Origin of the sequence: Mycobacterium sp. WMMD1722, from assembly GCF_049315205.1 — a bacterium.
Lineage (GTDB): Bacteria > Actinomycetota > Actinomycetes > Mycobacteriales > Mycobacteriaceae > Mycobacterium.
This window is the reverse complement of the sequence record NZ_CP186056.1, coordinates 3,987,941-4,439,899: the sequence shown is the minus strand read 5'-3', so window position 1 is coordinate 4,439,899 and position 451,959 is coordinate 3,987,941. Positions and strand designations below refer to the sequence as shown.

445 protein-coding genes, 7 tRNA genes, 1 other RNA gene and 1 pseudogene (2 of these 454 only partly in view) are annotated in these 451,959 nt (G+C 69.0%); 224 read left to right on the top strand and 230 right to left on the bottom strand.

Features of this window, described 5'->3' with window-relative positions; all coding sequences use genetic code 11:
* The 6 genes in view from ACN27E_RS21340 to ACN27E_RS21315 are tightly spaced (at most 52 nt apart) and all read right to left on the bottom strand, a layout consistent with a single transcriptional unit that may run on beyond the window.
* Positions 1-266, bottom strand: the beginning of a protein-coding gene (locus tag ACN27E_RS21340; RefSeq protein ID WP_422744505.1) for a lipid-transfer protein. Its footprint begins 892 nt before the window's first position; 266 of the gene's 1,158 nt are visible here — the first part of the coding sequence; the start codon lies at positions 264-266; its stop codon lies off the left edge, out of view.
* Positions 266-667 carry a MaoC family dehydratase gene (locus ACN27E_RS21335; protein WP_422744504.1) on the bottom strand — a complete coding sequence of 134 codons (402 nt, stop codon included), beginning with the start codon at positions 665-667 and terminating at the stop codon, positions 266-268. Before ACN27E_RS21335 ends, ACN27E_RS21340 begins: the two co-directional genes overlap by 1 nt.
* Positions 664-1,617, bottom strand: coding sequence for a bifunctional MaoC family dehydratase N-terminal/OB-fold nucleic acid binding domain-containing protein (locus tag ACN27E_RS21330; RefSeq protein ID WP_422744503.1), 954 nt, complete (start codon positions 1,615-1,617; stop codon positions 664-666). Before ACN27E_RS21330 ends, ACN27E_RS21335 begins: the two co-directional genes overlap by 4 nt.
* Entirely contained in the window at positions 1,617-2,780 is a 1,164-nt protein-coding gene (gene fadE29 / locus ACN27E_RS21325) for an acyl-CoA dehydrogenase FadE29 (protein WP_422744502.1), read from the bottom strand. Before fadE29 ends, ACN27E_RS21330 begins: the two co-directional genes overlap by 1 nt.
* A 3-nt stretch (positions 2,781-2,783) precedes the next feature.
* Positions 2,784-3,788, bottom strand: a complete 1,005-nt coding sequence (locus ACN27E_RS21320; RefSeq protein WP_422744500.1) for an acyl-CoA dehydrogenase family protein — start codon at positions 3,786-3,788, stop codon at positions 2,784-2,786.
* A gap of 52 nt (positions 3,789-3,840) precedes the next feature.
* Positions 3,841-5,100: a cytochrome P450 gene (locus ACN27E_RS21315; RefSeq protein ID WP_422744498.1), complete on the bottom strand. Its 1,260-nt coding sequence runs from the start codon at positions 5,098-5,100 to the stop codon at positions 3,841-3,843.
* 123 nt (positions 5,101-5,223) lie between these two features.
* Between ACN27E_RS21315 and ACN27E_RS21310 the strand changes: the two genes are divergently transcribed.
* A complete protein-coding gene (locus tag ACN27E_RS21310; RefSeq protein WP_422744496.1) occupies positions 5,224-6,387 on the top strand; it encodes a steroid 3-ketoacyl-CoA thiolase in 1,164 nt (387 codons plus the stop codon).
* Positions 6,388-6,390: 3 nt separating this feature from the next.
* Here the strand turns inward: ACN27E_RS21310 and ACN27E_RS21305 are convergent, their stop codons facing one another.
* Complete coding sequence (locus tag ACN27E_RS21305) at positions 6,391-6,771, bottom strand: hypothetical protein (RefSeq protein ID WP_422744494.1); 381 nt, start codon at positions 6,769-6,771, stop codon at positions 6,391-6,393.
* 22 nt (positions 6,772-6,793) lie between these two features.
* Here ACN27E_RS21305 and ACN27E_RS21300 point away from each other — a divergent pair, with 22 nt between their 5' ends.
* Positions 6,794-7,246, top strand: coding sequence for a nitroreductase family deazaflavin-dependent oxidoreductase (locus ACN27E_RS21300; RefSeq protein ID WP_422744492.1), 453 nt, complete (start codon positions 6,794-6,796; stop codon positions 7,244-7,246).
* Positions 7,243-7,980, top strand: a complete 738-nt coding sequence (locus ACN27E_RS21295) for a hypothetical protein (protein WP_422744491.1) — start codon at positions 7,243-7,245, stop codon at positions 7,978-7,980. Before ACN27E_RS21300 ends, ACN27E_RS21295 begins: the two co-directional genes overlap by 4 nt.
* Positions 7,981-7,989: 9 nt before the next feature.
* Here ACN27E_RS21295 and ACN27E_RS21290 read toward each other — a convergent pair whose 3' ends face one another.
* Entirely contained in the window at positions 7,990-8,895 is a 906-nt protein-coding gene (locus ACN27E_RS21290) for an SDR family oxidoreductase (protein ID WP_422744489.1), read from the bottom strand.
* 17 nt (positions 8,896-8,912) lie between these two features.
* Complete coding sequence (locus tag ACN27E_RS21285; RefSeq protein ID WP_422744488.1) at positions 8,913-9,731, bottom strand: SDR family oxidoreductase; 819 nt, start codon at positions 9,729-9,731, stop codon at positions 8,913-8,915.
* On the opposite strand from ACN27E_RS21285, the gene echA20 reads away from it, so the two are divergent.
* The 6 genes from echA20 to ACN27E_RS21255 are packed head-to-tail and all read left to right on the top strand — an operon-like array spanning position 9,730 to position 14,636.
* Positions 9,730-10,485 carry a (7aS)-7a-methyl-1,5-dioxo-2,3,5,6,7,7a-hexahydro-1H-indene-carboxyl-CoA hydrolase gene (echA20, locus tag ACN27E_RS21280; RefSeq protein ID WP_422744487.1) on the top strand — a complete coding sequence of 252 codons (756 nt, stop codon included), beginning with the start codon at positions 9,730-9,732 and terminating at the stop codon, positions 10,483-10,485. The genes ACN27E_RS21285 and echA20 overlap by 2 nt on opposite strands.
* A 2-nt stretch (positions 10,486-10,487) precedes the next feature.
* A complete protein-coding gene (ipdA, locus tag ACN27E_RS21275) occupies positions 10,488-11,375 on the top strand; it encodes a cholesterol ring-cleaving hydrolase subunit IpdA (protein ID WP_422744485.1) in 888 nt (295 codons plus the stop codon).
* Entirely contained in the window at positions 11,375-12,121 is a 747-nt protein-coding gene (gene ipdB, locus ACN27E_RS21270) for a cholesterol ring-cleaving hydrolase subunit IpdB (protein ID WP_422744483.1), read from the top strand. Before ipdA ends, ipdB begins: the two co-directional genes overlap by 1 nt.
* A complete protein-coding gene (gene ipdC / locus ACN27E_RS21265) occupies positions 12,118-13,197 on the top strand; it encodes a (3aS,4S,5R,7aS)-5-hydroxy-7a-methyl-1-oxo-octahydro-1H-indene-4-carboxyl-CoA dehydrogenase (protein ID WP_422744481.1) in 1,080 nt (359 codons plus the stop codon). Before ipdB ends, ipdC begins: the two co-directional genes overlap by 4 nt.
* A gap of 42 nt (positions 13,198-13,239) precedes the next feature.
* Positions 13,240-13,890, top strand: coding sequence for a SatD family protein (locus ACN27E_RS21260; RefSeq protein WP_422744479.1), 651 nt, complete (start codon positions 13,240-13,242; stop codon positions 13,888-13,890).
* Entirely contained in the window at positions 13,887-14,636 is a 750-nt protein-coding gene (locus tag ACN27E_RS21255) for a hypothetical protein (RefSeq protein ID WP_422744477.1), read from the top strand. The genes ACN27E_RS21260 and ACN27E_RS21255 overlap by 4 nt, the downstream gene beginning before the upstream one ends.
* A 16-nt stretch (positions 14,637-14,652) precedes the next feature.
* On the opposite strand, the gene fadA6 is transcribed toward ACN27E_RS21255, so the two are convergent.
* The 7 genes from fadA6 to ipdE1 form a co-directional block, all read right to left on the bottom strand.
* On the bottom strand, positions 14,653-15,801 hold the full coding sequence (gene fadA6, locus ACN27E_RS21250; RefSeq protein ID WP_422744476.1) for a steroid 3-ketoacyl-CoA thiolase FadA6: 1,149 nt from the start codon (positions 15,799-15,801) through the stop codon (positions 14,653-14,655).
* Positions 15,794-16,450 carry a TetR family transcriptional regulator KstR2 gene (gene kstR2, locus ACN27E_RS21245; protein WP_422744475.1) on the bottom strand — a complete coding sequence of 219 codons (657 nt, stop codon included), beginning with the start codon at positions 16,448-16,450 and terminating at the stop codon, positions 15,794-15,796. The genes fadA6 and kstR2 overlap by 8 nt, the downstream gene beginning before the upstream one ends.
* Positions 16,451-16,501: 51 nt before the next feature.
* Positions 16,502-18,034, bottom strand: coding sequence for a DUF4153 domain-containing protein (locus ACN27E_RS21240; protein WP_422744473.1), 1,533 nt, complete (start codon positions 18,032-18,034; stop codon positions 16,502-16,504).
* A complete protein-coding gene (locus tag ACN27E_RS21235) occupies positions 18,031-19,047 on the bottom strand; it encodes an ATP-binding protein (RefSeq protein WP_422750025.1) in 1,017 nt (338 codons plus the stop codon). The genes ACN27E_RS21240 and ACN27E_RS21235 overlap by 4 nt, the downstream gene beginning before the upstream one ends.
* A 14-nt stretch (positions 19,048-19,061) precedes the next feature.
* Positions 19,062-19,727 carry a response regulator transcription factor gene (locus ACN27E_RS21230; RefSeq protein ID WP_422744471.1) on the bottom strand — a complete coding sequence of 222 codons (666 nt, stop codon included), beginning with the start codon at positions 19,725-19,727 and terminating at the stop codon, positions 19,062-19,064.
* A gap of 66 nt (positions 19,728-19,793) precedes the next feature.
* Complete coding sequence (ipdF, locus tag ACN27E_RS21225; RefSeq protein WP_422744470.1) at positions 19,794-20,582, bottom strand: (5R,7aS)-5-hydroxy-7a-methyl-1-oxo-2,3,5,6,7,7a-hexahydro-1H-indene-carboxyl-CoA reductase; 789 nt, start codon at positions 20,580-20,582, stop codon at positions 19,794-19,796.
* Positions 20,579-21,730, bottom strand: coding sequence for an acyl-CoA dehydrogenase IpdE1 (gene ipdE1, locus ACN27E_RS21220; protein WP_422744468.1), 1,152 nt, complete (start codon positions 21,728-21,730; stop codon positions 20,579-20,581). The genes ipdF and ipdE1 overlap by 4 nt, the downstream gene beginning before the upstream one ends.
* Positions 21,731-21,845: 115 nt before the next feature.
* Here ipdE1 and fadD3 point away from each other — a divergent pair, with 115 nt between their 5' ends.
* The 6 genes from fadD3 to ACN27E_RS21190 are packed head-to-tail and all read left to right on the top strand — an operon-like array spanning position 21,846 to position 28,953.
* Positions 21,846-23,384 carry a 3-((3aS,4S,7aS)-7a-methyl-1,5-dioxo-octahydro-1H-inden-4-yl)propanoate--CoA ligase FadD3 gene (gene fadD3, locus ACN27E_RS21215; protein ID WP_422744467.1) on the top strand — a complete coding sequence of 513 codons (1,539 nt, stop codon included), beginning with the start codon at positions 21,846-21,848 and terminating at the stop codon, positions 23,382-23,384.
* A 5-nt stretch (positions 23,385-23,389) separates the two neighbouring features.
* Positions 23,390-24,532: an acyl-CoA dehydrogenase family protein gene (locus ACN27E_RS21210; RefSeq protein ID WP_422744465.1), complete on the top strand. Its 1,143-nt coding sequence runs from the start codon at positions 23,390-23,392 to the stop codon at positions 24,530-24,532.
* Entirely contained in the window at positions 24,529-25,485 is a 957-nt protein-coding gene (locus ACN27E_RS21205; RefSeq protein ID WP_422744463.1) for an acyl-CoA dehydrogenase family protein, read from the top strand. The genes ACN27E_RS21210 and ACN27E_RS21205 overlap by 4 nt, the downstream gene beginning before the upstream one ends.
* Entirely contained in the window at positions 25,482-26,423 is a 942-nt protein-coding gene (locus ACN27E_RS21200; RefSeq protein ID WP_422744461.1) for an acyl-CoA dehydrogenase family protein, read from the top strand. Before ACN27E_RS21205 ends, ACN27E_RS21200 begins: the two co-directional genes overlap by 4 nt.
* Positions 26,424-26,481: 58 nt before the next feature.
* Positions 26,482-27,642, top strand: a complete 1,161-nt coding sequence (locus ACN27E_RS21195) for a pyridoxal phosphate-dependent aminotransferase (RefSeq protein ID WP_422744460.1) — start codon at positions 26,482-26,484, stop codon at positions 27,640-27,642.
* Between the two features lie 30 nt (positions 27,643-27,672).
* Positions 27,673-28,953 carry an HNH endonuclease gene (locus ACN27E_RS21190; RefSeq protein ID WP_422744458.1) on the top strand — a complete coding sequence of 427 codons (1,281 nt, stop codon included), beginning with the start codon at positions 27,673-27,675 and terminating at the stop codon, positions 28,951-28,953.
* On the opposite strand, the gene ACN27E_RS21185 is transcribed toward ACN27E_RS21190, so the two are convergent.
* From ACN27E_RS21185 to ACN27E_RS21175, 3 genes are read right to left on the bottom strand one after another with little or no spacing between them, the layout of a single operon-like run.
* Positions 28,934-30,871, bottom strand: coding sequence for an acetoacetate--CoA ligase (locus ACN27E_RS21185; RefSeq protein ID WP_422744457.1), 1,938 nt, complete (start codon positions 30,869-30,871; stop codon positions 28,934-28,936). The genes ACN27E_RS21190 and ACN27E_RS21185 overlap by 20 nt on opposite strands.
* Positions 30,868-31,614 (bottom strand): SDR family oxidoreductase, encoded by a 747-nt coding sequence (locus ACN27E_RS21180; RefSeq protein WP_422744455.1) that lies wholly within the window; start codon positions 31,612-31,614, stop codon positions 30,868-30,870. Before ACN27E_RS21180 ends, ACN27E_RS21185 begins: the two co-directional genes overlap by 4 nt.
* Positions 31,611-32,999 carry an MFS transporter gene (locus ACN27E_RS21175; protein WP_422744453.1) on the bottom strand — a complete coding sequence of 463 codons (1,389 nt, stop codon included), beginning with the start codon at positions 32,997-32,999 and terminating at the stop codon, positions 31,611-31,613. Before ACN27E_RS21175 ends, ACN27E_RS21180 begins: the two co-directional genes overlap by 4 nt.
* A gap of 95 nt (positions 33,000-33,094) precedes the next feature.
* Here ACN27E_RS21175 and ACN27E_RS21170 point away from each other — a divergent pair, with 95 nt between their 5' ends.
* Complete coding sequence (locus ACN27E_RS21170) at positions 33,095-34,048, top strand: LysR family transcriptional regulator (protein WP_422744452.1); 954 nt, start codon at positions 33,095-33,097, stop codon at positions 34,046-34,048.
* Positions 34,049-34,093: 45 nt separating this feature from the next.
* Positions 34,094-34,861, top strand: coding sequence for an alpha/beta fold hydrolase (locus tag ACN27E_RS21165; RefSeq protein ID WP_422744451.1), 768 nt, complete (start codon positions 34,094-34,096; stop codon positions 34,859-34,861).
* A gap of 2 nt (positions 34,862-34,863) precedes the next feature.
* Here the strand turns inward: ACN27E_RS21165 and ACN27E_RS21160 are convergent, their stop codons facing one another.
* From ACN27E_RS21160 to hsaA, 5 genes are all read right to left on the bottom strand, one after another.
* Positions 34,864-35,769, bottom strand: a complete 906-nt coding sequence (locus tag ACN27E_RS21160) for a DUF4344 domain-containing metallopeptidase (protein ID WP_422744449.1) — start codon at positions 35,767-35,769, stop codon at positions 34,864-34,866.
* 83 nt (positions 35,770-35,852) lie between these two features.
* A complete protein-coding gene (gene hsaB / locus ACN27E_RS21155) occupies positions 35,853-36,428 on the bottom strand; it encodes a 3-hydroxy-9,10-secoandrosta-1,3,5(10)-triene-9,17-dione monooxygenase reductase subunit (RefSeq protein WP_422744447.1) in 576 nt (191 codons plus the stop codon).
* 8 nt (positions 36,429-36,436) lie between these two features.
* A complete protein-coding gene (hsaC, locus tag ACN27E_RS21150; protein ID WP_422744445.1) occupies positions 36,437-37,336 on the bottom strand; it encodes an iron-dependent extradiol dioxygenase HsaC in 900 nt (299 codons plus the stop codon).
* On the bottom strand, positions 37,333-38,232 hold the full coding sequence (hsaD, locus tag ACN27E_RS21145) for a 4,5:9,10-diseco-3-hydroxy-5,9,17-trioxoandrosta-1(10),2-diene-4-oate hydrolase (protein WP_422744444.1): 900 nt from the start codon (positions 38,230-38,232) through the stop codon (positions 37,333-37,335). The genes hsaC and hsaD overlap by 4 nt, the downstream gene beginning before the upstream one ends.
* A complete protein-coding gene (gene hsaA, locus ACN27E_RS21140; RefSeq protein WP_422744442.1) occupies positions 38,233-39,417 on the bottom strand; it encodes a 3-hydroxy-9,10-secoandrosta-1,3,5(10)-triene-9,17-dione monooxygenase oxygenase subunit in 1,185 nt (394 codons plus the stop codon).
* 163 nt (positions 39,418-39,580) lie between these two features.
* On the opposite strand from hsaA, the gene ACN27E_RS21135 reads away from it, so the two are divergent.
* Positions 39,581-40,648, top strand: coding sequence for a 2Fe-2S iron-sulfur cluster-binding protein (locus tag ACN27E_RS21135; protein WP_422744441.1), 1,068 nt, complete (start codon positions 39,581-39,583; stop codon positions 40,646-40,648).
* Between the two features lie 20 nt (positions 40,649-40,668).
* On the top strand, positions 40,669-41,244 hold the full coding sequence (locus ACN27E_RS21130; RefSeq protein ID WP_422744439.1) for a hypothetical protein: 576 nt from the start codon (positions 40,669-40,671) through the stop codon (positions 41,242-41,244).
* Here ACN27E_RS21130 and ACN27E_RS21125 read toward each other — a convergent pair.
* Positions 41,241-43,355 carry an acyl-CoA dehydrogenase family protein gene (locus ACN27E_RS21125; protein WP_422744437.1) on the bottom strand — a complete coding sequence of 705 codons (2,115 nt, stop codon included), beginning with the start codon at positions 43,353-43,355 and terminating at the stop codon, positions 41,241-41,243. The genes ACN27E_RS21130 and ACN27E_RS21125 overlap by 4 nt on opposite strands.
* A 291-nt stretch (positions 43,356-43,646) precedes the next feature.
* Between ACN27E_RS21125 and kstR the strand changes: the two genes are divergently transcribed.
* A complete protein-coding gene (kstR, locus tag ACN27E_RS21120; RefSeq protein WP_422744435.1) occupies positions 43,647-44,252 on the top strand; it encodes a cholesterol catabolism transcriptional regulator KstR in 606 nt (201 codons plus the stop codon).
* Positions 44,253-44,255: 3 nt separating this feature from the next.
* Positions 44,256-45,038 (top strand): trehalose-phosphatase, encoded by a 783-nt coding sequence (gene otsB / locus ACN27E_RS21115; protein ID WP_422744434.1) that lies wholly within the window; start codon positions 44,256-44,258, stop codon positions 45,036-45,038.
* Between the two features lie 11 nt (positions 45,039-45,049).
* Here otsB and ACN27E_RS21110 read toward each other — a convergent pair whose 3' ends face one another.
* Together ACN27E_RS21110 and ACN27E_RS21105 are read right to left on the bottom strand one after the other, a co-directional pair.
* The gene (locus tag ACN27E_RS21110; protein ID WP_422744433.1) at positions 45,050-46,150 is read right to left on the bottom strand and encodes a LacI family DNA-binding transcriptional regulator; all 1,101 of its coding nucleotides are present in this window, start codon (positions 46,148-46,150) and stop codon (positions 45,050-45,052) included.
* Between the two features lie 39 nt (positions 46,151-46,189).
* Positions 46,190-46,729: a hypothetical protein gene (locus ACN27E_RS21105; RefSeq protein ID WP_422744431.1), complete on the bottom strand. Its 540-nt coding sequence runs from the start codon at positions 46,727-46,729 to the stop codon at positions 46,190-46,192.
* Positions 46,730-46,859: 130 nt separating this feature from the next.
* Here ACN27E_RS21105 and ACN27E_RS21100 point away from each other — a divergent pair, with 130 nt between their 5' ends.
* Both ACN27E_RS21100 and ACN27E_RS21095 read left to right on the top strand, forming a co-directional pair.
* Positions 46,860-47,471 (top strand): TetR/AcrR family transcriptional regulator, encoded by a 612-nt coding sequence (locus ACN27E_RS21100; RefSeq protein WP_422744429.1) that lies wholly within the window; start codon positions 46,860-46,862, stop codon positions 47,469-47,471.
* A gap of 89 nt (positions 47,472-47,560) precedes the next feature.
* Positions 47,561-48,763 (top strand): cytochrome P450, encoded by a 1,203-nt coding sequence (locus tag ACN27E_RS21095; protein ID WP_422744428.1) that lies wholly within the window; start codon positions 47,561-47,563, stop codon positions 48,761-48,763.
* A gap of 6 nt (positions 48,764-48,769) precedes the next feature.
* Here the strand turns inward: ACN27E_RS21095 and ACN27E_RS21090 are convergent, their stop codons facing one another.
* From ACN27E_RS21090 to ACN27E_RS21050, 9 genes are all read right to left on the bottom strand, one after another.
* Complete coding sequence (locus ACN27E_RS21090; protein WP_422744426.1) at positions 48,770-49,540, bottom strand: SDR family NAD(P)-dependent oxidoreductase; 771 nt, start codon at positions 49,538-49,540, stop codon at positions 48,770-48,772.
* 10 nt (positions 49,541-49,550) lie between these two features.
* A complete protein-coding gene (locus ACN27E_RS21085) occupies positions 49,551-51,896 on the bottom strand; it encodes a CaiB/BaiF CoA transferase family protein (protein ID WP_422744425.1) in 2,346 nt (781 codons plus the stop codon).
* 12 nt (positions 51,897-51,908) lie between these two features.
* Positions 51,909-52,880: an enoyl-CoA hydratase/isomerase family protein gene (locus ACN27E_RS21080; RefSeq protein WP_422744423.1), complete on the bottom strand. Its 972-nt coding sequence runs from the start codon at positions 52,878-52,880 to the stop codon at positions 51,909-51,911.
* Positions 52,881-52,928: 48 nt separating this feature from the next.
* Positions 52,929-54,134 carry a cytochrome P450 gene (locus tag ACN27E_RS21075; RefSeq protein ID WP_422744422.1) on the bottom strand — a complete coding sequence of 402 codons (1,206 nt, stop codon included), beginning with the start codon at positions 54,132-54,134 and terminating at the stop codon, positions 52,929-52,931.
* On the bottom strand, positions 54,131-54,796 hold the full coding sequence (locus tag ACN27E_RS21070) for a TetR/AcrR family transcriptional regulator (RefSeq protein ID WP_422744420.1): 666 nt from the start codon (positions 54,794-54,796) through the stop codon (positions 54,131-54,133). Before ACN27E_RS21070 ends, ACN27E_RS21075 begins: the two co-directional genes overlap by 4 nt.
* A gap of 88 nt (positions 54,797-54,884) precedes the next feature.
* Complete coding sequence (locus ACN27E_RS21065; protein WP_422744419.1) at positions 54,885-55,751, bottom strand: metal ABC transporter permease; 867 nt, start codon at positions 55,749-55,751, stop codon at positions 54,885-54,887.
* Entirely contained in the window at positions 55,748-56,521 is a 774-nt protein-coding gene (locus ACN27E_RS21060; RefSeq protein ID WP_422744418.1) for a metal ABC transporter ATP-binding protein, read from the bottom strand. Before ACN27E_RS21060 ends, ACN27E_RS21065 begins: the two co-directional genes overlap by 4 nt.
* Positions 56,508-57,470, bottom strand: coding sequence for a metal ABC transporter solute-binding protein, Zn/Mn family (locus ACN27E_RS21055; RefSeq protein ID WP_422750023.1), 963 nt, complete (start codon positions 57,468-57,470; stop codon positions 56,508-56,510). Before ACN27E_RS21055 ends, ACN27E_RS21060 begins: the two co-directional genes overlap by 14 nt.
* 121 nt (positions 57,471-57,591) lie before the next feature.
* Positions 57,592-57,861: an ANTAR domain-containing protein gene (locus tag ACN27E_RS21050; protein ID WP_422744416.1), complete on the bottom strand. Its 270-nt coding sequence runs from the start codon at positions 57,859-57,861 to the stop codon at positions 57,592-57,594.
* A gap of 145 nt (positions 57,862-58,006) precedes the next feature.
* Between ACN27E_RS21050 and ACN27E_RS21045 the strand changes: the two genes are divergently transcribed.
* The gene (locus ACN27E_RS21045; protein ID WP_422744414.1) at positions 58,007-58,348 is read left to right on the top strand and encodes a WhiB family transcriptional regulator; all 342 of its coding nucleotides are present in this window, start codon (positions 58,007-58,009) and stop codon (positions 58,346-58,348) included.
* Between the two features lie 18 nt (positions 58,349-58,366).
* Here the strand turns inward: ACN27E_RS21045 and ACN27E_RS21040 are convergent, their stop codons facing one another.
* The gene (locus ACN27E_RS21040) at positions 58,367-59,227 is read right to left on the bottom strand and encodes a mycofactocin-coupled SDR family oxidoreductase (protein WP_422744413.1); all 861 of its coding nucleotides are present in this window, start codon (positions 59,225-59,227) and stop codon (positions 58,367-58,369) included.
* Positions 59,228-59,355: 128 nt separating this feature from the next.
* On the opposite strand from ACN27E_RS21040, the gene ACN27E_RS21035 reads away from it, so the two are divergent.
* Positions 59,356-59,742 carry a hypothetical protein gene (locus ACN27E_RS21035; RefSeq protein ID WP_422744412.1) on the top strand — a complete coding sequence of 129 codons (387 nt, stop codon included), beginning with the start codon at positions 59,356-59,358 and terminating at the stop codon, positions 59,740-59,742.
* Here ACN27E_RS21035 and ACN27E_RS21030 read toward each other — a convergent pair.
* Entirely contained in the window at positions 59,686-60,576 is an 891-nt protein-coding gene (locus ACN27E_RS21030; RefSeq protein WP_422744410.1) for a sulfurtransferase, read from the bottom strand. The genes ACN27E_RS21035 and ACN27E_RS21030 overlap by 57 nt on opposite strands.
* Before the next feature lie 122 nt (positions 60,577-60,698).
* Between ACN27E_RS21030 and bluB the strand changes: the two genes are divergently transcribed.
* The gene (gene bluB, locus ACN27E_RS21025; RefSeq protein WP_422744409.1) at positions 60,699-61,340 is read left to right on the top strand and encodes a 5,6-dimethylbenzimidazole synthase; all 642 of its coding nucleotides are present in this window, start codon (positions 60,699-60,701) and stop codon (positions 61,338-61,340) included.
* A gap of 9 nt (positions 61,341-61,349) precedes the next feature.
* On the opposite strand, the gene aztD (ACN27E_RS21020) is transcribed toward bluB, so the two are convergent.
* Positions 61,350-62,555 (bottom strand): zinc metallochaperone AztD, encoded by a 1,206-nt coding sequence (gene aztD / locus ACN27E_RS21020; protein ID WP_422744407.1) that lies wholly within the window; start codon positions 62,553-62,555, stop codon positions 61,350-61,352.
* Positions 62,556-62,768: 213 nt separating this feature from the next.
* Between aztD (ACN27E_RS21020) and ACN27E_RS21015 the strand changes: the two genes are divergently transcribed.
* The gene (locus ACN27E_RS21015) at positions 62,769-63,530 is read left to right on the top strand and encodes a LamB/YcsF family protein (protein ID WP_422744406.1); all 762 of its coding nucleotides are present in this window, start codon (positions 62,769-62,771) and stop codon (positions 63,528-63,530) included.
* Here the strand turns inward: ACN27E_RS21015 and ACN27E_RS21010 are convergent.
* A complete protein-coding gene (locus tag ACN27E_RS21010) occupies positions 63,527-63,850 on the bottom strand; it encodes an ArsR/SmtB family transcription factor (RefSeq protein WP_422750021.1) in 324 nt (107 codons plus the stop codon). The two genes, ACN27E_RS21015 and ACN27E_RS21010, sit on opposite strands and share 4 nt — an antisense overlap.
* A gap of 91 nt (positions 63,851-63,941) precedes the next feature.
* Between ACN27E_RS21010 and ACN27E_RS21005 the strand changes: the two genes are divergently transcribed.
* The 4 genes from ACN27E_RS21005 (at position 63,942) to ACN27E_RS20990 (ending at position 67,038) form a co-directional block, all read left to right on the top strand.
* A complete protein-coding gene (locus ACN27E_RS21005) occupies positions 63,942-65,159 on the top strand; it encodes an MFS transporter (protein WP_422744404.1) in 1,218 nt (405 codons plus the stop codon).
* Between the two features lie 52 nt (positions 65,160-65,211).
* Positions 65,212-65,649, top strand: a complete 438-nt coding sequence (locus tag ACN27E_RS21000) for a hypothetical protein (RefSeq protein ID WP_422744402.1) — start codon at positions 65,212-65,214, stop codon at positions 65,647-65,649.
* A 148-nt stretch (positions 65,650-65,797) separates the two neighbouring features.
* The gene (locus tag ACN27E_RS20995) at positions 65,798-66,508 is read left to right on the top strand and encodes an MspA family porin (RefSeq protein ID WP_422744400.1); all 711 of its coding nucleotides are present in this window, start codon (positions 65,798-65,800) and stop codon (positions 66,506-66,508) included.
* A gap of 2 nt (positions 66,509-66,510) precedes the next feature.
* Complete coding sequence (locus ACN27E_RS20990) at positions 66,511-67,038, top strand: hypothetical protein (RefSeq protein WP_422744398.1); 528 nt, start codon at positions 66,511-66,513, stop codon at positions 67,036-67,038.
* A 27-nt stretch (positions 67,039-67,065) separates the two neighbouring features.
* Here ACN27E_RS20990 and ACN27E_RS20985 read toward each other — a convergent pair whose 3' ends face one another.
* Both ACN27E_RS20985 and ACN27E_RS20980 read right to left on the bottom strand, forming a co-directional pair.
* Positions 67,066-69,216 (bottom strand): heavy metal translocating P-type ATPase, encoded by a 2,151-nt coding sequence (locus ACN27E_RS20985; RefSeq protein ID WP_422744396.1) that lies wholly within the window; start codon positions 69,214-69,216, stop codon positions 67,066-67,068.
* Positions 69,217-69,223: 7 nt separating this feature from the next.
* A complete protein-coding gene (locus ACN27E_RS20980; RefSeq protein WP_422744394.1) occupies positions 69,224-69,508 on the bottom strand; it encodes a DUF1490 family protein in 285 nt (94 codons plus the stop codon).
* 111 nt (positions 69,509-69,619) lie between these two features.
* On the opposite strand from ACN27E_RS20980, the gene ACN27E_RS20975 reads away from it, so the two are divergent.
* From ACN27E_RS20975 to ACN27E_RS20965, 3 genes are all read left to right on the top strand, one after another.
* Complete coding sequence (locus ACN27E_RS20975) at positions 69,620-70,567, top strand: permease (protein WP_422744392.1); 948 nt, start codon at positions 69,620-69,622, stop codon at positions 70,565-70,567.
* The gene (locus ACN27E_RS20970) at positions 70,564-71,298 is read left to right on the top strand and encodes a TIGR03943 family putative permease subunit (RefSeq protein ID WP_422744390.1); all 735 of its coding nucleotides are present in this window, start codon (positions 70,564-70,566) and stop codon (positions 71,296-71,298) included. Before ACN27E_RS20975 ends, ACN27E_RS20970 begins: the two co-directional genes overlap by 4 nt.
* Before the next feature lie 213 nt (positions 71,299-71,511).
* Positions 71,512-72,951 carry a sugar transferase gene (locus ACN27E_RS20965; RefSeq protein ID WP_422744388.1) on the top strand — a complete coding sequence of 480 codons (1,440 nt, stop codon included), beginning with the start codon at positions 71,512-71,514 and terminating at the stop codon, positions 72,949-72,951.
* Positions 72,952-72,961: 10 nt separating this feature from the next.
* On the opposite strand, the gene rpsR is transcribed toward ACN27E_RS20965, so the two are convergent.
* From rpsR to rpmB, 4 genes are read right to left on the bottom strand one after another with little or no spacing between them, the layout of a single operon-like run.
* Positions 72,962-73,231, bottom strand: coding sequence for a 30S ribosomal protein S18 (rpsR, locus tag ACN27E_RS20960; RefSeq protein WP_422744386.1), 270 nt, complete (start codon positions 73,229-73,231; stop codon positions 72,962-72,964).
* Entirely contained in the window at positions 73,228-73,533 is a 306-nt protein-coding gene (rpsN, locus tag ACN27E_RS20955) for a 30S ribosomal protein S14 (RefSeq protein WP_422744384.1), read from the bottom strand. Before rpsN ends, rpsR begins: the two co-directional genes overlap by 4 nt.
* Complete coding sequence (rpmG, locus tag ACN27E_RS20950) at positions 73,533-73,697, bottom strand: 50S ribosomal protein L33 (RefSeq protein WP_422744382.1); 165 nt, start codon at positions 73,695-73,697, stop codon at positions 73,533-73,535. The genes rpsN and rpmG overlap by 1 nt, the downstream gene beginning before the upstream one ends.
* Entirely contained in the window at positions 73,697-73,933 is a 237-nt protein-coding gene (rpmB, locus tag ACN27E_RS20945; RefSeq protein ID WP_422744380.1) for a 50S ribosomal protein L28, read from the bottom strand. Before rpmB ends, rpmG begins: the two co-directional genes overlap by 1 nt.
* Before the next feature lie 105 nt (positions 73,934-74,038).
* Here rpmB and mrf point away from each other — a divergent pair, with 105 nt between their 5' ends.
* Both mrf and ACN27E_RS20935 read left to right on the top strand, forming a co-directional pair.
* Positions 74,039-75,235, top strand: a complete 1,197-nt coding sequence (gene mrf, locus ACN27E_RS20940; protein ID WP_422744378.1) for a ribosome hibernation factor-recruiting GTPase MRF — start codon at positions 74,039-74,041, stop codon at positions 75,233-75,235.
* A complete protein-coding gene (locus tag ACN27E_RS20935; RefSeq protein ID WP_422744376.1) occupies positions 75,232-75,486 on the top strand; it encodes a type B 50S ribosomal protein L31 in 255 nt (84 codons plus the stop codon). The genes mrf and ACN27E_RS20935 overlap by 4 nt, the downstream gene beginning before the upstream one ends.
* Before the next feature lie 18 nt (positions 75,487-75,504).
* Here ACN27E_RS20935 and ACN27E_RS20930 read toward each other — a convergent pair whose 3' ends face one another.
* The 3 genes from ACN27E_RS20930 to ACN27E_RS20920 all read right to left on the bottom strand — a co-directional run bounded on the left by ACN27E_RS20930 (position 75,505) and on the right by ACN27E_RS20920 (position 76,986).
* Positions 75,505-76,206 carry a cation transporter gene (locus ACN27E_RS20930; RefSeq protein ID WP_422744374.1) on the bottom strand — a complete coding sequence of 234 codons (702 nt, stop codon included), beginning with the start codon at positions 76,204-76,206 and terminating at the stop codon, positions 75,505-75,507.
* The gene (locus ACN27E_RS20925; RefSeq protein WP_422744372.1) at positions 76,206-76,535 is read right to left on the bottom strand and encodes an ArsR/SmtB family transcription factor; all 330 of its coding nucleotides are present in this window, start codon (positions 76,533-76,535) and stop codon (positions 76,206-76,208) included. Before ACN27E_RS20925 ends, ACN27E_RS20930 begins: the two co-directional genes overlap by 1 nt.
* Before the next feature lie 85 nt (positions 76,536-76,620).
* A complete protein-coding gene (locus ACN27E_RS20920) occupies positions 76,621-76,986 on the bottom strand; it encodes an ArsR/SmtB family transcription factor (protein WP_422744370.1) in 366 nt (121 codons plus the stop codon).
* Between the two features lie 182 nt (positions 76,987-77,168).
* Here ACN27E_RS20920 and ACN27E_RS20915 point away from each other — a divergent pair, with 182 nt between their 5' ends.
* Positions 77,169-79,061, top strand: coding sequence for a heavy metal translocating P-type ATPase (locus tag ACN27E_RS20915; protein ID WP_422750019.1), 1,893 nt, complete (start codon positions 77,169-77,171; stop codon positions 79,059-79,061).
* A gap of 31 nt (positions 79,062-79,092) precedes the next feature.
* Here the strand turns inward: ACN27E_RS20915 and aztA are convergent, their stop codons facing one another.
* Entirely contained in the window at positions 79,093-79,737 is a 645-nt protein-coding gene (gene aztA, locus ACN27E_RS20910) for a zinc ABC transporter ATP-binding protein AztA (protein WP_422744368.1), read from the bottom strand.
* 20 nt (positions 79,738-79,757) lie between these two features.
* Here aztA and aztB point away from each other — a divergent pair, with 20 nt between their 5' ends.
* The 3 genes from aztB to aztD (ACN27E_RS20895) are packed head-to-tail and all read left to right on the top strand — an operon-like array spanning position 79,758 to position 83,910.
* On the top strand, positions 79,758-81,761 hold the full coding sequence (aztB, locus tag ACN27E_RS20905) for a zinc ABC transporter permease AztB (protein ID WP_422744366.1): 2,004 nt from the start codon (positions 79,758-79,760) through the stop codon (positions 81,759-81,761).
* Positions 81,758-82,672: a zinc ABC transporter substrate-binding protein AztC gene (aztC, locus tag ACN27E_RS20900; RefSeq protein WP_422744363.1), complete on the top strand. Its 915-nt coding sequence runs from the start codon at positions 81,758-81,760 to the stop codon at positions 82,670-82,672. Before aztB ends, aztC begins: the two co-directional genes overlap by 4 nt.
* Before the next feature lie 32 nt (positions 82,673-82,704).
* Positions 82,705-83,910, top strand: a complete 1,206-nt coding sequence (gene aztD, locus ACN27E_RS20895; RefSeq protein WP_422744361.1) for a zinc metallochaperone AztD — start codon at positions 82,705-82,707, stop codon at positions 83,908-83,910.
* Positions 83,911-83,929: 19 nt separating this feature from the next.
* Here aztD (ACN27E_RS20895) and ACN27E_RS20890 read toward each other — a convergent pair whose 3' ends face one another.
* Entirely contained in the window at positions 83,930-85,081 is a 1,152-nt protein-coding gene (locus tag ACN27E_RS20890) for a GTP-binding protein (protein ID WP_422744359.1), read from the bottom strand.
* A 58-nt stretch (positions 85,082-85,139) separates the two neighbouring features.
* Here ACN27E_RS20890 and ACN27E_RS20885 point away from each other — a divergent pair, with 58 nt between their 5' ends.
* Complete coding sequence (locus tag ACN27E_RS20885; protein WP_422744354.1) at positions 85,140-86,060, top strand: MBL fold metallo-hydrolase; 921 nt, start codon at positions 85,140-85,142, stop codon at positions 86,058-86,060.
* A 3-nt stretch (positions 86,061-86,063) separates the two neighbouring features.
* On the opposite strand, the gene ACN27E_RS20880 is transcribed toward ACN27E_RS20885, so the two are convergent.
* The gene (locus ACN27E_RS20880; protein ID WP_422750017.1) at positions 86,064-87,008 is read right to left on the bottom strand and encodes a glycerophosphodiester phosphodiesterase; all 945 of its coding nucleotides are present in this window, start codon (positions 87,006-87,008) and stop codon (positions 86,064-86,066) included.
* A 231-nt stretch (positions 87,009-87,239) separates the two neighbouring features.
* Here ACN27E_RS20880 and ACN27E_RS20875 point away from each other — a divergent pair, with 231 nt between their 5' ends.
* The 3 genes from ACN27E_RS20875 to ACN27E_RS20865 all read left to right on the top strand — a co-directional run bounded on the left by ACN27E_RS20875 (position 87,240) and on the right by ACN27E_RS20865 (position 89,853).
* Positions 87,240-88,094, top strand: a complete 855-nt coding sequence (locus tag ACN27E_RS20875; RefSeq protein ID WP_422744352.1) for a formate/nitrite transporter family protein — start codon at positions 87,240-87,242, stop codon at positions 88,092-88,094.
* Positions 88,091-88,546, top strand: a complete 456-nt coding sequence (gene cynS / locus ACN27E_RS20870; protein WP_422744350.1) for a cyanase — start codon at positions 88,091-88,093, stop codon at positions 88,544-88,546. The genes ACN27E_RS20875 and cynS overlap by 4 nt, the downstream gene beginning before the upstream one ends.
* A 68-nt stretch (positions 88,547-88,614) precedes the next feature.
* The gene (locus tag ACN27E_RS20865; RefSeq protein WP_422744348.1) at positions 88,615-89,853 is read left to right on the top strand and encodes an SLC13 family permease; all 1,239 of its coding nucleotides are present in this window, start codon (positions 88,615-88,617) and stop codon (positions 89,851-89,853) included.
* A gap of 3 nt (positions 89,854-89,856) precedes the next feature.
* Here the strand turns inward: ACN27E_RS20865 and rlmB are convergent, their stop codons facing one another.
* From rlmB to carD, 5 genes are read right to left on the bottom strand one after another with little or no spacing between them, the layout of a single operon-like run.
* Complete coding sequence (gene rlmB, locus ACN27E_RS20860; RefSeq protein WP_422744346.1) at positions 89,857-90,801, bottom strand: 23S rRNA (guanosine(2251)-2'-O)-methyltransferase RlmB; 945 nt, start codon at positions 90,799-90,801, stop codon at positions 89,857-89,859.
* A gap of 1 nt (position 90,802) precedes the next feature.
* Positions 90,803-92,257 carry a cysteine--tRNA ligase gene (gene cysS / locus ACN27E_RS20855; RefSeq protein ID WP_422744344.1) on the bottom strand — a complete coding sequence of 485 codons (1,455 nt, stop codon included), beginning with the start codon at positions 92,255-92,257 and terminating at the stop codon, positions 90,803-90,805.
* A gap of 29 nt (positions 92,258-92,286) precedes the next feature.
* Positions 92,287-92,763, bottom strand: a complete 477-nt coding sequence (ispF, locus tag ACN27E_RS20850) for a 2-C-methyl-D-erythritol 2,4-cyclodiphosphate synthase (RefSeq protein WP_422744342.1) — start codon at positions 92,761-92,763, stop codon at positions 92,287-92,289.
* Positions 92,760-93,428 carry a 2-C-methyl-D-erythritol 4-phosphate cytidylyltransferase gene (gene ispD / locus ACN27E_RS20845; protein WP_422744340.1) on the bottom strand — a complete coding sequence of 223 codons (669 nt, stop codon included), beginning with the start codon at positions 93,426-93,428 and terminating at the stop codon, positions 92,760-92,762. The genes ispF and ispD overlap by 4 nt, the downstream gene beginning before the upstream one ends.
* A gap of 5 nt (positions 93,429-93,433) precedes the next feature.
* Positions 93,434-93,922 carry an RNA polymerase-binding transcription factor CarD gene (carD, locus tag ACN27E_RS20840; RefSeq protein WP_422744338.1) on the bottom strand — a complete coding sequence of 163 codons (489 nt, stop codon included), beginning with the start codon at positions 93,920-93,922 and terminating at the stop codon, positions 93,434-93,436.
* 368 nt (positions 93,923-94,290) lie between these two features.
* Here carD and ACN27E_RS20835 point away from each other — a divergent pair, with 368 nt between their 5' ends.
* The 3 genes from ACN27E_RS20835 to disA all read left to right on the top strand — a co-directional run bounded on the left by ACN27E_RS20835 (position 94,291) and on the right by disA (position 97,505).
* Positions 94,291-94,869, top strand: a complete 579-nt coding sequence (locus tag ACN27E_RS20835) for a hypothetical protein (RefSeq protein WP_422744336.1) — start codon at positions 94,291-94,293, stop codon at positions 94,867-94,869.
* Between the two features lie 65 nt (positions 94,870-94,934).
* A complete protein-coding gene (gene radA, locus ACN27E_RS20830; protein ID WP_422744334.1) occupies positions 94,935-96,314 on the top strand; it encodes a DNA repair protein RadA in 1,380 nt (459 codons plus the stop codon).
* 75 nt (positions 96,315-96,389) lie between these two features.
* Positions 96,390-97,505: a DNA integrity scanning diadenylate cyclase DisA gene (gene disA / locus ACN27E_RS20825; protein ID WP_422744332.1), complete on the top strand. Its 1,116-nt coding sequence runs from the start codon at positions 96,390-96,392 to the stop codon at positions 97,503-97,505.
* 13 nt (positions 97,506-97,518) lie between these two features.
* Here disA and ACN27E_RS20820 read toward each other — a convergent pair whose 3' ends face one another.
* Both ACN27E_RS20820 and ACN27E_RS20815 read right to left on the bottom strand, forming a co-directional pair.
* Positions 97,519-98,289 carry a hypothetical protein gene (locus ACN27E_RS20820; protein ID WP_422744330.1) on the bottom strand — a complete coding sequence of 257 codons (771 nt, stop codon included), beginning with the start codon at positions 98,287-98,289 and terminating at the stop codon, positions 97,519-97,521.
* A 68-nt stretch (positions 98,290-98,357) separates the two neighbouring features.
* The gene (locus ACN27E_RS20815) at positions 98,358-98,978 is read right to left on the bottom strand and encodes a carbonic anhydrase (protein ID WP_422744328.1); all 621 of its coding nucleotides are present in this window, start codon (positions 98,976-98,978) and stop codon (positions 98,358-98,360) included.
* A gap of 28 nt (positions 98,979-99,006) precedes the next feature.
* Between ACN27E_RS20815 and ACN27E_RS20810 the strand changes: the two genes are divergently transcribed.
* Complete coding sequence (locus ACN27E_RS20810; RefSeq protein ID WP_422750015.1) at positions 99,007-99,876, top strand: A/G-specific adenine glycosylase; 870 nt, start codon at positions 99,007-99,009, stop codon at positions 99,874-99,876.
* A gap of 79 nt (positions 99,877-99,955) precedes the next feature.
* A complete protein-coding gene (locus tag ACN27E_RS20805; protein WP_422744326.1) occupies positions 99,956-101,803 on the top strand; it encodes a putative bifunctional diguanylate cyclase/phosphodiesterase in 1,848 nt (615 codons plus the stop codon).
* 10 nt (positions 101,804-101,813) lie between these two features.
* On the opposite strand, the gene ACN27E_RS20800 is transcribed toward ACN27E_RS20805, so the two are convergent.
* Positions 101,814-102,800, bottom strand: a complete 987-nt coding sequence (locus ACN27E_RS20800; protein WP_422744324.1) for a GlxA family transcriptional regulator — start codon at positions 102,798-102,800, stop codon at positions 101,814-101,816.
* A gap of 71 nt (positions 102,801-102,871) precedes the next feature.
* Here ACN27E_RS20800 and ACN27E_RS20795 point away from each other — a divergent pair, with 71 nt between their 5' ends.
* On the top strand, positions 102,872-103,138 hold the full coding sequence (locus tag ACN27E_RS20795) for a hypothetical protein (RefSeq protein ID WP_422744322.1): 267 nt from the start codon (positions 102,872-102,874) through the stop codon (positions 103,136-103,138).
* Here ACN27E_RS20795 and ACN27E_RS20790 read toward each other — a convergent pair.
* Positions 103,112-103,882 (bottom strand): alpha/beta fold hydrolase, encoded by a 771-nt coding sequence (locus tag ACN27E_RS20790; RefSeq protein ID WP_422744320.1) that lies wholly within the window; start codon positions 103,880-103,882, stop codon positions 103,112-103,114. The genes ACN27E_RS20795 and ACN27E_RS20790 overlap by 27 nt on opposite strands.
* A gap of 39 nt (positions 103,883-103,921) precedes the next feature.
* Here ACN27E_RS20790 and mhuD point away from each other — a divergent pair, with 39 nt between their 5' ends.
* On the top strand, positions 103,922-104,251 hold the full coding sequence (gene mhuD, locus ACN27E_RS20785) for a mycobilin-forming heme oxygenase MhuD (protein WP_422744318.1): 330 nt from the start codon (positions 103,922-103,924) through the stop codon (positions 104,249-104,251).
* Positions 104,226-105,608, top strand: a complete 1,383-nt coding sequence (locus ACN27E_RS20780; protein WP_422744316.1) for a serine hydrolase — start codon at positions 104,226-104,228, stop codon at positions 105,606-105,608. Before mhuD ends, ACN27E_RS20780 begins: the two co-directional genes overlap by 26 nt.
* A 3-nt stretch (positions 105,609-105,611) precedes the next feature.
* Here the strand turns inward: ACN27E_RS20780 and ACN27E_RS20775 are convergent, their stop codons facing one another.
* The 6 genes from ACN27E_RS20775 to lysS all read right to left on the bottom strand — a co-directional run bounded on the left by ACN27E_RS20775 (position 105,612) and on the right by lysS (position 112,249).
* Entirely contained in the window at positions 105,612-106,163 is a 552-nt protein-coding gene (locus tag ACN27E_RS20775; RefSeq protein WP_422744314.1) for a histidine phosphatase family protein, read from the bottom strand.
* A complete protein-coding gene (locus ACN27E_RS20770; protein ID WP_422744312.1) occupies positions 106,160-106,960 on the bottom strand; it encodes a CbtA family protein in 801 nt (266 codons plus the stop codon). The genes ACN27E_RS20775 and ACN27E_RS20770 overlap by 4 nt, the downstream gene beginning before the upstream one ends.
* A 25-nt stretch (positions 106,961-106,985) precedes the next feature.
* Complete coding sequence (locus tag ACN27E_RS20765; protein WP_422744310.1) at positions 106,986-107,204, bottom strand: CbtB domain-containing protein; 219 nt, start codon at positions 107,202-107,204, stop codon at positions 106,986-106,988.
* 231 nt (positions 107,205-107,435) lie between these two features.
* Positions 107,436-109,979, bottom strand: coding sequence for an ATP-dependent protease ATP-binding subunit ClpC (gene clpC1 / locus ACN27E_RS20760; protein ID WP_422744308.1), 2,544 nt, complete (start codon positions 109,977-109,979; stop codon positions 107,436-107,438).
* A 292-nt stretch (positions 109,980-110,271) separates the two neighbouring features.
* Positions 110,272-110,616, bottom strand: coding sequence for a histone-like nucleoid-structuring protein Lsr2 (gene lsr2, locus ACN27E_RS20755; RefSeq protein WP_422744306.1), 345 nt, complete (start codon positions 110,614-110,616; stop codon positions 110,272-110,274).
* 112 nt (positions 110,617-110,728) lie between these two features.
* Positions 110,729-112,249: a lysine--tRNA ligase gene (gene lysS / locus ACN27E_RS20750; RefSeq protein ID WP_422750014.1), complete on the bottom strand. Its 1,521-nt coding sequence runs from the start codon at positions 112,247-112,249 to the stop codon at positions 110,729-110,731.
* Positions 112,250-112,305: 56 nt separating this feature from the next.
* On the opposite strand from lysS, the gene ACN27E_RS20745 reads away from it, so the two are divergent.
* Positions 112,306-113,535 (top strand): alanine racemase, encoded by a 1,230-nt coding sequence (locus tag ACN27E_RS20745; protein WP_422744304.1) that lies wholly within the window; start codon positions 112,306-112,308, stop codon positions 113,533-113,535.
* Here the strand turns inward: ACN27E_RS20745 and ACN27E_RS20740 are convergent.
* From ACN27E_RS20740 to ftsH, 10 genes are all read right to left on the bottom strand, one after another.
* A complete protein-coding gene (locus ACN27E_RS20740; RefSeq protein ID WP_422744302.1) occupies positions 113,532-114,326 on the bottom strand; it encodes a type III pantothenate kinase in 795 nt (264 codons plus the stop codon). The genes ACN27E_RS20745 and ACN27E_RS20740 overlap by 4 nt on opposite strands.
* On the bottom strand, positions 114,327-115,268 hold the full coding sequence (gene panC, locus ACN27E_RS20735; RefSeq protein ID WP_422744300.1) for a pantoate--beta-alanine ligase: 942 nt from the start codon (positions 115,266-115,268) through the stop codon (positions 114,327-114,329).
* Positions 115,265-116,182: a Rossmann-like and DUF2520 domain-containing protein gene (locus ACN27E_RS20730; protein WP_422744298.1), complete on the bottom strand. Its 918-nt coding sequence runs from the start codon at positions 116,180-116,182 to the stop codon at positions 115,265-115,267. Before ACN27E_RS20730 ends, panC begins: the two co-directional genes overlap by 4 nt.
* Positions 116,183-116,262: 80 nt before the next feature.
* Positions 116,263-117,462 (bottom strand): DUF6779 domain-containing protein, encoded by a 1,200-nt coding sequence (locus ACN27E_RS20725; RefSeq protein ID WP_422744296.1) that lies wholly within the window; start codon positions 117,460-117,462, stop codon positions 116,263-116,265.
* Between the two features lie 76 nt (positions 117,463-117,538).
* Complete coding sequence (locus tag ACN27E_RS20720; protein ID WP_422744294.1) at positions 117,539-118,018, bottom strand: DUF3180 domain-containing protein; 480 nt, start codon at positions 118,016-118,018, stop codon at positions 117,539-117,541.
* A gap of 12 nt (positions 118,019-118,030) precedes the next feature.
* The gene (gene folK, locus ACN27E_RS20715) at positions 118,031-118,561 is read right to left on the bottom strand and encodes a 2-amino-4-hydroxy-6-hydroxymethyldihydropteridine diphosphokinase (protein ID WP_422744292.1); all 531 of its coding nucleotides are present in this window, start codon (positions 118,559-118,561) and stop codon (positions 118,031-118,033) included.
* A complete protein-coding gene (folB, locus tag ACN27E_RS20710) occupies positions 118,558-118,953 on the bottom strand; it encodes a dihydroneopterin aldolase (RefSeq protein WP_422744290.1) in 396 nt (131 codons plus the stop codon). The genes folK and folB overlap by 4 nt, the downstream gene beginning before the upstream one ends.
* Before the next feature lie 5 nt (positions 118,954-118,958).
* A complete protein-coding gene (gene folP, locus ACN27E_RS20705; RefSeq protein WP_422744288.1) occupies positions 118,959-119,786 on the bottom strand; it encodes a dihydropteroate synthase in 828 nt (275 codons plus the stop codon).
* Entirely contained in the window at positions 119,783-120,391 is a 609-nt protein-coding gene (gene folE / locus ACN27E_RS20700) for a GTP cyclohydrolase I FolE (protein ID WP_422744286.1), read from the bottom strand. The genes folP and folE overlap by 4 nt, the downstream gene beginning before the upstream one ends.
* Before the next feature lie 32 nt (positions 120,392-120,423).
* Positions 120,424-122,742: an ATP-dependent zinc metalloprotease FtsH gene (ftsH, locus tag ACN27E_RS20695; RefSeq protein WP_422744284.1), complete on the bottom strand. Its 2,319-nt coding sequence runs from the start codon at positions 122,740-122,742 to the stop codon at positions 120,424-120,426.
* Between the two features lie 165 nt (positions 122,743-122,907).
* On the opposite strand from ftsH, the gene ACN27E_RS20690 reads away from it, so the two are divergent.
* Positions 122,908-123,828 carry an alpha/beta fold hydrolase gene (locus ACN27E_RS20690; RefSeq protein WP_422750013.1) on the top strand — a complete coding sequence of 307 codons (921 nt, stop codon included), beginning with the start codon at positions 122,908-122,910 and terminating at the stop codon, positions 123,826-123,828.
* 10 nt (positions 123,829-123,838) lie between these two features.
* Positions 123,839-124,573: an SIMPL domain-containing protein gene (locus ACN27E_RS20685; RefSeq protein WP_422744282.1), complete on the top strand. Its 735-nt coding sequence runs from the start codon at positions 123,839-123,841 to the stop codon at positions 124,571-124,573.
* Here the strand turns inward: ACN27E_RS20685 and ACN27E_RS20680 are convergent.
* From ACN27E_RS20680 to dacB, 5 genes and pseudogenes are all read right to left on the bottom strand, one after another.
* Positions 124,525-126,797 (bottom strand): annotated as a pseudogene (locus ACN27E_RS20680) (molybdopterin-dependent oxidoreductase). The gene ACN27E_RS20685 and the pseudogene ACN27E_RS20680 sit on opposite strands and share 49 nt — an antisense overlap.
* 40 nt (positions 126,798-126,837) lie before the next feature.
* Complete coding sequence (gene hpt / locus ACN27E_RS20675) at positions 126,838-127,422, bottom strand: hypoxanthine phosphoribosyltransferase (RefSeq protein ID WP_422744280.1); 585 nt, start codon at positions 127,420-127,422, stop codon at positions 126,838-126,840.
* Between the two features lie 35 nt (positions 127,423-127,457).
* Positions 127,458-128,426 carry a tRNA lysidine(34) synthetase TilS gene (gene tilS / locus ACN27E_RS20670; RefSeq protein ID WP_422744278.1) on the bottom strand — a complete coding sequence of 323 codons (969 nt, stop codon included), beginning with the start codon at positions 128,424-128,426 and terminating at the stop codon, positions 127,458-127,460.
* The gene (locus ACN27E_RS20665) at positions 128,405-129,499 is read right to left on the bottom strand and encodes a zinc-dependent metalloprotease (RefSeq protein ID WP_422744276.1); all 1,095 of its coding nucleotides are present in this window, start codon (positions 129,497-129,499) and stop codon (positions 128,405-128,407) included. Before ACN27E_RS20665 ends, tilS begins: the two co-directional genes overlap by 22 nt.
* Positions 129,496-130,887, bottom strand: coding sequence for a D-alanyl-D-alanine carboxypeptidase/D-alanyl-D-alanine endopeptidase (dacB, locus tag ACN27E_RS20660; RefSeq protein WP_422744274.1), 1,392 nt, complete (start codon positions 130,885-130,887; stop codon positions 129,496-129,498). The genes ACN27E_RS20665 and dacB overlap by 4 nt, the downstream gene beginning before the upstream one ends.
* A 124-nt stretch (positions 130,888-131,011) precedes the next feature.
* Between dacB and ACN27E_RS20655 the strand changes: the two genes are divergently transcribed.
* From ACN27E_RS20655 to ACN27E_RS20620, 8 genes are all read left to right on the top strand, one after another.
* Positions 131,012-131,497 carry an inorganic diphosphatase gene (locus ACN27E_RS20655; protein WP_422744272.1) on the top strand — a complete coding sequence of 162 codons (486 nt, stop codon included), beginning with the start codon at positions 131,012-131,014 and terminating at the stop codon, positions 131,495-131,497.
* A gap of 168 nt (positions 131,498-131,665) precedes the next feature.
* Complete coding sequence (locus ACN27E_RS20650) at positions 131,666-132,187, top strand: 2-oxo-4-hydroxy-4-carboxy-5-ureidoimidazoline decarboxylase (RefSeq protein WP_422744270.1); 522 nt, start codon at positions 131,666-131,668, stop codon at positions 132,185-132,187.
* A gap of 23 nt (positions 132,188-132,210) precedes the next feature.
* Positions 132,211-133,233, top strand: coding sequence for an allantoicase (gene alc / locus ACN27E_RS20645; protein WP_422744268.1), 1,023 nt, complete (start codon positions 132,211-132,213; stop codon positions 133,231-133,233).
* Position 133,234: 1 nt separating this feature from the next.
* Positions 133,235-134,428 (top strand): metallophosphoesterase, encoded by a 1,194-nt coding sequence (locus ACN27E_RS20640; RefSeq protein WP_422744266.1) that lies wholly within the window; start codon positions 133,235-133,237, stop codon positions 134,426-134,428.
* A 105-nt stretch (positions 134,429-134,533) separates the two neighbouring features.
* Positions 134,534-137,146 carry a two-component system response regulator gene (locus ACN27E_RS20635; RefSeq protein ID WP_422744264.1) on the top strand — a complete coding sequence of 871 codons (2,613 nt, stop codon included), beginning with the start codon at positions 134,534-134,536 and terminating at the stop codon, positions 137,144-137,146.
* Between the two features lie 5 nt (positions 137,147-137,151).
* Positions 137,152-140,673: a response regulator gene (locus ACN27E_RS20630; protein WP_422744262.1), complete on the top strand. Its 3,522-nt coding sequence runs from the start codon at positions 137,152-137,154 to the stop codon at positions 140,671-140,673.
* Entirely contained in the window at positions 140,670-141,539 is an 870-nt protein-coding gene (locus tag ACN27E_RS20625; RefSeq protein ID WP_422744260.1) for a CheR family methyltransferase, read from the top strand. The genes ACN27E_RS20630 and ACN27E_RS20625 overlap by 4 nt, the downstream gene beginning before the upstream one ends.
* On the top strand, positions 141,526-142,158 hold the full coding sequence (locus tag ACN27E_RS20620; protein WP_422744258.1) for a chemotaxis protein CheB: 633 nt from the start codon (positions 141,526-141,528) through the stop codon (positions 142,156-142,158). Before ACN27E_RS20625 ends, ACN27E_RS20620 begins: the two co-directional genes overlap by 14 nt.
* Here the strand turns inward: ACN27E_RS20620 and ACN27E_RS20615 are convergent.
* Complete coding sequence (locus ACN27E_RS20615) at positions 142,155-143,597, bottom strand: carotenoid oxygenase family protein (protein ID WP_422744256.1); 1,443 nt, start codon at positions 143,595-143,597, stop codon at positions 142,155-142,157. The two genes, ACN27E_RS20620 and ACN27E_RS20615, sit on opposite strands and share 4 nt — an antisense overlap.
* Before the next feature lie 63 nt (positions 143,598-143,660).
* Here ACN27E_RS20615 and ACN27E_RS20610 point away from each other — a divergent pair, with 63 nt between their 5' ends.
* Complete coding sequence (locus tag ACN27E_RS20610; protein ID WP_422744254.1) at positions 143,661-144,317, top strand: WHG domain-containing protein; 657 nt, start codon at positions 143,661-143,663, stop codon at positions 144,315-144,317.
* A 14-nt stretch (positions 144,318-144,331) separates the two neighbouring features.
* Here ACN27E_RS20610 and ACN27E_RS20605 read toward each other — a convergent pair whose 3' ends face one another.
* Positions 144,332-145,915, bottom strand: a complete 1,584-nt coding sequence (locus tag ACN27E_RS20605; protein ID WP_422744252.1) for an aldehyde dehydrogenase (NADP(+)) — start codon at positions 145,913-145,915, stop codon at positions 144,332-144,334.
* Entirely contained in the window at positions 145,912-146,976 is a 1,065-nt protein-coding gene (locus ACN27E_RS20600; RefSeq protein ID WP_422744250.1) for a TerC family protein, read from the bottom strand. Before ACN27E_RS20600 ends, ACN27E_RS20605 begins: the two co-directional genes overlap by 4 nt.
* 278 nt (positions 146,977-147,254) lie before the next feature.
* Between ACN27E_RS20600 and ACN27E_RS20595 the strand changes: the two genes are divergently transcribed.
* The 7 genes from ACN27E_RS20595 (at position 147,255) to ACN27E_RS20565 (ending at position 159,697) form a co-directional block, all read left to right on the top strand.
* Positions 147,255-151,199 (top strand): Pls/PosA family non-ribosomal peptide synthetase, encoded by a 3,945-nt coding sequence (locus ACN27E_RS20595; RefSeq protein ID WP_422744249.1) that lies wholly within the window; start codon positions 147,255-147,257, stop codon positions 151,197-151,199.
* On the top strand, positions 151,196-152,518 hold the full coding sequence (locus ACN27E_RS20590) for a M1 family metallopeptidase (RefSeq protein WP_422744247.1): 1,323 nt from the start codon (positions 151,196-151,198) through the stop codon (positions 152,516-152,518). The genes ACN27E_RS20595 and ACN27E_RS20590 overlap by 4 nt, the downstream gene beginning before the upstream one ends.
* Before the next feature lie 41 nt (positions 152,519-152,559).
* Positions 152,560-153,765, top strand: coding sequence for a hypothetical protein (locus ACN27E_RS20585; RefSeq protein ID WP_422750011.1), 1,206 nt, complete (start codon positions 152,560-152,562; stop codon positions 153,763-153,765).
* 10 nt (positions 153,766-153,775) lie between these two features.
* Positions 153,776-154,753: a UDP-glucose 4-epimerase GalE gene (gene galE, locus ACN27E_RS20580; RefSeq protein ID WP_422744245.1), complete on the top strand. Its 978-nt coding sequence runs from the start codon at positions 153,776-153,778 to the stop codon at positions 154,751-154,753.
* Positions 154,743-156,515 (top strand): hypothetical protein, encoded by a 1,773-nt coding sequence (locus ACN27E_RS20575; protein WP_422750009.1) that lies wholly within the window; start codon positions 154,743-154,745, stop codon positions 156,513-156,515. The genes galE and ACN27E_RS20575 overlap by 11 nt, the downstream gene beginning before the upstream one ends.
* A 92-nt stretch (positions 156,516-156,607) precedes the next feature.
* Entirely contained in the window at positions 156,608-158,980 is a 2,373-nt protein-coding gene (locus tag ACN27E_RS20570; RefSeq protein WP_422744244.1) for an EspA/EspE family type VII secretion system effector, read from the top strand.
* Between the two features lie 9 nt (positions 158,981-158,989).
* Positions 158,990-159,697 (top strand): hypothetical protein, encoded by a 708-nt coding sequence (locus ACN27E_RS20565; RefSeq protein WP_422744243.1) that lies wholly within the window; start codon positions 158,990-158,992, stop codon positions 159,695-159,697.
* Positions 159,698-159,730: 33 nt separating this feature from the next.
* On the opposite strand, the gene ACN27E_RS20560 is transcribed toward ACN27E_RS20565, so the two are convergent.
* Positions 159,731-159,806: transfer RNA gene (locus ACN27E_RS20560), tRNA-Thr, on the bottom strand.
* Positions 159,807-159,861: 55 nt separating this feature from the next.
* Complete coding sequence (locus tag ACN27E_RS20555) at positions 159,862-161,082, bottom strand: DNA polymerase III subunit delta' (protein ID WP_422744242.1); 1,221 nt, start codon at positions 161,080-161,082, stop codon at positions 159,862-159,864.
* 82 nt (positions 161,083-161,164) lie between these two features.
* On the opposite strand from ACN27E_RS20555, the gene ACN27E_RS20550 reads away from it, so the two are divergent.
* Together ACN27E_RS20550 and ACN27E_RS20545 are read left to right on the top strand one after the other, a co-directional pair.
* Complete coding sequence (locus tag ACN27E_RS20550) at positions 161,165-162,754, top strand: adenylate/guanylate cyclase domain-containing protein (protein WP_422744241.1); 1,590 nt, start codon at positions 161,165-161,167, stop codon at positions 162,752-162,754.
* Between the two features lie 76 nt (positions 162,755-162,830).
* The gene (locus ACN27E_RS20545; protein WP_422750008.1) at positions 162,831-163,466 is read left to right on the top strand and encodes a dihydrofolate reductase family protein; all 636 of its coding nucleotides are present in this window, start codon (positions 162,831-162,833) and stop codon (positions 163,464-163,466) included.
* A 13-nt stretch (positions 163,467-163,479) separates the two neighbouring features.
* Here ACN27E_RS20545 and topA read toward each other — a convergent pair whose 3' ends face one another.
* The 3 genes from topA to ACN27E_RS20530 form a co-directional block, all read right to left on the bottom strand.
* Entirely contained in the window at positions 163,480-166,299 is a 2,820-nt protein-coding gene (gene topA / locus ACN27E_RS20540) for a type I DNA topoisomerase (RefSeq protein ID WP_422744239.1), read from the bottom strand.
* Positions 166,300-166,419: 120 nt separating this feature from the next.
* The gene (locus tag ACN27E_RS20535; protein WP_422744238.1) at positions 166,420-167,013 is read right to left on the bottom strand and encodes a hypothetical protein; all 594 of its coding nucleotides are present in this window, start codon (positions 167,011-167,013) and stop codon (positions 166,420-166,422) included.
* 141 nt (positions 167,014-167,154) lie between these two features.
* Positions 167,155-167,358, bottom strand: coding sequence for a cold-shock protein (locus ACN27E_RS20530; RefSeq protein ID WP_193046666.1), 204 nt, complete (start codon positions 167,356-167,358; stop codon positions 167,155-167,157).
* Between the two features lie 310 nt (positions 167,359-167,668).
* On the opposite strand from ACN27E_RS20530, the gene ACN27E_RS20525 reads away from it, so the two are divergent.
* Together ACN27E_RS20525 and ACN27E_RS20520 are read left to right on the top strand one after the other, a co-directional pair.
* On the top strand, positions 167,669-169,996 hold the full coding sequence (locus ACN27E_RS20525; RefSeq protein WP_422744235.1) for a DEAD/DEAH box helicase: 2,328 nt from the start codon (positions 167,669-167,671) through the stop codon (positions 169,994-169,996).
* Positions 169,997-170,081: 85 nt separating this feature from the next.
* Positions 170,082-171,098: a PAS domain-containing protein gene (locus ACN27E_RS20520; protein WP_422744234.1), complete on the top strand. Its 1,017-nt coding sequence runs from the start codon at positions 170,082-170,084 to the stop codon at positions 171,096-171,098.
* On the opposite strand, the gene ACN27E_RS20515 is transcribed toward ACN27E_RS20520, so the two are convergent.
* The 7 genes from ACN27E_RS20515 to ssd form a co-directional block, all read right to left on the bottom strand.
* Positions 171,095-171,409 carry an Rv3654c family TadE-like protein gene (locus ACN27E_RS20515; protein ID WP_422744232.1) on the bottom strand — a complete coding sequence of 105 codons (315 nt, stop codon included), beginning with the start codon at positions 171,407-171,409 and terminating at the stop codon, positions 171,095-171,097. The two genes, ACN27E_RS20520 and ACN27E_RS20515, sit on opposite strands and share 4 nt — an antisense overlap.
* 16 nt (positions 171,410-171,425) lie before the next feature.
* The gene (locus ACN27E_RS20510) at positions 171,426-171,692 is read right to left on the bottom strand and encodes a TadE family type IV pilus minor pilin (protein ID WP_422750007.1); all 267 of its coding nucleotides are present in this window, start codon (positions 171,690-171,692) and stop codon (positions 171,426-171,428) included.
* A 62-nt stretch (positions 171,693-171,754) separates the two neighbouring features.
* A complete protein-coding gene (locus tag ACN27E_RS20505; protein WP_422744230.1) occupies positions 171,755-171,961 on the bottom strand; it encodes a DUF4244 domain-containing protein in 207 nt (68 codons plus the stop codon).
* 48 nt (positions 171,962-172,009) lie between these two features.
* The gene (locus tag ACN27E_RS20500) at positions 172,010-172,591 is read right to left on the bottom strand and encodes a type II secretion system F family protein (RefSeq protein ID WP_422744228.1); all 582 of its coding nucleotides are present in this window, start codon (positions 172,589-172,591) and stop codon (positions 172,010-172,012) included.
* Positions 172,588-173,373 carry a type II secretion system F family protein gene (locus tag ACN27E_RS20495; RefSeq protein ID WP_422744226.1) on the bottom strand — a complete coding sequence of 262 codons (786 nt, stop codon included), beginning with the start codon at positions 173,371-173,373 and terminating at the stop codon, positions 172,588-172,590. Before ACN27E_RS20495 ends, ACN27E_RS20500 begins: the two co-directional genes overlap by 4 nt.
* Positions 173,370-174,536: a TadA family conjugal transfer-associated ATPase gene (locus tag ACN27E_RS20490; RefSeq protein WP_422744224.1), complete on the bottom strand. Its 1,167-nt coding sequence runs from the start codon at positions 174,534-174,536 to the stop codon at positions 173,370-173,372. Before ACN27E_RS20490 ends, ACN27E_RS20495 begins: the two co-directional genes overlap by 4 nt.
* Positions 174,533-175,597, bottom strand: a complete 1,065-nt coding sequence (gene ssd, locus ACN27E_RS20485; protein WP_422744222.1) for a septum site-determining protein Ssd — start codon at positions 175,595-175,597, stop codon at positions 174,533-174,535. The genes ACN27E_RS20490 and ssd overlap by 4 nt, the downstream gene beginning before the upstream one ends.
* Positions 175,598-176,013: 416 nt before the next feature.
* Between ssd and ACN27E_RS20480 the strand changes: the two genes are divergently transcribed.
* A complete protein-coding gene (locus tag ACN27E_RS20480) occupies positions 176,014-176,871 on the top strand; it encodes an HAD-IB family hydrolase (RefSeq protein ID WP_422744220.1) in 858 nt (285 codons plus the stop codon).
* A 391-nt stretch (positions 176,872-177,262) separates the two neighbouring features.
* Here the strand turns inward: ACN27E_RS20480 and ACN27E_RS20475 are convergent, their stop codons facing one another.
* Positions 177,263-178,003 carry an oxidoreductase gene (locus ACN27E_RS20475; RefSeq protein ID WP_422744218.1) on the bottom strand — a complete coding sequence of 247 codons (741 nt, stop codon included), beginning with the start codon at positions 178,001-178,003 and terminating at the stop codon, positions 177,263-177,265.
* Between the two features lie 125 nt (positions 178,004-178,128).
* Between ACN27E_RS20475 and acs the strand changes: the two genes are divergently transcribed.
* Complete coding sequence (acs, locus tag ACN27E_RS20470; RefSeq protein WP_422744216.1) at positions 178,129-180,081, top strand: acetate--CoA ligase; 1,953 nt, start codon at positions 178,129-178,131, stop codon at positions 180,079-180,081.
* Between the two features lie 3 nt (positions 180,082-180,084).
* Here the strand turns inward: acs and ACN27E_RS20465 are convergent, their stop codons facing one another.
* Positions 180,085-180,789, bottom strand: coding sequence for a serine protease (locus tag ACN27E_RS20465; RefSeq protein ID WP_422744215.1), 705 nt, complete (start codon positions 180,787-180,789; stop codon positions 180,085-180,087).
* A 153-nt stretch (positions 180,790-180,942) separates the two neighbouring features.
* Between ACN27E_RS20465 and ACN27E_RS20460 the strand changes: the two genes are divergently transcribed.
* Both ACN27E_RS20460 and ACN27E_RS20455 read left to right on the top strand, forming a co-directional pair.
* The gene (locus ACN27E_RS20460) at positions 180,943-181,455 is read left to right on the top strand and encodes a phage holin family protein (RefSeq protein ID WP_422744213.1); all 513 of its coding nucleotides are present in this window, start codon (positions 180,943-180,945) and stop codon (positions 181,453-181,455) included.
* Positions 181,455-182,408 carry an alpha/beta fold hydrolase gene (locus ACN27E_RS20455; protein ID WP_422744212.1) on the top strand — a complete coding sequence of 318 codons (954 nt, stop codon included), beginning with the start codon at positions 181,455-181,457 and terminating at the stop codon, positions 182,406-182,408. Before ACN27E_RS20460 ends, ACN27E_RS20455 begins: the two co-directional genes overlap by 1 nt.
* A 2-nt stretch (positions 182,409-182,410) precedes the next feature.
* Here the strand turns inward: ACN27E_RS20455 and marP are convergent, their stop codons facing one another.
* Genes marP through nth form a run of 4 tightly spaced genes read right to left on the bottom strand, consistent with a single transcriptional unit; the run spans position 182,411 to position 185,754 of the window.
* On the bottom strand, positions 182,411-183,598 hold the full coding sequence (gene marP, locus ACN27E_RS20450; RefSeq protein ID WP_422744210.1) for an acid resistance serine protease MarP: 1,188 nt from the start codon (positions 183,596-183,598) through the stop codon (positions 182,411-182,413).
* Positions 183,595-184,410, bottom strand: a complete 816-nt coding sequence (locus ACN27E_RS20445) for an NUDIX hydrolase (protein ID WP_422744209.1) — start codon at positions 184,408-184,410, stop codon at positions 183,595-183,597. The genes marP and ACN27E_RS20445 overlap by 4 nt, the downstream gene beginning before the upstream one ends.
* Complete coding sequence (locus ACN27E_RS20440; RefSeq protein ID WP_422744208.1) at positions 184,407-185,054, bottom strand: TlpA family protein disulfide reductase; 648 nt, start codon at positions 185,052-185,054, stop codon at positions 184,407-184,409. The genes ACN27E_RS20445 and ACN27E_RS20440 overlap by 4 nt, the downstream gene beginning before the upstream one ends.
* A gap of 19 nt (positions 185,055-185,073) precedes the next feature.
* Positions 185,074-185,754, bottom strand: a complete 681-nt coding sequence (gene nth / locus ACN27E_RS20435; protein ID WP_422750006.1) for an endonuclease III — start codon at positions 185,752-185,754, stop codon at positions 185,074-185,076.
* Between the two features lie 209 nt (positions 185,755-185,963).
* On the opposite strand from nth, the gene ACN27E_RS20430 reads away from it, so the two are divergent.
* Positions 185,964-186,299: a hypothetical protein gene (locus tag ACN27E_RS20430; RefSeq protein WP_422744206.1), complete on the top strand. Its 336-nt coding sequence runs from the start codon at positions 185,964-185,966 to the stop codon at positions 186,297-186,299.
* Between the two features lie 100 nt (positions 186,300-186,399).
* Positions 186,400-187,074 carry a cAMP-activated global transcriptional regulator CRP gene (crp, locus tag ACN27E_RS20425; RefSeq protein ID WP_247056989.1) on the top strand — a complete coding sequence of 225 codons (675 nt, stop codon included), beginning with the start codon at positions 186,400-186,402 and terminating at the stop codon, positions 187,072-187,074.
* A gap of 6 nt (positions 187,075-187,080) precedes the next feature.
* Here crp and ACN27E_RS20420 read toward each other — a convergent pair whose 3' ends face one another.
* Genes ACN27E_RS20420 through ACN27E_RS20410 form a run of 3 tightly spaced genes read right to left on the bottom strand, consistent with a single transcriptional unit; the run spans position 187,081 to position 188,509 of the window.
* Positions 187,081-187,860, bottom strand: a complete 780-nt coding sequence (locus ACN27E_RS20420; RefSeq protein WP_422744204.1) for an MBL fold metallo-hydrolase — start codon at positions 187,858-187,860, stop codon at positions 187,081-187,083.
* Entirely contained in the window at positions 187,857-188,351 is a 495-nt protein-coding gene (locus ACN27E_RS20415; protein ID WP_422744202.1) for a RidA family protein, read from the bottom strand. Before ACN27E_RS20415 ends, ACN27E_RS20420 begins: the two co-directional genes overlap by 4 nt.
* A complete protein-coding gene (locus ACN27E_RS20410) occupies positions 188,348-188,509 on the bottom strand; it encodes a hypothetical protein (RefSeq protein ID WP_422744200.1) in 162 nt (53 codons plus the stop codon). Before ACN27E_RS20410 ends, ACN27E_RS20415 begins: the two co-directional genes overlap by 4 nt.
* Positions 188,510-188,556: 47 nt before the next feature.
* On the opposite strand from ACN27E_RS20410, the gene ACN27E_RS20405 reads away from it, so the two are divergent.
* On the top strand, positions 188,557-189,576 hold the full coding sequence (locus ACN27E_RS20405; RefSeq protein ID WP_422744198.1) for an ArsA family ATPase: 1,020 nt from the start codon (positions 188,557-188,559) through the stop codon (positions 189,574-189,576).
* A complete protein-coding gene (locus ACN27E_RS20400) occupies positions 189,576-190,703 on the top strand; it encodes an ArsA family ATPase (RefSeq protein ID WP_422744197.1) in 1,128 nt (375 codons plus the stop codon). The genes ACN27E_RS20405 and ACN27E_RS20400 overlap by 1 nt, the downstream gene beginning before the upstream one ends.
* Before the next feature lie 21 nt (positions 190,704-190,724).
* On the opposite strand, the gene ACN27E_RS20395 is transcribed toward ACN27E_RS20400, so the two are convergent.
* Positions 190,725-191,081, bottom strand: coding sequence for a WhiB family transcriptional regulator (locus ACN27E_RS20395; RefSeq protein ID WP_422744196.1), 357 nt, complete (start codon positions 191,079-191,081; stop codon positions 190,725-190,727).
* Between the two features lie 287 nt (positions 191,082-191,368).
* Between ACN27E_RS20395 and ponA2 the strand changes: the two genes are divergently transcribed.
* From ponA2 to ACN27E_RS20360, 7 genes are all read left to right on the top strand, one after another.
* On the top strand, positions 191,369-193,816 hold the full coding sequence (gene ponA2 / locus ACN27E_RS20390) for a transglycosylase/D,D-transpeptidase PonA2 (protein ID WP_422744194.1): 2,448 nt from the start codon (positions 191,369-191,371) through the stop codon (positions 193,814-193,816).
* A gap of 54 nt (positions 193,817-193,870) precedes the next feature.
* Complete coding sequence (locus tag ACN27E_RS20385) at positions 193,871-194,857, top strand: metallophosphoesterase (RefSeq protein WP_422744193.1); 987 nt, start codon at positions 193,871-193,873, stop codon at positions 194,855-194,857.
* Positions 194,854-195,960 (top strand): PLP-dependent cysteine synthase family protein, encoded by a 1,107-nt coding sequence (locus tag ACN27E_RS20380; protein ID WP_422744190.1) that lies wholly within the window; start codon positions 194,854-194,856, stop codon positions 195,958-195,960. The genes ACN27E_RS20385 and ACN27E_RS20380 overlap by 4 nt, the downstream gene beginning before the upstream one ends.
* Positions 195,961-196,258: 298 nt before the next feature.
* Positions 196,259-196,332: transfer RNA gene (locus tag ACN27E_RS20375), tRNA-Pro, on the top strand.
* A gap of 206 nt (positions 196,333-196,538) precedes the next feature.
* Entirely contained in the window at positions 196,539-197,180 is a 642-nt protein-coding gene (locus ACN27E_RS20370; RefSeq protein ID WP_422744188.1) for an NADPH-dependent F420 reductase, read from the top strand.
* Positions 197,181-197,219: 39 nt separating this feature from the next.
* Positions 197,220-197,789 carry a TetR/AcrR family transcriptional regulator gene (locus tag ACN27E_RS20365; protein WP_422744187.1) on the top strand — a complete coding sequence of 190 codons (570 nt, stop codon included), beginning with the start codon at positions 197,220-197,222 and terminating at the stop codon, positions 197,787-197,789.
* Positions 197,790-198,001: 212 nt separating this feature from the next.
* The gene (locus ACN27E_RS20360; RefSeq protein ID WP_422744186.1) at positions 198,002-198,409 is read left to right on the top strand and encodes a nuclear transport factor 2 family protein; all 408 of its coding nucleotides are present in this window, start codon (positions 198,002-198,004) and stop codon (positions 198,407-198,409) included.
* A 10-nt stretch (positions 198,410-198,419) separates the two neighbouring features.
* Here the strand turns inward: ACN27E_RS20360 and ACN27E_RS20355 are convergent, their stop codons facing one another.
* On the bottom strand, positions 198,420-199,766 hold the full coding sequence (locus ACN27E_RS20355; protein ID WP_422744184.1) for an MBL fold metallo-hydrolase: 1,347 nt from the start codon (positions 199,764-199,766) through the stop codon (positions 198,420-198,422).
* 139 nt (positions 199,767-199,905) lie between these two features.
* Between ACN27E_RS20355 and ACN27E_RS20350 the strand changes: the two genes are divergently transcribed.
* The gene (locus ACN27E_RS20350; protein WP_422744182.1) at positions 199,906-200,718 is read left to right on the top strand and encodes an acyl-CoA thioesterase; all 813 of its coding nucleotides are present in this window, start codon (positions 199,906-199,908) and stop codon (positions 200,716-200,718) included.
* Positions 200,719-200,772: 54 nt separating this feature from the next.
* Entirely contained in the window at positions 200,773-201,804 is a 1,032-nt protein-coding gene (locus ACN27E_RS20345; protein WP_422744180.1) for an iron-containing redox enzyme family protein, read from the top strand.
* Here the strand turns inward: ACN27E_RS20345 and ACN27E_RS20340 are convergent.
* Both ACN27E_RS20340 and ACN27E_RS20335 read right to left on the bottom strand, forming a co-directional pair.
* A complete protein-coding gene (locus ACN27E_RS20340) occupies positions 201,784-202,029 on the bottom strand; it encodes a CDGSH iron-sulfur domain-containing protein (protein WP_422744179.1) in 246 nt (81 codons plus the stop codon). The two genes, ACN27E_RS20345 and ACN27E_RS20340, sit on opposite strands and share 21 nt — an antisense overlap.
* Complete coding sequence (locus ACN27E_RS20335) at positions 202,026-202,721, bottom strand: HemK2/MTQ2 family protein methyltransferase (RefSeq protein ID WP_422744177.1); 696 nt, start codon at positions 202,719-202,721, stop codon at positions 202,026-202,028. The genes ACN27E_RS20340 and ACN27E_RS20335 overlap by 4 nt, the downstream gene beginning before the upstream one ends.
* A 111-nt stretch (positions 202,722-202,832) precedes the next feature.
* On the opposite strand from ACN27E_RS20335, the gene ACN27E_RS20330 reads away from it, so the two are divergent.
* Positions 202,833-203,492 carry a phosphodiesterase gene (locus tag ACN27E_RS20330; protein ID WP_422744175.1) on the top strand — a complete coding sequence of 220 codons (660 nt, stop codon included), beginning with the start codon at positions 202,833-202,835 and terminating at the stop codon, positions 203,490-203,492.
* A 4-nt stretch (positions 203,493-203,496) separates the two neighbouring features.
* Here the strand turns inward: ACN27E_RS20330 and ACN27E_RS20325 are convergent, their stop codons facing one another.
* From ACN27E_RS20325 to ACN27E_RS20280, 10 genes are all read right to left on the bottom strand, one after another.
* The gene (locus ACN27E_RS20325) at positions 203,497-203,655 is read right to left on the bottom strand and encodes a hypothetical protein (protein ID WP_422744173.1); all 159 of its coding nucleotides are present in this window, start codon (positions 203,653-203,655) and stop codon (positions 203,497-203,499) included.
* Positions 203,656-203,700: 45 nt separating this feature from the next.
* Positions 203,701-204,684: an LLM class F420-dependent oxidoreductase gene (locus ACN27E_RS20320; protein WP_422744171.1), complete on the bottom strand. Its 984-nt coding sequence runs from the start codon at positions 204,682-204,684 to the stop codon at positions 203,701-203,703.
* A 52-nt stretch (positions 204,685-204,736) separates the two neighbouring features.
* Positions 204,737-205,414: an urease accessory protein UreF gene (locus ACN27E_RS20315; RefSeq protein WP_422744170.1), complete on the bottom strand. Its 678-nt coding sequence runs from the start codon at positions 205,412-205,414 to the stop codon at positions 204,737-204,739.
* A complete protein-coding gene (locus ACN27E_RS20310; protein WP_422744168.1) occupies positions 205,407-205,925 on the bottom strand; it encodes an urease accessory protein UreE in 519 nt (172 codons plus the stop codon). Before ACN27E_RS20310 ends, ACN27E_RS20315 begins: the two co-directional genes overlap by 8 nt.
* A gap of 1 nt (position 205,926) precedes the next feature.
* Positions 205,927-206,766, bottom strand: coding sequence for an urease accessory protein UreD (locus ACN27E_RS20305; RefSeq protein WP_422744167.1), 840 nt, complete (start codon positions 206,764-206,766; stop codon positions 205,927-205,929).
* A gap of 4 nt (positions 206,767-206,770) precedes the next feature.
* Positions 206,771-207,385, bottom strand: coding sequence for an urease accessory protein UreG (ureG, locus tag ACN27E_RS20300; protein WP_422744166.1), 615 nt, complete (start codon positions 207,383-207,385; stop codon positions 206,771-206,773).
* A gap of 11 nt (positions 207,386-207,396) precedes the next feature.
* Positions 207,397-209,112, bottom strand: a complete 1,716-nt coding sequence (gene ureC, locus ACN27E_RS20295; RefSeq protein ID WP_422744164.1) for an urease subunit alpha — start codon at positions 209,110-209,112, stop codon at positions 207,397-207,399.
* Entirely contained in the window at positions 209,112-209,822 is a 711-nt protein-coding gene (gene ureB / locus ACN27E_RS20290; protein ID WP_422744162.1) for an urease subunit beta, read from the bottom strand. Before ureB ends, ureC begins: the two co-directional genes overlap by 1 nt.
* Positions 209,823-209,832: 10 nt before the next feature.
* Positions 209,833-211,065: an urea ABC transporter substrate-binding protein gene (gene urtA, locus ACN27E_RS20285; protein WP_422744160.1), complete on the bottom strand. Its 1,233-nt coding sequence runs from the start codon at positions 211,063-211,065 to the stop codon at positions 209,833-209,835.
* Positions 211,066-211,368: 303 nt separating this feature from the next.
* Positions 211,369-211,833, bottom strand: coding sequence for a GatB/YqeY domain-containing protein (locus tag ACN27E_RS20280; protein WP_422744158.1), 465 nt, complete (start codon positions 211,831-211,833; stop codon positions 211,369-211,371).
* A 51-nt stretch (positions 211,834-211,884) separates the two neighbouring features.
* Here ACN27E_RS20280 and ACN27E_RS20275 point away from each other — a divergent pair, with 51 nt between their 5' ends.
* Genes ACN27E_RS20275 through ACN27E_RS20255 form a run of 5 tightly spaced genes read left to right on the top strand, consistent with a single transcriptional unit; the run spans position 211,885 to position 217,174 of the window.
* On the top strand, positions 211,885-213,075 hold the full coding sequence (locus ACN27E_RS20275) for a glycerophosphoryl diester phosphodiesterase membrane domain-containing protein (protein WP_422744156.1): 1,191 nt from the start codon (positions 211,885-211,887) through the stop codon (positions 213,073-213,075).
* A gap of 1 nt (position 213,076) precedes the next feature.
* Positions 213,077-213,727 carry a DUF4129 domain-containing protein gene (locus tag ACN27E_RS20270; RefSeq protein ID WP_422744155.1) on the top strand — a complete coding sequence of 217 codons (651 nt, stop codon included), beginning with the start codon at positions 213,077-213,079 and terminating at the stop codon, positions 213,725-213,727.
* Positions 213,724-214,890 (top strand): DUF4350 domain-containing protein, encoded by a 1,167-nt coding sequence (locus ACN27E_RS20265; RefSeq protein ID WP_422744153.1) that lies wholly within the window; start codon positions 213,724-213,726, stop codon positions 214,888-214,890. The genes ACN27E_RS20270 and ACN27E_RS20265 overlap by 4 nt, the downstream gene beginning before the upstream one ends.
* Complete coding sequence (locus ACN27E_RS20260; protein WP_422744151.1) at positions 214,887-215,849, top strand: AAA family ATPase; 963 nt, start codon at positions 214,887-214,889, stop codon at positions 215,847-215,849. The genes ACN27E_RS20265 and ACN27E_RS20260 overlap by 4 nt, the downstream gene beginning before the upstream one ends.
* Positions 215,849-217,174 (top strand): DUF58 domain-containing protein, encoded by a 1,326-nt coding sequence (locus tag ACN27E_RS20255; RefSeq protein ID WP_422744149.1) that lies wholly within the window; start codon positions 215,849-215,851, stop codon positions 217,172-217,174. Before ACN27E_RS20260 ends, ACN27E_RS20255 begins: the two co-directional genes overlap by 1 nt.
* On the opposite strand, the gene ACN27E_RS20250 is transcribed toward ACN27E_RS20255, so the two are convergent.
* The gene (locus ACN27E_RS20250) at positions 217,175-218,167 is read right to left on the bottom strand and encodes a stage II sporulation protein M (RefSeq protein WP_422744147.1); all 993 of its coding nucleotides are present in this window, start codon (positions 218,165-218,167) and stop codon (positions 217,175-217,177) included.
* A gap of 27 nt (positions 218,168-218,194) precedes the next feature.
* On the opposite strand from ACN27E_RS20250, the gene ACN27E_RS20245 reads away from it, so the two are divergent.
* Complete coding sequence (locus ACN27E_RS20245; RefSeq protein WP_422744146.1) at positions 218,195-218,968, top strand: RDD family protein; 774 nt, start codon at positions 218,195-218,197, stop codon at positions 218,966-218,968.
* A gap of 3 nt (positions 218,969-218,971) precedes the next feature.
* On the opposite strand, the gene ACN27E_RS20240 is transcribed toward ACN27E_RS20245, so the two are convergent.
* A complete protein-coding gene (locus tag ACN27E_RS20240) occupies positions 218,972-220,309 on the bottom strand; it encodes a carotenoid oxygenase family protein (protein WP_422744145.1) in 1,338 nt (445 codons plus the stop codon).
* 98 nt (positions 220,310-220,407) lie between these two features.
* On the opposite strand from ACN27E_RS20240, the gene ACN27E_RS20235 reads away from it, so the two are divergent.
* The 6 genes from ACN27E_RS20235 to ACN27E_RS20210 all read left to right on the top strand — a co-directional run bounded on the left by ACN27E_RS20235 (position 220,408) and on the right by ACN27E_RS20210 (position 226,337).
* Positions 220,408-221,124: a GntR family transcriptional regulator gene (locus ACN27E_RS20235; protein WP_422744143.1), complete on the top strand. Its 717-nt coding sequence runs from the start codon at positions 220,408-220,410 to the stop codon at positions 221,122-221,124.
* A 99-nt stretch (positions 221,125-221,223) separates the two neighbouring features.
* Positions 221,224-222,777: an NCS1 family nucleobase:cation symporter-1 gene (locus tag ACN27E_RS20230; RefSeq protein WP_422744141.1), complete on the top strand. Its 1,554-nt coding sequence runs from the start codon at positions 221,224-221,226 to the stop codon at positions 222,775-222,777.
* Positions 222,778-222,837: 60 nt separating this feature from the next.
* Positions 222,838-223,368, top strand: a complete 531-nt coding sequence (locus tag ACN27E_RS20225; RefSeq protein WP_422744139.1) for a PadR family transcriptional regulator — start codon at positions 222,838-222,840, stop codon at positions 223,366-223,368.
* Positions 223,369-223,450: 82 nt separating this feature from the next.
* Complete coding sequence (locus ACN27E_RS20220) at positions 223,451-224,167, top strand: PadR family transcriptional regulator (protein ID WP_422744137.1); 717 nt, start codon at positions 223,451-223,453, stop codon at positions 224,165-224,167.
* A 133-nt stretch (positions 224,168-224,300) separates the two neighbouring features.
* Complete coding sequence (locus ACN27E_RS20215) at positions 224,301-225,434, top strand: MFS transporter (RefSeq protein WP_422744136.1); 1,134 nt, start codon at positions 224,301-224,303, stop codon at positions 225,432-225,434.
* 30 nt (positions 225,435-225,464) lie between these two features.
* Positions 225,465-226,337 carry an oxidoreductase gene (locus ACN27E_RS20210; RefSeq protein ID WP_422744134.1) on the top strand — a complete coding sequence of 291 codons (873 nt, stop codon included), beginning with the start codon at positions 225,465-225,467 and terminating at the stop codon, positions 226,335-226,337.
* 4 nt (positions 226,338-226,341) lie between these two features.
* On the opposite strand, the gene glpK is transcribed toward ACN27E_RS20210, so the two are convergent.
* Positions 226,342-227,808, bottom strand: coding sequence for a glycerol kinase GlpK (gene glpK / locus ACN27E_RS20205; RefSeq protein ID WP_422750005.1), 1,467 nt, complete (start codon positions 227,806-227,808; stop codon positions 226,342-226,344).
* Between the two features lie 117 nt (positions 227,809-227,925).
* Between glpK and ACN27E_RS20200 the strand changes: the two genes are divergently transcribed.
* Positions 227,926-228,282: a hypothetical protein gene (locus tag ACN27E_RS20200; RefSeq protein ID WP_422744133.1), complete on the top strand. Its 357-nt coding sequence runs from the start codon at positions 227,926-227,928 to the stop codon at positions 228,280-228,282.
* 11 nt (positions 228,283-228,293) lie between these two features.
* Entirely contained in the window at positions 228,294-229,028 is a 735-nt protein-coding gene (locus ACN27E_RS20195) for a class I SAM-dependent methyltransferase (protein WP_422744131.1), read from the top strand.
* Between the two features lie 16 nt (positions 229,029-229,044).
* Here the strand turns inward: ACN27E_RS20195 and ACN27E_RS20190 are convergent, their stop codons facing one another.
* Positions 229,045-229,881, bottom strand: coding sequence for an MBL fold metallo-hydrolase (locus ACN27E_RS20190; RefSeq protein WP_422744129.1), 837 nt, complete (start codon positions 229,879-229,881; stop codon positions 229,045-229,047).
* A 61-nt stretch (positions 229,882-229,942) separates the two neighbouring features.
* On the opposite strand from ACN27E_RS20190, the gene ACN27E_RS20185 reads away from it, so the two are divergent.
* The 4 genes from ACN27E_RS20185 to ACN27E_RS20170 are packed head-to-tail and all read left to right on the top strand — an operon-like array spanning position 229,943 to position 233,635.
* On the top strand, positions 229,943-231,433 hold the full coding sequence (locus ACN27E_RS20185; RefSeq protein ID WP_422744128.1) for a glutamate--cysteine ligase: 1,491 nt from the start codon (positions 229,943-229,945) through the stop codon (positions 231,431-231,433).
* Positions 231,434-231,442: 9 nt separating this feature from the next.
* Positions 231,443-232,120, top strand: a complete 678-nt coding sequence (locus ACN27E_RS20180) for a class I SAM-dependent methyltransferase (protein ID WP_422744127.1) — start codon at positions 231,443-231,445, stop codon at positions 232,118-232,120.
* 49 nt (positions 232,121-232,169) lie between these two features.
* The gene (locus ACN27E_RS20175) at positions 232,170-232,955 is read left to right on the top strand and encodes a MerR family transcriptional regulator (RefSeq protein ID WP_422744126.1); all 786 of its coding nucleotides are present in this window, start codon (positions 232,170-232,172) and stop codon (positions 232,953-232,955) included.
* Positions 232,952-233,635, top strand: a complete 684-nt coding sequence (locus tag ACN27E_RS20170) for a lysostaphin resistance A-like protein (RefSeq protein WP_422744124.1) — start codon at positions 232,952-232,954, stop codon at positions 233,633-233,635. Before ACN27E_RS20175 ends, ACN27E_RS20170 begins: the two co-directional genes overlap by 4 nt.
* Here the strand turns inward: ACN27E_RS20170 and ACN27E_RS20165 are convergent.
* The 13 genes from ACN27E_RS20165 to ACN27E_RS20105 all read right to left on the bottom strand — a co-directional run bounded on the left by ACN27E_RS20165 (position 233,630) and on the right by ACN27E_RS20105 (position 247,370).
* Positions 233,630-235,027 carry a cation:dicarboxylate symporter family transporter gene (locus tag ACN27E_RS20165; protein ID WP_422744122.1) on the bottom strand — a complete coding sequence of 466 codons (1,398 nt, stop codon included), beginning with the start codon at positions 235,025-235,027 and terminating at the stop codon, positions 233,630-233,632. The genes ACN27E_RS20170 and ACN27E_RS20165 overlap by 6 nt on opposite strands.
* 45 nt (positions 235,028-235,072) lie before the next feature.
* Positions 235,073-236,203: an ergothioneine biosynthesis PLP-dependent enzyme EgtE gene (egtE, locus tag ACN27E_RS20160; RefSeq protein ID WP_422744121.1), complete on the bottom strand. Its 1,131-nt coding sequence runs from the start codon at positions 236,201-236,203 to the stop codon at positions 235,073-235,075.
* Positions 236,200-237,165: an L-histidine N(alpha)-methyltransferase gene (gene egtD / locus ACN27E_RS20155; protein ID WP_422744119.1), complete on the bottom strand. Its 966-nt coding sequence runs from the start codon at positions 237,163-237,165 to the stop codon at positions 236,200-236,202. Before egtD ends, egtE begins: the two co-directional genes overlap by 4 nt.
* Complete coding sequence (gene egtC / locus ACN27E_RS20150) at positions 237,162-237,860, bottom strand: ergothioneine biosynthesis protein EgtC (RefSeq protein WP_422744117.1); 699 nt, start codon at positions 237,858-237,860, stop codon at positions 237,162-237,164. Before egtC ends, egtD begins: the two co-directional genes overlap by 4 nt.
* Complete coding sequence (egtB, locus tag ACN27E_RS20145) at positions 237,860-239,155, bottom strand: ergothioneine biosynthesis protein EgtB (RefSeq protein ID WP_422744115.1); 1,296 nt, start codon at positions 239,153-239,155, stop codon at positions 237,860-237,862. Before egtB ends, egtC begins: the two co-directional genes overlap by 1 nt.
* Positions 239,152-240,417, bottom strand: a complete 1,266-nt coding sequence (gene egtA / locus ACN27E_RS20140; protein ID WP_422750003.1) for an ergothioneine biosynthesis glutamate--cysteine ligase EgtA — start codon at positions 240,415-240,417, stop codon at positions 239,152-239,154. Before egtA ends, egtB begins: the two co-directional genes overlap by 4 nt.
* 140 nt (positions 240,418-240,557) lie before the next feature.
* Positions 240,558-241,196, bottom strand: a complete 639-nt coding sequence (locus ACN27E_RS20135; protein WP_422744113.1) for a sensor domain-containing protein — start codon at positions 241,194-241,196, stop codon at positions 240,558-240,560.
* 5 nt (positions 241,197-241,201) lie between these two features.
* On the bottom strand, positions 241,202-241,630 hold the full coding sequence (locus ACN27E_RS20130) for an organic hydroperoxide resistance protein (protein ID WP_422744112.1): 429 nt from the start codon (positions 241,628-241,630) through the stop codon (positions 241,202-241,204).
* Between the two features lie 49 nt (positions 241,631-241,679).
* Positions 241,680-243,149 (bottom strand): catalase, encoded by a 1,470-nt coding sequence (locus tag ACN27E_RS20125; RefSeq protein ID WP_422744111.1) that lies wholly within the window; start codon positions 243,147-243,149, stop codon positions 241,680-241,682.
* A gap of 135 nt (positions 243,150-243,284) precedes the next feature.
* The gene (locus ACN27E_RS20120) at positions 243,285-243,695 is read right to left on the bottom strand and encodes a hypothetical protein (RefSeq protein ID WP_422744110.1); all 411 of its coding nucleotides are present in this window, start codon (positions 243,693-243,695) and stop codon (positions 243,285-243,287) included.
* Between the two features lie 239 nt (positions 243,696-243,934).
* Positions 243,935-245,056, bottom strand: a complete 1,122-nt coding sequence (locus tag ACN27E_RS20115) for a DUF4185 domain-containing protein (protein ID WP_422750001.1) — start codon at positions 245,054-245,056, stop codon at positions 243,935-243,937.
* Positions 245,056-246,102 carry an aspartate-semialdehyde dehydrogenase gene (locus tag ACN27E_RS20110; protein WP_422744107.1) on the bottom strand — a complete coding sequence of 349 codons (1,047 nt, stop codon included), beginning with the start codon at positions 246,100-246,102 and terminating at the stop codon, positions 245,056-245,058. Before ACN27E_RS20110 ends, ACN27E_RS20115 begins: the two co-directional genes overlap by 1 nt.
* Positions 246,103-246,104: 2 nt before the next feature.
* Entirely contained in the window at positions 246,105-247,370 is a 1,266-nt protein-coding gene (locus ACN27E_RS20105; protein WP_422750000.1) for an aspartate kinase, read from the bottom strand.
* Positions 247,371-247,467: 97 nt separating this feature from the next.
* Here ACN27E_RS20105 and ACN27E_RS20100 point away from each other — a divergent pair, with 97 nt between their 5' ends.
* Entirely contained in the window at positions 247,468-248,067 is a 600-nt protein-coding gene (locus ACN27E_RS20100) for a nitroreductase family protein (protein ID WP_422744105.1), read from the top strand.
* Here ACN27E_RS20100 and ACN27E_RS20095 read toward each other — a convergent pair.
* Positions 248,064-249,044, bottom strand: coding sequence for a linear amide C-N hydrolase (locus ACN27E_RS20095; RefSeq protein ID WP_422744103.1), 981 nt, complete (start codon positions 249,042-249,044; stop codon positions 248,064-248,066). The genes ACN27E_RS20100 and ACN27E_RS20095 overlap by 4 nt on opposite strands.
* 18 nt (positions 249,045-249,062) lie before the next feature.
* The gene (locus tag ACN27E_RS20090) at positions 249,063-249,500 is read right to left on the bottom strand and encodes a hypothetical protein (protein ID WP_422744102.1); all 438 of its coding nucleotides are present in this window, start codon (positions 249,498-249,500) and stop codon (positions 249,063-249,065) included.
* A 151-nt stretch (positions 249,501-249,651) separates the two neighbouring features.
* Between ACN27E_RS20090 and ACN27E_RS20085 the strand changes: the two genes are divergently transcribed.
* The 11 genes from ACN27E_RS20085 (at position 249,652) to leuA (ending at position 261,099) form a co-directional block, all read left to right on the top strand.
* Positions 249,652-250,914: an ammonium transporter gene (locus ACN27E_RS20085; RefSeq protein WP_422744100.1), complete on the top strand. Its 1,263-nt coding sequence runs from the start codon at positions 249,652-249,654 to the stop codon at positions 250,912-250,914.
* A 110-nt stretch (positions 250,915-251,024) separates the two neighbouring features.
* Positions 251,025-252,347: a type III glutamate--ammonia ligase gene (glnT, locus tag ACN27E_RS20080; RefSeq protein ID WP_422744099.1), complete on the top strand. Its 1,323-nt coding sequence runs from the start codon at positions 251,025-251,027 to the stop codon at positions 252,345-252,347.
* Between the two features lie 23 nt (positions 252,348-252,370).
* The gene (locus ACN27E_RS20075) at positions 252,371-253,267 is read left to right on the top strand and encodes a glutamine amidotransferase (RefSeq protein ID WP_422744097.1); all 897 of its coding nucleotides are present in this window, start codon (positions 252,371-252,373) and stop codon (positions 253,265-253,267) included.
* Positions 253,255-253,938, top strand: coding sequence for a protein glxC (locus ACN27E_RS20070; RefSeq protein WP_422744096.1), 684 nt, complete (start codon positions 253,255-253,257; stop codon positions 253,936-253,938). Before ACN27E_RS20075 ends, ACN27E_RS20070 begins: the two co-directional genes overlap by 13 nt.
* Positions 253,938-255,251 carry an FMN-binding glutamate synthase family protein gene (locus ACN27E_RS20065; RefSeq protein ID WP_422744094.1) on the top strand — a complete coding sequence of 438 codons (1,314 nt, stop codon included), beginning with the start codon at positions 253,938-253,940 and terminating at the stop codon, positions 255,249-255,251. Before ACN27E_RS20070 ends, ACN27E_RS20065 begins: the two co-directional genes overlap by 1 nt.
* Positions 255,248-256,435, top strand: coding sequence for an NAD(P)/FAD-dependent oxidoreductase (locus tag ACN27E_RS20060; protein ID WP_422744093.1), 1,188 nt, complete (start codon positions 255,248-255,250; stop codon positions 256,433-256,435). The genes ACN27E_RS20065 and ACN27E_RS20060 overlap by 4 nt, the downstream gene beginning before the upstream one ends.
* Positions 256,436-256,444: 9 nt before the next feature.
* Complete coding sequence (locus tag ACN27E_RS20055) at positions 256,445-257,104, top strand: helix-turn-helix domain-containing protein (RefSeq protein ID WP_422744092.1); 660 nt, start codon at positions 256,445-256,447, stop codon at positions 257,102-257,104.
* A gap of 100 nt (positions 257,105-257,204) precedes the next feature.
* Entirely contained in the window at positions 257,205-258,059 is an 855-nt protein-coding gene (locus ACN27E_RS20050) for a nitrile hydratase subunit beta (RefSeq protein WP_422744090.1), read from the top strand.
* Positions 258,056-258,787 (top strand): thiocyanate hydrolase subunit gamma, encoded by a 732-nt coding sequence (gene scnC / locus ACN27E_RS20045; protein WP_422744088.1) that lies wholly within the window; start codon positions 258,056-258,058, stop codon positions 258,785-258,787. The genes ACN27E_RS20050 and scnC overlap by 4 nt, the downstream gene beginning before the upstream one ends.
* Positions 258,787-259,146, top strand: a complete 360-nt coding sequence (locus ACN27E_RS20040; RefSeq protein WP_422744087.1) for a thiocyanate hydrolase — start codon at positions 258,787-258,789, stop codon at positions 259,144-259,146. Before scnC ends, ACN27E_RS20040 begins: the two co-directional genes overlap by 1 nt.
* 138 nt (positions 259,147-259,284) lie before the next feature.
* Complete coding sequence (gene leuA / locus ACN27E_RS20035) at positions 259,285-261,099, top strand: 2-isopropylmalate synthase (protein WP_422744086.1); 1,815 nt, start codon at positions 259,285-259,287, stop codon at positions 261,097-261,099.
* On the opposite strand, the gene ACN27E_RS20030 is transcribed toward leuA, so the two are convergent.
* Complete coding sequence (locus tag ACN27E_RS20030) at positions 261,096-262,085, bottom strand: DEDDh family exonuclease (protein ID WP_422744084.1); 990 nt, start codon at positions 262,083-262,085, stop codon at positions 261,096-261,098. The two genes, leuA and ACN27E_RS20030, sit on opposite strands and share 4 nt — an antisense overlap.
* 73 nt (positions 262,086-262,158) lie before the next feature.
* Between ACN27E_RS20030 and ACN27E_RS20025 the strand changes: the two genes are divergently transcribed.
* Both ACN27E_RS20025 and ACN27E_RS20020 read left to right on the top strand, forming a co-directional pair.
* Entirely contained in the window at positions 262,159-263,385 is a 1,227-nt protein-coding gene (locus ACN27E_RS20025) for a MurT ligase domain-containing protein (protein ID WP_422744083.1), read from the top strand.
* Positions 263,378-264,094 (top strand): type 1 glutamine amidotransferase, encoded by a 717-nt coding sequence (locus ACN27E_RS20020; RefSeq protein WP_422744081.1) that lies wholly within the window; start codon positions 263,378-263,380, stop codon positions 264,092-264,094. The genes ACN27E_RS20025 and ACN27E_RS20020 overlap by 8 nt, the downstream gene beginning before the upstream one ends.
* A gap of 5 nt (positions 264,095-264,099) precedes the next feature.
* Here ACN27E_RS20020 and ACN27E_RS20015 read toward each other — a convergent pair whose 3' ends face one another.
* The 3 genes from ACN27E_RS20015 to ACN27E_RS20005 are packed head-to-tail and all read right to left on the bottom strand — an operon-like array spanning position 264,100 to position 265,850.
* Positions 264,100-264,873 (bottom strand): EAL domain-containing protein, encoded by a 774-nt coding sequence (locus ACN27E_RS20015; protein ID WP_422744079.1) that lies wholly within the window; start codon positions 264,871-264,873, stop codon positions 264,100-264,102.
* Between the two features lie 21 nt (positions 264,874-264,894).
* On the bottom strand, positions 264,895-265,506 hold the full coding sequence (gene recR / locus ACN27E_RS20010; protein WP_422744077.1) for a recombination mediator RecR: 612 nt from the start codon (positions 265,504-265,506) through the stop codon (positions 264,895-264,897).
* An 11-nt stretch (positions 265,507-265,517) separates the two neighbouring features.
* Entirely contained in the window at positions 265,518-265,850 is a 333-nt protein-coding gene (locus tag ACN27E_RS20005; RefSeq protein ID WP_422744075.1) for a YbaB/EbfC family nucleoid-associated protein, read from the bottom strand.
* Between the two features lie 124 nt (positions 265,851-265,974).
* Between ACN27E_RS20005 and ACN27E_RS20000 the strand changes: the two genes are divergently transcribed.
* Entirely contained in the window at positions 265,975-266,718 is a 744-nt protein-coding gene (locus ACN27E_RS20000) for an Rv3717 family N-acetylmuramoyl-L-alanine amidase (protein WP_422744073.1), read from the top strand.
* Here the strand turns inward: ACN27E_RS20000 and ACN27E_RS19995 are convergent.
* Positions 266,715-267,158, bottom strand: a complete 444-nt coding sequence (locus ACN27E_RS19995; protein WP_422744072.1) for an SRPBCC family protein — start codon at positions 267,156-267,158, stop codon at positions 266,715-266,717. The genes ACN27E_RS20000 and ACN27E_RS19995 overlap by 4 nt on opposite strands.
* A 63-nt stretch (positions 267,159-267,221) precedes the next feature.
* On the opposite strand from ACN27E_RS19995, the gene ACN27E_RS19990 reads away from it, so the two are divergent.
* Together ACN27E_RS19990 and ACN27E_RS19985 are read left to right on the top strand one after the other, a co-directional pair.
* Complete coding sequence (locus tag ACN27E_RS19990) at positions 267,222-268,616, top strand: FAD-binding oxidoreductase (RefSeq protein ID WP_422744070.1); 1,395 nt, start codon at positions 267,222-267,224, stop codon at positions 268,614-268,616.
* Positions 268,613-269,911: a class I SAM-dependent methyltransferase gene (locus tag ACN27E_RS19985; protein ID WP_422744068.1), complete on the top strand. Its 1,299-nt coding sequence runs from the start codon at positions 268,613-268,615 to the stop codon at positions 269,909-269,911. The genes ACN27E_RS19990 and ACN27E_RS19985 overlap by 4 nt, the downstream gene beginning before the upstream one ends.
* 7 nt (positions 269,912-269,918) lie before the next feature.
* On the opposite strand, the gene ACN27E_RS19980 is transcribed toward ACN27E_RS19985, so the two are convergent.
* From ACN27E_RS19980 to ffs, 3 genes are all read right to left on the bottom strand, one after another.
* Positions 269,919-271,781, bottom strand: a complete 1,863-nt coding sequence (locus ACN27E_RS19980; protein WP_422744066.1) for a DNA polymerase III subunits gamma/tau — start codon at positions 271,779-271,781, stop codon at positions 269,919-269,921.
* 49 nt (positions 271,782-271,830) lie between these two features.
* Complete coding sequence (locus ACN27E_RS19975; RefSeq protein WP_422744064.1) at positions 271,831-273,108, bottom strand: aminotransferase class I/II-fold pyridoxal phosphate-dependent enzyme; 1,278 nt, start codon at positions 273,106-273,108, stop codon at positions 271,831-271,833.
* A 26-nt stretch (positions 273,109-273,134) separates the two neighbouring features.
* An RNA gene (gene ffs, locus ACN27E_RS19970) (signal recognition particle sRNA small type) lies at positions 273,135-273,231 on the bottom strand.
* Between the two features lie 68 nt (positions 273,232-273,299).
* On the opposite strand from ffs, the gene ACN27E_RS19965 reads away from it, so the two are divergent.
* From ACN27E_RS19965 to ACN27E_RS19955, 3 genes are all read left to right on the top strand, one after another.
* Positions 273,300-273,385 (top strand) — tRNA-Ser (locus tag ACN27E_RS19965).
* Between the two features lie 69 nt (positions 273,386-273,454).
* Positions 273,455-274,222, top strand: a complete 768-nt coding sequence (locus tag ACN27E_RS19960) for a hypothetical protein (protein WP_422744062.1) — start codon at positions 273,455-273,457, stop codon at positions 274,220-274,222.
* Positions 274,223-274,311: 89 nt separating this feature from the next.
* Complete coding sequence (locus ACN27E_RS19955) at positions 274,312-275,340, top strand: S1C family serine protease (protein ID WP_422744061.1); 1,029 nt, start codon at positions 274,312-274,314, stop codon at positions 275,338-275,340.
* On the opposite strand, the gene ACN27E_RS19950 is transcribed toward ACN27E_RS19955, so the two are convergent.
* Entirely contained in the window at positions 275,337-275,993 is a 657-nt protein-coding gene (locus ACN27E_RS19950; protein WP_422744059.1) for a TetR/AcrR family transcriptional regulator, read from the bottom strand. The genes ACN27E_RS19955 and ACN27E_RS19950 overlap by 4 nt on opposite strands.
* 87 nt (positions 275,994-276,080) lie before the next feature.
* On the opposite strand from ACN27E_RS19950, the gene ACN27E_RS19945 reads away from it, so the two are divergent.
* The gene (locus ACN27E_RS19945; RefSeq protein WP_422744058.1) at positions 276,081-277,145 is read left to right on the top strand and encodes a dihydrodipicolinate reductase; all 1,065 of its coding nucleotides are present in this window, start codon (positions 276,081-276,083) and stop codon (positions 277,143-277,145) included.
* 4 nt (positions 277,146-277,149) lie between these two features.
* Here the strand turns inward: ACN27E_RS19945 and ACN27E_RS19940 are convergent, their stop codons facing one another.
* Genes ACN27E_RS19940 through ACN27E_RS19930 form a run of 3 tightly spaced genes read right to left on the bottom strand, consistent with a single transcriptional unit; the run spans position 277,150 to position 279,770 of the window.
* Positions 277,150-277,653, bottom strand: a complete 504-nt coding sequence (locus ACN27E_RS19940; RefSeq protein ID WP_422744056.1) for a hypothetical protein — start codon at positions 277,651-277,653, stop codon at positions 277,150-277,152.
* Positions 277,654-277,672: 19 nt separating this feature from the next.
* Positions 277,673-278,722 carry a non-homologous end-joining DNA ligase gene (ligD, locus tag ACN27E_RS19935; protein ID WP_422744054.1) on the bottom strand — a complete coding sequence of 350 codons (1,050 nt, stop codon included), beginning with the start codon at positions 278,720-278,722 and terminating at the stop codon, positions 277,673-277,675.
* Between the two features lies 1 nt (position 278,723).
* Positions 278,724-279,770, bottom strand: a complete 1,047-nt coding sequence (locus ACN27E_RS19930; protein WP_422744053.1) for an ATP-dependent DNA ligase — start codon at positions 279,768-279,770, stop codon at positions 278,724-278,726.
* A 71-nt stretch (positions 279,771-279,841) separates the two neighbouring features.
* Between ACN27E_RS19930 and ACN27E_RS19925 the strand changes: the two genes are divergently transcribed.
* The 3 genes from ACN27E_RS19925 to ACN27E_RS19915 are packed head-to-tail and all read left to right on the top strand — an operon-like array spanning position 279,842 to position 282,664.
* Positions 279,842-280,507 carry a nitroreductase family protein gene (locus ACN27E_RS19925; protein WP_422744051.1) on the top strand — a complete coding sequence of 222 codons (666 nt, stop codon included), beginning with the start codon at positions 279,842-279,844 and terminating at the stop codon, positions 280,505-280,507.
* Positions 280,508-280,529: 22 nt separating this feature from the next.
* Complete coding sequence (locus ACN27E_RS19920) at positions 280,530-281,603, top strand: threonine aldolase family protein (protein WP_422744049.1); 1,074 nt, start codon at positions 280,530-280,532, stop codon at positions 281,601-281,603.
* Complete coding sequence (locus tag ACN27E_RS19915) at positions 281,600-282,664, top strand: ATP-dependent DNA ligase (RefSeq protein WP_422744047.1); 1,065 nt, start codon at positions 281,600-281,602, stop codon at positions 282,662-282,664. The genes ACN27E_RS19920 and ACN27E_RS19915 overlap by 4 nt, the downstream gene beginning before the upstream one ends.
* On the opposite strand, the gene ACN27E_RS19910 is transcribed toward ACN27E_RS19915, so the two are convergent.
* On the bottom strand, positions 282,624-283,925 hold the full coding sequence (locus ACN27E_RS19910; RefSeq protein WP_422749999.1) for an HNH endonuclease: 1,302 nt from the start codon (positions 283,923-283,925) through the stop codon (positions 282,624-282,626). The genes ACN27E_RS19915 and ACN27E_RS19910 overlap by 41 nt on opposite strands.
* Positions 283,926-283,985: 60 nt before the next feature.
* Here ACN27E_RS19910 and ACN27E_RS19905 point away from each other — a divergent pair, with 60 nt between their 5' ends.
* Entirely contained in the window at positions 283,986-284,948 is a 963-nt protein-coding gene (locus tag ACN27E_RS19905) for a squalene cyclase (RefSeq protein WP_422744045.1), read from the top strand.
* On the top strand, positions 284,945-285,817 hold the full coding sequence (gene gluQRS / locus ACN27E_RS19900) for a tRNA glutamyl-Q(34) synthetase GluQRS (RefSeq protein WP_422744043.1): 873 nt from the start codon (positions 284,945-284,947) through the stop codon (positions 285,815-285,817). Before ACN27E_RS19905 ends, gluQRS begins: the two co-directional genes overlap by 4 nt.
* Before the next feature lie 4 nt (positions 285,818-285,821).
* Here the strand turns inward: gluQRS and ACN27E_RS19895 are convergent, their stop codons facing one another.
* On the bottom strand, positions 285,822-287,072 hold the full coding sequence (locus tag ACN27E_RS19895) for a KasA/KasB family beta-ketoacyl-ACP synthase (RefSeq protein ID WP_422749997.1): 1,251 nt from the start codon (positions 287,070-287,072) through the stop codon (positions 285,822-285,824).
* Positions 287,073-287,177: 105 nt separating this feature from the next.
* Here ACN27E_RS19895 and ACN27E_RS19890 point away from each other — a divergent pair, with 105 nt between their 5' ends.
* The 5 genes from ACN27E_RS19890 to ACN27E_RS19870 are packed head-to-tail and all read left to right on the top strand — an operon-like array spanning position 287,178 to position 291,858.
* Positions 287,178-287,807, top strand: a complete 630-nt coding sequence (locus ACN27E_RS19890) for a flavin reductase family protein (RefSeq protein WP_422744042.1) — start codon at positions 287,178-287,180, stop codon at positions 287,805-287,807.
* A gap of 18 nt (positions 287,808-287,825) precedes the next feature.
* Positions 287,826-289,322, top strand: a complete 1,497-nt coding sequence (locus ACN27E_RS19885) for an ABC transporter permease subunit (RefSeq protein WP_422744040.1) — start codon at positions 287,826-287,828, stop codon at positions 289,320-289,322.
* Entirely contained in the window at positions 289,319-290,083 is a 765-nt protein-coding gene (locus tag ACN27E_RS19880; protein WP_422744039.1) for an amino acid ABC transporter ATP-binding protein, read from the top strand. Before ACN27E_RS19885 ends, ACN27E_RS19880 begins: the two co-directional genes overlap by 4 nt.
* 24 nt (positions 290,084-290,107) lie before the next feature.
* The gene (locus tag ACN27E_RS19875; RefSeq protein WP_422744037.1) at positions 290,108-291,478 is read left to right on the top strand and encodes a flavin monoamine oxidase family protein; all 1,371 of its coding nucleotides are present in this window, start codon (positions 290,108-290,110) and stop codon (positions 291,476-291,478) included.
* Positions 291,475-291,858: a DUF1304 domain-containing protein gene (locus ACN27E_RS19870; protein ID WP_422744036.1), complete on the top strand. Its 384-nt coding sequence runs from the start codon at positions 291,475-291,477 to the stop codon at positions 291,856-291,858. The genes ACN27E_RS19875 and ACN27E_RS19870 overlap by 4 nt, the downstream gene beginning before the upstream one ends.
* Here the strand turns inward: ACN27E_RS19870 and ACN27E_RS19865 are convergent.
* Entirely contained in the window at positions 291,855-293,075 is a 1,221-nt protein-coding gene (locus ACN27E_RS19865; RefSeq protein ID WP_422744034.1) for a cytochrome P450, read from the bottom strand. The genes ACN27E_RS19870 and ACN27E_RS19865 overlap by 4 nt on opposite strands.
* Entirely contained in the window at positions 293,072-294,292 is a 1,221-nt protein-coding gene (gene tgt / locus ACN27E_RS19860) for a tRNA guanosine(34) transglycosylase Tgt (protein WP_422744032.1), read from the bottom strand. The genes ACN27E_RS19865 and tgt overlap by 4 nt, the downstream gene beginning before the upstream one ends.
* A 181-nt stretch (positions 294,293-294,473) precedes the next feature.
* On the opposite strand from tgt, the gene ACN27E_RS19855 reads away from it, so the two are divergent.
* The gene (locus ACN27E_RS19855; protein ID WP_422744030.1) at positions 294,474-294,947 is read left to right on the top strand and encodes a lipoprotein LpqH; all 474 of its coding nucleotides are present in this window, start codon (positions 294,474-294,476) and stop codon (positions 294,945-294,947) included.
* Here ACN27E_RS19855 and ACN27E_RS19850 read toward each other — a convergent pair.
* The 3 genes from ACN27E_RS19850 to ACN27E_RS19840 are packed head-to-tail and all read right to left on the bottom strand — an operon-like array spanning position 294,934 to position 299,203.
* Entirely contained in the window at positions 294,934-296,655 is a 1,722-nt protein-coding gene (locus ACN27E_RS19850; protein ID WP_422744029.1) for a diol dehydratase reactivase ATPase-like domain-containing protein, read from the bottom strand. The two genes, ACN27E_RS19855 and ACN27E_RS19850, sit on opposite strands and share 14 nt — an antisense overlap.
* Positions 296,652-296,987: a diol dehydratase small subunit gene (locus ACN27E_RS19845; protein ID WP_422744028.1), complete on the bottom strand. Its 336-nt coding sequence runs from the start codon at positions 296,985-296,987 to the stop codon at positions 296,652-296,654. The genes ACN27E_RS19850 and ACN27E_RS19845 overlap by 4 nt, the downstream gene beginning before the upstream one ends.
* Positions 296,984-299,203, bottom strand: a complete 2,220-nt coding sequence (locus ACN27E_RS19840; protein WP_422749995.1) for a propanediol/glycerol family dehydratase large subunit — start codon at positions 299,201-299,203, stop codon at positions 296,984-296,986. The genes ACN27E_RS19845 and ACN27E_RS19840 overlap by 4 nt, the downstream gene beginning before the upstream one ends.
* A 199-nt stretch (positions 299,204-299,402) precedes the next feature.
* Between ACN27E_RS19840 and ACN27E_RS19835 the strand changes: the two genes are divergently transcribed.
* The 6 genes from ACN27E_RS19835 to ACN27E_RS19810 are packed head-to-tail and all read left to right on the top strand — an operon-like array spanning position 299,403 to position 305,919.
* Positions 299,403-300,386, top strand: coding sequence for a hypothetical protein (locus tag ACN27E_RS19835; protein WP_422744026.1), 984 nt, complete (start codon positions 299,403-299,405; stop codon positions 300,384-300,386).
* Between the two features lie 12 nt (positions 300,387-300,398).
* Positions 300,399-301,589, top strand: a complete 1,191-nt coding sequence (locus ACN27E_RS19830) for a hypothetical protein (RefSeq protein ID WP_422744025.1) — start codon at positions 300,399-300,401, stop codon at positions 301,587-301,589.
* A complete protein-coding gene (locus ACN27E_RS19825; protein WP_422744023.1) occupies positions 301,586-302,599 on the top strand; it encodes a hypothetical protein in 1,014 nt (337 codons plus the stop codon). The genes ACN27E_RS19830 and ACN27E_RS19825 overlap by 4 nt, the downstream gene beginning before the upstream one ends.
* Positions 302,596-303,738 (top strand): hypothetical protein, encoded by a 1,143-nt coding sequence (locus ACN27E_RS19820; RefSeq protein WP_422744022.1) that lies wholly within the window; start codon positions 302,596-302,598, stop codon positions 303,736-303,738. Before ACN27E_RS19825 ends, ACN27E_RS19820 begins: the two co-directional genes overlap by 4 nt.
* 35 nt (positions 303,739-303,773) lie before the next feature.
* Positions 303,774-305,537 (top strand): penicillin-binding transpeptidase domain-containing protein, encoded by a 1,764-nt coding sequence (locus ACN27E_RS19815; protein WP_422744020.1) that lies wholly within the window; start codon positions 303,774-303,776, stop codon positions 305,535-305,537.
* A gap of 4 nt (positions 305,538-305,541) precedes the next feature.
* On the top strand, positions 305,542-305,919 hold the full coding sequence (locus ACN27E_RS19810) for a hypothetical protein (protein ID WP_422744018.1): 378 nt from the start codon (positions 305,542-305,544) through the stop codon (positions 305,917-305,919).
* On the opposite strand, the gene ACN27E_RS19805 is transcribed toward ACN27E_RS19810, so the two are convergent.
* Together ACN27E_RS19805 and ACN27E_RS19800 are read right to left on the bottom strand one after the other, a co-directional pair.
* Positions 305,916-306,302: a DUF2237 family protein gene (locus ACN27E_RS19805; protein ID WP_422744017.1), complete on the bottom strand. Its 387-nt coding sequence runs from the start codon at positions 306,300-306,302 to the stop codon at positions 305,916-305,918. The genes ACN27E_RS19810 and ACN27E_RS19805 overlap by 4 nt on opposite strands.
* Before the next feature lie 22 nt (positions 306,303-306,324).
* Positions 306,325-307,455, bottom strand: a complete 1,131-nt coding sequence (locus tag ACN27E_RS19800) for a C45 family autoproteolytic acyltransferase/hydolase (protein WP_422744016.1) — start codon at positions 307,453-307,455, stop codon at positions 306,325-306,327.
* A 257-nt stretch (positions 307,456-307,712) separates the two neighbouring features.
* On the opposite strand from ACN27E_RS19800, the gene ACN27E_RS19795 reads away from it, so the two are divergent.
* The 5 genes from ACN27E_RS19795 to ACN27E_RS19775 are packed head-to-tail and all read left to right on the top strand — an operon-like array spanning position 307,713 to position 313,865.
* On the top strand, positions 307,713-309,293 hold the full coding sequence (locus tag ACN27E_RS19795; RefSeq protein ID WP_422744014.1) for an ABC transporter substrate-binding protein: 1,581 nt from the start codon (positions 307,713-307,715) through the stop codon (positions 309,291-309,293).
* Between the two features lie 28 nt (positions 309,294-309,321).
* Positions 309,322-310,275, top strand: coding sequence for an ABC transporter permease (locus ACN27E_RS19790; protein WP_422744012.1), 954 nt, complete (start codon positions 309,322-309,324; stop codon positions 310,273-310,275).
* Between the two features lie 7 nt (positions 310,276-310,282).
* Complete coding sequence (locus ACN27E_RS19785; protein ID WP_422744011.1) at positions 310,283-311,239, top strand: ABC transporter permease; 957 nt, start codon at positions 310,283-310,285, stop codon at positions 311,237-311,239.
* Entirely contained in the window at positions 311,239-312,891 is a 1,653-nt protein-coding gene (locus tag ACN27E_RS19780; protein WP_422744009.1) for a dipeptide ABC transporter ATP-binding protein, read from the top strand. The genes ACN27E_RS19785 and ACN27E_RS19780 overlap by 1 nt, the downstream gene beginning before the upstream one ends.
* A gap of 23 nt (positions 312,892-312,914) precedes the next feature.
* Positions 312,915-313,865 (top strand): FCD domain-containing protein, encoded by a 951-nt coding sequence (locus tag ACN27E_RS19775; protein ID WP_422744008.1) that lies wholly within the window; start codon positions 312,915-312,917, stop codon positions 313,863-313,865.
* Between the two features lie 32 nt (positions 313,866-313,897).
* Here the strand turns inward: ACN27E_RS19775 and ACN27E_RS19770 are convergent.
* From ACN27E_RS19770 to ACN27E_RS19760, 3 genes are all read right to left on the bottom strand, one after another.
* Positions 313,898-313,988 (bottom strand) — tRNA-Ser (locus tag ACN27E_RS19770).
* A 124-nt stretch (positions 313,989-314,112) separates the two neighbouring features.
* Positions 314,113-314,565, bottom strand: coding sequence for a nucleoside deaminase (locus ACN27E_RS19765; protein WP_422744006.1), 453 nt, complete (start codon positions 314,563-314,565; stop codon positions 314,113-314,115).
* Complete coding sequence (locus ACN27E_RS19760; protein ID WP_422744004.1) at positions 314,562-315,071, bottom strand: tRNA adenosine deaminase-associated protein; 510 nt, start codon at positions 315,069-315,071, stop codon at positions 314,562-314,564. The genes ACN27E_RS19765 and ACN27E_RS19760 overlap by 4 nt, the downstream gene beginning before the upstream one ends.
* Before the next feature lie 94 nt (positions 315,072-315,165).
* Here ACN27E_RS19760 and ACN27E_RS19755 point away from each other — a divergent pair, with 94 nt between their 5' ends.
* A complete protein-coding gene (locus tag ACN27E_RS19755; protein ID WP_422749994.1) occupies positions 315,166-316,110 on the top strand; it encodes a prephenate dehydrogenase in 945 nt (314 codons plus the stop codon).
* On the opposite strand, the gene ACN27E_RS19750 is transcribed toward ACN27E_RS19755, so the two are convergent.
* Genes ACN27E_RS19750 through ACN27E_RS19730 form a run of 5 tightly spaced genes read right to left on the bottom strand, consistent with a single transcriptional unit; the run spans position 316,073 to position 320,205 of the window.
* Positions 316,073-316,678 carry a putative glycolipid-binding domain-containing protein gene (locus ACN27E_RS19750; protein WP_422744003.1) on the bottom strand — a complete coding sequence of 202 codons (606 nt, stop codon included), beginning with the start codon at positions 316,676-316,678 and terminating at the stop codon, positions 316,073-316,075. The two genes, ACN27E_RS19755 and ACN27E_RS19750, sit on opposite strands and share 38 nt — an antisense overlap.
* Entirely contained in the window at positions 316,675-317,481 is an 807-nt protein-coding gene (locus tag ACN27E_RS19745) for an ABC transporter permease (protein WP_422744002.1), read from the bottom strand. The genes ACN27E_RS19750 and ACN27E_RS19745 overlap by 4 nt, the downstream gene beginning before the upstream one ends.
* Positions 317,478-318,143, bottom strand: a complete 666-nt coding sequence (locus ACN27E_RS19740) for an ABC transporter permease (protein WP_422744000.1) — start codon at positions 318,141-318,143, stop codon at positions 317,478-317,480. The genes ACN27E_RS19745 and ACN27E_RS19740 overlap by 4 nt, the downstream gene beginning before the upstream one ends.
* A gap of 3 nt (positions 318,144-318,146) precedes the next feature.
* On the bottom strand, positions 318,147-319,247 hold the full coding sequence (locus tag ACN27E_RS19735) for an ABC transporter ATP-binding protein (RefSeq protein WP_422743998.1): 1,101 nt from the start codon (positions 319,245-319,247) through the stop codon (positions 318,147-318,149).
* A 13-nt stretch (positions 319,248-319,260) separates the two neighbouring features.
* The gene (locus tag ACN27E_RS19730) at positions 319,261-320,205 is read right to left on the bottom strand and encodes a glycine betaine ABC transporter substrate-binding protein (RefSeq protein WP_422749992.1); all 945 of its coding nucleotides are present in this window, start codon (positions 320,203-320,205) and stop codon (positions 319,261-319,263) included.
* 139 nt (positions 320,206-320,344) lie between these two features.
* Between ACN27E_RS19730 and ACN27E_RS19725 the strand changes: the two genes are divergently transcribed.
* Positions 320,345-320,728: a LapA family protein gene (locus ACN27E_RS19725; protein ID WP_422743996.1), complete on the top strand. Its 384-nt coding sequence runs from the start codon at positions 320,345-320,347 to the stop codon at positions 320,726-320,728.
* Between the two features lie 6 nt (positions 320,729-320,734).
* On the opposite strand, the gene ACN27E_RS19720 is transcribed toward ACN27E_RS19725, so the two are convergent.
* Both ACN27E_RS19720 and ACN27E_RS19715 read right to left on the bottom strand, forming a co-directional pair.
* Positions 320,735-321,754: a phosphotransferase family protein gene (locus ACN27E_RS19720; protein ID WP_422743994.1), complete on the bottom strand. Its 1,020-nt coding sequence runs from the start codon at positions 321,752-321,754 to the stop codon at positions 320,735-320,737.
* A 19-nt stretch (positions 321,755-321,773) separates the two neighbouring features.
* On the bottom strand, positions 321,774-322,376 hold the full coding sequence (locus ACN27E_RS19715) for a histidine phosphatase family protein (protein WP_422743992.1): 603 nt from the start codon (positions 322,374-322,376) through the stop codon (positions 321,774-321,776).
* A gap of 19 nt (positions 322,377-322,395) precedes the next feature.
* On the opposite strand from ACN27E_RS19715, the gene ACN27E_RS19710 reads away from it, so the two are divergent.
* On the top strand, positions 322,396-323,157 hold the full coding sequence (locus tag ACN27E_RS19710; protein ID WP_422743991.1) for an SDR family NAD(P)-dependent oxidoreductase: 762 nt from the start codon (positions 322,396-322,398) through the stop codon (positions 323,155-323,157).
* On the opposite strand, the gene ACN27E_RS19705 is transcribed toward ACN27E_RS19710, so the two are convergent.
* Genes ACN27E_RS19705 through ACN27E_RS19685 form a run of 5 tightly spaced genes read right to left on the bottom strand, consistent with a single transcriptional unit; the run spans position 323,154 to position 327,979 of the window.
* The gene (locus ACN27E_RS19705) at positions 323,154-325,073 is read right to left on the bottom strand and encodes an alkyl/aryl-sulfatase (RefSeq protein WP_422743989.1); all 1,920 of its coding nucleotides are present in this window, start codon (positions 325,071-325,073) and stop codon (positions 323,154-323,156) included. The genes ACN27E_RS19710 and ACN27E_RS19705 overlap by 4 nt on opposite strands.
* A 52-nt stretch (positions 325,074-325,125) precedes the next feature.
* The gene (zwf, locus tag ACN27E_RS19700) at positions 325,126-326,631 is read right to left on the bottom strand and encodes a glucose-6-phosphate dehydrogenase (RefSeq protein WP_422743988.1); all 1,506 of its coding nucleotides are present in this window, start codon (positions 326,629-326,631) and stop codon (positions 325,126-325,128) included.
* A 13-nt stretch (positions 326,632-326,644) separates the two neighbouring features.
* On the bottom strand, positions 326,645-327,085 hold the full coding sequence (locus ACN27E_RS19695; protein ID WP_422743987.1) for a hypothetical protein: 441 nt from the start codon (positions 327,083-327,085) through the stop codon (positions 326,645-326,647).
* On the bottom strand, positions 327,078-327,581 hold the full coding sequence (locus tag ACN27E_RS19690) for a metallophosphoesterase family protein (protein ID WP_422743985.1): 504 nt from the start codon (positions 327,579-327,581) through the stop codon (positions 327,078-327,080). The genes ACN27E_RS19695 and ACN27E_RS19690 overlap by 8 nt, the downstream gene beginning before the upstream one ends.
* Entirely contained in the window at positions 327,581-327,979 is a 399-nt protein-coding gene (locus ACN27E_RS19685; RefSeq protein ID WP_422743984.1) for a nuclear transport factor 2 family protein, read from the bottom strand. Before ACN27E_RS19685 ends, ACN27E_RS19690 begins: the two co-directional genes overlap by 1 nt.
* Before the next feature lie 55 nt (positions 327,980-328,034).
* Between ACN27E_RS19685 and ACN27E_RS19680 the strand changes: the two genes are divergently transcribed.
* Positions 328,035-328,757 carry a cutinase family protein gene (locus tag ACN27E_RS19680; protein WP_422743983.1) on the top strand — a complete coding sequence of 241 codons (723 nt, stop codon included), beginning with the start codon at positions 328,035-328,037 and terminating at the stop codon, positions 328,755-328,757.
* Between the two features lie 31 nt (positions 328,758-328,788).
* Here the strand turns inward: ACN27E_RS19680 and ACN27E_RS19675 are convergent.
* Both ACN27E_RS19675 and ACN27E_RS19670 read right to left on the bottom strand, forming a co-directional pair.
* Positions 328,789-328,861, bottom strand: a tRNA-Arg gene (locus tag ACN27E_RS19675).
* Positions 328,862-328,902: 41 nt separating this feature from the next.
* Positions 328,903-328,991 (bottom strand) — tRNA-Ser (locus tag ACN27E_RS19670).
* Between the two features lie 97 nt (positions 328,992-329,088).
* Between ACN27E_RS19670 and hisC the strand changes: the two genes are divergently transcribed.
* Positions 329,089-330,153, top strand: a complete 1,065-nt coding sequence (gene hisC, locus ACN27E_RS19665) for a histidinol-phosphate transaminase (RefSeq protein ID WP_422743981.1) — start codon at positions 329,089-329,091, stop codon at positions 330,151-330,153.
* Positions 330,150-330,632, top strand: a complete 483-nt coding sequence (locus tag ACN27E_RS19660) for a DUF4334 domain-containing protein (protein WP_422743980.1) — start codon at positions 330,150-330,152, stop codon at positions 330,630-330,632. Before hisC ends, ACN27E_RS19660 begins: the two co-directional genes overlap by 4 nt.
* Here the strand turns inward: ACN27E_RS19660 and ACN27E_RS19655 are convergent.
* Positions 330,629-331,216: a TIGR03086 family metal-binding protein gene (locus ACN27E_RS19655; RefSeq protein ID WP_422743978.1), complete on the bottom strand. Its 588-nt coding sequence runs from the start codon at positions 331,214-331,216 to the stop codon at positions 330,629-330,631. The two genes, ACN27E_RS19660 and ACN27E_RS19655, sit on opposite strands and share 4 nt — an antisense overlap.
* 40 nt (positions 331,217-331,256) lie before the next feature.
* Here ACN27E_RS19655 and ACN27E_RS19650 point away from each other — a divergent pair, with 40 nt between their 5' ends.
* The 4 genes from ACN27E_RS19650 to ACN27E_RS19635 all read left to right on the top strand — a co-directional run bounded on the left by ACN27E_RS19650 (position 331,257) and on the right by ACN27E_RS19635 (position 335,041).
* Entirely contained in the window at positions 331,257-331,580 is a 324-nt protein-coding gene (locus ACN27E_RS19650) for a hypothetical protein (protein ID WP_422743977.1), read from the top strand.
* Positions 331,581-331,591: 11 nt separating this feature from the next.
* Positions 331,592-332,416, top strand: a complete 825-nt coding sequence (locus tag ACN27E_RS19645) for a crotonase/enoyl-CoA hydratase family protein (protein ID WP_422743975.1) — start codon at positions 331,592-331,594, stop codon at positions 332,414-332,416.
* A gap of 136 nt (positions 332,417-332,552) precedes the next feature.
* Positions 332,553-333,638 (top strand): diguanylate cyclase domain-containing protein, encoded by a 1,086-nt coding sequence (locus ACN27E_RS19640; RefSeq protein WP_422743973.1) that lies wholly within the window; start codon positions 332,553-332,555, stop codon positions 333,636-333,638.
* Between the two features lie 113 nt (positions 333,639-333,751).
* Positions 333,752-335,041 (top strand): EAL domain-containing protein, encoded by a 1,290-nt coding sequence (locus tag ACN27E_RS19635; protein ID WP_422743971.1) that lies wholly within the window; start codon positions 333,752-333,754, stop codon positions 335,039-335,041.
* On the opposite strand, the gene ACN27E_RS19630 is transcribed toward ACN27E_RS19635, so the two are convergent.
* Positions 335,023-335,109 (bottom strand) — tRNA-Ser (locus tag ACN27E_RS19630). The genes ACN27E_RS19635 and ACN27E_RS19630 overlap by 19 nt on opposite strands.
* Before the next feature lie 19 nt (positions 335,110-335,128).
* Positions 335,129-335,638, bottom strand: a complete 510-nt coding sequence (locus ACN27E_RS19625) for a MarR family winged helix-turn-helix transcriptional regulator (protein ID WP_422743969.1) — start codon at positions 335,636-335,638, stop codon at positions 335,129-335,131.
* Between the two features lie 65 nt (positions 335,639-335,703).
* Between ACN27E_RS19625 and ACN27E_RS19620 the strand changes: the two genes are divergently transcribed.
* Positions 335,704-336,687: an NAD(P)H-quinone oxidoreductase gene (locus ACN27E_RS19620; RefSeq protein ID WP_422743967.1), complete on the top strand. Its 984-nt coding sequence runs from the start codon at positions 335,704-335,706 to the stop codon at positions 336,685-336,687.
* On the opposite strand, the gene ACN27E_RS19615 is transcribed toward ACN27E_RS19620, so the two are convergent.
* Positions 336,684-337,880 carry a cysteine desulfurase-like protein gene (locus ACN27E_RS19615; protein WP_422743965.1) on the bottom strand — a complete coding sequence of 399 codons (1,197 nt, stop codon included), beginning with the start codon at positions 337,878-337,880 and terminating at the stop codon, positions 336,684-336,686. The two genes, ACN27E_RS19620 and ACN27E_RS19615, sit on opposite strands and share 4 nt — an antisense overlap.
* 240 nt (positions 337,881-338,120) lie before the next feature.
* Here ACN27E_RS19615 and ACN27E_RS19610 point away from each other — a divergent pair, with 240 nt between their 5' ends.
* The 6 genes from ACN27E_RS19610 to ACN27E_RS19585 all read left to right on the top strand — a co-directional run bounded on the left by ACN27E_RS19610 (position 338,121) and on the right by ACN27E_RS19585 (position 343,055).
* Positions 338,121-338,642 carry a bacterial proteasome activator family protein gene (locus ACN27E_RS19610; protein ID WP_422743964.1) on the top strand — a complete coding sequence of 174 codons (522 nt, stop codon included), beginning with the start codon at positions 338,121-338,123 and terminating at the stop codon, positions 338,640-338,642.
* Between the two features lie 7 nt (positions 338,643-338,649).
* Positions 338,650-339,468: an ABC transporter ATP-binding protein gene (locus ACN27E_RS19605; RefSeq protein ID WP_422743962.1), complete on the top strand. Its 819-nt coding sequence runs from the start codon at positions 338,650-338,652 to the stop codon at positions 339,466-339,468.
* Positions 339,465-340,415, top strand: coding sequence for a glycosyltransferase (locus ACN27E_RS19600; protein ID WP_422743960.1), 951 nt, complete (start codon positions 339,465-339,467; stop codon positions 340,413-340,415). Before ACN27E_RS19605 ends, ACN27E_RS19600 begins: the two co-directional genes overlap by 4 nt.
* Positions 340,412-341,242 carry an ABC transporter permease gene (locus tag ACN27E_RS19595; protein ID WP_422743958.1) on the top strand — a complete coding sequence of 277 codons (831 nt, stop codon included), beginning with the start codon at positions 340,412-340,414 and terminating at the stop codon, positions 341,240-341,242. Before ACN27E_RS19600 ends, ACN27E_RS19595 begins: the two co-directional genes overlap by 4 nt.
* 139 nt (positions 341,243-341,381) lie before the next feature.
* The gene (locus ACN27E_RS19590; RefSeq protein ID WP_422743956.1) at positions 341,382-342,728 is read left to right on the top strand and encodes a 13E12 repeat family protein; all 1,347 of its coding nucleotides are present in this window, start codon (positions 341,382-341,384) and stop codon (positions 342,726-342,728) included.
* Positions 342,729-342,752: 24 nt separating this feature from the next.
* The gene (locus ACN27E_RS19585; protein WP_422743955.1) at positions 342,753-343,055 is read left to right on the top strand and encodes a CDGP domain-containing protein; all 303 of its coding nucleotides are present in this window, start codon (positions 342,753-342,755) and stop codon (positions 343,053-343,055) included.
* Positions 343,056-343,071: 16 nt separating this feature from the next.
* On the opposite strand, the gene ACN27E_RS19580 is transcribed toward ACN27E_RS19585, so the two are convergent.
* The gene (locus ACN27E_RS19580; RefSeq protein ID WP_422743953.1) at positions 343,072-343,536 is read right to left on the bottom strand and encodes a carboxymuconolactone decarboxylase family protein; all 465 of its coding nucleotides are present in this window, start codon (positions 343,534-343,536) and stop codon (positions 343,072-343,074) included.
* A gap of 50 nt (positions 343,537-343,586) precedes the next feature.
* Here ACN27E_RS19580 and ACN27E_RS19575 point away from each other — a divergent pair, with 50 nt between their 5' ends.
* The 8 genes from ACN27E_RS19575 to ACN27E_RS19540 all read left to right on the top strand — a co-directional run bounded on the left by ACN27E_RS19575 (position 343,587) and on the right by ACN27E_RS19540 (position 359,299).
* Positions 343,587-345,008: a PLP-dependent aminotransferase family protein gene (locus ACN27E_RS19575; protein WP_422743951.1), complete on the top strand. Its 1,422-nt coding sequence runs from the start codon at positions 343,587-343,589 to the stop codon at positions 345,006-345,008.
* Between the two features lie 40 nt (positions 345,009-345,048).
* The gene (locus ACN27E_RS19570) at positions 345,049-345,447 is read left to right on the top strand and encodes a GtrA family protein (RefSeq protein WP_422749990.1); all 399 of its coding nucleotides are present in this window, start codon (positions 345,049-345,051) and stop codon (positions 345,445-345,447) included.
* Positions 345,448-345,544: 97 nt separating this feature from the next.
* Positions 345,545-346,915 carry an FAD-binding protein gene (locus tag ACN27E_RS19565; protein WP_422743949.1) on the top strand — a complete coding sequence of 457 codons (1,371 nt, stop codon included), beginning with the start codon at positions 345,545-345,547 and terminating at the stop codon, positions 346,913-346,915.
* The gene (locus ACN27E_RS19560) at positions 346,915-347,691 is read left to right on the top strand and encodes a decaprenylphospho-beta-D-erythro-pentofuranosid-2-ulose 2-reductase (protein WP_422743948.1); all 777 of its coding nucleotides are present in this window, start codon (positions 346,915-346,917) and stop codon (positions 347,689-347,691) included. The genes ACN27E_RS19565 and ACN27E_RS19560 overlap by 1 nt, the downstream gene beginning before the upstream one ends.
* A gap of 34 nt (positions 347,692-347,725) precedes the next feature.
* The gene (locus ACN27E_RS19555) at positions 347,726-349,552 is read left to right on the top strand and encodes a galactan 5-O-arabinofuranosyltransferase (RefSeq protein WP_422749989.1); all 1,827 of its coding nucleotides are present in this window, start codon (positions 347,726-347,728) and stop codon (positions 349,550-349,552) included.
* Positions 349,545-352,826 carry an arabinosyltransferase domain-containing protein gene (locus ACN27E_RS19550; protein ID WP_422743946.1) on the top strand — a complete coding sequence of 1,094 codons (3,282 nt, stop codon included), beginning with the start codon at positions 349,545-349,547 and terminating at the stop codon, positions 352,824-352,826. Before ACN27E_RS19555 ends, ACN27E_RS19550 begins: the two co-directional genes overlap by 8 nt.
* A gap of 24 nt (positions 352,827-352,850) precedes the next feature.
* Positions 352,851-356,105, top strand: coding sequence for an arabinosyltransferase domain-containing protein (locus ACN27E_RS19545; protein ID WP_422743945.1), 3,255 nt, complete (start codon positions 352,851-352,853; stop codon positions 356,103-356,105).
* Positions 356,106-356,110: 5 nt separating this feature from the next.
* Complete coding sequence (locus ACN27E_RS19540) at positions 356,111-359,299, top strand: arabinosyltransferase domain-containing protein (protein ID WP_422743943.1); 3,189 nt, start codon at positions 356,111-356,113, stop codon at positions 359,297-359,299.
* A gap of 11 nt (positions 359,300-359,310) precedes the next feature.
* Here the strand turns inward: ACN27E_RS19540 and ACN27E_RS19535 are convergent, their stop codons facing one another.
* Positions 359,311-360,618 carry a serine/threonine-protein kinase gene (locus tag ACN27E_RS19535; RefSeq protein WP_422743941.1) on the bottom strand — a complete coding sequence of 436 codons (1,308 nt, stop codon included), beginning with the start codon at positions 360,616-360,618 and terminating at the stop codon, positions 359,311-359,313.
* Between the two features lie 54 nt (positions 360,619-360,672).
* Between ACN27E_RS19535 and ACN27E_RS19530 the strand changes: the two genes are divergently transcribed.
* A complete protein-coding gene (locus tag ACN27E_RS19530; RefSeq protein ID WP_422743940.1) occupies positions 360,673-361,290 on the top strand; it encodes a haloacid dehalogenase type II in 618 nt (205 codons plus the stop codon).
* Here ACN27E_RS19530 and ACN27E_RS19525 read toward each other — a convergent pair.
* From ACN27E_RS19525 to glf, 12 genes are all read right to left on the bottom strand, one after another.
* On the bottom strand, positions 361,287-362,870 hold the full coding sequence (locus tag ACN27E_RS19525; protein WP_422743938.1) for an acyl-CoA carboxylase subunit beta: 1,584 nt from the start codon (positions 362,868-362,870) through the stop codon (positions 361,287-361,289). The genes ACN27E_RS19530 and ACN27E_RS19525 overlap by 4 nt on opposite strands.
* On the bottom strand, positions 362,867-368,296 hold the full coding sequence (gene pks13, locus ACN27E_RS19520; protein ID WP_422749987.1) for a polyketide synthase Pks13: 5,430 nt from the start codon (positions 368,294-368,296) through the stop codon (positions 362,867-362,869). The genes ACN27E_RS19525 and pks13 overlap by 4 nt, the downstream gene beginning before the upstream one ends.
* Positions 368,297-368,431: 135 nt before the next feature.
* Positions 368,432-370,321, bottom strand: coding sequence for a long-chain-fatty-acid--AMP ligase FadD32 (gene fadD32 / locus ACN27E_RS19515; RefSeq protein ID WP_422743937.1), 1,890 nt, complete (start codon positions 370,319-370,321; stop codon positions 368,432-368,434).
* A gap of 189 nt (positions 370,322-370,510) precedes the next feature.
* Entirely contained in the window at positions 370,511-371,518 is a 1,008-nt protein-coding gene (locus ACN27E_RS19510) for a cutinase family protein (RefSeq protein WP_422743935.1), read from the bottom strand.
* Between the two features lie 9 nt (positions 371,519-371,527).
* A complete protein-coding gene (locus ACN27E_RS19505) occupies positions 371,528-372,022 on the bottom strand; it encodes a hypothetical protein (RefSeq protein WP_422743933.1) in 495 nt (164 codons plus the stop codon).
* A gap of 64 nt (positions 372,023-372,086) precedes the next feature.
* Entirely contained in the window at positions 372,087-372,974 is an 888-nt protein-coding gene (locus ACN27E_RS19500; RefSeq protein ID WP_422749986.1) for an alpha/beta hydrolase-fold protein, read from the bottom strand.
* Positions 372,975-373,130: 156 nt separating this feature from the next.
* On the bottom strand, positions 373,131-374,192 hold the full coding sequence (locus ACN27E_RS19495; RefSeq protein ID WP_422743932.1) for an esterase family protein: 1,062 nt from the start codon (positions 374,190-374,192) through the stop codon (positions 373,131-373,133).
* A gap of 470 nt (positions 374,193-374,662) precedes the next feature.
* The gene (gene zomB / locus ACN27E_RS19490) at positions 374,663-376,651 is read right to left on the bottom strand and encodes a flagellar motor control protein ZomB (protein WP_422743931.1); all 1,989 of its coding nucleotides are present in this window, start codon (positions 376,649-376,651) and stop codon (positions 374,663-374,665) included.
* Positions 376,629-377,546 carry a decaprenyl-phosphate phosphoribosyltransferase gene (locus tag ACN27E_RS19485; protein WP_422743928.1) on the bottom strand — a complete coding sequence of 306 codons (918 nt, stop codon included), beginning with the start codon at positions 377,544-377,546 and terminating at the stop codon, positions 376,629-376,631. Before ACN27E_RS19485 ends, zomB begins: the two co-directional genes overlap by 23 nt.
* On the bottom strand, positions 377,539-378,096 hold the full coding sequence (locus tag ACN27E_RS19480; protein WP_422743926.1) for a phosphatase PAP2 family protein: 558 nt from the start codon (positions 378,094-378,096) through the stop codon (positions 377,539-377,541). The genes ACN27E_RS19485 and ACN27E_RS19480 overlap by 8 nt, the downstream gene beginning before the upstream one ends.
* Before the next feature lie 3 nt (positions 378,097-378,099).
* Positions 378,100-380,028, bottom strand: coding sequence for a glycosyltransferase (locus ACN27E_RS19475; RefSeq protein ID WP_422743924.1), 1,929 nt, complete (start codon positions 380,026-380,028; stop codon positions 378,100-378,102).
* A gap of 13 nt (positions 380,029-380,041) precedes the next feature.
* The gene (gene glf / locus ACN27E_RS19470; RefSeq protein ID WP_422743922.1) at positions 380,042-381,259 is read right to left on the bottom strand and encodes a UDP-galactopyranose mutase; all 1,218 of its coding nucleotides are present in this window, start codon (positions 381,257-381,259) and stop codon (positions 380,042-380,044) included.
* 225 nt (positions 381,260-381,484) lie between these two features.
* Here glf and ACN27E_RS19465 point away from each other — a divergent pair, with 225 nt between their 5' ends.
* The gene (locus ACN27E_RS19465) at positions 381,485-382,414 is read left to right on the top strand and encodes a hypothetical protein (RefSeq protein ID WP_422743921.1); all 930 of its coding nucleotides are present in this window, start codon (positions 381,485-381,487) and stop codon (positions 382,412-382,414) included.
* Positions 382,415-382,539: 125 nt separating this feature from the next.
* A complete protein-coding gene (locus tag ACN27E_RS19460; protein ID WP_422743920.1) occupies positions 382,540-384,180 on the top strand; it encodes an N-acetylmuramoyl-L-alanine amidase in 1,641 nt (546 codons plus the stop codon).
* Here ACN27E_RS19460 and ACN27E_RS19455 read toward each other — a convergent pair whose 3' ends face one another.
* From ACN27E_RS19455 to ACN27E_RS19445, 3 genes are read right to left on the bottom strand one after another with little or no spacing between them, the layout of a single operon-like run.
* Positions 384,181-384,996, bottom strand: coding sequence for an HAD family hydrolase (locus tag ACN27E_RS19455; protein ID WP_422743918.1), 816 nt, complete (start codon positions 384,994-384,996; stop codon positions 384,181-384,183).
* Positions 384,993-385,766, bottom strand: coding sequence for a lysophospholipid acyltransferase family protein (locus ACN27E_RS19450; RefSeq protein ID WP_422743916.1), 774 nt, complete (start codon positions 385,764-385,766; stop codon positions 384,993-384,995). The genes ACN27E_RS19455 and ACN27E_RS19450 overlap by 4 nt, the downstream gene beginning before the upstream one ends.
* A 5-nt stretch (positions 385,767-385,771) precedes the next feature.
* Positions 385,772-386,557 (bottom strand): lysophospholipid acyltransferase family protein, encoded by a 786-nt coding sequence (locus ACN27E_RS19445; protein ID WP_422743915.1) that lies wholly within the window; start codon positions 386,555-386,557, stop codon positions 385,772-385,774.
* A 104-nt stretch (positions 386,558-386,661) separates the two neighbouring features.
* On the opposite strand from ACN27E_RS19445, the gene ACN27E_RS19440 reads away from it, so the two are divergent.
* The gene (locus tag ACN27E_RS19440) at positions 386,662-388,224 is read left to right on the top strand and encodes a Rieske 2Fe-2S domain-containing protein (RefSeq protein ID WP_422743913.1); all 1,563 of its coding nucleotides are present in this window, start codon (positions 386,662-386,664) and stop codon (positions 388,222-388,224) included.
* Positions 388,221-388,553 (top strand): hypothetical protein, encoded by a 333-nt coding sequence (locus tag ACN27E_RS19435; RefSeq protein ID WP_422743912.1) that lies wholly within the window; start codon positions 388,221-388,223, stop codon positions 388,551-388,553. The genes ACN27E_RS19440 and ACN27E_RS19435 overlap by 4 nt, the downstream gene beginning before the upstream one ends.
* Positions 388,554-388,566: 13 nt before the next feature.
* On the opposite strand, the gene ACN27E_RS19430 is transcribed toward ACN27E_RS19435, so the two are convergent.
* Complete coding sequence (locus tag ACN27E_RS19430; protein ID WP_422743911.1) at positions 388,567-389,373, bottom strand: DUF5718 family protein; 807 nt, start codon at positions 389,371-389,373, stop codon at positions 388,567-388,569.
* Positions 389,370-390,626, bottom strand: coding sequence for a serine--tRNA ligase (serS, locus tag ACN27E_RS19425; protein ID WP_422743909.1), 1,257 nt, complete (start codon positions 390,624-390,626; stop codon positions 389,370-389,372). Before serS ends, ACN27E_RS19430 begins: the two co-directional genes overlap by 4 nt.
* Before the next feature lie 105 nt (positions 390,627-390,731).
* On the opposite strand from serS, the gene ACN27E_RS19420 reads away from it, so the two are divergent.
* From ACN27E_RS19420 to ACN27E_RS19410, 3 genes are read left to right on the top strand one after another with little or no spacing between them, the layout of a single operon-like run.
* Positions 390,732-392,171 (top strand): septum formation family protein, encoded by a 1,440-nt coding sequence (locus ACN27E_RS19420; protein WP_422743907.1) that lies wholly within the window; start codon positions 390,732-390,734, stop codon positions 392,169-392,171.
* Between the two features lie 4 nt (positions 392,172-392,175).
* Positions 392,176-392,526, top strand: a complete 351-nt coding sequence (locus tag ACN27E_RS19415) for a metallopeptidase family protein (RefSeq protein ID WP_422743905.1) — start codon at positions 392,176-392,178, stop codon at positions 392,524-392,526.
* 45 nt (positions 392,527-392,571) lie between these two features.
* Positions 392,572-392,772, top strand: coding sequence for a hypothetical protein (locus ACN27E_RS19410; protein WP_422743903.1), 201 nt, complete (start codon positions 392,572-392,574; stop codon positions 392,770-392,772).
* Between the two features lie 4 nt (positions 392,773-392,776).
* Here ACN27E_RS19410 and ACN27E_RS19405 read toward each other — a convergent pair whose 3' ends face one another.
* Together ACN27E_RS19405 and pheA are read right to left on the bottom strand one after the other, a co-directional pair.
* Positions 392,777-393,463, bottom strand: a complete 687-nt coding sequence (locus tag ACN27E_RS19405) for a histidine phosphatase family protein (RefSeq protein ID WP_422743902.1) — start codon at positions 393,461-393,463, stop codon at positions 392,777-392,779.
* Positions 393,460-394,386 carry a prephenate dehydratase gene (gene pheA / locus ACN27E_RS19400; RefSeq protein ID WP_422743900.1) on the bottom strand — a complete coding sequence of 309 codons (927 nt, stop codon included), beginning with the start codon at positions 394,384-394,386 and terminating at the stop codon, positions 393,460-393,462. Before pheA ends, ACN27E_RS19405 begins: the two co-directional genes overlap by 4 nt.
* Before the next feature lie 119 nt (positions 394,387-394,505).
* On the opposite strand from pheA, the gene ACN27E_RS19395 reads away from it, so the two are divergent.
* The 4 genes from ACN27E_RS19395 (at position 394,506) to ACN27E_RS19380 (ending at position 398,044) form a co-directional block, all read left to right on the top strand.
* Positions 394,506-395,303, top strand: coding sequence for a DUF2470 domain-containing protein (locus tag ACN27E_RS19395; RefSeq protein ID WP_422743898.1), 798 nt, complete (start codon positions 394,506-394,508; stop codon positions 395,301-395,303).
* Positions 395,304-395,313: 10 nt separating this feature from the next.
* A complete protein-coding gene (locus ACN27E_RS19390; RefSeq protein ID WP_422743897.1) occupies positions 395,314-396,093 on the top strand; it encodes a CPBP family intramembrane glutamic endopeptidase in 780 nt (259 codons plus the stop codon).
* 30 nt (positions 396,094-396,123) lie between these two features.
* Positions 396,124-397,353 (top strand): LCP family protein, encoded by a 1,230-nt coding sequence (locus ACN27E_RS19385; RefSeq protein WP_422743895.1) that lies wholly within the window; start codon positions 396,124-396,126, stop codon positions 397,351-397,353.
* A 145-nt stretch (positions 397,354-397,498) separates the two neighbouring features.
* Positions 397,499-398,044 carry a ferritin gene (locus ACN27E_RS19380; RefSeq protein WP_422743893.1) on the top strand — a complete coding sequence of 182 codons (546 nt, stop codon included), beginning with the start codon at positions 397,499-397,501 and terminating at the stop codon, positions 398,042-398,044.
* Positions 398,045-398,071: 27 nt separating this feature from the next.
* Here the strand turns inward: ACN27E_RS19380 and ACN27E_RS19375 are convergent, their stop codons facing one another.
* The 3 genes from ACN27E_RS19375 to ACN27E_RS19365 are packed head-to-tail and all read right to left on the bottom strand — an operon-like array spanning position 398,072 to position 400,301.
* Entirely contained in the window at positions 398,072-398,899 is an 828-nt protein-coding gene (locus ACN27E_RS19375; protein WP_422743892.1) for a glycerophosphodiester phosphodiesterase, read from the bottom strand.
* Between the two features lie 5 nt (positions 398,900-398,904).
* The gene (locus ACN27E_RS19370) at positions 398,905-399,939 is read right to left on the bottom strand and encodes a DUF4328 domain-containing protein (RefSeq protein ID WP_422743890.1); all 1,035 of its coding nucleotides are present in this window, start codon (positions 399,937-399,939) and stop codon (positions 398,905-398,907) included.
* A gap of 20 nt (positions 399,940-399,959) precedes the next feature.
* Positions 399,960-400,301, bottom strand: a complete 342-nt coding sequence (locus tag ACN27E_RS19365; protein ID WP_422743889.1) for a rhodanese-like domain-containing protein — start codon at positions 400,299-400,301, stop codon at positions 399,960-399,962.
* 599 nt (positions 400,302-400,900) lie between these two features.
* Between ACN27E_RS19365 and ACN27E_RS19360 the strand changes: the two genes are divergently transcribed.
* The 5 genes from ACN27E_RS19360 to ACN27E_RS19340 all read left to right on the top strand — a co-directional run bounded on the left by ACN27E_RS19360 (position 400,901) and on the right by ACN27E_RS19340 (position 404,272).
* Positions 400,901-401,026, top strand: coding sequence for a hypothetical protein (locus ACN27E_RS19360; protein ID WP_422750195.1), 126 nt, complete (start codon positions 400,901-400,903; stop codon positions 401,024-401,026).
* Positions 401,027-401,152: 126 nt separating this feature from the next.
* Positions 401,153-401,776, top strand: coding sequence for a superoxide dismutase (locus ACN27E_RS19355; RefSeq protein ID WP_422743888.1), 624 nt, complete (start codon positions 401,153-401,155; stop codon positions 401,774-401,776).
* A 160-nt stretch (positions 401,777-401,936) separates the two neighbouring features.
* On the top strand, positions 401,937-402,467 hold the full coding sequence (locus tag ACN27E_RS19350; RefSeq protein ID WP_422743886.1) for a peptidase: 531 nt from the start codon (positions 401,937-401,939) through the stop codon (positions 402,465-402,467).
* Between the two features lie 253 nt (positions 402,468-402,720).
* Positions 402,721-403,437, top strand: coding sequence for a TMEM165/GDT1 family protein (locus ACN27E_RS19345; RefSeq protein ID WP_422743884.1), 717 nt, complete (start codon positions 402,721-402,723; stop codon positions 403,435-403,437).
* A gap of 436 nt (positions 403,438-403,873) precedes the next feature.
* Positions 403,874-404,272, top strand: coding sequence for a transcriptional regulator (locus ACN27E_RS19340; protein WP_422743882.1), 399 nt, complete (start codon positions 403,874-403,876; stop codon positions 404,270-404,272).
* Between the two features lie 55 nt (positions 404,273-404,327).
* On the opposite strand, the gene ACN27E_RS19335 is transcribed toward ACN27E_RS19340, so the two are convergent.
* The 3 genes from ACN27E_RS19335 to ACN27E_RS19325 are packed head-to-tail and all read right to left on the bottom strand — an operon-like array spanning position 404,328 to position 406,109.
* Positions 404,328-405,386, bottom strand: a complete 1,059-nt coding sequence (locus tag ACN27E_RS19335; protein WP_422743880.1) for a hypothetical protein — start codon at positions 405,384-405,386, stop codon at positions 404,328-404,330.
* The gene (locus ACN27E_RS19330) at positions 405,383-405,874 is read right to left on the bottom strand and encodes an ImmA/IrrE family metallo-endopeptidase (protein WP_422743879.1); all 492 of its coding nucleotides are present in this window, start codon (positions 405,872-405,874) and stop codon (positions 405,383-405,385) included. Before ACN27E_RS19330 ends, ACN27E_RS19335 begins: the two co-directional genes overlap by 4 nt.
* 1 nt (position 405,875) lies before the next feature.
* Positions 405,876-406,109, bottom strand: coding sequence for a hypothetical protein (locus ACN27E_RS19325; protein ID WP_422743877.1), 234 nt, complete (start codon positions 406,107-406,109; stop codon positions 405,876-405,878).
* Positions 406,110-406,293: 184 nt separating this feature from the next.
* Here ACN27E_RS19325 and ACN27E_RS19320 point away from each other — a divergent pair, with 184 nt between their 5' ends.
* The 7 genes from ACN27E_RS19320 to rraA all read left to right on the top strand — a co-directional run bounded on the left by ACN27E_RS19320 (position 406,294) and on the right by rraA (position 410,620).
* Complete coding sequence (locus ACN27E_RS19320) at positions 406,294-406,950, top strand: DUF6474 family protein (protein WP_422743876.1); 657 nt, start codon at positions 406,294-406,296, stop codon at positions 406,948-406,950.
* Positions 406,951-406,956: 6 nt separating this feature from the next.
* Positions 406,957-407,487, top strand: a complete 531-nt coding sequence (locus tag ACN27E_RS19315) for a hypothetical protein (RefSeq protein WP_422743874.1) — start codon at positions 406,957-406,959, stop codon at positions 407,485-407,487.
* A gap of 36 nt (positions 407,488-407,523) precedes the next feature.
* Positions 407,524-408,195 carry a YcnI family protein gene (locus ACN27E_RS19310; protein ID WP_422743873.1) on the top strand — a complete coding sequence of 224 codons (672 nt, stop codon included), beginning with the start codon at positions 407,524-407,526 and terminating at the stop codon, positions 408,193-408,195.
* Positions 408,192-408,701 carry a copper resistance CopC family protein gene (locus ACN27E_RS19305; RefSeq protein ID WP_422743871.1) on the top strand — a complete coding sequence of 170 codons (510 nt, stop codon included), beginning with the start codon at positions 408,192-408,194 and terminating at the stop codon, positions 408,699-408,701. Before ACN27E_RS19310 ends, ACN27E_RS19305 begins: the two co-directional genes overlap by 4 nt.
* Positions 408,677-409,627, top strand: a complete 951-nt coding sequence (locus tag ACN27E_RS19300) for a CopD family protein (RefSeq protein WP_422749984.1) — start codon at positions 408,677-408,679, stop codon at positions 409,625-409,627. The genes ACN27E_RS19305 and ACN27E_RS19300 overlap by 25 nt, the downstream gene beginning before the upstream one ends.
* Before the next feature lie 65 nt (positions 409,628-409,692).
* A complete protein-coding gene (locus tag ACN27E_RS19295) occupies positions 409,693-410,133 on the top strand; it encodes a hypothetical protein (RefSeq protein WP_422743869.1) in 441 nt (146 codons plus the stop codon).
* 10 nt (positions 410,134-410,143) lie between these two features.
* Complete coding sequence (rraA, locus tag ACN27E_RS19290) at positions 410,144-410,620, top strand: ribonuclease E activity regulator RraA (protein WP_422743868.1); 477 nt, start codon at positions 410,144-410,146, stop codon at positions 410,618-410,620.
* Between the two features lie 33 nt (positions 410,621-410,653).
* Here the strand turns inward: rraA and ACN27E_RS19285 are convergent, their stop codons facing one another.
* Positions 410,654-412,123: a flavin-containing monooxygenase gene (locus ACN27E_RS19285; RefSeq protein ID WP_422743867.1), complete on the bottom strand. Its 1,470-nt coding sequence runs from the start codon at positions 412,121-412,123 to the stop codon at positions 410,654-410,656.
* Between the two features lie 76 nt (positions 412,124-412,199).
* On the opposite strand from ACN27E_RS19285, the gene ACN27E_RS19280 reads away from it, so the two are divergent.
* Together ACN27E_RS19280 and dinB are read left to right on the top strand one after the other, a co-directional pair.
* On the top strand, positions 412,200-412,832 hold the full coding sequence (locus tag ACN27E_RS19280) for a TetR/AcrR family transcriptional regulator (protein WP_422743865.1): 633 nt from the start codon (positions 412,200-412,202) through the stop codon (positions 412,830-412,832).
* A gap of 24 nt (positions 412,833-412,856) precedes the next feature.
* Entirely contained in the window at positions 412,857-414,074 is a 1,218-nt protein-coding gene (gene dinB / locus ACN27E_RS19275; RefSeq protein WP_422743863.1) for a DNA polymerase IV, read from the top strand.
* Position 414,075: 1 nt separating this feature from the next.
* Here dinB and ACN27E_RS19270 read toward each other — a convergent pair whose 3' ends face one another.
* The 4 genes from ACN27E_RS19270 to ACN27E_RS19255 form a co-directional block, all read right to left on the bottom strand.
* Positions 414,076-416,310, bottom strand: coding sequence for a catalase (locus tag ACN27E_RS19270; protein ID WP_422743860.1), 2,235 nt, complete (start codon positions 416,308-416,310; stop codon positions 414,076-414,078).
* Between the two features lie 81 nt (positions 416,311-416,391).
* A complete protein-coding gene (locus ACN27E_RS19265; protein WP_422743858.1) occupies positions 416,392-417,066 on the bottom strand; it encodes a hypothetical protein in 675 nt (224 codons plus the stop codon).
* 52 nt (positions 417,067-417,118) lie between these two features.
* Complete coding sequence (locus ACN27E_RS19260; protein WP_422743857.1) at positions 417,119-418,123, bottom strand: PHP domain-containing protein; 1,005 nt, start codon at positions 418,121-418,123, stop codon at positions 417,119-417,121.
* Between the two features lie 34 nt (positions 418,124-418,157).
* On the bottom strand, positions 418,158-418,733 hold the full coding sequence (locus ACN27E_RS19255; RefSeq protein ID WP_422743855.1) for a TIGR03086 family metal-binding protein: 576 nt from the start codon (positions 418,731-418,733) through the stop codon (positions 418,158-418,160).
* A gap of 72 nt (positions 418,734-418,805) precedes the next feature.
* On the opposite strand from ACN27E_RS19255, the gene ACN27E_RS19250 reads away from it, so the two are divergent.
* The gene (locus tag ACN27E_RS19250; RefSeq protein WP_422743854.1) at positions 418,806-419,663 is read left to right on the top strand and encodes an LLM class F420-dependent oxidoreductase; all 858 of its coding nucleotides are present in this window, start codon (positions 418,806-418,808) and stop codon (positions 419,661-419,663) included.
* A gap of 62 nt (positions 419,664-419,725) precedes the next feature.
* On the opposite strand, the gene ACN27E_RS19245 is transcribed toward ACN27E_RS19250, so the two are convergent.
* The 3 genes from ACN27E_RS19245 to gltB form a co-directional block, all read right to left on the bottom strand.
* A complete protein-coding gene (locus ACN27E_RS19245) occupies positions 419,726-419,866 on the bottom strand; it encodes a hypothetical protein (RefSeq protein WP_422743852.1) in 141 nt (46 codons plus the stop codon).
* A 214-nt stretch (positions 419,867-420,080) separates the two neighbouring features.
* On the bottom strand, positions 420,081-421,547 hold the full coding sequence (locus ACN27E_RS19240) for a glutamate synthase subunit beta (protein ID WP_422743851.1): 1,467 nt from the start codon (positions 421,545-421,547) through the stop codon (positions 420,081-420,083).
* On the bottom strand, positions 421,540-426,129 hold the full coding sequence (gltB, locus tag ACN27E_RS19235) for a glutamate synthase large subunit (RefSeq protein WP_422743849.1): 4,590 nt from the start codon (positions 426,127-426,129) through the stop codon (positions 421,540-421,542). Before gltB ends, ACN27E_RS19240 begins: the two co-directional genes overlap by 8 nt.
* Positions 426,130-426,626: 497 nt before the next feature.
* On the opposite strand from gltB, the gene ACN27E_RS19230 reads away from it, so the two are divergent.
* Entirely contained in the window at positions 426,627-427,433 is an 807-nt protein-coding gene (locus tag ACN27E_RS19230) for a PaaI family thioesterase (protein WP_422743847.1), read from the top strand.
* A 67-nt stretch (positions 427,434-427,500) separates the two neighbouring features.
* On the opposite strand, the gene dps is transcribed toward ACN27E_RS19230, so the two are convergent.
* A complete protein-coding gene (gene dps / locus ACN27E_RS19225; RefSeq protein WP_422743846.1) occupies positions 427,501-428,049 on the bottom strand; it encodes a DNA starvation/stationary phase protection protein Dps in 549 nt (182 codons plus the stop codon).
* Positions 428,050-428,128: 79 nt separating this feature from the next.
* A complete protein-coding gene (locus tag ACN27E_RS19220) occupies positions 428,129-429,058 on the bottom strand; it encodes a DNA-3-methyladenine glycosylase family protein (RefSeq protein WP_422743844.1) in 930 nt (309 codons plus the stop codon).
* A 102-nt stretch (positions 429,059-429,160) separates the two neighbouring features.
* On the opposite strand from ACN27E_RS19220, the gene ACN27E_RS19215 reads away from it, so the two are divergent.
* From ACN27E_RS19215 to ACN27E_RS19190, 6 genes are read left to right on the top strand one after another with little or no spacing between them, the layout of a single operon-like run.
* A complete protein-coding gene (locus ACN27E_RS19215) occupies positions 429,161-430,294 on the top strand; it encodes a polyprenyl synthetase family protein (RefSeq protein ID WP_422743843.1) in 1,134 nt (377 codons plus the stop codon).
* A gap of 25 nt (positions 430,295-430,319) precedes the next feature.
* Positions 430,320-431,858 carry a phytoene desaturase family protein gene (crtI, locus tag ACN27E_RS19210; RefSeq protein WP_422743842.1) on the top strand — a complete coding sequence of 513 codons (1,539 nt, stop codon included), beginning with the start codon at positions 430,320-430,322 and terminating at the stop codon, positions 431,856-431,858.
* Complete coding sequence (locus ACN27E_RS19205) at positions 431,855-432,811, top strand: phytoene/squalene synthase family protein (protein WP_422743840.1); 957 nt, start codon at positions 431,855-431,857, stop codon at positions 432,809-432,811. The genes crtI and ACN27E_RS19205 overlap by 4 nt, the downstream gene beginning before the upstream one ends.
* Entirely contained in the window at positions 432,808-433,539 is a 732-nt protein-coding gene (locus ACN27E_RS19200; protein WP_422743837.1) for a class I SAM-dependent methyltransferase, read from the top strand. Before ACN27E_RS19205 ends, ACN27E_RS19200 begins: the two co-directional genes overlap by 4 nt.
* Complete coding sequence (locus tag ACN27E_RS19195; protein WP_422743835.1) at positions 433,536-435,044, top strand: FAD-dependent oxidoreductase; 1,509 nt, start codon at positions 433,536-433,538, stop codon at positions 435,042-435,044. Before ACN27E_RS19200 ends, ACN27E_RS19195 begins: the two co-directional genes overlap by 4 nt.
* Positions 435,045-435,049: 5 nt before the next feature.
* Positions 435,050-436,069, top strand: a complete 1,020-nt coding sequence (locus tag ACN27E_RS19190) for a DUF5914 domain-containing protein (RefSeq protein WP_422743834.1) — start codon at positions 435,050-435,052, stop codon at positions 436,067-436,069.
* On the opposite strand, the gene ACN27E_RS19185 is transcribed toward ACN27E_RS19190, so the two are convergent.
* Positions 436,066-436,437: a DUF427 domain-containing protein gene (locus tag ACN27E_RS19185; RefSeq protein ID WP_422743832.1), complete on the bottom strand. Its 372-nt coding sequence runs from the start codon at positions 436,435-436,437 to the stop codon at positions 436,066-436,068. The two genes, ACN27E_RS19190 and ACN27E_RS19185, sit on opposite strands and share 4 nt — an antisense overlap.
* Positions 436,438-436,486: 49 nt before the next feature.
* On the opposite strand from ACN27E_RS19185, the gene ACN27E_RS19180 reads away from it, so the two are divergent.
* Positions 436,487-436,978, top strand: a complete 492-nt coding sequence (locus ACN27E_RS19180; RefSeq protein WP_422743831.1) for an SRPBCC family protein — start codon at positions 436,487-436,489, stop codon at positions 436,976-436,978.
* Here ACN27E_RS19180 and ACN27E_RS19175 read toward each other — a convergent pair.
* Together ACN27E_RS19175 and ACN27E_RS19170 are read right to left on the bottom strand one after the other, a co-directional pair.
* A complete protein-coding gene (locus ACN27E_RS19175; RefSeq protein ID WP_422743829.1) occupies positions 436,975-438,345 on the bottom strand; it encodes an NAD(P)/FAD-dependent oxidoreductase in 1,371 nt (456 codons plus the stop codon). The two genes, ACN27E_RS19180 and ACN27E_RS19175, sit on opposite strands and share 4 nt — an antisense overlap.
* A gap of 107 nt (positions 438,346-438,452) precedes the next feature.
* The gene (locus tag ACN27E_RS19170; RefSeq protein WP_422743828.1) at positions 438,453-438,701 is read right to left on the bottom strand and encodes a hypothetical protein; all 249 of its coding nucleotides are present in this window, start codon (positions 438,699-438,701) and stop codon (positions 438,453-438,455) included.
* A 177-nt stretch (positions 438,702-438,878) separates the two neighbouring features.
* On the opposite strand from ACN27E_RS19170, the gene ACN27E_RS19165 reads away from it, so the two are divergent.
* On the top strand, positions 438,879-439,814 hold the full coding sequence (locus tag ACN27E_RS19165; RefSeq protein ID WP_422743826.1) for an amidohydrolase family protein: 936 nt from the start codon (positions 438,879-438,881) through the stop codon (positions 439,812-439,814).
* Here the strand turns inward: ACN27E_RS19165 and ACN27E_RS19160 are convergent.
* Together ACN27E_RS19160 and ACN27E_RS19155 are read right to left on the bottom strand one after the other, a co-directional pair.
* Complete coding sequence (locus ACN27E_RS19160; RefSeq protein WP_422743825.1) at positions 439,811-440,848, bottom strand: NAD-dependent epimerase/dehydratase family protein; 1,038 nt, start codon at positions 440,846-440,848, stop codon at positions 439,811-439,813. The two genes, ACN27E_RS19165 and ACN27E_RS19160, sit on opposite strands and share 4 nt — an antisense overlap.
* Entirely contained in the window at positions 440,845-441,360 is a 516-nt protein-coding gene (locus ACN27E_RS19155; RefSeq protein ID WP_422743824.1) for a nuclear transport factor 2 family protein, read from the bottom strand. Before ACN27E_RS19155 ends, ACN27E_RS19160 begins: the two co-directional genes overlap by 4 nt.
* A gap of 121 nt (positions 441,361-441,481) precedes the next feature.
* Between ACN27E_RS19155 and msrB the strand changes: the two genes are divergently transcribed.
* Both msrB and msrA read left to right on the top strand, forming a co-directional pair.
* On the top strand, positions 441,482-441,943 hold the full coding sequence (gene msrB, locus ACN27E_RS19150) for a peptide-methionine (R)-S-oxide reductase MsrB (RefSeq protein WP_422743823.1): 462 nt from the start codon (positions 441,482-441,484) through the stop codon (positions 441,941-441,943).
* Positions 441,940-442,455 carry a peptide-methionine (S)-S-oxide reductase MsrA gene (gene msrA / locus ACN27E_RS19145; protein ID WP_422743822.1) on the top strand — a complete coding sequence of 172 codons (516 nt, stop codon included), beginning with the start codon at positions 441,940-441,942 and terminating at the stop codon, positions 442,453-442,455. Before msrB ends, msrA begins: the two co-directional genes overlap by 4 nt.
* A 3-nt stretch (positions 442,456-442,458) precedes the next feature.
* Here msrA and ACN27E_RS19140 read toward each other — a convergent pair whose 3' ends face one another.
* A complete protein-coding gene (locus tag ACN27E_RS19140) occupies positions 442,459-443,811 on the bottom strand; it encodes a cytochrome P450 (protein WP_422743821.1) in 1,353 nt (450 codons plus the stop codon).
* Positions 443,812-443,911: 100 nt separating this feature from the next.
* Here ACN27E_RS19140 and ACN27E_RS19135 point away from each other — a divergent pair, with 100 nt between their 5' ends.
* Complete coding sequence (locus ACN27E_RS19135) at positions 443,912-444,517, top strand: TetR/AcrR family transcriptional regulator (protein ID WP_422743820.1); 606 nt, start codon at positions 443,912-443,914, stop codon at positions 444,515-444,517.
* Positions 444,518-444,545: 28 nt separating this feature from the next.
* On the opposite strand, the gene ACN27E_RS19130 is transcribed toward ACN27E_RS19135, so the two are convergent.
* Positions 444,546-445,115 carry a TetR/AcrR family transcriptional regulator gene (locus ACN27E_RS19130; RefSeq protein WP_422743819.1) on the bottom strand — a complete coding sequence of 190 codons (570 nt, stop codon included), beginning with the start codon at positions 445,113-445,115 and terminating at the stop codon, positions 444,546-444,548.
* A gap of 53 nt (positions 445,116-445,168) precedes the next feature.
* Here ACN27E_RS19130 and ACN27E_RS19125 point away from each other — a divergent pair, with 53 nt between their 5' ends.
* The 4 genes from ACN27E_RS19125 (at position 445,169) to ACN27E_RS19110 (ending at position 447,437) form a co-directional block, all read left to right on the top strand.
* Positions 445,169-445,840, top strand: a complete 672-nt coding sequence (locus tag ACN27E_RS19125; protein WP_422743818.1) for a class I SAM-dependent methyltransferase — start codon at positions 445,169-445,171, stop codon at positions 445,838-445,840.
* Between the two features lie 399 nt (positions 445,841-446,239).
* Positions 446,240-446,800: an HPP family protein gene (locus ACN27E_RS19120; RefSeq protein WP_422743817.1), complete on the top strand. Its 561-nt coding sequence runs from the start codon at positions 446,240-446,242 to the stop codon at positions 446,798-446,800.
* 48 nt (positions 446,801-446,848) lie between these two features.
* Entirely contained in the window at positions 446,849-447,025 is a 177-nt protein-coding gene (locus ACN27E_RS19115) for a hypothetical protein (protein WP_422743816.1), read from the top strand.
* A gap of 115 nt (positions 447,026-447,140) precedes the next feature.
* Positions 447,141-447,437, top strand: a complete 297-nt coding sequence (locus tag ACN27E_RS19110; RefSeq protein WP_422749982.1) for a helix-turn-helix transcriptional regulator — start codon at positions 447,141-447,143, stop codon at positions 447,435-447,437.
* Between the two features lie 4 nt (positions 447,438-447,441).
* On the opposite strand, the gene ACN27E_RS19105 is transcribed toward ACN27E_RS19110, so the two are convergent.
* From ACN27E_RS19105 to ACN27E_RS19090, 4 genes are all read right to left on the bottom strand, one after another.
* On the bottom strand, positions 447,442-448,512 hold the full coding sequence (locus ACN27E_RS19105) for a prenyltransferase (RefSeq protein WP_422743815.1): 1,071 nt from the start codon (positions 448,510-448,512) through the stop codon (positions 447,442-447,444).
* On the bottom strand, positions 448,512-449,228 hold the full coding sequence (locus tag ACN27E_RS19100) for a class I SAM-dependent methyltransferase (protein ID WP_422743814.1): 717 nt from the start codon (positions 449,226-449,228) through the stop codon (positions 448,512-448,514). Before ACN27E_RS19100 ends, ACN27E_RS19105 begins: the two co-directional genes overlap by 1 nt.
* Positions 449,222-450,442 (bottom strand): glycosyltransferase family 4 protein, encoded by a 1,221-nt coding sequence (locus ACN27E_RS19095; RefSeq protein WP_422743813.1) that lies wholly within the window; start codon positions 450,440-450,442, stop codon positions 449,222-449,224. The genes ACN27E_RS19100 and ACN27E_RS19095 overlap by 7 nt, the downstream gene beginning before the upstream one ends.
* A gap of 155 nt (positions 450,443-450,597) precedes the next feature.
* Positions 450,598-451,065 carry a PPOX class F420-dependent oxidoreductase gene (locus ACN27E_RS19090; protein WP_422743812.1) on the bottom strand — a complete coding sequence of 156 codons (468 nt, stop codon included), beginning with the start codon at positions 451,063-451,065 and terminating at the stop codon, positions 450,598-450,600.
* 52 nt (positions 451,066-451,117) lie between these two features.
* On the opposite strand from ACN27E_RS19090, the gene ACN27E_RS19085 reads away from it, so the two are divergent.
* Entirely contained in the window at positions 451,118-451,435 is a 318-nt protein-coding gene (locus ACN27E_RS19085) for a DUF222 domain-containing protein (RefSeq protein ID WP_422743810.1), read from the top strand.
* Here the strand turns inward: ACN27E_RS19085 and ACN27E_RS19080 are convergent.
* On the bottom strand, positions 451,410-451,724 hold the full coding sequence (locus tag ACN27E_RS19080) for a hypothetical protein (protein ID WP_422743809.1): 315 nt from the start codon (positions 451,722-451,724) through the stop codon (positions 451,410-451,412). The genes ACN27E_RS19085 and ACN27E_RS19080 overlap by 26 nt on opposite strands.
* Before the next feature lie 222 nt (positions 451,725-451,946).
* Here ACN27E_RS19080 and ACN27E_RS19075 point away from each other — a divergent pair, with 222 nt between their 5' ends.
* A protein-coding gene (locus ACN27E_RS19075) for an acyl-CoA dehydrogenase family protein (protein ID WP_422743808.1) crosses the window boundary here: on the top strand, positions 451,947-451,959 show its 5' portion. Its footprint extends 1,391 nt past the window's final position; the window shows 13 of its 1,404 coding nt (coding positions 1-13); its start codon is at positions 451,947-451,949; the stop codon falls past the right edge of the window.

The window sequence follows — 451,959 nt, the reverse complement described above, 5'->3', positions numbered from 1 at the left end:
TGCACGGTGGCCGCGGCGGCACCGCCGCCGTAGCCGATCTGACTGAAGAACGTCAGCTCTCCGATGCCGGTGGATCGCGCCACCGCGGTCTCGAGGTTGGAGTCCATCGAGAACGTCACCAGACCGTCGACGTCGGCGGGGGTGAGTCCGGCGTCGTCGAGCGCGTCGAGTACCGCCTCAGCGGCCAGCCGTAGCTCGCTGCGGCCGGAGTTCTTGGAGAAGTCGGTCGCGCCGATGCCGGCGATCGCGGCCTTTCCGGAGAGCATCAGTGGTCCCCCAAAGCGAGTGTCGCCGTAGCGATGACGTGATTACCGAGACTGTTGGCACCGGTCACCTTGACGGTCGCGACGCCGCCGTCCACGGCGGTGACCTCACCGGTGAAGGTGATGGTGTCGTAGGCGTACCACGGCACCCCGAGTCGCAGCCCGATCGACTTGATCCGAGCGGTGGGCCCCGCCCAGTCGGTCAGGTACCGCTGCACCAGACCGGTGTCGGTCAGGATGTTGACGAAGATGTCCTTGGATCCTTTGGCCTGCGCCTTGTCCCGGTCGTGGTGCACGTCCTGGTAGTCGCGGGTGGCGATGGCCGTCGAGACGATGAACGTCGGGTCGCCGTAGATCTTGAGTTCGGGCAGCGTCGCGCCGACCTCCAACGCCGGCGCGCTCATCGGGCCGGCTCCCAGGCGTAGAGCGTCCACGCGGGGCTGACGTCGCTGTCCGGGAAGTCGATGTAGGTTGCGCGCACGGGCAATCCGATCCGTACATCGGCGGGTTCGACACCGCGTAGCTCGCCGAGCATCCGCACCCCCTCGTCCAACTCGACCAGCGCTATCACGAACGGCAGGCTGCGACCGGGCACCTTCGGCGCGTGGTGCACGACGTAGCTGTAGACGGTGCCGGTGCCGGCGGCCACCACGTAGTCGGCAGGGGCGTCCTTCTCGGCCCACACCGCGGGCACCGGCGGGTGCTGCAGGGTGCCGTCCGGACGCTTCTGGATCCGCAGTTCGTGCGCGTTGACCCCGTCCCAGAAGAACCGGGTGTCTTTCGACGAGGCCGGCCGCATCAGGTTGTCCGGGTCCAGGTCGTCGGGCACGGCCGGTGTGTCCTCGCCCCGGGGCTTGAACTTCATGATGCGCCAGTTCATCTCGGCGACGGTTTCGCCACCGGCGACGGTCCAGGTGATGAGCTGGTTGATGAAGTAGCCCTCGCCGAGCGCGGTCTGTTTCGGCCCCACGACATCGGTGATGTCGGCGTGGATGGTCAGTTCCTCACCGGGTTGCAGATACCGGTGATAGGTCTGTTCGCAGTTGGTGGCGACGACGCCGACATAGCCGGCATCGTCGAACAGCGCCATCATCTTCGACAGCGGGTCGTCGTCCGACCGGCCCTCGCCTAGACCGCCCATCGTCCACACCTGGATCATCGCCGGCGGCGCGACAATGCCCGGATGCCCGGCGGATGTGGCGGCGTCGGCGTCGACGTAGATCGGGTTCCTGTCCCCGATGGCGTCGACCCAGTGGTGAATCATGGGCTGGTTCACCGGATCGCGTCCGGTGCGTGGTTCGCTCTTGCCCTCGGCCGTGATCTTCTCGATGTCCGGCTGCAGATCAGCGCTCATCACCGGGGCACCCTCGGGACCTTCAGACCCGCGGCCGCGATCATCTCGCGCATCACCTCGTTGACACCACCACCGAAGGTGATGACGAGATTGCGCTTGGTCTGGCTGTCGAGCCAGCGCAGCAGCTCGGCGGTGTCGGGATCGGCCGGGTCGCCGTAGGTTCCGACGACCTCTTCGGCGATGCGGCCCACCCGCTGGATCCGCTCGGTGCCGAACACCTTGGTGGCTGCGGCGTCGGCGACCTGGATGGTCTCGCCGCCGGCGGCGACCTGCCAGTTGAGCAACTCGTTGATCCGCCAGATGGCCCTGATCTCTCCGAGGAGCCGCCGCACCGCCTCGTTGTCGAGCGGGGTGACACCGCTGCTGCCCGGCTTCGACGCCCAGGCGTGCACCCGGTCGTAGATCACCGCGACCTTGCCCGCGGGGCCGAGCATGACCCGCTCGTGGTTGAGCTGGGTGGTGATCAGCTTCCAGCCGGCGTTCTCCTCACCGACGAGCATGTCGGCCGGCACATGAACGTCGTTGTAGTAGCTGGCGTTGGTGTGGTGCGCGCCGTCGGACAGGATGATCGGCGTCCACGAGTAGCCGGGGTCCTTGGTGTCGACGATGAGGATCGAGATGCCCTTGTGTTTGGGCGCTTCGGAATCCGTGCGCACCGCCAGCCAGATGTAGTCGGCGTCATGGGCGCCGGTGGTCCAGATCTTCTGGCCGTTGACGATGTATTCGTCGCCGTGCCGGACCGCCGAGGTGCGCAGCGAAGCGAGGTCGGTGCCGGCCTCCGGCTCGGAATAGCCGATCGCGAAATGCACCTCACCGGCGAGGATGGCGGGCAGGAATTTCTTCTTCTGCGCCTCGGTGCCGTACACCTGCAGGGTCGGTCCGACGGTCTGCAGCGTCACCGCCGGCAGCGGCACGTCGGCGCGGGCGGCCTCGTTGACGAAGATCGACTGCTCGACCGGACCGAGGCCCAGTCCGCCGAACTCCTTGGGCCATCCGACGCCCAGCTTGCCGTCGGAGCCCATCCGCTTTATCACCGCCCGGTAGGCCTCGTTGTGCCGGTCGGTCTCCATCGCCTGCGCCTCCTCGGGCGTGATGAGATTGGCGAAGTACTCGCGCAATTCGGCCTGCAGCTGGCGCTGTTCGGGGGTCAGGTCGATCAACATCAGTCAGGCTCCCACCAGTTCGAGACGGTGCGACGGACCGCCCAGCAGGCGGGTCAGGTCCTTGATCGTCGAGTAATAGCGGTTCATCGGATAGGTGATGTCCATCCCCATACCGCCGTGCAGGTGATGACAGGTCTGCATGACCGGTGGCGCCTGGGAGGTCACCCAGTAGCCGAGCACGTCGAGATCCTCGTCGGCATCCCGGCCTTCGGCCAGCCGCCAGATCACCGACGTCGACGCCAGATCGATGGTGCGTGAAGCGATGTAGACCTCGGCCAGCTGCGCGGCGACGGTTTGGAAGGTCGACAGCGGCCGGCCGAACTGGTGCCGGTTGGCGACGTAATCGGCGGTGAGTCGCAGGGCTCCCGCGACCAACCCTGCGGCGAATGCGCCGACCGCCGCCAGCGCGAGCTGGTTGAGACGGCGCACCTCCGCACCGGCGAGCACGTCGTCCTCACCGACGGCGACATCGTCGAAGTGCACCGAGTATTCGTCGCCTCCGTTGGAGGTCGGCGTGGCGGTGACGGTGACGCCGTCGGCCTTCGGGGAGACCACGACCACACCGCTGTCAGTGCTGACCACAAGCCACTCGGCGGCCTCGGCATAGGGGACGCCGGTCTTGGTCCCCGTCAGCCGACCGCCGCGCACCGTGGTCGACGGGCGGTCGGGCATCGACGCGCCGGGCTCGTTGAGTGCGGCCGAGAGCACCGCACCCTTGGCCACACCGGCGAGGTAGCGGTCCTGCTGCGGCTGGGAGGCGAGATCGAGCAGCGGGATCAACCCGAAGCCCAGGGTCGCGAGTGCGGGGCTGATCGTGCCGTGCCGGCCGATCTCGGTCAGCGCCGTGGTGAGCTCACGCAGCCCGACCCCGTCGCCGCCGAGCCGCTCCGGCACACCGAGTGCCGGGACTCCGCCCGAAACCAGCGCCTCCCATGTGTTCTCCCGGGTCAGCACCGAGGTCACCACATCGGCGACAGCCTGCTGCTCCGGGTCAGGCGTGAAATCCACCCGACTCCTCCTCGAGTCCGTTGCGCTCGCGCGCGGTGAGTTCCTGTGGCGATCAGTGGCCGGCCGCGGCCTGGCCGGTGTAGTCGACAGGCCAGTGCTTGATGCCGTTGAGCCACCCCGACCGTAACCGCTCGGGATCGCCGATGGGCTTGAGATCGGGCATGTTGTCGGCGACCGCATTGAAGATCAGGTTGATCGTCATCCGGGCCAGGTTCGCGCCGATGCAGTAGTGCGCACCCGTCCCGCCGAAGCCGACGTGCGGATTCGGGTCACGAAGAATGTTGAACGTGTGCGGGTTCTCGAAGACCTCGTCGTCGAAGTTGGCCGAGCGGTAGGACATCACCACCCGCTGGCCCTTCTTGATCTGCACACCGGACAGTTCGGTGTCCTCGAGCGCGGTGCGCTGGAACGCCGATACCGGTGTCGCCCAGCGGATGATCTCGTCGGCGGCGGTGGTCGGGCGCTCGGCCTTGTACAGCTCCCACTGATCCGGGTTGGCCGCGAACGCGATCATGCCGTGGGTGATCGAGTTGCGGGTGGTCTCGTTGCCGGCCACCGCGAGCATGATGACGAAGAAGCCGAACTCGTCGTCGGAGAGCTTCTCGCCCTCGATGTCAGCCTCGATCAGTTTGGTGACGATGTCCTCGGTCGGGTTCTTGGCCCGCTCCTCGGCCATCTTCATGGCATAGGTGATCAGCTCGAAGGAGGACATGGCCGGATCGACGTCGGCGAACTCGGGGTCCTCGCCGCCGGTCATCTCGTTCGACCAGCGGAAGATCTTGTCGCGATCATTCTGCGGCACACCGAGCAGTTCGGCGATCGCCTGCAGCGGCAGCTCGGCCGACACCTGCTCGACGAAGTCTCCCGTGCCGTTGGCCAGTGCGGTTTTGGCGATGTTCTGGGCGCGCTGATTCAGCTCGTCCTCGAGGCGACCGACGGCCCGCGGGGTGAACCCGCGGGAGATGATCTTGCGCAGCCGGGTGTGCTGCGGGGCGTCCATGTTCAGCAGCACGTTCTTCTGCAGATCGATGGAATCGCGCGTCATCTCCTGCGGCCATACCGGGATCGCGCCGTCCGGCGAGCTACCGAAGATGTCACTGCGCTTGGACACCTCCTTGACGTCGGCGTGCCGGGTGACCAGCCAGTAGCCCTTGTCACCGAACCCACCCGTGCCACCCGGTACGTCCACCCAGTGGATAGGCTCGGACTTGCGGAGCTCGGCGAGCTCCTCGACCGGCAGTGCTTTCAGATTGACGTCCGGGTCCAGGAAGTCGAAGTCCGCGGGAATGGGGCCCGAAGTTCCGTGGGGCATACGTGTGCGCTCCTGTCGATTGCAACGTGTTCTAGTGCCAGTAAAACATGCCTCCGCCGCAGATCAAAGGCGTGCCGGGATCGTTGCTTGTCAGAGTAATGAAACGTGTTCTAGCCTGGCGGAATGGGTACCCCTGTCATCGTTGAAGCCACCCGCAGCCCCATCGGCAAGCGGAACGGATGGTTGTCGGGCCTGCACGCCACCGAGTTGCTCGGCGCGGTGCAGAAGGCACTCGTGGAGAAGGCCGGCGTCGACGCCGGTGAGGTGGAACAGGTCATCGGCGGCTGCGTCACCCAGTTCGGCGAGCAGTCCAACAACATCTCCCGCGTCGCCTGGCTGACGGCCGGCCTGCCGGACCACGTCGGCGCCACCACCGTGGACTGCCAGTGCGGTAGCGGCCAGCAGGCCAACCACCTCATCGCCGGATTGATCGCCGCCGGGGCCATCGACGTCGGGATCGCCTGTGGTGTCGAGGCGATGAGCCGGGTCGGTCTGGGCGCCAACGCCGGACCGGACCGGGCCAAGATCCGCGCCGAGTCGTGGGACATCGACATGCCCAATCAGTTCGAGGCCGCCGAGCGGATCGCCAACCGGCGGGGCATCACCCGCGAGGACATCGACGCGTTCGGCCTGGGGTCGCAGCTCAAGGCCAAGCAGGCGTGGGCCGAGAACCGCTTCGACCGCGAGATCAGCGGTATCGAGGCCCCGGTGCTCGACGAGAACAAACAACCCACCTCCGACCGGCACGTCGTCACCCGCGATCAGGGCCTGCGCGATACGACCGCCGAGGGTCTGGCGGCGCTCAAGCCGGTGATGGAGGGCGGCATCCACACCGCGGGCACCTCGTCGCAGATCTCCGACGGCGCCGCCGCGGTGCTGTGGATGGACAGCGACGTGGCCAAGGCACACGGTCTGCGGCCGCGGGCGCGCATCGTCAGCCAGGCACTGGTCGGCGCCGAGCCCTACTACCACCTCGACGGGCCCGTGCAGTCGACGGCGAAGGTGCTCGAGAAGGCCGGGATGAAGATGGGCGACATCGACCTCATCGAGATCAACGAGGCGTTCGCCTCGGTCGTGTTGTCCTGGGCGCGGGTGCACAACCCCGACATGGACCGGGTCAACGTCAACGGCGGCGCGATCGCGCTGGGCCATCCGGTGGGCAGCACCGGCAGCCGGCTCATCACCACCGCGCTGCACGAGCTGGAGCGCACCGACCAGAGCACCGCCCTGATCACCATGTGCGCCGGCGGGGCCCTGTCCACCGGCACGATCATCGAGCGGATCTAGCGGCTAGGCAGCCACGACCGCCGGCCGGATCTTGGCCCGGATGTGGTGGATCAGACCATCGGAGGCCGGGATCAGGAACGTCTCGTCGACGTGGGCCACCACGCGGCGCCCGGCGACGGTGGCCTTGGTGACGACGGTGAACGTCGCATGCACCTCGTCGCCGACGACGCGGAACGTCCGGTCCGTGGTCGCGGTGATGATGCGGTACTGCGGCCCGCCGGTCAGGCTGCGCCGCAGGTGTTTTGCGGAGAACCCCGTCTTGATCCCGACCTCGACGCGCACGCAGTCCGGCGCGAACGGGACCGCGTCCGCCCGGTGGGTGGCCAGTGCGTCGACGTAGGCTTCGGCCGCAGCGATGCGGGCGTCATCGGAGACAGTGTCCATTCACCGAGCATAGGAGACCACCATGCCGAAGTCACCGCCCAGCAGACTCAACTCCCCGGGAGCCGACTTCTTCATCAAATGGATGTCGCGGGCAAATACGTTGGCCTACAAGCTCTCTGGCGGTCGCCTCGGCGGTAGCTTCGGCAACGCTCCGGTCGCGCTGCTGACGACGATCGGACGCAGAACCGGGGAACCCAGGGTCAGCCCGCTGATCTATCTGCGCGAGGGCAACCGGGTCATCTTCGTCGCGTCGCGCGGCGGCAGCGACAAACATCCGATGTGGTATCTGAACCTGCGCGACAATCCCCAGGTGGGTGTTCAGATCAAGGACGAGAACCTGGCGCTGACGGCGCGGGTCGCCGACGACGACGAACGTGCCGAGTACTGGCCGAAGCTCACGGCGATGTATCCGTCCTTCGCCGACTACCGGTCGTGGACAGACCGGGAGATCCCGATCGTGGTGTGCGAACCGTGACCGTCCCCGAACAGCGACCGGCAGATCTGCACTTCTACTTCGACCCGGTATGTCCGTTCGCGTGGATGACGAGCAAGTGGGTGCGCACGGTGGCCGCACAGCGCGACTATCTCGTCGACTGGCGCTTCATCTCGCTGCGGATGGTCAACGCAAATGTCGACTACGCCGCGCACTTTCCGCCGGGTTACGAGGACGGCCACACCGCCGGCCTCCGGCTGCTGCGGATGGCGGCCCAGGTGCGCGCCGAACGTGGCCGGACTGCGGTCGGTGCGCTCTACCTGGCGCTGGGGACCTTCCTGTTCGACACTCCGCGCGAAACGGAATTGGCAGGCGCCGATCAGGGCACGCGCGCCTTCGTCGAACCGGTACTGCGCTCACTGGCGATGCCCGACGAACTCGGTGACGCGTTGGAGGACTCCTCCTACGACGACGTGATCCGCGCGGAGACCGAGGAGGCGCTCAGTCTCACCGGCCGAGACGTGGGCACTCCGATCCTGCACTTCCAGCCGCCCGGCGGCACCGCGTTCTTCGGCCCGGTGATCAGCCGTCTACCGGACGACGAGGACGCCGCCCGGCTGTGGGATCACGTCGTCGGCCTGGCCACGTTCCCCGGCTTCGCCGAACTCAAGCGCAGCCTGCGCGAGCGGCCGCAACTGGCCGCATTCGGCGTTGACCCGAATTCGACTGGCACCGAAGAAGATTGGCATGGCGGCAGCCGCAGACTCAAGAAGTAGCGGCCACCGTCAGGAACCGTAGACCGGAACCGGCGTGCGAGCCTTGGCCAGCAGGTCCTCGACGACCGGGCCCAGCTCGGCGGGATCCCAGGCCGCACCCTTGTCCACCTGTGGGCCGTGCGCCCAGCCCTCCGCGACGCGGATCTTGCCGCCCTCGAGCTCGAACACCTGACCGGTCACATCACGCGATTCGGCGCTGCCCAGCCATACCACCAGCGGCGAGATGTTCTCGGGCGCCATGGCGTCGAAGTCCTGGTCCTGGGTGGCCATCATCTCGGCGAACACCGTCTCGGTCATCCGGGTGCGGGCCGAGGGCGCGATCGCGTTGACCGTGACGCCGTAGCGGCCCATCTCCGCCGCGCCGACCAGCGTCAGCGCCGCGATGCCCGCCTTGGCGGCGCTGTAGTTGCCCTGTCCGATGCTGCCCTGCAGGCCGGCGCCCGAACTGGTGTTGATGATCCGGGCCTCGACGGTCTCACCGGCCTTCGACTGTGCCCGCCAGTACGCGGCGGCGTGGCGCATGGTGGCGAAGTGCCCTTTGAGGTGGACCGCGATCACGGCGTCGAACTCGGCCTCACTGGTGGTCGCGATCATCCGGTCCCGGACGATGCCGGCGTTGTTGACCAGGACGTCGAGGCGTCCGAACGTCAAGACGGCGGTGCCGATGAGCCCTTCGGCGGCCTCCCAGTCCGATACGTCGGCACCACTGGCAACGGCTTCTCCGCCGGCAGAGACGATCTCGTCGACGACTGCCTGGGCGGCGCTGCCGCCGCCCGCCGGCGAACCGTCGAGGCCGACGCCGATGTCGTTGACCACGACGCGCGCACCTTCGGCGGCGAAGGCCAGCGCGTGCGCCCGCCCGATCCCGCCTCCTGCGCCGGTCACGATGACGACGCGGCCGTCGAGCAATGCCATGGTGTGTCTCCTGTCGGTCACTTGTTCGCTGTGGATGCCTCGAGGTAGGACGGCGGTTCTCCCCCGCCATGCACCTCGAGGGTGGCGCCGCTGATGTAGGACGCGGCGTCGGAGGCCAGAAAGGCCGCCGCCCAACCGATGTCGGCGGGCGTGGCCAGCCGCCGCAGCGGCACGGTGGCGGCGACGGCGGCCACCGATTCGGCGTCGCCGTAGAACAATTCGGACTGTTCGGTTTCGACCATGCCGACCACCACCGAGTTCACCCGCACCCGCGGTGCCCATTCGACGGCCAGCGTGGCCGTCAGATTGTCCACCCCGGCCTTGGCCGCACCGTACGCGGCGGTGCCCGGGGTGGGTCGCCGGCCGCTCACACTGGAGATGTTGACGATCGAACCGCCGGCGTCCTGGGCCTGCATGACGGTATTCGCGTGCTGCGAAACCGACAGTGGCCCCAGCAAATTCAGCTCGATGATCTTACGGCTGAATTTCGCCGAGGCTTCCGCGGCGGGCACATGGGGTGAGCCGCCTGCGTTGTTGACGACGACGTCGAGACGGCCGTAGCGCTCGACGATCCCGTCGATCAGCGCCCGGACCGAATCGTCGTCGCGCACATCGCAGGGCCGGAAGTCGTAGGGCAGGCCCTCGACCGGTCGCCGGGCGCAGGTCACGACGGTGGCGCCCTGACCGGCGAAGACCGCGCTGATGCCCGCTCCGACGCCGCGTACGCCCCCGGTCACCAGGACGATCCGGCCGGTCAAAGCGAGGTTGATCGCGTCGGTCACTGTGCTAGCGTACCAAGCAAGTGCTTGCTTAGGTAGCGACCCAGGAGTTTGCATGCCGATCACCACGAAGACCGTCGAACCGGGCATCGTCTCGGTCACCGTCGACTATCCCCCCGTCAACGCCATCCCCTCGCGTGGGTGGTTCGAATTGGGCGACGCCATCACCGCCGCGGGCCGCGACCGCAGCACCCACGTGGTGATACTGCGGGCCGAGGGACGCGGTTTCAACGCCGGTGTGGACATCAAGGAGATGCAGAACACCGAGGGCTTCACCGCGCTGATCGACGCGAATCGCGGGTGCTTCCACGCCTTCCGCGCGGTCTACGAGTGCGAGGTGCCGGTGGTCGCCGCGGTGAACGGATTCTGCGTCGGCGGCGGCATCGGCCTGGTGGGCAATGCCGACGTGATCGTCGCCTCCGACGACGCCAAATTCGGCCTGCCCGAGGTGGAACGCGGTGCACTCGGTGCCGCCACCCACCTGTCGCGGCTGGTCCCCCAGCACCTGATGCGCAGGTTGTTCTTCACCGCCGCCACGGTGAACGCCGAAACGCTGCACCACTTCGGTTCGGTCCACGAGGTGGTGCCCCGCGCGGACCTCGACGAAGCCGCCCTGCGCGTGGCCCGTGACATCGCCGCCAAGGACACCCGGGTGATCCGCGCCGCCAAGGAGGCGCTGAACCTCATCGACGTCCAGCCGGTCAACGCGAGATACCGGATGGAGCAGGGCTTCACGTTCGAGCTCAACCTGGCCGGTGTGTCCGACGAACACCGGGATGCCTTCGCGGGCACGGAGAAGGGGTCTAAATAGCCATGGCAGACAAGAGGACAACGCTGGACGAGGCCGTCTCGTCGATCGAGAGCGGTATGACCATCGGCATCGGCGGATGGGGCTCGCGGCGTAAGCCGATGGCCTTCGTACGCGCCCTGCTGCGCACCGATGTCACGGACCTGACCGTCGTCACCTACGGCGGCCCGGATCTCGGTCTGCTGTGCTCGGCCGGCAAGGTCAGACGCGTCTACTACGGTTTCGTATCGCTGGACTCCCCACCGTTCTACGATCCCTGGTTCGCCAAGGCGCGCACCAGCGGAGCCATCGAGGCCCGCGAGATGGACGAGGGGATGCTGCGCTGCGGACTGCAGGCCGCGGCCCAACGGCTACCGTTCCTGCCCATCCGCGCCGGCCTGGGCAGCGATGTGCGGGCGTTCTGGGGTGACGAGCTCAAGACCGTCACGTCGCCCTACCCCACCGACGGCGGCTACGAGGAGCTGGTCGCCATGCCTGCGCTGAACCTCGACGCCGCCCTCGTACACATGAACGTCGGCGATGCCGGCGGCAACGCGGCCTACACCGGAATCGACCCGTATTTCGACGATCTGTTCCTGATGGCGGCACAGCGTCGGATGTTGTCCGTCGAGAAGGTCGTCTCCACCGAGGAACTGGTCAAATCGGTTCCACCTCAGGCGCTGCTGATCAACCGGATGATGGTCGACACCGTCGTCGAAGCGCCCGGAGGCGCGCACTTCACCACAGCCGAACCGGACTACCGCAGAGACGAGAAGTTCCAGCGGCACTACGCCGAAGCGGCCGGCTCCGACGAGGGTTGGGCCGAGTTCACCAACACGTACCTGTCCGGTAGCGAGGCGGATTACCAGGCCGCCGTCCGGGAATTCACGTCAGCTCAGGAGGCCTCGAAGTGATGTCCGTGACTCGAGCCGAGGTGTGCGCCGTCGCCTGTGCCGACCTGTTCCGCGATGCCGGCGAGATCATGGTCAGCCCGATGACCACGATCGTTTCCATCGGCGCCCGGCTGGCCCGCCTGACCTTCTCCCCCGACATCGTGCTGTCCGACGGCGAGGCACGGTTGATCGCCGATACCCCGGCGATCGGCGCGTCCGCCGCCATCGAGGGCTGGATGCCGTTCGGCCGGGTGTTCGAGACCCTGGCCTGGGGCCGCCGCCACGTCGTGATGGGGGCCAATCAGATCGACCGGTACGGCAACCAGAACCTGTCGGCGTTCGGTCCGCTGCAGCACCCCACGCGTCAGATGTTCGGAGTGCGCGGCGCGCCGGGCAACACCATCAACCACGCCACCAGCTACTGGGTGGGCAACCATTCCAAACGGGTGTTCGGCGAATCAGTGGACATCGTGTCGGGCATCGGCTGGGACAAGGTGGATCCCGAGAACCCGGCCTACCGGTTCGTCAACGTGTTCCGGGTGGTGACCAACCTCGGGGTATTCGACTTCAACGGTCCCGACCACCAGATGCGGGCGGTCTCGCTGCACCCCGGCATCGACGCCGACCAGGTCGCGGAGAACACCTCGTTCGAGGTCCACGGCCTGGCCGAGGCGGAGACGACCCGCTTGCCCAACGAGGACGAGCAGCGGCTACTCCGCGAGGTCATCGATCCGAAGTCGTTGCGGGACAAGGAAGTGCGAGCGTGACCGCACGACTACACACACCGCTGACCGACCTGGTCGGCATTGAGCATCCCGTGGTGCAGACCGGTATGGGGTGGGTCGCCGGCGCCCGGCTGGTCGCCGCGACGTCGAATGCGGGCGGCCTGGGCATCCTCGCCTCGGCCACCATGACGCTCGCCGAGCTCGAGACCGCCGTGGCCAAAGTGAAGGCGGCCACCGACAAACCGTTCGGCATCAACATCCGGGCCGACGCCGGCGACGCGAACGAACGCGTCGACCTCCTGATCCGCGAAGGAGTCAGAGTCGCCTCCTTCGCCCTGGCTCCCAAACCCGACCTGATCGCCAAACTCAAAGCGGCGGGCGTCGTGGTGATCCCGTCGGTCGGACTGGCCAAGCATGCGAAGAAGGTGGCCGGGTGGGGCGCCGACGCTGTCATCGTGCAAGGCGGTGAAGGCGGCGGGCACACCGGCCCGATCGCGACCACCCTGCTGCTGCCCTCGGTGCTCGACGCGGTCGCCGACACCGGTATGCCGGTGATCGCCGCGGGCGGCTTCTTCGACGGCCGGGGCCTGGCGGCGGCGCTGTCCTACGGGGCCGCCGGTGTCGCCATGGGCACCCGATTTCTGCTGACCAGCGACTCGACCGTGCCGGACTCGGTCAAACAGCGCTATCTGCAGGCCGCGCTGGACGGCACGGTCGTCTCCACCAAGGTCGACGGTATGCCGCACCGGGTGCTGCGCACCGGGCTGGTCGAGAAGCTGGAGAGCGGATCGCCGGTGCGCGGCCTGTCCGCCGCGGTGCTCAACGCGCAGAAGTTCAAGAAGATGTCGGGCATGACGTGGAAGTCGATGATCACCGACGGGCTGGCCATGCGGCACGGCAAGGACCTGACGTGGTCGCAGGTCGTCATGGCGGCCAACACGCCGATGCTGCTCAAGGCGGGACTGGTCGAGGGCAACACCGATGCCGGTGTGCTGGCCTCCGGACAGGTGGCCGGGATCCTCGACGATCTGCCGTCCTGCGCCGAACTGGTTCCGGCGATCGTCGCCGAGGCAGTGGCGCACCTGCAGGCGGCCTCCGCACACATTCGGACTGATTAATTCCTGACCTTCATTTCGCCAATATGAAGCTATGATCTTCATATGGCGGCAGTGAAGAGCAGTACTTCATCACATCGAGCGACGTTGATCGGCGATGTCGTGGGCTCCCGGCGGGCCGCCGACCGCGCCGCTCAGCACCACACCCTGCAGACCGCGTTGGCGGCCGTGACGGCCGACGCCGTCGATCCGCCCGCGTTCACCGTCGGCGACGAGTTCCAGGGCAGCTACACCAGCGTCGGCGCCGCCATCGACGCCGCATTCACCCTCCGGATGCGTGTCGCACCGGCGATCGACATCCGCTTCGGTCTGGGCTGGGGTGAGGTGGCGGTGATCGATTCCGACGCCGGGATCCAGGACGGCCCCGGCTGGTGGGCAGCACGCGAGGCCATCGAATGGACCGCCACGACCCAACGCCGTCCCGGCCTCACAACCATCCGCACGGCCTATCGGCGTCTCGGCGTCGACGGTCCGGACCCGGACGCCGTCAACGCCGCCCTGATGTGTCGGGACCAGCTGATTGGATCGCTGGATGAACGATCGCTGCGCATCCTCACCGGGCTGTTGAGTCACCGGACCAAGAAGGACATCGCCGAGGCCGAACACGTCAGCGCCTCGGCGGTGTCCCAACGCGCGGGCCGCGACGGCCTCGACCTGATCGTGGCCGTCTCGGCGCTGCTGCGCGGCCTTCGATGAGCGCGCTTGCGCTGTTGTTGGTCGCCGTGGGCGTCGGCGACTGTCTCCGTCGACCGGGCCGGCGGACGTGGCCCGCCGCGCTGGTCTCCGTCGGGGTCGTGGTGGCCGGCGCAGCGCTCGCCGGTCTGTGGCGGCCAGGTGATCTCGCGCTCGTGACGGTCGCGGTCGCGGCCACCGTCGGGTGGTTGGTCCTCGGCGAGCGGGCCGAGCGCACCAACCGCGCCAGGACCGCCCCGCTCGCCGTCCTCGCCATGGCGGTCGCCGTGTTGGCGGCGCTGTCCGGGTGGGCATCCGATGTCGGCGGCGCGATCGCCGGCTGGGCCGGATGGGTGGCGCTGCCCGGCGTCGAGCACGTCGACCCGGACCGGATCCTGATGATCCTCGGCGTCATGCTCGTCCAGTTGGCCACCGGCAACACCCTGGTGCGCCTGGTGCTGGCTTCGGTGGGCGCGGTGAAGCCGGCCAGCGAGCCACAGCCGTCAGACCGGCTCAAGGGCGGCAGGCTGCTCGGACCGATGGAGCGACTGCTGATCCTGGGCCTGGGGCTGGCCGGTCAGATCACGGTGGCCACCGCGGTGATCGCCGCCAAGAGCATCATCCGGTTCCCGGAGATCAGCGCGTCGAGATCCACACCGGACGCTGAGAACACCGGCGGCGTCGGCATAGACGAGGTCAGCGAGTACTTCCTGGTGGGCAGCTTCGCCAGCTGGATGCTTGCACTCGGCGGTCTGGCGCTGACGCGCTGAGGACGCCGCCCTGCCGTTAGAGCCGCTCGATGATGGTGACGTTGGCGGTGCCGCCGCCCTCGCACATGGTCTGCAGCCCGTAGCGCCCGCCGGTGCGCTCGAGCTCGTTGAGCATCGTCGCGAACAGCTTGGCACCCGTTGCGCCCAGCGGATGACCGAGCGCGATCGCGCCGCCGTTCGGGTTCACCTTCTCCGGATCGGCCTTGGTCTCCTTGAGCCAGGCGATCACCACCGGCGCGAACGCCTCGTTGATCTCGACCACGTCGATGTCGTCGATCGACAGGCCGGTCTTGTCCAGCGCGTACTGCGTTGCGGGGATCGGGCCGGTCAGCATGAACACCGGATCGGCGCCCCGGGCGCTGATGTGGTGGATGCGCGCGCGCGGCTTGAGACCGTGCTGCTTGACCGCCTGCTCCGAGGCCAGCAGCACTGCACTCGAACCGTCCGAGATCTGGCTGGCCACCGCCGCGGTCAGTCGGCCACCCTCGGCCAGTGGCTTGAGTGAGGCGAGCTTCTCCAGCGTCGACTCACGGGGGCCCTCGTCGACACCGAACTCACCGACCGGAAGGATCTCGTTGTCGAAGTGGCCACCGCGGATGGCGGCGAACGCGCGCTGATGGCTGGCGTAGGCGAACCTCTCCATCTCCTCACGCGAGATGTCCCACTTCTCGGCGATCATCTCGGCGCCCCGGAACTGCGAGATCTCCTGGTCGCCGTAGCGGTGCCGCCAGTTCTCCGACTCACCGGTAGGCGAGGTGAACCCGAATTCCTTGCCCACCACCATCGCCGAGGCGATCGGGATCTGACTCATGTTCTGCATGCCGCCGGCCAGGATCAGGTCGGCCGTACCGGACAGGATCGCCTGCGCACCGAAGGAGATGGCCTGCTGACTCGACCCGCATTGACGGTCGACGGTCACGCCGGGCACTTCTTCGGGGTATCCCGCGGCCAGCCAGGCGTTGCGGCCGATGTTGCCGGCCTGCCCGCCCAGTGCATCCACACAACCGACGATGACGTCATCCACCGCACCGGGGTCGACGTCGTTGCGGTCGAAGATGCCGCGGAAGGCGTGCACTCCGAGATCGATCGGGTGCACGGCGGCCAGAGCTCCGTTGCGTTTCCCGACGGGGGTACGTACAGCGTCGATGACGTACGCCTCAGCCATTGATGTCTCCTCCTGGTGCTGGTGTCGAACGCTCTTGGCGGGAGCGCTCATCGCCGACGGTGATTCCGCCGAGAACGATGGAAAGATATTGCTGCCCAACCTGTTCGGCGGTCAGCGGTCCGCCGGGTTGATACCAGCGCACCGAAACCCATGTGGTGTCGCGGATGAATCGGTAGACCAGGTCCACGTCGACATCGGGCCGGAAGTACCCCTCGGCGATACCCTGGTTCAGCACGTCGACCCACATCTTGCGCTGTTCCCGATTGCGTTGCTCGAGGTAACCGAAGCGGGGCTGCGAGGACAGCCGTTTGGCCTCGTCCTGGTAGATGACGACCTGCGCATGCCGGTGTTCGATGGCTTCGAAAGAGGCCATGAACAGGCCCTTGAGCCGCTCGAGCGGGTTGGGCTCGGTCGCGACGATCCGCTGGTACCGGTCGAACAGCCAGTCCAGGAAGCCCCGCATGACTTCGTCGACCATCTCCTCCTTGGAGGCGAAGTGATGGTAAAGACTGCCGGAGAGGATGCCCGCCGAATCCGCGATGTCGCGTACGGTCGTCGCCCGCAGGCCGCGCTCGGCGAACATCGACGCGGCGAGCTCGAGGAGCTCGTCGCGGCGACTCGCCGGCTGGTTGCGGGTGTCCTGACCCATGACCCCAGGGTATCAACCAAGCGCTTGCTAGGTCACGCGTGCGCCGGTGACTCAGTCCCACTCCCAGTAGTAGTCGTCGCAACCCTCCGGGAAATCGGCGTCCACCGGACGGTCGGAGCGCGCCCGCGACAGGTTGAACAGATACCAGGCGCGCGGGGTGGGATCTTCGCGCATCACACAGCGGCGCACTTCGTCCGGCAGTCGCGAGAGGGCGGGATCGATGTCCGACGACAGTGAGGAGAGGTAGCCGGCGTCCAGATCGCCGGTCTGCTCGAACCGGTCGATGTTGCGTTCGGCGATCAGCCGCTCGGGGTTCAGCGCGGCCAGACCGAGCAGGGCCAGCACGCCGGCCACCAGGACCGCCCGCGGCAACCAGCGCCCGTCCATCCGGATACCGGCCACCGCGACGAGCAGGAAGACCGAGCCCAACCAGATCTCGACGGTGATGACGAGCAACCGCAGCACGCTGAAGCCGTAGGCCTCCTGGTAGAGCCACATCCGGTGGATCGCCGACACCACGACGACGATCGAGGCGGCACAGAGGATTCCGACCAGGACGCGCAGGGTCCGGCGGTCGGATCCGGTGGTGCGGGCGGCCACCCGAACCACGACCGCGAGCACCAGCAGGGTCAGCGCGGAGACGCCGAGCAGCTGCCAGAAACCCTGCCGCGCATATTCGGCGTAGGTCAGACCCTGGGTCTCCAGCACGTGGGTGTGTCCGCCGAAGAGCACCGTGGCCTGCACCGCCACGAAGGCGAGAAACAGGGCGTCGAGCACACCAAGCGGTACCGCCCATTCCCATCGGCGTACCGGTGTCGCGGGGGCGGGGGCGAGCGCGTCGAGGGTCGGCGGGAACCGCACGAGATAACCGCCGGCCAGGATGAACGCCGCCACGATGCCGAAGACGCCGGTGCGGGCGATCGCCTCGTCGACCTGCAGGGTGGGAGCGAACGATCCCAGCACGTGCGCGAACGCCGCGTCGGCGCCGGCGAACAACGCGCCGAACACGATGAGCACCGCCGCACTGAGGGCCGCGACCAGCGCGATCCGGCCGACATCGGGCGCGCCGTTGCGTCGGCGCGGGCTACGAACCCCGCGACGCACCCACCCCGCGACCCGGGCCGGAAGCACCCACGGCAGCAGCGGCGCAGTGGAGATCGCCGTCCAGGTCCGTCCGCCGACGAAGGTGCACCACCCCGTCACCCAGGCGGCCATGATGCACAGCACCCCGAGCCACACCGCGGCGAACACACCGGGCACCGCGAGCAGGGCGAGCGTCAGAGCGACGCCCACCGCCGCCGTGCGGGTCGGTCTGCGCCCGCTCGTCCCGTAGACCACGCCGAAGACGATCGCGCCGGCTGCGAGATAGCCGACGCTGAGCACCGAAGGCCGCCAGACGGCGGTCCCCGCCAGGGCGGCGACCACCGCGGCGCCGAGAAATCGGCCCGGCGCGGCGGCCGACGGATCCACCGGCCAGCTTCGCCGCGGCCACGCACTCCAGCCGGGTTCTCCGCGGCGTGGCAGGAACGGGCCATACAGCGGTGCGGGCGCCAGCACACGCGCCCCCGGGTTCAGCGTCGTCATGTGCCGGCCTCTTCCGACTCGGGGATGGTGACACTTATTCGGCAGCCCGGACCGGCGTCCGCGACGGCGATGCGGCCACCGTGCAGATCGACCGCCCACCGGGCGATGGCGAGTCCGAGCCCGGTCCCCCCGTCGGAGGTCGCGCCGCGGGTGAAGCGCTGGAACACCCGCTCGCGTTCGGCTGGCGGGATGCCGGGTCCTTCGTCGCAGACGTCCAACCGCAGGCCTGAGCGGCCGACAGCGGACGCCTGCACCCGCACGCGCCCACCGGGCGGACTGTGCCGAACGGCGTTGTCCACCAGGTTGACCACCACCTGACGCAGTCTGGCCGGGTCGGCAAGGGCGAAGAGATCGGGCGGGGTCACCGTGATCGTCACGTCCACGTCGTCCCCGGAGACCGCGACGTGGCCGATCGCATCGCGCAGAAAGGCGTCTACCTCGAACCGCCTGCGCTGCAGGGTGATCGCTCCACCCTCGAGCCGAGACAGGTCGAGCAGATCGGTCACCAGTTCGCCGAGCCGCTCGGTCTGCGACAACGCCATCCGCATCGTCTCGGTGTCGGGTGCGGTCACCCCGTCGACGACGTTCTCGAGGACTGCGTGCAGCGCCGCGATCGGGGTGCGCAGCTCATGGGAGACGTTGCCGATCAGACCGCGCCGGTAGTCTTCGGCGGCACCGAGGTCGGCCACCATCTGGTTGAACGCCGTTGCGAGTTGGCCTATCTCGTCTCGGGAGGTCGCGCGCACCCGGATGCTGTAGTCCCCGCGCGCCATCGCCCGCGCCGCGGCGGTCATCTGACGCAGCGGTGAGGTCATCCCGTGCGCGACGATCTGAGTGAACGCCAGCGACGTGGCCAGTGCAGCCAGCAGTGCATACCGGAACTGCCAGCTGGCGCCGATGTAGAAGGTGAACGCCGCCAGGGTGATCGCCCCACCGACCAGAAGGCCCGTCTTGACCTTGAAGGAGGCGAACGGATCGAGCGGCCGGGGCAACCGCTCCCAGATGGTGCGCAACGGCCCCGCGGCGCTCATCTCGGGATCTCCAGCGCGTACCCGACGCCGTGCACCGTGCGGATGAGCTCGGCTCCGAGCTTGCGCCGCAACGCCTTGACGTGGGTGTCGACGGTGCGGCTCTCCACCCCGGAGGCCCATCCCCATACGTGCTCCAGCAGCACCTCCCGGCTGACCGCCGCGCGCGGCCGGCGGATGAGGAACGCGAGGAGGTCGAATTCGGTCCTGGTGAGGTGGACCTCGTCGGATCCGCGATGGACGCGGCGGGCCTGCAGGTCGATCCGGCACTCGCCGATCAGGACGGGCTCGCCGTCACCGGCTCGGTCCATGCGGCGCAACAGGACCCGCACCCGCGCCACCAGTTCGCGCATGCTGAACGGTTTGGTGAGGTAGTCGTCGGCGCCCACCCCGAGGCCGATCAGCATGTCGGTCTCGTCGCTGCGGGCCGTCAGCATCAACACCGGGGTGGCCCGCTGCGCCTGGATCCTGCGGCACACCTCCAGACCGTCGAAGCCGGGCAGCATCACATCGAGGATCACCAGATCCGGTGCGGTGCTCGCGGCCGCCGCGACCGCCGACGGGCCGTCGACGGCCGTCTCGACGGCGAAGTCCTCGGCGCGCAGCCGGGTGGCCACCTGCGCCAGGATGGTCGGCTCGTCGTCGACCACGAGGATCCGCTTCACGGTCTCGACTGTAAATCCGGGGTGTGGAGCTTTCCGGCAGCGATTGTGAAGAAATCGTGGAGATACTCAGGGATGCTGGCTGGACACCGAGATGACCTCGCCGGTCAGATAGCTCGAATAGTCGCTGGCGAGGAAGGCGATCGTCGCAGCGACCTCCCACGGTTCGGCGGCCCGGCCGAACGCCTCGCCCTGGGCGAGCTGGTCCAGCAGTTCCGACGACGAGGTCTTCTCCAGGAACTTGTGCCGGGCGATGCTCGGCGACACCGCGTTGATCCGCACGCCGTATTCGACGGCCTCGATCGCACTGCACCGGGTCAACGCCATCACCCCGGCCTTCGCCGCGGCGTAATGCGATTGGGAATGCTGCGCCCGCCAGCCCAGCACGCTGGCGTTGTTGACGATCACCCCGCCGTGCTCGACGTCGCGGAAGTAACGCAGGGCCGCACGAGTGGCCCGCATGACCGACGTCAGCGTCACGTTGAGGACGCGGTCCCACTCCTCGTCGGCCATGTCGATGACGGGGGTCTGCCCACCGAGACCGGCGTTGTTCACCAGGACGTCGAGCCGCCCGGCCTTCTCCACCGTCGAGGTGATCAGCGCATCGACGGCCGCACTCGACGTCACATCGCACACCACGGCGTCGACCTTGCCCAACCCCAGTGCTGCCAGTTCGTCACGCGTCTGCCCCAGCCGGCGCTCGTGGTAGTCGGAGACGACCACGTCGGCGCCCTCGAGCAGCGCCCGGCGCGCCGTCGTCGACCCGATCCCGGTGCCGGCCGCGGCCGTCACCAGGACGACCTTGCCGGTCAGCAGACCGTGGCCGTCGATCTCCTTGGGCGCTTCGCTGAGTGTCATGATCCCTTCGGTTCCCTGGGTAGGCCGAGCACCCGCTCGGCGATGATGTTGCGCTGGATTTCGTTGGATCCGCCGTAGATGGTGTCCGACCGCGAGAACAGGTAGAGCCGCTGCCATTCGCTGAACTCACCGTCGTCGAGTGTGAGCCCGGCGCGTCCCGACACATCCATGGCGATCTCACCGAGTTCGCGATGCCAGTTGGCCCACAACAGTTTCGACACGTTATCTTGACCCGGCTGTTCCACGTCCATCGTCGCCAGCGCGTACGACCTCATCGTGCGCAATCCCACCCACGACCGCGTCAGGCGCTCACGGATCAACGGATCGTCGGCTGCGCCGGTCTTCTTGGCCAGCTCGGCGACGCCGGACAGTTCGCGGGCGTACTCGATCTGCTGGCCCAGTGTCGAGACGCCGCGCTCGAACGTCAGCAGCCCCATGGCGACGCGCCACCCGTCACCGGGCTCACCGACGACCAGCGACGCGTCGGTGCGCGCGTCGTCGAAGAACACCTCGTTGAACTCAGAGTCGCCGGTCAGCTGAATGATCGGCCGGATCTCGACGCCGGGCTGATCGAGGGGCACCAGCAGGAAGGACAGACCGGCGTGCCGTTTGGACCCCTTCTCGGTGCGGGCGACCACGAAACACCATTGCGCCCAGTGCGCGAGTGACGTCCACACCTTCTGGCCGTTGATGATCCACTGATCGCCGTCGAGCACCGCGGTACTCGACACGTTCGCCAGGTCGCTGCCGGCGCCGGGTTCGGAATAGCCCTGGCTCCACAACTCCGTGACGTCGACGATCCGCGGGAGGAACCGCTGCTTCTGTTCCTCGGTGCCATAGGCGATCAGGGTCGGGCCGAGCAGTTCCTCGCCCAGATGGTTGACCTTGGCCGGGGCGTTGGCGATCGCGTATTCCTCGTAGAACGCCACCCGGTGGGCGACGGAGAGGCCGCGGCCGCCGTACTTCTCGGGCCAGCCCAGACACGTCAGCCCGGCCGCTGCCAGGTGGCGGTTCCACGCCAGCCGCTCCTCGAACGCCTCGTGCTCGCGGCCGGGTCCCCCCAGCCCCTTGAGCGCGGCGTATTCGCCGACGAGATTGTCGGCGAGCCACTGCCGGACCTCGGCCCGGAACTCCTGGACCTCTATCACCCCTGTAGGCTAACCTACCAAGCACTTGCTTTGGTGCCCGGTCGACGATGACCGCCGTGGAGCCTGGGGAACGGTGGGCGGCGGAGCCGGGCGATCCGATCTAGAGGGAGCATCGATGACGACCGCCCCGAGGACGATCCCCGCCGTTCTCGACCGGACCGCCGAACAGTACGGCGATCACGAGGCGGTGGTGACCGACGACCGCCGGATCACCTACTCGCAGTTGCGCGACGAGGTCCGTCGCGCGGCGGCGGCGATGATCGACCTGGGTATCCATGCGGGTGACCGCGTGGCGATCTGGTCACCCAATACCTGGCACTGGGTGGTCGCCGCGCTCGCCACCACCTACGCCGGGGGCGTGGTCGTCCCGCTCAACACCCGCTACACCGCCAGCGAGGCGGGCGACATCCTGGCCCGCGCCGCTGCGCCGCTGCTGATCACCGCCGGAGAGTTCCTCGGAACCGATCGGGCGGCCGGTCTCGACCGGTCGGCACTGCCCGCACTGCGCCACATCGTGCGGGTCCCCGTCGAGGAGGGCGACGCGGCGTCGGTCCAGTCTTGGGATGGCTTCATCGCGCGCGGAAGCGATCTCGACGCAGCAGACGCCCGGGCCGCGGCGGTGCGGCCCGACGACGTCGCCGACATCCTGTTCACCTCAGGTACCACCGGCCGCAGCAAGGGTGTGCTGTGCGCACACCGGCAATCCCTCGACGCCCCCGCGGCCTGGGCCGAGTGCGGACGGCTCACCTCGTCGGACCGCTACCTCTGCATCAATCCGTTCTTCCACAATTTCGGTTACAAAGCCGGCATCCTCACCTGTCTGCAGACCGGCGCGACGCTGATCCCGCAGCTGACATTCGACCCGGAGGGCGCGATGCGGGCCGTCGCCGAACACCGCATCACCGTGCTACCCGGACCGCCGACGATCTACCAGACTCTGCTCGACCACCCGAAACGGGCTGGCTACCAGCTGGATTCACTGCGTTTCGCAGTGACCGGCGCCGCGGTCGTTCCGGTCGTGCTGATCGAGCGCATGCAGTCCGAACTGGACATCGACATCGTACTGACCGCCTACGGCCTGACCGAGGCGAGCGGATTCGGCACCATGTGCCGCCCCGAGGATGATCCGGTGACCGTCGCGACGACCTGCGGGCGGCCGATCGCCGACTTCGAACTGCGCATCGCCCCGGAAACCGGTGAGGTACTGCTGCGGGGCCCCAACGTCATGCTCGGCTATCTCGACGACCCCGGGGCGACCGCCGCGACGATCGACACCGAGGGATGGCTGCACACCGGCGATATCGGAATCGTCGACGAGCACGGCAACCTGCGCATCACCGACCGGCTCAAAGACATGTACATCTGCGGCGGCTTCAACGTCTATCCGGCCGAGATCGAGCAGGTGCTGGCCCGACTCGAGGGCGTCGCCGAATCAGCCGTGATCGGGGTTCCCGACGAACGCCTGGGCGAGGTGGGCAAAGCGTTCGTCGTCGTCAAACCGGGAGCCGAACTCGACGAGCAACGCGTGATCGCCTACGCACGCGACCATCTGGCGAATTTCAAGACGCCGCGATCGGTGGAGTTCCTCGACGTACTGCCCCGCAATCCGGGCGGCAAAGTCGTCAAACCACTGCTGCGGGAAAGGGCGCACTAGTTCCGATGGATCTCTCATTCGACGATGCCACCGAGGAATTCCGCGCCGAGGTGCGCGACTTCCTGGCGGCGAACCGGGACGCGTTCCCGACCGAGTCCTATGACACCGCAGCGGGTTTCGAACAACACCGGCGCTGGGACAAGGTGCTGTTCGACGCCGGCCTGTCGGTGATCACCTGGCCGCAGCGTTACGGCGGCCGCGATGCCAGCCTGTTGCAGTGGGTGGTCTACGAGGAGGAGTACTTCCGGGCCGGCGCGCCGGGACGGGCCAGTGCGAACGGTACGTCGATGCTCGCACCGACGCTGTTCGCCCACGGCACCACCGAACAGCTCGACCGCGTCCTGCCCAAGATGGCCAGCGGCGAGGAGATCTGGGCGCAGGCGTGGTCGGAACCCGAATCCGGGAGCGACTTGGCGTCGCTGCGCTCGACCGCGACCCGCACCGACGGGGGTTGGCGCCTCAACGGCCAGAAGATCTGGAGTTCGCGCGCCGTCTTCGGGGAGCGGGCATTCGGCCTGTTCCGGTCCGACCCGCAGGCGCAGCGCCACAAGGGTCTGACGTACTTCATGTTCGACCTGAAGGCCGACGGTGTCACCGTGCGGCCGATCATGCAGCTCGGTGGCGACACCGGCTTCGGCGAGGTCTTCCTCGACGACGTCTTCGTCCCCGATCACGACGTGATCGGGGAGGTGCACGACGGGTGGCGCGCCGCGATGAGCACGTCGAGCAACGAGCGGGGAATGTCGCTGCGCAGCCCGGCCCGCTTCCTGGCCCCGGCCGAGAGGTTGGTCGCGGAATGGCAGAAGGACAAGGATCCGGCGTTCGCCGAACGCGTCGCCGACGCGTGGATCAAGGCGCAGGCCTATCGGCTGCACACCTTCGGCACGGTGACCAGGGTGTCGCGCGGCGGGGAGCTGGGCGCGGAGTCGTCGGTGACCAAGGTGTTCTGGTCCGAACTCGATGTGGCCCTGCACCAGACCGCCCTGGACCTGCGCCGGGCGGACGCCGAACTGGCCGACGCCTGGACCGACGGGCTGCTGTTCGCCCTCGGCGGGCCGATCTACGCCGGCACCAACGAGATCCAGCGAAACATCATCGCCGAACGGTTGCTCGGCCTGCCCCGCGAACCGAAGGGGACCACCAAGTGAACTTCGAGATCGACGAACAGCAGCGCGATTTCGCCGCCAGCATCGATGCCGCGCTGTCGGCCGCCGACGTACCGCGTGCGGTGCGGGCGTGGGCCGACGGCGACACCGCACCGGGACGCAAGATCTGGTCGCAGCTGGCCGATCTCGGCGTCACCGCGCTGATGGTCGGCGAGGAACACGACGGCATCGACGCCTCACCGGTGGACCTGGTCGTCGCCGCGGAACGACTGGGACGCTGGTGTGTCCCCGGCCCGGTGGTGGAATCGGTTGCCGTGGCGCCGGTGCTGCTGGCCGGTGACGACCGCAGCGCTGCGCTGGCGGCGGGTGAACTGATCGCGACGGTCGCGATGCCGCCGCAGGTGCCCCGCGCAGTGGACGCCGACACCGCCGGCCTGGTCCTGCTGGCGCAGGACGGCACGGTCGCCGACGCCGCTGCCGGGCAACCGCACGAATCGGTGGACCCCAGCCGGAAACTGTTCGATGTCAGTTCCTCCGGCGGTGCCCACGACGCCGACGTCGACCGCGCCTACGAATTCGGGGTGCTGGCCACCGCGGCGCAGCTGGTCGGGGCGGGTCAGGCGATGCTCGACCAGTCCGTCGAATACGCCAAACAGCGCCATCAGTTCGGCCGGGCCATCGGCTCCTATCAGGCGATCAAGCACAAGCTCGCCGACGTGCACATCGCAGTGGAGATGGCCCGCCCGCTGGTGTACGGCGCCGCGCTGTCGCTGGCCGACCGATCGGCGGACACTGCGCGGGATGTGAGCGCGGCCAAGATCGCCGCCTCCGATGCCGCGCTGTTCGCCGCCCGCTGCGCGCTGCAGACACATGGCGCGATCGGCTTCACCCACGAACACGACCTGTCGCTGTGGCTGGTGCGCGTGCAGGCGCTGCGGAGCGCATGGGGCGATCCGTCCACCCACCGGCACCGTCTCCTGGAGGCCCTCACGTGAGCGAAGAACGGGAGTTGCTGCGCGAGACCGTCGCGGCGCTGGTCGACAAACACGCCTCCCCCGCGGGGGTCCGCGAAGCGATGGCCTCCGAGCGCGGGTACGACGCGTCGCTGTGGACCCTGTTGTGCGAACAGGTCGGCGCAGCCGCCCTGGTGGTGCCGGAGGACCTCGGCGGCGCCGGTGGCGAACTCGCGGATGCCGCGGTGGTGCTGCACGAACTCGGGCGCGCGCTGGTTCCCACCCCGCTGCTGGGGACGACGCTGGCCGAATTGGCGCTGCTGTCCGCCGACGAACCGGACACCGACGCGATCGAAGGGCTCGCCGAGGGCGCCACGCTCGGCACGGTCGTCTTCGATCCCGAGTACGTCGTCAACGGCGATGTCGCCGACGTGGTGATCGGCGCCGACGGTGACCGGCTGACACGGTGGACGACGTTCACCGCCCATCCGCTACACGCCATGGACCTGACCCGCCACCTCGCCCGCGTCGAGGCCGGCGAGACCACCGATATCGGCGCCGATCCGGGGCTGGCGGACCTCGCGGCGCTGCTGGTGGCCGCCGAGCAGGTGGGCGCGGCCGCCCGGTGTCTCGAGCTGACCGTCGAATACACCAAGGACCGGGTGCAGTTCGGCCGCCCGATCGGCAGCTTCCAGGCCCTCAAGCACCGGATGGCCGACCTCTACGTCAAGGTGCAGTCCGCCAAGGCGGTCGTGGATGAGGCGATCAGCAGCCCGTCGCCGACCTCGGCGGCCCTGGCGCAGTTCTCCGCCAGCGAGGCGTTCACCGCGGTCGCCGCCGAGGCGGTCCAGATGCACGGCGGGATCGCGATCACCTGGGAGCACGACATCCAGCTGTACTTCAAACGCGCACACGGCAGCGCCCAGCTGTTGGGGCCGCCACGTGAGCAACTGCGCCGGCTCGAATCGCAGGTGCTCTAGTCCGACGGGCCGCGGGCGCGCCGGCGATCAACATCACCGGGTGTTCTAGCCTCGAATGGTGAGCGACCACGTGGCGCTGCGCGCCGGCATCCCGCCCTTCCACGTCATGGATGTGTGGCTGGCCGCGGCCGAGCGACAGCGCAGCCACGGCGATCTGGTCAACCTCTCGGCAGGGCAGCCCAGCGTCGGCGCCCCGGCCGCGGTGCGGGCCGCCGCCGTCACCGCGCTGCAGGAGGACAAGCTCGGCTACACGGTGGCGCTCGGCACCCCGGAGCTGCGGGCGGCGATCGCCGATTCCTACGCCGAGCGCTACGGCCTCGAGGTGACCCTGGACGACGTGGTCATCACCACCGGATCGTCGGGCGGATTCCTGCTCACCTTCCTGGCGTGTTTCGACGTCGGCGACCGAGTCGCCATCGCCAGCCCGGGCTATCCCTGTTACCGCAACATCCTCACCGCACTCGGGTGCGACGTGGTCGAGATCCCGTGTGGCGAGGACACCCGCTTTCAGCCCACCGCCGCGATGCTGGCCGAACTCGATCCGCCGGTGCAGGGCGTCATCGTCGCCAGCCCGGCCAATCCGACCGGCACCGTGATCCCGCCTGAGGAACTGGCCGCGATCGCGTCGTGGTGCGACGCCGAGGGTGTGCGGCTGATCAGCGACGAGGTGTACCACGGTCTGGTCTACGAGGGTGCGCCGGAGACCAGCTGCGCCTGGCAGACCTCACGTAATGCCGTGGTGGTCAACAGCTTCTCGAAATACTTCGCGATGACCGGGTGGCGGTTGGGCTGGCTGTTGGTGCCGGCCGAATTACGCCGCGCCGTCGACCGGCTGACCGGGAATTTCACCATCTGCCCGCCGGCGCTGGCGCAACACGCCGCCGTCGCGGCCTTCGGCCCGGAGGCGGTGGCCGAGGCCGACGGGCTGTTGGCGCACTACGCCGACAACCGCCGCCTGCTGCTGGCGGGGCTGCGTGACCTCGGGATCGACCGACTCGCTCCCGCGGACGGCGCCTTCTACGTGTACGCCGACGTATCGCGTTACACCGAGGAGTCGCTGTCGTTCTGCTCGAAGCTGTTGGCCGACACCGGGGTCGCGATCGCACCGGGGATCGACTTCGACACCGTGTACGGCGGGTCGTATGTGCGGTTCTCCTTCGCCGGACCGACCGCCGACATCACCGAGGCGCTGCGCCGGATGAGTTCGTGGCTGGACTGACGTGTCGGTGCCCCGCGCTACCGTGATGGCATGTTCGAAACTCTGTTCGACATCGATCCCGATGCGGATGAGGCGGAGCTGCGCGCGCAGGTCGAACAGCTCGAACGGGTGAAGTACGCCGCCGCCGCGGCTCAGGCGCGAGCGACGGCGGCATGGGCGGCCAGACGGGAGGCCGCCGAAGCGGCGGCGGGAGTGCCGAAGAAGAAGCGCGGCCGTGGCCTGACGACCGAGATCGCGCTGGCCCGTCGCGATGCCCCGGTATGCGGCAACACCCACCTCGGCATGGCCCGGGCGCTGGTCCACGAGATGCCGCATACGCTGGCGGCGCTGGCGTGCGGCGCCCTGTCGGAGTGGCGAGCGACCCTGATCGTGCGGGAGTCGGCGTGCCTGAGCGTCGAGGACCGCCGCACACTCGACGCCGAATTGTGTTCGGATGCGGCGCGATTCGACGGCTGGAGCAACGCCCGGGTCGCGGCCGAAGCCAAGCGGATCGCGGCCCGCCTGGATGTCGCCGCGGTGGTGGACCGCACGGCGAAGGCGACCGCCGACCGGCGGGTCACCATCCGCCCCGCACCCGACACGATGGTCTATGTGACCGCGCTGCTGCCGGTCGCCCAGGGGGTCGGGGTGTTCGCCGCGCTGAAGCGCCAGGCCGACACCACATACGACGAGCGGTCACGCGACCAGGTCATGGCCGACACCATGGTCGAGCGCGTGACGGGGCGCCCCGCCGAGCAGCCCGTGTCGGTGTCACTCAACCTGGTGTTGGCCGACACCACATTGGTCGGCGACGACGAGGAGCCGGGCTGGTGCGAAGGCTACGGCCCGGTGCCCGCCGCCGTGGTGCGGGCGTTGGTCGCCGACGCCGTCCACGACGACACGGCCAAGGCGACACTGCGACGCCTCTACCGTCACCCGCGGAGCGGCGCGCTGGTGGCGATGGAATCCAGGGCCCGCACGTTCCCGAAAGGGTTGGCCGCCTTCATCGACATTCGCGACCGGATCTGCCGGACCCCCTACTGCAACGCGCCCATCCGCCACCACGACCACGCAAGACCGCACCGCGAACGCGGTCCCACCAGCGCAGTCAACGGGCTCGGCGAGTGCGAGTCCTGCAACTACGCCAAGGAGGCGCCGGGGTGGGTGGTGACCACCGAGGTGCTCGACGGTGAGCACCGCGCCGAGTTCCGGACGCCCACCGGTGCGGTCTATCGATCCACCGCGCCGCCGCTGCCAGGGCCGCCCGTGCGCACCAGGAGCGTGATGGAGGACGGGCTCGTCCTCGACATCGTCAGGCTCGTCGCTGCGTGACGTACCACTCCAGCAGAGCTGGGTCGTCCACCGCGGTCGGCTCGACGACCTTGGTCGCGTCCCCGCCCTGCAACAGCTTCTTGATCGGCACCTCGAGCTTCTTACCCGTCCGGGTGTGCGGGATGCCGGGCGCCAGCACGATCTCGTCGGGCACATGCCGCGGCGACACGTCGGTGCGGATGGTCTGCTTGATGCGCTCGGTCAGGTCGTCGGTGAGTTCGGCGCCCTCGGCGAGGGTGACGAACAACGGCATCCAATAGCCACCGTCCGGTTGTTCGGCGCCGATCACCAATGCCTCGGCGATCTCCGGCAGCCGTTCCACGGCCTGATAGATGTCGGCGCTGCCCATCCGGATGCCGTGCCGGTTGAGCGTCGAATCGGAGCGGCCGTGCACGATGACGCTGTCGTGGTCGGTGATGGTGATCCAGTCGCCGTGGCGCCACACGCCGTCGAACATCTCGAAATAGGCCTCGCGATAACGATGTCCGTCATCGTCGTTCCAGAACCGCAGCGGCATCGACGGCAGCGGTTTGGTGACCACCAGTTCGCCCACTTCGCCGCGCACGGGTTCGCCGTCCTCGTTCCACGCCTCGACCGCCGCACCCAGGTAGGGGGCCGACAGCTCCCCCGCCCATACCGGCACGGTGCGCACCCCACCGATGAATGCGCTCACCACATCGGTGCCGCCGCTGATCGACGCGATCTGGACATGATCGCCGACGTTGTCGCGCAACCATATCGACGACGCCGGCGGCAGCGACGATCCGGTGATGCCCACCGTCCGCAGGGCGGACAGATCGTGCTCCTTGCGTGGCACCGAGCCCGCCTTGTCGCAGGCGAGCACATAACCGGGGCTGGTGCCCAACACCGTGGCCCCGACCCGGGCCGCGATCCGCCACAGGGTGTCGGCCGTCGGATGGGTGGGGCTGCCGTCGTAGCAGACGATCGTCGCCCCGACCAGCAGGCCGGCCACCTGGAAGTTCCACATCATCCAGCTCGGGCTGGTGTACCACAGGAAGGTGTCGTCGGCACCGATATCCGATTGCAGCGCAACCGCTTTGAGATGCTCGACCACCACCCCACCGTGACCGTGCACGATACCTTTGGGCAGACCCGTGGTCCCCGACGAGTACAGCACCCACAGCGGATGGTCGAAGTCGACGGCGGCGGTGTCCAGTTCGTGCTCGCCCGCGGTGACGTCAGCCCAGTCCAGCCAGTCGGAGTCCGGCGCGCCGAGGCCGACCCGGGTGATCATCACCGCGGCCCGCAGACTCGGCAGTCCCGCACGCAGAGCGGTGACGTCGGCGGACTTGTCGTGGGTCTTACCGGCGAATCGGTATCCGTCGGCGGCTACCAGCACCGTCGGCTCGAGTTGCCCGAGCCGATCCAGCGCGGCCTTGGCGGTGTAGTCCTGGCCGCATGCGCTCCACACCGCGCCGACGCTCGCGGTACCCAGGAAGGCGATGACCGCTTCCGGCACATTGGGCAGATAACCCGCGACCCGATCACCCGGTCCGACGCCGAGCTCGCGCAGGGAGTGGGCAAAACCCGCGGCTGCGCGCAACATCTCGCCCCAGGAGAGCTCGGTGACGTCGATCTCCTCGGTGACGTAGAGGATGGCCGGCCGGTCGGTGCGCGCGTGACGGAGCACCTGGTCGACGTAATTGAGCCGAGCGCCGGGAAACCAGCGTGCCCCCGGCATGCCGGGGGCGGCCAGCACCTCAGCGGGCGGATCACCGAGGTCGAAGTACTCCCACAGCGCACCCCAGAAGCCGGCGAGGTCGTCGACCGACCACTGCCACAGTGACCGGTAGTCCTCGAACGTCCGGCCGGCCCGCTCACCGGCGAAGCGCGCGAAATCGGTCACCCTGGCGCGTGCGACGTCGTCGTCGGTCGGCGTCCACTGCGGGGCAGTCATCGTGCGCTCCACCCGCCGTCCATGGTGTATGCGGCACCGGTCACCATGCCGGCCTGCGGGGAGGTCAGCCACCCCACCAGCGAACCCACCTCGGCGGGCTCGACGAGACGTTTGATCGCGCTTTCTTTGAGCAGGATGTCGGCCACCACGTCATCTTCACCGATGCCGTGCATCTTGGCCTGATCGGCTATCTGTTTGGTGACCAGCGGGGTGCGCACATACCCGGGGTTGACGCAGTTGCTCGTGACCTGGTGCGGTCCGCCTTCGAGTGCGGTCACCTTGGACAGCCCCTCGAGCGCATGCTTGGCGGTCACGTAGGCCACCTTGTATTCGGAGGCGCGCAGTCCGTGGATCGAGGAGATGTTGACGATACGGCCGAACTTCTGGGCGTACATGGCCGGCAGCGCGGCGCGGATCAGGAGGAACGGCACCTCCACCATCAGCGTCATCAGCATCCGGAAGTTCTCCGGCGCGAAGTCGACGATCGGGTCGATGCGCTGCACCCCGGCGTTGTTGACCAGGATGTCGACGTCCAGAGGCAGCCCTTCGAGGGCTCCCACGTCGAGCAGGTCGACCGCCCACGCGTTCCCGCCGATCTCCTCGGCCAACGCTGTGGCACGTTCCGCATCGACGTCCGCGACGGTCACCACGGCTCCGCGGCCCGCCAGTTCCCGCGCGCAGGCCTCCCCGATGCCACTCGCCCCGCCGGTGACCAACGCGGTACGGCCTGCGAGATCGCTCATGCCGCACCGGTTCTCGCGCCGGCTCGCGCGACATCGTCGGCATCGGCGTCGTCGAGCGTCTTGAGATCGATGCCCGTGGTCTCCCGCGACACCACCACCGCGACGAGGGTGATCAGGCAGGACAGCGCCAGGTAGACGGCGATCGGCACCGACGAGTCGTAGATGTCGAGCAGCTTGACCGCGATCAACGGCGCCAGCGATCCCGCGACGATCGAGGTGACCTGATAGCCCAGGGAGACACCGGAATAGCGCATCCGGGTGGGGAACATCTCGGCCATGATCGCCGGCTGCGGGGCGTACATCAGCGCGTGGAACACCAGGCCGATCGTGACGGCCGCCGTGATCACGGCATAGTTGCCGCTGTTCATCATCGGGAAGGCGAAGAAGCCCCAGGTGGCGCCGACGATGGCGCCGACCAGGTACACCGGGCGCCGGCCGTAGCGATCGGACAGCCGGCCGACCAACGGCACGACGGCGAAATGCACTGCGTGGGCGAACAGCAGGTACCACAGGATCGATGTCGTATCGGCGCCGACCTGCACCTTGAGATAGGTGATCGAGAAGGTGACCACCAGGTAGTACATGATGTTCTCGCCGAAGCGCAGCCCCATGGCGGTGAAGACGCCGCGCGGATAGCGCTTGAGCACCTCGATGCCGCTGAACGAGGTGGACTTGATGCGCTCGGCCTCCTGCTGGGCGGCGACGAAGATCGGCGCGTCGGTGACCTTGGTGCGGATGTAGTAGCCGATGAGCACGACGACCGCCGACAGCCAGAACGCGACCCGCCAGCCCCAGGACAGGAACGCCGCATCGGAGAGGCTGGTGGTCAGCACCAACAGCACGATGGTGGCGAGCAGATTGCCCGCGGGCACGCCGGCCTGCGGCCAACTGGCCCAGAAGCCGCGTTCCCGGTTCGGACTGTGCTCGGCGACGAGCAGCACCGCCCCACCCCATTCACCGCCGACCGCGAAGCCCTGGATGAAGCGCAGCGCCACCAGGAGGCCGGGCGCCCAGTAGCCGATCTGCCCGTAGGTGGGCAGGCAGCCCATGAGGAAGGTGGCGACGCCGACGAGCAGCAGCGACAACTGCAGCAGCTTCTTACGGCCGTATTTGTCACCGAAATGGCCGAACACGATGCCGCCGACCGGGCGCGCGACGAAGCCGACCGCGTAGGTGGCGAAGGCCAGGAAGATCGCGTTCAGCTCGCTGGTGGTCTCGGAGAAGAAGATCTTGTTGAAGACCAGCGTGGCGGCCGTGCCGTAGAGGAAGAACTCGTACCACTCGACGACCGTGCCGGCCATCGAGGCGACGACGACGCGTTTGAGCCCGGTGGTGACGGAACCGGGTGGGCTGGTGTCCGGCTGGGACGGATGGGGCGAGCTCATCGGAGGCTCCCTTCCATGGTCAGGCGCACACGCTGCGCTGGATGTGACGGTCCACACATTCGGCTGAGTATTCCTGCAGCTTCGAGGTGCCTGCAATGGTCAACTTCGCAGCGACTGTCTGCAAAAATGCAGAAGTGCCGTCTCCGCCGCCCCGCCGGCCCAGCGCCGACGACCTCCTGGTGCTGCTTGCGGTGGGGCGATCGGGCCGGTTCACCACCGCTGCCGAGGAACTGGGGATCAACCACACGACGATCTCGCGGCGCATCGCGGCGCTGGAACGATCGGTCGGCGGGCGGCTGCTGTCCCGCGCGGCGGGCGGCTGGGAATTGACCGATCTGGGCCGTGATGCGCTGGCTGCGGCCGAGGCTGTCGACTCCGCCGTGCGATCGCTGTCGGTGGACCGGGCCGGGCACCGGGCGCTCGAGGGGGTGGTCCGCATCTCGGCGACCGACGGCTTCAGCGCCTACATCGCCGCGCCGGCAGCCGCCCGGGTGCAGCGGGACCATCCCCGCGTCGCAGTGGAGATCGTGACGGCCACCCGGCGTGCCTCCCAGCAGCGGTCCGGCCACGACGTCGAGGTGGTGGTCGGCGAACCGCAGGTGCACCGAGCCGAGGCGATCCGGCTGGCCGACTACTGCCTCGGTCTCTACGGCTCGCGGGACTACCTCGCCGAACACGGCACGCCGCAGCGCGTCGACGAGCTGGCCCGCTATCCGCTGGTGTACTTCATCGACTCGATGTTGCAGGTCGACGACCTGGACCTGGCCGCCAGCTTCGCCCCGGCCATGCGTGAGTCGGTGACCTCGACCAACGTCTTCGTCCACGTCGAGGCCACCCGCGCCGCGGCCGGGCTGGGACTGCTGCCGTGCTTCATGGCCGACCGCCACGACGACCTGATTCGAGTGCTACCGCGCACGGTGTCGGTGCGGTTGAGCTACTGGCTGGTGACCCGGGCCGAGACGCTGCGCCGACCCGAGGTGGCCGCGGTGGTGGATGCGATCGGCGAACAGGTTGTCCAACAGCGCGAGGCCCTGCTCGGAATGCCGTGAGCCGAACCCTTGCGCCCGCCGGCGCGGCCGTGATCGAGTTCGCCCATGCCCTTTCTCGACCACGAACGCGGACGTGCGTACTACCGACACTGGGCCGCCGAACATCCCCGTGCCGCCGTCATCTTTTTGCATGGGTTCGGTGAACACACCGGCGTCTACCACCGCTACGGCTTCGCGCTCAACGCGTCCGGGATCGACCTGTGGGCGGTCGACCAGTTCGGGCACGGCCTCACCCCCGGGACCCGAGGCGATTTCGGGACGACCGAGGACAGCTCAGCGCTGGCCGACGCGCTGATCGAGCTGGCCGAAGCCGAGAACCCGCGCCTTCCCCTTGTCGTGCAGGGGCATTCGTTCGGCGCCATCGTCACCCTGGCCCGGCTGCTGGAGACGCCGGACCGCTACGTCGCCGGCGTCGTCTCCGGCGCGCCTCTGGTACCGGTGCCCGCATTGCTCGACACCGACGCCGCGTTCGAGCTGGACCCCGGTTGGTTGTCGGCCGACCCGTTCTACCTCGACGCCATGGGGAACGATCCGCTGGCATTCGTCGACGCCGACGGCACCGCGCTGGCCCGCGAACTCGACCGGGCGTGGGACCGGTTCGGCGCCGACCTGCCGGGGCTGACCGTGCCGACGCTGGCGGTACACGGGGAGCGGGATCCGATCGCCGACATCGGCGCCGTCCGCGCCTACGCCGAGCAGATCGAGGCCTTGGACCTGTACGCCGTCTCCGGGGGGCGTCACGACATCCTCAACGACACCGCGCACCGCGAGGTCGCCGCCGCCATCGTGGACTTCGTGTCCGGGCGGCTCTGACGCTACTTCCAGTACGGGTCGAGCATCTCGTCCCAGGCGCGCGACATCCGCTCCCACTCCTGCGGGCAATCCTGCGCCCGATCCTCGGGAAGCGTGCCGGAGTCGGGCCCGGTGTCGAGGATGAACGCGTTTGCCTCGGGATTGGAGCCGTAGATCCAGCACTCGAAGTTGTACATGCGCGCCAGGTCGTATTCGTGGGCGTCCCAGAACGGGAAGTCCTCCGGGCTGCCGTTCTGGGCGGCCGAATCCTCCCAGATCCGCGCCCAGTCGACGGCGGCCTGGACGTTCTCCGGATCAGCTGTGCCCGTCTCGTCGGGTTCGAGCAGCAGTACCGCGGCCAGCTGGTCGGCGACGTCCTCCTCACGGCCGGTGAACGGCAGGTCGTAGATGTCGATCGTCGCGTGCCCCAGCTCGTGGTAGAACGTCGCACGCTCCGCTCCGAGAGTGGAGGCGACCGGGTCCGGGTCGTTGGCTTTGGAGAACACCGTGAAGCCGGCGTCGGCGTCCTCGTAACAGATCGTCATCGCCTGGTCCGCCGGGCTCCAGTACGCGTTGGCCTCACCGCACTGCCGGCCGATGAGCGGGATGTCCTGGGGCAGTTTGAGCATCTGGGACGTCTCGTCGGCCACATCCTCGAGGAACTTCGCGTCGGCCATGATCCTCTTGCCGTTCTGCGCTTCGGGCGTGGTGGCGTCCTCATAGCTGACGATCATCCGGCCGTCGCCGTCTGCGGGGCCGTGAGCCCGATCCGCGGCCGCCACGTCGGGGCCGGCCTCTTCGATCCCGGCGGCGCTCGAACCGGAGCTGTCGGCCTGCGAGTCCCCCGCTACCCCACCCCCACTGCAGCCGGCGAGCAGCCCGAGCAGCGACGCCGCGGCGGTGATTCGGGCGACGGCTGCGATCGACATCCCACTACCCTTCGCTGAACCGGAGACGCGGCTGCATGCGCGCCGGCTCGAGCATGGCATGACGGGATCGCAAATATTAGCGCTTAGAGCCAGGTGTCGGGCGTGGTGGCGGTGAGGAACGCCTCCAGATCGTCGCGCCAGTGCGCCGGCGAGTTCTTGTCCGGTTCGATGCCGGTGTACTCGCCGCGGTAGAACAACAGCGGTCGCGGCTTCTTCTTCGGGACCTCGGAGAGCGAATGCACTGCACCGAACACCACGAAGTGGTCACCGCCGTCGTGGACCGACGCCACGGTGCAGTCGATGTGGGCCAGTGAGCCGTCGATGATCGGCGAACCCAGTTTCGAAGGCCGCCACTCGATACCGGCGAACTTGTCCGGTTCGCGCGAGCCGAACCGGGCCGACACGTCCTTCTGCTTCTCGTGCAGCACGTTGACGCAGAACCGCCCGCTCGCCTCGATCGCCGCCCACGACCGCGACACCTTGGTCGGGCAGAACAGCACCAGCGGTGGCTCCAGCGAGAGCGCGGCGAACGACTGGCAGGCGAAGCCGATGGGCTCGGCGCCCGTCGCGCCATTCGACGTCGTGGTGATGATCGTGATGCCGGTGCAGAACTGACCCAGCACGTGCCGGAATGTGCGCGGGTCGATGGGCTCGGGCATGGCCGGGGCTACTTGAAGCCCACGCTGAAGTCGTGACCCCACAGGCTGACCGCGGTGCTCTCGCGGGCGACCCAGTTGTCGTCGTCGACCTCGAGCCCTTCACAGCCGAATTCGATGTCGAAGCCGCCCGGGGTCTTCATGTAGAACGACAGCATCTTGTCGTTGACGTGGCGACCCAGCGTCGCCGACATCGGCACCTTGCGCCGCAGCGCGCGGTCCAGGCACAGGCCCACGTCGTCGGCTTCGCCGACCTCCACCATGAGGTGGACGATGCCGCTCGGGGTCTCCCCCGGCATGAAGGCCAAGCTGTGGTGGCGCGGATTGACGCCGAGGAACCGCAGCCACGCCGGGGCACCGTCGGCAGGCCGGCCGACGAGCTGCGGGGGCAGCTTCATGGAGTCCCGCAGATAGAACCCGAGCACGTCGCGGTAGAAGTGCAGCGTCTCGGCGTCGTCGCGGGTGGTGAGGACGACGTGGCCGAGACCCTGCTCCTCGGTGACGAATTTGTGGCCGTACGGGCTGACCACGCGACGGTGTTCGAGCGCGACACCGTGGAACACCTCGAGGGTGTTGCCCGACGGATCGTCGAAGACGATCATCTCGTCGACCCGGCGGTCGGCCAGTTGCGTCGCGGTGGCCTCCTTGTAGGGGGTGCCCTCCATGTCCAGGCGCTGCCGGATGTCCTGCAGTTCGGCGGCGTTGGCGGTCTCCCAGCCGGATTCGAGGAGGCGGTCGTGTTCCCCCGGCACGATGATCAGCCGGGCCGGGAACTCGTCCATCCGCAGGTAGAGCGCCCCCTCGGTGGGACCCTTCCCCTCGACCATGCCGAGCACCTTGAGCCCGTATTCACGCCAGGCGCCGACGTCGGTGCTCTCGATCCGCAGATATCCCAGTGACTTGATGGTCACGATCCACCCCCCAGGAAATCGATGGTGAGCTTGTTGAATTCGTCGAACTTCTCCAGTTGTGCCCAATGCCCGCACTGGCCGAATACGTGCAGCTGCACGCGCGGGATCTGCTTGAGCGCCACCAGGGCACCGTCGAGCGGGTTGACCCGATCCTCCCGGCCCCAGATCAGCAGTACCCGCTGGCGCAGTTTGTAGACATCGCGCCACATCATGCCGAGTTCGAAATCCGGTCCGGCGAAGGACATGCCCATCGCCCGTGCCGCAGCCAGCGACTCCGGCTGGCTGGCGATCGCGAATCGCTCATCGACCAGTTCGGGGGTGATCAACTTCTGATCGAAGACCATGATGCGCAGGAACTTCTCGAGGTTCTCGCGCGTGGGGTCGCCGGTGAAGCGACCGAGCAGCTTGACCCCCTCGGTCGGGTCCGGGGCGAACAGATTCACCGACAGGCCGCCCGGGCCCATCAGCACCAGCCGGCCGGCGCGCTTCGGGTTGTCGAGTGCGAAGCGCACCGCGGTGCCGCCGCCCAGCGAATTGCCCACCAGGTCGGCGCGTTCGATGCCGAGCTGGTCCAGCAGCGCCAGCAGCGCGGTGGCGCTGAAGCGGTTGTACTGCTCGTGTTCGCTGAGCTTGTCGGAATGGCCGTAGCCAGGCTGGTCGAGGGCGATGACCCGGAAGTGCTGCGCCAGCACCGCGATGTTCTTGGAGAAATTCGACCAGCTCGACGCACCGGGGCCACCGCCGTGCAACAGCACCACGGTCTTGTCGTGGCTGACCCCGGCCTCGTGATAGTGCAGGCGCAGATCTCGCTCGCCGGCTTTGACGTCGGCATAACGGCTGGTCGCCTCGAAGGTGACCTCGACCTGGGTCTCGACCTGTGCGATGTAGGACGTCATCTAGACCATCGTGTCCTGCGGCGGCAGCCCGAAGGCGTCGTTGCCGAAGATCAGGTAGGCACGCTCGGGCTCGTTCGCCGCGTGCACCCGGCCGGCGTGGGCGTCCCGCCAGAAGCGCTGCACGGGCTTGTCGAGTTCCAGTGCCGTGGCACCGGACGCCTCGAAGAGCAGATCGATGGAGGCGATGGCACGGGCGGTGGCGCGCACCTGATCACGACGTGCGCGCGCCCGCAGCTCGAACGGGATCTCCTGGTCCGTCTTGAGCAGTTCGTATTCGTCGCGGACGTTGCCGATCAGCTGACGCCAGCCGGCGTCGATGTCGCTGGCGGCCTCGGCGATGCGGACCTTGGCGAACGGATCGTCCTTGGACTTCTCCCCGGCGAACGCCGCGCGCACCCGCTTGCCCTGGTGTTCGACGTGGGCTTCGTAGGCGCCGTACGCCATTCCCATGATGGGAGCGGTGATGGTCGTGGGATGCATGGTGCCCCAAGGCATCTTGTAGACCGGAGCGGTGTTGTTCTGCAGGCCGCCGGCGGTGCGATCGTTCATCGCCTTGTAGGACAGGAAGCGGTGCCGGGGGACGAAGACGTCCTTGACCACGACCGTGTTGCTGCCGGTGCCCTTGAGCCCCACGACATTCCACACGTCGTCGATGCGGTATTCACTGCGCGGGATCAGGAAGCTGCCGAAGTCGACGGGCTTGCCGTCCTTGATGACGGGGCCGCCGAGGAACGCCCAGGTGGCGTGGTCGCAACCGGAGGACCACTGCCAGGCACCGCTGACCAGATAACCGCCGTCGACCACGACGCCGGCCCCCATCGGGGCGTAGGACGACGACACCCGCACCGTCGGGTCGTCGCCCCACACCTCGTCCTGGGCCTGCTGGTCGAACAGGGCGAGATGCCAGTTGTGCACCCCGATGATCGAGCTGACCCAGCCGGTGGATCCGCACGCGCTGCCGAGCCGGCGGACCGCCTCGTAGAAGACGGTGGGATCGCACTGCAGGCCGCCCCACTGTTCGGGCTGCAGCAGCTTGAAGAAGCCGACCGCGTCGAGGTCGCGGATCGTCTCGTCGGGCAGGCGGCGCAGCTCCTCGGCCTCTGGCGCGCGCTCACGCAGAGTGGGGAGCAGATCGTCGATGCCGCTGAGGACCGACTGCGCGTCGCGCTGTTCAATGGACGTCACTGCGTGCCTCCATAGGTGGACTGAATCGGGGCTGTAGAAAGATTAGAACACGTTACGATTTGTGTCGAGCAGGCTCCCGCTGCAGCGGCTGGACCTGCGAAAGCTCATTTCTGTAACCTGTTCTAGTTATGGGCGCCAGAACCGGACAGGAAGGCCACGTGTCGTGACGGACGAGCCACTCGGCAGCCACGTTCTCGAACTGGAGGTGGCCGAGGTCATCGAGGAGACCGCCGACGCGCGGTCCCTGGTGTTCAGAGTCCCTGATGGCCCCACGGACCCAGACATCCCGGCCGAACGCCTGCGCTACGCGCCGGGTCAGTTCCTGACCCTTCGGGTGCCCAGCGACCGCACCGGATCGGTGGCCCGCTGCTACTCGCTGTGCAGCTCGCCGTTCACTGACGACCCGCTGACGGTGACGGTCAAACGCACCGCCGACGGTTACGCCTCCAACTGGCTCTGCGACCACGCCGAGGCCGGGATGCGGATGCACGTGCTGGCGCCGTCGGGCACCTTTGTCCCCAAGGCGCTCGACACCGACTTCCTGTTGCTGGCCGCCGGCAGCGGCATCACGCCAATGCTGGCGATCCTCAAGTCGGCGCTCGTCGAGGGCACCGGCAAGGTGGTGCTGATCTACGCCAATCGCGACGAGAAGAACGTCATCTTCGCCTCCGCGCTTCGCGATCTGGTGGCCGAATACGCCGACCGCCTCACGGTGGTGCACTGGCTGGAATCCGTCCAGGGTCTGCCCACGGCGACCGCATTGGCCGCGGTGGTCGGCCCGTACACCGGCCACGACGCCTACATCTGCGGCCCCGGACCGTTCATGGCAGCCGCCGAAGAGGCCCTCGCGACGGCCGGTACCGACAGCGACCGGATCCACATCGAGGTGTTCAAATCCTTGGAATCCGATCCGTTCGCCGCCGTGGTGATCGAAGAGGACGAGGGTGACGAGGGTCCGGCGACCGCGATCGTGGTGCTCGACGGACAGACCCACGAGGTGCGCTGGCCGCGTAAGGCCAAACTGCTCGACGTGCTGCTCGACAAGGGGCTCGACGCCCCGTTCTCCTGCCGCGAGGGCCACTGCGGCGCCTGCGCCGTCCTCAAGACCAGCGGTGAGGTCGAGATGGAGGTCAACGACGTGCTCGAACAGTCCGACCTGGACGAGGGTCTCATCCTGGGCTGCCAGGCCGTGCCGCGTTCCGATTCGGTCGAAGTCACCTACGACGACTGACGAGAGGCTAATTTCAGACGATGAATCGGCTCGCAGCAGCGGGTGCGGCGGCTCTGGGCGCCGCACTGCTCACCCCGCCCGGCACGGCGACGGCGGCCGCCAACTCCGCGGTGTCCTCGATCCCGGCCAACCCCACGACGCTGATCGAGATGCACGTGACCGCCGACTGCGTGGGCACCGTCTGCACGTTCAACACCGCGGCCAACCTCGCGGCGCCCGGCGGGCCACCGCTCGGGTTCCCGGGTGAGGCCTGGTCCCGGCAGACCATCACCCTGCGCAGCAACGACCGCGACGTCTGGCAGGAGGCGGACTACAGTGCGCCGACGGGCACCCCGCGGGCCGGCAAGGGCGCCAACCACGACAACGTCCTGTCCAAGGAGTACAAGTCGCTGCGGGACGTCGAGATCTCGGTGACCACCTTCGGCGGCGGACCGGTCGAGCGCTACCGCGTCGACGGCACCTCGGCGCCGACGAAGTGGACCACCGGTGAGCCCGCGCTGGACGCGACGTTCATCGTCTGCAGCCACATCCAGGTGGTCTACAACGGCGTGAACCTGACCACGCCGGACGCCTGCGCGCAGACCACGTTCGGTTAGCGCGGCAGACCCAGCAGGCGTTCACCGGCGAGGGTGAGCAGGATCTGCTCGGTGCCGCCGGCGATCGTCAGACAGCGGGTGTTCAGGAAGTCGTGCACCTGCCGGCTCATCACCACACCGGCGCCGTCGGTAACGTCCATGCGGAACTCTGCGAGCTCCTGGCGATACCGCACACCGATGAGCTTGCGCGCGCTGGACTCCGCGCCGGGATCCTGCCCGCCGACCGCCTTCTGGGCGATCCGCTGATCCAGTAGAGCACCCACCTGCGCGGTGAGGATCAGCGCGCCGAGCCGATCCTGTCCGGCGGCGTCGAGCCCCCGTTCCGCGACCGCGTCGAGCAGCTCCTCCATCGGGTTACCGAGCGCGGTACCCCCGGCCATCGCCACCCGCTCATTGGCCAGAGTGGTACGCGCCAGCCGCCAGCCGTCGTTGACCTGACCGACCACCATTTCGTCGGGGACGAAGACGTCGTCGAAGAACACCTCGTTGAACAGCTCGTCGCCGGTGATCTCGCGCAGCGGACGGATCACGATGCCCGGCGAGGTCATATCGATCAGGAAGTAGGTGATGCCCTTGTGCTTCGGCGCGTCGGCGTCCGTACGCGCCAGACACACCCCCCACTGCGCCCGGTGCGCCGCCGATGTCCACACCTTCTGACCCGTGAGCCGCCAACCACCCTCAACCCGAACGGCTTTGGTGCGCAGGGCGGCGAGGTCGGAACCAGCGCCCGGCTCGCTGAACAGCTGGCACCACAGCAGCTCACCGCTGAGCGTGGGCGGGACGAACCTGTCGATCTGTTCCGGGCTGCCGTGCTCGAGGATCGTCGGGGCGGCCCACCAACCGATGACCAGGTCGGGCCGTTCCACTCCGGCGGCCGCCAGTTCCTGGTCGATGAGCAGCTGTTCGGCCGGCGACGCCGCCCTCCCGTGCGGTTTGGGCCAGTGCGGCGCCTGCAGACCGGTCGCGGCCAACGCAGCCTGGCGCTGGTCGGCGGGTTTGGCGGCGACGTCGGCCACCGCCGCAGCGATCTCCGGGCGCAGGTGGTCGACCGATTCGAGATCGATGCGCAGTTCACGGCGCACGCCCTGGCGAGTCAGCTCGGCGATCCGGCGCAGCCAGCGCGAACGGCCGCCCAGGAACTGCGAGATCCCCAGCGCGCGGCGCAGGTACAGGTGAGCGTCGTGCTCCCAGGTGATCCCGATGCCGCCGAGCACCTGGATGCAGTCCTTGGCGTTGGCCTTGGCCGATTCGATGCCGGCCGCCGCCGCCACCGCGGCCGCGATCGACAGCTGCCGATCGTCGCCTTCGGCGGCGGCGCGCGCAGCGTCCGCGGCGGTCACCGACACCTGCTCGGCCCGCAGCAGCATCTCCGCGCACATGTGCTTGACGGCCTGGAAGCTGCCGATCGGCTTGCCGAACTGTTCCCGGACCTTCGCGTACTCGGTGGCGGTGTTCAACTGCCAGCGGGCCACACCGGCGGCCTCGGCGGCCAGCACCGTGGCGGCGAGGTTCTCGAACCGCTCGCGCGTGACGTCCAGCGTCGTCACCGACGCACCGTCGAGCACCACCCGCGCCAACGGGCGGCTGAAATCCGTGGCCTCCAGCGCCTCGACCGTGACGCCGTCGGCCGCGGCGTCGACCAGGACGACGGCATCGCCGGCCGGCAGCAGCAGTACACCGTCGGCGGTCGCGCCGAGCACGAAGGCGGCGCTTCCCGACGCCGTGTCACCGTCGACCGTCACCTCGGCGCCCAACGCCGCACCGGCGGTGCGCGCTCCGGTGGCGAGCTCCTCCAGCAGTTCCGGGTCCGCGATCACCAGAGTCGCCAGTGCGGTGGTCGCGACCGGTCCCGGCACGAGCGCGGCCGCGGCTTCGTCGACCATGGCGCACAGGTCGTCGACGGTGCCGCCGGCCCCACCGTGCTCCTCGGCGATGGCGACGCCGAAGATCCCGAGCTCGGCAAGACCCGCATAGGCACGCCGCCAGCCGTCCGGGTCGCCCTGCTCGACGTCGCGCGCGTCGGCCGTCACCGCCGACGCGGCGGCCCAGTCCCGGACCATCTCCCGCGCAGCAAACTGTTCGTCAGTGCTGCTCGCCGCCGCCACCGACATATCCCGGCCTCCTAGCCTCAGGCGAGAAGGTCTCACTTCCCACTAGAACGTGTTCTAATGGTGCCAGCGTTCGACCGTCAAGTCGACTGGCATCGCAGCAGGACAGGTCGGTGTGGCGCCGACACCGAGGTGAGAAATCGGAGCTGGGCATGCGTATCGTTTTCAGCGGATACGCAGGATGAAGGAGTCTCACACAGCATGTCGTCGCCAGCACACACCAATCCGCCTTCAGGAGCGGACTCCTCCACGCGCGAGTCAGGCTCCGGTTCGCGGCCGCGCGAGGTGATGACGGTGTCCGTGCTCGCCGAATCGGAGCTGGGCTCCGAAGCGCAGCGGGAGCGCCGCAAGCGGATTCTGGACGCCACCCTGGCCATTGCCTCCAAAGGCGGGTACGAAGCGGTGCAGATGCGGGCGGTGGCCGAGCGCGCCGACGTCGCCGTCGGCACCCTCTACCGGTACTTTCCCTCCAAGGTGCACCTGCTGGTCTCCGCGCTCGGCCGGGAGTTCGAGCGGATCGACGCCAAGACCGATCGTGCGGCGCTGGCCGGCGGCACGCCGTATCAGCGGCTCAACTTCATGGTGGGCAAGCTCAACCGGGCGATGCAGCGCAACCCGCTGCTCACCGAGGCGATGACGCGCGCGTTCGTCTTCGCCGACGCGTCGGCCGCCGGTGAGGTCGATCACGTGGGCAAGTTGATGGACTCGATGTTCGCCCGCGCGATGAGCGACGGGGAACCGACCGAAGACCAGTACCACATCGCCCGGGTGATCTCCGACGTGTGGCTGTCCAATCTGCTGGCCTGGTTGACCCGCCGCGCGTCGGCCACCGATGTGAGCAAACGCCTCGACCTGGCGGTGCGGCTGCTGATCGGTGACGGGGACCGCCCTAAGATCTGACGGGTGGCCGATGGCTTACCCGACGAACTGCGCGGTGCGCTCGACGCCGCCGCGCGCCTTCCGCGCCTGCTGATCGCCTGCGATTACGACGGCACGCTCGCCCCGATCGTCGCCGACCCGCGACAGGCCCACCCCCTGCCCCGCTCGGCGGCAGCGCTCGAGGCGCTGGCGACCCTGGATGCCACGACGGTGGCCTTGATCTCCGGCCGGGCGCTGACCGTACTGCGGGAACTGTCCGCGATGTCGGACACCGTTGCGCTGGTCGGCAGTCACGGCTCCGAGTTCGACAGCGGATTCGTCCAACCGGTCGACGATCGGGCCGCGGCTCTGCTCGCCGAGATCAAACACACCCTCGACGAGATTGCCGCCGAATATCCCGGTGCGGCAACCGAATTGAAGCCGGCCAGCGTGGCGCTGCACGTCCGCAACGCCGCACCCGAGCACGCCGAGGCGGTCATGCGCCGCGCCGCCGAGGCGGCCCGGTCGTGGGACGCGCAGGTGACCGACGGCAAGGCGGTCAAGGAGTTCGCGGTCATCGACACCGACAAGGGTCAGGCCGTCGACATCCTGCGCGACCAGCACGATGCGTCCGCGGTCGTGTTCTTCGGCGACGACGTCACCGACGAGAAGGCGTTCCGCCGGATGCGCGGTGACGATGTCGGGGTCAAGGTCGGTGACGGGGACACCGCGGCCGGCCACCGGGTCGACGAGCCGGACGACGTCGCGGCGGCGTTGGAGTATCTGCTGCAGGCACGGCGGCGCTGGGCCGCTGAGCGCAGCGCGTAGCCCTCAGGCCCTCAGGCCGGGGGACCTGCCGTACGGCCGCGGATCAGTTCGGTGTCGAGGATCTCCACGACCGGCAGGCCTGAGCGGGGCGGCTGGTGCAGCAGCCGCCCGGCGCGGCGCCCCTTCTCCACGCTGGGCTGCGCGACCGTCGTCAGCCCCCGCCGTAGAGCGTCGGGAATGCCGTCGAATCCGGTGACCGTCAGCTGTCCCGGTACGTAGATCCCGCGGGCGCGCAGATAGTCCATCGCCGAGAGCGCCAGCACGTCGGCGGTGCACATCAGCGCGGTGATGCGCGGGTTGGCCGTCAGTGCGACCTCGGCCGCGGCGCCGCCCGAGGACGGCAGGTGCTCGACACTCTCGACCACCGTCAGTGCGTGCGGATCCAGCCCAGCGGCCGCCAACGCGTCGCGCACCCCGCCGATCCGCTCGCGCTGGACGTGGAAGTGCGGCCTGGCCAGCCGATCCGCGTCGGCCAGCCGGGGCGACGGGTCCCCCGCCGACCGCTCGCTGTCGAGCCGCATGGTGAGCAGGCCGATCTCGCGGTGCCCCAGCGCCACAACGTGTTCGGCGAGCCGTCGCATCGCCGCCCGATCGTCGATACCGACCCGCGATGCCCCGCTGACATCCTTGGGCTGGTCGACCACCACCACCGGAAGGTGACGCTGTTGCACCACCGGCAGATACGGATCCTCATCGCTGGCGGAGTAGACCACGAACCCGTCGACGCCAGCGGCCAACACCGCCGCGGTCCCGTCCTGGACACTGCGGTTGGGCCCGATAGCCACCAGCAGCAGGCCCTGCCCCACCTCTTCGCATGATTCGGCAAGGCCGGCAACGAAATCCAAGGCCGCAGGATCACTGAAGGAGTAGTTCAACGGCTCGGTGATCATCAATCCGACCGCGCCGGCGCGCCGGGTGCGCAGGGACCGGGCCACCGGGTCAGGGCCGGGATAGCCGAGCCGCTTGGCAGCGGTGAAGATCCGCTCGCGCAACTCCGCGGACAGCTGGTCCGGCCGGTTGTACGCATTGGAGATCGTGGTCCGTGAGACCTTGAGCTCGGCGGCCAACGAAGCCAGGGTGGCCCGCCGGCGGGGCGGCGAACTCCTGGACATGTTCGGTGACGTTAGCCGATGGCGCGGCGTGCGCCCATGTCACACGCGCGAACGGACCGCCTGGCCGGCCGCGCCGGCCGCCACCCGCGCCGGCTGGCGGCGCCCCAGGAACACCTCGATGGCGCCGCACTCGCGTTCGACACCCAGGGCACGCAACGCCTGCTGCCGGTATGCCCGGGCCGCCGCGCTGACGTCGTGTTCGATCGTCTCGAACACCGCCGGCACCGCCACACTGCGCTGCGCATCCCACACCAGGATGTCGGTGGCGTCGGCGGCGGAACCGGCGAGCACCCGCTCCCGCACGGCGTCGTCGGTCGAGATCGCCGCGGCGGACACCGCCAGGGTCTGGTACAGCGCGGCGTCGTTCGCCGGGAGCTCCCGCGCCGCTGCGGCGCCCAGGATGGGCAGCGCGTGCTCGCCCCCGCGGGTGCGGGTCACGACGTTGACGTCCCAACCGGCCAGCGACTGGTCGCAGATCAGCCCGCCGGCGAAGTGCACCGCCTCCTCGACGTCGACCGCGATCACGTCGAGGCGGTAGCGGCCCACCTGAAGATCCTCATCGAGCGGGTGTGCGGCCAACGGAGTCCCTTTCGTCGACGGTGAGGTCCGAGACACTACGAAGATAGAGTTAGGGCGACGCGACCCGTGGTGGATTCGCCGATTCCGAACACCCGGTTCTCGTCGACGTCGATACACTGCGAACCCCGCGATGAGACGCAGACCGAATCCCACCCAACGGCGCCACGATTTGTGCGACGCCGCCATCGCGCTGCTCGCCGCCGAGGGCGCCAAGGGACTCAGCCATCTGAAGGTGGACCGCTGGGCGGGCGTACCGGACGGCACGACGTCGTTTCACTACCGGACCCGCTGGGCGCTGCTGCGCGCCATCGCCGAACGGCTCGACGAACTCGACATGACGACGATGCAGTCGGTGGTCGTCGACGGATCCTCCAGCGCGTCGCTGCTCGCCGAGCTGGTCATGCACGCCGGTGTGGAACCTCAGCTCACCCGCACCAAGGCACGGTACGAGCTGACCATGCAGGCCACCCGCGATCCGCGGCTGGCCGAAGGGCTGCAGCGCAGCACCGAGGCGTTCAGCGCGCTGCATCACCAGATCGTGGTGCGATTCCTCCCGCCGGGCGCCGACGTCGACGAGTCGGTGATCCGTGATCTGAGCACCGTGATGCTGACGTTCATCAACGGATTGTTGCTGCGGTTCGCTCACGGCGACCACGTCGTCGGATCCGCCGACGAACTGAACAGGCTGATGTCCGCGATCGCCGCGGGCTTCCTGACCGCGAACAGCACCTCGGGCTGTTAAGCGGTCAGTACAAACGCTCCGGGGCGGGCGTCGCCCCGGCAGACTTGACCCGGACAGCCGAGAGTGCCACCAAGGGGAGACTTCTCGTGATGACCAGCACCGCCAACGACGTTCACTACGACCCGTGGGACGTCGATCTGAACCGCGATCCGTGGCCGATGTTCCGCCGGCTGCGCGAAGAGGCACCGCTGTACCACAACGCCGAACACGACTTCTGGGCGCTGAGCCGCTATGCAGACGTCGATGCGGCACTCATCGACCACGAGACGTTCAGCTCGGCCCGCGGCGCGGTGCTCGAGATCATCAAGTCCGGGATGGAGATCCCGCCGGGCACATTGATTTTCGAGGATCCGCCGATCCACAACATCCATCGCAAACTGCTGTCCCGCATCTTCACGCCCCGCAAGGTGGCTGCGCTGGAGCCCAAGATCCGCCAGTTCACCGCGGGCTGCCTGGACCCGCTGGTCGGTACGGGACGCTTCGATTTCGTGCAGGACCTCGGGGCCCAGATGCCGATGCGGGTGATCGGGATGCTGCTGGGCATCCCGGAGGCCGACCAGCAACACGTCGTCGAGCACGGCGACTCCACGTTGCGCACCGAGCGCGGCGGCAAGATGACCGAGAATCCGAACGGGGCGATCGCCACCGGCGAGGTGTTCGCCGAATTCATCGACTGGCGCGCCGACCATCCGACCGACGACATCATGACCGAGCTGCTCACCGCCGAATTCGCCGACGAGACCGGCGCGACGAGGCGCCTGGGCCGCGACGAACTGCTGCTCTATCTGCAGGTCATCGCGACCGCGGGTGCCGAGACGACCACCCGGCTGATCGGCTGGGCGGGCAAGGTGCTCGCCGAGCATCCGGATCAGCGCCGCGAGCTGGTCGCGAACCGGTCCTTGATCCCGGCCGCGATCGAGGAGCTGTTGCGGTTCGAACCGCCCGCCCCCCACGTCAGCCGCTACGTCACCCGCGACGTCGAGTACTACGGGCAGACGGTGCCCGCGGGCAGCGCGATCATGTTGTTGACCGGAGCGGGTAACCGCGACCACCGGCGGTTCGGCCCCGATGGCGACGTCTTCGACATCCACCGGGAACCCAAACAGCATCTGGCTTTCGGCGTGGGCACCCACTTCTGTCTCGGCAACGCGCTGGCCCGGCTGGAGGGCCGGATCGCCCTCGACGAGATACTCGACCGCTTCCCCGACTGGGAGGTGGACCTCAGCGGCGCTGAACTGTCTCCGACATCGACTGTGCGGGGCTGGGATTCGATGCCGACCGTGACCGCCTGATCTCGATCACCACGTCTGTTCCGCGGCGCGCACCAGCATCTGATTGATCGCCACCCGCCGCGGGCGGCTGACCATGTAGACGACCGCGTCGGCGACATCCTCGGCGCGCAGCTTCTCCATACCGGCGGTGTTACGGTCCAGGGCGGCTTTGGCGTCCGGTGGCAGGCCGGCACCGATCTCGGTGTCGACGGTGCCGGGGCCGACCACGCCGACCCGGACCCGCCGGCCGAGTACTTCCTGCCGGAGGGCTTCGCTGAATGCGTTGACGCCGAATTTGGTCAGCGAGTACACCGCCGTGCCGGGACGGGCCACCCAGCCGGCCGTGGAGCTGACGGTGACCAGGTCTGCCACCCCGCGGAGGGCATCGGCGGCAGCGTCGACCAGATAGGGCAGCGCGGCGTGGCTGACGTTCAGGACGCCTTGGATGTTGACGGCCACCAGATCGTTCCAATCGCCAAGGGGCGCTTGCAGTGCCGGCCCCATGCGCATCAGACCGGCGTTGTTGACGACGATGTCGATGCGCCCGAATTCGGCTGCGGTGCGCTGCACCGCCGTACGCACCTGTCCGGCGTCGGCGACGTCGGCCGCGGTGACCAGGACGCGGCCACCGGTCGCCTCGATCTGCGCTGCGACCTCACCCAACCGGTCCTCGCGGCGGGCAAGGAGCGCGACGTGCGCGCCCTGTGCCGCGAGCGCGACGGCCGTCGCAGCACCGATGCCGCTGCTGGCGCCCGTGACCAACGCGACGGTTCCCTGCAGCCCCGGCTCCCCTGACATGAATCTCCTCTCACTGCGCTATTCCGAGCACGGCCGCATTGTGCTCACCGAGGTTCGGCGCACCGCAACTGATCTGAACCGGATTGACCGACAACCGCCACGATGTGCCCAGCACGGGGCGCTGCCCTTCGAGGTGGTCGGACACGAAGCGGAAGCACTCCCGGTCCCACAGCCGTTGGTCGGCGAGCACGTCGGCGACAGTGGCGCTCTTGGCCGCCGGGACGCCGACCGACCGCAGTTGCGCCGCGAGTCGGGCCGCCGGCCAGGTGCCGGTCAGCTCGGCCAGCCGCCCGTCGAGTTCGGTGGCCGCCGCCAGGCGGGCCGGCATCGTGGACCATCGCGGGTCGTCGCGCAGCCGGTCGGCGCCCAGCACGTCGCACAGCCGGCGCCACTGCTCGTCGTCGAAAATCGCAATGCTGACCCATTCGCCGTCGGCACATCGATAGCAGCCGTGGGGTGCGGAGTCGGCGTGGCGGTTGCCGTCAGGAGACAGCGTCCGGCCGGCCGCCGTGTGCTCGAACAGGCTGTCGCCCACCATGCTGGAGAGCACCTCGACTGCGGAGACGTCGACGAATTGTCCCTCACCGGTGAGATCGCGGTGGATCAGGGCCGCCACGGCGGCGAAGGCGGCCGCCGCGCCGACGGTCGAGTCGCCGTAGCGCATGCTGGCGCCCATCGGGCCACCGCCGGGATAGCCGACGAGAGCGGCCAGCCCCGACAGCGCAGCGAAACACGGCGCATAGCCGGTCTGATATCCCAGTGGACCGTCGTTGCCCCACATCTTGATCGACACCGAGATGATGTCGTCGCGAATATCGCGCAGCTCGTCGTAGGACAGGCCGGCCCGTTCCATCGCGCCGGGCCGCAGGTTGTTGAGCACGATGTCGCTGCGGCCGATCAGTTCGCGCAGCTGCGCCAGGTCGGACGGTGCGGAGATGTCGAGGTCGACGCTGAGGATCTCGGGGTTGATCGACAGAAAATACGGGGCATGGTCGATGTCCGTGCCACCGTAGGACCGCATCTCCTCGGGTCGCGCGGCCGTCTCCACCTTGATCACTTCCGCACCCAGGAAGGCCAGCAGTTTCCCTGCGTAGGGTCCGGCCCACACCTTGGTCAGTTCAACCACCCGCACTCCGTGCAGTGGACCGCCGCGGGACCGGTGCGGGGTCCATTCGCGCACCGCCGCCGCGGCGGCACGGGGCCGCGTGAAGGCGCCACCGGTGCGCACCCCGAGCACCTGTGCGGGTGAGCAGATCTGCGCCGCAGAGGCGCTCATGCGGTACGGCACGCCGGGATGAGCCACCTCGCCGAGGACCGGGTGGGCCACGGTGCGGAAGAAACCGCGGTGCCGGTATTGCGGCGAGGCGAGCAGATCGGGGGCATCGTTGACCGGAACCAGCGGCACTCCCAGGCGCTGTGCCTGCTCGGACACCGACAGCCGGGGCCGGTCGCGGACCCAGGCGGCGAAGCCGTCCCGGAATGTCCGCACCTTCTGCGGCGTCACGCAGAACTCCAGCCAGTCGTCCTCGAACCGGTCCAGCCAGTCTGGATGACCCAGCAGCGCTTTGACGCCGTGCCAGTGGGAGCCGTTGGTCACGTACAGATAGACGAATCCGTCGCCGCAGGCGAAGAACGATGCGGGGCCCGGCTGGTCGTAGTCGCCGCGACCTAGCTCGGGGTCGACGTCACCGGCCACGAAGCGACCCAGGATGCAGTCGGCCCGCGACACCAGGGCGGCCTGCGCGGAGACGTCCACGAACTCCCCGGTGCCGCAGCGCAGCCGACGCAGCAGTGCCGAGGTGACGCACAGCGCGGCGTCCAGGCCGGCCTCGTAGTCGGCTACGAAACGTCCCGGCCCCTTCAGTGGCGGCCGGTCCGGGTCGGCGTGACTGGGGGTGTGAAAGCCCCAGCCGCTGCTGTGGAAGACGTTGATCGACGCGGTATCCCGCCAGTCACCGTCGGCATCCAGGCCGAACGGGGTGACGGTGCAGAAGACGACGCCGGGATGGCGTTCGGTCGCCTGCGCCGGTGACAACCGCAGCCTGTCCAGCCAGGCCGCGTCGTGATCGTCCACCACCGCGTCGGCGTCGGCGATCAGGCGGTGCAGTTCTCCGCTTTCGGCGGGGTTCGCGACGTCGATTGCGACGGAACGCTTTCCGGTGTTCAGGTAGCCGAACACCACGCCACCGTCGGGCCCGTCGCCGATGCGCGGTGAGAGCGATCGGGTGGGGCTGCCTGTGCCGGGCCGCTCGATCTTGACCACGTCGGCGCCGAGATCGGCGAGCAGCTTCCCGCAATACTCGCCGGCCACACTCTCGGCGAGTTCGACGACCCGCAACCCGGTCAGCGCCGACATCTCACCGGTCGCTCAGGGCTTGTTCCGGCCCGACTTGCTCAACCGCCACTCCGGCGGGAAGTTCATGTCGTTGTCCTTGACCACGTTGTTGAGGCCCTTCTCGAAGGTGCCTGCGGTCAGGTCGACCGTGTTCTCCACGTCGTTGCGGATCATCGGCAGCATGCCCTCGACCATGCCGGTGAGCAGACTGCCCATGTACTCGCCCTTGTGCTGCTTGTAGATCTCGAGGAAACCCTTCTGCACGGCGACGGTGTCGGTGGGTCGCGACTTAGAGCACGCCATCGCGTATTTCAGCGTCTCGGCCTCGAGGTCCTCGCGAGGCACCACGCTGTTGACGAAGCCGCAGTCGTACATCTCTTTGGCGCTGAACGGCCTTCCGGTGAAGAGCATCTCGGAGAACTTCCGCAGGCCCATCGTCTCGGCCCACCACCACAGCCGCGGGCCCCAGCCGACATAGCGGAACGCCGGATGGCCGAAGAGCGCGTCATCGCTGGCGACCACCAGATCGGCGTCGCCGGCCTGGTAGAAGTGCCAGCCGTAGCAGTAACCCTTGGCTTCGATGATGCTGACCTTGCGCAGCTCCTGTAGCGGCCGGTTGCCCGCACGGGCCTTGGCGTAGAAGTCGGTGACCGTCGACAGATAGCGGTAGGAGTCGCCGGGCGGGTACGTGACGTCGTCGTCGTTGATCGCCAGCTCGTGCGGCAGCGGCATCCCGGGATTCTCGATCATCCCGCGCTGTTCCGGCAGGTCGCCGCCGCTGCCGAAATCGTCGCCCTCGCCACGGATCACGACGACCTTGACGTCGTCGTCGACATTGCACTTGTGGATCATGTCCGCGTACAGCTGACGCATCCCGAGGCTTGTCGCGTTCTGTGCGTCCGGCCGGTCGAAGGTGATGTAGGCGATGCGGTTCTGCCGGTCCTTCTCGAAACGGATGTACTGCTGCGCTTCCTTCTTCATCTCTTCGTAGTCGAATTCAGGCATCGTTGCTCATCTCCACTTCGTCGGGGACTGCTCGGGGATCGATCCGGTTCACCAGGTGACCGGCAATTCGTAGGCGCCGTAGGCCAGAGCATCGTGTTTGAGCGGTATCTCGTCGATCGGGACGGCCAGGCGCATGGTGGGAATGCGGCGAAGCAGCGTCGGCAGCACGATCTGCAACTCCATGCGCGCGAGTTGCTGGCCGACGCACTGGTGCCGGCCATATCCGAAACCGACATGCGGACCGTCCTGACGCTGTAGGTCGAGCCGGTCGGGATCCGGATACTGGCGGGCATCCCAGTTCGCCGGTGCGACGTCGAGGATGATGCCCTCGCCGGCGCGGATCACCTCGCCGTCGATCTCGATGTCCTCCACGGCGATTCGTCGCTGTCCGGTCTGGATGATGCTGCAGTAGCGCATCAGCTCCTCGACGGCGGCGGCGATCGCCTTCGGATCGTCGGCATCCCGCAGGAACGCCATCTGCTCGGGGTGCTCGAGCAGGGCGAGCACACTGATGCTGAGCTGACCCGCCGTCGTCTCGTGTCCGGCGATCAGGACGCCGGTGGCCAGCTGCGCGGCCTCGCGCACGCTGAGCTCGCCGGCGTTGATGCGTTCGGCGAGGTCGGACACCAGGTCCTCGGCCGGATCGGTCATCCGCGTCCGGAGCAGATCGGCCAGATATCTGGCCAGCGCCGTGGCCCCAGCGGCCGACTCCTCGGCGGTGGCATATCGGCTCATCCCGCGGTTGGCCTGTTCCTGGAAGAACTCGGCGTCGGCGTAGGGCACCCCCAGCATCTCGCTGATTACCAGCGACGGGATCGGCAGGGCAAGGGCCGCAACCAGATCCGCGGGTTTCGGTCCTCCGAGGATCGCGTCGATGTGGTCGTCGGTGATCTTCTGCACCGCCGGGCGCAATGCCTCGACCCGTTTGAAGGTGAACGGCCGCGACAGCATCCTGCGGAAGCGGGTGTGCTCCTCGGCGTCGGAGGTGAACACCGACCGCGGTCGCTTGTCGACGGTCGCGGCCATGCCCTCGTTCCAGTGCGGATATCCGGGTTTGCGGTCGTCGACGCTGACTCGTGAATCGGCGAACAGTGCGCGGATCGCCTCGTAACCGGTGATCAGCCACGGTGTGCTACCGTCCCAGATCCGCACCCGGCTCAGTTGGCGTTCCTCGTTGAGCGCCAACGCGGTCGTCGGTGGCGCGAACGGGCAGCCCGGGGCCCGACTCATCGGGAAGTACGGGGTCTGGGTCATGACGCTTCCCCGCTGAGCTGGTGGACGGGCGCCTGCCACAGTCCGACGATGGCGTCGATCAGTCCCTCCGCGGCGACGGGCCAACTCGACCGGTTGTGCGGGCCGTGCTCGGCGAGTTCGCCCTCGTGTTCGGCGCACGTGTGCATCAACAGGTTTCGGGCCATCATGGCGCGCTCCAGTCGCACTCGCGTGGGCAGCTCGGGCAGGCAGCGGGTGATGCCGTCGAGGACCTCGACCAGCAACGGTGAGCTGAGTGCGTCCTTGGTGACGATGTCGCGATAGGCCGGATCGGCCATGGCCTGGGCCGCGAACCGCGCATACCAACTCGGGTTGCCCAGCGCGGTGAGGTGGTCGGTCAGGGGGCGCACCAGGGCGCCCACCCAGTCGCGGAGGTCGGTGGAATCCTCGACCTCGGTGAGCATCCTAGCCCGCAACTCCTGGATCGGCATCCGGTGTTTGCGCTCGATGGCCCGCAGCAGGTCGGTCCTGGCGCCGAAGTGGTAGCAGGCCGCCGCATTGTTGCCCTGGCCGGCGGCCTCACTGATCTGACGGTTCGACACCGCGTACATGCCGCGTTCGGCGAACAACCGCTCCGCTGCGGCCAGCAGCAATTCCCGGGTGGCCTCGGAGCGTTCGCTGCGCAGGGGCGGGGCGGCGGTCACCGCATCAGTGGATCACGGCGCGGCTAGTTAAATCAATGGATTCATTTAATTCGTGCGGAACAGCCGTCGCGCCCCGGTCAGCGTCACGTCACGTCACGAGGACGCGGTCTCCCGATGATCTGAACCCGCGTTCGGCTGCCCATACGACCGCCCAGACTCCGCACGCGATCGTCACGATGACGAAGCTCGGCGGGGCGTTGAACATCGCCGATAAGCCGAGTCCGAGCCAAACCGCTGCCAGATTGATGATCGTCGAAATTGCGATGGCCAGTGACGGACGTGGCGTCAACATGATCGCCGCGGCGGCCGGCGTCACCACGAGGGCGAACAGCAGCAGCGTTCCCACCGCCTGCACCGCCATCGTGACTGCGAGCCCGAGCAGCACCATGAAAGCAATCGAGAGGCCGCGCACCGGCAGGCCCTTTGCATCCGCCACCTGGGGATTTACGGAGGTGAACAGCAGTGGCCGGTAGATCACGCCGATGCCGACCGCGAGCACAACAAGCAAGGAGGCGAACGTCAGGATCTGTTCGTGGGTGATGGCGAGCAGGTTGCCGAAGAGGATGTTCGTCAGCGTGCTGTTGCTGCGTGTCGCCAGCGAGCTGAACAACAGGCCCAGCCCGGTGGCCATGGCCAGCACCGTGCCGGTCGCCACCTCGCGATCGGCGGCCCGTCTACCCAGCGCACCGATGACCAGCGCTCCGCCGATACAGAAGACGCCGAGACCCAGGACCACCGGCATCCCGATCAAAACCGCGCCGGTCGCTCCGGGCAAACCGATGTGCGCGAGGGCATGCGCCGCGAACGCGGTATTGCGTACCACGATGAAGTAACCGATGAGCCCAGCGGCCAGCGCGACGATGGTGCCGCCGATTACGGCGTTGCGCATGAAGGCCGAGGTCAAGATCTGCCACCAGTCGTCCTGGTAACCAAGCGCGACGACCGATACCGTCATCGTGGTTTCCGCACGTACATCTGCCCTTCCGGGGTATGCACCACGTGAATCGGGGTGCCGTAGAGATGGCTCAACAACTTCTCGTCGACCACGCCGTCGGCGGTGTCGAAATGCGGGTGCCCGTCGATCAAGTAAATCGCCCCGGTGAGGACGGCCAGAAGGGGGTTGAGATCGTGGGCGACGAGAAGGACAGTGACGCCGTAATCCGCGTTGATCTTCTCGACCAGGGACACCAGCTCGTGCTGGCTCCGGATGTCCAACGAGGCCAGCGGCTCGTCGAGGATCAGCAGCTTCGGCCGGCTGGCCATAGCTCCCGCCAGCGCCACCCGCTGCCGTTGACCGCCGGACAGCTGAGACAGCCGCTTGTCGGCGAACTCGGTCGCCCCGACAGCGGCCAGTGCCTCGTTGACGCGCAGCACCACGTCGCTGTTCGTCCGGCCGAATCCCCATTTGTGGCCGATGATCCCGAGCGTGACGGCGTCTCGGGCGCGGATGGCTTCACCGGACAATGCGGCGTAGTTCTGTGGAACATAACCGATCTGGTCGTTGCGGGATCCTGGCCGTTCGCCGAACACCTCGATGCTCCCGGTCGAGCAGGCGATAGAACCGAGCACCGCCTGCAGGAGGGTGGTCTTGCCGGCGCCGTTGGCCCCGATGACAGCGACGACCCCCCCGGCCGGCACTGTGAACGAACCCTCCGACCAGATCGTCCGGCCGCTACGGACCACGCTGACGTCACGGAACGTCAGCGCTGCGTCAGGCTGCGACACCCAACGCCTTGGCCAACGCATCCAACTGACTGACCTGCCAAGCCTCGAACGAACCGGCACCCGCCGGCACGGTCTCCGTCACCTCGACGACTGGAACACCGGCCTGCTCGGCCGCTGATCGGATCTGTTCCGGCACCGAACCTTCGGTCTGAGTGTTGTAGATGAGGACGTCGACACCTTTGTCGCCCAGCAGGCGAATGAAGGCGTCCAGATCCGCCGGCGACGGATCGGCCTCGTTTGCGGACGAGACCTGGTAGCCCTCGGGAGTGAGGTTGGTGAGGCCGACGGCGGTGGCCATGTAATCGAAGACGCTTTCGGTGGCGGCGTACGTCTTACCGGATGCTTTGGACTTGATCGAATCGATCGCGTCGTTGTATGGCTTCATCGAGTCACCGAAGGCAGTGCGGCGCTCGTCGAAGTAATCCTTGGCGTCGGGGGCCAGCTTGCCCAATTCAGAGGTCACCGCGTCCGCGACGGCCGTGACCGCTGTTGGGCTGTACCAGATGTGCGGGTTCGGCTCGCCCGCGTGGTCGTGGGCCTCCTCACCCTCATGGCTGTGCTCCTCACCGCCGTGGGCATCGCCGCCGGCACCGCTGAGATCGATGGCATTGATGACGGGGGCGTTCGGCGCAGAGCTGGCCGCGAGCCTGCTGGCCCACTCGTCGTAATGGCCGCCGTTGACGACGACCAGCTGAGCGTTGTCGAACATCGCGGCATCCTTCGGAGCCGGCTCGAAATCGTGCGGGTCGACAGCGGAACTGACCAGAACGGTCGACACCTTGGCGCACTGCCCGCCCAGCTGGGAAACGATGTCTCCCCACTGGTCCACACTGACGACGACCGACACCGGAGCCGTCGGACACTCGCCGCCGGCCTGCGCACTCGGCTCAGGCGGGGACGACTCGCCTCCCGAGCAGGAAACGACAGCGAGGGGCAGGGCGAGCGCCATGCCGGTGGCCAGGATTCGCAAGCGGCGTCGACCGAGGTTTGAGTTCACGCGACAACGATAACGGTTGTCACCACCGAGCGCCGCACACCGGTCAGTGATGGAGACAATCTCCCGGTCCGCTTCACCCGGCGCGCTCGCCGAGCTGCCCAGTCGGCAGCAGAGCGGCCCAGTGGCGAACAGCTCGGGCATCCGTCCGCGGAACGGCGCCGCTGATCACCTCGATGAGCGCCTGGGACATCTCTCCCAACCCGGTGCCGGTGGCATGCACGGCCTCGACCATGACATCGAAGGCTTCCCGCTCGGTGCATCGCCTGACACCCATCAGCGCTCCAAGTGCTAGATCTATCTCCCGGCGAGACGAGTGTTCGTCGCCCCTTTGAGCTGGTTGCATGGTTCGCCGCCTCAATCGCTAGTGACCGATCCACCCGATGAACACGCCTTCACATCGTGCACATGCGCGTGCTACGGTCATGGCTAATGATAATGATTATCAATAGTACCCACCGCGGTGGTGCCCGCCGTTCCGCCGGCCGGCCGTGAGATCCGCACCCGCCTCAGCCACTGCCCTACCCGAGGTTACGAAGAGCAGTCGAGCGCGGCCGGGCACGAATTGGCGCGCAAATCCTTCGCAGGGTCCACGGTGGGAGGCGAATGCCCGGTGCCTCGGTCTGCCCACCGAAATATTCTTCATCGCCGACACAACAAAGGGCTCCCGACGTATCGCCCACGAGAAACGTGCCAAGCGGATCTGCGAGCAGTGCCCCGTGCGCCAGAATTGCCTGTCGTTCGCCGTCACATCAGGCCAGCAACACGGGATCTGGGGTGCGCTCACCCCCCGGGAGCGCCGCCAGCTACCAGCGTCAGAAGTGGAGAACTAGCCTCCAGGCCCTCGTTGGCTACAGCCCCAACTTGAGAGACGCTCCTGCATCGACGAATAACTGCTGACCCGTGACGTAGCGAGATTCGTCGGAAGCCAGGTAAACCACGGCATGCGAGATGTCCGCCGTCTCGACGTAAGGCACCGGCATGGCTTGCATGAACGGGAAAGTGACTTCCGCATCTTCGCGCGTCGGATCCGGCAGATCAGGCCGGAACGTCCGATACATGGCCGGATTGTGCAGCATGTCGGTGTTCACGTTCGTCGGATGGATGGCATTCACCCGGACGCTGCTCGAACCCATCGTCAACGCGAGGGATCGCGTGTACTCGCGAATCATCTTCTTGGCCAACCCGTAACCGTCACCGCCCGGACCCTGCAACCCGCCCTGACCGTTTACTCCGCCGGCCTGCGGAACCAGCCCGGCTACCGAACCGGTGATGATGACCGATCCGCCGGCGTCGAGATGGGCAAGCCCCACGTGCACGGTGTTCACCACACCGACGAAGTCCACGTCGAATGCGTCGATGAAGCCCTGCGCAGGCACGTCGTTACCCAGCGGGCAGATGCCGGCGTTAGCGACAACGACGTGGAGGCCGCCCAGTGCGCCGACCGCATCGGAGAGAAACTGCTGCAGTCCCATCCGGTCGCGGACGTCGACCTGCCCGGCGATGACCCGACGCCCGGCCTTTTCGACCAGCTCGACCGTCTCGTCCAGGTCACTCGGGGTGCCCAGCGGATACGAGTTCGAGCCGATGTCCGCGCCGATGTCCACCAGGATCACGTCAGCCCCCTCGTCGGCGAGGTGGACGGCGTGACTACGGCCCTGCCCCCGGGCCCCTCCGGTGACGAATGCGATCTTTCCGGCCAACCGGCCCATACCAACTCCTCTACTGGCCGGATACCCAGCCAAGTTGAAAACGATTCTCGATAACTGTAGCGTCGAAAGGGCGTTGATGAAAACCGTTGCCAATTAGAGGTGTCCGAGGTGACGCGGAGGGAGCGACCATGAAGGCCGACCTGCGCTACACCGAGCGGCCTTTCACCGTCGCGGTGTGCTCTGCGTGCGGTACTGACCAGAACTCGACGCTGATGCCCGCGCTTCGCGAGACGGTGCGGAACTGCCCGCACGCCGTGCTGGTGGCGACGCAGTGCCTCCTCGGCCAGTTGACGTGTGCAACCTCGAATCACAAGCGAGGCGTAGTGCTGCTCGTCCAGCCGTGCACTGTGGACCGGGTCCCGACCAGTTCCGTGCAGTGGATCGGACCGGTGACAACCGACGCCGACGTCACCGCCGCCTGCCGCTGGATCGCTAACGGCGTATGGGACCGCAACGGTCTACCGATGAGTCTGCGCGCCGATCTGCATCTGACCCGGGCGAACCGCCTGAACTGATCTCTGCACCGGCCGAGCCGAATCTGAACACCACTCCGACCACGACCCCGGGAACAGACGGGCGTCGACACCATTGGCGCGTAGCGCGGCCACCGTCACGGCAGCGGTGACACCCGATCCGCAATAGACGCCGATCTCACCCGATTCAGGCAGGGCACCGAAGAACTCGGTCAGGTCGTCGGCGGCAAGGAGGGTGCCGTCTGCGCGGAGTACCCCGGTGCTCGGCGCGTTCCGGGCGCCCGGGATGTGACCGGCCACCGCGTCGACCGGCTCCTCGGCACCGCTGAACCGCTGCGGAGCCCGCGCATCGAGCAGCACACCCGCGTATTCGAGTACCTCCTCGGCGCGGAGGGTGGGCAGAGCACCGTTATAGAGGTCGTCGTGAACCACCACGATGTCGCCCGGGTCCGGATCCACATCGCCTCGGTCGATCTGGCCGCCGGCGTCGGTCCATGCGGGAAGACCACCGTCGAGGATGCGAACGTTCGGTATCCCCGCGGCTGTGAGCACCCACCACGCCCGTGCCGAACCCGCGCGGTTCCAGTCGTCGTAGACCACGGTGGGAACCCCGTCGCGCAGGCCCCAGCGTCGCGCGGCCGCCTGCACCGCCGCTCCCGACGGCAGCGGATGCCGGCCACGACCCGAGACGGTGTGGTCGGTCAATTCGTCGTCCAACGACACGTACACCGCTCCCGGCAGATGGCCTCGGCGATAGGCGTCGCTCCCATCGGACTCCGTCAACTGCCACCGAACGTCGAGGATCGCCACCCGGCCGCCGCCGTCAAGCAATTCACCCAGCTCTGCAGCGTCGATGAAGATGTCGGCTCTGGTCATCACTCAATCGTCCCAGGCATCGATGGCCAACCGCCACCGCGCGGTTGGCCGTCGCTCACCCGGTTCGCCGGATATCTGACCGGCCGAGCGCCGCTCGAGGCTGCGCTCCCTAGGCTGGCGAGGTGACCGAGCACGCATTCAGCGACGCCGAGCGTCAAGCCGTGTACCGCGCGATTGCCCAGCGACGAGATATGCGGCGGTTCGACCCGCAGGGTCAGGTCTGCGGGGACGTACTGTCGCGCGTGCTGGCCGCCGCACACGCCGCCCCCAATGTCGGGTTGATGCAGCCGTGGCGGTTCATCCGGGTCACCGATACCGGGCTACGCAAGAACCTTCATGCGCTCGTCGACGACGAGCGGCGCAACACCGCCGAGGCGATCGGCGGACGCGGCGACGAGTTTCTCAAGCTCAAGGTGGAGGGCATCCTCGAATGCGCGGAGCTGTTCGTGGTCGCGCTGCGCGACGGCAGACAGGCCCACGTATTCGGCAGGCGCACAATGCCACACATGGACCTGGCATCGGTGTCGTGTGCGATCCAGAACATGTGGCTGGCCGCCCGGGTCGAAGGCCTCGGCATGGGTTGGGTGTCGATCTTCGACCCCGTGCGGCTCGCCGCACTGCTGGACATGCCGCAGGGCGCAGAGCCGGTCGCGGTCCTCTGCCTCGGACCGGTGCCCGAGTTTCCCGACCGGCCGATGCTCGAACTCGACCAGTGGGCCTGTGCCCGCCCGCTGGCCGAGTTCGTCACCGAGAACAGTTGGTAATGGCAGAATTCAGTGATGGTGCCCGACGGCGCCACTGAGCTCGTTCGGTGCCTGCGGGAGCGAGCCCGATGCGCTGACCGTACCGGCCGCGAGATCGACCAGGTGGATCTGCTTGGCGGCTGGATCCGACACGTAGACCGCATCCTCCCGGGTGAACACCGCCGGCGCCCCCTGCTGCCAGTCGTCGGGCTCCGTCCACGGGTCGGTCACCTGGATGGCCTTCACCTGCGCGCCCGTCACCGGGTCGAACACATAGAGTTTGCCGTCGGTTCCCAAGATGAGGGCTTCGGCCTGCGGTCCACGGCCCAGGGACCGGAACCAGTAGCTCACCGACGGGGGCAGCTGCACGACGCGCATCTGGTCGGTCGTCGTGTCGATGAGGGTGAACTGGTTCGGGCGCTCCAATTCCGCATCGGGATCGATCTTCATGTCGCCCAACACGACTGGGGAATCGTCATGTCCGCGGGTGTTTCCCGACCGGCCGTAGGGCGTCGGGCTGGGAATCTTGGTGAACGTGCCGTTCGCATACTCCAGGACGCCGTTCTCGCACCCCAGGATGACCACCTCGTCGGCGGCAACCGACTCGCCGTGGACACCCGGGCAGTCCTCGCTGCGGGCGATCTCGCGCCCCCCTTGCATCGCAACCGCTCCAGTGCCGTTCTCCGGATTGCCGATGCTGTGCACGAGAGTGCCGTCACTGAGGATCACCGCAACCCCGTGATGGGGCTGCGGGGTCTTGAACTTCTGGGTCTCGGGCATACCACCCGATTCGAGCGCATGGGGATCGAAAGCGGTGATCTCACCCGAACCGTCAGCGAACAATACGGTGTGTTCACCGTGCGGCACGACGTGGCCTGCATCGGCCGCGGGGAAGGTCTCCTCGGTCAACTGCCCGCCTGCCGCGTCGAGGACACGGAAACCGTCGCTCGTGGTGACCAGCACGTGCGACTCGTCGCCGGCCGGGTTCACCCGCAAGAAACCGTCGAGCGGAATGTCCTTCTTCAGCTCGAGCGTCTCACCGTCCAGCACATAGAGTCCGCCGTCGTAAGTCGTCACCAGCGGCTCATTGATCGGCGCGGCCTGCGCCGAGCTCGGTGTTCCGGACGATGCGCCTTGGCTGGTTTCGGCGCTTTCGCCGCCCGCCGAACACGCGGCCAGGCCGGCCACCGTGCAGGTCAGAGCTCCCACCCGGTACAGCCACTGCGGACTTAACATCTTTGCTCCTTCCGAGCTCTTGTGACTTGTGGCCCGCGGCGACCGCCGGCAGCTGACGGCGCACTCGCACCCATGGCCGACGCTTGCGTCACGACATCCGCCGTGACGGCTCGATCAGCCCTTACACGCCGTCTACTTGTAGCATTAATGATATTCGTTATCAACAAGGGTCACTGCAGCTATCCCGGTGCGTCCCGGCAATAGACTCGCCCCATGTCGGGGGTGATAGATCTCAATGCGGACCTGGGTGAAGGTTTCGGAGTATGGACCCTCGGCGACGATGACACCATGCTCGGCATCGTCACCTCGGCGAACGTGGCCTGTGGCTTTCACGCCGGGGACCCTGCCAGGCTGGCACGCGTCTGCCGGGAGGCTGCGCAACGCGGGGTCCGAATCGGCGCCCAGGTGAGCTATCGCGATCTGGCCGGCTTCGGGCGCCGCTTCATCGACGCGGACCCGGAGGACCTGGCTGCCGACGTGATGTACCAGATCGGTGCTCTGTCAGCGCTGGCCATCGCTGCCGGAACAGCCGTCTCATACGTCAAACCGCATGGCGCCCTGTACAACACGATCGTCACGCATCAGGAGCAGGCGCGCGCCGTGGCGCAAGCCGTGCATGCGGTGGACTCCCGGCTGCCGGTGCTCGGCCTGGCGGGGTCGGCGTTCTTCACGGCGGCAGATTCGCTGGGGCTGCGCACGGTGCCCGAAGCCTTCGCCGACCGGGCCTACCGATCCGACGGGACGCTGGTCGCGCGCAGAGAAACCGGCGCCGTCCTTCACGACATCGGGGACATCGCCGACCGCGTCATCGGCATGGTCACCGCACAACAGGTAACTGCCATCGACGGCTCGACCATCCCCGTCGAGGTGGAATCCGTTTGTGTGCATGGGGATTCGCCCGGTGCGGTGCAGATCGCGACGGCAGTCCGAGAGCGGCTGACCGCCGAGGGCGTGACGATCGCGGCGTTCAGCTAGCCGGCCAGCCGGTTGGCGCCTGCCACAACGCTTTCGAGCAGACCAGGCAGGGCGGCGTCGACCGCGTCGCGGCGCAGCCGCTGACACGTCATACCGTCGACGATGAGCCTCTCGGTGACGCCTGCCTCGCGCAAGATTCGAAAATGATGCGTCGCGGTCGACTTGTTAATGCCGTCATAGAGCGCGCTGCACTGCATCGGGGTACCGGCGTTGAACAACCGCCTCACCACCTCCAGCCGCACCGGGTCGTGAATCGCGGCCAGAACCTGCTGCACCGTCCCCACCGGGCGGACGGCCGGAGCGTCCGATGCTCTTTCCACGGAAGTGTCCTTCGCCACGCAAGTTTGATGACTGTCGAACCAAGCGTACGCTCGAACGAGTTCGATGTCGGTCAAACCAGGGAGCGCGGCGGTGACAGTCAATCACTCGGCGACCGTCCAGACGCAGCGCTGGGCCTATCCTCTATTGCTGGTGCTGAGTGGAGTCGCGCTCGGCGTTTCAGGTCTGCCCGCGCCGCTTTACGGCATCTACGAGGACACCTGGCACCTCTCCCCGCTCGCAACGACGATCGTCTTCGCGGTTTACGCTCTGGCCGCGCTCGTCGCCGTGTTGGTCGCCGGCCGCATCTCCGACGTGGTCGGCCGTAAACCGGTGCTGCTAGGTGCACTGGCCACGCTGCTCGTGGGACTCGGTGTCTTCCTCATCGCCGACAGCATGGCGCTCCTGCTGATCGCGCGCACGCTGCACGGCGCCGCAGTGGGCTCCATCGTCGTGGCCGGGGCCGCCGCCCTGCTGGACCTGCGGCCCGACCGCGGCCTGCGGTCCGGTCAGCTCAGCGGTGTGAGCTTCAACATCGGCATGACGATCGCCATCATGGGTTCGGCGCTGTTGGCGCAATACGCACCGCACCCACTGCGCACGCCCTATGCCGTCGTCGCCGTCGTCTGCATAGTGGTCGGTGTCGGCGTGTTGGCGCTGCGCGAGACCCACACCACTCGCACCCAAGGCCCCATCAGGATCGCGAAACCAGCTGTGCCACCCGAGATCCGGGCGGATTTCTGGTTCTCCGCGCTCGGCGCCATGGCGTCCTGGTCGGTGCTCGGCGTACTGCTGTCGCTCTACCCGTCGCTCGCGGCGCGGCAGACGCATATCGACAACCTCGTCTTCGGCGGCGCGGTGGTCGGCACCACGGCATTTACTGCCGCGCTCGCGCAACTGTTCGCCACTCGCCTGCCGGCACGCTTCTCTGCCATCATCGGCGATGTCGGGATGGCTGTTTCGCTGGTCCTGACAATTCCGGTCCTACTGACCCACCAGTGGCAGCTGGTGTTCCTCGCAGCCGCTCTGCTCGGCGCGACGTTCGGCCTCGGCTTCGGCGGATCGCTGCGCCACCTCTCCGACGTGGTGCCCGCAGGAAAGCGCGGCGAAACGATGTCTGCGTTCTACCTGCTCGCCTATACAGCGATGGCGATACCCACGCTGCTTGCCGGATGGGCTGCGACCCGATGGGACCTGGCGTCGGTGTTCCCCTGGTTCGCCGGTGCGGTGGCCGTTGCGTGCCTGATCGCCGCCGTTGCCGGCGCACGCAGCTTTCGCGCGTCTGGGACGGTGGCTGCCGGGTCTGGGTAGGCGATCAGGTAGGCATTGCCCACCGAGGACAACGAGCGCAACATGTCCGTCCATGAGTAAGGTCGCTCGGTCCACGGTGCTTCCGATCCCCGCGGAGACAGCGGCGCAATTGGCCCGCAAACCCGCGACGATGGCGTTCGTGTTGGGCCCCTACCTGAAGTTTCGGCGCCTCGAGATACCCGAACCTGTCGAGGTGGGCACCACCGGATCGGCTTGGCTGTGGTGCTTCGGCATCATTCCGCTGTGGACCCACCGTCTCGAGGTGAAAGAGCTGAGCCTCACCGAGGTCTACACCAATGAGAGCGGCGGTCCGGTGCACACCTGGAACCATCGCCTGATCTTCGAACCGATTGATGACCGCAGGTGCCGCTACACCGACGAGGTCGAGACCGACGAGGGATGGCGAGGAGCGCCGACACGCTCATTCGTCAGACTCTTGTTCCGTCATCGACATCGGCGTTGGAGAACTCTCGCGGCGATTCTCGCCTGAACCCGCTCTATGCGTCGAAGCTTCCTCGCGCGCGGTTGCCAACAGAGCTCAGGCGCTCCACCCATTGCGCGAATCTGCTGGATAAGTGAAAATCATTGTCATTTAGTCTTTCCTTCTGACATGATCGTCACGAGCCCCAGGAGTAGGTATGGCTGCCGCTGTCCGCGAACCGACGACGGCGAGCACCGTCGGTGACCGTGACCGGTACGCGCGCCTTCACAGGGCCGCGGTCATCGTGGCGACCACAGGCCTGTTGACGACGACGGTCGGCATCGGAACGGCACAGGCCGAGCCCATCGCCATGGTGGCCAAGACCATGGACAAGTCCTCGCGCGACGGCTGGCAGCTCAACATCAGGCTCGAGCGCGAAGTGGTGAACTCGATCCCGAACCTGGCCAACGCCACCAACTCCCGGGAAGGTTTCGTCACCGTCTCGGCGACCGCCACCGCCGTCGGCGGGTCCAACCCGATCACCGACAGCATCTTCATCGTCGGATACCAGCTCGGCTGTCAGTCCGACGTTTCCACCGGTCTGCAGATCGGGGGTACCGCGGGTGTCGCGCCCACCGCCTCCCTCGGATTCGGGGGCGGATCGCCGGTGAGTGGGAACGTCGGCGTGGTACCCGGCGTCGCCGGATTCGTGCAGACGGTGCTGCAGCCGGGCGTGATCGTCGACCTGCCGCTGTCGAACATGGCGCTCGGCGACTCCGGGCAGGCGATGCTCGACCTGGACAACATCCACATCAAGGCCGATGCCTGCGGAGGGGACGTGACCATCAGGTCCTACGGCTATCTGCGCATCTCCACCGACACCGCGCACACCCAGTTCGCCGTCTACGGCGACCCGATCAAGATCTGACCATGCCGAAGATCGGGTGCGCACTCATCCTCACGGCCGGCCTGCTGCTCACCCTGGCCCCGGCAGCGTCCGCCCAACTGGAGCAACCGTCGCCGCCGCCCTACATCCCGGGCGACGTCGACCCCCAACCAGGCAGCTTCAGCTATCCCTACAACGTCATCGTCGTGCCGCCACCCGCAGCCGTCGACGCCAGAGGCGTCAACATCACCACCAACGTCGACCCCTCCAGCCAGGCCATCGGAATGCCGGGCAGCGAGCTCGGCAACAGCCCGCCGCCGGCTAACTCGTTGACCGGTTCCAACGTGCTGTACGGCGTCGAAGCCGGCATCGCCAGCTACCAGTCAGAGCAGGCCCCGCTGCCGACGGTGAACATCACCGCGGGAGCACCGGTCACGGGCTCGCTGGAGGACCCTGCCGGCAAACCCCCGTCGAATCCCGTCGCCACGGAGGCCACCGCACCCACGACCGCGCCGGGGTATCCCCCACCGATTTTGGAGACGGTCGATCCGGATCACTCGTCGACGCACTGAGCCCCGGCAGGTCGATCCGACCGACCTCTACGCCGACTCAGTCTCGGCCAGTTCGTACCGGATCAACCGAGAACTGTTGGCGACCACCGCTACCGACGACGCGTTGTGCAGAACGGCGGCCAGTACCGGCGAGAGTGCACCGCCGGCACCGATCAACAGACCGATGGCGTTGACGGCGATGGACATCCCGTAGTTCTGCCTGATGACCTCGACGGCACGGCCACCGAGATCCCGGACGTCGAGCAGTCGGGTGAGGTCGTCGCTGGCGAGCGCGACGTCGGCGGTCTCGACCGCGACATCGGTGCCGCCCAGACCCATGGCGATGCCGATGTCCGCTTCAGCCAGGGCGGGCGCGTCGTTGACGCCATCACCGACCATCGCCACGGTGTGCCCCTCGTCGCGCAGGGTGCGCACTACGTCGAGCTTGTCGTCAGGCAGAACCTCGGCACGCCATTCGGTGATGCCCAGCTGATCGGCGACCGCTTGAGCAGCCTCGGGGTGATCGCCGGTCAACATCACGATGCGACGAACACCGTTGGTGCGCAACCGCTCCAGGACCGCGAGCGCTTCCGGACGGACCTCGTCGCGCAGGCTGATCAGGCCGATCAGCTTGCCGTCCACGGCGAGCAGCAGCGGCGTCTCGGCCTGGCGACGGAGCGTGTCAACCCACTCAGTGGCCTTCTTCGTCACCCGCACCTTCTCCTGGCGCAGCAGCGAAGGGCTGCCGAGCAGGAGCGTGCGGCCGTCGGCCCAGGTTCGCATGCCCAGACCGACGAGCACCTCACACTGCTCGTGCGGCGGAATCTCGATGTGCCGCTCCTTGGTAGAGCGGATCACCGCTTCGGCAAGTGGGTGGCGCGAATGGATTTCGGAGCTCGCTGCGTACGCGAGTACGTGTTCGGGCTCCCAATCCTTGTGGAAGGCAACGACGTTGGTGACGATGGGGCGGCCGACCGTGAGTGTGCCGGTCTTGTCGAACACCACGGCGTCAACCCGTCCGGCCGCTTCGAGGTGCGACCCGCCCTTGATGAGGATTCCGCGTCGTGCACCATTGCCGATGGCGGCACTGATGGCGGTCGGTGTGGACAGGCCGACCGCACACGGGCACGCCACCAGCAGCATCGTCATCGCCCGGCGGACGTCTCCGGTGACGACGAGGGTTGCCGCCGAAAGCAGGAACGAGGCGGGGACGAAGCGTCGCGAAAAGCTCTCTCCCACAGTTTGTATCGGTGCGCGATCCGTCTGCGCCTCTTCGACCCGGGCGATGATCCGTCCGATGGTGGTTTCGGTACCCACCGCCTCCGCACGCACCACCAGCCGGCCGCGCACGACGACCGACCCGGCGAACACGCGCGTGTCGGCGGAGACGGCAACCGGCAGATTCTCCCCAGTGATCGCGGATTGATCGATGATCGCGTCACCGTCGACCACGGTGCCGTCGATCGGGACCGCGACCCGGTCGTGGATCACCACTTCGTCACCGATGCGCAGTTCGGACGTGGGGACCTCGACCTCCGCGCCGTCGGGTAACCGGATCCACGCGGTGTCCTGGGTGCCCTGCAGCAGGTTCGCGATGGCTCGTCGGGTGCGCCGCAGCGTCAGGTCCTGGAGATATTCACCGATGTTGAGCAACCAGAGCACCGTCAGCGCGACGACGTTCTCCCGCAGGATGAGGCTCGCCACAGTCGCGGCGCTGACGAGTACATCGGTGCCCGCCGAACGTCCGCCGCGCAGAGTGGCCAGTGCACCACGCAGGAACGGATAGCCGGTGAACACAGTGACACCCGTGGCGACCAGACGACTGGTCGGCCCGAGCAACGGCGGACGGGCGAAGACATAGCGGCGGACACCCAGCAGGACGAGCGCGGCACCGCCGACGGCCATCCTGAGGACATCGGCGTTCGCGACATCCGCAGACCGCGGAAGCCGAGCCGGAAGCAGGTCCCTGGAGACGGTGGCAGCACCTTCGATCGCTTCCCTCACGGCCGAGGGTTCGCACCGTTTCGGCGAGTACCAGACCACCACCGAGGCGGTTCGCGGGTACGCGTGCACCGCGCGCACACCGGGCACCTGTTCGACGGCATCCTCGATCGCCACGGCGCGCGGCGAATCGTTTCGCAACCACGGCACCTCGAGCCGGATGCGGCCCGCGGCGTCCGAGACGACGGTGAGCGTCACCTGGGCGTCAGTGGTCGTGCGCGTGGGCGTTGTCAGACACGGCGGGAGGCGGGACCTCCTCGCCGATGCGCTCCCGCGCCTCGGCCACCACGTCGGCGACCTTGAGCCGTGCCGACTCCGCACCGACCTCGGCCCGGCGCACCCCGCGCAGCGCCCACGCGGTCGCGGTCACCGATGCCTCCCGCAGCGGCGCCTTAACGACGGCCTTCCGGACTCCTTGGTAGGCAGCGACGCCCACCGCGCCGGTGACCACGGTGGATGCGGCTTTGGCCAGCAACGCCTGAATCGCCATGGCTTCACCTTAGCGCGCCCCCGGCGCGCAAGATGTGGACAAGAGCCGCTTCGCCGCTGGCACAATCGAGCCGTGCCGGTCGATGCGAAGAAGAGTAAGTCATTCGCATCAATGCATGTTCTGGTCGCCGCCATCGTCACCCTGGCACTGCTCGGCGGTACGCTGCGCGCGTTCGTCGCCGGCGACCCAGACATTGCGACCGCCGCCACGGTGTTCTGCGGAATCTTCGTGCAGGCATTGCCATTTCTCGTTCTCGGCGTGCTCGTGAGCGGCGCGGTCGCCGCGTTCGTGACACCGGATCGGTTGGCGCACTGGCTGCCACGACGTCCAGGCGCGGCGATCCTGGTTGCCGGCGTCGGCGGGGCAGCGTTGCCCGGCTGCGAATGCGGATCGGTGCCGGTCGCCCGCCGACTGTTCGGCGAGGGCACCGTCGGCGCTGCGGCCCTGACGTTCATGCTCGCCGCCCCCGCGATCAACCCCGTGGTGCTGGTCGCCACCGCCGTGGCCTTCCCCGGCGAGCCGGCGATGGTCGCCGCACGCTGCGTCGCGTCGCTGTTGACCGCGTTGATCATGGGTGCGCTGTGGTCCCGGTTCGGGCAACCGCGATGGATCACCCGCGGAGTGCCGCGCGCGATTGCCGGGACAGGATCGCGATGGGAGGTGTTCACCGAAGCGGCTCGACACGACTTCCTGCAAGCCGCCGCGTATCTCACTCTCGGCGCCGCCGCCGCAGCGGCGCTGCACATCGTGGTTCCCGCGTGGGTGTACGACCACCTGGCCGGTCAGCTGGCGCTGAGCATCGCGGTCATGGCGCTACTGGCCGTCGTTCTCGCGCTCTGCTCGGAAGCGGATGCATTCGTAGCGGCCAGCTTGTCGATGCTGCCGCTGCTGCCGCGCCTGGTGTTCCTGGTCGTCGGTCCGGCGGTGGACGTCAAGCTCTTCGCGTTGCAGGCGGGCATGTTCGGCCGCGCATTCGCCATCCGATTCGCACCGGTGACCTTTGCGGTGGCGACTGTGGTGGCCACCTGTGTCGGCCTGTTGATCGTGGGCAACCGATGAGCCGCGAGACCGAGAACGCACTACTGCTCCTCGTAGGTGTCAGCATTGGGCTGATCACGATCAGTGGCGCATACACGCGCTATGTGAAGCCCTCCCTGTTGCCATGGCTGGCGATCTCAGCGGTGCTGTTGATCGCGCTCGCCCTGGTGAGCATCGCTCGGGACATCCGCCGAGGCGCCGCTGAACCGCACGGCGACTCCCACAGCGACTCCCACGAAGACCATCGCCACCGGTCGGGCGCGATGTGGCTGCTCGTCATCCCGATCGCCCTGCTGGCGTTCGTGGTGCCACCGGCGATCGGCGCGAATGCGACCGGGACGTCGGTGCGCGAGGTGTCGACGGAGGTGTTGCGCCGACCGTTCCCGCCCCTGCCGCCCGGGCCCGCGCCTGAAATATCGCTGCCCGAACTGTTGATCCGGATCGCGCAGGACAGCGCGGGCACGCTAGACCATCGCCGCGTCACCGTCACCGGCTTCACCATCAAGGACGGTGCTGGACCCGAACTCGGCCGGATCGTCATCCTTTGTTGTGCGGCCGACGCGCAGCTGGCCAGGATCCGACTGGGCGGAGCGGCTTCGTCGACGGCCGGCGAGCTGCCGGAAGATACCTGGGTCCGGGTGGAGGGGACAGTGCCCAGCGGGCAGAGCGATCCGTCCCGCCGGACCGTTCCGGTCATCGAGGTGTCGCGAGTGGAGCGGGTGGAGGCCCCGCCGAATCCATACACGTACTGAGACGCAACCGCGGCTTCCGAGCGTTCGACGCCGTATTGACGGCGCAGGTGTTTTAATCGGTTGGTGTTAGCTGAGCACAGCATCTTGAGCGGAAACTCCACGTCAGCCGCCGAATCGCCATTCGGTAACAATTTGACTGATTCGCAGCCGTGCGCGTCGATAGCGGCTGGCCCGACCGAGAGCTCAGTGGCGCGGCTTCGGACGAGGGCATCGGTGGCGCGGGGACAGGCGCATCGGCACAACCGGGCGTACCGGCGTCGAGTGCTGATCGCCGACGCGCTCGTCCTGGTGACCACCGGAGTATCCGCCGAATTGATCACCCGGCCGACGGGAGCCGCAGCGCTCGAGCACGCCCCGATTGTCGGCCACCTGTTGCCCTGGCTGGGTCTCGTCGTCACCTGGATGGCTGCGCTGGCCGTGGTGCAGTCGCGCGATATGTCGCTGGCAGGGGTGGGCGCCGAGGAATACCGCCGGGTGCTCGCGGCGTCGGCCGTCGTCCTCGGACTGGCCACGCTGACTGTCGTGATGGTGCAGGCGACCGTATCGCGCATGCACCTGCTGCTCGCCTTCAGCCTCGGCGTGGTCGGCCTGCTCGCCGGCAGGCACAGTCTGCGGTGGGATCTGCGCCGGCGCCGGCGCCGAGGTGAGTGCGTCACTCGGGTCCTGGTACTCGGAAAGCTCGACGCCGCACAGTTGGTCTGTCAGAGTCTCGCGCGCCAACCCGACGCCGGATTCCAGGTCGTCGGCTTCTGCGTGCCCGGTTTCGACGGCGAATTCGGTGAGGAGGTTCTGACGCCGACTGGCCTCGTGCCGATCATCGGCGACGACACGGTGGTCAAGGCCGCATTGAAGTACACCGCGGCCGACGCTTTGGTGGTCGCCGCAGCCGAGCATCTGGGTCACGAGAACATGCGCACGCTGGCCTGGCGCATGCAGTCCATGAACACCGAACTGCTCGTCGTCCCCGGCGTCACCGACGTCGCAGGGCACCGCTTACGGATGCTGCCGATCGACGATCTCCCCCTGCTCCGCATCGACGCCCCACCGCTGCAGGACGGCACCTCAATGCATGCCAAGCGGGTGCTCGACCTGGTCATCGGCACCGTCGGCCTCGTCGCGGCGGCCCCAGTGATCGCGCTGGCAGCGCTGGCTATCCGGCTCGACGACCGCGGACCGGCGTTCTTCAAGCAGCAGCGAGTCGGCCTGGGCGGCAGGCATTTCGAGATCATCAAACTGCGGACCATGAGGCAGTCCGACGACTCAGCTCCGGCCGGGCCGGCGACCGCGCTACCGGGGGTCTTCAACGCGAAGGCCGGTGACGCGCGGATTACGCGGGTGGGCAGGTTCCTCCGGGCGACAAGCATCGACGAGCTCCCCCAGTTGGTCAACGTGCTGAGCGGCTCTATGAGCCTGGTGGGACCGCGTCCGCTGGTCGCCGGCGAGGCCGGCGCGGTCGAATACTTCCTGGCCCGACGGGCGCTGGTAAAGCCAGGGATGACCGGGCTGTGGCAGGTCTCCGGCCGCTCCGACGTCAGCGACGACGAGCGCGTCCGACTGGATCACTCCTACGTCGACAACTGGTCCGTCGCACAGGATCTGATGATCATCTGGCGCACGGTTCGCGCAGTCCTCAGGCGCGAAGGAGCGTACTGACCTTCCGCGCCTAGGCGCGTCGTTCGACGAACGGCAGCAGGGCCATCTCGCGGGCGTTGCGGATGGCCGTCGCCACCTGCCGCTGCTGCTGCGGCGTCAGGCCGGTCACCCGCCGCGACCGGATCTTCCCCCGCTCGGAGATGAACGTGCGCAACAACGCCGTGTCCTTGTAGTCGATCGTCGTCACGCCCTTCGCTTTGAGCGGATTGCGCTTCTGACGCGCCGGCTCCTTGAGCGGCGGCCGCTGTCGGCGCGCCTTCTGGTTCTTTCCGGCCATCACCAACTCGCTTTCCGCACACCGGGCAGTTCACCGCGGTGCGCCAGCTCACGGACCTTCACCCGGGACACCCCGAACTTGCGCAGATGACCACGGGGGCGGCCGTCGACCGAATCTCGGTTGCGCACCCGGACCGGGCTCGAATCGCGCGGAAGTCGTTGCAGCGCAGTGACCGCCTCTGCCACCTCGGCGGGCGTGCTCGATGGCCTGCGGATGATCTCCTTGAGTTCGGCGCGCTGCTCGGCGTACCGGGCGACCAGCACCCGCCTGCGCTCGTTCTTCGCGATCTTGGCCTTGGTCGCCATCAGCGTTCCTCTCGGAAGTCGACGTGCTTGCGAATGACCGGGTCGTACTTCTTGAGGACCAGTCGGTCGGGGTCGTTGCGCCGATTCTTGCGGGTGATGTAGGTATATCCCGTCCCGGCGGTCGACCGGAGTTTGACGATCGGCCGAATGTCGGTGCGCGCCATCAGACTTTTTCTCCCCGGCTACGGATCCGCGCGACCACGGCCTCGATGCCGTCGCGGTCGATCACCTTGATTCCCTTGGCGCTGACACGCAACCGCACCCGGCGACCCTCGGACGGCAGATAGTAGGTCTTGGACTGGATATTCGGATCCCATCGCCGACGCGAGCGGCGGTGCGAATGCGAAACCCGGTTGCCGAACCCGGGCGAACGGCCCGTGACTTGGCAGTGCGCGGACATAACTCCCTCTCGATACAACGATAATCGTTTTCGACAATGCTCGTGCCGGACTGTACCGTAGGTATTCAGCTATTGAAAATCGTTACCAAGAGTGGTGGAGGTGTGATGCGGACTCCGGCAGTGGTACTGGCCGGTCAAGGGCAGTCCAACGGCGTGGGAGACCTGCTGTTGAGGACGCCGGGAACCGCGGTGATCAGCCATCGCTTCGACGGCCAGGTGGTGATCCGCGCGGTCAGCATGTTGCGGGAAGGCCAGGTCCACGTGTCCGAATGGCCGCTGGAACTGACGAATTGCTGTGTCAGCTGCACCACCCGAAGAGACCTGCTCATCCTGCTGCGCCGACTGCACCGGCGCGACGACATCAATCGCATAGTCATCCATCTGGCGCCCTGGCTGGAACCCGAACCGGTGTGCTGGGCGATCGACAACATCGACGTACACGTCGGGCCGGGCTACATCGACGGTCCGGCGAGCCGGGACGTGAGCATCGACGCGGTGGTGACCACGATCGACACCGCGGTCTGGCTGACCCAAGCGCTCAGCGACGAAGAACTCGAGGACGACCGCACCGTCGCACAGGTGGTGGTGGGCCAGGCCGAGTTCGCCGACGTGCTCGTCCTCACCGAACCTGACCGCCGGACCCTGTCGGTGTTACGCAGGCTGGCACCCCGTTCCCGAATCACCGTGGGCACCGACCGGGTCGAGACGGCCCTGGCCAACGTCGACGCCGGCGCCCGCCGCGGACGCGAGCACAACCCGCACGACTCACTCCTCGACGGCGAACCGCCCCTGCAACCCGACGGCGAGGTCGCCATCGTGGAGTTCAACGCGGCGCGGCCCTTTCACCCGCAACGCCTGCACACCGCGATCGATGAGCTGCTCGAAGGTGTCGTTCGGCTACGGGGCCGGGCATGGCTGGCCAGCCAGCCGGACGCGGTGGTGTGGATCGAATCCGCCGGCGGCGGTCTACATGTCGGCCACGCCGGGGAATGGTTGGCCGCCATGCCTGCCGGCCAACGGGCCTACGCCGCGCCCGAACGCATCGCCCGCGCGTCCCTGCAGTGGGACGAGCGCTTCGGCGACCGCCACATCGCGATGACGGCGCTGGTGTGCGGGGCGGATCCGGATGCGATCACTCGCGCGCTGCGCGGCGCCCTACTCACGGACGACGAAATGAGCCGCGCGCAAGAGTGGACCACCTACCACGACCCCTTCGGTGACTGGCACGAAGACCCGTGCGAGGAACTGGATCGGGTCGATGACACCGGCACCCGGCAGGGCCGAGAAGGAGATCAGCGATGAAGCCCGGAATCCACCCTGACTACCACCCCGTCGTCTTTCGAGACGCACTCACCGGGGACGCCTTCCTCACCCGTTCCACGGCGACCAGTTCGAAGACGATCGAGTGGGAAACACCCGAGGGTGTGCGCACCTACCCACTGATCGTCGTCGATGTGACGTCGGCGTCGCATCCCTTCTGGACGGGTTCGCGACGCACCCTCGACACCGCGGGACAGGTGGAGAAGTTCCGCCGACGCTACGGCAACCGCTGACCAGCGGGCGAGGATTGATCAACTGCAACAACTGCATTCGTGTTGGTCGTCGGAACATGGCCCGCCGACGACGGGCGGGCAGCACACATCACCCCGCCACGCGGTCACACCTTCGCGGGCAGCGATCACCGCGATCGCCAACGCCGCGATCGGGTCGGCCCAGGACCAGCCGAGCAAACCGTTGAGGATCAACCCGACGAGCAATACAGCGGACAGATACGTGCACAGCAGCGTCTGCTTGGAATCCGCCACCGCGCTCAGTGAGCCCAGCTCGCGCCCCGCGCGCCGTTGCGCCCAGGACAACGCCGGCATGATCGCGAGACTGGCCGCAGCCAGGGCGATCCCGATAGTCGAATGGCGGGCGTCGTCACCCAGACCGGCCAACGATCGGATCGCATCGACGCCGACGTAGAGACTCAGCGCGAAGAACGAGAATGCGATGAACCGCAATGCCAACTTCTCCCGACGCTGCGGGTCGCGACCGGCGAACTGCCAGGCGACCGCCGCGGCGGAGGACACCTCGATGACCGAGTCCAGGCCGAAACCGATCAGTGCGGCCGAAGACACTCGAGCGCCCTCGCTGATCGCGATGACCGCCTCGATCACGTTGTAAATGATGGTGGCCGCCACGAACCAGCGGATTCGCCGATGCAACACCTGCCGACGGTCGGCACCCAGAGCGGGACGACCGACACCGCGGGGACCGCGCTCGAACCCCATCAGCAGCAGCCGGATTCGCCGGCGTCGGCGCAGCAGTTCGGATCGACTGCCACCACCAAACCCAGCAGGTCTCCCAGGGCATGGGCGATCCGCGGGTCGGTCAGTTCATACCGTGTGCGTCGACCCTCCGGCACGGCCACGACGAGGCCGCATCCGCGCAGACAGGCAAGGTGATTCGACAGGATCTGGCGCGACACGCCGATCGTCTCGGCGAGCTCAGAGGGGTAGGACGCGCCGTTGCGCAAGGTGAGCAACACTTGCGTACGCGTCGAGTCCGACAGCGCGTAGCCGAATCTGGTCAGTGCGTTACGGGCCAGCGCGGTCTCCATACCCGAATAGTACATCGACATCTGAATTCAGATTGTTATGTACTTACTTCGAACTGATGACCGCCCTTTCCCGGGCACCGTGGGGTCAGCGCTGACGCGCCTCCGTTCGATCAACACTGTCCCCACCAACCGGCTCATCGATCGTGTCGCCGGCCGACAGCGCCCGGCGCAGCACCGCCAACACCTGGCGGTCAGCCGCCGAGTAGTAGACGAACGTGCCTTGACGACGGCCTTTCACCAGACCGGCAAGACGCATTTTGGCCAGATGCTGGCTCACCACTGCGGGAGCCACCTCCGCCAATTCGGCCAAGCAGGCCACCGAGCTTTCCCCTTGCAGGAGCGCCCACAGAATCTTGACCCGGGTCGGGTCACTGAGCATCCGAAACGACTCGACGGCAGCACTGACCTGCTCGTCAGTCGGCATCTCGAAGCCGGGAATCGACGTGTGCACGACTATGAGCCTATCCGCCTGCACAGCATTGATGCTGCTGACGCAGCCGCGCAGACACGGACCCAGAGCGCAGTTATGCCATTTGCGAATATGCATGTGCATGCAGGTATGGTGGGGCGGTGGGTTGCGAGACGCTGCACTCTGTTGCTGATACGCACACCGTCACCCCCGCACCAAACAAGATCAGCGCGTGGTTGCTGCCGGAGGTGCGGTGGGCGCTGGTTGCGACTGCTCTGTTCGCGGCCGGGGCGATCGCGCAGCTGGCCGGCGCTCCACCGTGGGCGTTCTGGTTCCTGTACCTGTCCTGCTACGTCACCGGGGGTCTGGAACCCGCCGTGGCGGGTATCAAAGCGCTACGGGACAGGACGCTCGACGTTGATCTTCTGATGGTCGTCGCAGCCGTCGGCGCGGCGGCGATCGGACAGGTTTTCGACGGCGCGCTGCTCATCGTCATCTTCGCCACCTCCGGGGCGCTGGAGGCGGCGGCCACCAAGCGCACTGAAGACTCGGTGCGGGGGTTGCTCGACCTGGCTCCGGAAACCGCCACTCGCTTCGATGCCGCCGGGGCCGAAGAGATCGTCAGCGCGGCGGATCTCGACGTCGGCGACGTGCTGGTGGTTCGCCCCGGTGAGCGCATCGGCGGTGACGGGGTGGTGCTGTCCGGCGGCAGCGAGGTGGACCAGGCCAGCATCACCGGAGAACCGCTGCCGGTTGACAAAGGTGCTGGTGACGAGGTGTTTGCCGGCACCGTCAACGGCACCGGCACCATGCAAATTCGCGTGAGCAAACCCGCGGCTGACACCGTGGTCGCCCGCATTGCAGCCACAGTCTACGAAGCCAGCGCCAGCAAGGCCCAGACCCAACTGTTCATCGAAAAGGTCGAACAGCGCTATTCCGTCGGCATGGTCACCGTCACCGTCGCGTTGTTCGCCGTCCCGCTCCTACTGGGTGAGGACCTGCAAGCATCGCTGCTGCGGGCGATGACGTTCATGATCGTTGCCTCGCCGTGCGCCTTGGTGCTTTCCACCATGCCGCCCCTGCTGGCAGCGATCGCCAACGCCGGCCGACACGGCGTTCTGGTCAAATCGGCAGTCGCTCTTGAAAAGCTTTCCACCGCAACACATGTCGCCTTCGACAAGACGGGCACCCTGACCGAGGGCGCACCCCGACTGGCCTGCGTCCGGCCCGCACCCCAATCACGGCTCAGCGTCGCCGACCTACTGACCCTCGCCGCCAGCGCCGAAGACCCGTCCGAACATCCGCTGGCCCGGGCCGTCGTCGCCGCCGCTCACGAGGCAAACCTCACGCGGATGCCGGCAACCGACTTCACGGCCGAACCAGGTCAGGGTATCCGCGCCCGCGTCGGCGGGAACGTCATCGAGGTCGGTAGCCCCACCTGGCTGGTCGGCGACGATCAGAACGCCCGCCAGATCGTGGCCGACCTCGAACACCGCGGCCAGACCGCGGTGGTGGTACTTCGCAACGGCTCATGTGCTGGGGTGCTCGGAATCCAGGACCGGACGCGGGCAGCAGCCGCTCCCGTGATCGGGCAGCTGACCGCACTGACCGGCGCCCGACCGATACTGCTCACCGGCGACAACCGAGCCGCGGCCCACCGCCTCGCTGACGACCTCGGCATCAGCGACGTCCGGTCAGAGCTGCTCCCCGACGACAAGATGGCGGCGGTCGACGCTCTGCAGGCGGGCGGAGCCAAGGTCATCCTCGTCGGCGATGGCATCAATGACGCCCCCGCCATGGCAGCGGCCCACGTCGCGGTTGCCATGGGGCGCACCGGCTCAGATCTGACCTTGCAGACCTCCGACGCCGTCATCACCCGGGACGACCTCGCCACGGTGCCGGCGCTCCTGGCCCTCGCCCGGCGCGCCCGTCGCATCGTTGCCGCCAACCTGACCATCGCCGCGACGTTCATCATCGTGCTGGTCACCTGGGACGTGGTCGGACATCTCCCCCTGCCGCTGGGCGTCGCCGGCCACGAGGGCTCGACCATCCTCGTGGGTCTGAACGGTCTGCGACTCCTTCACAGCCGCGAGTGGCGCGTGCGCACGCCGCACTGAGGCCGGGCGCCGGAGCATGGCGTAGCCATGGTCATTTGTCGAGATCAATCCGGTCTCCCGAGGCTCCGACGAGTAGGGCATCGTGCGTCGCAGCGACGACCGTCGTTCCCGCCGCGGCCATGCGTTGCAGATGATCGACGACGAGAGCCGACGACGCAGCATCGAGTCCGGTGGTGGGTTCGTCGAGCAGAAGCAACGTAGCCTCCTGCGCAAAAGCCTGCGCAAGAAGGACCTTTTGACGCTGGCCACCGGAGAGTTCACCGAGCGTTCGGCCCTGCAGTTGAGTCAGGCCGAGCTCGCCCAGCCAGCACTCCACCACGGCGCGATCCTCGGCCTTCGGCCGCCTCATCAGGCCGAGCCGGCGCCATCGGCCCATCATCACAGCTTCGGCCACCGTGATCGGGAAGTTGTCGGTCACCTCGCTTCGTTGCACCGCGAAGGCGATGTTGTCGGCAAGGACGTCGACGTGGCCACGATCCGCACGGGTCACCCCGGCGAGCAAGCTGAGCAGCGTGGACTTTCCGGTGCCGTTGCCGCCCACCACCGCCGTGAGGGTTCCCGACCGCACATGCAGCGTCAGGTTTCGGAACACCCGATTGTGCCGGTAGCCGAAGTCCACGCCGGACACCCTGATCGAAGCGGTGCCTGACGACGGCTTATTGATAATGGGTTTCATTACTGATACTAGTGTACGGCATGACCCCTTGGTTGCTGGCACCGTTCGACGCGGACGTCGTCTCGCGAGCCCTGATCGCCGGCATCATCGCCGCATGCCTTTGCTCACTGGTGGGTTGTTGGGTTCTGCTACGCCGCAACGTCTTTCTCGGCGAAGCGATGACGCACGGGATGCTGCCCGGCGTGGCCGTTGCGGCGCTGCTCGGTGTCAGTCTGATGGCCGGCGGACTGGTCGCGGCACTCGTCATGGCCGTCGGGGTCGCAGCAATCGGCAGATCGTCGAAACTGTCCTCGGATACCAGTATCGGATTACTCCTCGTCGGCATGCTCGCCCTCGGCGTGATCATCGTGTCGCGCTCGCAGAGCTTCGCCGTCGACCTCACCGGCTTCCTCTTCGGAGATGTGTTCGCGGTGCGCACCTCCGATCTAGCCGTCCTCACCGGTGCGTTGCTGCTGACCCTGATCGCGACAGTCGTGGGTCACCGCGCGTTCGTTGCCGTCACCTTCGACCCGCGTAAGGCCGCCACCCTCGGCCTGCGCCCGCAGCTGGCCATCCCGGCGCTCACTGTGCTGATGGCCGTCGCCATGGTCGCGTCCTTCCACGTCGTCGGCACGCTGCTCGTGCTGGGTTTGCTGGTCGCGCCCCCCGCGGCGGCGCTCATGTGGGCCAGGTCGATTCCCAAGATCATGATGCTGTCGGCCGCGATCGGCTCCGTGTCGGTCTATCTGGGACTGCTCATCTCCTGGCACGCCGGCACAGCGGGCGGCGCCACGATCGCTGCCGTGGCCGTGGGTCTGTTCTTCGTGTCGACAGCCGCGTCACTGACGAGGAACAACTGGAAGCGGGTGTCGATGACGGCCGCGACGGCTGTGGTCGCGGCGGGGTGCGCGCAGGGCGGCGCACCTCCACAGCCGGCGGCACCGGCGACTTCATCTGCCTCCACCGGCGACGGGGTGGCCATCGAAGACGGCGCACGCGAGGTGCAAGGTGCGCTGACCAAACTCATCCTGGTCGACCCGGCTACCGGTGACACCTCGGTCTACGACGCGGCCGATGAGGCGGAGACGCGACTGGCGAGCTACGGCCCGGTCGGAGCGCTCGTCGGCGACGGCCGGTTCGGTTATCTGCGAACCGGCGAGCGCACCACCGTCGTCGATGCCGGCGCGTGGACGTTCGACCACGGCGATCACTACCACTATTTCGCCACCAACCCTGCCGAGGTGGCCACCCTGGATATGCCGGTTGCCTCCGTGGCATCCAGCAACACCGTGGTTGCGCTGCAGGCGGAGTCAGGTGCCGTGGGATTGTTCGACCGGGAGAAGCTGGGCACCCATACCGTGGAGGCTCCGGCGGGTTTGATCGTCCCACCGGAGACCGCGGCGGCAGTTCCTTACGGCACCAGGCTGGTCACCGTGACCGCTGCGGGGCGCATGCAGGTTGCGGGAGATAGCGGCACTGCCGATCTGGCCGGTCAGTGCCCCAACCCGTCGTGGGCGCTTCCCACGCGCAAGGCGGTCGTGTTCGGCTGCGACTCCGGCGCGGTTCGGGTGACCGGCGGGGACAACGACCTCACGGTGACCGCCATGCCATATCCCCCCGACGCGCCGCCGGACCGCCCGCGGCGGATGGATCACCGCGACCGTGCCGACGTCTTCGCCGGTGTGTCCGCAGGCGCGGTCTGGGTTCTCGACAGCAGACAACGCGCGTGGACCATCATTCCGGTCCCCGACGCGGTGGCCACCAATACCGCCGGTGACGGTACGGTGCTCGTCCTGCACCGCGACGGCACCCTGGGCGCATTCGACGTGAACACCCGCACCGAGACTGCGCGTGTGCCCCTGATCGAGGGCGGCGTTACCGCCGACGGGCCCCAACCTGTCATCGACCTCGATTCCGACCGCGCATACGTCAACAATGCGGCGGCCCGCGAGGTATACGAGATCGACTACGCCGACGGATTGCGCATCGCGCGCACGTTGCGGACCGAGGTCGCCCCCGGACTCATGGTGGAGGCCGGTAGGTGAGGCTTTGGACGTCTCTCGTCGGCGCGCTCGCCCTGATCGTTTCCCTGACCGCCGCCTGCCAAAGCAGTGCGGGACCGGGCGGTCAAGCGATCGTGGTCACCACGAACATCCTGGGTGACGTCGTGCGCAACGTGGCGGGTGACGCAGCCGAAGTCCGGGTGCTGATGCAACCGAACGCAGACCCGCACTCATTTGGGATATCCGCCCAGGACGCCGCCGCGATGAACAGCGCCGGCCTGGTCGTCTACAACGGGCTCGGACTCGAGGAGAACGTCATCCGCAACGTCGAAACCGTTGCCGAGCAGGGTGTCCCGACACTGGCCGTCGGAGACCACATCGATCCGATCAAGTACGCGAAGGGCGACAGCGCCGGTATGCCCGACCCGCACTTCTGGACCGACCCGGAGCGAATGATCGCTGCGGTCGACGTCATCGAAAAGGCGGTCATCGAAAACGTGAACGGCGTCGATCGTGACGCCGTCACACGCAATGCCAAGAGCTACCGCGCACAGCTCCGTGATCTCGACACATCGATGGTCGACGGGCTCAATACGATCCCCGTCGACCGTCGCAAGCTGGTGACGAATCACCATGTGCTCGGTTACTTCGCGCAGCGGTTCGGTTTCGCCGTGATCGGTGCGTTGGTCCCCAGCGGCACGACGTTGGCTTCACCGAGTGCCGCTGATCTCCAATCTCTCGTCGGCGCCATCGAATCAGCCAGGGTTCCGGCCGTTTTCATCGATTCTTCCCAACCGGACCGGCTGGCCCGCGTCCTGGCTGAACAGTCCGGTATCACAGTCGAAATCGTTTCGCTCTACAGCGAATCACTCAGTCCACCTGGCACTCCGGGTGACACCTACCTCGCAATGATGCGCGCCAACACCGACGCCATCGTCAACGGTCTGCGCTAGCCGCAGCCGGATCTACAGCTGAAAGGAACGACATGTCACCCGCACCATGGCTGTCCCGTATCGGAGCACTGACCTTCGCCACCGCGGCGCTTGCGAGCTGCTCATCAGGAACGGGGGATACCCCGAGCAGCGGGTCGGCCGCCAGCTCGGCGACGTCACCGGCACCGAACACGCCCATCCCCGAACCCCTGGCCGTCACCTACGACGGTGGTTTGCTGATCCTCGACGGCGAGAGCCTCCAAGTCGCACAGGACATTCCGCTCGACGGTTTCCTGCGGGTGAATCCCGCCGGCGACGAAGGACACGTGCTCGTCACCACTGACGAGGGCTTCCGCATCCTGGATGCTGCCGGCGGTCAGCTGACCGACAACACCTTCCCGGCCGCGAAGCCTGGGCACGTTGTGCCGCACGGCGAGAACACCGTGCTGTTCGCGGACGGAAGTGGCGAGATCACCGCGTTCGATCCCCATGCGCTCGAAGAGGGCGGCATGCCTCAAACGCAGAATTTCAAGACCCCGGAGGCGCACCACGGCGTCGCGGTGATCCTCAGTGACGGAACCCTGGTGCACAGCCTGGGCAATCCGGAAGACCGCACCGGGGCAGTCGCGCTGCAAGGTGGCCGCGAGATCGCCCGCAGCGAGGATTGCCCCGGCCTGCACGGCGAATCCGTCGCCGCCGATGAGGTCGTGATCTTCGGTTGCGAGAACGGTGCCCTGGAGTTCGCGAACGGCAAGTTCACCAAAATCCCCAGCCCGACTCCCTTCGGCAGCATCGGCACCACAGTGGGTCATGACGACTCCCCGGTGACGCTGGCCGACATGTTCGTCGACCCGGATGCCGAGTTCGAGCGCCCTGAACGTTTCGCTCTCATCAACACGGCGAGCGACCAGATGCAGATCGTCCAACTGCCCAAGGGAGTGAGCTACTCGTTCCGGTCACTGGGCCGCGGACCCCAGGCCGAGGCGCTGGTACTCGGGACTGACGGCAAGCTCTACGTGTTCGACCCGGTGACCGGCGCTCAGGTCAAGGCCATCGATGTGACCAGCCCCTGGACCGAACCCGAGGACTGGCAGCAGGCGCGGCCGTCGGTCTTCACCCGTGAGGGCGCCGTATACGTCTCCGACCCGGCTACCAAGCAGGTCCACCTGATCGACGTGGCAACCGGCACGGTGACCGAATCGGTGACGCTGCCGCAGACCCCCAACGAGCTGAGCGGAGCCGTCGGCCACCACCACTGAGCGGACGGGGCCGCCCCGGTCAGTGTGAGTGACTCTGAGTGACCCCCCAGGCCGGAAGCGGATCGGCGAAAGCGAGCCACGACTGCTGTCCAGCCGACATCTCGGTGTCGGTGAGAAGCGCGTGGGTGAGCAGGCGCTGCACTTTCTCGCGATCGAGTTTGACTCCGATGAAGACGATTTCCTGCCCCGGTGCAAGCTCGGTGTTCGACCAGTATTGCGCGGGTTCGATCACGAGGTTTGGACCCGCCTGGGACCAGATCGCCGCGATGGTCGGACGGCTGGCGATCCAGCAGAATCCTTTACTGCGCACGATTCTGGTCATCGCGGCGAGCGATTCGGCCAGCCGCTGGGGATGGAACGGCCGGTCGGAGCGGAAGGTCATCGAGCTGATGCCGTACTCCTCGGTCTCCGGGGTGTGCCCATCGGCGATCTCCTCGTCCCACCCGGGCGCACTGGCGGCGGCGACCGGGTCGAACAAGCCGGTGTCCAATACCTCGCCGATACCGACCACCCCGTGGTCGGTGCGGATCAACTTGGCAGTGGGGTTGAGACGCCGGACCAACGTCTCGACAGTTCCCAGCGTGGCGGCGCTGACGAGGTCGGTCTTGTTCAACAGGATGACGTCGGCGAACTCCACCTGATCCACCAAGAGGTCGGCAATACTGCGCGCGTCACCCTCACCAGCGCTCATGTCCCGGTCCGCCAGAGCTTCGCCCTTGGCAACCTCGGCGAGGAACGTCGAACAGTCCACCACTGTCACCAGGGTGTCCAGGCGCGCAAGCTGACCGAGGCTGGAACCGTCCTCGAACTCCCAGCTGAAGGTGGCCGCCACCGGCATCGGCTCGGAGATTCCCGTCGACTCGATCACCAACTGGTCGAAACGCCGTTGTTTGGCCAGCGCCCCGACCGCCTCGATGAGGTCTTCCCGAAGGGTGCAGCAGATACACCCGTTGGTCAGCTCGACGAGCTTCTCCTGAGTCCGGTCGAGGTGCCCCTGCCCGGCCACGAGCGCAGCATCGATGTTCACCTCGCTCATGTCGTTGACGATCACCGCGACGCGGCGGCCCTCCCGGTTGGCCAGGATGTGGTTGAGCAGAGTGGTCTTACCGGCGCCGAGAAATCCGGACAGCACGGTGACGGGAAGTTGCGGAGGCGCGGCGTTTTGCGACATCAATTAACGATAATGATTTCCATTAAAACGGGCAAACCAACACGCCTACAGTGAACCCATGCGGCTCAAGCCCGGCCGGCCCGATCTGCGCGCATATCTCGCTCGCTTCGACACGCCCCCGGCCACACCGGATTCCCCGGTCAGCGTGACCTGGGCTGGTGTCACCACCCTGCTGATCGACGACGGGACATCGGCGATCCTCACCGACGGCTTCTTCAGCCGGCCGGATCTGCTCAGCGTCGCCGTGCGCAAAGTCGCGCCCGATCCGTCCCGTATCGCGAACTGCCTGAACCGGCTGGGCGTCGAGCGACTCGACGCGGTGCTGCCGGTGCACACCCATTTCGACCATGCCCTCGATTCGGCCCTGGTGGCCGACCGTACGGGCGCTTCGCTGGTCGGCGGCGGCTCCGCTGCCCAGGTCGGGTATGGCCACGGACTGGCCGCCGACCGCGTGTGGACGGTGACCTCCGGCCAGGCGATCACCGTCGGCTCCTACCGCGTCACGATGGTCGAGTCCGGCCATTGCCCACCCGACCGCTACCCCGGCCGCATCGACGCACCCGTCGTCCCGCCGGTGCGGGCGTCGGCCTATCGCTGCGGGGAGGCCTGGTCCATGCTGGTGCAGCACGCACCGAGCGGACGCAGCATCCTGATCGTCGGAAGTGCGGGATACCGCCCCGGCGCACTGACCGGCCGGCAGGCCGACGTGGTGTATCTCGGCGTCGGCCAGTTGGGCCTGCAACCGGAGCGCTACATCGTCGAGTACTGGGACCAGACTGTCCGAGCCGTCGGCGCCCGCCGCGTGGTGCTGATCCACTGGGACGACTTCTTCCGGCCGCTGGACAGACCGCTGCGAGCCCTGCCGTATGCGGGCGACGACCTCGACGTCTCGATGCGAACCCTCACCGCACTGGCGGCCGAAGACCAAGTGCCACTCCATCTTCCGGACCTGTGGCAGCGCTCCGATCCGTGGCGCTGAGCATCACCGCAGCCGATGGTAGGACGGCGGCAACGCCAGCCCGATCTCGGCCATCACCGTCCGCAGGCGGGTCGGATAATCGGTGATGATGCCGTCGACGCCCAGCGCGATCAGCGAGCGCATCGCCTCTTCGTCGTTGACGGTCCACGGGATCACCTTCAGGGCTCGCGCGTGGGCCCGGTCCACGAACGCGCGATCGGACACCAATTCGTAGTCGGGTGAGAGGATGTTCGCCCCGACGGACAGCGCGCCGTCCATCGGATCGGCCACGACGGCGGGGTCCACGCCGGCGAGCCAGGGCGAGCCGGGCACCCACGTGGTGTCGTCCCACAGCGCCACCAGCGGCACCTCGGGCGCCGCCTGCCGCACCAGCGGCAGCGTGCGCCAGTCGAAGCTCTGGATCTCGACCCGGTCCAGCACACCGGCCGCCCGCACCGCCGCCAGGATGACATCGACGAACTCGCCCGGCGCCGCCGATTGCTCGGGCTCGTCCGCTTCGACCTTGGTCTCGATGTTGTACCGGATACCGGCGGCGCCGTAGGAGTCCGCCAACGCGAACACCTCGGGCAGCACTGCGATCCGGTTGCCCGCGACCACCTCGGCATCGGGATAGTCGGTGAGCCGCACCCCACAGTCCAGCGTCCGGATCTGGTCGAGCGTCAGATCCACCACGAGCTTGCCGACGTAGGGGAACTGCGGGTCCGCCGGGAAAGCGGGCGCCGTGTCGGCGCACTTGGTCGCCTCGATGCGGGGATCGTGCCAGACCAGCGGCTGCCGGTCCCTGGTCAGCACCACGTCGAACTCCAGGGTGCTGACGCCCAGCTCGAGCGCCTTCGAGAAGGCGCGCAGCGACTCCTCGGTCGTCTCGCCGCGACCGCCGCGGTGGGCCTGCAGATCGAAGGCCGCCGGCTGCGCGGTCGCCGCGGGCGGCGGCACCGCCGCAGCCATGACGACACCGAAGGCGAGAAGATTGAGCAGACGCCGCATGACGGTGACGGTAACCAGCGGGCGGGGCGATGACACAGCGATGCCCGCGCCCACGCCGATTCGTCACCCGATGTTCGGTTCCCGTCCAGAGCCGGGGCTCACAGGCGGTCCACAGCCGATGTGAAGTAAACGTGACGTGATCGGATCGGCCGATTCACATCGACGACACGGATGGCACACATGCTGGCCACCATGTCCTATGTAGATCCGCGTCAGTTCGTGACCAAAATGGTCGACTCCGGCGAGGCGAAGGCGTTCATGTCGACCAGGGACACGGTGCTCCGGGCGTACATGGCCGGTGCGATCCTGGCCCTGGCCGCCGCGTTCGCCGTCACCATCACCGTGCAGACCGGAAACGCCCTCCTCGGGGCCGTCCTGTTCCCCGTCGGGTTCTGCCTGCTCTACCTGATGGGATTCGACCTGCTCACCGGCGTATTCACGCTGGTGCCGCTCGCGCTGCTGGACAAACGCCGCGGCGTGACCGTCGGCTCGATGCTGCGCAACTGGGGGCTGGTGTTCGTCGGCAACTTCCTGGGCGCGCTCACCGTCGCCGTGATGATCGCCATCACCCTCACTTACGGGTTCACCGTGGACCCCAACGAGGTCGGTCAGCGGCTCGGGGAGATCGGGTCCAGCCGCACGGTCGGCTACGCCGAGCACGGTGCCGCCGGCATGCTCACCCTGTTCATCCGCGGAGTGCTCTGCAACTGGATGGTGTCCACCGGCGTCGTCGCGGCCATGATGTCGACCTCGGTCTCCGGCAAGGTCATCACCATGTGGATGCCGATCATGCTGTTTTTCTACATGGGCTTCGAACACTCGGTGGTCAACATGTTCCTGTTTCCGTCGGGCCTGATGCTCGGCGGCGACTTCTCCATCGGCGACTACCTGGTCTGGAACGAAATCCCCACCGTGATCGGCAATCTCGTCGGCGGGCTGACCTTCGTCGGGCTCACGCTGTACGCCACGCACGCCCGCACCGCCGGCGAATGGAACCGCCCGTCGGAGCCCGCGGACTTCCGGCTGCCCGCCGAGGCCAACGCGTGACCCGCGAGGAGGTCACCGCCGAGATCCTCGCTGCCAGGTCGGCAAAGGGGCTGACCTGGCAGCGACTCGCCGACGCGATCGACCGACCCACGGCATGGACGGTGGCGGCGCTGCTGGGTCAGCACCCGATACCCGCGGAAGCCGCGGAGATCCTGGTGGATCTGCTGGGCCTCGACCGGGCAGCCATACCAGTGCTGGCCACCGTGCCGATGCGCGGCGGCCTGCCCACCGCGGTCCCCACCGATCCGACGATCTACCGCTTCTACGAGGTGCTCCAGGTCTACGGCGGCGCCATCAAGGAACTCATCCACGAGGAGTTCGGCGACGGCATCATGAGCGCCATCAACTTCAGCCTGGATGTGACGCGCAAACCGCATCCCGACGGCGACCGCGTGGTGGTGACCCTCGACGGCAAGTTCCTGCCCTACGCCTGGACCGCCGCCGAGGGCTGACGACCCGTACCAGCCCTCTCGGCTAGCCTTTCCCACCGGCGCATCGGCCGGTGGAGAAAGGACCCGCGGTGATCCTCGCGCTCGTCCTGCTCGCCGTCGTTCTGGCGTTCGCCCTGGTGCGTCCCCGCGGCCTGCCCGAGGCGGTTGCGGCCGTGCCCGCGGCCGGCCTGCTCCTACTCACCGGCGCCACCACCTTCGACGACGCCACAACCGAAATGCGGGAGTTGTTTCCGGTGGTCGCCTTCCTGGCGGCGGTGCTGGTGCTGGCCCGACTCTGTGACGACGAGGGGCTGTTCCACGCGGCCGGTGTGGTGATGGCCCGATGGGGATCCGGCGACCCGCGCCGCCTGCTTAGTGTCGTGTTCGGCATCGCGGCCGGCGTCACGGCAGTGCTCAGCCTCGACGCCACCGTGGTACTGCTCACGCCGGTCGTGCTCGCCACCGCCCGCACGCTGCGTATCCCGGCCGCACCACACGCCTATGCGACCGCGCATCTGGCCAACAGCGCCTCACTGCTGCTGCCGGTGTCCAACCTGACCAACCTGTTGGCGTTCGCCGCGGCCGGGCTGTCCTTTCTGCATTTCGCCGCGCTGATGACGCTGCCCTGGCTGACCGCGCTGCTGTGCGAGTACCTGCTGCTGCGCCTGCTCTTCCGGCGCGACCTGGCCGTCGCGCCGCGGCGAGAGGAGCCGTTGCCGACCGCGGAGCTACCGGTCTTCGTCCTGGTCGTGCTCGGACTCACCCTGGCCGGATTCGCGGTGACATCGCTGGTCGGGCTGTCCCCGGCCTGGGCGGCGCTGGCCGGGGCCGTCGTGCTGGGAGCGCGAAGTCTGGCCCAGCGCCGCAGCACGGTGCGCGGCATCGTCGCTTCGGCCAATCTTCCGTTCTGCGCCTTCGTGCTGTGCCTGGGCATCGTGGTCGACGCCGTGGTGCGCCGGGGTCTCGGTGATGTGCTGGGCGGGCTGCTGCCCACCGGCGACTCGCTGCCGGCCCTGCTGGGCGTCGCCGCCGCGGCGGCGCTGCTGTCCAACGTCGTCAACAACCTGCCCGCGGTGCTGGTCCTGCTGCCCCTGGTCGCCGGCGCCGGACCGGCGGTGGTGCTGGCCGTCCTGATCGGCGTGAACGTCGGACCCAATCTGACCTATCTGGGTTCGCTGGCAAACCTGTTGTGGCGCAATGTGGTTCGCGGAGCCGAAGTGCCCACCGGCATCATTCGATTCAGCCTGATCGGGCTGGCGACCGTCCCGCTGACCCTGGTGGCATGTGTGGTCGCGCTGTGGGCGGGGGTCCGGTTGATCGGCGGATAGCCGCTACTGGCGGCGTTGGCGGGCGATCTCGGCGAGCACGACACCGGCGGCGACCGATGCGTTGAGCGACTCCGTCGGTCCGGCCATGGGTATCGAGACGATCGCATCGCAGTTCTCGCGCACCAGCCGCGACAGACCCTTGCCCTCCGACCCGACCACCACCACCGTGGGTCCGGTCGCGTCCAGATCGTCGAGGGTGGCGTCCCCGCCGGCGTCCAGGCCGACCACCTGAACACCGCTGTCCGCCAGGCTTTTCAACGTCCGGTTCAGATTCGTCGCCCGCGCCACCGGCAGCCGCGCCGCCGCGCCGGCACTGGTCCGCCAGGCCACCGCCGTCACCGACGCCGACCGCCGCTGGGGGATCACCACCCCGTGGCCGCCGAACGCCGCGACCGAACGCACGATGGCGCCGAGGTTGCGCGGATCGGAGATGTTGTCCAGGGCGACCAGCAGGGCGGGGGCGCCGTCGGCCTTCGCCGCGGCCAGCAGATCGTCGGGGTGGGCGTAGTCGTACGGCGGCACCTGCAGCGCGAGCCCCTGGTGCAGCGCGTTGGCGCTCATCCGGTCCAGGTCGGTTCGCGGCACCTCGAGGATCGGGACGCCGGCGTCTGCGGCGATGTGCACCGATTCGGTGACGCGCTCGTCGGCCTCGGTGCCGAGTGCCACATACAGCGCGGTCGCCGGCACCCGTGCCCGCAGACATTCGACCACCGGGTTGCGGCCCAGCACCAGCTCGGTCTCGTCGGTCTTGCGGACCGGGCGGCGCTGCTGCTGCTTGGCCGCGCGGGCAGCCTTCTTGGCGGCCGGATGGTGGGGACGCTGATGCGCCGGCGGGGTGGCGCCACGGCCTTCGAGCCCCCGGCGACGCACACCACCCGAACCGACCGTCGGCCCCTTCTTAGTGCCCTCTTTGCGTACCGCCCCGCGGCGCTTGGAATTACCGGCCACCTCAGACGTCCTTACTGTCGCCGTCGAGCAGCGACCACTGCGGGCCGTCGGCGGTGTCGGTGACCTCGATGCCCGCCTCCTTGAGGTGGTCACGGATCTGGTCGGCGGTGGCCCAGTCCTGGCGGCTGCGGGCCTCGGCCCGGCTCTCCAGCGCCCACCGCACCAGAACGTCGACCGCGGCCAGCGCCGCCGAGGTCTCGTCGCGCGACTCCCAGCGCTCGTCGAGCGGGTCGCACCCCAGGATCCCCATCATGGCGCGGATGTTGCGGGCCTGCGTCATCGCCGTCTCGTGGTCGCCGGTGTCCAGCGCCCGATTGCCCTCGGCGCGCGCCGCGTGCACCTCCGACAGTGCGATCGGCACCGACAGATCGTCGTCCAGTGCGGCGGCGAACGCCGGGGTCCACTCCCCCGGCACCACCGTGCCGACCCGGCGGCGCACCCGCTGCAGGAAATCCTCGATACCGGTGTAGGCCTTGGCGGCGTCCTGCAGGGCGGTCTCGGAGAATTCGAGCATCGACCGGTAGTGCGCGCTACCCAGGTAGTAGCGCAGTTCGGCGGCCCGGACGCGCTGCAGCACGGCCGGGATGGACAGCACGTTGCCCAGCGACTTGCTCATCTTCTCGCCGCCCATGGTCACCCAGCCGTTGTGCAGCCAGTAGCGGGCGAAGGCGTCCCCGGCGGCGGTGGCCTGCGCGATCTCGTTCTCGTGGTGCGGGAACACCAGATCCATCCCGCCGCAATGGATGTCGAACTCGGAGCCGAGGTAGGCCTCGCACATCGCGACGCATTCGGTGTGCCAACCCGGTCGACCGGGCCCCCACGGCGTCGGCCAGTGCGGCTCACCCGGTTTCGCGCTTTTCCACAACGTGAAATCACGCTGGTCGCGCTTGCCGTCGGTGACGCCCTCACCCTGGTGCACATCGTCGATGCGGTGTCCCGACAGCCGCCCGTACTCGGGGCAGCTCAGGACGTTGAAGTAGACGTCGCCCTGGCCGCCCGGATTCGCCGGATAGGCGTGCCCCCGCTCGATCAGCCGCTCGATCAGTTCCACCATCTGGGTGATGTGCCCGGTGGCGCGCGGCTCGGCCGAGGGCGGCAGCACACCGAGCGCGTCATAGGCGGCGCTGAACGCCCGCTCGAAGGTGGCTGCCCACTCCCACCACGGCCGGCCGGCGTCGGCGGCCTTGATCAGGATCTTGTCGTCGATGTCGGTGACGTTGCGGATGAAAGCGACGTCGAAACCCTTGGCCATCAACCACCGCCGCAACACGTCGAACGCCACCCCGCTGCGGACGTGGCCGATGTGCGGCAGCCCCTGCACGGTCGCACCGCACAGATAGATGGAGGCGTGTCCGGGGCGAACCGGCTCGAATTCGCGCACGGCACCGGTCATGGTGTCGTAGAGCCGCAGGCCAGCGGCGGACGCCGACCCGACGGCTGGAGCGCGATCGGTCACGACGTGCCAGCTTACCGGCCTGAGGGCTGTCAACCCGCATCGACCACGAGAGCTGTGGCAATAGCGGCCAACCCCTCGCCCCGACCCGTCAGTCCCAATCCATCGGTGGTGGTTGCCGACACCGACACCGGCGCACCGATCAGATCGGACAGCAGCTGCTGCGCCTCGGCTCGGCGCGGACCGATCTTGGGCCGGTTCCCGATGATCTGCACCGTCGCATTCCCCACCCGCAGGCCCGCCTCCCGGAGCAGGCCGCGGACATGACGGAGCATGTCGGCCCCGCTGACGCCCTCCCACTCCGGGCGTCCGGTGCCGAAGACCTCGCCGAGATCGCCCAGACCGGCCGCACTGAGGAGCGCGTCGCACAGCGCGTGGGCGCCGACGTCACCGTCGGAGTGGCCGGCACAGCCGTCCGCGTCGGCGAACAACAGGCCGAGCAGCCAGCACGGCCGGCCGGGTTCGATCGGGTGGACATCGGTGCCCAATCCCACGCGCGGAAGATTCACCCGGCACCGGCCAGGATCGCCTCGGCCAGAACCAGGTCCAGCGGCGTCGTGATCTTGAATGCCAGTGGATCGCCGTCGACCACCTGCACCTGCCCGCCGATGTGCTCGACCATGGAGGCGTCGTCGGTGAAACCGCTGCCGTCACCGGCCCGCTGATAGGCGCGGCGCAGCGCCTCGACGTGAAAACCCTGCGGTGTTTGCACGGCCCGCAGCCCGGCTCGCTCCGGGGTGCCGAGTACGGCGCCGTTGGCGTCGACGGCCTTGATGGTGTCGGCTACCGGCAGCCCCGGGACCACGGCGGCGTGACCGTCCTGCAACGCCGCCACCACGCGGGAAATCAGCGCAGGCGGCGTCAACGCCCGGGCGGCATCGTGGACCAGAACGTATTCGGCATCGGACACCTCGGCCAACGCCAGCCGCACCGATTCGGTGCGATCGGCGCCACCGGCAACGATGATCGCGTCCCGGCCGAACACGAGTTTGGCTTCGTCGGTCCGGCTCGGCGGCACCGCGACCACGATGGAATCCACGACACCGGAGTCCCGTAGGCCGGCGATGGCCCGTTCGAGCATGGGTCGCCCACCCAGGCTGACAAAGGCCTTCGGGGCTCCGGCACCGAGTCGTTGACCGGACCCCGCGGCGGGGACCACGGCCACAGTCGTCATCGGCTTCAGGAAGCGGCGGCGAGTGCCTCGTCGAGGATGGTGGCAGCCTTCTCGTCGTCGGTGTTCTCGGCCAGCGCGAGCTCACCCACCAGAATCTGCCGGGCCTTGGCGAGCATTCGCTTCTCACCCGCGGACAGACCACGCTCCTGGTCGCGGCGCCACAGATCGCGGACCACCTCGGCCACCTTGTTCACGTCACCGGAGGCCAGCTTCTCGAGATTGGCCTTGTACCGGCGAGACCAGTTGGTCGGCTCCTCGGTGTGCGGGGCGCGCAGCACCTGGAAGACCTTGTCCAGACCTTCCTGCCCGACGACATCGCGCACACCGACATACTCGGCGTTCTCGGCGGGTACTCGAACCGTGAGGTCGCCCTGGGCGACCTTCAAGACGAGATATTCCTTCTGCTCGCCTTTGATGGTTCGGGTTTCGATCGCATCGATCAACGCAGCACCGTGGTGTGGATAGACAACGGTGTCTCCGACCTTGAAAATCATCAGATTCGAGCCCCTTTCACGTGTCCATCCTAACACGCAGGCCCGACGGGTGGGGATCAACTGCGCAGGTCAGGGGCACAACCGGTGCCAGGCAGGGGTTGACAGGCCCGCGAATTCGTGCAAGGCGCCCGCCCGCGACGGCGTTGCCGGAAACCCCGTTACCAGGCCGTGCGGCGGCCGCTGCGGGCGCGGTAGTCACGTGCCGCACAACACACTTGAGCATCCCGCACCACCCCTTCGCACCGGCCGCGCCGGACAGTTCGGCGGTTCACCGCACGCCCCACCGTGGCCACTGCGCGCGGTCACCTACTACTGTGCATAGTCGAACTGTGGATCGACAGTTGGGCGACCCCCTGCAGGAGGCTTGAGTGAACCGCTTCGCACCGCGCGCTTCTGCCGCGATCCCCGCCCTGGCGGCCTGCGTCCTGGCCGCGGGACTCACCGCCTGCAGCGCAGGCCAGATCAGCCAGACCGCCACCCAGGCGGCGGCGGTCAACGGCGTCGACGCCGGCGTGGGCTCGATCGCCCTGCGCAACGTCCACCTGCGGGCACCGCAGACCTCGGATTACGTCCGCCCCGGCAGCGAGGTCGAGCTGCTGTTCGTCGCCGCCAACAACTCCCCCGACCAGCCGGACCGGCTGGTCGGGATCCGCTCCGATGTGGGCTCGGCACCGCTCCAGGGTGACACCACCGTGCCGCCGAACGGTGTCCTGGTCGCCGGTGAGCCCGACGGACAGATCGCCGCTCTGGAGAGCGTCGACCCGGCTTCCCCGCTGACCGTCGACGTCTCGCTGACCAAGCCCATCACCAACGGTCTGACCTACCCGTTCACCTTCACCTTCCAGCGCAGCGGCGACGTCACCGTGCAGGTGCCGATCTCCGCCGGCGAGGCGCCCCGCCGCGACGACGGCGGCTCCGGTTCCGAGGGGCACTCCGCAGGGCACTGACCTGGTGCCCCGACACGGGGTGCAGCGGCGGCGCGTTTGTCGGTGCCGCCCGATACGGTCGTCACGTGGCCAAGGCACGTACGCAGTACCGATGCTCGGAGTGCCAGCACACCACCGCCAAGTGGGTCGGCCGCTGTCCGGAATGCGGTACGTGGGGCACCGTCGACGAGGCGCCGGTGCTGGCCGCGGTCGCCGGCGGGGCCGCCCGACGCTCCGTGGCTCCCTCCTCTCCGGCGGTTCCGATCAGCAGCATCAGCCCCGGCCGCACCCGCCACGACGCCACCGGTGTCGACGAACTCGACCGGGTGCTGGGCGGCGGTCTGGTGCCCGGTTCGGTCACGCTGCTGGCCGGCGATCCCGGCGTCGGGAAATCCACGCTGCTCCTGGAGGTGGCCCACCGCTGGGCGGCATCGGGACGACGGGCCCTGTATCTGACCGGCGAGGAGTCCGCCGGGCAGGTCCGGTTACGCGCCGAACGCACCGGCTGCACCCACGACGAGCTGTACCTGGCCGCCGAGGCCGATCTCCCGACTGCTCTGGGCCACATCGACGCGGTAGGCCCGACCCTCGTCGTGGTCGATTCGGTACAGACGTTGTCGACCACGGAGACCGACGGCGTTCCCGGCGGGGTCACCCAGGTGCGCGCGGTCACCGCCGCACTGACCATGGCGGCGAAGACGAGTGGCATCGCCATGGTCCTCGTCGGCCACGTCACCAAGGACGGTGCCATCGCCGGCCCCCGATCGCTCGAGCACCTGGTCGACGTCGTGCTGCACTTCGAGGGCGACCGGGCATCTGCGCTGCGGATGGTCCGCGGGGTGAAGAACCGCTTCGGCGCCGCCGACGAGGTCGGTTGTTTCCAATTGCACGACAACGGAATCGAATGCGTCGCCGACCCGTCGGGACTGTTCCGCGACCAGCGCACCACGCCGGTGGCCGGCACCGCGGTGACGGTGACCCTCGACGGCAAACGTCCGCTCATCGGTGAGGTGCAGGCCTTGGTCGGCAACTCGACCGGGCCACATCCGCGGCGTGCGGTCAGCGGGATCGACGCGGCGCGAGCGGCGATGATCGCGGCCGTGCTGGACAAACACAGCCGACTCGGTGTCAGCCCCTGCGACATCTACCTGTCGACGGTCGGCGGCATGCGGTTGACCGACCCATCCTCGGATCTGGCGGTGGCGCTGGCGATGGCCTCGGCGCGCCTGGACTGCGCCATGCCCGCCAACGCCGTGGTGATCGGGGAAGTGGGTCTGGCCGGTGATCTGCGCCGGGTCACCGGAATGGACCGCCGGCTCGCCGAGGCCGCCCGGCTCGGCTTCACCCGCGCGGTCGTCCCGCCGGGCACCACCGCGGTCCCGGCCGGACTGCGCATCCTGTCCGCGGAGAACATCACCTCCGCATTGCAGGTGCTGCGCCGCATCGCCGACAATGACGGCCGATGAGCGCTTGCGCGAAGAGCAGACTGCACCGATGAGCGTTTGCGCGAAGAGCGGACCATCGAGCAAGCAGGAGGACTGATGGCCGTGAAGACCGCCCGGGCGGGGCGCAACGTCGTCGCGCTGGCCCGACCGACGCTGCGCGAGACCCTCGGGCGGCTGGCCCCGGGTACGCCGCTGCGCGACGGTCTGGAACGCATCCTGAGGGGCCGCACGGGGGCCCTGATCGTGCTGGGCTACGACGACAGCGTCGAGACGATCTGCGACGGCGGCTTCGAACTCGACGTGCGCTACGCCCCCACCCGGCTGCGGGAGCTCTCCAAGATGGACGGAGCCGTGGTGCTCTCCAGCGATGGCACCCGCATTCTGCGCGCGAACGTCCAACTGGTGCCCGACCCGTCGATCCCCACCGACGAATCCGGCACCCGGCACCGGTCCGCCGAGCGCACGGCGATCCAGACCGGCTACCCGGTGATCTCGGTCAGCCATTCGATGAGCATCGTCACCGTCTACGTCGCCGGCGAACGCCACGTCGTTCCCGACACCCCGACCATTCTCTCGCGGGCCAATCAGACCATCGCCACCCTGGAGCGCTACAAGTCGCGCCTCGACGAGGTCAGCCGCCAGCTGTCGACCGCGGAGATCGAGGACTTCGTCACCCTGCGCGATGTCATGACGGTGGTGCAGCGCCTGGAGATGGTGCGCCGGATCAGCCTCGAGATCGACGCCGACGTCGTCGAGCTGGGCACCGACGGCCGTCAGCTCAAGCTGCAGCTCGAGGAGCTCGTCGGGGACAACGACACCGCCCGCGAGCTGATCGTGCGGGACTACCACGCCAACCCCGATCCGCCGGCGGCCGCTCAGGTCAGCGCGACGCTCGAGGAACTGGACTCGCTGTCGGACAACGAGCTCCTCGACTTCACGGCGCTGGCAAGGGTTTTCGGATATCCGTCGACGCTCGAGGCACAGGACTCGGCGATGAGTTCACGCGGTTACCGGGCGATGGCCGGCATCCCGCGGCTGCAGTTCGCCCACGTCGACCTGCTGGTCCGCAACTTCGGATCGCTGCAGGGGCTGTTGGCCGCCAGCGCCGACGACCTGCAGTCGGTCGAGGGCATCGGCTCGATGTGGGCGCGCCACATCCGGGAGGGTCTGGCGTTGCTGGCCGAGTCGACGATCGCCGACCGGCTCGCCTGATCGGCGCGTCCGGTCAGCCCACCGCGGGCGGCGGCGGCAGTACGCCCGGGGCACCCGGTGCGGGCACCTGGCCCGGCGGCGCAGCCTGCGCGAGGATGAAGGGCACCGGCGCCGAGCGCAGATTGCCGAGCTGGACGATCAGGTTGTAGGTCCCGGCGCCGATCGGTTGACGGGGCAGCGGGCACTGCGGTGCCGAGCCCATACCGGTCCAGGTGACCTCCGTGGTCACCTGCTCGCCCGGGGCGAACGTCTTCACCAGCGTCTCGTTGGACGGTGCGCAGTCCAGGTTGGACCACAGCCGGGTGTTGTCCATCGAGTACACGTAGGCAGCCAGCACGGCGGCGCCGACATCGCGTTTGCACGCGACCAGGCCGATGTTGGTGACGACCATCGTGAACTTGGGCTGATCGCCGACGACGTACTGAGGCTGACTGGTGATGCCCTTGACCGCGAGCGTCGAATCCGGGCAGTCGTCACCCTCCTGCAGCACGGGCGGCGGCAGCACGGCGGCGGTTGGCGTGGGGGTGGCCGCGGGCGCCTGCGCGGGCGGCGGCACGATCGGCGTCTTGACCTCGGGATTATCCCCCGGCAGCGGTGTCGCGGCCGGCGCGGCCGGCGCGGGTTGGTCGGCAGCCGTGGTCTCGGCACCCGAGCCCCTGGAGACCACCATCAGCACCACCGCGGCGACGATTCCGATGACGACGACCGCGACGCCTATCGCCAGCGCCCTGCGGCGCCAGTAAATCTGCGAAGGCAACGGGCCCTGCGGTTCCAGATCCAACACATGCCCACGGTAAGGCCAGGTCAGCCACTATTGGCCGAGGTGACCCGGCGTGTCGCCTTCGGAGCGCCTCAGTCCTCGCCGATGTCGCCGAGGTGATCGCGCAGCGTCGCCTTCCCGTCGGCCAGGTGGTACGTGACGCCGGCGATCGCCAAGGTGCCCGCGGCGATGCGCTCGGCGATCGTCGCCGAGCGCTCCCGCAGCTGCACGGCCGTCTCGCTGACATGCCTGGTCTCGAACTCGTCGACCCGGGACAGACCCTCGCGGCGTCCGCGCAGGATCGACGGCGTCACCCGTTCGACGACATCGCGCACGTAGCCGCCGGGGATCTCGCCGCCGTCCAGCGCCGACAACGTGGCCTTGACCGCACCGCAGCTGTCGTGGCCGAGTACGACGATCAGCGGCACATCGAGCACCGCCACCGCGAACTCGATCGAGCCCAGCACCGCCGAGTCGATGACGTGGCCCGCGGTGCGCACCACGAACATGTCACCCAAACCCTGGTCGAAGATGATCTCCGCGGCGACGCGGCTGTCGGCGCAACCGAAGACCACCGCCGTCGGATGCTGCCCTTCGGCGAGGCTGGCGCGGTGCTCGATGCTCTGGCTGGGATGCTGAGGAGCACCGGCGACGAATCGCTCGTTACCCTCTCTGAGTGCCTTCCAAGCGGTCACAGGACTGGTACTGGGCATGCCGGTCATTCTGCCCGAGCGGAAATCGATGATCGATCCGGTCGAGCTGTTGGCGTGGTATGCGCGTGAGCAGCGGGATCTGCCGTGGCGCAGACCCGGCGTCAGCGCGTGGCAGATCCTGGTGAGCGAATTCATGTTGCAGCAGACGCCGGTGGCGCGCGTCGAGCCGATCTGGCGGGACTGGATCGCACGCTGGCCCACCCCCTCGGCGACCGCGCAGGCCGGCGCCGCGGACGTGCTGCGCGCCTGGGGCCGGCTGGGTTATCCGCGCCGGGCCAAACGCCTGCACGAGTGCGCGACGACGATCGCCACCGACCACGGCGATGTCGTCCCGGCCGACGTGGACGTGCTGCTCACCCTGCCCGGTGTGGGCGCCTACACCGCCCGAGCGGTGGCCTGCTTCGCCTACCGGCAGCGGGTGCCCGTCGTCGACACCAACGTGCGTCGGGTCATCGCCAGGGCCGTCCACGGCCGTCCCGACGGGCCGGCCAGCGTGCGCGATCTCGACGACGCTGCCGCCCTGCTACCCGAGGGCGATACCGCCCCGACGTTCTCCGTGGCCGTCATGGAGCTCGGGGCCACGGTCTGCACGGCCCGCTCCCCCCGCTGCGGCGGGTGCCCGCTGAGCCACTGCGCGTGGCGATCCCTGGGCTATCCCACCTCGGGCGAACCACCGCGACGGGTACAGCGCTACGCCGGCACCGACCGGCAGGTGCGGGGCCGACTGCTGGCGGTGCTGCGAGACAGTTTGGTGCCGGTGCCACGTGCGGAACTCGACGTGGTCTGGCTCACCGACCCCGCCCAGCGGGACCGCGCATTGGATTCGCTGCTCGTCGACGGCCTGGTGGAACAGACCGCCGACGGCCGTTTCGCGCTGGCCGGAGAGGGTTGCCGATGAGACATTCGCGCCCCAGTCCGTCGCGCCGCGGCGCAAATCGGCGGCCCGACCGCCCCGTAATACGCGATACCGTTAATAAATGAGCCGGAGCCTCGACCAGGTCGTGACGGCGGCCGCCGCGGAATTGATGGCCGCCACGGCGGCCGACGCCGCGGCCAGCTGCACCCGGGTCCTGGCCGATGTCGTCGGGCATCTCGCGGTCGACGTCAGCTTCCTGCGCCACAACGACCACCACATCCACGCCACCCGCCTCGTCGCGGAGTGGCCGCAACGGGAACACATCCCGGACCCCGATCCGATCGGCCTGATCTACTTCGCTGAGGCCGACCCGGTGTTCAAACTCGCCGAGACGCTCAAGACGCCGCTGGTCCTGCGCCCCGAGCCGGAGAACGACGACTACCAGCGCAACATCGAATCCGGTACCGGTGTCCCCCAGGTGTCGATGGCGTGCGTACCGCTGCTCTCCGGTGAGGTCACCTCCGGGGTCCTCGGGTTCATCAAGGCCGGCGACCGCGAGTACACCGACGAGGAACTCAACGCGCTGCAGGCGATCGCGACGCTGTTCGCTCAACTGCAGGCCCGCATCCAGGCCGAGGAACGGCTGCAATACCTCGCCGAACACGACGACCTGTCCGGTCTGCGGAACCGCCGGGCGCTGATCGCCCACCTCGACGAGCGGCTCGCCGAGGGCAATCCCGGGCCGGTCGCCGTGCTGTTCCTCGACCTGGACCGGCTCAAGACGGTCAACGACTACCTCGGCCACAACGCCGGCGACCAGTTCATCAAGCTGTTCGCCGACCGGCTCACGGCGGGAAGCGACACCCCGGCGACCATCGCCCGCGTCGGTGGCGACGAATTCGTGGTCGTACCCGACGAGCCGATGGACGTCGACGAGGCCGCGACATTCGCCCGCCGGCTGCAGACCTGGCTGCAGCGCCGCGTGGTGATCGACGGGGAGATGCTGGCCCGCACGGTGAGCATCGGGGTGGCCGTCGGCAGCCCCGGCCACGACACCACCTCGGACCTGCTGCGCCGGGCCGATCAGGCGTCGCTGTCGGCCAAGAGTGCCGGCGGCAGCAAGACCGAGGTGTTCACCTCGGAGATGGCCGCCCAGCACGCGATCCGCAACGACATCGAACTGCATCTCGAAGGCGTGATCGACGAGGCGGGCAGCGCGCTGGTGCTGCACTACCTCCCGGAGATCGACATGCGCACCGGCGAGGTACTCGGCACCGAGGCGCTGGTGCGGTGGCGCCACCCCACCCGGGGGCTGCTGCTGCCCGACTCGTTCATCGGGGTGGCCGAGTCGATCAACCTGGCCGGGAAACTGGGCCGTCTGGTGCTGCGATCCGCCTGTGCGGACTTCGCGCAGTGGCAGGCCCGCGGGGCGGCCGGCGAGGCGATCCTGCGCGTGAACGTCTCGCCCGTGCAGCTGGTCTCCGACGGCTTCGCGGCGACCGTCGCGGGCACCCTGGCCGACTTCGGCCTGGACGGCCGTTCGGTGTGTCTGGAGATCACCGAGAGCATGGTCGTCCAGGACATCGAGGCCACCCGACACACCCTGGCCGCGCTCAAGGACGTGGGTGTACAGATCGCCATCGACGACTTCGGCACCGGCTACAGCGTGCTGACGCATCTGAAGTCGCTGCCCGTCGACACCCTGAAGATCGACCGCAGCTTCGTCCGCAGTCTGGGCAACAGTCCTGGCGACCTGGCGATCGTCCGGGCGATCCTGGCACTGGCCGAGGCCTTCGAGCTCGAGGTGGTCGCCGAGGGTGTGGAGACGCCGCTCGCGGCCCGGACGCTGCTGGCGCTCGGCTGCCCCCGCGCCCAGGGCTTCCTGTTGTCGCGGCCGATCGACGCGACGGCGATGGAGGCCATGTTCGCCCGGCGCCGCCTGCCGACGGACCCGTGGAGCGAGGACTAGGGCGGCCGGCTTACGCCGAGCGGACCGCCTCGGCGTCCTCCCCGGTGCAGCAGAACCGCCTGCGGTAGTCCGACGGCGTCACCCCGATCACGCGCCGGAAGTGGTGACGCAGCAGGGTGGCGGTACCGAAGCCGGACCGTTCGGCGATGCGGTCGATGTCGAGGTCGGACTCCTCAAGCATCCGCCGCGCATAGAGCACCCGCTGATCGGTCACCCACTGCATCGGGGTGGTGCCGGTCTCCTCGACGAAGCGGCGAGCAAACGTCCGCGCGGACATGTTGGCGCGGCGGGCCAGCGTCGTCACGGTATGCGGTTTGTTCAGATTCGCCATGATCCAGTCGAGCTGCGGGGCGAACCGCTCCGAACAGCGCACCGGAATCGGCTGGTCGATGAACTGCCGCTGACCGCCGTCACGTTGCGGCGGCACCACCATCCGGCGGGCGATCTTGTTGGTGACCTCGCTGCCCAGTTCGCGGCGCACCAGATGCAGGCATGCGTCGATACCCGCCGCGGTGCCCGCGCTGGTGATCAGGTTGCCGTCGTCGACGAACAGCACGTTGCGGTCGACCTGAGCAGTCGGATACAGCCGGGCCAGTTCCGCGGCGTGCATCCAGTGTGTTGTGCACGGGCGGCCGTCGAGTAGTCCGGCCGCGCCCGCGACAAAGGCACCCGAGCAGACCGTCAGGATGATCGCCCCGTTGGCCGCCGCGGTGCGCAGCGCCTCCAGCGCCTCGGGCGGATATCCGTCCGGCCCGGCGCTGATCGCCGGGACCGCGACGAGGTCCGCGCCGACCAGATCGCCGAAGTCGTGATCGGGCGTCAGGGTGGCACCGACCGAGGTGGACACCGGCTTGCCCGCGACCGGGCCGCACACCTTGAAATCGAAGTTCGGCACGCCGTCGGCGGACCGGTCGATCCCGAACACCTCGCAGATCACCCCGAACTCGAAAACCGCTAGACCGTCCATGACCATGGCCGATACGCTCACTAAGGGCATGGCGGAATTTTAGCGCAAGCTGTCAGTCCTGCCACTGTTGGCCGCAAATGCCTCCTCGAAAAATTACTGCCATGACTGTTGCACTCATCACCCTGGTCCTCATCAGCCCCTTCGCGCTGGCCGCCGCGCTCGGCTGGGCGGCACACCGCTCCGGCGTCCTGCGCTGGAATCTCGACCAGTTCCGGGTGTCCGCACCCATGCTGGGCCGGCTGTTCAGCGACGACTGGACCGTCGACCGCGACCTCCACCGCGCCCGACACGACCTCGACGCCGTGCGGACCCGCTTCGAGGAGAACCCGGCCTGGCCGAGCTCAGGGGCGGTCGGCGAGCGTCGCTAGAAACGACTCGACGGCGTGCCGGTAGACCTGCGGTTGCTCGTCGTGAATGAGATGGCCGGCCCCGGGCACGCGCAGATGGGACACGTTCCCGCCCGTGTCGGCCATCTCGCGCATCTGACCGGCCGGCGTGACCGTGTCGCCCGCCTCCAGCAGCAGGGTGGGCGCACGGACCGCACGCCACTGGGGCCAGTAGTCACGACGACCCCACTCGGCGGCGATCTCGATCCAGTTGCCGGGGTGCCCGTGCAGGCGCCAGCCGGTGGCGGTGCGGTCGAACGCCTCGAGGAAGTACTGCCCGGCGACCGGGCCGAAGGCGTCGCACACCTGACGGGCCGCCGTGAATTCGACCGGCAGGGCCCGCAGCCACGGCTCCCACGGCCCCGTCGTGCGTCCCCGGAAGTCCGGCGCCATGTCCTCGACCACCAGTGCGCTTACCAGATCCGGCCGAGCCGCGGCCAGACACCATGCGTGCAACCCGCCCATGGAGTGGCCGATCAGGGTCACCGGCCGGCCCAGTGCGGTGACGGCCCGTTCGAGGTCGGCGACGAATCGCTCCGTGCCGATCGGGTGGTCGTCGGCCACATCGCGACCGCGGTGCCACGGCGCGTCGTAGGTGTAGACCGCCGCGCCGGCGGTCAGCCACGGCAGCACGCGGCCCCACGTCGTCCCGCGGCCCATCAGGCCATGCACCAGAACGGCCGGTGCGCCGGTGCCGCCGCGGAACGTCAGCAGTGCGGTGTCCATGTGCTCATCTTGCCCAGCCGGGACGGTAGCCTGAGACCCATGCCGAGCCAGAACCCTGTGGTGAAGATCAATGCCATCGAGGTACCGCCCGACGCCGGCCCGGAGCTGGAAAAGCGCTTCGCGCACCGCGCGCACGCCGTCGACAATCAGCCGGGTTTCCTCGGCTTCCAGCTGCTGCGGCCCATCAAGGGCGAGGATCGCTATTTCGTCGTCACGCAGTGGGAGTCCGAGGAGGCGTTCCAGGCGTGGGCGAGTGGACCCGCGATCGAGGCGCACAAGGGCCAGGCCACCAAACCGGTGGCGACCGGTGCCACGCTGCTCGAGTTCGAGGTTGTGCTGGACGTTGCGAGGTCTGGCGACAAGGGCTGACGCGACGCGGCGGGCACGCCGGGTGACCGGCCTGGTGAGCACCGCCGCGCTCGTCGTCTCCCTCGCATCCGGCTGTGGTGACAACGCACCGGCCCCTCAGGCCGACGGCGCCTACGGCGCGCATATCAGCACCACGACACCCCAGGGTCTGCGCGCCAAGCAGACCATGGACATGGTCAACTCGGACTGGCCGATCGGCGATGTCAACGTGGCCACCATGGCCGAGGAGAACCAGGTCGACCACATCATCGACGCCATGGGCAATCTGTGGTGGGACCGCCCCATCACCGTGACCGGTGTCGACATCCGCGCGGGTGCGGCGACATTGCACGTCAAGACGCCCTACGGCGCCGAGCAGGACATCGACCTGCGCACCGACGACGAGGGTCTGGTGGACCGGTTCGACGTCACGCTGCGCCCGCCGGTCATCCAGAAGTGGTCGGACATCGACGCGGTGCTCGGCAAGTCCGGGGCGCGCTACTCCTACCAGGTCTCGCGGGTCGCGCCGGGAGACCCGGTCGGCCGCTGCCAGAAGATCGCCGGGACCAACACCGATCTGCCGCTGCCGCTGGCGTCGATCTTCAAGCTGTACGTGCTGCTCGCGGTGGCGCAGGGGATCACCAGCGGCGCCGTGTCGTGGGAGGATCAGCTCACGGTCACCGAGCGGGGTAGGGCCGTCGGCTCGCCGGGTCTGGACGAGCTGCCGGTCGGGTCGACCATCTCGGTGCGGGAAGCGGCACAGCAGATGATCTCGGCCAGCGACAACATGGCGACCGACATGCTGATCGGGCGGGTGGGCCCGGGCGCCGTGGAGCGGGCCCTGGCCGTGGCCGGCCACCACGATCCGTCCAGCATGACGCCGTTCCCGACGATGCACGAACTGTTCTCGGTCGGCTGGGGAGAGCCGGATCTGCGCGAGCAGTGGAAGGAAGCCGACCCCGCGCGGCGCGCGGCGCTGCTGCGCGAGGCCGACACCCGGCCCTACGAACCCGATCCGAACCGCACCCATACGCCGGCATCGGCGTACGGCGCCGAGTGGTACGGCAGCGCGGCGGACATCTGCCGCGTGCACACCGCCCTGCAGGCCGCGGCGGTCGGCGAGGCAGCCCCGGTCAAGGACATCCTCGCGGCCATCCCCGGCATCGAGCTGGACCGCGGCAGGTGGCCGTACATCGCCGCCAAGGGCGGCAACCTCCCGGGCGACCTCACCTTCAGCTGGTACGCCGTGGACCACACCGGTCAGGCCTGGGTGGTGAGCTTCCAGCTGAACTGGCCGCGCTTCCGCAGCCCCACCGCCGCGGGCTGGCTGCTGTCGATCATCCACCAGACCTTCGCGCTGGTGCCGGTCACCGACTGACCGTCACGCAGCCGAGCGCAGCGTCCACACATGGCCGCGAAAGTGCATCACCGTACGGCTCGCCGGAGCGACGTCGATGCGCCAGAACGACTTCGGCGGCGCGTCGAGTGCCACCAGGATCGCCGCGCGGATGACGGCGGGGTGGGTGACGGCGATCAGCCGGCCGCGGGCAGTGGCCAGCGAGGCCAGCCAGCTCGCGGCCCGCTCGATGACCGAGACGACGGATTCGCCACCGTGCGGAGCCTGGGTCGGATCGGTCAGCCACACCGCGAGGTCGGCCGGCGGCACGCCGCCGAGTGCGTCGCCGCGCCACCGCCCGCAATCCAGATCGGCGAGTCGGGGTTCGACCTCCGCCGAGAAGCCGAGAAGTTCGGCGGTCTGCCTGACCCGCTTCTCCGGACCGCAGTACACCGCGTCGGCAGCACCGAGAGAGGCGCAGCTGTCGACCTGGCGGTGACCCACCGCGTTCAGCGGCTCATCGGTCGGGAACCGCCCGGCTGCCATGGCGTCGGTCATGCCGTGCGACACCATGGTCAGCCGGACGACTTCGCTCACGCCGTCAGCAACTCCCGGCGTCTGCCCTCGAGCAGTCGCGCCGCCAGCGGCGCGAACACCAGCGCGATCGTCGCGTAGATGACCACCTGGGTGCCCAGCGAATACAGCCGGAATTCGTAGAGGACGTCAGCCGGGAAGCCCTCGTAGACGATCGCCCCCGCGTCGTCGCGCAGCGGGCCCGGTGTCTCGTGGATGGCCGGTAGGACGAGCATCAGGACGGCCACAGCGGCGAAGTAGGCACCGGCGGCGGCCAGGGTGGCGTTCCAGTTCCCGAGCCGCTCGGCCAGCCGCCGGCCGAGGTAGACCGCCCCGACCAGTAGCGCCGCGGACAGCACGACCATCAGCAGATACAACAGCGTGCGCTGACGGATGGTCTCGTCCAGGCTCAGGGCGGGCGGGCTGGCCGGGTACTTGAGGTTGGGTACCACGTAGAGGCTCAGCAGCATCCCGCCGGCGACGTAGACCGACAGCAACCGCGCCGACACGTCGCCGACGCGCCCGTAGGCGACGGTGAAGACCACCGCGAACAGGGCCGCGATGGCGACGCTGAACAACAGCACCCCCAGGCCCATGCCGATGTTCATCTGCACGGCGCGGTCGAATCCACCGCCGTCACTGTGGCTGTGCGGGGCGACCCCCGAAGCGGTCTCCATGGCCTCGTGGGCGGCGCCCACCCCGTCCTCGTAGCCGATGGCCAGATCGATGCGCGGTTCGACGAAGATCCGCGCGAACAGGAACGCGAGGACGCCGGCGATGGCGCCGGCCAACAGACCGCGCCCGATGATGTGTTTCTCCATGTTCGGTTGTCCCTTCCGCCGCTGATCAGTGGCAGGGGAAGCCGAGCAGGTGCCGTGCGTCGTGGATGAATTCGTGCACGGTGGTGTTGTCCGCCCCGAACACCGATGTGGCGCCCTGATCGAAGCCGACGAAGTAGAGCACCAACAGCGCGAGGAACGCGGTCGCCGACAGCCAGACCGCCGCGCGGGTGGCGGACAGGTCGATGGCGGGAACCCTGGTCTTGTGGGCGTGCGGTGAGGTCATGGGGAGGTCCTTCCCGGGATTTCGCGTCCCGTCAGAGGCGAGGCAGGCATCGGGTCTGACTTTCACAGTGGCGCGACCGTCTGGAGTTTCACCAGATTCCTTCGCTTGCCGATTACATCGCACATCTTAGGCACGAGGTGTCCGATTTGCCGCGCTCACCCCGCCAACGCGTCAGGCGGGACACGACAACGGGCGGCCACCCGAAGGGTGACCGCCCGTTGTGTTGGGTCGTTACTCCGCGGCGCTCGGGGCGCCGGCGGCGCCGGCCTGCGCCAGATCCGCCTCCGCGTCCTGGGGCCGCTTCGGTCCACCGGAGAAGACGAACCGGGCATCCTCGCCGGTACCGGTGCCGTCCCAGCCCTCGACGTCGACCGTGACGTGCTGACCCGGACCGACCTCTTCGAAGAGGATCTTCTCCGACAGCTGGTCCTCGATCTCGCGCTGGATGGTGCGCCGCAACGGGCGGGCACCGAGCACCGGATCGAAGCCGCGCTTGGCCAGCAGCGCCTTGGCGTTGTCGGTCAGCTCCATCGTCATGTCCTTGGCCGCCAACTGCTTGGAGACCCGGCTGATCATCAGGTCGACCATCTTGATGATCTCGTCCTGCGTCAGCTGGTGGAACACGATGATGTCGTCGATGCGGTTGAGGAACTCCGGCCTGAAGTGCTTCTTCAGCTCGTCGTTGACCTTCTGCTTCATCCGCTCGTAGTTGTTCTCGCCACCGCCCTGGGTGAAGCCGAGGCCCACCGCCTTGGAGATGTCGGACGTCCCGAGGTTCGAGGTGAAGATCAGCACGGTGTTCTTGAAGTCGACCGTGCGGCCCTGACCGTCGGTCAGGCGACCGTCCTCGAGGACCTGCAACAGGCTGTTGTAGATCTCCTGGTGGGCCTTCTCGATCTCGTCGAACAGCACGACGCTGAACGGCTTGCGGCGCACCTTCTCGGTGAGTTGGCCGCCCTCCTCGTAGCCGACGTACCCCGGAGGGGCACCGAACAGCCGCGAGGCGGTGAAGCGGTCGTGGAACTCACCCATGTCGATCTGGATGAGCGCATCGTCGTCACCGAACAGGAAGTTCGCCAGCGCCTTGGAGAGCTCGGTCTTACCGACACCGGACGGGCCGGCGAAGATGAACGAGCCCGACGGGCGCTTGGGGTCCTTCAGGCCGGCGCGGGTGCGGCGGATCGCCTTGGAAACCGCCTTGACCGCATCCTCCTGGCCGATGATCCGCTTGTGCAGCTCCTCCTCCATGCGGAGCAGACGGGTGGTCTCCTCCTCGGTGAGCTTGAACACCGGGATACCGGTCCAGTTGCCCAGGACCTCGGCGATCTGCTCGTCGTCGACCTCGGCGACGACGTCGAGATCGCCACTGCGCCACTGCTTCTCGCGCTCGGCCCGCTGGGCGACCAGTTGCTTCTCGCGATCGCGCAGGCTGGCTGCCTTCTCGAAGTCCTGCGCGTCGATCGCGGACTCCTTCTCCCGGCGGGCGTCGGCGATCTTCTCGTCGAACTCGCGCAGGTCCGGCGGTGCGGTCATCCGGCGGATGCGCATCCGGGCGCCGGCCTCGTCGATCAGGTCGATCGCCTTGTCCGGCAGGAACCGGTCGTTGATGTACCGGTCGGCCAGCGTGGCGGCCGCCGCGATGGCGCCGTCGGTGATCGACACCCGGTGGTGTGCCTCGTAGCGGTCGCGCAGACCCTTGAGGATCTCGATGGTGTGGGCGACCGTCGGCTCGCCGACCTGAACCGGCTGGAACCGGCGCTCCAGGGCGGCGTCCTTCTCGATGTACTTGCGGTACTCGTCGAGGGTGGTCGCGCCGATCGTCTGCAGTTCGCCGCGGGCCAGCTTCGGCTTCAGGATGCTGGCCGCGTCGATCGCCCCCTCGGCGGCACCCGCGCCGACGAGCGTGTGCAGCTCGTCGATGAACAGGATGATGTCGCCGCGGGTGTTGATCTCCTTGAGCACCTTCTTCAGGCGCTCCTCGAAGTCACCGCGGTAGCGGCTGCCGGCCACCAGGGATCCGAGGTCGAGGGTGTAGAGCTGCTTGTCCTTGAGCGTCTCGGGCACGTCGCCGTGGACGATCGCCTGCGCCAGCCCTTCGACGACGGCGGTCTTGCCGACGCCGGGCTCGCCGATCAGCACCGGGTTGTTCTTGGTGCGGCGGGACAGCACCTGCATGACCCGCTCTATCTCCTTCTCGCGACCGATGACGGGGTCGAGCTTGCCCTCCATCGCGGCTGCGGTCAGGTTGCGGCCGAACTGGTCGAGGACCAGGGACGTCGAGGGGTTGCCGGACTCGCCGCCGCGGCCACCGGCACCGGCTTCCGCGGCTTCCTTGCCCTGGTAGCCGGACAGCAGCTGGATGACCTGCTGGCGCACCCGGGTCAGCTCGGCCCCGAGCTTCACCAGCACCTGCGCCGCAACGCCCTCACCTTCGCGGATGAGGCCGAGCAGGATGTGCTCGGTGCCGATGTAGTTGTGGCCCAGCTGCAGCGCTTCGCGCAGGGACAGCTCGAGCACCTTCTTGGCGCGCGGGGTGAAGGGAATGTGACCGGAGGGTGCCTGCTGGCCCTGGCCGATGATCTCCTCGACCTGGCTGCGCACGCCCTCCAGGGAGATGCCCAGCGACTCCAGCGACTTGGCCGCTACACCCTCACCCTCGTGGATGAGTCCGAGCAGGATGTGCTCGGTGCCGATGTAGTTGTGGTTGAGCATCCGGGCTTCTTCTTGCGCCAGGACGACGACCCTGCGGGCACGGTCGGTGAAACGTTCGAACATCGGTGGTTACCTGCTCTCCATCGCATGAGTGGAACAGGACGTTCCGAAAGCGGCGCTTCCGAAATGCACTGCACCTGCCGTCCACTGTATCGGGCGGCTGCATCGGGTGCGGTGGTTGGCGGTCGCTTCCACCAACCGGCGGGCCCCGACATTGAGCCCTGTACCCGACACTGCTCATGCCAACGCTGCACGTGCGCGATTCGTTTCCGCGAATTGATGACGAATTGATTCGCCGGGAGCGAAAAGCGGCCACCGATCGGCCACCGATCAGCCGGTGGTGGCCAGGTAGCGGCTAGGTAGCGGCGTGGAATGCGTCGATGACGTCGGCGGGGATGCGTCCGCGGGTGGAGACGTTGTGACCGTTGCGGCGCGCCCAGTCCCGGATGGCGGCGCTCTGCTCACGGTCGATGGCGCCACGGCTCTTGGCCGGCCCGGTGGCCCGGCCACCTCGGCGTCGTCCGCCCACCCGGCGCCCGGCGTCGACCCACTGTTTGAGATCGTTGCGCAGTTTGGTGGCGTTCTTGGACGACAGGTCGATCTCGTAGCTCACGCCGTCGATCCCGAATTCGACCGTCTCGTCCGCCGTTCCTTCACCGTCGAAATCATCGACCAACGTGACGGTGACCTTTTTCGCCATCAGACCTGTGACCCTTCTGCTGCGCATCGCGGATAGTTCCGCCCATCCGAATTAACCGGTTCCAATGTGCCATAAGTGGCTTTAGCTTTCAACGACCGGGTATGTCGCGCGATCAGTTGGTGTGACGCCGAACAATCGGAAACAAAACTGTTTCCCTAATTGACAGCCCGGTCAGCGCCATGAGAAGGCGATCGATACCCATTCCGGTACCAGTGGTCGGCGGCATACCGTACTCCAGCGCAGCCAGGAAATCCTCGTCGAGAACCATTGCCTCGTCATCGCCGGCCGCCGCCGCGCGCGCTTGGGCCTCGAATCGCTGCCTTTGAATTACCGGGTCCGTCAATTCCGAATAGCCGGTCGCCAACTCGAACTTGCGCACATAGAGATCCCACTTTTCGGTGACGCCCTCGATGCTGCGATGCGAGCGGGTCAACGGTGTTGTCTCGACCGGGAAGTCCTTCACGAACGTCGGGGCCCAGAGCGCGTCGCCGACGGTGTGTTCCCACAGTTCTTCGACCAATTTCCCGTGGCCGTAGCCGCGGTCGCGCGGAATCTCCAGGCCCAGCCGTTCGGCGATTCGCCACAGTGCATCCGCCGGGGTGGCGGGCGTTATCTCCGTACCGAGCGCCGTGGACAGCGAGGGATACATTTCGACGACATCCCACTGACCGTCCAGATCGTAGACCGAACCGTCCGGCAATGGCACTTGTCTGGTGCCGACAGCTTCGTCGGCTACCTCTTGAATGAGTTCACGCGTGACGGTCGCGGAATCGTTGTAGTCGCCATAGGCCTGATAAGTCTCGAGCATCGCGAATTCCGGGGAATGCGTCGAATCGATGCCTTCGTTGCGGAAGTTGCGATTCAGTTCGAAGACCTTCTCGAATCCGCCCACCAGCGCACGCTTGAGGAACAGTTCCGGTGCGATGCGCAGGTATAGGTCGGTGTCGAGAGCATTCGAGTGGGTGACGAACGGCCGGGCGGCCGCACCGCCGGCCAGGGTCTGCAGCATCGGGGTTTCCAGTTCGAGGAATCCCCGGCGCTCCAGCGCGTTGCGCACCGCCCGCACGACCGCGACCCGCTGCCGGGCGATGGTCCGCGCCTCCGGACGGACGATCAGATCCACGTAGCGTTGCCGCACGCGGGATTCCTCGCTCATCTCCTTGTGCGCGACGGGCAGCGGGCGCAGCGCCTTGGCGATGATCCGCCAGTCGTCGGCGAGCACACTCAGTTCACCGCGGCGCGACGTGATGACCTGGCCGTGGACGAACACGATGTCCCCGAGGTCGACGTCGGCCTTCCACGCGTCGAGCGACTCCTGACCGACCTCGGCGAAGCTGATCATGACCTGCAGCTGGGTGCCGTCCCCCTCCTGCACGGTCGCGAAACAGAGTTTGCCCGAATTACGCGCGAACACCACACGTCCCGCGATGCCAGCGTACTCACCGGTCTGCGTGTCGATCGGCAGGTCGGCGAACGCCTCGCGGAGCTCGGCCAGGGTGTGGGTGCGGGGAACGTCGACCGGGTACGGGTCGCGGCCCGCGGCCAGCAGTCGTTCCCGCTTGGCCTGACGGATCCGGAACTGCTCGGGGATGTCGGATTCCGGCGAAACGTCGCCACCGTCGGCTGGTGTCACGGGGTGCCAGCTTATCGGCTTTTCGCGGACCCAATTCCACGCCTTTAATGAACCCCATGGCGCATCCGATCGACCGCGACGCCGTCGCCGCCCTGTCGGCCGAACCACTGGACTGGCGGTTCAGGGGGCTGCCCGCCGATTGGTGGGGGCAGTCGGTGGCCCAGGTGTGCGCCACCCGGCCCCGGCTGTTGGGCGCGGGCGCCGTAGGCCCGGTGTGCACCCTGCAGGCGTCGGCCCTGACCCACAACCTGACCACGATGGCTCGCTGGTGCCGCGAGCGTGGGGTCGCGCTCGCGCCGCACGGGAAGACCCACATGGCCCCGCAGCTGCTGACCCGTCAGCTCGACGCCGGAGCCGTCGCGATCACCGCGGCCACCATCGACCAGGTGCGGATGCTGCGGGCGTTCGGGGTGCGCAAGGTGGTGCTGGCCAACCAACTCGTCGACGCGGCGGGCTTGGCCTGGTTGGCCGGTGAACTGGCCGCCGACCCAGGGTTCGGGTTCGTCTGCTGGGTGGATTCGGTGCGCGGAGTCGAGCTGATGTCGGCGGCGCTGGCAGGCTCGGCGCGGCAGGTCGACGTCTGCGTCGAGGTGGGGATGGACCACGGGCGGACCGGATGCCGAACCGCCGGGGACGCCGACGCGGTCGCCCGCGCCGCGGCGGACTCGGCTCAGCTGCGGTTGGTCGGGGTGGCGGCCTATGAAGCGGCGCGCGGACAGCAGCGCAACGCCGAGGCCGTCGCCGTCGTGGACGGTTACCTGGCCGAGGTCCGGTCGGCCGTGCTGCGGCTGGCCGGCCTCGTCGAGAGCGACGAGATACTCGTCACCGCCGGCGGCAGCACCTATTTCGACCGCGTCGCCGACGCCCTGACCGACTGGCCGACCGGACTCGCGGTCCGCACGGTGCTGCGCAGCGGCTGCTATCTCATCCACGACGACGGGCTCTACCACCGCACCTCACCGCTGCGCGCCGATCTGCTGCCCGCGATGAGCGTGTGGGCCCAGGTGGTCTCCCGCCCGGAGGCCGGGCTGGCCCTGGTGACGATGGGCCGCCGCGACGTGTCCTTCGACCAGGGACTGCCGGTGCCGCGGACGTTGCCCGGCGCCCGGGTGACGCAGCTGCACGACCAGCACGCGTTCCTCGAACTCGGCGGGCACGAGGTCGGCGTCGGCGAGTGGCTGCAGTTCGGGTTGTCGCATCCGTGTACGACGTTCGACAAGTGGCGGATGATTGCGGTGCTGGACGACGACGGCCGGGTCGTCGACCTCATCCGCACCTTCTTCTAGCGCTTGCGATCGCGGTTGCGTTCGTAGACCAGTCGCAGTCCGCTCAGTGTCAGATGACGGTCGTAATGGGCGACGGTGCGGACGTCGGGCAGGATCTGCGGCGCTGTGTGGCCGGTCGCGATGACGGCCACATCGGCACCGGAGAAGCCGTCGACGTCCTCGCGGATGCGGTTGACCAGACCGTCGACCAGACCGGCGAATCCGAACACCGCACCGGCCTGCATGCACTCGACGGTGTTCTTGCCGATGACCGACCGCGGCCGGGTCAACTCGACGCGGCGCAGCGCCGCCGAGCGGGCCGCCGCGGCGTCCGACGACACCTGCACACCCGGGGCGATGGCGCCGCCGAGGAACTCCCCCTTGGCCGAGACCACGTCGACGCAGATCGACGAGCCGAAGTCCACCACGATGGCCGCCGACCCGAAGCGGTGATAGGCGGCCAGACAGTTGACGATCCGGTCGGCGCCAACCTCCTTGGGGTTGTCGACCAGCAGCGGGATGCCGGTGCGCACCCCGGGTTCGATCAACACCTGCGGCACCGAAGGCCAGTACTGCTCGAGCATCAGCCGCACCTCGTGCAGTACCGACGGCACGGTCGACAGGCCCGCCGCCCCGGTCAGGCGTTCGGAGTCGTCGCCGATGAGCCCGTCGATGGTGAGCGCCAACTCGTCGGCGGTGACCTCAGCTTCGGTGCGAATCCGCCACTGCTGCACCACTTTCGCGTGGTCACCTGAGCCCGAGACCAGGCCGACGGTGGTGTGGGTGTTACGAACGTCGATCGCGAGGAGCAATCAATTCCTCCACGGCAACTGATGGTCGGCCGAGGCGACCCGGGGGTGACCGTCGATGCCGCCGGACGCACCGATGTCGATGGCGATGTTGTCCAGCAGGCGGGTCCGGCCCAGCCGGGCGGCCACCAGCAGACGCGCCGCACCCTCGGCCGGCGCCGGCCCCAGCATGGGGTCGCGGATCTGCAGATAGTCGACGTCGATGGACGGCACCTCGTCGAGGACCGCCCGCGCCGCGTCGAGCGCGGCGGCCGCTCCCCCGGACGCGGCGTACATCCCGGCCAGCAGCGCGGCCGAGAGCGCGCCGGCGTGTTCGCGTTCGACCGGGTCGAGGTAACGGTTGCGCGACGACAGCGCCAACCCGTCGGCCTCGCGCACGGTGGGCACCCCGACGATCTGGGTGTCGATGTCGAGATCGGTGACCATCTGCTTGATCAGCACCAGCTGCTGATAGTCCTTTTCGCCGAAGAACGCCCGGTCCGGTCGCACGATGTTCAGCAGTTTGCCCACGACCGTCAGCACCCCGGCGAAATGGCCGGGGCGCGAGGCGCCCTCGAGTTCGGCACCGACCGGCCCCGGCTGGATCGAGGTGCGGGGTCCGTCGGGGTACATCGCGGCGGGCGTCGGGGTGAAGGCCACCTGCACGCCGTCCTCGCGCAGCAGGTCCAGATCATCGTCGAGGGTGCGCGGATACGCGTCGAGATCCTCGTTGGCGCCGAACTGCAGCGGGTTGACGAAGATCGACACCACCACCACCGCACCCTGCACCCGTTTGGCGTGCCGGATCAGGGTGAGATGACCCTCGTGCAACGCGCCCATGGTCGGCACCAGCATCACGCGGCGCCCGGTGGTGCGCAGGGCCCGGGTGACGTCGGCGACATCGCGCGGCGAGCTGTAGACGTTGAGGTCGTCCGGCGCGAATTGCGGAGGCCGGCGGGCGATCACGAGCGCCCCGTCAGGACCGCGAACACGTCCGCGGGGGCGTGTGCGCGTTGGGCGGTGCGCAGTGAATCCGCCCGGTAGGCCTGGGCGAGTTGCGGGTCGACCTCGGCGAGGGCCCGCAGATGTCCCGCCACCGCGGGCGCATCGCCGCGGGCCACCGGACCGGTCAGGGCGGCCTGACCCCGTCCCAGCGCGTTCTCCAGCGACGCCCGGGCCAGTGGACCGATCACCCGCTCGGCGAGCCCACCCGGCGCGTCGCCGACGAGCTCCTGGCCGAGCAACTCCTGACCCCACAGCGCCGAACGCAGGGCCTCTACCGCGTCCAGGATGACGGTGACGATGTGGTTGCCACCGTGCGCGAGCGCCGCGTGGTACAGGGTGCGGGCGTCCTCGCGGACCCGGAACGGTTCACCGCCGATCTCCAGCACCAGCGACTGCGCGATCGCATACCCCACGTCGTCGGCGGCGGTGACGCCGAAACAGGTTTCCGACAGCCGGGCGATGTCCTCGTCGGCCCCGGTGAAGGTCATCGCCGGGTGGATCGCCAGCGGGATGCACCCCTGTTCGGTCAGCGGGGCGAGCAGGCCGACACCGTTGGCTCCGGAGGTGTGAGCGACGATGGCGCCGGGCCGCACCGAATTCGTGGCGGCCAGCCCGGCCACCAGGCCGGGCAGTTCGGCGTCGGGCACCGCGAGCAACAGGAGCTCGGCGCGGCCGGCAACCTCGTGGACGGGCAGGACCGCGGTGTCGGGCAACCGCAGCTCGGCCAGCCGGCGGGACCGGTGGCTGATGGCGCTGCAGGCGATCACGACGTGACCGGCCCGTTCCAGGGCCACACCGAGTGCGGTACCCACCCGACCGGCGGAGATCACGCCGACCGACAGCCGGGCCGGACGCAGTCCGTCGAACTGCACCATCGCAGACGACCTCGCACCTCTCGTATTCCTACGTTCCGGTCCCGCGGTGCGGGTACCGGACGGTCGTGAAGCAGATTAGCTCACTCTGCCCGGCGTCGACGACCGCCGCCCGCCGGCGGGCTGCCCTGCAGGCGGGCCAACAGATCGGCCACCGACTGACCACCGGTGTCCTCGATGCTGCGGTGCCGGCGCGCGAGGGCCTGCTCGGTGGGTTCGGCGGCGGGCTCGGAGCTGCGCTCGGCCGGGGGCTCGGCCGGGGGCTCGCTGGTCGAGTCACCGGTGGGCTCGGGTGCGGGGACCACGGGTAGGTGCGGATCGGTCACCTCGGCGCTGGAGACCGAGTGCCTGCCCCGCGGCGGTTCGGGCTCGGCGTCGCTGGTCACCGGTTCGGGCGCCCGTCGGCGGCCGACGTATTCGGGGTCGGCCGCGGGTGAAGCGGACTCCTCGGCCGGTGGGGCCACCCAGTTGCTGCCCGGGGTACCCGCCGGTATCCACTGCCCCTCCGCGGGCGCGGGTCGCCAGTCGGATCCGGCCGGCTCATCGACCCGGTGCCGCCGTCCCGGTCGATCCTGTTGTGCCGCTTGCCCTTCGAAGCCGAGCCGGTGCACTCCACCCTCGAACGACTCGTCGACCGGCGGGGGCCAGGTCGGTTCGGGCGGCTGCGGCTCGGCCGGTACGTCGATGATCGGGCTCTCCTCGGTGCGGTCGTCGACCTCCTCGACGGTGTCCGCACGCACCTCGGCGTCGATCCGACTGCTGCTGACGCGGCCGGTGGTCTCGGCGTCCGCCGCCCACCCGCTGTAGGCGTGGACGCTGCCGCGGTCGTGTTCGATCGCCGGGCGCGCCGCCAGGTCGGTGTCGAAGAGGATCTCCAGATTCGTGCGCAATGCGGCGAGTTCGGCGCGCAGGGCGGCCACTTCGTCGGCGGACTGGGCCTGCAGTTCCGCGGCCAGCTCGCGGCGCAGCTGGGCCTCGACGGTGAGTTCGTACTCACGCCGGGCCGAGATCTCACGGTCGAGCTGCAGATCGTAGACGTACTTCAGGTCGCGGGCCTTGGCTTGGTCCAGATCGCTTTGCCTGCGGTAGATCACCGAGACGAAGGCCGCGACGACGGCGGCCCACAACGCAAGGATGACAGCGAGTTTCAGCAACTCCACCCGGTCGGTGAACACCAGTGCCGAACTTGCTCCGATTGCAAGCACCAGCAACACTGTCATCAGCACCCAGGCCGGCCTGCGGCCGCCGCGCCGGGTGCGCGATCCGCGTGGCAGGACGGTCATGGGGCGACTGTACCTGCCACAGGTCACCGAGCGTGTCGACCGCGGCGGCGATTCGTGCCGCGCCGCGGTGCCGGGTTCAATCGAGTTCGTCGTCCGGTTCGTCCGGAGGCTCCGGCGGCGATTTGCAGCAATGCTGCAGACACAGTCCCGCCGCCATCAGAGCCAGCGCGCTCGCGGCCGCGACCACCACGCCCACGGTGTCCTCACCGGCGGCTCGCAGCACGCCGCGCTGCGGCAGAATCTGTACGAAAACCCCTGCCCACCAGCCGAACACCGGTGCACCCACCCAGGCGGACGCCTTGGCGATCCCGACCGAACGCGCGACCGCCAGCGGATGCAGCCGGCCGGGTCCGTCGCCGATCTCACCGTCGCGGATCTTGGCGCGCACGTTGACCCCCCAGGCCGCCACCGCAACCGCGACGGCGAACAGCGACAGGCCGGTCCAGACGGTGATCGGCGGGAACAGTCGCGGGTAGGCCAACAGCGCCACGACGTATCCCACCACCGCGGCGAGCACCGCCGCGGTGGTCAGGTCACGTTTACGGGTGGGTCCCATCGTCGGCGCCGCTCAGTCCGGTGCCACGCCGGCCCGCAGCGACAGGTCGGTCGAGCGCACCCCCGCGCGCTCGAGCGGATCGAGGTCCTCCAGCCACAGCGACACCGCCCTGGTGGTGTCCGCGACCGTCAGCGTGGCGCCCGGATCCACGGCCAGCCACGGGATGAGCACAAAGGCGCGCAGCTGGGCGTAGGGATGGGGGATCGTCAGATCGGCGGTGTCGCAGCGGATTTCACCGGCCGCGTCATAGCAGGTGATGATGTCCACGTCCAGCGTGCGCGGGCCCCAGCGCTGTTCGCGGATCCGGTCGGCCGCCTGTTCGAACTCCTGGCCGCGGCGCAGCCAGGCGTGGCAGTCCAGGCCGGGGTCCTCGGCGACGAGCACGGCGTTGAGGAACGGTCCCTGGTCGACGCCGCCCCAGGCGTCGGTCTCGTACACCGGTGAGCAGGCCAGCACGGCATCTCCGAGGCCGTCGACGACCGACTGCAACCGCGCCAACCGGTCCCCGACGTTCGAACCGATGGACAACACGACCCGGCTCACTCGGCGCCCCCCGGATCGGTGGCGCGGCTACCGCGCCGGGACCGCCGCGCCACCACCGCGACGTCGGAGAAGCTCAGCGGGATCGGGGCCTGCGGCTTGTGCACCACCACCTCGGCGGCGTGGATACGCTCGTCGGTCATCACGTCTTCGGCGATCTCGGCGGCGACGGTCTCGATCAGGTTGCGCGGCGGACCCGCCACGATGTCCGCGGCGCGGGTCGCCAGACCGCCGTAGTCGACGGTGTCGGCCAGGTCGTCGCTGGCAGCGGCGGCGACCAGGTCGATCCACACCGTGATGTCGACGACGAAGTCCTGCCCGTCCCGGCGCTCGTGGTCGAAGACCCCGTGGTGACCTCGAATGGTCAACCCGCGCAATTCGATTCGATCAGCCATCTCGATCAGCCACCGCCGTCCTCCCAGGCCTCGACCACTTTCAGCGCGTCGACCGACGCGCGCACATCGTGCACCCGCACCCCCCAGGCGCCGTGCACACCGGCCAGCGCGGAGATCACGGCGGTGGCGGTCTCCCGCCCCGCCGGGGGCCGCACCGTGCCGTCGGCACCGGCCAGCAGCGTGCCCAGGAAGCGCTTGCGTGAGGCGCCCACCAGCACCGGGATCCCGGTGGCGACGAGCTCGGGCAGTGCGTGCAGCAGAGCCCAGTTGTGGTGAGCGGTCTTGGCGAAACCGAGGCCGGGGTCGATGACGATCTTGTCGGGCGCGACGCCGGCCGACACCGCCGCATCGACACCGGCGAGCAGTTCGTCGCGCACCTCGGCCACGACGTCGCGATAGCCGGGCACCTGATGGGGCCGGTCGGAATCGACCGAACGCCAGTGCATCATCACCCACGGCACCTCGGCGTCGGCCACCACCGCAGCCATCCCGGGATCGGCCCGTCCACCCGACACGTCGTTGACGATGCGGGCGCCCTGTTCGAGGGCGGCGCCGGCGACGCGGGCGTGCATGGTGTCGATGCTGACCGTGATGTCATGGGCGGCGAGTTCCCGCACCACAGGCAGCACGCGGGCGGATTCGACGTCCGGATCGACGCGGCTGGCACCCGGCCGGGTCGATTCACCGCCCACGTCGATGATCGCGGCGCCTTCGGCGGCCAGCCTCAATCCGTGACTGACGGCGCGCTCGGGGTCGAGGAACAGTCCCCCGTCGGAGAAGGAGTCGTCGGTGACGTTGACGACCCCCATCACCTGCACCCGGGTGGCGTTCACTTACGCAGGATGAGATCCAGCGCCTCGGCCCGCGAGGCCTTGTCGGTCTTGAATTGACCGCGGACCGCAGAGGTGGTGGTCACCGCACCGGGCTTACGGATACCGCGCATCGCCATGCACAGGTGCTCGGCTTCGATCACGACGATCGCCCCGCGGGGGTCGAGCTTGCGCATCAGGGCGTCGGCGATCTGGGCGGTCAGCCGCTCCTGGACCTGCGGCCGCTTGGCGTACAGGTCGACGACTCTGGCCAGCTTCGACAGCCCGGTGACGCGCCCGTCCACCCCGGGGATGTATCCGACGTGGGCGACGCCGTGGAACGACACCAGGTGGTGTTCGCACGTCGAGAACATCGGGATGTCCTTGACCAGCACCATCTCGTCGTGTTGTTCGTCGAAGGTGGTGTTGAGGACTTCGTCGGGATTGGTGTAGAGCCCGGCGAAGATCTCCTTGTACGCACGCGCCACCCGGGCCGGGGTGTCCTGCAGACCCTGCCGGTCCGGATCCTCGCCGATCGCGATGAGCAATTCCCGGACTGCCGCTTCGGCACGCGGCTGATCGAACGCCGCATCGTCGACCGTGGCCGTTCCGTACTGCGACCGCGTCATCGGGGCCTCCTCCAAGAAGGTCTGTGAAGTTGTCAGCGCTGTTCGCGGGGGTTGGCGTGGTCGCCCGATCCGTTCTGGTCGCCGCCCTGTTGCTGGGGCCCGCCCTGCGGCGGGTACGGCTGATAGGGCGGGCGCTGATTCGGGTCGTACCAGCCCGGCGGGGCCGGCGGTGGCGGCGGATACCAGTAGCCACCCTGATGCTGGCCGGGGCCCTGCTGGCCGGGCGGCGGTGGCGGCCAACCGGGCGCGTGCCAGCCGGCGGGCGCACCGTAGTCGGGCTGGGTGGCCCCGTTGGCGCCGTTGCCGTGCGCCCCGTTGGCTCCGTTGGAGCCGTTGCCGCCGTTCTGGCGTGCCGCGGCCTCCTCGGCGGCCTTGCTGGCTGCGGCGATCGCGGCCTTGAACGCCGGTTCGGGCAGAGGTTTGGGCCATTCCTCACCGCGCTCGATCGCCAGCTCGCCGGGGGTCTTGATCGGCGGTTTGTCCGACGGCACGCGGCCACCGAAATCGTCGAACATGGTCAGCCGCGGACGCTTCTTCACCTCGCCGAAGATGGCCTCGAGTTCGACGCGGTGCAGCGTCTCCTTCTCCAGCAACTCCCCGGCCAGGGTGTCGAGCACATCGCGATATTCGGTCAGGATCTCCCAGGCCTCGGTGTGCGCGGCTTCGATCAGCTTGCGGACCTCGTCGTCGATGATCTGGGCGACCTCGTGGCTGTAATCGGCCTGCGTGCCCATCGACCGGCCCAGGAACGGGTCCCCGTGCTCGGTGCCGTAGCGCACCGCCCCCAGCTTGCTGCTCATGCCGTACTCGGTGACCATCGCGCGGGCGATCTTGGTGGCCTGCTGGATGTCGGAGACCGCACCGGTGGTGGGCTCGCGGAACACCAGCTCCTCGGCGGCGCGCCCGCCCATCGCGAACACCAGCCGGGCGATCATCTCCGAGCGGGTCATCAGACCCTTGTCGTCCTCGGGCACCGCGACGGCGTGACCGCCGGTGCGGCCGCGGGCGAGAATGGTGACCTTGTAGATCGGCTCGATGTCGGGCATCGCCCACGCCGCCAGGGTGTGACCGCCTTCGTGGTAGGCGGTGATCTTCTTCTCCTGCTCGCTGATGATGCGGCTCTTGCGGCGCGGGCCACCCACCACCCGGTCGACGGCCTCTTCCAACGCCGGACCGGTGATGACGGTGCCGTTCTCGCGGGCCGTCAGCAGGGCGGCTTCGTTGATGACATTGGCCAGATCGGCACCCGACATGCCGACGGTGCGCTTGGCCAGCCCGTCCAGATCGGCGTCGGACGACATCGGTTTACCCGCCGAGTGCACCTTGAGCACCGCGCGACGGCCGGCCAGGTCGGGGCTGGTGACCGGGATCTGCCGGTCGAAGCGGCCGGGACGCAGCAGGGCCGGATCGAGGATATCGGGCCGGTTGGTGGCGGCGATGAGGATGACGCCCTGCCGGTCGCCGAAGCCGTCCATCTCGACGAGCAGCTGGTTGAGCGTCTGCTCGCGTTCGTCGTGGCCCCCGCCGAGGCCGGCGCCGCGCTGGCGGCCGACCGCGTCGATCTCGTCGACGAAGATGATGCAGGGGCTGTTCTGTTTGGCCTGTTCGAACAGGTCACGCACGCGGGAGGCGCCGACGCCGACGAACATCTCGACGAAGTCCGAACCGGAGATGGTGAAGAACGGAACGCCGGCCTCACCGGCCACCGCGCGGGCCAGCAGCGTCTTGCCGGTACCGGGAGGACCGTAGAGCAGCACACCCTTGGGGATCTTCGCGCCGAGCGCCTGGTAGCGCGTCGGGTTCTGCAGGAAGTCTTTGATCTCGTAGAGCTCCTCGACCGCCTCGTCGACGCCGGCGACGTCGGCGAAGGTGGTCTTGGGCATGTCCTTGCTCAGCTGTTTGGCGCGGGACTTGCCGAAACCGAAGCCCATCCGGCCACCGGTCTGCATGCGGGAGAAGAACACGAACAACGCCACCAGCAGCAGCAGCGGGAGCATGTAGATCAGCAGGGAGCCGAGCATGCTGCCCTGGTTGACGACGGTGTTGATCTTCGTGTTCTTCGCCTGCAGCGACTCGAACAGCGGGACGGCGTACCCGGTCGGGTACTTGGTGATGATCTTGTTGCTGTCCTCGGTGTCGCCGTTGCCGTTCTTCAGGTCGAGCCGCAGCTGTTGCTCACGGTCGTCGATCTGGGCGCTGGTGACGTTGTCACCGTTGATCTGCGCGATCGCCACCGACGTGTCGACGGGCTTGTACCCGCGAGTGTCGTCGCTGAAGTAGAAGAACGACCAGCCCAGCAGCAGCACGACCGCGATCACGATCAGCGTGCGGATCACATTTTTCCGGTTCATATTCCTTCAGGCCGACAGGGGGCTTCGGGGCTTCTTCGCCGAGGGCCTGCCGGCCGCGTCCTTCCGATACGTGCTCTGGGATAGTTCAGGCTACCGCTAGTCCAACGTTAGTAAGTTCCCGACGGCGGGGGTGGTGAGGCGCTGTGCTTGGGTGGGCCGGTGGCGATGTGGACCGAACGGTACGTCGAGACCGACGGTGTGCGATTGCGGGTGCTCGAGGCCGGTGACCCCGACGGCCCGCCGGTCATCCTCGCGCACGGGTTCCCCGAGCTGGCGTACTCGTGGCGCCACCAGATCCCGGTGCTCGCCGAAGCCGGCTTCCACGTGCTGGCTCCCGATCAGCGCGGCTACGGCGGATCGTCGCGGCCCGACGCCGTCGAGGACTACGACATCCACGCGCTCACCGGCGACCTGGTCGGCCTGCTCGACGACGCCGGCGCCCGGCAGGGCGTGTTCATCGGCCACGACTGGGGCGCCATGGTGGTCTGGCACACCGCATTGCTGCACCCCGATCGGGTGCGGGCGGTCGCCGGCCTGAGCGTGCCGCCGATCCCCCGCGCCCGCTCCCGGCCGACCGAACGCTGGCGGCAGAAGTTCGGCGAGGACTTCTACATGCTCCGCTTCCAGGAGCCCGGGCGCGCCGACGCCGAACTGGCCGCCGATGTGTCGGCCACCATGAGCGCGATGTTCGCCGGCCCGCTGACCGGAGCCGCCGAACTGCCCGACTGGATCAGCGCAGCGGAGTTCGAACACTACGTCGCCGAATTCCGCCGCACCGGATTCACCGGCGCGCTCAACTGGTACCGCAACTACGACCGCAACTGGGAGACCACCCCACAGCTGGCGACGGCGCGCGTCGGCGCGCCGGCCCTGTTCATCGGCGGAACGGCCGACCCGATCGGTCCGACCATGTCGGTGCACCGCGCGCACGAGGTGGTCGCCGGGCCCTATACCGAATTGATGATCAACGGTGCCGGACACTGGATTCAGCAGGAGCGACCCGACGAGGTGAACGCCGCGCTGCTGCAGTTCCTCGGCCGACCGGCGGGTTCGAAGCGGCCGGAACCAGGACACCCTCTGACGTAGGCTGCCGGACATGCCGATCGCAGCGTTCGCGAAGACCCGGTTGCTCCCCCTCGTCGCCATCGCGTTGACGGTGGCGGGGACCTCGGCCTGTGACGCCAGTTCGGGTCCGACGCCGGGCCCTTCGGAGGGCACCCGGCAGGTCACGGTGGTCGGCGAGGGACAGGTACAGGGCGCCCCGGACACGCTGACCGCGAATGTCGCGATGGAGGCCGTCGCCGCCGACGTCACCGGGGCCATGAACCAGTCCAGCGAACGCCAGCAGGCCGTGATCGACGCACTGGTCGACGCCGGAATCGACCGCAAGGACATCAACACCACCCAGGTCAGCCTGCAGCCCCAGTTCGGCCCGGACGGCACCGCGATCACCGGATACCGGGCGAGCAACGCGATCGACGTGAAGATCCGCGATCTGAGTGCGGCGTCGCAGGCCCTGGCGCTGATCGTGAGCTCCGGCGGCGACGCCACCCGGATCAACTCGGTGAACTACTCGATCGAAGACGACTCGCAGTTGATCCGCGACGCCAGGGCGCGAGCGTTCGACGATGCGAAGAGCCGCGCGCAGCAATACGCCGATCTGTCGGGCCTCGATCTGGGCAAGGTGGTGTCGATCTCGGAGTCGGCCGGTTCCATGCCTCCGCCGCAACCGATGCCGATGCGCGGCGCCGAGGCGGCGATGGCCGTTCCGCTCGAGCCGGGTCAGCAGACCGTCGGGTTCAACGTGACGGTGATCTGGGAACTGGACTGACCGCCGGGTGTGATCTCGACGGGAATGCCGTTGAGCACCGCCGTACCTGACGGAAGGTCCAGCGCCGCACCGTCGTTGAGCTGGTTGACGTTGACCCCGGGCCGTCCCGCCGCCACCGTGAGCCGCACCCCGTCCACATCGTGACCCCAGCCGTGCGGCAGCGAGACCACACCTCGACGCAGGGCGTCGGTGCGCTCGACCGGCGCTTCGAGCGCGCCACCGGGCCCCTTGACGACCGCGCTGTCGCGCAGGCCCAGTTCGGCGGCGTCGTCGGGGTGGATCTGCAGCGTGCACCGGTTGGTCCCGCCGGACAGGGCGGGCAGGTTGTGCATCCAGCTGTTGTTGGACCGCAGGTGCCTGCGGCCGATCAGCATGAACGTATCGTGCCGATTGCTCAGCGAATCCCGCAGGCGGGCAACGTCTTCGGTGATCGGCTCCGGAGCCAGTTCCACCTTGCCCGACGGGGTGCGCAACACCTCGAGCAGCCGGGGCGTCAGCTCGCCCAGATCGATGCCGTGCGGGTTGTCCTTCAGCAGCTGCAGGGTCAACCCGGCGGGCCGGGCACCGAACGCATCACCGTAGGCCCCCAACCGCAGCATCATGTCCAGACGCCGCTGATAGCCGGGTCCGGCGGGCAGCAGCGCCGTCAGCTCCTCGACCGGACGACCGGCCACCGGTGAATCGGGGTCGGCGGTCTCCTTGCTCAGGGTCGTCGAGATGACCTGCTCGTCGACCAGGGCGACGTCGCCGTCGGCCCCGAGACCGTGCAGGATCATCGTGAGCCGGGCCAGGATCTCGGATTCGCTGGGCCTGCCGTCGGGCAGGGGCAGCGCCGGCGGCGAGTAGCGGGCCGTGTTGCGCACGGCCACGTTGTTGAGCGCCACGTCGAAATGCGCGGTGCGCGAAGGTGGGGGCGGGGGCAGGATCACATCCGCGTGCCGGGTGGTCTCGTTGAGGTAGGGGTCGACGCTGACCATGAAGTCGACGCGGTCCAGGGCCCGGCTCAGCCCCTGGCCGTCAGGCGCCGACAGCACCGGGTTGCCGGCCACGGTGATCACCGCCCGGACCTGACCGTCGCCGGGCGTGGTGATCTCCTCGGCCAGCGCCGCCGCGGGCAGCTCACCCAGCGCCTCGGGGTGTCCGGACACCCGGCTGTGCCAGCGCCCGGTCCGGAAGCCGCGGCCGGGGCGGGGCGGTCGGGGCGCAGCCGCGACCGGCGACGTGGCGAACATCGCCCCGCCGGGCCGGTCGAGATTTCCGGTCAGGATGTTGACGACGTCGACGAGCCAGCTGGCCACCGTGCCGAACTCCACCGTGGAGGTCCCGATCCGGCCGTACACCGCCGCCGACGGCGCGGCGGCGATCTCGCGGGCCAGCGTTCGGATCTGTTCGGCGTCGACTCCGCAGTACGCGGCGACCGCCTCGGGGGCGAAGTCGGCGGCCAGCGCCCGCACGGTGTCGATCCCGGCCACGTGTTCGGCGATGCCACCGAGGCCGGGGGCGACGAGGTCTTCGTCGAACAGCGTGTGCACGACCGCGAACAGCAGCGCCGCATCGGTGCCCGGGCGTGGCGCGATGTGGCGATCGGCGATCTCGGCGGTGCGGGTGCGGGCCGGGTCGATGACGGTCAGCCGGCCCCCGCGCCGCCGCAGCGCCTTGAGCTTGCCACCGAAACGGCTGCGGTGGCGACACTTCCATTGGACACCAGCGGATTGGCGCCGATGACGACGAGGTGGTCGGTGCGGTCCAGATCGGGCACCGGGAAGGCGACCGGATTGCCGAACAGGTGGCCGATCGCGACGTGTTTGGGCATCTGGTCGAGCGTGCTGGCCGAGTAGACCTGACGTGTTCCGAGCGCGCGGACGATCAACGGCACATACATCGCGCCGGCGATCGTGTGGGCGTTCGGATTGCCGAGATACACCGCCACCGCGGGGCCGCCGTGCTCGCGCAGCACGGCGCCGAGGCCGTCGGCCACCGCGGCGAAGGCCTGCGCCCAGCTCACCTCGACCAATTCGCCGGCGCGGCGCACCAGTGGACCGGTCAACCGGTCGGGGTCGTTGTCCAGCTCCGGCAGACTCGCCCCCTTGGGGCACAGATATCCAGCGCTGAAGACATCCTCGCGGTCACCGCGCGCACCGGTGACCCGGCCACCGTCGATGGTCAGCGTGAGCCCACAGGTCGCCTCGCAGAGCGGGCAGATGCGCAGCGCGGTGTCGGTCATGGACCCATCCTGCGTCACGGGTGAGCGCCGCGGCGGCGATTCAGTCGTGGGTGTAGACCCTGGGGTCCAGCGTCCCGATGAACGGCAGATCTCGGTAGCGCTCGGCGTAGTCGAGGCCGTAGCCGACCACGAACTCGTTCGGGATGTCGAACCCGATGTAGGTGATGTCGACGTCGGCGCGCACCGCGTCGGGCTTGCGCAGCAGAGTGCACACCCGCAGTGAACGCGGACTGCGCGTGGCGAGATTGCGCAGCAGCCACGACAGCGTCAGCCCGGAGTCCACGATGTCCTCGACGATCAGCACGTCACGGTCGTTGATGTCGCGATCGAGATCCTTGAGGATGCGCACCACGCCCGACGATGAGGTCGACGAGCCGTAGGAGCTGACGGCCATGAACTCCAGCTGGGTGGGTAGCGGGATCGACCGGGCCAGATCGGTGACGAACATGACCGCGCCCTTGAGCACCGTGATGAGCAGCAGATCCTGCCCGGACGCCCGGTCGCGGTAGTCCTCGGCGATCAGCCCGGCCAGTTCCGCGGTCTTGGCCTTGATCTGTTCCTCGGACAACAGAACCGACTTGATGTCCCCGGGATACAGCTCCGGTGATTGCGCAGGCACAACCACAGCGTGCCAGACGCTTCCGCCGCCGGCCTGCTCGGCTAGCGGTCCACCGGTTCGACCGACATCGTCAGCCGGCCGTCGCGCCGGCCCGCGATCAGCCGCTCGCGGGTCCGGCCACCGGGCACCGCCACCCCGCCCTGACCCCGCCAGTGGGTGACGAGTGCGTCGACCGCCCGCAGGTGCCGGTCGGTCAGCGCACCGGCGCCCTGCGCGGTCAGCCACCGCCGGATCACCCGGCGCCGAATCGCGGTCGGCAGCCCCGACAGCCGGGCGGTGTCCAGACCGGTTTCGCACACCGCGTCGCGAAAGGCCGCCTCGGCGAGGCCGTCGAGCGCGTCGGTGTCCTCCCGCAGCGCGTCGGCCGTCCGGGCCAGCGCGGCGGCCACCCCGCCACCGAGCACCTCCTCCAGCAGCGGCAGCGCCTCGGCGCGCAACCTGCTGCGGGTGAAGCGGGGATCGGTGTTGTGCGGATCCCGCCACGGGGTCAAGCCCAGCTCCACGCAGGCGGCGGCGGTGACGGCCCGGCGCACCCCGAGCAGGGGGCGGTACCAGGGCGGGTCGGCGATCCGCATCCCGGCGATCGATCGGGCACCGGAGCCCCGCCCGAGCCCGAGCAGCACGGTCTCGGCCTGATCGTCGAGGGTGTGCGCCAGCAGCACCGGCGCACCGTCGTGCGCATCGCGCAGCGCGCGGTAGCGCGCCACCCGGGCGGCGCCCTCCGGCCCGCCGGCATCGCCCACCTCGGCGGTGAGGATGCGGGCGGCTGTGCAGCCCAGCTGCAACGCCTGCGCGCGGGCCGCGGCCGCGACGCCGCCGGACCCCGGTTGCAGCCGATGGTCGACGATCAGCGCGGTGGTGGGTTTGAGCCCGGCGGCGACCGCGGCCAGTGCGAGCGAGTCGGCCCCGCCCGACAGCGCCACACACCAGTGGTCCCACCCGTCGTCGACTTCGCGCGCGAACCGGGTCAGCGCGGTGCGCAGCTCGGCTACAGCACGCGGTCGATCCATCGCTGAGGTTCGTCGATCTCGGCGGGCAGGGGCAGGGTTTCCGGACCGGACCAGATGGTGTTGAAGCGCTCCATGCCGACTTTGCCGACGACCGCGTCGACGAACGCCTTGCCACGGGTGTACTGGCTCATCTTGGCGTCGATGCCCAGCAGCGCGCGCATCACGCGCTGCAGCGGCGGCTGCTGGCGTTCGCGTCGCTCGTTGAAGCGACGCCGGATGGTCGCCACCGACGGCACCACGGCGGGCCCGACGGCGTCCATCACATGGTCGGCATGCCCTTCGAGCAGGGTGCCCAGAACGAGCAACTGGTCCATCGCCTTGCGCTGGCCGTCGGACTGCACGGCGCGGACCAGGCCGAGCACGCCGGTGGAGTTCGGATCGGCGGGCGCCCCCGGCTTGCCACCGCGGTGGCGGACGAACTCGGCGAGCCGGCCGGCAACCTCGGTCACACTGTCCCCGGCGTCGTTGGTCAGCTCGGCCAGCGAGGTCGACATGTGTTCGGCCAGCCAGGGATTCGCGCGGAACTGGACGCGGTGGGTGACTTCGTGCAGACACACCCACAGCCGGAAGTCCGACGGCGGCACCCGCATCGCCCGTTCGACGGCAATCACGTTCGGCCACACCAGGAGTAATTCCCCGCCGCCGGCAACATCCCCCGAGTCGCTGCGCTCCTGCCCGCGGGCCCCCCCGAACGGGTCGTATTGGCCCAAAATCCCCGAGGAGACGAAGGCGAGCACCGCGCCGGTCTGCGCGCCGGCCACATGTCCGGTGACGAATCCGCTGGGCCGGTCGGTTCCCCCGGTCATGATCCGCATCGACTGGGTGGCCGCCCGGATCCACTCCGGACGGTCGACGATCCGGGCGTCCATCACGTCGGCACCCTCGTTGAGGCCGGTCACCTCGCGGACCGGCAGCTCGGCCGCGCGGGAGGCCGTGGCGAGTTCGTCGATCACCTGTCCGCGGGTGTAGGAGCTGGCCGGCGGACCGGGCCGGGCAAGCCGAGCGCCGACGGTGGCGGCGAAACCCCAGTCGACGGCGCGCCCGACGGTGGCCTCCGAGGCCGGGGCGCTCATGAACCGCACCCGCAGGCCCGCAGCGTGGCGGCCACCGCGTCGAGGGAGTTGCGGCCGTTGGGCCCCGCGTTGTTGGACATCAGCGCGAAGGTCAACACCCGGCCGCGGGCATCGGTGACGAACCCGGCAAGCGAGTTCGTCCCGGTCAGCGATCCGGTCTTGGCCCGCAGCCAACCCGCCGCGTCGCGGCCGGCTTCGGTGTCGAGGTAGCGATTGCTCAGGGTGCCGCTGCCGCCGGCGACCGGCAGCAGATCGACCAGCGGACGCAGCTCGGGCTGATCGTCGCCGGTGGCCGTGGTCACGACCTCGTCGAGGGTGAACGCGGTCAACCGGTCGTCGACCGACAGACCGCTCGAATCGTGCAGCGTGGCACCGGCGGTGTCGACGCCGGCGCTGCGCAGCTGCCCCAGCACGGCCGCGACGGCACCGTCGAAACTCTGCGGCCGGCCGAGTTGTGCGGCGACCTCTCTGCCGATGGACTCGGCCATCACGTTGTCCGAGGCGTTCATCATCACGCGGAGACGCTCCATCAGGGGTGGTGACTGGACGGCGGCGATCTGCCTGGCGCCGGTGGCCGGAGCCGGGCGCACCGTCACGGTGGCGGGGTCGATGCCCAGGGCGACGGCCAGCGCTCGGCCGGCGTCGGTGGCGGGGGTGGTGGATCGGCGCGAATTCTCGCTGACCGGCTGGGTGCGGCCGCCGTCGAGCATCACCGGAGCCATCGGCGCGATGTCGCCGCCACCGATGTCCAGCGGATCCCAGCCGACGGCCATATTGGGTCCGGTGTAGGCGCTGATGTCGACGCCGACGGCGGTGACCTCGATACCGCTGCGGCGCACCTGATCCGCCAGATCGCCGATCCTGGCGGCGTCGCGGTACCAACTCTCGGTGCCGCGCGGCGCCGCCGACAGAGTGGTGTCCCCGCCGCCCTTGAGAATCACCAGCCCGGGATCGGTGCGCTGGTCGGCGGCCACCACGGTGGTCGTCAGGCGGGCGTCCCGGTCGAGGGTCAGCAGCGCAGCCGCGGCGGTGAGCACCTTGTTGGTGGACGCGGGTTGCATCGGTACCCCGGCGCGCTGCGCCCAGAGCTGCTCGCCGGTGACGGCGTCGGTGACCCGACCAGTCAGGTCACCGAGATTCGGGTCGGCCAGGGCGGGCGCGAGTGCGGCGGCCAGTCCCCGCTCGGTCGGCGGGGGCGCGGCGTCGCCGACGGGGACGACGTGCGCAGAGGCGGTGACGGGTGCGGGCAGCGGTGGGATGTTCGCGGCGCTGCTGTCGCTGCGCCCGACGATCAGAACCGCGGTGACCGCGACGACCACCGCGACGAGCAGCAGCGCCGCCGCACCGATCGCCACCCGGGTCGATCGGCGCCACCGAGTGGGCCGCATGACACTCCTGCTGTCGAGGGGATGACCGAGCCACCCCGCCTACAGCAGCGTATCGCTCGTTTAGTGTGGACCCGCGAAGTCACCCGGCGACCCGAGGCCGGATTCATGCGAAGGAGCAGCAGCGGTGGAGTTCGAGGTCGTCATCGAGATCCCGAAGGGTTCGCGCAACAAATACGAGGTGGACCACGACAGCGGCCGGGTCAAGTTGGACCGCTACCTGTACACGTCGATGGCTTATCCGCTCGACTACGGCTTCATCGAGAACACCCTCGGAGAGGACGGCGACCCGCTCGACGCGCTGGTGCTGCTGCCCGAGCCGCTGTTCCCCGGCATCCTCGTCGACGCCCGTCCGGTGGCGATGTTCCAGATGACCGACGAGGCCGGCGGCGACGACAAGGTGCTCTGCGTACCGGCCGGTGACAAGCGCTGGGACCACATCCAGGACGTGGGCGACGTCCCGCCGCAGATCCTCGAAGAGGTCAAGCACTTCTTCGTGCACTACAAGGACCTCGAGCCCAACAAGTTCGTCAAGGCCGCCGACTGGGCCGACCGCGCCGCCGCGGAGGCCGAGATCAAGCGCTCATTCGATCGCTACACGCCCGACCACTGAGTCTTCTGGGTGAGCGTTCTGGCATTTGCGTGACGCCAGGGCGGAAATTCGGCCGCTGAACCGCCACAGCATTACGCACATCGTGGGTGCCCAGCCGGCGGGCCGGGATTTAGCCTGTCCGTAACACGGTGTAACGCCGTCGCCCATTCCGGCTCCCAGAATGGGGTCATGCTGATGCATCAGTGCGTCGGCCTCGACGCCTACAACACGATGCCGTTGCGCCGCGCCGTGCACGCGGTCTACGAATGCTGCTTCAGCGTGCCGCTGGCCGCCGACCTGGCCCGCGACCGGCCCTATCCGGATCGCGAGACGTTCTACCGGCGCGCCGATGAACTGCTGTTCGGCCTCGCCGAGGACTCGATCGACGACATCCTGCAGGCGCACCCCGACATCGGGCGCCGGCCGGGCAGCCCGAAATCAGCGGCGGAGCAGTGCGCGGTGTTCGACGAACGCCCCGAGGTGATGGATCAGCTCGGCGCCGCGGCCAACCATTACGTCGCCCACTTCGGATTCGGTTTCGTCATGTACGTCAACGGCTTGCGGGCCGCCGACGTGCTGACCGCGATCGCCGACCGGCTGCGTCACGACCGTGACACCGAGCGCAAGGTCGTGCGCGACGAGCTGTGCCGCATCAACCGCAGCCGACTCGAGCGCATGCTGGGTCCCGAAGGCGGCTATCACAACTGGTAGGCCGCTGGCCTACGGTTGGCGGGGTGAGCACTCCCTCGAGCCCGCCGCACTCACACTTCCTCGCACTGCCCGATCTCGCCTCCCGGGCGGCCGGCGCAGCGGTCGTGTGGGCCAACGACGAACTGTTCGCCGAGAAGGAGAACCTGATCCGGCCGGTGCCCGCGGAGCACCGACCGGCGACGTTCGGGCACAAGGGACAGATCTACGACGGCTGGGAGACCCGGCGGCGCCGCGGCGCCGATCACGAGTCCCACGATTCGGTGATCGTGCGGCTCGGGGCCCCCGGCATCGTGCGCGGGGTCGTCGTCGACACCGCCTTCTTCACCGGGAACTACCCACCCGAGGTATCTGTCGAGGCCCTCTACGTCCACGGTCATCCGCCGGTCGACGAGCTGCTCGGCCGGCACTGGACCACGCTGGTGGAACGCAGCCCGATCGACGGCGACACCCGCAATCCGTTCGAGGTCACCTCGAACCGCCGATGGTCCCACGTGCGGCTGACCATCTATCCCGACGGCGGCGTCGCACGGTTCCGGGTGCACGCCCAAGGTCTGCTCGACCCCCAATTTGCCGATCTGCCACTGGATCTCGCCGCGGTCGAGAACGGTGGCCGAATCACCGGCTGCTCCAACATGTTCTACAGCTCACCGAACAACCTGTTGCTGCCCGGCACGGCGCGCACCATGGGTGAGGGTTGGGAGACCTCCCGGCGGCGCGACGACGGTAACGACTGGGTGAGCGTGCAGCTGGCCGGCCACGGTGTGCTCACCTTCGCCGAGATCGACACGTCCTATTTCATCGGTAACGCCCCCGGCTCGGCGCAGCTTCGCGGACGCGACGGAGACGGCGAATGGTTCGACCTGCTCACCGGAACACCCCTGCAGCCCGACACCCGGCACCGGTTTCTGATCGACGAGACGCGACCGGTCACCGAGGCGCGACTGGACATCCATCCCGACGGCGGGCTGGCGCGGCTACGGCTGTTCGGCCGGCTCACCGACGACGGGCTGCGGCGCGTCGAGGAGAACTGGAGCCTGTCGGGCTGACATGTTCATCGTCGTCCTGAGCACGGTTCTGGGCCTGATCCACCTCTACATCTGGAAGCGGATGGTCCGCGACACCACGCACCGTGGGCGCACCCGCGTCGTGCTCACCGGCGTGCTGCTCGCCCTGGCCGCACTGCTGGTGGCCGCCCTGATGCTCCCGCGGCTCACCGGTTGGCCGGAGTCGCCCTGGCTGGCCTGGCCGGGATATCTGTGGTTCGGGCTGGCCGCGTACCTCTTCCTCACCCTGCTGGTGCTCGAGCCGGTGCGGCTGGTCATGCGCCGCTGGGTGAGGCGCCCACCCGCGTCGGCGCCGGCCGGCGAGCCGACCCCGGAACCCGCGGACTCGGCGGTCAACCGGCGGATCTTCCTGGCCCGGGCCGGGGCGGTCGCGGCGGGCGCAGCCTCGGTCGGACTGGTGGGCGTCGGCGCCGCCACCGCGCTGGGGCCGCCCGATCTGCTGCGGGTTCCGGTGGGTCTGCGCCGGCTCGATCCGGCGTTCAGTGGATTCCGCATCGCGGTGGTCTCCGATATCCACCTGGGACCGCTGGCCGGCCGCGCGCACACCGAGCGCATCGTCGCGATGATCAACCAGACCGAACCGGATCTGATCGCGATCGTCGGGGATCTGGTCGACGGCACCGTGGCCGAACTGGGCCGGGCCGCCGAGCCGCTGCAGGATCTGGTGGCGCGTGAGGGCGCGTTCTTCGTCACCGGAAACCACGAGTATTTCGTGCCCGACACGGCGCAGTGGCTGCTCGAGCTCGAACGCCTCGGGGTCACGCCGCTGCGCAACGAGAACACCGCGATCACCCGCGCCGGCGCGTCGCTCACCCTGGCCGGCGTCAACGATCTAACCGGACAGCAGCATTCCGACCCGCCGGATTTCGACCGGGCGCTGGCCGGGCGCGACGCCTCCGCACCGACGATCCTGCTGGCCCATCAACCCGTGCAGGTCGGCGACGCCGCGGCGCGAGGGGTGGACCTGCAGATCTCCGGACACACCCACGGTGGTCAGATGTGGCCGTTCCACTATGCGGTGCGGGCGGTGCAGCCGTCGCTCGCTGGTCTGTCCACGGTGGCCGGCGTCCCCGGCACCCAGCTCTACGTCACCCGCGGCGCCGGGTTCTGGGGGCCGCCGGTCCGGATCGGTGCACCGCCGGACATCACCGTGCTCGCCCTGCAGAATGGCGACTGACGTTCCAGGCCCACAGCCCCGAGAAAGCCCCCGGTCGGCGGCAATCCACCTATGATTTTCGGTGACCGCCGAGGGGTGCGGCGGTGAAGCGGGTAGGAGGGATACGTGATCCCCGAGCCCGCGACCGGTGCGCTGCACGAGGACCAGGCACCCGATCGGGAGCAGATCGTCCTCGTCGTCGACGACGACGCCCGGCTGCGTGAGCTGCTGGTGACTGTCCTGAACCCGCTGAACTGCGAGATCGTGCAGGCCAGTTCCGGCGAGGAGGCACTCACCGTGCTGCTGCAGCGCACGGTCACCGTGGTGGTGCTCGACATCAACATGCCCGGTATGACGGGCTTCGAGACCGCACAGCTGATCAGGGAGGCCGACGAGACGGCGTCCACGCCGATCATCTTCCTCACCGGTCAGGCCGAAGCCGGCGACCTCGGCCGCGGATACGATCTGGGCGCGGTCGACTTCCTCGTCAAACCGGTTTCCCGCCAGGTGCTCTACGCCAAGGTCAAGGCGTTGCTCGAACTCGACCAGTCGTTCGCGCGGCTGCGCGCGGAGGCGAGCAAGCTGCACGAGCAGCAGTTGCAGACCGCCCGCGCCGCGGAGATCCGGCAGCGCGAGGAGCTGGCCATCACCCGACGGCGCGAACGGCTGACCAACGTCTTCGCCGAGGCCAGCATCGACGTGGCCTCCCTGGAGCGGTCGATCGTCGCCGAGTTCAGCCACATGTTCGGCGCGGACTGTGTCCTGCGGTTGCCCACCGTCGACGACGGCTGGCACGACTCGGTGTCTCCGCCCGCCGCGGGCAGCACACCCGAACAACTGCAGGTGTGGCTGGCCGGACACCTCGCCGGCCGGGGCGACCAACCCCCGGCCTATCGGGCGGTACTCGTCGAGCAGTTGACCGCGCGCGCGCAGCGCGTCGGTGTCCTCTGCATCGGCCGGACCGACGGTCCGTCCTTCTCCGAGACCGAACGCGCCCTGTTCCGGGGGGCCTCGGTGGCCGCGGCGCTGGCGATCTCGAACGCCACGCTCTACCGCGTGCAGGCCGAATACGCGGCGGTCATGCAGGCCACCGGTGACGCCATCCTCGCCGTCGACGCCACCGGGCGGATCCGCAGCTGCAACAAGGCGGCCACCGCGCTGTTCAGCGGGGACGCAGATGACCTGCTGGGCCGGTCCATCGTCGATCTCGCCGTCCAGACACACCGGCAGCGACTCGACGACCAACTGCGCGCCACCCTGGCGTCGCACCAGGACCTCGCGCTGGAGATGACGCTGGTCGCCCACGACGGCCGCCCGGTGGACGTGATGATCACGCTGTCGCCGATCGGCGACCCGGTCGACCTGCACGCGGCCGTCGTGGTGCACGACCTGACCGAGATCAAGCACGCCCAGACCGAGATCCGGCACCTGGCCACCCACGACCCACTCACCGATCTGGCCAACCGCCGACAGCTCACCGAACGGCTCGCGGTGCTCACCGAGCGCAATCCCGGAGGAGATCGTCTGGTCGCACTGCTCTACGCGGACGTCAACCGGTTCAAGGCGGTCAACGACACCTACGGCCACGACACCGGCGACGACCTGCTCCTCGAGGTGGCCAGCCGGTTGCGCGCATCGGTCGGCCGGGACACCCTGGCCTGCCGCATCGGCGGTGACGAATTCGTGGTGGTGCTCGAGGGTCTGGCGTCGACCCGCGCAGCGGTCGAGGCCGGCAACCGGATCCTGCGCGACATCCAGACCGAACCGGTGCAGTGCCGCAACACGACGATCCAGCCCTCGCTGAGCATGGGCATCGCCTGTCTGGGCGAGAGCGCCCACAACGCGGAGGAACTGCTGTCCCAGGCGGATATGGCCATGTTCGAGGCCAAGAAGAACCGGTCGGGGGACTGTGTGCTCTACACCGACGTCATCGGTTCCCGGCATCAGGGCAAGGCGTATCTGCGGGCCGCTGTGGCCGATGCGATCGCACGCTCGGACTTCCGCATGGTGTACCAGCCGATCGTGCACGCCGGCACCGGAACGCTGGTCGGGCTGGAGGCCCTGGTGCGCTGGCGCCTCGGTGACGAGGAGATTCCCGCGCCCGAGATCCTCGGGTTGGCCGAGGCTACCGGCCAGGTGGGCGCCCTCGGCCGCTGGATCATGGAACGCAGTTTCGCCGATTACGCCGCCCTGGGCCGCGACGACGTGCGGTTGCACGTCAACCTCTCCCCCGAACAGGTGCTCGATCCGCACTTCATCGAGCACCTCATCGACGTGCAACGCCAGCACGCAGTGGCGCCGGAGCGCGTCTGCCTCGAGCTCACCGAGCGGGCGTTCAACGCCGATCCCGCCCCGGCCTATTCGACGTTGAGCCATGCCCACGAGCTGGGATTCGCGCTCGCCATCGACGATTTCGGCGTCGATCACGCCAGCATGACCAATCTGGTGCACATCCCGATCGACTGGCTGAAGATCGACCGCTCGTTCATCGCCCAGGTGGACCGAAACGAGCGGGTGCAGCGACTGGTTCGGAGTCAGATCGCGGTGGCCACCCACATGCAGGCCGTTCCGATCGCCGAGGGGGTGGAAACCCCGAACCAGGCGCACTGGCTCCGTGAGGCGGGATGCGTTCTGCAACAGGGTTTTGTGTACGCCCATCCGATCGAGGCGGCCGAGCTGGCCGCACAAACGGCACCCGGCCGACAATTCCGGCCGACCACCGAACTGGCGGAGGCCTAGGCCCAATGAAGCTCGCGACCCGATTGACGCTGTTGTGCGGATCAGCGGTGCTGGCCGTCATCCTGGCCAACACGCTGTTCACCGTTCAGACCAACCGGATCTCCGCCTTCTACGAGGAGCGTTCGCAGGCCCGGGAAGCCCAGGTCGACGCGCTGGACATCGCACGGGACCTGCAGACCTTCATCGCCACCTACAACGAGCTGCTCTTCGCCACCGAGCCGGCCCGGCGAGCCCAGATCGTGACGACGGTGCGCGAGGTCGGATCCTCGATCAGCGACGAACTCGCCCAGGCGGCCGCCGAGGCCGCCGACGCCAACGTCCGGACGCTCTACCGCCAGGCCCTGACCACGTGGGACTCCTTCCGCGCAGAGAACCAGGCGGACGCGGGGCCGCCACTGGACGCCGCCACCGCGGCAGAGGAGGCCGGCAGCCTGGATCGGGAGTCGGCGACGCTGGAGGATCAACTCCGCCAAATCGAGGAGGAGACCCTCCGAGCCGTCGGCGAGGCGAACGCTCGGGCGGCGCACGCCATCAGCGCGAGCCGGACCCTGCTGTGGAGCTTCGCCAGCGCGATCGTTGCCGTGCTGGGCGTGCTGATGTTCCTGACCAGTCGCAACATCCACCGCACGGTGACCACAGCGGCCGCCGAGAGCGAGAAGTCCCGCCGCTCCAAGGAGATCCAGGCCGACCTGATGACCGAGGTGCAGGGGGTCGACGATGCGGCGGCCGCGGGCAAGATCATCGTGTCACGCACCGCCGAGGCCGTCGGGGCCAAACACGGCGCCCTGTATCTCCACGCCCCCGACGACCCCGGGCGCTTCACGCTCACCGCGTCCTATGCGTTCCACCGCCGCAAAGGTCTGCCGTCCTCGTTCGGACTCGGCGACGGGCTGGTCGGTCAGTGCGCGCTGGAGGACACCAGAATCGAAGTGACCGACGCGCCCGGCGATTACGTCGAGATCGTGTCCGGGCTGGGCAAAACGGCGCCGGTGTCGCTGATCCTGATTCCGGTCCGCTTCGAGTCGAAGGTGCTCGGCGTGCTCGAACTCGCCGGGTTGCGCCTGTTCGACGCCGACGACATCGACCTGTTGGAGAGCATCGCCCTCGGTGCCGGCGTGGCGCTCAGTGCGATCGAGGCGGCGCAACAGACGCGAGAACTGCTGCGGGTGTCCCAAGCCCAGACCGAGGAACTGCAGACCCAGGAAGAGGAACTGCGCGCGGCCAACGAGCAACTGCTGCAGCGCGAAGACATGTTGTCGGCGCAGAACGCCGAACTCGAGGAGACCACCGAGGAATTGCGTTCGCAGCGTGAAGAACTCAAGGCGAGTTCGGAACGGCTCGAACAGCAGGCCCAGTCGCTGGAGCAGAAGAACCAGGAGTTGCAGCGGCTCAGCACATCGCTGGAGGTCAAGGCCGAGGAACTGGCCGTCTCGTCGCGGTACAAATCCGAATTCCTGGCCAACATGTCCCATGAATTGCGCACCCCGCTCAACAGCATCCTGATCCTGGCCGGGTTGCTCGCCGAATCCGACGAGCCGATCAGCGCCAAACAACGCGAATTCGCCGACACCATCCAGCAATCCGGCAAGGATCTGCTCAACCTCATCGACGAGGTGCTCGACCTCGCCAAGGTCGAATCGGGATCGCTGCGGCTGGAGAGCGAAACGATCCGTACCGCCGAACTGGTCAGCTTCATGGAACGCACCTTCGTCCCGGTCGCCGAGCACAAGGGCATCACCTTCCGCGTCGAGGTCGACGAGGCCGCCCCACCGGCACTGACCAGTGACTTCACCCGGGTCAAGCAGATCGTCAAGAATCTGGCGGCCAACGCCGTCAAGTTCACCCACGAAGGTTCGGTGACGGTCCGGCTCGCCGGTGCGCGTGATCTCTCCGGCGCCCCGGGCGATGAGTATCTGGCCATCGCCGTGGTGGACACCGGCATCGGAATCGACGAGCAGGATCACAACCTGGTCTTCGAGTCCTTCCAACAGGCCGCACGGGGCTCGACCAGGCAGTACGGCGGGACCGGTCTGGGTCTGGCGATCAGCCGAGAGCTCGCCCGCCAGCTCGGCGGCGACATCACCCTGCGCAGCGCACTCGGCGAGGGCTCGACGTTCACCTGCTATCTGCCCACCGGGGATGCGCCGACACCGGTGACCGGACCCGAGACACCGGCGGCGACACCGCGCCCCACCCCGCCCGCCATCGCCGCCACCCCGGCTCCCGCGGCGACCAACGGGAAAGTCAACGGCGGGGTCGGCGGGGTCGACCACGACGACGTCGACACGTCGTCGGTGTCCTGGCCAACGGGCAGCCGTCCAGTGCTGCTGATCGTGGAGGACGACCCCACCTTCGCCGGCATGCTGGCCGAACTCGCCGACGAGGCCGGATTCGACGCGGTGGTCACCCCCAGCGGCCGGATGGCGCTGGCACTGGCCAAGCAGCGACAGCCCGCGGCAATCACATTGGACATCGGCCTACCCGATATGGCGGGGTGGGTGGTGCTGGATGTGCTCAAACACGATCTCGCCACCAGGCACATCCCCGTCAACGTCGTCTCCGGGACCAACGACGACGGCCGTGGCCGGCGGATGGGCGCCATTCAGACGCTGAGCAAACCCGCCGGGCTGTCGGAGCTGCGGTCGATGTTCACCACCATCACCGATTTTCTGCGGCCCGGCCCGCGGCACGTCCTGGTCGCCGAGGACGACGCCAACCAACGCCAAGTGGTCAAGCACATGATCGAGAGCGACGACATCGCGATCACCACTGTGAGCAACGGCGAACAGGTGCTCACCGAATTGGCCGGTCCGACCTCCTATGACTGCCTGGTGCTGGATCTGGGCCTGCCCGACATCGACGGCATCGACCTGATCGAGCGGATCAAGGACCAGCTCAAGGAGAAGAGCCTGCCGGTGATCGTGCACACCGGGCGCGAACTCAGCGCGGCGGAGACCGAACGTCTCGAGGCGCTCGCCGCCGCCATCGTGCTCAAGAACGCGAAATCCCCCGAGCGGCTGCTCGACGAGACGGCGCTGTTCCTGCATCGGGTGGCCACCGACATGCCGGATTCCGCGCGCCAGATCCTGTCGGATTCCAAACGGGTCGACGAGTCGCTGGAGGGTCACACGGTGTTGCTCGTCGACGACGACGTCCGCAACGTGTTCTCGCTCGGCAGCGCCCTGAAGCGTTACGGCATCACGGTGCTGCCCGCCCGCGACGGACAGGCCGGACTGGACACCCTGGCCGCTCACCCGGAGGTGGGTCTGGTGCTGATGGACATCATGATGCCGGTGATGGACGGGTACGAGGCGATGCGCCGGATCCGGGCCGAAAGCCGCTGGCGGAATCTGCCCATCGTGGCGCTCACCGCGAAAGCGATGAAGGGCGACCGGCAGAAGTGTCTGGACGCCGGCGCGTCGGACTACGTCACCAAACCCGTCGACATGGATCAACTCACCTCGGTGCTGCGGGTCTGGCTGGGCAGCCGGCCGCGGGAGCAGCCCGAAAGCTCCGACAGCCGATGAAGGTGCCTGCGGAAGTCCCGAATCCGGCACGTACCAGGGGATTGGCCGCGATCGAGGCGGACGCGTTCTTCTACACCGTGTTCGAATATCTCGGGTACGACTTCCGCCACTACAGCGACGCCTCGAGGAACCGGCGCCTGGCGGTGTTCGTGAACCGCCATGCCCTGGGCACGATCTCACAGGCGCAGAGCCGGATCCTGCGTGAGCCCGACTTGCTGGCCGACTTCTTGGCGACGATGACGGTGAATGTGACCGAGATGTTCCGCGACCCCGAGGTGTTCGCCGAGATCCGGGCCGAGGTGCTCCCGCGCCTGGCCACCTATCCACGGATCCGGATCTGGGTGGCCGGGTGCGCAACCGGCGAGGAGGCCTATTCGATGGCCATCCTGCTCGACGAGGCAGGTCTGCTGGAGCGCAGCACCATCTACGCCACCGACATCGACAACGACTCACTGCGCCGGGCGACCGCGGCGATCTATCCGGCCGACGACATGGTTCGCGCCACCCGCAACTATCAGTCCAGCGGCGGCCGGCGGCCGTTCTCCGACTGGTATGTCGCCAGATACGACCGGTGCATCCTCAGCCCGCAGCTGCGGTCGCGGTTGGAGTTCTTCTCCCACAACCTCGCCACCGACAGTGCGTTCGGCGAATTCAACCTGATCATGTGCCGCAACGTCTTCATCTACTTCGAGGCGACCCTGCAGCGCCGCGCCGAACTCCTGTTCGCCGAAAGTCTGTCCTCCTTCGGCAATCTCGTGATCGGACCGCGGGAAAGCCTGACCGCAGAAGGGTTGCGGCTGTTCTCCCCGCTGAACCGACGGCAGGGCATTTATGTGGCGAATCAGACCCACCGTGCCCGGCCCTGAGGTCATCGTCATCGGCGGTAGCGCCGGGGGGATGAAGGCGGTCCAGGGGATCTTCTCCACCCTCACCGGGATCGGTGACAGCGTCGGGATCGTGGTTCTGCACCGTCCGCCCACCCACTCGCCGCTGACGGCGGTGTTGCAGAGCTACACCCGCATCCCGATCCGGGAGCCCGACGACAGCCCGTCGGAATGTCCGCCCGGTACCGTCACGGTGGCACCCGCCGGATACCACCTCCTGCTGGGCCGGCGCCGCAGGTTGTCCAGCGATCCACAGTCACCGGTCGCGCCGTATGTCGACGAGCCGGGCGTCCGGGCCCATCTGAGCCTGGAGGCCCCGGTGGCGTACTCCCGCCCGTCCATCGATGTGACGTTCGGCGCCGCGGCCGAATTCGCCGATTCGGTGGTGGCGGTGCTGTTGTCATGCGCGAACGAAGACGGCGCCGCCGGATGCGCGGCCGTGCAAGCCGCCGGGGGTCGCGTGGTGCTGCAGGATCCGGCGACGTGCGAGGCGGCCGTCGCGGTGAACGCCGCGCTGCGCCGGGTCGACCCCGATCACATCGCCGACCCGCGGGGCATCGGCGAATGGCTGACCGCGGTCGTCGCGCGCACGGCCGGCTAACCGGTCGCCGGCACCCAGTTTCCGTGGAATCCCGCCGGAACCCGATGCGGCAGTTGCACTCTGGCGACGTCTGCGAGGGTTTGCGCGTCGAGGATGGCCAACGCGCTGCGGTCGGCAGCGCGGTCGTACACGTATCCCATGACGACGCCCTCATCCTCGCCGGCCTCCGGCGTCGACGGTTCGAAGACGAACTCGCCCACCACATTTCCCGGGCCGAAGGACCGAGTCACCGTACCGCCGCCGACCAGGTCGTGTTTGACCAGGGTGTCATCGCCGGAGCCGCCCCGGCCGACGGTCGGCGCGTACCCGTAGCGGTGGCGCTTGCCCACCCGCCGTTCGTCGACCCGCGGGAACTCCTGCGCGCGGTCGTCGATGCGCGATTCGCGCACCTTGCCGTCCACCAGGTCCACCGTCCAGCGGTCCAGCGTCGGCGGCCCCTCGTTGGGACCCAGGCGGTCGGTGTCGAACATCTTCGGGTGGCGGATGACGTCGAGCACCACCGAGTCACCGTCGTCGTAGGCGTTCATCGGGTGGAAGACGTAGCAGGGCTCGACCTCGAACCACCGCACGTCGGCTGAACCGCCGTCTCGCGGCATCACCCCGACCCGGGCCGGATACCGCGGGTTCCAGGAATACGGGAACCGCCGATCGGCGGTCCTGGCCGCGGGCTGTCGCGAGCTCAGCGGTTCAGGTATGCGCACCCGTCCGATCAACGCGGACAACAGGAGTCGCGCGGGCAGCCGCAGTCCGCGCGGCACCGTCATCTCGGTGGCCTGGCGGACGTCGAAGGTGACGGGCAGATCGTAGAAGACGACGTGTCGTTCGGTCAGCGAGAAATCGTGCATCATCGGGCTACCGGTGACCTCGATGTCCACGGTGCGCCTGGCTCGGCCGTCGACCCCGATCACCGAGTACTGCACGGTGTTTCCGCGCCGCATGCTGTAGGACACCGCATGCAGCTCGCCGGTGTCCGGATCGCGTTTGGGGTGGGCGGTGTACCCGCCGGTGAGCGTCCCGTCGAAGTCGCACACCCCGACGGTGTCGAGTTCGTCGGTCAGCTCGTAGTTCGCCAGGCCGGATTCGATCAGGGCCAGCGTCCGGCCGGCGTGTCCGATGACGTTGGTGTTGGCTGCGATCGGCGAGCCGCCGAAATGGCCGGCGGGCGGGCGTTCTCCGAGAGCTCGGGCCGCCTGCGGACCGCGCACCCACCGGTTGCGGTACCACTCGGCCCTGCCGTCGCGCAGGCGGATGCCGTGCACCATGCCGTCCCCGATGAACCAGTGATACAGCTCGGGGTCGACCTCCCCGATCGGATTCGGGCCGTTCCGCAGATAGCGGCCGTCGAGGTGGGCGGGGATCGTCCCCTGCACCTCCAGATCGCCGAGCGTGTACTCCTGCGTGATCGGCGCGAAGACGTCCGTCAGATACCGGTTGGTCATGCCGCCCCCTATAACAGTGTTATGACTGCGTCCGGTATAACACCGTTATGACAGGATGGCAAGGTGGCCGACCCGAAAACCCAGATCGTCGACGCCGGCATCCGCATCCTCGAACGTGACGGCCTGGCAGCGCTGAGCGCACGGAAGCTGGCCACCGAGACCGGCACCTCGACGATGGCGGTGTACACCCACTTCGGCGGGATGACCGGGGTGATCGACGCGATCGCCCGCGCAGCGTTCGCCCGCTTCACCGAGGCGCTGACCGAGGCGGCGCACACCGACGATCCGGTCGCGGACTTCATCGTGCTCGGAATCCGTTATCGCGAGTTCGCGCTGGCCCATCCGCAGCGGTATCAGATGATGTTCGGCACGTCGGCGGAGTCGCTGAACCGGCACCACGCCGACCTGACCACGACCGGGACGGCCAGCAGCCGCGCCGAGTTCCGGGTGTCCTTCGACGCGCTCCTCGACGTGGTGGCCAGGATGATCGCGGCCGGCCGCATCCGCGACGACGGCGTGTCGGTGGTCGCCGGGCGGCTGTGGAGCATCGCGCACGGTGCGGTGCTGCTGGAGATCGCCGGCTTCTTCGGCCACCAGGACCACGGTCTGAGCCAGATCCTGGCGCCGACGATCTTCGACACCCTCGTCGGCCTGGGCGATGCGCGCGAACGGATCGACCGATCGCTCGAATCGGCGTTGGAGCGGCTCGGACGGACCTGATCGGCCCCGTGGGATCAGTCGCGGGTCAGCACGCCGTCGATCCGGCGCCACAATCGGTCCGGATTGCCGTCGGCGACCGGCGTGGGCAGCAGCGGCGCGGGTGCGTCCTGGTAGCAGACCGGCCGCAGGAACCGTTCGATCGCCCGGGATCCCACCGAGGTGGTCCGGGAGTCCGAGGTGGCCGGGAACGGGCCGCCGTGCACCATCGCGTGGCTCACCTCGACACCGGTCGGCCATCCGTTGAAGACGATCCGACCGGCCTTGAGTTCCACGATCGCCAGTAGCTCAGCGGCCTGCGCGAGATCGGAGTCGTCGGTGTGCAGTGTGGCGCTGAGCTGGCCCTCGAGATTCGCGGCGACGCGCTTCATCTCCTCGACGTCGGCACACCGCACGATCAGGCCGGACGCGCCGAAGACCTCGGCCTGTAGCGACGGCGAGCCGAGCAGACGGGTGGCGTCGGTGCTGAACAGCGCTGCCCGGCAGGAGACAGCCGCGCCGCCGTCGGCGCCACGGGCGACCACATCCGCCTGCGCCGAGAGCGCGTCGACCCCGGCGCGGTAGTTCTCGGCGATCGCCGGGGTCAGCATCGCGGTGGCCGCCGATGCGCTCAGGGCATCGGCGGCGGCGGTGACGAAGGCGTCGAGGCCGGGGCCGTCGACCGCGACGACCAGTCCGGGGTTCGTGCAGAACTGCCCGGACCCCAGGGTGAGGGAGCCGACGAACCCCCGGCCCAGCTCGTCGGCGCGGCGCGCGAGCGCCCCGGCGAACAGGAACACCGGGTTGACCGAACTCATCTCGGCGTAGACCGGAATCGGTTCTCGGCGGCGGGCCGCGGCCTGAACCAGGGCCAGTCCGCCGGCCCGTGACCCGGTGAATCCGACGGCTTTGATCCGCGGATCGCTCACCAGCGCGGTGCCCAGCTCCTGCGGAACGTAGAGCAGCGAGAAGACCCCGGCCGGGACCGCGGTGTCGGCGACGGCGGCGGTGATCGCCCGCCCGACGAGTTCGGCGGTTCCCGGGTGGGCGTCGTGGGCCTTGACCACGACCGGGCAGCCCGCCGCCAGCGCCGATGCCGTATCGCCCCCGGCGACGGAGAAGGCCAGCGGGAAGTTGCTGGCACCGAAAACGGCCACCGGGCCCAGCGGCACCATCCGCTGACGCAGATCGGGGCGCGGCAGCGGTGACCGGTCGGGCCGGGCGGTGTCGATGCGGGCGCCGTTCCAACTGCCCTCGCGCAGGACGTCCGCGAACAGCCGCAGCTGGCCGCAGGTTCGGCCGACCTCACCGCTGAGCCGCGCTTCGGGCAGGCCCGATTCTGCGTGCGCGCAGGCGACGAGCGCATCGCTGATCGCGGCGATGTTGTCCGCGATCGCCTCGAGGAAGACCGCCCGCTGCTCAGCGGGCAGCTGGCGATAACGGGGGAACGCCTCGGCGGCGGCAGCGCAGGCGGCGTCGACGTGCGACGCGTCGCCGTAGCGGTAGGCCGGTTCGAGGTCGGCGCCCCTGGTCGGATCGAAGCCACGGATCTCGGGCCCCGGCCCGCGCACCTCGGCGCCGGCGATGAGCAGGTGACCGGTCGGTGCGGTCCCGGCGATCAACGGGAGTCGAACTTGGTCGGCGACTCGTCGGCCTGCTGCTGGCCGGATTCGGCGGAATCATCGCCGGCGATGGCTTCCTTGACCTCCGAGGTCTCCTGCGCGGACTGACCGCGCGTCTTCCACAGGCTCAGCACCGTGGTGAGGATCAGCGTCACGACGATGACGCCCAGGCTGAGCAGCGTGTTGATCTCGGGCACCGGGACGTGCTCACCGCCGTTGATGAACGGCAGCTCGTTCTCGTGCAGCGCGTGCAGGAACAGCTTCACACCGATGAAGGCCAGCACGAACGCCAAACCGTAGGACAGGAACACCAGGCGCTTGAGCAGCCCGCCGAGCAGGAAGAACAGCTGCCGCAAACCCATCAGGGCGAACACGTTGGCGGTGAACACCAGGTACGGCTCCTGGGTCAGACCGTAGATCGCTGGAATGGAGTCCAGCGCGAAGATCAGATCGGTGGTGCCCAACGCGACGATCACCAGGAACATCGGCGTCATCAGCCGTTTGCCGTCCTGTTTGATCCACAGCTTCAGGCCATCCCACTTGTCGGTCAGCGTCAGGTGGTTGCGGGCGAAGCGGACCACGGCGTTGTCCCCGTCGTCCTCGTGGTCGGAGTCGCGCGCCAGATTCCAGGCGGTGTACACGAGGAACAGGCCGAAGATGTAGAACACCCAGCTGAACTGCTCGATGGCCACCGCGCCGAGCGCGATGAAGATGCCGCGGAAGATCAGCGCCAGGATGATGCCCACCATCAGCGCTTCCTGCTGATACTTCTTCGGCACGTTGAAGCTGGCCATGATGATGATGAAGATGAACAGGTTGTCCACCGACAGGCTGTACTCGGTGAGCCACCCGGCGAAGAACTCGACGCCGAAGTCGTGTCCGTGGAAGATCCACACCCAGATGCCGAAGACGATGGCGAGCGAGACGTAGACCGTCAGCGCGATCGAACATTCCTTCATCGACGGCTCATGCGGCCGCCGGGCGATCGCGATCACGTCGAACAGCAGCACCGCCACCGTCACGCCGATGGTGATGCCCCATTCGAGGGCGGATACGTTCACTCAAGACCTCCGGTCGTCGAACACGCCGGAGGTCTCTTCCACCGACGCCCACAACAGGCGTCGGCCCGCAGCACCGGTCATCCGATGTCGGATGACGTACTGACGACACCGCGGCGTAGGAATACTCCCCTCCGGAGGCGATTGTGCCTGGCCGCCGACGGCCGGGCCAATCGGCCCTGTGAAAGCGATCAGCGGCGGAGTACCCCGGTTCACAGATTTCCACCACACACCGTCGGTGCGTCACCGCGCCGGACCCCGGCGGTCAGTAGTTTGTACTCGTGACAGACGCGGTTCCCGGCGCCCACGTACCCGAGCAGTACGTTCTCTCGCCCCACGCACCGCAACCCCGCACGCTCATCGACATCCTGGCGGCCACCGCCGCCCGTCACCCGGACGCCCCGGCGCTCGACGACGGCACGGTGCAGCTCACCTACGCCGAATTGCTCGCCGACATCGACGAGAGCGTCGAATGGCTGGCCGCCAGGGGCATCGGCCGGGGCGACCGGATCGGTATCCGCATGCCCTCGGGCAGCTACGCGCTCTACGTCGCGATCCTGGCGACGCTGGCCAGCGGCGCCGCCTACGTCCCGGTCGACGCCGACGATCCCGACGAACGCGCCGAGCTGGTGTTCGCCGAGGCCGGGGTGGTCGCCGTCATCACCGAACGGGGACTCGTCCGCGGGCCGGGCGCCTCCCGCGGCTGGCGGGCCACCGCACCGCTGAGCCGCGACGACGCCTGGATCATCTTCACCTCCGGCTCCACCGGCGTCCCCAAGGGCGTGGCGGTCACCCACCGCAACGCGGCCGCCTTCGTCGACGCCGAGGCCCAGCTGTTCTGCACGGACAATCCGCTGGGCCCGGGCGACCGGGTGCTCGCCGGGCTCTCGGTGGCGTTCGACGCGTCCTGCGAGGAGATGTGGCTGGCCTGGCGCCACGGCGCCTGCCTGGTGCCCGCCCCCCGCTCGCTGGTGCGCAGCGGCATGGATCTGGGGCCGTGGCTGGTGGCGCGCGACATCACCGTGGTCTCGACCGTGCCCACCCTGGCCGCGCTGTGGCCGGCCGAGGCGCTCGAGGCGGTGCGGCTGCTGATCTTCGGCGGTGAGGCCTGCCCGCCGGAGCTCGCCGAGCGGCTGGCCGTGGACGGCCGCGAGGTCTGGAACACCTACGGCCCGACCGAGGCGACGGTGGTGGCCTGCGCGGCGCGCCTGGACGGGCGGTCACCGGTGTCCATCGGGCTGCCGCTACCCGGGTGGGATCTCGCCGTCGTCGACAGCCACGGCGAACCGGTGGCCGACGGCGAGGTCGGCGAACTCGTCATCGGCGGGGTCGGTTTGGCCCGCTACCTCGATCCCGACAAGGACGCCGACAAATACGCCCCGATGCCGACGCTGGGCTGGAGCCGGGCCTATCGCAGCGGCGACCTGGTCCGGCTGCGCCCCGAAGGGCTCTACTTCATGGGTCGCGCCGACGACCAGGTGAAGGTCGGCGGCCGGCGCATCGAACTCGGTGAGGTCGACACGGCCCTGGTCCATCTGCCCGGGGTGAGCGCCGGGGCGGCCGCCGTGCGGCGCACCGCCAGCGGCACCCCGCTGCTGGTCGGATACGTCGCGAGTGCCGATCCGCAGTTCGATCTGGGCGCCGCGCGCGCCGCGCTGGCCGCGGCGCTGCCCGCTGCGCTGGTCCCCCGGCTGGTGCTGCTGGACGAACTGCCCACCCGCACCTCGGGCAAGGTCGACCGCGATGCCCTGCCGTGGCCGGTCGGCGAGCCCCAGGGTGACGCCGCAGACGCCGCGCTCGGCGGCACGATGGGCTGGCTGGCCGGGTTGTGGCGCGATGTGCTCGCCGTGGCGGTCGACGGGCCCGAGGCCGATTTCTTCGCCTCCGGCGGCGGCTCGCTGTCGGCGGCGCAACTGGTGGCGGCGCTGCGAGCGCGCTATCCGCAGGTGACCGTCGCCGATCTCTACGACCATCCGCGACTGGGCTCGCTGGCCGGGTTCCTCGACGAGCTGGCCCCCGCGCCGGAGGTCGTCACCCGCGACGTCCGGCCGATGCCGCGCAGCAGCCAAGCCGCGCAGGTTGCGCTGTCGTTGCCGCTGGCGACGCTGAGCGCGCTGCAGTGGGTGGTGTGGCTGGGGTTGCTCAACAACATGGCCGCCCGCTGGGACCTGGTGTCCTGGGCGGTACCGGTGAACTGGTGGCTGCTGCTGGCCGGTTTCGTGCTGTTCGTGTCCCCCCTCGGGCGGATGGGTATCGCGGCGCTGTTCGCGCGCATGCTGCTCGGTGGCCTGCAGCCGGGCACCTATCGGCGCGGCGGCCCGGTGCACCTGCGGGTCTGGCTGGCCGAGCGGGTCGCCGAGGCGAGTGGCGCCGAGAATCTCGCCGGTGCGCCGTGGATGGTGTATTACGCTCGCGCGCTAGGCAATTCGATCGGCAAAGGGGTCGACCTGCATTCCGCCCCGCCGGTGACCGGCATGCTCAAACTCGGTCACCGCTGTTCGATCGAACCCGAGGTGGACCTCGCCGGGCACTGGATCGACGGCGACCAGTTCCACGTCGGACCGATCGTCGTCGGCAACGATGCGACGATCGGCGCCCGCACCACCTTGCTGCCCGGCGCGGTGGTCGGAAAGAACGCCGATGTGGCGCCGGGTTCCGCGGTGGTCGGCAAGGTGAAGAACGGTCAGTACTGGAAGGGCTCGCCGGCGGTGAAGTCGGGTAAGGCCCGCCACCCATGGCCGGACCGCAGACCACCGCGCGCCCCGGTGTGGGTGGCCGTCTACGGCGTGACGTCGGTGCTGCTCGGCGCGCTTCCGCTGGCCGCGCTCGGCGTCGGTCTGACCGTGATCGGGTGGGCGGTGCGCGGCACGCGGTCGCTGTCCGAGGCGGTGCTCCCCGCATTGCTGTGGGCGCCGGTGGCGACACTGGCCGCGGTGCTGGTCTACGCGATGCTGACGGTCGTCGGTGTGCGACTGCTCTCCATCGGTCTGCGTCAGGGCTACCACCCCGTGCGCAGCCGGGTCGGCTGGCAGGTGTGGGCCACCGAACGCCTCCTCGACGCCGCCCGCACCTATCTGTTCCCGCTCTACGCGAGCCTGCTGACGCCGTGGTGGCTGCGCGTGCTCGGCGCGAAGGTCGGCCGCGACACCGAGATCTCGACCGCGCTGTTCACCCCGAAGTTCACCACCGTCGAAGACGGCGCTTTCCTGGCCGACGACACGATGGTGGCCTCCTATGAACTCGGCGGCGGCTGGATCCACGTCGCCCCCGCGACCATCGGCAAGCGCGCCTTCCTCGGCAACTCCGGGCTCACCCAGCCGGGCCGCCGGGTCCCCGACGACGGCCTGGTCGCCGTCCTGTCGGCGGCCCCGCACAAAGCCAAGGCCGGCTCCTCGTGGCTGGGCAGCCCGCCGGTGCGGTTGCGGCGCAAGCCGACGGCGGCCGACGCGCTGCGCACATTCCATCCGTCCCCGCGGCTCAAGGCGCTGCGCGGTGCCGTCGAGACCTGCCGGTTGATCCCGATGATCGTCACGTTCGCCATCGGGGTCGGGGTGCTGATGTCGTTGCAGGCGTTGATCATCCACCTCGGCTATCCGGTGGCGGCATTGCTCGGCGGGGCGGTGTTGCTGGTGGCCGGCGCCCTCGCCGGGGCCATCGCGGTACTGGCCAAACGGCTGGTGGTCGGCCGGATCGAGGCGATCGAGCATCCACTGTGGTCGTCGTTCGTGTGGCGCAACGAAGTGTCGGACACCTTCGTCGAGACGGTGGCCGGCCCGTGGTTCGCCCGGGCCGCCGCGGGCACGCCGGTGATGAACCTGTGGTTGCGCGGGCTGGGTGCGACGATCGGCCGCGGCGTCTGGTGCGAGTCGTACTGGCTGCCCGAGGCGGATCTGGTCACCCTCGGCGACGGCGCCACCGTGAACCGCGGATGTGTGGTGCAAACCCACCTGTTCCACGACCGGATCATGCGCATGGACACCGTGGTGCTCGAGGCCGGCGCCACCCTGGGCCCGCACTGCGTCGCCCTGCCCGCCGCGCGTGTCGGCGCCGGGGCGACGGTCGGACCGGGTTCGCTGGTGATGCGCGGTGACGAGGTCCCGCCCTCGACCCGTTGGCAGGGCAACCCGATAGCGCCGTGGGATGCGTTGCGCAAGAAGCGCGGCGGCACATCGCCCAAGAAGAAGCCGGCCAAGGGATCGGGGAGCTCCGAAGGTTCCGCCGCGTGAGGGGTTCGAAGAAATCCAGAGGTCCGGTCATCGATCCCTACATCCCCGCGAACGGCAACTTCGGCTACCGCGTGTCCCGCTACGAGCTGGACCTCGAGTACAAGGTGGCGATCAACCGGCTGGCCGGGACGGCCTCGATCACGGCGGTCACCCTGGCGGCCCTGCGGACGTTCACCCTCGACCTGTCGCAACACCTGACCGTGACCAAGGTGTCGGTCAACGGCCGTCGTCCCGCCCAGTTCTCCTGTGCCCAAGGCAAATTGCGGATCACCCTGGCCGCACCGTTGGCCGCCGGCGCGGCCCTGGCCGTGGAGGTGCGCTACAACGGGACACCGCGCCCGGTGCGGTCGATGTGGGGGGACGTCGGTTTCGAGGAGTTGTCCAACGGCGCCCTGGTGGCCGGTCAGCCCAATGGCGCGCCGTCCTGGTTCCCCTGTGACGACCATCCGAGCTCCAAAGCCAGCTACCGCATCCAGATCAGCACCGACAGCCCCTACCGGGCCGTCGCCAACGGCGAGCTGGTGTCGCGCCGGGCGCGGGCCGGGCACACGATGTGGACGTACGAACAGCCCGAACCCACCTCGACGTACCTGATCACGCTGCAGATCGGCATGTACGAGATGCACCGGCTGGCCAAGACGCCGGTCGCGATGCACGCGGTGCTGCCCGACCGGCTGCGCGCCGAGTTCGACCACGACTTCGGCCGGCAGCCGCAGATGATGAAGCTGTTCGTCAAGCTGTTCGGTCCCTATCCGCTGGCCAGTGGCTACACCGTGGTCGTCACCGACGACGACCTCGAGATCCCGCTCGAGGCCCAGGGCATCTCGATCTTCGGCGCCAACCACTGCAGCGGTGACCGCAGCGCCGAACGGCTGATCGCCCACGAGCTGGCCCACCAGTGGTTCGGCAATTCGGTCACCGTGCGCCGCTGGCGCGACATCTGGCTGCACGAGGGGTTCGCCTGCTACGCCGAATGGCTGTGGTCGGAACACGCCGGCGGGCGCAGCGCCGACGAGTGGGCCCGGCACTATCACCGCAAGCTGGCCGACTCCCCGCAGGACCTGGTGCTGACCGATCCCGGGCCGCGCGACATGTTCGACGACCGGGTGTACAAGCGCGGTGCGCTGACCCTGCACGTGTTGCGCGGCGAACTCGGCGACCGGCAATTCTTCGCCCTGCTCAAGGACTGGACCACGCGACACCGGCACGGCACCGCCTTCACCGACGACTTCACCGGACTGGCCGCCGGCTACACGCACGAATCGCTGCATCCGCTGTGGGACGCCTGGCTCTACGCCGAGGAGCTCCCGGATCTGTGACGGACGCGGCGCCGTCGACGGGACCACTCACCCCGGCCACCATGCACAGCGGCGTGGCGCGGGTGGGCTTGGCGTCGGCGCTGGTCGCCGTGTGCGGCTACACCATCATCTATCTGGCCGCCCGCGATCTCGAGCCCGCCGGGTTCTCGGTGTTCGGGGTGTTCTGGGGGGCCTTCGGGCTGGCCAGCGGAGCAGCGAACGGCCTGTTGCAGGAGTCGGCCCGCGAGGTCCGCGAAACCCCTCACGGTCCGGCGGAGCCGGCGCCGCGCACCCGGCCGATGCGCATCGCGGCCGGGGTGGGGCTGGCCGCCGCTGTGCTCATCGCCGGCAGTGCGCCGCTGTGGTCGGCACATGTGTTCGCCGAGTCGGTGTGGTTGTCGGTGCTGCTGCTCAGTGCGGGGCTGGCCGGGTTCTGCCTGCACGCCACCCTGTTGGGGATGCTGGCCGGGCGCAACCGGTGGACCGAGTACGGCGCCCTGATGGTGACCGACGCGGCGATCCGGGTGGCCGTCGCGGCGGCCACCTTCGTCGTCGGCTGGGGTCTGGCCGGGTTCCTGTGGGCGACGGTCGCGGGGGCGGTGTCCTGGTCGATCCTGCTGTTGGCCGCGCCGGCGGCGCGCGCTGCGGCTCGGGTGCGCCCGCCGGGGACCACCGCGGGGTATCTGCGCGGCGCGTTCCACTCGATCACCGCCGCGGGGGCCAGCGCCGTGCTCGTCATGGGCTTCCCGGTGCTGCTCAAGGCGACCTCGGGCGATCTGGGGGCGACCGGCGGTGTGGTGATCCTCGCGGTGACACTGACCCGCGCCCCGCTGCTGGTCCCGCTGACCGCGATGCAGGGCAATCTGATCGCCCACTTCGTCGACCGGCGCGAACAGCGGCTGCGGGCATTGCTGATGCCGACCGGGCTGGTCATGGGCATCGGCGCGCTGGGCGTGCTGGGCGCCGGCCTGATCGGGCCGTGGCTGCTGCGCACGGGTTTCGGGCCCGCCTACGACGCCGACGGCGCCCTGCTGGCCTGGCTCACCGCGGCCGCGGTGGCCATCGCCCTGCTGACGCTCACCGGTGCCGCGGCCGTCGCCGCCGCCCAGCACCGGGCATACTCGTTCGGTTGGGTGGGCGCGACGGTCGCCTCGGTGCTGTTGCTGCTGCTTCCGCTCGGTCTGGAGATCCGCACCGTCGTCGCGCTGCTGTGCGGACCGTTGATCGGGATCGCGGTGCACCTGGCCGCCCTGGCCCGGATGAGATGAGGAGAAGGTCATGACGTGGCTCGTGACAGGCGGGGCCGGCTACATCGGCTCGCATGTCGTGCGCGCGATGCTCGAGGCGGACATTCCGGTCGTCGTCATCGACGACCTGTCGACGGGGCTGCGCCGGTTCGTCCCGGACGCGGTGCCCTTCGTACGCGGGACGCTGCTGGACGCCGATCTGGTGACCGGCACGCTGCGGGATCACTCGGTGCGCGGCGTGGTGCACATCGCTGGCTACAAATACGCCGGGGTGTCAGTGCAACGCCCGCTGCACACCTACGAACAGAACGTGTCGGCGATGGTGATCCTGCTCAAGGCGATGGAGGAGACCGGGGCCGACAAGGTGGTGTTCTCGTCGAGCGCCGCGACGTTCGGCACGCCGCAGGTCGAGCTCGTCGACGAGACCACGCCCACCCATCCCGAATCGCCCTACGGCGAGACCAAGCTCATCGGTGAGTGGCTGCTGCGGGATGCGGGCCGCGCGACCGGTCTGCAGCACACCAGCCTGCGCTATTTCAACGTCGTCGGCTCCGGCTCACCGGAACTGTTCGACGTCAGCCCGCACAACCTGTTCCCGCTGGTGTTCGACATGCTGCTGCGCGGTGAGACCCCGCGCATCAACGGCGACGACTATCCGACGCCCGACGGGACGTGCGTACGCGACTACATCGACGTCTCCGACCTCGCCCTGGCCCATGTCGCGGCCGCGCAGCGCCTGGACGCCGGGCAGGCCGTCGAGCCGGTCTACAACCTGGGCAGCGGCGCCGGAACGTCGGTGCGCGAGATCATGACCGCGATCCGCACGGTCACCGGTATCGATTTCGAGCCGACGATCGTGCCGCGCCGGCCCGGCGATGCCGCACGCATCGTCGCCGCGGGTGGTCTGGCCGAACGGGACCTGGACTGGAAGATGCGCCACTCGCTGGAGGACATGGTGGCCTCGGCGTGGACCGCACGTCAGGCAGCGGGCGGCGACTATCCGGGCTGACCGCGTCGCCTGGGCCGCCGCCGCGCTGATCGCTCTCGCTGCGGCGGTGCGGGCGGTGCTGGCCTTCGGGGGCTACTTCTACTGGGACGACCTGATCCTCATCGGCCGGGCCGGCACCCAGGGGCTGTTCTCCCCTTCCTTCCTGTTCGACGATCACGACGGTCACGTCATGCCCGGCGCGTTCCTGGTGTCCGGGGCGATCGTCCGGATCGCGCCGTTCGGCTGGTGGCTGGCCGCGCTGAGCCTGGTGGCGCTGCAGATGGTGGCGTCACTGGCGCTGTTGCGGGCGCTGCACACGATCCTGCGGTGGCGTCCGGTGCTCCTGATCCCCCTGACGTTCGCGTTGTTCACTCCGCTGGGGCTACCCGGATTCGCCTGGTGGGCTGCGGGTTTGAATTCGCTGCCGATGCTCGCGGCGCTGGCCTGGGTGTGCGCGGACGCGGTGTTGCTGGTCCGCACCGGAAACCGGCGCTACGCGGTGACGGCGGTGCTGGCGTACCTCGGCGCGCTGCTGTTCTTCGAGAAGGCCGCCATCATCCCGTTCGCCGCGTTCGCGATCGCCGCGCTGCTGGCCCATGTCCGCGGGGACCGCGCGGCGGTGGTGACGGTGTGGCGGCGCGCAATGCCGTTGTGGGCGGGCGCTCTGGCGGTGACCGCCGCCTGGATCGGGGTGTACCTGCTCATCGTCGACCAGCGGCGCTGGACGTTGGATCCGGTCATGACCTGGGATCTGCTGGCCCGCTCGATCACCCACGGCATCGTGCCCGGTCTGGTCGGTGGCCCGTGGGACTGGCAGCGCTGGGCGCCCGCGTCGCCGTGGGGCACACCGGGTGTCGCGGTGACGGTCCTGGGCTGGGTGGCGCTGGCGGTGGTCGTCGCGGTGTCGGTGGCGCGCAAGCGGCGGATCGCACCGGTGTGGGCGGCCTTCGCCGGATACGCCGCGGCCTGTCAGGTGCCGATCTACCTGATGCGGTCGTCGCGCTTCACCGCGCTCGAGCTGGCCCAGACGCTGCGGTATCTGCCGGATTTCGTGGTGATGTCGGCGCTGCTGATGGCGGTCGGGTTCTGCGCGCCCAATCGCGACGGGTTCCGGTGGTTGAACGCATCGGCTGCGCGCACGGCGGTGGTGGTGACGGCCGTCGCCGGGTTCGTGGCCAGTAGCGCGTATTCGACCGTGACCTTCTACCGCAGCTGGCGCGACAGTCCGGTGCCGGCCTACATCGCCGATGCGCGGGCCGGGCTGGCCGCCGCGCGGGCGGACTCGGACGCCCCGATGCTCGACCAGGAGGTCGACCCGCTGATCCTGCAGCGGGTGGCCTGGCCGGAGAATCTGGCCAGCCACCTGTTCGCACTGGTCGACGACCGCCCGGAATTCGCCTCGGCGACAACCGATCTGCGCATGCTCGATCGGCAGGGCCAGGTCGTGGACGCCCTGGTGACGTGGGTCCGGGCGATCCGGCCCGGACCGCACCCGCAGTGCGGCTATCTCGTCCAGCCGGATTTCCCGGTGCGGATGCCGCTGGACGGCCCGCTGCTGCCCGCCGATTGGACCGCCGAGATCAACTATCTGGCCAACAGCGACGGCTCGCTGACCATGAGCCTCGCCGAGGGCCCCGAGGTCAGGGTGCCGGTGCGGCCCGGGTTGAACCGGGTGTTCGTGCGGCTGGCCGGGGCCGGGGATGCGCTGAACGTGCGGGCCAACACCGCGGCGCTGTCGGTGTGCATCTCGCCGGGGCCGGTCGGTTTCGTCGCCCCGCGCTGATCTCTCGGCCGCCGCAATTCGTGCGGTGGACGGGTTCGCCGGTACGAGATACTGGGACCCATGGCGTGGCGGGGAACTCCGATGGTGCACCGATGAGTGCGCTCGACGGTTTCTATTCGACGTGGGCCGACGCCAAAGAGACCTTCGGCCAGGGGACCCCACAGACGGGCGCCGAATTCGACCACAGTGCGCAGCTACGCACTCTGGGCACCGGGCTCGACGACGCCAAACCGGGCGAACAGTGGTCGGGCTCGGCGGCGTCGGGCTACGACAAGGCCAACAGCGACCATCAGCGGGTGTTCACCACCCTCGCCGATCTGGACCGCAGACTGGCTCAGCAGGTGGACCGCTCAGCCCAGGTGGTCGACACCGGGCGGCAGAATCTGGATGCGCTGAAGCAGTGGGTGACCGACGCGGCCAACAGTGTCCCACCCGGCCGACAGCGCGACATGATGCTGATGCAGATCGCCAACAAAGGCCTCGGTCAGCTCACCGAGGTGGTCAAGACGTCCAACGACGAACTCAACGGTGTCGGCCGGGACATCAGAACGCTCAAGGGCGACTACGACGACGCGGGCGATCAGAAGTTCAGCCGGGACGGCGAGCAGGACGGCAAGAAGGACGGCGAGAAGGACGAGAAGTCCGAGGGCGAGGACGGCCCGCAGATCCAGCTCGCCGGTAGCGAGAAAGACATCCCCAGCGGCGCCGAGGACGGTGCCGCGCTCGCCGAACAAGCGGCTCTGCCGCCGGCTCAGCGCGACCCCGCGGTGCTCGACCGGGTGGCCGAGAATCTGCCGCCGACCACGTTGAGCGACGAGCAGAAGACCGCGCTGGCCCAAGGCCGGGAGGTCGACGACATCCCCGCGGAGACCCAGGACTACTACCGCGACTTCTATCAGGCCGCGGGCAAGGACGGTCTGCTCAACCTGGACCGCCACCTCGAAGCGCAGGAAGCCGGCGGTGACGCCGACGCCGGGGCTCAGCGGGACCGGCTCGCCAACGGTCTCACCGTCGCCAGCAACGAGAACATCGTCGAACGCAACCCGGACGGGTCGATCGCCGACCGCGGCGGATACGACAAGCTGCCGCCCGACCTGCGGGAGATGCTCGAGGTGCGCCGCGGCGATCCGACGTATCCCGGGTGGGAGACCGTCGGCCCGGCGGAGGCCAAGAACCGGCACGTGGCCGACGTCGTCCAGTTCAGCGAGTTGATGGGTGAGGCGAACCCCGGATTCCAGCCCGGGTCGCGGCTCGGCACCGAGATGTACCTGAAGTCCGCGGACATGGTCGAGTACTCGCTCGGCGGCTACGGCATGACCGACACCCCGCCGGACGCCTACGAGCGCGCCGCCAACACGCTGGCGGATGTGGCGGGCCGCAACAACGACGCGTCGGCGCAGATCTTCACCGGCCAGGGCGACGACCTGCCGGATGGCTACCACCGTGACGAGACCGTCCGCACGCTGCTGGGCCACGACTGGTCCCCGAGCGGCGGTGAGGGCAACGGGGCCGCCACGCTGCTGGACTGGATGACCGAGGAGTCGCAGCGTCCGGCCGATGACCCACTCGGAATCCGGGCCCGCGAGGCGATGGTCCAACTGCCCGACCTCATCGCCCCCAGCGACACCGATCCGGCGTATCAGGCGATGCGCGATTCGTTCGCCCGCAACGACGCGATCTCCACCGAGATGAGCCAGTTGCTGGCGGCCAACACCGACTCCCTGGCGGCTCCCGGCAGTCAGCAGGGTTTCGCCAAGACCGAACTCGACGCGCTGGGCGAACCGGTGTTCGGCGCCGCCGACGGCAATCGGCTACTGGAACTGGGCAGCTACTCCGAGGAGGGCCGGGTCACCCTGGCCACCGCCGCCGAGACCGGGCGGATCGCCGAGATCCAGGCGGCGTTGCAGGACAATCCGAACGCCGACGTCAGCGCCATCCTCGCCAACAGTGCGGCCGGCAACCTGTCCGGCCGGATCGACCAGGCGATGTTCGGGGCGATCGACCACCAGAACGACGTCCTGCAGACCGATGTCGAGGCCAACGACAGGGTCTACCGGGCCAAACTCCTGGGCGCCGAACTCGCCGGCGTGGCGACCGATCAACTCGCCGGCAAGATCCCGCACGCCGGGATCGCGATGCAGGTGACCGGGGTGAATGCCGGGGACGCGGTCGAGAACGCGATCAAGCAGGCGATCGACATGCCCGAGTACCAGGCCATCGAGGTGCCCGAAGCCGCGGATCTGGAAGCCGCCTCGACCCGGCAGGCGCAGCAGGCCATCGTCGACGCCGCGCTGCGGGCGGGCCAGCTGCCCCCCATCCTGGCCCCCGACGGCCGGCCGGTCGCTGTCGCCGATCTGGCGGTGGGCAGTGCCGAGTGGACCGCGCTGCAGCAGTACCTGGTGCAGCGCAACCTCACCCAGTACGTGCTCGATTACGGACAGAGCTACGCGGTTGTCGTCGAATAGGATCCCGGCATGGCTGCACGCGCACTCCTGACCCGGGCCGCGGTGGTGCTCACGACAGCCCTGGTCGCGCTGTGCTCGGGCGCCTGCCAGAGCCAGGACGGCGCCGCACCGCCCTCGGCGTCGGCGTCGGCGTCGGCGTCGGAGTCCACACCGCCCCCGTTCCCGTACCCGCCGTTCGAGATCCGCACCGACGTCGCGGTGCCGCTCGCACCGCCGCTGGCCGACGCCGCCCGGTTCGCCCTGCAGATGTCGGTCGACGACCGGCTGATCAACGACCCCGGCCGCGATGAGCTCTACCAGAGCTACCGCAGCAGAATCGCCCCCGAAGCCGACGGCGACCGGTTGCGCAATCCCGACGCCTACGTCGGGGAGACCGGCGGGGCACTGCACCGGGCGGTGGCCGCCCGCGAACTGCCCGACGGTGTGGTCGAGGTGTCGATCTGCCTCTACGACACCCCGGGCCTGTATGCGGTGAAGAAGGACGGCGAATTGGTCAAACCCGCCGGCGGCGCGGACGCGCTGTGGCGCCCGCGGGTCACGTGGACCGACCGCAAGGCCGCCGACGGCTCGACGCCACCGGGGCCACGCTGGCTGCTGCTGAACACCGGTGTCCTCAACGATCTGACACCCGAACAGATCGGCGAGGTGTGCGATCCCTACCGGCCGGATCCGTTCGTCCAGGAGGCACCCGCGCCGACCTCGACGCCGCCGAAATAGCCGCCGACCTGGCGGCCGGGACGAAGAAATGTGTGGAGCCGCCTAGGAGAATCGAACTCCTGACCTATTCATTACGAGTGAATCGCTCTACCGACTGAGCTAAGGCGGCGTGTCGGGCGGGACGAGTCTACGACAGCGCGGTCCCGGCCTCCAAAGTCAGCCCGTCAATCGCGCAGCGCCTTGCCGACCGTCGCCACCATCGCATCGACCGCGAACTTCGGCTTCACGTTGACCGCCAATGCCTCCCGGCACTCCAGCACCGCCTCGATACAGCGCAGCAGCTTCTCCGGGGACGCATGAGCGGCCATGGCGGCCACCTTGTCGGCCATATCCGGATGATTCGCCTGCACCGCCGCGGCGCCCGAGGAGACCAGCAGCGCATCGCGGAAATAGGTCGCCAGATCGATCAGCGCGCGGTCGAGCGCATCGCGCGACGCCCGGGTCTGCCGCGACTTCTGCCGTTTCTCCAGATCCCGGATCGCCCCGGTGGCGCCGCGCATCGCCCCGGCGGTGCCCTTGCCCGTCCCGCCGGCGCCCAGCGCCGTACGCAGTTCCTCGGCCTCGGCCTCGTTGCGGTCGACGGTCAGCGCCTTGGCCTCGGCCTCGGCCGAGGCCACCAGCTCCTCGGCCGCCGCGTACGCCCGCGACGGTGTCGCGGCGTCGCGGGCCAGACTCAGCGCGCGTTGACGACGGTCGCGGGCGTCGGAGTCGACCATCAGCCGGCGCGCCCGGCCCACATGTCCGCCGCTGACCGACGCCGCCCAGGCCGCCTCCGCTTCGGCGAACCCGTCACCGTCCATCAGCACCTGGGTGATCGCCTCCACCGACGGTGTCACCAGCGCCACGTGCCGACACCGCGAACGCAGCGTGATCGCGATGTCCTCCGGGTCCACCGACGGCGCGCACAGCAGGAACACCGTCGAGGGCGGCGGCTCCTCGACCACCTTGAGCAGGGCGTTGGCCGCGCCCTCGGTGAGCCGGTCGGCATCCTCGATCAGGACGATCTGCCAGCGTCCGGTGCCGGGACGGCGGGACGCGGTCTGCACGATGCCGCGCATCTCGTCCACGCCGATGGACAGACCCTCCGGGACGATCCGCCGGACGTCGGCGTGGGTGCCTGCCATCGTCGTGCTGCACGCCCGGCATCGGCCGCAGCCCGGTGTCCCGTCGGAGGTGCACTGCAGCGCCGCGGCGAAGCACAGCGCCGCAATCGACCGGCCCGAACCCGGTGGCCCGGTGATCAGCCAGGCGTGGGTCATCGATGTGGCGCCCACGACCCGGCCGCCCTCGATGTGCGGAGTATCACCGCGCGCCGCCAGCGCGGCGCCCACCAACTCGGCCTCTACGGCATGTTGGCCCACCAAACGCGAAAAAACCCCGGCCATCACCGCCAACACTAGTGGCCGGACCGACACGACTCTCCGCACAGCGGCGCAGACGGTCGGGTTCGCCCGATACGGTGATCAGGTGGCAACACACGCGGCTCCCATCGGGCGGATCAGCGCATTCGTGCGCTGGGTCGCCCGGACGCCGTGGCCGGTGTTCACCCTGGGCATGCTGCAGGCCGACATCATCGGTGCGCTGTTCGTCCTCGGCTTCCTGCGTTTCGGGCTGCCGCCGGAGGACCGCGTTCAACTGCAGGATCTGCCCGCCTTCAACCTGGCGATCTTCCTGGGTTATCTGTTCGTGTCGTTCACCGTGGGCGCGTATCTGTCCCTGCGGCTGCTGATCCCGGTCATCCGCTGGCAGCGCCGCGACACCCTGCTGGCCGACGGTGACCCCAACACCACCGAGCTGGCCCGCACCCGCGCACTGCGCATGCCCTTCTACCGGACCGTCATCAGCGTCGCGAACTGGTGCCTGGGCTCGATCGTGTTCATCGTCGCCAGCTGGCCGGTGGCCAGCAAATCGGCGCCCGTGGTGGCGGTCGCCACGGCGCTGGGCGCCACCGCGACGGCGATCATCGGCTACCTGCAGTCCGAGCGGGTGCTACGTCCGGTCGCGGTCGCCGCGCTGCGCGGCGGGGTTCCGGAGAGCTTCCGCGCCCCCGGTGTGATCCTGCGCCAGGTGCTGACCTGGGTGCTCTCGACCGGCGTGCCGCTGCTGGCGATCGTCCTGGCTCTGGTGGCCAGCCAGCTCGAGGTGCTGTCGGCGCCCGCCGAGCGGCTGACCATGCCGTTGCTCCTGCTGGCGGTCTCCGCGCTGCTGATCGGGCTGTCGGGCACGGTGCTGGTGGCCATGTCGATCGCCGATCCGCTGCGCCAGCTGCGGTGGGCGCTCGGCGAGGTGCAGCGCGGCAACTACAACGCCCACATGCAGATCTACGACGCCAGCGAGCTGGGCCTGCTGCAGGCCGGCTTCAACGACATGGTGCGCGATCTGGCCGAGCGGCAGCGGCTGCGCGATCTGTTCGGCCGCTACGTCGGGGAGGACGTGGCCCGCCGGGCGCTCGAACGCGGGACCGAGCTGGGCGGTCAGGAACGCGACGTCGCGGTGCTGTTCGTCGACCTGGTCGGTTCCACCCATCTGGCCGCCACCATCTCCGCCCACGAAGTGGTCAACCTGCTCAACGAGTTCTTCCGCGTGGTCGTCGACAGCGTCAACCGCCACGGCGGGTTCGTCAACAAATTCCAGGGTGACGCCGCGTTGTGCATCTTCGGCGCCCCGATCGAACACCCCGACGCCTGCGGCGCCGCGCTGGCCGCGTCGCGCGAACTGCATGACGAGCTGATCAAGGTGCTGGGCCAGACGGAGTTCGGGATCGGGGTGTCGGCCGGCCGCGCGATCGCCGGCCACATCGGCGCCCAGGCCCGGTTCGAGTACACGGTGATCGGCGATCCGGTCAACGAGGCCGCCCGCCTCACCGAACTCGCCAAGCTGGAACGCGGCCACGTGCTGGCCTCGGCGATCGCGGTCAGCGGAGCGCTCGACTCCGAGGCGCTGTGCTGGAACGTCGGCGAAACCGTGGAACTGCGCGGCCGCATCGCGCCGACCCAGCTGGCCCGCCCGGTCAATCTGATGGTGCCGGAGGAGATCGGCAGCCAGGCCAAGGCCTAGGTGACCACCCGGCGATGATTTTCTTCGCGTCGGCCGGTCCCCATCCCGACCGCGCCGCACGTTTCCGGGAGTGACCATGGGACTGATCCACCTCGACATCTTCGCGACCCTCGACCTCGTCGCCCAGGCCCCCGGCGGGCCCGACGAGGACCCCATCGGGTTCGCGTACGGCGGGTGGCAGGCCCCGCTGCTCGACGAGGTGTCCGGGGCGCAGGTCGCCGCGTCCTACCAGGGCACCGATGCCCTGCTGCTCGGCAGGCGGACCTACGACATCTTCGCGGCCTTCTGGCCGCACTACGACGGCGGCGACGACGCCGGAATCGCCGAGTTGTTCAACCGCATCCCCAAGTACGTGGCCTCGCGCGGGACACCCGATCTCTCCTGGGCCGTCTCCACCCAGTTGGGCCGGGACCTGGCCGCCGAGGTACGTGCACTGCGGGACCGGCACGACCACATCAAGGTCGTCGGCAGCCTGAACCTGGTGCAGACCCTGTTGCGGGACAGGCTGTTCGATCGGCTCAACCTGTGGCTGCACCCGATCGTGCTCGGCACCGGCAAGAAGGTCTTCGACGGTGGTGCGGTACCGACGAACGTCACGCTGATCGCGCCGCCGGAGTCCGGACCGAAGGGCGTCGTGCAGCTGCGCTACGCGCTGGCCGACGGGACCCCGCGGACCGGGGACATGAGTGCACCCGACCGCGGGAGCGACTGACCCGGCGTGCGGGTCAGGCCTTTTTGGCCGACGCCTTCTTCGCGGTCGTCTTCTTCGCGGCGGTCTTCTTGGCCGCCTTCTTCGCCGGAGCCTTCTTCTTGACCGGCCCGCGGGCGCGGCGGTCGGCGAGCAGCTCAGCGGCCCGCGCATCGGTGATCGAGGCCACGTCATCACCCTTGCGCAGGCTGGCGTTGGTCTCGCCGTCGGTGACGTAGGGCCCGAAGCGGCCGTCCTTGATCACCATCGGTTTGCCGCTGGCCGGGTCGGTACCGAGTTCACGCAGCGGCGGGGCCGCCGCCGCCTGGCGCCCACGGCGTTTCGGTTCCGCGTAGATCTTGAGCGCCTCGTCGAGGGTGATGGTGAACATCTGTTCCTCGGTGGCCAGCGAACGGGAGTCGGTGCCGCGCTTGAGATAGGGACCGTAGCGGCCGTTCTGCGCAGTGATCTCCTCACCGTTGGCCGGATCCACCCCGACCACCCTGGGCAGCGACAGCAGCTTGAGGGCGTCCTCGAGGGTGACGGTCTCCAGATCCATGGTGCGCAGCAGGGATCCGGTGCGGGGCTTCGGGCCGGTCGGTTTCTTGCCCTTCTTCGCACCGCTACCCGCGTCCGGATCTTCGGGAGGTTCGGGGAGCACCTCGGTGACGTACGGACCGTAGCGGCCGTCCTTGGCCACGATCTCGTGACCGGTCTCGGGGTCGACCCCCAGCGAGCGGCCCTCCTGCGGTGTGGCGAACAGCTTCTCGGCCATTTCGAGGGTCAGCTCGTCGGGGGTCAGCTCATCCTTGAGGTTGGCGCGCTGCGGTTTCAGGGGGCCGTCCGGAGCTTCAGGATCAGTGACCATGCGTTCCAGATACGGGCCGTTGCGGCCCACGCGGACGTTGATCGCCCGGCCCTCGGAGTCGTCGAACAGCTTGATGGAGTTGACTTCCCGAGCGTCGATCTCCTCGAGATTGCCGCCCACGAGTTTCTTCAGACCACCCTCACGCGCGATCGAACCCTCGACGCCGTGCTCACCGCCGAAGTAGAAGTTGTTGAGCCAGTTGCTGCGTCGCTCGTGGCCCGAGGCGATCTCGTCGAGTTCGTCCTCCATCGCCGCGGTGAAGCCGTAGTCGACCAACCGGCCGAAGTGCTGTTCGAGCAGACCGATCACCGCGAACGCCACCCACGACGGGACCAGGGCACTGCCCTTCTTGTGGACGTATCCGCGGTCCTGGATGGTCTTGATGATCGAGCTGTACGTCGACGGCCGGCCGATGCCCAGATCCTCGAGCGCCTTGATCAGCGACGCCTCGGTGTAGCGGGCCGGCGGGCTGGTCTGATGGCCGTCCGGGGTCAGCTCCTTGGCGTCGACGCGCTGGCCCTGGGTGAGGTTGGGCAGCCGGCTCTCGGCGTCGTCGGACTCCCCGCCGGCCAACTCGTCGATGCTCTCGACGTAGGCCTTGAGGAACCCGGCGAAGGTGATGGTGCGCCCGCTGGCGCTGAACACGACCTCTTCCCCGCCGCTACTGCGACCGCCGATGCGCAGACTCAGCGTGGTGCCGCGGGCGTCGGCCATCTGAGAGGCGACGGTGCGCTGCCAGATCAGCTCGTAGAGCCGGAACTCGTCGGTGTCGAGCTGTGCGTGCAGCTGGCCGGGGGTCTGGAACACATCGCCGGCGGGGCGGATCGCCTCGTGCGCCTCCTGCGCATTCTTCACCTTGCGGGTGTACTGGCGCGCCGACGGGTGCACGTACTCCTCGCCGTAGAGCTGACGCGCCTGGTTGCGTGCGGCGTCGATCGCCGACTGCGACAGCGTGGTCGAGTCGGTGCGCATGTAGGTGATGTAGCCGTTCTCGTAGAGCCGCTGCGCGATGCTCATCGTGCGTTCCGAGGAGAAGCGCAGCTTGCGGCCGGCCTCCTGCTGCAGCGTGGAGGTCATGAACGGCGGATACGGGCGGCGGGTGTAGGGCTTCTGCTCGACCGAGGAGACGCTGAGCTGCGCGCCACGCAGCCCGGTGGCCAGCGCGTTCGCGCCCGCCTCGTCGAGGACCAGCACCTCGTCGGGTTTGCGGACCGCACCCAGCGAGTCGAAGTCCCGCCCGGTGGCCACCCGGCGGCCGTCGACGCTGTTGAGCTTGGCGGTGAACGTCGGCGGGGAGGCCTGGGCGTCGGAGACGCTCGCGTCGAGCAGGGCGCTGACGTCCCAGTAGCCGGCGCTGCGGAACGCCATCCGGTCGCGTTCGCGCTGCACGATGATGCGGGTGGCGACCGACTGCACGCGGCCGGCCGACAGCTTCGGGGCCACCTTCTTCCACAGCACCGGGCTGACCTCGTAGCCGTAGAGCCGGTCGAGGATGCGGCGGGTCTCCTGGGCGTCGACCAGGTCGATGTCCAGGTCGCGCGGGTGATCGGCGGCGGCGCGGATCGCGGGTTCGGTGATCTCGTGGAACACCATCCGCTTGACCGGGATGCGGGGTTTGAGCGTCTCGAGCAGATGCCAGGCGATCGCCTCGCCCTCGCGGTCACCGTCTGTCGCGAGGTACAGCTCGTCGACCCCTTTGAGGAGGTCCTTGAGCTCCGATACGGTGCCCTTCTTGTCCGGGCTGACGATGTAGAGCGGTTCGAAGTCGGCGTCGACGTTGACCCCGAGTCGCGCCCACGGTTCGGACTTGTACTTGGCGGGCACGTCGGCCGCGGCGCGGGGCAGGTCGCGGATGTGGCCGCGCGACGATTCGACGATGTAGTTGGACCCGAGGTACCCGGCGATTTTGCGCGCCTTGGTCGGCGACTCGACTATGACGAGTCGCCGGGTCGTTCCATTGCCTCCGCTGCCGCGGCTACCGTCAGCCAACTCTGCCTAGCTCCACTTCTTCGGTTGCCGTCCAGCGTCCGATGCTTCGTCGGCGCCCGTCGGCACCTGACAATTTCGCACCCTACGCGGGCCTACGCAAACTGACCCCACGGTTGCGGGTCACAGAACGCGAGGCCATTGTGTCAACGCATCGACGTTCCCGGGTGGTTCCCCCACCGTCTCTACCAGGCGTGACAGCCTCCGCCTGCCGCTGATCCGCAGGGCCGGCCGCGAGCCGCGGGTGCCGATGAGGGTGGGCGCGATCCCGATGCGCATCATCGCCGACGCCAGTGGCGAATGCGTGTCCGGGGCGTGCGGGTCCAGGCCGAGCAGGTAGCCACTGGGTTCCAGGCTGCCCGACGCCAGCGCCCAGGCCCGCAACTCCCGCGGCCCGGGCAACCACTGCGGCGGCACGGTCTTGACCGCCCCGCGGGTCCATTCCGCCGCGATCGCCACCAGCCGCGGCTCGACGGCCGTGCGAACCAGCGGACGGCCCTCGTCGGTGCGGGCGATCTCCGGGTGCAAACCGGCGTCGGTGATCATCTCGGCCAGCGCCTCGGCCCGCCACAGGTCGTCGACCACCACCGACAGCCGGGCGCCCTGCGCCTTTCCGGCACCGACCAGCACCACCTGACCGGGCGCGGCGAGCAACCCGGTGAGGTCGGCGACGGCGGGGGGGACCGCCTCTGCCGAGAAGAACGACAGCTGGCTCACAAATCGACAGTAAGGCAGTGGACGGCCGGCGAGGCGACGCCACTCGCAGTTGCGCCCACCCGGCGGACCGGGTGGCGAGACGAAAACACCCCCGGCGATCCGTGGTTGGACCGGCGGGGGCGCTTCTTCAGGCTGGCTGTACTAGACGGTACGCACACCCGTGGCTTGGGGCCCCTTCGGGCTCTGGCCGACCTCGAACTCGACCTTCTGGTTTTCCTCCAGGGTGCGGAATCCGCTGCCCTGGATCTCCGTGTAGTGGACGAACACGTCAGCGGAGCCGTCCTCGGGAGCGATGAAGCCGAAGCCCTTCTCCGCGTTGAACCACTTCACAGTTCCCTGTGGCATCTTTCGTACTTTCCTTCTCTTCTTACCGGGAGCGGTCCACCGTGGTTCGACGGACCGGGCCCGTTCCGACCGCCATACCTTCGTGGAGTGCTCGGAACTCGACCCGACCTACAACCCTCGCAGGAACCGCGATCGCAACGTCGTTCCTGCGAGTGCTAGTACACGAACACAGAAGCTGCGACCGCCGTTAGTCAATCACGTTCAGCGCTGTGGCGACAGTCTCCGCGGAGTTCCGTGGGGAACAATTCATTCCGGTGGCGAGCGCGCAGGAACGCCACTTCGTTACAGGCAGGTTTCGGGAGGATGGGAAGTGTCAGATTTCGGCCGTGAGCTGCTGTCCTGCGCGGTGGCCGGCACCGGGGACGCCGAGCAGCCGCTGCGCCATGTCGCCGATCTCCCGCCGCGGCGCGGGCAACCCGAATCGTGGCCGGCGTGGGCCGATGACGGCGTGGTGCAGGCCTTCGTCGACCGCGGGGTGATCGCTCCGTGGTCGCATCAGGCGGCGGCGGCCGAGCTGGCCCACGCGGGCCGCCACGTCGTGGTGAGCACCGGTACCGCCTCGGGTAAGTCGCTGGCCTATCAGTTGCCGATCCTCTCGGCGCTGGCGACCGATCCGCGCGCGCGGGCGCTGTATCTGTCGCCGACCAAGGCGCTGGGCCACGACCAGCTGCGCACCGCCCAGGCGCTGACCGACGCGGTGCCGGCGCTGCGCAACGTCGCCCCGTCGTCCTACGACGGCGACAGCCCCACCGACGTCCGCCGGTTCGCCCGCGAGCGGTCCCGCTGGATCTTCAGCAATCCGGACATGATCCATCTGTCGCTGCTGCGCAACCACGCTCGCTGGGCGGTGTTCCTGCGCCACCTCAAGTTCGTCGTCGTCGACGAATGCCACTACTACCGCGGCATCTTCGGGTCCAACGTGGCGCTGGTGCTGCGCCGGCTGCTGCGGTTGGGCCAGCGGTACGCACCGGACGGGGCCGGGCCCACCGTCATCTTCGCCAGCGCCACCACGGCCGCGCCGGGCGCGACGGCGGCCGAGCTCATCGGTGAGACCGTCGCCGAGGTGACCGAGGACGGCTCACCGCACGGCGCCCGCACGGTGGCGCTGTGGGAGCCGGCGCTGCTGACCGATCTGGTCGGCGAGAACGGGGCGCCGGTGCGGCGCTCCGCGGGGGCCGAGGCCGCGCGGGTGATGGCCGATCTGATGGCCGAGGGCGCCAGGACGCTGACGTTCGTGCGGTCGCGCCGGGGCGCGGAGCTGACCGCACTCGGGGCGCGGGCCCGGTTGGCGGAAATCGCACCGGAGCTGGCCGACCGGGTGGCGTCCTATCGGGCGGGTTATCTGGCCGAGGACCGCCGCGATCTGGAAAGAGCGCTGGCCGACGGGGATCTGCGGGGAATGGCGACGACCAACGCCCTCGAACTCGGCGTGGACATCGCCGGTCTGGACGCGGTGGTGCTGGCCGGGTTTCCCGGCACGGTGACGTCGTTCTGGCAACAGGCCGGTCGGTCGGGCCGGCGCGGGCAGGGAGCGTTGATCGTGCTGATCGCCCGTGATGATCCCCTGGACACCTATCTGGTGCACCATCCGGCGGCTCTGCTCGACCGCCCGATCGAGCGGGTGGTGATCGATCCGGCCAACCCGTATGTGCTTGCACCGCAACTGCTGTGCGCGGCGACCGAGCTACCGCTCACCGACGCGGAGGTGCGCCGGTGGGGCGCCGAGGCGTGTGCCGCCAGCCTGGTCGACGACGGTCTGCTCCGGCGCCGACCGCACGGCTACTTCCCGACCCCGGGCCTGGATCCGCATGCCGCGGTGGACATCCGGGGCGGTTCGGGCGGTCAGGTGGCGATTCTGGAGGTCGACACCGGACGCATGCTGGGTAGCGCGAACGCCGGACAGGCAGCCGCCTCGGTGCACCCGGGCGCGGTGTACCTGCATCAGGGGGAGAGCTATCTGGTCGACTCGCTGGACTTCGACGACGGGGTGGCGTTCGTGCACGCCGAGGATCCGGGGTACACCACCTTCGCCCGGGAGCTGACCGACATCGTCGTGACCGGCCAGGGCGAGCGCACGGCCTTCGGGCCGGTGACCGTCGGGCTGGTGCCGGTGTCGGTGACCAACAGCGTCGTCGGCTATCTGCGACGTAGGCGCACCGGCGAGGTCATCGACTTCGTCGAACTGGACATGCCGACCCGCACGCTGGACACGATGGCCGTGATGTGCACCATCACCCCCGAAGCGCTGATCGACAGCGGCATCGATCCGCTGCGGTTTCCGGGCTCGCTGCACGCCGCCGAGCACGCCGCGATCGGATTGCTGCCGCTGGTGGCCAGCTGCGACCGCGGCGACATCGGTGGGGTGTCGACGGCGGTCGGCCCGGAGGACGGGTTGCCGACGATCTTCGTCTACGACGGGTATCCGGGCGGCGCGGGTTTCGCCGCGCGCGGCTTCGATCAGCTCACCACCTGGTGGGATGCCACGGCCGCGGCGATCGACGCCTGCGAGTGCCCGAGCGGATGTCCGTCGTGCGTCCAGTCGCCCAAATGCGGGAACGGTAACGATCCGCTGGACAAGGCGGGCGCGGTCCGGGTGCTGCGGCTGGTGCTCGCGACGCTGGGTGAACGCGCGGCGTGACGACCGACCCCGCGCTGTTCGCCGACGAATTCCACCGGCCCGTTTGCCGGGGTTGCGGCCAGGCCGCGACGGTATGGTGACGGCCATGACCCACGACTGGCTGCTCGTGGAGACTCTCGGCGCCGAACCGGTCGTCGTGGCCCGGGGGGTGACGACCGAGAACCTCGTGCCGATCAGTGCCTATCTGCGGCGCAGTCCGCATCTGATGGCCGTGCAGGCCGCGATTGCCGAGACGCTGCGATCCGGTCTCGGGCTGTCGAGCATCACGCCGAAGAACGACCGCGTCATCCGTACCGAGGTGGTGCAGATGTCCGACGGCCGGATCCACGGTGTGCACGTCTGGGCGGGCACGCCCGACAGCGAGCCGCCCGACCGTCCGCTGCCCGGCCCGCTGGTGTGGGACCTGACCACCGGTACGGCCACCGACACTGCACAGTCGTTGGCCAACAGCGGGCGCGATCCCGACCGGGAGCACACCCACGGCCGGTCGTTCGCCGAGGACCTGCCGATGCGCGATCTGAACGCCAGCGAGACCAGAGTGCTCGCGATGGCGATCAACCCGCAAGCCGGCCAATCGTTCTGCAGCACCTGGGACGTCACCGACCACCGCGGCGAGACGATCACCGTCGGATTCGCCGCGCGCGCCCTACTGGAACCCCGGGACGACGGCAGCGAGCGGATGATCTGCCGGGCGATGAATTGGCGGGCGCACAGCGATGAGCCGGTCGTGCCGCGGGATCATCTGGCGCAGCGAATCCTCAACGGCCTGGCCCAGTCCGGAGTGCATCGGGCACTCGTCGACCTGGGCACCTGGAAACTGCTCAAGTGGCTCGACGAACCGGCGCCGTTCTACGACTGGCGGGCCAATGAGATCCACCCCGACGACGGGATCCATCTGGCCCGCATGATCGTCGAATTCGCCGACGGCGCGGCGACGTCGGTGCTGCGCATGCGCACGGCCGACGACGACTGGATGCCGGTGCACCTGACGATCAACCGGGTGGAGCTCGAACCCGGCACCGTGGCGGGTTTGGCGTCGGTGCGGTTGCCGACCGCCGAGGAATTGCGCTGCGCGCACCTGTCACCGGCGGCCGAGCGCTAAACCGGTCCCGCCCGCGCGGCGGCTCGTGCCGATCCGAGCGCCCACCTCCCCAATCCGACCGGCGTCTGCACGGCGACCACCACGTCCAACCCGGCGAAGTCGCAACGCACCACCGCCACTCCCACCGCAGCCGCCACCGAATGAGCTTGTGCGCACGCGCTATCGGGGCCGTCGACGATCCGACCGGCCGCCGCCAGTGCGGCCAGATCCGCGGCCGACTGCGCCCGATGCCGGGCCAACACCGCCGCACCCACCCCGGCCAGTCCCCCACTGACCGCGATGAGGACGGCGATGACCGCGACCGCCACCATCGTCGCCGCACCGCGTTCATCGCACACCGGGTTCGGTGGCCGCCACCGATCGCCCGCTGATCGTGATGCCCGGTAGCAGGGTCGAGCGCGCGCTGACCCGCGCCACCACGCCGGTGCCGTCGCGGCGCAGCTCGACCGTCGCGCCGCCCGGCGCGATCGCCCGGGCGGTATCGGTCGCCGAACGGTCGTCACCCCGCGCGGCCAGCCGCGCCGCCTCCCGCGCGGCGTCGAGGCAGCGCAGCTGCATTCCGACGGCGGTGAGGCCGGCCAGGCACACCAGCAGGACCGCGGCGACGGCGGCGACGGCGAAGGCCGCCTCGACGGTCGCGCCACCGGCGTCATCGCCTAGGTACTGGTGTTCAGCGCGCGGGTGATGATGTTGCTCAGCGCCCCGACGATCGAGTCGCCGGTGACGACCGTATAGAGGATGGCCCCGAACGCCGCCGCGGCGATCGTGCCGATCGCATACTCCACCGTCGACATGCCCGCCTCGTCGGCCGCCGCGCACATCACCCGCGCCTGAACCTCCCGGATCACCGTACGTACCGCCATCTCGACCTCCCTGTTCAGCGCCGACGGACCATCCGTCGGCGTCCGCCCTCACCACAACCCCGTCCCCAGCACGTCGCCGGCCAGCCCCACCACCACCGGCACGATGCCCAGGCAGAGGAACGCCGGGAGATAGCACGCCCCCAGCGGCGCCGCGATGAGGACCGCGGCCCGCTCGGCGGCGGCCCTGGCCGCATCGGCGGCGTCCGCCCGGGACTCGACGGCCAGCGCGGCGACGCCGGTGGCCAGCGCCGTTCCACTCTCGGCCGAACGCCGGGCCAACCGCATCAGCGCCTCGGCGTGGGCATCCGGCGGGTCGCCGGATGCCGACCAGGCGGCGACACCGTCCGCGCCGAGGGCAAGCATGTCCGCCGCCCGGCGCAGCAGCCCGGCCAGCGCCGGTGGCGCGGACTCGGCGGTCGCGGCGGCCGCAGCCGACACCGCCATCCCCGAGGACAGGCAGGCGGCCAGCACGTCGAAGGCCGATGCCGCCGCCAACGGATCAGCTCGCCCGGCTTCGGTCGGCTGCGCCCGGCGCGGGCGGGATTCGCCGGTCAACGCCCGCAAGCGCATCCGGCCCCGGCAGCCGCTGAGCAGTATCGCGGCAGCGAGCAGCAGGGCGGTCGCAGTCATCTGAGCACCGCCATGGTGATGCGGTCCGACCACAGCAGGCCGGCGCAGGACAACGCCACCCCGATCACCAGAAGCCCCCCGCCGAATCCGCCCGCCAACAGGAAGCCCACCGGCTGCGCACCGATCAGTTGACCGAGCCCGATACCCAGTACCGGCAGCCCTGCCAGCACACCTGCGGTGGCCCGCGCTCCGGCCATCCCCGCTTCGACCCGTGCGGCGAAACGGTGCCGTTCGGCGATATCGCGTTGAGCGGTGCACATCAGCGTCGCGATCGCCAGGCCTCGGGTCTGTGCCAGTTGCCAACACACCGCGATGCGCGTCCACTGTGAAGGCACGGTCGACTGGCGGGCCACGGCGAACAGACCGCCGGCCACGTCGGCCCCGAGACGCGCCCGGGCCGCCACCGCACCCAGGGCGATCGCCACCGCTCCGGTGGCCTCGGTCGCGGCCGCCTCGACCGCGGCCACCGGATGCGCGCCGGCCCGGAGTTCACCCACCAGCACATCGAGGGCGCCCTGCAGCGCCGCCGACTCGTCGTCGCTGCGCCGGCGGACCATGCGTCGCCGCTGCCGCAGCGCGACGGTCCCGACGAGCAGCCCGGCCGCGACGGGGATCGACACCGGGACACCACACGCCAGGACGACCGCACATACGAGCGCGGCAGCGGCCAGAACGGGGATTCGTCGGCGCCGCCGGCGCTCGGGCCGGTTCGGCAACCGGTGCCGCACATCCTGCGGGTTGATCAACACCGCCATGGCCAGCGCGATGGCTGCGACGATCATCTCGCGCCCCGCTCGTCCAGGCGCGCCTGCAGCACCGCCATCCCCTCGAGCCCGCCGGCGCCCCACCGCCACGCCGGCACACAGGACACCCGTCCGTCAGCAGCGGTGTGCAGAATCGCCACCTCGGCGAGCCGACGCAGCCCGGAGCCGTCCCGGGCGACGTGTAGCACCACCTGTACCGCCGCCGAGAGTTGGCTGTGCAGGGCCGAGCGGTTCAACCCGCCCAGTGCGCCGAGCGCCTCGAATCGCGCCGGCACCTCGGCCGGACTGTTGGCGTGCACCGTGCCGGCGCCGCCGTCATGTCCGGTGTTCATCGCGGCGAGCAGGTCGACCACCTCGGCGCCGCGAACCTCCCCCACGACGATGCGATCGGGCCGCATCCGCAGCGCTTGGCGGACCAGGTCCCGCACGGTCACCTCGCCGACACCCTCGACGTTCGCACACCGAGCGACGAGGTTGACGACATGCGGATGACGCGGCGCCAGTTCGGCCGCGTCCTCGACGCACACGATCCGTTCGTCGGGCGCGACCGCCCCCAGCACCGCCGCCAGCAGCGTCGTCTTGCCCGCGCCGGTACCACCGCTGACCAGGAAGGACAACCGCGCGGCCACGATTCGCTGCAGCAGCGAAGCCGCCTGTTCGGTGAGCGTTCCCGCGGCCAGCAGCGCGGCCAGATCCTGCGTCGCCGGGCGCAGCACGCGCAGGGACAGGCAGGTGCCCGCGCTGGCCACCGGCGGCAGGACCGCGTGCAACCGAACGGTGGAATCTGCGGCGCCCAGTCCGGACAGCTGCCCGTCGACCCAGGGTTTCGCCTCGTCCAGGCGGCGCCCCGCGGCCAGCGCGAGCCGCTGAGCGAGCCGCCGGACGGCCGTCTCGTCGGGGAATCGGATAGTGCTGCGGCGCAACCCCGCTCCGTCGTCGACCCACACCGCATCCGGCGCGGTGACCAGGACGTCGGTGGTGCCGGGCGCCGACAGCAACGGCTCGAGCGGCCCGGCGCCGGTCAATTCGGTCTGCAGCAGGCGCAGATTGCTCAGTACCTCGGCGTCGCCGAGTACGCCGCCCGACTCGGCCCGGATGGCCGCGGCGACGATCGTGGGATGCAGCGGCGCAGTCTCGGTCGCCAGGCGTTCGCGCACCCGGTCGATCAGCGAGGCGCTCATGCCGGCACCGCGACCGGTTGCTGCCGCATCATGTCGATGACCCGGCGGGCGGTGACGGCCAGCGGGGAGCGGCGCGCCAGGCGCATCCCGCCCTGCTCCAGCGCCGCGGCCAGACCCGGTTGCGGGCGCATGGCGGCCAACAGCGGCAGTCCGATCCCCGCTGCCACGTCCGCCGCGCGCAAACCGCCCGGTGCCGGCCCCCGCACCACCACGCCGACGTTCGGATTGGTCCCGGTCAGCCATGGCGCCATCGCCGCCGACGATGCACACGCGCGCACGTCCGCGGTGGTGATCAGCACGACCAGGTCGGCCGCGTCGAGTGCCGCTTCAGCGGCCGCGGTCGACCGGCGCGGCACATCGCAGACCACCGTGGTCCCGCCGCGCGCGCCGGCGTCGATCACCGCCGACAGCGCGGCGGCACCGATCTCGCCGCCACTGCGGCCGGTGGACAGGACGCTCACCCCGTCCAGGCGCGGCAGAGCGTCACGCAGGGCGGCCCAGGAGACCCGTCCGGCGCCCAGTGTGAGATCGGGCCATCGCAGCCCCGTGGTGTGCTCGGCTCCCATCAACAGGTCGACACCGCCGCCCCACGGGTCGGCGTCGACCAGCAGCGCGTCTTGGACCCAGATCGCCAGCGCGGCAGCCAGAGTCGATGCGCCGGCCCCGCCGCGGCCGGCGATCACCGCGGCGGTGAGACCGCGCCGGTGGTCTGCGGTCCTCGCCTCTGCGGCCTCGGACAGCGCGGCGATCAGTTCGCCGTCCTGACGCGGGAGTACGACGACGACGGTGGCACCGACGGAGATGGCGGCACGCCAGTGGCACTCGAGCGGTTCGGCACGCTGGAGCAGGATGACGCGGTCGCGTCGTGGCAGCGCCATCGCCGCGCAGCGCCGGGCGCCGTCGATGTCGAGCAGCACGGCCGCGGCGGCAGTCCACACCTTGCGGCTCGAAGGTTCCCCCGTGTGCACCACCCGCAGGCCCGCGGCCGCCGCGACGCGGTCGACGTCATCGCGCAGCCCGGGATCGGAGACGAGGGCCAGGACGGCCGGAGTGTTGGACATGGCGCCACTGTGCCTCGGCGGGCCGCCGGAATCGGGCCGTAACGCCCGCCCTCGGGATCAGCTGTGGAGCAATTCGGCGCTGGGGATAAATGGTATGCGAAAACAGCGTTCCGCAACGTCGAAGGAGGTCCGGACCTGTCCCGGAAGCGAACACCCGGAAAAAGGGACGACCCCCGCCAGGGGGGGAGGAGGCGGAGGTCGTCGTGTATCAGCCCCGGGGGGTCGGGCTGATGCACACCCGGCATAACCCGGGTAACGCCCACTATACACACGCCATGTCCGCGTAACGCAAGTCCCGCGCCGGGGCCATCGAACCCCGATCCGGCGAAAAACTGCACGCACGGACACGTGTCTTGATCTGCCATTTTGCCGAAACGGGCCGCCGACCGCCACGCCGCCACCTTTATCCTGGTCAGGTGAGGGCACCCCAGGAGGCCACCGAACCGTCGATCACGCCGGGCGAGAGCCCGCCGCAGGGCCGGCCGGTCCGCACCGCGGCCTTTTTCGACCTCGACAAGACGGTGATCGCCAAATCCAGCACATTGGCGTTCAGCAAACCCTTCTTCGATCAGGGACTGCTCAATCGGCGGGCGGTCCTGAAATCCACCTACGCACAATTCCTGTTCCTGATGTCGGGCGCCGATCACGATCAGATGGATCGGATGCGGCGCTACCTCACCACCATGTGCACCGGATGGGACGTCGAACAGGTCAAGTCCATCGTCGGCGAGACGCTGCACGACATCGTCGACCCGCTGGTGTTCGCCGAGGCCGCCGACCTCATCGCCGACCACAAGCTGTGCGGCCGCGACGTCGTCGTGGTGTCGGCCTCGGGCGAGGAGATCGTCGCGCCGATCGCGCGCGCACTCGGCGCCACCCACGCGATGGCGACCCGGATGGTGGTGGAGGACGGCCGCTACACCGGCGAGATCGCCTTCTACTGTTACGGCGAGGGCAAGGTCGAAGCCATCCGCGCCCTGGCCGCCCGCGAGGGGTACGCCCTCGAGCACTGCTACGCCTATTCCGATTCCATGACCGACGTGCCGATGCTCGAGGCGGTGGGGCATCCGACCGTCGTCAATCCGGACCGCGCATTGCGCAAAGAGGCGGTTTCCCGCGGCTGGCCGGTGGTGACGTTCACCCGTCCGGTGTCGTTGCGCGACCGGATCCCGGCGCCATCCGGTGCCGCCGTGGCCACCACCGCGGCGGTCGGGATGAGCGCACTGGCCGCCGGCGCGCTCACCTACTCACTGTTGCGCCGCTTCGCGTGGTGATGGTTGCCGTAACAAACTCGACTCGGTCGCTGCAGACCCTTGATGTGATCACGGTCACGTAGTACAAAGGAAGCACGGCAGCCCGACGAGGCCAAGGTGTAACCGGAAGAGAAGGCGACACCTCCCGAACCGGGCTACCCAGCACGGAACCCGAGAACCCACGCGGAGCACATGCCGCGGAACAGGCAAAAGTGTTGCGGGCCTGCGCGATTGAGAAAAGCGGGTGGCTACACCGGCCCCTTGGGTGGGGTGGTAGCCGCAGCGCATCGCAAGCACGCCGAGGCCAACCCACGCAACCCCTTCAGCACGCTTGGTAACCGGGCTCGGTGCTAGCGGGCGGCGAGCTGAACTCGATTCGGAACGCCGCCCGCTTCATTTTGCTGGCACCCGGTCAGGCCGAGGCGCCCTGGGCGATCTGAAGAGCCTCCCGCGCCCCGGCCTGCAACCCTCGGCAGCTGAGCAACACCCAGGCGGTGAGCCCGTCGGGCGTACCCGAGGCGAACCCCCGGGCCGCCGCGCGGTAGTCGCCGGACTGCTTCATCCAATACACCTCGGGCACGCCGAGTCCGTGCGGGTCGAGTCCGCTGGCAATGGTCACCAGGCGGGCCAGCGCGCGCGCGACGACCCCGTCGGCCGTGCCGAACGGTGCCAGCGTCAGGATCTCCCCGTGGGCGACGGCCGCCAGCACCGGCGCCGGGACCCGCGATGCGCCGGTGAGCAGTCCGGTGAGCAGTTCGAGGCGTCGACCCACCCCGGCGTCGGGCCGCGGCCGGCCGAGATGCTCGTCGTCGGTGAGGTCGGCGGCGGCCAGCGCGTGCAACCGGGCCAGCGCCTGCAGTGGCGCGCGCTGCCAGACGTCGACGAGGGCGGTGGCCCCGCCTTCGAGTGCCTCGTTGACCCGCAGCGCCCCGGCGAGCACCGGGTCCGGTTCGCCGCTGTCCGGGAACTGCAGCGGTCCCCCGTCGAGAACCGAGGACGCCCGCGCCGCGCGTAAGGCCGCCTCGGCAGCGGTGGTGGGCCATCCGCGGAGGTTGAACCGGTGACGATGCGCCCGGCCCAGCGCGTCACGGGCCTCCTCGCCGGCCTCGGCGACACCGGGCAGCTCGGCCAGCGGAGCCAGCGGATCGGTCATGGCAGCCCACGCTAGCCGACCGCTGATCCAGCGAAATTCGACGCTCGGCGCAGCAGGGCGGCCGTCCGCAGCCGCCGTGTGAGGTGTTCTCGTGCCGGTCACCTCCGGTGACTACGCTCACACCCATGTCCGAGACGCACAACGATGTCCCGTCCGCCTACCCGCCGCCGGAAGGCTTCGCCGAACAGGCGAACGCCACGGCCGAGATGTACCACAAGGCCGAGCAGGACCGTCTCGGGTTCTGGGCCGAGCAGGCCGAGCGGCTCGCGTGGGACACCCCGTTCGGCGAGGTTCTGGACTGGTCCGAGCCCCCGGTGGCGAAGTGGTTCGTGGGCGGCAAGCTCAACGTCGCCTACAACTGCGTGGACCGGCACGTGGAGGCGGGCAACGGCGACCGGGTGGCGATCCACTGGGAGGGCGAGCCGGTCGGCGATCAGCGCACATTGACCTACGCCGAACTCAAGGACGAGGTGTGCCGGGCCGCCAACACGTTGACCGACCTGGGCCTCTCCGCCGGCGACCGGGTCGCCATCTACATGCCGATGGTGCCCGAGGCGATCGTGGCGATGCTCGCGTGCGCCCGCCTGGGCGTCATGCACTCCGTGGTCTTCGCGGGATTCTCGGCGTCGGCGCTGAAGGCCCGTATCGAAGACGCCGAGGCCAAGCTCGTCATCACCACCGACGGCCAGTACCGCCGCGGGAAGGCAGCCTCACTCAAACAGGCCGTCGATGAAGCGGTCGAGGCGTCCGACAGCGTCGAGCACGTTCTGGTGGTGCGCCGCACCGGGATCGACACCCCGTGGAGCGAGGGCCGAGATCTGTGGTGGGACGAAGTGGTACCCAAGGCTTCGACCGAGCACACGCCGGAGGCGTTCGACTCCGAGCACCCGCTGTTCCTGCTCTACACCTCGGGCACCACCGGTAAGCCCAAGGGGATCATGCACACCACCGGCGGCTATCTGACCCAGTCGTCCTACACCCATCACTACGTCTTCGACGTCAAGCCGCAGACCGACGTGTACTGGTGCACCGCCGATATCGGCTGGGTCACCGGGCACACCTACATCGTCTACGGCCCGCTGTCCAACGGTGTGACGCAGGTGATCTACGAGGGCACCCCCACCTCACCGACCGAGCACCGGCACTTCGAGATCATCGAGAAATACGGGGTCACGATCTATTACACCGCTCCGACGCTGATCCGCACCTTCATGAAGCTGGGCAGGCAGGTCGCCGCCGAACACGACCTGTCCAGCCTGCGGCTGCTCGGCAGTGTGGGCGAGCCGATCAACCCGGAGGCGTGGCGCTGGTACCGCACGGTGTTCGGCGCCGACAAGACGCCGGTGGTCGACACCTGGTGGCAGACCGAGACCGGCGCGATCATGATCTCCCCGCTGCCCGGTGTCACCGCCGCCAAACCGGGCTCGGCGATGGCACCGCTGCCGGGGATCTCGGCCAAGATCGTCGACGACGACGGCAATCAGCTCGAACCGGGGACCGAGCACGGCGAACAGCCCAGTGGCTACCTCGTCCTCGACAAGCCGTGGCCGTCGATGCTGCGCGGTATCTGGGGCGATCTGGAGCGCTTCAAGGAGACCTACTGGTCGCGATTCGCCGAGCAGGGCTGGTACTTCGCCGGCGACGGCGCGCGCTACGGCGCCGACGGTGAGATCTGGGTGCTGGGCCGCATCGACGACGTCATGAACATCTCCGGCCACCGGATCTCCACCGCCGAGGTGGAGTCCGCGCTGGTCGGACATTCCGGCGTGGCCGAAGCCGCCGTCGTCGGCGCCACCGATGAGCAGACCGGTCAGGCGATCTGTGCGTTCGTCATCCTCAAGGCCAGCGCCCACGGCGGGGCCGAGAACATGGTCGAGGAACTGCGCGCCGAGGTGGCCAAGGAGATCTCGCCGATCGCCAAACCCCGTGAGATCCACGTGGTTCCGGAGCTGCCGAAGACCCGCAGCGGCAAGATCATGCGGCGCCTGCTGCGCGATGTGGCCGAAGGACGCGAGCTCGGCGACACCTCGACGCTGGTCGACCCCGGCGTGTTCGAGGCGATCCGGGCCAGTAAGTAAGCGTCAGCGACCGACCGGGACGAAGCCCGATCCCGGTCGGTTCTTGGCGACGATGTCGGCCAACTGGGTTCCGAACGACATCGCCACCGCGGGGGTGTGCAGCGGGATGTACTGCGTCACGCAGCCGGGCAGATTCTCCGAGAACGCCCCGTGGATCATGCCCACCAGGCGGTTGTTGACCGTCAGTGGAGCTCCGGAATCGCCCGGTCCGCCGCAGACCTGACTGACGATGGTGCCCGGATCCTGCCCCGGACCCCAGATCACCCCGCAGGACTGTCCGGTCGTGCGACCGAGCTTGCAGGCCACCGAACCGAACGGGGGGTCCGGTGCGATGCCGTCGATCCGGAATCCGTTGACGTCGGCAGTCGGTGTCACCTTCTGCGGGTCGAACTGGATGACCGCATAGTCCAGCGCCTCGTTGCCCGCGACCATGGTGCCCAGCACCCCGGCGTCCTCGACGCCTTCGGCCGACACGGTCGCGCCGGGTCCGCCGCAATGGGCGGAGGTGAAGCCGATCAGGTTGCCGCGGTTGTCGGTGCCGATCGTGGTGAGGGTGCACAGCGCATCACCGTTGACGACGATTCCCGACCCGCCGCCGAGTGCCACCGGCCCGGCGGCCTGAGCGGGGGGCGCCACCAGCACCAGGCCGGTGAGCGCCACGACGAGGCTGACCAGCAGCCACGACTGCCGACGGTGTCCGGTACGCAATACCCATCCCCTATCGATGTCTTCAGCGTCTTCCGCGATCGATCACCTGACCCGGCCGGCGGATCGGTCGAGTCTAACGTCGGCCGGGATCGTTTCCCTGTTGGCCACGTGGCAACATGAAGCCCGACCACATCACAGCGGGAGGAATTGTCCGTGAGCAGAGGCGACCGCAAGAACGGCGTGCCCACCACCGTGACGTCGATTCCTCTGACGGATCCGCATGCCCCCAAACCGGACCCCTCCCTGGGCGACCTGGTCAAGGACGCCACCTCTCAGGTGTCCACGCTGGTGCGCGCCGAGGTCGAGTTGGCCAAGGCGGAGATCACCCGTGACGTCAAGAAGGGTCTGACCGGCAGCGTCTTCTTCATCGGCGCCCTGGTGCTGCTGCTGTACTCGACGTTCTTCTTCTTCTTCTTCGTCGCCGAGCTGCTCGACACCTGGCTGTGGCGGTGGGCGTCGTTTTTGATCGTGTTCGGCGTCATGGTGGTGTTCACCGGGATCCTGGCGTTCTTCGGCTATCTCAAGGTGCGGCGCATCAGGGGTCCGCAGCAGACGATCGAGTCGGTCCGCGAGACCCGCGAAGCCCTCACCCCGGGGCCGGACAAACCGCAGAAGGCCGTCGCCCTGACCGACGGCCAGTCGACCAAAGACCCCTCCGGCTGGTAATGCCCCCACCCGATCCGTCGATCGTCCGTATCGACGGTCCGTGGCGGCATCGCGAGGTGCACGCCAACGGGATCCGGTTCCACGTGGTGGAGGCGGAGACCCACGATTCGTCGACCGCGCTGATGACCGATCGCCCGCTGGTGATCCTGCTGCACGGCTTCGCCTCGTTCTGGTGGTCGTGGCGCCATCAGTTGACGGGTCTGACCGGGGCTCGTGTGGTCGCCGTGGATCTGCGCGGGTACGGCGGCAGCGACAAACCGCCGCGGGGATACGACGGCTGGACGCTGGCCGGCGACACCGCCGGGCTGGTCCGCGCCCTGGGCCACCGGTCAGCCACCCTGGTGGGCCACGCCGACGGTGGCCTGGTCTGCTGGGCCACGTCGGTCCTGCATCCGCGGGTGGTGCGGGCCATCGCGGTGGTCAGCTCACCGCATCCGGTGGCGCTGCGCGCGTCGGCGACGACCCGTCGCGACCAGGGCCGGGCGCTGCTGCCCTACATGCTGCGCTACCAGGTTCCGATGTGGCCGGAGCGGTCGCTGACCCGCCACGACGGCGCGGCGGTCGAGCAGCTGGTGCGGTCCCGGTCGAGCCGCCGCTGGCAGGAGACGCAGGATTTCGCGACGACCGTGACCCACCTGCGTGAGGCGGTACAGATCCCGGCGGCGGCACACTGCGCGCTGGAGTATCAGCGGTGGGCGGTACGCAGTCAGTTACGCGGTGAGGGACGACGTTTCATGCGTGCGATGAAGCGGCCGTTCTCCGTTCCGGTGTTGCACCTGCGCGGCGACGCCGACCCGTATGTGCTGGCCGACCCGGTGTACCGGACCCAGCGCTACGCCCCGCACGGACGCTACGTATCCCTCGACGGGGCAGGCCATTACGGACACGAGGAGACGCCGGAGGCGGTCAACGAGCAGCTGATGCGGTTTCTGCGCCAGGTCTACGGACCGTAGCGTCAGCTGACGCAGGGCCCGGTCGCCACCCGCGCCGTGCCGCCGATCCTGGCGAGCTGGCGGGACACCTCCTGCGCGGTGAGGACGAACCCGGTGTCGGCGTCGTCGACAGCCGCGCCGAACACGACGCCGAGCACCTGGCCGCTGCGGTTGATCATCGGGCCACCGGAATTGCCCTGCCGCACCGTGCCGCGGATCGTGTACACGTTGCGGGTCACCGTCGTGGTCCGGTAGATGTCCGGGCCGTTGAGTTCGATGATCTCGCGCACCCGGGCCGGTGTCGGGGTGAAGTCGCCGCCACCGGGGTAGCCCAGCACGATCGCATCGGTGCCGGCCGGAGCTGGTTCGTCGACGAACGTCAGCGGCGGTGCGGGCAGGTCGGGGACGTCGAGGATCGAGATGTCGGCGCTGGGATCGTAGGACACCACGAACGCGTCGTAGGTCTTCCCGTCCACCTCGACGGTGACGCTCTCCGAGCCCGCGACCACGTGCGCGTTGGACATCACCCGGTTGGGGGCGACGACGAAACCGGTGCCTTCGAGCACCTTCTGACAGCCCGGGGCCACTCCGCGGATCTTCACCACGCTGCCGCGGGTGGCGTCGACCACGGCGTCGGTGGCCAGCCCCGCATCGGGCACGTCGACGTTCGCGATCGGGGTGCGGCCGAACGGTTCGAGCACCTCGGGCAGGCCGGAGGTGTCCAGCAGCGACGACAGCCGGGTGGGCACCGACTTCAGCCAGGGCGGCGCCACCTTGTCGACCTCGACCAGCACTCGGGAGCCTTTCACCGCGGCCGCGAGGTTGGGCTGGTCGGCCGAGGTGAGCGGGGTGGCCAGCAGCCACGCCGCCACCAGGACCGCGACGATCTGCAGGCCGACGCCGATGATCGAGTCGAACAGGCGCAGCGTGCGGTTGCGCAGCGCTCCGCGGACCGCCCGGCCCAGGACGACGCCGGCGATCTCGCCGACCACCACCAGGGCCAGGATCAGGAACAGCGAGGCGAACAGTTTGGTGCGGGCCCCGTCGAGGTGGCTGACGACGTGCGGGGCGAGCAGTACGCCGGCGACCGCGCCGAGTACGACGCCGACAAAGGACAGCAGCGAACCCAGCGCGCCTGACCGCCAACCCGAGATGGCGGCGACGAAGGCGACGGCGAGGACGAGGAGGTCAAGCCACTGCGACGGTGTCATTGTTGTCGTTCACCGTAGCGGCCGGCACCGCCGACAAGCGCCATTGCCGCGTCGAGCGCGCGCACGTCGTCGGTGTTCCAGGGCACCGCCCAGCCGGCCGCGTCGAGGATCGCCGAGATCACCTGACCGGTGAAACCCCACACCAGCATCTCGTTGAGCAGAAACGCCGGGCCGGCCCACCTGCGCGAATTCGTGTCCCGATAGACCATCAACCGGTTCTGCGGGTTGATGAACGCGCGTACCGGCACCCGCGCCACCAGCGCGGTCTCGGCGTCGTCGACCACGGCCACCGGGCCCGGGTCCGGCGAGTACGCCAGCACCGGGACGACGTGGAAGCCCGAAGGCGGGATGAACATCCGGGCCAGTGTGGCCACCGGGTGGATGCGAGCGGTGTCCAGGCCGGTCTCCTCGGTGGCCTCACGGAACGCGGTGTGCACGGGACCGTCGTCGCCGGGGTCGGCGGCGCCCCCCGGGAAGGCGGCCTGACCGGCGTGATGGCGCAGCGTCGAGGCGCGCACCGTGACCAGTAGGTCGGCCTCATCGGGTGGTCCGGCCTCGTCCGGTGAACGAAGAGAAGAGGACAAACCAGACTGAGCATCCTGCGGGCCGGAGAACAGCACCAGCACGGCCGCGTCGCGACGGGTGCCGGTGACCTTCGCTGCGGTCTTGGCGGCGGTGATGGCGGCGAGGATGTCCGGCGGCACCTGCCTGCGGTACGCCCGGGGAACGCGGTCGGCGCCGTCCACCAGCGGTTTGAGCCAGGCCGGCGCGGCGTCGGGCGTCAGACGGTGCCCGTCGCGCGTGGAACTCACCCGGGCACTCCCATCTTCTCTCGCACCGCGGCGTCGATCTCGTCGGCGGTGGCGAAGGACCTCGGCAGGATCCCGGCAACGCTACCGTCAGGACGCAGGATCACCGTCGCAGGCATGACGTTCGGCACCTTCAGCGCCGCAGCGATGAGGCGCCGGCCGTCCTGCAGCGTCGGCAGCCGCACGCCCAGGTCGGCGAGCCGGTACAGCGCCGCGGCCTCGTTCTCGTCCTGGTGCACCGTCACCACGATCGTGTCGGGCCCGGCACGGCGCTGATACTCCTGCATGGCCGGCAACTCGTCGGCGCACGGGCCGCACCAGTAGGCCCACAGATTGAGCACGACGGTGCGCCCGGCGAGCGACCGCGCGACGTCGACCGTCGAACCGTCGCCTGCGCACGGCAACTCGATGCCCTGCAGCGCCGCCGGCCCGGGCTCGGCCCCCGGCGCGGGGCAGGGTGGGAGATCGGCTGCGGCACGCGCCGGGCCCAGGTCCTCAGCCGCATGTGCGGTGGGCTGATCGCGGACGGCAGCCGGGCCGGGTTGCGTGGAGGGGGTCCGGTCACCGGTCAGCTGCAATGCGAACGCCACCACCAGCGTCACGGCGACGATCAGCGCGGCCAGGGTCCAGCGGATCGACGTGCGCACGACGGGACGGCGGGAACGGCTACAGCCCGGCCAACGCGAGCAGATGCGGGGTCTCGGGACCCTTCACCAGCGCGGCGGCGGCGATCTTGTCGGTCGGGCCGGTGCCGTAGGAGGGGCAGTCGGCCGCGAGCACACACACGCCGCAGGCCGGCTTGCGGGCGTGGCAGACCCGACGGCCATGGAAGATCACCCGATGGCTGAGCAGCGTCCATTCGCTGCGCTCGATGAGTTCACCGACCGCGTGCTCGACCTTGACCGGATCCTCCAGATCCGTCCACCGCCACCGCCGCACCAGGCGGCCGAAGTGGGTGTCGACGGTGATGCCGGGGATGCCGAAAGCGTTGCCCAGGATGACGTTGGCGGTTTTGCGGCCGACGCCTGGCAGGGTCACCAGGTCGTCGAGGTTGTCGGGGACCTGGCCGTCGAAGCGCTCGACCAGCTCCTGGCCCAGCCGGATGAGGCTGTTGGCCTTGTTGCGGTAGAAACCGGTGGGCCGCACCAGTTGTTCGAGTTCGGTGCGGTCGGCCTGGGCATAGTCCAGCGCGCTGCGGTATTTGGCGAACAGCGCCGGGGTGGTGAGATTGACTCCCTTGTCCGTGCTCTGCGCGGACAGGATGGTCGCGACCGTCAGCTCGAGCGGATTGGTGAAGTCCAGCTCGCAGTACACGTGCGGGAACGCCTGCGCCAACGTGCGATTCATCCGGCGGGCGCGGCGGACCAGGCCGAGCCTGGTCTCGCTCTCCCACTTCTTGGCGGCACGCCGCCGCGGTGTCTCGGCGGGGCCTGCACCTGCGGTCACCTCTTCAGGGTAGGCGAGGCCCCCGACAACACGACAACACCGACAACACCGACAACACCGGCGGACGACAGTGGCTCTGGACCGGTGACAAAACGTGACCGCGCTGAGACATGGGCCGTGTTTACTTCTGCCTTGTGTCCTGGTTGCTCGTCGCCTGCATCCCCGGGTTGCTGATGCTGGCGACGTTCGGGCTGGAGCGCCTCGAATCGGCCCTTGTCCGCGACGGCGGTCCGGACGCCGACGTCGATGAGTTCCTGCGGCAAGCCGCACCCAAGGAGGCCCCGCGGCGGGTGCGCGCGGCTGCCGCGGCACGCCCGGGCGGACGCATCGAACCGGTCGGCACGCTGCCCACCCGGATGGTCGAATCGGGTTTGCCGACGATGGTTTACAGCCCGCAGCCGCCCAATCCGCAATTTCGGCAGACCCGCCATGCCAATCGTGTGTAGCGTTGGCTAGTCGCCGAACGTGATACCTCTAGACTGAGCGAGCTGCCAGTGAGAGGTCGGCTGCGCATGTCATGTCACCCAAGAAATTAAGAGGGGCAACGTGGACGAGATCCTGGCCAGGGCCGGAATCTTCCAGGGAGTCGAACCCACCGCGGTATCCGCGCTGACCAAGCAGCTGCAGCCCGTCGACTTCCCGCGCGGGCACACGGTGTTCGCCGAAGGCGAGCCCGGGGATCGGCTGTACATCATCATCAACGGCAAGGTGAAGATCGGCCGTCGCTCGCCCGATGGCCGCGAGAACCTGTTGACGATCATGGGGCCGTCGGACATGTTCGGCGAGCTGTCGATCTTCGACCCCGGCCCTCGTACGTCGAGCGCCACCACCATCACCGAGGTGCGCGCCGTCTCGATGGATCGTGATGCGCTGCGCGCCTGGATCGCCGACCGCCCCGAGATCGCCGAACAGCTGCTGCGGGTGCTCGCGCGCCGGTTGCGCCGCACCAACAACAACCTGGCCGACCTGATCTTCACCGACGTCCCGGGCCGGGTGGCCAAGCAGCTGCTGCAGCTCGCGCAGCGCTTCGGCACCCAGGAGGGCGGCGCGCTGCGCGTCACCCACGACCTGACCCAGGAAGAGATCGCTCAGCTCGTCGGGGCGTCGCGCGAGACGGTCAACAAGGCGCTGGCCGATTTCGCCCATCGCGGGTGGATCCGTCTGGAGGGCAAGAGCGTGCTGATCAGCGACTCCGAGCGGCTGGCCCGCCGCGCGCGGTAGCGGGCGCTAACCGCGTAGATGGTCCAGCTGGGCCTGGACGCTCCACTCGGCTGCTTCCCACAGCTTCTCGTCGACGTCGGTGTAGACATGCTCGACGACCTGCCGGGCGGATGCGTCGTCCCCGAGTGCGGCCAGCGCAGAACGCACCTGGTTCAGCCGGTCCTCCCGGTGGGCGAGATAGGTCGCGGTCACCGCCGCCAGGTCGGGTAGATCGGGTCCGTGCCCGGGCAGCACGGTGCGTCGGCCGAGTCCCTGGAGCCGGCGCAGCGATTCGAGGTACTCACCGAGACTGCCGTCCTCGTTGTCGATGACGGTGGTGCCGCGGCCGAGGACGGTGTCGGCGGTCAGCACCGCATCGTCGAGGAGGAACGACACCGAGTCGGCGGTGTGGCCGGGGGTGGCCAGCACGGTGATCCGCAGTCCCGCGGCGTCGATCACCTCGCCGTCGGTCAGCGGTCCGCCGAGGCCGCGCAGGAATCCGCTGCCCACCGAGCGGACCACCGCGCCGGTGCGGTCGACGATCCGGTCGATGCCCCCGGTGTGATCGTCGTGGCGGTGGCTGATCAGGATCAGCGGTATCCGGCCGAGGTCGGCGATCCGGCCGATGTGGGCCTCGTCGTCGGGGCCGGGGTCGACGATGACGAGCTCGTCACTGCCCGGTCCGGACAGCACCCAGGTGTTCGTCCCGTCGAGCGTCATCAGCCCGGGGTTGTCGCACAGCAGCACCGAGGCGGACTCGGTCACCGGGCGGAGCAGCCCGTAGGCGGGATGCTCGGGAACGCTCATCCCACCTCGACGATGATCTCGACCTCCACCGGTGCGTTGCGGGGCAGTTCGGAGACCCCGACGGCCGAACGGGCGTGCGCGCCCGCGTCACCGAACACCTCGCCGAAGAGTTCGGAGGCGCCGTTGACCACGCCGGGCTGCCCGCCGAAACCGGGCGCCGACGCCACGAATCCGACCACCTTGACCACCCGGGTGATGGCGTCCACACCGACCAGCGCGTGCACGGCGGCCAGCGCGTTGAGCCCGCACAGCCGCGCCAGCTGCCGCGCGTCCTCCGGGTCGACCTCGGCACCCACCTTGCCGGTGCGGGTCAGCTCACCACCGACGATCGGCAGCTGGCCCGCGGTGTAGACGAGGTTTCCGGTCCGCACGGCCGGCAGGTAAGCCGCCAACGGGGCCACCACCTCGGGCAGTTCGATGCCCAGTTCGGACAGCCGCGCGGACCACGACCCATTCCCCGGGTCGCTTCGCTGCTGCCCGCCGGACCTCACTTCGGCCGCTTCAAATAGGCGACGTGCTGTTCGCCGGTCGGGCCGGGCAGCACCGAGACCAGCTCCCAGCCGTCGGCACCCCACTGATCGAGGATCTGCTTGGTCGCGTGCGTCAACAGCGGCACGGTTGCGTATTCCCACGTCGTCGCTTCACTCATCACCCGAGCCTATCGGGCCCCGACCCGCCCTTGGCTAGCATGCAGAGGTGGCATCAACTACCAACGGCGGTAGACCCGTCGGCTGGCCGTCGCGGCTGACCAAGGCCCGGTTGCACTTCGTCACCGGTAAGGGCGGCACCGGGAAGTCCACCATCGCCGCGGCCCTTGCCCTGGCGCTGGCCGCCGGCGGGCGCCGGGTGCTCCTCGTCGAAGTCGAAGGGCGCCAAGGGATTGCGCAGCTCTTCGACGTTCCACCACTGCCGTACAAAGAGGTGAAGATCGCCACCGCCGAACAGGGCGGTCAGGTCAACGCGCTGGCCATCGACACCGAGGCGGCGTTCCTCGAGTATCTCGACATGTTCTACAACCTGGGCCTGGCCGGGCGGGCGATGCGGCGCATCGGTGCCGTGGAATTCGCCACCACCATCGCCCCCGGTCTGCGCGACGTGCTGCTCACCGGCAAGATCCGCGAGATCGTCACCCGCGCGGAGAAGGGTAAGCAACCGGTGTACGACGCGGTGGTGGTCGACTCGCCGCCCACCGGACGCATCGCCCGGTTCCTCGACGTCACCCAGGCCGTCTCGGACCTGGCCAAGGGCGGCCCGGTGCACTCGCAGGCCGAAAGTGTGGTCAAGGTGCTGCACTCGGAACTGACGGCCATCCACCTCGTCACCCTGCTCGAGGCGCTGCCGATGCAGGAGACCCTCGAGGCGATCGACGAACTCAAGGCCCTCGGGCTGCCGATCGGCAGCGTCATCGTCAACCGCACCATCCCGGCCTATCTGCCCCCCGACGATCTCGCCAAGGCCGCCGAGGGTGACGTGGATGCCGACGCCGTCCGCGCAGGCCTGGCCGATGCCGGGATCACGTTGTCGGACAACGACTTCGCGGGCTTGCTCACCGAGGCCATCGAGCACGCGACCCGGCTGCGGGCGCGGGCGCAGACCGCCGAGCAGCTCGAACGCATCGAGGTTCCGCGCCTGGAACTGCCCGCCATCTCCGACGGCGTGGATCTCGGCAGCCTCTACGAACTGGCCGATGCCCTTGGCCGGCAAGGAGTCAGATAGTGAGCACCACCCCTTCCGCGCTCGACATGCGCGCGATCCTGTCCGACACCTCCAACCGTGTCATCGTGTGCTGCGGCGCCGGCGGTGTCGGGAAAACGACCACTGCGGCGGCGATGGCGCTGCGCGCCGCGGAGTACGGCCGCACCGTGGTGGTGTTGACGATCGATCCGGCCAAGCGACTGGCCCAGGCGCTGGGCATCCAGGACCTGGGCAATACTCCTCAGCGGGTACCGCTGGCTCCCGAGGTGGCGGGTGAGCTGCACGCGATGATGCTCGACATGCGCCGCACCTTCGACGAGATGGTGGTGCAGTACTCCGGGCCCGACCGGGCCGACGCCATCCTGGACAACCAGTTCTACCAAACGGTGGCCACCTCGCTGGCCGGCACGCAGGAGTACATGGCGATGGAGAAGCTGGGACAGCTTCTCGCCGAGGACAAGTGGGACCTCATCGTCGTCGACACCCCACCGTCGCGCAATGCGCTCGACTTCCTCGACGCACCCAAACGACTCGGCAGCTTCATGGACAGCAAGCTGTGGCGATTGCTTCTGGCCCCGGGCCGCGGGATCGGCAAGCTGGTGACGGGTGCGGTGGGCCTGGCGATGCGTGCCATGTCGACGATCCTGGGCTCGCAGATGCTCTCCGACGCGGCCGGGTTCGTGCAGTCCCTCGACGCCACCTTCGGCGGGTTCCGCGAGAAGGCCGACCGCACCTACGAACTGCTCAAGCGGCGGGGCACCCAGTTCGTCGTCGTCTCGGCGGCCGAACCCGACGCGCTGCGGGAGGCGTCGTTCTTCGTCGAACGGCTGACCGCCGAGCGGATGCCGCTGGCCGGGCTGATCCTCAACCGCACCCATCCCACGCTGTGCGGACTGCACGCCGAGAAGGCGGCCGCAGCGGCCGAGGGGCTGTTGGAGAAGGATCCGCAGTCGTTGGCGGGCGCGGTGCTCGAGATCCACGCGGATCGGGCGCAGACGGCCAAGCGGGAGATCCGGCTGCTGTCGCGGTTCACCGGCGCCAATCCCCACGTCTCGATCGTCGGGGTGCCGTCGCTGCCCTTCGATGTGTCGGATTTGGAGGCGTTGCGCGCGATCGCCGATCAGATCACCGGTGCGGACGCGGCCTGACGAATCGGCCGGCGGTCGGGCTCAGACGGCGCTGCGATGTTTGCGCTGCGCCGAGAAGAACTCGGCCCAGGAGACCACCTCGGGGTGCTGCTTGAGCAGGGCGCGGCGCTGGCGTTCGGTCATGCCGCCCCAGACGCCGAACTCGACGCGGTTGTCCAGCGCGTCGGCGCCGCATTCGAGGATGACCGGGCAGTGCCGGCAAATCACGGCGGCTTTGCGCTGCGCGGCGCCTCGGACGAACAATTCGTCCGGATCGGCCTGTCGACAGCGGGCCTGGGACACCCAGGCGATGCGGGCCTCGGCCTCGGCGCCCTGCACGGGAGTCGACGTCGGGATGGTGGACGTTGCGTTGCGCACCGCGGGCCGAGTAATAGACACCAGCGATCCCCTTCGTTCAGCCGCCGACGCTTCCCCGGCGTGCCCTCCCGTGTAGAACGCTGCTGCGATCTACGCCACATTGCGACAGTTTGTGTGTCCTGGATCGCACTGTGTGTCCAAGCTAGGTGGTCAGGCGCTATTCACGCAATACCGTCGTGCCCACTTTTTTGGGACAACCGTGCCGTCTGGCCGCCTTCTTAGACTTCCCGGTCGGCGGCGGGTCGCATCGACAGGCGCAATTGCGCTGCTCGGACCGCGGCGTCCGAGGGCCTCGTTACTCTGTACGCATGCCGGACCGCCCGCCCACCGCCGTCACGGTCATCAAGCTCGCCTGGTGCTGCTTGCTGGCCAGTGTGCTGGCTGCCGCCTTGATGTTCCCCGTGGTCGGCGGTATCGGGTTGGTGTCCAATCGCGCCTCCGATGTCGTTGCCAACGGTTCGGCGGCGCTCGTGGAAGGCGAGATCCCCCAGGTGTCGACCATGGTCGACGCGAAGGGCAACACGATCGCCTGGCTGTACTCCCAGCGACGGTTCGAGGTGCCCACCGATCAGATCGCCAACACCATGAAGTTGGCGATCGTCTCGATCGAGGACAAGCGATTTGCCGAACACAACGGTGTGGACTGGCAGGGCACGCTGACCGGTCTGGCCGGATACCTGCGCGGCGACACCGACACCCGCGGCGGGTCGACCCTCGAGCAGCAGTACGTCAAGAACTACCAGCTGCTCGTCGTCGCCCAGACCGATGCGGAGAAGCGCGCGGCGATCGAGACCACGCCGGCACGCAAGCTGCGCGAGATCCGGATGGCGCTGACGCTGGACAAGACGTTCACCAAGCCGGAGATCCTCACCCGCTACCTCAATCTGGTCTCGTTCGGCAATGGCGCGTTCGGTATCCAGGACGCTGCCCAGACCTACTTCGGCATCGACGCCTCCCAGTTGAACTGGCAGCAGTCGGCGCTGCTGGCCGGTCTGGTGCAGTCGACCAGCACGCTGAACCCGTACACCAACCCCGACGGTGCGCTGGCCCGGCGCAACCTGGTGCTCGACACCATGATCGAGAACCTGCCCAACGAAGCCGCGGCGCTGCGCGCGGCCAAGGACCAACCGCTGGGCATCCTGCCGGTGCCCAACGAGCTGCCCCGCGGCTGCATCGCTGCCGGTGACCGCGCCTTCTTCTGCGACTACGCGCTGGACTACCTGGCCCGCGCCGGTATCAGTAAGGACCAGGTCGCCAAGGGCGGATACCTGATCAAGACCACCCTGGACCCGGACGTGCAGGCCACCGTCAAGAACGGCATCACCCAGTACGCCAGCCCCGACCTCGAGGGGGTGGCCAGCGTGATGAGCGTGGTGCTGCCGGGCAAGGAGTCCCACCCGGTGGTCGCGATGGCGTCCAACCGCACCTACGGCCTCAACACCGACGCCGGGGAGACCATGCAGCCCCAGCCGTTCAGCCTGGCGGGTAACGGCGCCGGTTCGGTGTTCAAGATCTTCACCACCGCCGCGGCGATGGAGATGGGCATGGGCATCAACACCCAGCTGCCGGTGCCGGGCCAGTTCCAGGCCAAGGGGCTGGGCAGCAGTGATCGCCCCGGTTGTCCCGCGGACACCTGGTGTGTGGCCAACGCCGGCAACTATCGCGGCAGCATGAGCGTCACCGATGCGCTGGCCACCTCGCCGAACACCGCGTTCGCGAAGCTGATCTCGCAGGTCGGGGTGCCGCGCGCGGTGGACATGTCGGTCAAGTTGGGGCTGCGGTCCTACGCCCTGCCCGGGACGGCGCGCGACTACGACCCGGACAGCAACGAGAGCCTCGCGGATTTCATCAAGCGTCAGAACATCGGTTCGTTCACCCTGGGCCCCGTCGAGGTCAACGCGCTCGAGCTGTCGAACGTCGGGGCGACGCTGGCCTCGGGCGGCGTGTGGTGCCCGCCGAACCCGATCGCCCAGGTCGTCGACCGGAACGGCGAGGAGGTCTCGGTGACCACCGAGACCTGCGAGCAGGCGGTGCCCGAGGGCCTGGCCAACACCCTCGCCAATGCCATGAGCAAGGACGACCAGGGCGCCGGCACCGCGGCGGGTGCGGCCGGGTCGGTCGGCTGGGATCTGCCGATGTCCGGTAAGACCGGCACCACCGAGTCCAACCGGTCCTCGGCGTTCCTGGGCTTCACCAATCACTACGCGGCCGCCAGCTATATCTACGACGATTCGACCGAACCCAGCGAGCTCTGTTCCTTCCCGCTGCGACAGTGCGGTTCGGGTGGGCTGTTCGGTGGTAATGAGCCGGCCCGGACGTGGTTCGCCGCCATGAAGCCCATCGCGACCAACTTCGGCGACATCGCGTTGCCGCCGACCGACCCGCGGTACGTCGATGGCGGACCGGGTTCGCAGGTGCCCAGCGTGTCCGGGCTGACCGTGGACGGTGCCCGCCAGCGCCTGCGTGACGCCGGATTCCAGGTCGCCGACCAGACCAGTTCGGTGAACAGCGGTTCCCGCGCCGGCACGGTCATCGGCACCACTCCCAGTGGACAGACCATCCCCGGCTCGATCGTCACCATCCAGGTCTCCAACGGCATCCCGCCGGCGCCGCCACCGCCGCCGCCCCCGAGCGACATCCCGGGGCTGCCGGGTGGGCCGCCGCCGCCGATCGGCCAGACCGTCGTCGAGATCCCCGGTCTGCCGCCCATCACGGTGCCGGTGCTCGGACCGCCACCGCCCCCGCCGCCACCGTGATCCTCGCCGAGGTGTGATCGGTCTGACGGGGCGTCTCGCAGTACGATTTCTGGTATGGCTGTTGCTCCTCGACGATCGAAGACCTCGTCGCCGGTGACGATCCTGAAGACCACCGCCGCGGCCGGGGCCGGCTCGCTGGCCGCCGGCATCGCCTACGCATCGCTGATCGAGCGCAACGCGTTCACGCTGCGGGAAGTGACGATGCCGGTGCTCTCGCCGGGCTCCTCCCGCCTGCGGGTGCTACATCTCAGCGACATCCACATGCGTCCCGGGCAGCGGCGCAAGCAGGCCTGGCTGCGCGACCTCGCGCGGCTGGAACCCGATTTCGTGGTGAACACCGGCGACAACCTGGCGCATCCGAAGGCGGTTCCGGCGGTCGTCCAGTCGCTGTCGAGTCTGCTGTCGGTGCCCGGGGTGTTCGTGTTCGGCAGCAATGACTACTTCGCCCCGCAACTGAAGAATCCGCTGAACTACATCACCAAGCCCACCCACCGCGCCCATGGGGAACCGCTGCCGTGGCAGGATCTGCGCGCCGCGTTCACCGAGCGGGGCTGGCTGGACATGACCCACACCCGCCGGGAACTCGACGTGGCGGGTCTGCGGATCGCGCTGGCCGGCGTCGATGATCCGCATCTCAAGCGCGACCGGTACGACACCATCGCCGGCCGCGCCGCCGAGACGGCCAACCTGACCCTGGGCCTGACCCATTCTCCCGAACCGCGGGTGCTCGACCGGTTCGCCGCCGACGGCTATCAGCTGGTGATGGCCGGCCACACCCACGGCGGCCAGCTGTGCCTGCCGTTCTACGGTGCCATCGTCACCAATTGCGAGCTGGACCGTTCGCGCGCCAAGGGCGCCTCGCAGTGGGGTGCCGATATGGCGCTGCACGTGTCGGCCGGCATCGGCACGTCGCCGTTCGCCCCGATGCGGTTCTGCTGCCGCCCCGAGGCGACCCTGCTGACCCTGGTGGCGGCCCCGACCGGGGGCAACGACGCGATCACCCACGCCGGCCAGTCGCCGTCGACCGTCGCCGCGCGGTGAGCGCGGAGGCCAGGACGGCGACGCGCAGCGCCCCCCGGGCCTGGGTCGACGACGCGATCCGGTTGATCGAAGCCGATGCCCGGCGCAGTGCGGACACCCACCTGCTGCGTTATCCGCTGCCTGCGGCGTGGTGCGACGGTGTCGACCTGGCGCTCTATCTCAAGGACGAGTCGACGCACATCACCGGCAGCCTCAAACACCGCCTGGCCCGCTCGCTGTTCCTCTACGCGTTGTGTAACGGGTGGATCGGCGAGGGCACCACGGTGATCGAGGCCTCCAGCGGGTCCACCGCGGTCTCGGAGGCATACTTCGCGGCGCTACTCGGACTGCCGTTCATCGCGGTGATGACGTCGTCGACGAGCTCGTCGAAGATTGCGCTGATCGAATCGCAGGGCGGCCGTTGCCATTTCGTCGCCGAGTCGGCTCAGGTGTACGCGGAGGCCGAGCGGCTGGCCGAGGAGACCGGCGGGCACTACCTCGACCAGTTCACCAACGCCGAACGCGCCACGGACTGGCGCGGCAACAACAACATCGCCGAGTCGATCTATCAACAGATGGCCATGGAGCGCCATCCGGTCCCGGAGTGGATCGTCGTCGGCGCGGGAACCGGCGGCACGAGCGCGACCATCGGCCGCTACATCCGCTACCGCCGGCACGCCACCGGTCTGTGTGTGGTGGATCCGGAGAACTCCGCGTTCTTCCCGTCCTATGCGCAGGGCCGCGAGGATGTCGTCACCGGGGCGTCGTCACGTATCGAGGGCATCGGCCGACCGCGGGTGGAACCGTCGTTCCTGCCCGGGGTGGTGGATCGGATGATGACGGTTCCGGACGCCGGGTCGGTCGCGGCGGCGCGCCACGTCAGCCGGGTACTGGGCCGGCGGGTCGGTCCGTCGACGGGCACCAACATGTGGGGTGCTTTCAGCCTGTTGGCCGAGATGAATGCCCAGGGACGCAGTGGATCGGTGGTGACGCTGATCGCCGACAGCGGCGACCGCTACGCCGATACCTACTTCTGCGACGAATGGCTGAGCAGCCAGGGCATCGACCCGTCGGAGTCGGCCGCGTCGCTGATCGAATTCGAACGGTCCTGCGCCTGGTCCTGATCGTCGGACCGGCCGGACAGTGGCCCGTCGGCGGTGAGAAAGAGCCAGATCGCCGCCAGGGCGAAGAACCCCAGGTAGATGGACGCTCCCAACCCGGTCATGGCTGCCTCGTTTCGCGATTCTGCGGCTCTCTGCCGCCATTGTCATCAACGCCACCGACAAGTCGGTTCATTCCGGTGCGCCGGAGTCGTCGTGTCGCGTCGTCGTGACCGGGTGGTTACCCATTGCAGCGACATCGACACCGGCAGCCCGTTTGGCTTTGGGACCCATGGGTGCGATACCCTTTCATCGCTTCACCCGGGGTGTGGCGCAGCTTGGTAGCGTGCTTCGTTCGGGACGAAGAGGTCGTGGGTTCGAATCCCGCCACCCCGACTCGTGTGATCGCAGCTAGAAGGCCCTGACTGGTTATCCAGCTCGGGGCCTTCTTTCGTTCCGGTCCGCAACCCGGTGCACATCAGCGTGGCGCACGCGTCGGTAGCGGTTCAGCACACAGTGTTATATAACTAGTTATATAACACTGTGTACAAAACTCACGGGACGTCGCCCGGAGATCACATCGAGTAGATGGAGAGCTGAGCGTGCGCTTCGCAATCGTCGGGTCGGGCAACATCGGCTCCGCGGTGGCCGGACAGTTCGCCCGCGCGGGAATCGACGTGGGGGTCGCCACTTCCAGAGGTGTGGCCGCGGTGGCGCCCCTGGCGGAGCGACTTGGGCCGCACATCGTGCCGACCGAGGTGTCTGACGCCCTGCGCGCCGACATCGTGGTGCTCGCTGTGCCGTTCGATGCCGTCAAGGGTCTGGTCGAGCAGGTCTCCGATTGGGCACAGCGCATCATCGTGGACGCCACGAACGCGATCGACTTTCGCGACTTCTCGCCGGCGGACCTGGGTGGGCAGGCGTCCTCGGATATGGTCGCGCGGTGGGCGCGCAACGCCCGGGTGGTCAAGGCGTTCGGGCACACCTGGGCCAAGGTGCTCGCGCGGGAACCCGGTGACGGCAGTGGTGGTCGGCGGGTGGCCTTCGTGTCCGGAAACCATCCGAGTGCCAATGCCGAGGTCGCCCATCTCCTGGAGGTCTTCGGGTTCGCGCCGATCGACCTCGGTCGTAACGACGAGGGCGGCCTACTGCAGCAATTCGGCGGCCCGTTGACCACCCGGAGCTTCATCTCGCAGCCCATCGTCGGCACCGCGCCCGACGAGATGGACATCGCCGTCTCCTGACCGACGGTGGCGAGGTGGTGCGCTACCTAGGATGAGGGGATGGCACGGCCCCCGGAGTTCGACCGCGATGAAGCGTTGGTCAAGGCTCTGCACCTGTTCTGGGAGCGGGGCTATGAGCGGACGACGGTGCGCGATCTGACCGAAGCCATGGGGATCTCGGCGCCCAGCCTCTACAACGCGTTCGGTGGGAAGCAGGGCCTGTACAACGAGGCGGTCGCGATGTACACGAGTGCGCCGTCAACCGTGGTCCCCCCGGCGCTGGGCGAACGCACGGCGCGCGACGTCTTCGCCCGGATGCTCGAGATCGCTGTGCGCGAGTACGGCAGCGACGAGCAACCGCGCGGATGCTTCGTGATATCGGACCCGATGCTGAGCGACGAGCGCCAACTCGGGCGGTCAGCCATCCGGCAGCGACTGCAGCAGGCGCAGCATGACGGCGACTTGACCGAGGCGGATGACCTGGACGCGTTGACCGACTACATGGACCTGGTCTTGCGGGGTCTTTCGGCGTTGGCGCGTGACGGGGCGGATCGCAAAGCGTTGCGGGCCGCTGCCGATGTGGCCTTGCGCGCCTGGCCACGCTCCCGGAGGCGCTCGGCGCGAGCCTGAGCCTGCCCGCCGCGCCGGTTCGTCGTCGGGCCGAACGATTCTGTTGCGGCACAGCCCGATATCTCGTACCGTCTGTTTTGTCATATGCGTTACACAATCAACCGCAGGCGAGTCAGTGTAAAGCCCGTTCACCGGCGCCACCGCGGCCAGTTGATAGCCCCGAGTGTTCCGATCAGAACCGGCACTCATGAAATCCGATGCCGAGGAGTGTCATGGCCGATTCCGTCGTCACCTTGATGCACGACAATTTGCTCGCCGTCTTCAACGAACGTGAGCAAGGTAAGCGCCGCGAGGCCGCCCGCCGCACGTACGCTCCCGACGTCCGATGGACCGACGCCGAGGGGGTCACCACCGGTCACGATGCGCTCGAGGCCAAGTGCGTCGCTCTGCAGTCCGGTCTCGGTGATCTGCAGTTCGAGAGTGTCGGCCCGGTGCATCAGCTGCCCGGATTCGCCCACCTCGCTTGGCAGCTGGTCGACCCCGCCGACGGGCAGATCCAGATGACCGGTTTCGACGCCGCGGTCATCAAGGACAGCCTGATCACCGAGCTGTGGACCGTCCTGATCCCACCGACGAGCGGCGAAGATGCTGCTGAACACGTTGGGAGACAAGCGCCCTAGCGGCTCGCCGTCACTGCGAAGTCAGGCCCAGCTCACCGGCCTTGGCGAAGGCGTCGTCGATCAGGACGACGTCGATTCCTGCGCGGTCGAGCAGCGACGCCGCGATCGACGCGCGGTATCCCGAACCGCAGTGCACCCAGACCGATCCGGCGGGCACGTCAGCGAGCCGGTCGGGCAACTCGTGCAACGGAATGTTGACGGCACCGGGAAGGTGCTCCGCGGCGTACTCGTGGGTTTGTCGTACGTCGAGGACAGACACCGATGGGGAGGCGAGTTCCGTTGCCAGGGCGGCGAAGTCGACGACCCGATAGGAACGCAAGTGGTCGCCACCGAGGGTGTCGACGTCCCCGGTAGCCGCGCCGGTGAGCCGGTCCGCGCCGATGCGCACCAGTTCGCGTTTCGCGTCGGCGACCTGTTCGGGTAATTCGCCGATCACCGTGATCGGGGCGCCCCAGTCGTAGAGCCAGCCGAAGTAGCTGACGAACGATCCGGACAGCTCGAACCCGAAGGTGCCCGGCAGGTGCCCGGCGGCGAACGCCCTGCGCTGTCGCAGGTCGACCACCCACTCACCGGCGTCGATCCGGCGTCGCAGTTCCGCCGGGTCGACCGGTGCGGGAGGCGTCAGATCCACCGGCTGTGGGCCCGCGCTGTTGATGACACCCATATGGGCGTAGTAGGCGGGGTACGCCGACAGTCCGGCCAACAGGTCATCGACGAAACTCTGCTCGTCCTGGGTCAGCGCCGGATTGGTGTCGCGCTGCTCACCGATCGTCGAGGAGTCGCCGGACGCCGGTGTGGCCGAACAGAAGCTGCCGAAGCCGTGGGTGGGGTAGATCGGGGTGTCGGGCGGCAGCCGGTCGGCGAGTTTGCGCACCGAGTGGTACTGCGCGTGGGACAGCTCCACGGTGTCGTCCGGCCCGATCAGGTCGGTGCGTCCGGTGGTGCCGTAGAGCATCGACCCGCCGGTGAACACGCCATGGACGGCGCCGGCACTGTCGCGCAGCACATAGCTGACGTGATGGTGGGTGTGGCCGGGGGTGTGCAGCACTTCGAGTTGGATCGGTCCGGCGTCGATGAGGTCGCCGTCGGCGACCGGCCGACGTGCGTAGTCGACGTCGTCACCGGCCGGCACCGCATAGTCGGCGCCGACTGTGCGGGACAGTTCGAGTCCCCCGGTCACGTAGTCGTTGTGCAGGTGGGTCTCCAGCACGTGGGTGATGCGAACCCGGAGCTTCTCGGCGCGGGTGAGCACGCGGTCGATGTCGCGTTGCGGGTCGACAACGATGGCGACGCCCTGGTGGGCGACGAGATAGCTGCGGTCTCCGAGTCCGGAGGTTTCGATGATCGAGACGTCCATATCTGCTCCTTCGCAGGCTCACTCGAGGATCTGGGTGTCGGTCCCGCCCACCACCCTACATACCCCTACGGGTATGTGCCGAGACACCGCGTCCGGGCTCACCTCTACGCCCAACCAAGTGGTTGATAGCCTGGCACCAATGACCGCGCTCCGAGACCACCCGACGCCGGCGCGTAGCTGGATTGCGGATCTGCTCGCATTCGAGCGTGCCGGTGACCGGTTCGTGGCGCCGCAGGTCACCAGCGGCCCGGCGGCCCGGTTGTTCGGCGGCCTGATCGCCGCGCAGGCCCTCGGCGCCGCCGGTGCCACCGTCTCGCCCGAGAAGCTGCCGCAGTCGCTACACGCCTACTTCGTCCGGGGCGGCCGGTACGGCGTCGATGTCGAACTCGAGGTCGAACGCACCCGCGACGGGCGGTCGTTCGACACTCGGCGGGTGACGGCGCTGCAGCAGGGCAAGGTCATCCTCGAGATGATCGCCTCGTTCCACCGCCCCGAGGCCGGTACGGACTGGTATCCACCCCGTCCGCCGGACCTGTCGGTCGCGGAGGCGACACCGAAGGCGCCCGAACTCGAGGATGTCGACCGATTCGACATCCGCACCCGCCACGACGACGATTCGCCGTTCGTCATCCCGCCGTTCTGGATCCGCTTCCACAACCCCATCGAGGACGATCCGCTGATCCGCGCCTGCGCCCTGACCTACATGTCCGATCTGGGACCCGTTCCGGCCGCCCGGCCCGCGGGCGCTCCCGTCGCCCCGGGCGCGGGGGTGGCCGCCTCGCTCGACCACTCCGTGTGGTTCCACCGCCCGTTCGTCCCGAACGATTGGCACCGCTACGAGGTCGACGGGGTCAACAACAGCGACGCCCGCGGCCTGGCCCGCGGATCGCTCTACGACGATGCCGGCATGCTGGTCGCCAGCACCGCCCAGGAAGCGCTCTGGCGGGTGTAGGGAAAGTGGTACGCCCGCACGATTGACCGGTGGCTCAGCGGGTATCCGTCGACCGTGACTCTCGCGCCCCTCGTCGTCGAACCGACGTTGCCCGACGCCCGCGGCCCGCTTTCCCATGCTGTGGTGAGCTTGCTCACCGAGCGGGCCCCGCGCAACCACCTCTCCCGGGTCGAAGCCTCGCTGGCCGACGCCGACCCCTACGGCATCGATCTGCAGCTCGCCCTCTATGTCTGCTACGAGTTGCACTACCGCGGCTTCGCCGGGGTCGATCCGCATTGGGAGTGGAACGCTGGGCTGCTGCACCTACGCGGCCAGCTGGAGCAGTCGTTCCTGACTGCCGTGCGCAATGACATCGGGGAGATCACCCCGCAGGACACCGCCGCCGCCGAGATGGAGGCGCTGGCGGTCGAACCGGTCGACGGCCATCCCGGCGCCACCGGCCCGTCCTACTATCTGCGCGACAAGGGCACCTGGGAGCAGATGCGTGAATACTTCGTGCATCGGTCGCTCTACCACCTCAAGGAGGGCGACCCGCACGCATTCGCGATCCCGCGGCTCACCGGCCAGGCCAAGGCGTCGTTCGTGGCCGTCGAATTCGACGAGTTCGGCGGTGGGCGCGGTCAGCATCTGCACCAGCAGCTCTTCGCCGATCTGATGGTCGCCGCCGGCCTCGACGACACCTACCTGGGCTACATCAACGACGTGCCGGCCGAGGCGCTGGCCGCGGTCAATCTGATGTCGTTGTTCGGACTGCACCGAGCTTTGCGCGGCGCCGCGGTCGGACACTTCGCATCGACCGAGATCACCTCGTCTCCCGGATCGCGCCGACTGGTCGACGCCTTGGAGCGGATGGGCGCACCCGAGGTCTGCACCGCGTTCTACCGCGAACACGTGGAGGCCGACGCGGTGCACGAGCAGGTGGTGCGCACCGATGTGGTCGGCGATCTGGTGGCGCGCGAACCGCACCTCGACGCCGATGTGGTGTTCGGAATCCGGGCCCACGCGTTCATCGAGGACCGGCTGGCCGATCACGTGATGCGGTGCTGGGCCGCAGGCGAGAGTTCGCTACGCCGGCCGCTGGACTGAGGACGGCTTCTCGCCGGACTTCGTGACCCCGTCGGCGTCGCCGCGGCGGCGCCGACGGTGGCTGGTGTCGCACAGCGGATAGTTCTTGCTGCGCTTACACGCACAGATCGCGACCATGAACCGGTCGGATTCCACCACGCTGCCGTCGGGCATCTCGATGCGGACGGGCCCTTCGACCATGATGGGCCCGCCCTGCACCACCCGCACGGTGCGCGGCTCGGTCACGGCTTGTCCGCCCGGATGACCAGCAGCTCCTCTTCGCGGCGGCCCGGGTCCAACCGGCCCGTCTCCTCCAGCCACTCGGCCCGCGCGGTCAGCACCGGGCCGAACGGAATCCATTGCCAAGCAATCACTTCGGCATCCAGACCGGCGCTGGACAACGCCGCCAACGTTTGGCGCGGGTTGGCGAACTCGGACTGCACGAGCAGCAAGCTACCGCCGTCGGCCAGCAGTTCGGGCACCGCTTCGCACAGCGGGTCGAGCACCATTCGGCCGTCGTAACCGGCGTCCCAGGCCCGCGCCGGCCCCACGCTGGAGGGCACCGGACCCGCGTCGGCGCCTGGGTCGTGCGGAATGTAGGGCGGGTTGCACGTGACCAGATCGAAGGGCCGGAACTCGACCGCACGCGCCCAGGAACCCAGGTGGACGTCGATGTCGACACCGGCGGTCAGCGCGTTCGTGCGCGCGCACCGCACCGCCTTGGGGCAGATGTCGAAGGCGCTGACCGAGCCGGCCCCCTGCAGGGCCGCGTTGACCGCCACGACGCCGCTGCCCGTGCACAGATCGGCGACCCGGTTCCCGACGGCCAGTCCCGTCTTCTCCATGACGTCGATCAGCAGCTGGGAGTCTTCCTGCGGGGCGTAGACGCCCTCTGCGGCGACCACGATGTCGCGCTCATCGGTATATGCGGTGGTCACATCGGCCTCTCGATGTCAGATGATCTTGTGCGGGTGATTAATGCCCTGTATCGAAGCCGTTAAACCGGTCCGGTCCGTTTGCCCACCTGCTGGCGCGGGCACGTTCAGCACGTGAAAGTCTCCGATGTCCTCACGCTGCCCATGGAGGTCGGCGCCGCGGTTCGCCACCGGCGGCTGTTCCATCCCAACGGCGTCCTCGCGCGGGGCCGCATCGAACGGCTCGCCCCCGCAGGCGAAGGCCTGCCGATCGCGTCCGGCGACGTCATCGGCCGGATCTCCAAAGGGGTCGGCCTTCCGGGCGCCACGCCCGACGTCGCCGGACTGGCCTGGAGGATGCAGACCGACGACGGGCCGTGGGATGTGTTGCTGGCAAGCACCGGCTCGGGATTGAGCCGCGTCCTGCTGCGCCCGGCGTCTTCATGGGGTGAGGTCTACTTCTCGAGCCTGATGCCCCTGGGGCACCGGGGCGGGACGTGGTGGGTGCGGGCCAGGCTGGCCACCGAGCTGAACAGTCCCGGACTGTCCCTCGACACCATCACCGATCGGCTGTCGCGCGGAGACTTGGTGTTCGACGTCGAACAAGCCGCAGGCACCGGCGCCTTCCGGCCGCTGGCGCGCCTGACCTTCAGTCGGGTGCTGCCACCGGATCGCGACCTGGCCTTCGATCCCACCCGCAACTGCACGTCGGAGGTGGATCTGCTCCCACGTTGGCTGACCGCGCTGCGCCGTTCGGCCTACCGGCGCAGCCGACAGGGTCGCGACGCCGAGTGACCCGCTACTCCGGGTTCTCCTCGGTGTCGTCCGGTGTGGTGATCTCGGGCGCGACCTCGCGCGACGCCATCCCGCCGTCGCGGCCCTGATCGGTCGGTCCGGGACGCCCACCCTTGGGTTCGGCGGCGTGTTCCTCGTCGTAGATGCCTTCTCCGCGGGGCATGTCCGCTCCTTTCGTCACCGGCTCAGGTACCCGTCCCCGGACGGCTCAATCGGCCGCGGCGCGCAGCTTCTCAAGCAGTGGTCCGGCGGCCTCCTGCAGGAACTGCTCCTGGCCTTCGTCCCCGACCTGCACCAGCGCGATGTCGGTGAAACCGGCTTTCCAGTATTCGCTCACCGATTCCACGATCGCGTCGAGATCGGGTCCGCAGGGGATGGAGTCGGCGGTGTCCTCCGGGCGCACGAACTGGGTGGCGCCGGCGAACCCCGCGGTGGTGGGCAGATCCGAGTTCACCGCCCAGCCGCCGGCGAACCAGCGGAACTGCTCATGGGCTCGGGCGACGGCCCGGTCCTTGTCGCTGTCCCAGCAGATCGGGATCTGACCGATCACCCGGGAACCGGGAAGCCCTGTCCCGCGGCGGGTTTCATGCCACGAGTCGACGATGTCCGGCTTCGGCTCGACGGCGATCAGGTGGTCGGCGAGCGGGGCCAGCGCCTCGACCGACCGGTCCCCCGAGACCGCTGCGGCGATCGCCACCGGCACCTCGGGTAGATCCCACAGCCGGGCCGAGTCGACCTCGAAATATTCGCCGCGCCAGTCGACCAGTTCGCCGGTGAACAGTTCGCGGATGATCTGGATCGCCTCGCGCAGCATGTCGAGTCGGCGGGCGACCGTGGGCCAGCCCTGGCCGACGACGTGCTCGTTGAGATTCTCACCGCTGCCGACGCCGAGGGTGAACCGTCCGTCCGCCAGGATCTGCAGGGTCGCCGCCTGTTGGGCCACGATCGCGGGGTGGTAGCGGATCGTCGGGCAGGTGACGTAGGTGAACAGCTCAACGCGCTCGGTGACCTGCGCGACCGCCCCCAGCGTGGTCCACGCGTTGGGGGCGTGGCCCTGCGCCGACAGCCACGGTGAGTAGTGGTCGCTGGACACCTCGAAATCGAAACCCACCCGCTCGGCCGCCGCGGCGTACCGCACCAGATCCTTGGGTCCGCTCTGTTCGGTCATCAGGGTGTAGCCAAAGCGCGTCATGCCGGCACGGGTAGCCGCCGGCCCCGCCGCGCAAACGAGTATCCGGTGAACGTCAGGTGGTGAACATCCGTGCCGAGGCGGTCTCGTGCCGCATCGCGTACACCTCGAGCTCGGGCGTCGTCGCATGGACGTCCTCGAGTGCGGTGCCCAGCGCCAGATGGGACAACTGCACGATCACGTCACGCCGGTGGAGCAGCGCGCGCTGGACACCCATGGGCCCAATCCGTCCCAGACGCACGGCCGCGGTGAGCACTCCGGTGTAGGCGGAACGCAGGGTGCCCAGCACAGTGTCGAAGCGGCCGATTCCGAGCGCCCGTGCGACCACGGGTTCGACCACCGCGAGGTTGCCGTCCGTCTCTGCGGTCCAGACCGCGCCGAGGAATCCGCCGTCCTCGACGCCCAGGTGACGCGCGGCCAGCGCCAGCTGCCGTCCGCAGTTCCCCGACGCGGTGCGGGAACCGGCTGAGAGCTTGTAGGACGTGGTGAGCTGGTCCAGTTCCAGCAGCTCGGCGGTCGACGCGGCGCTCCAGGCATGTCCGGTGATCACTGCGTCGAGCGCGGCGACGCTGTTCCGGACATAGCCGTCGGCCAGGGCGCAGACATCGTCGGCGGTCGCGTCCGGATGGGCGGCCAACCACGCCTCTGCGCCATGGCTGTGCACGAATCGTCCTGAAGGAAAAGCACTGTCGTGCAGTTGCAGCCATGCCAGCATGGCACCGGGATCAGCCATGTGCGTGTCCGTCGTCGTGTGCGTGGTCGTGGTGGTGGTCGGCCGACGTGTTGGTCCAACCGTGCGCCGCAAGTCTCACCCGGCCCACCACGCCGGTCAGGCCCATCCGCTCCAGTGTGTCGCGCGCGGTGGCCGGCCCGGTGAACAGCGGTGTGCGCAGCTGCTTTTCCGAGACCTCGAGCGGAGCGTGCTGATTACCCAACCAATACCCCAGCAGCAGCGCGCCGCGTACGCCGTCGACACCGGCGTTCTCGGCGAAGTCGACCACCACAGCGTCCTCCGCCGGCCGGCGCACGACGACGATCTCTGCCCCGTCGTCGGCCAGGACCGCGCCGTCGAAGAGGAACGTGCCCCGCGGTAGCCGGATCTCGAGTTCCCGGCCGTCCACGGCATAGGTGACCTGCCGGTGCTTGCGCGCGTCACCCCAGGAGATGTCCACCGGGCAGATCCGCCGCCGAGCGAACGCGACGTCGTCTGCCCGGCCGAGGATCTCGGTCACCGCCGTAGGCATGTCACATCCTCACCATCGCCGGGCCGCCGGTCCGGCCGGTCAACCGGCGGGTGGTGACCGAACGCATCGCGCGTTCGATGCGGGTCAGTGCGGGGGCTCGGTCGGCCAGCACCCGGGCCATCACCCCGACACCACCGGGAAGTGCGCTCACCCCGCATCGGATCGCCCCGTGCTCGGCGGCTTCGGCGCGCAGCGCCACCAGCAGATCGTCCACGTCGTGGGCGGGCGCGACGACCATGAGCGTCGCCAGGTAATCCTGCCCGTGCAGCAGACCCGCGCCGGCGACGGCGGGCGGCTCGAGCAGCAGACGGTCACGCACCTGCGTGCGCCCCGCGACCGTGACCACGGTACGCATCTCGCAGCGCCGGTACCGGTTGCGCTCGCCGTGTCCGATCCGCCCCGCGGCCAACGACTCCCAGCCCACGTAGACGCCGCCGTGTTCGACGGTCAGCGTCGTGGACTGGCGATAGTCCGAACCCGCATGCGGGATGACGTTCTTGGGGACGTACTCGACGCTCGCGCCGGCCGTCACCGTGATGTCGACCTCCGCGGTGGCGTGATCGCTGTCGCTGCCGGCGTGCGGCGCGAAGACCTGTGCCGCGGACTGCGCCGTCAGATGTAGGGCGGCGCCCGGGCCGGCATGGACGCGGGTGCGCAACCGGTCGCCCGGAAAGACACCGGCGCTGGGGTTCTGCACGCACAGGTGGGCGCGGCCGGGATCGTCCTCGTCGAGGTACATCGGCACGGTGACCCGCTGCGGGAACTGGTGCCTCAGCCGGGCTATCCGGGTGCGGCCGCCGCTGCCGCGGACGAGATCGAGCTCGAGGACACCGGTGCTCATCGCGTCAGGCCGGGCTGAGCATCGCACCATGGCACACGGTCTTGAACACCTCGTCGAGGCCGGTGCCGGCGTGCAGATCGGTGAACACGGTGGGCTTGTCGGGCCGCGCCACGGCACAGTCGGACCGCATGCGGCCGAGATCGGCCCCGACCAGCGGTGCCAGGTCGATCTTGTTGACCACCAATAGATCTGCCTGAAGCAGTCCGATGCCTTTCTTGCGCGGGATGTCGTCACCGGCCGCGGTGTCGATGACGAAAATCCAGTAGTCCACCAGATCCGAGGTGAAGGTGGCGGCCAGATTGTCCCCGCCGGACTCGATGAGCACCGCTTGGAGTCCAGGGAAGCCGCGCTCCAGCTCCAGCACCGCCGCCAGGTTCGCCGACGGATCCTCGCGGATGGCGGTGTGCGGGCAGGCGCCCGTTTCCACGGCCAGGACCCGGTCGGGGTCGATGACGCCGCTGCGGCGCACGCGCTGGGCGTCTTCGTCGGTGACCAGGTCGTTGGTGATCACCGCGACGTCGACGCCGGCCTCGCGCAGCAGCGGCACCAGCCGCTCCACCAGCCGGGTCTTACCTGATCCGACCGGTCCCCCGATGCCGATCCGCACCGCCTCACTCATCGGTGTTCCTCCTACTTGATCGTGTAGCGGCGGCCCAGCGGGACCCGGGTCATCGGGGTGCTGGTGCACAGTTCACCGTCCACTTCGACGCGGTAGGTGTCCGGGTCGATGGTGATGTGCGGCAGATGGTCGTTGTGCAGCAGATCGGCCTTGCTCAAGCCGCGCGCGCCCAGGCAGGGCCGCAGCGGCGTGGCCAGACCGAGCCGGCCGCCGAGATCGGCGTCGATGGCCGCCTGGGCGACGAAGTTCACCGACACGTCGGCGGGGCCTTTACCGAAGGCGGTCCACTGCGGCCGATAACGCAGCGGTTCACAGGTCATCAACGATGCGTTGGCCTCGCCCATCACCGACCAGGCCGGGAAACCGCCCTTGAAGACCACCTCCGGTCGGATGCCGAAGAACTTCGGTTCCCACAGCACGATGTCGGCGAGCTTGCCGCGTTCCAACGAGCCGACCTCGTGGTCGATACCGAACATGCGGGCCGCGTTGATGGTGAGCTTGGCGATGTAGCGCAGGATGCGGGCGTTGTCCGCGCCGGTGCCCTCGTCGGCGGGCAGTGCACCCCGGGTGGCCCGCATGTGGGATGCGAGTTGCCAGGTACGCGCGACGGTCTCACCGATGCGTCCCATGCCCTGAGAGTCGGAGCCCATCACCGAGATCGCACCGAGGTCGTGCAGCACGTCCTCGGCCGCGATGGTCTCGCGCCGGATCCTCGACTCGGCGAATGCGACGTCCTCCGGAATGCGGGGATTCAGATGGTGGCACACCATCACCATGTCGAGGTGCTCGTCGAAAGTGTTGAGCGTGTACGGGTTGGTGGGGTTCGTCGATGACGGCAGACAGTGCGCCTCGCCCACCACCCGCATCACGTCCGGCGCGTGCCCGCCGCCCGCGCCCTCGGCGTGATAGGTGTGGATCACCCGGCCCGCGATGGCGCGCATCGTGTCCTCGTAGAAGCCGGCTTCGTTGAGCGTGTCGGTGTGGATCTGCACCTGTAGGCCCAGTTCGTCACCCGCGTCGAGCGATGCGCGGATCGCCGCGGGGGTGGCGCCCCAGTCTTCGTGGATCTTGTAGCCGATCGCGCCGGCCAGGCCCTGCTCGATCAGCGGTGCGGTATCCGCGGCGCTGCCGTTGCCGAGGAAGCCGAAGTTCATCGGGAAGGCCTCTGCGGCATGCAACATCCGTGCGAGATTGGTCGGCCCGGACGAGGTGATACCCACCGTGACCGGACCGAGCCCGCCACCGATCATGGTGGTGATACCGCTGGAGATGGCCTCGTCCACCAGACCCGCGCTGTCGAAATGCACGTGCACGTCGATCGCGCCCGGCGTGGCGATCATGCCTTCGCCGGCCCGGACGTCGGTGCCCGCCCCGATGATCAGATCGGGGTCGACGCCGTCCATCGTCTGGGGGTTGCCGGCCTTGCCGATTCCGGCGATCCGACCGTCCTTGATCCCGATGTCCGCCTTGCGGATTCCGAGCACCGGATCGATGACCAGCGCATTGGTGATGACGAAGTCCAGTGCGCCGGCGGCGTTGGTGATGCTGTTGTGCACCGCCATGCCCTCGCGCATGGTCTTGCCTCCGCCGAACACCGCTTCGTCGCCGTACACACAGGAGTCGTGTTCGACCTCGGCCAGCAGTTCGGTGTCGGCCAGCCGGACCCGGTCACCGACCGTGGGTCCGAACAGTTCGGCGTAATGCCGCCGTGAGATCCGGACGGCCATCAGCCGCTCACCTCGCCGTCTTCGAATCCGTTGTCGCGCAGTGCAGTGAGCATGTCCGCGGGCACCGCACCGGTGGCCGGGCCATTGGTCATGTCGTTGAGCCCGGTGATCTCTCGGGCGCCACCGAACGTCGTCAGCGCCACCTCCTTCTCCTCACCCGGTTCGAAGCGCACCGCAGTGCCGGACGCGATGTCCAGGTGCATGCCGAACGCCGCCGCCCGGTCGAAGCGCAGCGCACGGTTGACCTCGAAGAAGTGGAAGTGGCTGCCCACCTGGATCGGCCGGTCGCCGGTGTTCACGACAGCCACCTGCGCGCTGTCGCGGCCGGCGTTGAGTTCGATCTCGCCGTCGGCGACCAGCACCTCCCCGGGTGTCGGCCCGTCCTCATCGTCGGCGGCGCCGGTCCCGGGCCGGATCGCGTCGTGGATGGTCACCAGCTTCTGACCATCGTCGAAGAAGCCTTCGACCTGAACCGTCCCGATCAGCGCGCCGACACCGGGCAGGATGTCGTCATCGGTGAGCACCGATGCGCCCGCCGCGGCCGCTTCCGACACGCTGGCACCGGCGCGGGCGGCCTCGACCACCTCGTCGGCGATGAGCGCCCGCGCCTCGGCATAGGTCAGTCGTAACCCGTTGGCCCGACGCTTGCGCGCCAGTTCGGCGGCCAGGAACAGCAGCAGCCGATCCTCGTCTTTCGGAGTGAGATGCATGGTGGCGCCGCTACTTCGGTGCGATGTCGCCGGCCCATTCGTATCCCTGGAGATAGGGATCGGGTTCGATCGGCGTCTTGGAGTCCCATACCTGGTAGATCAGCCCGTCGGAACGGATCTGACCGATGCGGGCCGTCTTGGTGATGTGGTGGTTCTCCCCGTCCACCGTGACCAGCCCCTCGGGGGCGTCGAATGTCGTTCCGCCCGCGGCGGATTGGATGGCGGGTACATCGAACGACCCGGCCTTCTCCGCGATGGCCTTCCACAGATGGACCCCGGTGTAGGCCGATTCCATCGGATCCGAGGTCACGCGGTCGGCTCCGAATTTGGCCTTGAACGCCGCGACGAAGTCCTTGTTGGCCGGTGTGTCCAACGTCTGGTAGTAGTTCCACGCCGCGAGTTGCCCGTCGGTGTTCTGCACGCCGATGCTCTTGACCTCTTCCTCGCCGACGCACATGGACATGACCGGCATATCGGCCGCTTTGAGCCCGGCGTTGGTGTACTCGCGGAAGAACGCCACCAGCGAGTCACCCACCACCACGTTGAACACGGCGTCGGCGTCGGCGGTGCGGATCTTGTTCACGATCGTCGAGAAGTCGGTCGCCCCCAGCGGTGCGTAGTCCTCGCCCTTGATCTCGATGCCGTTGGCCTCGGCGTACTTGCGCACGATGGCGTTCGACGTCCGGGGGAACACATAATCGCTGCCGACCAGGTAGAGGGATTTGACGCCCTGCTGCTTGAGATAGTCCAGCGAGGGGATGATCTGCTGATTGGTCGTGGCGCCGGTGTAGAAGATGTTGCGCGAGTCCTCGAGGCCTTCGTACTGCTGGCCGTAGAACAACACGGAGTTGTTGTCCTCGAAGACCGGCAGCATCGCCTTGCGGCTGGCGGAGGTGTATCCGCCGAACACCGCCGCCACGCAGTCGCTGTTGATCAGCTTGTTGGCCTTCTCGGCGAAGACCGTCGGCTCCGAGGCGCCGTCTTCGGCAATCAGGTCCAGCTGCTTTCCGAGCACCCCGCCCGAGGCGTTGATCTCGTCGACTGCCAACACGATGGCATCGCGGATCACGGTCTCGTTGATCGCCGTGGCACCCGAGAGTGAGTTGATGGCGCCGACCTTGATCGACGGACCGGAGGTGTCCACACACGACGCGGCGGGCGCGCCTGCATTCTCCTCCCCCGCGCGGGATCCGCACGCGGTGAGGGCGAGCGCCGCGGTCAGCGCGATCGCCCCCCACGTCACGGAACGCCGGGATCTGGCAAAGGACAGTCGACGGTAGCCGCACTCGATCAAAGTTGCCTCACATGAATCTCTGTGTATTGACAGTAGACGAATGTGGACAAATCTATCCGGCACCCGACGCTTGTCAACTCGACGGATCGGGTGCAGGCGAGAGGCGATCTCGCAGGTGAAGACGTGATGAACTGTCACTGGCCGTTAACAGCAACGTCACAGGAAGGCGCTATGGACCACGCCGGATGGGCACGCCCATGCGATCGCCTCCCCGGGTCCCCGACCGGGGAATCAGCCTCCCAGCAAATCTCCCTACAACCGAGCCTTCACGGCCGCCGACAACCGGCCGCCGTCGGCCTTACCCGCCGCGATCGCGGTGGCGGCCTTCATGACCTGGCCCATCTGCTTCATCGACGGGCGCTGCCCCAACTGCTCGGCGACCTGCGCGATGGCGGTGTCGACGACGTTGGCCACCTCCGCCTCGGTCAGTGGCGTGGGCAGGTAGTCGTCGATCACCCGCGCCTCCGCCTGCTCGTTGGCCGCCAGTTCACCGCGTCCGTTCTGCGTGTAGACCTCTGCCGCCTCGGCCCGCTTACGCGACTCCCGGGCCACCACCTTGAGCACTTCCTCGTCGGACAGCGGGCGCGATTCCTTGCCGGCGACCTCTTCGGTCTGAATCGCGGCCAGCAGCAGTCGTAGCGTCGCCGTCCGCAGCTTGTCCTGGCTCTTCATCGCCGTGGTGAGGTCTGCGCGCAACTGTTCCTTGAGATCGGCCATGGCTTCGACGCTACGCCGGAAGCGTTGTCATTTACGACGGTCATCGACAGGATGGTGATCATGACCAATGACGCCGACGGGTTCGGTCAGGCCGGCCCGCCGCCCGGCTATGGCCCGCCGCCCGGCTACGGTCCACCACCCGGCTACGCGCCACCGCCCGGTTACGGTCCACCGCCGGGTTACGGTCCACCGCCCGGTTACGGTCCACCGCCGGGTTACCCGCCGCCGGGATACGGCTGGCGGCCCGGCGGCTCGCCCTACGGGACGCTGCAGCCAGGTGTCATTCCGCTGCGGCCGCTGATCCTGTCCGACATCTTCAACGGCGCCGTCAACTACATCCGCCGCAACCCCAAGGCGACGCTCGGGCTGACGGCCGCTGTCGTCGTGGTCGCCCAGATCCTGGCCGTGCTCCTGCAGATCGTCATCCCGTTGATCACCAGCGGCACAGTGGTTCCCGCGATGAGCGGTGATGTGATGTCGGGCGGTGACTTCGTCGCACTGACCGGATCGGCGATGGCCGCGGCGATCCCGACGGCGCTGGCGGCCATCGTGCTCAGCGGCCTGCTCACGGTGGTGGTCGGACGAGCCGTGTTCGGCAGTGACATCGGTATCGGTGAAGCCTGGCAGCGGCTCAAGGGCCGCCTGCCCACCTTGATCGGGTTCACCCTGCTCGAGGCGGTCGCCGTCGTCGCGCTGGTGGCGGTCGTCGTCGCAGTCATCGTGGTGGCGGCCGTGGCGGGTGGCGGTGTGGTGGCTTTTCTGGTCGGCGCGGTGCTGACCCTGCTGAGCCTGGTGGTGACGATCTACGTCGCCACGGCGATCCTGTTCGCCCCCGCACTGATCGTCCTCGAGCGCCTCGACGTGGTCGATGCGGTGAAGCGGTCGTTCGCCCTGGTGCGCAACGACTTCTGGCGCGTTCTGGGGATCTGGCTGCTGGCCTCGCTGGCGGCGGGTGTCATCGCCGGTGCGGTCACCGTCCCGTTCAGCTTCGGCGGTCAGCTGCTCACCACCACCGCCGACTCCACCGGCACCGCCGTCCTCGGCCTGGTCCTGGTGGCCTTCGGCGGCGCTGTCGGGCAGATCGTCACCGCACCCTTCAGCGCCGGTGTGGTCGTCCTGCTCTACACCGACCGCCGCATGCGGGCCGAGGCGTTCGACCTGGTGTTGCAGACCGGCGCCGCGTCCGCATACGGATCACCTGCCGATTCGACCGACCACCTGTGGCTGACCCGGCACCCGTGACGTGCCCACGATAGACATCGGCCGCGACGCCGCCCGCGACGCGGCACAGCGCGAACTCGACAAGCCGATCTACCCGAAAGGTTCGTGGTCGGATCAGCTTTCGCAGTGGTTCGAGGAACTGCTGTACCGCATTGCGCAGGCGGGTTCGACCGTGCCCGGCGGCTGGCTGACGATGGGTGTGTTGCTCGCGCTGTTGGCCGTGGCCGTCATCGTGGCCGCGCGCATCGCGTCGCGCACCCTGCGCACGGCGCGGGGCGAGACGGCGCTGTTCGACGGCGGGGAACTCGGCGCCGCCGAGCACCGCGCGATCGCCGAACGGTATGCCGCGGCTGAAGACTGGGCGCTGGCGATTCGGCATCGTCTGCGTGCGGTGGCCCGCGCGCTCGAGGAAACCGGCGCCCTGCAGCCGGTACCGGGCCGCACGGCGACCGAGTTGGCCCGCGATGCGAGCCCGCTGATCCCCTCGCTGGCTGACGAGCTGCGCAGCGCGGCAACGCTCTTCAACGACGTCACCTACGGCGGCCGCCCCGGCGATCGGGCCGGCTACCGGCTCGTCGCCGGCCTCGACGACCGGCTGGACTCGTCGATGCCGGTACCTGCCGCCGCATCCGAGCATCGGCCGGCCGCACCGGACTGGGCGCAGGTGCGGTGAGCGCCACGCCGACCGCGACCGCCGAGGTCGGTCCCACCCTCGCCCAGCGCTGGCGCACCGGCCGCTGGGTGCTGCTGACGGTCCTGCTGCTGGCCGCGGTGGCGGCCGCGGGCGTCTACTTCACCGCGCCGCGCGACGGCGGCCCGATGGATCCGCAGTCGACATCACCAGAGGGTGCGCAAGCGTTGGTGACCCTGCTGCGCGAGCATGGTGTCGAGGTGGTCGAGGCGGACAGCGTCGCCGATGTGCAACGCGCCGCCCGCGCCGACACCCTCATCGTGCTCGCGCAGACGTTCCATCTGACCGACCCCGACCAACTGCGCCGGTTGGCCGAGGCCCCCGGGGACCGACTGCTCGTGGAACCCGTGTCCCGGACCCGCGAGGTCCTGGCGCCCGGACTGCGCACTGACGGTCTCCGCGCCTACGCCTCCGAGCCCGACTGCGACCTGCGCGAAGCCGACCGCGCCGGGACCGTCCAATTCGGCACGTCCGACACCTACCGGGCCGATCCGGACACCATGGCCGACGGGGTGACCCTGACGCGTTGCTATGCCGGGGTGCTGGTCCGCTACCGGTCGGACGGACGAGTGATCACCGTGGTCGGGACGTCGGACTTTCTCACCAACCGCGGTCTGACACGTCAGGGCAACGCCGCACTGGCGATGAATCTCGCCGGCGACCGCCCCCGCGTGATCTGGTTCGCCCCCCAGCAGCGCCAGGGCGACGCCGTCGGCGACGCCACGATCAGCGACCTCATCCCCGCACAGGTGACCTGGGTCCTGCTGCAGCTCGCGCTGGCGGTGGTGGTCGTGGCGGTGTGGCGCGGCCGCCGGCTCGGACCGCTGGTCACCGAACAGCTTCCCGTGGTGGTGCGGGCGTCGGAGACCGTCGAGGGCCGGGGCCGGCTCTACCGGTCGCGGCGTGCGCGCGACCGCGCCGCCGACGCCCTGCGCACCGCGACGGTGCAGCGGCTCATCCCACGGCTCGGACTCGACGCGGGTGCCGAGCCACCGGCCATCGTGGCGGCCACTGCGCAGCGCTGCCGCGCCGATCCGAATGCGCTCTGGCACACGCTGTTCGGTCCACCGCCGACGTCGGACACCGACCTGATCTCCCTCGCCAACCACCTCGACGACATCGAAAGGCAGGTCGCCGCATCGTGACTGAGCCAGCATCCCCGGACTCCGCCCGCCACGCACTGCTCGCCCTGCGCGAGGAGATCGCCAAGGCGGTGGTCGGGCAGGACGCGGTGGTCAGCGGTCTGGTCATCGCGCTGCTGTGCCGCGGTCACGTGTTGCTCGAAGGCGTTCCCGGGGTGGCGAAGACGCTGCTGGTGCGCACGCTGGCCGCGGCGCTGCAGCTGGATTTCAAGCGGGTCCAGTTCACTCCCGACCTCATGCCCGGCGACGTGACCGGTTCGCTGGTGTACGACGCCCGGACCGCGGAGTTCGAGTTCCGCTCCGGTCCGGTGTTCACCCATTTGCTGCTGGCCGACGAGATCAACCGGACACCGCCCAAGACCCAGGCGGCGTTGCTGGAGGCGATGGAGGAGCGTCAGGTCAGTGTGGACGGTGAGCCCCGGCCGTTACCCGATCCGTTCATCGTCGCCGCCACCCAGAATCCGATCGAGTACGAGGGCACCTACCAGTTGCCCGAGGCTCAGCTGGACCGGTTCCTGCTCAAACTGACCGTCGCCGTGCCGCCGCGTGATCAGGAGATCGCCATCCTGGACCGGCACGCCCGGGGATTCGACCCGCGGGATCTCTCGGCGGTGCGGTCGGTCGCCGGCCCGGCCGAGCTCGCCGCCGGCCGGGCGGCAGTGGCGCAGGTGCGGGTGGCCGGCGAAGTGCTCGGCTACATCGTCGACATCGCGGCGGCGACCCGCAGCTCGCCGGCGCTGCAGCTGGGGGTGTCCCCCCGCGGCGCCACCGCCCTGTTGGCGACCGCACGGTCGTGGGCCTGGCTGTCGGGCCGCGGCTACGTCACCCCCGACGATGTCAAGGCGATGGCCCGCCCGACGCTGCGGCACCGCATCGCGCTGCGCCCGGAGGCCGAACTCGAGGGCGCTCATCCCGACGGCGTGCTCGACGGCATCCTCGCCGCCGTGCCCGTCCCCCGCTAGTGGTCCTCACCGGTCGCGCCGGCCTGCTGGCGCTGCTGGGTGTCATCCCGATCGCCCTCGCACCGGCACCGGGGCCGGTGTTCCTCGTGCTGCTGGCCGCCGGCGTCGTCCTGGTCGCCGTCGATGTCGCCCTGGCCGCGGATGTGCGTGCCGTGCGCCTGACGCGCTCCGGGGACGACGCGGCCCGGCTCGGCCAGCCGGTGGCGGCCGTGCTCACGGTCCACAACAGCGGGCGGCGACGCATCCGCGGCCGGATCCGGGATGCCTGGCCACCCAGCGGGCGGGGGACGCCGCTCTCCCACCCGCTGAACCTCGCTGCTCGACAACAGATGTCGGTGTCGACCCGATTGCATCCCGTGCGGCGCGGTGATCTGCGGTCGGCTGCGGTCACCGTGCGCGCGGTGGGTCCCCTCGGCCTGGCTGGGCGCCAGGGCCGTCACCGGGTGCCGGGCACGGTCCGGATCCTGCCGCCCTTCCTGTCGCGTCGGCATCTGCCGTCACGGTTGGCCCGGCTACGCGAACTCGAAGGCGCGACACCGGCCCTGATCCGCGGCCAGGGCACCGAATTCGACTCGCTGCGCGAGTATGTCGCCGGCGACGACGTGCGCTCCATCGACTGGCGGGCCACGGCGCGGCGCGGCGACGTGGTGGTGCGCACCTGGCGGCCCGAACGCGATCAACGCATCGTGATCGTGCTCGACACCGGTCGCACCTCGGCGGGCCGGGTGGGGGTCGATCCGACCGGCTCCGACCCGGCGACCGGCTGGCCGCGATTGGACTGGTCGATGGATGCCGCGCTGCTGCTCGCCGCGCTGGCCGTGCGCGCCGGCGACCGCGTCGATTTCCTGGCCCACGACCGGACCATGCGGACCGCCGTATTCGACGCCACCCGCACCGATCTACTCGCCCACCTGGTCAACGCCATGGCGCCGCTGAAGCCCGCACTCGTGGAAACCGATTCCACCGCCATGGTTTCGGCGATCCAGCGACGGGCGCGGCGCCGCGCACTGGTCGTCGTCCTCACCGATCTGAACACCTCGGCGCTCGACGAGGGGCTCCTGCGGGTGCTGCCCCAGCTCGCCGGCCGTCACCACGTGCTGATCGCCGCGGTGTCCGACCCGCGTGTCGACGTGCTGGCATCGGGGCGCGGCGACGCCGCCGCGGTGTACGACGCTGCTGCCGCCGAACGGTCGCGCACCGATCGGCGGGCGATCGCGGCCCGCCTCCGGGGTGGCGGCGTGGAGGTGGTCGACGCCGAGCCACAGCGCCTGGCGCCGGCGCTCGCCGATCACTATCTCGCGCTCAAGGCCACCGGCCGGTGGTAATCAACTCGTCGGCACGATGTCGGGTGCATCGTCGACATCGCCGGTTTCCCCGGCCCGTACAGCTTTGCGACCGAAGTGCACCACGTAGCCGAGAAAGGCGATCTCGGCAGCCACACCGATGCCGACCCGGGCAGCCGTCGGTAGTCCCGACGGGGTAATCAGCGCCTCGATCAGGCCGCTGATCAACAGCACCACCACCAGGCCGACGGCCACCGCGATCACCGCGCGTCCCTGCTCGGCGAGTACCTGGCCGCGCGGACGGTGTCCCGGCGCGATCACCATCCACCCGAGCCGCATACCGGCCGCCCCGGCCAGGAAGACCGCCGTCAGCTCGAGCAGACCGTGCGGAGTGAGCAGACCGAGGAAGACGTCGCCCCGGCCCGCCTCGAACATCAGACCGGCCACCACCGCGAGATTCGCGGCGTTCTGGAACAGGATGTATGGGATCGGCAGGCCGAGCAGGATGGCGAAGCCGATGCACTGCGCGGCCACCCAGGCGTTGTTCACCCACACCCGCAGCGCGAACGATCCGGCCGGATTCTCGCTGTAGTAGGCGGCGAAGTCGTTGTTGACCAATTGGTCGATGTCGGCCGGCGTTCCGATGACGTCGCGCACCTCGGCGTTGCCGGCCACCCAGATGGCGATGACCACGGTGACGACCAGGAAGGCGGCGGCGGTGCCGAGCCACCACCGTCCGGCGCGGTAGGCGACGACCGGGAACGACACCGTCCAGAATCGGGTGAACTCGCGCCACAGCGGGGCGTGTGCGCCGGTGACGACCGAGCGTGCCCGGGCCACCAGAGCGCTCAGCCGCCCGACCAGGACGGCGTCGGTGGACGCCGAACGGACGATGGACAGGTGGGTGGACACCCGCTGGTAGAGATCCACCAGCTCGTCGACCTCGGCGCCGGACAGCCGGCGGCGACGCTTGATCAGCGCGTCCAACCGGTCCCATGCCGGGCGGTGGGCCAGCACGAATGCATCGACGTCCACGCCGTCCGAGCCTAGTAGCGTGACCGTATGGTGTCCCAGCCCGAACCGGTGGTCACCGGCGACGCGGTGGTTCTCGACGTGCAGATCGCCCAACTGCCGGTGCGCACGCTGTCGGTGCTGATCGACGTCGTCGTGGTGGTCATCGCGTACGTGCTGGGGATCGCGCTGTGGGCAATGACCCTCACCGGATTCGACGAGGCGCTGTCGACGGCGGTGCTGATCATCTTCACGGTGCTGTGCCTGGTCGGCTATCCGGTGGTGTTCGAGACCGCGACGCGCGGCCGGACACTGGGCAAGATCGTCCTGGGACTACGGGTGGTCTCCGATGACGGTGGCCCGGAGCGGTTCCGACAGGCGCTGTTTCGTGCTCTGGCCGGGTTCATCGAGCTCTGGACGCTGATGGGCGGACCGGCGGTCATCTGCAGTCTGCTCTCCCCCAAGGGCAAACGCATCGGTGACGTCTTCGCCGGGACCGTGGTGATCAGCGAGCGTTCGGCCCGCACCGTCCCGCCGCCGTCGATGCCGCCCGCGCTGGCCTGGTGGGCGTCGTCGCTGCAGCTGTCGGGCCTGGACCCCCAACAGGTCGAGGTGTCGCGTCAGTTCCTCTCGCGGGCAGCACACTTGGACCCGCAGCTGCGCGACGAGATGGCACACCGGATCGCCGCCGATGTGGCGGCCCGTATCTCGCCGCCCCCGCCGCCGGGCACACCTCCGCAGTATCTCCTCGCGGCGGTGCTCGCCGAACGGCATCGACGCGAACTCGCGCGGTTGGCGGCGCCGTCCCAGCGGGACGGACACTAGAACCTACCCCGCGATCCAATTGCCGTGGAAGCCGTACGGAACACGCTGCGGCAGCGCGATCTTCGCTACCGGGGGTGCGGCGAAGTCGGCGGCGTCGAGGATCACCAGATCGCTGCCATCGCGTTCGGCGTCGTACACGTAGGTCAGATACCAGCCGTTGCTCTCATCGGCAGAACCCGTTGCGGCAGGCACAAATACGGCCTCTCCCGGCCCGTCGGCGTCGCCGAAGACGTGCTCGACCGCCGCGCCGGTGGACAGGTCGTGGCGCACCAGGCGGTGGTCGCCGACCGACACGGCGTATCGAGCCGGCAATCCCGCGAGCCGTTCGTCGATGCGCGGAAATTCGACACCGCGCTCGTCGAGCGGCGATTCGGTCACCGCACCGGTGTCCAGATCGATCGTCCACGTCCACATCACCGCGGTGACGTCGAATCCGCCGGAGTCGCGCCACAGTTCGGGGTAGCGGACAGCCTGGAGCACCAGCGTCGAGCCGGTCTCGTAGGCGTTGGCGACGTGGAACACGTAGCAGGGATCGATGTCGAACCAGCGCACCGTGCCGTACGGGTCGTCGCGGCGCAGCACGCCGAAGCGGGCGCCGTAGTCGTCGTCCCAGCGGTAGGGCATATCGCGGGAACCACTCATCGCGGCATCGAGATCGAAGACGATCGGCAGATCCATGAAGACGACGTGCCGGCTGGTCATGGCGAAGTCGTGCATCATCGTCAGCGCCGGGACGTCGATCGGCCGGTTGACCGTCAACTCCCCGTCCGCGTCGGCCCGGTGATAGGTGACGTGCGGGGCCGACAGGCTGCCGTAGCCGAAGAAGTGCAGCTCACCGGTGGTCGGGCAGATCTTGGGGTGGGCGGTCATCGAGTCGACGAGTCGGCCGCCGAAGTCGTAGGCCCCGACCGTCTGCAGATCGGTGGTGATCTCGTAGGGCAGCGACGACTCGACGAGCGCGAGCGTGCGGCCCGCATGGTTGACGACGTGGGTGTTGGCCACGCTGGAATGCAGATTGCGGCTGCCGTCTTCGTTGTACACCCCGAAGTGGTCGTCGAAGCTCTCGGTGCGTACCCATCGGTTGCGGTACCACGCCGCGCGACCGTGTTCGATGCGTACCCCGTGGATCATGCCGTCGCCGGTGAACCAGTGGGCGGTCGGCTGGCGCGGGTTCGGACCGTTGCGCAGATACCAGCCCTCGAGGTCGCGCGGGATCTGTCCGTCGACGGGCAGATCGAATGCGGTGAGCTCGTCGGACACGGGCGCGTAGTTGCCCCGTTGGAAGAACTGTCCCTCCCCGGGCAGGCCGGGGGTGTCCGCGATGTCGGTCGTATCGGTCATGGGGCCTCCTCGCCACTATGAGTCCAGCATCACAGTCCAGCAATGACATGTCAATAGTGGAATGTGCTGAGTCACCGCCCGTGGAGGAAGATCGACCGATGCCCTCCCGCCGCCCGTCCGCACTGCTGTCCCGGCTCGCCGGTCATCGGGCGGGCACCGGTCAGCAGGCCATCCTCGCCGAGTTGCGCCGGGTGATCCTCGACGGTGGGGTGCCGCCGGGGACGGCCATCCCGGTCACCGAGGTGGCCGAACTGTTCGGGGTCAGCACCATCCCGATCCGGGAGAGCCTCAAGACGCTGACCGCGGAGGGACTCGTGGCCCACCACGTCAATGTCGGCTATTCGGTCGCCCAGCTGACCGCGGGTGAACTCGCCGAGATGTATCTGGTCCGGGAGACCCTGGAATCGGCCGCCTTGGCCGCGGCGGTGCACCTGGCCACCGAGGCGGACCGCCGGCACATCCTCGACGTCCACGAGGTGCTCGAAAAGGCCGTGCGCGAGGACGATTCGTACACCTATCACCGTCAGAGCCGGGCCTTTCACCTCGGCCTCACCCGGCCGGCGGGGATGCTGCGTCTGCTGCACATGCTCGAAACCGCTTGGAACATCACCGAACCCGTGCAGCTGATGGTGCACGTCGAACCCGTCCAGCGGGCGCTGCTGCAACAGGACCACCAGCTGATGCTCGACGCCTATCTACGGGCGGACGAGACGGCCCTGCTGGAGGCCAGCGCCGTGCACAACCGGCGGCTCAACACCGCGGTCACGTCGCTGCCCGCCGATACCGGACTGGTGATGCGCGACCCGACGGACTGAGCCGAGAATATATTCTGCGTGCAATCGCGGTGAAATATCCCGGCGCTAATTTCCCTGTAACTAACCTTCCCCTGAACGGTTGTGGAACAGGACGCTGACATGACAGACATCCGTGATCTGCCGCCCGGCGCCGTCGTCGGCGCCGGTGACATCGTCGAGGCTTCCGGGCATCCGGTGGGCAGCGGCCTGATCAAGGAGCACTACGACCCGCGCCTGACCAACGAGGATCTCGCTCCGTTGGTGAAGCAGTCGTGGTCGTCGTACAACATCTTTGCGTTCTGGATGTCCGACGTCCACAGCGTCGGCGGCTATGTGACGGCGGGCAGCCTGTTCGCGCTCGGGCTGGCGAGCTGGCAGGTGCTGATCGCCCTGCTGGTCGGAATCGTGATCGTCAACCTGCTGTGCAACCTCGTCGCGAAACCGAGTCAGCAGGCCGGGGTTCCCTATCCGGTGGTGTGCCGCAGCGCCTTCGGTGTGCTGGGGGCCAACATCCCGGCCATCATCCGCGGCCTGATCGCGGTCGCGTGGTACGGGATCCAGACCTATCTCGCGTCCGCGGCGCTGGATGTGGTGCTACTCAAGCTGTTTCCCGGCCTGGCGCCGTATGCCGATGTCGACGAGTACGGGTTCACCGGCCTGTCGCTGCTGGGCTGGTGCAGTTTCATGGTGCTGTGGGTGCTGCAGGCGTGTGTGTTCTGGCGCGGGATGGAATCGATCCGCAAGTTCATCGACTTCTGCGGTCCCGCGGTCTATGTCGTGATGTTCATCCTGTGCGGCTACCTGCTGTGGAAATCCGGGTGGCACGTGAGCCTCTCGCTGGGCGGCGAGAAGCAGGGCAACACAATCGTGGTCATGCTCGGCGCGATCGCGCTCGTGGTCTCGTATTTCTCGGGCCCGATGCTCAACTTCGGCGACTTCGCCCGCTACGGCAAGAGCTTCCAGGCGGTGAAGCGGGGCAACTTCCTCGGCCTGCCGGTCAACTTCCTGATGTTCTCGCTGCTGGTGGTCATCACCGCGGCGGCGACCGTCCCGGTGTTCGGGGAGCTGCTGACCGATCCGGTCGAGACGGTGGCCCGCATCGACAGTGTGACCGCCATCGTCCTGGGCGCCTTGACCTTCAGCATTGCCACCATCGGGATCAACATCGTGGCCAACTTCATCTCGCCGGCCTTCGACTTCTCCAACGTGAGCCCGCAGCGGATCAGCTGGCGGATGGGCGGCATGATCGCCGCCGTCGGCTCGGTGTTGCTGACCCCGTGGAACCTCTACAGCAATCCGGAGGTCATTCACTACACGCTCGAAACCCTCGGCGCGTTCATCGGCCCGCTGTTCGGCGTCCTCATCGCCGACTTCTACCTCGTGCGCAAGCAGAAGATCGTGGTGGACGACCTTTTCACGATGTCGGCGAGCGGCAACTACTGGTACGCGAAGGGTTACAACCCGGTGGCCGTCACGGCCACGGTGGTCGGCGCCCTGCTGGCCGTGATCCCGGTCCTGCTCGGCGGCACGGTGTTCGGGATGGCCGGGGCCGCCCAGTACAGCTGGTTCATCGGCTGCGGGGTCGCCTTCGCGATCTACTACGTGCTGGCCCTGCACGGGCCGTGGCGGATGACGGCGCTGCGCGTCGCCCAGGGCGCCACCGTCGTCTCCTGAGGCCGGACACCGCCGTGTGGGACCGTCCACAAGTGGAATGTCCGGCCGTACCCTGAGCCGGTGAGTTTGCGAATCGCGGCGCTCGGCCTGCTCGCCCAGCATCCCGGCAGCGGATACGACCTGCTCCGCCGTTTCGAGAAGTCGATGGCCAACGTGTGGCCGGCGACGCAGAGTCAGCTGTACGGCGAGCTGAACAAACTCGCCGAGGCCGGGCTCATCGAGGTCACCGATGTCGGTGCCCGGGGACGCAAGGAGTACGCCGTCACCGCGGCCGGCCGCACCGAGCTCGTCCGCTGGGTGACCAGCCCCCAGGACGATCCGCCGATCCGCAATGCCGCCCTGTTGCGCATCTTCCTGCTGGCCGAGATCCCGCCCGGGGACGCCCGACGCCATCTGCGCGCGCTGGCCGACCACGCCAGGGCCGAACGCGGCCGCCTCGAAACGCTGCGCGATTCGCTGACCTGGGACGAAGACGAGGCGGCGTTCTACGGCCGGGCGGCGCTGGAGTACGGACTGCGGGTGCGAGCGATGGAGGCGCAATGGGCCGACGATGTGCTGGCCGATCTGGACCGGACCCTCGCCGGCCACTGAACGTTGCATCGCGATAGTTTCCGATATATCGTTGACACATCGGAAGTGCACGAGGCGCTTCCCGTCAACGAAGGATTTCCCCATGACCAACCCATTCACCTCGCCCCCGGGCGAGTTCGGTTTCGGATTCGGCTCCGGCGATCGCCGGGCGTTTCATCAGCACCGCAGGCAGGCGCGCCGCGATTTCCGCGAACACCTGCGCGAACACCATCCCGGCTTCGGTCCGGGCTCGGGTCCCGGTTTCGGTCCGGGCTTCGGCGCCGCGTTCGGTCCGGGCTTCGGCCCCGGCTTGCCCGGCTTCGGCCCGGGCGGCGGTTTCGGCTTCGGCCCGGGCGGCCCGCGGGGCCGTCGCGGCGGTGGCCGCGGCCGGCGCGGTGACGTCCGGGCCGCGATCCTCACCCTGCTGGCCGAACGGCCCATGCACGGATACGAGATGATCCAGGAGATCGCCGAACGCAGCAACGGGCTGTGGAAGCCCAGCCCCGGCTCGGTGTACCCGACACTGCAACTGCTGGTCGACGAGGGCCTGATCGCCGGCACCGAGACCGACGGCAGCAAGAAACTGTTCGAGCTCACCGACGACGGCCGGACCGCGGCGGAGAAGATCGAGACCCCGCCGTGGGAACAGATCGCCGACGACGTGCCCCCCGGGCACGCGAACCTGCGCAGCGCCGTCGGGCAGCTGATGGGCGCCGTCGCCCAGTCCGCACACGCGGCGAGCGAGGAGCAGCAGGCGCGGATCGCCGACATCCTCAACAACGCCCGCCGCGAGATCTACGGCGTTCTCGGCGAGGAGTGATCGACCGGAAACGGCCGTGTGCACGCGCAGTATTGGCAAGAATTGAGTTCTGCGTAACCACACGGCCGTTTCCGTCGAGACGATCAGTACGCTGCGGCGCTGGTCGATGCTGGTTCTCGGCCTGATTGCGACGATGAGCGCCAACGTGGTCATCAACGGCGCCGCATTTCTGATCCCCGCGCTGCATCTCGACCTCGGCCTGCATCTGGCGCAGGCTGGGCTGATCTCGGCGATGCCGAGTCTCGGCGTCGCAGTGACCATCATCAGCTGGGGTTACCTGGTGGATCGGGTTGGTGAGCGGGTCGTGCTCGCCGCCGGCCTGGGACTCACCGCCGCGGTCACCTTCGCGGCCGCGCTGGCCGACTCCCTGTTCGCCGTCGGAACCTTTCTCTTCCTCGCCGGCATGGCCGCGGCGAGCAACAACGCCGCCAGCGGCCGGATCGTGGTGGGGTGGTTCCCGCCGCAGCGGCGCGGCCTGGCCATGGGGATCCGCCACACAGCGGCGCCGCTGGGAGTCGCGTTGGCGGCCATGGTGATTCCTCACCTCGCGCACCGGTACGGCATCGCCGCGGCACTGCTGTTTCCCGCCGCCCTGTGCACGGTGACCGCCATCGCCTGCGCGGTGGCCGTGCTGGATCCGCCGCGACCACCCAGGTCCGAGGCCCCCGCACATCACCGAGTCAACCCCTACCGCGAATCGAAGGTGTTGTGGCGCATACATCTTGCGTCGATGCTGCTGGTGGTTCCGCAGAGCGTGGTGTGGACGTTCACCCTGGTGTGGCTGATGGCCGACCGCCGGTGGTCGGCCGCGTCGGCCGGCGCGGTGGTGGTCGTCGCGCAGCTGCTCGGCGCGCTGGGGCGGGTCGCCGCCGGACACTGGTCGGACTACATCGGCGCCCGGTTGCGCCCGATCCGCACCATCGGGGTGGCCGCCGCATTGAGCATGCTGGTGCTCGGCCTGACCGACCACTTCGGGTCTCCGGTGAGCGTCGCCGTCGTGATCGTCGCATCGGTGATCACGGTGACCGACAACGGACTGGCCTACGTCGCGATCGCCGAACGCGCCGGCCCCTACTGGAGTGGACGGGCGATCGGCGTGCAGTACACCGGGCAGATGGTGACTGCGGCCGGTATCCCGCCCCTGTTCGGGGCGCTGATCGCCGTCGCGGGTTACCCGCTCGCCTTCGCCGCGTCAGCCCTGTTCGCGCTCGCCGCACCGCCGGTGGTGCCGGTGCACGCCGACGCACAGGTGGCTGAACGCGGATGAAACCGCGCCGCTTTCTTGTAGTAAGGGACTATGCAGACCTACTCGCTCGGCCCCCACACCGTCGGCCGCGTCGGTTTCGGCGCCATGCAGCTCCCCGGACCGGGTGTCTTCGGTCCACCCCGCGACCACGACCAGGCGATCGCGGTGCTGCGGCGCGCGATCGAGCTCGGCATCAATCACATCGACACCGCGCAGTTCTACGGGCCGGATGTGTCGAACGAACTCATCCGCGAGGCACTGCATCCCTATCCGGCCGACCTGGCCCTGGTCAGCAAGGTCGGCGCCCGCCGCGACGACCAGGGCAACTGGACCTCCGCACAGGAGCCCGACGACCTGCGCGCCGACATCGAACAGAATCTGCGCACCCTCGGCGTCGACCGGCTGGCCGCGGTGAACCTGCGGATCCACTCCGGTGACCCCAGCGCCGTCGGCCCCGTCAATCGCGAGCTCTACGACCGGCAGCTGACGGCGATGATCGCCGCTCGCGACGAAGGTCTGATCGACGGCATCGGGCTGTCCAGCATCTCGGTGGAGCATCTGCAGATCGCGTTGGACCGCACCGAGATCGTCACCGTCCAGAACCTCTTCAACCTCGTCGATCGCAGCGCGCAGCCGGTGCTGGATCTCACCGCCGAACGCGGTATCTCGTTCGTCCCGTTCTTCCCGCTGGGCTCGGGCTTCACCGCGGACAATCCGGTGTTGAACCACCCCGCTGTCACCCGGGAGGCGGACAAGCTCGGGCGGACGCCCGCGCAGATCGCGCTGGCCTGGACCCTGACCGTGGCGCCCAATGTGCTGCTGATCCCGGGCACGTCGTCGGTGGCGCACCTCGAGGAGAACACCGCGGTGCGCGACATCGAGCTCGACGCCGAGACCAAGCGCGAACTCGACGCCGCGGCTTAGCGAGTCAGTCGACGTCGACCCAGTCGAGCGTGCGCTGCACGGCCTTCTGCCAGCCGGCGTAAGCCGATCCCCGCGCCTCGTCATCCCACTGCGGCGTCCACCGCTTGTCCTCCTGCCAGTTGGCCCGCAGATCGTCGGGCCCTGACCAGAAGTCCACGGCCAGCCCGGCGGCATACGCCGCGCCGAGGGCGGTGGTCTCCGCGACGACGGGGCGCACCACGTCCACGCCGAGCACGTCGGCCTGGATCTGCATGCACAGGTCGTTGGCGGTGATGCCGCCGTCGACCTTGAGCACTTCCAGGTGCACACCGGAGTCGGCTTCCATCGCGTCGACGACATCGCGGCTCTGATAGCAGATCGCCTCCAGCGTCGCGCGCGCCACGTGGGCGTTGGTGTTGTAGCGGGAGAGCCCGACGATGGCGCCGCGGGCGTCCGACCGCCAGTACGGGGCGAACAGCCCGGAGAAGGCGGGCACGAAGTAGACCCCACCGTTGTCGTCGACCTGGCGGGCCAGCGCCTCACTCTGGGCGGCGCCACTGATGATGCCCAGCTGATCGCGCAGCCACTGCACCGCCGATCCGGTCACCGCGATCGAACCCTCCAGCGCGTACACCGGTTTCGCGTCCCCGAACTGGTAGCACACCGTGGTCAGCAGGCCGTTGTCCGAGCGGACGATCTTCTCCCCGGTGTTGAGCAGCAGGAAGTTACCGGTGCCGTAGGTGTTCTTGGCCTCGCCGACGTCCAGACAGACCTGCCCGACCATCGCGGCCTGCTGGTCGCCCACGATGCCGGTGATCGGAACCTCGCCGCCGAGCGGACCGTCGGCCCGGGTGACGCCATGGCAGTCCGGACACGACGAGGGCTTGATCTCGGGAAGCATCCGGCGCGGGATGCCGAAGAACGACAGCAGTTCGTCGTCCCAGTCCAGCGTCTCCAGATCCATCAGCATGGTGCGGCTGGCGTTGGTGACGTCGGTGACGTGCACACCACCGCGCGGTCCGCCGGTCAGATTCCACAGCACCCAGCTGTCGGCGGTCCCGAAGATGGCGTCGCCCTGCTCGGCCGCCTCGCGGACCCCGTCGACGTTCTCGAGGATCCATTGCACCTTGCCGGCCGCGAAATAGGTGGCCGGCGGCAGTCCGGCCCGCCGGCGGATGACGTCGCCGCGCCCGTCGCGGTCCAGCGCCGAGGCGATCCGGTCGGTGCGGGTGTCCTGCCAGACGATCGCGTTGTAGTACGGCCGCCCCGTCTTGCGGTTCCACACCAGCGACGTCTCCCGCTGGTTGGTGATGCCCAGCGCGCACAGATCGCCGGCGGACAACTTGGTGGTGTTGAGCGCGGACATCAGGACCGAGGCGGTGCGCTCCCAGATCTCCACCGGATTGTGCTCGACCCAGCCGGCCCGCGGCATGATCTGGTCGTGTTCGAGCTGGTGGCGGCCGACCTCGGCGCCGTCGTGGTCGAAGATCATGCACCGCGTGCTGGTGGTGCCCTGATCGATGGCTGCTACGAACTCTGCGGATTCGGCCACCGATCCATCATGCCGAACACGGCCTGGCCGCACGGCGGCAACGCTAGAGTGCGCGTGGTGCCGGTCATTCATACCGCGGCCATGTGCGCAGTCGCCGCCCTCGCCACTCCCCTCGTGCTGACCGCCGTGGCGCACGCGGACCCGGCTCCCGCGGTGCCGGCCGGCGACCCCCGCACGGTGTGCGAATCCCGCGAGTTCGGCGGCCTGTGGGTCGACGGCGATGCGCCACATGCGGTCTGCCAGTACATCGTCGAGGGCCGGTTCTACTACGACACCTACGACAACGGAAGCTATTCGGGAACGCTGGTCTACCAGGACGGAGCGAAGGTGCCGACCGAACGGCCCGTGATCCCCGAGCTGTTCACCATGCCCGGCGGACGTCCGCCGCTCGTGCTGATCGGGCCGCCGTCCTGAACATCGAACGGATGCCCCGCGGCGGGCCGAAGGCGTCGTGTCTGGACCGGCGGCTGGAGACGGGCCGGTTGGAATACCTCGACCGCGATGCCGACGGAGATGCCGCAGCCGAGGCGCGCAAACGCAGCGTCGTCGGGGCGCTGCGGTGGACCGGCGACGTCTTCGGCAACCACGACCGCTTCGCGGCGGTCGCGCTCGCCGAGATCGCCGACGTTCCCGACCCGACGGTGCTGGAATTGGGCGCCGGACACGGCGCGCTGTCGGCCAAGGTGCTCGAATCGCATCCGACCGCGAAGGTCACCGTCACCGACCTCGACGAAACGTCGGTCGCCGAGATGGCCGCCGGTGAACTGGGCAGTCACCGCCGCGCCGAGATCCGGGTCATGGACGCGACCGCGATCGACGCCGCCGACGGCGCCTTCGACCTCGCGGTGTTCGCGCTATCGTTCCACCACCTGCCGCCGGCGCCGGCCGCGCGGGCCATTGCCGAAGGCACTCGTGTCGCCGACAAGCTGCTCGTCATCGATCTCCCGCGACCGCCGGCACCGCTGCATCTGATGCGGCTGGCGACCATGCTTCCGTTGGCCCCGTTCGTGCCGTTCGTCCATGACGGTGTCATCAGTTCGCTGCGCAGTTACAGCCCATCGGCGCTGCGGGCGCTGGCCGCCCACGCCGACCCGCGGATCGAGGTCGAACTGCGCGGCGGGGTGCTGACGCCGCAGGTGATGGTGGCGCACCGAGCCTGAGGACGGGATCTGACAGCTACAGCGTGACCGACGCGCCGCGGCCCAGTTCGACCACCCGTTCGGCCAGACCGCGACCGGCCATCTCGGCCAGGAAGTCCGACAGCGGTGAGGCGAAGACGCCGTAGTCGTTGAAGTGCACGGGGATGACCTTGGGCAGGTCGAGAAGGTCCACCACCCCGGCGCCTTGCCGGCCGTCCATGGTGACCGTCAGCCCGAACGGCAGATGGCGGCCGAACGGTAACCGGGTGCCGCCCAGGTGCACGATGCCGGCGTCGATGTCGGCGAACCGGCGCGGGATCTCGTCGAGTTCCTCGATCAGCAGGGTGTCCCCGGAGATGTAGAGCCGCCGGGCCGGTTCGTCGGAACCGGCGAATTCGACCATCGACCCCATCACCGCGGGGAGGAACCGGTCGACCGGGGTGGGTGCGTGCCTACCGGGCAGTGCGGTGACGGTCGCGGTCGAGGTCCCCTTGGTGATCGTGTGGCTCTGCCACGTGGTCAGCGCGACGGAGTGCTCGAACCCGCGGCGCACCAGCCGTTTGGCCGCATGCGGGGTGGTCAGCACCGGCAACGCCTGGTCGAGTCCGCCCTGCGCGCGCCGGTCCCAGTGGTCGCCGTGCATATGGGACAGCACCACCGCGTCCAGGGGCGGCAGGGCATCGATGTCCAGCGCCGGGCCGTGCAGCCGCTTGGACAGCAGGCCGTAGCCCAGGTAGGCGTGTTCCCCGCGGTGCAGGAAGTTCGGATCGGTCAGCAGTGTTATCTGCTCTTCGCGCGAGCGCTCATCGCCGTGATCCGGACCCGCGGTGATCAACGTGGTCGCGTTGCCGATGAAGGTGACGGTGATGTCCACCCCGGCGAGCTACCCCCCAACCACCCCGTTATTCGCGTTCTCCGTCACTAGCATCAGACGCGTGGGCGAGGAACTGACGCAGACCGAGTTCAGCCGTGCGCATCGGCGCGAATACCGGCGCAAGGTCCAGTTGTGCCTCGACGTGTTCGAGACGATGCTGGCGCGGTCGAGTTTCGAGTTCGAACGGCCGTTGACCGGTATGGAGATCGAGTGCAACCTCGTCGACTCGGATTACCAGCCGGCGATGACCAACACCGAGGTGCTCGCCTCGATCGCCGATCCGGCTTATCAGACCGAGCTGGGCGCCTACAACATCGAGTTCAACGTGCCGCCGCGTCCGCTACCCGGCCGCGCTGCCCTCGAGCTGGAGTCCGACGTGCGGGCCAGCCTGAACGCCGCCGAGGAGAAGGCGACCTCCAACGGTGCCCACATCGTGATGGTCGGCATCCTGCCGACGCTGATGCAGGAGCACCTGGAGGCGGACTGGATGAGCGAATCGATCCGCTACCAGGCGCTCAACGACTCGATCTTCACCGCCCGCGGCGAGGACATCCTCATCGACATCGCCGGACCCGAACGCCTCAGCCTGCAAGCGGCCACCATCGCACCCGAATCGGCTTGTACGAGTATGCAATTGCATTTGCAGGTGTCCCCCGCCGATTTCGCCCGGAACTGGAACGCCGCCCAGGTGATCGCCGGTCCGCAGCTCGCGCTCGGCGCGAATTCGCCGTACTTCTTCGGCCACCAGCTGTGGGCCGAGACGCGCATCGAACTGTTCGCTCAGGCCACCGACACCCGGCCCGACGAGCTGAAAACCCAGGGGGTGCGGCCGCGCGTCTGGTTCGGCGAACGGTGGATCACGTCGATCTTCGACCTGTTCGAGGAGAACGTCCGGTACTTCCCGTCGCTGCTGCCCGAATTGTCCGACGAGGACCCGGTCGAGGAGCTCGCGGCGGGCCGAACCCCGAAACTGTCCGAGCTGCGCCTGCACAACGGCACGATCTACCGCTGGAACCGGCCGGTCTATGACGTCGTCTCGATCAACGGGGTGGACAAACCGCATCTACGGGTGGAGAACCGGGTGCTGCCGGCCGGGCCGACGGTGCTCGACATGCTGGCCAACTCCGCCTTCTACTACGGCGTGCTGCGGACCCTGTCCGAGGAGGACCGGCCGGTGTGGACGAAGCTGAGCTTCTCCGCGGCCGAGCACAATTTCCTGCAGGCGGCCCAGCACGGGATGGATGCCCGGCTGTACTGGCCGGGCTTGGGCGAGGTAACCCCCGACGAACTGGTATTGCGCCAGCTACTGCCACTGGCCGACGAGGGACTGCGCCGCTGGGGGGTGGCCACCGAGGTCCGGGAACGCTATCTCGGGGTGATCGAGGGGCGGGCGAAGACCGGCCGCAACGGCGCCACCTGGCAGGTCTCGACGGTGCAGGCGCTGCAGCAACGGGGCCTGTCCCGGCCGGCGGCGTTGGCCGAGATGCTGCGGCTGTACTGCCAGCGCATGCACAGCAACGAGCCTGTGCACACGTGGGACGGCCCCGCGTAGGTTGGAGGCATGGCCATGCAACATCTGGATTGGGATGGCGCCTACCGGGGCGAAGGGGACTTCGAGGGCCCGCCGCCGTGGAACATCGGTGAACCGCAGCCCGAGCTCGCGGCCCTGCATCGCGAGGGCCGGTTCCGCAGCGACGTTCTGGACGCCGGGTGCGGACACGCCGAACTGTCGTTGACGCTCGCCGCCGACGGCTACACCGTCGTCGGACTGGATCTGAGCCCCACCGCGGTGGCCGCCGCCGACCGCGCGGCTCAGGAACGCGGGCTGGCCACCGCGAGCTTCGCCCAGGCCGACATCACCTCGTTCACCGGATACGACGGCCGCTTCAGCACCGTCATCGACAGCACGCTGTTCCATTCGCTGCCGGTGGAGGGCCGCGAGGGGTACCTACGTTCGATCCATCGGGCGGCCGCTCCCGGCGCGTCGTATTTCGCCCTGGTGTTCGCCGCGGGCGCCTTCCCCGCGGCACTGGAGACCAAACCGAACGAAGTCACCGAAGACGAACTGCGCGAAGCGGTTTCGCGGCACTGGGAGGTCGACGAGATCCGCCCGGCGTTCATCCACGCCAACCCGATGCCGATGCCCGACGCGCCGGCTGGGATGCCGTCGCCGGACTTCGACGACGAGGGGCGGATCATGATGAAGGCGTTTCTCCTCAGCGCACACAAGGCCGGCTGAGCCGTTCGGCTCCCGCCCGGCACACCATCAAGGAAAGTCCGGACACGTGGTGTGGAGCACCCGACAACTCGCGGAGCTGGCCGGGGCCACGGTGAAGACGGTTCGGCACTATCACCGCCTCCGGCTGCTCGACGAGCCCGAACGAATGTCGAACGGATACAAGCAATACGGTCCGGCTCATCTGGTTCGGCTTCTGCAGGTCAAGCAGATGAGCGAGCGTGGCATCCCGCTGGCGCAGATCCGCGCGATGGCCACGAGCACCGCTGCCCCGGATACGGCGTTCGAAGTGCTCGATGCCGAACTCGAGGCGACCATCGCCCGGTTGCTCCGGGTGCGGGCACAGCTCGCCTTGATTCGGGAGCACCGCGTACCCCTCGACACACCGTCGCCGTTCGAATCGGTGGCGCAGGGCCTGTCCGAGGACTACCGCGGGCTGCTGACGGTCTTCTCGCGGGTGCTCGACGACGGAGCCCTCGCCGACATCAGGGAGCTGATGTCGGAGCCCGACGACGCGAGCGAGCCCTTCGACGCGCTGACCGACGAATCCGACGACGCCGCCGTCGACCGTGTCGCTGCCCTTCTCGCGGTGTCCATGACCGCACACCGCGAACGCTTCCCCTGGACCGCGCAGCCCGTGGACAGCGCCCGGCCCGACGGCGACCTCGCCCGAGAGGCGCTTGTCCGCACCGTCGCCGAGGTGTTCAACCGCGGACAACTCCGAGCTCTCGCGGTGGCCCACTCGCTGGTGGCCCGCCCCGACCCCGGTGGCGAGGGATCCCGACCGGGTCCTGGAATTGACCGTGCCCCAGGGGCAGGCTCTTCACTGGGGGCATGACCACCACTACTGCCCCACGCGACCATCGGAGCGTCGGTTGGCCCGAGCTCGGCGCCGCCGCCAGCACCGCCGCGGTGCTCTACGTCGCCGGCGGTCTCGGTGTGTACCTGCTCGAACTCTCGCCGGCGATGTCCGGGCTGATGCAGTTCGCGCTGTCGGCCGTCGTCCCGGCATCGGCCCTGCTCGCCGCTTTCCTCGTGCGGCGGATCCCGATCAGCGCATTCGGATTCCGACGGGTGCGCCCCGGCTGGCTGCTCATCGCGGTCGGAGTGGGACTGGTCGGCATGGGTCTGGCATCGCTGCTGTCGATTTTCGTGCTCACACCCCTGTTCCCCGGCGACGACACGCAGGCCGACTACCAGGCGGCAGCGCGCGCTGGCCTGTCGTCGTTTCTCGGCGTCATGCTGCTGGGTGGCGTCATCGAACCGATCGGTGAGGAACTGCTGTTCCGCGGCGTGGTCGCGAGCTTCCTGCGCCGCTGGGGACCCTGGGTGATGATCGTCGGCACCAGTCTGATCTTCGCGCTCGCTCACGGGCCGAATGTGGTGTTCTTCTCGGCGCTCATCATGTCGCTCGGCAGCACGTACCTGTATTGGCGTACCGGGTCGATCTGGCCGAGCATGATCGTTCACACCGCCTACAACTCGTCCTCCTTGGCCCTGCAGGCGCTGGGCCTATGACGTGGTGGGCTGGGTGGTTTCGGCGGGCTGCGGCTCCTGACTGCGCGGCCCGTGATCGTCGTCGACCATGGTCTGCTCGTCGAACGGCCGGTCGCCGTCGAGCACCTCGTGCACGCGCTTGTTGTCGATCGACTGGGTCCACGACCCGATGAGCAGGGTGGCGATCGCGTTACCGGAGAAGTTCGTCAGCGCACGCGCCTCGGACATGAACTTGTCGATACCCACGATCAGGCCGATACCGTCGAGCAGTTCGGGGCGGTGGCTCTGCAGGCCGGCCGCCAACGTGGCCAACCCGGCACCGGTGACCCCCGCGGCACCCTTGGACGCCACGATCATGAACGCCAGCAGCGACAGTTGCTCGCCGACCGACAGCGGGTCGCCCATCGCGTCGGCGATGAACAGCGACGCCATGGTCAGATAGATCGCCGTACCGTCCAGGTTGAACGAATATCCGGTCGGCACCACGATTCCCACCGTGGTGCGCTCGACACCGGCGTGTTCGAGTTTGGCGATCAGCCGGGGCAGCGCCGACTCCGAGGAGGAGGTCGCGACGATCAGCAGGTACTCCCGCGCCAGATAGCGCACCAGTTTGAACACCGAGACCCGTGCGACGACGTAGAGCAGGGTGCCGAGGATGCCGAACACGAAGATCAGGCAGGTCGCGTAGAACGCGAGCATCAGCACGCCCATCTGGATGACGGCGTCGAACCCGGTGTCGCCCACCACTTTCGCGATCGCCCCGAATGCGCCGATCGGCGCCAGCCACAGGATGCCGGCCAGGATCCGGAACACCAGCTTCTGCAGCAGCGCGACGCCGCGCAGCAGCGGTTCGCCGGCACCGCCCATCGCCTGGATGGCGAAGCCGACCAGGAGCGCGACGAACAGCGCCTGCAGCACGTTCCCGTCGGTCAGCGAGGAGAACAGCGAGTTGGGGATGATGTTCTGGAAGAAGTCGACGGCACCGCCCTCCCCGGCCGCTTCGGCGGCGAGTTCCTTACCGGCAGCCGGATCGCCCTGCAGATTCAGCCCGGTTCCCGGCGCGACGATGTTGCCGACGACCAGACCGATGGCCAGCGCAATGGTCGACATGCCGAGGAAGTAGACCAGCGCCAGACCCCCGACCTTGCCCACCGAGGCGGCCTTGCGGACCGAGCCGATGCCCAGCACGATCGTGCAGAAGATGACCGGCGCGATCATCATCTTGATGAGGTTGACGAACATCGTCCCGAGCACACCGAGTCCGTCGCCGGTCTCCGGCGCGACCAGACCCACCACGACGCCGCCGACCACACCCACGATGACGAGGATGTACAGCCAGTGGGTACGGTCCTTCTTCTTCGCCTTGGGTTCCCCCTCGCCGGGCGGTTCGGCGTCGGTCTCGGCCTGCGTCATCTCGGGCTCCCTCGTCGGTAGAGCCAGGGGATAGCCGAAAGTGCGTCAGCTCACACGTGTGATCGCATCCGCCAGCGCGTCGGCGGTCAGGTCGAGTTCGTCGGCGGTGACGTCGACATGCGGCGACAGTCGCAGCACCGGGCGACGCAGTTCGCCCGGAGCCCGCCGGCTGTCGCAGGCGGTGGTGACGATGCCGCGCTCACCGATCAGCCAAGACCGCACGCTGTGCGGGTCGGTGTCACCGGCGGGTTCCAGCGTCGTGATCGCCGTCGGCTCGTCGACCGCCTCGACCACCCGCCAGCCCGGAACCGCCGCCAGCGCCGTGCGAGTCGCGCGCCCGACCTCGGCGAGCCGCCGGCGGATCGTCGCGTCACCCGCCGCCAGATGCTCACCGACAGCCACCGAGAACCCCACCCGCGCTGCGGCGTTCGCCTCGCCGTGCTCGAGCCGCTCCCAGACCGTGGTGCCCGGATCGGCGGGTGGGAACGCCGGGGCGAGCCGTTGCGCGAGGCCGGGCCGGATCGCGAGCACGCCGACCCCCCGTGGGCCGGCCAGCCACTTACGGGACGAGGAGTAGACGACGTCCGCTCCGACCGCGCAGTCGAGGTGGCCCAAAGCCTGCGCGGCGTCGACCACCAGCGGCAACCCGAGGTCGCGGCACACCTGCGCGAACGCGGCCAGCGGCTGGGCGGTGCCCCGGTGGCTGCCCAGCGCGGTCAGGTGGACCAGCGCGGGCCGGTCGGCGGCCAACGCCGTCGCCGCGGCGTCCACCTGCAGCCGCCCGGCTCCGTCGACCGGCAGCGGTGCCACCCGAAACCCGTTGGCCGACAGCACGGCGAGATTCGGCCCGTACTCCCCGGGCAGGCACGCCACCGTCCGCGCACCGGTCCAGCTGCTCAGCACCAGATTCAAGGCGTGGGTCGCGCCGGTGGTGAACACCACGTGGTCCGCCTCGAAGCCGGTCAGCGCGCCCACCGCCGCCCGTCCGGCGGCCAGCACCGGTGCGGCCGCCTCGAGAGCGACGTAGCCGCCCACCTCCGCTTCGTGGCGAGCATGCTGGGCGGCGGCGTCGATCGCGGTGAGGCTCTGCCGAGAGCAGGCGCCGCTGTCCAGATGGATGCCGGCCACCGCCGGCCGGGCGGCCCGCCACCGCTGTCCGGGTGGTTCCTCGGTCACTTCTGCGCCAGCGACAGGCCGAAATCGCCCGCCGCATCGGTCCACCAGTGGGTGCGCCGCAATCCGGCAGCGGACAGTTCGGCCGTGACGTCGTCGGGCCGGAACTTGCACGACACCTCGGTCAGCATCTCCTCACCGGCCGCGAACTCGACGGTCAGGTCGAGTGCATCGATGCGCACCCGCTGCGCACCCTGGGCGCGCAGCCACATCTCGATCCGCCGCTGGTCGGCGTTCCAGCGAGCCACGTGCTCGAATGCCTCGACGTCGAAGTCGGCCGCCAATTCCCGGTTCACCACGGCCAGCACGTTGCGGTTGAACCGCGCGGTGACGCCGGCGCTGTCGTCGTAGGCGCGAACCAGCCGTTCGGGATGCTTGACCAGATCGGTGCCCAGCAGCAGCGTGTCCCCGGGCGACATGGTGTCGGCCAGGGTGGTGAGGAACTCGGCGCGCGGACCGGGGGTGAGATTGCCGATCGTCGATCCGAGGAAGACGATCAACCGCCGGCCCTCGCGCGGGATCTTGCCGAGGTGCTCCTCGAAGTCACCGCATACCGCGGCGATGTCGAGATCCGGATACTCCTGCTCCAATGCGGCGCCCGCGCTGCGCAGCACGCTCGGATCGACGTCGAACGGGATGAACCGGCGCAGCCGACCACCGTCGGCGAGCGAGGCAAGCAGCGTGCGGGTCTTCTCCGACGTACCGCTGCCCAGCTCGACCAGGGTGTCGGCCTGCGACGCGGCCGCAATCTCGCCGGATCGCTCACCGAGGATCTGCGCCTCCGCCCGCGTCGGGTAGTACTCGGGTAGCCGGGTGATCCGGTCGAACAGGTCGCTGCCGACCGAATCGTAGAACCACTTGGGCGGCAATGATTTCGGTGTGCCCACCAGACCCTCGCGCACGTCGCGCCGCAGCGCCTGGGCCGCAGAGTCGGCCGCCAGATAGGTGGCCAGGCTGAAGGTCATACCGTTCCTCTCAGAGGGGTCAGCTCGACATGCACGCCATCGGAGCGGACCAGGTGGCGATCCGGGATCTCCCGCCACGCGGGATCGTCGTCGAAGGGTTCGCTGGCCAGCACCACACCGTCGGCGGTCTGCAGCACCGACAGCGTGTCCCCCCACGTGGTCGCGACCAGTTCGGCCCCGTCGGCAGCCAGGATGTTCAGCCGGGCGCGCGGGTCGGCGGTGCCGACCTCGGCCACGGTGTCACCGAGCCGGTGCATACCGCGGTCGAAGATGTGCGCGGCCAGAAGCGCGCTGTCACACGTCGATTCGGCCTGAGCGGACAGCGGGAGTACCGCGCGGTCGACCAGACCGTTGTGCGACAGCAGCCAGGTGCCGTCGGTGAAGGGCGCCGACGCGCTCGGTTCGATCGGCATGCCGACGCTGGCCGAGCGGACGGCGCCCACGATGCAGGTGCTGCGCAGGGCCGGCGCCACCGACGCGAACGACGCGTCGCCCCACAGCGGGGCGGCGCTGCGCCACCGGTGCGGTGGCCCACCGCCGGGCGAGAAGAACCCCGCGCCCCACCCGTCGGCGTTCATCAGTCCGTGCTTCTGTCGCCGCGGCGAATAGGACTGCACGAGTAGCGCGTTGGGTGGTTCGAGCATCAGCGACGCCACCGAGCGCGCTGCGCCCAGCCAGCCCACGTGGCGGCACATCAGGGACCCTCCACCGACCAGGCCAGCCGGACTCCGGCGAAGATCTGCCGGCGGATCGGATGGTCCCAGTTACGGAAGCTGGGCCGCAGAATGCTCGACGCGACAGCCCAGGACCCGCCGCGCAGCACCTTATAGTCCCCGTCGAAGAACGGTTCGGAATACTGCTCGTAGAGCATCGGCGTGAAGCCGGGCCACGGCCGCAGGGGTGAGGTGGTCCACTCCCACACGTCACCCATCATCTGTTCGGCGCCGTAGGCCGACGCCCCCGCCGGATAGGCGCCGACCGGCGCCGGGCGCAGGGCGTCACCGCCGAGATTGGCCAGGTGCGCGGCGGGCTCGGCCGACCCCCAGGGATACCGGCGACGGCGGCCCACCTCGGGATCCCACGCGCACGCCTTCTCCCATTCGATCTCGGTCGGTAACCGGGCCCCGGCCCACGCCGCGTACGCCTGCGCTTCGAAGAAAGTCACGTGTTGTACGGGTTCGTCGACCGGGATCTGTTCGACGTGCCCGAACCGGGTCCTGGTGCCGTCGGCATTCCAGAATTGCGGTGCGGTCAGGTCGGCCCGCTGCCGGTGCTCCCAGCCCCGCTCTGACCACCAGCGCGGCTGGTGGTAGCCGCCGTCGGCGATGAACTGCTGCCATTCGCCGTTGGTGACCGGCACCCGGCCGATGCGGAACGCGGGGATGTCGACGGTGTGTGCGCAGCGCTCGTTATCCAGGGAGTGCGGTTCGCTCGCCGCGTCGACGCCGAGGACGAACGGCCCGCCCGGCACCAGCACGGAGCTGCCCGCCACATCGGGACGACCGGCGGGCAGCGGGTGTCCCGCGCCCAGCAGCGCGGTCCCGCTGCGCAGGTTCAGCGCCTGCAGCATCGTCTCGTTGTGCTGGTTCTCATGGCTGACCGCGAGCACGAACTCGAAGTCGGCGGCGTCCTCGGGCAGCGCGTCGAGCCGGTCGAAGACCTTCCCCCGCACGGTCGCGCAATAGGTGCGTGCATCGTCTGGCGGCAGCAGCGGCAGCGCGACCCGGCTGGCGCGCGGATTCTCGAAGGCGTCGTAGAGGCGTTCCACGTCCGGGCTGAGCAGGCCGGGCCGGGCGGGGTTGGCGGCCCGCAGCAGCCACAGCTCCTCCTGCCATCCGATGTGCGCCAGATCCCAGAGCAGCGGGCTCATCAAGGGGTCGTACTGGCGTCGCAATTCCGTATCGTCGAATGCCACGAGCGCCAGTGTGCGGTCGCGTGCTCTGGTCAGTTCGGCGGCCAACGCCTCCCTGGTAACCCGGCGTGAATTCAAGAATCACCTTTCGCGAGTTGGCGTAGCGCTGAGCCGACTCCGTATTCGACCGCGCGGTCGGCGAAGTCGTCGGCCGGACAACGCGCCTGTTCGACCGAACGCAGCAAGCCCTGCATGGATTCCGTCAGCGCCGCCGGCGCACGTTCGGCAGCGGCCCCGACGCAGCGCAGTGCCGCGGTGTGCAGATGCCGGTCCCGCAGACCCACCCGCGCCGCGCGGTCCCATGCGGTGGCGACCGGTTCGGTGGCCTCGGCGGCGATATCGGCGGCCACCGGATCGTCGAGCAGGGTGACCAGCGTGTGGGCGACCGCCGGCCACAGGGATTCGGGAACCGCGTCCAGATACCGGATCTCCAGGAATCCGCGCGGCCGCACCGGCGGGAACAACGTGGTCAGATGGTAGTCGAGATCGGCCCGGTTGGGACGCCGGCCGCCCAGCACCGCACGGCCGTCCGCCCAGTCGGCGAACGGCACCCAGTTGGTCACCGGCACCGGGTCGGGCCCCGGTACCAGCATGACCGGGGCGCGCAGCGCGTACCGGGCCCACTCACTGGCCGGGTCTTCCCCGTCGGCGCCGAGAACGGGCCCCGAGCGCGCCTCGTCGAGTTCGGCCCAGATCCACTGGCGGCTGCTGCACCACCCCGAGAAGCGCCCGCCCAGCATCGGCGAGTTGGCGGTGACGGCGATCATCGTCGGGCCGAGCGCATGCGCCAGCCGCACCCGCCGGGCCCAGGCGTTGCGCGGTCCGGCCTCGAGGTTCAGCTGGATCGACGCGGTCGCGGTCATCATGAAAGCACCGGCGGCCCCGGTGCCGCTGGCCGAGAAGAAGCGTTCCATCGCGAGGTATCGCGCACCGGGGTTGACCCGGCGGGGACGGCGCAGCGGGTCGGCACCCAGCAGCACCAGGCCCAGCCCCCGCCGCGCGAACGCGGTGCGCAGGGTGACCCGGTCGGCCCTCATCGCCTCGATCGCGGCGCCCAGATCGGCCCCGGGCGGACCGGACAGTTCGACCGCGCCGCCGGGTTCCACGGTGATCCGGCTGCCGCCGGCGAGCGGGGGCACCTCCGCGATGATCGCCGTCAGCTCATCCCAGCCGGGGCGGCGCAACGGGTCGGCGACGTCATGACAGTGCGCCTCGATCTCCAGCCCGACGGGCCCGGTGGCGCTGGGCGTGAAGGCGTTCGAGCTGACGTATTCGGCGGCCTCCGCTGCGGAACCGAACGGGGCGTTCGCGTCGGGGCCCGACTCGGACCTGACCGGCATGGTCACGTCGACCACCTCTTCTCGCGCCATCGCGGCGATCGCTTGACCGCTTCGTTCCCATCTTCGCCAGGGGCACCGACAATGTCGCGGGTTTTATGCGTGACGGCTTGGTGACAGGGCCCTGTCGCCGACCGCTGCGATCATTGCCCGAGCGTGTTCTGCATCGCGCCGGCCAGCACGTTGACCGCCGGTGCACCGTTGCCGGGTTGACACACTTTCGCCTGCAGCAGAACGTTCTCCCGCAATCGGGTGGTGGTGAAACAGCGCCGGTCGGTGCCGGCCTCCTGCTTGACCCAGTCGGCGTCGGTGGCGGTGGCCGGGCCGCCGGTGAACGTCCACACCTGGGTGGTGAAGTTGTCGAAGTGCATCGCCGTGGTCTGCCCCGAGCACCCGCCGGTGCGGTCGGTCACCCGGTGGAACGCGCGGTCGGCGGCCTCGGATGTGGCGAAGACGCCCACGGCCTGCTTGACCAGCCGGGTGGCGTCGGTCGCCGACCCCTGCGCGACCGCGCCGTTGAACGACGCCAGATCAGGGTCGTCGTAGACCTCGGGCAGGCCGATGTCGGCCCAGTTGTTGCAGGCCGGGTTGTCGACCCGAAACGTCTGCACGGGTTGGGTGAACACCGATTCCCAGCCCATGGGTGCGCCGACGATGTTGCCGACCGAACCTTTGCCGAGCACCGCGTAATTGACGACGCCGGGATCGGACGGACGGCCGTGGGCGGGCGCCGCCACGGCCAGCGCAATGCCGGCCGCGGCGACGCCCACCATGACTCGCATGACGATCAGACCTTGGCCGACAGCTTGACCTCGATGTTGCCGCGGGTGGCCTTGGAGTACGGACAGAAGGCGTGGGCCTTGTCCATCAGGTCGTCGGCGACCGACTGCTCGAGGCCAGGCAGGTAGCCCACCAGGTGCGCCGTGATGCCGAAGCCGCCCTCGGAGTCCGGGCCGAAGCCGACCTGCGCGGTGATGGCGCTGGCCTCGTCGATCTGGATGTCGTTGTTCTTGGCCTGCAGTCGCAGGGCGCCCAGGAAGCACGCGGCGTAGCCGGCCGAGAACAGCAGCTCGGGGTTCACGCCCTCGCCACTGCCGCCCAGTTCCTTCGGCGGACGGGTGTCGAGGTCGATCTTGTCGTCACTGGACTTGACGTGGCCGTTGCGGCCACCGCCGCTGGCGGTGGACTCTGCGGTGTACTTGACTTCGATGCTCACGTGTTCCGATCATGCCAGCCCGGCGTGAGTCGGCAAGACGCCCCGGTGCTCAGCTGCCGTCGCCGCCCTGCCCTGCGCGCACTCCCTCCTCGACCTTCTTACCCAGATCGGCATCCACGTTGCGCCAGTACTCGAACACCCGACTCAGCACGGGCTCCTTCACACCGTCGGACACATGCCCGATGATGTTGTGCGTCAGGCGCTCCCGCTGCGCATCATCCATCACCTCGCGGACCAGCGCACCGGCCTGACTCCAATCGTCGTCCTCGGCGCGCAACGAATACGCCGCGCGCACCATGTCGCCGTCGGAGGCCCAGTGCACCTCGGCGGCGCGCCTCGGATCGGCGTGCGGTCCGCCCATCGAATTCGGCACGTACACCGGGTCGGTCACGTTGCGGATGCGCATGGCGCCGTCCTTGGAGTAACTGTTCACCTCGACCTTCGGCTCGTTGACCGGGATCTGCTTGTAGTTCACCCCGAGCCGGTGCCGGTGGGCGTCGGCGTAGGAGAAGCCGCGGGCGAGCAGCATCTTGTCCGGTGAGAGGCCGGTGCCGGGCACGATGTTGTTCGGCTCGAATGCCGCCTGTTCGATCTGGGCGTGGTAGTCGACGACATTGCGGTTCAGCGTCATCCTGCCGACGTCGTGCAACGGATAGTCCTGGTGCGGCCACACCTTCGTCAGATCGAACGGATTGATGCGGTAGGTCTTCGCATCCTCGAACGGCATGATCTGCACCTTGAGCGACCAGCTCGGGTAGTCGCCGTTCTCGATCGAGCTGAACAGATCCCGCTGGTGGTAGTCACCGTCTTCCCCGGCCAGCCGATCGGCGTCCTCCTGGGTGAGGAAGTCGATGCCCTGATCGGTCTTGAAGTGGTACTTCACCCAGAACAGCTCGCCGTCGGCGTTGAGCCAGCTGTAGGTGTGGCTGGAGTAGCCGTTCATGTTCCGCCACGTCTTGGGGATACCGCGGTCGCCCATCAGCCAGGTCACCTGGTGCGCCGATTCCGGGACCAGCGTCCAGAAATCCCACTGCATGTGATGGTCCCGCAAGTTGGTGGCCTGCATGCGCTTCTGACTGCGGATGAAGTTCTGGAACTTCATCGGGTCGCGCAGGAAGAACACCGGGGTGTTGTTGCCCACCATGTCGAAGTTGCCTTCGGAGGTGTAGAACTTCAGTGCGAAACCACGGGGGTCACGCCAGGTGTCCGGGCTGCCGCGCTCGCCGGCCACCGTGGAGAACCGGGCCACCATCTCGGTCTTCACGCCGGGCTGCAGGAACGCCGCCCGGGTGTACCGGCTGACGTCGTGGGTGACCTCGAACTCCCCGAAGGCGCCGCCGCCTTTGGCGTGCGGCTGGCGCTCCGGGATCCGTTCGCGGTTGAAGTTGGCCATCTGCTCGATGAGGTAGTGGTCCTGCAGCAGCAGCGGGCCGTCGGGGCCGACGGACAGCGAGTGTTCGTCGCTGGGCACCGGGTTGCCGGCGTCATTGGTGGTGAAGGCGTCGTTGGTCGAAGTCATTCGCACTCCTCGGATCGAGCGGCCGTCGGGGCTGAGCCGCACACGCACGTGTCGCGCGCACGATCCCGTGTCTACCCGAAAAGCTGATCTTGGACCCGCGAATCCGATGTTCCCGGTGACCGGCGCGCCGGCGGGTCAGCGCGGCGGTTGCGCTCCGGGTCCCGGAGCTGGGCCGGCGGGTCCGTTCGGGCCACCGGGGAATTCGAACTGCGCACGCGGGCCCATCGGGAACAGCATCGGCGGCGGCGGGCCGTCCCGGTGGATCATCATCGGTCCCGGGCCAGGCCCCCCGCCGCCGCGATGGCCGCCGGAGTTGGCGCCGAGCAGGTAGCCGGTGCCGAAGATGACGGCGACGACGAACACCACACCGGCCACGATGCCGACCCAGGCGGCGACGATATTGAGACGGCTGGGACGGCGCTGCTGGGCGACCACCGCCGGTTGCGCCTGCGGGTAGTTCGGGTGGGCCGCCGGGGCGATGATCGGGCCGGTCTGCGGCTCGTCGGGTGGGGTCGTCGGGGGCGGCGTCTGGGGCGTTTCGGTCATGGTCCGATCATGGCGGCGGTGGTGATGTGCCCGTTCGGTGTGCGCTGTGGATGAGCTGTGAGATGTCTCGACGTATTCACTCAGCTTCTTCTTATTGGACGATTCTCATGTAAGTGATGGCCGTTCCTCAGTGTCGTGTCGCATTCTTTTGGAGAGCGACAAGAACGTCCCCCTTACAGAACGCCTCCGGCTGCACCCGCGCCGGGGGCGTTCTACATGTCCGGGTGTCCCCGGCCCCTTCACCAGGGTTTGATCGGGTTCACCGCGAACTGGATCACGCGATACGGCGCGTTGTCCCCGCGGGGGGTGGTGTTCCACTGACTGACGAACACCCGCACCTCGTCGAGTGTCGAACCGGGTGAGATGTAGCCGCCGTAGGGCTGGGCCAGCCGATTCACCTCGGGCGGTGGCAGGTCTTCGGGTCGCTGCGGCCAGTCGGCGGCGACCACCACCGTCGTCACCGGCGCGGTGGCCAGCTGGGTGGGGTCCGCGGCGACGCGCATCTCCATGTTGCCGGTGCTCGCGTTGAAATACGACAACACGGTTCTGCCGTCGATCTGGCGGATGCTCATCTCACCGATCCGGTCCCCCCACAGCGGTGTCGCCGGGTGTCCCCAACCCAGCGTCGACGACCAGCCCTGCCACGAGGTGCGGTCCGGGAACTCCCGCGGGGTGGCGCGGTAGAGCACCATCGGGGAGCTGCGGTCGAAGTTGTTGGCGACGATGTACACCCAGCCCGAGGGCGAATCCGGTCGCGGGATGGGGTCGTAGTAGCCGCTGATCTGGGACTGCCGGCCGTCGGCGAAACCGGCGTCGCGCTCGGAGCCCGCGATGGTGGGCCAACGACCCTGCGCCGGATCGGCTTTCACCAGGCGCGAGGTCTGTGGGCGGAGGTCGCGGGTGGTGGTGACCAGAAGGTAGTTCTCCCGATTGATCTGCACCACGCCGGCCGGCAGTTGCGAGGTGCCGGGTTCGGCGGGATCAGCCAGCAGCGGGGTGTCGATGCCGGTGATGCCGTCGTAGCGCACACCACCGGGATCGAGGATCGACTCGGTCTCCACATGCAGCGCGATCGGCGAGTACCAGCCGCCGAAACCGACACCCTGCCCCGCGAAGCTGTCCCCACACACCTGCAGGATCCCGCTGGGGAACTCCATGAACTCGCAGAGATCGGTGGCGCCGATGCCGTAATCGCGCGTGGGGGTCCCGGTGCCGGCGGCGGGCGCGAGACGCACCACCTGACCGGGCGGCAACGGTGGCAGCACCGGCCCCGGCACGGGTGCGGGGGCGGGCGGCTGCGCGTGAGCGAGTGCGGGTGCGGTCAGGCAGACGAGCGCCGCGAGGCTGGCCGCAGCCCGGATCACAACTGGGCGGCCAGGAGTTCGGCGATCTGAATGGTGTTGAGTGCTGCGCCTTTGCGGAGGTTGTCACCCGAGACGAACAGTGCCAGACCGCGCCCCTCGGGCGCACCGGGATCCCGGCGGATGCGCCCGACCAGTGATTCGTCGACGCCCGCGGCGGCCAGCGGCGTCGGGACGTCCACCAGCTTGACCCCGGCCGCGCCGGCCAGCAGCTCGCGCGCCCGCTCCGGCGACAGCGGCCGAGCGAATTCGGCGTTGATCGACAGCGAGTGCCCGGTGAACACCGGGACCCGCACGCAGGTGCCCGACACCAGCAGCTCCGGGATCCCGAGGATCTTGCGGGATTCGTTGCGCAGCTTCTGGTCTTCGTCGGTCTCGCCGGAGTCGTCGTCGACGAGAGATCCGGCCAGCGGGATCACGTTGAAGGCGATGGGCGCCACGTATTTCACCGGCGCCGGGAACTCGAGTGCGGAGCCGTCGTGCACCAGCTGCTCGGCACCGTCGATCACCGCACGTGCCTGGCTCGCCAGCTCCTCCACCCCGGCCAGCCCGCTGCCGGACACGGCCTGGTAGCTCGACACCACCAGCCGCACCAGACCGGCCTCGTCGTGCAGCGGCTTGAGCACCGGCATCGCGGCCATGGTGGTGCAGTTCGGGTTGGCGATGATGCCCTTTGGAAGGGACCCAGCGCCCCGGGCGACATCTCTCGCGAAGTTGACCTCCGACACCACCAGCGGGACGTCGGGGTCCTTACGCCAGGCCGACGAGTTGTCGACGACGACGGCGCCGGCTTCGGCGAACCGCGGCGCCTGCACCCGCGACATCGTCGCACCGGCCGAGAACAGGGCGATGTCGATCCCCCGCGGATCCGCGGTCTCGGAGTTCTCGACTTCGATCTCCTGGCCTCGGAACGGCAGCTTCTTGCCCTCCGAGCGCGCCGAGGCGAAGAACCGCACCGAGGACGCCGGGAAGTCGCGCTCCTCCAACAGAGTCCGCATGACCTGGCCCACCTGCCCGGTGGCACCAACGACTGCAATAGAAACCATCGTCAGCGCCCCGTTCCCGCATAGACGACGGCTTCTTCGTCGCCGCCGAGGCCGAACGCCTCGTGCAGCGCAGCGACCGCCTTGTCCAGTTCGGTGTCCTTGACCAGCACCGAGATCCGGATCTCGGAGGTGGAGATGAGATCGATGTTCACGCCGACCTCGGCGAGGGCCTCACAGAACTTCGCCGTCACGCCGGGATGGCTGCGCATACCGGCACCGATCAGCGAGACCTTGCCGATGTGGTCGTCATAGAGCACCCGGGTGAACCCGATCTCGCTCTGCAGCGACGTCAGCTTCTCCACCGCGCCGGGCCCATTGTCGCGGGCGCAGGTGAAGGTGATGTCGGTCTTGCCGTCCTCGATCTTGCTGATGTTCTGCAACACCATGTCGATGTTGACGTCCGCGTCGGCGACCGCGCGGAACACCTGCGCCGCATAGCCGGGAACGTCCGGCAGGCCGACGACGGTGACCTTGGCCTCGCTGCGGTCGTGGGCAACTCCGGTCAGGATGGCGTCTTCCATGGCGATGTCCTCGATCGATCCTTTGACGATGGTCCCGGGCTTGTCGGAGTACGACGAGCGCACGTGGATGGGCAGGTCGTAGCGCCGGGCGTACTCGACGCAACGCAGCATCAGCACCTTGGCCCCGCACGCCGCCATCTCGAGCATCTCCTCGAAGCTGACGGTGTCGAGTTTCTTGGCGTTGGGCACGATGCGCGGGTCGGCGGTGTAGACGCCGTCGACGTCGGTGTAGATCTCGCACACGTCGGCTTCCAACGCGGCGGCCACCGCGACCGCGGTGGTGTCGGATCCGCCGCGGCCGAGCGTGGTGACGTCCTTGGTGTCCTGGCTGACCCCCTGGAACCCGGCGACCAGCACGATCTGTCCCTCGTCGAGGGCCGCGCGCAGCCGCGCCGGGGTGACGCTGATGATCTTGGCGTTGCCGTGGGTCCCGGTGGTGACGACGCCGGCCTGCGATCCGGTGAATGAGCGGGCCTGGGCACCGAGAGATTCGATGGCCATCGCGACCAGCGCATTGGAGATGCGTTCACCGGCGGTGAGCAGCATGTCGAGCTCACGGGCGGGCGGGGCGGGGCAGACCTGCTTGGCCAGGTCGAGCAGGTCGTCGGTGGTGTCGCCCATCGCCGAGACGACCACGACGACGTCGTGTCCGGCCTTCTTGGTCTCGACGATGCGCTCGGCGACGCGGCGGATCCGCTCGGCGTCGGACACCGAGGAGCCACCGTATTTCTGGACGACGAGCGCCACTTTCAGGCCTTTCATGCGCGTTTGTGGTTCGTCCAAGGATAAGGGAGGACGGCACGTGGTTTTTCCCCGCCGGTCGCGGGGCCGGTAGCGTCGTGACGTGGCCCACCTCGATGATCGCCTGGCCGACACTCGGGTGCCGATCCATCCCCACCTGGCCGCTCGTTGGAGTCCCCGGGCCTTCGATCCCGCCGCCGACATCCGCGCCGAGGACCTGCTCGCCCTGGTGGAGGCGGCCCGCTGGGCGGCGACATGGGGCGGCCGCCAGCCGGTGCGCTTCGTCGTCGGCGTGCGGGGCGACGACACATTCGGCCGGCTCGTGGGCGTGCTGCGCCGGGGCAACAGCTACGCGTCGGCGGCCGCAGCGCTGCTCCTGGTCTGCGCCGACGAGGGTGAGGACGAACGCACCGCCCGCTACGCGGCCGTGGACGCGGGTGCGGCGATGGCCAACCTGGCCGTGGAGGCGGTGTCCCGGGGACTGGTCACCCATCCGATGGCCGGTTTCGACGTCGACGCCGCCCGCGCGGCGTTCGGCATCCCGGACGGTGTCGCACCCCTGGCGGTCGTGGCGGTCGGAATGCTCGGCGACTACGCGGCGGTCGGTGCGGCGCTCGCCGAACGGGACGCGCGGCCGCGCACCCGGCCCCCGTTGAGCGAGATGGCCTTCGCCGGGCGTTGGGGCACCCCGTACGTCGCCTAGACGCCGAGGAACGTGAACGGCTCGGCGGGAGCGAAGTGCGGACTCGCGTCGCCCGCGTAGATCGTCTTCTCCCCCTCGCCGAGTGCGAGCGTGCGGGTTGGTGCGCCCTCGCTCAAGTCGAGGTTGTCCAACTCGACCCAGAACGTGTTCGGCGACAGCGCCGACTCGAAGAAGTAGCGCCGGGCCTTGTGGTCGATCGCGGTGCGCCACCGGGTCGAGGAGATGTTCGGCTCATCGGAGGTCGCGATGCCGTACGGCGCGGACACGTTGCGCATGACGCTGAGCACCGAAGCGGCGGCCACCAGCGGATCGTCGGTCTTGGGGATGGCCTCGACGTAGAACGACGCCCGCACGAACCGGTCGGCGGCCCGGCTCGTCCCGGGCAGCATCACCGTTCCGCCGATCTCCCGCCAGTACTCGGTGATGGCGAGCTGTTTGTCGAACGTCGGCGAGTTCGTCATGACCTGGTATTGCCGACCGTGGTGGATCACCTGCTCACCGCCGATGTACTCGACGATGGCGCTGTCCCCGGTCGCGTCGGACATCGCCAGGTGCACCGTCGCCGTCAGGTCCTGTCCCGGGATCTCGGCGGTGGCCACCCGCAGCGGTGTCGCGGTCAGCGCCGCGACCGCCTCCGCGACGGAGGCGAAGGTGTCGAGCACGTACTGGCCCCACAGCGAGACCGAGACGGCCGGACCGTCGGCGGTGGCGGCGGGATACTCCGATTCGGCCAGCCAGAGCAGGTTGGCCGCCAGCCCGGCCTCGTTGACCCCGTCGGTGGTGGAGATGTCGAAACCGGAGGCGATGACGCTGCCGTACTTCGACGTCCACTCCAGTGAGCCCGGGCCGGCCGCACCGTCATGGCGCGCGCCCCGCGGAAACGCCCACAGGCTGGTGCCGATCTCGGTCTTCCAGTCCATCGAGCGCCCGGTGACGACGCGGTCGTTGGTTCCGAGATAGACCACCCGTGTGCACATCGCGTCACTGTATGACGGTCAGCCGCACGCCGCGGCCAGCCGGCTCACGTCCGCCTGATATTGCTGGTTGAGCGCGGTGACCACCATGGCGGCCGGCGGCGGCCCGGCACCGGGTGCGATGACCTTGCTCTGCGCGTCCAGATCGGCGCGGGCACGGACCAGGCGGTCGACTGTCAGTGCGACCTCCTCGGCCGCAGCAGCCAGGTCGGGCTCGGTGACCGCCTGCGCGCGATCCCGCACCCCGTCGGCCCAGCTGCGGTAGTCGAGGTCACTGGGTTCGGTCTTGGCGTTCATCGCGTCGACCTGGGTCTTGTTGAAGCTGAGCAACTCCCGCACCGGAGCGCATTCCTGCGACGACGGTCCCCGGAAGAACGTCCACCAGACAGCGCCGGCCACCAGCCCCACCGCCAACACCACCACCGTGCCCAGCGGCCGACCACGCATCACTCTTCCCATGCTGGCACGCCGGCGACATCGCGCCGAAATCGGAGCCGACCCACAATTAACGCCGCGGCAACACTTCGCGACTTCTCACGTAACACAACCATCGCCTACTGCCAGTGATCGGTCCGTAGGGGACCGCATAGCACATGCAGGAGAACGTCTAATGGATGTAGTCGACACAGGCACCACGGCCTTCATGCTGTGTTGCATCATCGGCCTCACGCTGATGATCCCCGGGCTGGCGCTGTTCTACGGCGGCATGGTCTCGGTCAAGAGCTCGACCAACATGATGATGATGACGTTCGCCTCGGTCGCGATCGTCGGCGTCCTGTGGGTGCTCTTCGGATTCTCGATGGTGTTCGGCACGTCCTACGGCGGCTTCCTGGGCAGCATCACCGAATTCGCCGGGATGAAGGATCTGCTGGAGTCCCAGACCACGATCTCCGGCCTGCCGATCAGTCTCTTTGCGCTGTTCCAGGCGCTGTTCGCGGCGATCACCGTCGCCCTGATCTCCGGTGCGGTGGCCGACCGGATGAAGTTCGGCGCCTGGCTGCTGTTCGCGACCGCCTGGGCGGTGCTGGTGTACTTCCCCGTGGCGCACTGGGTGTTCGCCTTCGACGGCGTGGTGACCGAGAACTCGGTCGGCGGCTGGATCGCCAACCAGCTCAAGGCGATCGACTTCGCCGGCGGTACCGCAGTGCACATCAATGCCGGCGCCGCGGCGCTGGCCGTGGCGATCGTGCTGGGCAAGTCCGCGATGTTCGGACAGCTCCGCAAGCCGCACAACGTCCCGCTGACGCTGCTGGGAGCCGGACTCCTGTGGGCCGGCTGGTACGCGTTCAACGGCGGGTCCGCGCTGGCCGCGGGCAATTCTGCGGCCATCGTCATGGTCACCACGTTCGTCGCCACCTGTGCCGCCACGCTGGCCTGGCTGGCCGTGGAGAAGATCAAGGACGGGCACGTCACCGGTGTCGGTGCCGCCTCCGGCGCGATCACCGGACTGGTCGCCATCACCCCTGCCTGCGGTGCGGTCACCCCGGTCGGCGCGATCTTCGTCGGCGCCATCGCCGGCGCGATCTGCGTGTACGCGGTGGGTCTGAAGTCCAAGTTCGGGTACGACGACTCGCTCGACGTGGTCGGCGTGCACCTCGTCGGCGGTGTGATCGGCACGCTGCTGATCGGGTTCTTCGCCAGCGAGAGCATGCCCAACGCCACCAACGGTCTGTTCTACGGCGGCGGGATCGATCAGTTGTGGAAGCAGGCGATCGCCGCCTTCGCGGTCATGGCGTACTCGTTCGTCGTCGCCTTCGTCATCGCCTTCGCGCTGAAGAAGACCATGGGCATCCGCATCTCGCCCGAAGAAGAGGAGAAGGGCATCGACGCGGCGTTCCACCGCGAATCGTCCTACGACATGCAGACCGTCTGATCCGATCGCCGGCCGGCACGCCCATCCAGCGCGCCGGCCGGCTTTCATTTGCCCATCGGGTTTCCCCACGTGATACTGTGATTCACAACAAGAGACAGGCAGAACCGTTCATGACCTCTGATCTCGCCACCCTCGCCGAGAAGACCGGCACCCGCTTCGTGCTGGCCCTGTTCGTCGATCTGCGGGGTAAGCCGTGCGCGAAGCTCGTTCCCGTCGAGGCCATCGAGCAACTCGCCACCGAAGGTGTGGGTTTCGCCGGCTACGCGGTGGGCGCCATCGGTCAGGAGCCCAAAGACCCCGACCTGATGGCCATGCCAGATCCCGCGTCGTTCACGCCGGTGCCGTTCATCAAGGAGGGGCTGGCGATCGTGCACTGCGATCCGCACGTCGAGGGCACACCGTGGCCGTATGCGCCGCGGGTGATCCTCAAGACCCTCATCGAACAGACCGCCGACGCCGGCTTCGAGGCGTGGGTCGGCGCGGAGGTGGAGTACTTCCTGCTCACCCGCAACCCCGACGGCAGCCTGGCCACCGCCGACGCCGCGGACACCGCGGCGCAACCCTGTTACGACGCCCGCGGCGTGACCCGGATGTACGACCACCTGACCACGATCTCCGCGGCGATGAACACCCTGGGCTGGTCGAACTACGCCAACGACCACGAGGACGGCAACGGCCAGTTCGAGCAGAACTTCGAGTTCGCCGACGCTCTCACCACCGCCGATCGCGTCATCACCCTGCGCTACCTGCTCTCGATGATCGCGGCCGAACGCGGCATGGTCGCCACCTTCATGCCCAAACCGTTCGGCGACCGCACCGGCAGCGGACTGCACCTGCACCTGTCGCTCACCAGCGGCGGCACGCCGGTGTTCCCGCGCGACACCGACGACGGCCGGGGGCTGGGGTTGTCCGACACCGCATACGGTTTCATCGGCGGCATCCTCGACCACGCCTGCGCCCTGCAGGCGGTGATCGCGCCGACGGTGAACTCCTACAAGCGAACCGGCGCCGTGTCGACGGCCTCGGGCGCCTCGTGGGCACCGCGCAATCCGACCTACGGCGGCAACGACCGCACCCACTATCTGCGCGTCCCGGACTGTCAGCGGGTGGAACTGCGCGGCGGCGATGGTTCAGCCAATCCCTATCTGGCGATCGCCGCCGCCCTGGGCGCCGGCATCGACGGCGTCAAACGCAGCGCCGACCCGGGGGCGGTCGGCGGCGGCTGCGCCATCGGCACCGGGCGCGCCACCCTGCCACCGACCCTGCTGCACGCGGTGGAAGCCCTCGAGGCCGACCCGGTGATCGCCGGGGTGCTCGACGCGGCCGGCGACGGCGTTTCCGGATACTTCGCCGACCTCAAGCGCCGCGAATTCTTCGACTACCACGGGACCGTGAGCCCGTGGGAGGTCGAACAGTACCTGACAGCGTTCTGAAAACTCCTCGAAAGGATCCACCGATGTGCGGGATCGTCGGGTTGCATCTGCGCAACCCCGAACTGTATCCGCGGCTGGGCGAGTTGCTCACCGGCATGCTGTGCGAGATGTCCGACCGGGGAAGTGATTCGGCCGGCGTCGCAGTCTACGGAGACCCGACCTGGACCCCGCCCGGGCGCAGCTGCGTATCCCTGCTGGCCGTGGACGCCTCCGCGGACGCGGTGGCCGAGGCCGTCGGGGCGGCGCTCGGCGCGGCCACCGACGTCACCGTCCTGGACGTCACCTACCTGGTGACCGCCCAGGCCGAACCCGAAGCGCTGTTGGCCGCGGTCCGGGCGGCCTTCCCGGATGTGCTGATCGCCGGATTCGGCGAGGACCTCGCCGTCCTCAAGGGAGTCGGCGACCCCCACACCCTGACCGACGCGTGGGGACTGCGCACCGCGCAGGGCCGCCAGGGCGTCGGGCACACCCGGATGGCCACCGAATCGGCGGTGACGCCGTCGGGTGCCCATCCCTACGCCGTCGGCACCGGGCAATGCCTGGTGCACAACGGTTCGTTCGCCAATCACGCCACCGTACGTCGCGAATTGCGTGCCGCCGGAGTACATTTCGACAGCGAGAACGACACCGAGGTCGGCGCCCGTTTCGTCGCCAGCCGGCTCGCCGAGGGCCGCGACGTCGAGACCGCCCTGAAAGAACTCTGCGCCACCTTCGACGGCTTCTACACACTGCTGGTGTCCAACAGCGACTCGTTCGCCGTGGTCCGGGACGCCATCGCCTGCAAGCCGGCGGTCATCGCCGAGACCGCCGACTGGGTGGCCATGGCCAGCGAGTACCGCGCCCTGTCCGGCCTGCCCGACGTCGAGCAGGCCGCGATCTGGGAACCCGAACCCGAGGTGGTGTACGCATGGACCCATTAGTGTTCGACCTCCGCACGACCGCGTTGCGCGAGATCAACGCCGCCCTGCACGCACCTGATCTGTCGGGCGACTTCCTCATCGAGAATCCCGACGGCACCCACAATGTCGCGGTCGGACTGCACGCTCCGGTGCGCGTCCGGGTGGCCGGTCACGTCGGCTACTACGCCGCCGGGATGAATCAGGATGCCGAGGTCGTCATCGACGGCAACGCCGGCACCGGCGTCGCCGAGAACATGATGAGCGGCACCGTCTGGGTGAAGGGCAACGCCTCACAGTCCGCGGGTGCGACCGCCCACGGCGGGCTGCTGGTGATCGAGGGGGACGCGGCCGCCCGCTGCGGCATCTCGATGAAGGGTGTCGACATCGTCGTCGGCGGCGACGTCGGCCACATGAGCGCATTCATGGCCCAGGCCGGCCGCATGGTGGTGCGCGGCAACGCCGGTGATGCGCTGGGTGATTCGATCTACGAGGCGCGGCTCTACGTCCGCGGTGACGTCGCCTCCCTGGGTGCGGACTGCGTCGCCAAATCGATGCGCGCCGAACACCACGAGGAACTCGGCCGGCTGCTCAAGGCCGCCGGTTTCGAGGACGACGACACCGCCTCCTACACCCGCTACGGCTCGGCCCGCGAGCTCTACCACTTCCACGCCGACAACTCCGGGAGTTACTGATGAGCCCCTGGGGCCTGCGCGAGTCCGCCACCTTCGACCGCGCCACCATCGCCGCCATCCAGCGCGCGGCCGACACCGGCATCTACGACATCCGCGGCTGGGGCGCCAAACGCGCGCTGCCGCACTTCGACGATCTGTTGTTCCTGGGTGCGTCGATGTCACGCTATCCGCTCGAGGGCTACCGCGAGCGCTGCGACACCGATGTCGTGCTCGGCGACCGGTACGCCAAACACCCGCTGCACCTGTCGATCCCGGTGACCATCGCCGGCATGAGCTTCGGGGCGCTGTCCGGCCAGGCCAAGGAGGCGCTGGGCCGCGGTGCCAGCGAGGTCGGCACCTCGACCACCACCGGCGACGGCGGCATGACCCCCGAGGAACGCGGCCAGAGCAAATACCTGGTCTACCAGTACCTGCCGTCGCGATACGGCATGAACCCCGACGATCTACGCAAGGCCGACGCCATCGAGGTGGTGCTCGGCCAGGGCGCCAAACCCGGTGGCGGCGGAATGCTGTTGGGGCAGAAGATCTCCGACCGGGTGGCACAGATGCGCACGCTGCCCCCCGGCATCGACCAGCGCTCAGCCTGCCGCCACCCCGACTGGACCGGTCCGGACGATCTGACCATCAAGATCAACGAGCTGCGGGAACTGACCGACTGGGAGAAGCCGATCTACGTCAAGGTCGGCGCCACCCGTACCTACTACGACGTCAAACTCGCTGTGCACGCCGGCGCCGACGTCGTGGTGGTCGACGGCATGCAGGGCGGTACCGCCGCCACCCAGGACGTGTTCATCGAACACGTCGGCATCCCGACCCTGGCCGCGATCCCCCAGGCGGTGCAGGCGCTCTCGGAACTGGGGGTACACCGACGGGTGCAGTTGATCGTGTCCGGCGGGATCCGCAGCGGCGCCGATGTCGCCAAGGCGCTGGCCCTGGGCGCCGACGCCGTCGCGATCGGCACCGCCGCCCTGATCGCCCTGGGTGACAACCATCCTCGCCACGCCGGCGAATACGAGAAGATCGGCAGCGCCGCCGGCTTCTACGACGACTTCCAGGACGGCCGTGACCCGGCCGGGATCACCACCCAGGACCCGGAACTGGCCGCGCGACTGGACCCGGTCGACGCGGGCCGGCGGCTGGCGAACTATCTGCGGGTGCTCACCATGGAGGCGCAGACGATCGCGCGTGCCTGCGGTAAGGCCCACGTCTGTCACCTCGAACCCGAGGACCTGGTGGCCGTGAGCATCGAGGCCGCCGCGATGGCGCGGGTCCCGCTGGCCGGTACCGACTGGGTCCCCGGAGCAGGGCTGTGAGGTCCAGCGCCGACGTCGTGATCGTCGGCGGTGGCATCGAGGGCGCCGCCGCGGCCTGGGCGCTGTCCGAGCGCGGCGTCACCGATGTGGTCGTCTGCGAACGCAATACCGTCGGATCCGGCATGACCGGGAAATCCAGCGGGATCGTGCGGTGCCACTACGGCGTCAGTTCGCTGGCCGCGATGGCCGCCGCCGGCCTCGAGGTGTTCGAGAAAGCCGGGGAGATCTTCGGCGACGACATCGGCTTCCGCCAGACCGGCTACGTCGTCGGTGTCGGTGAGCAGAACGTCGACGCGCTGCGCGCCAGCATGGCCGCGCAGCGCGCGGTCGGGGTGCAGACCGAGGAGATCGACGCCGCCGAGGTGGCGAAGCTGTGGCCGCACGCCGATCTGTCGCCGTTCGCCGCGTTCGGGTGGGAGGCCCGCGGCGGCTACGGTGACGCGTACCAGACCGCGCAGGCCTTCGCTGTCGCCGCCCGTGGCGCGGGCGTCCGCATCCGGCAGGGCACCCCGGTGTCGGCGCTGGTCACCGACGGTGACCGCGTCACCGGTGTCCGCCTCACCGACGGCAGCGAGATCTCCGCCGGGACCGTCGTCGTCGCGACCGGCGCGTGGACCCGCCCGCTGCTGGCCCAGGCCGGCATCGACATCCCGATCCGCGTGGTGCGGGAGCAGATCGTGCTGATCGATCCCGGCGTCCCGCTGGGGCCGGTGCCGGTGTTCTCGGATCTGGTGTCACTGCAATACATCCGGCCCGAACCCGACGGCACCGTACTGTTCGGCAACAGCGATCTGGCCGACCCTCAGATCGCCGATCCGGACGACTACCTCAACCGGGCCACCGACGCGTTCGTCGACATCACCGTCGAGAAGGTCGGCACCCGCTTCCCCGGCTTCGCCGATGCCGCGATCACCAGCAGCTACGCCGGCTGTTACGACGTCACCCCGGACTGGAACCCGGTCATCTCCCGGACCGAACTGGACGGGCTCGTCGTGGCCGCCGGCTTCAGCGGGCACGGGTTCAAGATCGCTCCCGCGGTCGGCCGGCTCGTCGCGGATCTGGTCATCGACGGCCGCAGCGCCGACCCCCGCATCCCCGAGTCGGACTTCCGGCTGTCCCGCTTCGCCGAGGGCGACCTGCTGACCACGCGGTATCCCTACGCCGGCGCGGGGCAGATGCGCTAGACAGGTGACGTGACCTCCCCCGACGATCCTGTCCCCCTGCTGCGTAACCGATCGGGGACCGCCCGCGAACGCGATCCGCACGAAACCGTCGAGGAGATCGAACTCGAGACCGCGATCGGGCGCAATGTGCGCGCGCTGCGCCAGCAGCAGGGTCTGACCGTCGCCGACATGGCCGACCGGGTCGGTATCTCGAAAGCGATGATGAGCAAGATCGAGAACGCCCAGACCTCGTGCAGTCTGTCCACGCTGGCGTTGCTGGCCAAAGGATTCGACGTCCCGGTCACCACGCTGTTCCGCGGCGCCGACGTGGAGCGGCCCGCCGCGTTCGTGAAATCCGGGACCGGGGCCCGCATCGTGCGCAACGGCACCAAGGAAGGGCACGAGTACCAACTCCTGGGTTCACTGCGCGGCGAGCACAAGCGGCTGGAGTGCCTGCACGTCACGCTGTCGGAGAAGAGCCGCACCTATCCGCTGTTCCAGCATCCGGGCACCGAATTCATCTACATGCTCGAGGGCGTCATGGACTACAGCCACAGCCGCTCGGTGTACCGACTACACCCCGGGGACTCCCTGCAGATCGACGGCGAGGGGGCCCACGGGCCCGTCGATCTGGTGGCATTGCCGATCCGGTTCCTCTCGGTCATCGCGTTCCCCGACGCTCAGGTGTGAGCGCCGGCCGAAGGTCGCGTTAACGCCTCCTGAAAATCGGCACGACGTGCGCGCAGCGGCGCTACAGTCGCGACATCGCCGACCGTAAAAGGGGAGCACTGTGACGACTGCCGAAGAACGCTCAGCCCAACTGGATCTGGTCGCCCGGCTCAAGTCGGCCTACCCCGAACTGCCCGATGCGCCGTATCCCGACATGATCAGCCACGAGCGGTTCCTGGCCTACATGAAGACCAGCCACGACGTCGGCGGCGAACCGGATGCGCCGATGCGCTACGTCAACAAGCAATACGAGTACTGGGAACACATGACGTATGTGATCTGCGAGGTGCTCGCGCAGCGGGGTATCTGGCTCTCCGAGGAACGCCGGCGCATCGGCAACGTCGATGTGGGCCGCGCCATCTACCTCGGCATCCCCTACTACGGCCGGTGGCTGTGGGCGGTCGCGCGGGTGCTGGTGGAGAAGCACCACATCAGCCTCGGTGAACTCAGCGAGCGGATGGCCGAGGTGCAGGAGCGCTACGCCGGCGGCCTCGCGGGCAAACAGCTGGAAGCCAAGCCCAAGTCGGAGGGCGACGGGTCGCAGGTCAAGCGCAACGCCCACCACCTCAAGGCCATCGGCATCGGCGATCCACAGATCTACGCAGGTCAGGCGGGGGAACCCAAGTTCCAGGTCGGCGATACGGTGGTGGTCCGCGAACTGCCCGCACTGCTCTACACCCGCACCCCGGAGTACTGCCGCGGCGCCCGGGGCGAGATCGCCGACGTCTCCTACGAGAGCCCGGCGGCCGAGGACGAGACCTGGGACCGCGAGGACGCGCAACCCGAGTGGTTCTACATCGTGCGCTTCAACCAGTCCCAGCTGTGGGACGACTACACCGGCACCCCGCACGACACCCTGCAGACCGAGCTGCCCGAGCGCTGGCTGCGCGCCGCGGACGAGGAGGGAACGCGATGAGCCACGACCACACTCATGACCACGACCACGACCACGACCACGACCACGACCGCACCGTCAAGCCGATGGTCGACGAGGTCACCGATTTCGAGGTGCTCGAGATCGCGATCCGCGAACTGTGCATCGAGAAAGGCATCTTCACCGCCGAGGAGCACCGCCGGTTCACCGAGTTCGCCGAGCAGATCGGCCCGACACCCGCTGCCCGCCTGGTCGCCCGGGCCTGGCTGAATCCCGACTTCAAGGAACTCGCGCTCACCGATCCGATGGAGGCCAGCAAGCAGGTGGGTGTCGACTGGCTCGAGCCGACCGGATTCGGAACGCCCAGCGACTTCGTGGCGTTCAAGATCCTGGCCGACACCCCGACGCTGCACCACGTCATCGTCTGCGCGCTGTGCTCCTGCTATCCCCGGCCGATCCTGGGCAATTCCCCGGAGTGGTATCGCACCCCCAACTATCGCCGCCGCCTGGTGCGCTGGCCCCGTCAGGTGCTCGCCGAGTTCGGCCTCTATCTGCCCGACGACGTCGAGGTGCGGGTCGAGGACTCCAACCAGAAGCACCGCTTCATGGTCATGCCGCTGCAACCCGAGGGCACCGAGGGCTGGTCGGAGGATCAGCTCGCCGAGATCATCACCCGCGACTGCCTGATCGGGGTGGCGCTGCCCAAACCGGGCGTCACCACCAACGTCATCACCGAAACCCGGCCCGCGGTGCACGGGGTGAGCGACTGATGGACCCCCGTCCGGTCGATCAGGTCCAGATCGCACCGCTCACCCGGATCATCGAGCGCAATCAGGTGTGGCCGCGGATGGCCGCCAAGTACGGCGTCGAGAATCCCGTCCCGCCGTGGAAGACCAGCCTCGACGGGCTGTGCGATGCGCTCGACAAGGCCGAATGCGGGCCGGAGGTGCTCACCTTCAAGCAGCGGCGTGACGAGGAGGACATGCTGTCGGCCACCGTGTACGCCGACCTGCCCTACCCCGAGAACCAGCTGATGGCCCTGGCCCACTCACTGGTGGCGCGCGGGGTGATCGACGAGGCCGAACTGCAGCAGCGGTTGACCAGCATCCGGGCCCGCTTGGAGGCCTGAGCCCGCCGGAGTACAGTCTGCGGTGTGCAGCGGGTGCTCCTTCTCGGACGCCGCGGCGGGGTCTGATCAGACCGGCTTCCCGTCGCGGGTGTTCGCGATGCGCCGGTCGAGTCCCCCTCAAACTCCCGGAGCCAACACATGACCACCCAAGATTCTGTAGACGCCTTCACCTCCGCCCGCACCATCACCACCCCCGCCGGCCCGCCCCATCCCGGCCAGCCCGCGTGGAACACCCAGCGCGCCAGTTCCATGCCGGTCGACCGGTATCGCAGCTTCACCCAGGAAGTCCCCGGCGGTGCGCCGGCCGCGCCGTTCGACCGCACCTGGCCGGACACGGTGGTCGAGACCGCACCGATGTGGTGCGCGGTGGACCTGCGGGACGGCAATCAGGCGCTGATCGACCCGATGAGTCCGCAGCGCAAGCGCCGCATGTTCGACCTGCTGGTGCGCATGGGATACAAGGAGATCGAGGTCGGCTTCCCGTCCGCGAGCCAGACCGACTTCGACTTCGTCCGCGAGATCATCGAGCAGGGCGCGATCCCCGACGACGTCACCATCCAGGTGCTGACGCAGTGCCGCCCCGAGCTGATCACCCGCACCTTCGAGGCGTGCCAGGGCGCGCCGCGCGCCATCGTGCACTTCTACAACTCCACGTCGATCCTGCAGCGCCGCGTGGTGTTCCGCGCCGACCGCGACGCCGTCAAGAAGATCGCCACCGAGGGCGCCCGGATGTGCGTCGAGGAGGCCAAGAAGTATCCGGACACCCGGTGGCGGTTCGAGTACTCGCCGGAGTCCTACACGGGCACCGAACTGGAGTACGCCGTCGACGTCTGCAACGCCGTCGCCGCGATCGTCGAGCCGACGCCCGAGGTGCCGCTGATCGTCAACCTGCCGGCCACCGTCGAGATGGCCACCCCGAACGTCTACGCCGACTCCATCGAGTGGATGAGTCGCCATCTGAGCCCGCGGGACAGCATCATCTTGAGCCTGCACCCGCACAATGACCGCGGAACTGCCGTCGCCGCAGCCGAATTGGGTTACCAGGCCGGTGCGGACCGGATCGAGGGCTGTCTGTTCGGCAACGGGGAACGCACCGGCAACGTGTGTCTGGTGACGCTGGGGCTGAACCTGTTCAGTCGCGGCGTCGATCCCCAGATCGACTTCTCCAACATCGACGAGATCCGCCGCACCGTCGAATACTGCAACCAACTGCCAGTGCACGAACGGCACCCCTACGGCGGCGACCTGGTCTACACCGCCTTCTCCGGCAGCCACCAGGACGCCATCAACAAGGGCCTGGACAGTATGAAGGTCGCCGCAGATGAGGTGGGCGCGGATGTCGACGACATCCTGTGGCAGGTCCCGTACCTGCCCATCGATCCCAAGGACGTCGGCCGCACCTACGAGGCCGTCATCCGGGTGAACTCGCAGTCCGGCAAGGGCGGGGTGGCTTACATCATGAAGGCCGACCACGGGCTGGCGCTGCCGCGGCGGCTGCAGATCGAGTTCAGCCAGGCCATCCAGAAGATCACCGACGGTGAGGGCGGCGAGGTGTCGCCCAAGGAGATGTGGGACGTCTTCGCCGAGGAGTACCTGTCGCCGGTCCGGCCGCTGGAGCGGATGCGCCAGCGCGTCGACGCCGCGGAGGTCGACGGCGGCACCGACACCATCACCGCGGTGGTCAAGGTGGACGGCGAGGAGCGCGAGATCGTCGGCGCGGGCAACGGGCCGCTGGCGGCGTTCTGCGACGCGCTGGGCGCCATCGGCTACGACGTCTCGGTGCTGGACTACTCCGAGCACGCGCTGTCGGCGGGCGAGGAAGCCCAGGCCGCGGCGTACGTGGAGGCGTCGATCGGCGGCAAGACCGTGTGGGGCGTCGGCATCGCCACCTCGATCACCACCGCATCGCTGCGCGCGGTGGTGTCGGCGGTCAACCGCGCCGCGCGGATCTAGAACAGCGCGAACTGGTCACCGGCGGGCGCCGCGTCGAGGAAGTCCTCGATGCCGGTGCCGCCGATGACGTCGTCCACGGCGCGCATGAATTCGTGGTCGGACAGGATCGGGACGCCGAGTTCCTGCGCCTGGAAGCCCTTACCCTGCGCGGCGCCCGGATCGTTGCAGATGACCACCGACGTCTGCAGATCGACGGCGTCGACGTAGGCCAGTCCGGCATCCAGGATGCGCTCGACGAGCTCCTCGTGGGTGCGGGCAACCTCGGCCGACAGCGCCACCCGCATCCCCTGCACCAGCGGGCGGCCCGCGATGTACGGTCCGGGGTTGAGGTACGCGCACGGCAGCCGGGCGGCCAGCACCTTGAGCGGCTGCAGTTCGTCGTGGGTGACCCGGCCGTTGGGCCAGCGCCGCCGACCGACCGCACGGGTCGGCAGCCACGTCCTGCGCTCGCGGGCCCGGGCCAGGCTCGGCTTCAGGATCTGCGCGAGCACCTGCGCATCGTCGAGGGCGTCGTGCGGACGCAGTTGCGGAACCCCGAAGTGCGCGGCCAGCGTCTCCAGCCGCAGATTCTCCGCACCCAGCTCGAGACGGCGGGCGAGTTCGACGGTGCACATCACCGAGTCGATCGGCAGTTCGGCGCCGACGAGTTCGGCCTCCGCGGTGAGGAAGGCGTAATCGAAGCCGACGTTGTGTGCGACCAGCGTCCGGCCGTCCAGCAATTCGGCCAGGTCGGCGACGACGTCACCGAAGCAGGGTTGACCGGCCAGCATCTGAGCGGTCAGGCCGTGCACGTGCGTCGGCCCGGGATCCACCCCGGGGTCGAGCAGTGTGGACAGCGTGCGTTCGACGCTGCCGTCATCCCCGACCGCGAGCGCAGCGAGGCTGACGATGCGCGCCTGCCCGGGCCGGAAACCCGAGGTCTCGACGTCGACGACGGCCCAGCCTGTACCGGTGTCGCCCGCTGGTCTTCCCCAACCGTGGCTCACCTTCTCAGCGTGGCACGCCCCTCCGACAATCTCGGATCGCAGCGGGGTGTGTCGCCCTCTTAGACTGCCGGGGATGGTCACACCGAGAGGACGCGCCGCTCTGGCGGCCGGCGCAGGCGCCCGCTGGGCGTCACGCGTGACGGGTCGCGGCGCCGGAGCCATGATCGGCGGGCTGGTCGCGATGACCCTGGACCGCTCGATCCTGCGTCAACTCGGCGCCGGCCGGCGATCGGTCGTCGTCACCGGCACCAACGGCAAATCCACCACCACGAGGATGACCGCAGCCGCGCTGGGCACCCTCGGCCCGGTGGCGACCAACGCCGAGGGCGCGAACATGGACGCCGGGCTGGTGGCGGCGCTGGCCGCCGCGCCCGAGGCGTCCCTGGCGGCGCTCGAGGTCGACGAGATGCACGTGCCGCACGTGCTGGATGCGGTGGACGCCGCCGTCGTCGTCTTCCTCAACCTGTCGCGCGATCAGCTCGACCGGGTCGGCGAGATCAACCACATCGAGCGCACACTGCGCGCCGGGCTGACCCCACACCCGTCGGCGGTGGTGGTGGCCAACTGCGACGACGTGTTGATGACCTCCGCGGCCTATGACCACCCATCGGTGGTGTGGGTCGCCGCGGGTGGCAGCTGGGCCAACGACTCGGTCAGCTGCCCACGCTCCGGCGAGGTCATCGTCCGCGACGGCAGTCACTGGTATTCGACCGGTACCGACTTCAAGCGGCCGACGCCGCAGTGGTGGTACGACGACACCCATCTACACGGTCCCGAAGGACTGTCGCTGCCGATGACGCTGGCGCTACCGGGTGCGGTCAATCGTGGCAACGCCGCCCAGGCCGTCGCCGCTGCGGTGACCCTCGGCGCGGACCCCGCCGCCGCCGTGGCCGCCGTATCGGGGGTGGACGAAGTGGCCGGCCGGTACCGCACCGTGCGGGTGGGTGCACACACGGTGCGCGTGCTGCTCGCCAAGAACCCGGCCGGCTGGCAGGAGGCGCTGTCGATGGTGGACAAACACGGCGCCGGGGTGGTGATCGCGGTGAACGGTCAGGTGCCCGACGGCGAGGATCTGTCATGGCTGTGGGATGTCCGGTTCGAACATTTCGACGGTACTGACGTCGTCGCCGCCGGCGAGCGCGGCACCGACCTCGCAGTGCGGCTCGGCTACGCCGGCGTCGAGCACACGCTGGTGCACGACACGATGGCGGCAATCGCCTCCTGCCCACCCGGACACGTCGAGGTGATCGCCAACTACACGGCGTTCCTACAGTTGCAGCGGCGGTTGGACCGTGTCTGAATCCAGCGTCCGCATCGGGCTGGTGCTGCCCGATGTGATGGGCACCTACGGCGACGGCGGGAATGCCGTGGTGCTGCGCCAGCGCCTCCGGTTGCGGGGCATCGACGCCGAGATCGTGGAGATCACGCTGGCCGATCCGGTGCCGGCCGAGCTGGACCTCTACACCCTCGGCGGTGCGGAGGACTACGCGCAGCGGCTCGCGACCAAACACCTGCTGCGCTACCCCGGTCTGCAGCAGGCAGCCTCGCGGGGGGCGCCCGTGCTGGCGATCTGCGCGGCGATCCAGGTGCTGGGTCACTGGTACGAGACGTCCTCGGGTGAGCGGGTCGACGGGGTGGGCATGCTGGACGTCACCACCACGCCGCAGCCCGTCCGAACGATCGGCGAGGTGGTGTCCCAGCCGCTGGTCGCGGGCCTGGGCGAACGACTGACCGGATTCGAGAATCACCGCGGCGGAACGACTCTCGGGCCCGACGCGGCACCGCTGGCACGGGTCGAGAAGGGTGCGGGCAACCGAGCCGGCGACGGCGTCGACGGTGCGGTGCAGGGCAGCGTGGTCGCGACGTATCTGCACGGGCCGTGTCTGGCTCGCAATCCCGAGCTGGCCGACCAGCTGCTCAGCAAGGTCGTCGGCGATCTGGCGCCGCTGCCGCTCGCGGAGGTCACGCAGCTGCGGCGTGAACGGCTGGCCGCACCCCGTCGCCTCTGAGCCCCTCAGCTGTCGGCGTACATCGCCGGATTGATGTCGGCGAGGCTTTCGAAGGAAGGCTTCGCGATGTAGTAGCCCTGAAAAAGGTGAACGCCGATGTCTTCGAGGCAACGAAGTTCATCACGCTGTTCCACCCCCTCAGCGACGACCTCGATTCCCAGTTCGCGACTCAACTCGACGATGGCGGTACAGATGATCCTGCGGGCCTTGTCACGATCGATGTCTCGAATCAGACCCATATCGAGCTTGATCAAGTCGGGCTGGAAATCCGCCAGAAGATTCAGTCCGGCGAAACCGGCCCCGAAATCGTCGATCGCAACGATGAATCCGCGTTGGCGGTAGTCAGTCAATATGTCCCGCAGGTGCGTGAGATCTGTGATCTGCTCACCCTCGGTGACCTCGAAGACGATGCGGTCGATCGGAAAGTTGTACATCTGCGCCGCTTCCAGCGTCGTCCGGATGCACAGTTCGGGCTTGTAGACGGCATTGGGCATGAAATTCACGTTCAGCCGGGTCGAAATCCCCAATTCCGACGCCAATTTGATCGCCTGGACTCGGCAGGTCTGATCGAATCTGTACAGATTATGGTCGCCGACCTGCGCGAACACTGCCGACGCCGGCTCGTTGTGGGCGCCGCGAACCAGGGCCTCGTGGGAGTAGATCTGCCGGGTCTCGGTGTCGAAGATCGGCTGGAAAGCCATGGATATGTCGAATCCGAATGCGGCACCGTCGACACAGGCCCGGCAGTTCAGAGCAACATAGTCGACGGGCTTCCCCACAGAGGAGATCTTAGACGGGCTTCACGCCATCGCGCGGCGGCCGGCCAGCGCGCGGCCCAGCGTCAACTCGTCGGCGAATTCGAGGTCGCCACCCATCGGCAGACCCGAGGCGATCCGGGTCACCGTCAGCCCCGGGATGTCGCGCAGCATCCGCACCAGATAGGTGGCCGTGGCCTCACCCTCGGTGTTCGGATCGGTCGCGATGATCACCTCGGCGATGTCCACACCGTCGACCCGCTCGCCGATCCGGTTGAGCAGCTGGCGGATCCGCAGCTGGTCGGGTCCGATCCCCGACAGCGGGTCGAGCGCCCCGCCGAGGACGTGATAGCGGCCGCGGAACTCCCGCGTCCGCTCGACCGCCTGCACGTCCTTGGGCTCCTCGACGACGCACACCAGCGACGCGTCCCGGCGGGAGTCACTGCAGATGCGGCAACGGTCGCCGTCGGAGACGTTGCCGCACACCTCACAGAACTTCACCCCGTCGCGGACGCGGTTCAGCGCCGCGGACAGCCGGTCGATGTCGGTCGGCTCGACGCTGAGCAGATGGAATGCGATCCGCTGGGCGCTCTTCGGCCCGACCCCGGGCAACTTGCCGAGTTCGTCGATGAGGTCCTGGACCGGCCCCTCAAACACGTGCGGACACTCTAGAGACCCGGAATCCCCAAGCCGCCCATCCCGCCCGCGAGCGGCCCCAGCCGATCGTGCGCCATGATGGTGACCTGCTGCGATGCGTCGGCGATCGCGCCGACGATCAGGTCCTGGAGGGTCTCGACATCGTCAGGGTCGACCACCTTGGGATCGATCGCGACGCCGAGCACCTCACCGCTGCCCTTCATCGTCACCTGGACCAGGCCGCCACCGGCCTGCCCGTGCACCTCGGCGTTGGCCAGCGCCTCCTGCGCCTCCATCAGCTGCTGCTGCATCTGCTGAGCCTGCGCCAGGAGCGCGGACATATCAGGCTGACCACCGGGTTGCATGACGGATCCCCTCGGAAGTGTTCACGACGTCTTGGTAAAAACTCGGTCTCGACTTGGTTGCTCTCGCCGGAATCGAGCGCTTCGCCCTTCAAGGGTAGTCGGCACCCGGGCTACGGTGGCGGCCGTGCCTGCCAGCCTGCGTGTCGGAGCCGCGATCGCCGCCAGCCTGCTGATCGCTGCGTCCACCCTCGCCGCCCCCGCCGCCGCCGCGCCCGCCAACATCGCCGGGAAGATCGTCTTTCTCGATCCGGGCCACAACGGGGCCAACGACTCCTCGATCAGCAAGCAGGTGCCCACCGGCCGCGGCGGCACCAAGGACTGCCAGACCAGCGGCACCTCCACCGAGGACGGCTACCCCGAACACACCTTCAATTGGGACACCACCCTGCGGATCCGACAGGCGCTCACCGCTCTGGGTGTGCGTACCGCGATGTCCCGCGGCAATGACAACGCGCTGGGTCCCTGCGTCGACGAGCGGGCCGCGCTGGCCAATTCCGTGCGTCCCAATGCGATCGTGTCGATCCACGCCGACGGCGGACCGCCCACCGGACGCGGCTTCCACGTGCTGTACTCGTCCCCGCCGCTGAACGAGGCACAGGCCGGACCCGCCGTCCAGTTCGCCCAGATCATGCGCGACCAGCTGTCCGGATCGGGCTTCGTCCCGTCCACCTACATCGGTTCCGGCGGCCTCGACCCGCGCAGTGACATCGCCGGGCTCAACCTCGCCCAGTACCCGTCGATCCTCGTCGAGCTGGGCAATATGAAGAACCCGGCCGACGCCGGGTTGATGAAGACCCCCGAGGGCAGGCAGCGTTACGCCGACGGCGTGGTGCGCGGGATCGCCGCCTTCCTGGCGATGCAGCCCTAGGCGCCCTTCTCGACCTCACGCTTAAGATTGGCCAGCACCTCGGCCTGGATCTTCCTCAGGCCCAGCGGGGCGAAGATCTTCTCGAAGAAACCTTTGACGCCCCCGGCGCCCGACCAGGACGTCTTCACCGTGACCGATGCGCCCGGACCGGCCGGGGCGACGGTGTAGTTGGTGACGAGCGTCGAGTTGGCGTCCTTCTCGATCACCGTGTGGCCGGCCACGTCGACGGTGGCCTTGACGTCACGCACGCGGGACTCGGTGGCCTGCAGCTTCCAGGTGGCCACCGTGCCGGCGCCCTGGCCGCCTTCGAGCACGCGGTAGTCGCGATAGTGCTCGGAGAGGATCTTCGGGCGGACTGTCTGGTAGTCGGCGACCGCTGCCAGCACCGTCGCCGGCTCGGCGTCGATCATGACGGTGCTGGACGCGCTGACCTGTCCCATCGGTCGATACTCCTTCGTCGCGGTGCGGTCGCATCGGCTACGACCGGGGACTAGCGTATATGCGTGTCTGTTGTTCCGACCGACGCACGGGCTGCTCACGCTGCAGGCGTGGAGCGGCTACTCGCCAGCTACCGGGCGATTCCGCCAGCCGCCACCGTGCGCCTCGCCAAACCCACGTCGAACCTGTTCCGCGCCCGCGCCAAGAGCACCGGCCCCGGGCTCGACACCTCCGGGCTGACGGGGGTGATCGCCGTCGACCCGGACGCTCGCACCGCGGATGTCGCCGGCATGTGCACCTATGAGGATCTCGTCGCGGCCACCCTGCCCCACGGGCTGTCTCCGCTGGTGGTACCGCAGTTGAAGACGATCACCCTGGGCGGCGCGGTCACCGGTCTGGGCATCGAGTCCGCATCGTTCCGCAACGGTCTGCCGCACGAGTCGGTGATCGACATGGACATCCTCACCGGCGCCGGCGAGATCGTCACCGCGAGCAGGGACCGGTGCCCTGATCTTTTTCATGCGTTCCCGAACTCCTACGGCACCCTGGGCTACTCGGTGCGGCTGAAGATCGAACTCGAACCGGTCAAACCCTTCGTCGCGCTGCGCCACCTGCGCTTCACCTCGCTGACCGAGCTGGTCGCCGCGATGGATCGCATCATCGAGACCGGTGGCCTGGACGGCGCACCCGTGGACTACCTCGACGGGGTGGTGTTCAGCGCCGAGGAGAGCTATCTGTGCGTGGGCGTGCAGACCGCGACGCCCGGCCCGGTCAGCGACTACACCGGCAGCCAGATCTACTACCGCTCGATCCAGCATCCGGCGTCGCCGGACGGTGTGAGCGAGAAGCACGACCGGCTGACCATCCACGACTACCTGTGGCGGTGGGACACCGACTGGTTCTGGTGTTCGCGGGCGTTCGGTGCCCAGAACCCGGCGATCCGCCGGTGGTGGCCGCGGCGCTACCGGCGTAGCAGCTTCTACTGGAAGCTCATCGCCTACGACCGTCGCTTCGACATCGCCGACCGCATCGAGAAGCGCAACGGACGCCCACCGCGGGAGCGGGTGGTCCAGGACGTGGAAGTGCCGATCGAACGCACCACCGAATTCCTGCAGTGGTTCCTCGACAATGTGCCCATCGAACCGGTTTGGCTGTGCCCATTGCGGTTACGTGATGGCGGTGGCTGGCCCCTGTATCCGATCCGACCGCAGCACACCTACGTCAACATCGGGTTCTGGTCGTCGGTGCCGATGGGGCCGACCGACGGTCACACCAACCGGCTCATCGAAGGCAAGGTCAGCGAGCTGGACGGCCACAAGTCCCTGTACAGCGACGCGTACTACTCTGCGGAGGAGTTCGACGAGCTCTACGGCGGCGAGACGTACACCACGGTGAAGAAGGCCTACGACCCGGACTCCCGACTGCTTGGTCTCTATGCGAAGGCGGTGCAACGGCAGTGATCATCAAAGACAGTGCGCCCGAACGGAAGTTGACGCTGGCCGAGATCCTCGAGATTTTCGCTCCCGGCCAGGAACCGCTGCGGTTCACCGCATACGACGGCAGCAGTGCCGGCCCGCCGGACGCCACCCTCGGGCTGGATCTCAAGACCCCGCGCGGCACGACCTATCTGGCCACCGCGCCAGGCGATCTGGGGTTGGCGCGGGCCTACGTGGCCGGCGATCTCGACCTGCTCGGCGTACACCCCGGTGACCCCTACGAATTGCTGCGTGCCCTCTCGGCGGTGGACTTCAAGCGGCCGCCGGCCCGGGTGCTGGCCCAGGTGGTCCGCTCGATCGGCCTCGAACGGCTCAAGCCGATCGCCCCGCCGCCGCAGGAGGCGCTGCCCCGGTGGCGTCGCATCGCGGAAGGTATGCGGCACAGCAAGTCCCGTGACGCAGATGCGATCCACCACCACTACGACGTGTCGAACACGTTCTACGAGTGGGTGCTCGGACCGTCGATGACCTACACCTGCGCCTGCTACCCGAGCGCGGAGGCGGCCCTGGAGGAAGCGCAGGACAACAAATACCGCCTGGTGTTCGAGAAGCTGCGTCTGCAACCCGGGGACCGTCTGCTCGATGTTGGCTGCGGTTGGGGCGGGATGGTGCGCTACGCCGCCCGCCACGGCGTCAAAGCCGTCGGGGTGACCCTGTCCAAGGAACAGGCGCTCTGGGGGCAGAAGGCCATCGCCGACGAGGGACTGACCGATCTCGCGGAGATCCGCCACGGCGACTATCGCGACATCCGGGAGAGCGGCTTCGACGCTGTGTCGTCGATCGGGCTCACCGAGCACATCGGGGTGCACAACTACCCGTCGTACTTCCGCTTCCTCCAGTCCAAGCTGCGCGTCGGCGGACTTCTGCTCAACCACTGCATCACCCGGCCGGACAACCGCTCCGGCGCCCCGGCGGGCGGATTCATCGACCGGTACGTCTTCCCCGACGGGGAGTTGACCGGTTCGGGCCGCATCATCTCCGAGGCTCAGGACGTCGGGCTCGAGGTGCTGCACGAGGAGAATCTGCGCCACCACTACGCGATGACCCTGCGCGACTGGTGCCGCAACCTGGTGGAGCACTGGGACGAGGCCGTCGCCGAGGTCGGGCTGGGCACCGCGAAGGTGTGGGGCCTCTACATGGCCGGGTCGCGGCTGGGCTTCGAGACCAATGTCGTTCAGCTGCACCAGGTGTTGGCGGTCAAGCTCGACGCCCGCGGGCACGACGGCGGTCTGCCGCTGCGGCCGTGGTGGTCGGCCTGAGGCAGGGTTAGCCGCCGTCGATGCGGCGGGCGCCCAGTTCGTTCTGCAACAGTTCCAGGGCCGCTTCCTCGGGATCGCGCCGCGGGCCGGCCTCCTCGCGGACGGCCTCGGCGAGCATGCTCTCCTCGTCGTCCTCGGCCGGTCGCACGGGCGGGGGTGCGGGCCGGGCAGGTGCGGCGGGCGGCTGTGCGGGTGCGGCGCCCGCCTCGCACCGAATGGTCCAGTCGACCCCGAGCGCATCCTTGAGCGCCTCTCGGATGACATCGGAATTACGTTGCTCGACAAGACGTTTGGCTAGCGGCGCCGACTCGTGGGCGAGCACCAGCGTGCTGCCTTCGACCGAGCGCACGATGGCGCCGGCGAGCATCACGTCGATGGTGCGGCTGCGCTGACGGACCTTCTCGCGCACGGTGGTCCACATGCTGCGCACCGCCGCCGCGTTCGGTTCACCCGCCACCGTCGCCGGCGCCACCGGCGGCGCCTCGACGATCGGATCCGCCGGCGGCCGCACGGGCGGGGGTGAGGGCCGGGGCTCGGGGTCGGGGGGCCGCGGCTGGGCGACCGGCTCGGGTTCGGGCGCCGGCTCCGGCTCGGGCGCCGGCTCGTGTTCGCGCGCCGGCTCGGGTGCCGGATCGGAAGCCTGGCTCTTGCGGCTGAACGTCTTGACCGGCGCCGGCGCGGGCACCCCGGCCGGCCGGTCCGACGCCGGGATCGACATGTCCAGGCGGGTCTCGATGCGCTCGACGCGCTGCAGCAGCGCCGCCTCGGTGTCGCTGGCCGACGGCAGCAGCAGCCGCGCGCACACCACCTCGAGCAGCAGTCGCGGCGCTGTCGCGCCCCGCATCTCGCCCAGCCCGGCGTGCACCACCTCGGCGTAGCGGGTCAAGGTCGCCGTCCCCACGCGGGCAGCCTGCTCACGCATCCGCTCGAGCACGTCGCCCGGGGCGTCGACCACCCCGCGGGCGGCCGCATCCGGCACCGCCTGCAAGACGATCAGGTCGCGGAACCGCTCGAGGAGATCGACGGCGAAGCGGCGCGGATCGTGCCCCGCGTCGATCACCGACTCGACGGCCCCGAACAGTGCGGCCGCGTCGCCGGCGGCCAGCGCGTCGACCGCGTCATCGATCAGTGCGACGTCGGTGGCCCCCAGCAGGGCCAGCGCCCTGGCGTATCTGATGTGGTTGCCCTCGGCCCCGGCGAGCAACTGGTCGAGCACCGACAGCGTGTCGCGCGGCGAGCCGCCGCCGGCCCGGATGACGAGCGGATACACCGCGTCGTCGGCGGTGACGCCCTCGTCGGCGCAGATCCGTTCGAGCAGCGTGCGCATGGTCTTCGGGGCGAGCAGCCGGAACGGGTAGTGATGGGTGCGCGAGCGGATGGTGGGCAGCACCTTCTCCGGCTCGGTGGTGGCGAACACGAAGATCAGGTGATCCGGCGGCTCCTCGACGATCTTGAGCAGCGCGTTGAAGCCGGCGGTGGTCACCATATGCGCTTCGTCGACGATGAAGATGCGGTAGCGCGACTGTGCGGGTGCGTAGAACGCACGGTCGCGCAACTCGCGGGTGTCGTCGACGCCGCCGTGGCTCGCCGCGTCGAGTTCCACCACATCGACGTTGCCCGGCCCATTGGGCGCCAGAGCGACGCAGGAATCGCAGACCCCGCACGGCGTCGGCGTCGGCCCCTCGACGCAGTTCAGTGACCGGGCCAGGATGCGCGCCGAGGACGTCTTGCCGCAGCCGCGCGGACCGGAGAACAGATAGGCGTGGTTGATGCGGCCCGCGGACAGGGCGGTCGAGAGCGGTTCGGTGACGTGCTCCTGGCCGACCACCTCCGCGAAGGTCGCCGGTCGGTACTTCCGGTAGAGCGCCACGGTCAGCAGGCTACCGATGCAGTCCGACGCGGTGGGGCCGGCCGCACCCTCACTGCGCCAGCAGGGACTCGGTGGCCGCGAGCAGCGCGCAGGTGGCCAGGCCGTCGATCGCCGCACGCAGATCCGGGATCGACGGGAACGTCGGCGCGATGCGAATGTTCTTGTCCTCGGGGTCTTTTCGGTACGGGAACGCCGACCCCGCCTCGGTCACGGCGATGCCGGCGTCCTTGGCCAGCGCCACCGTGCGCTTCGCGGTCCCGGGCCAGACGTCGAGGCTGACGAAGTAGCCGCCCTTGGGATCGGTCCACGACGCGACCTTGGAATCGGCGAACCGGTCCTCGAGGATCTCGGCGACCAGCGCGAATTTCGGCGCCAGCAGCTCGCGGTGACGCTGCATGTGCAGCCGAACCCCGTCGGCGTCACCGAAGAAGCGCAGATGCCTTAGCTGGTTCACCTTGTCCGGGCCGATCGTCTTCTTCCCGGTGTGCTGCAGGTACCAGGCGATGTTGCCCAGCGAGCCACCGAAGAATCCGACGCCGGCGCCGGCGAAGGTGATCTTCGAGGTGGAGGCGAAGACCAGCGGACGGTTCTGATTGCCCGCCGCGGCGGCCAGACCCAGCACGTCGACCTGGCGCAGGGATTCGGGGGTCAGCGTGTGCACGGCGTAGGCGTTGTCCCAGAACAGCCGGAAGTCTGCCGCGGCGGTGCGCATCTGCACCAGTCGGCGCACCACCTCCCAGGAGTACGTGACGCCGGTCGGGTTGGAGAACACCGGCACGCACCACATGCCTTTGATGGCGGGATCGCCGGCCACCAGTTCCTCGATGAGGTCGACGTCGGGGCCGTCTTCATGCATGGGCACGGGGATCATCTCGATGCCGAGGCTCTCGGTGATCGCGAAGTGCCGGTCGTAGCCCGGGGCCGGGGCCAGGAACTTCACCGCCGGCTCGTGGCTCCAGGGCCGCGGCGAGTCGACGGTGCCGTGCAGGAGCGAGAACACCACCGCGTCGTGCATCATCTCCAGGCTGGCGTTGTTGCCGGCGATCAGGTTCGGGACCGGGATGCCGAGCAGCTCGCCGAAGATCGCCCGCAGTTCGGGCAGCCCGTGCAGACCGCCGTAGTTGCGGACGTCGGTGCCGTCGCCGTCGCGGTGGTCGTCGGGCCCGGGCAGACCCAGCAGACGGTTGGACAGGTCCAGCTGGTCCGGCGACGGCTTACCGCGCGTGAGGTCCAGGCGCAGCTTCTTGGCCTGTAGATCGGCGTAGTTGCGCTGCTGCTTCTCGCGCTCGGCGATCAGTTCGTCGCGGCCGAGGGATTGGAACGACACCGCGCGCCTTTCACCATTGCCAGAAATCGAAGGGGACCCCGCGCACCCGCCAGAGCCCGTTGACCCTTGCTGCCTTCCGGCCCTGGGGGAGTTCACAGGATGGACGCCGCGCGGGGTCCGAGTCGAGTGTAGTACCCGGCCCAACCGGCGCCCGGACCGGAGCACCAGCGCGGTCGGCTACCATGGCCCGCGGAGGATTCGCCTAGTGGCCTATGGCGCTCGCCTGGAACGCGGGTTGGGTTAACAGCCCTCAGGGGTTCAAATCCCCTATCCTCCGCGCCCGGTCCGGGGTGTGACCGCATCATCGATCCGGTCACACCCCGGCCGCCAATCTCGAGGAGGAGTATTGCGGCGCTCCATCGCAGTCGTCTGGCACGCATCGTTCTCCGTCATCGCGGCTGCGCTGTATTTCTTCTTCGTCCTGCCTCGCTGGTGGGAGTTGATGGGGCAGACGTCGCACACGCTCGGCACGGTGCTGCGCATCGTGACCGCTGCCCTGATCGGTCTGGCCGCCCTGCCGGTCGTCTTCACGCTGCTGCGCACCCGGCGCCCCGAACTCGGCACGCCGCTGCTGGCCCTGCGACTGCGGGTCACCTCGATCGCGCTGCATGTGCTGGCCGCCGCCCTGATCCTCGGCGCCGCGATCAGCGAGATCTGGCTCGACCTGGACACCGCCGGGACGTGGCTGTTCGGTATCTACGGCGCCGCGGCCGCCATCGCGCTGCTCGGGATCCTGGCGTTCTATCTCGCCTTCGTCGCCGAGCTGCCGCCGCCGCCGCCCAAACCGCTCAAGCCGAAGTCCCAGACACAGCGCCGCGGCCGCGGCAAGGCGGCCGCGGAAGCAGAGTCGGCTGAGACACCGGCTGAGACGCCGGCTGAGGCGGAATCCGCGCCGCCGGCGGACGAGACGACCACCGAAGAGGCCGACGAGGCCGATCCCGACACCGACACCGACGCCGACACGGCCGACGACACGGCCGACGAGCCCACCGCCGAAGCCGCCGACGAGCCCACCGCCAAGGGTGGCCGGTTCCGCAACCGCCGCCCGGCCAACAAGGACTCCACCACGTCCCGTCGCCGCCGCACCCGGGGCGGCGTCGCCGTCGAAGACTGAGGTCAGGGGCCCTTCCCTCGACGTAGCCGCCGTTGATCATGAAGATGTCATGAGAACGGCCGTTACAAATCGTCGACGGAGGGCAATAAATGGGCATGCATGTCACCCGCTCGCTGCGTGTGTTCTCGATTCTGATCGCCGCGGTGGTGGCACTCGTCGTCCCCGTCACGGTGCCGGCCACGTCCGTCGCGCAACCGCTGGATCCGGTCGTCGCCGCGGCCGCCGTCGAACCCGCCGTGGCGCGGATCGACACCGAGATCGACTACCAGAGCGCCTACGGCGCGGGCACCGGCATCGTCCTGGATCCGGGCGGGCAGGTGTTGACGAACTACCACGTCGTGCAGGGCGCCGACCGCACCAACGTGACCGTCGGAGGCCGGTCGTACCCCGCGACCCTGGTCGGCTACGACCGCGGCCGCGACATCGCCGTCATCCAGCTGCTCGGGGCCGGGGGCCTGCCGGTAGCGCCGATCGGCGATTCGACGGCCCTGGTCCCGGGCGAGCCGGTGGTGGCCCTGGGCAACGCCAGCGGCTCCGATGCCCCGCTCACCCGTGAGGTCGGCAGCGTCACTGCGTTCGATCGCACGGTGCAGGCCGAGGACTCGCTGACCGGAGCCTCCGATGAACTCAACGGCCTGATCGAGATCGCCGCGCCGGTACGCGCCGGGGACTCGGGCGGTCCGGTGGTCAACGGCGCGGGACAGGTCGTCGGCATCACGGTCGCGGCGTCGGTGAACTATCGGATGGGTCCGGGCGGCAAAGGCTTCGCGATCCCCATCAACGAGGCCATGAATGTCGCGAATCTGATCCGCAGCCGGACCCCCACCGACACCGTGCACATCGGACCGCCCGCCCTGCTGGGTGTCGGCGTCAGCACCGCACCCTCGGCGACACCGGGCGTGACGATCCAGGAGGTGCTGCGCGGCGGGCCGGCCGAGGCGGCCGGTCTGATGGACGGCGACGTGCTGGTCAGCGTCGACGGTGTCCGGCTGGATTCCGCCACGGCGCTGACCTACACGCTCGACCGGCACTATCCGGGTGACGTCGTCGACCTCACCTGGGTGGATCGGGCCGGAGCGCTTCGCGACGGCAAGGCCACGCTGGCTCCCGGGCCTTAGCGCGAGGCCGACAGGCGCCGTTCGAGACCGCCGATCACCAGGTCCAGCTCGAAGTCGAACTGTCCGTCGTCGGACGCCGGCTCCGTGCCCAGTACGCGCCGCAGCGCGGGGTAGTCAGCCGCGGAGTTCCGGTCGAGGGCGGCCCGCGTCTCGACTCGGTGCACTTCGCGCACGGCGTGGTGTGCCGCCGACTGAGCTACGTTGGCGACGGCGGTGACGCCCCGCCGGGCGTCGTCGGTGCCGAAGCCCGCCGTGAGCAGCGCGTCGAGCACGCGCTCGGCCAGGTCGAGAACCGCCGAGGCACCCGCACCGCGGAACGGTGTGTTCTCGATGACCGCGCTCATCCGGGAGCCGACCTGCACCATCCCATCCCGATAGGCGGTCGCGTAGGCCCGTAACACGGCCCGCCAGTCGCCGTCGGTGGGCAACCGGACCCGCCGCAGTTCGCGCTCGAACCCGTCGAGCACGACGAGCGTCAGGAGCCCCTGCCGATCGCCCACGTAATAGTGCAGCGCCTTGCGGCTGACCCCGAGCGCGTCCGCCACCGCCTGCATCGTCAGCCCGCTGCCCTCGGCGCGGCGGGCCGCGGCGACGATCTGTTCGCGGCTGATGCGCGGCGGCCGCCCTCGCGGCCGGCGTTGCGCGGTGTCCATGCGGTCACCCTACGCAGCATCGATACCTTTTTCTCCGATCGGCAAAAAAGCATCCGAGCGCGACCTCCGCCGCCCTAGTCTGAGCGAGTGCCAAACAACTATCGGGTCGTCCAGTGGACGACCGGCAACGTGGGAAAGAGCTCCGTCGCGGCGATCGCCGCCAATCCGCACCTCGAGCTGGTCGGTTGCTACGCCTGGTCGAAGGAGAAGGCCGGCCGCGATGTCGGTGAGCTGGCCGGAATCGAACCGCTGGGCGTCACCGCCACCGACGACATCGACGAGCTGCTCGCGCTCGCCCCGGATGCCGTCGTCTACAACCCGATGTGGATCGACGTCGACGAACTGGTCCGCATCCTGGAAGCGGGTGTCAACGTGGTCGCGTCGGCGTCGTTCATCACCGGCCACAATCTGGGCGAGGGACGCGCTCGGCTGGCCGCCGCCTGCGAGAAGGGCGGTGCGACGTTGTTCGGCTCCGGCGTCTCCCCCGGTTTCGCCGAACTGCTGGCGATCGTGGCGTCCACCGCGTGTGATCGCGTCGACAAGATCACCATCGCCGAGTCCGCCGACACCACGCTCTACGACTCCCCCGACACCGAGCGTCCGGTGGGATTCGGCACCGCCATCGACGACCCGAACCTGCAGCCGATGGCCGCCAAGGGCACCCAGGTGTTCGCTGAGGCGGTCCAGTTGGTGGCGGATTCGTTGGGCATCGAACTCGACGAGATCGTGTGTGAGTCGCAGTACGCGCAGACCACCGACGATCTCGTGATGGCGTCCTGGACCATCCCGGCCGGCCATGTGGCGGGCGTGGCGGCGAGCTGGCAGGGCCGGGTGGGCGGCCGGACCGTCATCGACGTCAACGTCCGATGGAAAAAGGGTCAGACCTTGGATCCGGACTGGCAGCTCGACGGGGATGGCTGGAAGATCACCATCGACGGGCGACCGACGGTCAACATGGCTGTCGGCTTCCTGCCGCCGCAGGACATGATCGAGAACGCCAAGACGCTCGAGGATTTCTTCGTGCTGGGCCACATCATGACGGCGATGCCGCCCATCCACGCGATCCCGGCGGTGGTGGCCGCCGCACCCGGCATCGCCACCTACACCGATCTGCCGCTGCCACAGGCGCGCGGTGTGGTGCCGCTGGGCTGATCGCTCAGGGCTGCGCGGGCGGCGGCACGGGTTCGGCACTCACCGACGGACCTTGCACCGGCGCCTCCACCACGTCGGTCACGGTGGCGGTCAAGGTGGCGCCGGGCGGTCCGATGAGGGTGACATCCTTGAGGAAGCGGGCCTGATCGTCGGCCACGGTGAACGACCCGTCCTGCGGCGCACGTCCGCCGTCCACCCGATAGCTGACGCGTAATTCCTTGTCCGGCAACGCCACCATGCCGACGTACTTGGGCTCGATCGAATAGACGTAGGCGCAGTCACCGGCCGGGTCACAGGCCGTCTCGGTGACCAGCACCGTGACGGTGAAATCCCGCGCAGTCGGCATCCGCGGCGGAGGCATCGGTCGCGACGTGGCGGTGGACGCCTGCCGGTCACCGCCACCGGTGAGCAGGAACGCCCCGACGCCTATTCCGCCGCCGACCATCGCGATGAGCGCGAGCGCCGCAGCCGCCTTCCGGACGGCGCCGGATCTGTCGGTGACCCCCATGAGCGGAACCTTAGCCCAGTCAGGTCCGGCGGTTACCGTGCTCGTCCCAGTGTTCGGCGACCTTCTTGCTCGGCTGCACCCGGGGCGGTTCGCCCGGCATCTTGGGGTAACTGGGCGGATACGGCAGATCGCCGAGTCCGCGCTCCTGTTCGTCGGCCGCGACCATGTCCAGCAGGCCCTGCAGCGACTGCGCGTTCGCGTCGATGCCGGCCCACGGGTCGGGCCGGCCGGCCACGAACTCGGGAACCGAGCTCATCGTGTAGTCGTCGGGGTCGGCGTCGGCGAGCTCCGCCCAGGTCAACGGCGTCGACACGGTGGCGATCTCGGTTTTACGCACCGAGTAGGCCGAGGCGAACGTCCGGTCGCGGGCGTTCTGGTTGTAGTCGATGAACACCCGTCGTCCGCGTTCCTCCTTCCACCACGACGCCGTCACCGCATCGGGAGCCCGCCGCTCGACCTCCCGCGCGAGCGCGATGCCGGCGCGACGCACCGCGATGAAATCCCAGTCGGGCGCGATGCGCAGGAAGATGTGCGCGCCGCGACCTCCGGAGGTTTTCGGGTAGCCCACCAGGCCGAGCTCGTCGAGCAGTGGTTTGAGCACATCGACGGCGATCGAGCGCGCCTCACGAAATCCGGTGCCGGGCTGCGGGTCCAGGTCGATGCGCAGCTCGTCGGGGTGCTCGACATCCGGGCAACGGACCTGCCACGGGTGCAGGGTCACGGCGCCCATCTGAGCCGCCCACGCGATCGCCGAGGGGTGGGTGATCTTCAGTGCGTCGGCGGTGCGTCCGGACGGAAACGTCACCTCGCAGGTCTGGAGATAGTCGGGGTGTTTCTGCGGCACCCGCTTCTGATAGATCTCCTCACCCTCGATACCGTCCGGGAAGCGCTGCAGGTGCACAGGGCGATCGCGCAGCACGGCGACCATCGGGTCGGCGACGGCGAGGTAGTACTCGACCAGCGCCCGCTTGGTACCGCGTTCGCCGAGCTTGGGGAAGTAGACCTTGTCCGGGTTGGTCAGCCGGACGGCCACCCCGTCGACATCGAGTTCTTCTGCGGGAGTGGGCATGTCAGGACCGTTCCAGGACGTCGTAGAGGTCGTAGTTCAGTGGTACGTCGAGCTGGTCGAAGGTGCAGCTGCGGGGATCGCGGTCCGGGCGCCAGCGACGGAATTTCACCGCGTGCCGGAATCGTCGCCCGTGCACGGTGTTGCCCTCCATCTGGTCGTAGGCCACCTCAGCCACCCTCTCCGGCCGGATCGGGATCCAACGTTTGTCGGCGGCGGAATTCCACCGGCTCGGGTCGCCGTCGCGCACCTCGTCGCCCTCACGTAGCGGTTCGAGTTCGGCCAGCAGCTTGAGCCGGTCCCTGGTGGTGAACGATGCTGCACCGCCGACCATCTGAAGCTCCCCATCGTCGCGGTAGAGCCCCAGCAGGATCGATCCGAGGCCTTCCCCGCTCTTGTGGATGCGGTAGCCCATGGCGACGCAGTCGGCATCGCGGGCGTGCTTGACCTTGACCATCTCCCGTTTACCCGGCAGATACGCACCCTCGAGCCGCTTGGCGATCACCCCGTCCAGACCTGCCCCCTCGAAGGTGTTCAGCCACTGGGCACCCAACTCCGGGTCTTCGGTGGTGCGGGTGACGTGGCACCAGGTCTTCTCGGTGACCGCTTCGGCCAGGGCGGCGCGGCGGATCCGGAACGGCTCCTTGAGCAGCGACCGGTCCGCGGTGGCCAGCGCGTCGAAACCGATGAAGTGCGCAGGGGTCTGCTCGGCCAGCAGCGTGATCCGGCTGGCGGCCGGATGCACCCGCTGCGACAGGGATTCCCAGTCCAGCCGGACTCGGCCGCCGATCTCCCGGGGCACGACGATCTCGCCGTCCAGAACACAGCGGGTCAGCGTCTCCTCGCGCAGTGCGTCGAGCAGTTCGGGGAAGTAACGACCGAGATCCTTTCCGTTGCGCGACTGCAGGACGACCTCGTCACCGTCGCGGAACACCAGGGCGCGGAAGCCGTCCCACTTGGGCTCATAGGACCACACGCCGGCGGCGTCGGGCACCGTGGTCTGGGCCTTGGCCAGCATCGGCTCCAGCGGCGGCTGCACAGGGAGGTCCACGCCTTCATTCTTACGCCCGCGATGCTGGCGTCCGGCTCGACGCGGCCGAATGCGTCCAGTACACCAGGGGGGTGCCAGATTCCAGCGACGACGTGTGGAAAGTGCTGTCCACCGCAAGGGCCATCCGCCGCTTCACCGACGAGCCGGTCGATGACGAGATCCTCGAGCGCTGCCTGGAGGCGGCGACCTGGGCGCCCAACGGCGCCAACGCCCAGCTGTGGCGGTTCATCGTGCTCGACGCCCCTGAGCAGCGTCGCGCCGTGGCCGAGGCCGCCCAGATCGCCCTGCAGTCGATCGAAGCCATCTACGGGATGAACCGGCCCGCCGCCGACGATCAGAGCCGGGCCGCCCGGAACAACCGCGCCACCTACGAGTTGCACGACCGAGCAGGGGAATACACGTCGGTGCTGTTCGCCGCGTTCAAGAACGAGTTCTCGTCGGAGTTCCTGCAGGGTGGCTCGATCTATCCCGCGCTGCAGAACTTCTATCTGGCCGCCCGGGCACAGGGACTCGGCGCCTGCTTGACCAGCTGGGCGTCCTATGCCGGCGAGCCGATTCTGCGCGAGTCGATCGGCGTACCCGACGAGTGGGTCCTGGCCGGGCACGTCGTCGTCGGCTGGCCACGGGGACGTCACGGTCCGGTGCGCCGCCGCCCGTTGACCGATGTGGTGTTCCGCAATCGATGGGATGCCCAGCGCGCCGACATCACCTACGGCCGCGGCGCGCGACCGCGGTGACGGTGGCTGGAAAGATCGAGGGGTGTCGATCACCCCTCTGCACGACCCCGGCTGGCGCACCTTCGCCAGCGACAACTACGCCGGTGTGCACCCGGAGGTGCTGGCCGCCATCGCCACGGCCAACGGCGGCCATCAGGTGGCTTACGGCGAGGACCGCTACACCGCCCGGCTGGCCGAGGTGGTGCGCGAGCGATTCGGCACCCGGGCCGAGGTGTTCCCCGTCTTCAACGGCACCGGCGCCAATGTCATCTCGCTGACCAGCATGCTGCCGCGCTGGGGCGCGGTCATCGCGGCGACCACCGCCCACATCAACACCGACGAAGCCGGCGCCCCGGAGCGGATGACCGGCATCAAGCTCCTGACGGTGCCCGCGCCCGACGGCAAGCTCACGCCGGCGCTGATCGCCCGTGAGGCCTACGGGTGGGGTAACGAACACCGCGCCCAGCCGCTGGCCGTCAGCATCACCCAGACCACCGAGATGGGCACGGTGTACAGCGCCGAGGAGGTGCGCGCGATCAGCGAGTACGCCCACGAGCACGGCATGGCCGTGCACATGGACGGCTCCCGGCTCTGGAACGCGGCGGCCGCACTCGATGCGCCCCTGGGCGCGTTCACCTCCGAGGCGGGAGTCGACGTGCTGAGCCTCGGCGGCACCAAGAACGGCCTGCTCGGTGTGGAGGCGGTGGTGGTACTGAACCCGGACCGGGCGACGGGGCTGGTCTATCTGCGCAAGCTCACCATGCAGCTCTCGAGCAAGATGCGTTTCGCGTCCGCCCAACTGCTGGCCCTGTTCGAGGACGACCTCGGATTGCGCAGCGCCGCGCACGCCAATGCGATGGCCCGGCGGCTGCGCGAGGCGCTGCAGGCGGGGATGGCCGACGGCTCACTACCGGGGCTGGCGTTCACCCAGGACAGCCCCGGCAATGCCGTGTTCGCCACGCTGCCTGTCGACGTCGCCGACCGGATCCGGGCGCGGATGCGCTTCTACGACTGGGACCGGGCCCGTGGCGAGGTCCGGTGGATGACGGCCTGGGACACCACCGAGGCGGACGTCGACCGGTTCGTCGCCGTCATCGGTGAGGAGCTACGGCGGTGAAGCTGCCGGTGCTGCCGCCCGTCGCGCCGATGCTGTCGAGATCGGTTCCGGAGATACCACCGGGTGCGTCCTACGAGCCCAAGTGGGACGGCTTCCGGTCGATCTGCTTCCGCGACGGGGACGAGGTCGAATTCGGCAGCCGCAAGGAGCGCCCGATGACGCGGTACTTCCCCGAGTTGGTCAGCGCCGCGCTCGCCGAACTACCCGCCCGGTGCGTGGTCGACGGTGAAATCGTGATCGCCACCGAACACGGTCTCGACTTCGAGGCGCTACAGCTGCGGTTGCACCCCGCCGCGTCGCGGGTGCGGATGCTGGCCGAGCAGACACCGGCGGCCTTCGTCGCCTTCGACCTGCTGGCCCTCGGGGACGACGACTTCACCGGCAGGCCGTTCGCCGCACGGCGCGCCGCCCTGGTCGATGCGCTGGCCGGCTGCGGTCCGACCTTTCACGTCACCCCGGCAACAACCGACCCCACCCTGGCCCGGCGCTGGTTCACCGAGTTCGAGGGCGCCGGCCTCGACGGGGTGATCGCCAAACCCCTCGACGGGCCCTATCTGCCTGACAAGCGGGTGATGTTCAAGATCAAGCACGCGCGTACCGCAGACTGCGTGGTGGCCGGCTACCGCCTGCACAAGTCCAGCGACGAGGCCATCGGCTCGCTGCTGCTCGGCCTCTATAAGGACGACGGCGCGCTCGCCTCGGTGGGCGTGATCGGCTCGTTCCCGATGGCGACACGGAGGTCGCTCTTCGCCGAATTGCAGCCGCTGGTGACCACGTTCGAGCACCATCCGTGGAATTGGGCCGCGGATGTGGACCCCGCCGTCGTGCGCAAATACGGCGGGGGTTCGCGGTGGAACGCGGGCAAGGACCTGTCGTTCGTGCCGCTGCGTCCGGAGCGGGTGGTCGAGGTGCGCTACGACCACATGGAGGGCCACCGTTTCCGGCACACCGCACAGTTCAACCGCTGGCGGCCCGACCGCGACCCCCGCTCCTGCACCTACGCCCAGCTCGACCAGCCCGTCACGTTCCGCCTGAGCGACATCGTTCCCGGGCTGGGTTGAGCAGGGCCCGCCCGCAGCGGATGCGCATTCGCGGCCTACGGACGAGGATCTCGATTTTGCTGGGAGCGTCCGGGGCGGTCGATATGTGGCGCTGCCCGGTCGGGGTGGTGAAAGCGGCGATGTGCACTCCGTCGACCTCGACGGTGTTGACCTCCCAGCCGGGCGCTTCCTTGTGGTAATTGCAGCGCTCGCACTCCCCCAACCCGTTGAGCAGCGTCGTCTTGCCGCCCTTGGCGTACGGCGTCGCGTGGTCGTGATGGCGGATCGGGGCGTCGCAATAGGGGGTGCGACACCGCTGATCCCGTAGGTCGATGAAGGTGGACAGCCCCTTCGGGAAGATCCGGGCCCGCGACTCCATGGCCACCAACGCCCCGCTCGTCGGCTGCGCATAGAGCCGCCGCAACGACGCCCGTCCGCCCTCCGCTGCCTCCTTGATGAGCCGTCGCGCGGTCCCCGCCGGGATCGGCCCGTAGCCCTGCATGTGAGCGGGTCGCTCATCCGCGCTCAACAGCGCGGTGTCCGGCAGCACCAGGTTCACCGCCACCTGCACCGGTTCCGTGGCGGGCTGTCCGGTGATCCGCTCGAACGCCGTGTCCGCCATGACCTGCCCGCGGGTCCGATCATCGAAGGTCGTATCCGCGACGCGTTTCAGCGCCGCATACATGCCCACGCCCTGTGCGACCGGCAGCAGCACTGTCACATAGGTCATGCAGTCGGGCGCCGGCCGCACCGTCACGGTGCGGTCCTCGGCGGCCTTGGCGGCGCGATCGACGAAGGCCTGCGCGTTGAGCCGGTAAGCCACCTTCTTGGCCTCGGCTTCGATCCGCTTGTCACCCCACCCCGCCAGCCGAGCGGGATCCCCACACAGCTCGGCGTCCAGCAGCCCCCGCTGTGCCACGCTCAGGCAGGCTGATTCTCGAACCAGCAGGGTGGCCCGCCATTCGGTGAGCGCGCCACACTGCAACGCCGCCAGCGTGCACGGCATCTCGTGCACCAGCGCCCGGGCGAAGCCCAGATGTCGACCGCCCTGATTGGGCGACGTCCGCCGCGCGAGGGCGATCTCGGCGGCCAGCCCGCGGCCCCGTTGGGCGGCCGGAACCCCGGCGGCAGCCTCGGCCGCGCGGCGCCGGGCATCCAGTAGCGCGGTGACCCGGGCCTGCCCGGCGGCAGCGGCGGCTTTGGCCGTCTCGAGCGCTGCGAGCCGCTGCACCAGCGCAGCTTCATCGGCGCATACGTCGACCGAGGCCAGTTCTTCGAACATGCGTTCGGTCATGTGTTCGATCATGCCACCCGCCTCCGACAAGACCGATATGTTCGCGGTGTGGTGACCGACGCCCTCGCCGCATGGCTGCTCGACTCCGACCCCGCGCTGCGCTGGCAGGTCGAACGGGACCTCCTGGGCCGCCCGCCGGAGGTCTGGGAGCGCACCCGGGCGCGCACCGCGACCGAAGGATTCGGAGCACGCCTGGTCGCGCTCCAAGACGAAGACGGTCAGTGGGCCGGTGGCGCCTTCTTCCCGGCCGACTTCCGATTCGACGAACCCGATTCCGAGCCGGGTCAACCGTGGACCGCGACCACGTGGTCGCTGAACTCACTGCGCGAATGGGGCGTCGACGCCGAGATCCTGCGCACGCGACGCACCGCCGAACTTCTCGCCGCGCACTGCCGCTGGGAATACGACGATCTGCCGTACTGGGGCGGCGAGGTGGACTGCTGCATCAACGCCTGGACCGTCGCCAACGGGGTCTGGCTCGGCGTGGACGTCGCCGAGCTCGCCGAGTGGTTCGTCGCCCACCAGCTGGCCGACGGCGGCTGGAACTGCGAATGGGTCGAGGGGTCGGTCCGGTCGTCATTTCATTCGACGCTCAACTCCCTCAAGGGCCTACTCGCCTACGAGATCGCCACCGGCGGCGCCCCGGCAACCCGCGACGCCCGGCGCCGTGGCGAGGAATATCTGCTGCAACGCAACCTTTTTCGTAGGCAATCGACCGGTGAGCCCGTCGGTCCGTGGGTCCGCGAATTCACCTACCCGTGCCGCTGGGTCTACAGCGTGCTCAATGCGGCCGACTACTTCCGCGCCGCGACACTGGCCGACGGGACCGCTCCGGACCCGCGCATCCAGGAGGCCGTCGAACTGATCCGCGCCGCCCGACAACCCGACGGCACCTGGCTGCAGGGGCGGCGCCCGCCCGGACGGGTGTGGTTCGACGTCGACGCTCCCGAAGGTGAACCGTCGAAATGGCTGACGCTGCAGGCGACCCGGGTGCTGGAATGGTGGGGATGAGCGCCGGAAGATTCGCCCCGAGCCCGTCGGCGGACCTGCACATCGGCAATCTACGCACAGCGGTACTCGCCTGGCTGTTCGCCCGCTCCACCGGCCGCCGGTTCCTGATCCGGGTCGACGACCTCGACGACCGTACAGCCCCCGAGATCGGGCGCCGCCAACTCGACGACCTCGCCGCCATCGGGCTGACCTGGGACGAGCCACCGCAGTGGCAGTCGGGGCATCGCGGGAGGTACGACGACGCCATCGCCGAGCTCGCCGATCGCGGGCTGCTCTATGAATGCTATTGCAGCAGAAAGGACATCGCGCAGGCACCGCGGGCCCCGCACGCCCCACAGGGGGCGTACCCGGGCACCTGTCGCGATCTGACCCCACAGCGGCGGGCGGCGCGTCGCGCCGAGACCGGACGTCCGCCCGCGCTGCGGTTGCGCACCGACGCCATCACCCACACCGTGCACGACGTGGTGCACGGTGAATACACCGGCATCGTCGACGATTTCGTCGTGCGCCGCGGCGACGGAGTGCCCGCCTACAATCTCGCCGTGGTGGTCGACGACGCCGCGTCGGGAATCGACCAGGTGGTGCGCGGCGACGATCTGCTCAGTTCCGCTCCGCGACAGGCATATCTCGCCCGCTTGCTGACGTACCCGGAGCCCACCTATGCGCACGTCGCCCTGGTGCTCAACGAGGACGGGGCACGGCTGGCCAAACGCGACGGTGCGGTCACCCTCGCCGAGATCGGGGTGTCCACCGCGTTGCGGCAGATCGGCGATTCACTCGGCTACCGGGCCGCCGACGTCAACGACATGCTGGCCGAGTTCGACCCGGCGACGCTGCCCCGCACTCCGTGGATCTACCGGCCGGCGTGAGTCGTCAGTATTTTCCGAAGGCGAGGGCGACGTTGTTGCCACCGAAGCCGAACGAATTCGCCACCGCATAGCGGAAGTCCCCGCGTCGCGGCTCCCCGGCCACCACGTCGAGTGCAATCTCCGGATCGAGGTCGGTCAGGTTCAGGGTGGGCGGCACGATCCCGTCGCGCAGCGCCTGCACGGTCACCACCGCCTCGACCGCACCCGCCGCGCCGATGGAGTTCCCCAGCGCGGACTTGGGCGCGTAGACCGCCGGCGAATGTGACCCGAGCGCCGCACCGATGGCCGTCGCCTCGATGCGATCCCCATCCACCGTCCCGGTGGCATGGGCCTTGACCAGGTCGACGTCGCCGGGCGTGAGTCCGGCGCGCTGCAGGGCGCGGCTGATGGCCTCGGTGGCGGCCTCACCGGCCGGATCCGGCGTCACCGGGTCGTAGCTGTCGGAGGTGATGCCCGCGCCCATCAGCCGGGCCAGGATGGTGGCGCCCCGCGCCTTGGCATGCTCCTCGGTCTCGAGCACCATCAGCGCGCCGCCCTCACCGAAGACCAATCCGTCGCGGGCGGCGTCGAAGGGACGGCACGCGCCGGCCGGATCGTCGTTGTTGGTCGACAACCGTCCCAGCCTCGACAGCGCCGCGATCGGCACCGTCTCGATCTTGATCTCCACCCCGCCGCAGATCGCGACGTCCGCCTCACCGAGCACGATCTGCCGCCAGGCCTCGGCGATCCCCGCGGCTCCCGCCGCATCGCCGAGCACCGGGGTCAGCACGCCGGCCTTGGCCTTGTGGTCGAGACCCACCGCCGCGGCCGGCGCATTGGGCATGAACATCTGCACGTCCAGCGGCGATGCGGCCCGCAGACCCTTCGCCTGCAGCGCGAAGTAGCGGATCAGAATGTCCTCCGACGCGCCGAGGCCGATGCCGATCGACACCATCAGTCGGGTGCTGTCCACCTCCGGTGAACCCGCGTTCTGCCAGGCCCGACGGCCCAGCACGGTGGACATCTTCTGCTGGTAGGACAGCCGGCGCTGCTCGACCCGGTTCAGCTCGGACTCGAAATTCTCCAGCAGCTGCCCGCCGATGCGCACCGGTAGGTCGAACTCGTCGACGAACGGGGCGTCCAGCGCCCGGATACCACTGCGCCCGGCGAGCAGCGCCTGCCAGGTCTGTTCGGCATCGGTGGCCAGTGGAGTGGTCGATGCGACGGCGGTGACCACGACGTCGGGGAAGCCGGCCCCGGTGGCCAGCGCTGCCATTTCCGTCACTTCATTCCTCGTGAATGTTCATCGATGGGTACTGGTGGGCAACCTTACGGGTCCGGCTCACCGAGCCGGCGAGGCACTCGGCACGTAAGGGAGACCATGGCAGGCGACGACGCACACTTCTACCGCACCGCGGACGGCACCGGTCTACCCCACGATCCGTTCAATGCCATCGTCGGACCGCGGCCGATCGGCTGGGTGTCGACGGTGAGCCCGGCGGGCCAGGTCAACCTCGCCCCGTACAGCTTCTTCAACGGATTCAACTACCGTCCGCCGGTGGTCGGCTTCGCCTCGATCGGCTGGAAGGACAGCGTCGCCAACATCGAGGCGACCCGCAACTTCGTGTGGAACCTCGCCACCCGCGACCTGGCCGAGGCGATGAACGAGACGTCGGCGTCCGTGCCGTCCGCGCAGAACGAGTTCGAGCTCGGCGGCCTGACCGCCGTGCCCGCGCGCCTCGTCGACGCCCCGCGGGTACTCGAGAGCCCGGTGAACTTCGAGTGTGTGTTGACCCAGCTGATCCAGCTCACCGACTCCGACGGCGGCGAGCTGCCGACCTGGCTGGTGCTGGGCCAGGTGGTCGCCGTCCACATCGACCGGCGGTATCTGGTGGACGGCGTGTACGACACCGCCGGTCCCACTCCGATCCTGCGCGCCGGCGGACCGGCCGACTATGTGGCCGTCGGACGCGACTCGATGTTCCAGATGATCCGGCCGGACAACCGCTGAGCTTGCTAGCGTCCGGCGGTGAGGTTTGCGCGAAGAGCCGTGCCGGCGCTGTTGCTGCTGGCGGTGCTCGCCGTGGCGGGGTGTGGCGGGTCGACCGAACCGAGCCAGAACCCGATCGCCTCGGCAGGGGTTCTGCGCGTCGGCACCGAGGGGGTGTACCCGCCGTTCAGCTACCACGATCCCGCGACCGGCGAACTGGTCGGCTATGACGTCGACGTGGCGCGGGCGGTCGGCGAAAAGCTCGGTGTGGACGTCGATTTCGTCGAGACGCCGTGGGACGCGATGTTCGCCGCCCTGGAAGCCAACCGATTCGACGTCGTCGCCAACGAGGTCACGATCAACCCCGAGCGGCAATCCAAGTACGACCTGTCGCAGCCCTACTCGGTGGGTGAGGGTGTCATCGTCACCCGGGCCGACGACGATTCGATCCGCTCGCTGGCCGATATCCGGGGTAAGACCGCCGCCGAGAACGCCACCAGCAATTGGTCACAGGTCGCACGTGAGGCCGGGGCGAACGTCGAGGCGGTCGAAGGCTTCACCCAGGCCATCACCCTGCTCACCCAGGGCCGGGTGGACGTCGTCATCAACGACAGCATCGCGGTGTACGCCTATCTCGCCGAGACCGGCGACAAGAGCGTCAAGATCGCCGGGACCGTGGGCGAGAAGAGTGAGCAGGGTTTCGCCGCCCGCAAGGACAGCGGCTACCTTCCCGAACTGAACCGGGCGCTCGACGAACTGCGCGCAGAGGGCAGGCTGACGGAGATCTCCCAGCGCTACCTCAAGGCCGATGCGACCGGCGCGCCGCAGGGCGGACAACCGGGTGCGGGCGCCCAGCAGCCGGCGCCGCAGGTGCGCTCGGCGTGGCAACTGATCCTCGACAACCTGTGGCCGTTGGCCCGGGCGGCGCTGACGATGACGATCCCGCTGACCATCATCAGCTTCGCCCTGGGCTTGGTGATCGCGCTGGCTGTGGCGTTGGCCCGGTTGTCGTCCAACGTGGTGCTGACCAATCTCGCCCGCTTCTACATCTCGATCATCCGCGGTACGCCGCTCCTGGTGCAGCTGTTCATCGTCTTCTTCGCGCTGCCGGAGTTCGGGGTGAAGATCGACCCGTTCCCCGCGGCGGTGATCGCGTTCAGCCTCAACGTGGGCGGTTACGCCGCGGAGATCATCCGCGGAGCGATCCTGAGCATCCCGAAGGGGCAGTGGGAGGCGGCGGAGACCATCGGGCTCAACTACACCGGTGCGCTGCGGCGCATCATCCTGCCGCAGGCCTCCCGGGTGGCGGTGCCACCGCTGTCGAACACGCTGATCTCCCTGGTCAAAGACACGTCACTGGCCTCGACGATTCTGGTCACCGAACTGCTGCGCCAGGCCCAGATCGTCGCGGCGCCCACCTTCGAGTTCTTCGCCCTCTACGGCACGGCGGCCGTCTACTACTGGGTGATCTGCCTGGTGTTGTCGTTCGGTCAGAGCCGCGTCGAACACCGACTGGAAAGGTACGTGGCCAGATGAGCGACGATCGCGTGGTCGCCGAAGGAGTGCGGAAGGCCTTCGGGGACAACCAGGTGCTCGAGGACGTCTCGTTCCGCGTCGCCGCCGGATCGGTGACCGCCGTCATCGGGCCGTCCGGGTCGGGCAAGACGACGCTGCTGCGCGCGCTCAACGCCCTCGATCTGCCCGACGCGGGGGTGGTCCGGATGGGCGGCGAGGACGGCGTCGAGATCGACTTCTCCCAGCCGGTGACCAAGGACCAGATCCGGCGTTACCGCGCCCAGAGCGGATTCGTGTTTCAGTCGCACAATCTGTTTCCGCACAAGACGGTGTTGCAGAACGTCACCGAGGGCCCGATCGTCGCGCAGAAGCGGTCCAGGGAGGAGGCCGAAGCGGAGGCGATCGAGCTGCTCACCCAGGTGGGGCTGGGCGCCAAACGCGACCAGTACCCCTATCAGCTCTCCGGCGGACAGCAGCAGCGGGTCGGCATCGCGCGGGCCCTGGCGCTGCGGCCGAAGGTGGTGCTCTTCGACGAACCCACCTCGGCGCTGGACCCGGAGCTGGTCGGTGAAGTGCTCTCGGTCATCAAGGATCTCGCCGTCGAGGGGTGGACGCTCGTGGTGGTCACCCACGAGATCCAGTTCGCCCGTCAGATCTCGAACCAGGTGCTGTTCACCGACGGTGGAGTGGTGCTGGAGCAGGGCCCACCCGAGCAGGTGATCGGGTCGCCGAAGCACGAGCGCACCCGACAGTTCCTCGACCGGATTCTCAACCCGCTGTAGGGGTGCCGTGAGAAGGTGTCCCTCATGGTCAGCCATGAAGCGGACGTCCTGGTCGTCGGCGCGGGTCTGTCCGGCCTGATCGCCGCGCGCACCGTGCTGGCGGCCGGCCTGACACCACTGATCCTGGAGGCCGACACCCGTGTCGGTGGGCGCATCCTCACCGAAGAACTCGGCGGGCTGCCGATGGAACTCGGGGCCCAGTGGATCGGCGACACCCATCAACGGATGTTCGCCTTGGCCGACGAGCTCGGCGTGCCGACCTACCCACAGTTCGACGAGGGTGAGACCACATACGAACTGGCTGGATTCCCGGTGTTGCGCGGCAACGACTTCCACGACCGCTTCGGTGGCGAACTGGCCGAGCTGGAAACGGTGTTGCGCCGTCTCGACGAACTGGCGGCCGAGGTGGACCCGGCGGCACCGTGGACGGCACCGCATGCAACCGAGTGGGACGCGATCACCGCCGGCGCCTGGTACGACGCCCAGGGCCTGTCGCCGGTGGCCCGCACGCTGCTGGAGATCTGCACCGTCGGCATCCTCGCGGTGCCGACGGTCGAGGTCTCGTTCCTGCATCTGCTCTTCACGATCCAGACCTGCGGGGTGACCGCGGAGCTGTTCGCCGAATCCGAGGGTGGGGCGCAGACGACCCGGTTCGTCGGCGGCACCGCCGAGATCCCGAACCGGCTGGCGGCGCTGGTGGCCGACCACCTGGTGCTCGACGCCCCGGTCCAGCTGATCGAGCACAGCGCCGATCGCGTGACCGTGCACTGCCGCGGCGGCCGGGTCGCCCAGGGGCGCCGGGTGATCGTGGCGGTCTCGCCGACCCTGGCCGGACGCATCATGTATGACCCGCCGCTGTCGGGGTACCGCGACCAACTGACCCAGCGGATGCCCAACTCCGCGGCGATGAAGGCGTTCTTCATCTACGACGAACCGTTCTGGCGTGCGGACGGACTCAACGGCCAGCTCATCTCCGACGTGGGTCCGGCGCGGATGTCCAACGACACCTGCATCCAGGGCGACGACCACGGCGTCATCCTGCTGTTCCTCGAAGGGGAACAGGCCCGCACCCACGGGCACTGGTCCGAGGAGGAACGCCGCGCTGCGCTGACCGCAGAACTGGTCCGCCACTTCGGCGACCGGGCCGCCCGTCCACTGCACTACATCGACGGCGAATGGGGCAGCCGACAGTGGACCCGCGGCTGCTACAACGCCAACTGCGGTCCGCTGGTGTGGACCACCTACGGCGCCGCGCTGGCCGAGCCGATCGGGGTCATCCACTGGGCTTCGACCGACACCGCGACCGAATGGAGCGCCTACATGGAAGGTGCGGTGCAGGCCGGCGAGCGGGCCGCGCGGGAGGTCATCGCCGAACTCGCCGGAGACGCGCGATGACCACCGCGGCAATGCTGTTCGCCGCCCTGGCGGCACTGCTGCACGTCTACATATTCGTCATGGAGTCGTTCACCTGGACGAGCCCGCGAACCAGGGCGACGTTCGGCACGACAACCGAGGAGGCCGAGACCACCCGGCTGCTCGCCTTCAACCAGGGTTTCTACAACCTGTTCCTGGCGGTGGTCACCGCGGTCGGGATCGCCGCAGTACTGTTGGGCCGCAACGACATCGGTGCCGCGCTGATCTTCGCGGGTGCCGGCTCGATGGCCGCGGCCGCGGTGGTGCTGGTCGCCTCGTCGCCGGATAAGGCGCGGGCCGCGCTGGCCCAGGGGACGTTCCCGGTGATCGCGGTCGCGCTGCTGGCGGTGTCGCTGTTCTAGAGAAGCAGCGGAAGCGAATTCATGCCCCGCAGCGTCAGATTGGGCTTGTACACCGGATCACCGGCCAAGCGCGTGTCGGGGAAGCGCGCCGTGATCGCGGACAGCGCCACCGCCGCCTCCAGCCGCGCCAGCGGTGCGCCCAGACAGAAGTGGGATCCCTTACCGAAACCGAGGTGCCGGATCTGCGGGCGATCCGGGTCGAAATCGTCGGGCGCGGCGAACGCGGCGGCATCACGGTGCGCGGCGGCCAGCAGGAGCAGGATGTTGTCCCCTTCGGGGACCGTGAGGCCACCGATGGTCATGTCCTCGGCGGCGATGCGGCCCACCAGTTGCACGGGCGGGTCGTATCTCAGCGTCTCCTCGGCCACGACCGCGGCGCGCGGCGGATCGGCCGCCAGCGCCGCCCACTGTCCCGGGTGGCGCAGCAATGCCAGGATCGCGTTGGCGATCAGGTTCACCGTCGTCTCATGGCCCGCGATCAGCAGCAGGTTGCAGGTCGCCACGATCTCGTCCTCGGTGAGCTGATCGCCCGCCTCCTCCGCGGCGATCAGACCCGAGATGAGATCTTCCCGAGGTGCGGTGCGGCGCTCCCCGATCAGATCCCGGAGGTACTGCCGGAGCCAGAGCCCGGCCTGCAGACGCTCCTGCGCCCCGTCGGCGGCCTGACCGGTCACAGCCAGGAACGGGTCCAACGACTGGGCCAGCAGCGCCGATGCCTGGCTGAACTCCGGTTCGTCCGCCAAGGGCACGCCCAGCAGGCGGCAGATCACCGCGACCGGGAGCGGATAGGCGAGGTCGCCGATGACGTCGATCTCGCCGCTGTCGGCCGCGGCGTCGAGCAGACCGTCGACCAACGACCTGATGTCCGGTTCGAGCGCCTTGACCACCTTGGGCACGAACGCCTTGCTCACCAGCCGGCGCAGCCGGGTGTGGTCGGGCGGGTCGAGGAACAGGAAGCCGGGCTGCCCGAACGGGCGGGCGACTGCACCCGCGGCGATCTGACGTTGCGTCACAGTGGATTTGAGCCGGTCACTGGCTGCCGCCGGGTGGCGGAACACCGCGTTGCAGTCGGCGTAGGACGAGAAGACCGCGAGGTTGGCGGCGGGCAGTGCCAGCGGTCCCGCCGCGCGGAACCGGGCGTACAGCGGATACGGATCCGCGCGGTTCGACGGATCCATCAGCTGAGCGAGCAGGGCGTCGGGTTCGGCGTTCGTCATCGGTAGTACCGGCCCAGCACGTGCTCGCGGAGTTCGTCGAACTCGCCGGCGACGATCGCCGCCCTGATCTGGTCGACGAGCCGGACGATGAACCGCTCGTTGTGGATCGTGCACAGCGTCGAGGCCAAGATCTCCTTGGCCTTGAACAGGTGGTGCAGGTAGGCGCGGGTGTAGTGGCCGCAGGTGTAGCAATCGCACTCGTCGTCGATAGGGGTGAAGTCGCGACGATACCGCGATCCGGTGATGTTGTAGCGGCCCGCCTGCGAGTACACCGCGGCGTTACGCGCCACCCGCGACGGCGACACACAGTCGAAGGTGTCCGCGCCCGCCTCCACGGCGGCGAACAGATCGTCGGGCTCGCTGATCCCGAGCAGGTGCCGGGGTTTGTCGCGCGGCAGTTCGCTGGTGACCCAGCCGACGATGGTCGCGAGGTTCTGCTTCTCCAGCGCCCCGCCGATGCCGTATCCGTCGAAACCGGCCCCGTTCTCGTCCCGGATTTCGGTCAGCCCGCGGGCCGCCTGCCTGCGCAGGTCCTCGTACTGCGCACCCTGCACCACCCCGAACAGTGCCTGCGGCGGTTTGTCCGCGCGCTCGACGGACAGCCGGCGGTGTTCGGCCAGACAGCGCACCGCCCACGCGTGGGTGCGCTGCACCGACCGTTCCTGATAGCCGCGGGTGTTGACCAGCGTGGTCAGTTCGTCGAAGGCGAAGATGATGTCGGCGCCGAGCTGATGCTGGATGCCGATGGACACCTCCGGGGTGAACCGGTGCTTCGTGCCGTTGAGATGCGACCGGAAGGTGACGCCGTCGTCGTCGACGACGGCCAGCCGCTCCTTGCCCTTGGCGATGACGTCATCGGCCTGGACGCGTTGGGTGTCCATCGCCAGCACCTTGCGGAACCCCGCGCCCAGCGAGAGCACCTGGAAACCCCCGCTGTCGGTGAACGTCGGGCCCTGCCAGTTCATGAACGCACCCAGACCGCCGGCCGCGTCCACGACATCGGGCCCCGGCTGCAGATACAGGTGGTAGGCGTTGGCGAGGACGGCTTGTGCGCCGAGCTGTTTCATGGCCTCGGGCAGCACGGCCTTGACCGTCGCCTGCGTCCCCACCGCGACGAAGGCCGGGGTGTGGATCTCGCCGTGTGGGGTCCGGATCACCCCCGCACGTCCGGGCCGCCCGGGTAACTCCGCGTCGACGGTGAAGAACTGCTGATCCACCCGGGTATTGAACACCGGTCAGTGCCGGGGCATGAAATCCACGACACGACGCGGTCCGGATGCTCCGTCGCCGTGCCGCATCGGTGTTTCTGTCATTCGCGGGACCGGCGATGATGCGAACCCCATACTGCTGATCATGGTCCGGATCTCCTCCGGACCGCGACAACGAAGGAGAACGGGTGTGATGCAACGTTTGCTGGTCACCGTCGGCGGGGCCGCGGTCGTCATCGCCGGACTGGCGGGCTGTTCCTCGGACAGCGGTTCGTCGGAGTCGTCGTCCACGTCGAGCAACACCGCGAGCGCGACGTCGGCTCCGTCGGAGGCGAAGGTGACCATCGACGGTCAGGACCAGAACATCCAGGGCACCGTCGCCTGCACGTCGATGGGCGGCAACGTGAACATCGCGATCGGCCAGGCCACCACCGGTATCGGCGCCGTGGTCTCCGAAGCCGATCCCCCCGCCGTCCAGTCCGTCGGGCTCGGCAACGTCAACGGCGTCACCCTCGGCTTTCAGCAGGGCACCGGTCAGGGCAACGCCGAGGTCGAGAAGGACGACAAGACCTACACCATCAAGGGCAACGCGACCGGGATCGACATGGCGAACCCGTTGCAGCCGGTGACCAAGCCGTTCGAGATCGAGGTCACCTGCCCCTGATCTCAGCGGCGTAGAGACGCACCAGGCCCGAGGCGACGGCGAACCTCGGGCCGTGCACTCCGTCGATGTTCGCCCGGCCGACGACCACCCGCTCGGGACGCAGCGATTCTGCGACGGTGCGCAGCAATTCGTCGTCGAGCGCCCCACCGCCGGCCAGCACCAGCACCTCTGGAGCGTCGTCGAAGGCGCGCAGACATCGCGCGATGTTGGCTGCGACGGTCGCCTGTTTGATCGCCAGCCGCAGGCTCCGCCACTCCTCGGCGGCCAACCGGTGGGAGAACGGGACCAGCCCGGCGCTGCCTCGGGTGCAGAGCCTGCCGATGGCCTCCGGGGGCGCGGGACTGTCCAGGAAGAGCCGCCGACCGTCCTCCTCGTGCGCGACATGCGGCCCCTCCACCCGCAGCGCGGGTGTGCGCTTGACCCGCTCGGCGAGGGCACGCGGGACCCCGAGCACCCGGGCCACCGCAGTGGTGATCGTCTCGCCGGCGCCTGCGGCGGTGACGATGCCGCCGCAACCGATGAGATCCACTGTGCCGCCGCCGATGTCGCAGACCATCGCATCAGCCGGCAGCCCCGGTGTGGTGTGGGCGCCGGACGCCGCCGCGGCCGGTTCCGAGGCCAGGGTGCGGGTCGGCCTGCCGGTCAACGTGTGCAGCGTCGCCGCCGCGTCGGTCACCGGATCGGCGGCCAGCAGCGCGACGACGGTGCCCCGCGCCTCCACCACACCGCGGCGCAGCCACGCTCCGTTGTCGATCACCGACAGATCGGTGAAGAACGCGTCGTCGACCGCCACACCGGTCTCGGCGGCGGGCAACGCACGGATGCGCACCGCCACGGCGCTGCCCGGCGGCTCGCGCCGCATCACGTCGTGCGCGGCCGCCGGCGGGTAGCGGGTGACCTTGTCGCCGATCCGGATGTCGACGTAATCGTCGTCGAGCGGCAGGGGCGCGGGCGGGCCGGTCCTCGGCGTGACCGCCAGGGCCGGCGCGTCGGCCAGTTCCCGGGTGAAGTCCGCGATCTCGCCGAGCCTCTCGTGGCCCAGGTCCAGAGCCGCCGAGAGGGCGATGGGATCGGCCATGGCTCGGTAGGCCCGGCCCTCGGCCACCACCTCGACCGCGACGAGCGCGCCCGGCGCGAGCCCATCGAGGTCCACCTCGTCGACCACCGGGACGTCGACCGGGATGCGGTTGCGGATCAGCACCGCATCGTCCTGGGCGGCAAGAACTCCCGCGATCCGCCAACCCCGTTGGACCGCATCGGAGATCTGCTGCGCGGCGTCTTCGAAGTCGGTGTCGCGGTCGACGGACACGATCACCGGACCCGCGGCCGGCGCGCCGGGCAGATCGCCGAGCCGGACATGGACCCCGACGCCGTGCCCCGCGCCGGCGGGGGTGCTCGCATCGGCGTGTCGCAGACTGCGCACCGGGGCGTGCGGCGACGCAGCCGGCGCCAGCGGAGCGGTGGCGGTGTCGACCGGTCGGATCGTCGCCAGCACGATCTCGTCCACCGTCACCCCCGCCTCCACCTCCAGCCGGTGCAGTAGCGCCGCAGCGGCCTCCAGCGACTCGACCGATCCCTTGCGCCCGCGCGTCGGGGTCTGACCGTGGGTCACCGCGGTGACCACCCCGTCGGCGATGCGGCCCACGACGATCTCGGTGGTGTGGTTGCCGACGTCGACACCGGCCACCACCACCACTGTGTCCGTCACCTCAGCAGGCCCCGCCGGGCGTACACGACGGCGGCCTGGCGCACCAATTCGGCACAGCGGGAGGCTCCGCGCGTCTCGAGCGAGACCCGTAGTGCCTCGAGTTCGTCGGCCGTCGAGCGGTGCGGCCGCAGCGCCTCGTAGAGGTTCATCACCTCTTCGTCGTCGATGACAGCGAGTTCGGCTGCGCGCAGGAAGTTCTCGGCGAGCTGCGGGTTGCCGTTCTCTTCGGCGACGACCGCCTGGTGCGCCAGGACGGCCGGGTCCATGCGCAGGTCGGCCAGACCCAGTTCGCCGTCGACGGCTGCGGCCACGGTGAATCTCTGCTCGGTCATGCGCGTTTGGCCTCCACGGTGATCGGCGCCTGTCCGGGTTCGCAGGCTTGACGTTCCAGCGCCACCAGGGCAACCGCGCGGGCGTGATACCGGGCCGAGATCGATTCGTCGGTGCCACCGGTGAAGATGGGGACCGGCGCCATACCCTTGGCGTGGCGGGCAGCGTTGCGGCCGAGTTCGCGGTACATCTTCGCCGTCAACAACGGCGCCACGCTGAACAGTTCGAGATTGGCCAGCGGCGCCAGGTCGCGCCGATGAATCAACGCTGTTCCCTTGCCCTGCAATCCGATTCCGATGCCCGAGCCGGACAGCCGCGCGGCGGTCAACCCGATCAGCCCGACGTCGATGGTCGAACGGACCCGCACCAGACGCGGCACGCAGCCCTCCTCCTCCAGACCCGCCGACAGCTGACGCAGCACCTCGCCGACCGTCAGGCCGCACAGCGTCAGCCACACCGAGCGGCCCAGTGCGGGCGACAGCCCGATGCAGACTTCGCGCGGATCGCTACCTTGCCGGGCCGGCTCGACGTCGGAGAACGCGATGTGTCCGTGGTGCTCGGCCTGATCGGCGGTCAACTCCCGCGCCGTGCGGGCCTGCCGGATGGCGTCGATCTCGTTGCGGCGGTCCTCGGTGAGCGCGTATCCGGTGCCCGGGCCGGTGTAGTCGTTGGGATCGGTGATCTTCGAGAGCACGCGGAATTGCTCGTCGAAGATGGCCGACGTCTGCAACTGGTCGCCGCGCAGTCGTTCGCGGGTCAACCGCATGATGGCCTCGGCTTCGTCACCGAAACCGGTGCGGTGCAGGGCCGCGACGACGTCGAAGACCGTCAGCTGCCGGGCTTCGATGGCGGTGGCCGCTTCCGCCACCGCCTTGGGATCTCCTGCGGGCAGGTCACGAGACCCGTTGGCGACGACCACCGCATCGATGCGGCTGTCATCGAAGTCGGCGAGTCCGAGATCGCGGTAGACCGCCTGCACCGCGGTCGCCGCGCGGCGGCGCACCCGCCCCAGGTGTTCGGGTGAGACCGTGCGCAGACCGCCGTCGGCCCCCCAGTCCCGCTGCAACACCAGGAAATCGTCCATGTCGTCGGCGTTGAAATTCGACAGCGCGAACGCGTTGTCGTAGCGCGGGATCGAACCGAAGCCAGAGAAGATGAAGTCCGCGCCGGCCAGCAGCACCGGCAGGGTGTGGGCGCTGCGCCGGATATCGGACTCGGAGATGAGGTTGTCGTTGCCCGCGCACGATTCGAGGTCGCGCATCATCACCATCAGGTTCTCGGCGAGCAGTTCCTTCATGCCCTCGGGAACCGAGGCCACCACACCGACGCCGTCGATGCCGCCGTTCTGCACACCCTGCGATCCGAGCGCGCGAGCCAGTGACACACACCGTGATTCGAGGTAGAGGATGGAACACTTCTCGGCCGCCCCCATCAACACCTCGGCACCGCCCCCACTGGTCACCCGCATCTTCAGCCCGCGTGACGCGTAGGCCGACGTGAGGATCGCCTTGGAGAACGGGGTGTCGTCGCCGTCGACGAACACCTGCTCGGTGCCGTAGATCGAGATGGTCTCGGCGTAGCTGGTGAGCCCGCGCAGCCCCAGCCGCAGCTCCAGCGCCTCCTCGATCGAGCACTGCGCCATGGCGCCCGCGACACCGACCTGCGAACCGATCAGCAGCGCAACGGCATTCGAGGGCGCATCGCCCAGCACCGGCACCGTGGTCTCCACTTCGCGGAAGCCGTAGGCCACCGCGCTGGCGGCATCGGCGGCGATCAGCAGCGGATCGTCGAGCTGATTGGTGACGTGGGCCTGATTGCTCGGGGTGCGGCGCGCGCGCATCTTGCTCATCGCCATCTGCATCTCGACCGGCGTCATCACCGCCATCACGCGCGCCAGCTTGGCCGGGGTGATGCCACCGACCAGGCGCACCACCTCGGCGCGCGGCACGTTCGGATCCACGGCACGACGGGCGAGCTCGACGTCCGAGAGCGCCATGGCCTCCTCGGCCACCGAGAGGTCCAGGCCGTAGCGGGCGATGAACTCGTCGATCACGTCGAACCCGTCGACGACTTTGCCGTCCATCTCGACGACCTCGCCGCCACGGATGACCAGTGACGGCGCCGGATCGTTCGGACTGTGCATGGCGATCAGGCCGAGATCGGGATCGGTGACACTGAATCCGTCGAGATTCACCGCTTTGGCGTCGAGGATCCGCATCCGACCCTGGTCGAGGTCGCCGTTTTCCGTCATGCCGGTGATCCTGCCAGGGCGGGGTGGCACTGGCGACACCCCGGCGTCACCCGGCGCTCACGCGACGTTCCGGTACGGAGTCCATCGAATTAGCTGACAGCCAGCGGGCGGAACGCTATCGTCGAGCTCGTCATTTCCGCGTGGTGGATATCTTTGGAGGCTTGCGTTGACCTCGGTCCAGCATGCGTTGCGTAGAATCCTGTTCGGATTCGTTCTCGGTCTCGGTGTACTCCTGGCCGGCGCGGCCGGGGTGGCCGCCGCGGATACCGGTCAGTCCGGGGTCTCGGCCGGTGGTGCGTCGAGAGACACGGGGTCCGCCGGCGCCGCGTCGGTGAGCCGCGGCGACCGCAGTGCTGACCGGTCACCGGCCACCCACGGGGTACGGGCTTCCGATCCGGCCGCCACGGCGCGTTCGACGACCACGGTGAAGCGCCCGCCGGCCAGGCCGGTCGTCGGGACGCCGGCGCGGGGCAACAGGCCGACCGCCATCAAGCCGGCGGTCGTGCGGGACATCCCCATCGACGAACCCGTCGAACCGGCCCGGCCGGCCGAACCGGTGGTGTACGGCAATCCAGACCAGAACCGAGACTTCTTCGCGACTCGGAACTGGGAGACCGCACCGCTGATGTCGGCGACGATGCTGCTCCGACAGCTGACCGGCGCCATGGTCGACGACCAGGATCTCGTCGATCAGGCCATCGCCACCGACAGCAGGTACCGCACCGGAAGAAAGGTTTACCTTCCAGGCGTCAACGACAGGGTCTCGGCTCTTGACGCACAGGAACTGCTGTCCGACCGCGGAGTCGAACTGATCACCCGCACCTATCCCAAAGCCCAGGAGTCCCGGGCGCTGGCGAACCTTCAGGCGGCACTCCAGGATCCGGGCAAGGCCGTGATGGTGGACGTCTCCACAACGCTGGACGGCTGGGACAAGCCGCACACCCATGAGGTGGTGGTGCTGGGCATTGACGCGACCAACGGCCTGGTGCATTTCAACGACGCCTGGTCGCCGACGACCGGAAGAGGCCGGATGCTGACGCTCAGCCAGTTCCTGGCGGCGTGGACGAACAACTACACGACCACCGTCGCACAACTGCCCGCTGCATTGCGACGCGATCCGGTGGCAGCTCAAACCGCGATCGCGGCCTGAGGGGTGTCGCTCATGAGAATCTCCCTCAAGAAGGCACTCTTCGGATTCACACTCGGGGCCGGCGTGCTCCTCGCCGGCGGGGCCGGCGTGGCGGCCGCCGCACCGGCCGCTTCCGATCAGGGATCCGGCGTCTCGTCCTCGTCGTCGGCAGGTCCTACGTCGACGTCGTCCGTCAGTCGCGCTCACCCGGCCGACAAGACCACTTCGGTGGAGCCTGCGCACGTTGCCGTACCGCCTTCGCAGGTCAGCAGTACCCGTGGCGCGGCCGTGCGCGCTGATCGGAACGGCATCGGGGCGGCTGGCGAACCGTCGGGGCGCGCGCTGCAGCGCATCGAGGCCGCGCGAGCCATCCCGCTGTCCGCCCGGGCGTCGAACGATTACACGGCAGCGCCCACCGATTCCGGCGAATCGCGCCCCGTCAGCACCGGCAGCGTCGTCGCGGATCCGCAAAGCGGCCTCGCCTCGCTCAGCGCTGACCTGGCTCGCGCCCACGACGGAGTCCAAGCGGCTCCGTCGAACGCTACGACGTTCGGGAACTACGAAGCCAACAAGCCCTACTGGTATCACCAGGGTCAATGCGGCACCTGCGTTTTGATGTCGGTGGCCGGGGTCGTCGGCCAACTGAGCCCCGGTAATCAGATGCCGACTCAGCAGGGGATCATCGACCGGGCGTCGAGCATCCCCAGCGACGTCATCGCCGGTCAGATGATCTACGAACCCGAGAGTGACGGTCCCAATCTCGCCGGAAAGCACAAGGGCGCCTACTATCCCGACGCCGTCAAACTCCTGGAGTCCTACGACATCGATGCCGAAATCGTCGAGTACACCAGGGGCCAGGGCAAATTGGCGATGGACGCACTCAAGGCCGCGCTGTCCGACGGACGCGGAGTGATCGCCAGCATCAACAGCAACAACGTGTACGGCGGCTACAACCAGACGTTCTTCGGCATCAACAAGGATCCCTTCGGCAGGACGCTCAATCGGTTCCCACTGGAAACCTTCGGCAACCACGCGGTCATCGTGCTGGAGGTCGACGAGCGGCACGACATGGTCTATCTCAACGACAGCGCGCCACTGAACGGGCGCGGGTTGCCGGTGCCGCTGGCCGTCTTCATGGAGGCGTGGCAGACCAGTCGGTTCAAGACGCTGATCGCCAGGCCGCGCGCTAACGGTGTCGCTCCACCGATCGCGGTCGCCGCGTGAGTGCGGTGCGGCGCGCGGTGCACACCAGCGCATTCGGATTCCTGCTCGGCCTCGGCGTGCTCGTCGCCGGGGCGGCGGGCGTCGCGACCGCGGACCCCGGGCTTTCCGGCGTCGCCGGCGGGAGCACGTCGTCGGACTCCGGCGCCGGCGCGACGTCCTCGTCGGTCGGCACCGGCGACCGCGGTGCCTCGAACTCCTCCGATGCCCGCGGCGTGCGGGCTTCCTCGGGCGACGGCGACGAGGAGGCGACCGGTCGAGGCGAGGCCGGCGGCGCGGTGCGCCGGCCGCCGGCCCGACCTGCCACCCCACCCCGCGCCGGTACCCGGCCCACCGTCGTCAGCATCAGCCCGACCGAGGTCAAACGCCCCGCGACGACCGTCGAGCCCACCCCGGTGGCACCACGGCCGGCCGATCCGGTCGACCCGCCGGTGGTGATCGGCAGGCCCGCTGAGAACGTGCAGTACTGGGCGGCCCGGGATTGGGGCACCCACAACCTCATGACCATCACCATGGTGATGCGCCAGCTCACCGGTCGGATGGTCGATCCCCAGGAATTCGTCGACACGGCACTGCGCACCGACAGCCTATACCGCGACGGCAGGACGATGTATCTGGGCGAAGATGCCAACGACACCGTCTGGCGCGACGACGCGCTCGAACTGCTGGCCGACGCGGGTGTCGACGTGACCGGGCGGAAGTACACGAACAGCCAGCAGCAACTCGCGTTGAAGGATCTGAAGACAGCGTTACAGGATCCGCAGAAGGCGGTGCTGGTGAACATCGACGGCCCGGCGGCCGGAAGGAATGGTCCGGCGGACCACACCGTCGTGGTGCTCGGTATCGACGAGACGAACGGCCTGGTCTACCTCAACGACGCCGCCCTTCCGGTCGGCGGACGAGGCAACGCCATCCCCCTGGATCGCTTCCTCGCGATGTGGAACTCGAACTACCGGACGTTCACCGCGCAGCTCAGATCGCCCCGCCCCGCACCGGGGGTGGCAGCCCGATGACCGCCCTGCGGACGACTCTTCTCGGTCTTCTCCTCGGCGTCGGGATCCTGCTCGCCGGCGCAGCCGGGGCCGCCGCAGCCGATCCGGGCGACTCCGGCGTCTCGGCAGGCGGCTCGGCCGGCGGCTCCTCGGTGGGAGCGTCGACGCCCGGATCATCAGCGGTGAGCCGCTCGGGGCCACGTTCGGCTGGTCCGTCAACCACCGACGGACGCTCTGCCGACCGCGCTCAGAAACAAGCCGAGACCGGTAAGGCCACAGCCGCCGAAGTCGCCGGGCCGCAGGACGATCGCGCGGCAACCGTGATCACGACGGGACCGGTCGACACGGACGGTGTGTCAGACGGGCAGGGCGGGCGCCACCTGCCCCCGTCCTCCTATCGGGAACCGGACCCGGATCCCAAGCAGGAGCTGTCCGCGCTCAGCGCAGATCTCGCCCGGTCACACACCGGCGTCGAGCCTGCGACGGCCACCGTCTCACCGCAGGCGACCGGGATCCACGGCGACCCCGAGACCAACAAGCAGTACTGGTATCGCCAGGAGCGGGGCTGCCCAACGTGCGTACTGATGTCGGTGGCCAGCGTGGTCGGCCAGCTGAGCCCCACCCATACGATGCCCACCCAGCAGGAGATCATCGACCTCGCGAAGTCCACCGACAGCGACGCCAAGCCGGGTTTCAAGATCTTCGAGTCGGGCGGGACGGGCGCGCACTGGGGCACCCACTACATCGACGCGGTCAAGCTGCTGGACAAGTTCGACATCGATGCCGTGCAAACCGAGTTCACGAAGAATCAAACCGAGCAGGCGCTCCGGCAGCTGACCACGGCATTGGACGACAGAGCGGGCGTGATCGTCTCGATCCGCCCCGACACCCTGTGGGATTCGGCGCGGCGAATGCTGAATGGCCAGGACGTGAGGTCGTTGAAACCCACCGTCGACAACGCCTACCACGCCATCGTCGTGACCGCGGTCGACGTCAACCGGCGAATCGTCTGGGTCAACGACAGCGACCTCGATGTCGGCGCAGGATTGGCTCTGCCGCTCGACGCCTTCCTTCGTGCCTGGCAGGCCAGTAGCTACACCTCGGTGATCGGCAGGGCGCGGCCGGTGAACACCGCCGCGCAACCCGCCATCGCCGCGTGACAGGGGTTCGCGGCCGCGGCTGACACGATGACGGGATGAAGTCCGCCCTCGCCGTCGTCTGCGCGCTCATCCTGATCCTGGCCGGCTGTTCGTCGGCCGGACCCGAGGACCCGGTTCGGGCGTTCGCCGACGCGCTGGGCAAGCGCGACGCCAAGGCCGCCGCGGAGCAGACCACCGACCCGGCCGCTGCCGAACCGGTCATCACCGCGATGTTCGACGGTATGGGCGGCGACGCCACGGTGCGGGTCCAGACCGCGACAGACGGGGCCGACGAGACGGGCGCGACGCTCACCTACCAGTGGACCCTCGCCCCGGGCCGCGAGTTCGGCTACCAGACGACGGGCAGCGCCGCCCAGGATGGTGACACCTGGCGGCTGACCTGGTCCCCGACTCTGCTGCATCCGGATCTGCAGCCGGGGATGACATTCCAGTACAGCGAGGACAGCGACCTGCAGACCCCGGTGCTGGACCGCACCGGCCAACCGCTGATGACCTGGCAGACCGTCGGGGTGGTCACACTGCAACGGGCACACCGTGATTCGTCAGCGACCCTGGCTGCACTGCTGACCCCGTTCGAGCCGGACATCACGGCCGGGTCCATCGCGGCGCAGTTCGACGGCAACGACGACGCGGTGGTCACGGTGATCCGGTTGCGTCAAGCCGACCTCACCCCGGTCGCCGAGCAGCTGCGCGCGATCCCCGGCGTCACGATCACCGAACAGGGGGAGCTGCTGACCGCCGACCGGGCACTGTCCTCCCCCGCGCTGGCCGGCCTGCCGGAGCTGTGGCATCAGCAGATCACCGCTGCGGCGGGGTGGTCGGTGTACCTGGTCGACGACCAGGGCGCACCGACCCAGCAGCTGGTCCAGACCCCGCCCGCCCCGACCGATCCGGTGCGCACATCGGTCGATCTGCGTCTGCAGCTGCTGGCCCAGACCGCCGTGGCCGCCGAACCACGGCCCGCGGTGCTGGTCGCGATCGCCCCGTCGGACGGCGGCATCGTGGCCGCCGCGCAGAACGCCGCCGCCGACGCGCAGGGCGCCATCGCCTTCTCCGGCCTGTATCCGCCCGGGTCGACGTTCAAGACCATCACCACCGCGGCCGCGCTGGAGGCGGGCATCGCCACCCCCGACACCCCGGTGGCCTGCCCGGGCCGGCTCACCATCGAGAACCGCACCATCCCCAACGACGACGAGTTCGATCTCGGCACCGTCGCGCTGACCACTGCCTTCGCCCGGTCGTGCAACACGTCGATGGCCGCATTGGCCGACCGGCTGCCCGCCGATGCGCTGCCGGCCACCGCCCGGCAGTTCGGGATCGGCGCCGACTACGTCATTCCCGGCCTGACGACCGTGACCGGCCGGGTGCCCGCCGCCGACACCGCCGCCCAGAAGGTGGAGAACGGCATCGGCCAGGGCACCGTGACCACCAGCCCGTTCGGGCTCGCCCTGGCCGAGGCCAGCCTGGCCCGCGGTGCGACGGTCACCCCGACCCTGGTGGCCGGGGAGAAGACCGAGACCGACACCCCGGCGGCCACGCTGCCGCGCCCCGTCGTCGAGGCACTGCGGACGATGATGCGCGCGACCGTCACCGAGGGCACCGCCTCGGCACTGGCCGACATCGGCGACCTCGGCGGTAAGACCGGCACCGCCGAGTTCGGTGACAACACCCATTCCCATGGTTGGTTCGCCGGCATCGCCGGCGATCTGGCGTTCGCGACGCTGGTGGTCGGCGGCGATTCGTCGGCGCCGGCGATCTCGATAACCGGCGACTTCCTGCGGCCCGCCATGGCAGGCTGAGGTCATGAAACTCGTCGCCGCCGCGGCCCTGGCCGCGGGTGCGCTCGCCGCGCCGCTCGTGTCTGCGCCGACCGCCGTTGCCGCGCCCCCACCGGCTGGGCCGTGTGACGGCGCGCAATGCGTCCCGTTCGTCGACCACAACATCGACACGAGTGGACCGTGTGTACCCACGAGCCGGTGGGTGTTCGGGCTCGACTCCTCGGGCACCACCTATGCGTGCACCGCGCAACGGGAATGGGTGCAGCAAGCACCGCTGATCGGCGTGCGGTTGTCCCGTCAACCGTGCGGAGACGTCAGGGGCGTCGCGCAGTCCCCCGACGGGATCTTCCTCAGCTGCATCGACGGCGGCTGGACCGCGGACTTCACGCCGTTCTACTTCTAGAGATCGCCGAGGTCGTCGGGCACGTCGACGGCGTGTTCGCGTAACGCCTCGAGCGGCACCACATCGAGCGTGCGTTCGTGGGTGGCCGCCAGGTACACCGGAGCCGCGGCGCCGTCGGAGTGGGCGCGGAGCCAGTTCACCGCGGTGACGCACCACCGGTCGCCCGGGGTGAGGCCGGGGAAGCGGTATTCGGGTCGCGGCGTGGACAAGTCGTTGCCGATGGAGCGCTGATGGTCGAGGAATTCGGCGGTGACCACCGCGCAGATGGTGTGCCTGCCGACGTCCTGCGGTCCGGTCGAACAGCATCCGTCCCGATAGAAGCCGGTCAGCGGATCGATACCACACTCCTGCAGCGGACCGCCGAGCACATTGCGTTCGGACACCCGGTCAGTATGGCCGGACCGATCAGCGCTCGTAGAGATTCCACGGCAGCGCAGTAAACGGCCGCTCCCGGGGCAGACCATCGGCGACGAGATATTCACCCGTGGTGAGGTCGACGATGGTCGCCGCCACGGTCTGCCACTGCTTGACGAACGGCACTTTCGGATCGGGCAGGGCGCACACGGAATTCGGGGCGAAGTCGTCGTTGGCGAGGGCGGCGCCGATCGCTGCGCGCGTCGCCTCGGTGCCATCGGCGGTGCGCGCGGACTCGAGCCCCTTGCGCACCAACGGCACCCGGTAGAGCGAATCGACGGCCATGGGCTGGTAGGGCCCTGGTTGGCCGGTGGGGACGTAGGCCTCGTGGTGGTTGCCGTGCACCAGGATGCCGTCGGTCGGATAGAGCCATGCCGTACGTTCGGCGGGCGTGGTCTCCAGCGAGATGGCGAAACCTTCACGGGTGGCCAGCAGATAATTCGCACCGATCTGCTGGGGCGCCTTGAACACCCGCTCCATCGCATCGTGGAGGTTGTCGCTCTGCAGCACTCGGCGCCGGACGAACGGCTGTGGAACACCGAAGCCCTCGAAACCGTAACGGCCGCCGAGTCCGTTGACCTGCATCGCGATTCCGGCCGAATTCGCACCGTGCCGCCCGATCTGACCGGCCTCGATCTGCATGATGATGTCCGGTTCGTCGTCTCCGCCGTGGATCCGCAGCAGCACGATCGAATCGATCGCCCCGCACAGATAGTCCCAGTTCTGCCCGGCGTAGGAATGCCCGTCCCCCGACGCCTCGGGGGCGATCGCATACGTGGTGCACTCGCCGCCGACGAGATCGGCGAACATGCGGTCGTAGATGATCTCGCCGCGTGCGTTGATCGCCATGAGTTCACCGAAGTCGCGCTCGGCTCCGCGGGCGATGCCGCGCAGTTCCTCGACCAGATCGGGGGCGTACTCCGTCGCCGGGGCGACCCAGGCTTCGGCCTGCCCGACGATCGTGTCCCAGGACAGTCCCGACGCGTTGGTGAAGGCCTCGCGGTAGTACGCGATCGATGCGTCGATCTGCTGCCCGGCCAGCCGGCCGTACTGTTCTCCCCGCTCCGCGGGCGGTCCGGCGATCTCGATCACCGGGATGCCGAAGTCCCCTGCGCCTGCCATCTCCAACCTGCCTTCCGCGACCCGATCGTCGAATGAATGTATACACTACGCAATTCCCGCGGCCGATCAGGCACTCGTTCCGTAGCAGACACTACGTCCTCTTGCGAAGGCTCGGCGGCACTCATGGCTCTTCACCCCCATAAAAGCCCAATTCGGTGGTCTGAAATTTATCTGCGGTTCGTCTTGAGTGCTGGTGTGTGCACTGCTACGGTCCAACAACATTGCAGCCCGCTCCGACGGCTCCTGAAGGAGATTCGATGCGCAGAACCAGGCAACGCACCCTCGCTCTCACCGCCGCGGCGGTGGCCGGCGCACTCGTGGCGGGCTGCTCGTCCGGTGGCGGATCCGATTCGGCCGGGTCCGTGAACACCGACGCCCGACTCACCATGGCCATCCCGGCGCAGCCGCCCAACCTCGATCCTGACGTGTCGACCACCACCGCGACCTCGGACATCGCCAATGGGGTGCTGGAGACACTGCTGACCACCGACGAGAACCAGCAGATCCAGCCGATGCTCGCCGCCGACTACGACGTCAGCGATGACGGCAAGACCTACACCTTCACCCTCCGGGACGGCGTCACATTCCACGACGGCAGCGACCTCGACGCCGAGGACGCGGTGGCGTCGATGCAACGCTGGAGCCGGCTGTCGGGTCCCGGTCAGACCTACTTCGACGGGGCGACCTGGAAGGCCGTCGACGACCGGACCGTGCAGGTCGATCTGCAGACACCCACATTCGGCGCGCTGCTGGCGCTGGCCAACCCCAACGAGCAATTCGCGGCGATCTACCCGTCGGAGATCATCGCCAAGGCCACCGACGAACCCATCACCGACATCGTCGGCACCGGGCCGTTCCGGATGGGCGAATGGATTCCCGATCAGTCACTGGCCCTGGACCGTTTCGACGGCTATGTCCCCGCTCCGGGCGAGCCCAGCGGACGGGCGGGCAACCGCACCGCCGACGTGGCCGGTATCGATTTCACCTTCGTCGCCGACCCGGCCACCCGCGTCCTCGGGTTGCAGACCGGCGAATACGACTTCATCAGCGAGGTTCCGTACGACAACGCCGCCCAGGTACTGGGCGACCAGTCACTCAAGGCCGGTTCCTACCCGGTGACGCTGCTCAACCTGTACTACAACAAAGCCCAGGGCCCCTTCGCGGACGTCACCGCACGCCGGGCGGTGGACACGGCGCTCGACCGCGACGCGATCATGCTCGCCGCCGTCAGCGACCGGCAGTTCTACACGCTGACCAACAGCATGATGCTCGACGCGCAGAGCGGACTGTGGCCGACGGCCGTCGGCAAGGACACGTTCAACCCGCACGACACCGCCAAAGCCCGGCAACTGCTGGCCGACTCGGGATACAACGGGGCGCCGGTGCGCATCATCGCGACCCGGGACTATCTCGAGTCCTACAACGCCGCGGTGGTCGTGCAACAACAGCTCAAGGGCATCGGTATCGACGCCTCGCTGGACACCTACGACTGGCCGACCTTCACCGAGGTGCGCGACGACCCGACGAAGTGGGAGCTGGCGGTCATCCCGAACACGGCCAAGAGTGACCCCGGCTCACTGGTGTTCATGCGCCCGGACTTCGCCGGCTCGACGAAGAGCCCGCAGCTCGACGCGATCCTCGAAAAGTACCGCGCCGCACCGACGGTCGACCAGGCTCGCGGCTACTATGACGATCTGCAGCGCTGGTTCTACGACTATCTGCCCGTGTCCAAGCTCGGGGACGCGGACACGGTGTTCGCGACGACCAACAACGTCGACGTCACGATCGGACCCGGGTTCGAGGGGCCGATCCTGTGGCGGACCACCGTGACGGGATAGCCAGCCGAACCGTCGAGTCAGGACCGCCGTGCTCACCTACAGCCTCAAACGTCTACTGGCGTTGATCCCGGTGTTGGCCGTCGTGTCGATCGTCATCTTCGCGATCATCCATCTCACCCCGGGAAATCCGGCCCGCGCGATCCTGGGTCCGGAGGCGAGCGCGCAGGACGTCGATGCCCTCAGCGAGCGACTGGGGCTGAATCGTCCGTTGGTGGTGCAGTACCTCGAATGGCTCGCGCACGCTTTCACCGGTGATCTCGGTGACTCGCTGTTCCTGCGTAAGCCGGTCACCCAGGCCATCGTCGACAACGCCGTTCCGACAGTGCAATTGGCGGTGGTGGCATTGCTCGTGGCTGTGCTGATCGCGGTGCCGCTGGGGACTCTGGCGGCGCGGTGGCGTGGGTCGGCCCTCGACGCAGCGGCGATGGGGGTCTCGCTGATCGGGATGGCCGTGCCCAGCTTCGTGCTCGGGCTGGTGCTGATTCTCGTCTTCGCCGTCTGGCTGCGGGTTCTTCCCGTCGCGGGATACGAGAGCCTGTTCGACGACCCCGCGGCCGCGGTCCGCTATCTGGTCCTGCCGGCAACGTCACTCGGTGCGGTACTCGCGGCGTTCCTGCTGCGCACCACCAGAGCATCGGTGCTCGATGTGATGTCGTCGGACTACATCGAGGCGGCCCGGTCGCGGGGCGTCGGCGAATCCCGCCTGCTGTTCCGTCACACGCTGCGCAACGCGGGTCTGCCCATCGTCACCGCGGTGGGGTTGACCTTCGGAGCACTGATCACCGGGGCCGTGGTCACCGAAACCATCTTCACCATCCCCGGCATCGGGTCGCTGTTGGTCAACGCCATCAAACGCCGCGACTACCCGGTGATCCAGGGCGTGGTGATGTTCGCGACGCTGGCATATCTGACGGTCAATCTCGTCGTCGACCTCCTCTACGGCCTGGTCGACCCGCGTATCCGGCTGTCGGGAAAGTCCTAAAGGTGCAATGACGTCAACTTCTGAAACATCCCGGAATGCCCGGAGCATCCACGCCACTCCCGCATCGGCTGCCCTGCACCGACTGCGCGCTAACCGCTCGGTAGTGGCGGGCGGTGCGCTGCTGCTCGCGGTCATCCTGGTGGCGTCGGCGATACCCCCGCTCGCCCACCTGGACCCCTACGCGGTCGACCCCGCCCAGCGACTTGCCGGCCCCGACGGCGAGCATCTCCTGGGCACCGACACCTTCGGTCGTGACCTGCTGGCCCGGGTCGCGGCCGGCGCGAAATCGTCCTTGATCGTCGGCGGCGCGGTCGCGGCCCTGAGCGGACTTCTCGGAACGGCCTTCGGCATCCTGGCCAGTTCCTTCCGGGTCCTCGACCAGATCCTGATGCGGGTCTGCGACGGGTTGATGGCCATCCCCGCATTGCTGCTCGCGGTGGCTCTGGCCGCGGCGCTCGGCCCCAGTGTGCCCAACCTGATCGCCGCGTTGACGGTCGTCGCGACGCCGAGCGTGGCCCGGCTGGTGCGATCGCGGGCGCTGGCCGTGATGTCCGAGACGTTCGTCGAGGCCAGCCGCGCGCAGGGCGCGGGGTCGTGGCACATCATCGTCAGACATGTTCTGCCCAATGTGCTTTCGGTACTCGCGGTGCAGGTGACGTTCATCTTCGCCGACGCGATCATCACCGAGGCCGCACTCAGTTTCCTCGGCGCCGGAGTGCCCACCCCGCAGCCGAGTTGGGGCAACATCCTCTACGACGGCAAGGGCGTCATCCTGCAGGCGCCGATGATGACCGTGGCCGCCAGCGCTGCGCTGGTCGTGACGGTGCTGGCGCTCAACCTGCTCGGGGACGGACTGCGTGACGTGGTCGACCCGCGCGCCAGCAGGGCCGGCGCGTCACCGGGGATGCTCACCCGCCTCATCGGCTCCCGGCGACGCGGCGCCCCGGCTCAGGACGCGATCTGATGCCCGCACCGGTCGAGGTCCGCGATCTGCGCATTCATCTCGGCGCCGGCTCCGACACCGTGCGGGCGGTCGATGGGGTGTCGTTCGCCCTGGCCGATCGCGAGATCCTGGCGATCGTCGGGGAATCGGGCTCCGGTAAGACCGTGACCTCACGGGCTCTGCTGGGCATGTTCCCGCCGCATGCCCGGGTCAGCGGCACCATCGTGGTCGACGGGCACGACGTCGCTCGGGCGTCGCGCACCGAATTGCGCCACCTGCGCGGCACCAGTGCCGCCATGGTCTTCCAGGAACCCTCGACGGCACTGAACCCGGTCTTCACCGTCGGCTGGCAGATCGAAGAAGGCCTGCGGGCGCACGGAATCGGCGAGCGCGCCGAACGGCGTCGCCGCGCACTGGACATGCTGCGTGTCGTCGGTATCCCCGACCCCGAACGCCGCTACGGCGACTACCCCCACCAGTTCTCCGGCGGGCAGAAGCAGCGCATCGTGATCGCGATGGCGCTGACGCTGCAGCCGGCGGTGATCATCGCCGACGAACCGACCACGGCGCTCGACGTCACCGTGCAGGCAGAGATCCTCGACGTGTTGCGCCGGTGCCGCGATGAGCTGGGCACGGCGATCGTGTTGGTCACCCACAACATGGGCGTGGTGGCCGATCTCGCCGACCGGGTTGTGGTGATGAGGGCGGGCAAGATCGTCGAATCCGCCGACTGCCAGACGTTGTTCAGTCGGCCCGAGCACGAGTACACCCGCCAGCTGCTGGCCGCGGTCCCCCGGTTGAGCGGCGATCCGAGCGGTGAGACCCTCGCGCAGCCGCACACCGAAGCTCCCGCGGTCCGCGCCGAGGGATTGGAGATTCGATACCCGGGCCGGTTCCGGCGGCCCGGATTCCACGCCGTGCGGGGCGTCGACTTCCAGATCGGGCGCTCCGAAGTGCTCGGCCTGGTCGGTGAATCGGGCTCCGGCAAGAGCACGATCGGGCGTGCGCTCATCGGTCTGGCACCGGTCACCGCGGGTGCGCTGACCGTGCTGGACACCGATGTCGCCCAGGCATCGTCGGCCGAGCTCCGGCGGCTGCGCCGACGCGTCGGGTTCGTCTTCCAGGACCCGGCGTCGTCGTTCAACCCGTTCATGACCGTCTTCGAGTGCATTGCCGAACCGCTGCGGATCCACCGCGCGGGCACCGATCAACGCGAGGTGCGCCGCCGGGTGACCGACCTGCTCGACGCGGTTCGCCTACCGACGTCGTGCCTGGGCCGATCGTCGACCGAACTGTCCGGCGGGCAACGGCAACGGGTCGGGATCGCCCGGGCGCTGGTGTTGGGACCCGAACTCGTCATCGCCGACGAACCGACCTCGGCACTGGACGTCTCGGTACAGGCCAGTGTGCTCGAGCTGTTACGCGAATTGCGGGCCGACCTCGGATTCGCAGCGTTGTTCATCACCCACGACCTGGCCGTCGTCGAGCAGTTCGCCGACCGGATCGGGGTGCTGCGCTCCGGCGAACTGGTCGAGACCGCCGCGGCACATCAGCTGCTGACCCGCCCGGCCGACGCGTACACCCGGGCGCTGGTCGCGGCGGTTCCCGTGCCCGACCCGGTCGAGCAGCGCCGTCGCCGGCTTTCGCGGCAAAAGCCGGACAGACTACGGTAAGAGCGACGGCGGGAGGTACGGCGATGGCTGGGCAGTTGGATCCGCACAGCTCAGTCGCCACCCGGATGGGAGCGGTCAACGCCCGCGCGGGTTCGGCACAGCGCCGCATCTTCGACTACGTCGCGCGCCACCCCACCGACGCCCTGCTGTCCTCGGCCAACGAGATCGCCGCGGCGGTGGGCGCCAGTGACGCCACGGTGATCCGGACGGTGCAGAAGCTCGGATACCACGGTTTGCGGGAGTTCAAGGAGGACCTGCGCGCAGCCGTCAACGGTGCGGGGGGCCCCGCCCGCGCGCGAACCCCGTCACCGCGACGAAACACCCGCACGGCGAACGGCCGGCGCGGTGCACCGCGGGATATGCACGCCGAACTGCGCGAGATGATCATGTCCGGTGAACTCACCAGCGGTGTCCATGTCACCGAAAGCGAACTGGCCGCCCGGCTGGGCGTGAGCCGCACCCCCGTGCGGGAGGCGCTGCGCACCCTGGAACGCAACGGTCTGGTGGTGCGCAGTCACCAGGGCATCACCGTCCCCGCCCAGACCCGGGCAGAGATGAACGAGGTGTACGACGCCCACATCCTGCTCAACGGCGCTCTTGTCCGGCGGGCCAGCGAGCGACGCTCAGCCACCGACGTCGACACCCTGCGTCAGCTCAACGACGCCATGCACGCCCTGCCCGTCGAACTCGCCGGGTCGTGGGAAGCTGCGGCGGCGAACCGGCGCTTCCACGAAGCCACCTGGGAGATCGCCCGCGACCGCACCCTGCAGGCGCTCGTCCGCCAGCTCAACGACCAACTCGATCTATGGCCCGGGACGACACTCAACGCACCGGGGCGCTGGGTGGAGTCGCTGGCCGAACACGATCAGCTGATCGACGCGATCGAAGCGCGTGATGCCGACGGCGCCGAGGCGATCGCGACCCGGCACCTGGAAGCGGCCCGCCGGATCCGGCACGGCCTGCTGTCGCGCTGACGCGGCAGACCGCGGGCCGGCGGAAGAGATTATGGCGGTGGCGGAGGGATTTGAACCCTCGGACGGGGGTTACCCGTCACACGCTTTCGAGGCGTGCTCCTTAGGCCGCTCGGACACGCCACCGTGTGGCAGCTTACTAGTCGCCCGCCGCTGGCCCTAATCGCCCGGTGCCCGCTACGCGAGACTGCACATACGGTCGTCAAGAGCGCGGGTTAATAGCCCTGGGTGCAGTCTCGCGGCCCGCGAGCTACCGCTGGCCGGCGAAGAATTCCGCCAACAGCGCGGCGCACTCCTCGGCCAGCACCCCGCCCCGCACCTGCGGGCGGTGGTTGAGTCGGCGATCGCGCACCACGTCCCACAGCGAGCCGACCGCACCGGTCTTGGGTTCCCAGGCTCCGAACACCAGCCGCGACACCCGGGCCAGCACCAGCGCGCCGGCGCACATCGTGCACGGCTCGACGGTCACCGCCAGCGTCGTCCCCGCCAGGCGCCACCCGTCGGGAAGCACAGCCGCGGCGGCGCGTAGCGCCAGCACCTCCGCGTGCGCCGTCGGATCGCCGAGCTCCTCGCGAGCATTGGCAGCGCGTGCGAGCTCGGCGCCGTCGGGGCCGAACACCACCGCGCCGATCGGCACATCACGGGGTCCCGCGGTACGGGCGGCGTCCAGCGCGGCGCGGATCAGCGCCTCGTCGGAGGTCACCGATTGAGGCGTTCGAGCACCGCCGAGAGCTGGTCGGCGAAGCCCATCTCCCGGGCGATGCGCCCCAGCTGTTCGTCGGCGTACAGGTCGGTCTCGTCGAGGATCACGCTGAGCACCGCCTCGGGCAGCCCGATGTCGGACAGCAACCCGAGGTCGCCCTCCTCGAACGGATCGACATCGTCGAGGTCGTCGGGCTCGATGTCGGCGTCGAGCTTCTCGAGCACCTCGGCGGCGATGTCGTAGTCGAGCGCGGCAGTGGCATCGGACAGCAGCAGCCGGGTGCCCGACGGGGCGGGCCGGATGATCACGAAGAACTCGTCGTCTACGTCGAGCAGCCCGAAAACCGCGCCCGCGCTGCGGATCTCACACAGCTCCTTCTCAGCGACCGACAGGTTGTCCAACGCCGCGCGGCGCATCGGGGTGCACCGCCACTGACCGTCCTCCCGCACGACGGCCACGCCGAATCCATCGGGCGCGTCCTGCGCCGGCGCACCCTGGGGTCCCATTTCGCAAACGGTAGTCGCCGAGCACCCCGTTGACCAGGCGTGCGGTCCGCCCACCCACCGGATATGCCAACCTGGTGAGGTGACGAAGCCACCGGTGTGCGTGCTGGGTCTCGGGCTCATCGGCGGATCGCTCCTCCGGGCGGCCGAGGCCGCCGGCCGCGAGGCCTTCGGATACAACCGCTCGGTCGACGGCGCCCAGGCCGCGCGGTTCGACGGGTTCGATGCCCACGAGGACCTCGAGCAGGTATTGAGCCGAGCCGCCGACAGCGATGCGCTGATCGTGCTGGCCGTCCCCATGCCGGCGGTGTCCACCATGCTCGACCACATCCGCAGCAGTGCGCCGCGCTGCGCCCTGACCGATGTGATCAGCGTCAAGGCCGCCGTCGCGGACCAGGTCCGGTCCTACGGACTGCTCGACAACTACGTGGGCGGCCACCCGATGGCCGGAACGGCCCACTCCGGGTGGGCCGCCGGGGACCCACGGTTGTTCACCGGGGCGCCATGGGTGCTCAGTGTCGACGACCATGTCCGGCCCGATGTGTGGGCCGACGTGATGCACCTCGCCCTGGACTGCCGTGCCGTCGTGGTCCCGGCGCGCTCCGACGAACACGACGCCGCGGCGGCCGCCATCTCACACCTGCCCCATCTGCTGGCCGAGGCGCTGTCGGTGACCGCGGGTGAGGTCCCGCTGGCGTACGCGCTGGCGGCCGGATCGTTCCGGGACGGCACCCGGGTGGCCGGTACCGCCCCCGACCTCGTGCGAGCGATGTGCGAGGCGAACGCTGCGGACCTGCTGCCCGCGCTGGACCGCGCGATCGACCTGCTCGGTTCGGCCCGCGCCACGCTGGCCGAGCGTGGTTCGGTCGCCGAGCTCGTCGAGGCCGGCCACGCCGCGCGGATGCGCTACGACAGCTTCAGCCGCCCGGAGATCCTGACCACCGTCATCGGAACCGAGCGCTGGCGCGAAGAACTCGCCGCCGCCGGCCGCGCGGGCGGGGTGATCAGATCCGCTCTGCCAACCCGGGATAGTCGAGGATGATGCCGTCGCCGTCCACCCGGATGGTGGTGTCGGCGACCGGGCTGCGGACCTCGAAATCGCCCGAGCCGTCGGCGTTGCCGTAGCTCATCGTCGCCGGCTCCACCGAGAGCTCCGGTATCCGCACGTACACCACCGGCACGGCGACCGACTGGCGCTGCTGCAGCAGGCCGAGCCGGCGGATCGGCAGAGTGTTGAAGAACGGGCTGGGCGCCACGTCGACATCGAGTGCGCCGTCGAACGACGCCCGTTTGGTCTGATTCTGGTGGTTCTGCACCAGCCACATGTTCTCGGCGTCACGGGCGATCGACAGCTGGCGTTCCCGCTCGGCCATGGTGACCGTCAGCGACAACCGCCGGGTCGCGCCGTTCTCGTCGGTCACCAGGTCGTAGGACGCCGAGAACGCCGGATGGACGTCCGTCGCCGCGGCGACGATGCGGCCGTAAGCCTTGATTCGGTTGCCGGACAACACGACCCGTACCGATTCCATCCGGGCGACATCGTGTGCCCGCCAGGTCAAGACCGCGGGCCAGGTGTTCACCGTCGTTTCAGAGCGGCCTGCTTCACTCACCCTTCTACCGTAGGCGACGCACGCCCGGGTTCGTAGCCCGCCTGCGAACTCCGACGAGAACTGCCGCCGGACCGCGACTCCAGCGCGACCTCGTCGGACAGGAATGGCTGCGGCATCCGCCCCAAACCGCCGCGCAGCCCCCGCAGCCGGTCGGACCCGGGCACCGACAGCCAGACCGCCAGGGCGAGCAACCCGTCCAGGATGAGAGCCAGGGCGGTCACCATCAACGCACCCACCAGGGCGAGGTAGAACTCGCGGACCTTGATGCCGTCGATGAGATAGCGGCCCAGCCCGCCGAGGCTGGCGTAGGCCGCGACGGTGGCGGTGGCCACGATCTGCAGCGTGGCGGTGCGCAGACCGCCGAGGATCAACGGCAGCGCGTTGGGCACCTCGACGCGCAGCAGCACCCGCGCCTCGGTCATGCCCATCGAGCGCGCCGCGTCGACGACGGTCCGGTCGACGTTGGCGATACCGGAGTACGTGCCCGCCAGCAGCGGTGGGATGCCCAGCAGCATCAGCGCGACGGTCGGCGGGACCAGTCCGAGACCCCACAGCAGCACCCCGAGCAGCAGCACCCCGAGCGTCGGGAGCGCGCGCAGCGCGTTGACACCGGTGACGACGAGGAACGTGCCCTTGCCGGTGTGCCCGATGATCATGCCGAGCGGCACCGCGATGAGCGCCGAGAACAGCACCGCGACGGCGGTGTACTCGAGGTGTTCGACGATGCGCGCGGCCAACCCGGCCGGACCGGACCAGTTGGCGGCGGTGAAGATGAACGCCAGCGCCTCATGCAGGAAGTTCACGCGGCCGCCCCCGCCTTCGGTTTCGCCGAACCGGCCCTCGCCCACGGGGTGAGCGCCCGGCCAGCCAGCATGATCAGCGTGTCGATCACGACGGCCAGCACGAAGATCGCGATGATGCCGGCGATGATCTGGTCGCTCTTGTTGGCCTGATAACCCTCGGTGAACCAGGTGCCCAGCCCGCCGACGCCGATCACCGAGCCCACCGACACCATCGAGATGTTGGTGACCGCCACCACCCGCAGGCTCGCGATCAGCACCGGCACCGCCAGCGGCAGCTCGACCTTGAGCATCCGGGTCAGCGGTCGGTAGCCGACGGCGGTGGCCGCATCGAGCACCGCCGGCGACACCGCGTCCAGCGCCTCGGGCACCGCCCGCACGAGGAGCGCGACGGTGTAGAGGGTCAGCGCGACGATCACGTTGGCCTCGTCGAGGATGCGCGTCGGGATCACCAGGGGCAGCACGACGAACAGCGCCAGCGACGGGATCGTGAAGATGATGCTCGCGGTGACCGTGGTCAGCCGGCGCAATGCGGTGGTGCGCTGAACCAGGGCGCCGATCGGCACCGCGATCAACAGCCCCAGGACGATTGGGACCAGCGAGAGTCGCAGGTGGATGACCGTGAGCGTCCAGAGGTCGTCGAGGTGGGTCAGCAGGTACCGCACCGGTCAGCCCTCCTGCCGTTGCCGGTCCAGTGCGGTCAGCACGTCGTCGGCGCGGACTCCGCCGATCACCTGACTGTCGCCGTCCACGGCCACCCCGAGCCCGGCCGGTGACGACAGGGCGGCGTCGAGCGCGAGCCGCAGGGTGCCGTCGGGACGGAACAGCGACCCGCCGGCGATGGTGCTGTCGTACAGCGACGCACCGCCGCGGTGCAGCGCCACGCCCTCGGCGTTGATCCACGCGTACGGCGTTCCGTCGTCCCGGGTCACCAGAATCCATTCGCCGGGGGCGAGCTGCAGCGCGTCGATCTCGCCTTCGCGGACGTGGCGGACGTCGTGCAGCGGCAGCCCCGTCGCGTGGCGGAACTGCAGGCCGCGGTAGCCGCGGTCGGCCCCGACGAATTCGGCGACGGCGTCGTCGGCCGGATTGGAGAGCAATCGTGCCGGCGCGTCGTACTGCAGCAGCACGCCGCCGCGGCCGAACACCGCAACCTTGTCACCGAGCTTGATCGCCTCGTCGATGTCGTGGGTGACGAAGACCACGGTCTTGCGCAGGTCGTTCTGCAGCCGCATGATCTCGGTCTGCAATTCCTCGCGCACCACGGGGTCGACGGCGCTGAACGGTTCGTCCATCAGCAGGATCGGCGGGTCGGCGGCCAGCGCGCGGGCCACCCCGACGCGCTGCTGCTGACCGCCGGACAGCTGTGCCGGATAACGGTCACCCAGCTGCGGATCGAGACCGACGCGCTCCATGACCGCCAGCGCGGACCTGCGGGCGGTGCGCCGCGATTCACCGCGCAGCACCGGCACCGTGGCGACGTTGTCGACCACCCGCAGATGGGGCATCAGGCCGGCGCTCTGGATGACGTAGCCGATGCCGAGGCGCAGTTTGACCGGATCGGTCTTGGTGACGTCGGTACCGTCGACGGTCAACGTGCCCGAGGTGGGCTCGATCATTCGGTTGATCATCCGCATGGACGTGGTCTTGCCGCAGCCCGACGGTCCGACGAACACCGTGAGCGTGCCCTCGGGCACCTCCAGGCTCAGATCGTCGACCGCGACGGTGCCGTCGGGGTAGCGCTTGGTGACGTTGGAGAAGGTGATCATCGCGTCGGGCCGCCTACTTCTGGATGGGTTGGTCGAAGCCGTTGTCGCTGATCCACTTTCCGGCCGCTTCGTCCGGGTCGACACCCCGGTTGCCCTCCACCGCGGAGTTCATCTCGATCAGCGCCTCGGTGGTGAGCTTGGCGCTGACCGCGTCGAGCACCGTCTTGAGATCGTTGGACATCTTCTGCGAAGCGACCAGCGGCACCACATTGGCGGCGAGGAAGTTGTTCTTCGGATCCTCGAGCACCACCAGGTTGTTCTCCTCGATCGCCGGTGAGGTGCTGAAGATGTTGGCCGCGGTGACGGTGCCGTCGGTCAGCGCACGCACCGTGGCCGGACCGCCGCCGTCGCTGATCGCGACGAAGTTCGACGGGGGGATGTCGAGACCGTATGTGGCCTTGAGCCCGGGCAGCCCCTCGGTGCGGTTGAGGAACTCCGACGGGCCGCCGAATTTGACCTCGGGCGAATGTTGCGCGAGGTCGGCGATCGACTTCAGGTTCCAGCGCTGGGCGGTCTGCTCGGAGACCGCGACGGTGTCCTTGTCCTCGGCCGGTGAGGGATACAGGATCGACAGGTCGCCGGGCAGCTCCTTGAGCAGACCCAGCAACACGGCGTCGGGGGTGGTCACCTCGGTGTCCTTGTCGAAGTACTGCAGCAGGTTGCCGGTGTACTCCGGGATCAGATCGATCGAATGGTCCTGCACCGCGGGGATGTAGGTCTCGCGACTGCCGATGCCGAACTGCCGGGTGATGTCGAAACCGTTGGCCTCCAGGGCCTGCGCGTAGATCTCGGCGATGATCTTCGACTCGGTGAAGTCGGCGGAACCGACCTTGATGGATTTCAGATCACCGGAGATCTCCCCGCCACCCAGCGGGTTCGAGCTCCCGCAGGCGGCCAGCGTCACCGCACAGATCATCAGCAGGACGGCCGACCGAGCCCGCCCCCAGCTTCGCTTCATCGACATTGGGATGCCCCTCTCGGCGTCGCGACTCCTGCGGAGACTAGCGGCATGCCGACGGGCTCGCCTTACTTTGGCTGATGGCGTCAGACCGTCCGGCGTGGTTTCGATCACGTGCGGAAAGGGGAAAACTGAACCCATGAGCACCGATCCGTACGCTTCGCAGCCGGGTGGGCAGGACCCGTTGGATCCGCCGAATCCAGGCCCGCCGGTGCCGGGTGACTTCGAGGTCGCCGAGCGAACCCCGCCGGCGGTGAAGCAGGTGCATTTCACCCGCGCGGCAGCGCTGTGGTCGTCGGTGATCGCCGGATTCCTGATCCTGATCGTGCTGTTGATCTTCATCGCGCAGAACACCGAGACCGCGGTGCTGCACTTCTTCGGCTGGGAGTGGAGCCTGCCGCTGGGCGTGTCGATCCTGCTGGCCGCGGTCGGCGGCGGCCTGATCGCCGTGCTCGCCGGGGCGGCGCGGATCTTCCAGCTGCGCCGCGCGGCGAAGAAGAACTACAAGGCGGCCATGCGGTGAGGGTGCTCAGCCCTTGATCTGCTCCAGCCCCGCGGCGATCAACGGTCCGACCGCCTCGCCCACGTCGTCCTCGACGCCGGCCATCCTGGCGCGGAAGGCGATTCCCGCCGCGATGATCGCCAGCTTGAAATACGCCAACGCCATGTAGAACTCCCAATGCGCCAGATCCTGGCCGGACATCGTCGAATAGCGTTGCGCCATCTCGTCGCCGGTGGGCAGCAGCTCCGAGGTCCAGGCGGCGTCGGAGTGCACGTAGTTGAACATCGGATTGCGGTATACGCACATCAGCGCCGCATCGCTGAGCGGGTCGCCCAGCGTCGACATCTCCCAGTCCAGCACCGCGCGGACCGTCGTGGGGTCGGTCGCGTCGAGGATGGTGTTGTCGATGCGGTAGTCACCGTGCACGATCGACGCCCGGCTCTCGGCCGGCACCCGCTCGCCCAGGGCCGCGTGCAGCCGATGCACATCGGTGTCGCGCGGATCGTCGTCGAGCCGGACGTGCTGCCACTGCGACCCCCAGCGCCGCACCTGGCGTTCCAGGTAGCCGAGGGGCTTGCCGAAGTCGGCGAGGCCGACGGTCTGCGGATCGACAGCATGCAGATCGGCCAGCACCCGGATCAGCGCGTCAACGCAGCCGTCGAGAGTGGCGCGGTCGCCGAGGGCCGCGAGTTCGTCCGCCCGGCGGATCACGCGGCCGTCGACGTTCTCGACCATCTGGAACGGCGCGCCCAACACCGAATCGTCGTCGCGCACGGTGACCGCCCGGGCGACCGGGACCGCCGTGCCCGCGAGCGCGGCGACCACCCGGTATTCGCGGGCCATATCGTGCGCGGACGGGGTCAGCCCGTGCAGCGGCGGGCGCCGCAGCACCCACTTCGACGCATCGTCGAACACCAGGAAGGTCAGATTGGAGCGGCCGCCGGAGATCAGCTCCGCGCGCAGGTCACCGCTGCGAGCGATGCCCTCCTGGCGCAGATAACGGTCCAGCGCGCCGAGGTCGAGACCCTCGAGTGTCGAAGACGTCATCGGATCTGTCTACCACTGCCTACCACTGGTGATTTCGCGGCAGCAGATCCCAGACGTGCTCGGTCGCATTCACGCCGGCGACGAAGAACGCCTGCCGCGACGTCGACCACAGCAGCCGGGTGATGCCGGCGTAGTCGACCTGCACGCACAGCAGCCGCTCGGTCTGCAGCAGTGTGTGCACCACCGCGTTGATCACACCGCCATGGCTGAATACCGCGACGGTGTCCTCGCGGCCCGCGGTGCCGACGATGTCGTCGAGGCCGGCCCGTACGCGTGCGACGAATGCGCCCTCGTCGACGCCGCCCGGCAGCTGACCGGATGCCAGCCGCTCGAGGTCTTCCTTCGAGATCTGCTCGACCGGCGTGTAGTGCCCGAGGTCGCGGTCGTATTCGGCGAGGCGTTCGTCGACGTCGAGCGGCAGGCCGAGATGCTCGGCGACCGGCCGGCCGGTCTGCAGTGCACGCTTCTGCGGGCTGCTCACCAGTCGGGTGACCGGGAAGCGCGAGAGCGCGTCGGGCAGCCGCTTGGCCTGCTCGAAACCCTCTTCGGACAGATCGGGATCCGAACCCTGGCCCGGTTCACTGCGCAGCGGCAGCGCATGTCTGATCAGAAGCAATTGCACCGTGTAACCATAGGAGCCCATGGGCTACGCCGACGATCTGCACGACCTCACCGATCGGGTGGTGCTGGTGACCGGGGGCAGCCGGGGCCTGGGTCGGGAGATCGCGTTCGCCGCGGCGCGCTGCGGTGCCGACGTCGTGATCGCCAGCCGCGACCTGACCTCGTGTACTGCCACCGCCGACGAGATCTGCGCGGCCACCGGACGAACCGTGATGCCGTATCAGGTGCACGTCGGGCGGTGGGATCAGCTCGACGGTCTGGTGGACGCGGTCTATGCGCGATTCGGCAGGCTCGATGTGCTGGTGAACAACGCCGGGATGTCGCCGCTGTACGACTCGCTGTCGTCGGTGACGGAGAAGTTGTTCGACGCGGTGGTGAACCTGAACCTCAAGGGGCCGTTCCGGCTGTCGGCGCTGTGCGGGGAACGGATGGTGGCCGACGGGGGTGGCCGCATCGTCAACGTCAGCTCGAGCGGGTCGATCCGTCCCGATCAGTCCATGCTGCCCTACGCGGCGGCCAAGGCCGGCCTCAACGCCTTGACCGAGGGATTGGCCAAGGCGTTCGGCCCGACGGTGCGGGTGAACACGCTGATGGCCGGTCCGTTCCTCACCGACATCAGCAAGGCGTGGGATTTCTCCGGTATCGACGAGCCGTTCGGCCACCTGGCGCTGGGCCGGGCCGGTCAGCCACCCGAAATCGTCGGCGCGGCACTGTTCCTCATGTCCGACGCGTCGTCCTTCACGACGGGATCGATCCTGCGGGTGGACGGCGGCCAGCCCTAGGGCGTGACGATGTTGAAGCCGGGATCCGGGCGGTCGAGGACCCCCAGCAGCGCCGGCAGCGCGCTGTCGTCACCGGAGATCTCGACCCCCGGAGACGTGGTGTCCCCGGCCGCGAAAGCCAGCAGGCGCATCTTGTTCGCCAGGGTGACCGTCGCGGATGCGCTCGCCGCGTCGGCCGCGGTCTTGCGATAGACCAACACTCCGTTGCGCAGCGTCAGCCGGTAGTTCTCCCCGCTGTCGCCGAAGGTGACATCGGTGGCGATGTCGAGATCCCAGGCCCGCGGCCCGTTCACGCTGATCGCCAGGACGTCGAACATCTGCTCGGGAGTGAGTTGTGCGAGCATCGTCGGTGAATTCGCCTGGGTGGCGGTTCCGAAGTTCCCGTCGCGCAACTCCGCGGCGCCGGAGAGGAAGAAGTTGCGCCACACCGCGTTCTCGGCGCCGTAGGCGAGTTGTTCCAGCGTGTCCGCGTACAGCTCCCGACCCGCCGCGTGATGTTCGTCGGTGAACATCACATGATCGAGAAGTGTGGCAGCCCAACGCAGATCACCGCTGTCGAACGCCTGGCGCGCGAGGTCGACCACGCGGTCGACACCGCCGATCGCCTCGACGTAGCGCGGGGCCAGCGCCTCGGGCGGATGCTGCCAGAGCCGGCCCGGGTTGCCGTCGAACCAGCCCATGTAGCGCTGGTAGATCGCCTTGACGTTGTGGCTGACCGAGCCGTAGTAGCCGTGCGCATGCCACGCCTTCTCCAGCGCCGGCGGCATCTCGAAGTGCTCGGCGATCTCGATGCCGGTGCGGCCCTGGTTGAGCTGACGCAGCGTCTGATCGTGCAGGTAGGCGTACAGATCGCGTTGCAGTGACAGGTATTCCACGATCTGCTCCCGGCCCCAGGTCGGCCAGTGGTGTGACGCGAACACGACATCGGCCCGGTCGGAGAACCGGTCGATCGCCTCGGTCAGATAGCCGGCCCAGCCGTGCGGATCGCGCACCAGCGCACCGCGCAGCGTCAGCAGATTGTGCAGATTGTGGGTCGCGTTCTCCGCCATGCACAATGCCCGGTAGCGCGGGAAGTAGAAGTGCATCTCGGCCGGCGCTTCGGTGCCGGGCGCCATCTGGAACTCGATCTCGACGCCGTCGATGGTGTGGGTCTCCCCGGTCTCGCGGATGTCGAGCGTCGGCACGATCAGTGCCACCTCCCCCGTCGACGTCTGCTGGCCGAGGCCACAGCCGACCTGGCCCTGCGGACCGCGGTCCACGAGCGTGCCGTACATGTAGGTGGCGCGGCGGGTCATCGCGGTACCGGCGTAGATGTTCTCCTGCACGGCGTGCGCGACGAAACCGTCCGGCGCCAGAACGGCGATCCGCCCGGCATCGACGTCGGCCTGGCTGGCCACCCCGAGCACGCCGCCGAAGTGGTCCACGTGGCTGTGGGTGTAGATGACGGCGACGACGGGCCGCTCGCCACGATGCTGTCGGTAGAGCTCGAGTGCGGCGGCCGCGGTCTCGGTGCTGATCAGGGGGTCGATCACGATCACCCCGGTGTCGCCTTCGACGAAGGTGATGTTGGACAGGTCGAATCCGCGCACCTGGTAGATGCCCGCATCATCGTCTCCCGTCGCTCCGCTCGCCCTGACCACCTCGTAGAGCCCCTGTTTGGCGGCCAGCGTCGACTGCCGCCACAGGCTGGGGTGCACCGAGGTCGGGGCCGTGTCCGGTCCTGGGCCGTCGAGGAAGGCATACACGTCGTTGTCCCACACCACCCGGCCGTCGGCGGCCGTGACGACACAGGGCGCCAGCGCGGCCAGGAATCCGCGGTCCGCGTTGTCGAAATCCCTGGTGTCGGCGAAGGGAAGACGGGTCAACGCCTCGCGGTGTGCCGATTCGACAGTGGCGGTGGGCGGCTTCTGTTCCATGGTGGCGACCATGCCATCCCATCGGTTCCGATGGGGCGGAACGACACACCGTTCACCTCTGCGGCCGCTTCTCCCGCCACGCCCGCTCGAACGGCAGCCGCCACGCGTTGGGCGCGATCAGTTGGTGGATGGCGTTGGGGCCCCAGGTGCCCTGCTGGTAGTGCTTGACCGGCGGCGGATCCTCGAGCAGCGGAGCCGAGCGCTGCCACAGCGATTCGATGCCCTCGGCGGTGGTGAACAGGGTGTGGTCACCACGCATCGCGTCGAGGATCAGCCGCTCATAGGCTTCCAGGACGTCGCCGACCCGATCGGTCTCCTGGGTGGAGAACTGCATCGACAGCTTGTCCAGCTTCATGCCGGGCCCGGGCCGCTTGCCGTAGAACGACAACGACACCCTCGAGTTGTCGGCCAGATCGAAGGTCAGGTGGTCCGGCCCCTGGGAGCCGACCCCCGAGCCGGCCGGGAACATCGTCCGGGGCGCCTCCTTGAAGGCGATCGAGATGATGCGCTGCCCCTCGGCCATCTTCTTACCCGTCCGCAGGTAGACCGGCACACCGGCCCAGCGCCAGTTGTCGATGCCGACCTGCAGAGCGATGAACGTCTCGGTTTCCGAATCCCTTGCCACACCCTCGGTTTCGCGGTACCCCGCGTACTGACCGCGGATCACCTTCGAGGTGTCGATCGGCAGCATGGACCGGAAGACCTTGTTCTTCTCCTCGCTGATCGCCCGCGGCTCGAGTGCGGTCGGCGGTTCCATCACCACGAACGCCATCACCTGGAACAGATGGGTGACCACCATGTCCTTGAACGCGCCGGTGCTCTCGTAGAAATTGGCGCGCTGATCCAGCCCGAGCTGCTCGGGGATGTCGATCTGGATGTGGTCGATGAAATTGCGGTTCCAGATCGGCTCGAACAGACCGTTGGCGAACCGGAACGCCAGGATGTTCTGCGCCGCCTCCTTACCCAGGAAGTGATCGATGCGGAAGATCTGCGATTCGTCGAACGTCTGGTGGACGAAGGCGTTGAGTTCCACCGCACTGGCGTAGTCGGTACCGAACGGCTTCTCCATCACCACTCGCGACCGGTCGACCAGATCGGCCTCCTCGAGCATGGTGATGACGGCCTTGGCCGCCTTGGGCGGTACCGACAGATAGTGCAGCCGCCGCACATCGGCGCCCAGCGCACTCTCGGCCTCGCGCACCGCCTCGGCCAGCGCCTGCGGGCCGGCGCTCTGCGGCACGTAGCAGATGCGCTCGGCGAAATCGGCCCACTGCTCGTCGGTCGGTTTATGGCTGCCGAAATCGTCGACGGCTTCGCGGGTCAGCGCACGGAATTCGTCGTGGGTGAGGTCCTCCAACGAGGTGCCGACCACCCGGATCGCCGGTGCCAATTCCGACTGCACCAGATAGGCCATCCCGGGCAGCAGTTTGCGTTTCGCCAGATCACCGGTGGCGCCGAACAATACGATCACATGTGGATCGACGTGTTCGGTGTCGCGGTGGTGGGGATGCGCTCCCGGCGCCGGATAAGCGATGGTCTGCGGGTTGGTGTCGGCCACCGTATCGATGATGTCACTCCCCCGGCATCGGCGCAGCCGATGTCGCCGGTTGTTCATCGAGCCAGCGCTGTGCACGGCGCTTGGAGGCCTGGGCCAGCCAGGCGTCCTGGATCAGCTCGGTCAGCTCGTTCACACCGATGGCACCAATCCTGCTGGCGCGCAACAGAACCGAAGGATGATCGAGGAAGCGGTCAGTGGTGAAGAACACCCCTCGGGGGTCCTGCAGAAGCGCGAGTTTGTCCTCTTCGGAGCCCACCCAGATCATGATCACGTCGGCATAGCGCTCACCGGAATCCGGATCGGTGGCGTCCGGTTGCGGGGTGCGGAAATAGACGAAGGATTTCCCGCCGACCTGGTAGATCGCGTTGCCCTTCGGGCCTTCGATGCGGGTGGTGTGCGGCATCGCCGCGGCGATCGCGTGGACGTCGGCCGCCCGCGCGGGCCGTTCAGCCACGGCACGGCACCCGGTGCAGCTCGACGTCGGTGAGCACACCGTCGGCGACGGTGGCCGTCATGTACGTGCAATGTGGCTGACGTCGCCGATCGGTCGGCGAGCCGGGGTTGAGCAGCCGCAGGCCGGTGGTGGCCGTGGTGTCCCACGGGATGTGGCTGTGGCCGAACACCAGCACGTCGGTATCGGGATAGCGCTTGGCCATCCGCGCGTCCCGGCCGCCGGACGGGCCGGTCTCGTGCACGACGGTGAACCGCACACCCTCGAGCGTCACGTCCGCCCGTTCGGGCAGCCGCCCGCGCAGCTCCTCGCCGTCGTTGTTGCCCCAGCACGCGACCAACCGCCGGCTGCGCCGCTGGAGTTCGTCGAGCAACGGCGGTTCGACCCAGTCCCCGGCGTGGATGACGACATCGGCCCGCTCGACCTCGTCCCACACCTGCGCCGGCAGATCGCGCGCCCGCTTGGGCAGGTGGGTGTCGGCGATCAGCAGCAGCCGCATCACTGCGCCAGCAGCTCGGCCATCTTCGGCATCACCGCCTGCAGCGCCTTGAACGGCCGCAGCATGACCTTGAACTCGGTGATCAACCCATCGTCGTCCCAGGTGATCATGTCGATGCCGTTGACGTGGATGCCGTCGAGGTTGGCCACGAACTCCAGCACCGCGGAGCACCCGCCGTACCACTGGTTGACGTAGCGGAAGTCGGGTCCGCCGAGCACCTTCGCCGCGGCGCGCAGATACTTCGCCGTCGTCTCGCGGCCTTCCTGCGGCGTGAACACCGCCGGCGAGTAGAACACCGCATCCGGCGCGAGCAGCTCGGCTACATCTGGTCCGGAGTCCGCCCCGGCGTCGCCCTCGATGAACTGGTGCCAGCGCTGGATCACCGGTGGGGTGGTCATGCCGTCAAAGATTACGCGTCGTTTGACCAGGGACCGCGAGGGTAACCCCGCGCCCATGACCTCTCGCCGCTTCACCCGTTACGTCGCCGCCGCGCTGTTCGCCGCGGGGTCGGCCGTGGCCGGGGTGACCAGCCCCACCGCCTCGGCGCAACCCGCTCCCTGCGCCGACGTCGAGGTGGTGTTCGCCCGCGGGACCGGAGAGGCTCCGGGCGTCGGCGGGGTCGGACAGAGCTTCGTCGACGCGCTGCGCGCGCAGGCCGGCCCGCGAACGGTCAACGTCTATGCGGTCAACTATCCGGCCGCCGACAATTTCAGCCAGCGCCTGGACTTTGCGCGCACGGTGATCGACGGCATCCGCGACGCCGGTACCCACATCCAGAACACCGCCACGGCGTGCCCGGACACCGACATCGTCCTCGGCGGGTTCTCCCAGGGCGCGATCGTCGCCGCATTCACCACCTCGGCGTCGGTCCCGGACGCGGTGCCCGCCGATTATCGCTCGTTCATCCCCCAGCCGCTGGCGCCCGAGATCGCCGATCACGTCGCGGCCGTCACGCTCTTCGGGCTGCCGTCGCAGGCGTTCCTGGACACCTACGATGCGCCGGCTCCGGTGATCGGGCCTGCCTTCGAGGCCAAGACCATCCGGCTGTGCGCCGACGGCGACACGATCTGCAACGGAGCACCCGGCGGACAGCCGAGCATCGCGCATGCGCTGTACGGGGTGAACGGGATGACCCAGCAGGGCGCGGCGTTCGCGGTCGAGCGGCTGAAGCCGTAGAGAGCCCTGACCGGGGGGGGTGACGATCGAGCGCGCCCGAAGGGATTCGAACCCCTAACCTTCTGATCCGTAGTCAGATGCTCTATCCGTTGAGCTACGGGCGCCGTGCGTGTTCAGTTGTTCGTGACCGACGAATCAGCCGCGGCGGAGGCGAGAGGATTTGAACCTCCGGTCCCCTGTAAGGGGGACAACTCATTAGCAGTGAGTCCCATTCGGCCGCTCTGGCACGCCTCCCGACGAATTACCGCCGATCCGAAAGAGTACACATGGGCCAGCGGTGGAAGCAAAGCAGGAATCGGGCCGCGTCGGCGCGCGCTCTATCCTGGTCACCGTGACTGCCCGCCTGCGCCCCGAGCTGGCCGACATCCCGGCCTACACGCCCGGCCGGACGGTGCCCGGCGCGATCAAGATCGCCAGCAACGAGACCGTGCACGGCCCGCTACCCAGCGTGCGGGCCGCCATCGACCGCGCGGTCGACTCCATCAACCGCTACCCGGACAACGGTTACCTCGAACTGCGCGAGCACCTCGCCAAACACCTCGACGACGGGGCCTTCACCCCCGAGCACATCTCGGTCGGCTGCGGGTCGGTCAGCCTGTGCCAGCAGCTGGTGCAGATCACCAGTTCGGTCGGCGACGAGGTGATGTTCGCCTGGCGCAGCTTCGAGATCTACCCGCTGCAGGTGCGCACCGCCGGCGCCGACCCGGTGCAGATCCCGCTGCGCGACCATACCCACGACCTCGACGCCATGCTCGCCGCGATCACCGACCGCACCCGGTTGATCTTCGTGTGCAATCCGAACAACCCGACCAGCACGGTGGTCGACCCACAGGAACTCGCCCGCTTCGTCGCCGCGGTCCCCCCGCACATCATGGTCGCCATCGACGAGGCCTACGTCGAGTACATCCGGGACGGCCTGCTGCCCGACAGCTTCGGCCTGGTCCGCAAGCACCCCAATGTCGTTGTGCTGCGCACTTTCTCGAAGGCATACGGGTTGGCCGGGATGCGGGTCGGATACGCCGTCGCCGATCCGGAGATCGTCACCGCGCTGGGCAAGGTCTACGTGCCGTTCAGCGCGACCAGCGTCTCGCAGGCCGCCGCGATCGCCTCGCTGGACGCCGCCGACGAACTGCTCGCCCGCACCGACGAGGTCGTCGAGGAACGCACCCGTGTCTGTGCCGCCCTGCGCACCGCGGGCTTCACCCTGCCGCCCTCGCAGGCCAACTTCATCTGGCTGCCGCTGGCCGAGCGCACCCGCGACTTCGTCGAGAAGGCCGCGCAGAGCCGGTTGGTCGTGCGGCCCTACGGTGAGGACGGCGTCCGGGTCACCGTCGCCGCCGAACACGAGAACGACGCCTTCATCGAATTCGCCACCGCATGGATCGGAGCATCGTGACCGCCACCAGAACCGCCCGTCAGACGTTCGACGACCTCAAAGGCCGCACCGACACCCTGTCCGACGCCGAACTCGACGCCTTGTGGGCCACGCTGGAGCCGGTTGGCATCGACTTCATGCTCGGTGAATGGAAGGGCGGTGAATTCCAGACCGGCCACCGGGCCAACGGCTTCATGCAGCGGCTGAACTGGTTCGGCAAGACCTTCGTCTCGGCCGCCGACGCGAAACCGCTGGTGTGCCTCGACGCCGACGGCAACCACTTCTCCAACACCGAGGCGATGAAGGGCGAAGCCAGCCTCTGGTTGGAGGAGTTCCGCGGCGAGGTGACCGCGTCGATGGTCTACGACGGCGCGCCGGTGCACGACCACTTCAAGAAGATCGACGACGACGCCGTCCTGGGCATCATGAACGGCAAGGGGGCCCTGGACTTCAGTTCGGGCACCGGCCGGCACCTGTACTTCTACCTCGAACGGGTCTAGCAGTCCGTCCGGCGGCCGGTGAAGGCCAGCAGTCGGTGCAGCGGTGATGCGGCGTCGTCGGCCAGCTCGACCGGATCGTCGAACCCGACCGCCGCCCGGCCCGCTGGGGTGATGTTCTTCTCCGCGAGCGCCAGGACGTACTCGGCCAGCGAATCAGGCGCGGGCAGCTCGAGATCCATCGCCCGGGCGTAATCCCATCCGTGCACCAGGAATTCGATCGACAGGATGCCCGCGACGACCTTCGCCGGCATCTCGCGGTCACCCACGGTGACGGTGCCCTCCAGTCCGCGGCGGTGCCAGGCATCCAGCGCCGGCCGCGCGGCCAGGATGATCTGGCGTTCCACGGTGTCCTCCCGGTCCCGTTCGGGCAGCTCGGCGCCGGCGAGCCCGCCCAGCCCGGTGATCGAGTCCAGCAGGTGATCGGTCAGCCCGGCGATGTCGTATTCGCTGCAGGGCGTGCGCCTGTCGAGATCACTTCGGGCGATGCCTTTGACCACCCTGTGCAACACCCCGAGACTGAGTTCGGCACTGCGCAGTTCGTCGGTCGGCGGTGATTCGGGGCCCTGCGGCAGGTCGCTACGCATGTTGCCCACGTTACGTCGCGGCTGGCCTATCGTTGCGCAGATGGGTATGCGGGGGATACGACGCGCGGCGGCAGGCGCGCTGCTGCTGGCGGCGATTCTGGTCAGCGGATGTACCCGGACCACGACCGGCACCCTGGCGCAGACCACCGAACCCGGTCCGCCGCTTCTGAACGCCCAGTCGATGACCTGCGCCGAGTACACCGAGCTCGACGAGCAGTCGCAGCTGACCGTCGTTTCCGAACTCGTCGGCACACAGCGCAATCCGCTCGGGTCGCGCGGAGTCGCGGTCGCCAAGACGCTCGCCGACGCCATCTGCGAATACGTGCCGGCGGCCCGGCTAAGCGAGATCCTGCTCGGCCGCTAGCCTCTGCACCCATGGGCGACACCTACGAATCCGTCACCGTCGACATCGCCGACCACGTCGCGCGGGTCACGCTCATCGGCCCCGGCAAGGGCAACGCCATGGGTCCCGCGTTCTGGGCCGAACTACCCGAGGTGTTCCGCGGCCTCGATGCCGACCCCGACGTGCGGGCCATCGTGCTGACCGGGTCAGGACGCAATTTCAGCTACGGCCTGGACCTGGCGGCGATGGGTGACACGCTGGCCCCGATGCTCGCCGAGGGTGCGCTCGCCCGACCGCGCGCGGAATTCCACGCCCGGCTGCGGCGGATGCAGGATTCCATCACCGCGGTCGCCGACTGCCGCACGCCGGTGATCGCCTCGGTGCACGGCTGGTGCATCGGCGGGGGCGTCGACCTGATCAGCGCCGTCGACATCCGCTACGCCAGCGCGGACGCCAAGTTCTCGGTGCGCGAGGTGAAGCTGGCCATCGTGGCCGACGTCGGCAGCCTGGCCCGGTTGCCGTTGATCCTCTCCGACGGGCACCTGCGTGAACTGGCCCTGACCGGCAAGGACATCGACGCCGCGCGCGCCGAAAAGTACGGCCTGGTCAACGAGGTGTACGAGGACGCTGACGCGGCCCTGTCGGCGGCGCACGCCGCCGCCGCCGAGATCGCGGCCAACCCGCCGCTGGTGGTGCAGGGCATCAAGGATGTGCTCGACGAGCAGCGCACGGCGCAGGTGGCGGCCAGCCTGCGCTACGTCGCCGCGTGGAACTCCGCGTTCCTGCCGTCGAAGGACCTCTCCGAGGGCATCACCGCGATGTTCGCCAAGCGCCCGCCGGAGTTCACCGGCGAGTAGTCCGGACGGGGTCTGGCAACCCGCTGTATCTTCGCTGTTTGAACACACCCGCGGCGGGTTACGATCGCCCCGGTGCCACTGGCACGGTCAGGTTCGGTCGGGGAACGGACACCAGGGTGAAATCAGAATCGGCGTGATGCGCCAGGGCGGCCTCGCCGTGCTCCGGCGCTGGTGGACCCGACCCGACCACTTCGAGTGGCTCTGCGGGTATCTCAGTGCGCGGGGGCTGGCGGCTGCCACCCGCCGATCCGTGGCCATGGTCGTGGTGGCGCTGGCCGGGATGCCGATCGGACTGCTGCCCCGCCGGGATTCCGTGGCGGCCATCGTGCTCACGATCAGCGCGGTGATCGTCGGACTCGGCTACGCGATCGTATGGCTGCGGGACTGGCCGACCCGTCGGCAATCGTTGCTGATGATCACCTCGGGTGGTCTGGTCGCGGTGTCCACGATCCTGGCCGCGGAACCGTTGAGCGCCCTGATCAGCTGCAGTGGCCTGGTGATCCTCTGCGGATATCTGGCCTTCTTCCACAGTGCCCGCGACGTCGCGTGCGGTATGGCCGTCGCCCTCGCGGTCAGTGCCGTCTGCGCATACCGCGTCGCCGACGAGTTGCCGGGATCCTCGGTCGCCGTCACGGGATTCTGGGTGGCCGCCGAGATCATCGTCGTGGCGCCGATCGCGATCGAAGCGGTGGTGCGCACCCTCGGCGCCGACGTGGTGCGTTCGGACCGCGACGCGCTGACTGGTGTGCTGAACCGGCGCGCGTTCTACGAGCGCGCATCGCGCAAGCTGACGAGCCCGCCCGTGCCCGGGTTGCGGCTGATCGTCGTCATGCTCGATCTCGACCACTTCAAGCCGTTCAACGACACCCACGGCCACCTCGCCGGCGACCAACTGCTCACCGCGGTCGGCTGGGCGCTGCGTCGCGCCAACAGCGGCACCGCCATCATCGGCCGCGTCGGCGGCGACGAGTTCGTCGTCGTGGACTGCCTGCCGCCGGACCGGGCCGATGCGCTGCCCCCGTCGATCTGCGCGGCCATCGCAGCGCTGCCCCACGGGGCCACGACCAGTGTCGGCGCAGCCGTCGTACCCTTTGCCGACATCGACGACCCGATGCGGACCATCGGCGACCTGATCCGCCTCGCCGACACCGCGATGTACCAGGCCAAGCGGGGCGGCGGCAATCTGGCCAAGGTGGCCGTCCCCCACACCGGGCGCCGCTGACGGTCGACGATGTCGTTGCTCGATCGGTACCCGGGTTGTCGCCTCCGGCCGCGGCGGTGTGGTAGGACGGGCGGATACGGCTCGATCACCGGGCCCGGGAGCAGGAGTGCTCGGTGCAGAACTTGATCGCGGCGGTGAACGCGTCGATCGATCCGGCCGCGCTGATCCGCCGAATCGCCGAACAGATGCTGCTGCTGACCCCCAAGGCCGACGGTGCCGCGGTGAGCATCCTGACCTCGCACGACGAGTTCCTCGTCGTATCGGCACACGGACTCGTCGAATCGCTGCTGGGGTTGACGCTTCGCCGCGAGAGCACCTACATGAATCGGGCGATCACCACCGGACGCCCCCAATACAGTCCCGAGACCTCGGAGGATCCGCTGCTCACCGAGCAGATCCGTGACATCGGCGTCCGGCTGGGCATCCACTCGCTGGTGGTCATCCCGCTCTCGCACCGCGGCGAGGCGATCGGTGCGCTGTCGATGACCGCGGCCGCTGCGCACCGCTTCACCGAGCGCGACATCGCGGCGATGGAGGCCGTCGGGCGCTTCGTATCAGGGCTGATCGGATCGCACACCGAACTGTCCGCCCAGCTCGACGATTTCCTCAACGATCCCCACATCGACGAGGACGATTCCGCCCCGGCGAAATTCCTCGCCTCCATGCTCCTGCCCGAGATGGCCCGCGACGAGGAGATGCACCACCAACTCGATGCCCTGCTCGCCCGGCCGTCGGCCCTCACGGCGGTCGTCCAGCCGATCGTCGATCTCGGGACCGGCACCGTGGTCGGATGGGAAGGTCTGAGCCGCTTCCCCGACAATCGCGACCTCACCCCGCAGCACTGGTTCGAGATCGCGCGGCGCATCGGTCGCAGCCTTCCCCTGGAGCTGGCGGCGATCGAACGCGTGTTGGCGGCGTCGACCGCACTGCCCGGTGAGCACTTCGTCGCCGTCAACGTCAGCCCGGTGACCGCGATGGATCCCGAAGTCCAGTCCACACTGCTCAGGGCGCAGCGTCCGCTCGTGGTCGAGATCACCGAACACGAGCCTTTTCCCGACACCCTCGCCGAAGCGCTGGTCCCGCTGCGCGAACACGGCATCCGACTGGCCATCGACGACGCCGGGGCCGGGTTCGCCAGCTTCGAGCAACTGCTGCGGTTGCGGCCCGACATCATCAAGATCGACGGCGCTCTGACCGGCGGTATCGAAAACGATCCCGTCCGGCGCGCGCTGGCCTCGGCCATCGTGGCGCTGGCCGAGGAGATGAAGGCGACCACGGTCGCCGAGGCCGTCGAGAACCCCCGCCAGATGGCGGCGCTGCGTCGACTCGGCGTCCACCTCGGGCAGGGATACCTCTTCGGCAGGCCGGCAGCGGCGCCGGTGCGCGGTGGCGGAGGGATTTGAACCCCCGGACGGTGTTAGCCGTCTCTCGCTTTCAAGGCGAGTGCATTAGGCCGCTCTGCCACGCCACCGCGCAACAGCGTACGGGCTCTATGCGCGCGCGGCCCTGGCGGGCGTGGCACCGCGCAGTCCTACGCTGATGCGCCGGCAGTTCTCGCCCATCGCCGAGATCTGGGGCCGCGACAGCCGTCCCAGGAAGTGGGCACGCACCGCGTCGCCATAGGTCACCATCGCCCCGCGCACCGCTGCCCGGCCCTCCTCGGTGATCGAGGCGAGCACCCCGCGGCCGTCCTCCGGGCTGGCGCCGCGGCGCACCAGACCCTGCGTCTCCAGACGACGGATCTGGCGGGTCACCCGACTCGGCAACGACATCAGTTCCTCGGCCAGATCCCCCATCCGGGCCGAATCGGTCGGCGACTTGTCCAGCACGTCGAGCAACCGCACGTCGTTGAGCGACAGTTGGTGCCCATCGACCAGCGACTTGTTCAGCGTGGCATGCAATCGCAGGGCGGCGTCGAGAAAGTTTTGCCACGACCGCTGCTCTGCAATGTCGAGGCCCGGCATATCGCTTGCCGTGCGCCCCCCGATCATCCCCTCCATCGGCTCATCGTAAAACACCGATCCGGCGCCGGAAAGGCAGCGCCCCGGCGAGTAGGGTGACCAGGGTGCATGCCATCGTGGCGGCTTCACCCGACCGCCTGACCTGGACAGATGTCCCAGAAATGCCGCTGCGGCCCGGCGAGGTGAGCATCGCGGTGACCGCCGCGGGCATCAACCGCGCCGACCTGATGCAGGCCGCCGGCAAGTATCCCCCACCTCCCGGTGCGAGCGAGACCATGGGACTCGAGGTGTCCGGCCACATCGCGGCACTGGGCGACGGGGTGACGAACTGGTCGGTCGGCCAGCCGGTATGCGCTTTGCTGGCCGGCGGCGGCTACGCGGAGTACGTCTCGGTTCCCGCCGGTCAGGTGATGCCGGTCCCGGACGGAGTCGAACTGGCGCACGCGGCCGCGCTGCCCGAAGTGGCCTGCACCGTCTGGTCGAACGTGGTCATGACCGCCGGCCTGCAACCCGGCCACACGCTGCTGGTGCACGGCGGGGCCAGCGGCATCGGCACCCACGCCATCCAGGTGGCCCGTGCGCTGGGCTGCCGCGTCGCGGTGACCGCGGGGTCGACGCACAAACTCGACCTGTGCCGTGAACTCGGCGCCGAACCGGCCATCGACTACCACGACGAGGACTTCGTCGAATGCGTCCGCCGCGAGACCGACGGCGCCGGAGCCGACGTCATCCTCGACATCATCGGGGCGGCCTACCTCGACCGCAACATCGATGCGCTGGCCGTCGACGGCCGCCTGGTCATCATCGGCATGCAGGGCGGCGCCAAAGCCGAACTCAACATCGGCAAGCTGCTCGCCAAACGCGCCGGCGTGATCGCCACGGCGCTGCGGGCCCGCCCGGTGACCGGGCCGGGCAGCAAGACCGAGATCGTCGCCGAGGTGGTCGGCAACGTGTGGCCGATGGTCGCCGACGGCCGGGTGCGACCCATCATCGGTGCGGAGTATCCGATCGCCGAGGCGCACGCCGCGCACGAACTGCTCGACTCCGGCGAGGTGTCGGGGAAGGTGCTCCTGCGGGTCCGGGACTAACCCAGCGACGCCAGCGCCCGCACCAGCTGGTCGACCTCGGCGGTGGTGCTGTAATGCGCGAGCCCGACCGTCACCGCGCCGCCGATGTCGTTGACGCCGATGACGTCCAGCACCCGGGAATTGGCGTTGGCGATCGCCAGTACGCCGTTGTCGGCGAGCCGCTGCACCACGATGTCGGCGGACACATCGCGCACGGCGAAGCTGAGCACCGGTATGCGCACCTCCGGCTCACCGATCAGCATGACCCGCGGCAGCGACCGCAGCGACATGACCAGGTAGTCGAACAGCCGACTCATGTACGACGTCGCCGACTGCATGGACGACGACAGCCGCTCGCGCCGTGTGCCGGTCGCCGATTCATCCAGTCCGGCCAGGTATTCGATGCTGGCCACCACACCGCCGAGCAGACCGAACTGGTGGACACCCACCTCCAGTCGCGCCGGGCCGGTGGCGAACGGATCCAGCGAGACCGACCCGAGCGAATCGATGGTCGCCGGATCGCGAAACACCAGCGCGCCAATGGGCGGACCGCCCCAGGCGACGGCATTGAGCGCGACCACGTCGGCGTCGATCTCCTCCAGGTCGATCAGCCGGTACGGTGCCGCGGCGGAATGGTCGACCACCACCAGTCCGCCGACGTCGTGCACCAGCTTGGTGACCGCCCGCAGATCGGTGACGGTGCCCAGCGTCGAGGAAGCCGAGGCGATCGCCACCAGCCGGGTGGGACCGGTGATCAGTCCCTCCCACTGCCAGGCCGGCAGCTCACCGGTCTCGATGTCGACCTCGGCCCATTTGATCTTCGCGCCGAACCGGTTGGCCGCGCGCAGCCAGGGCGCGATGTTGGCCTCGTCGTCGAGGCGGGTGACGACCACCTCGTACCCCAGCCCGACCCGTGCTGACGCGGCGTCGGCGAGGGCGGCCAGCAGCAGCGCGCGGTCGGCGCCGAGCACCACCCCGCCCGGATCGGCGTTGACCAGATCGCCGACGGCCTGGCGCGCTGCGGCCAGCACGGCCGCGCTGCGGTGCGACGCCGGATGCGGACCACCGACGGTCGGCATGGAGCCGCGGAACGCCGTGGAGACCGTCGTTGCGACCGAGTCGGGCAGCAACATCCCGTTCTGCGCGTCGAAGTGCACCCAGCCGTCGCCCAGCGAAGGGTGCAACCCACGCACCCGGGCGACGTCGTATGCCATTCCAGCCACCTTAGATCGTTCGTTATTCACAGAATGCGACACGATTACGGCGAGCGCCCGACCGTGCGCATCGAACAGCGATGCCGAACCCGGATCGGGTCACCTGGGCAGCCATACTAGTCCAGCGTGCAGCGGCCACCGAGAGCCGTGCGATCGGGCGATGCGGCTAGTGTCGCTATTCGAACCGGTCCGGCCACGACTGTCACCGGTAAGACGGCCACAACAGGGAATGCTGAGCCAATGACGCTGAACAACGACGACGACAACATCGAGATCATCGGTGGCGGACCCGACGCGGCCGACGACATGGGCGACGGATCCGACGGCAAATCGCTGACCGACCTGGTCGAGCAGCCCGCCAAGGTGATGCGCATCGGCACCATGATCAAGCAGTTGCTGGAGGAGGTGCGCGCCGCACCGCTCGACGACGCCAGCCGCAACAAGCTGCGCGACATCCACCGCACCAGCATCCAGGAACTCGAAGAGGGTCTGGCCCCCGAACTGCGCGACGAGCTGAACCGGCTGACCCTGCCGTTCAGCGAGTACGGCACCCCGTCGGACGCCGAACTGCGGATCGCCCAGGCCCAGCTGGTCGGGTGGCTCGAGGGGCTGTTCCACGGCATCCAGACCGCGCTGTTCGCCCAGCAGATGGCGGCGCGCGCCCAGCTCGAGCAGATGCGCCAGGGCGCGTTGCCGCCCGGTCTGACCGGCCCCGGGCAGCGCGGCGGGCCGTCGCACCCCGGCACCGGCCAGTACCTGTAGGTCGCCGGTGTCCGTACCGCACATCCAGACGCGCGACGCGTGGGTCGAGTTCCCGATCTTCGACGCCAAGACCCGCTCCCTGAAGAAGGCTTTCCTCGGCAAGGCCGGCGGCGCCATCGGGCGCAACGCGTCCAACGTCGTGGTCATCGAAGCGCTGCGCGACATCACGATGTCGCTCGAACTCGGCGACCGGGTCGGCCTGGTGGGACACAACGGGGCGGGCAAGTCGACGCTGCTGCGGCTGCTGTCGGGCATCTACGAGCCGACCCGCGGATCGGCGACGGTGACCGGACGGGTGGCGCCGGTCTTCGACCTCGGTGTGGGCATGGACCCGGAGATCTCCGGATTCGAGAACATCATCATCCGCGGCCTTTTCCTCGGTCAGACGCGCAAGCAGATGCTGGCAAAGGTCGACGAAATCGCGGAGTTCACCGAACTCGGCGAGTATCTGTCGATGCCGCTGCGCACCTATTCGACCGGCATGCGGGTGCGGCTGGCGATGGGCGTCGTCACCAGCATCGACCCGGAGATCCTGCTGCTCGACGAGGGCATCGGTGCCGTGGACGCCGAATTCCTGAAGAAGGCGCAGACCCGGCTGCAGAAGCTGGTCGAGCGGTCGGGAATCCTGGTGTTCGCCAGCCACTCCAACGAATTCCTGGCCCGGCTGTGCAAGACCGCGATGTGGATCGACCACGGCACCATCCGAATGAGCGGCGGTATCGAAGAGGTGGTGCGGGCCTACGAGGGTGAGGACGCCGCGCGCCATGTCCGCGAGGTGCTGGACGAGCACCGGGCGGACTGGCCGGCGACGAGCGGCGATCGATGAGCGACACCGTCGGTGATGAGCGCTTGCGCGAAGAGCGGACAGTCGGCGATGAGCGCTTGCGCGAAGAGCAAACAGTCATCGCGGTGGTGGTGACACACCGTCGCCCCGACTCGCTGGCGCAATCCCTACGTGCCATCTGCGCCCAGACCCGCCCGCCCGACAAGTTGATCGTGGTGGACAACGACTGCGACTCCGCGGTGCGCGACCTGGTGGCCGGGCAACCGGTGCCCAACAGCTATCTCGGCTCGCACCGCAACCTCGGTGGCGCAGGCGGTTTCGCGCTCGGCATCCTGCACGCCCTGGCCGAGGGTGCGGACTGGATCTGGCTGGCCGACGACGACGGCAGGCCGCTGGACCCGTCGGTGCTGCCGACGCTGCTGGACTGCGCCGCACGCCACCACCTGGCGGAGGTGTCGCCGATGGTGTGCGATATCGACGATCCCACCCGGCTGGCCTTCCCACTGCGCCGCGGGTTGGTGTGGCGTCGGCGGGTGACGGAGTTGGGGTCGGGCGATCTGCTGCCCGGCATCGCATCGCTGTTCAACGGCGCGCTGTTCCGGGCGTCGACGATCGAGGCCGTCGGGGTGCCCGATCTGCGGTTGTTCGTCCGCGGCGACGAGGTGGAACTGCACCGGCGACTGGTGCGTTCCGGCCTGCCGTTCGGGACGTGCCTCGACGCCACCTACGTCCACCCTTGTGGCACAGACGAATTCAAACCGATTCTCGGCGGGCGGATGCACACCCAATACCCCGACGACGCGACCAAGCGGTTCTACACCTATCGCAACCGCGGATATCTGCTGTCCCAGCCGGGTCTGCGCAAACTGCTGCCGCAGGAGTGGGTGCGGTTCGGCTGGTATTTCCTGGTCTCGCGGCGGGATCCGGCGGGTCTGCGGGAGTGGTTCCGGCTGCGCCGGTTGGGTAGGCGAGAAAGGTTTTCGCGATGACGATCGTTGACGCCGCCGCACAGTCGAAGACGATGGCCCGCGCGTGGGGAGATCTGGCCTCCGGATTCGGCAAACGGGAACTGTGGCTGCACCTGGGCTGGCAGGACATCAAACAGCGCTACCGCCGCTCGGTGCTGGGGCCGTTCTGGATCACCATCGCCACCGGTGCAACCGCGGTCGCGATGGGCCTGTTGTACTCCAAACTGTTCAAACTCGAACTGGCCGAACATCTTCCGTATGTGACGATGGGTCTGATCGTCTGGAATTTGATCAACGCGGCGATCATCGAGGGCGCCGACGTGTTCGTGGCCAACGAGGGTCTGATCAAACAGCTCCCGACACCGCTGTCGGTACACGTCTACCGGTTGGTGTGGCGGCAGATCATCCTGTTCGGGCACAACATGATCATCTTCGTGGTCATCGCGATCATCTTCCCCAAACAGTGGCACTGGACCGATCTGGCGGTGATCCCGGCACTGGCGCTGATCGTGCTGAACTGCGTGTGGGTCTCGCTGTGCTTCGGGATCCTGGCCACCCGCTACCGCGATATCAGCCCGCTGCTGTTCTCGCTGGTGCAGCTGCTGTTCTTCATGACGCCGATCATCTGGAACGAGGCGACGCTGCAACAGCAGGGGGCGGGCTCCTACGCCAAGATCGTCGAGCTGAACCCGCTGCTGCACTATCTGGACATCGTGCGCGCCCCGCTGCTCGGCGCCGATCAGGAACTGCGGCACTGGCTGGTGGTCATCGTGCTGACGATCATCGGCTGGATCCTCGCGGCGTTCGCCATGCGCCAGTACCGCGCGCGGGTGCCCTACTGGGTGTGAGGAGTTCCCCGGTGCGGGCAGTCATCCCCAGGGGCTGATTCATCCACAGGCGACGACGACGCCGCTTACGGTCCGGCCGCAGCGCCGGAGAATCGAATATGTGTTCGAGAACTTGAGTGCGGTCGGTCTCCTAGATGCGATGCGCGACGCCCAGCGCGACGAGCGAGTGGCGGCGGCGCGGCGGCTGTTCGCCATCGGACGGTTCTGCCTGCAGCGGCTGAAAGAACTCGGCGACACACACGGGAACTGGTGCGTCGACGACTGGGAGGCCGTAGCCGCGGAGGTGGGCGCCGAGTTGAGCCGCAGCCGGCGGTGGGCGTCGTCGCAGATGCACCACGGCGTGACGCTGATCGAGCGGCTGCCGAAGCTCGGCGCAGTATTCGCCGCGGGCGAGGTCGACCCGCGCATCATCGACATCGCGATCACCCGCACCTGCCTGATCGTGCACCCGGCGGTGCTGGCGACGATCGACGACAGGCTGGCCCGACAGGCGCCGCGGTGGAATCGGCTCTCCTACAGAAAAATCGTCGAGCGCGTCGACTGGATGGTCATCGAAGTCGATCCGGAGGCCGTGCGGGTCGCGAAGAAGGCGGACGACGACCGCCACATCGAGATCGAGCCCGGGCAGAACGGGACGTCCGAGATCTACGGCACCCTGCGGGCGGCGACCGCCGCGGCGTTCGACCGGCGACTCGACGAACTGGCGGCGACCGTGTGCCCCGACGACCCGCGCACCCAGCGGCAGCGCCGCCACGACGCCGTCGACGCGTTGACCGCGGGCGGCACCGCACTGGCGTGCGCGTGCGGGAGTGCGGACTGCCCCGCCGACTCGACCGGGGTGGCGGCGAGCCGGGTGGTGATCCACGTGATCGCCGAGGCCGCGACGGTGCAGGGCCATAGCGACGCGCCCGCGCTGCTGCCCGGTCATGGGGCGCTCCCCGCCGAAGCGGTGCGCGGCCTGGCCGCGACGGCAACGGTACGGCCGTTACGTCCGCCGAAACGCGAAGACGGATACCGACCGTCGGCGGCGCTTGCGGATTTCGTCCGGTGTCGCGATCTCACCTGCCGCTTCCCCGGCTGCGATGTGCCCGTATGGCGGGGCGACCTAGACCACACGGCGGCCTACCCGGCCGGCCCCACGCAGGCGTCCAACCTCAAGGCGTACTGCCGGACCCACCATCTCCTCAAGACCTTCTACACCGGGCCTGGCGGGTGGGGTGAGATCCAGCTGCCCGACGGCACGGTGCTGTGGACATCACCCACCGGGCGGCGCTATGCGACGACCCCGGAAGGCTCCTTCTTCTTCCCGCAACTGGCAGTACCGGCCGATGAGGCGGCTCCGCCGCCCGACGGACCGCCCCGCCCGGCGCGCGGACGGTCGATGCCCACCCGCGCGCGGACCCGGGCCGAGGACCGCGCGTACCGGATCGCCCGGGAGCGCAACCTCAACCGTGCCCGATATGCCGCCAATCCGCCGCCGTTCTAGGTGTTCGCGGGTAGCGTCGCGACCATGAAGCGCGGCATCGTCGCCGGATCGGCCGTGGTGCTGATGGCCGGCGGGCTGAGTATCGCCGGGGCGCTCGCCACCGCGCCGACGGCCGGTGCGGGCTGTCTCTACGGCGGCGACGTGATCAGCAAGTGCGACGGGCCGGTGCAGCCCGATGGCACCTGGCAGCGGTGTGCGGGCGTCACCCAGTACGTCCCGTCCGGCTTCGGCTCGCACCTGGTACCGGTGAAGATCTGTGACCTCCTGGGTCCGGGCCGGCAGCCGGCGGATGCGCGACTGGCGAATCCGCCGGCGTACATCAACTGAGCTGGTCGCCCGGTACTCAGTGCCGCGGAAGTGCTTGCGGCGCGGCCAGATTGATCCGGTTCCAGGCGTTGATGGTCACCGCCATCGCGATCACCTGGGCCAGTTCGCGCTCGGTGAAGACGGCCGCGGCGCGCGCATACACCTCGTCGGACACCGACCCGCGGGTGGCCACCTCGGTGACCGCCTCGGCGATCGCCAGCGCCGCCTGCTCCCGCTCGGTGAACAGATCGCCGGCCTCCTCCCAGGCAGCCACGAGCGCCAGGCGCCGCTCGCTTTCGCCGAGCTTGCGGGCGTCACGGGTGTGCATGTCCAGGCAGAAGGCGCAGCGGTTGATCTGCGAGGCGCGGATCTTGACGAGTTCACCGAGGGACGGCTCGACGTCTTTGGCCGAGGCGCTCGACAACGTCATCATCGCCTCGTAGAGCTCGGGTGCGGCCTTGATCATCGAGAGGCGGGGGTTCTTGGTCAGTGTGGTTGTCATGCCATGAACGCTAATCCGCCATCGGCCCATGGTTCTGGTTCAATCAGACCGTGACTTCGTGGGCCAATTCCGGTGCGCGTGACCTTCACCTGGATCTGCGTGAAGTGATCCGACCCGGCGCCCGCGGAGTGCGCGACGTGCTCATCAGTGCGATGCGCGACGCCGTGCGCTCCGGCCGGCTCTCTCCCGGCACCGTGCTACCCCCGTCGCGAACGCTGGCCGCCGATCTGGGCATCGCGCGCAACACCGTCGCCGACACCTACGCCGAACTGGTCGCCGAAGGATGGCTCGCGTCCCGGCAGGGGGCGGGCACCTGGGTGGTCAACAGCGCCGCACACCAGCCGCCGCCACGACCGCGCGGCACTCGCGTCACCCCCCGGCACAACCTCATGCCCGGCTCCCCCGACGTCGCCGAATTCCCGCGCACCGCATGGCTGGCCGCCGCGCGCCGCGCCCTGACGCAGGCCCCGAACGAGGCGCTACGGATGAGCGATCCCCGCGGCCGGATCGAACTGCGCACCGCACTCGCCGACTATCTGGGCCGGGTGCGGGGCGTGCGGACCTCCGCGGAGACCATCGTGATCTGCGCAGGCGCTCGCCACGGCGTCGAACTACTGACCCGCGTCTTCACCCGCAGCGCACCCGGTCGGCCCATCGCCGTCGAGGCCTACGGACTGCACATCTTCCGCGACACCATCTCGGCGACGGGCGGATCGACCGTACCGATCGGGCTCGACGACCACGGTGCGGTGATCGACGATCTCGACACCCTCGATGTGCCGGCCGCGTTGCTCACCCCAGCTCACCACAGCCCGCACGGCATGGCGCTGCACCCCACCCGGCGCACCGCCGCCGTCGACTGGGCGCAGCGCACCGACGGCTACCTCGTCGACGACGACTACGACGGCGAATTCCGCTACGACCGACAACCCGTCGGCGCACTCCAGAGCCTGGCGCCCGACCGCGTCGTCTATCTCGGGTCGGCCAGCAAGAGCCTGGCGCCCGCGCTACGGCTGGGTTGGTTCGCGCTCCCCGACGACCTGGTCGAACCGGTGCTGGCGGCGGCCGGGGGCGCGCAGTTCCACGTCGATGCCATCGCGCAGCTCACCATGGCCGAATTCATCCGCGGCGGCCAGTACGACCGCCACATCCGCCGGATGCGGATGCGCTACCGGCGGCGCCGCGATCTGCTGGTTGCGGCGCTGACCCGTTTCGACATCCGGATCCACGGCCTGGCCGCCGGCCACAACCTGTTGCTGACCCTGCCCGAGGGCGCCGAACCCGTCGTCCTGCGCCGCGCCGGCGAGGCGGGCATCGCGCTGTCGGGGTTGTCGATCATGCGTCATCCGCTGGCCGGGCCGCAGGTGCCCGCTCCCGACGGCGTCATCGTCGGCTTCGGCACGCCCGCCGAGCATGCCTTCGGCGCCGCCGTCGACGCGCTGTGCGCGCTGCTGGACGCCTCGCTGCGCTGAGCGCGGCACCGCATAAGCTGCCCGGGTGGCCGAGCCCCCGATGTCGCCCAACCTGCCGCTGACCACGCAGGTGTGGCGGTTCCTGGTCACCGGCGGCTTCTCCGCGATCGTCGACTTCGGGCTCTACGTCCTGCTGTACCGCGTCGCCGGCATGCAACCCGACCTCGCCAAGACCCTCGGCTGGATCGCCGGCACGACCACCGCGTATCTGCTGAACCGGCGCTGGACGTTCCAGGCGCCCCCCAGCCGCGCCCGGCTGGCCGCCGTGTGGGCGCTGTACATCAGCACCTTCGTCATCCAGGTGGGGCTGAACCACCTGTTCCTGCGCGTGTTCGACTACACGCCGACCGGCGTCGTCGTCGCCTTCGTGATCGCGCAGGGCACCGCGACGGTGATCAACTTCATCGTCCAGCGGGCGGTCATCTTCCGGCTCCGCTAGCCCGGACGTCAGCGGTAGCGGGCCGACCGCATCACAGCTTGGCGCAGGTATCCGCGGCGGCACGGGCCGTCGCAGGCGAGGCGGTACCCTCGTCACGATGTCCGAGACCACGACCCGGCGGCTGACCGGCTGGGCGCGCACGGCGCCGACCGTCGCGCAGGTGCTGTCGACCCCTGACCCGGAGGTGATCGCCGAGGCGGTTTCCCGGGTGGCCGACGACCCCACCCGCGGCGTCATCGCCCGTGGCCTCGGGCGTTCCTACGGCGACAATGCGCAGAACGGCGGCGGTCTGGTCATCGACATGACCGCGCTGAACCGCATCCACACCATCGACAGCGACAACGCGCTCGTCGACGTGGACGCCGGGGTGAACCTCGACCAGCTGATGCGCGCCGCGCTGCCGCTGGGTCTGTGGGTGCCGGTGCTGCCGGGCACCCGCCAGGTCACCGTGGGCGGCGCGATCGCCTGCGACATCCACGGTAAGAACCACCACAGCGCGGGCAGCTTCGGCAACCACGTGCGCTCGATGCAGCTGCTGACCGCCGACGGCACCGTCCGCCGCATCACCCCCAACGGTGCGGAGTCCGAACTGTTCTGGGCCACCGTCGGCGGCAACGGACTGACCGGCATCATCCTGCGCGCCACCATCGAGATGACGCCCACCGAAACGGCGTACTTCATCGCCGACGGCGACGTCACCGCCGGCCTCGACGAGACCATCGCCTTCCACAGCGACGGCAGCGAAGCGAACTACAGCTACTCCAGCGCCTGGTTCGACGCGATCAGCGCGCCGCCGAAGCTGGGCCGGGCGGCGATCTCCCGCGGTTCGCTGGCCACCCTGGACCAGCTGCCGAAGAAGTTGCGCCGCGACCCGCTGAAATTCGATGCGCCGCAACTGCTGACATTCCCCGACGTGTTCCCCAACGGCCTGGCCAACAAGTGGACGTTCGGGCCGATCGGCGAACTGTGGTACCGCAAGTCGGGTACCTACCGCGGCAAGATCCAGAATCTGACGCAGTTCTACCACCCGCTGGACATGTTCGGGGAGTGGAATCGGGCCTACGGCTCCAACGGCTTTCTGCAGTACCAGTTCGTGGTGCCCACCGAAGCCGTCGACGAGTTCAAGGCGATCATCCTGGACATCCAGCACTCCGGGCACTACTCGTTCCTCAACGTGTTCAAGCTGTTCGGCCCCGGAAACGAAGCGCCGCTGAGCTTCCCGATCCCCGGCTGGAACGTCTGCGTGGACTTCCCGATCACCGCGGGGTTGGGCGACTTCGTCAACGGACTCGATCAGCGGGTCCTCGAATTCGGCGGGCGGCTCTACACCGCCAAGGATTCCCGCACCACCGCCGAAACCTTCCACGCCATGTACCCGCGCATCGACGAGTGGATCGCCGTGCGCCGCCGGGTCGACCCCGACGGGGTGTTCGCCTCCGACATGGCCCGACGCTTGGAGCTCCTCTAGTGGTCATCGACGCCGTCGGTAATCCCCAGACCATCCTGCTGCTCGGCGGGACATCGGAGATCGGGTTGGCGATCTGCGAGCGCTATCTGCGCGACGCGCCGGCCCGCATCATCCTCGCCGCCCTGCCCGACGATCCCGGCCGGGACGCCGCGGTCGCCCAGATGCGCACGGCCGGAGCGAAATCCGTCGAGGTCATCGACTTCGACGCGGTCCAGACCGACACCCACCCCGGCGTCATCGAACAGGCCTGGAACGGTTCCGACGGCCCGCGCGACATCGACATCGCGATCGTCGCGTTCGGCCTGCTCGGCGACGCCGAGGAGCTGTGGCAGAACCAGCGCAAAGCCGTCCAGATCGCCGAGATCAACTACACCGCAGCGGTGTCGGTCGGCGTGCTGATGGGTGAGCGGATGCGCGCGCAGGGCTACGGGCAGATCATCGCGATGAGTTCGGCCGCCGGAGAACGCGTGCGACGGTCCAACTTCGTCTACGGCTCCACCAAGGCCGGACTGGACGGCTTCTATCTCGGACTCGGAGAAGCGTTGAAAGAGTACGGGGTTCGGGTGCTGGTCATCCGGCCCGGCCAGGTCCGCACCCGGATGAGCGCCCACGTCAAGGAAGCGCCGCTGACCGTCGACAAGGAGTACGTCGCCGAGCTGGCGGTCACCGCGTCGGCCAAGGGCAAGGATCTGGTGTGGGCGCCGGGCGCGTTCCGGTACGTGATGATGGTGCTGCGCCACATCCCGCGGCCGATCTTCCGCAAGCTGCCCATCTAGGGTGGGCACTCGCGTCCTGGCCACGCTGAGCCAGATGGTGGTGGCGGCGCTGATCGCCGCCGCGCTGGCCGTGGTCGCGATGGCCGCCATCGCCAGGGTGGACTGGCCCGCGTACAACTCGTCGAACCAGCTGCACGCGCTGACCACCGTGGGCCAGTTCGCCACCCTGGCCGGGTTGCCGGCCGCGGGATGGATCCACCGCACCGGCCGCCGGCATCTGGCCTGGCTGGCGTCGGTGGTGTTCCTGGCCGCGTTCACCGTCGTCACCCTGGCGATGCCGCTCGGCGCCACCAAGCTCTATCTGTTCGGCATCTCGGTCGACCAACAGTTCCGCACCGAATACCTGACCCGCTTCGCCGACACCGCGGCGCTGCACGACATGACCTACTACGGTCTGCCGCCGTTCTATCCGCCGGGCTGGTTCTGGCTGGGCGGCCGGCTGGCCGCGCTCACCGGGACACCGGCGTGGGAGATGTTCAAACCGTGGTCGATCATCTCGATCGCCATCGCCGTGGTCCTGGCGTTCGTGCTGTGGGCGGCGCTGGTCCGGTTCGGCTACGCGCTGATCGTCACGGCCGCGACCACCGCGGTGATGCTGGCGTATTCGCCGGCCGAACCGTACGCCGCGATCATCTCGGTGCTGCTGCCGCCGGTGTTCGTGCTGGCCTGGTCGGGTCTGCGGGCCCGCGGCAATGGGCACTCCGGTTGGGCGGCCGTGGTGGGAGTCGGGATCTTCCTCGGCGTGGCCGCCCTGTTCTACACCCTGCTGCTGGGCTACGCGGCCTTCACCCTGGCGCTCATGGGGTTGACCCTCGCGATCGCGCGGCGCTCCTGGGCACCGCTGCTGCGCGGGCTGGTCATCGCGGTGATCGGTGGGGCCATCGGGCTGATCGGCTGGGGCCCGTACCTGCTGGCGGCCGCCCGGGGTACACCGGCCGAGAGCGGCACCGCGATGCACTATCTGCCCGACGACGGTGCGGTGCTGTCCTTCCCCATGCTCAGCTTCACGCTGCTGGGCGCGCTGTGCCTGGTGGGCACCGTCTGGCTGGCGGTGCGGGCCAGGACCTCGACCCGCGCAGGCGCACTCGCCGTGGCCGTACTCGCGGTCTACGGCTGGGCACTGCTGTCGATGCTGGCCACCCTGGCGGGCACCACCCTGCTGTCGTTCCGGCTGCAGCCGACGCTGGTGGTCCTGCTGGCCGCGGCCGGGGCGTTCGGCTTCGTGGAGGCCGCCCGCGGGCTGGCCGACAACTTCTCCAGCCGCCGGGTGCTGGTCACCGCCGGCGCGATCGGCGCGATCGGCGCCCTGACGTTCAGCCAGGACATCCCCGACGTGCTGCGCAGCGACATCACCGTCGCCTACACCGACACCGACGGCTACGGTCAGCGCGCCGACCGCAGGCCACCCGGTTCCGAACGGTTCTACCGCGAGGTCGACGCGAAGATCACCGAGGTGACCGGGCGCCCGCGCAACCAGACCGTGGTGCTCACCGCCGACTACAGCTTTCTGTCCTACTACCCCTACTACGGCTTCCAGGGGCTGACGTCGCACTACGCCAACCCGCTGGCCCAGTTCGACGCACGGGCCGAGGCGATCGAGAGCTGGGCGATGCTGTCGACCCCCGACCAGTTCGTCGAAGCCCTCGACGCCCTGCCCTGGAAACCGCCCACGGTGTTCCTGATGCGCCGCGGCGCCGCGGACTCCTACACCTTGCGCCTGGCCTCCGACGTCTACCCCAACGATCCGAACGTGCGCCGATACCAGGTGAAGCTCGACGCCGCGCTGTTCGACGACCCCCGCTTCCAGGTCACCGACATCGGTCCATTCGTGCTGGCCATCCGCACACCGGTCGATGACTGACTCCCAGAACGGCCGGTTAACATCTAGCTCCGTGAACTCTCGGGTTACCGGCACGTCTGCCTCACCTGGGAGCAATCACCGCACCGCACGCCTGATCGCCATCGTCGCGGGGCTGCTCGGTGCCGTCATGGCCCTGGCCACCCCGCTGCTGCCGGTCACCCAGACCACGGCCGAACTGAACTGGCCGCAGGACGGTGTGCTGCGCAGCGTCGACGCTCCGCTGATCGGATACGTGGCCACCGACCTGACCATCACGGTGCCGTGTCAGGCCGCCGCCGGTCTGACCGGCGGGCGCACGGTCCTGCTGTCCACCGTCCCCAAACAGGCGCCCAAGGCCGTCGACCGCGGACTGCTCATCGAACGCGTCAACAACGATCTGCTGGTCATCGTGCGCAACACCCCGGTGGTCAGCGCCCCGCTGAGCGAAGTGCTGGGCCCGCAGTGCCAGGAGCTGAAGTTCACCGCCCAGGCCGACCGGGTGACCGGGGAGTTCGTCGGCCTGGTCGAGGGGCCCGACGACGTGTCGCCGGGAGAGGCCCCCGGCGAACCGCTGCGCGGCGAGCGCGGCGGCTACGACTTCCGGCCGCAGATCGTCGGCGTCTTCACCGACCTGTCCGGGCCCGCGCCGCCGGGCCTGCAGTTCTCCGCTGTCGTCGACTCCCGCTACAGCAGCACACCCACCGTGCTGAAACTGCTCGTGATGATCGTCGGTGTGCTGCTGACCGTCGTCGCCCTGGGCGCGCTGCACGTCCTCGACACCGCCGACGGCATGCGGCACCGCCGCTTCCTGCCCTCGCGCTGGTGGTCGATGACCCCCCTGGACGGGTTGGTCGCCGCCGTCCTGGTGTGGTGGCACTTCGTCGGCGCCAACACCGCTGACGACGGCTACATCCTCACCATGGCCCGGGTGTCGGAGAACGCCGGGTACATGGCCAACTACTACCGGTGGTTCGGCACCCCGGAGGCGCCGTTCGGCTGGTACTACGACCTGCTCGCGCTGTGGGCCCACGTCAGCACCGCCAGCGTCTGGATGCGGCTGCCCACGCTGATGATGGCGCTGGCCTGCTGGTGGGTGATCAGCCGCGAAGTGCTGCCGCGGCTGGGCACCGCGGTCAAGTCCAGTCGACCCGCCGCCTGGACCGCCGCCGGGATGTTCCTGGCGTTCTGGCTGCCGTTGAACAACGGTCTGCGGCCCGAACCGATCATCGCGCTGGGCATCCTGCTGACGTGGTGCTCCGTCGAACGCGGTGTGGCGACCAGCCGGCTGCTCCCGGTGGCCATCGCGATCATCATCGGCGCGCTCACCCTGTTCTCCGGGCCGACGGGCATCGCGGCCGTCGGCGCCCTGCTGGTGGCCATCGGTCCGCTGAAAACCATTGTGGCGGCCCATGTCTCGCGGTTCGGCTATCTGGCGTTGCTGGCCCCGATCTTGGCCGCGGGCACCGTCACCGCCATCCTGATCTTCCGCGATCAGACGCTCGTCGGTGAGTTGCAGGCCAGCAGCTTCAAATCCGCGGTGGGCCCGAGCCTGGCCTGGTTCGACGAACACATCCGCTACTCACGGCTGTTCACCACCAGCCCCGACGGCTCGGTGGCACGCCGCTTCGCGGTCCTGACCCTGCTGCTCGCGCTGGCGGTGTCGGTGGCGATGACGTTGCGCAAGGGCCGCATCCCCGGCACCGCGGCCGGACCCAGTCGACGGATCATCGGCATCACGATCATCTCCTTCCTGGCGATGATGTTCACGCCCACCAAGTGGACCCACCACTTCGGGGTGTTCGCCGGGCTGGCCGGATCGCTCGGTGCGCTGGCCGCCGTGGCGGTCGCGGCGGCGGCGATGCGCTCGCGGCGCAACCGTGCGGTCTTCGCCGCGGCGGTGCTGTTCGTCGCCGCACTGTCGTTCGCCACCGTCAACGGCTGGTGGTACGTCTCGAACTTCGGTGTGCCGTGGAGCAATTCGTTCCCGGAGTTCACTTTTGGCTTCACCACGATCCTGCTCGGACTGGCCGTGCTCACCCTGCTGGTGGCGACCTGGTTCCACTTCTCCGGACGCGACACCTCACCGCCGGAGGCCGGCCGGTGGCACTGGCGCCCGGCGGTGCAGAGCCCGATGGCCATCGCGGCCTGGCTGGTGGTGCTCTTCGAGGTGGTCTCGCTGACGATGGCGATGGTCAACCAGTACCCGGCCTGGAGCGTCGGCCGCTCCAACCTGGAAGCGCTGACCGGTAAGACCTGCGGCCTGGCCGAGGACGTGATGGTGGAACGCGATCCGAACGCGGGCGTGCTGGCACCTATCGGTGTCCCGGTCGCGGCATCGCTGGGCGCGGGGACGTCCCAGGGCTTCACCCCCAACGGCGTCCCGACCGACATCTCGGCCGACGACGTCATGGACCAGTCCCAGGCCACCAACTTCGCCGACACCGACGGGGACAGCGAGACCGGCGGCGAGGCCGGCACCGAGGGCGGCACCACCGCGGCGGCCGGAGTGAACGGGTCGCGGGCGCAGCTGCCGTTCGGTCTGGACCCGCGGCGCACCCCCGTGCTGGGCAGCTGGCGGGCCGGCACCCAGCAGCCGGCGACGCTGCGCTCGGCGTGGTACCGGCTACCCGAGCGCTCTGCCGACGGACAGGACGGCGTGATCGCGGTGGCCGCCGCGGGTCGCTTCGACTACGGCGAAGTCGAGGTGCAGTGGGCCACCGACGAGGGCGCCGCCCGGGACGAGCCCGCCGGCAGCATGGGGCTCGCCGACGTCGGCGCCAGCCCGGCGTGGCGGAATCTGCGCGCGCCGCTGTCGGCGATCCCCGCCGACGCGACGCAGATCCGGCTGGTCGCCGACGACGACGACCTGTCCCCGCAGCACTGGATCGCCCTGACCCCGCCGCGGATCCCCCAGCTGCAGACGTTGCAGCAGGTGGTGGGTTCCCAAGATCCGGTGCTGCTCGATTGGCTGGTCGGGTTGGCGTTCCCCTGCCAGCGGCCCTTCGACCACCGCAACGGCGTCATCGAGGTGCCGAAGTGGCGGATCCTGCCCGACCGCTTCGGCGCCGAGGCGAATTCACCGGTGATGGACTACCTGGGCGGCGGCCCACTCGGGATCACCGAGCTGCTGGTCCGCTCGACCACCCTGCCCACCTATCTACGCGACGACTGGTCACGCGACTGGGGCGCCCTGCAGCAGCTCACGCCGTTCTACCCGAACGCCGAACCGGCGCGGCTGGATCTCGGTTCCGAGACGCGCAGCGGACTCTGGAGCCCGGCGCCGCTGCGTCACTAGCTCCGTCGCCTACCATCGACGCTCGTGCCCGCCCACCGCATCACCCGCCTGATCGCCGTCCTGGCGGGATTGGCGGGCGTACTGCTGTGCGCGCTGGTTCCCCTGCTCCCGGTCAAACAGACCACCGCCACGATCCTGTGGCCGCAGGCCCCCAACGCGGACGGTCTGGTCGGTGACCTGACCGCGCCGCTGGTGTCCGGGGCGCCCAAGGCGCTCGACGTCACGATCCCCTGCGCCGCGATCGGCACCCTGCCCGCCGAGGGCGGACTGGTGTTCTCCACCAATCCGCCGGGCGGTATCGACGCCGGCCGTAACGGCCTGTTCGTCCGCGCCAACGCCGACGATGTCTATGTCGCCTTCCGCGACACCGTCGCCGCGGTCGCCCCCCGCGCGGCCGTGCGGGCCGGGGCGTGCAGTGAACTGCGGGTATGGGCCAACGTCGGCGCGGTCGGCGCCGACTTCGTGGGCATCCCCAACGCCAGCGGCACCCTCCCGCCCGATAAGCGGCCCCAGGTCTCCGGGGTGTTCACCGACCTGCGGGTCGGACCCGATTCCGGGGTGCGCGCCCGCATCGACGTCGACACCCGCTTCATCACGTCGCCCACCGCGCTCAAGCTGCTGGTGATGGTGCTGGGCGTGGTGTGCGTGCTCGCCTCGATCGTCGCCCTGGCGCTCCTGGACCGCCGCGTCGGCCGCACCCTGCCGGGGGCGTTCCGGCGCTTCTGGCGGGCCGGGCTGTGGACGTGGCTGACCGACGCCGCCGTCATCGCCGGCCTGCTGATCTGGCATATCGTCGGAGCCCAATCGTCCGACGACGGCTACAACATCACCATCGCCCGGGTCGCCGACGACGCCGGGTACACCACCAACTACTTCCGCTACTTCGGCGCGACCGAGGCCCCGTTCGACTGGTATCAGAGCGTGCTGGCCCACCTGGCCTCGATCAGCACCGACAGCGTGTGGATGCGCCTGCCCGCCACCGCCGCCGCGATCGCCACCTGGCTGGTGATCAGCCGCTGCGTGCTGCCCCGGCTGGGCCGCCGCCTGGCCCGTAACCGGGTCGCGGTCCTCACCGCCGGCGCGGTCTTCCTGGCAGCGTGGCTGCCGTTCAACAACGGTCTGCGCCCCGAACCGCTGATCGCGCTCGGGGTGACCGTCATCTGGATCCTGGTCGAACAGGCCGTGGGCACGCGCCGGCTGTGGCCCTACGCCGTCGGCATCGTCGTCGCGGTGTTCTCGGTGACGCTGGCCCCACAGGGCCTGATCGCCGTGGCGCCGCTGCTGGTGGGCGCGCGTCAGATCACCCACATGATCGCGGTGCGGCGCCCGGTGACCGGGCTGATGTCGTCGTTGGCGCCGCTGGCCGCCGCGGCGTCGCTGCTGTTCGTCGTCGTGTTCCGGGATCAGACGCTGGCCACCGTCGCCGAATCGGTGCGGATCAAATACGTCGTCGGGCCGACCGTGCCGTGGTACCAGGAGTTCCTGCGCTACTACTATCTGACCGTCGAAGAGAGCGTCGACGGCTCCCTGGCCCGGCGTTTCTCGGTGCTGATCCTGCTGCTGTGCCTGTTCGGCCTGATCGCGGTGCTGCTGCGCCGCGGCAGTCTGCCCGGCGCGGTCAACGGCCCGGTGTGGCGATTGCTCGGCACCACCGGGTTCGGCCTGCTGCTGCTGACGCTCACCCCGACCAAGTGGGCGGTCCAATTCGGTGCGTTCGCCGGGCTGGCCGGTGCGCTGGGCGGGGTGACGGCGTTCGCGTTCGCCCGGGTCGGACTGCACAGCCGACGCAATCTGGCGCTCTACGTGACGGCGCTGCTGTTCGTGCTGGCGTGGGCGACCTCAGGCATCAACGGCTGGTTCTACAACGCCAACTACGGCGTGCCGTGGTTCGACAAGCAACCGGTGATCCTCGGCTTCCCGGTCACCACCATCTTCCTGGTGCTGGCGATCGCCTGCGGTCTGCTCGCGGGCTGGCTGCACTTCCGGATCGACTACGCCGGTCACACCGAGGTCGCCGACACCGGCCGCAACCGGGCGCTGGCCTCCACACCGCTGCTGATCGTCGCGGTGATCATGGTGGTCCTGGAACTGGGGTCGATGCTGAAGGCCACCGCCGGTCGCTACCCCGTCTACACCATCGGGTCGGCCAATCTGGCGGCGCTGAAGTCCGGTCTGTCCGACACCAGCTGCGCCATGGCCGACCATGTGCTCGTCGAAGCCGACACCAACGTCGGCATGCTGGAGCCGGTGCCCGGTCAGCGCTTCGGCGAATACGGGCCGCTGGGCGGTGTGGACCCCGTCGGCTTCACCCCCAACGGCATCAGCGACACCCTCGAACCCGCCGAACCGGTGGCCGCGAACCCGGGCACCCCCAACACCGACGGACCGGTCGACAAGCCGAACATCGGCGTCGGCTACGCCGCGGGCACCGGCGGCGGCTACGGACCCGAGGGCGTCAACGGGTCGCGGGTGTTCCTGCCGTTCGGGCTGGACCCGGCCACCACACCGGTGATGGGTAGCTTCGACGAGAACACCCTCGCCGCCAAGGCGACCTCGGTCTGGTACCAGCTGCCGCCCCGCAGCCCGGACCGCCCGCTGGTGAGCGTCGCCGCCGCCGGAGCCATCTGGTACTACAACGAGGACGGTTCGTTCAACTACGGACAGTCACTCAAACTGCAGTGGGGTGTGCACCGGCCCGACGGTTCCTACCAGGCGCTCAACGAGGTCTACCCGATCGACATCTTCCAGCAGAAGGCCTGGCGCAACCTGCGGTTCCCGCTGTCCACGGCGCCGCCGGAGGCGAACGTCGCCCGCATCGTCGCCGACGACCCGAACCTGTCGGAGGACCAGTGGTTCGGCTTCACGCCGCCGCGGGTGCCGGTGCTGCAGACCGCCAGCGCCTACCTGGGCCGTGACACCCCGGTGCTGATGGACATCGCCACCGCCGCGAACTTCCCGTGTCAGCGGCCGTTCGCCGAACACCTCGGGGTCGCCGAACTGCCCGAGTACCGCATCATGCCCAACTTCAAGCAGATCGTGGTGTCGTCGAACCAGTGGCAGGCCGCCGAGGACGGCGGACCGTTCCTGTTCATCCAGGCGCTGCTGCGCACCCAGTCGATCCCGACCTATCTGCGCGACGACTGGTACCGGGACTGGGGTTCGCTCGAGCGCTATCTGCGGGTGGTGCCGGCAGCCGAGGCGCCCGACGCCGCGATCGAGGAAGGGTCGAAACGAGTGTTCGGCTGGAGCCGCGGCGGCCCGATCAGGGCCCTGCCGTGAACGACGTGACGAACGACGTGACGAAGGACGTGAAGATCGCGCGCTGGGTGGCGACGATCGCCGGCCTGCTCGGCTTCCTGGCCGCGGTGGCGGTTCCGCTGCTGCCGGTCACCCAGACCACCGCGACGCTGAACTGGCCCCAGCAGAATCGGCTCGACAATCTCACCGCGCCGCTCATCTCCCAGGCGCCGGTGAGCCTGACCGCGTCGATCCCGTGTTCGGTCGTGCGGGACATGCCCGCCGACGGCGGCCTGGTGCTGGGCACCGCACCCGAACAGGGCCGTGACGCCGCGCTGAACGCGATGCTGGTCACCGTCTCGCAGGATCGCGTCGACGTCATCGTGCGCAATGTGGTGATCGCCAGCGTCGACCGCGACCGGATGGCGGGCTGCGAGCGCCTCGACATCACCTCCTCATTGGACGGCACCTACGCCGACTTCGTCGGCCTGACCCAGGACTCCGGCGAGAACGCCGGCCAACCCCAGCGCACCGGATACGCCGATCCGAATCTGCGGCCCGCGATCGTCGGCGTGTTCACCGACCTCACCGGTCCCGCCCCGCCCGGGCTGTCGTTCTCGGCGCAGATCGACACCCGCTTCACCACCCAACCGACCGCACTCAAGCTGGCCGCGATCCTGCTGTCCATCGTGTGCACCGGTCTCGCCCTGCTCGCGCTGTGGCGGCTGGACCGGCTCGACGGCCGGCGCATGCACCGCCTGATCCCGACCCGCTGGCGCACCCTCACCGCGGTGGACGTGGTGGTCCTCGGTGGCTTCGCGATCTGGTACGTGATCGGCGCGAACTCTTCCGACGACGGCTACATCCTGCAGATGGCCCGGGTGGCCGACCACGCCGGCTACATGTCGAACTACTTCCGCTGGTTCGGCAGCCCGGAGGATCCCTTCGGCTGGTACTACAACGTGCTGGCCCTGATGACGCATGTGAGCACGGCCAGCATCTGGATCCGGCTGCCCGACCTGATCTGTTCGGTCGTGTGCTGGCTGCTGCTGTCCCGGGAGGTGCTGCCCCGCCTCGGGCCCGCGGTCATCGCCAGTCGCCCGGCACTGTGGGCGGCCGGCTTCGTGCTACTGGGCGCCTGGATGCCGTTCAACAACGGCCTGCGGCCCGAAGGACAGATCGCCACCGGCGCGCTGATCACCTACGTGCTGATCGAACGCGCGGTGACCTCGGGCCGGCTCACCCCCGCAGCGCTGGCCGTCACCACGGCGGCGTTCACGCTCGGCATCCAGCCGACCGGGCTGATCGCGGTGGCCGCCCTGCTGGCCGGCGGCCGGCCCATCCTGCGCATCCTGATGCGGCGTCGCCAGCTGGTCGGCACGTGGCCGCTGCTGGCACCGCTGCTGGCCGCGGGCACCGTCGTCCTGGCAGTGGTGTTCGCCGACCAGACGCTGGCCACGGTCCTCGAGGCCACCAAGATCCGCACGGCGATCGGGCCCAGCCAGGAGTGGTACACCGAGAACCTGCGCTACTACTACCTGATCCTGCCGACCGTGGACGGTGCGATCGCGCGGCGGGTGGCGTTCATGTTCACCGCGCTATGCCTGTTCTCGTCGCTGTTCATCATGCTGCGGCGCAAGCGGGTGCCCGGCGTCGCGCGCGGTCCGGCCTGGCGGCTGATGGGCGTCATCTTCGCCACCATCTTCTTCCTGATGTTCACCCCCACCAAGTGGATCCACCACTTCGGTCTGTTCGCCGCGGTGGGCGGGGCGATGGCCGCGTTGGCGACGGTGATGGTGAGCCCGGTGGTGCTGCGCTCGGCACGCAACCGGATGGCCTTCCTGGCCGCAGTGCTGTTCGTCCTGGCGATGTGCTTCGCCTCCACCAACGGCTGGTGGTACGTCTCGAACTTCGGCGCCCCGTTCAACACGTCGGTGCCGCAGATCGGCGGGGTCACCGTCAGTGCGGTGTTCTTCGTGCTGTGCGGGCTGGCGGCACTGTGGGCGTTCCTCTTGCACATCGGCAACACCCGCGAGTCGCGCGTCGTCACGGCACTGACCAGGGCGCCGATCCCGATCGCCGCCGGTTTCATGGTGCTGGTCATGGTGGCCTCGATGGCGGTCGGAGTGGTGCGCCAGTACCCGACCTACTCCAACGGCTGGGCCAATGTCCGCGCATTCGCCGGCGGCTGCGGACTGGCCGACGACGTACTGGTCGAACCCGATTCCAACGACGGCTTCCTGCGGCCGCTGCCCGGCCGGTACGGCCCGCTGGGGCCCCTCGGCGGCGTCGACGCCACCGGCTTCTCCCCCAACGGCGTCCCCGATCGGATCATCGCCGAGGCGATCCGGCTGAACAATCCGCAACCCGGCACGGACTACGACTGGAACCGCCCGATCGCACTGTCGCGCCCGGGCGTCAACGGCTCGACGGTGCCGCTGCCCTACGGCCTGGACCCGGCGCGGGTGCCGGTGGCCGGCACCTACTCGACCGAGACGCAGCAGGAAGCCAAACTGGCCTCGGCGTGGTACGAACTCCCCCCGCCCGACGACGCCCACCCGCTGGTGGTGATCACCGCGGCGGGAACCATCGCCGGGACCAGCGTCGCCAACGCGTTCACCGACGGTCAGACCGTCGAACTCGAATACGCGGTGCGCGGCCCCGACGGGGCGCCGGTGCCCGCGGGTCGCGTCAGCCCCTTCGACATCGGGCCGACTCCGTCGTGGCGCAACCTGCGCTATCCCCGGGCACAGATCCCGGCCGACGCCGTGGCCGTGCGGGTGATCGCCGAGGATCTCTCACTGGGTCAGGGTGACTGGATCGCCGTGACACCGCCGCGGGTGCCCGAGGTGCGCAGCGTCCAGGAGTACGTGGGCTCCACGGAACCGGTGCTGATGGACTGGGCGGTGGGCCTGGCGTTCCCGTGCCAGCAGCCGATGCTGCACGCCAACGGCGTCACCGAGATCCCGAAATTCCGGATCTCGCCGGACTACTACGCCAAGCTGCAGAGCACCGATACCTGGCAGGACGGCAAGAACGGCGGCCTGCTCGGGATCACCGACCTGTTGTTGCGGGCCTCGGTCATGTCGACCTATCTGTCCAACGACTGGGGTCAGGACTGGGGTTCGCTGCGCCGCTTCGACACCATCGTCGACGCGCAGCCCGCGCAGATCGAGCTGGGCACCGACACCCACAGCGGGCTGTCCAGTCCGGGGTCGATGCGCTTCCAGCCGTAGCGGCGATCAGGCTAGCTCTGCGGGGAGCCGTTCTGCCGGTCGATCTCGGCCGAGCAGTCCGCGGCGGAGCGCTTGGTCTGCTCCACGCAGACCCGCACGTTGGCCTCGCGCGGGTCCATCCCGGTGGGGACCGACGGGCTGTCGAACTGACCCTGGTACTTCGACCAGATGGTCTGGTTGGTGTCGGTCAGCTCGGCGCAGTATGCGGGCGCACCCGTGTTGGTCACCCCGGCCGCGCCCATCGTCGCGCAGTTCGCGCCGATCACCACCACCGGCATCGTGGGCGACGCGGGGGCCGCCGTCTTGTCGCTGTCGCGGCCGAGCAGCCAGATGGCGCTGCCCGCCGCGACGACCGCCACCACCGCCAGCACCCCGGCCCCGACCAACCACCCGCGCCGGCCCTGGCCCTGCGGCGCCGGTGCGGCCGGACCGGGCCGCGCCGCCGCCTTCGCCGACACCGTCGGCCCGGTGGCGTCGTCGGCGACGATGTGGTGCTCCAGGGCGCGGGCGAAGTCGACGCAGTGGTCGAAGCGGTCCTTCGGCGACTTGGCCAGCGCCCGGTCGAACACCGGACCCAGACTCGACAGCTCGGGACGCATGACGCCGATCGGCGGTGGGTCGGCGGTCAGATGTGAGCTGATCACCACCGCCGGATTCGAATGCTGGAACAGCGGTCGGCCGGTCAGCAGCTGGTAGGCCGTAGCGGCCAGGGCGTACTGATCGGCCCGCCCGTCCAGCGGCTGCCCCAGCAGCTGTTCGGGGGCCGCGTAGGCGACCGTGCCGACGGTCATGTTGGTGCCGGTCAGTCCGCCGGTGTCGTCGGCGCGCCGGGCGATCCCGAAGTCGGCCAGCAGCGCGCGTTCATGCGGTGAACCCGGGTCGGCGATCAGGATGTTGGCCGGTTTCACGTCGCGGTGGAACAGATTGCGCTGGTGGGCGTAGTCCAGCGCCGCGGCGACCGCGGTGATGATACGAACCACGTCGTCGGCGGGCATCCCGTTCGGATGGCTCTGCGCGAGCAGCCGAGCCGCATCGGTGCCCTCGACGAAGTCCATCGAGATCCACAGCCGGCCGTCGTGATCCCCCCGGTCGTGCACCGCGACGATGTGCGGATGCCACAGCGTGGCGGCGATCTCGGCTTCCCGCAGGAACCGCTGGCGATACTCCTCGTCGGTGCTCACCGTCGCGGAGAGCACCTTGAGGGCGTCCCGGCGCGGCAACCGCGGATGCTGCGCGAGGTACACCTCGCCCATGCCGCCGGCGCCGAGCGACCGCAGGATCTGATAGCCGGCGATCACCTCGCCTTCTGTGAGCGGCATGGGCGAATACTACGGGCACCCGGTTGAGCCGGTGACCGCCGTACGCTCGAATCCATGACGGTCATCGCGTTCGACGTCAACGAAACGCTGCTCGACCTGCGGGCACTGGACCCGCTGCTGGGTGGTGCTGAGCAGCGCACCCGCTGGTTCGCCCAGATGCTGCAGGTGGCATTCGTCGGGGGACTGACCGAGAACTATGTCGACTTCCCCACCGCCCAGCGCGCCGCCCTGCAGATGCTCGGCATCGGTGGCGCCGACGAGATCGCCGCGGCCATGCGCCGCCTACCGCTGCACCCCGACGTCGTCCCGGCACTGGACCGGCTCACCGGGCACACCCTGGTGGCGCTGACCAACTCCCCGCTGCCGGTGGTCACCGAACAGCTCACCCACGCCGGCATCGCCGACCGGTTCGCGGCCATCCTGTCCGCCGACCAGGTGGCGGCCCTGAAGCCGGACGCGCGGGCCTACCAGCTGGTCGCCCGTGAATTCGACGTGGCGATCGCCGAGGTGCGCCTGGTGGCCGCGCACGGCTGGGACATCGCCGGCGCGCTGGCGGCGGGTTGCCGGGCGGCGTTCGTGGCCCGGCCCGGCCAGCACCTGATCCCCGTCGGACCGCAACCGGACATCACCGGCGACGATCTGGTCGCGGTCGCGGAGCAGATCGCGGACTAGATCGGGGTCAGGCCGTGCTTGCGCTGCACCCGGGTGATCTGCTTGTCGCGTAGCAGGCGCATCGACTTGCGCAGCAGCAGCCGCGTCTCGTGCGGCTGGATCACCGCGTCGATGAAGCCGCGTTCGGCAGCGATCCACGGCGTGGCCATATTGAGGTTGTACCCCTCGATGAAATCGGCGCGGATCTTCTGCACCTCGGGCGCCGTCGGATCCGGGAAGCGCTTGACCAGCAGCTGGGCCGCGCCTTCGGCGCCGATCACCGCGATGCGCGCGGTCGGCCAGGCGAAGTTCAGATCCGCCGAGAGCTGCTTGGACCCCATCACCGCGTACGCGCCGCCGTAGGACTTGCGGATGGTGATCGTCACCTTCGGCACGTCGGCTTCGACGACGGCGTTGAGGAAGCGGCCACCGCGTTTGATGATGCCGCCCTTCTCCTGCTCGACACCCGGCATGAAGCCGGGGGTGTCGACCACGAAGACCAGCGGCAGGTTGTAGGAGTCGCAGAACCGGATGAACCGGGCGGCCTTGTCGGAGGCCTCATTGTCGATCGACCCCGACAGATACATCGGCTGGTTGGCGACCACACCCACCGAGCGGCCGTCCACCCTGGCGAAGGCGGTGATGATGGCCTGACCCTGGTTGGCGGCCACGTCGAACACGTCACCGTCGTCGAAGATCCGCAGCAGGATCTCGTGCATGTCGTAGGCCACGTTGTCGGCGTCCGGCACGATCGTGTCCAGCTCCAGATCGTGCGGGGTGACCTCCGGCTCCAGGCCGGGGTTCACCACCGGCGCGTCGTCGAACGTGTTGGGCGGCAAGAACTCCAGATAGTCGCGGACGTACTGGAACGCCGCGGCCTCGTTCTCGACGACCTGGTGGATGTTGCCGTAACGTGCCTGGGCGTCGGCGCCGCCGAGTTCGTCGAGGCTGACGTCCTCACCGGTGACGTCCTTGATGACGTCGGGCCCGGTGACGAACATGTAGCCCTGGTCGCGCACCGCGACCACCAGGTCGGTCTGGATCGGCGAGTACACCGCACCACCGGCGCACTTGCCCAGGATGATCGAGATCTCCGGCACCAGACCGCGCAGCAGTTCATGCCGCCGGCCCAGTTCGGCGTACCAGGCCAGCGACGTCACCGCGTCCTGGATGCGGGCGCCGGCGGAGTCGTTGATGCCGATGATCGGGCAGCCCACCATCGCCACCCACTCCATCAGGCGGGCGACCTTGCGGCCGAACATCTCGCCGACCGAACCCTGGAACACCGTCTGGTCGTGGCTGAACACCCCGACCGGCCGGCCGTTGATGGTCCCGTGACCGGTCACCACACCGTCGCCGTAGAGCGCGTTGGGATCGCCCGGCGTCTTGGCCAGCGCGCCGATCTCCAGGAAGCTGCCCGGGTCGAGCAGCGCGTGGATCCGCGCCCGGGCGCTGGGCAGACCCTTGCGGTCGCGGCGGGCCTTGGCCTTCTCGTCGCCGGGGTCCTTGGCCAGTTCCAGCTTCTCGCGCAGCTCGGCCAGCTTCTCGGCCGTGGTCTGCTGGTGCGCGGGGGAAACTGCAGCGGCTGGTGCTTCCGTCACTTCGCCTCGCTCTCGATGCGGTTGATCGCCTCGCTCATATGGGCGCCCACCTTGGCAATGTACGGCTCGTCGATCGCCTGGATGTGTTCACCCCCGATCGGGACGATCTCCAGATCGGTGACGAACTCACCCCAGCCGCCGTCGGGCTTGCGGGTGGCGTAGGCGGGCTCGAAGTAGATCGCGTCGTCGTGGTAGCGGTCGGCCATGTACAGCGTGACCGACCCGTCGTAGGGCTTGATGTCGGCGAGGTCGATGGCGCGCTGGTCCAGATAGGACGTGCGCTGGTGCTCGATGATGCCGCCCGGGATCTGCACCCCACTCTGGCTGACCACGTCGAGCACGAACCGCACCTGTCCCTCGTCGTCGAGTTGTTCGAGTTCCTCGTAGGGGATCTCGGGCACCTCGACGTTGAAGGTGCGCTCGGCGAACCGGGCGTAGCGGTCCCAGCGCTTGCGGGTCTCCTCCTGGGTGCGCGGGATCGGCTCCCCCGGGCGCACGGCGTCGATCAGCCCGACGAACCGGACGTCGGCGCCGGCGTCCTTGAGCCCGATCGCGCAGGCGTAGGCCAGGACGCCGCCCAGCGACCAGCCCGCCAGGATGAACGGGCTGCCCCTTCTTCCGTCGACCCAGCCGTTGAGCTCCATCAGCTTCGGCACGTACTCCCGCGCCCGCTCCTCGATGGAACCCTCGACCCGCTCGATGCCGTACATCGGGGTGTCGGCGGGCAGCCGTTTGAGCAGCGGCTCGTAGACCACCGTCGAACCGCCCGCGGCGTGGAACACGAACACCGGGATGCTCTCGCTGCCCTCCTGGGGCGCGCGGATCGTCCGGACGAAGCCGTCCACCTTGCCGCCCTCGAGGTAGTCGCGCACCGTGGTGGCGAGTTCCTCGACGGTCTTGGCGGAGGTCACGTCGTCGGCGGTGATCGTCCCCTCGTCGACGCGTTCGGTCAGCCGCTCGGCGATCTTGGCCGCGGTGGTGGCGTCGACCTTCGGCAGCTCGTTGAAGATGCCGCCCGGCGACTTGCCCGTGACGATCGCCCACGTCGCGAACGTCACGCGTTCGGCGGCGTCGCGCGGCGGCACATCGGAGCCCAACGCCTCGGTGACCGCCTCCTGGGTCAGCACCTTCGACGCCGCGGCCACGGTGGACTGCGACGGACCGGGCTGCGTCGGACCCGACGGATCGGTCGGCGGCGGCGGGATTCCCGGGCCGGACGGATCGGTCGGCGGAGCCGGGATGTCGCTGCTCTGAGTGGACGGTTCGGCCTGCGGATCGGGGGCCGGCGTCACGGCCGTCGCCGGATTGGCACCGCTGATCACGGCGGCCTGTTCGGAGGCTTCCGCCGTGGCCAGCGGGTGACCGGCCTCGGCCAGCTTCTCCTCGAGTTCGGCGACGGTGGACGCGCCGCCCATCAGCTCGGCCTGTTCGGCGGCGATCTCCTCGGCGGTCTTGCCCTTCTGCGATTCGGCCAACTGATCGACCTCGTCGCGATGCTCGATCGCATAGGTGATCAGCTGCTCGACCGCGTACAGGTTCGCGTCGCGGACCGCGGTCAGCTGGATCGGCGGCAGGTCGAAGTCGTATTCGACCCGGTTCTTGATCCGCACCGCCATCAGCGAATCGAGGCCCAGCTCGATCAGCGGCACCTCCCACGGCAGGTCCTCGGGCTCGTAACCCATCGCGCTGCCGACGATCAGCCCGAGCCGGTCGCGCACCGCCTCACCCGAGTCCGGCGACCACTTACCCAGTCCGGCACCGAGATTCGCACCGGCGGTGAGATTGTCCGACAGAATCGCCGCGTCGTCGGGCTCCGGTTCGGCCGGAACCGACGACTCCGGTTGCGCGGCAACGGTTCCGGTGGCCACCGCGGCCGGCAGTTGCCCCGCCGCGGACAGCGGCAATCCAGCCTGCGCCGCGCCGCCGCGGGTGACGATGGCGTCGTAGACGAGCGTGAACGATTCCTCGATCCGCGCGTGCACCTGCACCGACGCCCCACCCGGATGCCGGGTCAGCGTGGTCACCAGACGCGCGCCGTCACCGGGCACCGCGCGCTGTTCGGCGGCGGTCACCGCGGCGTCGGAGAACACCTGCGAGGCCGCCGATTTCACCAACTGGGCCAGATCGGTGGCACCACGGGGGTTGTACTCCCACACATGGCGGCCGTCCGGAGTGGCGACGTGGCTACCCGGCATGACACCGGCGTTGTCCCCGCTGAACCGGACGGCGAGCCAGTGCGGCTTGCGCCGGAACGTCGTCGGCGGGATGTTCGCGTAGTCCAGCGCACCGGCCAGTCCGCGGTGCCGGCGCGGGAACAGGGTGCGCATATCCAGATCGTGGCCGTGCACGAACAACTGCGCCATGGCCGTGGTCATCGAATCGACCTCGTCCTGTTTGCGCGCCAGCGTCGCGATGAGCTGACCGTCGTGCAGACCCGCGGTCATCGTCGTCAGGCCGACCTGCATGAGCGCCACCGGATTCGGCGCCAACTCGAGGAACGTGGTGTGTCCGTTGTCGACAGCGTTACGGATGCCGTGGGTGAAGTAGACGCTGTGGCGCAGCCCCTTCTTCCAGTAGTCCACGTCGTGGATCGGGTCGCTGCCCGCGCGCAGGAACTTGCCCTCGTGCACGGTCGAGTAGTAGCCGGTCTGCAGCGGATGCGGGGTGATGCCGATCAATTCGGCGGCCAGCTCACCCAGCAGCGGATCCATCTGCGTGGTGTGGCTGGCGCCCTTGGTCTGGAACTTGCGGGCGAACTTGCCCTCCTGCTCGGCCCGGGCGATGATCGCGTCGACCTGGGCCGGCGGCCCACCGATCACGGTCTGGGTGGGGGCGGCGTAGACGCACACCTCCAGATCCGGATAGTCGGAGAACACCGTCTTGATCTCGTCGGCCGAGTACTCCACCAGCGCCATCAGGCGGATGTACTCACCGAACAACATCGCCTCGCCCTCACCCATCAGGTGGCTGCGCGAGCAGATGGTGCGGGTGGCGTCCTCCAGGGACAGCCCGCCGGAGAAATACGCCGCGGCGGCCTCACCGAGGCTCTGACCGATCACCGCCCCGGGTTTGGCGCCGTGGTGGCGCAGCAGTTCACCGAGCGCGATCTGGATGGCGAAGATGACCAGCTGCACCTTCTCGATCGGCAGCTCGGTGGTCTCGTCGCTGTAGTCGATCGCATCGTCGAGGATCAGCTCGAGAATCGAGTGCCCACGCTCATCCTGAATGAGGCTGTCCACCTTGTTGATCCACTCGGCGAACACCTCGTTGCGCAGGTACAGGCTCTTGCCCATCTTGCGGTGCTGCGCACCGAACCCGGCGAGCACCCACACCGGACCGTTGGCGACCGGGCCGTCGGCGGCGTACACGCTCGGACTCTGCTTACCCTCGGCCAGGGCGCGCAGCCCCTTGACCGCCTCGTCGTGGTCGCGGGCCAGCACGATCGCCCGCGAGCGACCGTGGTTACGCCGCGACAGCGAACGCCCGATCGCCTCCAGCGACGACGCCCGACCCTCCTCGCTGTCGATCCAGTCCGCGAGTTCGGCGGCCGCGGCGCGCTTGCGCGACGTCAGAAACGCCGAAACAGCAAGCGGGACAAGCGGATCGGTCTGATCTTTCGCTTCGAGCTCCTGACGGGCGGCCTCGAGCAGGCGCTTGGCCTCGTCGGTCATCCCGGGCAGTTCGTATTCGGGCTCGGCGGCCGCGGCGGGCGTGTCGAGATCGTCGTCGTCATCGTCGGTGACGAACTCGCCGTACTCGTCCATCCGGACCCCGCCGACATAGACGGCGGTCGCCTCGTTCGGTGCGGCGGTGGCCTCGACGACCTCTTCGGGTTCGGGTTCGACCAGATCGCCGGGCAACACCTCGCGCAGCACCAGATGCGCGTTCGCGCCGCCGAAGCCGAAGCCCGAGACGCCCGCGATCGCCGTGCCGCTGTAGCGCGGCCAGTCGCTGACGGTGTCGTTGACCTTCAGTCGCACCGCGTTGAAGTCGATGTAGGGGTTGGGTCCGGCGTAGTTGATCGACGGGGGCAGTTTGTCGTTGCGCAACGCCAGCGCGACCTTCGCCAGGCTCGCCGCGCCCGCCGCCGACTCCAGGTGTCCGACATTGGATTTCACCGCGCCCAGCAGGGCGGGCTGTTCGGCGGACCGGTTGCGTCCGACCACCCGGCCCAGCGCGTCGGCCTCGATCGGGTCACCGAGGATGGTGCCGGTGCCGTGCGCCTCGATGTAGTCGACATCGCGGGGGTTGATGCCGGCGTCCTTGTAGGCCTTGCGCAGCACCTCGGCCTGCGCGTCCGGATTCGGCGCCAGCAGACCGTTGGAGCGACCGTCGTGGTTGACCGCGCTCCCCGCGATCACCGCGAAGATCTCGTCGCCGTCACGGCGGGCGTCGGACAGGCGCTTGAGCACCAGCATGCCCGCCCCCTCGGAGCGGGCATAGCCGTCGGCGTCGGCGGAGAACGACTTGATCCGGCCGTCCGGGGCGAGCACCCCGCCCACCTCGTCGAAACCGATGGTCACCAGCGGGGTGATCAGCGCATTGACGCCGCCCACCACCGCCACGTCGGCCTCCCCGGCACGCAGCGCCGCCACGCCCTGGTGGGCGGCGACCAGCGAACTTGAACAGGCGGTGTCGATCGCCATCGACGGCCCGCGGAAGTCGTAGAAGTAGGACACCCGGTTGGCGATGATCGAGCTGGTGGTGCCGGTGATCGCGTACGGGTGCGCGACGGCGGGATCGGCCACCGACATGAAGCTGTAGTCGTTGTTCGACGCGCCGATGTAGACGCCGACCCGTTCACCGCGCAGCGACGACGCCGGGATGCGGGCGTGCTCGAGAGCCTCCCACGTCAGCTCGAGCGCCATCCGCTGCTGCGGATCGATGTTGTCGGCCTCCATCTTCGACAGCGCGAAGAACTCGGCGTCGAAACCCTTGATGTCGGACAGATAGCCGCCCCGGGTGTGGGCCTTGGCGACCCGTTCGGCGATCCGCGGCTCGGCCAGGAACTCCTCCCAGCGGCCCTCGGGCAGATCGGTGATGGCGTCGCGACCTTCGAGCAGCGCGTCCCACATCTGGTCGGGGGTGTTCATGTCGCCGGGGAAGCGGGTGGCGATGCCCACGATGGCGATGTCCTCGACATCGCGGTCCCGGCTCCAGTCCGTACCGTCGTCGGAGCGGTCGACCTCGGGCTCACCCTCGATGATCACCGTCGCCAGCGACTCGATCGTGGGATGGCGGAACGCCACGGTGGCCGTCAGCGTCACACCGGTGAGATCCTCGATGTCGCTGGCCATCGCGACGGCGTCGCGGGAGGACAGGCCGAGCTCCACCATCGCGGTGGACTCGTCGATGTTCTCGGGACTCTGACCGGTGGCGTTGGCGATCCAGTTACGCAGCCACTCGCGCATCTCGGCGACCGTCATATCGACCTGGGCCGGCCGCAGCGGACCGGCCGGGTCGTCCCCGGCGCCCTTCGCCACAAGTCTCGGGTCCGGCGAATTCTGGGGTGCTTCAGACATATTGGTTCACTTTCGCCCGCCCGCTCGGCGGTAGCTCGATCAGTCGGTCTCGTCGGGGAAGGCGTTGGCGACCTTCCCGCTGCGCAGGCTGCCGTCCAGATAGGCCGACCGGCAGGCGCGCCGGCCGATCTTGCCGCTGGACGTGCGCGGGATGGCCCCGGCCGGGGTGAGCAGCACGTCGCGCACGGTGACGCCGTGGCGGACCGCGATGGCGGCGCGGATGTCGTCGGCGATCGGCGCCATGTCGAGCTTGTGCGCACCCGGCGCGCGTTCGCCGACGATCACCAACTGCTCGGAGCTGTCGTCCGGATTTCGCTTCAGGCCGGCGTGGGCGTTCTCGAACACCTCGTCGGGCAGCTGGTTGGCCGGTACCGAGAACGCGGCGACGAAACCGGTCCGCAGGGCCTTGGTGGCCTCTTGCGCCGAGTACTCGAGATCCTGCGGATAGTGGTTGCGGCCGTCGATGATCACCAGATCCTTGACCCGGCCGGTGATGTAGAGCTCGCCGTCGTGGTAGGCGCCGAGATCACCGGTGCGCACCCAGGTCGCGTCGTCGGCCGCGCCCGCGGCATGGCTGGACTCCGTGCGCGATTTGAGGATGTTGTGGAAGGTCGCCTCGGTCTCGGCCGGCTTGCCCCAGTACCCGGTGCCCATGTTCTGCCCGCTGATCCAGATCTCGCCGATCTGGCCGTCGGGCAGTTCGGTGGCGGTGTCGTGGTCGACGATCACCGCCCACTCCGCGACGCCGATCTTGCCGGCACCGGCCTGCGCGACTGCCTTGGGCGAATCCGAGGGCACCTCGACGAAGCGGTGATTGTTGAGCTCGTCGCGATCGACGGTGATGATCCGCGGCTCGGCACTGATCGGGGTGGTGGACACGAACAGCGTGGCCTCGGCCAGACCGTAGGACGGTTTGATCGCCTTGGGCTGGAACCCGAACGGCCCGAACGCCTGGTTGAAGCGGCGCACGGTGGCCGCCGAGATCGGTTCGCTGCCGTTGAGGATGCACTTGATATTCGACAGGTCCATCGGCGGTTCTCCGTCTTTGGGCACCCCGCGGGCCGCCGCATGGTCGAACGCGAAGTTCGGCGCCACGGAGATGACGCCACCGGTGTCGCCCTCCTTGCGGGCCATTTCGCGGATCCAGCGGCCGGGGCGGCGCACGAACGCGGCCGGCGTCATGAAGGTGATGTAGTGGCCGAGCATCGGCGACAGCAGCACCGTGATCAGACCCATGTCGTGGAAGAAGGGCAGCCACGACACACCGCGGTCACCCTCTTCGCCCTCCAGCGCCTCGATGACCTGGACGACGTTGGTGGCCAGGTTCAGGTGCGTGATCTGCACGCCGGTCGGGATGCGGGTGGAACCGGAGGTGTACTGCAGGTAGGCGATGGTCGTCTGGTCGACCTCGACCGGCTCCCAGGTGGCGCCGACCTCGTCGGGCACCGCGTCGACGGCGATGACGCGGGGGCGCTGGTTGGCCGGACGGGAGCGGAAGAACTTGCGCACCCCCTCGGCGGCGGCGGTGGTGGTCAGGATCGCCGACGGGTGGCAGTCGTCGAGCACGGCGTGCAGGCGTCCGACGTGGCCGGGCTCGTTCGGATCGAACAGCGGGACGGCGATGCGGCCGGAGTACAGCGTGCCGAAGAACGCCACCAGATAGTCGAGGTTCTGCGGGCAGAGGATCGCGACGCGGTCACCGGGCTGGGTGACCTGCTGCAGCCGGGCGCCGACGGCGCGGTTGCGGGCGCCGAAGTCGTTCCAGTTCAGATCCCGCGCGACACCGTCCCGCTCGGTGGAGAAATCCAGGAACCGGTAGGCGAGCTTGTCTCCACGCACCTTGGCCCATCGTTCGACGTGCCGCACCAAGTTGCCGTTGTCGGGGAACTTGATCAGTCCGTCCTTGATGAACGGGTTGTGAAAGGCCATCCCACTCTCCTGTCAAAAGCTCGCAGTCATCCCCCCGGGACCGCGCGAACCCCCAAACCTTCCAAAGGCTACTCGGGCTGGTGCACGCGCCGACCTCGACGCAACGCGCCGACCGCCGGTAATTCAGTCTTAGTTTTCTCTTAATGTAATGCGCGGATCCGGCGCTGGCCAAATCATCTTGGTCACGTGTCAACCATGTTTTGGTTGCGGCGCGTTCTCGATCAGATTCCGTGCCCAGTTCAGGGTCCACTGCGTCGCGGACTGCCCGTCCAGATTCCAGAACTGCGGTGTGGCGTACATCGCGTGAATGGGCTGGCCGGCACCGCCGGCCAGGGTCTCCAGCGTCTGGGGCAGGTTGACGATCGAGAACGCCGACTGCGGCGCCGCGCAGATCAGATCGCCGGGCGCGCAGATCTCGTTGGTGCGGTCGTTGAGCTGACCGAAGCCGCCGGGCCGGGGGCCGGTCATGGTCAGGCCGAGCGTCGACAGGGTCGGCACCTCGGCCAGCGTGATCTCCGCACCCACCCCGGGCGGGTTGGGTCCGATGTCCTGTCCGACGCCGGTCTGTCGGCGGCCGTCGGCGATCGCGGTGACACCGAGCACCAGATCCTGGTCGATGGGGCCGCGACCGTTGCCGATGTCGCTGGCCAGGTCGCCGGCGATCACCGCGCCCTGGGAGAACCCGATGATCACATAGCTGGTCAGCGGGCAGCGGTTGTTCATATCCGTCAGTGCCTTGACCGCCGCCTGGGTGCCCTCCGAGCGGCTGTCGTTGTAGGACATCTGCTTGTCGGCGGAGAACGGGTTGTGGAACTGGGCGGTGTAGGGGACCGTGTAGATCTCCAAGCGCGCATTGTCGAACTCGGCGCGCAGCGGATTGGTGACGCCCAGCAGCAGCGCGATGGGAAACTGGGTCGGGTTGAACGGGTCGAGCTGCGGTGAGGACTCCCAGGTGCCCGGGATGGACAGCAGTTGCACGTCGGGGCAGCTGGCGTCCTGGAACTCCGGGCGCGGCTTGCCGGTCGCGGGTCCGCTGGTCGGCGGTACGGCCGTCGGCGGCAGGGCGGTCTGCGGCGTGTCGGGCCGGCGCATGACCACCACGATGATGGCCACCACCAGCACCACCACCAAGACCATCGCCCCGGCCGCGGCCAGGGCGAGGATGCGGTGACGCTTTCGTCGGCTGTTGTTCGCCATATTCTCCTGCTAGCAGAGTCGTTCGGTTGCGATGCGAATGTAGTCGGCCGTCGCCGTGTCGACCTCACCCCTGGTGACGGCCGCCGTCGGCGGACGGACCGCACGCACGTCGCTGCGCACCAGCGGCAGGATGAAGTCCCACACCGCTTGATCGGACTGCTGGGCGGCGCGGGCCTGGCAGACCGAGGAGCCGATGGTCAGTGCCTGCAGCTGACTGGTCGACGCCACCCCGGCGGCGGCCAGCTCGTCGAGATAGACGCGCTGCTCACGGGTGACGCGCAGGGAGCCCGCGGTATCCGATGCCTCGGGCGCCTCGGGCAGGTCCCCGGGCCGCACCGGCGGTTCGGGTGCCAATGTGTCGGCCGTGCGCAACGCCTCCTGACTGCCGTCGGCGCAGGCGGCCGCCGCCAGCGCGAACGCGGCCAGCAGCGCGGCGCCGACCCCTCGACGGAGACGACGGCGGGCGGGACCCGCCCGCCACACCGTCAGGGCCGCATATTGCACCACACCACGGTACCGGCTGCCCAAAGCTGCTCCGAGGCAGCGACTTCGCGAAATGGCGCGCCGCCTACCGGATCGCGGTCACCAGCTCGCCGGACAGGGCGGCCAGCTGCGGGGCCCAGCTTCCCCAGCCGTGCTCCCCGGAAGCCGGGAAATCGAAGTGGCCGTTACTACCGCCGATCGCGCGGTAGTGCGCATAGAAGGCGCGGGCACTGCCCTGGGCCTGGTCGCAGTAGCCGATCATTGCCGCCGGGTCGACGCAGTTGGTGGTCGACGGGCTGTAGATCCACAGCCGGGTGTTGTTGTTGGCGAGCAGCTGGATGTGCACGTCGGGGTCGTGCCACTTCCAGCGGCCGAGTTGCGGCAGACCCCACATGTTGCGGGTGTCCACCCCGCCGAAGCGCATCAGCCCGGCGGTGATGGCGCCGTTCATGGCGGTCGCCGAGGGGGTGAGGAAGCCCGACATGGACCCCGCGTAGCGGAACCGGTCGGGATGGAAGGTCGCCATCATCAGGGCGCCGGTGCCGCCCTGGGCGGCGCCGACGATGCCGTGACCGCCTGGTGAGAGGCCTTTGTTGGCGGCCAGCCAGTCCGGCAGCTCGCTGGACAGGAAGGTCTCCCACTGGCGGCTGCCGTCCTGTTCCCAGTTGGTGTAGAGGCTCCACGCACCGCCGGCCGGAGCGGCGACCGACACACCCGTGCCGGCGAAGGTGCCCATGGCGTTACCCGCGGTCACCCAGTTGCTGACGTCGGGCGCGGCGTTGAAGGCGTCGAGCAGGAACACCGCATGCGGACCGCCGCCCTGGAAGGCGACCGGGATGGCGCGGCCCATCGCGGCCGAGGGCACCATCAGGTATTCGACCGGGTCGGCCTTTGCGGCGGATACCTCGGTGACCGACCACAACCCGGCGGCCAGGGCCACCGTCACGATCGCCCGCAACAACCCACGCATCATCATCTCCACCCTCTTCAGGTTGCGATTCGCCTTCACCCGATCCCGTAGGAAGTGAATCACACCCGCCCGACGGGACGGGTTCGAAACGGACCCCGCAACGGCCGACGGCGGCGACCCCGAGGGGATCGCCGCCGTCAGCGTTTCGTTCTACTTCGGTCAGCCAGCCGGCGCCGGAGCAGGCGCACCCGGCGGGGCCGGGGACGGCTGCGGGGTGGCACCCAGCACGCGCTGGATGTCCGGCTTCATCTGCTGGAGCTGCTGGCCCCAGTACTCCCAGCTGTGGGTACCGGCGGCCGGGAAGTTGAACACGCCGTTCTTACCGCCCGCGGCGATGTACTTCTCCTGGAAGGTCTCGTTGGTCCGCAGGGTGAAGCCCTCGAGGAACTTGGCGTTGAAGTTGTCGCCCGCGACCTGGCCGTTGATGTCGCCCGGCTTGCCGTTGCCGCAGAAGATCCAGATGCGGGTGTTGTTCGCGACGAGGCGGTCGATGTTGACCATCGGGTCGTTGCGCTTCCACGCCGGATCGCTCGACGGACCCCACATGTCCTCGGACTTGTAGCCGCCGGCGTCACCCATCGACAGGCCGACCAGCATGGGCCACCAGCCCTCGGACAGGTTCAGGAAGCCCGACAGCGACGCCGCGTACTGGAACTGCTGCGGGTAGTAGATCGCCAGGGTCAGCGCGGCCGAACCGGCCATCGACAAACCGACGGCGGCGGTGCGGCTGGAGTTCACGCCGCGCTGCGACGCCAGATAGGCGGGCAGCTCGGAGGTCAGGAAGGTCTCCCACTTGTAGGTGGTGCAACCGGCCTTGCCGCAGGCCGGCTTGTACCAGTCCGCGTAGAAGCTGGACTGGCCACCGACGGGCATGACCACCGACAGGCCGGAGTCGAGGTACCACTCGAACGCCGCGGTGTTGATGTCCCAGCCGTTGAAGTCGTCCTGGGCGCGCAGGCCGTCGAGCAGGTAGACACCGGGCGAGTTGGGTCCGCCGCTCTGGAACTGCACCTTGATGTCGCGGCCCATACCGGCCGACGGAACCATCAGGTACTCGACCGGAAGGCCGGGACGCGAGAACGCACCGGCGGTCGCCGAGCCCCCCGTGACGCCCACCAGCCCGGGCAGCACGGCAGTCGCCGTGACCATGGCCATGGCGCCCATCGTGAGCCGGCGCGGCATGGTTCTCACCGCGTCGCGCATCTTCCCAACGAAACTCATACCCCTACCTATCCCATCTGTCGTGAGCCGCAGCCGGTCGCCGGTCGAGCGGGGACCGGGCCACGTTGCTCGTGTAGTCAACCACACGAATATGTGATCGTTCTTTCCAGCAGGAGGCCCGAGACCGTCTCGACGGCGTTGATCTTGACGGTCTGTCGGGATCGCGGAGCCTGCCCTCGCGGACGCCCCGAAACCCGCGGACCCGCAGGCCCGCGGGGAAAACCGGTGGTGACACCGCCGTCGGTGCCGTGGTCCGACGCCTCGGCCCGCACGCCCGCAGACCGTGCCCGAAAAGAGATGTGACGCTTTTGGGCGTGGCGCACATCACAGCGTGTTGGTGCGTCGGCGCAACGGCAGTCGTGCTAAGCATTCGCACTCCTCCACCGTTGTTCGGACAGCGTTCACCGCGGTGTGGGGACACACCTGCCGGGGATATCGACCGGGCGATCCCGACCGTTACATCCGCCGCCTCACGGGCCGGTCGCCGGCAGGCCGGTGTACTCCGGAGGCGCGTCCTGGTCGACGGGTGCGGGGATGGGCAGTCCGCAGCGGATCAGTTCATAGCGGGGCACCCGGTCGATGCGGTACTGCGTCAGTTCGTAGGCATGCAGCAGATTCGACAGGAACCTGCGCGGACCCATCGGGGCTCGCACCGAGGTGAGCATGGCCTCGGTGGCCGGGCACTCCAGCGCCGCTTCGGCCTGGGCCACCCACTCCTGGTCGAGATACACCGGCAGATACTCCTCGGTCTTGAGGAACGGCCCCTCGGCCACCGCCCAGTCCGGGAAGAGATTCTTGTCGTGACCGATGCGGCCGTTCTCCAGTCGACGGGTGTGCGCCGCCAACGGATTGGCCAGCCCGATCTGGTCGATCACCCGGACGTCGAGGCCGACGTTCATGCTGACCATGCCGAGGTTGGTGAAGAAGACTGTGTGCGGACCCACCCAATTGGGCGGGGCGTCGGGGGGCGGCGGCACCGCGGGCACCACGTCCCACATGTCGTAGTTGCCCGCCGGCAGCAGCAGCGCCCCGTCGGGGGTGTTGTCCAGCGCCACCAGCATCGCCCGCATCCGCGGATAGTCCAGATAGTCGGCGGCGGTCAGCGGATGCGCATGTCCGGTGGCCTGGGCGTAGAACCGCCGCTCGTCGACGATGCCGCTGTCGGTGACCCGGGTGGCGTCGGCACCCATACCGGGCGAGTTGGCCGCCCACAGCGACCACCCGGCCACCGCCAGCCAGACCGCGCTGGTCGCCCCGGCCAGCAGATAGCCCGTCCCCCGCTGCAACCGGGCACCGTCGGGCAGCGCCACCGGGATGACGGCCACCGGGAGCAGCAGACAGAACAACGGGGTGAGCAACACCCGGCCGTGCATGAAGTCGCCGCCCTGACGCACCCAGTAGACGGCCTGTAGGACGCCGCTGAGCAGCATGAAGGCCACCACCGCCGGCGGGCTCTGCACGGCGCGGGCGAGCCGGCTGTACCCGGGCGCCGAGCGGTGCCGCACCCAGCCGGACCGGCCCGGCCGGCTGCGCATGAACAGCAGGACCGCGCCGAGGGCGGCGACCAGGACCAGCGGCAGCCACAGCGCGTACGGTTCGACGAAGTTGGTCAGATACGCGAACCCCTGCGACCACTTAGCACCCGAGGCGTCCTTGGCGACCGCGGTCCCGGGCACGATCAGCCCGTAGTAGCCCATCCGGAAGATCTGGTACGCCACCGGGACCAGTCCGCCGGCGACCACGATCAGCAGCCGGCGGCGCCAGGTACGGGCCGCGACCAGCTGCATCACCAGCGCCAGTCCGCCGATCAGCGCCAGTTCGGGGCGTACCAGCACGCTCATCCCGGAGACGAACGCCAGTGCCGTGGCGAACCGCCGGCTGACCGGTGACCGGTAGGCGTCACCGGGATACTCGCGCAGCGCCTGCGACCAGCGCACCATCATCCACCACAGCCCACCGAGATAGGTCAGCACCAGACCGTTCTCCAGCCCGGAGGTGGCGAAGTCGCGGGCCGGCGGTACCGCGATGTACACGAGCACCCCGGCGGGCAGCAGCAGGGCGCGCCGGCCGTGCAGGCTCGGCGCGTACAGCCGGGCGGTGCCGAGCATCGCCAGCACCACCCCGAGGACGGACAGCACCAGCGCGAAGGTCAGCGCCACGTACTCCAGTTGCACGGAGCCGCCGATCCAGGCGCCGACCGTGACGAGGTAGGACCACACCGTCGAGGTGTTGGCCTCGACGCGCTCACCGGCGTTGAAGACCGGCCCGTTGCCGGCCAGCAGATTGCGCACGGTGCGCAGCACGATCAGACCGTCGTCGGCGATCCAGCGGCGCTGCCACGCACCCCAGCCGAACAGCACGGCCACCACGACCACGCCGACCCACAGGCTCAACCGCGTCGTGGCTTCGCGCGACAGCCCGGGCAGTCGCCGTCGGTCAGCCGAAGAAGACGGCGGCACCGATGGTCCCGATCCATGCCACCGCCAGCAGCTGCAGCACCCGGTCGCGCAGGGCGATCTCCTCCGGTTCGCCGGCCATACCGCCGTCGACGTCGACCGCGTAGCGCAGTACCGCGACCGTGGTCGGAATGATGGTCACGGCGAACCAGCCGGCGTTGGCGCCGTCCCGCTCGAACGCCCACAGGCTGTAACAGACGACCATCGCGGTCGCCGACAGCGTCCACACGAAGCGCAGATAGCTGGTGGTGTAACTCTCCAGCGATTTGCGGATCTTGGCGCCGGTGCGTTCGGCGAGCTGCAATTCGGCGTAGCGCTTACCGGCCGCCATGAACAGCGACCCGAACGCCATCACCAGCAGGAACCACTGCGACAGCGGGATCCCTGCCGCCACACCGCCGGCGATCGCCCGGATCAGGAAGCCCGAGGACACGATGCAGATGTCCAGGACGGCCTGGTGCTTGAGGCCGAAGCAGTACGCCAGCTGGACCGCGATGTAGACGGCCATCACCAACGCCAAGTCGGGAGTCACCAGCCAGGACACCACCAGCGAGAGTGCGCCGAGCGCGACGGCCATCCCGTAGGCCAGATTCTCGGGCACCACACCGGCCGCGATGGGCCGGAACCGCTTGGTCGGGTGCTGACGGTCGGCCTCCACGTCGCGCGCATCGTTGACCAGGTAGATCGACGAGGCGGCGAGGCAGAACACCACGAACGCCAGCAGCACCTTGACCAGGACGGTGCGGTAGTCGTAGCTGAAACGCTCATCGCCGAGCGCCACCACCGGCGCCAGGAACACCAGGACGTTCTTCACCCACTGACGCGGGCGCAGCGCCTTGACGATTCCGGCCGGCAGGCTGCGCGGCGGACCCGTGACGGGTGCGGCTTCCTCACTCACCGGAACAGTGTCTCCCACGCCGGGCGGCCGGCCGCGCAGCCAGGCCGTCGGAGATCGCCGCGGTCGCCTGGGCCACGGCCGCACCGACCACGACTCCGGTGAGCACGTCGCTGGGGTAGTGCACCCCCAGGACCAGACGCGACAGCACCATCGGCGGCACCAGCGCCGCGGGCAGCGGGAGGCCGGTGATGCGGCCGAGCAGCAGCGCGGCGGCGGTGGTGGAGGTGGCGTGCGCCGACGGGAACGACAACCGGCTGGGCGTTCCCACCCCGACCACGATGTCCGGATGCCGGGGCCGCTCGCGGCGCACCACCCGCTTGATCACCACGGCGGCCGCGTGCGCGGCGAACGCCCCCACCCCGGCGGTCACCCATTCCCGGCGTCGGTCCCGGTCCAGCGCGGCGCCCACCGCGGCGACCGCCAGCCAGCCCGCGCTGTGCTCACCGAAATGCGACAGCGCACGCGCGCCGGTCAGCACTCCGGAACGTCCGGTCAGGGCGGCCTGCACCGCCACCAGCGCGGCATCTTCGCCGCGCGGCTGATCACTCATCGGTCATCGGACCTCGTGCGGGGAGAGCAGGACGGTCTCCCATTTCTGCGTACTCGACAGCACCGGCAGCGCGTCCCGGTAGACGCGTCGCATCCGGTTGAACTTGCGGGCCAGCCGGACGTGCTGGCGCATCGAGTCCTTCAGCAGGGCGAACATCTTCGCGCGGTCGCGTTGGCGGTACACCACACCGCGGCCGTCGGCGGTGGTCACGGTGACGCCGTCGACCTTGCAGAGCAGGAACCAGCGGGCGTCCTGGGTGGCGACGTTGAGCTGGGGCCGCTCGTGGTGTGCCGGGTTCTCCTTCTTGAGCTGATGGGCCACCCCCCGGACCAGCCGCAGCGCGATCCGCGGTGGCGAGGTGACCAGCCGGGTGTTCTTACGACGTTTCTCCGAGGGGGGCGGCAGCGCGGTGGCGCCGGGCAGCACGACGGCATCCGGATACTGCTCGCGCATCTTGCGCACCTCGGGCAGTGCGCTCTCCAGGATGGAGAAGATGTGCTCGGGTCCGCCGAGGAAGTCGGCCATCGCCTTGGTCTGGATCGCGACGGTCGAGTACTCCAGGCACAGCAGGTGTTTGAGCGTGGCCTTGACCGACGAGGCGAGCAGACCGCCCACCTGGCCGTCCCAGTGCATGGCCGCGACGACGAGCCGGTTGCGCAGATGGAAATAGGCCTGCCAGTCGATGGCGTCGTCCTTGTCGCTCCACGCCATGTGCCAGATCGCCGCACCGGGCAGGGTGACCGTGCCGTAACCGTGTTCGGCGGCGCGCAACCCGTAGTCGGCGTCGTCCCACTTGATGAACAGCGGCAGCGGCTGGCCCAGCTCCTCGGCGACCTGGCGCGGGATCATGCACATCCACCAGCCGTTGTAGTCGGCGTCGATGCGGCGGTGCAGCAGCTTGCTGCGCTCAGCGTCGTCGGACAGCGGGTACTTGGCGAAATCGTGGTCGTACTCCGCGTTCGGCGCCGCGGTCCACATGAAGTTCTCCTGGTTCACCACCTCGGCCATGATGTGCAGGTGGGAGGGCTCCTGCAGGTTGAGCATCTGCCCGCCGACCAGCGTCGGCCGCTTGGCGAAGCGGTTCATGGCCAGCGCGCGCAGGATCGAGTCCGGTTCGACGCGGATGTCGTCGTCCATGAACAGGATCTGCTCGCAGTCGGTGTTCTTCAGCGCCTCGTACATGACCCGGCTGTAGCCACCGGACCCGCCCAGGTTGGGCTGGTCGTGGATCCGCAGCCGGTCACCGAGTGCGGCCGCGGCGGCCGGGAAGTCGGGATGGTCCTTGGCCTTCTTGGTGCCCTGGTCGGAGACGATGACCGCGCCGACCACCTCGTCGACCAGCGGGTCCGACGTGAGTGCGGCGAGCGCGTTGACACAGTCGGCAGGCCGGTTGAACGTCGGGATGCCGACCGCGATGTTCGCCCGCCCGGGGGCGGGCTCACCGGCGTACCAGCCGGCACTGCGGACGGTGACCTCGGTGTCGGTGGTGATGTCGAACCAGATCCAGCCGCCGTCCTCGAACGGGCCGAGGTCGATCTCGAACTCGACGACACCGGGGCGCTCGGCGGTGCCGGACGCCTCGCTGCCGCCGACGGTGATGCGGGCTCCGGTCGCCTTGGTGCGGTACACGTCCACCCGCGCGTTGCCGGTGAGTTCGACCCGCAGCACCACCGCGTCCAGCGTCGACCAGCGCCGCCAGTAGCTGGCCGGGAAGGCGTTGAAGTAGGTGGCGAAGGAGACCTCGGAGTCCGATCCGATCTCCAGGGTGGTCCGCGAGGGCGCGTGGGCGCGACGCGCGTTGGTCTCCGATTCCTCTATATAGAGCTTGCGCACGTCGAGCGGTTCGCCCGGGCGGGGCAGGATCACGCGCGAGAGCAGGCTGACCGCGCGCGATTCGCCGGCGTCCAGCGCTCCGGTGGGGATTTCACTCATCTGTGGTGCCTTCTCAGTCGTCTCGGGGCGGCGTCAGCGCGGCTCCGTCGCGCAGATGCGGCGCCAGCGTGTTGTCGTACATGTTCAGCGCGCTGGCGATCGCCATGTGCATGTCGAGGTACTGGTAGGTGCCCAGCCGGCCCCCGAAGAGCACATTGGCCGATTCCGTCTCGGCCTTGGCCCGGGCACGGTAGGCCGCCAGCAGCGCGCGGTCGGACTCGGTGTTGATCGGATAGTAGGGCTCGTCGTCGGCGTCGGCGAACCGGGAGAACTCGCGCATGATCACGGTCTTGTCGGTCGGATAGGCGCGTTCGGGGTGGAAGTGCCGGAACTCGTGAATGCGCGTGTACGGGACATCGGCGTCGTTGTAGTTCATGACGGGGGTGCCTTGAAAATCCCCGGTGTCCAGGACTTCCAGTTCGAAGTCCAGCGTGCGCCAGCCGAGCCGCCCGTCGACGTAGTCGAAATAGCGGTCCAGCGGGCCGGTGTACACCACCGGCGCGTCGGGGGATTCGGCGCGAAGGGCGTCGCGCACGTCGAACCAGTCGGTGCTCAACCGCACCTCGATGCGGTCGTCGGCGGCCATGTTCTCCAGCCACCGGGTGTATCCCTCGACGGGCAGCCCCTCGTAGGTGTCGTTGAAGTAGCGGTTGTCGAAGGTGTACCGGACCGGGAGCCGGTTGATCGTCGAGGCGGGCAGTTCCTTCGGGTCGGTCTGCCACTGTTTGGCGGTGTAACCCTTGACGAACGCCTCGTAGAGCGGGCGCCCGATCAGGGAGATCGCCTTCTCCTCCAGGTTGGCGGCCTCGGCGGTGTCGATTTCGGCGGCCTGTTCGGCGATCAGCGCGCGCGCCTCGTCCGGGGTGAAGTAGCGCCCGAAGAACTGGCTGACCAGCCCCAGCCCCATCGGGAACTGATAGGCCTGCCCGTCATAGAGCGCGAACACCCGGTGCTGGTAGCCGGTGAAGTCGGTGAACGTCCGCACGTAGTCCCACACCCGCTGGTTGGAGGTGTGGAACAGGTGTGCGCCGTAGCGGTGCACCTCGATCCCGGTCTGCGGTTCGGGCTCGGAGTAGGCGTTGCCGCCGAGGTGGTCGCGCCGCTCGACCACCAGAACGCGCTTGCCGAGTTGAGTGGCGACGCGCTCGGCGATCGTCAGGCCGAAGAAGCCGGAGCCGACCACGATCAGGTCGAATGGACCGGCGGAAGCTGGAGCGGTCATCGGCAGCAAGGGTATCCGACCCGGGCCGGTGAGCCCGACCGGCAACCCCGGCGGCCGGTCGGACGACTAGGTCGCGATTCGCTCACGATTGTGCATCGTCACTCTAGTACCAGAAGTCTCAGCCGTACCATCGAACACGTCGGCGCCTGAGCGGAAACGACGAGCTTGCGCGTCACATGTATCGAAATCTCCACCGCGAGAACACCTAGTAGTCCATGTATTGAGGAGACTTCCGTGCCGAACCGACGCCGCACCAAGGCTTCGTCAGCCATGAGCGCGTTCGCCGCCGTGGCCGTCGCAAGTCCGATCGCCGGGATCGCCGTGACCCAGCTGTCCGGCCCGAGCGATGAACCTCAGCACCGAGAATTCGTCCAGGCCGCGCTGGTCACCGATCTGCCCAGCGAACTGATCGGCGCGCTGTCGCAGGGGCTGTCCCAGTTCGGCATCAACCTGCCGACCGGCATCCTCGGCGGAACCCCCGCCGCGTCGCCCGTGCTGACCACTCCCGGGCTGGCCACCCCGGGCCTGACCGCACCCGGCCTCACCCCGCCCGGCCTGACCGCACCCGGCCTCACCCCGCCGGGCCTGACCGCACCGGGCCTCACGACACCCGGCCTGACCGCGCCGGGGCTGTCGGTGCCGCCGGTGAGCGCGACCGCGCCGGGCCTGACCGCGCCCGGCCTCACCGCCCCCGGTCTGACCGATCCCGGGCTGACCAATCCGGCACTGACGAATCCCGGCCTGACCAGCCCGCTCGGCGACACCGCAGGGCTGACCGATCCGGGGCTCACCGCGCCCGGCCTCACCGCACCGGGTCTCACGGCACCGTCGGTCCCGGGCCTGGATCCGGCGCTGGCGCCGATCTCCAATTCGGCGCTGACCGCACCCGGTGAGATCCCGATCTCGGCACCGCTGACCGCCGACCCGGCGCTGGGCACGTACCCCATCCTCGGCGATCCGTCACTGGCGGCACTCTCCCCGGCGGCCGCCCCCAGCGGCGGGTTGATCAGCGATCTGTCCAGCGCGGCGAACCAGCTCGGCGCCGGTCAGGCGATCGATCTGCTCAAGGGGATCGTGATGCCGGCGATCACCGGCGCCATCAAGTCCGCCACCCCCGGCGCCGTCCCCGCCGTGCCGCCGATCCCGGTTCCGCCCCCCGCCTAGACCTGTTGCCGAACGGCACCGCAGAAGCCCTGCGCTCTGCGGTGCCGTTGCATGCGGCGATCCACTACCCAATTCACACCGTGTCGAAACACCAGTAACACAAGACACATACGTAACATCGGTCCGTGCTGTCCCGCCGACCCGCGCCGTCGATCTTCTACACCGCCATTGCGGCGACGATCGTCATGTTGCCGTTGGCGATCGATGGTGTCTCCGGGGACGCCGCCGATCAGCCGGCGGTCGAGGACCTCACGCTGACCGAACAACCCCTCGAGGGACTCGGCGGCGGCGAGACCATCCGGGAGATCCATCAGGACACTCCGTTCGCGATGGTGGCGCTGACCGCGGCCGACCTGACCGGGACCTCGGCGCGGGTGCGGGCCAAGAAGGACGACGGCTCCTGGGGCCCCTGGTACGACGCCGAGCCGCTCGAGGGCGCGGGCGACGGGGCCGGCGCCGCACCCGGCGCGGTCACCGGCACCGATCCGGTGTTCGTCGGCCGGACCACCACGGTGCAGATCTCGGTCACCCGGCCGGCCGGTGCGGCACCCACCGGCGGCGGCGGACGACCCGCACCCCCGGACGGAAAGCCGAAGCTGGGCTACATCCCGGCCAACGTCGAGGCGCCGATCGCGCAGAACCTCAACGCGGTCCTGATCAGCCCGCCGCAGGCGCCCGTCGACGGCGTGCCGTTGCCCAACGCCGCGATGACCCCCGGTGTGCCCCCGCGCATCATCAGCCGGGCACAGTGGGGCGCCGACGAATCGATGCGCTGCGGCGCCCCCCGGTACGACCGCGCCGTCCGCGCCGGCATCGTGCACCACACGGCCGGCAGCAACGACTACGCCCCCGAGGATTCCGCGGGAATGGTGCGGTCGATCTACGAGTACCACACCCGCACGCTGGGCTGGTGCGACATCGGCTACAACGCCCTGGTCGACAAATACGGCCAGGTGTTCGAAGGTCGGGCCGGCGGGATGGACCGGCCGGTCGAAGGCTCACACACCGGCGGTTTCAACACCGACACCTGGGGTGTGGCGATGATGGGCAACTTCGAGGTGGTGCCGCCCACGCCGGTGCAGCTGCGCAACACCGGGCGGCTACTGGGCTGGCGCCTCGGCCTCGACCACGTCGACCCGCTGGGCACCGTGGTCCTGACGTCGGCGGGTGGCTCGTTCACCCACTTCCCGCAGGGCGCGACGCCGACGCTGCCGTCGATCTTCACCCACCGCGACGTCGGCATCACCGAATGCCCGGGCAACGCCGCCTATGCGGCGATGGGTGAACTGCGGGCGATCGCGGCCCGTTTCAACAAACCCCCCGGCCCCGAGGATCTCGCCGAATCGTTGCGCGGCGGCGCCATCTACGACCGCTGGGCGAAGCTGGGCGGGATGGCCAGCCCGCTGGGCGCCCCGACCACCCCCGAGGCCGCCGGCGCGGACAACTCCCGTTACGTCCGCTTCGACCGCGGCGCGATCTACTGGTCGCCGGTCAGCGGCGCGGCGCCCCTCACCGGCGCGATCTACGACGCCTGGGGATCACTGGGCTTCGAACGCGGCGCACTGGGCCTGCCCACCAGCGGCGAGATCCACGAGCCGCTGTGGATCAAACAGAACTTCCAGCACGGGACCCTGAACTTCGACCGGGAGAAGGGCACCGTCACCCGGGTCATCGACGGTGTCCCCCTGGAACTCCCGCCGGCGTCCTCGCACACCCCGCCGGTTCAGCTCGAGCGGTTCAGCGCACCGATCAGCCCGCTCAGCTAGCTACATCCACCAGCGCTCGAGCACCCGCGCGAGACCGTCGTCACTGTTGCGGGCCGTGACCTCGTCGGCGGCGGCGATCGCCTCGGGATGGGCGTTGCCCATTGCGACGCCGTGTCCGGCCCAGCGCAGCATCGGGATGTCGTTGGGCATGTCGCCGAAGGTGACGACGTCGGCGGCGAGTAACCCGCGGGGCCGGGCCAGCTCGGCCACCCCGGTCGCCTTGCTGATCCCCGGCGGCACCACCTCGATGAGCCCGTTGTTGGTCGAATACGTGATGTCACCCTCGGCGCCGAGATGTTTGACCAGCTCGGCAGCCATGTCCGCGCTGGTCGCGCCGGCCTTGCGGATCAGCAGCTTGACCGCGGGGGCGCTCAGCAGATCCTCGAGCGACACCTCGGTGTTGTCGGGGTTCAACCACGCATGCTCATAGCCCGGTGAGCTGACGAACTGCGGGGTGGCCGCATCGTGTGCCGACCGGCCGACCCGCTCGACGGCCAATCCGGCGCCGGGAATGGCGCGGGTGGCGATGTCGGCGAGCTGGCGCAGCGCCTCGGTCGACAGCGTGCGGGCCGAGACGATCCGGTCGGTGGCGGGGTCGTAGACCACGGCGCCGTTGGCGCACACCGCCATCGGGGCCAACCCCAGTGCGTCGACCACCGGCGCGATCCAGCGCGGTGGGCGACCGGTGGCCAACACGAACTGCGCGCCGGCGTCGACGGCGGCGTGGACCGCGGCACGCGTGCGCGGCGATACCTTCTCGTCGTCGTCGAGCAGCGTGCCGTCCACATCCGTGGCGATCATCGCGGGAAGTGTCATCGAGGCGCTCTGCTCTCTCCTTCTGGGCCTTCTCCTGTGCGCCGGCGAGCCCGTTCGGCCAGCTCGGCTTCCTCGAGGCGCCTGGCCTCGGCCGGTGTGGGCGCTGCGCCGCCGAGGCGCTGCGGCACCCAGAACGCACCCGCCGGGTGGTCATACCCGTCCTGCGCCCGGTGCAACAGGGCGGTCATCGTTTCGCGCAATGCCGTTCCCAGCACGGCGACGGTACCGCTCGGCGCCAACGCTGGGCCGACCTCGACCGCGATCGGGATCTTTCGGCGGCCCAACGCCCGCGGATGGTCCTTGGTCCAGATCCGCTGCGCCCCCCAGACGATCAGCGGGACGATCGGCACGCCGGCCTCCTGGGCCATCCGTACCGCGCCGGTCTTGAACTCCTTGAGCTCGAAGCTGCGGCTGATCGTGGCTTCCGGATACACCCCGACCAGTTCACCGGCTCGCAGCGATTCGACGGCGACGGCATAGGCCCCGGCACCCGCTCGCCGGTCGACCGGGATGGTGCCGGTGTGCCGGATCAGGAACCCGACCGCGGCCACCTGCTCCATCTCGGACTTGATCATGAACCGCAGCCGGCGGCCGCGGTGCTTGACCGCCAGAGCGGCGGGCAACCAGTCGACATAGCTGGTGTGGTTGATCGCCACCACCGCGCCGCCGTCGGTGGGAATGTGCTCGAGCCCCTGGTAGCTGATGCGCGTTCCGGTGATCCTGGTGACCGCTTCGGCGGTGACCTCCAGCGCACGAAAAACCGGCTCCATGGGGGCTAACCCGTGGAGTCCGCTGCGCCGGGATCCGGGCGGCGGCCCTCCCGCGCCGCCGCCTTGGCCGCGGCTTCCTCGAGGTCCATCCGGTTGGCTTCGGCGAGCGTCGGCGCACCGCCGCCGAGCCGATGCGGCACCCAGAATTCGCCGGGCGGGTGCGGACCGTAGGCGTCCTGGACCCGTTCGAGCAGGTGCTGCATGCGGTGGTGCAGCAGTGCGGTCAGCTCCGGTGCGGGCAGCGTCGGCGCGATGGGTTCACCGACGGCGACGGAGATCGGCACCTTCGGGCGCAGCAGCTTCTTGGGGTGGCCCTTGGTCCAGATCCGCTGCGCCCCCCACACGATGTGCGGGACGATGGGCACGCCGGCGGCGATGGCCATCCGCGCCGCGCCGGATTTGAACTCCTTGATCTCGAAGCTGCGGCTGATCGTGGCCTCGGGATAGACGCCGACCAGCTCGCCGGCCGCGAGCGCGCGACAGGCGTGTTCGAACGATGCGGCACCGCTGTCCCGGTCGACCTCGATGTGGCGCAGGCTGCGCATGATGGGTCCGGTGATCTTGTGGTCGAAGACCTCTTTCTTCGCCATGAACCGGACCTTGCGGCCCAGCCCCTGCCGGTAGGCGGGCAGCCCGGCGAAGGTGAAGTCGAAGTAGCTGGTGTGGTTGATCGCCACGACCGCGCCGCCGGTCCTTGGCAGGTTCTCCACGCCGGTGACGGTGAAGGTCAGCCCCTGCATCCGCCAGGCCAGCCGGGCGAGCTGGATGACTGTTCCGTACACCGGTTCCACAGGCTCAGCGTAGTGCGCACCACACGGGCCGGGGGCAAGGCCGCCGGGCGCTTAGACTGGACGGGCGCAAGCAACCGCGCCGACAGCGCGCAGAAGGGGCAACAGTGCAGGTCACAAGCGTCGGCCACGCCGGCTTCCGGATCGACACCACCGCGGGCAGCATCCTGTGCGACCCCTGGGTGAACCCGGCATATTTCGCCTCGTGGTTCCCGTTCCCGGACAACAGCGGGCTCGACTGGGCGGCTCTGGGAGATGTGGACTACCTCTACGTGTCGCACCTGCACAAGGACCACTTCGATCCGGCCAACCTGAGCGCGCACGTCAATAAGGACGCGGTGGTGCTCCTGCCGGACTTTCCGGTGCCGGATCTGCGCCGGGAGCTGGAGAAGTTGGGCTTCCATCGGTTCTTCGAGACCACCGACTCGGTCAAGCACCGGGTCAGCGGCCCCAAGGGCGACCTCGAGGTGATGATCATCGCGCTGCGCGCGCCCGCCGACGGCCCGATCGGGGACTCGGGTCTGGTGGTGTCCGACGGCGTCACCACGGCGTTCAACATGAACGACGCCCGGCCGGTCGACCTCGACGTCCTGGCCGCGGACTTCGGCGACATCGACGTCCACATGCTCCAGTACTCGGGTGCCATCTGGTATCCGATGGTCTACGACATGCCGGCGCGCGCCAAGGAGGCCTTCGGCACCCAGAAGCGGCAACGGCAGATGGACCGCTGCCGGCAGTACATCGCGCAGGTGGGCGCCACCTGGGTCATTCCCTCGGCCGGGCCGCCGTGCTTCCTGGACGACGAGCTGCGCGGCCTCAACGACGACCACGGCGATCCGGCGAACATCTTCCCGGACCAGGTCGTGTTCCTGGACCAGATGAGGCGCCACGGCCACGACGGCGGCTTGCTGATGATCCCCGGTACGACGGCCGAATTCACCGGCGCACAGCTGGATTCGCTCCGGCACCCGCTGCCCGAGGACGAGGTGGAGGCGATCTTCACCACCGGCAAGGCCGAGTACATCGAGGCCTATGCGCAGCGGATGGCCCCGGTGCTCGCCGCGGAGAAGGCGGCCTGGGCGCACGCCGAAGGCGAGCCGCTACTGGAGCCGCTGCGTGCGCTGTTCGAGCCGATCATGGTGCAGAGCGATCAGATCTGCGACGGTATCGGCTATCCCGTCGAACTGCGGCTGACCGGTCGCGGACACCAGGAGACCGTGGTCCTCGACTTTCCGAAACGCATTGTCCGCGAAGCCATCGCGGACGAGAAATTCCGGTACGGCTTCGAGATCGGCAGTGAACTCGTGCGCACCGTGCTGCGCGACGACGAACCGGACTGGGTGAACACGATCTTCCTGTCCACCCGGTTCAGAGCCTGGCGGGTCGGCGGCTACAACGAGTACCTGTACACCTTCTTCAAATGCCTCACCGACGAGCGGGTCGCCTATGCCGACGGTTGGTTCGCCGAGGCGCACGACGACACCGCGTCGATCGACATGGGTGGCTACCAGTTCCAGCGGCGCTGCCCGCACCTGAAGGCGGACCTGTCGAAATTCGGCGTGGTCGAAGGCGCCACCCTGACCTGCAATCTGCACGGCTGGCAGTGGAATCTGGACACCGGCCGGTGTCTGACCACCAAGGGCCACGAGTTGCGCACCGGGCGGCCGTGAGCGCGCCGCGGCAGTACTACGACGACGGGCTGGTCCAGCTCGACCGTCTGGCGATCACGTTGCGGCGCTACCACTTTCCCTCCGGCACCGCCAAGGTGATCCCGTTGAGCAGGGTCCGCGGCTACACCGCTGAGCCGCTGAACGTCGTGCACCGCTACCGGATGTGGGGCAGCTCGGATCTGCGCCGCTGGTTGCCGCTGGACATCCGCCGGCCGTTCAAGTCGACACTGGTCACCCTGGACGTGCCGGGCAACCGCTGGCGCCCGGCGTTCACCCCCGCGGATCCGGCCGACTTCACCGCCCGGCTCGACGAGCTCCTCGGGAAGTGAAGCGCCGCACCGGCTAACCGCGGGCGGACACCCGCTGGCGCAGCTCCGAGGTCTCCTCGGATTCGGTGTCATAGACCCGCACGATCGCCTCGTCGCCGGGCTGCAGAAAGGTCGACTCACCCAATTCGGTGTAGCGCGTCGCACCGATGCCGATCAGCACGTGGTCCGGGTGACCGGCGCCGGCCATCAGCGCGCCGACGTCCTCGAGCGGCGTTCCCTCGGCGCCCTTCTGGTTGGCCAGCCGCTCGACCACCCAGTCCAGCAGCACCTCTCCGTAGTAGGAGTAGCCGAGCAGGGGACTGTCCAGTCCGTACGCGTGCTCGTTGCCGTCGCGATCGCGCAGGAAGCAGGCCAGCCGCAGGGTGGCGGTCGGACCGTCGGGGGTCAGATCGTCGATGTCGAAGAAGTGCGGCGCCACTCCCTTGGACGCGGGACCCCAGTTCTTCTTGTGGCTGATCTTCGGGGCGCCGGGGCGGCGGATCGAGCAGTCGTTGAACGCGCCGAGGGCGAACGGGTGCAACCGGGTCACGGTGTCGCCGTCCCAGTCCACCCGGCAGGCCAACGCGACCTCGGGTTCGATCTGCAGGTTCAACGGTTCGGCGCTGTCGGGGAGCACGATGGCGTCGCTGGACAGCGGAAACTCGCCGAGGAAGCCGTCGTCGCCCGGCACATACCAGGGGAAGATGCCCTTCGGCGCGTTGGTCTCGGCGACGACGCTGACGAAATCGCTTGCCTCCCCGGCTTGTTCGAGGTGGCCGGCGAAGTTGCCGGCCACGCCGAAACCGAACCAGCTGCGCAGGTCGGATAGGTCGATGTTCATTTCGGCTCCAACACCCCGGTGCCGACGAACGGCACCAGTGCTTCGGGCAGCCGGACACTGCCGTCCGGTTGCTGATGGTTCTCCAGGATCGCGACCAGCCAGCGCGTGGTGGCCAGCGTGCCGTTGAGCGTCGCGGCGATCTGCGGTTTGCCGTTGTCGTCGCGGTAGCGGGTGGCCAGGCGGCGGGCCTGGAACGTCGAACAGTTCGACGTCGAGGTCAGCTCCCGATAGGTCTGCTGGGTGGGCACCCAGGCCTCGCAGTCGAATTTGCGCGCCGCCGACGCGCCGAGATCGCCTGCGGCGATGTCGATCACGCGATAGGGGACGTCGATCAGAGCGAGCATCTCGCGCTGCCAGTCGAGCAGCCGCCGGTGTTCGTTCTCGGCGTCCTCGGGCTTGCAGTAGACGAAGCCCTCCACCTTGTCGAACTGGTGCACCCGAATGATGCCTCGGGTGTCCTTGCCGTAGCTGCCGGCTTCGCGGCGGAAGCACGACGACCAGCCGGCGTAGCGGCGCGGCCCGTCGGACAGGTCGAGGATCTCGCCGGAGTGATACCCGGCCAGCGGGACCTCCGAGGTACCGACCAGATAGAGGTCGTCCTCCTCGATGCGGTAGATCTCGTCGGCGTGGGCGCCGAGGAACCCGGTGCCCGCCATCACCTCGGGACGCACCAGCACCGGCGGGATCATCAGGGTGAAACCGTTCTGCGTGGCCAGCCGGACGGCGAGCTGCATCAGTCCCAGCTGGAGCAGCGCGCCCACACCGGTGAGGAAGTAGAACCGCGATCCCGACACCTTCGCGCCGCGCTCCATGTCGAACAGGCCCAGCGACTCCCCGAGCTCGAGGTGGTCCCTGGGGTGCTCGAGTGCGGGCGGTTCGCCGACCACGTCGAGTACCGCGAAATCGTCCTCGCCGCCGGCCGGCACACCGTCGATGATGAGGTTGGAGATGGCCAGATGCGCCGCGGTGAACGCCGTCTCCGCCTCGGCCTGGGCGACCTCGGCGGCTTTGACGTCCTCGGCGAGTTTCTTTGCCGCCTCGAGCAGCGCGGGCCGCTCCTCGGGGGACGCCTTGCCGACCCGCTTGCTGGCGGCCTTCTGTTCGGCCCGCAGGGTGTCCGCGGCCGAGATGGCGGCCCGGCGCGTGGTGTCGGCGCGCACGAGGGCGTCGACGAGTGCGGGGTCCTCGCCGCGGGCCCGCTGTGAGGCACGCAGCGCGTCGGGGTCTTCGCGCAGCAGCTTGAGGTCGATCACGGCCGCAACATTACTTTCGGCCGGTCACCGCGGGCCGGGCGCCTGGCACAACCCCATAACATTACAAACGCATCACTTGTCACACCGCCCGACACGCCTGTCACAATGGAGCCGATGCTCGAGGCACCCGAACGCGACGACCAGGCACCCGACGGCCACAACGGTCCGGCGGGCCGGGCCCCGTGGTGGCACAGCCTGCAGGCCGCATCGACCCGCCGGGCCCTGCTGTTGACCGCACTGGGCGGGCTGTTGATCGCCGGAGTGATCACCGCGCTGCCGATCAGCCAGGGCGCCGACGGCTCCGGGCTGGCCGCCAGTGCGATCTCGCTGGGCCCCCGCGGCAACGCCACCTTCAACCACGCCAAGAGCGGCGATTGCCTCACCTGGCCCGACCGCGACCCCGACTCGGCGGAGATCGTCGACTGCGCCGCGGAGCACCGCTTCGAAGTGGCCCAGTCGGTCGATATGCGCACCTTCCCGGGCAGCGAATACGGCCCCGACGCCGCACCGCCGTCGCCGGCCCGGATCCAGCAGATCAGCCAGGAACAGTGCCAGGCCGCGGTCCGGCGCTATCTCGGCCCGCGCTTCGACCCCAACAGCCGCTTCACCATCAGCATGCTGTGGTCCGGCGACAAGGCGTGGCGGCAGTCCGGCGAACGCCGCATGCTGTGCGGTCTGCAGTTGCCCGGCCCGAACAACCAGCAGATCGCCTTCACCGGCAAGGTCGCCGACATCGACCAGTCGAAGGTGTGGCCGGCGGGCACCTGCCTGGGTATCGACCCGACCACCAACCAGCCGACCGACATCCCGGTCGACTGCGCCGCTCCGCACGCGATGGAGGTCACCGGGTCGGTCAACCTCGCCGAGCGTTTCCCGGCCGGTCTGCCGCCGGAGCCCGAGCAGGACACGTTCATCAAGGACACCTGCACCAAGCTGACCGATGCCTACCTGGCCCCGATCCAGCTGCGCAACACCACACTGACGCTCATCTACAGCACCGTGTCGCTGCCGAGCTGGTCGGCGGGCAGCCGCCAGGTGTCGTGCAGTATCGGCGCGACACTGGGCAACGGCGGCTGGTCCACCCTGCTCAACAGCGCCAAGGGTCCGCTGCAGATCAACGGGCAGCCGCCGGTGCCGCCGCCGGACATCCCGGAGGAGCGGCTCAACCTGCCGCCGATCCCGATGCCCGACGCGGTCGACAGCTCCTCGCAGCTCAGCGACGAGTCGAGCGCCGGCACCACCAGCGACCAGAGCCAGGAGACGGGCGTTCCCCACGTGCCCGTGCCCACCACGACGCCCACCGCGACGTCGTCGGCGCCCGCTCCGGCCGCGACCGAGACACCGGCACCCACCGAGGGCGCACCCCCCGGCCAGGGCAACACCTTCCTCAACGGTCCCCCGCCCGCCCCGGCGGCGCCCGCCCCGCCCGGACCGCCCGCGGCTCAACCGTTACCGCCTCCCCCGGCAGCGCCCGCACCACCGCCACCGCCCGGGCCGCCGGCGGATCCGCTGCTGCCGCCGCCGCCCGCACCGGCAGGTCCGTAGGCAGGTGCCCGTCCGGATGAGCGCACAGCGGTTCGACGAGCTGGTATCCGATGCGCTCGACCTGATCCCGCCCGAACTCGCCGCCGCCATCGACAACGTCGTGGTCCTGGTGTCGGATCGGCACGAAGACGAACCCGATCTGCTCGGGCTCTACGAGGGCATCGCGCTGACCGAGCGCGATCACACCTACGCCGGATCGCTGCCGGACACCATCACCATCTACCGCGACGCGCTGTTGGACGTCTGCGAGAGCGACGAGCAGGTTGTCGAGGAGGTCGCGATCACCGTGATCCACGAGATCGCCCACCACTTCGGCATCGACGACGACCGGTTGCACGAACTCGGCTGGGCCTGAGCGCGGCAACCGCGTGCTGTCGGCGCGAGGTGCTAGAACGGGGCCATGACCATCCTGTGCCGGGAATGCCGGGCCGGGCTGGAACATTGCCACGGCACTGTCATCCACCACGCCCGCCATCGGAGTGAATGCACCGAGGACGACTGCACCACCCCCGAGGTGCTGCATGCGTTCAGCATCGACTGCGACGCGGTCGGTTGCGTCTGCGCCGAGATCACGATCGTCGACCGCCGCGAGGCGATCTGACCTGTCAGCCCATCGGATCGGCGGACGACAGCGCGTCGCCCACCGGGTCGACGCCGGGTTCGGGGTAGAACGGCGGTGTCAGCGCACCCCACTGCACACAGCTCCAGCGCCCGTCGGTGATCGGGGCGAGCACCACGGTCTCGGTGTTGGCCAGGTGGTGGTCCAGCGCGAAGCTGCCGTCCACGCCCGCCAGCACCGCTGCGACCAGTCGAATGGCTGCGCCGTGGCTGACCACCACGATGTCACCCTGCCAGTCGTCGTCGTCGAGATGGCGCATCCGGAGCTGTGTCAGCACCGGGACGTACCGGTCCAGGACGTCGTTACCGGTCTCGCCACCGGGCATCGGCACGTCCAGGTCGCCCGAGTGCCAGCGCTGGTAGATCGACTCGAATTCGGCGATCGCGTCGTCGTCGTTGCGCATCTCCAGCGATCCGACCTGCACCTCGTGCAAACCGTCGAACTCCTGCGGCGCCAGGCCGGTCGCACCGGCGATCTCGCCTGCGGTCTGCGCCGCGCGCAACGCCAACGAATGGGTCAGCAGCGTCGGTGGATGGGTCAGCACACCGGGCACCTTGCGGGCCTGTTCGCGGCCGAGGTCGGTCAGCGCGGCACCCGGCGGCCGGGTGTCGAGCCGACGCTCGACGTTGGCGTGGGACTGGCCGTGCCGGACCAGCACGAGTCGCCCGCTCATCGGTCCTCCCCCTGCCGCAGTCCGGTCAGCCAGCGTGTCGCGTCGTCGCCGCCCGGCGGCACCGCACCCGCGGGCGCCCCGGTCGGCCAGGAACCCAGATATCGCACATCTGCACAACGTCGGTGCAGCGCCTTGAGTGCCTCGGCGACCGCGTCGTCGTCGAGATGGCCGACGAAATCGAGGAAGAAGACGTAGACGCCCATCTCGGTGCGGGTGGGCCGGGACTCGATGCGGGTCAGATCGATGTCGCGGATCGACAGCTCGGTCATCGCGTTGACCAGGGCGCCCGGGGTGTTGGGCACCCGCAGCACCACCGAGGTGCGGTCGACACCGGTGCGGGCCGGCGGCGGGGCCGGCACACCGACGAGGACGAAGCGGGTGCGGGCGTTCGCCTCGTCGACGACTCCCGCCGCCAGGCTGCGCAGGTGGTAGCGCTCGGCAGCCAGGGCGGTGGTCACACCGGCGTCGGCGCGGCCTTCGGCAACGTCGACCGCCGCGGCGGCGTTGGAGTGGGCCGGCACCACCCGGGCGTCGGGCAGCTGCGCGGCCAGCCATCGACGCACCTGCGCGGCGGCGACGGGAAAGGCCGCGACGGTGTCGATGTCGCCGGTGCGGTCCGGGCGGTCCGGGCGGACCACGATGCTGAACGCGACGTCGAGGGTGAGTTCGGCGAAGATCTGCAGCCGCGTACCCGCGGCCAGGCTGTCCAGCGTCGGAGAGATCGAGCCGTCGATCGAGTTCTCGATGGGTACGCACGCGAAGTCGACGGTTCCGTCGCGCACGGCGGCCAGCGCGGCCGGATTGCTCTCGGTCGGGACGGCGGTCATCTCGCCCCCGCCCGGCACCAGGCCGCCGCTGATCATCCGCCGCAGCGCCGACTCGGTGAAGGTCCCCTCCGGGCCGAGGTAGGCGATGCGCGGCACGCCCCAACCCTATCGGCTGGCGCCGGGCCGGCCGAGGGAACGCCTTGCGCCGACACCGAGCGCATAGTTAAGTAAGGCTTACCTCACTAACAGAGATCTCGAACCGAAAGGCGGCGCCAATGGTGACGTCCACCGCACTGACACCGACGACGGCCGAGCGGATCCGCAGCGCGTGTGCGCGCGGCGGCGGCGCCATGCTCGCGGTGGAAGGAATCGACCCGGTCGCCACCCCCGTGCATCATCTGCTCGACGACGGCTCGTTGGCCGTCACCGTGCCGGTGGACGGCCCCCTGCCCGCCATGGTGCTCGGCGCCGGCATCGCCGGCGTGCAGGCGGTGCTCGAGCTGACCGACTATGCGCCGCTGGCCCTGCGCGAACCGGTGCGCTCGCTGGTGTGGATCCGCGGCCGCGTGCACCCGGTCCCGGCGGCCGACGTGTCCGCACTGCTCGACCTGATCGCCACCACCGACCCGAACCCTGCGCTGCTGCAGGTCAACAGCGGTGACGGCACCCGCTTCACGCTGCTGCGCCTGGAGATCGAATCCGTCGTGGTGGCCGACTCCACCGGCGCCGAGGCGGTCGATGTCGGCGCTCTGCTGGAGGCCCGCCCGGATCCGTTCTGCGCCATGGAATCGTGCTGGCTGCAGCACATGGAATCGGCGCATCAGGAGGTCGTCGAACGGTTGGCCGCCCGGTTGCCCGCGGCGATGCGCCGCGGCCGGGTCCGACCGCTCGGCCTGGACCGGTACGGGGTGCAGTTGCGCGTCGAAGCCGCCGAGGGCGATCACGACGTCCGGCTGCCGTTCGCCAAACCGGTCGACGACGTCACCGGGCTCAGCCAGGCGATTCGCGTACTGATGGGCTGCCCCTTCATCAACGGCCTACGGGCCCGGCGCCTGGAGCAGCCGGGCGGCTAGCGTATGGCCGGTGAGTGCCCCTGACCGCGAGGACGACGGCGAGCTCACCGCCGCCCGCCGGCGCGCGCTGCGCATCGAGATCGCTGTCGTCCTCGCGGTCACCTTCGGGCTCAGCGCCTACACCGCGCTGCTCAATCTCGTCGAGTCGGTGCTCCTCGGCCTGTCCGGCCAGGTGGTCGCGCTCAACCCGAGGCGGTCGACGTACGACCTCATCGATCTCGGGCTCAACCTGGCCGGGGTGTTCCAGCTCCTGGCCTGGGGCGCGCTCGGCCTCTATCTGCTGTGGCGGGGCGGCCGACGGCTGGCCGACGTCGGACTGGGCCGAATCCAGGTCCGCGGTGACGTCCTCGGCGGCCTCGGGCTGGCCGCGCTGATCGGACTGCCCGGCCTGGCGCTCTACCAGGTGGCGCGGCTGCTCGGGATCAACGCGTCGGTCGAGCCCGCCGAACTGTACGACACCTGGTGGCGGATCCCGGTACTGCTGCTCATCGCCTTCGCCAACGGCTGGGCCGAGGAGATCATCGTCGTCGGCTTCCTGTTGACCCGGTTGCGCCAACTGCGGGTGAACCCGGTCGCGGCCATCGTGGTGTCGAGCCTGCTGCGCGGGGCTTACCACCTGTACCAGGGCTTCGGCGCCGGACTCGGCAACGTGGCGATGGGGCTGGTGTTCGGCCATGCCTGGCAGCGCACCGGCCGGCTGTGGCCGTTGATCATCGCGCATGCGCTGATCGACACCGTCGCGTTCGTCGGATACGCACTGCTCGCCGACCACCTCGGCTGGCTGCGCTGACACCGCTGGGTCAGGACGTACATTGCTGCTGTGGAGCACAACCGGCCGCGGGATTTCCGGCAGCCCCCGCGGCGCGAACCTTCACAGGTGATCCGGCGCGACCCTCGCCACCGGCCGCCTGCGCCGCGGCCCGCCCCGAACTGGCCACCCAATCCGCCGACGCCCCCGCCGCCGCCCGCGTGGGAGCAACGGCTCCCCCCGCCGCCCCCGCCTCCCCCGGTGCGTCCGCCTCCGCCTACGCGTCCCCGGCCGCCGGCCCCGCCGCCGTCACCCCCGGCGCTCACCCGCCGGCCGCGCCGCAAGCGGCGCTGGGGCCGCATCGTGCTCACGGTGCTGCTGGTGCTGCTGCTCACCGTGACGGGTCTGGGCATCTGGGTGGACACCTCGCTGCGCCGCATCCCGGCGCTGGCCGACTATCCCGACCGCCCCGCCGCCGCCCGCGGCACCACCTGGCTGCTGGTCGGCTCGGACAGTCGCGCGGGCCTCGACCCCGAACAACAGGCCGAGTTGGCCACCGGCGGTGAGGTGGGCAACGGGCGCACCGACACGATCATGCTGGTGCATCTGCCCGGTCCCTTCTCCGACGCCCCGACGACGCTGGTGTCGATCCCCCGGGACTCCTACGTGTCGATCCCCGGTTACGGCGAGGACAAGATCAACGCCGCCTTCGCGCTGGGCGGCGCGCCGCTGCTGGCCCAGACCGTCGAGGAGGCCACCGGGCTACACCTCGATCACTACGCCGAGGTGGGTTTCGACGGCTTCGCGGCGCTGGTCGACGCCGTCGGCGGGGTGACGATGTGCCCTGCCGAGCCGATCGACGACCCGCTGGCGGGCATCAACCTGCCCGCGGGGTGCCAGAAGCTCGACGGGCGCACCGCACTGGGCTTCGTGCGCACCCGGGCGACGCCCCGCGCCGATCTGGACCGGATGGTGCATCAGCGCGAGTTCATGTCGGCACTGCTGCACCGCGTCGCCGATCCCTGGGTCCTACTCAACCCGCTGCGCTGGGTTCCGATGGCGCACGCTGTCGGCTCCACACTGACCGTCGACGAGGGCGCACACCTGTGGGATCTGGCCCGGCTCGGCTGGGGGCTGCGCGGTGACGTCACCACGACGACCGTGCCGATCGGGGAGTTCACCGACGGCGCATCCGGGTCGGTCGTCGTCTGGGACAGCGACGCGGCCGCCCGGCTGTTCGGTGCGCTGGCCGATGATTCGGCGGTGCCCGCCGATGTGCTCGACGCCGGGCAGATCCGCTGACCGAGCCCACCGGCCTACCGCTCAGCAAACCCTGGAGTTTCCTGTGCGCACCGTCACAGTAGGACGACCACACTAAGGGAACCCTCGCCTCAATAAGGCTGACCTTCCATGACAATGGGTCCTGACCTGGGTTATTGTCCATCTCATGACGACCTCAGCCGCCGTGGACACCAAATTCCACGCCCTTGTCTCCGACCAGATCCGCAACGAATTCACGGCGTCTCAGCAATACATTGCCATCGCCGCTCACTTCGACGGCGCAGACCTCCCGCAGTTGGCGGAGTTCTTCTACAGCCAAGCGGTCGAGGAGCGCAATCACGCCATGGCGCTCGTGCGGTACCTGATCGACCGGGACGTCGAAGCCGACATTCCCGGCGTCGGCGAGGTGTGCAATCGCTTCGACAGCACGCGCGACGCACTGGCGCTGGCCCTGGACCAGGAGCGCGCCGTCACCGAGCAGGTCAGCCGACTGGCCAGCGTCGCCCGCGAGGAGGGCGACTACCTCGGCGAGCAGTTCATGCAGTGGTTCCTGCGCGAGCAGGTCGAAGAGGTCGCCACGATGACCACGCTGGTGCGCATCGCCGACCGGGCCGGGTCCAACCTCTTCCACCTGGAGGACTTCGTCGCCCGTGAACTGAGCACCGATCGCAGCGACGCCGCCGCGCCGCCGGCCGCGGGCGGCTGGCTGTAGTCACCCGGTAGTCGCCGCCGCGACGACTCAGTCGCGACCCGCCGCCCCGGTCAGACCGTTCTGCAACCAGTCCTTGGTCCGGCCGGGGTGGTTCGTCGCCACCCAGGCGACACCCACGTCGCGGCAGTAGCGGACGTCCTCGTAGTGGTCGACGGTCCAGCAGTACAGCGCGCGGCCCTGCGCGGCTGCCCGGTCGACCAGCTCGGGATGTTCGCGCAACGTCATGATCGACGGGCCGACCGCGGTGGCCCCGACGGTGGTGGCCGCGCTACCGCCCAGATACCGCGAGGTCTCACCGAGCAGCACGGTCGGCAGCATCGGTGCCGCCCGGCGTATCCGCCACACGGCGGCGGCCGAGAAGGACATCACCACCGCGCGGGACAGATCCGCCGAGGCCGGCGCGGCGATACCGTAGCGGTGCAGCAGCGCCAGCACCTTGTTCTCGACGAGGGCGCCGTAGCGCACCGGGTGCTTGGTCTCGATGAACAGCTTCACCGGCCGGTGCCAGTCGAGCACCAGCCGGACCAGATCCTCCAGGGTCAGCAGGTCGGTGACGCCCTGGCTGCCGTCCGGGCGCCAGCTGGCGTGCCAGGAGCCGTAGTCCAGTTCGCGCAGCTGCGCGAGCGTCATCTCGCTGACCAGCCCGCTGCCCGACGAGGTGCGGTCGACCCGCCGGTCGTGCACGCACACCAGGTGGCCGTCCCGCGTCAGCCGGACGTCGCACTCCACGCCGTCGGCGCCCTCCCGCAGGGCCAGGTCGTAAGCCGCAAGCGTGTGTTCGGGCCGGTCGGCCGACGCGCCGCGGTGCGCCACCACGAAGGGATGACCGCCGAGCGTGCCGTCATCCGGTTGCATGCTGCCTATGCTGCCGGGTTCTGGCCGTCGGACTCAACCGCACGCACCGATTCGGGAGCAACCGGCGCCGTGTCGTCGGGCACCATCACCCACCGCTTGACCGGCCGCGAGACCGGCGTGCGCTCGAAGCCGGCGAGCACCTGGTGGGCGAGCAGCAGCGTCGCCAGCGCGATCAGATAGGCCACCGTCGTGGTGACGGTGTTGTCGGCGATCCCCTGCGGATCGGTCGCGAAGCTGGTGGCGATCGAGAAGATCGACACCACGGTGCTGAGCACCCACGCGATCCACCACACCGTGATGGGTCGGCGCAGCACCGAGGACTTGTTCTCCAGCGCGGCCAGTTCGGTGACGAAAACCGGCGCGAAGAACAGGTTGACCAGGGGAATCAGACAGCCCAACCGCAGCTGCCAGACCCCGCGCGGGTCGGGCTGACCGTGATAGGCGTAGGCGGCGCCCCGCCGGGCGATCAGCCAGTTTGTCAGGACGATGATGCTGCCGACCACCAGGAACAGCGACAGCACGCTCAGCGCCAGGGGCAGCCAGGTCGCCGCCCCGGCGAGGAACGGGTTCAGCAGCACGGTGCGGTTGACGAGCAGGAGGGCGTAGCGCACCGCATGCATCAGGGCGGTGGCTCCGAGCACTCCCATGGTGACCATCAGCGTGGCCCGGGCGACGGCGCCCGACGGACCGCTGTAGGTCTGCGGCGCGGTGTCCGCGCGGGTCTCGAAGTGCTCGACCAGCCCCCAGCGTGGGATCGAGTTGTAGCGCGGGGTCGGGCCCAGCGGGCGGTAGCGCGCCCGTGGGGGTGGCGGGGCACCGGGACGCACGGCGATCCACCGGTAACCGGCGGGCAGCCGTGGCGGCGGCCCCTGGGGACCCGGCCCGGGCCCGGCCCCGACTGCAGCCGAGCGCGGACTCCATTCCGAGGCGGGTGCGTACCCCGACGGCGCCATCAGGGCGCCCTGACAGCGTGGGCACCACTGCCGCTCGCGGTCGCGGACGTTCCACCGCGTTCCACACCGGGAACACACCTGGATCATGCGATCACCCTAGCCGCGCCTCAGACCGATCCCTGGTCGCCGCTGTCGGTGACGACGGGCCGGCCGGCGCCCGCCCAGGACAACATCCCGCCGCTGACGTTGGCCGCACGGTATCCGTGACGCACCAGGTATTCCGCGACCCGCTGTGAGCGCCCGCCGCCATGGCACACCACGAAGTAATCGGTGTCGGCCGACAGCTCGCCGAGGCGCGCCGGTACCTCCCCCATCGGCACGTGCGTCGCGTCCGGGGCATGCCCGCGCAACCATTCGTCGGGTTCGCGGACGTCCAGCAGGACCTGCGACTCGTCGAACGCACCCGGCAGTTCGTTCACCCCCACCTGGGGGACTTCGACGTCGTCCATGGATCCATGCTGTCACGGCCGCCCGAGTGTGCGCACAACGCCGGGGCAGCAATCGAGCGGTTATCCACAGTTTCCACAGGTTCATCCACAGGCCGATGGCCGTGCGCACCGGATTTGCGCCGGTAAGACTGTGCGCTTGCTGAGTGAAATTGTGGATAACTGGGCGTCGACTGGGTGCCTCCGGCAACCACCTCGGCCAGGCCGAGCTAACCGCGGCGCGCACCGTGGGCCGGCTGACGTCGCGTCCGTCGGAACCGGTTCCCGGGCAGCAGGCCCGCGCCGTCGGCGCCGTCGCGGCACGGGTCCGCCGAGTGTCACCCGCACCGGAGTCGGCCCTCTGCGCGGTCGGCCCGCGCGCCGTCCGACGGACGCGGAATCTCGTCGAGCAGTGGTGCGGCCGGCCGGACCCGGCCGCACCGCCCGACGCGCGGCTCACGCGGTCGGAGCCGATCCGGGCGACCGATTTCGCGGCGCGCGCCGAACGCGTTATGATCACGGTCACACGGGGGCAGTTGTGACAGATCTCACCGGGGGTGGAGCGTGAACATGCAGGTCAGGGGTTGGTGATGGCGGCCCATCCGCTCGGTTCTGGGTCCGCGATGCCGCCCTCTGAGTGGCAGTCCTCGGCGAACGTCTACACCCATAGCCAGTTGATCGCCTGCCTGCGTGCCGGCGTCATCGCGTTGGTGCTGCTGGGGATTCTCGCGTTGATCATCCTGTTCTGAATCCGCCGAGTCGGGTACTGATGTGCTAGCACCGCGCGTCCTTGCGGTGCGCGCTGCGATGGAGCAAGGTTGACCTCGAGGTCGAGGACGTCGAGCTCCCATCGATCACCTGACGGAAGGAACCCTGTGGCTGAATACACCTTGCCGGACCTTGACTACGACTACGGTGCGCTGGAACCCCACATCTCGGGGCAGATCAACGAGCTGCACCACAGCAAACACCACGCCACCTACGTGAAGGGCGCCAACGACGCGCTCGCCAAGCTCGAGGAGGCCCGGTCGAACGGGGACCACTCGTCGATCTTCCTCAACGAGAAGAATCTGGCGTTCCACCTCGGCGGGCATGTCAACCACACGATCTGGTGGAAGAACCTCTCACCCAACGGTGGTGACAAGCCGACCGGTGAGTTGGCCGCCGCCATCGACGACGCCTTCGGCTCGTTCGACAATTTCCGGGCCCAGTTCACCGCCGCGGCCAACGGCCTGCAGGGCTCCGGCTGGGCGGTCCTCGGCTACGACACGCTGGGCCAGAAGCTGCTCACGTTCCAGCTGTTCGATCAGCAGGGCAACGTGCCGCTCGGCATCATCCCGCTGCTGCAGGTCGACATGTGGGAGCACGCGTACTACCTGCAGTACAAGAACGTGAAGGCGGACTACGTCAAGGCGTTCTGGAACGTCGTCAACTGGGAGGACGTGCAGAGCCGCTTCACCAAGGCCACCAGTTCGGCCAGCGGCATCATCGCCGGCTGACACCGGTAACGGACACCAGAGGCGCCGCGCGGATTCCGCGCGGCGCCTCGTCTGTCGTTGGCACTCGTGTCGTCTTGCGTGCCAGTGCCGCCCTACCGCATGCTGTTCGGCACGACCCACAGTCGTGTCGGGGCAGTCGAACGCGAGGTCCGGAGGCGTCATGGACATGGGCGGTCGGGCGATAGAGATCGCCCCGTTTCACTCCCGCGGGTCACTCAAGGGGTTCGTGGTGTCCGGGCGCTGGCCCGATTCCACCAAGGAGTGGGCCCAGCTGCTGATGGCCACCGTGCGGGTGGCCTCCCTGCCGGGGCTGCTGGCCACCACCACCATTTTCGGGGTCCGCGAGGAACTGCCCGATGAGCCGGAGCCCGGAACCGTCGGCCTGGTCCTCGCCGAGGGCACTGTCGTCGGCGATGCGGCGGTACCACCGGGTTACTTCGCCGAGCGCCAGCCGCCCGCACTGCTGATGCTCCACCCGCCGTCGGAGACCACCCCGTCGCTGCCGGAGTGCTCGGGCGCGGCGTCGGGATGTGTCCTGCTGCCGGGGCTTCCCCACCTGGGGCTCGAACACCGCGCGGCATGGGTGGAAGCCGAATCCGACGGCACGGTGACATCCATGGTCTCCCGGGTGGGCGTCGACCCCATCAGCCACCCCGACACCGCGGTTCTGGCCATGCTGCTGGCCGCCTAAGGACCCTCACCAGCGAAAACTCCGCTATCCGCATCGGAGAACACGGCTACCCGAAACTGCTCAGCGAGGTGGCGATCGCCGATCCGGGCGGCTACAGTCGGGGCGTCAGCGAAGGGGAGTAGCCCCGAATCGCCGTGTCGACATACTGGCGCAAGCCCGGCCGGCGAACCGCACCCTCGGTGGGCGAGACCTTCGACAGAACGCCTGACGCACAGAATCGATGTGCGCAGGCGCCGTGTCGAAAGGTGCCGTGATGCTCGCCGCCGTCCTGGTCAGTCTCGCCGTCGTGTTCGTCGCCGAACTCGGGGACAAATCGCAGCTCATCACGATGACCTATGCGCTGCGGCACCGCTGGTGGGTGGTGCTCTCCGGCGTCGGTCTGGCCGCCATGCTGGTACACGGCCTGTCGGTGACGATCGGCCACTTCCTGGGCCTCACCCTGCCCGAGCGGCCCATCGCATTCGCCGCGGCCATCGCCTTCCTGCTGTTCGCGGTGTGGACGTGGCGTGAGGGTCGTGCCGACGGAGACGCAGACGGTGAGGACGAGGTGCGCGTCGCGGAACCGCGCTTCGTCATCCTCGCGATCATCTCGTCCTTCGTGCTGGCCGAACTCGGCGACAAGACCATGCTCGCCACGGTCGCCCTGGCCAGCGACCGCGATCCCTGGGGCGTCTGGATCGGCGCGACCATCGGGATGGTGCTCGCCGACGGCGTTGCCATTGTCGTCGGGGCAATGTTGCACAAGCGGCTGCCCGAGGGCTTCCTGCACGCGATGGCCAGCGTTCTGTTCCTGCTGTTCGGTCTGTGGATGCTCTTCGACGCCGCGCTCGGGTGGCGCACCGTGGCCGTGGTGGTCACCGGCGGCGCCACGGCGGTCGTGGCGGCGGTGACCATCACCCGATACGTGCGCGCGCGTCGCGGGCGTGGCGCGCCAACGACGGAACGCGATCCGTCGCCGGAACCTGCCTGACCCACCGCTGGCAAATCCGCCCCGGATTCGGCTCGCAGCGCCGAGTCCGATGACGTCCCCGCTCGTCACTGGGCGCTCTGCGCGAGCGCTGCCGAGGCCGCCGATCGACCGCCGACCCCGGCAGCAAACCTCGGAAATCGTCTGTGCGCGTGCGCTTCGCGGCAGCCGGCGCCGCGGATGGCATTGCTGGGAGCCCTGCGCGAAGGACCGCAGCACAGGTTATGCTACGCAAGCGTCAGATTTGCCTTGCGATACCGCCGGTCCCGTTCCGCCAACGGCTGAAACCCCTTTAACGTGCGGTTACAGCGGGTTCCGACGCGGTGGTGACGCAACATTTCGGTGGTTTGCACTTGGTTGTGAGGACAACTGTCGCTACGATGGTCAGCAAATCAGCCGACTATTTAGCCCGGTCTTCAAGCATATGGAGGTCTATTCGATGAGCACGACGTTCGCCGCTCGGCTGAATCGCCTGTTCGACGTGGTCTACCCCCCCGGCCGCGGGCCGCACACGTCGGCCGAGGTGATCGCGGCGCTGAAGGCCGAGGGCGTGACCATGTCGGCTCCGTACCTCTCGCAGCTGCGCTCGGGCAACCGCACCAATCCCTCGGCGGCAACCATGGCGGCGCTCGCCAACTTCTTCCGGATCCGGCCGGCGTACTTCACCGACGACGAGTACTACGAGAAGCTCGACAAGGAGCTGACGTGGTTGGCCGGCATGCGCGACGAGGGTGTGCGGCGGATCGCCGCGCGGACCATCGGACTGTCCCCGGAAGCTCAGCGCGATATCGCCCAGCGGGTCGACGAGTTGCGCGCCAAAGAACACCTGGACGACTAGGTCGTAGCGGCTCCGGCGAAGTACCCCCCCTTTGCCGCGTCGAGGTGGGGCGCCGTCAGCCGGACACCCCGGCGCGATCACGCGAGAGATCGCCGTACCGCTGGGCGATGGACAGGATCCACTCGCGGTCCGAACAGGTCGCCGGCTGACGCATCCAGCCCAGCCCCGGGAAGTCGCGTCGTCGCAGGACCCAGCGGGCGACCTCCGTCGCCTGCTGCTCAGGCGTGGCCGGCGGATGCTGGGCCACCGTCGCCCGGTCTTGAGCGCCGGTCGCCTCCAGGAACAGAGCGTCGGAGACCAGCGAGATCTTCTCCGCGACGCGGAACACCCGCGGGCCGCGCGGCCGCACCGCCACGCGCACCGCGGGATGCCGACGGCCGAGCTCATCGAGGATCGGGGTGATCAGCGCCAACTCCCGGCCGGCTGCGAACCAGTCTTCGACGCCGGGCAGCAGCGCGCCGACCGCGACGACCACCATCCCGGCGCCGAGCAGCGTCGCGTCCAGACCGGACAACCGCGAGGGTCCGCCGATGGCCACCCGGATCAGCAACCCGGCGCCGACCAGCAGCATGAGGCTGATCCCGGCCGTGAAGACGAACAGCGCCCGGCCGCGACGGCTCCGGTTCGAGTGGCGCAGCCCACCCCAGGCCACCAGCGACAGCGCCGCGACCAGGTAGCTCAGCGTCAGCAGCCCAGCGGGTCCGGTGACGGGGGGAAGCAGATCCTCCGACGCGGCCGACGGTGCGGATCCGGAGAGGACGAACGCGGACACACCGGTCGCCGCCACGACGGCGGCAACCGCGTAGTGGGCAGCGGCGAGCCGGCCATTGGTCGTCGAGGAGCGGCGGGAGGTGACCGACGTGATCATCACGCAACTGCCCGCCGCGGCCGCGATGAGCGCCACTTGGCTGCCCACCACTGCGCTGTGCGGCCGGCCGAGGACCGCGTCCACCAGCAGCGCCAGGGGCGGCCAATGCAGCGCGGCCGCGGCACCGAGGCCACCCAGGCTGAGGATCATCGCGGTGTTGACCACCGACTGCTCGTTGGCCAGCGACCAGCCGATCCGCATCCCGCTCACCAGACCCAGCAGCCCGGCGATCGCCCAGATCATCATCCGAAAGCCTCACCCAGACGCACCTGGACGATCGACGACCGGTCCGACCGCGACCGGCCGAGCCGGTAGATCAGCAGCGCCGCGAAGTCCTCGGCCTGCTGTTCGGCGTCCGCCCCGCTGGGGCTCAGGCACCCGGTGCGCTGGTGGAGCATGTACTTGATCAACTCCGGACTGGCGATCTCGGTGTTGTCGTGCGCCGCCTCGACCACGTGGATGCCCTCGTGCCCGAGCACCAGGTGACCGAGTTCGTGGGCGAGGGTCCGGTCCCAGGCCGGCAGCCCGTGCTGGATCAGGAACACGTCCCGGTCGGTGTACTGGCGCCACTGCCCGCAGACCCCCGGCGGGAGCGGGGCGGTGCTGAGTTCGATCGGCCGCCCGCGGCCGGCACCGACGGCCGCGACCAGCGCGGGCAGCGAGACCTCGCCGCGGCGGGGAGCGAGGTCCAGCACCGCGCTCACCGCGCGGGCCACGTGGCGTTGCGCGGGCACGTCAGCCACCGTCCAGGAATCGGTCCGGGTTCGCGCTGCGCGGCGTCCGCCCGGCCTTGGCCTGCCGGTAACCGAGCAGTACACCCAGACCGGTCAGCGCCAGCAGTCCGATCGTGCCGGGCAGGGCCGCGGCGGCTGTCGACGAGGTGACCGCAGGTGCCGCGTGCGAACCGGTCAGGACCAGCGCGGCGGGCAGCAGGAGTCCCGACCCGGCGATGCGCATCGGTGGAACCACGCCGTCACCACCCCCGTATGCGGCCGACCGACATATTTGCCGTCCCGTCGATTCTGACACAGCGCACCACCGGTATTTGCTGATAACGGCAGGACAACCGGGCCACGCGGCCGCTGGCTGCGCCGCCCCGCTAGGGTTGTCCTGCATCGAGGCGCCGTGGATGGCGCAAGGACGAGGAGCGGGTATGGGTCTGTTCAAGCGACGCAAAAGCCGCGCCACCCGCCGCGCCGAGGCCCGCGCGATCAAGGCCAAGGCGAAGCTGGAGGCCCGGCTGTCGGCCAGAAACGAGGCCCGTCGCTACAAGGCTGCGCAGAAGGCGGACAACAAGGCGCTCAAAGCGCAGCTGCGCGCGCTGCGGGAGAGCGACCGCACCGCACTGCGGATCGCCGAGACCGAGCTGCGGGCGGCACGCGAGGGAAAGCTCTTCAGCCCCGGCAAGATCCGGCGCGCCCTCACCGTCGCCCGGCTGATCGCCCCGATCGCCGTGCCGCTGGTGTACCGGGCGTCGATCGCGGCCCGCGGCATCGTCGACGAGCGCCGCGCCGACCGGCTCGGGGTGCCGCTCAGTCAGCTCGGCCAATTCTCCGGCCCCGGCGCAGAACTCTCGGCGCGGATCTCGGGCGCCGAACATTCGCTGCGACTGGTCGCCGAGAAGAAGCCGAAGGACGCCGAGACCAAGCAGTTCGTCGGCGCGATCACCGACCGGCTCACCGATCTCGCCGCCGCAGTCACCGCGGCGGAGAACATGCCGACCGCGCGACGCCGCGCCGCCCACGCGGCGATCGCAACACAGCTCGACGGTATCGACGCCGACCTGATGGCGCGCCTCGGCGTCGTCTGATCAGCGGTGTCCGGCCCGACGCGTGATCCCGCAGCGCTGCTGCGGGGGCTGGCGACGGCCGGTCTGACAGCGACGCTGGCCGCCGTCGCCCATACCGCCGCCAGTGGCGAGGTGACCGCGGGTGCGCCGGCCGCGGGCGTGGCGGTGGTGGCCGCGACGGTCGGCGGGCTGGCGGCGCTGCTGCGCGGTGCGGACCGGATGCCGGTGCTGTTCGTCCTGCTCGCTGCCGGGCAACTCAGCGGGCACCTGATTCTGGCCGCCGCCGGGCACACCCACCCCGCCGCCGCTTCCCCCGCGGCGATGCTGGCGACGCACGCCGTGGCCGTGGCGGTGGGAGCTGCGCTGATCACGGCCGGTGGTCGGTTGTGCGCGGCGCTCAGCCGAGCCGTACGGGTCGCGGTGCGCCTCACCGGTCCGTGCCCGGCGGACGCGGTCGCCACGCAACTGCTGCCGAACACCACGGCGGCGGTACAGATTCGGTCGATGCCGGCCGGCCCGCTGACCCGTCGCGGTCCACCGATCGGCGCCGCGCGCTGACCCATCGACCACACTCCTGTAACGAAAGACATTCTCATGCAACCCATTTCCGGGGTACTTCAGCGTGCCCTGATCGCCACGGCGGCGGTGGCGGCCACCGCGCTGGCGGCGGCAGCACCGGCAGCCGCCCATGTGCACGTCGACGCCGCCGATCCGGCACCCGGCGCCACCTCCGTCCTGACCTTTCGCGTGCCGGGAGAGTCCGACACCGGTGCGCTGACCACCGGGCTGAGCGTCACCCTGCCCGACGTGGCCTCCGCGCGCACCGAGCTCATGCCGGGCTGGACGTCGCGGCTGGACCGCGATGTCGCCGCAGGCACCGTGCGCTCGGTGACCTGGACGGCGGCTCCGGGCACCGGTATCTCGTCGGACCAGTTCGCGCTGTTCCGGGTGTCGGTCACCCTTCCCGAGGGCACGGACACCGTGAGCTTCCCGGCCACTCAGACCTATTCGGACGGTTCGGTGGTGCGGTGGGACGAGGCCCCGCTGCCCGAGGGCGGCGAACCCGAGCATCCGGCACCGACGCTGCAGCTGTCGGGCGACGCCGGACCGGACCACGGCGGGCAGGCCGACCACGCGGTGGGCGCGACGGCCGAGGCGGCGCCCGCGGCGGCCGGTGACGCCACGGCGCGCTGGCTGGCCGGAGCGGCGCTGGTCCTGGCGGCGGTCGCGGTCGTGGTGGGCCTGCTGGGCCGGCGGCGATCGTGAAGCGGCTGTTGATCGCGTTGACCGCCGTCGCCTTCGTCGTCCTCCCGGTGCTCAGCGCCGGCCCGGCATCGGCGCACGCCACCCGTATCGCCACCGATCCGGCCGACAACGCCGCGCTGGCGCAGTCCCCCGGCCGGGTCAGCGCCACGTTCAACGAGGCGATGCAGGACGCGTTCGCCGCGATGACCGTGGTGGGCCCGGACGGCAACCTGTGGTCGGACGGGGAGCCGCAGGTACAGGGGGCGGTGGTCTCCGTCGCCGTTCGGCCACTCGGTCCTGCCGGCCGCTACACCGTGAACTACCGCGCCACCTCGGCTGACGGACACGTCGTCTCGGGTTCGTGGGGTTTCCAGCTCACCACGGGCGGGACCGGCACACCGGGGCCGTCGGCCTCGTCGCCGGCACCGAGTACCGGATCCGGGGGGCCGCCGGTGTGGCCGTTCGTGGTGGCCGCGTGTCTGGTCGTCGGAGCTGGGGCCTGGTGGGCGGCGCGCCGCCGCACGTGAGCGGCGCCCAGTGGCGGGCCGTCGGCGGCGGGGTGGTCGTCGTGGCGGGCGCCGCCCTGCTCGCCTGGGCGCTGGCTCACCCGCAGATCTCGCCGGCAGCGGCCACCATCCGGGCCATGGCCGACTGTGCGGCCGCCGTGACGCTGGGTCTGGCGGTGGTGCCGTTCCTCGATGCGGGACGTCACCGCGCCGAACTGGTCGGCGCCTCGGCGGCGCCGCTGACTCTGGCCGCCGCGGTATGGCTGCTCTCCGAGTCGGTCCGGTTGATCGTCGCGACCGCTCAGGCGGCGGCGCTGCCGGTCGGATCGGTGGGTGTGAGCACCTACGCGCAGTTCATCCTGCACACCGCGGTCGGCCGCGCCGGGGTGATCAGCGCGGTCGCCGCGGCGTCGGTCTGCGGGCTGGCCGTCGCCGCCCCGCGCACCGCCACGATTGCGGTCGGGACCATCGGCGTCGTCGCGGTCGGACTGGTCGCGCACACGCTGACCGGCCACCTGACCGACAGCCCGCTCGGCGGATTGTCGGTGGCGGTGCACGCGCTGGCCGCCGCGCTGTGGTGCGGGACGCTGGCCGCCCTGCTGTTGACCGTCCGGCACCGGGGTCAGTGGGCCCGGGTGCTTCCCCGGTTCTCGCAGCTGGCACTGGTCAGCGTCGGGGTGCTGGTGGCGGCGGGTGTGGCGGCCGGCGTGGCCACCCTCGGCGCCCCCGGTGAACTGGTCGCGACCGGCTACGGACGACTGCTGCTGGCGAAGATCCTGGTGACCGGCGCGCTGACCGCGCTCGCCTGGCGTAACCGCACGCGGTGGCTGCCCGCGGCGCGGGGCCACCGCGCCACCGCCGGTCTGTCCCGGTCCCGGTCGCTGGTCGAGCTGGCGGTCATGGGGGTGGCGTTGACGCTCGGCGCCGCGCTGGCCGTCACGGGGTGACGCACCCGACCTGGCATGATGGAGCCCTGCCGGCCATGCCGGGGAAACACGAAGGAGCAGCACCGATGGCAGACCGCCAGGATGGGTTCGACGAGCAGCCGGACGCCTCGGCAGGCATTCCCGCGACTCCTCCGGCGAAGAAGACACCGGCCAAGAAGACACCGGCCAAGAAGACACCGGCCAAGAAAGCGCCGGCCAAGAAGGCCGTGAAGAAGGCGCCCGCCAAGGCCGCGAAGAAGGCACCCGCCAAGAAGGCGCCGGCCACGCAGACCCCGGCCACGCAGACCCCGGCCAAGAAGGTCGCCGCCCCACCGTCCGCCGAGGTGTCGGCGGCCGCCCGGGAGGCGGCGGCCCAGGCCAAGGAGACGGTGGCGTCGGCGACCAATCCGGTGACCGGCCCGGCACCGGCAGCTGCCCCGGTCGGTGCGTCGCGGCTACCGCTGGCCGCCGCCGTCGCGGTCGGCGTCCTCGTCCTGCTCGCGGTGCTGGTCTCACGCCGCCGCTAGCATCGGCGGCGTGAGTATCGAACCGCGTGCCACCGCTGACCTCGTCGACGACATCGGACCCGACGTCCGCAGCTGCGATGTGCAGTTCCGGCAGTTCGGTGGACGGGCCGAGTTCGCGGGCCGGATCACCACGGTGCGCTGCTTCCAGGACAACGCGCTGCTCAAGTCGGTGCTCTCCGAACCGGGCGACGGCGGGGTGCTGGTCGTCGACGGTGACGGTTCGCTGCACACCGCGCTGGTGGGCGACGTCATCGCCGCGCTGGGCCGCGACAACGGCTGGGCGGGATTGATCCTGCACGGCGCCGTGCGCGACGCGGCCACCCTGCGCACGATCGACATCGGCATCAAGGCGCTGGGCACCAATCCGCGCAAGAGCACCAAAGCCGGTGCGGGCGAACGCGATGTACCGCTGGAATTCGGCGGGGTGGTGTTCACCCCGGGGGAGATCGCCTACAGCGACGACGACGGCGTCATCGTCGTCGCGTAGGCGTCCCGCTCCGATCGACCGCGAGGGTGGGTACTAGGCGGGCACCGACGCACGGTGCTTGGTGAACTCCAGGGTGCCGTCGTCGAGCTTGCCGTTGCGGATCACCCGTAGGTCGACCAGGTAGTTCTGCTTGAGCCGCCACGGCGCCTTGGAGCCCGACTTCGGCAGCTTGTCGAGTGCGCGCTGGATGTAGCCCGACGTCAGGTCGACGAACGGCAGCCGCTCGACGTCGGCGCCCGGGTCGCGCGGCACCACGGTGTCGAATCCCTTGTCGTCCATGTGCTTCAGCAACCGGCTGACGTACTCCGAGGTGAGGTCGGCCTTGAGCGTCCACGAGGCGTTGGTGTAGCCGAAGGTGAACGCCGCATTGGGCAGACCGGAGAGCATCATGCCCTTGTAGGCGACCGACTTCGCCAGGTCCAGCTCGACGCCGTTGCGCAGCACTCGCGCTCCGCCGAAGAATTGCACGTTCAAACCCGTTGCGGTGACGATGATATCGGCCTTGATGTGCTCGCCGGACTTCAGCGCGATGCCGTCGGCGGTGAAGCGCTCGATGCTGTCGGTGACCACGTCGGCCTTGCCCTTGCGGATCGCCTTGAAGATGTCACCGTTGGGGGCCAAACACACCCGCTGATCCCACGGCTTGTAGTTCGGCGCGAAGTGCCTGTCGTAGTCGAAGCCCTCCGGCAGGCGCCGTTCGGCCATGGTGCGCAACGCCTTTCGGAAGACGTTGGGCAGCGTGCGGGCCAGCTGGTACTGCGCGGTGGCCTGCAGGATCGCCTTCCAACGCACCGCCGTGTAGGCCGTCTTCTCCGGCAGCAGCCGGTAGGCACGCGCGGCGAACGGGTCCTTGTCCGGCAGGGAGCCGATGTAGGTGGGCGTGCGCTGCAGCATGGTGACGTGGCCGGCGCCGCTGTCGATCAGCGCCGGGATGAGCGTGATCGCCGTTGCGCCGCTGCCGATCACCACGACGTTCTTGCCCTGGTAGTCCAGGTCTTCGGGCCAGTGCTGCGGGTGGACGATGGTACCGCCGAACTCCTCGGCGCCGGGGAACTCCGGCGAGAAGCCCTCGTCGTAGTTGTAGTAGCCGCTGCATGCCCACAGGAAGCCGACATGCAACTCGACGGTCTCCCCGTCCCGCTCGATGGTCAGTTCCCAGTGGTTGTTCTCATCCGACCAGTTGGCGGCGACGACCTTCTGCCCGTAACGGATGTGCTTGTCGATGCCGTTCTCGACGGCGGCCTCGTTCAGGTAGTTCCAGATCGACGGGCCGTCGGCGATCATCTGATCGGTCGCCCACGGCTTGAAGTGGAATCCGAGGGTGTACATGTCCGAGTCGGACCGGATGCCCGGGTATTTGAAGAGATCCCAGGTGCCGCCGAGCTTCTCCCGGCGTTCGAGGATCAGGTAGTTCTTGTTCGGGCACTGCTGCTGCAGATGCCAGGCGGCACTGATGCCGGAGATTCCGGCCCCGACAATGGCGACGTCGACAAATTCGGTCATGTTGTCAAGCTATCAACATCACGTCGAGTTGGTCAACAGTGTGTTGAGAAACTCGACACCGTGTAAAGTCGCGGGGGTGACGACCGCCAGTCAGGCGCGCGCTTCGCGTGGCCGCCGCTCTGCCCGCCCCTCGGGCGACGACCGCGAGCAGGCCATCCTGGCGACCGCCGAACACCTGCTCGACCAGCGCGGCTTCGCCGACATCTCGGTCGATGACCTCGCCAGGGGCGCGGGCATCTCCCGGCCCACCTTCTACTTCTACTTCCCCTCCAAAGAGGCGGTGCTGCTCACGCTCTGGGAGCGGGTGATCCGGGAGGCCGATGCCGCCCTGGAAGCGCTGCCCGCCGACACCACCGACCGGCGCGACGTCTGGCGTCCCGGTATCAAGGTCTTCTTCGACACCTTCGGCGCCCACCGCGGGGTCACCGTCGCCGCGTCGGGGTCCGACAACGCCGACGTGCGCAAGGTGTTCTCGGCCTTCATGCAGAAGTGGATCGACTTCACCGCGGCGACCATCGAGGCCGAACGCAAGCGCCATGCCGCCCCGGTCACGGTGCCCGCGATCGACATCGCCACCGCGCTGAATCTGATGAACGAGCGGACGCTGCTGGCCGCGTTCGCCGCGGAAACGCCGGCGATCCCCACCGACCGGGTGCTCGATTCGCTGGTGCACGTGTGGACGTGCGCCGTCTACGGCCGTTGCGATTGACCTGTCGGAACCTCGTGCGAACATATGTTCGTGTCCGGCGACTTGGCGAGCATCCTGCACGCTGATCTCGATTCCTTCTACGCCTCGGTGGAGCAGCGTGACGATCCGTCGCTGCGCGGACGACCGGTGATCGTCGGCGGCGGGGTGGTACTCGCGGCCAGCTACGAGGCCAAGGCGTTCGGGGTGCGCACCGCGATGGGCGGGCACCAGGCCCGGCGGCTGTGTCCGCAGGCCGTCGTCGTGCCGCCGCGGATGGCGGCCTACTCCCAAGCCAGCGCCGACGTGTTCGAGGTCTTCCACGACACCACGCCCGTCGTCGAACCGCTGTCGGTCGACGAGGCGTTTCTCGACGTGTCCGGGCTCGGCCGGGTCTCGGGAACGCCGGTGCAGATCGCCGCGCGGTTGCGTGCCGAGGTGCGCGAACGGGTGGGCCTGCCGATCACCGTGGGCATCGCCCGGACGAAGTTCCTGGCCAAGGTGGCCAGCCAGGAGGGCAAACCCGACGGGCTGCTGCTGGTTCCGCCGGACCGGGAACTGGCTTTCCTGCATCCCCTACCGGTCCGCCGGCTCTGGGGCGTCGGCGCCAAGACCGCCGAGAAGCTGCACGTCTACGGCATCGACACCGTCGCCGATGTCGCCGCACTCGACCAGCCGACGCTGTCGTCCATGGTGGGTGGTGCGATGGGGCATCAGCTGTACGCGCTGTCGCACAACATCGACCGCCGCCGGGTGGTGACCGGGGTGCGGCGTCGGTCGGTCGGGGCGCAGCGAGCGCTCGGCCGGCGGGGCAACACCATGTCGCCCGCGGAGATCGACGCCGTGGTGGTCAACCTCGTCGACCGCATCACCGCCCGCATGCGCGCCGCCGACCGCACCGGACGCACCGTGGTGCTACGGCTGCGCTTCGACGACTTCGGCCGGGTCACCCGCTCCCACACGCTGACCAAGGCGACGTCGTCGACCGAGGCGGTGCTGGCCGCCGCCCGTGGCCTGGTCGCCGCCGCCGCCCCGCTCATCGCCGAGCGCGGGCTGACGCTCATCGGCTTCGCCGTGTCCAACATCGACCGCGACGGCGCCCAGCAACTCGAGCTGCCCTACGACCGTCCCGCCGTCGACACCGCCCCCGGCGCGCTGGACTCGGTGGTGGACCGCGTCCGCACGCGCTACGGCCGGACCGCCCTGACCCGGGGGGTGCTCCTCGGACGCGACCCGGGCCTGGAGATGCCGCACCTGCCGGACTGAGTCAGGCCGCGACGTCGCGGCTCCACACCCGATGCTCACCGAGGCTCTCGATGAGCGTGGTGGCCAGCGCCTCCGGCTCCTCGGCGCTCAGCACCCCTTCGGCGCTGGCGTCGACGCCGGCGCGGGCCAGCAGATCGGCGCCCTGCGGCAGCACTCCGATGCCTTTGAAGTGCCGGAAGACCTCTTCGAGGAGGATCTTGGCCTGCACAGTGGCCGGTGATCCGGCGAGCACGACGGCGTCGAACTCGATCGACCGCGCCGTCGTGTACGTCCGCGAGATCGGCACGCTGCCGCCCTCGTGGGTCAGGGTTCCGCCGTGCGGCGCGATCACCAGCGGCACCAGTTTCGCTGCGCCCACCGCGTCCACCACGGCCGCCACCTCGGCGACATCGGAATCCGGACCGACCAGGATGCCGATGATGCGGCCGTCGGTGGGCCAGCGCTGGCCGACCTGTGAGACCGTCGGGCTCAGCTGGGCCGGCTCGACCGCAGCCGTGGTCGGGGTCGGCGGTTCCAGTCCGAGACCCGCGGCGACCGTGGCGCACAGGTCGGCGTCGATGTTGGCCAGCGCCACGAGCTGGCGTTCCTTGATCGCCTGCTCATAGCACTTGCCCAGTTCGAACGTGTAGGCCTCGGCCACGTGGGCCTGTTCCACCGGGCTCAGGCTGCGGTAGAACATCGCCACCTGGCTGAAGTGGTCGTCGTAGGACGCCGGCGCATCCCGCACCTTGGTCGACGCTTCGACCACCGCCGGCGCCTCGATGAACGCCGCGGTGTCGGCGCCGGCCATGAACGGGCACCCGCCGTCGAGCGAATTCGGTTGGTACGGAGCCACTCCCGGATGCACGGCGTGCTGATGGAAGCCGTCGCGCAGCATGTCGTTGACCGGGGCGTGCGGCCGGTTGATCGGGATCTGGCCGAAGTTCGGGCCACCGAGACGACTCAGTTGGGTGTCCAGATAGGAGAACAGCCGAGCCTGCAGCAGCGGATCGTCGGTGACGTCGATTCCCGGCACCAGGTGGCCCGGGTGGAACGCGACCTGCTCGGTCTCGGCGAAGTAGTTGGTGGGGTTGCGGTTGAGCTGCATCGTGCCGATCAGCTGCACCGGGACCAGCTCCTCGGGGACGATCTTCGTCGGGTCGAGCAGGTCGATGCCCTCGAACATCTGGTCCGGCGCATCGGGCATCACCTGCACACCGAGATCCCATTCGGGATAGGCACCCTTCTCGATCGCATCGGCGAGGTCGCGTCGATGCAGGTCGGGGTCGACGCCGGCGGCGATCTGCGCCTCCTCCCACACCAGCGAGTGCACACCCAGCCGCGGCTTCCAGTGGAATTTCACCAATGACGTCGAGCCGTCCGGCCCGGTCAACCGGAAGGTGTGCACACCGAAGCCCTCCATCATCCGGTAGGAGCGCGGGATGCCGCGGTCGGACATGTTCCACATGGTGTGCGCCTGCGCCTCGGTGTGCAGCGACACGAAATCCCAGAACGTGTCGTGGGCACTCTGCGCCTGCGGGATCTCCCGGTCGGGATGCGGTTTCGCGGCGTGGACGACGTCGGGGAACTTGATGCCGTCCTGGATGAAGAACACCGGGATGTTGTTGCCGACCAGATCGAATGTGCCCTCGTCGGTGTAGAACTTCGTGGCGAAACCGCGGGTGTCACGCACCGTATCGGCTGATCCGCGTGACCCCAGCACCGTCGAAAAGCGCACGAAGACATCGGTTTCCGCGCCGGACTTCAAGAACCCGGCCTGACAGATCTGTTCGGCGGCACCGTTGGCGCGGAACACACCGTGGGCCGCGGCGCCGCGGGCGTGCACCGCACGCTCCGGGATGCGCTCGTGGTCGAAGTGGGTGATCTTCTCCCGCAGGTGGTGGTCCTGCAGCAGTGTCGGGCCGCGCTGACCGGCCTTGAGCGAGTGATCGGTGTCGTGCAGCCGCGCACCTTGGGCGGTGGTGAGGTACTCCCCCTGCTGCCCGCGTGCGGTCTGCCCGCCGCCGACGGATATGCCGGTGGCGGTGCGCAGATCCGGTCCGCCCTGGTCGGGTTTGGGTGGCAGCGGTTCGCGCGCGGTGGTGGGCTCGTCGAACGGTGCCGGCTCCGGACCGGGTGCTCCCGGGATGTACTTCGGGCTGTGCTGCTGCAGCCGCTCGGCGGCTTCCTTCACCTTGTCCGTGGCGTCTTTCACGACGCCCTTGATGGTCTCTTTGGCTCCGCGGTCCTGCGCCATCTGCTCCCCTTCGTCGCGACGCGGGGGTCCATCGGACGGCGCCCCGCGAGTCGACCCGCCGCTTACCCGCGCGATCGGGGGCTAAACGCCGTGGCCTCGATCCGCGCTGACGGTCATGCCGTGCTCACCTGCAGCCCAGGCCGTCTCGAACGTCGCGAGTGCAATCTGCTCGTCGCAGCCGTCTTCGGTGCCGCTGTCGTTGAGGTGGACGATGCCGCGATCGGTGTCGACGCCGGTGACCACGACGGCATGGTCGCCCGAGGAGCGGTCACCGTCCTGATTCCAGATGGTCTCGGCGTTGAGGAACACGATCGCCCGGTCTCCGGCGTCGAGGTGGTGTTCGAGGGCGGGCAACCCGGTGGCCATACCCCCGGTGGAGCTGACGTCGTCGTCGGTATAGGTCGAGGTGATGCCGTAGTGGGCGAGCAGCACGGTGGTGTCCTCGGCCCGCACGTCGTTCCATGTCGCGGGGTCGTCGACGTCGGCGGGAGCGGTGTACACCGCGCCGGACTGGAACTGGCTGGCAGTGCTGCTCGCCAGGGCCACGATCTCATCCTCGGACGGCGTGTGTCCGGTCAGCTGGCCGACCACATCGGCGACCGCCATGAGCATGCAGTCGTCGAGGTTCTGCTGGGACCAGTAGGGGCGCGCCCCGCCGGGATCGCCGTGCAGTGCGGCGTTGGCGGTGCCGGTGGCCAGGCCGAGTCCGGTGGCGAGCAGTGCGGCGCAGGCCGCGGTGCGGATGACGATGTTCATGCACCGAGCTTCGGACCCGGTGCTCTGAGGATTCTCCAGGTTGTCTTGGCGATCAGGACCCGGTCCACGCCAGCAGCTGCTCGGCCGGCCAGGTGTTGACGATGCGTTCGGTCGGCACGCCGGCGTCGAGGGCGCGCTGGGCGCCGTAGCCGAGGAAGTCGAGTTGGCCGGGGGCGTGGGAGTCGGTGTCGATGGTGAACACGCAACCGATCTCGAGGGCCAGGTGCAGCAACCGGGTCGGCGGGTCGCGACGCTCGGGTCGGGAGTTGATCTCGACGGCGGTGCCGTGGTCGCGGCAGGCGGTGAACACCTTCTCGGCGTCGAACTTCGACTCCGGACGCAGGCCGCGCCCGCCGGTGACCAACCGGCCGGTGCAGTGCCCGAGGACGTCGGTGTGCGGGTTGGCGACGGCCTTGAGCATGCGGCGCGTCATCGCCGGCGCGTCCATGGCCAGTTTCGAATGCACGCTCGCCACCACCACATCGAGCCGCTCGAGGAGTTCGTCGGTCTGGTCCAGTGAACCGTCTTCGAGGATGTCGACCTCGATGCCGGTGAGGATCCGCATGGGCGCGACGGTGTCGCGGAGCTCGTCGATGACGTCGAGTTGCCGGCGTAACCGGTCCGGGCTGAGCCCGTTGGCGATGGTCAGCCGCGGCGAATGGTCGGTCAGCGCGCAGTACTCGTGGCCCAGGTCGCGCGCGGCCAGCATCATCTCCTCGATGGGCGCCGACCCGTCCGACCAGTTCGAGTGGACGTGCAGATCACCCCTGAGGGCGGCACGGATCTCGCCACCGCCGAGATCGACGGCGTTCTCCCTTAATTCGACCAGGACGTCGGGTTCGCGACCCGCCCAGGCCTGGGCGATCACCTTGGCGGTCTTGGGCCCGATCCGGGGCAGCGACTGCCAGGTGTTGGCGGTGCCGTGACGTTCGCGTTCGGCGTCGGTCAGCGCTTCGACGACATCGGCGGCGTTGCGGTAGGCCATCACCCGCCGGGAGTCCTCGCGGGCACGGTCCTTGTAGAAGGCGATCTGGCGAAGCGCGGCGACCGGGTCCATGTGTTCAGTGTGCCCGCCGGACACGCCCGGGAGGTCACCCGCGGCTGGACGGCCATTCCGCCGGGTTCCGGCCACTGCGGGCGACGACGCGCTGCAGCATCGGCGCGTCGTCGGGCACCGCCACCGCCGGGCCGAACAGCCCCTCGGTGCCCGCCGCGTCGAATTGTGCGATGTGGTCGAGGCAGGCCTGGGCGGTGTCCGCGTCGAGGTCGTAGCTCTGCCCGGTCGCCACGGCGACGTCCCAGCCGTGCAGTACGACCTCGGTGAGCGCCACCGCACCGGCCGTCTCCCCCGGCATGTCGATGCCACCCGCCCGGGTCATGCCGGTCCACGCGCCGGGTTGCTGCCAGGCCGCGGCCAGCCTGCTCAGCCGGGCCGGGTACGCCTCGCGCCAGTCCGCGTCGAGCGGCCGGGGTTCGGGTGGCGAGTCGGTCCACTCGCCGAGCTCCTTGCCGGCTGCGGCGGTGAACGCGAGGCTCAGCATGCCGACGTGGGCGAGGAGATCGCGCAGTGGCATGTCGGTGCACGGAGTGGCGGCGTCGAGCAGCTCGTCGGGGACCGACACGAGCGTGTGGGCGGTGCGTCGGCACGCCGGGGTGAGATCGATCATGGGGTGTGGACCCGGGCGGGCGGCGCAATTCATCGCGCGCTCTCCCAGGAAACGGGACTAGCCTCGGCGGACGTGCGATTCGCCTTCAAGACCTCACCGCAGAACACCACCTGGGCCGAGATGCTGCCGATCTGGCAGGCCGCCGACGACATCGACGTCTTCGAGTCCGGCTGGACGTTCGACCACTTCTATCCGATCTTCTCCGATTCGTCCGGCCCCTGTCTGGAGGGCTGGATCACGTTGACCGCGCTCGCCCAGGCGACCCAGCGGCTGCGGGTCGGCGTCCTGGTCACCGGCATCCACTACCGCCACCCGGCGGTGCTGGCCAACATGGCCTCCGCGCTCGACATCGTCTCGGGCGGGCGGCTCGAACTCGGTATCGGTGCCGGCTGGAACGAGGAGGAGTCGAACGCCTACGGCATCGAGCTCGGCAGCATCAGGGAGCGCTTCGACCGGTTCGAAGAGGCCTGCGAGGTGCTCACCAGCCTGCTGACCAACGAGACGACGACTTTCGACGGCGAGTACTACCAGCTCAAGGACGCGCGTAACGAACCCAAAGGTCCGCAGCAGCCGCATCCGCCCATCTGCATCGGCGGCAGCGGCGAGAAGCGGACGCTGCGGATCACTGCCAAGTACGCCCAGCACTGGAACTTCGTCGGCGGCACCCCGGAGGAGTTCGCCCGCAAGCGCGACGTCCTGGCGTCGCACTGCGCGGATATCGGCCGCGATCCCGCGGAGATCATGCTGTCGGCCCACGTGCGCCTGGGCGATGACCGCGACTACCGGAAGGTGGTCGACGAGGCCGCCGCCCTCGGCGCCGAGGGACTGGATCTGGCGATCGTCTATCTCCCGCCGCCATACGACCCGGCGGTACTCGAGCCGCTGGCCGAGACGATCAGGGACGCCGGCCTGGAGATCACGACTCGATAACGATCAAGCAAAGTGCGGCTGCCGCCCGTCGCCGGGGGCGGCGACGGGCCGGTCCGGCTTAGCTAGACGCCGTAGCGCAGTAGCTCGTCGGCGGTGATCAGCCGCTCCTGCTTGGCGGGGAACTCACGGCTCTTGACGGGGTGGCGGAACAATGACCAGGCGATTCGACCCACCTTGGAGCGGGTTATCGGCGTGGTGTACACGGTGATCACTCCTGCGCGAACTCAATAGCTGACCGTCGGCTTACCCTAACGCAATACCCTCAGCAAGTCATTAGAGACGGTGCCGGCGGCAAAGCCCGAGAGGCGCGCCGAGCAGTGGTGCCGCTGTTTCTGGTGTTGCAGTTGTTACCCATGTTACTCAACCGTGACAGCACGACGCCGGGCGCGACGGTGTCACACCCGGCGTCGTGTTCGGTCAGCGCTGCGGTGCGGTGGTGGGCTTGATCGGTGCGGGAAGTGCCGACTTGCCCATCAGGTAGCGGTCGACCCCCGCGGCGGCGGCCCGTCCCTCGGCGATCGCCCACACGATCAGCGACTGTCCGCGGCCCATGTCCCCGGCGACGAACACCCCCGGCACCGACGTCGCGAAATCGGCGTCACGTGCGACGTTGCCGCGTTCGTTGAGTTCCACCTTGAGCTCGGAGAGCAGACCTTCCCGCTCCGGCCCGACGAAGCCCATGGCGAGCAGCACCAGATCGGCTTCGAGTTCGAAGTCCGAACCTTCGACCCGCTCGAACTTGCCGGCCCTCATCTCGACCTCGTGCACCTTCAGCGATCTGACGTGCCCGTCTTCCCCGCAGAACTCCTCGGTGTTGACCGAGAACACCCGCTCGCCACCTTCCTCATGCGCCGAGGAGACCCGGAACATCAGGGGGTAGGTGGGCCAGGGCGTCGTCCCGGCGCGTTCCTCCGGTGGACGCGGCATGATCTCGAACTGGTGCACGCTGGCCGCACCCTGGCGGTGCGAGGTACCCAGGCAGTCCGCCCCGGTGTCGCCGCCGCCGATGATGACGACCTTCTTGCCCTTGGCGGTGATCGGCGGCTCGCCGTCAGACCCCAGGACCGGATCGCCCATCTGCACCCGGTTGGCCCACGGCAGGAACTCCATGGCCTGGTAGATGCCCTCGAGCTCACGACCCGGGATCGGCAGGTCACGCCAGGCGGTCGCACCACCGGCGAGCACCACCGCGTCGAACTGGGAACGCAGCTCGGCCACGGTGATGTCCACCCCGACGTTCACGCCGGTGCGGAACTGCGTGCCTTCGGCTTCCATCTGCTCCAGACGGCGGTCGATGTGCCGCTTCTCCATCTTGAACTCGGGGATCCCGTAGCGCAGCAGTCCGCCGATACGGTCGGCACGCTCGAACACGGTCACGGTATGGCCGGCCCGGGTGAGCTGCTGGGCGGCGGCCAGCCCGGCCGGACCCGAACCCACGACGGCCACCTTCTTGCCCGTCAGCCGGTCGGGTGGCAGCGGTACGACCCAGCCCTCGTCGAACGCGTTGTCGATGATCTCGACCTCGACCTGTTTGATGGTCACCGCGTCCTGGTTGATCCCGAGCACGCACGACGCCTCACACGGCGCCGGGCACAACCGACCGGTGAACTCCGGGAAGTTGTTCGTGGCGTGCAGCCGCTCGATCGCATCGCGCCAGCGGTCCCGGTAGACCAGATCGTTCCACTCCGGGATGAGATTGCCGAGCGGACAGCCGTTGTGGCAGAACGGAATACCGCAATCCATGCAGCGAGCGGCCTGATGCTGCAAGGCCTCGTGGGAGAAATCTTCGTAGACCTCTTTCCAGTCGCGCAGACGCAGCGGGACCGGACGGCGCTGCGGGGTCTCGCGGTGGGTGTACTTGAGGAAACCGCGCGGATCAGCCACTTGCGGCCGCCATGATCGCCTCGGCAACGTCGGCGCCGTCTCGCTCGGCGTCGGCGATGGCCTCCAGCACCCGCCGGTAGTCGCGCGGCATGACCTTGGTAAAGCTGTTCAATTCACCATCCCAGTTGCTCAGGATCCGTTGGCCCACCGCGGAATCCGTGGCGTCGACGTGCGCCTGGACCACGTCCCGCAGGAACGAGACGTCCTCCTCGTCCAGGCTTTCGAGCTCGACCATCTCGGCGTTGAGATTCTCGGCGAGCGCGCTCTGCGGGTCGTACACATAGGCGATGCCGCCCGACATACCGGCGGCGAAGTTACGACCGGTCTGTCCGAGGATGACCACCCGGCCGCCGGTCATGTACTCGCACCCGTGGTCCCCGACACCTTCGACGACCGCGACCGCACCGGAGTTACGCACGGCGAACCGCTCCCCGACCTGTCCCCGCAGGAACATCTCGCCCTTGGTGGCGCCGAACAGGATCACGTTGCCGGCGATGATGTTGCCTTCGGCGACATAGTCGGCGGGTGCACCCTCGGGCGGGCGGACCACGACGCGTCCCCCGGACAGGCCCTTGCCGACGTAGTCGTTGGCATCGCCGTACACCCGCAGGGTGATGCCGCGGGGTAGGAACGCACCGAAGCTGTTGCCCGCCGAGCCGTCGAACGTGATGTCGATGGTTCCATCCGGAAGCCCTTGGCCGCCATACGCTTTGGTCACTTCATGACCGAGCATGGTGCCGACGGTGCGGTTGACGTTGGCGATCGTGGTGGCGAACTTCACCGGCGTCCCGGAGTCCAGCGCCTCCCGGCACATGACGATCAGCTGCTGGTCGAGCGCCTTGTCCAGCCCGTGGTCCTGTCGCGAACTGCAGTACAGGTCCTGGTTCATGAACGCCGACTCGGGCTCGTGCAGCACCGGCGCCAGGTCCAGCTTGTAGGCCTTCCAGTGCTCGGCGGCCTTGGCGGTGTCGAGTGAGCCGACCTGGCCGACCATCTCGTTGACGGTGCGGAAGCCCAACTCCGCCATCATCTCCCGGACTTCCTCGGCGATGAACATGAAGAAGTTCTCGACGAATTCGGGTTTGCCGTTGAACCGCTGCCGCAGCACCGGATTCTGGGTGGCCACGCCCACCGGACAGGTGTCGAGGTGGCAGACGCGCATCATGATGCAGCCCGACACCACCAGCGGCGCGGTGGCGAAGCCGAACTCCTCGGCGCCGAGCAGCGCGGCGATCACCACGTCTCGACCCGTCTTGAGCTGACCGTCCACCTGCACGACGATCCGATCGCGGAGTCCGTTGAGCAGCAGTGTCTGCTGGGTTTCGGCCAGGCCGAGCTCCCAGGGCGCACCCGCGTGCTTCATCGACGTCAGCGGCGTCGCGCCGGTGCCGCCGTCGTGACCGGAGATCAGCACCACGTCGGCATGCGCCTTGGACACGCCCGCGGCCACCGTCCCGACACCGTTCTCCGAGACCAGCTTGACGTGCACCCGGGCCTGCGGATTGGCGTTCTTGAGATCGTGGATCAGCTGGGCCAGATCCTCGATCGAGTAGATGTCGTGGTGCGGCGGCGGGGAGATCAGGCCGACGCCGGGCGTCGAGTGCCGGACTTCGGCCACCCACGGGTACACCTTGTGGCCCGGAAGCTGCCCGCCCTCACCGGGTTTCGCGCCCTGGGCCATCTTGATCTGAATGTCGGTGCAGTTGCTCAGATAGTGGCTGGTGACGCCGAAGCGGCCCGAGGCGACCTGCTTGATGGCACTGCGCCGCCAGTCGCCGTTCTCGTCGCGGTCGAAGCGGGCGACATCCTCGCCGCCTTCACCGGAGTTCGACCGTCCGCCGAGGCGGTTCATCGCGATCGCCAGCGTCTCGTGCGCCTCGGCCGAGATCGAGCCGTAGCTCATGGCGCCGGTGGAGAAGCGCTTGACGATCTCGCTGGCCGGTTCCACCTCGTCGATCGGAATCGGCTGACGGACACCGTCTTTGAACTTGAGTAGCCCGCGCAGTGACGCCATCCGCTCGCTCTGGTCGTCGACCAGGCGGGTGTACTCCTTGAACACCGAGTACTGACCGGTACGCGTCGAGTGCTGGAGTTTGAACACCGTGTCGGGGTTGAACAGGTGGTATTCACCCTCACGGCGCCACTGGTATTCGCCGCCGACCTCGAGTTCTCGGTGCGCCCGCTCGTCGGGCCGATCCAGGTAGGCCAGCTGGTGCCGGGTGGCGACATCGGCGGCGATGTCCTCGAGATCGATACCGCCGACGGCGCAGTGCAGTCCGGTGAAGTATTCGTCGAGGACCCGCTGGTCGATGCCGATGGCCTGGAACAGCTGGGCGCCGGTGTAGGAGGCCAGCGTGGAGATGCCCATCTTGGACATCACCTTGAGCACACCCTTGCCGGCGGCCTTGACGTAGTTGGCCTTGGCCTTGTCACTGCTGATACCGGTGATGACACCTCGGTCCACCATGTCTTCGATGGACTCGAACGCCATGTAGGGGTTGATCGCCGCCGCGCCGAATCCGACCAGGCAGGCCATGTGGTGGACCTCGCGGGCGTCACCGGCTTCGACCACCAGGCCGACCTTGGTGCGGGTGCGCTCACGGACCAGGTGATGGTGCACCGCGGCCACCGACAGCAGCGACGGGATCGGCGCCATCTGCTCGTTGGACTCGCGGTCGGACAGCACGATGATGCGGGCGCCGTCGCGGATGGCCGAGGACACCTTGGCCCGGACGTTGTCGAGCGCCTCCTTGAGCCCCTGACCGCCGCGGTTCACCGGGTACAGGCAGCGGATCACCGCGGCCCGCATGCCGTGCTTGTGACCGCGGATCTCGTGGTCGGGGTCGACGCACATCAGCTTGGACAGCTCGGCGTTGCGCAGGATCGGGTTCGACAGCACGATCTGTCGGCACGATTCGGCATCGGGGTTGAGCAGGTCACCCTCGGGTCCGACGGTGCCCTGCAAGCTGGTCACCACCTCTTCGCGGATGGCGTCCAGCGGCGGGTTGGTCACCTGCGCGAAGAGCTGCTGGAAGTAGTCGAAGAGCATCCGCGGGCGCTGCGAGAGCACGGCCACCGGGGTGTCGGTGCCCATCGAACCGATCGGCTCGGCGCCGGTGCGCGCCATCGGCGCCACCAGCATGTTGAGTTCCTCGTAGGTGTAGCCGAAGGCCTGTTGACGCAGCACGACGCGGTGATGCGGCATCCGGACATAGTCACCGGGCGGCAGGTCGCCGAGCTGGAACAGACCGCTGTCCAGCCATTCCTGGTACGGCTGCTCGGCGGCCAGCTCGGCCTTGATCTCCTCGTCGGAGACGATCCGCCCCTGGGCCGTGTCGACCAGGAACATGCGGCCGGGCTGCAGCCGCATCTTCTTGACCACGGTGGACGGCTCGAGATCGAGCACACCGGCTTCGGAGGCCATCACGACCAGACCGTCCTCGGTCACCCAGATCCGCGACGGGCGCAGCCCGTTGCGGTCCAGCACGGCGCCGATGACGGTGCCGTCGGTGAAGCACACCGACGCCGGTCCGTCCCACGGTTCCATCAGCGAGGCGTGGTACTCGTAGAAGGCTCGGCGACGCGGATCCATGTCCTCGTTGCGTTCCCACGCCTCGGGGATCATCATCAGCACCGCGTGCGGCAGGCTGCGGCCACCGAGGTGCAGCAGCTCGAGCACCTCGTCGAAACGTGCGGTGTCCGACGCGCCCGGCGTGCAGACCGGGACGATCTTGTCCATGTCGTTCCGGCCGCCGAAGACGTCGGTGCGGATCAGCGCTTCGCGCGCGCGCATCCAGTTCTCGTTGCCGGTGACGGTGTTGATCTCGCCGTTGTGGGCCACCCGGCGGAACGGGTGCGCGAGCGGCCAGGACGGGAAGGTGTTGGTGGAGAAGCGCGAGTGCACGATTCCCAGCGCACTCGTCAGCCGCTCGTCCTGCAGATCGAGGTAGAACGCGCGCAGCTGCGGCGTGGTCAGCATGCCCTTGTAGACGAACGTCTGGCCGGACAGGCTGGGGAAGTACACCGTCTCCCGGCCCGGGCCGTCCTGACCGGGACCTTTGGTCCCCAGTTCGTGTTCGGCGCGCTTGCGTACGACATAGGCGCGGCGCTCCAGATCCATCCCGGATGCGCCGGCGAGGAAGATCTGGCGGAATGTCGGCATGGCGTCGCGGGCCAGCGCGCCCAGCGACGAGTCGTCGGTTGGCACCTCGCGCCAGCCGAGGGTGGTCAGCCCCTCGGCCTCGGCGATCTTCTCGACCGACTCGCAGGCCGCGGCGGCGTCCTTCGACGACTGCGGCAGGAAGGCGATGCCGGTGGCATAGTCCCCCGCTTGGGGCAGCTCGAAGTCGACCACAGCGCGCAGGAACTCATCGGGGACCTGCAGAAGGATGCCTGCGCCGTCCCCGGTGTTCGGTTCGGCGCCCTGGGCACCGCGGTGTTCGAGGTTCAACAGGGCCGTGATGGCCTTGTCGACGATGTCGCGGCTGCGACGGCCATGCATATCCGCCACCATCGCCACACCGCACGAGTCGTGCTCGTATGCGGGGTTGTACAGCCCACTCGGCGCTGCTCCCACTGGCATCCCACCTGACCCTTACTCTCGGACCTCCGGCAAAGCTCCCTGTGGCAGCCGTCTGCGACGGCCATCGCCGAAGGCGGAGGCGGTCCTCTGTGCAGCATTGAACAGCGGCCTTTTTCCCATTCGCCACAGGTGGACAAAACGATAGGTCAAACACCGGCTGACATGCCAACTTAGTGCGACCTAACTATACTCGCCCGCCAATTTGCCGGTTCGGTGCTCACCTGCTCGGCGCCCATCCGGAACACTCTGTCGGTCAACGACTTTCACGACGTCGCGCGGGCCGCGAGCGCCGGCCTGCACCACAAGTCTCAGTTGCCCCATCGGCCAATCTGTTTGCTGAAAGCGTAGTTCACCCCGGTTTTGCTGCCACTGCCCGGCCAATCACGTTTGCGCAAAGCCTAGCCAGATTCTTAAGAAAGACCGGCTGTCGGCTGAGACGGCTGCCACACCCGCGACCAGCAACGCGACCAGCGACGCGGTGCGGCAGACTCAGACGAATGTCGCACCCGCTCAACACGCCGATCGGCCGGTTCGGCATCGTCACGTTCGAGACCACGGTCGCGGTGCCCGGTGGGCAGGAGGTCACCGCGACGGTGCCCGGACACGGTCTGCGCAATCCTTTGACCGGGCAGCCCACCGCCGCGCCGCTGGCGATGCTCCTTGATCACGTGGGCGGGCTGGCCAATCATCTGCGCCGGGGAGTCGGCGAATGGACCGTCTCCACGGAGCTGTCGATGGAACTCGACCCGGCGGCCGCCGATCTGATCGCTGCCACCGACACCCCGGTGACCGGCCGTGCCCGGCCGGTGGGCGCCAAGGGCCGCACCGCGATGGTGCTGTGCGAGTTCAGCATCGGCGACACCGTGATCGGCACCGGCAGTGTTCGCTCGTTCTACATCACCGCCGCTGAGCTCACCGATCCGCCGGCCCACCCGGCCCACCTCGTGCCCAAGACCGGGCTGGCCCAGATGATGGCGGTCGAACCGGACCCGGCCGAGCCGGCGGTGCTGCGCCAGCGCGCCGACCCGGTGCTCAACAACTCGCTGGGCGTGGTGCACGGCGGGGTGGCTGCGACGGGGCTCGAACTGGTCGCCTCCGCGGCGCTGAACACCGGCCGCTCCGACGCGCCGTTGCGCACCGGATCGCTGCGGGTGAACTTCCTCCGCCGTCTCGTGGCGGGCGGCGAGTCCCGCTACACCGCTACGGCGTCGCGCGTCGGTCGCAGCACCGGCGTGGCCGAGGCGCAGGCCTTCGGTGCCGACGGCCGGCTGGCTCTGAGCGCCCGCTGCACCGGATACCGGTGACGCCGGGCATGAAACGGGCCCGCGTCCGATGGACGCGGGCCCGATCCGTAAGGGGTCGTGCGGAGGGCTACTTCGAGCCGTCGCGGACGCTGGCGGCGGCGCCCTTCTCGGTGGATTCGCCGCCGTGCTGCAGCTGACCGCCCGAATTCTCCAGGTGCGCACGGACGAACCACTGGAACTTCTCCAGCTCGGCGGCGTGACCGATCAGCATGTCGTTGGTGATCGGGTCGGGCTCCTCGGTCTCCGCGATGTTCTTGCGGGTGTCCTCGATGACGCCGTCGTAAACCAGGTCCAGCGCCGCGAGATGCGCCTGCACGGTGTCGCGCTCCAGCGAGTAGTCGTCCCACGACCGATCGCTGATGATGGCGCCGGGCGTGCCCTTGGGCGAGCCGCCGAGGGTCGCGATGCGTTCGGCCACCTCGTCGGCGTAACCGCGCACCAACTCGACCTGCGGGTCGATCATCTCGTGGACACCGATGAAATTCGGCCCCACCACATTCCAATGGATGTGCTTGAGCGTCAGGTGCAGGTCGTTGTAGCGGCTCAGCTGCTTCTGCAGCAGCTCGGCAACCTGGGCGCCTTCTTTGTCCGTCATGCCCGGAACGGTGTACGTCATCTGTGCTCCTTTGCCGTGATCAAGTCTTGATCAACATCTACCCTCACCCCGCGACACGTAATCAACCGCTTGGCCCATGTCACAACTCCGCAAGCCGCGGAATCGCCTGGCGCGCCCCGAACCGGGGGTTGTGCGCCAATCCGCTGACCAGCAGCAGGCGTACGGCGCGATGGCGGTGGGGCCGCAGCGGCCCGAGGAGTACGACCATGGCGTCGTCGTCGATGGGGTGGCCCAGCAGGCTCCACCCGACCGTCTTGGCGAGGTGGTAGTCGCCCACCGACAGCGCATCCGCGTCGCCCCAGGCGCGCTGGGCGGTCTCGGCGGCGGTCCAGACGCCGACACCGGGCAGCGAGGTCAGCGCCGTCCGGGCCTCGGCCGGGGGCCGGGCCGACAGCCGCTCGAGCGAGTCCGCGCGCTGCGCGCACAGCACCAGCGTGCGGGCCCGGCCGGGATCGACGTTGGCGCGGTGGAATTCCCAGGAGGGAATGCGCCGCCACACCGGTGCGGTCGGCGGCACCCGCATGTGCGCCGGCGCCGGGCCCGGCGCCGGGGCGCCGAACTTGGTCACCAGCACCCGCCAGGAGCGGAACGCGTCCATCCCGGACACCCGCTGCTCGATGACCGCCGGGATCAGTGCCTCCAGCACCCGGCCGGTGCGTCCGAGCCGCAGATGCGGCACCCGCCGGTGCGCGGCGGCCAGGGTCGGTTCCTGCGGTGCGAAGCCCGTGGCGTCGTCGTCGGCGCCCAGCAGGGCCGGAGCGCCCGCGAGGAACTCGACCGCACCCGGCCCCCAGGCCTCGACGTCCACGCTGCTGGCGTCCGCCCGGGTGATCCGGGCGGTGACCGGACCACTGGGCGGCAGGCTGGTCCGCCAGATCGACCCGTCGGCGGCCACGTGCAGGCATGGGTCGCCCCGGCCGCGGCGCAGCGGGGACAGGGTCAATGCCGGGCTCACCGGCCCCGGAAAGACCACCCGCGTCCGTTCCGACCTGCGGTTAGGTGATGACATATTCATGACAAAGGGCCGCGATTGGTTTCCTCGACTGGGGGTATGGACACCTTGGACTTTAGTTTGGGCTAGGGGTCAGAACGGGTGTCGAAAGGTTTTTCGTTGAGCGGTGTCGACGATCGGCTGGTCGCCGCGCTGCGCCCGGCCGCCCCGCTGTCCGGTCAACCCGATCCGCGCGCGTCCTTCGACCTCTGGCGGGCCGAGCTGCGTCGGTCCGCCATCGACGCCGTGCAGGATTTCGTCGCCGACCGCTGTGCGTGCGATCTCGGCTTGACCGGTGTCGACATCGCCTCGGACGTGCTCGTCGACTTCGTCGGTGAGGGCAAGTGCCTGCGCTCGACGTTCACCTACCTGGGTTGGTTGGCCGGTGCCGATCCCGACGATGCCGCGGTGCGCGCTGCGGCGAGCTTCGAGCTGCTGCACATCTTCGCGCTCCTGCAGGACGACGTCATGGACGACTCCCCGCTGCGGCGGGGCCGGCCGTCGGCGCATGTGCGATTCGCCGACTGGCACCGGGCCCGCGGCCTGGGTGGCTCCGCGGACCGGTTCGGCGCCTCGGCCGCGGTCCTGCTCGGCGACCTCTGCCTGGTGTGGGCGGGTCAGATGCTGCGCGAAAGCGGACTGCCCGCGACCGCCCTGGAGCGGGCGTGGCCGCGCTATGACGCCATGCGCACCGAATTGGCCGTCGGACAGTTCGCCGATCTGGTCAACGACGCCGGCGGACGGCCGACACTGGAGGACGTGCTCGACGTCGCCCGCCGCAAGTCGGGGAACTACACCGTCCGCCGCCCCCTGGAGATCGGCGCGGCACTGGCCGGATGCCCCGAGGGCACCATCGGTCTGCTCGGCCGGTACGGCGCGGCGGTCGGCGAGGCGTTCCAGCTGCGCGACGACCTCCTGGGGATCTTCGGTGCGCCGGCGGTCACCGGCAAGCCCGCCGGCGGCGACCTGAGCGAGCACAAGGCCACCAGTGTCGTGGTGGCCGCGCACCGACTGGCCGATCCGGCGGTGCGCAACCAGCTCACCGAGTTGATGGCGCAGCGCCATCTCGACGACAGTGACATCGTCCACTGGCAGAACCTCATCGCCGCGACGGGCGCGGTCGACTGGATCGAGCAACTCATCGACCGGAAGCTGGCTCATGCGCTGGAGCGCATCGGCACCGGCCGGCTCGACGACACCGTCCGCGCCGGGCTGATCAGCATGGCGGCGATCTGTACACAGCGGGCGGCATGAATCGACGAACAGGAGATATGAGCTGATGCGCACCGTCGGGGGACGGACAGAACGCGTCGTGGTGGTGGGCGCGGGGCTGTCGGGGCTGTCGGCGGCCCTCCAGCTCGCGGGGCGGGGACGCACGGTGACCGTGGTGGAACGCGAGACCTTCCCCGGCGGACGGATGGGCCGGCTGGACATCCGGGGCTACCGGCTCGACACCGGACCCACGGTGCTCACCATGCCCGACATCATCTCCGACGCTTTCGCCGCCGTCGGCGAGTCGATGACCGACCGGCTCGAACTGCATCGCGTCGATCCGGCCTACCGCGCCTCGTTCGCCGACGGCTCGGGGCTGTCGGTGCACACCGACGCGACGGCGATGGCCGCCGAGATCGAACGGTTCGCCGGGGCCACGGCGGCCGACGGCTATCTGCAGATGCGCACCTGGCTCACCCGGCTGTATCAGGCCGAGTTCAACGGCTTCATCGCGTCGAATTTCGACTCTCCGCTGTCGCTGGCCACCCCGCAGCTGGCCCGGTTGGCCGCCCTCGGCGGGTTCCGCCGCTGGGACCGGGTGATCCGCCGGTTCATCAGCGACGACCGATTGCGCCGCATCTTCACCTTCCAGGCCCTCTACGCGGGCGTGCCGCCGCACAAGGCGCTGGCGGCGTACGCCGTGATCGCCTACATGGACACCGTCGCCGGGGTGTATTTCCCGCGGGGCGGAATGCGTGCCGTACCGGAGGCGATGGCGGCGGCGGCGTCCGACGCCGGTGTCGAATTCCGTTACGGCGCTTCGGTGTCGGCCCTGGAACGCCATGCCGATGGTCGGGTGGCGGCGGTGCTCACCGACACCGGTGAGCGATTCGCGGCCGACGCGGTGGTGCTGACCACCGAGTTGCCGACCACCTACCGGTTGCTCGGGCGCACCCCACGACGGTTGCTGCCGGTGCGGCCGGCCCCGTCGGCGGTCGTCGCTCACGTCGGCTGCCCGGCCACCACCGGGCCGGATGCTCCCGGACACCACACGATCCTGTTCGGCGACGCGTGGGAGTCGACGTTCACCGACATCATCTCCGATGGCCGGGTGATGAGCGATCCGTCACTGCTGGTGACCCGCCCGACCGCGGGTGACCCGACGCTGGCCCCGGCCGGCCGCGACCTGCTCTACGTGCTGGCCCCGGCGCCGAATCTCGCGGTGGGGCAGGTGAACTGGTCGGCGACCCGGGACGGTTACGTCGAGCAGATGCTCTCGCACGTGCATACGAGGATGCCCGCGCTCGGCGACTTCGAACTGTTGCACGTCGTCGATCCCGACGACTGGGCGCGGCAGGGCATGGTGGCCGGCACACCGTTCGCCCTCGCGCACACCTTCGCCCAGACCGGACCGTTCCGACCGGCCAACACCGTCCGCGGGGCGGAGAACGTGGTACTGGCCGGGTCGTCCACCGTCCCCGGCGTCGGGGTTCCCACCGCACTGGTCTCGGGCCGGCTGGCCGCCGACCGGATCACCGGAACCGGTGCCGGACGCGGCACATCGACGTCGACCGTACCCACGCGAACGAGGAGCGGGTTGCCATGATCGGATCAGAACTCGACGCCGCAGGCGTGCGGGATCCCGCGCTGCGCGATGCCTACCGCTACTGCCGGTTCCTCAACGCCCAGCACGGCCGGACGTTCTTCCTGGCCACCCGGTTGCTCGCCCCGGAGCAGCGCCCGGCCGTCCACGCCCTGTACGGCTTCGCCCGCCGCGCCGACGACATCCTCGACGATCTGGAGTCCACGGCGACCTCCACCGAGCGCGCCGACCGGTTGCACCTGCTGGCCACCCAGCTGTTCGATCGGCTGGTGCAGGGCAATGCCAATGGCGACGATCCGTCGCTGACGGCGGTGGTGCACACGGCCCGCCGCTACGGCATCGCCTGGGAACTGTTCGACGACTTCCTGGCCTCGATGCGGATGGACCTCACGGTCACCGACTATCCCGATCGCGCCGCGATCGACCGGTATATGTATGGCTCCGCCGAGGTGATCGGCCTGCAACTGCTGCCGGTGCTCGGCACTGTGGTGCCGCGGGAGGAGGCCGCACCGTACGCCGCCGCCCTGGGCAAGGCGTTCCAGCTCACCAACTTCCTGCGTGACGTCGACGAGGACCTCGATCGCGGCCGGGTGTACCTGCCCGCCGATGAACTCGCTGCCCACGGCGTCGACCGCGACCTGCTGATGTGGTGCCACACCAACAAGCGGACCGACACCCGGGTCCGCCGGGCGCTGGCCGAGCAGCATGCGATCACCCGCCGGATCTACGACTACGCCACCCACGGCGTCACGCTGTTGCATCCGCGCTCGCGCGCCTGCGTGTCGGCCGCGCAGGTGCTCTACTGCGACATCCTCAAGCGCATCGAGGACATCGATTTCGACATCTTCAACCAGCGGGCGACCGTGGGCAACGGCCGGCGGTTGCAGGTCGCCGCGGGCGGGCTGCTGCGCGCCTGGCGCGCGCGGCTCGTGCATTCCGCGAAGGTCCAGGGATGAGCCGCTACCCGAACGATCCCCTGCCCCACGCCGCGGTGCCCGCCGCCTTCGACGCCGGGGCCGCCGCCTACGACCGGCTGGTCGGCGCGAATCCCGGCTACCACGACCATCTCCGGCTTTCCGCCGAGCGGATGAACGTGCCCGACGGCGGACGCGGGCTGCGGCTGCTCGACGCGGGATGCGGGACGGGTCTGTCCACCGCCGCGCTGCTGGCCGCCGCACCGCAGGCCGAGATCGTCGCCGTGGACGCCTCGGCCGGCATGCTCGCCGAGGCGAGGGCCAAGCGGTGGCCGGACTCGGTGAGCTTCGTGCACAGCAAGATCGAGGACATCGCCGATGCGGGGGTGACCGGTCCGTTCGACGGGATCTTCGCGGCCTACCTGCTGCGCAACCTCGACGATCCCGACGCCCAGCTGCGGACGTTCGCCGAGCTGCTGCGCCCGGGTGCCCCGCTGGCCGTGCACGAGTATTCGGTGCGTGACTCCCGCGCCGCCACGGCGGTGTGGAATGCCGTCTGCTGGGCGATCATCATCCCGGCCGGTCGGCTGCGTACCGGCGACGCCTCGCTCTACACCTATCTGCGCCGCAGCGTCAACCGCTTCGACGGTGCGACCGCATTCCGGGAGCGGCTGCGCCGCAACGGTTTCACCGATATCGCCAGTGATACCGTTCCGGGCTGGCAGCGCAACGTGGTGCACACGTTCACCGCCCTGGCCCCCCGGCGATGAGAGATCCGCGTCGCGTCCGGCACCCGGGCCCGCCGGGCCGTCCGGACGCCGCCGGCCTGCCGGCCCGTCCGCGGGTGGTCGTCGTCGGCGGTGGTATCGCCGGGCTCTGCGCGGCGACCGGGCTGGCCGAGCGTGGCGTCGAGGTCGACGTGGTGGAGCGGGAGCGGTATCTGGGCGGGCGGGTCGGCGGCTGGACCGAGGACGTCGACGGTGTCGGCCCGGCGGCGATGAACCGTGGCTTCCACGCCTTCTTCCGCCAGTATTACAATCTGCGGAATCTGTTGCGCCGCATCGATGGTGAACTGTCCATGCTGACGCCGGTGGACGACTACCCGCTGATCGACGGACGGGGCCGCCGCGACACGTTCCGCGGGTTGCCCCAGACGCCGCCGTTCAACGCGATGGCCTTCGCGCTGCGCAGCCCCACCTTCCGGTTGCGTGACCTGGCCCGGATCAACGCCCGCGCCGCCGCACCGCTGGCCGCGGTGTCGGTACCCGATATCTACGAACGCCTCGACGGTACCGACGCCGCGACGTTCCTGCGCGACATCAACTTCCCCGAGGCGGCCCGGCACCTGGCCTTCGAGGTGTTCTCCCGTAGCTTCTTCGCGCTGCCGCACGAGCTGTCCGCGGCCGAGTTGGCCACCATGTTCCACATCTATTTCCTCGGCTCCAGCGAAGGTCTCGTCTTCGACGTGGCCGCGGACAACTTCGATGCAGCGCTGTGGAATCCGCTGCGCGCCTACCTGGAGGCCGGTGGGGTGCGGTTCCACACCGGCCGGCGGGCCGCGGCCGTCGAGAACGGTTTCACCGTGCACTGTGAAACCGGTCCCCCGCTGAGCGCCGACGGCGTGGTCCTGGCCACCGACGTCGCCGGGCTGCGCGATATCGTCTCGGCCTCAGCGCATCTGGGTGACGAGCCATGGCGGGCCTCGGTGGCCGGCCTGGGCACCGCGCCGCCGTTCCTGGTGTACCGGCTCTGGCTGGACCGCCCGGTCGCGGCCGACCGTCCGGCGTTTCTCGGCACCGGCGGGCTGGCGCCGCTGGACAATGTCAGCGTGCTGGAACGCTACGAGGCCCAGGCGGCGCGGTGGGCGCACCGCACCGGTGGTTCGGTGGTCGAACTGCATTCCTATGCCGTCACCGACACCTCCGAGGAACTGCCGCGGCGACTGCTGGCCCGGCTGCGCGAGATCTTCCCGGAAACGGCGGACGCGCGGATCGTCGGTGAACGCCGGCTCATGCGCGCGGACTGCCCGCGGTTCGCGCCGGGGGATTTCGCGGGCCGTCCGACGGTGGCCACTCCGGTCGCGGGCCTGGCGCTCGCCGGTGACGGAATCCGCATCGATCTGCCGGTCGCCCTGATGGAGCGTGCGGCGACGACCGGATTCGCCGCCGCCAACCGGTTGCTCGCGCACTTCGGTGTCGCGGGGCATCCGCTGACCACCGTCCCGACCACCGGCCGATCCGCCGCACTGCGGCGGCTGGCTCAGCGAGGAGGTTGACCGCCATGCTCACCGAGCTCAGGGCGAAGTGGGCCAAGGTCTCGCCGTTCGACGTGCTGCCGCCCCTGAAGTGGTCCGAACAGCGACCGACCTACTCCGACGCGCAGCCCGCCATCATCAATGAAGCGCTCGCCCGCTCGCAGGCCCGCCCCAGCGGCAACTGGTATCCGTTCGCGGCGAGCACCGACATCCGCCGAAAGCCGGCGAGCGCCACAGTGGCCGGCGTCGAACTGGTGGCGTGGCGCGGCACCGACGGTGACCTGCACATCGGACCGGCGAGCTGTCCGCACCTGGGGGCGGATCTGTCGACCGGCACCGTGGATTGCGGCGCGCTGATCTGCCCGTGGCACGGGCTGCGGTTGTCCGGCGAACGCCGCGAATTCGGCTGGAAGCCGTATCCGGCCTACGACGACGGGGTGCTGTCCTGGGTACGGCTGGACCGCGTCGGCGGCGAAGAGCCCACCGACCGCCCGATCATCCCAACGCGACCGGTGGGGGCGACGCTGTCGGCGGTGACGCGCCTGGTCGGCGTCTGCGAACCCGCCGACGTCATCGCCAACCGGCTCGATCCGTGGCACGGCGCGTGGTTCCACCCGTATTCGTTCACCCGGCTCGAGGTGCTGACCGCACCCCCGGCCGGGGCGGCGGTGTCCGACGCCGAGGACCGGTTCCTGGTGGCGGTGACGTTCCGCCTGGGCCGGCTCGGGGTGCCGGTGATCGCGGAGTTCACCGCACCGGAGCCGCGGACCATCACGATGCGGATCATCGATGGCGAGGGAACCGGCAGCGTGGTGGAGACCCATGCGACGCCGGTCGGTCCCGGGCCGGACGGGCAACCGCGCACCGCGGTGATCGAGGCTGTCGTCGCACACTCTGACCGGCCGAACTTCCACTACGGGCAGCGGATGGCGCCGTTGATCACCCCGCTCATGCGGCAGGCGGCCACCCGGTTGTGGGTGGACGATCTGGCGTATGCCGAGCGGCGCTACGCGGTGCGCACCGGCCGGGTTCCCCGGATCTCCTAGTCCAGGGCGATGGTCGCCTTGTCCGGATAGAACGCGACGTGTCCGGCGATCTCGGCGACGGCCGGATACGGCTGCTCGTAGGTCCAGACGGCGTCGTCGACCGTCTTGCCGTCCACGGTCACGTGGTAATAGCCGGCGTCGCCCTTGAAGGGGCAGTAGGTGGTGGTGTCGCTGCGTGACAGCGCGCCGTCCCGGACGTCGACGAGCGGAATGTAGTGCACCGCGGGATACGTCGACTCCTGCAACGTCAGGGCGGCGTCGGTTTCGGCGACCGTCTCACCGGCCACCTTCACGGTCACCCGACGACCGGTCGGGGTGACGGTGATCGGGTGTTTGTCGCTGGGTTCGAGCCTCGGTCGATCGCTCATGGTGCTCCTCCTCCGGTCGGGTTCGAGGCCGGCTCTAGCATCGGTGCCTATGACACCTCAGGGCCCCGTGTCCGACCGGGCCTCCGCGCAGGCCGCCGTCGACATCGCTGCTGATCCCGACGCCGTCTACCGTCTCCTGACCAATCTAGCCACGTTGGCCGAACTCGCCGAGGAGACGACCGCGATGCGCTGGAAGAAAGGCCCCGGAACTGACGGGGCCGTGCGTCCCGGCGCCGTGTTCGTCGGAAGCAACCGCAACGGTTCGCGAAGCTGGAACACCACCTGCACGGTGACCGAGGCGACGGCCGGGCGGTCGTTCGCGTTCGACGTCCGCAGCCTCGGGATCCCGGTGGCCCGGTGGCGTTATGACATCGAGGAACGGCCCGGCGGCTGCCGGGTCACCGAGCGCACGTGGGACCAGCGCCCGGGCTGGTTCCGTACCGTGGCCGGCCTGGCGACGGGCGTGAAGGACCGCACGTCGGCCAATCAGCGGCACATCGAGGCCACCCTCGACCGGCTCAGGGTCCGCGCCGAGCGTTAGGGCCGGCCGGTGATGCGGTCGGCGATCCGGGCGATCGGCGACGTGGTGGCCCGTCCGCGGGCTTCGTGCCGATCGGCCAGCTTGTAGGCGACATAGAGCCCGCGCACGCCCAGCCAGCGCAGGGGTTCGGGTTCCCAGCTGCGGGATCGGTGCCCGACCCACGGCAGGCCGGTCAGGTCGGTGCGTCGATCCAGCACCAGATCGGCGAGGGTCCGGCCGGCCAGGTTGGTCGCCGTCACGCCGTGCCCGACGTATCCGCCCGCCCAGCCCAGCCCGGTCGCCGGATCCAGTGCGACGGTGGACTCCCAGTCCCGCGGGACGGCCAGCACCCCGCACCAGGCATGCGCGATCGGGATGTGCCGGATCTGCGGGAGCAACGCGTGCAGCACCTCGCTCAGCGCGCCGATCGTGCGTCGGGGCACCCGGCCGTCGTCGTCGGTGCGCGAGGCGAAGCGGTAGGGGACGCTGCGGCCGCCGATCGCGATCCGGTCGTCGAGGGTGCGTTGGGCGTAGAAGAAGCCGTGGGCGGTGTCGCCGACGGTCTCGCGGCCGGCCCATCCGATCTCCCGCCACAGGTGCTCGGGGATCGGCTCCGTCGCGATCATCGAGCTGTTCATCGGCAACCAGCGGCGCCGTAAACCGGGCAGTGCGGCCGTGAAGCCCTCGGTCGCGCGCAGCACGATCGGCGCGCGGACGCTGCCGTGCCCGGTGACGGCGCGACCCGGGGTGATGGCGGTGACCGGACTCTGTTCGTGGATCGTCACGCCGAGGTTCTCGACGGTCTCGGCCAGTCCGCGCGCCAGCCGCGCGGGCTGGATCCGGGCACAGTGCGGGGTGTGGAACGCGCTCACCACTCCGTCGAATCGGATTCGTTGCGCTGCTTCATCTTTGGTGAGCACAGTGATGCCGTCGACCTGCCAGCGCCGCTCCTCGTCGACCGCGGCGGCCAGTCGGGCGGCCTGGGCGGGGTTGCGGGCGATCTCCATGGTGCCGCCTTTGGCGATGCCGGCGTCGATACCCTCCCGGTTCGCGACGTCGGCCACCTCGTCGACGGCCTCGTTGAGCGCACGCTGCCATCGCAGGACCGGGTCGCGCCCGTAGCGCTTGGCCATGGCGTTGCGGTCACCGGGGACCAGGCCCGACAGCCAGCCGCCGTTTCGCCCGCTGGCCCCGAATCCGGCGAAGCGGGATTCCAGGACGACGATGCGCAGCGACGGGTCGGCGCGTTTGAGGTAGTAGGCGGTCCAGAGCCCGGTGTAGCCGGCGCCGACGATGCACACGTCCGCGTCGCGGTCGCCGGGCAGCGCCGGGCGGTAGGTGGGCAGTGCGTCGTACCAGTGCGAGACCTGACCGTTGACCGTGGGCACCGGTCGAGTCTGCCACCGCGGCGTGACGGGGCCGCGTCGACCGGCACGAGAAAGGGCGCCCCGCGCGGGGCGCCCTGCTCGGCTCATTCAGTCGTTCTCCGCCGTGGTCAGCGGACGTTCACGTAGGCGACGTGGTCGTCGGTGTCGAACCGCACCGCGGTCACCGAGGCCTGGTCCAGCGGGCCCACCAGGCCCTGCCGGTTGATGATCACCCGGATGCCGCGCGATTCGAGCTGGCTGATGGTGTCCTGCGCGTTGCCCTGGCCGGTCGGGGCGGCCGCGGCGGGGGACGCCAGTCCCAGGAACGCGGCGGTCAGGGTGCTGGCGGCGAGGGTGGCGAATCCGAACTTCTTCATTGTCTCTGCCTCTTCTTTAACCTGTCGGTCTGGAAGGTTTTCCTGGCCGGTCTGACAGCGTCAACCGGCAGGTCAGAGGCAATCTTCCCGCTGGCAGTGATTGAGCGGCAGGTGGCAGGAAGTGATCGCCGCCCAATGTGGCGCCGGCCCGCGGCGCCCGTCCTAACGTAGTCAGCCATGCGCATCGACGTGCACGCCCACTACTGGAGCGACACCTACCTCGACATGCTCGCCGACCTCGGCCGCACCGATACCGGGACCCAACGCGGAATCGGCGCCGGCGGTGGCGACGAGTTGACCGCCCGGCTGCGTCTGATGGACCGGGCCGGCATCGACGTTCAGGTACTGTCCGCGGCCCCGCAACTGCCCTACAGCATCGACACCGCCTGCGCGGTGGCCGCCGCACGCCACGTCAACGACGAGTACGCCGGCCTCACCCACAACCATCCGGATCGCTTCCGGGCGTTCGCGGCCACCCCGCTGCCCGATGTCGACGCCGCCGTGGCGGAGATGTGCAGAGCGCTCGACGATCTCGGCATGGCCGGGGTCACAATGACCACGAGTGTGCTGGGCCGTGCGCTCACCGATCCCGAATTCGAAGCGGTCTTCGCCGAGCTCGACCGCCGCGCCGCGATCCTCTACCTGCACCCGGTCGGCAACGCGGCATGCTCACCACTGGTCGCCGACGGCCACCTCACCTGGATGGTCGGTGCGCCGTTCGAGGACACCATCGCCGCCATGCAGCTGATCACCAGCGGATATCTACAGCGCTATCCCGCGATCGAGATCATCTGCTCGCATCTGGGCGGTGCGTTGCCGATGCTCACCCGCCGCGCCGACGACCACGTGCGGTGGGAGGCACCCGATCTCGCCGAGCCACCCAGCCGGGCCGCCCGGCGACTCTGGTACGACACTGTCAGCCACTGCCACGCTCCTGCGTTGCGATGCGCCATCGACACTTTCGGCGCCGACCGCATCCTGCTCGGTACCGATTTTCCGTATGAGGACGGCGATACGTTCGTGCGGGCCGTCGACTACGTCCGGCAGGCCGCCTCCGAAGAGGACGCCGGCAGGATCCTGGAGACCAACGCCGCGCGCCTGTTCGGGCGCTAGCCGTGCTCGGGCCTGGTGCGCTTGGCCTCGCGCAGCGACACCCAGAACCGGGCGGCCTCGGCGATGGACTCCTCGACCGGCCGCGGCTGCCAGCCCAGTTCCCGGACGGCCTTGCTGTGGTCGAGCGGGGCCTCGGCGCGCATCAGTCGCAGCGACTCGAGCGACAGCCGTTCGTCGGTGCGGCGCAGCCGGGCCTTGGCACTGCCGGCCGCGGCGAGCGCATAGGACACCGGCAGCGGGATGCGTTTCGACGGGGGCGCCACGCCGACGGCCTCGGCGGCGATACGGGCCACCTCGGCGTTGCTGATCATCTTCTCCGAGATCAGGTAGCGCTCACCGACGCGTCCGCGCTCGGCAGCCAGGATCATCGCCCGCGCGGCGTCGTCGATGCCGACCGCCTCCAACTCGATACCGCCCATGACGAACGGCAGCTTCCCGAATGCCGCCCCGGCGATGATCGCGCCGTGCGGGGTCCGGCCCCAGTCACCACTGCCGTAGGTGGTGGACACACACATCGCGACGGCGGGCAGTCCGCGCTGACGGGCGTAGCGCAGCACCAGATCCTCGGCCTGCACCCGCGACCGCACGTACGGGGTGATGCCGCGGTCGGCGATCACATCGTCCTCGGTGGCGCGCCGCCCGCGGCGCCGTCCGACCGTGACGTAGCTACTGGTGTAGACGAACCGGTGCAGGCCGGTGGCGATCTCGGGACTGACCGCGACATCGAGCACGTTGCGGGTGCCCTCGACGTTGGTGCGGAACAGCGGCGCCGGATCACGCAGCCAGCCGCGCGCGTCGACGACGCAGTAGTAGACGTCGTCGCATCCGCTCATCGCCTCGGTCAGCGTGTCGGTGTCCCAGATGTCGCCGTGAAAGCGGGTGACGTCCAGGTCGTCGATACCGCGCGTCTTGGCGCCGTCGCGCACCATGGCGCGGACGTCGTGACCAGCGGCGACGAGTTGCCGCGTCACGTGTGAACCGAGGAATCCGTTCGCCCCGATGACCAGCTTCGGCGCGCTGCCCGAGGTCGTCACCGGGCCCCTCCGTACTGCGTCATCCACTCGGCCGCTTCGTCGGTGAGCGTGCCCAGCTCGCGGGCTCGGTGACACCACTTCATCGCTGCGGACACGAAGCGCAGCGGGTTGTAGACATCCTCCTGACGGGACCACAGACCGTCGCCGGCATAGGTGAGGATCGAGATGTTGGTGGCGGTGAAGATCGTGCCGTCGCCCGGATCGCGCAGGGGATTGTCCAGTTCGCAGATGATCCGGCCGGTGGATTCGTCGATCACCGTCCACAGCGACGGAAACGCGGTCATGTAGCTGCCCGGAAAGCTGCCCATCGTCCGTGTGATCCACGTGCGCACCTCGTCGCGCCCCCGCATGGTGCCTGCGGCGTGCTCGACGTATACGACGTCGGGCGTGTAGTGGCCGACCCAGGCGTCCCAGTCCTGGGTCTGGGCCGCATGCGCCACGGTCGCCTCGAAGGTCTCGAACGCAGCGGCCAGTTCGGAGCGGGTGAATCGGGCGGAATCCGTGCTCGTCACGTCCAGAACTAGAACACGTTTCACCGGGCCGTGTCGAGGCTTTGGGTCCGGTTCGTGGCCGTCGAGCAGGGATGATCGCAGCCGCGCCTACGGTTGTAGGAGGTGCACACGAGGAGGTCAGGTGGCACAGAACTACAACAGGAATCCCGCCGCGGTCGAGGCGCTCACGCCGGAGCAGTACCGCGTCACCCAGCAGGACGGCACCGAGCGTCCGTTCACCGGCGAATACTGGGACAACCACGAACCGGGCATCTACGTCGACGTGGTGTCCGGCGAGCCGTTGTTCGCCTCGGTGGACAAGTTCGAGAGCGGCAGCGGCTGGCCGAGCTTCACCAAACCGATCGAACCCGCTCATGTGAAGGAGAAGCGCGACTTCAGCCATCTGATGTTGCGCACCGAGGTGCGGTCGGCTTTCGGCGACAGCCATCTGGGTCACGTCTTCACCGACGGCCCGCGCGAAGCCGGCGGCTTGCGCTACTGCATCAACTCGGCTTCGCTGAGATTCATCCACCTCGACGACCTCGAAACCGAGGGTTACGGCGCGTACACGTCGCTGTTCGACATCGACAAGGAGCAAGTGTGAGCGAGACCAAGAAGGCGATCCTGGCCGGCGGCTGCTTCTGGGGGATGCAGGATCTGATCCGTAAGCAGCCGGGTGTTGTGTCGACGCGCGTCGGCTACACCGGCGGGCAGAACGCCAACGCGACCTACCGCAACCATCCGGGCCACGCCGAGGCCATCGAGATCACCTACGACCCGGCGCAGACCGACTACCGGGCGCTGCTGGAGTTCTTCTTCCAGATCCACGATCCGACCACGAAGAACCGGCAGGGCAACGACGTCGGCACCAGCTACCGATCGGCGATCTTCTACGTCGACGACGAGCAGAAGCAGGTCGCGCTGGACACCATCGCCGATGTGGACGCCTCAGGGCTGTGGCCCGGCAAGGTGGTCACCGAGGTGACGCCGGCCGGTGACTTCTGGGAGGCCGAGCCCGAGCACCAGGACTATCTGGAACGCCAGCCGTGGGGATACACCTGCCACTTCCCGCGAGCGGGCTGGAAGCTGCCCAAGCGGCAGACCACCAGTCAGTAGCGGCTAGGAGCGCAGCGGCCGGAGACGGCGGTGCACGACGATGCGACCGCCGTCCTTGGGCGTATAAGCCACCCCGCGCGAGTGCACCTTCTCGCCCGGCGCCGTCGTCGTCAGGATCTCGAAGTGGCGCAGCACCGTTCGCAGCACGACGTCCATCTCGACGTTGGCGAACACCGCGCCCACGCAGCGCCGGGTTCCGCCGCCGTACGGGACGTGCGCCACCGGCGACGGTCGCGTGCCGACGAAGCGCTGCGGATCGAACCGCTGGGGGTCTGCGTAATCGTCGGCGTGTTCGTGGATCTCGGCCAGCGCGACCACCACCGAGTAGCCGCGCGGGATCACCCAGTCACCGAGCTGATAGGTCGGTGCGTGGACATGCCGTCCGGCGAAGTCGATGACGGTGCGGTTGCGCTGCACCTCGAGGATCACCGCCTGGCGGTAGGAGTTCTCCTCGGTGGCCGCCTCGGCGACGAGTCCGGCCAGCACCTCGGGGTGACGGCTGATCCGCTCGAAGGCCCAGCCCAGCGTCGAGGCCGTGGTCTCGTGCCCGGCGGCCAGCAGGGTCAGCAGTTCGTCGCCGATCTCCTGGCGCGTCATCGCCGTTCCGTCCTCGTAGGTGCTGCGCAACAGCAGCGCCAGGACGTCGTCGCGATCGGCGAAATGCGGATCCGCCTCCACCTCATCGATCAGCCGGTCGATCACCGCGTCGTAGCGTCGGCGGTACGCGGTGAGCCGCGCCCACGGCGTCCAGCGCCCCAGCTGGCGGGACGGACTCGGGACGACGGCCAGCTTGGATCCCAGGGTCACCCACGGCGGGATGATCCGGCGCAGCTCGTCGAGCTTCTCCCCTTCCGCCCCGAACACCGCCCGCAGGATCGCGTTGAGCGTGATGCGCATCATCGGCTCGAGCGTCGCGATCGCCTGCCCGTCCGGCCAGTTCGCGGTTTCCCGGAGCGTCTCCTCCTCGAAGAGCCGCTCGTAGTTCTTGATGCTCTTGCCGTGGAAGGGCGGGGTGAGCAACCGGCGGCGCCGGCGGTGTTCGCTGCCGTCGAGCGCGAAGACCGAACCCGGGCCGAGCACCCGGCTCAGATTCGGTTGGATGTTGCCGATCTCATCGGTCGGGGCCTGGAAGAGCTGCTTGGCGATCTGCGGGTCGGCGACCATCACGGTGCGGCCGAACATCGGGATGTTCATCCGGAACACCGGTCCGTGCTTGCGGGCCAGATAGGCGACCAACTGTCGCCGGGCCAGGGCATAGCCGACGCCCTGCACGACCTTCGGCAGGCGCAGCGCCGGCGGCAGCCGGACGTCGCCTGCGCCGCGACTGGGTACCTCGACGACGGGTGCTTGGTTCATCAGTCTCCCCGGGCACGGGACGGTACTCCGATGTACCGCCGATGTGTGAGGTACGGTACCGGTTGGTACCAGACCCGCGCAAGGCCCCCGGGAGACGACGATGACGACGACGGACGAGCCCGCGGCGGACGCCGTGGTGGATCCGTTCCGCGGCCGGCTGCTCGACGGGCTGACCGGCTCCATCGCCGAACGCGGTTACCGCGAGACCACGGTCGCCGACATCGTCCGGCACGCCCGCACGTCCAAACGCACCTTCTACGGGCACTTCGAGACCAAGGAGCAGTGCTTCGTCGAATTGCTGCGCAGCAACAACGAGGTGCTGATCGCGGGTATCCGCGCCGCGGTCGATCCGGACGCGGACTGGCAGGTGCAGATCCGTCAGGCCGTCGGCGCCTACGTCGACCACATCGTCGCCCGGCCGGCCATCACACTGAGCTGGATCCGCGAGCTGCCCGCCCTCGGCGTCGCGGCGATGCCGCTGCACCGGTGGGCGATGGATCGGCTGACCGATCTGCTCGTCGACCTGACGGCCGGGCCCGGTTTCGCGCGCGCCGGAATCCCGGTGGTCGCACGCCCACTGGCGGTACTGCTGCTGGGCGGTCTGCGCGAATTGACCGCGCTCATCGTCGAAGACGGGGGCGATCTGCACGGCGTCCTCGAGCCGGCGGTGATCGCGTCGACCGCGCTGTTGCGCGCCCAGTCCTAGGTGAGCCCGGTCCTTGGTGAGCCCGGTCCTAGGTGAGGATGAGGCGCGCCGACCGTTCCAGCCGCTGGGTCATGTCGTCGTAGGAGGAATAGCCCATCCCGGCCCACACCAGTGCGCCGACGTAGAGCAGTTCCAGCGATTCGATCACGTCGTAGTCGGTCTGCGGTCCGAGTGCGGCCAGCAACCGGTCCCGCACGTCGCGGCCGATGCGCTGGCGCAGCACCTCCACGTCGGGGTCCTTGCCCAGCAGCGCCGTGGTCACCGCTCCCGCGAACTCCGGCTCGTCGGCGACCAGCATCGCGATGTGCCGGAGCACCTCGATCGCCCTGGCGGCGGGATCGTCGGATTGGTGTTCGGCCAGCGGCGCCGAAACCAGCCGGCGCCAGAACACCTCGGCGACGAGATGCTCCTTGGAGGAGAAGTACGTGTAGGCGGTGGCGGCTCCCACCCCGGCTTCGGCGGCCACCCGGCGCACGGTCAGACCGGCGAACCCCTCGCGGCCGAGGAGGTCGACCGCGGCGCGGCCGAGCCGGTCCACCGTCTCGGCCTGCTTTGCGGTCAGACGACGCCGAGTCGACTCCAGAGCCGCGTCGGACACATGTCCGGACGCTACTACAACGCCCCATGCCCAGCAACGGCTAAGTTGGGCTGATGAGCCCCACCGCGACCGAACTCCCCCCGCACGCCGCCCGGTTGTTCGACCTCGCCGAGCAGGCCGTCGGCTTCATGCCCGCCGACGAGGGCCGCACCCTCTACGACACCGCCGTGCGCTATCTGGCCGACGGGGTCGGCGTCGAGATCGGCACGTACTGCGGAAAATCGACGCTGATGCTGGGGGCGGCGGCACAGCAGACCGGCGGGGTGATCTTCACCGTCGACCACCACCACGGGTCCGAGGAGCACCAGCCCGGCTGGGAGTACCACGACACGTCGCTGGTCGATCCGGTCACCGGACGCTTCGACACCCTGCCGACAATGCGCCACACCCTCGACGGCGCGGACCTGGAGGATCACGTCGTCGCCGTGGTCGGCCGTTCCCCGGTGGTCGCCCGCGGCTGGCGAACTCCCTTGCGTCTCTTGTTCATCGACGGCGGCCACACCGAGGAGGCAGCCCAGCGCGACTTCGACGGGTGGGCGAAGTGGGTCGAGCCCGGCGGCGCGCTGGTGATCCACGACGTGTTCCCGAACCCCGAGGACGGCGGGCAGGCACCGTTTCACATCTACCGGCGTGCGCTCGACACCGGGGCGTTCCGCGAGGTCGCCGTGGCGGGTTCGATGCGGGTGCTCGAGCGGACGGCGGGTCAGACCGGGACGCTGTCCTGACGTCGACGAGTCAGACGCATTCCGCCAGCGTGGTCGCGGCGGTCTCGACCGCACCGTAGACGGCCTGCACCTGTAGCCGACGGTCGCGCCCATGCGTTGTGGCGCAGACGATTCCGCAGGTGCCGACGTCAGACTGAAGAACTCAGGACGGTTGGCGTAGGTCCGCGTCACGAACATCGCGCCCGACGACGCGTCGAGCAGCGGGTGCGGACCGGCCAGCATCGAGTCGGCCTTGGCCCCGGGCGCCACCATGATCACCACCTCGAGGCGGCCCGCTGGTCGAACAGCGGACGCCCGGAGTGCAATCCGTGCGCCGGCGGACAGCTGTATCACGAATGAGACTTCGTATGTTTGACTCCGCCTACAATGGTGGTTCGACGACGAAGGGGCGAATCACCGATGCTTCGCGCACAGGATGTCATGACCCGGCCGGTGGTGTCGGTACAGCGGTCGACCTCCCTACCCGAAGCGGGGTCGCTGCTCGCGGACTACGGATTCGCCGCCCTACCCGTCACCGACCGCTCCGGCGTACTGGTGGGCGTCCTGACGTCCGGCGACGTCCTGCGCGCCGGCCCCGCGCGTCACGGCACCGTCGAGTCGGTCATGTCGACCCCGCCGGTGGCCGCCGAACTGCACTCCGATCTCGACGAGGTCGGCCGCATGCTCACCCGCCGCGGCGTACGCAGCGTGCCCGTGGTCGACGACGCGGCCAGAGTCGCCGGCATCGTCAGCCGCGGAGATCTGTTGCGGCTCGACGCCACCAGCGACGACGCGATCGCCGTCGGGGTACAGAATCTGCTCGACGACTACACCGGCAAGCGCCGGTGGGTCGCCCAGGTCAGGCGCGGCGAGGTCACCGTCGCGGGAAGCTTCGACGACGACTCCGAACGCCGGATCGCGATGGCGCTGGCGCACATGGTGCCCGGCATCCGGGAAGTGCGGATCGGCGCCGCATCGTAGTGATCCGTTGTTCCACTGACGGCGGGACGAATGCTCTCGGGTCGTGGCGTGGATCTTTTCCTGCACGGGAAAAACCACGTGATCGAGAAGGCGCTCTCGGTCGACAACGTGTTCGTGTTCGCGCTGATCTCCACCTATTTCGCTGTCCTTGGCCTGCGCAGTCTGCACCTCTGCCTATCCGGAATCACAAACACTGAAACCCACTACATGAATCAGTCCGTATGATCACTATCCGATGGCCACCGCCAGAGGCACCAGGACGACCAAGACCACGCCGGCACCCGGCGCGGCGGTCTCACCGCGGTCGAAAACGGGCGCCCAGCCCGCGAAGAAGCCGGCCGTGCGTGCCGGTGCGGGCGGATCCGCTCCGCGCGGATGGACGTTCCTGACCAACCACGCTCACGTGCTGCTGTGCCTGGCCCAGGGCGAGTCGCTCACCGCGCGCGAATTGAGCCTGATGATCGGCATCACCGAGCGATCGGTCCAGGCGATCTTGGCCGACCTGATCGCCGACGGCTATCTGAAGAAGTCGAAGGTGGGACGGCGCAACAGCTACACCGTCAACCCCCGTGGCCGGCTACGGCACCCGCTGGAATCCGCCCATACCGTCGGTGAGCTGATCGACGCCCTGACGTGACGGCTCAGCGGGCCTGACGCGCGCAGGCACAGTCGAATTCGTCTTCCAGACCACGAGGCAGGTCCTCGCCGCGGAAGATGCCGTTGCCCGGAGTGGCGCGGGACAGCGCGTCGGCGGCCAGGATGACGGCGGCACCGGTCCAGGTGGTGCGTTCGACCGGCCAGCGCTTGCCGTCGGCGTACACCAGGCCGGTCCAGTAGGAGCCGTCGAGCTCCCGGAGGTGATGCATGGCCGCGAACTGTTGTTGTGCGCGAACGGAATCGCCGATGGTGTCCAGCGCCATCACCAACTCGCAGGTCTCCGCACCGGTCACCCACGGCCGGTCGTCGACGCAGCGGATGCCGAGGTCCGGCACCACGAAGTCGTCCCACCGGTCGTCGATGCGCGAGCGCGCCTGCGGGCCGCGCAGGGCGCCACAGAGCACCGGGTAGTACCACTCCATCGAGTGGTGGTCCTTGGGCACGAAGGAGCCAGGGTGCGCGACGATGGCGTGGCCGAGGCGGCCGACGGCCACCTCCCATTCCGGCTGCGGGTCGCCGACGTGTTCGGCCAGCGCCAGCGCGCACCGGATGCTGTGGTGGATACTGGCGCATCCGGTCAACAGCGCCTCGTCGAGCGGTCCATTGTTGCTTCGGGCCCAAGCGATTTCGCCATTGGGGCGCTGCAGATCGAGCACGAAGTCGACAGCCTTGGCCACCACCGGCCACATCGTCTCGGCGAATGCGCGGTCACCGGTGATCAGCAGGTGGTGCCACACACCGGCGGCGACGTAGGCGCAGAAGTTGCTGTCGCTGTTGGCGTCCTCGATCACACCGTTTCGCAGCTGGATGGGCCAGGAGCCGTCCGCGCGCTGGGTCGTGCGGCACCATTCGAACGCCGCCCGAGCGGGTTCGATCAGACCGGCCGCGGTCAGTGCCATCGCCGACTCGACATGGTCCCACGGGTCGGTGTGCCCGCCGTCCGACCAGGGAATGGCACCCGAGGGCTCCTGCGTCGCCGCGATCGACTCGGCGGTCTGGCGGCACTGGTCCGGCGTGAAGACGCCGGACACCGCAGGAATCCGGTGCTGGGGCATCAGCTCGCCGGCTTCTCGAAGTACAGCGCGACGCTCTTGCCGATCAGCGGGTTCAGCAGATCCTCGCCGCGGCGGGTCAGCCAGGGCGCCGACATCATGTCCCACACCAGTAGCTTGTGATAGGCCCCGACCAACGGATGATCGTTCTTCGACGTGCCCACCGCGCATTTGAGCCACCAGAACGGCGAATGCAACGCGTGTGCGTGATGGGTGTGGGTCAGCCGGAGACCATGTGCGGTCACCTTGTCCCGCAACTCATCGGCCTTGTAGATCCGGATGTGCCCGCCCTCATTGGCGTGGTACTCGTCGGACAGCAGCCAGCAGATGCGCTCGGGCAGCCACCGCGGCACCGTGATGGCCAGCCGGCCACCGGGTTTGAGCACCCGCACCAGTTCGGCGATGGCCCGGTCGTCCTGCGGGACGTGCTCGAGGATCTCCGAGGCGATCACGCAGTCGAAGGTGGCCTCGGCGTACGGCAGGTCGAGTGCATCGCCTTTGACCGCTTCGGCTTTCGCCGACGCGGGCGCCTCACCCTGCTCCTTCATCGCCTGCAGGATCTCGTCGACGTCGTTGAGATCGCTGACGCTCTGGTCGAATCCGATCACATCGGCGCCGCGGCGGTACGCCTCGAATGTGTGCCGACCGGCGCCGCAGCCGACGTCGATCACCTTGCTACCGGCGCCGATTCCCAGCCGGTCGAAGTCCACGGTCAGCATATCGCCCTCTTGTACACCGAAACAGTCTGCGCAGCAACCGATTCCCAGCTGAACACCTCGAGCGCCCGGCGCCGGCCGGCTGCTCCCAGACGGTGCCGTTGCGCCGGGGAGTCCAGCAGCTCGCCGAGGACGCGGGTCAGCTGGTCGACGTCGGCCGGCGCGACCAGGCGGGCGCAGTCACCGTCGGCGCCCAGCACCTCCGGAAGCGCACCGGCCCGGCTCGCGACGATCGGCGTGCCGCTGGCCATCGCCTCGACCGCAGGCAGCGAGAAGCCCTCGTACAGCGAGGGGATGCAGGCCACCTCGGCCGAGGCCAGTAGACCGGCCAGCTCATCGTCGGACAGTCCGCTGGAGGCGGTCACGATATCGGAGATGCCCAGCTCGGCGATCAGCTTCTCGGTCGGGCCGTTGGGCTCGAGCTTGGAGACCAGCTGCACGTCGAGATTGCGTTCGACGCGCAGCCGCGCGACCGCATGCAGCAGATGGCTGACCCCCTTGAGCGGGACGTCGGCGCTGGCGATGGCGATGATCCGGCCGCTGACCCGGTTGTCGGCCGGGATGAACCGCTCGGTGTCCACGCCCAGCGGGACCACGTGCAGCTGATCGGGCGAGACCCCGAAATCGTCGGCGATGTCGGTGGCCGACGATGTCGATACGGTGAGCAGTTCGGGGATGCGCCGGGCCACCTGTTTCTGCATCTCGGCGAATCCGTACCAGCGTCGCACCAGCGGTTTGCGCCACCACGGCGCGGCGGCCACGTCGACCACCTTGTCGCGGGTGATGGGATGGTGGACGGTGGCCACCACCGGTAGGCCGAGCGCGGCGATGTCGAGCAGCCCGGTACCGAGGCTCTGGTTGTCGTGGACGACGTCGAACTCGTCCCGCCGTTCGGCCAGGATGCGTGCCACCCGCATGGTGAACGTCTTGGGCTCCGGGAAGCCGGCCGTCCAGGTGGTCAACAGCTCCCGCAGGTCGATCACATCGCGGATCTCACTGGGCCTGGGGATGCGGAAGGGGTCCGGTTCCCGGTACATGTCCAGGCTGGGCACCTTGGTCAGGCGCACCCGCGGATCCAGACCGTCGGGGTAGGGCTGGCCGGAGAACACCTCGACGTCATGGCCCAGCTCGACCAGGCCGCGGCTGAGGTGCCGCACGTAGACTCCCTGCCCCCCGCAGTGCGTCTTGCTGCGGTAGGACAACAGCGCGATACGCATACCTAGCGGAGCCCGGGTTCGTGCGGCCGAGCCACGGGGGGCTGGTCGATTCCGGTCACGCGGAAACTCCTCTGGACATGTGTCCAGACTATAGTTTGACGTGCTAGACGACGCAACGCGTCCGCCATGGCCCGCCCTCGCAGCCGGCCGGTGCGCTACGCCGACGCATCCGGGGGCGGAAAGCCGCCCGTCGCCACCGGACCCCAGCCGGTGGGCGTCACCCGGATGAGGCACTTGCCCTGATCGGTCATCGCCTGGCGGTACTCGGCCCAGTCGGGGTGCTCGCCGGCGACCGCGCGGTAGTAGTCGACCAGCGCATCCACCGCCTCGGGTAGGTCCACGACCTCCGCGTCGCCGTCCACCTGGACGTACGGGCCGTTGAAGTCGTCGGAGAGCACCAGGACACTCGCCCGCCCCACGCGCCGGATGTTCGTCGCCTTGGCCCGCTTCGGGTAACTCGCGATCACGATGCGGCCGTGCTCGTCGACTCCCCCGGTGACCGGTGACGATTGCAGCGATCCGTTCGCCCGCCACGTCGTCAGGACCATCCGGTGGCGCGGCCGGATGAAGTCGACCAGTTCAGCGCGGTCGACGGCATCGGCCGACGCGTAGTTCCGAGGCATGGCCCCACAGTAGCCAGCGCGCTTGTCATACCCCCGGTCTACTGTCTCGAACATGAGTTCGACACATGACGCAGTGCTGGATGTATTCGACGCGGTCGACGCGTTCTACGGCACCCTCGCCGCCCTGCCGGTCGGGGCGCTCAACCGAGCCGAGGCGCAGGCGCTTTTGGAACGAATAGACAAGCTGGAGGGCCAGCTCGCGGCGCTCGATCGGCGGATTCTCGGCCGGCTGATCGCCCAGGGCACCCCGGCGCAGTTCGGCGGGCGCACCTGGGCGGAGGTGCTCTCGGCACGGCTGAGGATCTCACCCGCCGAGGTGCAACGCCGCATCGCCGCGGCCTCGGTCAGCGAGGATCCGTCCGCCGCTTGAGCATCCATGCCGGGATCCAGTGGGTGACCGACTTGCGCCGCGGGCCGTAGGCGATGGCGTAGGTGACCAGACCCCACCAGTAGCCCTGTTCGCACATCCCCCAGCAGGTGAGGCTGCCCTCGACGACGGAGTGCATCTGCAGACCGGCCGGGTTGTAACCGCCCTGGCGGTGCGGTTCTCGCGGGAAGAGGACGGCCAGGTCGACGAGCACCGGAGCGGGTGGGTCGACGCGTCGAAACGCCGGGGACAGCGGCTGTCCCGTGTAGCCGATCGACTGCATCTCGCCCACGGTTCGATCATACGTTCGAATCACTTGGGGCGACCGCAAAGGTCGAGTGTGCGGCCGAGGCGCCCAGTGTGCACTCCTGGCGGGCCATCGCGCCGAACGCCGCCCGGTGTGCACACTCGACGCCCTAAACGCACGCTCGAGCCGATCCCGGGGCGCCCTCTTCCGTTGCCAACCCGCACCGGGACGCGTTTGGTCCCGCCGATGTGAGGCTAATCACCGGCGGTGACCTTCGACA

Coding starts and splice junctions, on each gene's coding strand:
- ACN27E_RS21335 (WP_422744504.1), bottom strand. CDS start 667: ATGAGCGCGCCGGCGTTGGAGGTCGGCGCGACGCTGCCCGAACTCAAG.
- ACN27E_RS21330 (WP_422744503.1), bottom strand. CDS start 1,617: ATGAGCGCTGATCTGCAGCCGGACATCGAGAAGATCACGGCCGAGGGC.
- fadE29 (WP_422744502.1), bottom strand. CDS start 2,780: ATGTTGATCGACCTGACCCCCGAACAGCGCCAGCTGCAGGCCGAATTG.
- ACN27E_RS21315 (WP_422744498.1), bottom strand. CDS start 5,100: ATGCCCCACGGAACTTCGGGCCCCATTCCCGCGGACTTCGACTTCCTG.
- ACN27E_RS21310 (WP_422744496.1), top strand. CDS start 5,224: ATGGGTACCCCTGTCATCGTTGAAGCCACCCGCAGCCCCATCGGCAAG.
- ACN27E_RS21305 (WP_422744494.1), bottom strand. CDS start 6,771: ATGGACACTGTCTCCGATGACGCCCGCATCGCTGCGGCCGAAGCCTAC.
- ACN27E_RS21300 (WP_422744492.1), top strand. CDS start 6,794: ATGCCGAAGTCACCGCCCAGCAGACTCAACTCCCCGGGAGCCGACTTC.
- ACN27E_RS21290 (WP_422744489.1), bottom strand. CDS start 8,895: ATGGCATTGCTCGACGGCCGCGTCGTCATCGTGACCGGCGCAGGAGGC.
- echA20 (WP_422744487.1), top strand. CDS start 9,730: ATGCCGATCACCACGAAGACCGTCGAACCGGGCATCGTCTCGGTCACC.
- ACN27E_RS21285 (WP_422744488.1), bottom strand. CDS start 9,731: ATGCAAACTCCTGGGTCGCTACCTAAGCAAGCACTTGCTTGGTACGCT.
- ipdA (WP_422744485.1), top strand. CDS start 10,488: ATGGCAGACAAGAGGACAACGCTGGACGAGGCCGTCTCGTCGATCGAG.
- ipdB (WP_422744483.1), top strand. CDS start 11,375: ATGTCCGTGACTCGAGCCGAGGTGTGCGCCGTCGCCTGTGCCGACCTG.
- ACN27E_RS21260 (WP_422744479.1), top strand. CDS start 13,240: ATGGCGGCAGTGAAGAGCAGTACTTCATCACATCGAGCGACGTTGATC.
- ACN27E_RS21255 (WP_422744477.1), top strand. CDS start 13,887: ATGAGCGCGCTTGCGCTGTTGTTGGTCGCCGTGGGCGTCGGCGACTGT.
- fadA6 (WP_422744476.1), bottom strand. CDS start 15,801: ATGGCTGAGGCGTACGTCATCGACGCTGTACGTACCCCCGTCGGGAAA.
- kstR2 (WP_422744475.1), bottom strand. CDS start 16,450: ATGGGTCAGGACACCCGCAACCAGCCGGCGAGTCGCCGCGACGAGCTC.
- ACN27E_RS21240 (WP_422744473.1), bottom strand. CDS start 18,034: ATGACGACGCTGAACCCGGGGGCGCGTGTGCTGGCGCCCGCACCGCTG.
- ipdF (WP_422744470.1), bottom strand. CDS start 20,582: ATGACACTCAGCGAAGCGCCCAAGGAGATCGACGGCCACGGTCTGCTG.
- fadD3 (WP_422744467.1), top strand. CDS start 21,846: ATGACGACCGCCCCGAGGACGATCCCCGCCGTTCTCGACCGGACCGCC.
- ACN27E_RS21210 (WP_422744465.1), top strand. CDS start 23,390: ATGGATCTCTCATTCGACGATGCCACCGAGGAATTCCGCGCCGAGGTG.
- ACN27E_RS21190 (WP_422744458.1), top strand. CDS start 27,673: ATGTTCGAAACTCTGTTCGACATCGATCCCGATGCGGATGAGGCGGAG.
- ACN27E_RS21185 (WP_422744457.1), bottom strand. CDS start 30,871: ATGACTGCCCCGCAGTGGACGCCGACCGACGACGACGTCGCACGCGCC.
- ACN27E_RS21180 (WP_422744455.1), bottom strand. CDS start 31,614: ATGAGCGATCTCGCAGGCCGTACCGCGTTGGTCACCGGCGGGGCGAGT.
- ACN27E_RS21175 (WP_422744453.1), bottom strand. CDS start 32,999: ATGAGCTCGCCCCATCCGTCCCAGCCGGACACCAGCCCACCCGGTTCC.
- ACN27E_RS21170 (WP_422744452.1), top strand. CDS start 33,095: ATGGTCAACTTCGCAGCGACTGTCTGCAAAAATGCAGAAGTGCCGTCT.
- ACN27E_RS21165 (WP_422744451.1), top strand. CDS start 34,094: ATGCCCTTTCTCGACCACGAACGCGGACGTGCGTACTACCGACACTGG.
- ACN27E_RS21160 (WP_422744449.1), bottom strand. CDS start 35,769: ATGTCGATCGCAGCCGTCGCCCGAATCACCGCCGCGGCGTCGCTGCTC.
- hsaB (WP_422744447.1), bottom strand. CDS start 36,428: ATGCCCGAGCCCATCGACCCGCGCACATTCCGGCACGTGCTGGGTCAG.
- hsaD (WP_422744444.1), bottom strand. CDS start 38,232: ATGACGTCCTACATCGCACAGGTCGAGACCCAGGTCGAGGTCACCTTC.
- ACN27E_RS21130 (WP_422744439.1), top strand. CDS start 40,669: ATGAATCGGCTCGCAGCAGCGGGTGCGGCGGCTCTGGGCGCCGCACTG.
- ACN27E_RS21125 (WP_422744437.1), bottom strand. CDS start 43,355: ATGTCGGTGGCGGCGGCGAGCAGCACTGACGAACAGTTTGCTGCGCGG.
- ACN27E_RS21110 (WP_422744433.1), bottom strand. CDS start 46,150: ATGTCCAGGAGTTCGCCGCCCCGCCGGCGGGCCACCCTGGCTTCGTTG.
- ACN27E_RS21100 (WP_422744429.1), top strand. CDS start 46,860: ATGAGACGCAGACCGAATCCCACCCAACGGCGCCACGATTTGTGCGAC.
- ACN27E_RS21095 (WP_422744428.1), top strand. CDS start 47,561: ATGACCAGCACCGCCAACGACGTTCACTACGACCCGTGGGACGTCGAT.
- ACN27E_RS21090 (WP_422744426.1), bottom strand. CDS start 49,540: ATGTCAGGGGAGCCGGGGCTGCAGGGAACCGTCGCGTTGGTCACGGGC.
- ACN27E_RS21085 (WP_422744425.1), bottom strand. CDS start 51,896: ATGTCGGCGCTGACCGGGTTGCGGGTCGTCGAACTCGCCGAGAGTGTG.
- ACN27E_RS21080 (WP_422744423.1), bottom strand. CDS start 52,880: ATGCCTGAATTCGACTACGAAGAGATGAAGAAGGAAGCGCAGCAGTAC.
- ACN27E_RS21075 (WP_422744422.1), bottom strand. CDS start 54,134: ATGACCCAGACCCCGTACTTCCCGATGAGTCGGGCCCCGGGCTGCCCG.
- ACN27E_RS21065 (WP_422744419.1), bottom strand. CDS start 55,751: ATGACGGTATCGGTCGTCGCGCTTGGTTACCAGGACGACTGGTGGCAG.
- ACN27E_RS21055 (WP_422750023.1), bottom strand. CDS start 57,470: ATGGCGCTCGCCCTGCCCCTCGCTGTCGTTTCCTGCTCGGGAGGCGAG.
- ACN27E_RS21050 (WP_422744416.1), bottom strand. CDS start 57,861: ATGCAACCAGCTCAAAGGGGCGACGAACACTCGTCTCGCCGGGAGATA.
- ACN27E_RS21040 (WP_422744413.1), bottom strand. CDS start 59,227: ATGGGCCGGTTGGCCGGAAAGATCGCATTCGTCACCGGAGGGGCCCGG.
- ACN27E_RS21035 (WP_422744412.1), top strand. CDS start 59,356: ATGAAGGCCGACCTGCGCTACACCGAGCGGCCTTTCACCGTCGCGGTG.
- ACN27E_RS21030 (WP_422744410.1), bottom strand. CDS start 60,576: ATGACCAGAGCCGACATCTTCATCGACGCTGCAGAGCTGGGTGAATTG.
- aztD (WP_422744407.1), bottom strand. CDS start 62,555: ATGTTAAGTCCGCAGTGGCTGTACCGGGTGGGAGCTCTGACCTGCACG.
- ACN27E_RS21015 (WP_422744406.1), top strand. CDS start 62,769: ATGTCGGGGGTGATAGATCTCAATGCGGACCTGGGTGAAGGTTTCGGA.
- ACN27E_RS21000 (WP_422744402.1), top strand. CDS start 65,212: ATGAGTAAGGTCGCTCGGTCCACGGTGCTTCCGATCCCCGCGGAGACA.
- ACN27E_RS20995 (WP_422744400.1), top strand. CDS start 65,798: ATGGCTGCCGCTGTCCGCGAACCGACGACGGCGAGCACCGTCGGTGAC.
- ACN27E_RS20990 (WP_422744398.1), top strand. CDS start 66,511: ATGCCGAAGATCGGGTGCGCACTCATCCTCACGGCCGGCCTGCTGCTC.
- ACN27E_RS20980 (WP_422744394.1), bottom strand. CDS start 69,508: ATGGCGATTCAGGCGTTGCTGGCCAAAGCCGCATCCACCGTGGTCACC.
- ACN27E_RS20975 (WP_422744392.1), top strand. CDS start 69,620: ATGCATGTTCTGGTCGCCGCCATCGTCACCCTGGCACTGCTCGGCGGT.
- ACN27E_RS20970 (WP_422744390.1), top strand. CDS start 70,564: ATGAGCCGCGAGACCGAGAACGCACTACTGCTCCTCGTAGGTGTCAGC.
- rpsN (WP_422744384.1), bottom strand. CDS start 73,533: ATGGCGACCAAGGCCAAGATCGCGAAGAACGAGCGCAGGCGGGTGCTG.
- rpmG (WP_422744382.1), bottom strand. CDS start 73,697: ATGGCGCGCACCGACATTCGGCCGATCGTCAAACTCCGGTCGACCGCC.
- rpmB (WP_422744380.1), bottom strand. CDS start 73,933: ATGTCCGCGCACTGCCAAGTCACGGGCCGTTCGCCCGGGTTCGGCAAC.
- mrf (WP_422744378.1), top strand. CDS start 74,039: ATGCGGACTCCGGCAGTGGTACTGGCCGGTCAAGGGCAGTCCAACGGC.
- ACN27E_RS20935 (WP_422744376.1), top strand. CDS start 75,232: ATGAAGCCCGGAATCCACCCTGACTACCACCCCGTCGTCTTTCGAGAC.
- ACN27E_RS20930 (WP_422744374.1), bottom strand. CDS start 76,206: ATGGGGTTCGAGCGCGGTCCCCGCGGTGTCGGTCGTCCCGCTCTGGGT.
- ACN27E_RS20925 (WP_422744372.1), bottom strand. CDS start 76,535: ATGGAGACCGCGCTGGCCCGTAACGCACTGACCAGATTCGGCTACGCG.
- aztA (WP_422744368.1), bottom strand. CDS start 79,737: ATGAAACCCATTATCAATAAGCCGTCGTCAGGCACCGCTTCGATCAGG.
- aztB (WP_422744366.1), top strand. CDS start 79,758: ATGACCCCTTGGTTGCTGGCACCGTTCGACGCGGACGTCGTCTCGCGA.
- aztD (WP_422744361.1), top strand. CDS start 82,705: ATGTCACCCGCACCATGGCTGTCCCGTATCGGAGCACTGACCTTCGCC.
- ACN27E_RS20890 (WP_422744359.1), bottom strand. CDS start 85,081: ATGTCGCAAAACGCCGCGCCTCCGCAACTTCCCGTCACCGTGCTGTCC.
- ACN27E_RS20885 (WP_422744354.1), top strand. CDS start 85,140: ATGCGGCTCAAGCCCGGCCGGCCCGATCTGCGCGCATATCTCGCTCGC.
- ACN27E_RS20880 (WP_422750017.1), bottom strand. CDS start 87,008: ATGGCTGCGGCGGTGCCGCCGCCCGCGGCGACCGCGCAGCCGGCGGCC.
- ACN27E_RS20875 (WP_422744352.1), top strand. CDS start 87,240: ATGTCCTATGTAGATCCGCGTCAGTTCGTGACCAAAATGGTCGACTCC.
- ispD (WP_422744340.1), bottom strand. CDS start 93,428: ATGACGACTGTGGCCGTGGTCCCCGCCGCGGGGTCCGGTCAACGACTC.
- carD (WP_422744338.1), bottom strand. CDS start 93,922: ATGATTTTCAAGGTCGGAGACACCGTTGTCTATCCACACCACGGTGCT.
- disA (WP_422744332.1), top strand. CDS start 96,390: ATGGCCGTGAAGACCGCCCGGGCGGGGCGCAACGTCGTCGCGCTGGCC.
- ACN27E_RS20815 (WP_422744328.1), bottom strand. CDS start 98,978: ATGCCCAGTACCAGTCCTGTGACCGCTTGGAAGGCACTCAGAGAGGGT.
- ACN27E_RS20810 (WP_422750015.1), top strand. CDS start 99,007: ATGATCGATCCGGTCGAGCTGTTGGCGTGGTATGCGCGTGAGCAGCGG.
- ACN27E_RS20805 (WP_422744326.1), top strand. CDS start 99,956: ATGAGCCGGAGCCTCGACCAGGTCGTGACGGCGGCCGCCGCGGAATTG.
- ACN27E_RS20800 (WP_422744324.1), bottom strand. CDS start 102,800: ATGCCCTTAGTGAGCGTATCGGCCATGGTCATGGACGGTCTAGCGGTT.
- ACN27E_RS20795 (WP_422744322.1), top strand. CDS start 102,872: ATGACTGTTGCACTCATCACCCTGGTCCTCATCAGCCCCTTCGCGCTG.
- ACN27E_RS20790 (WP_422744320.1), bottom strand. CDS start 103,882: ATGGACACCGCACTGCTGACGTTCCGCGGCGGCACCGGCGCACCGGCC.
- mhuD (WP_422744318.1), top strand. CDS start 103,922: ATGCCGAGCCAGAACCCTGTGGTGAAGATCAATGCCATCGAGGTACCG.
- ACN27E_RS20770 (WP_422744312.1), bottom strand. CDS start 106,960: ATGGAGAAACACATCATCGGGCGCGGTCTGTTGGCCGGCGCCATCGCC.
- ACN27E_RS20765 (WP_422744310.1), bottom strand. CDS start 107,204: ATGACCTCACCGCACGCCCACAAGACCAGGGTTCCCGCCATCGACCTG.
- clpC1 (WP_422744308.1), bottom strand. CDS start 109,979: ATGTTCGAACGTTTCACCGACCGTGCCCGCAGGGTCGTCGTCCTGGCG.
- lsr2 (WP_422744306.1), bottom strand. CDS start 110,616: ATGGCGAAAAAGGTCACCGTCACGTTGGTCGATGATTTCGACGGTGAA.
- ACN27E_RS20745 (WP_422744304.1), top strand. CDS start 112,306: ATGGCGCATCCGATCGACCGCGACGCCGTCGCCGCCCTGTCGGCCGAA.
- ACN27E_RS20730 (WP_422744298.1), bottom strand. CDS start 116,182: ATGGTGCAGTTCGACGGACTGCGTCCGGCCCGGCTGTCGGTCGGCGTG.
- ACN27E_RS20725 (WP_422744296.1), bottom strand. CDS start 117,462: ATGACCGTCCTGCCACGCGGATCGCGCACCCGGCGCGGCGGCCGCAGG.
- ACN27E_RS20720 (WP_422744294.1), bottom strand. CDS start 118,018: ATGGGACCCACCCGTAAACGTGACCTGACCACCGCGGCGGTGCTCGCC.
- folB (WP_422744290.1), bottom strand. CDS start 118,953: ATGGCTGATCGAATCGAATTGCGCGGGTTGACCATTCGAGGTCACCAC.
- folE (WP_422744286.1), bottom strand. CDS start 120,391: ATGACGCGGTCGCAGTACGGAACGGCCACGGTCGACGATGCGGCGTTC.
- ftsH (WP_422744284.1), bottom strand. CDS start 122,742: ATGAACCGGAAAAATGTGATCCGCACGCTGATCGTGATCGCGGTCGTG.
- ACN27E_RS20690 (WP_422750013.1), top strand. CDS start 122,908: ATGTGGACCGAACGGTACGTCGAGACCGACGGTGTGCGATTGCGGGTG.
- ACN27E_RS20685 (WP_422744282.1), top strand. CDS start 123,839: ATGCCGATCGCAGCGTTCGCGAAGACCCGGTTGCTCCCCCTCGTCGCC.
- tilS (WP_422744278.1), bottom strand. CDS start 128,426: ATGGATCGACCGCGTGCTGTAGCCGAGCTGCGCACCGCGCTGACCCGG.
- ACN27E_RS20665 (WP_422744276.1), bottom strand. CDS start 129,499: ATGAGCGCCCCGGCCTCGGAGGCCACCGTCGGGCGCGCCGTCGACTGG.
- dacB (WP_422744274.1), bottom strand. CDS start 130,887: ATGCGGCCCACTCGGTGGCGCCGATCGACCCGGGTGGCGATCGGTGCG.
- ACN27E_RS20650 (WP_422744270.1), top strand. CDS start 131,666: ATGCTGATGCATCAGTGCGTCGGCCTCGACGCCTACAACACGATGCCG.
- ACN27E_RS20640 (WP_422744266.1), top strand. CDS start 133,235: ATGTTCATCGTCGTCCTGAGCACGGTTCTGGGCCTGATCCACCTCTAC.
- ACN27E_RS20630 (WP_422744262.1), top strand. CDS start 137,152: ATGAAGCTCGCGACCCGATTGACGCTGTTGTGCGGATCAGCGGTGCTG.
- ACN27E_RS20625 (WP_422744260.1), top strand. CDS start 140,670: ATGAAGGTGCCTGCGGAAGTCCCGAATCCGGCACGTACCAGGGGATTG.
- ACN27E_RS20615 (WP_422744256.1), bottom strand. CDS start 143,597: ATGACCAACCGGTATCTGACGGACGTCTTCGCGCCGATCACGCAGGAG.
- ACN27E_RS20585 (WP_422750011.1), top strand. CDS start 152,560: ATGCACAGCGGCGTGGCGCGGGTGGGCTTGGCGTCGGCGCTGGTCGCC.
- galE (WP_422744245.1), top strand. CDS start 153,776: ATGACGTGGCTCGTGACAGGCGGGGCCGGCTACATCGGCTCGCATGTC.
- ACN27E_RS20570 (WP_422744244.1), top strand. CDS start 156,608: ATGAGTGCGCTCGACGGTTTCTATTCGACGTGGGCCGACGCCAAAGAG.
- ACN27E_RS20565 (WP_422744243.1), top strand. CDS start 158,990: ATGGCTGCACGCGCACTCCTGACCCGGGCCGCGGTGGTGCTCACGACA.
- ACN27E_RS20555 (WP_422744242.1), bottom strand. CDS start 161,082: ATGGCCGGGGTTTTTTCGCGTTTGGTGGGCCAACATGCCGTAGAGGCC.
- ACN27E_RS20545 (WP_422750008.1), top strand. CDS start 162,831: ATGGGACTGATCCACCTCGACATCTTCGCGACCCTCGACCTCGTCGCC.
- ACN27E_RS20530 (WP_193046666.1), bottom strand. CDS start 167,358: ATGCCACAGGGAACTGTGAAGTGGTTCAACGCGGAGAAGGGCTTCGGC.
- ACN27E_RS20520 (WP_422744234.1), top strand. CDS start 170,082: ATGACCCACGACTGGCTGCTCGTGGAGACTCTCGGCGCCGAACCGGTC.
- ACN27E_RS20515 (WP_422744232.1), bottom strand. CDS start 171,409: ATGGTGGCGGTCGCGGTCATCGCCGTCCTCATCGCGGTCAGTGGGGGA.
- ACN27E_RS20505 (WP_422744230.1), bottom strand. CDS start 171,961: ATGGCGGTACGTACGGTGATCCGGGAGGTTCAGGCGCGGGTGATGTGC.
- ACN27E_RS20500 (WP_422744228.1), bottom strand. CDS start 172,591: ATGACTGCGACCGCCCTGCTGCTCGCTGCCGCGATACTGCTCAGCGGC.
- ACN27E_RS20495 (WP_422744226.1), bottom strand. CDS start 173,373: ATGATCGTCGCAGCCATCGCGCTGGCCATGGCGGTGTTGATCAACCCG.
- ACN27E_RS20490 (WP_422744224.1), bottom strand. CDS start 174,536: ATGAGCGCCTCGCTGATCGACCGGGTGCGCGAACGCCTGGCGACCGAG.
- ssd (WP_422744222.1), bottom strand. CDS start 175,597: ATGTCCAACACTCCGGCCGTCCTGGCCCTCGTCTCCGATCCCGGGCTG.
- ACN27E_RS20475 (WP_422744218.1), bottom strand. CDS start 178,003: ATGACCGATCCGCTGGCTCCGCTGGCCGAGCTGCCCGGTGTCGCCGAG.
- acs (WP_422744216.1), top strand. CDS start 178,129: ATGTCCGAGACGCACAACGATGTCCCGTCCGCCTACCCGCCGCCGGAA.
- ACN27E_RS20455 (WP_422744212.1), top strand. CDS start 181,455: ATGCCCCCACCCGATCCGTCGATCGTCCGTATCGACGGTCCGTGGCGG.
- marP (WP_422744210.1), bottom strand. CDS start 183,598: ATGACACCGTCGCAGTGGCTTGACCTCCTCGTCCTCGCCGTCGCCTTC.
- nth (WP_422750006.1), bottom strand. CDS start 185,754: ATGAATCGCACGTTGGCGCAGGCGTTCCCGCACGTGTACTGCGAGCTG.
- ACN27E_RS20430 (WP_422744206.1), top strand. CDS start 185,964: ATGGGCCGTGTTTACTTCTGCCTTGTGTCCTGGTTGCTCGTCGCCTGC.
- ACN27E_RS20420 (WP_422744204.1), bottom strand. CDS start 187,860: ATGAGCGTTCCCGAGCATCCCGCCTACGGGCTGCTCCGCCCGGTGACC.
- ACN27E_RS20410 (WP_422744200.1), bottom strand. CDS start 188,509: ATGAGTGAAGCGACGACGTGGGAATACGCAACCGTGCCGCTGTTGACG.
- ponA2 (WP_422744194.1), top strand. CDS start 191,369: ATGCCGGACCGCCCGCCCACCGCCGTCACGGTCATCAAGCTCGCCTGG.
- ACN27E_RS20385 (WP_422744193.1), top strand. CDS start 193,871: ATGGCTGTTGCTCCTCGACGATCGAAGACCTCGTCGCCGGTGACGATC.
- ACN27E_RS20365 (WP_422744187.1), top strand. CDS start 197,220: ATGGCACGGCCCCCGGAGTTCGACCGCGATGAAGCGTTGGTCAAGGCT.
- ACN27E_RS20360 (WP_422744186.1), top strand. CDS start 198,002: ATGGCCGATTCCGTCGTCACCTTGATGCACGACAATTTGCTCGCCGTC.
- ACN27E_RS20355 (WP_422744184.1), bottom strand. CDS start 199,766: ATGGACGTCTCGATCATCGAAACCTCCGGACTCGGAGACCGCAGCTAT.
- ACN27E_RS20350 (WP_422744182.1), top strand. CDS start 199,906: ATGACCGCGCTCCGAGACCACCCGACGCCGGCGCGTAGCTGGATTGCG.
- ACN27E_RS20325 (WP_422744173.1), bottom strand. CDS start 203,655: ATGCCCCGCGGAGAAGGCATCTACGACGAGGAACACGCCGCCGAACCC.
- ACN27E_RS20320 (WP_422744171.1), bottom strand. CDS start 204,684: ATGACGCGCTTTGGCTACACCCTGATGACCGAACAGAGCGGACCCAAG.
- ACN27E_RS20315 (WP_422744170.1), bottom strand. CDS start 205,414: ATGGCTGATCCCGGTGCCATGCTGGCATGGCTGCAACTGCACGACAGT.
- ACN27E_RS20310 (WP_422744168.1), bottom strand. CDS start 205,925: ATGCCTACGGCGGTGACCGAGATCCTCGGCCGGGCAGACGACGTCGCG.
- ACN27E_RS20305 (WP_422744167.1), bottom strand. CDS start 206,766: ATGAGCACCGGTGTCCTCGAGCTCGATCTCGTCCGCGGCAGCGGCGGC.
- ureG (WP_422744166.1), bottom strand. CDS start 207,385: ATGAGTGAGGCGGTGCGGATCGGCATCGGGGGACCGGTCGGATCAGGT.
- ureC (WP_422744164.1), bottom strand. CDS start 209,112: ATGGCCGTCCGGATCTCACGGCGGCATTACGCCGAACTGTTCGGACCC.
- ureB (WP_422744162.1), bottom strand. CDS start 209,822: ATGCATCTCACTCCGAAAGACGAGGATCGGCTGCTGCTGTTCCTGGCC.
- ACN27E_RS20280 (WP_422744158.1), bottom strand. CDS start 211,833: ATGGCCGATCTCAAGGAACAGTTGCGCGCAGACCTCACCACGGCGATG.
- ACN27E_RS20275 (WP_422744156.1), top strand. CDS start 211,885: ATGGTGATCATGACCAATGACGCCGACGGGTTCGGTCAGGCCGGCCCG.
- ACN27E_RS20245 (WP_422744146.1), top strand. CDS start 218,195: ATGGTGTCCCAGCCCGAACCGGTGGTCACCGGCGACGCGGTGGTTCTC.
- ACN27E_RS20240 (WP_422744145.1), bottom strand. CDS start 220,309: ATGACCGATACGACCGACATCGCGGACACCCCCGGCCTGCCCGGGGAG.
- ACN27E_RS20235 (WP_422744143.1), top strand. CDS start 220,408: ATGCCCTCCCGCCGCCCGTCCGCACTGCTGTCCCGGCTCGCCGGTCAT.
- ACN27E_RS20230 (WP_422744141.1), top strand. CDS start 221,224: ATGACAGACATCCGTGATCTGCCGCCCGGCGCCGTCGTCGGCGCCGGT.
- ACN27E_RS20220 (WP_422744137.1), top strand. CDS start 223,451: ATGACCAACCCATTCACCTCGCCCCCGGGCGAGTTCGGTTTCGGATTC.
- ACN27E_RS20215 (WP_422744136.1), top strand. CDS start 224,301: ATGAGCGCCAACGTGGTCATCAACGGCGCCGCATTTCTGATCCCCGCG.
- ACN27E_RS20210 (WP_422744134.1), top strand. CDS start 225,465: ATGCAGACCTACTCGCTCGGCCCCCACACCGTCGGCCGCGTCGGTTTC.
- glpK (WP_422750005.1), bottom strand. CDS start 227,808: ATGATCTTCGACCACGACGGCGCCGAGGTCGGCCGCCACCAGCTCGAA.
- ACN27E_RS20195 (WP_422744131.1), top strand. CDS start 228,294: ATGCCCCGCGGCGGGCCGAAGGCGTCGTGTCTGGACCGGCGGCTGGAG.
- ACN27E_RS20180 (WP_422744127.1), top strand. CDS start 231,443: ATGGCCATGCAACATCTGGATTGGGATGGCGCCTACCGGGGCGAAGGG.
- ACN27E_RS20170 (WP_422744124.1), top strand. CDS start 232,952: ATGACCACCACTACTGCCCCACGCGACCATCGGAGCGTCGGTTGGCCC.
- ACN27E_RS20165 (WP_422744122.1), bottom strand. CDS start 235,027: ATGACGCAGGCCGAGACCGACGCCGAACCGCCCGGCGAGGGGGAACCC.
- egtD (WP_422744119.1), bottom strand. CDS start 237,165: ATGACCTTCAGCCTGGCCACCTATCTGGCGGCCGACTCTGCGGCCCAG.
- egtC (WP_422744117.1), bottom strand. CDS start 237,860: ATGTGCCGCCACGTGGGCTGGCTGGGCGCAGCGCGCTCGGTGGCGTCG.
- egtA (WP_422750003.1), bottom strand. CDS start 240,417: ATGCCGGTCAGGTCCGAGTCGGGCCCCGACGCGAACGCCCCGTTCGGT.
- ACN27E_RS20135 (WP_422744113.1), bottom strand. CDS start 241,196: ATGCGAGTCATGGTGGGCGTCGCCGCGGCCGGCATTGCGCTGGCCGTG.
- ACN27E_RS20125 (WP_422744111.1), bottom strand. CDS start 243,149: ATGACTTCGACCAACGACGCCTTCACCACCAATGACGCCGGCAACCCG.
- ACN27E_RS20120 (WP_422744110.1), bottom strand. CDS start 243,695: ATGACCGAAACGCCCCAGACGCCGCCCCCGACGACCCCACCCGACGAG.
- ACN27E_RS20110 (WP_422744107.1), bottom strand. CDS start 246,102: ATGGTTTCTATTGCAGTCGTTGGTGCCACCGGGCAGGTGGGCCAGGTC.
- ACN27E_RS20095 (WP_422744103.1), bottom strand. CDS start 249,044: ATGTGCACACGGGTGGTCTATCTCGGAACCAACGACCGCGTCGTCACC.
- ACN27E_RS20090 (WP_422744102.1), bottom strand. CDS start 249,500: ATGGGAAGAGTGATGCGTGGTCGGCCGCTGGGCACGGTGGTGGTGTTG.
- ACN27E_RS20085 (WP_422744100.1), top strand. CDS start 249,652: ATGGATGTAGTCGACACAGGCACCACGGCCTTCATGCTGTGTTGCATC.
- glnT (WP_422744099.1), top strand. CDS start 251,025: ATGACCTCTGATCTCGCCACCCTCGCCGAGAAGACCGGCACCCGCTTC.
- ACN27E_RS20075 (WP_422744097.1), top strand. CDS start 252,371: ATGTGCGGGATCGTCGGGTTGCATCTGCGCAACCCCGAACTGTATCCG.
- ACN27E_RS20070 (WP_422744096.1), top strand. CDS start 253,255: ATGGACCCATTAGTGTTCGACCTCCGCACGACCGCGTTGCGCGAGATC.
- ACN27E_RS20065 (WP_422744094.1), top strand. CDS start 253,938: ATGAGCCCCTGGGGCCTGCGCGAGTCCGCCACCTTCGACCGCGCCACC.
- scnC (WP_422744088.1), top strand. CDS start 258,056: ATGAGCCACGACCACACTCATGACCACGACCACGACCACGACCACGAC.
- ACN27E_RS20040 (WP_422744087.1), top strand. CDS start 258,787: ATGGACCCCCGTCCGGTCGATCAGGTCCAGATCGCACCGCTCACCCGG.
- leuA (WP_422744086.1), top strand. CDS start 259,285: ATGACCACCCAAGATTCTGTAGACGCCTTCACCTCCGCCCGCACCATC.
- ACN27E_RS20025 (WP_422744083.1), top strand. CDS start 262,159: ATGGTCACACCGAGAGGACGCGCCGCTCTGGCGGCCGGCGCAGGCGCC.
- ACN27E_RS20005 (WP_422744075.1), bottom strand. CDS start 265,850: ATGCAACCCGGTGGTCAGCCTGATATGTCCGCGCTCCTGGCGCAGGCT.
- ACN27E_RS19995 (WP_422744072.1), bottom strand. CDS start 267,158: ATGGGACAGGTCAGCGCGTCCAGCACCGTCATGATCGACGCCGAGCCG.
- ACN27E_RS19955 (WP_422744061.1), top strand. CDS start 274,312: ATGGGCATGCATGTCACCCGCTCGCTGCGTGTGTTCTCGATTCTGATC.
- ACN27E_RS19950 (WP_422744059.1), bottom strand. CDS start 275,993: ATGGACACCGCGCAACGCCGGCCGCGAGGGCGGCCGCCGCGCATCAGC.
- ACN27E_RS19940 (WP_422744056.1), bottom strand. CDS start 277,653: ATGGGGGTCACCGACAGATCCGGCGCCGTCCGGAAGGCGGCTGCGGCG.
- ligD (WP_422744054.1), bottom strand. CDS start 278,722: ATGCCCACTCCCGCAGAAGAACTCGATGTCGACGGGGTGGCCGTCCGG.
- ACN27E_RS19910 (WP_422749999.1), bottom strand. CDS start 283,925: ATGTTCGAAGAACTGGCCTCGGTCGACGTATGCGCCGATGAAGCTGCG.
- gluQRS (WP_422744043.1), top strand. CDS start 284,945: ATGAGCGCCGGAAGATTCGCCCCGAGCCCGTCGGCGGACCTGCACATC.
- ACN27E_RS19895 (WP_422749997.1), bottom strand. CDS start 287,072: ATGGCAGCGCTGGCCACCGGGGCCGGCTTCCCCGACGTCGTGGTCACC.
- ACN27E_RS19890 (WP_422744042.1), top strand. CDS start 287,178: ATGGCAGGCGACGACGCACACTTCTACCGCACCGCGGACGGCACCGGT.
- ACN27E_RS19880 (WP_422744039.1), top strand. CDS start 289,319: ATGAGCGACGATCGCGTGGTCGCCGAAGGAGTGCGGAAGGCCTTCGGG.
- ACN27E_RS19875 (WP_422744037.1), top strand. CDS start 290,108: ATGGTCAGCCATGAAGCGGACGTCCTGGTCGTCGGCGCGGGTCTGTCC.
- ACN27E_RS19870 (WP_422744036.1), top strand. CDS start 291,475: ATGACCACCGCGGCAATGCTGTTCGCCGCCCTGGCGGCACTGCTGCAC.
- ACN27E_RS19865 (WP_422744034.1), bottom strand. CDS start 293,075: ATGACGAACGCCGAACCCGACGCCCTGCTCGCTCAGCTGATGGATCCG.
- ACN27E_RS19845 (WP_422744028.1), bottom strand. CDS start 296,987: ATGACCGAGCAGAGATTCACCGTGGCCGCAGCCGTCGACGGCGAACTG.
- ACN27E_RS19840 (WP_422749995.1), bottom strand. CDS start 299,203: ATGCGGATCCTCGACGCCAAAGCGGTGAATCTCGACGGATTCAGTGTC.
- ACN27E_RS19830 (WP_422744025.1), top strand. CDS start 300,399: ATGAGAATCTCCCTCAAGAAGGCACTCTTCGGATTCACACTCGGGGCC.
- ACN27E_RS19820 (WP_422744022.1), top strand. CDS start 302,596: ATGACCGCCCTGCGGACGACTCTTCTCGGTCTTCTCCTCGGCGTCGGG.
- ACN27E_RS19815 (WP_422744020.1), top strand. CDS start 303,774: ATGAAGTCCGCCCTCGCCGTCGTCTGCGCGCTCATCCTGATCCTGGCC.
- ACN27E_RS19810 (WP_422744018.1), top strand. CDS start 305,542: ATGAAACTCGTCGCCGCCGCGGCCCTGGCCGCGGGTGCGCTCGCCGCG.
- ACN27E_RS19800 (WP_422744016.1), bottom strand. CDS start 307,455: ATGGCAGGCGCAGGGGACTTCGGCATCCCGGTGATCGAGATCGCCGGA.
- ACN27E_RS19795 (WP_422744014.1), top strand. CDS start 307,713: ATGCGCAGAACCAGGCAACGCACCCTCGCTCTCACCGCCGCGGCGGTG.
- ACN27E_RS19785 (WP_422744011.1), top strand. CDS start 310,283: ATGACGTCAACTTCTGAAACATCCCGGAATGCCCGGAGCATCCACGCC.
- ACN27E_RS19780 (WP_422744009.1), top strand. CDS start 311,239: ATGCCCGCACCGGTCGAGGTCCGCGATCTGCGCATTCATCTCGGCGCC.
- ACN27E_RS19775 (WP_422744008.1), top strand. CDS start 312,915: ATGGCTGGGCAGTTGGATCCGCACAGCTCAGTCGCCACCCGGATGGGA.
- ACN27E_RS19760 (WP_422744004.1), bottom strand. CDS start 315,071: ATGGGACCCCAGGGTGCGCCGGCGCAGGACGCGCCCGATGGATTCGGC.
- ACN27E_RS19735 (WP_422743998.1), bottom strand. CDS start 319,247: ATGATCACCTTCTCCAACGTCACCAAGCGCTACCCCGACGGCACCGTC.
- ACN27E_RS19730 (WP_422749992.1), bottom strand. CDS start 320,205: ATGAAGCGAAGCTGGGGGCGGGCTCGGTCGGCCGTCCTGCTGATGATC.
- ACN27E_RS19725 (WP_422743996.1), top strand. CDS start 320,345: ATGAGCACCGATCCGTACGCTTCGCAGCCGGGTGGGCAGGACCCGTTG.
- ACN27E_RS19720 (WP_422743994.1), bottom strand. CDS start 321,754: ATGACGTCTTCGACACTCGAGGGTCTCGACCTCGGCGCGCTGGACCGT.
- ACN27E_RS19710 (WP_422743991.1), top strand. CDS start 322,396: ATGGGCTACGCCGACGATCTGCACGACCTCACCGATCGGGTGGTGCTG.
- ACN27E_RS19705 (WP_422743989.1), bottom strand. CDS start 325,073: ATGGAACAGAAGCCGCCCACCGCCACTGTCGAATCGGCACACCGCGAG.
- ACN27E_RS19690 (WP_422743985.1), bottom strand. CDS start 327,581: ATGCGGCTGCTGCTGATCGCCGACACCCACCTGCCCAAGCGGGCGCGC.
- ACN27E_RS19685 (WP_422743984.1), bottom strand. CDS start 327,979: ATGACCACCCCACCGGTGATCCAGCGCTGGCACCAGTTCATCGAGGGC.
- ACN27E_RS19680 (WP_422743983.1), top strand. CDS start 328,035: ATGACCTCTCGCCGCTTCACCCGTTACGTCGCCGCCGCGCTGTTCGCC.
- ACN27E_RS19655 (WP_422743978.1), bottom strand. CDS start 331,216: ATGCGTAGCGACCTGCCGCAGGGCCCCGAATCACCGCCGACCGACGAA.
- ACN27E_RS19650 (WP_422743977.1), top strand. CDS start 331,257: ATGGGTATGCGGGGGATACGACGCGCGGCGGCAGGCGCGCTGCTGCTG.
- ACN27E_RS19645 (WP_422743975.1), top strand. CDS start 331,592: ATGGGCGACACCTACGAATCCGTCACCGTCGACATCGCCGACCACGTC.
- ACN27E_RS19640 (WP_422743973.1), top strand. CDS start 332,553: ATGCGCCAGGGCGGCCTCGCCGTGCTCCGGCGCTGGTGGACCCGACCC.
- ACN27E_RS19625 (WP_422743969.1), bottom strand. CDS start 335,638: ATGGAGGGGATGATCGGGGGGCGCACGGCAAGCGATATGCCGGGCCTC.
- ACN27E_RS19615 (WP_422743965.1), bottom strand. CDS start 337,880: ATGGCATACGACGTCGCCCGGGTGCGTGGGTTGCACCCTTCGCTGGGC.
- ACN27E_RS19610 (WP_422743964.1), top strand. CDS start 338,121: ATGACGCTGAACAACGACGACGACAACATCGAGATCATCGGTGGCGGA.
- ACN27E_RS19600 (WP_422743960.1), top strand. CDS start 339,465: ATGAGCGACACCGTCGGTGATGAGCGCTTGCGCGAAGAGCGGACAGTC.
- ACN27E_RS19595 (WP_422743958.1), top strand. CDS start 340,412: ATGACGATCGTTGACGCCGCCGCACAGTCGAAGACGATGGCCCGCGCG.
- ACN27E_RS19590 (WP_422743956.1), top strand. CDS start 341,382: ATGCGCGACGCCCAGCGCGACGAGCGAGTGGCGGCGGCGCGGCGGCTG.
- ACN27E_RS19585 (WP_422743955.1), top strand. CDS start 342,753: ATGAAGCGCGGCATCGTCGCCGGATCGGCCGTGGTGCTGATGGCCGGC.
- ACN27E_RS19580 (WP_422743953.1), bottom strand. CDS start 343,536: ATGACAACCACACTGACCAAGAACCCCCGCCTCTCGATGATCAAGGCC.
- ACN27E_RS19570 (WP_422749990.1), top strand. CDS start 345,049: ATGTCGCCCAACCTGCCGCTGACCACGCAGGTGTGGCGGTTCCTGGTC.
- ACN27E_RS19565 (WP_422743949.1), top strand. CDS start 345,545: ATGTCCGAGACCACGACCCGGCGGCTGACCGGCTGGGCGCGCACGGCG.
- ACN27E_RS19555 (WP_422749989.1), top strand. CDS start 347,726: ATGGTGGTGGCGGCGCTGATCGCCGCCGCGCTGGCCGTGGTCGCGATG.
- ACN27E_RS19550 (WP_422743946.1), top strand. CDS start 349,545: ATGACTGACTCCCAGAACGGCCGGTTAACATCTAGCTCCGTGAACTCT.
- ACN27E_RS19535 (WP_422743941.1), bottom strand. CDS start 360,618: ATGCCGCTCACAGAAGGCGAGGTGATCGCCGGCTATCAGATCCTGCGG.
- ACN27E_RS19530 (WP_422743940.1), top strand. CDS start 360,673: ATGACGGTCATCGCGTTCGACGTCAACGAAACGCTGCTCGACCTGCGG.
- pks13 (WP_422749987.1), bottom strand. CDS start 368,296: ATGACGGTCGCCGAGATGCGCGAGTGGCTGCGTAACTGGATCGCCAAC.
- fadD32 (WP_422743937.1), bottom strand. CDS start 370,321: ATGGCCTTTCACAACCCGTTCATCAAGGACGGACTGATCAAGTTCCCC.
- ACN27E_RS19510 (WP_422743935.1), bottom strand. CDS start 371,518: ATGGCGAACAACAGCCGACGAAAGCGTCACCGCATCCTCGCCCTGGCC.
- ACN27E_RS19500 (WP_422749986.1), bottom strand. CDS start 372,974: ATGATGCGTGGGTTGTTGCGGGCGATCGTGACGGTGGCCCTGGCCGCC.
- ACN27E_RS19495 (WP_422743932.1), bottom strand. CDS start 374,192: ATGAGTTTCGTTGGGAAGATGCGCGACGCGGTGAGAACCATGCCGCGC.
- ACN27E_RS19480 (WP_422743926.1), bottom strand. CDS start 378,096: ATGAGTGATCAGCCGCGCGGCGAAGATGCCGCGCTGGTGGCGGTGCAG.
- ACN27E_RS19475 (WP_422743924.1), bottom strand. CDS start 380,028: ATGAGTGAAATCCCCACCGGAGCGCTGGACGCCGGCGAATCGCGCGCG.
- ACN27E_RS19455 (WP_422743918.1), bottom strand. CDS start 384,996: ATGACACTTCCCGCGATGATCGCCACGGATGTGGACGGCACGCTGCTC.
- ACN27E_RS19450 (WP_422743916.1), bottom strand. CDS start 385,766: ATGGAGCCGGTTTTTCGTGCGCTGGAGGTCACCGCCGAAGCGGTCACC.
- ACN27E_RS19430 (WP_422743911.1), bottom strand. CDS start 389,373: ATGAACATCGACCTATCCGACCTGCGCAGCTGGTTCGGTTTCGGCGTG.
- ACN27E_RS19420 (WP_422743907.1), top strand. CDS start 390,732: ATGGAGCCGATGCTCGAGGCACCCGAACGCGACGACCAGGCACCCGAC.
- ACN27E_RS19410 (WP_422743903.1), top strand. CDS start 392,572: ATGACCATCCTGTGCCGGGAATGCCGGGCCGGGCTGGAACATTGCCAC.
- ACN27E_RS19405 (WP_422743902.1), bottom strand. CDS start 393,463: ATGAGCGGGCGACTCGTGCTGGTCCGGCACGGCCAGTCCCACGCCAAC.
- ACN27E_RS19395 (WP_422743898.1), top strand. CDS start 394,506: ATGGTGACGTCCACCGCACTGACACCGACGACGGCCGAGCGGATCCGC.
- ACN27E_RS19380 (WP_422743893.1), top strand. CDS start 397,499: ATGACGACCTCAGCCGCCGTGGACACCAAATTCCACGCCCTTGTCTCC.
- ACN27E_RS19375 (WP_422743892.1), bottom strand. CDS start 398,899: ATGCAACCGGATGACGGCACGCTCGGCGGTCATCCCTTCGTGGTGGCG.
- ACN27E_RS19370 (WP_422743890.1), bottom strand. CDS start 399,939: ATGATCCAGGTGTGTTCCCGGTGTGGAACGCGGTGGAACGTCCGCGAC.
- ACN27E_RS19365 (WP_422743889.1), bottom strand. CDS start 400,301: ATGGACGACGTCGAAGTCCCCCAGGTGGGGGTGAACGAACTGCCGGGT.
- ACN27E_RS19360 (WP_422750195.1), top strand. CDS start 400,901: ATGCCGCCCTCTGAGTGGCAGTCCTCGGCGAACGTCTACACCCATAGC.
- ACN27E_RS19350 (WP_422743886.1), top strand. CDS start 401,937: ATGGACATGGGCGGTCGGGCGATAGAGATCGCCCCGTTTCACTCCCGC.
- ACN27E_RS19345 (WP_422743884.1), top strand. CDS start 402,721: ATGCTCGCCGCCGTCCTGGTCAGTCTCGCCGTCGTGTTCGTCGCCGAA.
- ACN27E_RS19340 (WP_422743882.1), top strand. CDS start 403,874: ATGAGCACGACGTTCGCCGCTCGGCTGAATCGCCTGTTCGACGTGGTC.
- ACN27E_RS19335 (WP_422743880.1), bottom strand. CDS start 405,386: ATGATGATCTGGGCGATCGCCGGGCTGCTGGGTCTGGTGAGCGGGATG.
- ACN27E_RS19320 (WP_422743876.1), top strand. CDS start 406,294: ATGGGTCTGTTCAAGCGACGCAAAAGCCGCGCCACCCGCCGCGCCGAG.
- ACN27E_RS19310 (WP_422743873.1), top strand. CDS start 407,524: ATGCAACCCATTTCCGGGGTACTTCAGCGTGCCCTGATCGCCACGGCG.
- ACN27E_RS19295 (WP_422743869.1), top strand. CDS start 409,693: ATGGCAGACCGCCAGGATGGGTTCGACGAGCAGCCGGACGCCTCGGCA.
- ACN27E_RS19285 (WP_422743867.1), bottom strand. CDS start 412,123: ATGACCGAATTTGTCGACGTCGCCATTGTCGGGGCCGGAATCTCCGGC.
- dinB (WP_422743863.1), top strand. CDS start 412,857: ATGTTCGTGTCCGGCGACTTGGCGAGCATCCTGCACGCTGATCTCGAT.
- ACN27E_RS19270 (WP_422743860.1), bottom strand. CDS start 416,310: ATGGCGCAGGACCGCGGAGCCAAAGAGACCATCAAGGGCGTCGTGAAA.
- ACN27E_RS19265 (WP_422743858.1), bottom strand. CDS start 417,066: ATGAACATCGTCATCCGCACCGCGGCCTGCGCCGCACTGCTCGCCACC.
- ACN27E_RS19260 (WP_422743857.1), bottom strand. CDS start 418,123: ATGGACCCGGTCGCCGCGCTTCGCCAGATCGCCTTCTACAAGGACCGT.
- ACN27E_RS19255 (WP_422743855.1), bottom strand. CDS start 418,733: ATGATCGATCTCACCCCGGCGTGCCGACGCACCGCCCACACGCTCGTG.
- gltB (WP_422743849.1), bottom strand. CDS start 426,129: ATGCCAGTGGGAGCAGCGCCGAGTGGGCTGTACAACCCCGCATACGAG.
- ACN27E_RS19230 (WP_422743847.1), top strand. CDS start 426,627: ATGTCGCACCCGCTCAACACGCCGATCGGCCGGTTCGGCATCGTCACG.
- dps (WP_422743846.1), bottom strand. CDS start 428,049: ATGACGTACACCGTTCCGGGCATGACGGACAAAGAAGGCGCCCAGGTT.
- ACN27E_RS19220 (WP_422743844.1), bottom strand. CDS start 429,058: ATGTCATCACCTAACCGCAGGTCGGAACGGACGCGGGTGGTCTTTCCG.
- crtI (WP_422743842.1), top strand. CDS start 430,320: ATGCGCACCGTCGGGGGACGGACAGAACGCGTCGTGGTGGTGGGCGCG.
- ACN27E_RS19205 (WP_422743840.1), top strand. CDS start 431,855: ATGATCGGATCAGAACTCGACGCCGCAGGCGTGCGGGATCCCGCGCTG.
- ACN27E_RS19200 (WP_422743837.1), top strand. CDS start 432,808: ATGAGCCGCTACCCGAACGATCCCCTGCCCCACGCCGCGGTGCCCGCC.
- ACN27E_RS19195 (WP_422743835.1), top strand. CDS start 433,536: ATGAGAGATCCGCGTCGCGTCCGGCACCCGGGCCCGCCGGGCCGTCCG.
- ACN27E_RS19190 (WP_422743834.1), top strand. CDS start 435,050: ATGCTCACCGAGCTCAGGGCGAAGTGGGCCAAGGTCTCGCCGTTCGAC.
- ACN27E_RS19185 (WP_422743832.1), bottom strand. CDS start 436,437: ATGAGCGATCGACCGAGGCTCGAACCCAGCGACAAACACCCGATCACC.
- ACN27E_RS19180 (WP_422743831.1), top strand. CDS start 436,487: ATGACACCTCAGGGCCCCGTGTCCGACCGGGCCTCCGCGCAGGCCGCC.
- ACN27E_RS19170 (WP_422743828.1), bottom strand. CDS start 438,701: ATGAAGAAGTTCGGATTCGCCACCCTCGCCGCCAGCACCCTGACCGCC.
- ACN27E_RS19165 (WP_422743826.1), top strand. CDS start 438,879: ATGCGCATCGACGTGCACGCCCACTACTGGAGCGACACCTACCTCGAC.
- ACN27E_RS19140 (WP_422743821.1), bottom strand. CDS start 443,811: ATGAACCAAGCACCCGTCGTCGAGGTACCCAGTCGCGGCGCAGGCGAC.
- ACN27E_RS19135 (WP_422743820.1), top strand. CDS start 443,912: ATGACGACGACGGACGAGCCCGCGGCGGACGCCGTGGTGGATCCGTTC.
- ACN27E_RS19125 (WP_422743818.1), top strand. CDS start 445,169: ATGAGCCCCACCGCGACCGAACTCCCCCCGCACGCCGCCCGGTTGTTC.
- ACN27E_RS19120 (WP_422743817.1), top strand. CDS start 446,240: ATGCTTCGCGCACAGGATGTCATGACCCGGCCGGTGGTGTCGGTACAG.
- ACN27E_RS19105 (WP_422743815.1), bottom strand. CDS start 448,512: ATGCCCCAGCACCGGATTCCTGCGGTGTCCGGCGTCTTCACGCCGGAC.
- ACN27E_RS19100 (WP_422743814.1), bottom strand. CDS start 449,228: ATGCTGACCGTGGACTTCGACCGGCTGGGAATCGGCGCCGGTAGCAAG.
- ACN27E_RS19095 (WP_422743813.1), bottom strand. CDS start 450,442: ATGCGTATCGCGCTGTTGTCCTACCGCAGCAAGACGCACTGCGGGGGG.
- ACN27E_RS19090 (WP_422743812.1), bottom strand. CDS start 451,065: ATGCCTCGGAACTACGCGTCGGCCGATGCCGTCGACCGCGCTGAACTG.
- ACN27E_RS19085 (WP_422743810.1), top strand. CDS start 451,118: ATGAGTTCGACACATGACGCAGTGCTGGATGTATTCGACGCGGTCGAC.